General features: G+C 62.5%; 390 protein-coding genes, 5 tRNA genes and 18 pseudogenes (2 of these 413 cut by a window edge). 184 read left to right on the top strand and 229 right to left on the bottom strand.

Going from position 1 to position 461,373, the window contains the following annotated elements:
- Positions 1-313, bottom strand: partial view of a hypothetical protein gene (locus ACFOKF_RS10010; RefSeq protein WP_380795427.1) — the 5' portion only. It extends 35 nt beyond the left edge of the window; only the first 313 of its 348 coding nucleotides appear in the window; the start codon lies at positions 311-313; its stop codon lies off the left edge, out of view.
- 89 nt (positions 314-402) lie between these two features.
- Between ACFOKF_RS10010 and ACFOKF_RS10005 the strand changes: the two genes are divergently transcribed.
- A complete protein-coding gene (locus tag ACFOKF_RS10005) occupies positions 403-1,185 on the top strand; it encodes a DUF1593 domain-containing protein (protein WP_313231412.1) in 783 nt (260 codons plus the stop codon).
- A 15-nt stretch (positions 1,186-1,200) separates the two neighbouring features.
- A pseudogene (locus tag ACFOKF_RS10000) lies at positions 1,201-1,398 on the top strand (hypothetical protein); the annotation flags it as partial.
- Between the two features lie 86 nt (positions 1,399-1,484).
- Here ACFOKF_RS10000 and ACFOKF_RS09995 read toward each other — a convergent pair.
- Genes ACFOKF_RS09995 through ACFOKF_RS09945 form a run of 11 tightly spaced genes read right to left on the bottom strand, consistent with a single transcriptional unit; the run spans position 1,485 to position 10,181 of the window.
- Entirely contained in the window at positions 1,485-2,747 is a 1,263-nt protein-coding gene (locus tag ACFOKF_RS09995) for an NAD(P)/FAD-dependent oxidoreductase (RefSeq protein ID WP_169861366.1), read from the bottom strand.
- 4 nt (positions 2,748-2,751) lie between these two features.
- Entirely contained in the window at positions 2,752-3,060 is a 309-nt protein-coding gene (locus ACFOKF_RS09990; RefSeq protein WP_169861367.1) for a 2Fe-2S iron-sulfur cluster-binding protein, read from the bottom strand.
- 36 nt (positions 3,061-3,096) lie between these two features.
- Positions 3,097-3,891 carry a 2-keto-4-pentenoate hydratase gene (locus ACFOKF_RS09985; RefSeq protein WP_169861368.1) on the bottom strand — a complete coding sequence of 265 codons (795 nt, stop codon included), beginning with the start codon at positions 3,889-3,891 and terminating at the stop codon, positions 3,097-3,099.
- Between the two features lies 1 nt (position 3,892).
- Positions 3,893-4,357: a flavin reductase family protein gene (locus tag ACFOKF_RS09980; protein ID WP_380797738.1), complete on the bottom strand. Its 465-nt coding sequence runs from the start codon at positions 4,355-4,357 to the stop codon at positions 3,893-3,895.
- Between the two features lie 37 nt (positions 4,358-4,394).
- On the bottom strand, positions 4,395-5,150 hold the full coding sequence (locus tag ACFOKF_RS09975) for an SDR family NAD(P)-dependent oxidoreductase (RefSeq protein ID WP_169861370.1): 756 nt from the start codon (positions 5,148-5,150) through the stop codon (positions 4,395-4,397).
- Positions 5,147-5,668 (bottom strand): aromatic-ring-hydroxylating dioxygenase subunit beta, encoded by a 522-nt coding sequence (locus ACFOKF_RS09970; protein WP_169861371.1) that lies wholly within the window; start codon positions 5,666-5,668, stop codon positions 5,147-5,149. Before ACFOKF_RS09970 ends, ACFOKF_RS09975 begins: the two co-directional genes overlap by 4 nt.
- On the bottom strand, positions 5,665-6,921 hold the full coding sequence (locus ACFOKF_RS09965; protein WP_380795426.1) for an aromatic ring-hydroxylating oxygenase subunit alpha: 1,257 nt from the start codon (positions 6,919-6,921) through the stop codon (positions 5,665-5,667). The genes ACFOKF_RS09970 and ACFOKF_RS09965 overlap by 4 nt, the downstream gene beginning before the upstream one ends.
- Positions 6,918-7,454: a nuclear transport factor 2 family protein gene (locus ACFOKF_RS09960; RefSeq protein ID WP_169861373.1), complete on the bottom strand. Its 537-nt coding sequence runs from the start codon at positions 7,452-7,454 to the stop codon at positions 6,918-6,920. Before ACFOKF_RS09960 ends, ACFOKF_RS09965 begins: the two co-directional genes overlap by 4 nt.
- Positions 7,451-7,813 (bottom strand): hypothetical protein, encoded by a 363-nt coding sequence (locus tag ACFOKF_RS09955; protein ID WP_380795425.1) that lies wholly within the window; start codon positions 7,811-7,813, stop codon positions 7,451-7,453. The genes ACFOKF_RS09960 and ACFOKF_RS09955 overlap by 4 nt, the downstream gene beginning before the upstream one ends.
- Before the next feature lie 20 nt (positions 7,814-7,833).
- Positions 7,834-9,000 (bottom strand): acyl-CoA dehydrogenase family protein, encoded by a 1,167-nt coding sequence (locus tag ACFOKF_RS09950; protein ID WP_313231410.1) that lies wholly within the window; start codon positions 8,998-9,000, stop codon positions 7,834-7,836.
- Entirely contained in the window at positions 9,000-10,181 is a 1,182-nt protein-coding gene (locus ACFOKF_RS09945) for an amidase (RefSeq protein WP_380795423.1), read from the bottom strand. The genes ACFOKF_RS09950 and ACFOKF_RS09945 overlap by 1 nt, the downstream gene beginning before the upstream one ends.
- Positions 10,182-10,312: 131 nt before the next feature.
- On the opposite strand from ACFOKF_RS09945, the gene ACFOKF_RS09940 reads away from it, so the two are divergent.
- The gene (locus ACFOKF_RS09940; protein WP_313231408.1) at positions 10,313-10,783 is read left to right on the top strand and encodes a MarR family winged helix-turn-helix transcriptional regulator; all 471 of its coding nucleotides are present in this window, start codon (positions 10,313-10,315) and stop codon (positions 10,781-10,783) included.
- A 113-nt stretch (positions 10,784-10,896) separates the two neighbouring features.
- On the opposite strand, the gene ACFOKF_RS09935 is transcribed toward ACFOKF_RS09940, so the two are convergent.
- From ACFOKF_RS09935 to ACFOKF_RS09920, 4 genes are all read right to left on the bottom strand, one after another.
- Positions 10,897-13,041 carry a TonB-dependent receptor gene (locus ACFOKF_RS09935; protein WP_313231406.1) on the bottom strand — a complete coding sequence of 715 codons (2,145 nt, stop codon included), beginning with the start codon at positions 13,039-13,041 and terminating at the stop codon, positions 10,897-10,899.
- Between the two features lie 140 nt (positions 13,042-13,181).
- Positions 13,182-15,605 carry a penicillin acylase family protein gene (locus ACFOKF_RS09930; RefSeq protein WP_380795421.1) on the bottom strand — a complete coding sequence of 808 codons (2,424 nt, stop codon included), beginning with the start codon at positions 15,603-15,605 and terminating at the stop codon, positions 13,182-13,184.
- Between the two features lie 22 nt (positions 15,606-15,627).
- Positions 15,628-16,959, bottom strand: coding sequence for a spinster family MFS transporter (locus ACFOKF_RS09925; RefSeq protein ID WP_380795419.1), 1,332 nt, complete (start codon positions 16,957-16,959; stop codon positions 15,628-15,630).
- A complete protein-coding gene (locus tag ACFOKF_RS09920) occupies positions 16,956-17,870 on the bottom strand; it encodes a sugar phosphate isomerase/epimerase family protein (protein WP_380795418.1) in 915 nt (304 codons plus the stop codon). The genes ACFOKF_RS09925 and ACFOKF_RS09920 overlap by 4 nt, the downstream gene beginning before the upstream one ends.
- Positions 17,871-18,169: 299 nt before the next feature.
- Between ACFOKF_RS09920 and ACFOKF_RS09915 the strand changes: the two genes are divergently transcribed.
- Both ACFOKF_RS09915 and ACFOKF_RS09910 read left to right on the top strand, forming a co-directional pair.
- On the top strand, positions 18,170-20,959 hold the full coding sequence (locus tag ACFOKF_RS09915) for a beta-glucosidase family protein (protein WP_313231400.1): 2,790 nt from the start codon (positions 18,170-18,172) through the stop codon (positions 20,957-20,959).
- A gap of 11 nt (positions 20,960-20,970) precedes the next feature.
- Entirely contained in the window at positions 20,971-22,626 is a 1,656-nt protein-coding gene (locus tag ACFOKF_RS09910) for an alpha-L-rhamnosidase-related protein (RefSeq protein ID WP_313231398.1), read from the top strand.
- 210 nt (positions 22,627-22,836) lie between these two features.
- Here ACFOKF_RS09910 and ACFOKF_RS09905 read toward each other — a convergent pair whose 3' ends face one another.
- The 7 genes from ACFOKF_RS09905 to ACFOKF_RS25655 all read right to left on the bottom strand — a co-directional run bounded on the left by ACFOKF_RS09905 (position 22,837) and on the right by ACFOKF_RS25655 (position 31,067).
- Positions 22,837-23,772 carry a LysR family transcriptional regulator gene (locus ACFOKF_RS09905; protein WP_380795416.1) on the bottom strand — a complete coding sequence of 312 codons (936 nt, stop codon included), beginning with the start codon at positions 23,770-23,772 and terminating at the stop codon, positions 22,837-22,839.
- 122 nt (positions 23,773-23,894) lie between these two features.
- Positions 23,895-25,559, bottom strand: a complete 1,665-nt coding sequence (locus ACFOKF_RS09900; RefSeq protein WP_313231476.1) for an acyl-CoA dehydrogenase — start codon at positions 25,557-25,559, stop codon at positions 23,895-23,897.
- Between the two features lie 102 nt (positions 25,560-25,661).
- Positions 25,662-26,591 carry an electron transfer flavoprotein subunit alpha/FixB family protein gene (locus ACFOKF_RS09895; RefSeq protein WP_313231474.1) on the bottom strand — a complete coding sequence of 310 codons (930 nt, stop codon included), beginning with the start codon at positions 26,589-26,591 and terminating at the stop codon, positions 25,662-25,664.
- Positions 26,591-27,340 carry an electron transfer flavoprotein subunit beta/FixA family protein gene (locus tag ACFOKF_RS09890; RefSeq protein WP_313231396.1) on the bottom strand — a complete coding sequence of 250 codons (750 nt, stop codon included), beginning with the start codon at positions 27,338-27,340 and terminating at the stop codon, positions 26,591-26,593. Before ACFOKF_RS09890 ends, ACFOKF_RS09895 begins: the two co-directional genes overlap by 1 nt.
- 19 nt (positions 27,341-27,359) lie before the next feature.
- Positions 27,360-28,541 carry an acetyl-CoA C-acyltransferase family protein gene (locus ACFOKF_RS09885; protein WP_313231394.1) on the bottom strand — a complete coding sequence of 394 codons (1,182 nt, stop codon included), beginning with the start codon at positions 28,539-28,541 and terminating at the stop codon, positions 27,360-27,362.
- Positions 28,542-28,566: 25 nt separating this feature from the next.
- Positions 28,567-30,447 (bottom strand): 3-hydroxyacyl-CoA dehydrogenase NAD-binding domain-containing protein, encoded by a 1,881-nt coding sequence (locus ACFOKF_RS09880; RefSeq protein WP_449325396.1) that lies wholly within the window; start codon positions 30,445-30,447, stop codon positions 28,567-28,569.
- Positions 30,366-31,067: an SDR family oxidoreductase gene (locus ACFOKF_RS25655; RefSeq protein WP_449325392.1), complete on the bottom strand. Its 702-nt coding sequence runs from the start codon at positions 31,065-31,067 to the stop codon at positions 30,366-30,368. The genes ACFOKF_RS09880 and ACFOKF_RS25655 overlap by 82 nt, the downstream gene beginning before the upstream one ends.
- A gap of 349 nt (positions 31,068-31,416) precedes the next feature.
- Here ACFOKF_RS25655 and ACFOKF_RS09870 point away from each other — a divergent pair, with 349 nt between their 5' ends.
- Positions 31,417-32,703, top strand: a complete 1,287-nt coding sequence (locus ACFOKF_RS09870; protein ID WP_313231391.1) for a TetR/AcrR family transcriptional regulator — start codon at positions 31,417-31,419, stop codon at positions 32,701-32,703.
- 42 nt (positions 32,704-32,745) lie between these two features.
- On the opposite strand, the gene ACFOKF_RS09865 is transcribed toward ACFOKF_RS09870, so the two are convergent.
- The 4 genes and pseudogenes from ACFOKF_RS09865 to istA form a co-directional block, all read right to left on the bottom strand.
- Entirely contained in the window at positions 32,746-34,407 is a 1,662-nt protein-coding gene (locus ACFOKF_RS09865) for a long-chain-fatty-acid--CoA ligase (protein ID WP_313231389.1), read from the bottom strand.
- An 8-nt stretch (positions 34,408-34,415) separates the two neighbouring features.
- Complete coding sequence (locus tag ACFOKF_RS09860; protein WP_313231388.1) at positions 34,416-36,668, bottom strand: TonB-dependent receptor; 2,253 nt, start codon at positions 36,666-36,668, stop codon at positions 34,416-34,418.
- Between the two features lie 609 nt (positions 36,669-37,277).
- A pseudogene (gene istB, locus ACFOKF_RS09855) lies at positions 37,278-38,081 on the bottom strand (IS21-like element helper ATPase IstB); the annotation flags it as partial.
- A pseudogene (gene istA / locus ACFOKF_RS09850) lies at positions 38,078-39,239 on the bottom strand (IS21 family transposase). The pseudogenes istB and istA, both read right to left, overlap by 4 nt.
- Before the next feature lie 148 nt (positions 39,240-39,387).
- Here istA and ACFOKF_RS09845 point away from each other — a divergent pair.
- Positions 39,388-39,591, top strand: a pseudogene (locus ACFOKF_RS09845) (tyrosine-type recombinase/integrase); the annotation flags it as partial.
- Between the two features lie 5 nt (positions 39,592-39,596).
- Positions 39,597-39,740: pseudogene (locus ACFOKF_RS09840) on the top strand (DDE-type integrase/transposase/recombinase); the annotation flags it as partial.
- Positions 39,741-39,804: 64 nt separating this feature from the next.
- On the opposite strand, the gene ACFOKF_RS09835 reads toward ACFOKF_RS09840, so the two are convergent.
- Positions 39,805-40,080, bottom strand: coding sequence for a hypothetical protein (locus tag ACFOKF_RS09835; protein ID WP_380797884.1), 276 nt, complete (start codon positions 40,078-40,080; stop codon positions 39,805-39,807).
- Positions 40,081-41,130: 1,050 nt separating this feature from the next.
- Here ACFOKF_RS09835 and ACFOKF_RS09830 point away from each other — a divergent pair.
- The 4 genes from ACFOKF_RS09830 (at position 41,131) to ACFOKF_RS09815 (ending at position 47,145) form a co-directional block, all read left to right on the top strand.
- Entirely contained in the window at positions 41,131-41,463 is a 333-nt protein-coding gene (locus ACFOKF_RS09830) for a hypothetical protein (protein WP_380795410.1), read from the top strand.
- A gap of 71 nt (positions 41,464-41,534) precedes the next feature.
- Complete coding sequence (locus ACFOKF_RS09825; RefSeq protein WP_380795408.1) at positions 41,535-42,797, top strand: TolC family protein; 1,263 nt, start codon at positions 41,535-41,537, stop codon at positions 42,795-42,797.
- 3 nt (positions 42,798-42,800) lie between these two features.
- Positions 42,801-43,934 carry an efflux RND transporter periplasmic adaptor subunit gene (locus ACFOKF_RS09820; protein WP_380795406.1) on the top strand — a complete coding sequence of 378 codons (1,134 nt, stop codon included), beginning with the start codon at positions 42,801-42,803 and terminating at the stop codon, positions 43,932-43,934.
- 4 nt (positions 43,935-43,938) lie between these two features.
- A complete protein-coding gene (locus ACFOKF_RS09815) occupies positions 43,939-47,145 on the top strand; it encodes an efflux RND transporter permease subunit (RefSeq protein ID WP_380795404.1) in 3,207 nt (1,068 codons plus the stop codon).
- Here ACFOKF_RS09815 and ACFOKF_RS09810 read toward each other — a convergent pair.
- From ACFOKF_RS09810 to ACFOKF_RS09795, 4 genes are all read right to left on the bottom strand, one after another.
- Entirely contained in the window at positions 47,136-47,492 is a 357-nt protein-coding gene (locus tag ACFOKF_RS09810) for a PilZ domain-containing protein (protein WP_380795402.1), read from the bottom strand. The genes ACFOKF_RS09815 and ACFOKF_RS09810 overlap by 10 nt on opposite strands.
- A 128-nt stretch (positions 47,493-47,620) precedes the next feature.
- Positions 47,621-50,356, bottom strand: coding sequence for a preprotein translocase subunit SecA (secA, locus tag ACFOKF_RS09805; protein ID WP_380795400.1), 2,736 nt, complete (start codon positions 50,354-50,356; stop codon positions 47,621-47,623).
- A 123-nt stretch (positions 50,357-50,479) separates the two neighbouring features.
- On the bottom strand, positions 50,480-51,550 hold the full coding sequence (locus ACFOKF_RS09800; RefSeq protein ID WP_380795398.1) for a hypothetical protein: 1,071 nt from the start codon (positions 51,548-51,550) through the stop codon (positions 50,480-50,482).
- Between the two features lie 78 nt (positions 51,551-51,628).
- Positions 51,629-52,186: an energy transducer TonB gene (locus ACFOKF_RS09795; protein WP_380795396.1), complete on the bottom strand. Its 558-nt coding sequence runs from the start codon at positions 52,184-52,186 to the stop codon at positions 51,629-51,631.
- 9 nt (positions 52,187-52,195) lie between these two features.
- Between ACFOKF_RS09795 and argJ the strand changes: the two genes are divergently transcribed.
- From argJ to ACFOKF_RS09780, 3 genes are read left to right on the top strand one after another with little or no spacing between them, the layout of a single operon-like run.
- A complete protein-coding gene (gene argJ, locus ACFOKF_RS09790) occupies positions 52,196-53,422 on the top strand; it encodes a bifunctional glutamate N-acetyltransferase/amino-acid acetyltransferase ArgJ (RefSeq protein ID WP_380795394.1) in 1,227 nt (408 codons plus the stop codon).
- Between the two features lie 13 nt (positions 53,423-53,435).
- Positions 53,436-54,233: an inositol monophosphatase family protein gene (locus tag ACFOKF_RS09785; protein ID WP_380795393.1), complete on the top strand. Its 798-nt coding sequence runs from the start codon at positions 53,436-53,438 to the stop codon at positions 54,231-54,233.
- An 11-nt stretch (positions 54,234-54,244) separates the two neighbouring features.
- Complete coding sequence (locus ACFOKF_RS09780) at positions 54,245-54,853, top strand: glutathione S-transferase family protein (protein ID WP_380795391.1); 609 nt, start codon at positions 54,245-54,247, stop codon at positions 54,851-54,853.
- Between the two features lie 18 nt (positions 54,854-54,871).
- Here ACFOKF_RS09780 and trxA read toward each other — a convergent pair whose 3' ends face one another.
- The 9 genes from trxA to ACFOKF_RS09735 form a co-directional block, all read right to left on the bottom strand.
- Complete coding sequence (gene trxA / locus ACFOKF_RS09775; RefSeq protein WP_298397237.1) at positions 54,872-55,192, bottom strand: thioredoxin TrxA; 321 nt, start codon at positions 55,190-55,192, stop codon at positions 54,872-54,874.
- Between the two features lie 28 nt (positions 55,193-55,220).
- Positions 55,221-58,652, bottom strand: a complete 3,432-nt coding sequence (gene addA / locus ACFOKF_RS09770) for a double-strand break repair helicase AddA (protein ID WP_380795389.1) — start codon at positions 58,650-58,652, stop codon at positions 55,221-55,223.
- On the bottom strand, positions 58,633-61,602 hold the full coding sequence (addB, locus tag ACFOKF_RS09765) for a double-strand break repair protein AddB (protein ID WP_380795387.1): 2,970 nt from the start codon (positions 61,600-61,602) through the stop codon (positions 58,633-58,635). Before addB ends, addA begins: the two co-directional genes overlap by 20 nt.
- A complete protein-coding gene (locus ACFOKF_RS09760) occupies positions 61,595-62,305 on the bottom strand; it encodes a nucleotidyltransferase family protein (RefSeq protein WP_380795385.1) in 711 nt (236 codons plus the stop codon). Before ACFOKF_RS09760 ends, addB begins: the two co-directional genes overlap by 8 nt.
- Positions 62,302-63,288 (bottom strand): aminoglycoside phosphotransferase family protein, encoded by a 987-nt coding sequence (locus ACFOKF_RS09755; RefSeq protein WP_380795383.1) that lies wholly within the window; start codon positions 63,286-63,288, stop codon positions 62,302-62,304. Before ACFOKF_RS09755 ends, ACFOKF_RS09760 begins: the two co-directional genes overlap by 4 nt.
- Entirely contained in the window at positions 63,285-63,728 is a 444-nt protein-coding gene (tsaE, locus tag ACFOKF_RS09750; RefSeq protein WP_380797737.1) for a tRNA (adenosine(37)-N6)-threonylcarbamoyltransferase complex ATPase subunit type 1 TsaE, read from the bottom strand. Before tsaE ends, ACFOKF_RS09755 begins: the two co-directional genes overlap by 4 nt.
- Before the next feature lie 7 nt (positions 63,729-63,735).
- Positions 63,736-66,084: a PAS domain-containing sensor histidine kinase gene (locus ACFOKF_RS09745; RefSeq protein ID WP_380795381.1), complete on the bottom strand. Its 2,349-nt coding sequence runs from the start codon at positions 66,082-66,084 to the stop codon at positions 63,736-63,738.
- Positions 66,085-66,233: 149 nt separating this feature from the next.
- The gene (ahcY, locus tag ACFOKF_RS09740) at positions 66,234-67,652 is read right to left on the bottom strand and encodes an adenosylhomocysteinase (RefSeq protein ID WP_380795379.1); all 1,419 of its coding nucleotides are present in this window, start codon (positions 67,650-67,652) and stop codon (positions 66,234-66,236) included.
- A gap of 130 nt (positions 67,653-67,782) precedes the next feature.
- The gene (locus tag ACFOKF_RS09735; RefSeq protein ID WP_380797735.1) at positions 67,783-68,343 is read right to left on the bottom strand and encodes a YqgE/AlgH family protein; all 561 of its coding nucleotides are present in this window, start codon (positions 68,341-68,343) and stop codon (positions 67,783-67,785) included.
- 144 nt (positions 68,344-68,487) lie between these two features.
- On the opposite strand from ACFOKF_RS09735, the gene ACFOKF_RS09730 reads away from it, so the two are divergent.
- Both ACFOKF_RS09730 and ACFOKF_RS09725 read left to right on the top strand, forming a co-directional pair.
- Positions 68,488-68,970 (top strand): peroxiredoxin, encoded by a 483-nt coding sequence (locus tag ACFOKF_RS09730; RefSeq protein ID WP_298397255.1) that lies wholly within the window; start codon positions 68,488-68,490, stop codon positions 68,968-68,970.
- Positions 68,971-69,059: 89 nt separating this feature from the next.
- Positions 69,060-70,514, top strand: a complete 1,455-nt coding sequence (locus ACFOKF_RS09725) for an AMP nucleosidase (RefSeq protein WP_380795377.1) — start codon at positions 69,060-69,062, stop codon at positions 70,512-70,514.
- A 15-nt stretch (positions 70,515-70,529) separates the two neighbouring features.
- On the opposite strand, the gene ACFOKF_RS09720 is transcribed toward ACFOKF_RS09725, so the two are convergent.
- The 4 genes and pseudogenes from ACFOKF_RS09720 to ACFOKF_RS09705 all read right to left on the bottom strand — a co-directional run bounded on the left by ACFOKF_RS09720 (position 70,530) and on the right by ACFOKF_RS09705 (position 75,525).
- Positions 70,530-71,678, bottom strand: a complete 1,149-nt coding sequence (locus ACFOKF_RS09720; protein WP_380795375.1) for a GGDEF domain-containing protein — start codon at positions 71,676-71,678, stop codon at positions 70,530-70,532.
- Between the two features lie 31 nt (positions 71,679-71,709).
- A pseudogene (locus ACFOKF_RS09715) lies at positions 71,710-73,541 on the bottom strand (M2 family metallopeptidase).
- Positions 73,542-73,593: 52 nt separating this feature from the next.
- Positions 73,594-74,367: an alpha/beta fold hydrolase gene (locus ACFOKF_RS09710; protein WP_380795373.1), complete on the bottom strand. Its 774-nt coding sequence runs from the start codon at positions 74,365-74,367 to the stop codon at positions 73,594-73,596.
- A 132-nt stretch (positions 74,368-74,499) separates the two neighbouring features.
- On the bottom strand, positions 74,500-75,525 hold the full coding sequence (locus ACFOKF_RS09705; protein ID WP_298396887.1) for an aspartate-semialdehyde dehydrogenase: 1,026 nt from the start codon (positions 75,523-75,525) through the stop codon (positions 74,500-74,502).
- 170 nt (positions 75,526-75,695) lie between these two features.
- On the opposite strand from ACFOKF_RS09705, the gene ACFOKF_RS09700 reads away from it, so the two are divergent.
- The gene (locus ACFOKF_RS09700) at positions 75,696-76,406 is read left to right on the top strand and encodes a class I SAM-dependent methyltransferase (RefSeq protein WP_380795371.1); all 711 of its coding nucleotides are present in this window, start codon (positions 75,696-75,698) and stop codon (positions 76,404-76,406) included.
- Between the two features lie 3 nt (positions 76,407-76,409).
- On the opposite strand, the gene ACFOKF_RS09695 is transcribed toward ACFOKF_RS09700, so the two are convergent.
- The 3 genes from ACFOKF_RS09695 to ACFOKF_RS09685 all read right to left on the bottom strand — a co-directional run bounded on the left by ACFOKF_RS09695 (position 76,410) and on the right by ACFOKF_RS09685 (position 80,194).
- Positions 76,410-77,729: a DUF418 domain-containing protein gene (locus ACFOKF_RS09695; RefSeq protein WP_380795369.1), complete on the bottom strand. Its 1,320-nt coding sequence runs from the start codon at positions 77,727-77,729 to the stop codon at positions 76,410-76,412.
- A 53-nt stretch (positions 77,730-77,782) separates the two neighbouring features.
- A complete protein-coding gene (locus ACFOKF_RS09690) occupies positions 77,783-80,002 on the bottom strand; it encodes a S9 family peptidase (protein WP_380795367.1) in 2,220 nt (739 codons plus the stop codon).
- 117 nt (positions 80,003-80,119) lie between these two features.
- Positions 80,120-80,194 (bottom strand) — tRNA-Val (locus ACFOKF_RS09685).
- A gap of 140 nt (positions 80,195-80,334) precedes the next feature.
- Between ACFOKF_RS09685 and ACFOKF_RS09680 the strand changes: the two genes are divergently transcribed.
- Positions 80,335-80,463: an entericidin A/B family lipoprotein gene (locus ACFOKF_RS09680; RefSeq protein ID WP_380795365.1), complete on the top strand. Its 129-nt coding sequence runs from the start codon at positions 80,335-80,337 to the stop codon at positions 80,461-80,463.
- Between the two features lie 10 nt (positions 80,464-80,473).
- Here ACFOKF_RS09680 and ACFOKF_RS09675 read toward each other — a convergent pair whose 3' ends face one another.
- Entirely contained in the window at positions 80,474-80,662 is a 189-nt protein-coding gene (locus ACFOKF_RS09675; RefSeq protein ID WP_380795363.1) for a hypothetical protein, read from the bottom strand.
- A 204-nt stretch (positions 80,663-80,866) separates the two neighbouring features.
- On the opposite strand from ACFOKF_RS09675, the gene hslV reads away from it, so the two are divergent.
- Together hslV and hslU are read left to right on the top strand one after the other, a co-directional pair.
- Positions 80,867-81,409, top strand: coding sequence for an ATP-dependent protease subunit HslV (gene hslV, locus ACFOKF_RS09670; RefSeq protein WP_380797733.1), 543 nt, complete (start codon positions 80,867-80,869; stop codon positions 81,407-81,409).
- A 149-nt stretch (positions 81,410-81,558) separates the two neighbouring features.
- Positions 81,559-82,860 carry an ATP-dependent protease ATPase subunit HslU gene (gene hslU / locus ACFOKF_RS09665; RefSeq protein WP_380795362.1) on the top strand — a complete coding sequence of 434 codons (1,302 nt, stop codon included), beginning with the start codon at positions 81,559-81,561 and terminating at the stop codon, positions 82,858-82,860.
- A gap of 136 nt (positions 82,861-82,996) precedes the next feature.
- Here hslU and proS read toward each other — a convergent pair whose 3' ends face one another.
- The 3 genes from proS to phaR all read right to left on the bottom strand — a co-directional run bounded on the left by proS (position 82,997) and on the right by phaR (position 85,538).
- Entirely contained in the window at positions 82,997-84,523 is a 1,527-nt protein-coding gene (gene proS, locus ACFOKF_RS09660) for a proline--tRNA ligase (protein ID WP_380795361.1), read from the bottom strand.
- 94 nt (positions 84,524-84,617) lie between these two features.
- Positions 84,618-84,959 (bottom strand): hypothetical protein, encoded by a 342-nt coding sequence (locus tag ACFOKF_RS09655; RefSeq protein WP_380795360.1) that lies wholly within the window; start codon positions 84,957-84,959, stop codon positions 84,618-84,620.
- A 6-nt stretch (positions 84,960-84,965) separates the two neighbouring features.
- Positions 84,966-85,538 carry a polyhydroxyalkanoate synthesis repressor PhaR gene (gene phaR / locus ACFOKF_RS09650; RefSeq protein WP_380795358.1) on the bottom strand — a complete coding sequence of 191 codons (573 nt, stop codon included), beginning with the start codon at positions 85,536-85,538 and terminating at the stop codon, positions 84,966-84,968.
- On the opposite strand from phaR, the gene ACFOKF_RS09645 reads away from it, so the two are divergent.
- Together ACFOKF_RS09645 and ACFOKF_RS09640 are read left to right on the top strand one after the other, a co-directional pair.
- On the top strand, positions 85,537-86,625 hold the full coding sequence (locus ACFOKF_RS09645; protein ID WP_380795356.1) for an alpha/beta hydrolase: 1,089 nt from the start codon (positions 85,537-85,539) through the stop codon (positions 86,623-86,625). The genes phaR and ACFOKF_RS09645 overlap by 2 nt on opposite strands.
- A 49-nt stretch (positions 86,626-86,674) precedes the next feature.
- Entirely contained in the window at positions 86,675-87,847 is a 1,173-nt protein-coding gene (locus ACFOKF_RS09640) for an acetyl-CoA C-acetyltransferase (protein WP_380795354.1), read from the top strand.
- A 57-nt stretch (positions 87,848-87,904) separates the two neighbouring features.
- On the opposite strand, the gene alr is transcribed toward ACFOKF_RS09640, so the two are convergent.
- The 10 genes from alr to ACFOKF_RS09590 all read right to left on the bottom strand — a co-directional run bounded on the left by alr (position 87,905) and on the right by ACFOKF_RS09590 (position 99,838).
- On the bottom strand, positions 87,905-88,951 hold the full coding sequence (alr, locus tag ACFOKF_RS09635; RefSeq protein ID WP_380795353.1) for an alanine racemase: 1,047 nt from the start codon (positions 88,949-88,951) through the stop codon (positions 87,905-87,907).
- 25 nt (positions 88,952-88,976) lie between these two features.
- On the bottom strand, positions 88,977-90,566 hold the full coding sequence (locus ACFOKF_RS09630; RefSeq protein ID WP_380795351.1) for an MFS transporter: 1,590 nt from the start codon (positions 90,564-90,566) through the stop codon (positions 88,977-88,979).
- Positions 90,567-90,700: 134 nt separating this feature from the next.
- Positions 90,701-91,072, bottom strand: a complete 372-nt coding sequence (locus ACFOKF_RS09625; RefSeq protein WP_380795350.1) for a tRNA-binding protein — start codon at positions 91,070-91,072, stop codon at positions 90,701-90,703.
- A gap of 9 nt (positions 91,073-91,081) precedes the next feature.
- A complete protein-coding gene (locus ACFOKF_RS09620; protein WP_380797732.1) occupies positions 91,082-91,930 on the bottom strand; it encodes a class I SAM-dependent methyltransferase in 849 nt (282 codons plus the stop codon).
- Positions 91,931-92,018: 88 nt separating this feature from the next.
- The gene (locus tag ACFOKF_RS09615; protein ID WP_380795348.1) at positions 92,019-94,019 is read right to left on the bottom strand and encodes an ATP-binding protein; all 2,001 of its coding nucleotides are present in this window, start codon (positions 94,017-94,019) and stop codon (positions 92,019-92,021) included.
- A 151-nt stretch (positions 94,020-94,170) separates the two neighbouring features.
- Positions 94,171-94,392 carry a hypothetical protein gene (locus ACFOKF_RS09610; RefSeq protein WP_380795347.1) on the bottom strand — a complete coding sequence of 74 codons (222 nt, stop codon included), beginning with the start codon at positions 94,390-94,392 and terminating at the stop codon, positions 94,171-94,173.
- Positions 94,393-94,406: 14 nt separating this feature from the next.
- Positions 94,407-95,420, bottom strand: coding sequence for a biotin synthase BioB (bioB, locus tag ACFOKF_RS09605; protein WP_380795345.1), 1,014 nt, complete (start codon positions 95,418-95,420; stop codon positions 94,407-94,409).
- Complete coding sequence (gene scpA / locus ACFOKF_RS09600) at positions 95,421-97,574, bottom strand: methylmalonyl-CoA mutase (RefSeq protein WP_380795343.1); 2,154 nt, start codon at positions 97,572-97,574, stop codon at positions 95,421-95,423.
- A gap of 185 nt (positions 97,575-97,759) precedes the next feature.
- Complete coding sequence (mce, locus tag ACFOKF_RS09595) at positions 97,760-98,197, bottom strand: methylmalonyl-CoA epimerase (protein ID WP_380795342.1); 438 nt, start codon at positions 98,195-98,197, stop codon at positions 97,760-97,762.
- 108 nt (positions 98,198-98,305) lie between these two features.
- Positions 98,306-99,838: an acyl-CoA carboxylase subunit beta gene (locus ACFOKF_RS09590; protein ID WP_380795340.1), complete on the bottom strand. Its 1,533-nt coding sequence runs from the start codon at positions 99,836-99,838 to the stop codon at positions 98,306-98,308.
- Between the two features lie 124 nt (positions 99,839-99,962).
- On the opposite strand from ACFOKF_RS09590, the pseudogene ACFOKF_RS09585 reads away from it, so the two are divergent.
- Positions 99,963-101,377, top strand: a pseudogene (locus ACFOKF_RS09585) (helix-turn-helix domain-containing protein).
- A gap of 90 nt (positions 101,378-101,467) precedes the next feature.
- Here the strand turns inward: ACFOKF_RS09585 and ACFOKF_RS09580 are convergent.
- From ACFOKF_RS09580 to ACFOKF_RS09565, 4 genes are all read right to left on the bottom strand, one after another.
- Positions 101,468-101,779 (bottom strand): type II toxin-antitoxin system RelE/ParE family toxin, encoded by a 312-nt coding sequence (locus tag ACFOKF_RS09580; protein WP_380795339.1) that lies wholly within the window; start codon positions 101,777-101,779, stop codon positions 101,468-101,470.
- 2 nt (positions 101,780-101,781) lie between these two features.
- The gene (locus ACFOKF_RS09575; protein WP_380795338.1) at positions 101,782-102,048 is read right to left on the bottom strand and encodes a ribbon-helix-helix domain-containing protein; all 267 of its coding nucleotides are present in this window, start codon (positions 102,046-102,048) and stop codon (positions 101,782-101,784) included.
- A 57-nt stretch (positions 102,049-102,105) separates the two neighbouring features.
- Positions 102,106-103,137, bottom strand: coding sequence for a nucleoside hydrolase (locus ACFOKF_RS09570; protein WP_380795336.1), 1,032 nt, complete (start codon positions 103,135-103,137; stop codon positions 102,106-102,108).
- A gap of 101 nt (positions 103,138-103,238) precedes the next feature.
- Positions 103,239-104,135, bottom strand: a complete 897-nt coding sequence (locus ACFOKF_RS09565) for a LysR family transcriptional regulator (RefSeq protein ID WP_380795335.1) — start codon at positions 104,133-104,135, stop codon at positions 103,239-103,241.
- A 106-nt stretch (positions 104,136-104,241) separates the two neighbouring features.
- On the opposite strand from ACFOKF_RS09565, the gene ACFOKF_RS09560 reads away from it, so the two are divergent.
- Complete coding sequence (locus tag ACFOKF_RS09560; protein ID WP_380795334.1) at positions 104,242-105,021, top strand: SDR family NAD(P)-dependent oxidoreductase; 780 nt, start codon at positions 104,242-104,244, stop codon at positions 105,019-105,021.
- A 48-nt stretch (positions 105,022-105,069) separates the two neighbouring features.
- Here the strand turns inward: ACFOKF_RS09560 and ACFOKF_RS09555 are convergent, their stop codons facing one another.
- From ACFOKF_RS09555 to serB, 3 genes are all read right to left on the bottom strand, one after another.
- Positions 105,070-106,557, bottom strand: coding sequence for a L,D-transpeptidase family protein (locus tag ACFOKF_RS09555; RefSeq protein ID WP_380797730.1), 1,488 nt, complete (start codon positions 106,555-106,557; stop codon positions 105,070-105,072).
- Between the two features lie 68 nt (positions 106,558-106,625).
- The gene (locus ACFOKF_RS09550; RefSeq protein ID WP_380795332.1) at positions 106,626-106,880 is read right to left on the bottom strand and encodes a hypothetical protein; all 255 of its coding nucleotides are present in this window, start codon (positions 106,878-106,880) and stop codon (positions 106,626-106,628) included.
- A gap of 154 nt (positions 106,881-107,034) precedes the next feature.
- A complete protein-coding gene (gene serB, locus ACFOKF_RS09545; protein WP_380795331.1) occupies positions 107,035-107,913 on the bottom strand; it encodes a phosphoserine phosphatase SerB in 879 nt (292 codons plus the stop codon).
- On the opposite strand from serB, the gene miaA reads away from it, so the two are divergent.
- From miaA to ilvC, 5 genes are all read left to right on the top strand, one after another.
- Positions 107,912-108,856 carry a tRNA (adenosine(37)-N6)-dimethylallyltransferase MiaA gene (miaA, locus tag ACFOKF_RS09540; protein ID WP_380795330.1) on the top strand — a complete coding sequence of 315 codons (945 nt, stop codon included), beginning with the start codon at positions 107,912-107,914 and terminating at the stop codon, positions 108,854-108,856. The genes serB and miaA overlap by 2 nt on opposite strands.
- Before the next feature lie 112 nt (positions 108,857-108,968).
- Entirely contained in the window at positions 108,969-110,720 is a 1,752-nt protein-coding gene (locus ACFOKF_RS09535; protein WP_380795328.1) for an acetolactate synthase 3 large subunit, read from the top strand.
- Between the two features lie 11 nt (positions 110,721-110,731).
- Positions 110,732-111,100 carry a hypothetical protein gene (locus ACFOKF_RS09530; RefSeq protein ID WP_380795327.1) on the top strand — a complete coding sequence of 123 codons (369 nt, stop codon included), beginning with the start codon at positions 110,732-110,734 and terminating at the stop codon, positions 111,098-111,100.
- Positions 111,100-111,615 (top strand): acetolactate synthase small subunit, encoded by a 516-nt coding sequence (ilvN, locus tag ACFOKF_RS09525; RefSeq protein ID WP_380795325.1) that lies wholly within the window; start codon positions 111,100-111,102, stop codon positions 111,613-111,615. Before ACFOKF_RS09530 ends, ilvN begins: the two co-directional genes overlap by 1 nt.
- A gap of 196 nt (positions 111,616-111,811) precedes the next feature.
- Positions 111,812-112,831 (top strand): ketol-acid reductoisomerase, encoded by a 1,020-nt coding sequence (ilvC, locus tag ACFOKF_RS09520; RefSeq protein ID WP_380795324.1) that lies wholly within the window; start codon positions 111,812-111,814, stop codon positions 112,829-112,831.
- 224 nt (positions 112,832-113,055) lie between these two features.
- Here the strand turns inward: ilvC and ACFOKF_RS09515 are convergent, their stop codons facing one another.
- Positions 113,056-113,754 (bottom strand): CDP-alcohol phosphatidyltransferase family protein, encoded by a 699-nt coding sequence (locus ACFOKF_RS09515; RefSeq protein ID WP_380795323.1) that lies wholly within the window; start codon positions 113,752-113,754, stop codon positions 113,056-113,058.
- 223 nt (positions 113,755-113,977) lie between these two features.
- On the opposite strand from ACFOKF_RS09515, the gene ACFOKF_RS09510 reads away from it, so the two are divergent.
- From ACFOKF_RS09510 to leuA, 3 genes are all read left to right on the top strand, one after another.
- Positions 113,978-114,595, top strand: coding sequence for a YceI family protein (locus ACFOKF_RS09510; protein WP_380795321.1), 618 nt, complete (start codon positions 113,978-113,980; stop codon positions 114,593-114,595).
- 5 nt (positions 114,596-114,600) lie between these two features.
- Positions 114,601-115,203 carry a YceI family protein gene (locus ACFOKF_RS09505; RefSeq protein WP_380795320.1) on the top strand — a complete coding sequence of 201 codons (603 nt, stop codon included), beginning with the start codon at positions 114,601-114,603 and terminating at the stop codon, positions 115,201-115,203.
- A 230-nt stretch (positions 115,204-115,433) separates the two neighbouring features.
- Positions 115,434-117,107 carry a 2-isopropylmalate synthase gene (gene leuA, locus ACFOKF_RS09500; protein ID WP_380795319.1) on the top strand — a complete coding sequence of 558 codons (1,674 nt, stop codon included), beginning with the start codon at positions 115,434-115,436 and terminating at the stop codon, positions 117,105-117,107.
- Between the two features lie 114 nt (positions 117,108-117,221).
- Here the strand turns inward: leuA and ACFOKF_RS09495 are convergent, their stop codons facing one another.
- Entirely contained in the window at positions 117,222-118,589 is a 1,368-nt protein-coding gene (locus ACFOKF_RS09495) for a M20/M25/M40 family metallo-hydrolase (protein ID WP_380795318.1), read from the bottom strand.
- A 187-nt stretch (positions 118,590-118,776) separates the two neighbouring features.
- Between ACFOKF_RS09495 and ACFOKF_RS09490 the strand changes: the two genes are divergently transcribed.
- The 3 genes from ACFOKF_RS09490 (at position 118,777) to ACFOKF_RS09480 (ending at position 122,038) form a co-directional block, all read left to right on the top strand.
- On the top strand, positions 118,777-120,078 hold the full coding sequence (locus tag ACFOKF_RS09490) for a dicarboxylate/amino acid:cation symporter (protein ID WP_380795317.1): 1,302 nt from the start codon (positions 118,777-118,779) through the stop codon (positions 120,076-120,078).
- 206 nt (positions 120,079-120,284) lie between these two features.
- The gene (locus ACFOKF_RS09485) at positions 120,285-121,235 is read left to right on the top strand and encodes a GGDEF domain-containing protein (protein ID WP_380795316.1); all 951 of its coding nucleotides are present in this window, start codon (positions 120,285-120,287) and stop codon (positions 121,233-121,235) included.
- Positions 121,236-121,600: 365 nt separating this feature from the next.
- Complete coding sequence (locus tag ACFOKF_RS09480) at positions 121,601-122,038, top strand: hypothetical protein (protein WP_380795315.1); 438 nt, start codon at positions 121,601-121,603, stop codon at positions 122,036-122,038.
- On the opposite strand, the gene ACFOKF_RS09475 is transcribed toward ACFOKF_RS09480, so the two are convergent.
- Positions 122,010-122,956 (bottom strand): IS630 family transposase gene (locus tag ACFOKF_RS09475; protein WP_159367704.1). Its coding sequence is split into 2 segments (ribosomal slippage): positions 122,010-122,620 and positions 122,620-122,956, totalling 948 coding nucleotides; the frame shifts between segments, so codons are not numbered across the junction. The two genes, ACFOKF_RS09480 and ACFOKF_RS09475, sit on opposite strands and share 29 nt — an antisense overlap.
- 106 nt (positions 122,957-123,062) lie before the next feature.
- On the opposite strand from ACFOKF_RS09475, the gene ACFOKF_RS09470 reads away from it, so the two are divergent.
- The 3 genes from ACFOKF_RS09470 to trmFO all read left to right on the top strand — a co-directional run bounded on the left by ACFOKF_RS09470 (position 123,063) and on the right by trmFO (position 126,096).
- Positions 123,063-123,350 (top strand): hypothetical protein, encoded by a 288-nt coding sequence (locus ACFOKF_RS09470; protein WP_380795314.1) that lies wholly within the window; start codon positions 123,063-123,065, stop codon positions 123,348-123,350.
- A 42-nt stretch (positions 123,351-123,392) separates the two neighbouring features.
- Positions 123,393-124,385 (top strand): sensor histidine kinase, encoded by a 993-nt coding sequence (locus tag ACFOKF_RS09465; protein WP_380795313.1) that lies wholly within the window; start codon positions 123,393-123,395, stop codon positions 124,383-124,385.
- 367 nt (positions 124,386-124,752) lie between these two features.
- Entirely contained in the window at positions 124,753-126,096 is a 1,344-nt protein-coding gene (trmFO, locus tag ACFOKF_RS09460) for a methylenetetrahydrofolate--tRNA-(uracil(54)-C(5))-methyltransferase (FADH(2)-oxidizing) TrmFO (RefSeq protein ID WP_380795312.1), read from the top strand.
- A gap of 159 nt (positions 126,097-126,255) precedes the next feature.
- Here trmFO and ACFOKF_RS09455 read toward each other — a convergent pair whose 3' ends face one another.
- Together ACFOKF_RS09455 and ACFOKF_RS09450 are read right to left on the bottom strand one after the other, a co-directional pair.
- Positions 126,256-126,720 carry an EF-hand domain-containing protein gene (locus ACFOKF_RS09455; protein ID WP_380795311.1) on the bottom strand — a complete coding sequence of 155 codons (465 nt, stop codon included), beginning with the start codon at positions 126,718-126,720 and terminating at the stop codon, positions 126,256-126,258.
- Between the two features lie 46 nt (positions 126,721-126,766).
- Positions 126,767-127,423 (bottom strand): hypothetical protein, encoded by a 657-nt coding sequence (locus tag ACFOKF_RS09450; protein WP_380795310.1) that lies wholly within the window; start codon positions 127,421-127,423, stop codon positions 126,767-126,769.
- Positions 127,424-127,557: 134 nt separating this feature from the next.
- Between ACFOKF_RS09450 and ACFOKF_RS09445 the strand changes: the two genes are divergently transcribed.
- The 3 genes from ACFOKF_RS09445 to ACFOKF_RS09435 are packed head-to-tail and all read left to right on the top strand — an operon-like array spanning position 127,558 to position 130,765.
- Positions 127,558-129,522: a pilus assembly protein TadG-related protein gene (locus tag ACFOKF_RS09445; RefSeq protein ID WP_380795309.1), complete on the top strand. Its 1,965-nt coding sequence runs from the start codon at positions 127,558-127,560 to the stop codon at positions 129,520-129,522.
- Positions 129,519-130,115: a TadE/TadG family type IV pilus assembly protein gene (locus ACFOKF_RS09440; RefSeq protein WP_380795308.1), complete on the top strand. Its 597-nt coding sequence runs from the start codon at positions 129,519-129,521 to the stop codon at positions 130,113-130,115. The genes ACFOKF_RS09445 and ACFOKF_RS09440 overlap by 4 nt, the downstream gene beginning before the upstream one ends.
- On the top strand, positions 130,112-130,765 hold the full coding sequence (locus ACFOKF_RS09435) for a TadE/TadG family type IV pilus assembly protein (protein ID WP_380795306.1): 654 nt from the start codon (positions 130,112-130,114) through the stop codon (positions 130,763-130,765). Before ACFOKF_RS09440 ends, ACFOKF_RS09435 begins: the two co-directional genes overlap by 4 nt.
- A 40-nt stretch (positions 130,766-130,805) precedes the next feature.
- Here ACFOKF_RS09435 and ACFOKF_RS09430 read toward each other — a convergent pair whose 3' ends face one another.
- From ACFOKF_RS09430 to eno, 4 genes are all read right to left on the bottom strand, one after another.
- Complete coding sequence (locus ACFOKF_RS09430) at positions 130,806-132,182, bottom strand: pyruvate dehydrogenase complex E1 component subunit beta (RefSeq protein ID WP_380795305.1); 1,377 nt, start codon at positions 132,180-132,182, stop codon at positions 130,806-130,808.
- Complete coding sequence (gene pdhA / locus ACFOKF_RS09425) at positions 132,182-133,261, bottom strand: pyruvate dehydrogenase (acetyl-transferring) E1 component subunit alpha (protein WP_380795304.1); 1,080 nt, start codon at positions 133,259-133,261, stop codon at positions 132,182-132,184. Before pdhA ends, ACFOKF_RS09430 begins: the two co-directional genes overlap by 1 nt.
- Before the next feature lie 230 nt (positions 133,262-133,491).
- Entirely contained in the window at positions 133,492-133,803 is a 312-nt protein-coding gene (locus ACFOKF_RS09420) for an FtsB family cell division protein (protein ID WP_380795303.1), read from the bottom strand.
- Positions 133,804-133,879: 76 nt separating this feature from the next.
- Complete coding sequence (gene eno, locus ACFOKF_RS09415; RefSeq protein ID WP_380795302.1) at positions 133,880-135,154, bottom strand: phosphopyruvate hydratase; 1,275 nt, start codon at positions 135,152-135,154, stop codon at positions 133,880-133,882.
- 226 nt (positions 135,155-135,380) lie between these two features.
- On the opposite strand from eno, the gene ACFOKF_RS09410 reads away from it, so the two are divergent.
- The 5 genes from ACFOKF_RS09410 (at position 135,381) to ACFOKF_RS09390 (ending at position 137,727) form a co-directional block, all read left to right on the top strand.
- A complete protein-coding gene (locus ACFOKF_RS09410; RefSeq protein WP_380795301.1) occupies positions 135,381-136,022 on the top strand; it encodes a hypothetical protein in 642 nt (213 codons plus the stop codon).
- A 101-nt stretch (positions 136,023-136,123) separates the two neighbouring features.
- On the top strand, positions 136,124-136,513 hold the full coding sequence (locus ACFOKF_RS09405) for a hypothetical protein (protein WP_380795299.1): 390 nt from the start codon (positions 136,124-136,126) through the stop codon (positions 136,511-136,513).
- The gene (locus ACFOKF_RS09400; protein WP_380795298.1) at positions 136,510-136,833 is read left to right on the top strand and encodes a hypothetical protein; all 324 of its coding nucleotides are present in this window, start codon (positions 136,510-136,512) and stop codon (positions 136,831-136,833) included. The genes ACFOKF_RS09405 and ACFOKF_RS09400 overlap by 4 nt, the downstream gene beginning before the upstream one ends.
- On the top strand, positions 136,826-137,401 hold the full coding sequence (locus ACFOKF_RS09395) for a hypothetical protein (protein WP_380797728.1): 576 nt from the start codon (positions 136,826-136,828) through the stop codon (positions 137,399-137,401). Before ACFOKF_RS09400 ends, ACFOKF_RS09395 begins: the two co-directional genes overlap by 8 nt.
- 104 nt (positions 137,402-137,505) lie before the next feature.
- Positions 137,506-137,727 carry a DUF4170 domain-containing protein gene (locus ACFOKF_RS09390; RefSeq protein ID WP_380795296.1) on the top strand — a complete coding sequence of 74 codons (222 nt, stop codon included), beginning with the start codon at positions 137,506-137,508 and terminating at the stop codon, positions 137,725-137,727.
- 243 nt (positions 137,728-137,970) lie between these two features.
- Here ACFOKF_RS09390 and ACFOKF_RS09385 read toward each other — a convergent pair whose 3' ends face one another.
- The 6 genes from ACFOKF_RS09385 to carA all read right to left on the bottom strand — a co-directional run bounded on the left by ACFOKF_RS09385 (position 137,971) and on the right by carA (position 144,462).
- A complete protein-coding gene (locus ACFOKF_RS09385) occupies positions 137,971-138,642 on the bottom strand; it encodes a rhomboid family intramembrane serine protease (RefSeq protein ID WP_380795295.1) in 672 nt (223 codons plus the stop codon).
- A 5-nt stretch (positions 138,643-138,647) separates the two neighbouring features.
- Complete coding sequence (gene greA, locus ACFOKF_RS09380; protein ID WP_380795294.1) at positions 138,648-139,124, bottom strand: transcription elongation factor GreA; 477 nt, start codon at positions 139,122-139,124, stop codon at positions 138,648-138,650.
- Between the two features lie 83 nt (positions 139,125-139,207).
- Positions 139,208-142,543 carry a carbamoyl-phosphate synthase large subunit gene (gene carB, locus ACFOKF_RS09375; RefSeq protein WP_380795293.1) on the bottom strand — a complete coding sequence of 1,112 codons (3,336 nt, stop codon included), beginning with the start codon at positions 142,541-142,543 and terminating at the stop codon, positions 139,208-139,210.
- Position 142,544: 1 nt separating this feature from the next.
- Positions 142,545-142,922, bottom strand: coding sequence for a hypothetical protein (locus tag ACFOKF_RS09370; protein WP_380795291.1), 378 nt, complete (start codon positions 142,920-142,922; stop codon positions 142,545-142,547).
- Positions 142,919-143,287, bottom strand: coding sequence for a ribonuclease E inhibitor RraB (locus ACFOKF_RS09365; RefSeq protein ID WP_380795290.1), 369 nt, complete (start codon positions 143,285-143,287; stop codon positions 142,919-142,921). Before ACFOKF_RS09365 ends, ACFOKF_RS09370 begins: the two co-directional genes overlap by 4 nt.
- Positions 143,284-144,462: a glutamine-hydrolyzing carbamoyl-phosphate synthase small subunit gene (gene carA / locus ACFOKF_RS09360; protein WP_380795289.1), complete on the bottom strand. Its 1,179-nt coding sequence runs from the start codon at positions 144,460-144,462 to the stop codon at positions 143,284-143,286. Before carA ends, ACFOKF_RS09365 begins: the two co-directional genes overlap by 4 nt.
- Positions 144,463-144,615: 153 nt before the next feature.
- On the opposite strand from carA, the gene ACFOKF_RS09355 reads away from it, so the two are divergent.
- The 9 genes and pseudogenes from ACFOKF_RS09355 to ACFOKF_RS09315 all read left to right on the top strand — a co-directional run bounded on the left by ACFOKF_RS09355 (position 144,616) and on the right by ACFOKF_RS09315 (position 153,834).
- On the top strand, positions 144,616-145,068 hold the full coding sequence (locus ACFOKF_RS09355; protein WP_380795288.1) for a GatB/YqeY domain-containing protein: 453 nt from the start codon (positions 144,616-144,618) through the stop codon (positions 145,066-145,068).
- 115 nt (positions 145,069-145,183) lie between these two features.
- Positions 145,184-145,627 (top strand): GIY-YIG nuclease family protein, encoded by a 444-nt coding sequence (locus ACFOKF_RS09350; RefSeq protein WP_380795287.1) that lies wholly within the window; start codon positions 145,184-145,186, stop codon positions 145,625-145,627.
- Entirely contained in the window at positions 145,624-147,510 is a 1,887-nt protein-coding gene (gene dnaG, locus ACFOKF_RS09345; protein ID WP_380795285.1) for a DNA primase, read from the top strand. Before ACFOKF_RS09350 ends, dnaG begins: the two co-directional genes overlap by 4 nt.
- A gap of 45 nt (positions 147,511-147,555) precedes the next feature.
- The gene (gene rpoD / locus ACFOKF_RS09340) at positions 147,556-149,604 is read left to right on the top strand and encodes an RNA polymerase sigma factor RpoD (RefSeq protein ID WP_380795284.1); all 2,049 of its coding nucleotides are present in this window, start codon (positions 147,556-147,558) and stop codon (positions 149,602-149,604) included.
- A 154-nt stretch (positions 149,605-149,758) separates the two neighbouring features.
- Positions 149,759-150,439: a DUF6975 family protein gene (locus ACFOKF_RS09335; protein WP_380795282.1), complete on the top strand. Its 681-nt coding sequence runs from the start codon at positions 149,759-149,761 to the stop codon at positions 150,437-150,439.
- Positions 150,440-150,512: 73 nt separating this feature from the next.
- Positions 150,513-151,358, top strand: a complete 846-nt coding sequence (locus ACFOKF_RS09330; RefSeq protein ID WP_380795281.1) for an AAA family ATPase — start codon at positions 150,513-150,515, stop codon at positions 151,356-151,358.
- An 8-nt stretch (positions 151,359-151,366) separates the two neighbouring features.
- Positions 151,367-151,780: a GFA family protein gene (locus ACFOKF_RS09325; protein WP_380795280.1), complete on the top strand. Its 414-nt coding sequence runs from the start codon at positions 151,367-151,369 to the stop codon at positions 151,778-151,780.
- A gap of 93 nt (positions 151,781-151,873) precedes the next feature.
- The gene (locus tag ACFOKF_RS09320) at positions 151,874-152,935 is read left to right on the top strand and encodes a hypothetical protein (RefSeq protein WP_380795278.1); all 1,062 of its coding nucleotides are present in this window, start codon (positions 151,874-151,876) and stop codon (positions 152,933-152,935) included.
- Between the two features lie 39 nt (positions 152,936-152,974).
- Positions 152,975-153,834 (top strand): annotated as a pseudogene (locus ACFOKF_RS09315) (DUF817 domain-containing protein).
- On the opposite strand, the gene ACFOKF_RS09310 reads toward ACFOKF_RS09315, so the two are convergent.
- Positions 153,822-155,186: a methyl-accepting chemotaxis protein gene (locus tag ACFOKF_RS09310; RefSeq protein WP_380795277.1), complete on the bottom strand. Its 1,365-nt coding sequence runs from the start codon at positions 155,184-155,186 to the stop codon at positions 153,822-153,824. The pseudogene ACFOKF_RS09315 and the gene ACFOKF_RS09310 overlap by 13 nt on opposite strands.
- 143 nt (positions 155,187-155,329) lie before the next feature.
- Between ACFOKF_RS09310 and ACFOKF_RS09305 the strand changes: the two genes are divergently transcribed.
- On the top strand, positions 155,330-156,505 hold the full coding sequence (locus ACFOKF_RS09305) for a vWA domain-containing protein (protein WP_380795275.1): 1,176 nt from the start codon (positions 155,330-155,332) through the stop codon (positions 156,503-156,505).
- Between the two features lie 81 nt (positions 156,506-156,586).
- The gene (locus tag ACFOKF_RS09300) at positions 156,587-157,867 is read left to right on the top strand and encodes a PQQ-dependent sugar dehydrogenase (protein WP_380795273.1); all 1,281 of its coding nucleotides are present in this window, start codon (positions 156,587-156,589) and stop codon (positions 157,865-157,867) included.
- Between the two features lie 133 nt (positions 157,868-158,000).
- On the opposite strand, the gene ACFOKF_RS09295 is transcribed toward ACFOKF_RS09300, so the two are convergent.
- A complete protein-coding gene (locus ACFOKF_RS09295; RefSeq protein WP_380795271.1) occupies positions 158,001-159,086 on the bottom strand; it encodes an anhydro-N-acetylmuramic acid kinase in 1,086 nt (361 codons plus the stop codon).
- Positions 159,087-159,141: 55 nt separating this feature from the next.
- Between ACFOKF_RS09295 and tyrS the strand changes: the two genes are divergently transcribed.
- Both tyrS and ACFOKF_RS09285 read left to right on the top strand, forming a co-directional pair.
- Complete coding sequence (gene tyrS, locus ACFOKF_RS09290) at positions 159,142-160,359, top strand: tyrosine--tRNA ligase (protein WP_380795269.1); 1,218 nt, start codon at positions 159,142-159,144, stop codon at positions 160,357-160,359.
- A gap of 78 nt (positions 160,360-160,437) precedes the next feature.
- A complete protein-coding gene (locus tag ACFOKF_RS09285; RefSeq protein WP_380795267.1) occupies positions 160,438-160,794 on the top strand; it encodes a PilZ domain-containing protein in 357 nt (118 codons plus the stop codon).
- Here the strand turns inward: ACFOKF_RS09285 and ACFOKF_RS09280 are convergent.
- Positions 160,766-161,857 carry a mechanosensitive ion channel family protein gene (locus tag ACFOKF_RS09280; RefSeq protein ID WP_380795265.1) on the bottom strand — a complete coding sequence of 364 codons (1,092 nt, stop codon included), beginning with the start codon at positions 161,855-161,857 and terminating at the stop codon, positions 160,766-160,768. The two genes, ACFOKF_RS09285 and ACFOKF_RS09280, sit on opposite strands and share 29 nt — an antisense overlap.
- Positions 161,858-161,914: 57 nt before the next feature.
- Complete coding sequence (gene recG, locus ACFOKF_RS09275) at positions 161,915-163,978, bottom strand: ATP-dependent DNA helicase RecG (protein ID WP_380795264.1); 2,064 nt, start codon at positions 163,976-163,978, stop codon at positions 161,915-161,917.
- A gap of 86 nt (positions 163,979-164,064) precedes the next feature.
- Between recG and ACFOKF_RS09270 the strand changes: the two genes are divergently transcribed.
- The 5 genes from ACFOKF_RS09270 (at position 164,065) to ACFOKF_RS09250 (ending at position 169,752) form a co-directional block, all read left to right on the top strand.
- Positions 164,065-164,328, top strand: a complete 264-nt coding sequence (locus ACFOKF_RS09270) for an FAD assembly factor SdhE (protein WP_380795263.1) — start codon at positions 164,065-164,067, stop codon at positions 164,326-164,328.
- 10 nt (positions 164,329-164,338) lie between these two features.
- Positions 164,339-167,818 (top strand): transcription-repair coupling factor, encoded by a 3,480-nt coding sequence (gene mfd / locus ACFOKF_RS09265; RefSeq protein WP_380795261.1) that lies wholly within the window; start codon positions 164,339-164,341, stop codon positions 167,816-167,818.
- A gap of 339 nt (positions 167,819-168,157) precedes the next feature.
- Positions 168,158-168,565, top strand: a complete 408-nt coding sequence (locus ACFOKF_RS09260; protein WP_380795259.1) for a hypothetical protein — start codon at positions 168,158-168,160, stop codon at positions 168,563-168,565.
- On the top strand, positions 168,552-169,301 hold the full coding sequence (locus ACFOKF_RS09255) for a TorF family putative porin (RefSeq protein WP_380795257.1): 750 nt from the start codon (positions 168,552-168,554) through the stop codon (positions 169,299-169,301). The genes ACFOKF_RS09260 and ACFOKF_RS09255 overlap by 14 nt, the downstream gene beginning before the upstream one ends.
- A gap of 55 nt (positions 169,302-169,356) precedes the next feature.
- On the top strand, positions 169,357-169,752 hold the full coding sequence (locus ACFOKF_RS09250) for an MAPEG family protein (protein ID WP_380795256.1): 396 nt from the start codon (positions 169,357-169,359) through the stop codon (positions 169,750-169,752).
- On the opposite strand, the gene ACFOKF_RS09245 is transcribed toward ACFOKF_RS09250, so the two are convergent.
- Positions 169,749-171,761 (bottom strand): putative bifunctional diguanylate cyclase/phosphodiesterase, encoded by a 2,013-nt coding sequence (locus ACFOKF_RS09245; protein ID WP_380795255.1) that lies wholly within the window; start codon positions 171,759-171,761, stop codon positions 169,749-169,751. The two genes, ACFOKF_RS09250 and ACFOKF_RS09245, sit on opposite strands and share 4 nt — an antisense overlap.
- 119 nt (positions 171,762-171,880) lie before the next feature.
- Between ACFOKF_RS09245 and moaA the strand changes: the two genes are divergently transcribed.
- From moaA to ACFOKF_RS09230, 3 genes are all read left to right on the top strand, one after another.
- Entirely contained in the window at positions 171,881-172,891 is a 1,011-nt protein-coding gene (gene moaA, locus ACFOKF_RS09240; RefSeq protein WP_380795254.1) for a GTP 3',8-cyclase MoaA, read from the top strand.
- A complete protein-coding gene (locus ACFOKF_RS09235) occupies positions 172,888-173,664 on the top strand; it encodes an NAD kinase (RefSeq protein ID WP_380795253.1) in 777 nt (258 codons plus the stop codon). Before moaA ends, ACFOKF_RS09235 begins: the two co-directional genes overlap by 4 nt.
- Positions 173,665-173,742: 78 nt before the next feature.
- Positions 173,743-173,817, top strand: a tRNA-Asn gene (locus ACFOKF_RS09230).
- Positions 173,818-173,853: 36 nt separating this feature from the next.
- Here ACFOKF_RS09230 and ACFOKF_RS09225 read toward each other — a convergent pair.
- On the bottom strand, positions 173,854-174,417 hold the full coding sequence (locus tag ACFOKF_RS09225) for a TetR family transcriptional regulator (RefSeq protein ID WP_380795252.1): 564 nt from the start codon (positions 174,415-174,417) through the stop codon (positions 173,854-173,856).
- A gap of 84 nt (positions 174,418-174,501) precedes the next feature.
- On the opposite strand from ACFOKF_RS09225, the gene ACFOKF_RS09220 reads away from it, so the two are divergent.
- Both ACFOKF_RS09220 and mtgA read left to right on the top strand, forming a co-directional pair.
- Positions 174,502-175,791 (top strand): MFS transporter, encoded by a 1,290-nt coding sequence (locus ACFOKF_RS09220; protein WP_380795251.1) that lies wholly within the window; start codon positions 174,502-174,504, stop codon positions 175,789-175,791.
- 30 nt (positions 175,792-175,821) lie between these two features.
- Complete coding sequence (gene mtgA, locus ACFOKF_RS09215; protein ID WP_380795250.1) at positions 175,822-176,520, top strand: monofunctional biosynthetic peptidoglycan transglycosylase; 699 nt, start codon at positions 175,822-175,824, stop codon at positions 176,518-176,520.
- A gap of 176 nt (positions 176,521-176,696) precedes the next feature.
- Here mtgA and ACFOKF_RS09210 read toward each other — a convergent pair whose 3' ends face one another.
- From ACFOKF_RS09210 to clpP, 3 genes are all read right to left on the bottom strand, one after another.
- Entirely contained in the window at positions 176,697-179,195 is a 2,499-nt protein-coding gene (locus ACFOKF_RS09210; protein WP_380795248.1) for a TonB-dependent receptor, read from the bottom strand.
- A 369-nt stretch (positions 179,196-179,564) separates the two neighbouring features.
- Positions 179,565-180,833 carry an ATP-dependent Clp protease ATP-binding subunit ClpX gene (gene clpX, locus ACFOKF_RS09205; protein WP_184264525.1) on the bottom strand — a complete coding sequence of 423 codons (1,269 nt, stop codon included), beginning with the start codon at positions 180,831-180,833 and terminating at the stop codon, positions 179,565-179,567.
- Between the two features lie 138 nt (positions 180,834-180,971).
- Positions 180,972-181,607 carry an ATP-dependent Clp endopeptidase proteolytic subunit ClpP gene (gene clpP / locus ACFOKF_RS09200; protein WP_380795247.1) on the bottom strand — a complete coding sequence of 212 codons (636 nt, stop codon included), beginning with the start codon at positions 181,605-181,607 and terminating at the stop codon, positions 180,972-180,974.
- A gap of 222 nt (positions 181,608-181,829) precedes the next feature.
- On the opposite strand from clpP, the gene ACFOKF_RS09195 reads away from it, so the two are divergent.
- Entirely contained in the window at positions 181,830-182,093 is a 264-nt protein-coding gene (locus ACFOKF_RS09195) for a hypothetical protein (RefSeq protein ID WP_380795246.1), read from the top strand.
- Here the strand turns inward: ACFOKF_RS09195 and ACFOKF_RS09190 are convergent.
- The 3 genes from ACFOKF_RS09190 to ACFOKF_RS09180 form a co-directional block, all read right to left on the bottom strand.
- Positions 182,073-183,047, bottom strand: a complete 975-nt coding sequence (locus ACFOKF_RS09190; protein WP_380795244.1) for a glycosyltransferase family 2 protein — start codon at positions 183,045-183,047, stop codon at positions 182,073-182,075. The genes ACFOKF_RS09195 and ACFOKF_RS09190 overlap by 21 nt on opposite strands.
- Before the next feature lie 151 nt (positions 183,048-183,198).
- Entirely contained in the window at positions 183,199-184,791 is a 1,593-nt protein-coding gene (gene tig / locus ACFOKF_RS09185; protein ID WP_380795242.1) for a trigger factor, read from the bottom strand.
- A 59-nt stretch (positions 184,792-184,850) separates the two neighbouring features.
- Positions 184,851-184,935 (bottom strand) — tRNA-Leu (locus ACFOKF_RS09180).
- A 124-nt stretch (positions 184,936-185,059) separates the two neighbouring features.
- On the opposite strand from ACFOKF_RS09180, the gene ACFOKF_RS09175 reads away from it, so the two are divergent.
- The 3 genes from ACFOKF_RS09175 to ACFOKF_RS09165 all read left to right on the top strand — a co-directional run bounded on the left by ACFOKF_RS09175 (position 185,060) and on the right by ACFOKF_RS09165 (position 187,006).
- The gene (locus ACFOKF_RS09175; protein WP_380795241.1) at positions 185,060-185,266 is read left to right on the top strand and encodes a hypothetical protein; all 207 of its coding nucleotides are present in this window, start codon (positions 185,060-185,062) and stop codon (positions 185,264-185,266) included.
- Between the two features lie 188 nt (positions 185,267-185,454).
- Entirely contained in the window at positions 185,455-186,060 is a 606-nt protein-coding gene (locus ACFOKF_RS09170; RefSeq protein WP_380795239.1) for an RNA polymerase sigma factor, read from the top strand.
- Entirely contained in the window at positions 185,978-187,006 is a 1,029-nt protein-coding gene (locus ACFOKF_RS09165; RefSeq protein WP_380795237.1) for a FecR family protein, read from the top strand. The genes ACFOKF_RS09170 and ACFOKF_RS09165 overlap by 83 nt, the downstream gene beginning before the upstream one ends.
- 56 nt (positions 187,007-187,062) lie before the next feature.
- Here the strand turns inward: ACFOKF_RS09165 and ACFOKF_RS09160 are convergent, their stop codons facing one another.
- The 6 genes from ACFOKF_RS09160 to ACFOKF_RS09135 form a co-directional block, all read right to left on the bottom strand.
- On the bottom strand, positions 187,063-188,805 hold the full coding sequence (locus ACFOKF_RS09160; RefSeq protein ID WP_380795235.1) for an MFS transporter: 1,743 nt from the start codon (positions 188,803-188,805) through the stop codon (positions 187,063-187,065).
- A 2-nt stretch (positions 188,806-188,807) separates the two neighbouring features.
- A complete protein-coding gene (locus tag ACFOKF_RS09155) occupies positions 188,808-189,554 on the bottom strand; it encodes an FkbM family methyltransferase (protein WP_380795233.1) in 747 nt (248 codons plus the stop codon).
- Positions 189,551-190,696 carry a glycosyltransferase family 4 protein gene (locus tag ACFOKF_RS09150; protein WP_380795230.1) on the bottom strand — a complete coding sequence of 382 codons (1,146 nt, stop codon included), beginning with the start codon at positions 190,694-190,696 and terminating at the stop codon, positions 189,551-189,553. The genes ACFOKF_RS09155 and ACFOKF_RS09150 overlap by 4 nt, the downstream gene beginning before the upstream one ends.
- Positions 190,693-192,006 (bottom strand): hypothetical protein, encoded by a 1,314-nt coding sequence (locus ACFOKF_RS09145; protein WP_380795227.1) that lies wholly within the window; start codon positions 192,004-192,006, stop codon positions 190,693-190,695. Before ACFOKF_RS09145 ends, ACFOKF_RS09150 begins: the two co-directional genes overlap by 4 nt.
- Positions 192,003-192,740: a class I SAM-dependent methyltransferase gene (locus ACFOKF_RS09140; protein ID WP_380795224.1), complete on the bottom strand. Its 738-nt coding sequence runs from the start codon at positions 192,738-192,740 to the stop codon at positions 192,003-192,005. Before ACFOKF_RS09140 ends, ACFOKF_RS09145 begins: the two co-directional genes overlap by 4 nt.
- A gap of 182 nt (positions 192,741-192,922) precedes the next feature.
- The gene (locus tag ACFOKF_RS09135; protein WP_380795222.1) at positions 192,923-193,624 is read right to left on the bottom strand and encodes an NAD-dependent deacylase; all 702 of its coding nucleotides are present in this window, start codon (positions 193,622-193,624) and stop codon (positions 192,923-192,925) included.
- Between the two features lie 196 nt (positions 193,625-193,820).
- Between ACFOKF_RS09135 and ACFOKF_RS09130 the strand changes: the two genes are divergently transcribed.
- From ACFOKF_RS09130 to ACFOKF_RS09110, 5 genes are all read left to right on the top strand, one after another.
- Positions 193,821-194,948: a 2OG-Fe(II) oxygenase family protein gene (locus ACFOKF_RS09130; protein WP_380795220.1), complete on the top strand. Its 1,128-nt coding sequence runs from the start codon at positions 193,821-193,823 to the stop codon at positions 194,946-194,948.
- A gap of 103 nt (positions 194,949-195,051) precedes the next feature.
- Positions 195,052-195,816 carry a 4-hydroxy-tetrahydrodipicolinate reductase gene (gene dapB / locus ACFOKF_RS09125; protein ID WP_380795218.1) on the top strand — a complete coding sequence of 255 codons (765 nt, stop codon included), beginning with the start codon at positions 195,052-195,054 and terminating at the stop codon, positions 195,814-195,816.
- Positions 195,813-196,475, top strand: a complete 663-nt coding sequence (nth, locus tag ACFOKF_RS09120; RefSeq protein WP_380795216.1) for an endonuclease III — start codon at positions 195,813-195,815, stop codon at positions 196,473-196,475. The genes dapB and nth overlap by 4 nt, the downstream gene beginning before the upstream one ends.
- Positions 196,476-196,573: 98 nt before the next feature.
- Entirely contained in the window at positions 196,574-196,960 is a 387-nt protein-coding gene (locus ACFOKF_RS09115; RefSeq protein WP_380795213.1) for a hypothetical protein, read from the top strand.
- Between the two features lie 74 nt (positions 196,961-197,034).
- A tRNA-Arg gene (locus ACFOKF_RS09110) sits at positions 197,035-197,111 on the top strand.
- Positions 197,112-197,251: 140 nt separating this feature from the next.
- Here ACFOKF_RS09110 and ACFOKF_RS09105 read toward each other — a convergent pair.
- The 5 genes from ACFOKF_RS09105 to ACFOKF_RS09085 form a co-directional block, all read right to left on the bottom strand.
- A complete protein-coding gene (locus ACFOKF_RS09105) occupies positions 197,252-197,611 on the bottom strand; it encodes a YciI family protein (protein WP_380795211.1) in 360 nt (119 codons plus the stop codon).
- A 29-nt stretch (positions 197,612-197,640) separates the two neighbouring features.
- On the bottom strand, positions 197,641-198,132 hold the full coding sequence (locus ACFOKF_RS09100; RefSeq protein ID WP_380795208.1) for a methylated-DNA--[protein]-cysteine S-methyltransferase: 492 nt from the start codon (positions 198,130-198,132) through the stop codon (positions 197,641-197,643).
- A gap of 76 nt (positions 198,133-198,208) precedes the next feature.
- Positions 198,209-199,621 carry an efflux transporter outer membrane subunit gene (locus ACFOKF_RS09095; protein WP_380795206.1) on the bottom strand — a complete coding sequence of 471 codons (1,413 nt, stop codon included), beginning with the start codon at positions 199,619-199,621 and terminating at the stop codon, positions 198,209-198,211.
- A gap of 5 nt (positions 199,622-199,626) precedes the next feature.
- Positions 199,627-202,800, bottom strand: a complete 3,174-nt coding sequence (locus ACFOKF_RS09090; protein WP_380795204.1) for an efflux RND transporter permease subunit — start codon at positions 202,798-202,800, stop codon at positions 199,627-199,629.
- A 3-nt stretch (positions 202,801-202,803) separates the two neighbouring features.
- A complete protein-coding gene (locus ACFOKF_RS09085; protein WP_380795201.1) occupies positions 202,804-203,964 on the bottom strand; it encodes an efflux RND transporter periplasmic adaptor subunit in 1,161 nt (386 codons plus the stop codon).
- 119 nt (positions 203,965-204,083) lie between these two features.
- On the opposite strand from ACFOKF_RS09085, the gene ACFOKF_RS09080 reads away from it, so the two are divergent.
- Positions 204,084-204,671, top strand: a complete 588-nt coding sequence (locus ACFOKF_RS09080) for a TetR/AcrR family transcriptional regulator (RefSeq protein ID WP_380795199.1) — start codon at positions 204,084-204,086, stop codon at positions 204,669-204,671.
- 7 nt (positions 204,672-204,678) lie between these two features.
- On the opposite strand, the gene ACFOKF_RS09075 is transcribed toward ACFOKF_RS09080, so the two are convergent.
- Positions 204,679-205,800 carry a glycosyltransferase family 4 protein gene (locus ACFOKF_RS09075; protein WP_380795196.1) on the bottom strand — a complete coding sequence of 374 codons (1,122 nt, stop codon included), beginning with the start codon at positions 205,798-205,800 and terminating at the stop codon, positions 204,679-204,681.
- Positions 205,801-206,061: 261 nt separating this feature from the next.
- On the opposite strand from ACFOKF_RS09075, the gene ACFOKF_RS09070 reads away from it, so the two are divergent.
- The gene (locus ACFOKF_RS09070) at positions 206,062-206,220 is read left to right on the top strand and encodes a hypothetical protein (protein ID WP_380795193.1); all 159 of its coding nucleotides are present in this window, start codon (positions 206,062-206,064) and stop codon (positions 206,218-206,220) included.
- 39 nt (positions 206,221-206,259) lie between these two features.
- Here the strand turns inward: ACFOKF_RS09070 and ACFOKF_RS09065 are convergent, their stop codons facing one another.
- The 3 genes from ACFOKF_RS09065 to ACFOKF_RS09055 all read right to left on the bottom strand — a co-directional run bounded on the left by ACFOKF_RS09065 (position 206,260) and on the right by ACFOKF_RS09055 (position 211,400).
- Complete coding sequence (locus ACFOKF_RS09065) at positions 206,260-209,148, bottom strand: M16 family metallopeptidase (RefSeq protein ID WP_380795190.1); 2,889 nt, start codon at positions 209,146-209,148, stop codon at positions 206,260-206,262.
- Between the two features lie 120 nt (positions 209,149-209,268).
- Positions 209,269-210,651 carry a DEAD/DEAH box helicase gene (locus ACFOKF_RS09060; RefSeq protein ID WP_380795188.1) on the bottom strand — a complete coding sequence of 461 codons (1,383 nt, stop codon included), beginning with the start codon at positions 210,649-210,651 and terminating at the stop codon, positions 209,269-209,271.
- A 278-nt stretch (positions 210,652-210,929) separates the two neighbouring features.
- Entirely contained in the window at positions 210,930-211,400 is a 471-nt protein-coding gene (locus ACFOKF_RS09055) for a pyridoxamine 5'-phosphate oxidase family protein (protein ID WP_380795186.1), read from the bottom strand.
- 97 nt (positions 211,401-211,497) lie between these two features.
- Here ACFOKF_RS09055 and ACFOKF_RS09050 point away from each other — a divergent pair, with 97 nt between their 5' ends.
- The 11 genes and pseudogenes from ACFOKF_RS09050 to ACFOKF_RS09000 all read left to right on the top strand — a co-directional run bounded on the left by ACFOKF_RS09050 (position 211,498) and on the right by ACFOKF_RS09000 (position 220,604).
- Positions 211,498-212,073, top strand: a complete 576-nt coding sequence (locus ACFOKF_RS09050; RefSeq protein WP_380795184.1) for a NifU family protein — start codon at positions 211,498-211,500, stop codon at positions 212,071-212,073.
- Between the two features lie 89 nt (positions 212,074-212,162).
- The gene (gene tsaB, locus ACFOKF_RS09045) at positions 212,163-212,789 is read left to right on the top strand and encodes a tRNA (adenosine(37)-N6)-threonylcarbamoyltransferase complex dimerization subunit type 1 TsaB (RefSeq protein ID WP_380795182.1); all 627 of its coding nucleotides are present in this window, start codon (positions 212,163-212,165) and stop codon (positions 212,787-212,789) included.
- Complete coding sequence (locus ACFOKF_RS09040; protein WP_380795179.1) at positions 212,786-213,265, top strand: GNAT family N-acetyltransferase; 480 nt, start codon at positions 212,786-212,788, stop codon at positions 213,263-213,265. The genes tsaB and ACFOKF_RS09040 overlap by 4 nt, the downstream gene beginning before the upstream one ends.
- 113 nt (positions 213,266-213,378) lie before the next feature.
- Complete coding sequence (locus ACFOKF_RS09035) at positions 213,379-213,801, top strand: MucR family transcriptional regulator (RefSeq protein ID WP_380795178.1); 423 nt, start codon at positions 213,379-213,381, stop codon at positions 213,799-213,801.
- A gap of 125 nt (positions 213,802-213,926) precedes the next feature.
- On the top strand, positions 213,927-214,349 hold the full coding sequence (locus ACFOKF_RS09030) for a Fur family transcriptional regulator (protein ID WP_380795176.1): 423 nt from the start codon (positions 213,927-213,929) through the stop codon (positions 214,347-214,349).
- Positions 214,350-214,355: 6 nt separating this feature from the next.
- Positions 214,356-215,112, top strand: a pseudogene (locus ACFOKF_RS09025) (lysophospholipid acyltransferase family protein).
- A gap of 9 nt (positions 215,113-215,121) precedes the next feature.
- Entirely contained in the window at positions 215,122-216,471 is a 1,350-nt protein-coding gene (gene miaB, locus ACFOKF_RS09020; protein WP_380795174.1) for a tRNA (N6-isopentenyl adenosine(37)-C2)-methylthiotransferase MiaB, read from the top strand.
- Positions 216,472-216,571: 100 nt separating this feature from the next.
- Complete coding sequence (locus tag ACFOKF_RS09015; protein ID WP_380795172.1) at positions 216,572-217,576, top strand: PhoH family protein; 1,005 nt, start codon at positions 216,572-216,574, stop codon at positions 217,574-217,576.
- 21 nt (positions 217,577-217,597) lie between these two features.
- Positions 217,598-218,107 carry an rRNA maturation RNase YbeY gene (gene ybeY, locus ACFOKF_RS09010; protein WP_298395183.1) on the top strand — a complete coding sequence of 170 codons (510 nt, stop codon included), beginning with the start codon at positions 217,598-217,600 and terminating at the stop codon, positions 218,105-218,107.
- A 72-nt stretch (positions 218,108-218,179) separates the two neighbouring features.
- Positions 218,180-219,115 (top strand): hemolysin family protein, encoded by a 936-nt coding sequence (locus ACFOKF_RS09005; RefSeq protein ID WP_380795169.1) that lies wholly within the window; start codon positions 218,180-218,182, stop codon positions 219,113-219,115.
- Between the two features lie 139 nt (positions 219,116-219,254).
- Positions 219,255-220,604, top strand: coding sequence for a DUF2142 domain-containing protein (locus ACFOKF_RS09000; RefSeq protein ID WP_380795167.1), 1,350 nt, complete (start codon positions 219,255-219,257; stop codon positions 220,602-220,604).
- A gap of 89 nt (positions 220,605-220,693) precedes the next feature.
- Here ACFOKF_RS09000 and ACFOKF_RS08995 read toward each other — a convergent pair whose 3' ends face one another.
- The 4 genes and pseudogenes from ACFOKF_RS08995 to ACFOKF_RS08980 form a co-directional block, all read right to left on the bottom strand.
- Positions 220,694-221,239: a phosphatase PAP2 family protein gene (locus ACFOKF_RS08995; protein ID WP_380795164.1), complete on the bottom strand. Its 546-nt coding sequence runs from the start codon at positions 221,237-221,239 to the stop codon at positions 220,694-220,696.
- Between the two features lie 72 nt (positions 221,240-221,311).
- Positions 221,312-222,704, bottom strand: a pseudogene (gene lpdA, locus ACFOKF_RS08990) (dihydrolipoyl dehydrogenase).
- Between the two features lie 17 nt (positions 222,705-222,721).
- On the bottom strand, positions 222,722-223,138 hold the full coding sequence (locus tag ACFOKF_RS08985; protein ID WP_184264443.1) for an acyl-CoA thioesterase: 417 nt from the start codon (positions 223,136-223,138) through the stop codon (positions 222,722-222,724).
- Entirely contained in the window at positions 223,138-224,430 is a 1,293-nt protein-coding gene (locus tag ACFOKF_RS08980; protein ID WP_380795162.1) for a pyruvate dehydrogenase complex dihydrolipoamide acetyltransferase, read from the bottom strand. Before ACFOKF_RS08980 ends, ACFOKF_RS08985 begins: the two co-directional genes overlap by 1 nt.
- A 185-nt stretch (positions 224,431-224,615) precedes the next feature.
- On the opposite strand from ACFOKF_RS08980, the gene ACFOKF_RS08975 reads away from it, so the two are divergent.
- Positions 224,616-225,071, top strand: coding sequence for a universal stress protein (locus ACFOKF_RS08975; protein WP_380795160.1), 456 nt, complete (start codon positions 224,616-224,618; stop codon positions 225,069-225,071).
- Positions 225,072-225,251: 180 nt separating this feature from the next.
- Entirely contained in the window at positions 225,252-226,187 is a 936-nt protein-coding gene (locus ACFOKF_RS08970; protein WP_380795158.1) for an IS5 family transposase, read from the top strand.
- Between the two features lie 187 nt (positions 226,188-226,374).
- Here ACFOKF_RS08970 and ACFOKF_RS08965 read toward each other — a convergent pair.
- Positions 226,375-228,755: pseudogene (locus tag ACFOKF_RS08965) on the bottom strand (ribonuclease R family protein).
- Between the two features lie 77 nt (positions 228,756-228,832).
- Here ACFOKF_RS08965 and ACFOKF_RS08960 point away from each other — a divergent pair.
- Positions 228,833-229,252 carry a cupin domain-containing protein gene (locus ACFOKF_RS08960; protein ID WP_380795155.1) on the top strand — a complete coding sequence of 140 codons (420 nt, stop codon included), beginning with the start codon at positions 228,833-228,835 and terminating at the stop codon, positions 229,250-229,252.
- A 390-nt stretch (positions 229,253-229,642) separates the two neighbouring features.
- Here ACFOKF_RS08960 and ACFOKF_RS08955 read toward each other — a convergent pair.
- Positions 229,643-230,295: pseudogene (locus tag ACFOKF_RS08955) on the bottom strand (MOSC domain-containing protein).
- A 57-nt stretch (positions 230,296-230,352) separates the two neighbouring features.
- A complete protein-coding gene (locus ACFOKF_RS08950; protein ID WP_380795152.1) occupies positions 230,353-230,571 on the bottom strand; it encodes a hypervirulence associated TUDOR domain-containing protein in 219 nt (72 codons plus the stop codon).
- Positions 230,572-230,694: 123 nt separating this feature from the next.
- Between ACFOKF_RS08950 and ACFOKF_RS08945 the strand changes: the two are divergent.
- The 4 genes and pseudogenes from ACFOKF_RS08945 to ACFOKF_RS08930 all read left to right on the top strand — a co-directional run bounded on the left by ACFOKF_RS08945 (position 230,695) and on the right by ACFOKF_RS08930 (position 234,269).
- Positions 230,695-231,872 (top strand): annotated as a pseudogene (locus ACFOKF_RS08945) (glycosyltransferase family 4 protein).
- Positions 231,873-231,999: 127 nt separating this feature from the next.
- Positions 232,000-233,310: pseudogene (locus ACFOKF_RS08940) on the top strand (replication-associated recombination protein A).
- Positions 233,307-234,166, top strand: a pseudogene (locus tag ACFOKF_RS08935) (hypothetical protein). The pseudogenes ACFOKF_RS08940 and ACFOKF_RS08935 overlap by 4 nt, the downstream one beginning before the upstream one ends.
- Before the next feature lie 29 nt (positions 234,167-234,195).
- Positions 234,196-234,269: transfer RNA gene (locus ACFOKF_RS08930), tRNA-Thr, on the top strand.
- 499 nt (positions 234,270-234,768) lie between these two features.
- Here ACFOKF_RS08930 and ACFOKF_RS08925 read toward each other — a convergent pair.
- Positions 234,769-235,209, bottom strand: coding sequence for a cupin domain-containing protein (locus tag ACFOKF_RS08925; RefSeq protein ID WP_380797727.1), 441 nt, complete (start codon positions 235,207-235,209; stop codon positions 234,769-234,771).
- Positions 235,210-235,330: 121 nt separating this feature from the next.
- On the opposite strand from ACFOKF_RS08925, the gene ACFOKF_RS08920 reads away from it, so the two are divergent.
- On the top strand, positions 235,331-235,633 hold the full coding sequence (locus tag ACFOKF_RS08920) for a glycine zipper 2TM domain-containing protein (protein ID WP_380795151.1): 303 nt from the start codon (positions 235,331-235,333) through the stop codon (positions 235,631-235,633).
- Between the two features lie 139 nt (positions 235,634-235,772).
- Here the strand turns inward: ACFOKF_RS08920 and ACFOKF_RS08915 are convergent, their stop codons facing one another.
- Together ACFOKF_RS08915 and ACFOKF_RS08910 are read right to left on the bottom strand one after the other, a co-directional pair.
- Positions 235,773-236,051: a hypothetical protein gene (locus ACFOKF_RS08915; RefSeq protein WP_380797726.1), complete on the bottom strand. Its 279-nt coding sequence runs from the start codon at positions 236,049-236,051 to the stop codon at positions 235,773-235,775.
- A gap of 162 nt (positions 236,052-236,213) precedes the next feature.
- The gene (locus tag ACFOKF_RS08910; protein ID WP_380795148.1) at positions 236,214-236,621 is read right to left on the bottom strand and encodes an EVE domain-containing protein; all 408 of its coding nucleotides are present in this window, start codon (positions 236,619-236,621) and stop codon (positions 236,214-236,216) included.
- A gap of 103 nt (positions 236,622-236,724) precedes the next feature.
- Between ACFOKF_RS08910 and ACFOKF_RS08905 the strand changes: the two genes are divergently transcribed.
- Entirely contained in the window at positions 236,725-237,672 is a 948-nt protein-coding gene (locus tag ACFOKF_RS08905) for an isopenicillin N synthase family dioxygenase (RefSeq protein WP_380795145.1), read from the top strand.
- Positions 237,673-237,862: 190 nt separating this feature from the next.
- Here the strand turns inward: ACFOKF_RS08905 and ACFOKF_RS08900 are convergent, their stop codons facing one another.
- Positions 237,863-238,246, bottom strand: coding sequence for a dihydroneopterin aldolase (locus tag ACFOKF_RS08900; RefSeq protein WP_380795142.1), 384 nt, complete (start codon positions 238,244-238,246; stop codon positions 237,863-237,865).
- A gap of 111 nt (positions 238,247-238,357) precedes the next feature.
- Here ACFOKF_RS08900 and ACFOKF_RS08895 point away from each other — a divergent pair, with 111 nt between their 5' ends.
- From ACFOKF_RS08895 to ACFOKF_RS08880, 4 genes are read left to right on the top strand one after another with little or no spacing between them, the layout of a single operon-like run.
- A complete protein-coding gene (locus tag ACFOKF_RS08895) occupies positions 238,358-238,912 on the top strand; it encodes a GNAT family N-acetyltransferase (RefSeq protein WP_380795139.1) in 555 nt (184 codons plus the stop codon).
- A 46-nt stretch (positions 238,913-238,958) separates the two neighbouring features.
- The gene (locus ACFOKF_RS08890) at positions 238,959-239,525 is read left to right on the top strand and encodes a DUF1285 domain-containing protein (RefSeq protein ID WP_380795136.1); all 567 of its coding nucleotides are present in this window, start codon (positions 238,959-238,961) and stop codon (positions 239,523-239,525) included.
- Positions 239,522-240,130: a CoA pyrophosphatase gene (locus tag ACFOKF_RS08885; RefSeq protein WP_380795135.1), complete on the top strand. Its 609-nt coding sequence runs from the start codon at positions 239,522-239,524 to the stop codon at positions 240,128-240,130. Before ACFOKF_RS08890 ends, ACFOKF_RS08885 begins: the two co-directional genes overlap by 4 nt.
- A complete protein-coding gene (locus tag ACFOKF_RS08880; RefSeq protein ID WP_380795132.1) occupies positions 240,111-241,322 on the top strand; it encodes a CCA tRNA nucleotidyltransferase in 1,212 nt (403 codons plus the stop codon). Before ACFOKF_RS08885 ends, ACFOKF_RS08880 begins: the two co-directional genes overlap by 20 nt.
- On the opposite strand, the gene ACFOKF_RS08875 is transcribed toward ACFOKF_RS08880, so the two are convergent.
- The 5 genes from ACFOKF_RS08875 to ACFOKF_RS08855 all read right to left on the bottom strand — a co-directional run bounded on the left by ACFOKF_RS08875 (position 241,286) and on the right by ACFOKF_RS08855 (position 246,965).
- Entirely contained in the window at positions 241,286-243,040 is a 1,755-nt protein-coding gene (locus ACFOKF_RS08875; RefSeq protein WP_380795130.1) for a putative bifunctional diguanylate cyclase/phosphodiesterase, read from the bottom strand. The genes ACFOKF_RS08880 and ACFOKF_RS08875 overlap by 37 nt on opposite strands.
- Positions 243,041-243,128: 88 nt before the next feature.
- Positions 243,129-245,417: a DNA topoisomerase IV subunit A gene (gene parC / locus ACFOKF_RS08870; RefSeq protein ID WP_380795128.1), complete on the bottom strand. Its 2,289-nt coding sequence runs from the start codon at positions 245,415-245,417 to the stop codon at positions 243,129-243,131.
- Positions 245,418-245,462: 45 nt separating this feature from the next.
- Complete coding sequence (locus tag ACFOKF_RS08865) at positions 245,463-245,759, bottom strand: CcdB family protein (protein ID WP_380795125.1); 297 nt, start codon at positions 245,757-245,759, stop codon at positions 245,463-245,465.
- Positions 245,759-246,001, bottom strand: a complete 243-nt coding sequence (locus ACFOKF_RS08860) for a type II toxin-antitoxin system CcdA family antitoxin (RefSeq protein ID WP_380795123.1) — start codon at positions 245,999-246,001, stop codon at positions 245,759-245,761. Before ACFOKF_RS08860 ends, ACFOKF_RS08865 begins: the two co-directional genes overlap by 1 nt.
- A 43-nt stretch (positions 246,002-246,044) precedes the next feature.
- Positions 246,045-246,965: a LysR substrate-binding domain-containing protein gene (locus tag ACFOKF_RS08855; protein WP_380795120.1), complete on the bottom strand. Its 921-nt coding sequence runs from the start codon at positions 246,963-246,965 to the stop codon at positions 246,045-246,047.
- A gap of 134 nt (positions 246,966-247,099) precedes the next feature.
- On the opposite strand from ACFOKF_RS08855, the gene ACFOKF_RS08850 reads away from it, so the two are divergent.
- The 6 genes from ACFOKF_RS08850 to ACFOKF_RS08825 all read left to right on the top strand — a co-directional run bounded on the left by ACFOKF_RS08850 (position 247,100) and on the right by ACFOKF_RS08825 (position 252,920).
- Positions 247,100-247,270 carry a hypothetical protein gene (locus ACFOKF_RS08850; RefSeq protein ID WP_380795118.1) on the top strand — a complete coding sequence of 57 codons (171 nt, stop codon included), beginning with the start codon at positions 247,100-247,102 and terminating at the stop codon, positions 247,268-247,270.
- A 63-nt stretch (positions 247,271-247,333) separates the two neighbouring features.
- The gene (gene otsB, locus ACFOKF_RS08845) at positions 247,334-248,089 is read left to right on the top strand and encodes a trehalose-phosphatase (protein WP_380795116.1); all 756 of its coding nucleotides are present in this window, start codon (positions 247,334-247,336) and stop codon (positions 248,087-248,089) included.
- A 101-nt stretch (positions 248,090-248,190) separates the two neighbouring features.
- Entirely contained in the window at positions 248,191-249,960 is a 1,770-nt protein-coding gene (locus tag ACFOKF_RS08840; protein ID WP_380797724.1) for a glycoside hydrolase family 15 protein, read from the top strand.
- On the top strand, positions 249,957-251,363 hold the full coding sequence (gene otsA, locus ACFOKF_RS08835; protein WP_380795113.1) for an alpha,alpha-trehalose-phosphate synthase (UDP-forming): 1,407 nt from the start codon (positions 249,957-249,959) through the stop codon (positions 251,361-251,363). The genes ACFOKF_RS08840 and otsA overlap by 4 nt, the downstream gene beginning before the upstream one ends.
- A gap of 31 nt (positions 251,364-251,394) precedes the next feature.
- Positions 251,395-251,529 (top strand): hypothetical protein, encoded by a 135-nt coding sequence (locus ACFOKF_RS08830; RefSeq protein ID WP_298395098.1) that lies wholly within the window; start codon positions 251,395-251,397, stop codon positions 251,527-251,529.
- Between the two features lie 98 nt (positions 251,530-251,627).
- Positions 251,628-252,920 carry an aminotransferase class V-fold PLP-dependent enzyme gene (locus ACFOKF_RS08825; protein ID WP_380795111.1) on the top strand — a complete coding sequence of 431 codons (1,293 nt, stop codon included), beginning with the start codon at positions 251,628-251,630 and terminating at the stop codon, positions 252,918-252,920.
- 3 nt (positions 252,921-252,923) lie between these two features.
- On the opposite strand, the gene ACFOKF_RS08820 is transcribed toward ACFOKF_RS08825, so the two are convergent.
- On the bottom strand, positions 252,924-253,343 hold the full coding sequence (locus tag ACFOKF_RS08820; RefSeq protein ID WP_380795109.1) for a hypothetical protein: 420 nt from the start codon (positions 253,341-253,343) through the stop codon (positions 252,924-252,926).
- Between the two features lie 119 nt (positions 253,344-253,462).
- On the opposite strand from ACFOKF_RS08820, the gene ACFOKF_RS08815 reads away from it, so the two are divergent.
- Both ACFOKF_RS08815 and purC read left to right on the top strand, forming a co-directional pair.
- Positions 253,463-256,072, top strand: coding sequence for a M10 family metallopeptidase C-terminal domain-containing protein (locus ACFOKF_RS08815; protein ID WP_380795107.1), 2,610 nt, complete (start codon positions 253,463-253,465; stop codon positions 256,070-256,072).
- A 191-nt stretch (positions 256,073-256,263) separates the two neighbouring features.
- Positions 256,264-257,046 carry a phosphoribosylaminoimidazolesuccinocarboxamide synthase gene (purC, locus tag ACFOKF_RS08810; protein ID WP_004207352.1) on the top strand — a complete coding sequence of 261 codons (783 nt, stop codon included), beginning with the start codon at positions 256,264-256,266 and terminating at the stop codon, positions 257,044-257,046.
- A 200-nt stretch (positions 257,047-257,246) separates the two neighbouring features.
- On the opposite strand, the gene ACFOKF_RS08805 is transcribed toward purC, so the two are convergent.
- Positions 257,247-257,999, bottom strand: a complete 753-nt coding sequence (locus tag ACFOKF_RS08805) for a sulfite exporter TauE/SafE family protein (RefSeq protein ID WP_380795105.1) — start codon at positions 257,997-257,999, stop codon at positions 257,247-257,249.
- Positions 258,000-258,576: 577 nt separating this feature from the next.
- Here ACFOKF_RS08805 and purS point away from each other — a divergent pair.
- Together purS and purQ are read left to right on the top strand one after the other, a co-directional pair.
- Entirely contained in the window at positions 258,577-258,810 is a 234-nt protein-coding gene (gene purS, locus ACFOKF_RS08800) for a phosphoribosylformylglycinamidine synthase subunit PurS (RefSeq protein WP_093012502.1), read from the top strand.
- A gap of 1 nt (position 258,811) precedes the next feature.
- Positions 258,812-259,486, top strand: coding sequence for a phosphoribosylformylglycinamidine synthase subunit PurQ (gene purQ / locus ACFOKF_RS08795; RefSeq protein WP_380795102.1), 675 nt, complete (start codon positions 258,812-258,814; stop codon positions 259,484-259,486).
- 137 nt (positions 259,487-259,623) lie between these two features.
- Here the strand turns inward: purQ and ACFOKF_RS08790 are convergent, their stop codons facing one another.
- From ACFOKF_RS08790 to wecB, 4 genes are all read right to left on the bottom strand, one after another.
- Positions 259,624-261,780 carry a GumC family protein gene (locus tag ACFOKF_RS08790; protein WP_380795099.1) on the bottom strand — a complete coding sequence of 719 codons (2,157 nt, stop codon included), beginning with the start codon at positions 261,778-261,780 and terminating at the stop codon, positions 259,624-259,626.
- Complete coding sequence (locus tag ACFOKF_RS08785) at positions 261,780-262,487, bottom strand: polysaccharide biosynthesis/export family protein (protein ID WP_380795096.1); 708 nt, start codon at positions 262,485-262,487, stop codon at positions 261,780-261,782. The genes ACFOKF_RS08790 and ACFOKF_RS08785 overlap by 1 nt, the downstream gene beginning before the upstream one ends.
- 102 nt (positions 262,488-262,589) lie before the next feature.
- Positions 262,590-263,885 (bottom strand): UDP-N-acetyl-D-mannosamine dehydrogenase, encoded by a 1,296-nt coding sequence (gene wecC, locus ACFOKF_RS08780; protein WP_380795093.1) that lies wholly within the window; start codon positions 263,883-263,885, stop codon positions 262,590-262,592.
- 95 nt (positions 263,886-263,980) lie between these two features.
- Positions 263,981-265,096: a non-hydrolyzing UDP-N-acetylglucosamine 2-epimerase gene (gene wecB / locus ACFOKF_RS08775; protein WP_380795090.1), complete on the bottom strand. Its 1,116-nt coding sequence runs from the start codon at positions 265,094-265,096 to the stop codon at positions 263,981-263,983.
- A 164-nt stretch (positions 265,097-265,260) separates the two neighbouring features.
- Here wecB and ACFOKF_RS08770 point away from each other — a divergent pair, with 164 nt between their 5' ends.
- Complete coding sequence (locus ACFOKF_RS08770) at positions 265,261-266,574, top strand: UDP-glucose dehydrogenase family protein (protein WP_380795087.1); 1,314 nt, start codon at positions 265,261-265,263, stop codon at positions 266,572-266,574.
- The gene (locus ACFOKF_RS08765) at positions 266,571-266,696 is read left to right on the top strand and encodes a hypothetical protein (protein ID WP_380795085.1); all 126 of its coding nucleotides are present in this window, start codon (positions 266,571-266,573) and stop codon (positions 266,694-266,696) included. The genes ACFOKF_RS08770 and ACFOKF_RS08765 overlap by 4 nt, the downstream gene beginning before the upstream one ends.
- Positions 266,697-266,703: 7 nt before the next feature.
- Here the strand turns inward: ACFOKF_RS08765 and ACFOKF_RS08760 are convergent, their stop codons facing one another.
- Complete coding sequence (locus ACFOKF_RS08760) at positions 266,704-267,564, bottom strand: ABC transporter permease (protein ID WP_380795083.1); 861 nt, start codon at positions 267,562-267,564, stop codon at positions 266,704-266,706.
- 118 nt (positions 267,565-267,682) lie between these two features.
- On the opposite strand from ACFOKF_RS08760, the gene ACFOKF_RS08755 reads away from it, so the two are divergent.
- Complete coding sequence (locus tag ACFOKF_RS08755; RefSeq protein WP_380795080.1) at positions 267,683-268,381, top strand: GcrA family cell cycle regulator; 699 nt, start codon at positions 267,683-267,685, stop codon at positions 268,379-268,381.
- Positions 268,382-268,451: 70 nt separating this feature from the next.
- Here the strand turns inward: ACFOKF_RS08755 and ACFOKF_RS08750 are convergent, their stop codons facing one another.
- Entirely contained in the window at positions 268,452-269,291 is an 840-nt protein-coding gene (locus ACFOKF_RS08750) for an outer membrane protein (protein ID WP_380795077.1), read from the bottom strand.
- A gap of 161 nt (positions 269,292-269,452) precedes the next feature.
- Here ACFOKF_RS08750 and parE point away from each other — a divergent pair, with 161 nt between their 5' ends.
- The gene (gene parE / locus ACFOKF_RS08745; protein ID WP_380795076.1) at positions 269,453-271,429 is read left to right on the top strand and encodes a DNA topoisomerase IV subunit B; all 1,977 of its coding nucleotides are present in this window, start codon (positions 269,453-269,455) and stop codon (positions 271,427-271,429) included.
- Positions 271,429-272,733, top strand: coding sequence for a serine hydrolase (locus tag ACFOKF_RS08740; protein ID WP_380797723.1), 1,305 nt, complete (start codon positions 271,429-271,431; stop codon positions 272,731-272,733). Before parE ends, ACFOKF_RS08740 begins: the two co-directional genes overlap by 1 nt.
- Positions 272,734-272,787: 54 nt before the next feature.
- On the opposite strand, the gene ACFOKF_RS08735 is transcribed toward ACFOKF_RS08740, so the two are convergent.
- The 9 genes from ACFOKF_RS08735 to uvrC all read right to left on the bottom strand — a co-directional run bounded on the left by ACFOKF_RS08735 (position 272,788) and on the right by uvrC (position 284,267).
- Positions 272,788-275,529, bottom strand: a complete 2,742-nt coding sequence (locus ACFOKF_RS08735) for an autotransporter outer membrane beta-barrel domain-containing protein (protein WP_380795074.1) — start codon at positions 275,527-275,529, stop codon at positions 272,788-272,790.
- 549 nt (positions 275,530-276,078) lie between these two features.
- Positions 276,079-276,870, bottom strand: coding sequence for a LysR family transcriptional regulator (locus ACFOKF_RS08730; protein WP_380795072.1), 792 nt, complete (start codon positions 276,868-276,870; stop codon positions 276,079-276,081).
- Positions 276,867-277,265: a Co2+/Mg2+ efflux protein ApaG gene (gene apaG / locus ACFOKF_RS08725; RefSeq protein ID WP_380797721.1), complete on the bottom strand. Its 399-nt coding sequence runs from the start codon at positions 277,263-277,265 to the stop codon at positions 276,867-276,869. The genes ACFOKF_RS08730 and apaG overlap by 4 nt, the downstream gene beginning before the upstream one ends.
- 38 nt (positions 277,266-277,303) lie before the next feature.
- A complete protein-coding gene (locus ACFOKF_RS08720) occupies positions 277,304-278,512 on the bottom strand; it encodes a trans-sulfuration enzyme family protein (protein WP_380795070.1) in 1,209 nt (402 codons plus the stop codon).
- A complete protein-coding gene (locus ACFOKF_RS08715; protein WP_380795068.1) occupies positions 278,509-279,501 on the bottom strand; it encodes a threonine dehydratase in 993 nt (330 codons plus the stop codon). The genes ACFOKF_RS08720 and ACFOKF_RS08715 overlap by 4 nt, the downstream gene beginning before the upstream one ends.
- A gap of 62 nt (positions 279,502-279,563) precedes the next feature.
- Positions 279,564-279,983: a hypothetical protein gene (locus tag ACFOKF_RS08710; RefSeq protein WP_380795065.1), complete on the bottom strand. Its 420-nt coding sequence runs from the start codon at positions 279,981-279,983 to the stop codon at positions 279,564-279,566.
- 87 nt (positions 279,984-280,070) lie between these two features.
- The gene (leuB, locus tag ACFOKF_RS08705) at positions 280,071-281,114 is read right to left on the bottom strand and encodes a 3-isopropylmalate dehydrogenase (RefSeq protein WP_380795062.1); all 1,044 of its coding nucleotides are present in this window, start codon (positions 281,112-281,114) and stop codon (positions 280,071-280,073) included.
- Positions 281,115-281,164: 50 nt separating this feature from the next.
- Positions 281,165-281,899, bottom strand: a complete 735-nt coding sequence (recO, locus tag ACFOKF_RS08700) for a DNA repair protein RecO (protein ID WP_380795060.1) — start codon at positions 281,897-281,899, stop codon at positions 281,165-281,167.
- 454 nt (positions 281,900-282,353) lie between these two features.
- Positions 282,354-284,267, bottom strand: coding sequence for an excinuclease ABC subunit UvrC (gene uvrC / locus ACFOKF_RS08695; protein ID WP_380795057.1), 1,914 nt, complete (start codon positions 284,265-284,267; stop codon positions 282,354-282,356).
- A gap of 155 nt (positions 284,268-284,422) precedes the next feature.
- Here uvrC and ACFOKF_RS08690 point away from each other — a divergent pair, with 155 nt between their 5' ends.
- Together ACFOKF_RS08690 and ACFOKF_RS08685 are read left to right on the top strand one after the other, a co-directional pair.
- Complete coding sequence (locus ACFOKF_RS08690) at positions 284,423-285,475, top strand: NAD(P)-dependent alcohol dehydrogenase (protein WP_380795055.1); 1,053 nt, start codon at positions 284,423-284,425, stop codon at positions 285,473-285,475.
- 150 nt (positions 285,476-285,625) lie between these two features.
- Complete coding sequence (locus ACFOKF_RS08685; protein ID WP_380795053.1) at positions 285,626-286,930, top strand: M20/M25/M40 family metallo-hydrolase; 1,305 nt, start codon at positions 285,626-285,628, stop codon at positions 286,928-286,930.
- Between the two features lie 156 nt (positions 286,931-287,086).
- Here ACFOKF_RS08685 and ACFOKF_RS08680 read toward each other — a convergent pair whose 3' ends face one another.
- The 5 genes from ACFOKF_RS08680 to ACFOKF_RS08660 all read right to left on the bottom strand — a co-directional run bounded on the left by ACFOKF_RS08680 (position 287,087) and on the right by ACFOKF_RS08660 (position 289,728).
- Entirely contained in the window at positions 287,087-287,698 is a 612-nt protein-coding gene (locus tag ACFOKF_RS08680; RefSeq protein WP_380795051.1) for a F0F1 ATP synthase subunit B family protein, read from the bottom strand.
- Entirely contained in the window at positions 287,691-288,185 is a 495-nt protein-coding gene (locus ACFOKF_RS08675) for a F0F1 ATP synthase subunit B family protein (RefSeq protein WP_380795049.1), read from the bottom strand. The genes ACFOKF_RS08680 and ACFOKF_RS08675 overlap by 8 nt, the downstream gene beginning before the upstream one ends.
- Positions 288,186-288,275: 90 nt before the next feature.
- Positions 288,276-288,503 carry a F0F1 ATP synthase subunit C gene (locus tag ACFOKF_RS08670; RefSeq protein WP_006961951.1) on the bottom strand — a complete coding sequence of 76 codons (228 nt, stop codon included), beginning with the start codon at positions 288,501-288,503 and terminating at the stop codon, positions 288,276-288,278.
- Positions 288,504-288,559: 56 nt separating this feature from the next.
- On the bottom strand, positions 288,560-289,345 hold the full coding sequence (locus ACFOKF_RS08665; protein ID WP_311270819.1) for a F0F1 ATP synthase subunit A: 786 nt from the start codon (positions 289,343-289,345) through the stop codon (positions 288,560-288,562).
- Positions 289,346-289,404: 59 nt separating this feature from the next.
- On the bottom strand, positions 289,405-289,728 hold the full coding sequence (locus ACFOKF_RS08660; RefSeq protein WP_380795046.1) for an AtpZ/AtpI family protein: 324 nt from the start codon (positions 289,726-289,728) through the stop codon (positions 289,405-289,407).
- Positions 289,729-289,919: 191 nt separating this feature from the next.
- On the opposite strand from ACFOKF_RS08660, the gene ACFOKF_RS08655 reads away from it, so the two are divergent.
- Positions 289,920-290,225: a metalloregulator ArsR/SmtB family transcription factor gene (locus ACFOKF_RS08655; protein ID WP_380795044.1), complete on the top strand. Its 306-nt coding sequence runs from the start codon at positions 289,920-289,922 to the stop codon at positions 290,223-290,225.
- Positions 290,226-290,284: 59 nt separating this feature from the next.
- Here the strand turns inward: ACFOKF_RS08655 and ACFOKF_RS08650 are convergent, their stop codons facing one another.
- The 4 genes from ACFOKF_RS08650 to ACFOKF_RS08635 form a co-directional block, all read right to left on the bottom strand.
- Positions 290,285-290,716 (bottom strand): DMP19 family protein, encoded by a 432-nt coding sequence (locus ACFOKF_RS08650; RefSeq protein WP_380795042.1) that lies wholly within the window; start codon positions 290,714-290,716, stop codon positions 290,285-290,287.
- Positions 290,717-291,024: 308 nt separating this feature from the next.
- Complete coding sequence (locus tag ACFOKF_RS08645) at positions 291,025-291,417, bottom strand: YdbL family protein (protein WP_380795040.1); 393 nt, start codon at positions 291,415-291,417, stop codon at positions 291,025-291,027.
- Positions 291,414-291,602: a YnbE family lipoprotein gene (locus ACFOKF_RS08640; RefSeq protein ID WP_093018195.1), complete on the bottom strand. Its 189-nt coding sequence runs from the start codon at positions 291,600-291,602 to the stop codon at positions 291,414-291,416. Before ACFOKF_RS08640 ends, ACFOKF_RS08645 begins: the two co-directional genes overlap by 4 nt.
- The gene (locus ACFOKF_RS08635; RefSeq protein WP_380795037.1) at positions 291,599-294,829 is read right to left on the bottom strand and encodes an intermembrane phospholipid transport protein YdbH family protein; all 3,231 of its coding nucleotides are present in this window, start codon (positions 294,827-294,829) and stop codon (positions 291,599-291,601) included. The genes ACFOKF_RS08640 and ACFOKF_RS08635 overlap by 4 nt, the downstream gene beginning before the upstream one ends.
- 135 nt (positions 294,830-294,964) lie before the next feature.
- Between ACFOKF_RS08635 and radC the strand changes: the two genes are divergently transcribed.
- The gene (gene radC, locus ACFOKF_RS08630) at positions 294,965-295,672 is read left to right on the top strand and encodes a RadC family protein (RefSeq protein ID WP_380795035.1); all 708 of its coding nucleotides are present in this window, start codon (positions 294,965-294,967) and stop codon (positions 295,670-295,672) included.
- Positions 295,673-296,169: 497 nt separating this feature from the next.
- Here radC and ACFOKF_RS08625 read toward each other — a convergent pair whose 3' ends face one another.
- Entirely contained in the window at positions 296,170-296,553 is a 384-nt protein-coding gene (locus ACFOKF_RS08625) for a MerR family transcriptional regulator (RefSeq protein WP_380795033.1), read from the bottom strand.
- A 79-nt stretch (positions 296,554-296,632) separates the two neighbouring features.
- On the opposite strand from ACFOKF_RS08625, the gene ACFOKF_RS08620 reads away from it, so the two are divergent.
- Positions 296,633-297,406, top strand: coding sequence for a MauE/DoxX family redox-associated membrane protein (locus tag ACFOKF_RS08620; RefSeq protein WP_380795031.1), 774 nt, complete (start codon positions 296,633-296,635; stop codon positions 297,404-297,406).
- Between the two features lie 99 nt (positions 297,407-297,505).
- Complete coding sequence (locus tag ACFOKF_RS08615) at positions 297,506-298,240, top strand: 2OG-Fe dioxygenase family protein (protein ID WP_380797720.1); 735 nt, start codon at positions 297,506-297,508, stop codon at positions 298,238-298,240.
- A gap of 86 nt (positions 298,241-298,326) precedes the next feature.
- Here ACFOKF_RS08615 and gor read toward each other — a convergent pair whose 3' ends face one another.
- Positions 298,327-299,673: a glutathione-disulfide reductase gene (gor, locus tag ACFOKF_RS08610; protein ID WP_380795029.1), complete on the bottom strand. Its 1,347-nt coding sequence runs from the start codon at positions 299,671-299,673 to the stop codon at positions 298,327-298,329.
- A 215-nt stretch (positions 299,674-299,888) separates the two neighbouring features.
- Entirely contained in the window at positions 299,889-301,406 is a 1,518-nt protein-coding gene (gene pgi, locus ACFOKF_RS08605; protein ID WP_380795027.1) for a glucose-6-phosphate isomerase, read from the bottom strand.
- 176 nt (positions 301,407-301,582) lie between these two features.
- On the opposite strand from pgi, the gene lepB reads away from it, so the two are divergent.
- The 4 genes from lepB (at position 301,583) to ACFOKF_RS08585 (ending at position 304,911) form a co-directional block, all read left to right on the top strand.
- Positions 301,583-302,440 (top strand): signal peptidase I, encoded by an 858-nt coding sequence (gene lepB, locus ACFOKF_RS08600; protein WP_380795024.1) that lies wholly within the window; start codon positions 301,583-301,585, stop codon positions 302,438-302,440.
- On the top strand, positions 302,437-303,108 hold the full coding sequence (rnc, locus tag ACFOKF_RS08595; protein WP_380795021.1) for a ribonuclease III: 672 nt from the start codon (positions 302,437-302,439) through the stop codon (positions 303,106-303,108). The genes lepB and rnc overlap by 4 nt, the downstream gene beginning before the upstream one ends.
- A 115-nt stretch (positions 303,109-303,223) precedes the next feature.
- Positions 303,224-304,138: a GTPase Era gene (gene era / locus ACFOKF_RS08590; protein ID WP_380795018.1), complete on the top strand. Its 915-nt coding sequence runs from the start codon at positions 303,224-303,226 to the stop codon at positions 304,136-304,138.
- Positions 304,139-304,257: 119 nt separating this feature from the next.
- On the top strand, positions 304,258-304,911 hold the full coding sequence (locus ACFOKF_RS08585) for a GGDEF domain-containing protein (RefSeq protein WP_380795016.1): 654 nt from the start codon (positions 304,258-304,260) through the stop codon (positions 304,909-304,911).
- Positions 304,912-304,980: 69 nt separating this feature from the next.
- Here the strand turns inward: ACFOKF_RS08585 and ACFOKF_RS08580 are convergent, their stop codons facing one another.
- On the bottom strand, positions 304,981-305,502 hold the full coding sequence (locus tag ACFOKF_RS08580; protein ID WP_380795014.1) for a hypothetical protein: 522 nt from the start codon (positions 305,500-305,502) through the stop codon (positions 304,981-304,983).
- Positions 305,503-305,546: 44 nt separating this feature from the next.
- A complete protein-coding gene (topA, locus tag ACFOKF_RS08575) occupies positions 305,547-308,132 on the bottom strand; it encodes a type I DNA topoisomerase (RefSeq protein ID WP_380795012.1) in 2,586 nt (861 codons plus the stop codon).
- Positions 308,133-308,398: 266 nt separating this feature from the next.
- Between topA and ACFOKF_RS08570 the strand changes: the two genes are divergently transcribed.
- On the top strand, positions 308,399-308,989 hold the full coding sequence (locus ACFOKF_RS08570; protein WP_380795009.1) for a TIGR02594 family protein: 591 nt from the start codon (positions 308,399-308,401) through the stop codon (positions 308,987-308,989).
- On the opposite strand, the gene dprA is transcribed toward ACFOKF_RS08570, so the two are convergent.
- Positions 308,976-310,058 carry a DNA-processing protein DprA gene (gene dprA / locus ACFOKF_RS08565; protein WP_380795006.1) on the bottom strand — a complete coding sequence of 361 codons (1,083 nt, stop codon included), beginning with the start codon at positions 310,056-310,058 and terminating at the stop codon, positions 308,976-308,978. The genes ACFOKF_RS08570 and dprA overlap by 14 nt on opposite strands.
- Positions 310,055-310,666, bottom strand: coding sequence for a glycerol-3-phosphate 1-O-acyltransferase PlsY (gene plsY, locus ACFOKF_RS08560; RefSeq protein WP_380795004.1), 612 nt, complete (start codon positions 310,664-310,666; stop codon positions 310,055-310,057). Before plsY ends, dprA begins: the two co-directional genes overlap by 4 nt.
- Positions 310,667-310,765: 99 nt before the next feature.
- On the opposite strand from plsY, the gene murI reads away from it, so the two are divergent.
- Complete coding sequence (gene murI, locus ACFOKF_RS08555) at positions 310,766-311,569, top strand: glutamate racemase (RefSeq protein WP_380795001.1); 804 nt, start codon at positions 310,766-310,768, stop codon at positions 311,567-311,569.
- A gap of 188 nt (positions 311,570-311,757) precedes the next feature.
- Positions 311,758-312,984 (top strand): 5-aminolevulinate synthase, encoded by a 1,227-nt coding sequence (gene hemA / locus ACFOKF_RS08550; RefSeq protein WP_380794998.1) that lies wholly within the window; start codon positions 311,758-311,760, stop codon positions 312,982-312,984.
- Positions 312,985-313,082: 98 nt separating this feature from the next.
- On the opposite strand, the gene ACFOKF_RS08545 is transcribed toward hemA, so the two are convergent.
- From ACFOKF_RS08545 to ACFOKF_RS08535, 3 genes are all read right to left on the bottom strand, one after another.
- Positions 313,083-313,370: a GIY-YIG nuclease family protein gene (locus ACFOKF_RS08545; protein WP_380794995.1), complete on the bottom strand. Its 288-nt coding sequence runs from the start codon at positions 313,368-313,370 to the stop codon at positions 313,083-313,085.
- Positions 313,371-313,512: 142 nt separating this feature from the next.
- Positions 313,513-314,157: a class I SAM-dependent methyltransferase gene (locus ACFOKF_RS08540; RefSeq protein ID WP_380794992.1), complete on the bottom strand. Its 645-nt coding sequence runs from the start codon at positions 314,155-314,157 to the stop codon at positions 313,513-313,515.
- The gene (locus ACFOKF_RS08535; RefSeq protein ID WP_380794990.1) at positions 314,154-315,374 is read right to left on the bottom strand and encodes a DUF3419 family protein; all 1,221 of its coding nucleotides are present in this window, start codon (positions 315,372-315,374) and stop codon (positions 314,154-314,156) included. The genes ACFOKF_RS08540 and ACFOKF_RS08535 overlap by 4 nt, the downstream gene beginning before the upstream one ends.
- Before the next feature lie 131 nt (positions 315,375-315,505).
- Here ACFOKF_RS08535 and ACFOKF_RS08530 point away from each other — a divergent pair, with 131 nt between their 5' ends.
- The 6 genes from ACFOKF_RS08530 (at position 315,506) to ACFOKF_RS08505 (ending at position 322,578) form a co-directional block, all read left to right on the top strand.
- Positions 315,506-316,498: a ligase-associated DNA damage response exonuclease gene (locus tag ACFOKF_RS08530; RefSeq protein WP_380794987.1), complete on the top strand. Its 993-nt coding sequence runs from the start codon at positions 315,506-315,508 to the stop codon at positions 316,496-316,498.
- 115 nt (positions 316,499-316,613) lie between these two features.
- Complete coding sequence (locus tag ACFOKF_RS08525; protein ID WP_380794984.1) at positions 316,614-318,197, top strand: cisplatin damage response ATP-dependent DNA ligase; 1,584 nt, start codon at positions 316,614-316,616, stop codon at positions 318,195-318,197.
- Positions 318,198-318,224: 27 nt separating this feature from the next.
- Positions 318,225-318,572, top strand: coding sequence for a GFA family protein (locus ACFOKF_RS08520; RefSeq protein WP_380794982.1), 348 nt, complete (start codon positions 318,225-318,227; stop codon positions 318,570-318,572).
- A gap of 82 nt (positions 318,573-318,654) precedes the next feature.
- Entirely contained in the window at positions 318,655-319,860 is a 1,206-nt protein-coding gene (locus ACFOKF_RS08515) for a saccharopine dehydrogenase family protein (protein WP_380794980.1), read from the top strand.
- Between the two features lie 97 nt (positions 319,861-319,957).
- On the top strand, positions 319,958-321,130 hold the full coding sequence (locus ACFOKF_RS08510) for a carboxynorspermidine decarboxylase (protein WP_380794977.1): 1,173 nt from the start codon (positions 319,958-319,960) through the stop codon (positions 321,128-321,130).
- A 248-nt stretch (positions 321,131-321,378) separates the two neighbouring features.
- Complete coding sequence (locus ACFOKF_RS08505) at positions 321,379-322,578, top strand: type III PLP-dependent enzyme (protein ID WP_298396685.1); 1,200 nt, start codon at positions 321,379-321,381, stop codon at positions 322,576-322,578.
- Positions 322,579-322,774: 196 nt separating this feature from the next.
- Here ACFOKF_RS08505 and ACFOKF_RS08500 read toward each other — a convergent pair whose 3' ends face one another.
- The 7 genes from ACFOKF_RS08500 to ACFOKF_RS08470 form a co-directional block, all read right to left on the bottom strand.
- Entirely contained in the window at positions 322,775-323,980 is a 1,206-nt protein-coding gene (locus ACFOKF_RS08500) for a class I SAM-dependent RNA methyltransferase (protein ID WP_380794972.1), read from the bottom strand.
- The gene (locus ACFOKF_RS08495) at positions 323,977-325,344 is read right to left on the bottom strand and encodes an NAD(P)H-hydrate dehydratase (protein WP_380794970.1); all 1,368 of its coding nucleotides are present in this window, start codon (positions 325,342-325,344) and stop codon (positions 323,977-323,979) included. The genes ACFOKF_RS08500 and ACFOKF_RS08495 overlap by 4 nt, the downstream gene beginning before the upstream one ends.
- Positions 325,341-325,706, bottom strand: a complete 366-nt coding sequence (locus ACFOKF_RS08490; RefSeq protein WP_380794967.1) for a hypothetical protein — start codon at positions 325,704-325,706, stop codon at positions 325,341-325,343. The genes ACFOKF_RS08495 and ACFOKF_RS08490 overlap by 4 nt, the downstream gene beginning before the upstream one ends.
- Positions 325,703-326,419: an N-formylglutamate amidohydrolase gene (locus ACFOKF_RS08485; protein ID WP_380794965.1), complete on the bottom strand. Its 717-nt coding sequence runs from the start codon at positions 326,417-326,419 to the stop codon at positions 325,703-325,705. Before ACFOKF_RS08485 ends, ACFOKF_RS08490 begins: the two co-directional genes overlap by 4 nt.
- Positions 326,416-327,297: a 4-(cytidine 5'-diphospho)-2-C-methyl-D-erythritol kinase gene (locus ACFOKF_RS08480; protein ID WP_380794962.1), complete on the bottom strand. Its 882-nt coding sequence runs from the start codon at positions 327,295-327,297 to the stop codon at positions 326,416-326,418. The genes ACFOKF_RS08485 and ACFOKF_RS08480 overlap by 4 nt, the downstream gene beginning before the upstream one ends.
- Positions 327,284-328,900: a tetratricopeptide repeat protein gene (locus tag ACFOKF_RS08475; RefSeq protein ID WP_380794960.1), complete on the bottom strand. Its 1,617-nt coding sequence runs from the start codon at positions 328,898-328,900 to the stop codon at positions 327,284-327,286. Before ACFOKF_RS08475 ends, ACFOKF_RS08480 begins: the two co-directional genes overlap by 14 nt.
- 181 nt (positions 328,901-329,081) lie before the next feature.
- On the bottom strand, positions 329,082-330,734 hold the full coding sequence (locus tag ACFOKF_RS08470) for an electron transfer flavoprotein-ubiquinone oxidoreductase (protein WP_380794958.1): 1,653 nt from the start codon (positions 330,732-330,734) through the stop codon (positions 329,082-329,084).
- Between the two features lie 134 nt (positions 330,735-330,868).
- On the opposite strand from ACFOKF_RS08470, the gene ACFOKF_RS08465 reads away from it, so the two are divergent.
- From ACFOKF_RS08465 to ACFOKF_RS08420, 10 genes and pseudogenes are all read left to right on the top strand, one after another.
- Positions 330,869-331,612, top strand: coding sequence for a uracil-DNA glycosylase family protein (locus ACFOKF_RS08465; RefSeq protein WP_380794955.1), 744 nt, complete (start codon positions 330,869-330,871; stop codon positions 331,610-331,612).
- Positions 331,609-333,393 carry a lytic transglycosylase domain-containing protein gene (locus ACFOKF_RS08460; protein WP_380794952.1) on the top strand — a complete coding sequence of 595 codons (1,785 nt, stop codon included), beginning with the start codon at positions 331,609-331,611 and terminating at the stop codon, positions 333,391-333,393. The genes ACFOKF_RS08465 and ACFOKF_RS08460 overlap by 4 nt, the downstream gene beginning before the upstream one ends.
- Positions 333,393-333,920: a molybdenum cofactor biosynthesis protein B gene (gene moaB, locus ACFOKF_RS08455; protein WP_380794950.1), complete on the top strand. Its 528-nt coding sequence runs from the start codon at positions 333,393-333,395 to the stop codon at positions 333,918-333,920. Before ACFOKF_RS08460 ends, moaB begins: the two co-directional genes overlap by 1 nt.
- 53 nt (positions 333,921-333,973) lie before the next feature.
- Positions 333,974-334,207 (top strand): annotated as a pseudogene (locus ACFOKF_RS08450) (PA0069 family radical SAM protein); the annotation flags it as partial.
- 1,004 nt (positions 334,208-335,211) lie between these two features.
- Entirely contained in the window at positions 335,212-336,003 is a 792-nt protein-coding gene (locus tag ACFOKF_RS08445; RefSeq protein ID WP_380794947.1) for a hypothetical protein, read from the top strand.
- A gap of 62 nt (positions 336,004-336,065) precedes the next feature.
- Positions 336,066-337,012 (top strand): IS630 family transposase gene (locus ACFOKF_RS08440; RefSeq protein WP_159367704.1). Its coding sequence is split into 2 segments (ribosomal slippage): positions 336,066-336,402 and positions 336,402-337,012, totalling 948 coding nucleotides; the frame shifts between segments, so codons are not numbered across the junction.
- A gap of 21 nt (positions 337,013-337,033) precedes the next feature.
- Positions 337,034-337,663: pseudogene (locus tag ACFOKF_RS08435) on the top strand (tyrosine-type recombinase/integrase); the annotation flags it as partial.
- Positions 337,660-339,555 carry a hypothetical protein gene (locus tag ACFOKF_RS08430; protein WP_380794944.1) on the top strand — a complete coding sequence of 632 codons (1,896 nt, stop codon included), beginning with the start codon at positions 337,660-337,662 and terminating at the stop codon, positions 339,553-339,555. The pseudogene ACFOKF_RS08435 and the gene ACFOKF_RS08430, both read left to right, overlap by 4 nt.
- Entirely contained in the window at positions 339,548-341,686 is a 2,139-nt protein-coding gene (locus tag ACFOKF_RS08425) for a hypothetical protein (protein ID WP_380794941.1), read from the top strand. The genes ACFOKF_RS08430 and ACFOKF_RS08425 overlap by 8 nt, the downstream gene beginning before the upstream one ends.
- A gap of 68 nt (positions 341,687-341,754) precedes the next feature.
- The gene (locus ACFOKF_RS08420) at positions 341,755-342,273 is read left to right on the top strand and encodes a hypothetical protein (protein ID WP_380794938.1); all 519 of its coding nucleotides are present in this window, start codon (positions 341,755-341,757) and stop codon (positions 342,271-342,273) included.
- Positions 342,274-342,305: 32 nt separating this feature from the next.
- Here ACFOKF_RS08420 and ACFOKF_RS08415 read toward each other — a convergent pair.
- From ACFOKF_RS08415 to ACFOKF_RS08380, 8 genes and pseudogenes are all read right to left on the bottom strand, one after another.
- Positions 342,306-343,387: pseudogene (locus ACFOKF_RS08415) on the bottom strand (PA0069 family radical SAM protein).
- A 131-nt stretch (positions 343,388-343,518) separates the two neighbouring features.
- Complete coding sequence (gene brxL, locus ACFOKF_RS08410; protein ID WP_380794935.1) at positions 343,519-345,600, bottom strand: BREX system Lon protease-like protein BrxL; 2,082 nt, start codon at positions 345,598-345,600, stop codon at positions 343,519-343,521.
- A gap of 7 nt (positions 345,601-345,607) precedes the next feature.
- The gene (gene pglZ, locus ACFOKF_RS08405; protein WP_380794933.1) at positions 345,608-348,115 is read right to left on the bottom strand and encodes a BREX-1 system phosphatase PglZ type A; all 2,508 of its coding nucleotides are present in this window, start codon (positions 348,113-348,115) and stop codon (positions 345,608-345,610) included.
- The gene (gene pglX / locus ACFOKF_RS08400; protein WP_380794931.1) at positions 348,108-351,563 is read right to left on the bottom strand and encodes a BREX-1 system adenine-specific DNA-methyltransferase PglX; all 3,456 of its coding nucleotides are present in this window, start codon (positions 351,561-351,563) and stop codon (positions 348,108-348,110) included. The genes pglZ and pglX overlap by 8 nt, the downstream gene beginning before the upstream one ends.
- Positions 351,563-355,102, bottom strand: coding sequence for a BREX system P-loop protein BrxC (gene brxC, locus ACFOKF_RS08395; RefSeq protein ID WP_380794928.1), 3,540 nt, complete (start codon positions 355,100-355,102; stop codon positions 351,563-351,565). The genes pglX and brxC overlap by 1 nt, the downstream gene beginning before the upstream one ends.
- Positions 355,103-355,105: 3 nt before the next feature.
- Positions 355,106-355,708: a DUF1788 domain-containing protein gene (locus ACFOKF_RS08390; protein ID WP_380794925.1), complete on the bottom strand. Its 603-nt coding sequence runs from the start codon at positions 355,706-355,708 to the stop codon at positions 355,106-355,108.
- 2 nt (positions 355,709-355,710) lie between these two features.
- Entirely contained in the window at positions 355,711-356,325 is a 615-nt protein-coding gene (locus tag ACFOKF_RS08385; RefSeq protein WP_380794922.1) for a DUF1819 family protein, read from the bottom strand.
- The gene (locus tag ACFOKF_RS08380) at positions 356,322-357,206 is read right to left on the bottom strand and encodes a WYL domain-containing protein (protein WP_380794919.1); all 885 of its coding nucleotides are present in this window, start codon (positions 357,204-357,206) and stop codon (positions 356,322-356,324) included. The genes ACFOKF_RS08385 and ACFOKF_RS08380 overlap by 4 nt, the downstream gene beginning before the upstream one ends.
- Before the next feature lie 130 nt (positions 357,207-357,336).
- Here ACFOKF_RS08380 and ACFOKF_RS08375 point away from each other — a divergent pair, with 130 nt between their 5' ends.
- From ACFOKF_RS08375 to ACFOKF_RS08360, 4 genes are all read left to right on the top strand, one after another.
- Entirely contained in the window at positions 357,337-360,000 is a 2,664-nt protein-coding gene (locus tag ACFOKF_RS08375; RefSeq protein WP_380794917.1) for a PD-(D/E)XK nuclease family protein, read from the top strand.
- Positions 360,000-363,386 (top strand): UvrD-helicase domain-containing protein, encoded by a 3,387-nt coding sequence (locus ACFOKF_RS08370; RefSeq protein ID WP_380794914.1) that lies wholly within the window; start codon positions 360,000-360,002, stop codon positions 363,384-363,386. Before ACFOKF_RS08375 ends, ACFOKF_RS08370 begins: the two co-directional genes overlap by 1 nt.
- Before the next feature lie 125 nt (positions 363,387-363,511).
- Positions 363,512-366,187: an ATP-binding domain-containing protein gene (locus ACFOKF_RS08365; protein WP_380794912.1), complete on the top strand. Its 2,676-nt coding sequence runs from the start codon at positions 363,512-363,514 to the stop codon at positions 366,185-366,187.
- Positions 366,188-366,216: 29 nt separating this feature from the next.
- Positions 366,217-367,884, top strand: a complete 1,668-nt coding sequence (locus ACFOKF_RS08360; protein WP_380794909.1) for a GmrSD restriction endonuclease domain-containing protein — start codon at positions 366,217-366,219, stop codon at positions 367,882-367,884.
- An 84-nt stretch (positions 367,885-367,968) separates the two neighbouring features.
- On the opposite strand, the gene ACFOKF_RS08355 is transcribed toward ACFOKF_RS08360, so the two are convergent.
- The 4 genes from ACFOKF_RS08355 to ACFOKF_RS08340 form a co-directional block, all read right to left on the bottom strand.
- Positions 367,969-369,006, bottom strand: coding sequence for a HipA domain-containing protein (locus tag ACFOKF_RS08355; protein WP_380797719.1), 1,038 nt, complete (start codon positions 369,004-369,006; stop codon positions 367,969-367,971).
- A 288-nt stretch (positions 369,007-369,294) separates the two neighbouring features.
- Positions 369,295-370,185, bottom strand: a complete 891-nt coding sequence (locus ACFOKF_RS08350; protein ID WP_380794907.1) for a plasmid partitioning protein RepB C-terminal domain-containing protein — start codon at positions 370,183-370,185, stop codon at positions 369,295-369,297.
- A gap of 7 nt (positions 370,186-370,192) precedes the next feature.
- On the bottom strand, positions 370,193-371,071 hold the full coding sequence (locus tag ACFOKF_RS08345; RefSeq protein ID WP_380794904.1) for a plasmid partitioning protein RepB C-terminal domain-containing protein: 879 nt from the start codon (positions 371,069-371,071) through the stop codon (positions 370,193-370,195).
- Positions 371,068-372,636, bottom strand: a complete 1,569-nt coding sequence (locus ACFOKF_RS08340; protein ID WP_380794901.1) for a recombinase family protein — start codon at positions 372,634-372,636, stop codon at positions 371,068-371,070. The genes ACFOKF_RS08345 and ACFOKF_RS08340 overlap by 4 nt, the downstream gene beginning before the upstream one ends.
- Before the next feature lie 73 nt (positions 372,637-372,709).
- On the opposite strand from ACFOKF_RS08340, the gene ACFOKF_RS08335 reads away from it, so the two are divergent.
- Complete coding sequence (locus ACFOKF_RS08335; RefSeq protein WP_380794898.1) at positions 372,710-373,126, top strand: hypothetical protein; 417 nt, start codon at positions 372,710-372,712, stop codon at positions 373,124-373,126.
- A 221-nt stretch (positions 373,127-373,347) separates the two neighbouring features.
- Here the strand turns inward: ACFOKF_RS08335 and ACFOKF_RS08330 are convergent, their stop codons facing one another.
- Complete coding sequence (locus ACFOKF_RS08330; RefSeq protein ID WP_380794896.1) at positions 373,348-373,557, bottom strand: hypothetical protein; 210 nt, start codon at positions 373,555-373,557, stop codon at positions 373,348-373,350.
- A gap of 479 nt (positions 373,558-374,036) precedes the next feature.
- Entirely contained in the window at positions 374,037-374,354 is a 318-nt protein-coding gene (locus ACFOKF_RS08325) for a hypothetical protein (protein WP_380794893.1), read from the bottom strand.
- A gap of 625 nt (positions 374,355-374,979) precedes the next feature.
- On the opposite strand from ACFOKF_RS08325, the gene ACFOKF_RS08320 reads away from it, so the two are divergent.
- Entirely contained in the window at positions 374,980-375,816 is an 837-nt protein-coding gene (locus ACFOKF_RS08320; protein WP_380794890.1) for a PA0069 family radical SAM protein, read from the top strand.
- 116 nt (positions 375,817-375,932) lie between these two features.
- Here ACFOKF_RS08320 and ACFOKF_RS08315 read toward each other — a convergent pair whose 3' ends face one another.
- Entirely contained in the window at positions 375,933-376,133 is a 201-nt protein-coding gene (locus tag ACFOKF_RS08315; RefSeq protein ID WP_380794889.1) for a hypothetical protein, read from the bottom strand.
- 128 nt (positions 376,134-376,261) lie between these two features.
- Complete coding sequence (dnaE, locus tag ACFOKF_RS08310) at positions 376,262-379,804, bottom strand: DNA polymerase III subunit alpha (protein ID WP_380794886.1); 3,543 nt, start codon at positions 379,802-379,804, stop codon at positions 376,262-376,264.
- A gap of 132 nt (positions 379,805-379,936) precedes the next feature.
- On the opposite strand from dnaE, the gene ACFOKF_RS08305 reads away from it, so the two are divergent.
- Entirely contained in the window at positions 379,937-381,745 is a 1,809-nt protein-coding gene (locus ACFOKF_RS08305) for a diguanylate cyclase (RefSeq protein ID WP_380794883.1), read from the top strand.
- A 116-nt stretch (positions 381,746-381,861) separates the two neighbouring features.
- Here the strand turns inward: ACFOKF_RS08305 and ACFOKF_RS08300 are convergent, their stop codons facing one another.
- The gene (locus ACFOKF_RS08300) at positions 381,862-382,539 is read right to left on the bottom strand and encodes an ABC transporter ATP-binding protein (protein WP_380794881.1); all 678 of its coding nucleotides are present in this window, start codon (positions 382,537-382,539) and stop codon (positions 381,862-381,864) included.
- Complete coding sequence (locus tag ACFOKF_RS08295) at positions 382,532-383,782, bottom strand: lipoprotein-releasing ABC transporter permease subunit (protein ID WP_380794878.1); 1,251 nt, start codon at positions 383,780-383,782, stop codon at positions 382,532-382,534. The genes ACFOKF_RS08300 and ACFOKF_RS08295 overlap by 8 nt, the downstream gene beginning before the upstream one ends.
- Before the next feature lie 597 nt (positions 383,783-384,379).
- On the opposite strand from ACFOKF_RS08295, the gene ACFOKF_RS08290 reads away from it, so the two are divergent.
- Positions 384,380-384,841 (top strand): Hsp20 family protein, encoded by a 462-nt coding sequence (locus ACFOKF_RS08290; RefSeq protein WP_380794875.1) that lies wholly within the window; start codon positions 384,380-384,382, stop codon positions 384,839-384,841.
- A gap of 123 nt (positions 384,842-384,964) precedes the next feature.
- Here ACFOKF_RS08290 and ACFOKF_RS08285 read toward each other — a convergent pair whose 3' ends face one another.
- The 8 genes from ACFOKF_RS08285 to ccmC all read right to left on the bottom strand — a co-directional run bounded on the left by ACFOKF_RS08285 (position 384,965) and on the right by ccmC (position 391,989).
- Entirely contained in the window at positions 384,965-386,893 is a 1,929-nt protein-coding gene (locus ACFOKF_RS08285) for a potassium transporter Kup (protein WP_380794872.1), read from the bottom strand.
- 146 nt (positions 386,894-387,039) lie between these two features.
- Positions 387,040-387,684, bottom strand: coding sequence for a tetratricopeptide repeat protein (locus ACFOKF_RS08280; RefSeq protein WP_380794870.1), 645 nt, complete (start codon positions 387,682-387,684; stop codon positions 387,040-387,042).
- Positions 387,681-388,091 carry a cytochrome c-type biogenesis protein gene (locus ACFOKF_RS08275; protein WP_380794868.1) on the bottom strand — a complete coding sequence of 137 codons (411 nt, stop codon included), beginning with the start codon at positions 388,089-388,091 and terminating at the stop codon, positions 387,681-387,683. Before ACFOKF_RS08275 ends, ACFOKF_RS08280 begins: the two co-directional genes overlap by 4 nt.
- A complete protein-coding gene (locus ACFOKF_RS08270; RefSeq protein WP_380794865.1) occupies positions 388,088-388,615 on the bottom strand; it encodes a redoxin family protein in 528 nt (175 codons plus the stop codon). Before ACFOKF_RS08270 ends, ACFOKF_RS08275 begins: the two co-directional genes overlap by 4 nt.
- Positions 388,612-390,540: a heme lyase CcmF/NrfE family subunit gene (locus tag ACFOKF_RS08265; protein WP_380794862.1), complete on the bottom strand. Its 1,929-nt coding sequence runs from the start codon at positions 390,538-390,540 to the stop codon at positions 388,612-388,614. The genes ACFOKF_RS08270 and ACFOKF_RS08265 overlap by 4 nt, the downstream gene beginning before the upstream one ends.
- Positions 390,541-390,664: 124 nt before the next feature.
- Positions 390,665-391,111 (bottom strand): cytochrome c maturation protein CcmE, encoded by a 447-nt coding sequence (gene ccmE, locus ACFOKF_RS08260; protein WP_380794859.1) that lies wholly within the window; start codon positions 391,109-391,111, stop codon positions 390,665-390,667.
- Positions 391,108-391,239 (bottom strand): hypothetical protein, encoded by a 132-nt coding sequence (locus ACFOKF_RS08255; RefSeq protein WP_380794856.1) that lies wholly within the window; start codon positions 391,237-391,239, stop codon positions 391,108-391,110. Before ACFOKF_RS08255 ends, ccmE begins: the two co-directional genes overlap by 4 nt.
- A 15-nt stretch (positions 391,240-391,254) precedes the next feature.
- Positions 391,255-391,989: a heme ABC transporter permease CcmC gene (gene ccmC, locus ACFOKF_RS08250; protein WP_380797717.1), complete on the bottom strand. Its 735-nt coding sequence runs from the start codon at positions 391,987-391,989 to the stop codon at positions 391,255-391,257.
- A 201-nt stretch (positions 391,990-392,190) separates the two neighbouring features.
- Between ccmC and chrA the strand changes: the two genes are divergently transcribed.
- From chrA to ACFOKF_RS08235, 3 genes are all read left to right on the top strand, one after another.
- Positions 392,191-393,417: a chromate efflux transporter gene (gene chrA, locus ACFOKF_RS08245; protein WP_380794854.1), complete on the top strand. Its 1,227-nt coding sequence runs from the start codon at positions 392,191-392,193 to the stop codon at positions 393,415-393,417.
- 157 nt (positions 393,418-393,574) lie between these two features.
- Positions 393,575-395,035 carry an amidophosphoribosyltransferase gene (gene purF / locus ACFOKF_RS08240; protein WP_380794851.1) on the top strand — a complete coding sequence of 487 codons (1,461 nt, stop codon included), beginning with the start codon at positions 393,575-393,577 and terminating at the stop codon, positions 395,033-395,035.
- A gap of 155 nt (positions 395,036-395,190) precedes the next feature.
- On the top strand, positions 395,191-395,901 hold the full coding sequence (locus ACFOKF_RS08235; protein WP_380794848.1) for an SDR family NAD(P)-dependent oxidoreductase: 711 nt from the start codon (positions 395,191-395,193) through the stop codon (positions 395,899-395,901).
- 3 nt (positions 395,902-395,904) lie between these two features.
- Here the strand turns inward: ACFOKF_RS08235 and ACFOKF_RS08230 are convergent, their stop codons facing one another.
- Complete coding sequence (locus ACFOKF_RS08230; protein ID WP_380794846.1) at positions 395,905-397,182, bottom strand: class I SAM-dependent methyltransferase; 1,278 nt, start codon at positions 397,180-397,182, stop codon at positions 395,905-395,907.
- A gap of 36 nt (positions 397,183-397,218) precedes the next feature.
- Complete coding sequence (locus ACFOKF_RS08225) at positions 397,219-398,595, bottom strand: cryptochrome/photolyase family protein (RefSeq protein ID WP_380797716.1); 1,377 nt, start codon at positions 398,593-398,595, stop codon at positions 397,219-397,221.
- A gap of 214 nt (positions 398,596-398,809) precedes the next feature.
- Here ACFOKF_RS08225 and ACFOKF_RS08220 point away from each other — a divergent pair, with 214 nt between their 5' ends.
- The 3 genes from ACFOKF_RS08220 (at position 398,810) to ACFOKF_RS08210 (ending at position 401,332) form a co-directional block, all read left to right on the top strand.
- On the top strand, positions 398,810-399,295 hold the full coding sequence (locus ACFOKF_RS08220) for an RNA pyrophosphohydrolase (RefSeq protein ID WP_380794843.1): 486 nt from the start codon (positions 398,810-398,812) through the stop codon (positions 399,293-399,295).
- A 54-nt stretch (positions 399,296-399,349) separates the two neighbouring features.
- Positions 399,350-400,258 (top strand): DUF481 domain-containing protein, encoded by a 909-nt coding sequence (locus ACFOKF_RS08215; RefSeq protein ID WP_380794841.1) that lies wholly within the window; start codon positions 399,350-399,352, stop codon positions 400,256-400,258.
- Positions 400,259-400,327: 69 nt separating this feature from the next.
- The gene (locus ACFOKF_RS08210) at positions 400,328-401,332 is read left to right on the top strand and encodes a cytochrome-c peroxidase (RefSeq protein WP_380794839.1); all 1,005 of its coding nucleotides are present in this window, start codon (positions 400,328-400,330) and stop codon (positions 401,330-401,332) included.
- 170 nt (positions 401,333-401,502) lie between these two features.
- Here ACFOKF_RS08210 and ettA read toward each other — a convergent pair whose 3' ends face one another.
- Positions 401,503-403,188, bottom strand: a complete 1,686-nt coding sequence (gene ettA / locus ACFOKF_RS08205) for an energy-dependent translational throttle protein EttA (RefSeq protein WP_380794836.1) — start codon at positions 403,186-403,188, stop codon at positions 401,503-401,505.
- Between the two features lie 103 nt (positions 403,189-403,291).
- Here ettA and ACFOKF_RS08200 point away from each other — a divergent pair, with 103 nt between their 5' ends.
- Both ACFOKF_RS08200 and ACFOKF_RS08195 read left to right on the top strand, forming a co-directional pair.
- Entirely contained in the window at positions 403,292-404,665 is a 1,374-nt protein-coding gene (locus ACFOKF_RS08200; RefSeq protein WP_380794834.1) for a M20/M25/M40 family metallo-hydrolase, read from the top strand.
- 157 nt (positions 404,666-404,822) lie between these two features.
- The gene (locus ACFOKF_RS08195; RefSeq protein ID WP_007705538.1) at positions 404,823-405,035 is read left to right on the top strand and encodes a hypothetical protein; all 213 of its coding nucleotides are present in this window, start codon (positions 404,823-404,825) and stop codon (positions 405,033-405,035) included.
- A gap of 120 nt (positions 405,036-405,155) precedes the next feature.
- Here the strand turns inward: ACFOKF_RS08195 and speD are convergent, their stop codons facing one another.
- From speD to ACFOKF_RS08140, 11 genes are all read right to left on the bottom strand, one after another.
- The gene (gene speD, locus ACFOKF_RS08190) at positions 405,156-405,530 is read right to left on the bottom strand and encodes an adenosylmethionine decarboxylase (RefSeq protein WP_380794831.1); all 375 of its coding nucleotides are present in this window, start codon (positions 405,528-405,530) and stop codon (positions 405,156-405,158) included.
- On the bottom strand, positions 405,527-407,122 hold the full coding sequence (locus ACFOKF_RS08185; RefSeq protein WP_380794829.1) for a flavin monoamine oxidase family protein: 1,596 nt from the start codon (positions 407,120-407,122) through the stop codon (positions 405,527-405,529). The genes speD and ACFOKF_RS08185 overlap by 4 nt, the downstream gene beginning before the upstream one ends.
- Positions 407,112-408,650: a polyamine aminopropyltransferase gene (locus tag ACFOKF_RS08180; RefSeq protein ID WP_380794826.1), complete on the bottom strand. Its 1,539-nt coding sequence runs from the start codon at positions 408,648-408,650 to the stop codon at positions 407,112-407,114. Before ACFOKF_RS08180 ends, ACFOKF_RS08185 begins: the two co-directional genes overlap by 11 nt.
- Positions 408,643-408,855, bottom strand: a complete 213-nt coding sequence (locus ACFOKF_RS08175; protein ID WP_380794824.1) for a DUF350 domain-containing protein — start codon at positions 408,853-408,855, stop codon at positions 408,643-408,645. Before ACFOKF_RS08175 ends, ACFOKF_RS08180 begins: the two co-directional genes overlap by 8 nt.
- Positions 408,856-408,864: 9 nt before the next feature.
- A complete protein-coding gene (locus ACFOKF_RS08170; RefSeq protein ID WP_380794821.1) occupies positions 408,865-409,011 on the bottom strand; it encodes a hypothetical protein in 147 nt (48 codons plus the stop codon).
- Positions 409,008-410,288: a DUF4178 domain-containing protein gene (locus tag ACFOKF_RS08165; protein WP_380794819.1), complete on the bottom strand. Its 1,281-nt coding sequence runs from the start codon at positions 410,286-410,288 to the stop codon at positions 409,008-409,010. The genes ACFOKF_RS08170 and ACFOKF_RS08165 overlap by 4 nt, the downstream gene beginning before the upstream one ends.
- 52 nt (positions 410,289-410,340) lie before the next feature.
- Positions 410,341-411,012, bottom strand: coding sequence for a DUF4178 domain-containing protein (locus ACFOKF_RS08160; RefSeq protein WP_380794816.1), 672 nt, complete (start codon positions 411,010-411,012; stop codon positions 410,341-410,343).
- Between the two features lie 7 nt (positions 411,013-411,019).
- Entirely contained in the window at positions 411,020-412,021 is a 1,002-nt protein-coding gene (locus tag ACFOKF_RS08155) for an SPFH domain-containing protein (protein WP_380794815.1), read from the bottom strand.
- Positions 412,022-412,141: 120 nt separating this feature from the next.
- Positions 412,142-413,317, bottom strand: coding sequence for a glycosyltransferase family 4 protein (locus tag ACFOKF_RS08150; RefSeq protein WP_380794812.1), 1,176 nt, complete (start codon positions 413,315-413,317; stop codon positions 412,142-412,144).
- 47 nt (positions 413,318-413,364) lie between these two features.
- Positions 413,365-414,567 (bottom strand): beta-ketoacyl-[acyl-carrier-protein] synthase family protein, encoded by a 1,203-nt coding sequence (locus tag ACFOKF_RS08145; RefSeq protein WP_380794810.1) that lies wholly within the window; start codon positions 414,565-414,567, stop codon positions 413,365-413,367.
- Complete coding sequence (locus ACFOKF_RS08140; protein ID WP_380794807.1) at positions 414,564-414,821, bottom strand: acyl carrier protein; 258 nt, start codon at positions 414,819-414,821, stop codon at positions 414,564-414,566. The genes ACFOKF_RS08145 and ACFOKF_RS08140 overlap by 4 nt, the downstream gene beginning before the upstream one ends.
- Positions 414,822-414,999: 178 nt before the next feature.
- On the opposite strand from ACFOKF_RS08140, the gene ACFOKF_RS08135 reads away from it, so the two are divergent.
- Positions 415,000-415,485: an acyltransferase gene (locus ACFOKF_RS08135; protein ID WP_380794804.1), complete on the top strand. Its 486-nt coding sequence runs from the start codon at positions 415,000-415,002 to the stop codon at positions 415,483-415,485.
- A 54-nt stretch (positions 415,486-415,539) separates the two neighbouring features.
- Here ACFOKF_RS08135 and ACFOKF_RS08130 read toward each other — a convergent pair whose 3' ends face one another.
- From ACFOKF_RS08130 to welK, 4 genes are all read right to left on the bottom strand, one after another.
- Positions 415,540-417,339: a right-handed parallel beta-helix repeat-containing protein gene (locus ACFOKF_RS08130; protein ID WP_380794802.1), complete on the bottom strand. Its 1,800-nt coding sequence runs from the start codon at positions 417,337-417,339 to the stop codon at positions 415,540-415,542.
- 447 nt (positions 417,340-417,786) lie between these two features.
- Positions 417,787-419,208, bottom strand: a complete 1,422-nt coding sequence (locus ACFOKF_RS08125) for an oligosaccharide flippase family protein (RefSeq protein ID WP_380794800.1) — start codon at positions 419,206-419,208, stop codon at positions 417,787-417,789.
- Between the two features lie 154 nt (positions 419,209-419,362).
- Positions 419,363-420,190: a 2OG-Fe(II) oxygenase gene (locus ACFOKF_RS08120; protein WP_380794798.1), complete on the bottom strand. Its 828-nt coding sequence runs from the start codon at positions 420,188-420,190 to the stop codon at positions 419,363-419,365.
- Between the two features lie 114 nt (positions 420,191-420,304).
- A complete protein-coding gene (welK, locus tag ACFOKF_RS08115) occupies positions 420,305-421,330 on the bottom strand; it encodes a beta-1,4-glucuronosyltransferase WelK (protein WP_380794796.1) in 1,026 nt (341 codons plus the stop codon).
- Between the two features lie 434 nt (positions 421,331-421,764).
- On the opposite strand from welK, the gene ACFOKF_RS08110 reads away from it, so the two are divergent.
- The 6 genes from ACFOKF_RS08110 to ACFOKF_RS08085 are packed head-to-tail and all read left to right on the top strand — an operon-like array spanning position 421,765 to position 428,572.
- On the top strand, positions 421,765-423,021 hold the full coding sequence (locus tag ACFOKF_RS08110; protein ID WP_380794794.1) for a polysaccharide pyruvyl transferase family protein: 1,257 nt from the start codon (positions 421,765-421,767) through the stop codon (positions 423,019-423,021).
- Positions 423,018-424,238 (top strand): Coenzyme F420 hydrogenase/dehydrogenase, beta subunit C-terminal domain, encoded by a 1,221-nt coding sequence (locus ACFOKF_RS08105; protein ID WP_380794791.1) that lies wholly within the window; start codon positions 423,018-423,020, stop codon positions 424,236-424,238. Before ACFOKF_RS08110 ends, ACFOKF_RS08105 begins: the two co-directional genes overlap by 4 nt.
- 54 nt (positions 424,239-424,292) lie before the next feature.
- Positions 424,293-425,531, top strand: coding sequence for a hypothetical protein (locus ACFOKF_RS08100; RefSeq protein ID WP_380794789.1), 1,239 nt, complete (start codon positions 424,293-424,295; stop codon positions 425,529-425,531).
- Positions 425,532-425,550: 19 nt separating this feature from the next.
- The gene (locus tag ACFOKF_RS08095) at positions 425,551-426,360 is read left to right on the top strand and encodes an SLBB domain-containing protein (protein ID WP_380794786.1); all 810 of its coding nucleotides are present in this window, start codon (positions 425,551-425,553) and stop codon (positions 426,358-426,360) included.
- A 41-nt stretch (positions 426,361-426,401) separates the two neighbouring features.
- Complete coding sequence (locus tag ACFOKF_RS08090; RefSeq protein WP_380794783.1) at positions 426,402-427,736, top strand: chain length determinant protein; 1,335 nt, start codon at positions 426,402-426,404, stop codon at positions 427,734-427,736.
- A gap of 5 nt (positions 427,737-427,741) precedes the next feature.
- Positions 427,742-428,572: a CpsD/CapB family tyrosine-protein kinase gene (locus ACFOKF_RS08085; RefSeq protein WP_380794780.1), complete on the top strand. Its 831-nt coding sequence runs from the start codon at positions 427,742-427,744 to the stop codon at positions 428,570-428,572.
- 171 nt (positions 428,573-428,743) lie between these two features.
- Here ACFOKF_RS08085 and ACFOKF_RS08080 read toward each other — a convergent pair whose 3' ends face one another.
- The 6 genes from ACFOKF_RS08080 to ACFOKF_RS08055 all read right to left on the bottom strand — a co-directional run bounded on the left by ACFOKF_RS08080 (position 428,744) and on the right by ACFOKF_RS08055 (position 434,769).
- Entirely contained in the window at positions 428,744-429,550 is an 807-nt protein-coding gene (locus tag ACFOKF_RS08080) for a glycosyltransferase (protein ID WP_380794778.1), read from the bottom strand.
- Positions 429,550-430,437: a glycosyltransferase family 2 protein gene (locus tag ACFOKF_RS08075; protein WP_380794775.1), complete on the bottom strand. Its 888-nt coding sequence runs from the start codon at positions 430,435-430,437 to the stop codon at positions 429,550-429,552. Before ACFOKF_RS08075 ends, ACFOKF_RS08080 begins: the two co-directional genes overlap by 1 nt.
- Positions 430,434-431,063, bottom strand: coding sequence for a CatB-related O-acetyltransferase (locus ACFOKF_RS08070; RefSeq protein ID WP_380794773.1), 630 nt, complete (start codon positions 431,061-431,063; stop codon positions 430,434-430,436). The genes ACFOKF_RS08075 and ACFOKF_RS08070 overlap by 4 nt, the downstream gene beginning before the upstream one ends.
- A 41-nt stretch (positions 431,064-431,104) precedes the next feature.
- A complete protein-coding gene (locus ACFOKF_RS08065; RefSeq protein ID WP_380794771.1) occupies positions 431,105-432,445 on the bottom strand; it encodes an ATP-binding protein in 1,341 nt (446 codons plus the stop codon).
- A gap of 456 nt (positions 432,446-432,901) precedes the next feature.
- The gene (locus ACFOKF_RS08060; protein WP_380794768.1) at positions 432,902-434,503 is read right to left on the bottom strand and encodes a hypothetical protein; all 1,602 of its coding nucleotides are present in this window, start codon (positions 434,501-434,503) and stop codon (positions 432,902-432,904) included.
- Positions 434,503-434,769, bottom strand: a complete 267-nt coding sequence (locus ACFOKF_RS08055) for a spike base protein, RCAP_Rcc01079 family (protein WP_380794765.1) — start codon at positions 434,767-434,769, stop codon at positions 434,503-434,505. The genes ACFOKF_RS08060 and ACFOKF_RS08055 overlap by 1 nt, the downstream gene beginning before the upstream one ends.
- 151 nt (positions 434,770-434,920) lie before the next feature.
- Here ACFOKF_RS08055 and ACFOKF_RS08050 point away from each other — a divergent pair, with 151 nt between their 5' ends.
- Entirely contained in the window at positions 434,921-436,027 is a 1,107-nt protein-coding gene (locus ACFOKF_RS08050) for an acyltransferase family protein (protein WP_380794763.1), read from the top strand.
- Here the strand turns inward: ACFOKF_RS08050 and ACFOKF_RS08045 are convergent.
- Positions 435,976-437,253, bottom strand: a complete 1,278-nt coding sequence (locus tag ACFOKF_RS08045; RefSeq protein ID WP_380794760.1) for a GumC family protein — start codon at positions 437,251-437,253, stop codon at positions 435,976-435,978. The genes ACFOKF_RS08050 and ACFOKF_RS08045 overlap by 52 nt on opposite strands.
- Positions 437,254-437,653: 400 nt before the next feature.
- Here ACFOKF_RS08045 and ACFOKF_RS08040 point away from each other — a divergent pair, with 400 nt between their 5' ends.
- Positions 437,654-439,198: an O-antigen ligase family protein gene (locus ACFOKF_RS08040; protein ID WP_380794758.1), complete on the top strand. Its 1,545-nt coding sequence runs from the start codon at positions 437,654-437,656 to the stop codon at positions 439,196-439,198.
- A gap of 42 nt (positions 439,199-439,240) precedes the next feature.
- Entirely contained in the window at positions 439,241-440,149 is a 909-nt protein-coding gene (locus ACFOKF_RS08035) for a sialate O-acetylesterase (RefSeq protein ID WP_380794756.1), read from the top strand.
- Here ACFOKF_RS08035 and ACFOKF_RS08030 read toward each other — a convergent pair.
- On the bottom strand, positions 440,117-440,986 hold the full coding sequence (locus ACFOKF_RS08030) for a hypothetical protein (protein ID WP_380794754.1): 870 nt from the start codon (positions 440,984-440,986) through the stop codon (positions 440,117-440,119). The two genes, ACFOKF_RS08035 and ACFOKF_RS08030, sit on opposite strands and share 33 nt — an antisense overlap.
- A gap of 163 nt (positions 440,987-441,149) precedes the next feature.
- On the opposite strand from ACFOKF_RS08030, the gene ACFOKF_RS08025 reads away from it, so the two are divergent.
- The gene (locus ACFOKF_RS08025) at positions 441,150-442,154 is read left to right on the top strand and encodes a glycosyltransferase family 2 protein (RefSeq protein ID WP_380794751.1); all 1,005 of its coding nucleotides are present in this window, start codon (positions 441,150-441,152) and stop codon (positions 442,152-442,154) included.
- Between the two features lie 54 nt (positions 442,155-442,208).
- Here the strand turns inward: ACFOKF_RS08025 and ACFOKF_RS08020 are convergent, their stop codons facing one another.
- Positions 442,209-445,247 (bottom strand): glycosyltransferase, encoded by a 3,039-nt coding sequence (locus tag ACFOKF_RS08020; protein WP_380794749.1) that lies wholly within the window; start codon positions 445,245-445,247, stop codon positions 442,209-442,211.
- Positions 445,248-445,513: 266 nt separating this feature from the next.
- Between ACFOKF_RS08020 and ACFOKF_RS08015 the strand changes: the two genes are divergently transcribed.
- From ACFOKF_RS08015 to ACFOKF_RS07995, 5 genes are read left to right on the top strand one after another with little or no spacing between them, the layout of a single operon-like run.
- Positions 445,514-446,290: an ABC transporter permease gene (locus tag ACFOKF_RS08015; protein ID WP_380794746.1), complete on the top strand. Its 777-nt coding sequence runs from the start codon at positions 445,514-445,516 to the stop codon at positions 446,288-446,290.
- On the top strand, positions 446,287-447,516 hold the full coding sequence (locus ACFOKF_RS08010) for an ABC transporter ATP-binding protein (protein WP_380794744.1): 1,230 nt from the start codon (positions 446,287-446,289) through the stop codon (positions 447,514-447,516). The genes ACFOKF_RS08015 and ACFOKF_RS08010 overlap by 4 nt, the downstream gene beginning before the upstream one ends.
- Complete coding sequence (locus ACFOKF_RS08005) at positions 447,516-448,700, top strand: glycosyltransferase family 2 protein (protein WP_380794741.1); 1,185 nt, start codon at positions 447,516-447,518, stop codon at positions 448,698-448,700. The genes ACFOKF_RS08010 and ACFOKF_RS08005 overlap by 1 nt, the downstream gene beginning before the upstream one ends.
- Positions 448,701-448,702: 2 nt before the next feature.
- On the top strand, positions 448,703-450,049 hold the full coding sequence (locus ACFOKF_RS08000) for a glycosyltransferase family 2 protein (protein WP_380794739.1): 1,347 nt from the start codon (positions 448,703-448,705) through the stop codon (positions 450,047-450,049).
- Complete coding sequence (locus ACFOKF_RS07995) at positions 450,037-451,188, top strand: hypothetical protein (RefSeq protein ID WP_380794736.1); 1,152 nt, start codon at positions 450,037-450,039, stop codon at positions 451,186-451,188. Before ACFOKF_RS08000 ends, ACFOKF_RS07995 begins: the two co-directional genes overlap by 13 nt.
- A gap of 4 nt (positions 451,189-451,192) precedes the next feature.
- On the opposite strand, the gene ACFOKF_RS07990 is transcribed toward ACFOKF_RS07995, so the two are convergent.
- From ACFOKF_RS07990 to xrt, 3 genes are read right to left on the bottom strand one after another with little or no spacing between them, the layout of a single operon-like run.
- Positions 451,193-451,996, bottom strand: a complete 804-nt coding sequence (locus tag ACFOKF_RS07990; RefSeq protein WP_380794734.1) for a hypothetical protein — start codon at positions 451,994-451,996, stop codon at positions 451,193-451,195.
- Positions 451,989-452,684: an exosortase C-terminal domain/associated protein EpsI gene (locus ACFOKF_RS07985; RefSeq protein ID WP_380794731.1), complete on the bottom strand. Its 696-nt coding sequence runs from the start codon at positions 452,682-452,684 to the stop codon at positions 451,989-451,991. Before ACFOKF_RS07985 ends, ACFOKF_RS07990 begins: the two co-directional genes overlap by 8 nt.
- On the bottom strand, positions 452,681-453,511 hold the full coding sequence (gene xrt, locus ACFOKF_RS07980; RefSeq protein WP_380794728.1) for an exosortase: 831 nt from the start codon (positions 453,509-453,511) through the stop codon (positions 452,681-452,683). Before xrt ends, ACFOKF_RS07985 begins: the two co-directional genes overlap by 4 nt.
- Before the next feature lie 199 nt (positions 453,512-453,710).
- Here xrt and ACFOKF_RS07975 point away from each other — a divergent pair, with 199 nt between their 5' ends.
- From ACFOKF_RS07975 to ACFOKF_RS07965, 3 genes are all read left to right on the top strand, one after another.
- Positions 453,711-454,643: a hypothetical protein gene (locus ACFOKF_RS07975; RefSeq protein ID WP_380794726.1), complete on the top strand. Its 933-nt coding sequence runs from the start codon at positions 453,711-453,713 to the stop codon at positions 454,641-454,643.
- A gap of 79 nt (positions 454,644-454,722) precedes the next feature.
- On the top strand, positions 454,723-455,208 hold the full coding sequence (locus ACFOKF_RS07970) for a GAF domain-containing protein (RefSeq protein ID WP_380794724.1): 486 nt from the start codon (positions 454,723-454,725) through the stop codon (positions 455,206-455,208).
- Positions 455,209-455,382: 174 nt separating this feature from the next.
- Entirely contained in the window at positions 455,383-456,411 is a 1,029-nt protein-coding gene (locus ACFOKF_RS07965) for an RcnB family protein (RefSeq protein ID WP_380794722.1), read from the top strand.
- 84 nt (positions 456,412-456,495) lie between these two features.
- Here ACFOKF_RS07965 and ACFOKF_RS07960 read toward each other — a convergent pair whose 3' ends face one another.
- The 3 genes from ACFOKF_RS07960 to ACFOKF_RS07950 all read right to left on the bottom strand — a co-directional run.
- Complete coding sequence (locus tag ACFOKF_RS07960; protein WP_380794720.1) at positions 456,496-459,033, bottom strand: EAL domain-containing protein; 2,538 nt, start codon at positions 459,031-459,033, stop codon at positions 456,496-456,498.
- 140 nt (positions 459,034-459,173) lie between these two features.
- Positions 459,174-459,980: an arginyltransferase gene (locus ACFOKF_RS07955; protein WP_380794718.1), complete on the bottom strand. Its 807-nt coding sequence runs from the start codon at positions 459,978-459,980 to the stop codon at positions 459,174-459,176.
- A 146-nt stretch (positions 459,981-460,126) separates the two neighbouring features.
- A protein-coding gene (locus ACFOKF_RS07950; RefSeq protein WP_380794716.1) for a threonine ammonia-lyase crosses the window boundary here: on the bottom strand, positions 460,127-461,373 show its 3' portion. The gene runs 1 nt beyond the window's last position; only the last 1,247 of its 1,248 coding nucleotides appear in the window; only part of the start codon is in view: it crosses the right edge, with 2 bases visible at positions 461,372-461,373; it ends in the stop codon at positions 460,127-460,129.

Genomic DNA, 461,373 nt, shown 5'->3' with positions numbered 1-461,373 from the left:
TCTGAAATGCGGGAGCAGCCCGGCCACCTTGTCCAACGGAATTCTTGTCCTCCGCTTTTACCGGCCATGAATATTGAGGCCCATTGCCGTCCGATCCCTTACGCGTGAGCGCCGTGTAAAGGCCGACCATCGGCCCAATGGGCAGATTGTCACTTCCGAACACCATCTTGACGTCAGCCTTGAGAGGGAGAGCAACCGGATTATTGTGCTCAAGGCGATAGCCATCGAGCGTCTGCTCGTAGCGTCCTTCCAGATTGTAGAGAAAATTGGGCTGCGCCGCCACCCAGGTTCCGTTCGCGGCCATCATCTTCACGGTGTCAACGGAAGGGATCATCGTGAAATGAGACAGGAACCAGCGATGAAGGCCATGATACGGCCGGATCGCGCGCCATCATTGAAGCAGTGGATCGGGCCGACAATGGCCGCCCGGTCTGGGTATCGATCTGGGGCGGGGCCAATGTTCTGGCGCAGGCGCTTTGGCGTGTGTCGCACGACCGTCCGCCCGAGCAGGTGGCCGACTTCGTCTCGCGATTGCGCGTCTATTCGATCTCGGATCAAGACGACAGCGGCCCCTGGCTCCGTCAGACCTTTCCCAAGCTGTTCTGGATCGCAAGTCTGCACGCCTTCAACCATTATGAGCGAGCGACCTGGACCGGTATTTCCGGCGAAGCTTTCTACAAGTTCGAAGGAGGCCCCGATGCGCGTCTGGTATCGAAGGAATGGCTGACGCAGAATATCATCAAGGGTCCGCTGGGATCGCTCTATCCCCTGCCCGCCTTCGTCATGGAAGGCGACACACCCGCCTTTCTCTATCTCATCCCAAATGGCCTTGGGGTTCCCGAAGCACCCGATTTTGGTAGCTGGGGCGGTCGCTATGGCAGACTTGGCGCCGGACAGAGCATCTGGACAGATGTGTCGGATACAGCGCTTGGTCAGGATGGGCGCCAGCATAGCCAAGCGCAGGCAAGCATCTGGCGGTGGCGCGATGCCTATCAGGGCGATTTCGCTGCACGCATGCAATGGACTCTCGCCCCGCAATATAAGGCAGCAAATCATGCTCCGATCATTCGCATCGAAAAAGATCACGGCCTTGTGCCGGTGGAGCGGGAATTGGTTGCCGGACAGCAACTCAGGCTCAATCTGTCAGGAACGCGCGATCCGGATGGAGATGCTGTCAACCTTTAATGCTGGCAATATAAGGAACCGAGCACGACATCGGTCAGCACGGCGAGAGTTCCAACGCTCTCGATCGAGAAATGCACCGATCGGGAAATCGTCCTGACAGCACCTGCGGTCAAGATGCCGACCCTGCTCCATCTGATCGTCGAAGCCCGCGATGATGCGCAATTGACCATGCGCAGCTATCGCCGGGTCATAGTGCGGGTTTCGCCTGAATAAATGGGGATTGTGATGCTCAGGAGGCAGACCTGATTATAGTGAGTGGGGGCCGGCAGACCCAGGGACTGCCGGCCCTCCCACCTTTGTCAGATGCTGCCAACCGAGCTTCCTTCACTGACCGCCCCGATCACCGCAATTTCCTTGAGCGGAATGCCGGCATCGGCCAGCTGCACCGGGTCGAGATGGGCGGCCGAGAGCACATGGGCGCGGCCCTGGACATAGTCCTTGACCGCATTGACGCAGTCGAGCGCGATCACCTTGCCGCCCTTCAGATAGACCACCGAGAAGCTGCGGGTGGCGGGGTCGCCGCGCAGCACCGTCTGGTCGAAGCCGGTCGAGAGGCCCACGGTCTGGAGCTTGAGATCATATTGGTTCGACCAGAACCAGGGGACGGCGTCATAGGCCTCTTCCTTGCCGAGGATATGGGCGACGGCGGTCTTGGCCTGGTCATTGGCGTTCTGGACGGATTCGAGGCGCATCTGCGCGCCGCCGGCAAAACGGTTGGCATGGGCTGCGCAATCGCCCACGGCATAGATGTCGGGCAGCGAGGTGCGGCAATATTCGTCGACGTCGACGCCATTGCCCCCCGCGGCGCCCGCCGCGATCAGCGGGCCGGTTTCGGGCACGATGCCGATGCCTACGATCACCATGTCGGTTTCGATCCGCTCGCCATCCTGCATCAGCACCGCGGTGGCCCGGCCATCCTCGACCGCGATACAGTCCATCTTCGCGCCGGTGCGCAGGTCGACGCCATGGGCGCGATGCTCCGCCTCGTAGAAGCGCGAGAGATCCTCGCCCGCGACGCGGGCCAGCACCCGGTCGAGCGCTTCGAGCAGCACCACGGTCTTGCCGAACTTGGACAGGACGGCGGCGGCCTCCAGCCCAATATAGCCGCCGCCGATGATGGTGACATGGCTGACGCTGTCGATCTTCGCCATCATCGCGTCGACATCGTCGCGGCGGCGCACGGCATGGACATTGGCGGCTTCGGCGCCGCTGCAGGTCAGCATCCGGGGGCTGCCGCCGGTACACCAGATCAGCTTGTCATAGCCGATTTCCTCGTCGCCGACGGTGACGAACTTGCCGGCCGGATCGACGCTCTTGACCCGGCGCCCCAGCAACATGTCGATCTTGCGCTCGTCCCAGAAGGCGGCGGGGCGGATCAGGATACGGTCGAAGCTCTTGTCGCCGGCGAAATATTCCTTGGACAAAGGCGGGCGCTCATAGGGCGGATCCTTCTCGTCGCCGATCATGCCGACCGAGCCTTCGAAGCCGTGTTGCCGCAGCGAGATCGCCGCCTGCGCGCCGGCATGGCCGGCCCCCACGATCAGAACGTCATAGCGAGTCATTCGCTCAATCCTCCGGCGCGATCACAACCTGGAGGCCCTCATGTTCGGCTCCGAGCGAGATCTGGCAAGACAGACGACTGGCATCTTCCCGCGCATCGCTACTGTCGAGCAGGTCATTTTCGTCTTCGCTCATCGGCGGCAGCGCATCCGATATCACATAGACATGGCAGGTGGCGCAGGAGCAACAGCCTCCGCACAAGGCCATCAGCTCGTCAAAGCCGTTTTCCCGCAGTGCCTCCATCAGAGAGAGGCCCTCATCGGCCTGAATGATCCTGCTCGAACCGGCACGATCGGTGACATGAATTGCGGGCACATGGCCTCCGTGAAAATAAATTGTTGATAGAAAGAATCAGGCGCGGCCGAGGGGTACAGCGAGGCAGTCAATTCTGCCGAAGCGTCCGAAATCGGCGACACAGCGTTGGCCTGCCCGGATCCAGTGCATGCCGGTCACTGCGCCGGTTGATACGAACTGCCCCGCCTTGAGCGGGAAGCCCAGTCTCGCGCACTGATCAAGTGCGAAGGCGAGTGCAGTCAAGGGGCCGCCAGGAAGCTCGGCAGCCGTTGCGCTACGCATCAAAGTGCCGTCTATGCGGGTAGTACAGGTCATGCCGCGCGGATCGCCGAGTACCTCAAGAGGAATGGCCGGCCCGAAAATCTGACCATTATTATTGCCAAGATCTGCAATAGACGCCAGCGCATCGAGATCCGGCATGACGGCAAGTGGACTTCCAGCCACCTCCACGCCAATCCTTACCTCACCCACCAGACGCCGAGCCTGATCGATATCGACCCCTGTCTGCAGCGGCGGCTGATCTTCACCCAGGACCATGACATATTCCGCTTCGAATGCAGCAGATCCGCCGACGAAGACCGGAAAATCTGCTTCCTCGCCTCCATCAAGATGGGTAACGCCGCCGGCAAAGACCGGTCCTACGAAGCGATCCATCCCGAAGCGATCGGCCAATGCCGGACTGAGGCGTCCGACCTTCCAGCCGGCAATAGCGTCGGGCCACAGATCGATGGCGGCCAGCTGGATCGTATAGGCATCGTCGAGGTCAGAGGGGAAAAGGCCCGGAAATTTCGCCAGACCATGGCCACGCCTGCGGGCAGCAACGAAGCTTGCCGCTATTTCGACCGCAACCATGTCAGGCAGCAGCCCGCATCGGCAGCGCGTGATATTGGCGGTCGAAATAGACCAGTCCCGGCTCTTCCCCACCAATCAGCAAATGCTGCACCTCGCACAGAAAGATGCTGTGGCTGCCCATCTCCACGACCGAAGCAATGGTACAGCCAAAGGCTGCCAGCGCTCCGGTCAGCGCCGGCACGCCATGGCCCAGCATGGTCCAGTCTGCCGCCGCGAAACGTGCGTCCATATCGAGGTTCTTGTCGGCAAAGGTGCCAGACAATCCGGCCTGCCCGCCCGCCAGCACATTGACCGTCAGTTGGCCATTATCTTTCAGCACATCATGCATTCTCGCCGACTTGTTGATGCATAGCAGCAGCGAGGCTGGGCTGTCGCTGACGCTGCACACAGCCGATGCGGTCATCCCATGTCGTCCGGCGGCGCCATCTGTGACAATGATGTTTACAGCAGCGCCCAGACGCGCCATCGCGGCGCGAAATAACTGTGTCTCGATCATGTCGCCCTCAACGCATCAGCAAGCCGCCATTGATGTCCCAAATGGCACCATTGGCGAAAGCAGCCTCGGGAGAGGCCAGATGGACGGTGGTTGAAGCCACGAAATCGGGCGAGCCCAGATGACGGACGGGAATGCCCGCAACGATGCCCTCCAGCTTGTCCTCGGGTACCAATGCCCGGACCGACGGCAGGTCGAGCGGACCCGGCGCGATCGCGTTGACGGTTATGCCGAACGGCGCGAGATCCCGTGCAAACACCTTGGTCAGGGTGATGATTCCACCCTTGGATGCGGCATAATGAGCGCCCGTCGCCGTCCCGCCATTTTGCCCCGCGAGCGAGGCAATGTTGACGATGCGGCCATGGCCCTTGTTCTTGAAATAGCGGCCCAGGACCTGGCAGCCAATGAAGGTACCCCGCAGATTGACCGCCAGCACCTTGTCGAACTCGTCCGGACTGATCTCCAGTACCGGGCGAACGATGGTGACGACGGCATTGTTGACCAATGCCTCGATTGATCCCCAGCGCGCGATGAGCGCGTCGCGAGCAGCCTCGAACGCAGCCTCGTCGCGTACATCGAGTGTAAGGCCCAATGCGGTTTCACCGCTTGGATCAAGCTCCAGCGCCAGTGCGTGGGCCGCAGCGCCGTCAATGTCCGAGATCCCGACATTGTAGCCCGCCTCGTGGAAGGCGCGTGCAATAGCGGCGCCCAGCCCTTGCGAACCGCCGGTGATGAGCAGCGTCCGCGGATTTTCCGGGCGGCTCACAGCAGATATCCGATCCCAAACTGGAAATCGTCGGCGTTGATCAGCGCCACAACCTTCTCATCAAGGAGGAGCGAGCCATCCTCCGCCCGAACGATGCGATAACGCGTGTCGGCGGGCAGGAAGCGCATATGCTCATATTTATATTCGGCCAGCATCTGCGCCCCGCGCAGCGTGATCGAGCTCTCGTCCCGTGCCTCAAGCACGAACCGCGATACCGTTCGCACGGTCCGAGCCGGCGGCGCCGATGACATGGAGAAACCCGACAACAGTCGCTTGGCGCGCGCCTGGCGCATCTCCTGGTCGTCATAGACGATGTTGAGCGCGTCGACATAATCGGCATCGCGCTCAACCGGGATAATATATTTGCCGGTCTGCGTCCAAAGCTTGAGCCAGGGCTTGTAGTCCAGCCGGTCAAGCATGTCGGCTTCAGCCCAGATGAAGGCGATCGCCTCCTCGAACGTCGGCGCCCCCGTCTGCAAATCCGTCACGACATTTTTCTCCTGAAGATCGAAGCTCATGCGCTCATCATCCGCTTCCACTGCTGATAGGCAGCCCTCATGCCGGTCTCAGCACTGACGTCACCCGCATTATGGCCGACCTCGGCCACGCCATCGGGCGCATCAACGCCGCGATTGAGCATGATCCAAAGATCATCGCCCGTCCGCGCACCGCGCTGCACCCGCTCCCAGCCCTCGGCATCGTCGGGCGTGCCAAAGCCCATCGGCCCCTGGAAATGCTCATGCAGCCGCAACCGCGCTCGGTTGCCCGCTGCCGGGCCGCCGTCCATGCCGATAGCGACGTGGGTAATTTCCGTCTCATCGACCGCCACCGGGCGCAGCACGCGGAAAAAGGCCATGGAACAGGCGACATTGGGGAACAGGTTCAGGTTGAAGCCCGAACCGCCCACGGCGCGCACCACCTTGCGCACCGTCGCATCGTCATGCCCCTCGTCGCGCAATTCCTGCGCCAGATCGGCGAAACGATCAGGGATCGGCGCGTCGAGATTATCTTCGAGGTCGATGAGGTCGGGGATCATCACCATGACGCTGTGGCCATTGCCCAAATCCTCGACCCAGCCGCCCTGCCCCAGCACGTCGAAGACATTTTCCGTCTCCGCGTCGAGACTGTCGAGAAAGGTCTTGTGGACGATCGGGAAATGATAGGCGTCGGTGGTGTTCTCTAGCTGGATTTTCCAGTTGCCCGGAAAGCGGAACTTGTGTTCGCCAAGCGTCTTCACGCCAAAGCCAGCACCCTGTTTCATGAACAGGTCCATCCACTTCTTGGCCGGCCCCAGGAAATCCACCAGCGGTTCGATATCGCTGTTGAATGTGGCAAAGATCATGCCCTGATAGATTTCGACCCGCAGCGAGATCAGCGGGAACTCCGTAGTGTCGAACGCCTCGTCATAGCCCTTGGCATGGGGCACCTTACGCAAGCGGCCGTCGGGATCGTAGCTCCAGCCGTGATAGGGGCAGACGAAGACGCTGGCCTTGCCCTTCTTCTTCTCGCACACACTTGCCGCGCGGTGGCGGCAACGGTTCAGAAGGACATGGACTTTGCTTTCCTTGTCCCGCGTCACGATCACGGGCTGGTTACCAACAAAACTGGTCTTGAACGTGTTCTTCGTTGGCACGTCACTTTCATGGGCGACCCAGACCCATGTATTGTTGAAGATCCGGTCCATCTCTTCCTCAAAGATAGCGGGATCCTTGTAGAGCGCGGTATGGACGCGATCGTCCTTCACCAGCGCGGCGAAATCTGTGGTGCTCATGCGCCCTCCTCGGCGTCTTGCTGGGGGACGGAAATGTCGGCCTCGTCATTCCACGGGCCGACATCCCGGGAGAAAATATTCTCGGTCACGAAACGGGACATCCGCCACGCACCGTCCTCGAAAACACAGTCGATCGTCAGAGCCGCACTGCGGCAGTCAGATCGGCCGTCGCGATAGGTCGATACCTGCAACATCATCCAGCGACCGGTGGCATGCCCCGCATCCGCGACGTCGATCGTCTCGGACGAGAGATAATGGCCGTTCAGTCTGAAGTGCAGCGGGCTGGTATAGCTGGCCAGCATGGCGACGATGGCGTCGCGCCCCTCATGCCGGCCGAAAGCCTTGCGATAGCGCCCCGTGCCCTCCCAGACAGCATCGCGGGTGAACAGCCCGCCCAGCACATCCATCGGGGTCGACGGCCCCAGCGTGTCGCACAGACGGAAATAGTCCATCACGACGCGCCGGACCGCCGCCTCTGCTTCCAGCAATGCGATCCGCTGGCTCAACAGGGCAAGGGCGCCGGCTTCTGTCATGCGGGGATGACCAACTCCCGGCCGACCCGGGCTTCGACGCGCATATATTTCCAAAGTCGATACTCGCCGACCTTGATGGTGCGGAACAGGTTGCAGGCGGCGACCACCGTCGCGCGATCGGGCACGTCCGCCATGACGTAGAAGGTCCAGGGCCAGCCATTGGGCGAGGTGCCGACCATGGTTTCGTCATCGTCCAGCGTACCCAGCACGGTCACGCCCGGCAGGTCACGAATGCCCTTGAGCATCTCGCCAGTGGCGGCCCAGACCTTGCCGATCTCGGTTGCGGGCAGATCGAAGAAATTCTGGAGCACGGCAGCGCAGAAAAGGACGCGCAGGGGTTTGGCAGGTGTGTCGGTCATGAATGCGATCCTTTTGTCGATCAGGGAAATCCGGGCGGGTTGTCGAGCCCGAGCAGCACCCGGCCCGCGCTGGCAAACGTGCCTTCGGACAGGAAGGCATGCTGGGCCACCACCATCGCGTCATGGACATAGGCCGCAAGCGGATGGTCGTTGTAGATGCCGGTTGTGCCCGACAGCATGAAGGCGGTCTGGGCGACTTCACAGCCGATCCGCGCAACGTGGCTCGAGGCGAGGCGCAGCAAGCCCGTTTGCTTGAGTGATGCCGGATCGCCCGCGCACAAGGTAGCCCAAACATCCTCGGTCGCCTCGTAGAAGAAGGCACGGGCAGATCGGAGTTTGGCTTCTGCCTTGGCAATCTCGGTCTGCACATAGGCGCGGTCGGCCAGCACCGGCGCTCCAGTGATGGAGGCGCGCCCTCCCGCCATCTGCGTGATTTCGTCCAGTGCGGCGCGCGCTACACCCACACCAACGATCGCCAGTACCTGCGCGGCGAAGGCCATGGAGGGATAGCGATAAAGCGGCGTGTCGAGTGTCGGCGCGCCGCCCCGGATGAAGGTCCATTCTTCTGGTACGACGACCTCGTCGACGACCAGGTCATGGCTACCCGTGCCCTGGAGGCCGATCACATCCCAGTTGCGTTCGATCGCGACCGACGAGGCGGGCATGACCGCCATGCGCGGAAGGCCGCCTTTCTCGCCTTCCACTTTGACGCCGACGCCGATGATATCGGCCCCGGTCGATCCGCTGCCGAACTTCCAGCGCCCCGACACCTTGAGGCCACCCTCGACCTTCGCCGCTGCCTGCGGCGGGAAGAGCGCACCTGCAAAGATCACGTCCGGCCCATCGGCATAGACCTTGGCCAACGTCCCCCTCGGCAAAGAGGCCAGATACATGGACGAGACACCGAAGCTTGCCACCCAGCCTATCGAGCCGTCAGCCTCGGACAAGCGCTCGATCAGCTTCAGGAAGGTCGCAGGCGACACCTCCAGACCACCATAGCGGGTCGACACAAGCGCCCTGTAGACGCCCAGGCGGCGCAGCTCGGCGACTATGTCGGCCGGCAATTGGCCAAGGGCCGCAATTTCCTGCCTTCTTGCGCGGAAAGAAGCGATCAGCTCTTCGCCAATGGGGGCGATGCCGGGCGTTTCCGCGGCGCTCCGCCCGGAAAGGGCGTTCAACGCGTTCATCAGCAAATTTCCTTATGTTGTAGATTCTGGTCAGAATGGGCGAACAAGCGCGCGATGGCGCAGAGCCGTGCATCATCTCCCCGGCGCGCCACCAGTTGCAGCGCCGCCGGTCGCCCTGACGGCGTTGTCAGCGGCAGCGAGATCGCAGGATGGCAACTGAGGTTGAAAGGACGCACGAGAGAGGACAGCCGCAGGATCGATGCCGCGTCACCCATTGCGTCGACGTGCGGCGGAAATCCTGGCAGTGTCGGCAACGCCAGGACGTCAAAGCGCTCCAGCAAGGCATCAACCTGCGCAATGAAGCTGGCCTTGACTTCTTGCGCCCAGACCATGCGTTCCACCGTTGCAACCGTGGGTGCTGCGCGCAAACGTTGTTCGACATCAATGCCAAGCAGACCTGTGTCCACCAGATGACCGTAAGCGGCAGAAGCCTCTGCTGCCATTTTGACGACGCCAGCCTGGAAAGCGTCCTCCAGAAGCGGCAGGGAGCAGGTTTCGACGGCATCCCAAAGCGAAGCAAGCGCAGCGGCAACAGCGCCCGCCACCTCTTCATCAGCGATGACTTCTACAAATCCTATGGCGGGCCGAGCAACTGGGTCAGCGACCGCAAAATCAGGATCCATCTGTTCCATGGCACCTTCGATCAGCGACATGGAGCGGGCGAACAAGCCGACACAATCCAGGTCGCTGTCGCTTGGCGTCAGGCCATCGCGGCTTAGCCGTCCAAAGCTCGGCTTGAAACCGATAACACCGCAACAGGCTGCAGGCATGCGGACCGAGCCACCCGTATCTGTGCCGAGCGACAGGTCGACCAGTCCGGCAGCGACTGCAGCGGCAGAACCGCTGGATGATCCGCCGGGCATAAGGCCGGGATAGAGCGGATTTTCGACATGTCCCGTCCAGTCGTTGAGGCCCGTCATGCCGTAGGCCAATTCGTGCATGCTCGCCTTGGCAATGATCCGATAGCCGGCCTCAACCAGAGCCTGCACCACGTGGGCGTTACGCTGTGCAGGTGCGACATCGGCAAAGGCCCGGGAGCCGCAGCAGGTGCGCGCGCCCGCAATATCTATGCAGTCCTTGACTGCGACGGACGGACCACTGCCCGGCACGTCATAGCTTTCAATCAGGATAGCAGACATCCCCGATTTCCCTTGATGGCTGATATCAGAAAGCTGGATCATATTACGTGAATAGTCAAGTAATTTTCATTCATTCTCTTGCTTGAACATGCCCCGGTCTCCCGGTAGGGATTTTGGGGCGGGAGAGATGCGGGCCATCTGGGTGCCGGAGCCCGCGCAAGCAGGGATCACAGATGGTTGAAGAGGTACAGGAACCCGAAATTGCAGGTGACGCCGCCCCCTTCAACATGGAGGAATGGCCCTTCTACTGGCTCACCCGCTTTACCGGCCGCTACCTGCTGCAAATGGAACTGGCACTTAAACCGCTGGGCCTCGACATCCCGCGGTGGCGTGTGCTCATGACATTGCGCAACCGCGAGACGATGAGCGTCAGCGAGATTGCCGACCATGCGATCGTCAAGTTGCCGACCATGACCAAGATCGTGAAGCGCATGCAGGCCGACAATCTGGTGCATTGCAGGCAGAGTGCGGCAGATGGCCGAGTGACCGAAGTCTCGCTGACCCCTGAAGGCGTTGTCGCTGGTCGCAAGGCCTGGGAAGCAGCGAACAGGATTTACGAGCGCGCCTTTGAAGATCTGTCGAAAAAGGATGTTTCGACGCTCAACAAACTTCTCCGGACAATAACGCGCAGCCTGGCTGGCTAACACAGCCCACAAAGTCATAGCCGGCAAACAGTGCCGGCTTTCAGCCTTCCAACGCGACAGAAGACCGCCGATGCTTTCGCATCGGCGGTCTCTCCTGCGAACGCTGCCTCTATTTAGAAATTATAGGTCAGCTTGGCGCCATAAGTACGCGGCGGCGCCATGCCGTAACTGTAAGTGCCAAAGCGCGTGCTAGCGACAGCGCTGGTAATGACCGTTTCATCCTCGATGTTGCGGACGAAGCCCTGCAGGCTCCACTTCTTGCTTTCCGGCGTGAAGGTCACGATCAGGTCGCTACGCGAATAGCTGTCCTGCTTCTGATAGGCGAAATTCTCGATCCCATAGAAGGACGAGGTTTCGATATGGGTCTGGACACGCGGGGTCAGCGTGCCGCCGAGCAGCCCGAAGCTGTGCTCATATCCCATATTGAACGACCAGCGTGGCGCCTGGGTCGAGCGGTTGCCCGAATAGTCGGTCACGCAGGTACCGTCAGTCGCGATGTTGAGACAAAGCTCGGTATATTCCGAATGCAGGAATACCGCGCTGGCATCAAACCGGTCGACGTCGCTCGGCTGGAAGACGGTTTCCGCCTCAAGTCCCCAAATGCGCGACTTACCAGCGTTGAATACCGCCGAAAGACCGACCGTCTGGTCACGCACCGAAATCTGCTGATCCTTGTAATTATACAGGAAGGCCGACAGGTTCAGTTGCAGGCTGTTATCGAGGAAGCGATTTTTCGAGCCGACTTCCCAGGAAGTGATGGTTTCCGGCTGATATGGCAGGGTATTCTGCCCCGGCACAGTATTGAAGCCACCCGCCTTATAGCCGGTATCAAACTTGGCGTAGACCATGTTGCGCGGGCTATAGTCGTAGGTCAGGCCAGCATGATAGGTGGTCTTGGTGCTCGAGGCATCATCGTCCTGCGCAACATTGCCACTGCCGGTGTTGCTGTAGCCCGTGCGGCTCTTATAGTCGTCCGAATAGCGGATACCAAACTCCGCCTTCAGCCCGTCGATCACTTCATAGCTTGCCTGCCCGAAGGCGGCCTTCGACTTCGCCTTCACATTATAGGAGAAGGTGAAGATGTTCGACGGCGGATTGGCCACCGCATAGCTCTGGAACAGGCTGAACAGGTCCGAGGTTTCGCGGAACAGATAGCCGCCGATCTGCCACTTGAACCGGCCATTGCCGTTAGAGACCAGGCGGACCTCGTGGGACCAGTCATGCACCTTCTCGGTTGGCTGAATATAGGCCGCCTGGCTGGTAGTGCCGTCCAGATCGCGCAACTGCGAATAATCGGTGTCGCGGAAGCCACCCAGATAGACCAGGCTCGCAAAGCCCAGATCATATTCGCCGTTCCACTGGATCGTGCGCAGTGTCGTGTCGATATACTGGTTTGGCAGGCTGTGCGGTGTGCCGTCGCCATCCACGTCCGGCCGATAGCTGGTGTCGATCGCACCCGAGGAGGTATAGCGCAGCGGCGTGCCCCACATCGTCGGACCGACGCCGCCGATTTTGGTCAACTGGCCGGTCAGCAACAGCTTGAGGCGATCGGTCGGTTTCCACTGAACGTGAAGGCGCACCGACTGGGAGTCAGCGTCGTCGCCGGCGCGCGCAGGCGCCTCATTGACGCGATAGCCGTCATGCTTGCTGGTCGAGAACGCCGCGCGAACCGCCAGCGTGTCCGTGACCGGCAGGTTGATCATGCCCTCGGTCGTGATCTGGTCGTAATTGCCCACGCCGACCGCAACCTTGCCCTCGAACTCGTCCTTGGGCTTTGCGGTGATGACGTTGATCGCGCCGCCCGTGGCATTACGGCCGTAGAGCGTACCTTGTGGGCCACGCAGGACTTCGACGCGCTCGAGATCGAACATCGAATCGCCAAAGCCGAAGGGCTTCTGGATGTAGAAACCATCCTGCGCGATCGAGATGGCCGGATCGCCGATTTCATTGGTGTTCTGGCTCGAAACGCCGCGCACCGCGATGATGACGTTGGCGGAGTTCTTGGAGATGCCCACCCCCGGCGCGATCGCCGCGATATCCGTCAGCGTGGAAACACCATTCTTTTCCAGCGCCTTTTGATCGAAAGCGGTGATGGCGATCGCCGTCTTCTGAACCGATGTTTCCCGCTTTTCAGCCGTAACGACAATTTCGTCGATACCGCCAGAGGACTGCTCGGCCGTCTGCGCCATGGCCGCACTTGCATGGAAGCCTGCCAGCACGACCAGACTCACACTGCTCAAACGCTTGAACTGTTTCATCGCTAAAACCCCTTTCGCTCTTGTTTTGTTACCGAACGACATCAATTTTTTATGTCATTATATCGTAATCTTCAAGTATTTTTATTGCACTTTACGCTATCACCACGCAACGACGTTTCATTAATTCGCTACGCCGCTAATCACCGGTAGGGATCGTTTAAAATCTCTTTATTTTCAGCATTTTGCGCAATTTCACGGTCGGAGAACAGCATCGGTTTGTACTGAAATTCCCGGAACAGGCCGACCTGATCGAGGACATGTTGCGCGCCCTCTTCGGCCTGGCCCGGCGCTACCACATTACGGCCCACTGCCCCGGTTGGGCGCAGTTCAATAAGGTGATTCTGAGTACCCCGTTCCGCAAGCGGGACGATAACTGGCTCGCGCGAACCTTGCGGCACATTATGGGCGTTGGCGGTCGCGAACTGGGTTGTCAGGATCGGGTCGGACCAGCGAGCCATATCCGCCCCGCGCGCAGCCGCGAGCTTCGCCAAGACCAGCCGCAACGTTTCGACCTGGACCGACGTAGCATCCCGCCCGCCCAGATAGTCCGCCTTGACCGGCAGCGACGCCGTCTTGCCGGCCAATATCCGCGCCAGCAGCTTGGGACCACGCCCAATGTCATAGGTATCGCTGCGCTTGTAGCCGAGCGATTTGGACAGCGACGGCCCGACGACCTCGGGGGCAAAAAGACGCGCGGTCATCGCCGCCAGCCAGGCATCATAGATGACCAGCGCCGGGCTGTCATAGCGGCCGTCGCCATCGGCATCGATCCGCCGCCTGTCCCATCCGGCCAGCAGGTCGCGTGCCTGCTGTAATTGCGGATCGCCGGGCGCCTGCTGCCCGATCGCGGCGATCAGGCCGGGGATGAAGAAGTCCGCCGTCTGGCTCATGGTGCTGGCCACTTCGACCAGTTTCTCCATATCGGCGGCGGACAGCCGGTCATGGCTCTCGACGAAATTCTGGAGCAACCGCGCGCGCTCCACCGAACTCCATCCGGTATCGGGGAAATACCATCCCTTGATCGGCTGCTGGTTCCAGTTGGTGAAGAAGCCGCGCGACGGGTTCAGGCGATAGGGCTGCTGCGACGACGGCAGGAAACCACGCCAGTCGCTCGCCCCCGTGCCGTCGGACGGCAAGCGGGGGTCCTGATCGGCGCCGCGGATCGGGAAACGGCCCGGATAGACCATGCCGATATTGCCCTTCCGGTCGGCATACCACCAGTTGATGCTGATCGCCGATCGCAGTGCCGCCTTGTGGAACTGGTCGAAATCCTGCGCCAGCGTCGAATCGAACCAGGCCATTTCGGTGTCCAGTTCATGCCCTTCCCACGCCCGCGCACGGGCATATGCCCGGTGATTCTGCGCATCGACCTGCAGCACCGGTCCATGGACCGTGCGATAGAAGGTGGCGGTCACGGGGGGAGCACCCTTGACCCTGATCGTCTCGGTCCGCGCCTGCATCCTCTTCCACTGGCCCTTGTGGAAATAGCGGGTCGGATCGGCCGGATCGAGCTGCTCGACAAAGCTGTCGACGGCATCGCCCCGGCCCACCGTGCTCGACCATGCCGTATTCCCATTATGGCCGAAGAAAATCGGGATGAAGCCGATCGGCGTCGTGCCGACCACGTCCATGCCCCCGCCGTGCAATCCCGCCTCATACAGGAAGCCCGGCATGGTGAAGCCCATTTGCGGCCCGCCCATCAGCATCGGATAGCCGGTCGCCGACTTGTCCTTGCCCACGACCCACACATTGCTGCCGCCATGATCGTTGAGCGCCAGCGACGCCATTCTGGCGCCCAGCATGGTATCGGCCTTGCCGACCCCTTCCGCCGCCGCCGCGACGCCCGGCCCGCCAGCCGCAACATGCGGCTGCCCCACGACCGACCGGGCGCGCAGGCTCTTGCCGGTCCAGTCGCCCGCCGCCAGCGACGTGACCGCTTCCGGGTCTTCCTCCAGCGGCACCAGATCATCGAACATCGCCCGCGCCCGCGCGGCACCGAACTGACTGGTTAGCTGGTCCAGCATCGCCGCATTGTCGAGTTCCTGTGTCTTGTCGGTGAAGCGAACCGCAACATTGCCGATGAAGATCTGCGCCAGATCCTCCGCAGTCCATGGCTTTGGCGCAAAGCCTAGCGCAGCGAACTGGCTCGGCAGGCTACCCTTGGCGATCCAGGCATTCAGGCCGTCGGCATAGGCCCTGAACAGCGCGCGTTCGGCCGGCTTCAGCGCCGCCAGCCGCGCCGTGACTTCGGCGCGGGTATAGCCGCGCTGGCGCGTCTCGCGATCAAAATCGACGAAGGACGGCCCCAATATCTCGGCCACCTCACCCCAGACGGACCGGCGCATCATTTCCATCTGGAACAACCGGTCCTGACCGATTGCATAGCCCAGCCCATAATAGAGCGCCGGCCGGCTCTGCGCATGAATATGCGGCACGCCATAATGGTCCCGCTCGATAATGATGCCTTCCTGCACCGCCGGCTTGGGCGCGGCATGGGCCGATACGCCGGCCAGCATCGTGGCGCCGATCAGCTTGCGGCAGGAAGAACGGAACAGGGATGTCATGCGACCTCTGGATTATCGGAAGTTATAACCTGTTTTCAACATAGCGGCGGAACGGCACCAGACCACGGCTCAGCACGGGCACTGCCAGCAGCGCCGCACCGGCGGCGACCAGCGCGAGCGAATGCCCCGTGCCTTGCGGCCCGCCGAACCATCGGTCGTTCGCCATCCCCACCAGCGCGCTGCTCAGCCCCATGCCGATCAGCGAATTGACGCCCAGGAACAGGGCCGACACGCGCGATCGCATCGCAGGCGGCGCGACGATCTGCATGACGGCGGTGGACGGCGGCATGGGGAATGAGGCGAAGAAGAAGGCGATGGCCAGCAGTAGCGTCGCCTGATCGACGCTCCCCGCCCAGGGCAGCAGGGCGATCGGCGGCACCGCGCCCAGCGCGCCGATGATGCCGGTGCGGAACGGCGCATCCTTGCTGCCGGACCGGGTCAGCCGGTCCATGATCGCGCCGCTCGCCAGCACGCCGCCACCCGCCGCGAAGATCGCGACCCAGCCCAGACGAAGCCCGCTCTCCCCCGGCGTCAGCGCGAACACGCGCATCAGATAGGCCGGCGACCAGGACAATAGCGAGAACAAGGTCATCGCCGCCAGCGTGTAGCCCATCATGTGCGGCAGAAAGATCGCCCGGTTGCGCGCCAGGAAGCGCATCACCTCCACCACCGAGGGAACGGCCTTGGCTGCGGATGCGCCCGCACCCTGCCCGGCCCGGCCGGCCTGCCGCACACGCGGGTCGCGGATCGTCGCCAGCATTACCAGCGCCAGCAGCAGGCCGGGCGCCCCCACGATGATGAACGTCATCTGCCAGGCGGCAAGGCGCAGGCCCAGCCAATATTGCGGCCCGCCCGCGCTGACCGCGCCGATCACCCAGCCCCCCAGCAGAAAGGCGATGCCCGTCCCCATGAAGGAACCGAGCGAATAGACCGCCACTGCCCGTCCCAGCTTTTCCTTGGGGAACAGGTCGCTGATGAGCGAATAGGTCGCCGGCGACAGCGCCGCCTCCCCCGCGCCGACGCACACCCGCGCCAAAAACAGTTGCAAGAAGCCGCGTGCCAAGCCGCACGCCGCCGTGGCAAGGCTCCAGAAGGCGACGCCGACGGCAATGATGACCGGCCGCGACTTGCGGTCGGAAAGGGCCGCGATCGGTATCCCCATCGTCGCATAGAAGATGGAGAAGGCGAAACCGTGCAGCAGCCCGAACTGGGTATCGGAAATGCCAAGGTCGGCCTGGATCGGGCCGATCAGCAACGCCATGATCTGCCGGTCGATGAAGGAGAATATATAGGCGATCATGCACAGGATCACCGCGATCCAGGCGCGCCGGTTCGTCAGGTCATGATCGATCATGCGGGCAGCCTGTTGAGATAGGCCATGCTGTCGCGGATCGCCGCCATCGGATCGTCCGACCGGTCATATTCGACGAAGAAATGCTGCGCGCCGGCCTTGCGTGCGGCGGCGATCAGGCGGGGCAGGTCCAGCCGCCCGGTGCCCACCACGGCAAATTCGCCGGCGGCGTCCACATCCTTCACATGACAGCCGAAATAACGGCCCGGATTATTCTCGAAATAGGGGATGGGGTCCTGCCCCGCCTTGGTCACCCAATAGAAATCCAGTTCCATCTTTACCAGTTCCGGGTCCGTGCCCTTCAGGATCAGATCGTAGATCATGTCTGGTCCCAGCCGCTGGAATTCGCGGTGATGATTGTGGAAGGCAAAGGTCAGCCCGGCATCCCGGCACATCCGCCCCGCCTGATTGAAAATGCCGATATAGCGGTCCAGGATCGCGCGATCGGCCAGCATGCGCGGCATCAGGATCGGCCAGGTCACATAGCGCTGCCCCAGCAGCTTCGCCTTGCCGATGCCATCCTCAACCAGCGCCAGCGCCTTTTCCGGCAGGAAGGCGCGCTCGTAATTTTCGCGATTCTGCTCGGTCGTGATTTCCTTGCGCGTCCAGGCGCCGAAGGAAGCATAGACTTCGTCGGACGCGATATGCTGGGACGGGGAAACCAGCCCGAACCGATCCAGTTGCCCTCGCAGCCAGGCAGGGTCGCGGCCGAAGCTGCCGACCGTTTCCACTTCCCTGTACCCTAAATCGGCAACCTGCCTGAGCGTGCCTTCAAAATCCTGTTCGAGCAGCGCGCCTACTGTGAAGAGCTGCAATCCCCAGGCCGTTTTTCGCGACACGCCAACTTTGGGAACCGTGGAACAGCCCGCCGCTGCCATAGCGATCGTTGCTGCCAGAAAATCTCGACGATTCATTCACTCCCCCTTCCCGCCCCTTTGAGGTCGACAAGACCAGCAATGATCACTGGATTAGTTGAATGTTCATTTATTACGCAAGCTTTGTCAACGAAATTTCACATTTCTCGGAACGATCCAATACCCATGGAAATGCGTAAGTTTGTCGCGATAAAACTATAGAGAAATGCGCATGAACGAATGGCGTTGGAAAAGCCTCAACCGGCGTCAAAAAAATTGAAACCCCCTCTAAAAAGCATCAAAGATTAATTGACATTTCAATTAAATTTGCTTTGCTGGCGCCATCAACGGAGGCAGAATTGAACACAGAATCGCGCAGCGCCGCCAAGGGGCATTTCCACATCCATCGCCACGGGCGGCAGGCCCTGCTCCATACGAGCGCCATCCTTCTGGCCGCCATGGGCATGCACGCCCCGCTCCACGCCCAGCCGATCGCCCCCACCGCCGCGCCCGCGGCGGAAAGCGGTGACGACCAGCGCGCCCGCGATCTGGTGGCGAAGATGACGCTCGATGAAAAGATCGACATGATCCGCGGCGCGCAGGAAGATGCGAAGACCGATCAGGCCGCCGCCGGCTATCTCCGGGGCGTGCCGCGCCTCGGCATCCCCTCGATGCGCTTTGCCGATGGCCCGCCCGGCATCCTGACCCGCGAACCTTCAGTCGCCCTGCCCGCGACCATGGCGCTCGCCGCGACCTTCAGCCGGGAGGATGCGGAACAAAATGGCGCGGTGGTCGGCCTCGAAGCCCGGCGCCTCGGCGTAGACGTGGCGCTGGAGCCGTTCGTCAACATCATGCGCGACCTCAATTTCAGCCGCGGCTGGAACACCTATGGCGAAGACCCCTATCTGTCGGGCATCATGGGCGCGGCGCAGGTGCGCGGCATCCAGGGCCAGGGCGTGATGGCGCAGGCCAAACATTATCTCGGCTATGACCTGCGCGGCTACAAGACGGTCATGGACGAACAGACCATGCATGAAGTCTATCTCGCCCCGTTCGAGGCGGTGATCGACGCCGGCGTCTCCTCGCTGATGTGCGCTTATAATTACACTAACGGCAAATATGCCTGCGCCAATGACGATCTGCTCAACGTCACCCTGCGCAAGGAACTGGGCTTCAAGGGCTTCGTCACGTCCGACTGGGGCGCGGTGCACAAGCCGACCGACATCAACACCGGCCTCGACATGGAAATGCCCGGCCTGATGCCAAAGGGCAGCCCCTGGCTCACCATCACCCGTTCCTATTTCGACAATGACAAGGCGCCGGTCGAACCACTCAAGATGACCATGGACGTGCTCGGCCGCGTCTTCGGTCGCGCCGTGCCGGAAGAGGGCAAGGGCGAGCGCGCACCGATCAAGTCGGTGATCTTCCGTGGTCAGTTCCCGGACGATCCCGCGCCGGTCAACATGGCCTCCGCGCTGGCCGACGGCACGGTGCAACTGGCGCAGATCGACGAAGCGGCCTATCGCGTGGTGCATGAAATGAACCGCTTCGGCCTGCTCGACCGGGGCAATCACCAGCCCACCGGCGGCGCGGTCGATCCCCGCATCGCGCCCATCATCCGCAAGACCGCCTCGGATTCCGCCGTCCTGCTGAAGAATGACGGCGCCGCCCTGCCTTTGAGCCAAACGGACATGGACGATCTGGCGCTGATCGGCCCCGGCGCGGGTCAGGTCGTGGCCCTGGGCATCAATGCCGAACATTCGCTCGGCCTTCCCGAAACCCAGAACAGTGTCGCCGCCCTGCTCCAGCGTGAGGTGGGCGGCCGCGCCGGCGCCCATGTCGCCTATGCCGTCGCCAACGACATGACCGGCACGCCCATCCCCGCCGACCGCTTCAGCAGCGACGGCGCGCCGGGCCTCGCCCGCTATGTCGACGGCAGGAAGGTCGCACAGGACAGCGCCCTCAACTTCACCGACGGCAACGCCAATGCCCTCCCCGCCGACGTCCAGCCGGGCTGGAAGGGTGAGATCGACATCCCCTCGGCCGGCACTTACGGCATCTATCTTCAGATGCTGGGCACCCATGGCGAGTTGCTGATCGACGGCAAGCTGGTCGGTCGCTCCAGCGGCATGACCGGCGCACGTCATGGCGACACGGTACAGCCGGGTCAGGACGCGCTGCTGTCCACCACCGACAATCTCAACAATGTCCGCCGCGACGTCGAACTGACCGCCGGCAAGCATAGTATCGAGGTCACGACCGGCGCTGACACCTCGCACGCGCCGATCCAGATCCGCCTGAACTGGGTCACGCCACAGCAGCGGGAAGCCAATTACCGCCACGCCGTCGAAACCGCGGCAAAGGCGAAAAAGGCCGTGGTTTTCGCCTGGGCACGGCAAAGCCCGATCTTCGGCCTGACGCCGGAGCAGAACAGGCTGATTGAGGATGTAAGCGCCGCCAACCCCAACACTATCGTCGTACTCAACACCAGCTATCCCGTCGACATGCCCTGGCTGGGCAAGGTGAAAGCGGTGCTCAACATGTGGTGGGGCGGTGACAAGGGGGGCGAAGCGACGGTCGACATCCTGACCGGGCGCGTCAGCCCGGCGGGTCGCCTGCCCTTCACCTGGGGCAAGGCACTGGAAGATTATCCCGCCACCGACCCGCGCTATCCCGAGCGTGGTGCGCAAGAGGACGGCGTCGTCACCTATTCGGAGGGGCTGGACGTCGGCTATCGCTGGTTCGACCGCCAGAACAAGGCGCCGCTCTACGCCTTCGGCCACGGCCTCAGCTACACCAGCTTCGCCTATTCGGGCCTCAGCGTGAAGCCCGCAGCCGACGGCGGCCTTGACGTCCGCTTCACCGTCGCTAATACCGGCCAGCGCGCGTCGGACGAAGTGGCGCAGGTCTATCTCGGCGCCCCCGCCAAGGCGCCGAAGGGAATCGCCTTCCCGGTACGCGCGCTCGCCGGTTTCGATCGCATTCATCTGGCGCCATCGGAACGCAAGACGATCTCGGTCCATGTCGCACCGCGCAGCCTGCAATATTGGGACGAGAAGGCCGGACGCTGGACCACGCCCAAGGGCACGCGCATCGTCCAGGTCGGCGGCTCCTCGCGCGATCTGCCGCTGACCGGCAAGAGCCGCTAAGGGGCGACGCGATGCAGAAACACGCGCCTGCCATCGGCAGACGGCAATTTCTGGGTGGCGCCGCCGGCGTCACCCTATCCGCCCTGTTGGCCGGGCCAGACGCGCTGGCGCAGGGCAGCCGTTTCGCGCCGGCCATCGCCGGCGAACCCCATGCCGAATGGGCGCGCAAGGCGCAGGCGTTGATGCCGGCGCTCCAAAGCGTCGAGCAGCAACCGCTTGCGCTGGTGAAGATGATCCCCGACCCGGCGCAAATCTTGCGTTTCCGGGTGGAAGAGGATGCCAGCATCACAGACTTTGCCACCCGCAGCTTCCGCAAGGGCGACAGCTTCATCCTCGACTTTGGCGGGCATCGCACCGGCCATCTGTCCTTCGATCTGGAAACCGTCGGGCGTGAACCCGATGCCCCGGCCCGGCTGAAGCTGACCTTCGGCGAGGTGCAGCCCGATGTCGCCGAACCGCTGCACCCCTATAAGGGCAAGATTAGCGAGGCGTGGTTGCCAGAAGAGATCATCACCGTCGATTATCTGCCGCAATCGGTGAAGATGCCGCGCCGCTACGCCTTCCGCTATGTCCGGGTCGATGTGATCGACACCTCACCCGGCTTCGCGGTGAAATTCGGCAATGTCCGCGCGCATGCAATCACTTCAGCCGGTCCGATGCCCGTGCCGATGGGGTCGACCCCGCGGCTGCGACGGATAGACGAGGTTGCGATGGCGACTCTGCGCGACTGCATGCAGACAAGTTTCGAGGATGGCCCGCGGCGCGACCAGCGTCTGTGGGTCGGCGACCTGCGGCTTCAGGCCCTCGCCAACTATGCCAGCTTCCGCAACAATGATCTGGTCAAACGCTGCCTCTATCTGTTTGCCGCCTATCGCGACAAGGACGGGCTGGTCGCCGCCTGCGTCTATGAAAAACCCTATCCGCGCTATGGCGGCATGCACATTGTCGATTATGCGGCGCTTTTCAACGTCACCCTGCGCGACTATCTGGACGCGACGGGCGATGTGGCCACGGCGCGCGACCTGTGGCCGGTGGCTCAGCGCCAGCTGGAGTTGATCGAACGCTGGATCAGTCCAGCCGGGCTGTTCATCGATCCGGGCAATATGTGGATCTTCATCGACTGGTCGAACAAGCTGGACAAGGGCTCCGCCATCCAGGGCTTGCTGACCTTCGCCTGGAAAGCCACCGCCGATCTGGCCCTGCAACTGGGGCTGAGGCATGAGGCAGTTCGCCTCTCCCGCCGCGCCGCCATGATGACCACTGCCGGGCGCGCCGCTTATTGGGACGCCGCCAGCGGCCGCGTGCTCAGCGGCACGGCGCGGCAGGTCAGCTGGGCCGGCGCCAGCTGGATGATGCTGGGCGGCCTGCTGTCACCGCGCGAAGGCCGCAGAGCCCTGCGCGCCGCACTGGCCGACCCCGCCGCGATCAGGCCGTCCACCCCCTATCTCTATCATTATGTGATGGAGTCCCTGATCGCCTGCGGCGAAAAGTCCCGCGCGCTGGCACTGCTCGAAAGCTATTGGGGCGCGATGATCGATGCGGGCGCCGACACGTTCTGGGAAGTGTTCGATCCGGCCAATCCGCTCTCTTCCCCCTACGGCGACATCCACATTAACAGCTATTGCCATGCATGGAGCTGCACGCCCTCCTATTTCCTGAGAACATAACCCTTGAGCGACTCAGTGGGGACAGATCAGCATATACCGAAAGCAGAGGAATTTACCTTGCCCATAAAGTCGATCGAGCCTGTGCCCATTTTTGGGCCAAGCACTAATGCCGCACGTTGAAGTTCGTTGTAGCACATTGGATAGCGGCTCGAAGACGGATGCAGTCAAGTACCTGTTTTTGCTAAACAATGTGCTACAACTTCCGCTCTTTTAATAAGTCAGATGATCCAACATGGTGCCGTCATCAAACAGTCCTCGGCACGCTGAGATGAATGCTTCCACCTTGGCTTGGCGCCGTGCATATTTGCGCTTCACTGAAGAGATCACCAGCAAGGGCCCACGCTCGATATCCGACACCGGAACACAGGCGAGAGGATCGCCCAATGGTGAAACATTTTGAGCCGACCGAACGTAACGCAGATAGACACTATCACATCGCCCCACGACAGCCTGCGCGCAGGCGCTAGTATTACTACCCACATTGTAGGCCGGTGAAAGCCCTTTATCTTGGAACATAGCTTTGAAGAGCTCTAGGGCGGGACCGTCCTGAATAAACAACTGCTGGTACTTGGCCAGCTCCGCAATGCTAATGGCCCTGCCTAGATGGACAAGTGGGTGATTGGCGCGCATTAATGCATATGGCTTTGGCTCACATAGAATCTCAGTCTCAATGTCCGAATTTGTTGAAACGCACAGCACAAAAGTAACAAGCAAGTCAACCGATGCAGATAATATTGGATTTACGCCATCCTCCATAAAAACCGTTTTTTGTGAAATAATTAGATCAGGATACTGTTTCCTAAGACGATCTATCGCCAAAGGAACCAGAGACCAACTTAGCCCCTCCTGGCAACCAACCACTAAATCGCCATGGATGCTTCGACCTCGCCCAGGGAATAGCTGCTCTATTTCAATTGCCTCTTGAACAAACGAACGAGCGCGCTCCAGTAGCCGCGCTCCATCCAGCGTTACAGAAACGCCTGAAGAGGCGCGTCGAATTAAGAGACGCGTGTCGAGCAGTTTTTCAAGCGCTTCGATATTATAGGCAACGGCTGAGGAAGACATGTTCAACATTCGCGCCGCCTCGACGAGGCTGCCCTTGTCCGCGGCCGTGGCGAAGCAGCGCAATTGTTCTATTTTGAGCATTTGCCGCTCCCACTCCGGCCATATGTAAGAATCATGTATCGCAACAGATATTATTAGGCTTCTTTAAGGAAGCCCATCATCCAATATCCTATCTATCAATTATCGAATGTCTCGTGCGAGCATCAGACGGACAATTCCTCGGTATTCAGGTCATAAAGCCCCTTGCCCCCCTCTGACACAGAAACAGCAAGGCCTGTCGCTTCGGGCACGATATGCGCAAGATACCAATTCACAGTGGCAATCTTAGCTTTGAGAAATGAGGGGCTAACTTGTCCGTTTGCAATCAGTTCGGTTGCTGCCGTCCTTTGGCGTTCCATCAGCCACCCGCAGGTCATTACCGACACCATCGTAAGATAAGGCGCGCTAGCAGCCAATCTATCGTCAACTGACGCTTTAACGAGAATTTCGGTGAGACTGGAGATTTGATCAGCTAAAATGAGTAATCCGGCATTCTTTGTTTCCAACCGGACGTCCCCAATGAGCGCATGCATCTGCTCGCCTTCATCTCCAACGAGTTTGCGGCCCACCAGGTCGGCAGCCTGAATACCGTTGGTTCCTTCATAAATGGGGGTTATGCGAACATCTCGATAGTGCTGCGCGGCACCAGTTTCCTCAATGAAGCCCATGCCCCCGTGGACCTGAACACCCAAGCTTGCCACTTCACAGCCGACGTCTGTACCATGTGCCTTGGCAAGAGGAGTGAGCAGATCCAGCCGCTGCTTTGCCCCTTTGATTCCAAGATGGGCACGATCAAGTTCACCGGCCGCGGCATATACAAGGGAACGAATGGCCTGGGTCTGCGCCTTCATACGAAAAATCATCCTTCGCACGTCGGGATGCTCTATGATGGCTACCGGTCCGCCCTCGGGGTTGCTCGCCCTAGACGACTGAACTCGCTCAAGCGCATAAGCGACGGCCTGTTGGGTCGCTCGTTCAGCAATCTGGACACCTTGAAGGCCAACATTGAGGCGCGCATTGTTCATCATCGTGAACATCGCCCGCATTCCGCCAAATTCAGGCCCGATCAACCATCCGCGACAATCCTCATTGTCGCCAAAAGACATAACGCAGGTGGGAGAGGCGTGAATGCCAAGCTTGTGCTCGATGGAGGCACAATGAACATCATTCCTGCTTCCGTCGGGCAGAAATTTGGGAACCAGGAAAAGGGATATTCCTCGCGTACCTGCCGGCGCATCGGGTGTCCTAGCAAGCACCAGGTGAATGATATTCTCTGCAAGATCATGCTCGCCGAAGGTAATGAAGATCTTGTTTCCCTTTACCCGCCAGCTGCCATCTCCGACAGGCGTTGCGCTCGAGCGAAGAGCCCCCACATCCGAACCCGCATTGGGCTCGGTGAGGTTCATCGTCCCGGTCCACTCTCCCGTGACCAGCTTGGGAAGATAGGCGGCTTGGAGTTCAGGGGAGCCATGCTTCACAATGGCTTCGATCGCCCCCTGTGTGAGCATCGGCCCAAGACTGAATCCAAGATTTGCCGCCCCCAGGCTTTCGGCAACGGCGAAGGCGAGCGTACTAGGCAGGCCTTGCCCTTCAAATGCGGAGGGGGCTGCAATAGTGCCCCATCCGCCCTCGACATATGCCCGGTAAGCCTCGCGAAAGCCGGGCGGCATTGTTACGACAGTGTCGTCCCACCGTGGCGGATTGGTGTCACCGACACGGTTGAGCGGCGCCCACTCATTGGCCGCCAGGGAGGCGGCCCCATCGAGAATGGCGTCGACCATGTCAGACTCCGCAGCGGCGAACTGGTCCTGCGAGGTAATTTCTGCCATCCGCACGACGTGATCAAGTACGAAGCGCTGCTCGGCAACTGGAGGACGGAAAGTCACGATACGTTCCTTTAGCGTATAAGAGATCTATGACCGGCGGTTGTGTCACAATTTGCCGGTCAGTTCCGGCACCACCTTGAACAGATCACCGACCAGGCCGATGTCGGCCACCTGGAAGATCGGCGCATCCTCGTCCTTGTTGATAGCGACGATGGTCTTGCTGTCCTTCATGCCGGCCAGATGCTGGATCGCGCCGGAAATGCCGACGGCGATATAGACTTCCGGCGCGACGATCTTGCCGGTCTGGCCGACCTGATAGTCGTTGGGGACATAGCCCGCGTCAACCGCAGCGCGCGAGGCACCGACCGCCGCGCCCAGCTTGTCGGCCAGCGGCATGATATATTCCTCGAAGGTCGGACCGTCCTTCAGCGCGCGGCCACCCGACACGATGATCTTGGCGCTGGTCAGTTCGGGGCGTTCTAGCTTGGCGATCTCGGCACCGACGAAGGAGGAAATGCTCTTGTCGCCGGTCGAGGCCACGGCTTCCACCGCGCCATTGCCGCCGTCCTTGGCCGCCTTTTCAAAGGCCGTGCCGCGAACGGTGATGACCTTCTTGGCGTCCTTCGACTTGACGGTGGCAATCGCATTGCCGGCATAGATCGGGCGCGTGAAGGTATCCTCGCTCTCGACCGACAGGATGTCGCTGATCTGCATCACGTCCAGCAGGGCGGCGACGCGCGGCGCGATATTCTTGCCGTTGCTGGTGGCCGGCGCGACGAACGCGTCATGATGGCCCATCAGTTCGACGATCAGCGGCGCGACATTCTCTGCCAGCGCATGGCCAAAGGCCGCGTCGTCGGCGACATGGACCTTGCCCACGCCGGCGATCTTGGCGGCTTCGGCGGCCACGCCGTCGACGCCCTGGCCGGCAACCAGCAGATGGACTTCGCCCAGCTTGGCGGCGGCGGTCACGGCGGAAAGGGTCGCGTCTTTGACCGCGCCGCCCTCATGTTCAACCCAAACGAGCGTCTTCATCATGCTGCAACTCCCAGAGCCTTAAGCTTGGCCACCAGTTCATCGACATCGGCAACCTTGATGCCGGCCGAACGCTTGGGCGGTTCGGAGACCTTGAGCGTCTCCAGACGGGCGGCGATGTCGACGCTGTAATCGGCCGGGGTCTTGTTCGCCAGCGGCTTGGACTTGGCCTTCATGATGTTCGGCAGCGACGCATAGCGCGGCTCGTTGAGGCGCAGGTCGGTGGTGATGATCGCCGGGGTGTTGAGCTTCACCGTCTCCAGGCCGCCATCGACTTCGCGGGTGACGTTGACCTTGTCGCCCTCTACCTCAACCTTGCTGGCAAAGGTGCCCTGCGGCAGGTTCAGCAGCGCGGCGAGCATCTGGCCGGTCTGGTTGCTGTCATCGTCGATCGCCTGCTTGCCCAGGATGATCAGGCCAGCGCCTTCCTCTTCCTGAACCTTGGCGAGCAGCTTGGCGACACCCAGCGGTTCGACCTCATCATCGGTCTGGATCAGGATGGCGCGGTCCGCGCCCATCGCCAGCGCCGTGCGCAGCGTTTCCTGCGCCTTGGCGACGCCGATCGATACCGCCACGACCTCGGTCGCCGCGCCCTTTTCCTTCAGGCGAATGGCTTCCTCGACGGCGATTTCGTCGAACGGGTTCATGCTCATCTTGACATTGGCCAGGTCCACGCCCGTGCCATCCGCCTTCACGCGCGGCTTTACGTTATAGTCGATAACCCGCTTCACGGGCACAAGGATCTTCATTTCTAATCCTTCCAGATATTCAGATACGTTCCCAAATCGCGGCGATCCCTTGGCCGCCGCCGATGCACATGGTAGCAAGGCCAAAGCGACCACCGGAGCGTTGCAGCTCGTAAACCAGCTTGGTTGTGATGATCGCACCGGTAGCCCCAACCGGATGTCCAAGGGAAATGCCGCTGCCGTTGGGATTTACCTTCTCGGAATTGAATCCGAGTTCCTTCGAAACAGCGCACGCCTGGGCGGCAAAAGCTTCGTTCGATTCAATGACATCCAGAGCATCGATCGAGAGACCTGCACGTTCAAGTGCCTGTCGCGTGGCTGGTACTGGCCCAATCCCCATAAAAGCTGGATCCACGCCGGCATGGCCATAGGAAACGAGGCGAGCAAGGGGCGCGAGTCCATGCTCTCTGACTGCAGCTTCCGATGCCAGGAGGACAGCTCCCGCACCATCGTTGATACCCGAGGCATTGCCTGCGGTGACCGTTCCGTTCTCTCGCTGGAAAACAGGCTTAAGACTTCCCAAATCCGAGGCTTGCGCGTCCATGCGGACATGCTCGTCCGTGTCAAAGACCACAGAGCCCTTGCGCGATTTGATCTCTACCGGAACGATCTGATCACGGAAACGTCCTTCCGCAATCGCCCGGGCAGCCCGTTGCTGACTCTCGAGTGCCAAGGCATCCTGGTCAGCGCGACTGATCTGATATTCGCGGGCCACATTTTCCGCCGTCACTCCCATATGAATTTTGTGAAACGGATCGGTCAGGGCACCGTTGAGGCCATCAAGCATCACTGTATCGCCCATTCTTTGTCCCCAGCGCGTGCCAGGGGAATAATAGGCTGCCCGGCTCATCACCTCGACGCCACCTCCAATCGCAACATTGCAATCTCCCAACATAATCGACTGGGAAGCGCTGATAATGGCCTGCAATCCCGATCCGCAAAGCCGATTGACCGTCAGTGCAGGAACCTCCTTAGGTATGCCTGCGGTAATGGCAGCGACCCGGGCCACATAAGCATCACGCGGCTCGGTAAGCACCACACTGCCCATCACGACATGTTCGATTAACTCGGGCGCCAAGCCGCTCCGCTCAATAGCGGCTCGGATCGGAATTGCTCCGAGTTCACCGGGTTGCTGATCCTTCAACGCGCCGCCAAAAGACCCAATCGCTGTTCGCGCAGCCGATACAAGATAGACATTGGTCATGGAATTCTCCGCAGAATTTATGAGATTACTGATTGAGAGATTCAAAGCTTTCGCCACTGGCAGCCAAGCGCCCGATCAGCGGAGACGGCGTCCAAGTCCAGCCATTGCGGCCTTGCGCAAGAGCTTTGAGTTGCTCGAACACCGACGGCAGACCAATTAGATCAGCCTGGAACATTGGCCCTCCGCGCTCACGTGCGAACCCATATCCGAGCAAATAAGTCATATCGATATCGATCGGACGGTAGGCGATACCTTCCTCAAGGATTTTTGCACCTTCGTTGATCATTGCAAGGAGGCTGCGGTTTATAATTTCATCGTCGCTGATTTCGCGCCGTTCGATGCCGAATTCATCAGAGTAGTCTACAATGAGCTGTTCTATTTCCGGATCAACCCGCGCCGTGCGGCCATCGGCATAAAGATAGAATCCTTTACCCGACTTTTGCCCGAACCTGCCCCGTTCGCAGATGCGATCTGGAATACCCGAATAGGGGCGTTCAGGATTTTGAATTGCCCTGCGCTTGCGAATGGCCCACCCGATATCCTGACCGGCAAGGTCCATGGTGCGGCATGGCCCCATGGCCATGCCCCATTTTTCCATTGCCGCATCGATTTGCTGTGGAAGTGCGCCTTCCTCGAGCATGAAGTAGACTTGACGAAGATATTCTTCGAATATCCGGTTGCCGATAAATCCGTCACACACGCCCGATATAACACCGATCTTACCAATACGCTTTGCGAATGCCATGGCAGCCACGAGCAATTCCGGTGCCGTTTCACGGCCTTGAACGATCTCAAGCAATTTCATGATGTTGGCGGGCGAGAAGAAGTGCAGCCCTATGACGCGTGAGGGATTCTTGACGAATCCTGCGATCACATCCAGGTCAAGGGTGGAGGTGTTACTGGCCAGAATAGCGTCCGGACGCGTGTGTTGCTCAAGAGCGGTAAAGACCTTCTCCTTGACCTTTATATCTTCGAAAACGGCTTCGATAACCAAGTCGACCCGGGACATAGCTGACAGATCATCGGCAATGCAAAGGGCAGCAAAACGTGCATCCGCGATCCGCTGATCAATCCGGCCTTTGTTCACATCACGCTGAATGGTGGCGCTTATGGTGCCTTCGGCCCTGGCCCGTACTTCCGGCTGGAGATCAACGATCGTTACGTCCAGTCCAGCATTGAGAAGAGCGATAGCGATCCCGGTACCCATGACGCCGCCTCCCACTACTCCGACGCGCTTGATGTCGCGCTGATTGATCTCCTTGGACAATCCGGGAATCCGGGCGACCTTGCGCTCGCCAAAGAATGCATGGCGCAGCCCGCGCGAGGCTTCGGTTGCAAGGAGCGCTGTAAACAGTCTGGCTTCGACCGCCTGTCCCGCACTGAAGAGTTCATCCATTACAGCAACGCTATCGATGATATACGCTTGCGCAGGACTAAGAGACCTTGTTGACAGATTTTCTCGCGCATCCAGAACCGCCTCGCGCAAGTCTTTGGGCAGGGGCAGATCGCCTGTGCGCCGGATCTGATCCGTGGCCACCTGGCGTGCCATCTCCAGTGCAGCGACAGCAAGATCACCGGCGATCAGATCCACCAAGCCCAGTGCCAGGGCCGTAGATGCGTCCACCGGCGCCCCTTCCAGCATCATCTTGAGCGCAGCCCTTGCTCCAATAAGGCGGGGCAAACGTTGCGTTCCACCGGCACCGGGCAGAAGTCCAAGCAGCACTTCAGGAAGCGCCATTCTGGCTGTAGGCGATGCGATGCGCCTGTGGCACGCGAGGGCAAGTTCAAGGCCGCCACCGTAGCAAATGCCATGGATGGCTGCGACTACAGGCTTGTGGCAGCGCTCAAGACGGTCGGCAAGGCCCGGAAGGCTGGGCTCAACCCAAGGCTTATCAAACTCGGAAATATCCGCGCCGCCCGAGAACAGGGCCCCCCCCCCCGAATGACAATTGCGCTTACACATGAATTGGCCTCGGCACTGTCCAAGGCCTCGAGCAACTGGCGGCGCGAAGCTGCGCCAAGGGCATTGACCGGTGGATTGTCCAGAACGATTTCAAGAATATCCTGATGGTAATTCAACTGCATAATGCGGCTCCGATTAGGCCGGTGAACGGACAGGGCGTCAATGCACGCTTCTAACCGTTGCCTCGCCATCAATGATGATTGATTGACCTGTGATGTAAGCTGCTGCCTGAGACGCGAGAAAAACGGCAGCACCGCCGATACCGGCCGGCTCACCGATCCTGCCGAGGGGCAGTGCTTCGCAAAGGCTGACCTCGGCAGCCGGATCTTCCCAAAGTGCTTTGGCGAAATCAGCATGGATGACCCGGGAGTAATCGCGTTAATGCGGATATTGGAATCCCCCGGCTCGACAGCGAGGTTGCGGACCAGCTGAAGATCTGCGACCTTCGACATGTTATAGGCGCTGATCTTGCCGGCTCCGATCATGGCCCCGATCGACGAATCCACATTGATCTTCGCGACTACTTCTTCGCGCGCCGCCTGCGTCCCGCTCGAAACCACCACCCGAGCGCCAGCCTTTGCCGACGCTTCCACGACAGCCCTGCAGATCCCACGCGACGCCCCCCCCCCCCCCCCCCCCCGTCTCACGCGCTACTTTGCCGGTAAGATCAAAAAGCGACACCATTTACTCCCTCCAAGGCTCAAACCCTGTACGAGTCGTCGAACTCGCAGCCCTTCGCTGTCCACATCAGCAAGTCCTGCTTACGTAGTTGCGAAAGAAGCAGCCAGCAAACCGCCTGGACTCTCGCCCTGTACGATCACTCAAAAATCAGATATGCAGTTTCACGTCAAGGCAAATCGACATGCCGTGGGTTGTGTTGCTCAATCGAACCGCCGTGCTAGGAGAGAGAGAATGAATCACAGCAAGGCCAGACAAGTCTCCGCCCTTGGCGAGCGCGCGGTATCCGGCGCCGACGAATCTGATCGCGACGCGCGCGCCCGCATCATTCGCGCAACTGTGACGGTCATGGCTGACAGGGGCCTCGCCGGTCTTAGCTACCGCCAGGTTGCCTCGCGTGCCAAAGTTAGCCTTGCGCTTGTCAACTATTATTATCCCAGCAAATTTGGCCTCGTGGCCGCCGCATCCTCAGCGATCCTGGAACGCTATACAGACGCATTCGCGCGCGCAGCATCCCGCTTTAGATCGGGCGCGGCCCCCAGCTTTCGTGACTTCGCCTATCGGCTCGTTGGAAATGCAACAGGCAGAGATCGGACGCTCACACTTGCCTGGGCGGAAATCTCCCTCGACGCCGTGCGCCATGAGGAAAGCCTTTCTCTCGCCCAAGCCTGGAACGTCAGCATTTCAAAATTATGGTCTGACATCGCTGAGGCTACTGGAGAGCCCAATCCTCACCGCATAGCTCGTTCCGGGATCGATCTGGTCATGGGACTGCTGTTTTTTGTCACGGCACTGCGACTGGATCAGGAGCAAGTCGACCAGGTCCTGAACCACGAAGGCCAACCCACGGACCTTTGGCCCCCCTCGACATGTTCCTCTCCCTCGAAGCCTCCAGCGGCGACGAACAAGGCGCAGCGTACCCGTAATCTGATCCTCGGAGCTGCAATCGACCTTCTGATATCAGAAGGCGCAGCAGAGGTCAGCTTCCGAACAGTCGCGGAGAAAGCCGGCCTGACATCAACGGCGCCCGCATATCATTTCCGGACAACAGATGCACTGCTTGCTTCGGCGGGCATGCTTCTCGTGGAGAATTCCAAGCAGCGTTACCGCGGGGTGATGCAAAGCCTCGATCGTCAAGCTGTGACCTTCGAAAATCTGGTCGAAGTGACGACGACCATTTTCATCCGCGAAGCCACTGAATTTTCAGCGCTCAACCTCGCATTTTTTTCGACCTGGATCGAAGCCTCGCGGCGACCAGAACTCCGGCAAACCATCTGGGGCTTCATTCGCGATATCTATCGCGGTTGGCAAACTGTCTTTGAACTTGCGGCGAAGCGAAGCTTGCCCCCCGTTACCGGCATACTTGGCTTTGCATTGTTCGTCGGCAAACTTGTGAGAATTCTTTCGACAGGCTCCAAGACAATGGACCTAGCCTCCATCCGGAGAGAGTTTACCGAGGATTTCCACAAGCTATGCTTCGAGAGTTTCTGGAAGCCTGACGCCAATCGCTCTCGATCTTAGCCAAAACCGAATTCGCCTTCAGCAGCACCCGACTTATTCAACTTAGCTTTCTTCCATAACTTTTCCATGGATCAACCGGTCGCGAAGTTCGCGTCGCAAGATCTTCCCAACGCTCGATTTGGGCATTTCCTCGATCATATGGATATGACGTGGCACCTTATAGGCCGCGATATTTTCTCGGCAGTGAACACGAATGCGCTGCACATCAAAGTTTGGCGTCCTACCCACAACAAACAGCACAACAGCTTCCCCGGTGTTTTGGTCCGGAACGCCGACACAAGCGCACTCGACCACCTCAGCCAGTTGCGAGACGGCAGCTTCCACCTCATTGGGGTAGACATTGAAGCCGGACACGAGAATCATGTCCTTCTGTCGGTCGACAATATAGTAGCGGCCGTTTTCATCCTGCCGCGCAAGGTCTCCAGTCCGAAAATAGCCATCGCTCGTCAAGACTTGCAATGTCGCCGCCGGTTGTCGCCAATAGCCCTGCATTACCTGGGGACCGCGCGCGCAAAGCTCCCCAACCTCTCCCCTTGGAACATCGGCGCCATTCTCGTCGCGAATAGCCAGTTCGGTCCCCGGGACCACCTCGCCAATGCTCCCGAGAAACCGTTCCTCGGCAAACGGTGTGCAAGTCAGAATAGGCGATGTCTCGGAGAGGCCATAGCCTTCTCGAATATGTCTGCCGGTCAATGCCTTCCAACGTGAGGAGACCACCTCCTGCACCGGCGCGCCGCCGCCCATCGCCAGCAGCTTGGGATCAAAGTCCAATTCCGCAAAGGAAGACTCCGCAGCAAGCGCCTTGAACAACGTGTTTACCCCAGTCACAAAGTTGATCTTGTGACGTTGCCAGAGCGCAGAGATCTCCCCCAGATCGCGCGGATTGGGAATGAGGACATTCTTCGCTCCTAGCGAAAGCATGCACATCATGTTCACGGTCAGCGCAAATATATGGTAAAGTGGAATGGCTGTCAGGACGTTGATCTGCCTGTCGCTATCCTCCTCACCCCAAATCGCTTGAAACTGCCGAACATTCGCCATGATGTTGCCGTGGCTAAGCATCGCCCCTTTGGGCAGCCCAGTTGTCCCTCCCGTATATTGAAGGAACGCCAAATTCTCCTTCCCCTGAAGATCGACGATATCCGGCGCCTGGAACTTGGAGCCGAGGGCATCTTCGAAATCGGCGACCTGCCAGATAGCCGGTAGAGAGAGCAAGTCTTCTTCATGCAAATTGTCGACCAAGATGACCGATCGTATCGAACGGACATCGGCCCCTCTGATCGCAGGCAGGGAAAGCGACGTTGTGATGATAACGTCGGCCTCGGAATCATTTAGCAGATGCTTCAACTCATGCGCGGTATAATAGGGATTGATATTCACCTGGACTGCGCCCGCACGCACGATCCCCGCAACGGCGATCGGAAAAGCCATGATGTTAGGCAGCATAACGGCGACCCGGTCGCCCAGGTTTACTGAGCATTGCTGGCGCAAGAAACCCGCGAGCGCTCCGGCTTTCAACCACAGGGCTTCATAGCTAAGTTCGCGATCCCCCTCAACGAACGCCACGCGCCCGGAAAATTCCGTGCAGCAGTCCCGCAGGTAGACGGCAAGATTGCCGGTTCCGATTTGGAGGGGCATTTTCAACCATCCTATGTCTGATTTTAAATTGGCATGGGCCGGCAAAATGCCGGCCCAAGATTCCATCCTGTCACTTAGTTCGAGAAGCGAAGCTCAACACCAAACACGCGCCCTTTTGAGAGCGGCGAGAATGTGCCACCAAGGGGGACAGGTCCGAGCCGTGCCGGCAACTGCGTATCCCCGCCGATCTGCACGTCGTTTGTGAGGTTTTGACCGAATATTGTAATGGTCCCCCTGTCATCGAGAACGTGGAAGGCCAAGCTCGCATCGATCCGGTCGGCAGCATTGAGTTGACCGCGATTGTTATCGGTATAAGCCGAACTGTCGCGATGCGAATACCCCACCCGGAGCGTTGTCGTCCCAACTGCTGGCAGATCTCTTTCCACAGAGAGGCCGATATTTGCCGTGAAAGGAGCGAGACGTGGGATATCGAGATCCTTGTCCGCCCTGTTTACGAGACCGTCACCGTTGAGATCGAAAATGACATTAGTATATTTTCCGTCCGTGTAGCCGGCAGATCCCTCAAGAACAACGCCCTCCGCAAGTGGGATCGTCGCGTCGGCTTCGATACCCATGATTCTCGCATCAGCCGTATTTTTGATGACCTGCACCACGCCCGAAACAGGATCTGACAAATTCACCTCGCGCTGCATGTCGGCAATTTTCATGTAGAATGCCGCGACATTGAAGCGCGCACGACCGAACGGCTCCGTCTTGAAACCCAGCTCCCAGGAATCGACTTTTTCGTCGCGGAAGGGCCCAGGGCCGAAATTCGCCAGATCGGTTGCGGTGTTGCGAAAGTTGAAGCCGCCGGCACGATATGCCCGCGCATAGTTGGCATAGCTTCTAACGGTCGGCGAAATTTCATATTGGATACCCAAGCGAGGGGACCAACTGCCCTTCGAAACCTTGCCCGTAAAGTCGTAAGGGCAAGTACCATCGATGATGTCGCAGGGCTTGTTTACATTCGCTGAAAGCGAAGCGATCTTGTCGTCCTTTCGTTCATGGGACCAACGCAAACCGGGGCTGATCGTCAGTGCATCTGTGAGCTTGAAATCCACATTAGCGAACAGACCAAATGTCTCCTGGTCCTGATACCCCCCACCATATTGGTGACGGGCGCCTCCAAGGAGCCGGCGATGTTCGTTATAATAAATCTTCTGAGTGAAGTAAAAAAATCCAGTCGTGAGTTCGATATCGTCTGCAACATCTCCGTTGAAACGTAGCTCATCCGAAAATTGGTGCTGCTTAACGTCGATATTTGCGTGAAAAAGATCCCTCGGACTTGAATCGATGTCGGACAGAGCCTCTTGCTTGTAGCGGCGATAACCGGCTATGTTCGTGATGGTACCGGGACCGACATCAAGATTGATCTCGCCGCTCACCTGATCCCATTTGGAATCATAGAAGCCGGGTTCATCAATCGAGAAGCCGAAGCTATCGCGGCTGAAATTACCCCATGCTCCCGGAACCCCATCCCCGTTCGTATGGGATTGGCCTGCCGGCCCGTCGCCGTGCGAGTCACCATGCTCATATTTGACCAGCACCGATAGATCGCTCGATGGCGTGAACTTGAGGCCGCCCCTCAACAGCCAGGTGCGGGACTTGCCAAAATCCTCCTTGGCCGCGCCGACGGTACGCTCGAACCAGCCATCATCCTTGTTATAGTAAACACCCAATTTGGCCGACAACACATCTTTTACCAACGGTCCACGCACCACGCCGGACACGGTATAGCTGCCGCCGGTCCCTCGCAGGCCCGACGTGGCAGAGGCCTTGAATTCATATTTCAGTGTGTCGGTGGGATCTGTGGTGTTGACGAGAACTGCGCCGCCCGTGACATTTCGACCGAAGAGAACCCCCTGGGGGCCACGGAGCACTTCGACCGATTTGAGGTCAAAGGCGTCGAAGACGACACCGCCATTGATGCCCTGATAGATACCATCCACGAAGGTGCCCACGGCCGGATCGATGGAGGGGATCGAGGAATTTACGCCCAGGCCGCGGATGCTGAAGTTCGCAACACCCTTGGTGGTTCCGACGTCATCCATCGAAACATTGGGGGCCTTGAACGCGATCTGGGAAATATCCTTGATCTGCATCGCACGCAGCTGATCTTCACCAAAAGCCGAGATCGCCACAGGTGCTCTCTGGGCGTTGGTCCCCCCAGCCTGTTTTGTTGCCGTCACAACGATTTCGCCGAGCAGGGCATCGGTGTCGCGACCGCGCCCCGCAGCCTGAGCGTCTTCCTGAGCAAATGCAGGTGCTGCGCAAAGACTTATTGTCAAGCCGAGGCCTGATAGGCTGGAACATAGCATCTTTTTCATGATTTCCTCTCCCCGTTAGGATTGCGAGGATTTCCTCGTCTGCGGTAGGAATAGGATGTTCCAATTCCGAGTAAAAACGCTATTATTCGGACAAGAACCCCAAACAAATTGAGGATCGACCATCGTCAGTGCTGATGGAATAATATTGCGCGAGGGCTTGTAGACGGCTTCGGGCAAGAGCGAGGGCTTTGGTGCCGGAAAAAAGCGTCCTGCAGTGACGATGAGCAATCAGTCGCCGTTAATCCGAAAGACACACGAAAGCTGGCAGTTCAACTGAATGAATGACATCTGACACGAGGCGAGCTAGCTTCCTTCGTCAACCGATGGCGCAAATCTGCCAAGGAAATCCTGGATGATTTCTAATGCCTCAGGTTCGTCAAGCAGCGGCGCATGACCAACCCCAGGCACTTCGGCAAACCCCATCTGAGGTGCCATTCGGCACATTTTTGCGGCGATTTCAGGCGAGAGCAGATCGGACACACCGCCTCGCAGAAAACGCGTCGGCCGGCGCCGAGCCAATCGCTGGAATAATAGCCAGCCAATGATCGACCGGCGGGACGGCGGCTTGCCGCCGAACTGTCGTACGATCGCACGATCATAATCGAGACACGGTCGTCCCTCCTCGTTAGGCGAGAATGTGCGCGCGTGCTCAGGCAGCAGGTCGGCGTGCTGTCGCATGCGATAGCTCGAGCCCTCGATCTGGACGACTACAGCATGGTGAAGGAGGCGGTCTAACAAGGCGGTGGCCACCACAGGATCGCCAAAGACCTCGCCCCATTCGGCAAAGCCGCGGTTGGATGTGAGGATCATGGCGCCCTTTTCGTATCGGGCGTTGACGAGCTGGAAGAACAAGTTGCCGCCGCCTGGCGTGACAGGGAGATATCCGATCTCGTCGACGACGAGCAGGGAGGAGCGGCACAAGAAGCGGATCCTTTCGCGCAACGTGCCCTCGCGTTCAGCCTTGGCCAGCGCCGCGATCAGATCGGCGAGCGGGATGAAGTAGACGCTCTTGCCTGCCTTCACGGCTTCGACTGCGAGGGCGGTCGCGATGTGGCTTTTCCCGGTGCCAGGCGGCCCCAGCAGATGCACGACCTCGGCCCGGTTGATGAAGTCGAGGCCGGCTAGCGCCAGGATCCGGTTGCGGTCGAGCGATGGCTGGAAGGAGAAGTCATATCCGTCCAGCGTCTTGGTGATCGGCAGCCTGGCCATGCGCAGGGCCGCCTTGATCCTGCGGTTCTCCCGCAGCGACAGTTCTTCGTTCAGCAATATGTCGATCGCCTCAACGCCATCGATCTTGCCCTGCTCGATTCCGCGCAGGGTGGCGTCGAGCATTTCCAAGGCGCGCGGCATTTTGAGATGGACCAGACTGCGGCGGATATTATCGACGCGGGACGCGGCACCGCCATGGTTCATGGCCGCTCTCCCCGCGCCAGTTGGCTGCCGATCGCCTGATAGATCGCCAGAGAGCGCACAGCGACATGCTCGCCGATACGGCCAATGGTGATTGCATCCTTTGGGTGGTGACGACGCTTAGCGCCGCTGCCATTTGTCCGATGCGCAGGATCGATCCTGTACTGCCGGCGCCCCTCCAGGACAGGATGCTCGGCAATGACATTGCCCAGGTCGATGATCCGGATCTTGTCAGGCAGTTGCTGGATTTCGACGACGCGCCGGGAGCAGCTGCAACTCAGGCTGCTCGGCGGCAAAGGCATCGGCGATGATCCGCTGCGTGGTGCCGTGGACACGGACGTTGGCGACGGTATCGAGCCAGTCGACCAGCTGGACGTTGAGATCTTCCAGATTGCGGAAGCTCCGCCCCAGGAAGAAGTCCTTGCGGATGTAGCTGAACGGCCGCTCGACCTTTCCCTTGGTCTTGGCCCGATAGGGGCGGCAGGCGCGTGGAACGAAGCGATAATGCCCCGCCAGAGCCAGCAATGATCGATTGTAGATGATGTGACCCTGATCGTCTTCCCCGGTCACGGCGGTTTTCATGCGATCGTAGAGGATCTCGATCGGGACGCCGCCGATCGTTTCAAAAGCCTGCATATGACAGCGCAACAGAGTTTGGAGATCCTGATGCATGACATAGCGCGCGAACAGGAAGCGCGAATGCCCCAGCACCAGGCTGAACAGCCAAACGATCCGGCTTACGCCGGGCTCATCGGTAAAGTCGACCACGAACCGGGCGAAGTCGACCTGCGCCTGTATACCAGGCGGCGTCTCGAACCGAACCTCGAAGGGCTTGGGGCCATTTTCTGGTCGGATCGCTGCCAGGAACCGCTTCACAGCGGTATAAGCACCCATATAGCCCAGCTCACGGATTTCACGCGTCAGGCGCGCTGCCGTCAGATCAGGAAAGGCCGTCACCCGCTCGCGTAGAAATTCCAAATAGGGCGCCAGCTTGTTCGGCCGCCCCAAGGCGCGTGGGCCATACACCGGAGCTTCGACGCCCCGTTCGATATATTTGCGGATGGTCTTGGGATCGCGACCAGTGCGTCGGGCGATGGCGGATATCGATACGCCCTGCCGATGTAGCTCGAGGATCATCATCAATTCTCCAAGTCGGATCATCGGCCCCGTCTCCGCGTCTGCAAAGGAGATGAGGACGATGTCGGCTCATCTCATTCTGCCGGGGCTAGCCCCGGCAGAATGAGATGAAGGGGCCACCAACTAGGGAATTTTCAAAGCCCACTTTTGCGGAGAATTGCAGGACCGATGACAGGCGCCTGACCAGCGGCTGTTCGTCAACCGCTATGGCGAACCCCTCAGTGCCTCGGGGGTCCGGTTCAAGCTTGCTGCCTACGTGAGGACAGCGGCCGAAACCATGCCAACGCTATGTGCCAAGCATGTGACGCCACATGCCTTCCGCCACGCCACCGCCGTGCACCTCATCTCGGCGGGCGTCGACGTTACAATCATGCGCTTCCTACTCCACTCCGGACCCTGGAGGGCTTTGTCTATCTGGCCGTCGTGATTGATCTCTATTCCCGCCGCGTGGTGGGTTGGTCGATGCAGAGCAGGCAGACCACCGATGCGGTGCTGCAGGCGCTGCACATGGCGGTACTGAGCAGGACTTCCCATCCCCCTTTGATTGCCCGGTTGAAAACGCTTTCGCCAATCGACGATGATCTTTGGCCTATTCTCGATCTATATCCGGATCTCCAAGATCCGGCACGTGATCGGAAAAATCCAATCTGGCCTTCGAAAAATCGACATGCGCAAAAGCGAAATTTCGGGCATTAAGCTGTTCAGGAGTAACATCTCCTGCTTCGAGTGCATCATCATCCGCTTTACGCAACGCAGCTTTCTGCGCGTCAAGCTGAACTGGATCAAAATGACGTTTAACCACCGGGCACATCTTCAATGAACATGTTGTTTTTCCCATAATCTTTCTGTTAATTGTCACGAACATAGTGGCGATATTTCTCTCATCTCTATACCGTGAGCCGTAGTCGGTTCGGCGCGGCGTTTAGCCGTTGGTCAGACACCTGATCGCATTGGACAGTGTGGTACATCGCATTTGGAGCGAAGACGAGGTGCAGGGAACATGGGGAGCTCTGGTAGCTCGGACCATCCGCGACCATCAGCTGCGCATCTGACCTGAAACTGCCCAAAACGGTTCTGTCTAAGACGCCCGCGCTCTCCGCATAGCTGGCAGACTGTTCTGGATTCCCTCGCGGCGTGAGCGATTAGTTCTTCAGAGTGCAGGCCTCCACGCGCGACATAAACAAACAGTGCGCCAGATCTTTCCCGAGCATCGAGAAGGAGTACGGACGGGTTGTCATGCTTCAGTTCGCGGAGAAGCCGCTTGAAGATGCTGCCCCATCCAGGAGAAACGCCTCGGTAACGGTCAGCGGCATAGCTCTGCGACTGGTATAGTCCGGCGCCAAGCGACTCTACTTCAGGGACCTTGTTCATCTAATTCCCCACGATCCAATCCGGGCGTGGTTAGTCCCTGCGCGCGTGTCGCAGGCGCTGCACCTTTAGGCAGAACCTTGGACATAGCGCAGCCACCCGGACGAGAGTATCTCGTCGGGCACGCGGCAGTTGAGGTAACCAGCCTCACTCATCCGATTTTGCGGACAAGCAATGCAGTCGATAGCGTTGCTGCAATTTTTCTTCAAGACCGCGAGAGGCCTTTAGGAACAGGCTCATCTAATGAACGGTGAATTGCGGTTCGGCGTTTCCCTCCTATCAACCGCCTTCGGCGGTGGTGAATGACCGAGTTCGAAGATGAACTTCGAACTCGGTCATTCACTCGATAAGATGGAGTAATATTGGACAAATCGCGTTTTAAAGCGCGCGCGGAATCGCTTTAAAGATTAGACAAATATCTTGAAATGCTTATGGAATGTGAGTTGAAGGACGAAAGGCGGTTCAGATAAGGGTTCGAATCCCACCGCTTCCGCCACCTTCCCAAATCATCTTGGCGCATGATCATATTCGCGGTACAGCGCGTGTCGTGCGGCGCATCCTCCTCATCCTCGCCTCTGTCGGCCTGCTGCTTTCGCTTGGCGTTGCGCCCGTTGCGCATGCGGTCGAGAAGCTGGGCTGCGTGGAACTGGCGGACGACGGGGCGTATCATTCCGATAATGACGGGGATCAGGTGCCCGGCGATGCCGACAATGGCTATCCGCATCACCATGGCGGCTGCCATGGCCATCATGTCGCGCCGCCGCTCGCCCATGCCAATGCGCCTGAAGAGGTGGCTTTGAACTCTCAGCATGACGGCCGCGCCACACGTCATCTGACGCCTGCGCCCGTCGGCACGACCCTGCGACCGCCCATCGCCTGACCCAAGCCATAGGCCGTCCGCAGCGCCCTGCGCGCAGCGGACATCCATGACTCCGGTTCAGGATTTTCTCCATGCATCGTTTCCATGCAGCCTTGTTGGCTGCAACCGCCTGCGTCCTTCCGGCGCAGGCGCAACAACCGCCGACGGCCATTGTCGCCGGTCCGCTCTTCACGCTCGATGACGCCATTGGGGCGGCCGGCGGCGCAGCGCCCTCGGCCGAGGCTGCACAGGCCGCCGTCAGTGCGGCTCAGGCCGCCCGCACGGTGGCAGGGCTGCGCCCCAACCCCACATTGCAGACCCAGGTCGAAAATATCGCAGGGTCCGGCCAATATCGGGCGCTGGACAGCGCCGAAACGACGGTCGGCCTGAACGTCCCGATCGAACTGGGCGGCAAGCGATCCGCCCGCATGGCCGTGGCCGATGCGCAAATCGTCCGATCGCAACTGTCCGCCGCCATGACGCAGGCCGATATTCGCCTGCAAGTCACGATACTCTATATCGAAGCCATCGCCGCCGAACGCCGGCTGACAACGGCGCAGGATCAGGTGCGGATCGCCGGCGAAGCCCTGTCCGCCGCACAGTTACGGGTTCAGGCGGGCCGCGCCTCGCCGATCGAGGAGCAGCGCGCCGCTGTCGCTCATATCAATGCGCAGGCGGGCGCCACCCGCATGATCCGTCTTGCCGAGGCCACTCGCGCCAATCTGGCCCGGCGGATCGGCAGGCCGTTGAACGGCGCGCTCGATCTTGGCTGGCTGGACCGGGTGCCCGATAGTTATGGCCCCGCCCTGCCCCCGGATGTTGCGGGAACGCTGGCGCTGGCGGCGGCTGAAGCCGATCTGGCAAGCGCCGACGCCAATGTTCGACTCGCCCAATCCCAGCGTGTGCCGGATCTGGAAGTCGGGCCGGCGGTCCGCCGCCTGTCCCAAACCGGCGATACGGCCATGGTCTTCTCCGTGTCGATGCCGATCCCGTTGTTCAACGCGGGCAAGGCCGCCGTCGCGCAGGCCAGCGCCCAGCGCAATCAGGCCGCTGCCCAGCGGCGCATGACGGCGCTGGATATCGAACAGGCGATGACCGACGCCATGGCGCAGGCGGACAATGCCGCCATTCTCGCCCGCACCGCCAACGGCCCCGCACTGGCCGCCGCACAGGAATCCGTTCGCATCGCCCGCATCGGCTATCGCGAAGGCAAGTTCGGCCAACTCGACCTGCTCGATGCAGAGCGCACGCTGGCCGACACACGCCTGTCCGCCATCGATGCGCTTGCCGCCTATCACCTCGCCCGCGCGCAACTGGAGCGCCTCACCGCGCCCGCGCCGACACAGGGAAACTGACCCATGCGATCCCTTTCTACGCTTCATGCCCTCCCCCTCCTGTTCCTGCTAGCCGCCTGCAATGGCGACACACCCAAGTCAGACGCGCCCGCTTCCGCCGAAGAGCATCATGAGGATGACGGCAAAATCCTCCTCAACGCCGATCAGATTGCCGCCGCCGGCATCCAGATCGCACGACCAACGGTCGGCGGTGCGGGCACGATCGAACTGCCGGCAACCATCGATGGCGATCCGCAGGCGACGCAGGTCGTATCCGCCGCCATCGGCGGCCGGGTCGTGGCGCTGATGCGCAATCTGGGCCAGTCGACCGGTCGTGGCGACACGATCGCGATCATCGAAAGCCGCGAAGCCGCGTCGCTCAACGCCGAAGTGCAGGCCGCCGGCGCCCGTCTGGCGCTGGCGCAAAGCAATCTGGCGCGCGAACAGCGCCTGTTCGCGCAGCGCGTGTCGGCCGAACAGGATCTGATCACCGCCCGGACCTCCGCGACCGAAGCCCGCATCGCCCTGCAACTGGCGCAACAGCAACGATCGGCCGCAGGCGGCGGCGGCGGCGCGCTCAACCGGATCGCGATCCGCGCGCCCCTGTCTGGACAGGTCATTTCCCGCAGCGTCGTGCTGGGGCAGACGGTCGCGGCCGATGCGGAACTGTTCCGCATCGCCAATCTGGGCAGCTTGTCGCTGGCGCTGAACTTCCAGCCTGCCGATGCGGGGCGGATTCGGGCCGGCGCGCCGGTACAGGTGCAGGCGGCAGGCCGCACCGGCGCCGCCCGGATCAGCTTCGTGTCGCCCGCGCTCGATCCCGCCACCCGCCTGATCCCGGCGATCGCGACGATCGACAATCGCGCCGGCCAATGGCGCGTCGGCGAACCAGTCACCGCGTCCGTGTCCCTTTCCGGGCCGGGGACAGACAAGGCCATTCGCGTACCCTCCACTGCGGTTCAGTCGCATGAGGGCAAGACCGTCATCTTCGTGCGGACGCCTACCGGCTTCATCGCCACGCCCGTAACGCTGGGCGACAGCGCCGGCGATCAGGTCGTCGTACGCTCCGGCCTGACCGGCAGCGAACAAATCGCCACCATCAACAGCTTCACGCTCAAGGCCGAACTCGGCAAGGGCGAAGCGAGCCACGAGGACTGAGCCGATGATCGCCTCCATCGTCACATGGGCGGTGCGGCAGCGCCGGCTGGTCCTGCTGCTCACCCTTCTTGCCGCCATCATCGGCGGCGTCGCCCTCTATCGCCTGCCGATCGACGCCGTCCCCGACATCACCAACAATCAGGTGCAGATCAATGTCCGCGCCCCGGCCTTGTCCCCCGAACTGGTGGAAAAGCAGGTCGCCTTCCCCATCGAAACCGCGCTCGCCGGCATTCCCGGGCTGGATTACAGCCGGTCGCTCAGCCGCAACGGCTTTGCCCAGATCACCGCCGTCTTCACCGAATCCACTGATATTTACTTCGCGCGGCAACAGGTCGGCGAACGGCTGGCCGGGGTGGCGGAAAGCCTGCCGACCGGCGTGTCCCCGGAAATGGGACCGATCGCCACTGGCCTTGGCGAAGTGTTCATGTGGACCGTCCGTCTCGACCACCGGGCCGATGACAAGCATCTGCCCGGCGAACCGGGGATGCAGCCCGACGGCAGCTATATCACGCCCGAAGGCGAACGGCTGACCGACGACACCGCCAAGTCCACCTATCTGCGCACGGCGCAGGACTGGATCGTCACCCCCCTGCTCAAAAACACCCCGGGCCTTGCCGGGGTCGATTCGATCGGCGGCTACACCAAACAATATTTGGTGGTCCCCGATGTGCAGCGGCTGGCGTCGATGGGCATCACCCTCACCCAACTGGCCGAAGCGCTGGAGCGCAACAACAGCAGCGTGGGCGGTGGCTTCGTCAATCGCAATGGCGAAGGGCTGGCCGTGCGCGCCGACGCGCTGATCCGCAATGCGGCCGAACTGGCGCGCATCGTTGTGGCCACGCGCGAAGGCGTGCCGATCACGCTGGATCAGGTCGCTTCCGTGCGCACCGGGCAAGCCGTCCGCATGGGATCGGCATCCGAAAATGGCAGCGAAGTCATCGTCGGCACCGCCGTCATGCGCATCGGCGAGAATAGCCGCACCGTGGCCAGCGCCGTCGCCGATCGCTTGAAGCAGATCAACGCCTCCCTGCCGCCCGACGTGGTGGTGCAACCCGTGCTGGACCGCACCGCGCTGGTCAACGCCACCATCGGCACGGTCGCCAAAAACCTCACCGAAGGCGCGTTGCTGGTCATCGTCGTACTGTTCGCGCTGCTCGGCAATTTCCGCGCCGCGCTGATCGCCGCCATGGTCATTCCCGTCACCATGATGCTGACCGGCTTTGGCATGTTCCACGCCGGCGTGTCCGCCAATCTCATGAGCCTTGGCGCGCTGGATTTCGGCCTGATCGTCGATGGCGCGGTCATCATCGTGGAAAATGCGCTGCGCCGCATCGCCGAGCGACAGCATGGCGCCGGCCGGTCGCTGACGGCGGAGGAGCGCCGCTTCATCGTCGCCGCGGCCGCGCGGGAAATGATCCGCCCGTCCGTCTATGGGCAGGCGATCATCATCCTCGTCTATGTGCCCCTGCTCACCCTGACCGGGGTGGAGGGCAAGACATTCGTCCCCATGGCCTTCACGGTGATGATTGCGCTCGTCTGCGCCTTCATCCTGTCGCTGACCTTCGTACCGGCCGCCATCGCGGAATGGTTATCCAGCCGCGTGGACGAAAAGGAAGGCCGCGTCATGCGCTGGCTCAAGGCGCGCTACGAACCCGGCCTCGACCGGGCGATGCGCCGCCCCCGCGCGACCATAGGCATCGCCATCGGCGGTGTCGGGTTGGCGGTTCTGGCCTTCCTGTCGCTGGGGCAGGTGTTCCTGCCGCAACTGGACGAAGGCGATCTGCTGATCCAGGCGATGCGCATCCCCGCGACATCGGTGCAGCAAAGCCAGGACATGCAGGGTCCGATCGAACGGATGATGGCGAAACAGCCCGAAGTGCGCTTCGTCTTTTCCAAGACCGGCACGGCGGAACTGGCGTCCGACCCGATGCCGCCCAACGCCACCGACATGTTCGTCATCCTGAAGGATCGCAGCCAATGGCCCGACCCAGCCCTGCCAAAGACCCAACTGATCGAGCGGCTGGAGGGCGAACTCGCCCGCTTCCCCGGCAACGCCTATGAAATCACCCAGCCCATCCAGATGCGCTTCAATGAATTGATCGCAGGCGTGCGGGGCGATGTAGCGGTCAAGATATTCGGTGACGATTTCAACGCCATGACCGCTACGGCGGAAAAGATCGCGGGCGTTCTGCGGCGCACGCCGGGCGCGGTGGACGTAAAGGTTGAACAGACCACCGGCCTGCCCATGCTCGACATTCGCGCCAATCGGGACGCCATGGCCCGCCTCGGCGTCTCCGCGCAGGATGTGCAGGACGTCGTGACCGCCACCCTTGGCGGGCGACAGGCCGGCATGATCTTCGAAGGGGATCGCCGTTTCCCCGTCGTGATCCGCCTGTCCGACAGCCAGCGGGCCGATCTCGTCGCCCTTCAACAGGTGCAGGTGCCCGTACCCGGCGGCCAGTTCGTGCCGCTCGCCAGCGTTGCCGATCTGCGTATCGTGGATGGTCCCAACCAGATCAGCCGCGAAAACGGCAAGCGGCGGGTGGTGGTGCAGGCCAATGTGCGCGGCCGCGACGTCGCCACTCTGGTTCAGGAGGCGCAGGCCAGCATTGCGCAGCAGGTGCGCCTGCCGGCGGGCAGCTATCTGGAATGGGGCGGCCAGTTCGAAAATCTCGCCGCCGCGCGCGACCGGCTGCAACTGGTGATCCCGGCCTGCTTCGCGCTGATCCTGCTGCTGCTCTATGGCGCATTGGGATCGGTGCGGGATGCGGCGATCGTCTTTACCGGCGTGCCGCTGGCGCTGGTCGGCGGCGTTCTGGCGCTGTTCCTGCGGGGGATGGATTTCTCCATCTCCGCCGCCGTGGGCTTCATCGCCCTGTCGGGCATCGCCGTGCTGAACGGTCTGGTGATGCTGTCATCGATCCAGGATCTGATGCGATCGGGAATGGAGCCAGCGCTGGCCGCCCGAACCGGCGCGCTCCAGCGCTTGCGGCCGGTGGTGATGACGGCGCTGGTCGCAAGCCTGGGCTTCGTGCCCATGGCGCTCGGCAGCGGCGCGGGCGCGGAGGTGCAAAAGCCGCTGGCGACGGTGGTGATCGGCGGCCTCATATCGGCAACGCTGCTCACCCTGTTCGTCCTGCCCACCCTCTATGCACGCTTCGGCGTGCAGCGGGCAAAGCCGCTCGACCAGCCAGAGCCGGTTCAGGCGTAGCGGTCGGGTCCGACACGTTGCAGGGTGATGGTCGGCCGGTCTTCGGACTGGCCGCCCGCCTTGGCGATGACGGCGACGGGATCGACTTCGCTGGTCAGCAACAGGCCGCACCGATCCGGCCCTTCCCAGATCACCGTTCCGCACACCTCCAGTCCGTCGGCGATCAGCGTCGTGCGTTGGCCAACCGGCGGCAACCAGCCGCCGATGATCAGTGCGCCATAGATGGAAATATTGCGGATGATGACCGGCTGGCTGACGCCGTCCCAACACAGGATCGCGTCAATCTCGGCGGAAAAACGGCTCTCCCGCCGTTGTTCCGCGCGCGCGCGATAGGTCCAGCTGTCCACATTCTTCTCCGGCCCTGCCCCCGGTAGATTGCGGCAGGGTGATCGGAGTTGATTGCCAAAGACCTAAAGACTGCGGTTAACGCAATTTTAACAGCGTACCGCCGGCCTCGGCCGGCGGCTCCGCCTCGTCAGGCCAGCGCGCCGTGGCAGTGCTTATATTTCTGGCCCGAACCACACGGGCAGGGCGCGTTGCGGCTGATTTCCAGATTGGCGAACTCACCCGCCGGCGCTGCGCCGACCGGCCCGCGCGGAAGGGTGGTGGTGATGCCGGCCGTCTGACCGCCATCAATGTCCGCGCTGTTGTCTTCCCCGGAGAAGGGATCGATGTGCGTCGTGATGAAGTCCGGCAGCACCGGCAGGCCATAATCCTGCAAGGGCGGCTGCTCCATGCGGAACTGCACCCGCGCGATCGATCCGGTCACATCCTCGCGAATATTCTCCAGCATGCGCTCGAACAGGGCGAAGGCTTCCTGCTTATATTCGTTGATCGGAGTCTTCTGGGCATAGGCGCGCAGGTGAACGACCTGGCGCAGCGCGTCCAGCGTCGCCAGATGCTCCTTCCAGTGATGGTCCAGGCTCTGGAGCAGGATCGACTTTTCGATCATGTGCCAATCGGTCGCCTCGACCTCCTTGACCTTTTCCGCCACCGCTTCGTCGGCCAGCGCGGTCAGACGCTCCTCGATCAATTCGGGGTCGACGGCATCTTCGGCCAGCCAGGCGTCGAAGTCCGGCTCCAGACCCAATATTTCGGCCGTGCGCGCCTTCAGCCGCTCCATGTCCCACTGTTCGGGATAGGTGCCCGGCGGGCAGGATGCGCCGACCAGATCATTGACCGTCTCGTGCCGCATGTCGATCACGACATCGTCCACCGTATCGGCGTCCATGATGTCGCTGCGCTGTTCATAGATCACCTTGCGCTGGTCGTTCATGACATCGTCATATTCCACGACCTGCTTGCGAATGTCGTAGTTGCGCGCCTCGACCTTCTTCTGCGCCGTCTCGATCGCCTTGCTCAGCCAGCGCGAAGGCGGCAGAGCCTCGCCATCTTCGAGGTTCGACCGGATCATCTTGGCGAACATCGTGTCCGGGCCAAAGATGCGCATCAGATCATCGTCAAGGCTCAGGTAAAAGCGCGACAGGCCCGGATCGCCCTGGCGGCCCGAACGGCCGCGCAGCTGATTGTCGATGCGGCGGCTTTCATGCCGCTCGGTCGCCAGCACGAACAGGCCGCCCGCCGCCAGCACTTCCTGCTTCTCGGCTTCGATCTCGGCTTCGATGCGGGCGATCGCGGCGTCGCGTTCCGGCCCTTCGGCCATGTCGCGCAGTTCGTCCTCGACCCGCATCTCCAGATTGCCGCCCAGCTTGATGTCGGTGCCGCGGCCGGCCATGTTCGTGGCGATCGTCACCGCGCCCTTGCGGCCCGCCTGCGCCACGATATGCGCTTCGCTATCGTGGAAACGCGCGTTCAGCACCGCATGGGGCACGCCTTCCTGCGTCAGGAATTCGGACAGCATTTCGGACTTTTCGATCGACACGGTGCCGACCAGAACCGGCTGTCCCTTTTCGGCATGCACCTTGATGGTCTTGGCGATGCCGCGGAACTTGTCGTCCAGATTCTTGTAGAAACTATCTTCTTCATCGATGCGCTGCACCGCCCGGTTGGTCGGGATGGTGACGACGTTCATCTTGTAGATTTCGAAGAATTCGGCCGCCTCAGTCGCCGCCGTGCCGGTCATGCCGCCCAGCTTGGGATACATGCGGAAATAATTCTGGAAGGTGATGGAAGCCAGCGTCTGGTTTTCCGGCTCGATATTCACGCCTTCCTTGGCTTCCACCGCCTGATGCAGACCATCGGACCAGCGGCGGCCATCCATCATGCGGCCGGTGAATTCGTCGATGATGACGACCTTGCCGTCCTTCACGATATAATCGATGTCGCGGCGGAACATCACCATCGCGCGCAGCGCCTGATTGACGTGGTGGACGACCTGCGTGTTCTCGAAATCGTACAGATTGTCGCCCTGCAACAGGCCGGCCGCCTCCAGCAGACGCTCGATCTTTTCGGTGCCGTCCTCTGTCAGCGTGACGCTGCGCTGCTTCTCGTCCTTCTCATAATCGGCTTCGGTGATCTGCTTCACGATCGCGTCGACCGCGACATACAGCTCCGACTTGTCGTCGGTCGGGCCGGAAATGATCAGCGGCGTGCGCGCTTCGTCGATCAGGATCGAATCGACTTCGTCGACGATCGCATAGTTGAACGGCCGCTGGACCATCGATCCGCGGTCATATTTCATATTGTCGCGCAGATAGTCGAAGCCCAGTTCGTTGTTCGTCGCATAGGTGACGTCGGCATTATAGGCTTCGCGGCGCTGGTCTTCGGTCAGGTTCGGCACGATGACGCCGGTGGTCAGCCCCAGGAAACGATAGACCTGGCCCATCCATTCGCAGTCGCGGCTGGCCAGATAGTCGTTCACGGTGACGACGTGGACGCCCTTGCCCTCCAGCGCGTTGAGGTAAGTCGCGACCGTGGCGACCAGCGTCTTGCCTTCACCCGTGCGCATTTCGGCGATTTCGCCGCGATGCAGGACGATGCCGCCGACCATCTGCACGTCGAAATGGCGCATGCCCAGCACGCGGACGGACGCTTCACGCACCGTGGCGAAGGCTTCGGGCAGCAGGTCGTCCAGTGTCTCGCCAGCGGCCAGTCGTTCGCGGAAGCGCACGGTCTGCGCCACCAGTTCTTCATCGGATAGCGCCTGAACAGCCGGTTCGAACGAAGCGATCTTGTCGACGATCTTCCCCAACGACTTCACATAGCGTTCGTTGGACGATCCGAAGATGGACTTGGCAAGTGCGCCGAACATGAGCTCTCCCTGAGCGAAAAAACAGACGGCGTAAGGACCGACGCCATAATGGAATGTGCGGCAAATAGGGATCGGTCGGGCGAACGTCAATTCGGCGTTCTGCCCGACCGGTGCGGCAGGCCGCTATATGACCGCCGCAGCCGCCTTTTGCCGCGCCAGTTCCTCGAATATCTCCACCCAGCGTTCAGCCACGCGGCGCCGGCCATAGTGCGCGTCCAGATGCGCGCGCGCCTGCGCCAGTCGTTCCTGCTCCGCGTCCCAGCCATATGCATAGCGCGACAATCCATCCTGCCAGTCGTCCAGCACGATGAAAGGCCGCAACTCCTCATAGGATTCGATCGAATCCGCGATCACGCCCAGCCCCGCCATGATCGCCGTCGCCGGCCGGTTGATCGACTTGCCCGCCGTATAGGCGTTACGCGCTACCGGGATGATCGCCACCCGATGCAGCCCCAGCGCTCCGGGAAAGCTGGCCAGCGACCAGGGCATATAGACGCTTGGAATGCCCCAATTGGCCGACGCCTTGCGATAAGCGGCGGGCTTGTTGGTGATGATCGTCAGGGTAACGGGATGGTTTTTGGCAAAGACGCGCAGATGCGCCACCGCCTCCTCCATTTCCCCCACGCCCGAAATACCGGCCATATTGTTGCCAAACCACACAACATGCAGCGCATCAGGGTGCCCCGCCAGAAAGCGGCGCAGGCGCGCAAGGCGAAATCGCTCGATCAGGGATGGGCGCTGCGCCGACAGGCTGGACATATCCTCCAGCATGTCGGGAACCACGCGGATGCGCCCCTCAATCTCGGGCGTGGCGGCTGTCAGCAACTCCCCCATCGTCTGCGTCGGCACCGTCACCAGATCGGCCTGCGACAACAGGCTGATGGTGCGCTCGCCATGCCGCGCCGATGCCTTGACCCGGTTATTGGCGAACCGATTGTCGCAAATGTCGAAGATCAGCCCGCATCCCGCCTGCTGCGCCGCCTGCGTCGCCTTCACCGCGCCGCGCCCAAACGCCTTGGATATGACCACAGCGTCGCATCCTGCCGGTCCCGTCAATTTGGGATAGCGCCGCACATCGACGCCGGCCTCGCGCAGCGCCGCCATCGGCTCCAGCACGCGCAACCGGATGCTGGCTTTCTTGCGCGAATAGCGCTTGGCGTAGAAGGCGAAACGGCGATCGCCGGAGACTGTCATGGCGCAATGGGACCTTTGTTATGGCGCTTCCTCACCATGACGGTGACGGCAAGGCAAGTCCGCATGGGCAGCTAATCATCAGTCAGGCAGACGCCACGTCACGCGGCCATTATAAGTATCGCGCACCGGCACGCCATCGGCATCCCGCGCGGGTTCGAACCGGGCATTGCGGGTCAACACCGTACAGGTCGCCTCATCCAATATCTTGTGCCCCGAACTCTCCGTCACGGCGCATCGCTCGACCTTGCCGTCCGTGTCGATCACCAGTTGAAATCCCGTGGTCCCGGACCATTCATTCCGCATGACTTCAGCCGGATAATCATTGTCGCTCAGCCAGTTTCCAGGGCTTTCCGCAGGCGTGGTGCGCGTGGCAGGCTTTGGTGGCAGAGAGAGGCGAGGTTCGGGCGTCGCCGGACCGGCATTGGCTTCCTGCGCAGGCATTGCAACCGGCAGGTCGGGATCGAACTGCCGCTGCCAGAGGGACACCGTAAAAGCCAATAGCCCCGCGACGCCACATGCAATGATTGCTTCTCTTACCCGGCGTCCGTCCATCCGCGCCTCTATGCCATGATCGCCCGCATGCGCCATCATAGATTGTTGCGCGATCGGATTGACGGAATCGCGCTTTTCCCCCATCCCGCCGCCATGACAGACCGTTCCCCCCTCGCCCCCGCCGCCTTCCCGTCCCTGCCCGCCATCGCCGGGGTGACGCTGCGAACCGCGCGCGCAGGCTATAAGGCGTGGGAACGCTGCGACCTGACCTATGTCGAGCTGGACGCAGGCACGGCGATCGCCGGCGTCACCACCCAGAGCAAATGCCCCTCCCCCGAAGTGGAATGGTGTCGTGACGCCATTCCGCTGGGGTCTGCCCGCGCTTTGGTGGTCAACGCCGGCAATGCCAACGCCTTCACCGGCCATCGCGGCCGCGCCGCAGTCGAAGCGATCGCCGCCAAGGTCGCCAATCACCTGTCCTGCCTGCCGTCGGACGTCTTCGTCTCCTCGACCGGCGTGATCGGCGTGCCGCTGCCGATCGACAAGGCTGAAGCGGGCCTCGAAGCCGCTTTCGCCGCTACGCCCTGCGACTGGGAAGCGGCGGCCACCACGATCGGCACCACCGACACCTATCCCAAGGGCGCCTCCGTCTCCGCCATGATCTGTGGCGTGCGGGTCGAACTGTTGGGCATCATCAAGGGATCGGGCATGATCGCGCCCGACATGGCGACGATGCTCGGCTATATCTTCACCGACGCGGCGATCGATCCGGCCCTGCTGCAACAGATGCTGTCGGCCGCCAACAAACGCACCTTCTCCTGCATCACGGTGGACAGCGACACCTCCACCAGCGACACGGTGCTGGCCTTCGCCACTGGCAAGGCGGGCAATGCGCCGCTAACGTCGATGGACGATGACGGCGCCGACGCCTTCCATGCGGCGCTGCGCGATCTGTGCCGTCAACTCGCCCATCTAGTGGTGCGCGATGGCGAGGGCGCGACCAAATTCGTGGAAATCACCGTCGAAGGCGCGGAGAGCGACGAGAGCGCCCACCGCATCGGCCTGTCGATCGCCAACTCCCCGTTGGTCAAGACGGCGATTGCCGGCGAAGACGCCAATTGGGGCCGCGTCGTTGCCGCCATCGGCAAGGCGGGCGAACCGGCCGATCGCGACAAGCTCTCTATCCGCTTCGGCGCGACGCAGGTGGCCACCGGCGGCCTTGCGGTCGAAGGCTATGACGAAGCGCCCGTCGCCGCCCATCTTAAGGGACAGGACATCGTCATCGGCGTCGACTTGGGGCTGGGCGAAGGGCGTGCGACAATCTGGACCTGCGATCTGACGCACGGCTATATCTCGATCAACGCGGACTATCGCAGCTAAGGAAACTTCGCCGATGCTGCTCGAACTCCATGAACCCGTCGTCGCCCTGATGCGGCAGGTCGGGCGTGACATCGTCATGCCGCGCTATCGCAACCTCACTGCGGATGAGATCAGCGAGAAGGCCGCCAACGACTTCGTCACCATCGCCGACAAGGAAAGCGAAATCCGCCTTGCCCAAGGGCTGACCGCGATCTTGCCCGATGCCGGCGTGATCGGGGAAGAAGCCTGCGCCGCCGACCCCACTATCCTGGAACGCGCGGGCGAAGGATTGAACTGGATCATCGACCCGATCGACGGCACCGGCAATTTCGCCTCGGGCAATCCGCCCTTCGGCATCATGGTGGCGCTGGCCGATGGCGGCGCGACGCTGGCGGGCTGGATATTCGATCCGCTGACCGGACGGCTGTGCCATGCCATGCTGGGCGGCGGTAGCCATGTGAACGGGGAACAGGTGCAGGCGCGCGAAAGCGATGGCGACCTGCCGATCGCGGCCATCTCCACCATCTTCATGGCGGCGGAGGAACGCGCTGACATGGAAAGCCGGTCGCAGTCCATCTTTACCCTGGTGGATATTCCCCGCTGCGCCGCCGAACAATATCCCCGGCTGGTGCTGGGACAGAATGATGTGTCGGTCTTTGCCCGCGTCCTGCCCTGGGATCATGCCGCCGGGGCGCTGTTCGTCAACGAAGCGGGCGGCTGCTGCCAGCGCCTCGACGGATCGCCTTATGTCGTGGGCGATCTCAGCCGGGGCCTGCTCGGCGCGTCCTCGCCCCGTCTGTGGGACAAGGCCGCCGCCACCTTATTTGCATAAAGGGATTTGCCATGTTGACGATCTGGGGCCGGCTGAACTCGCATAATGTGAAGAAGGTCGCCTGGTTCGCCGACGAAATCGGCCTGCCCTATGTCCGCCATGACGTTGGCGGCAAGTTCGGCATGGATGCGGCCTATCTGGCGAAGAACCCCAATGCGCTGATCCCCACGATCGAGGATGGCGACGTCATCCTGTGGGAATCCAACGCAATCCTGCGCTATCTCGCCGCCCGCCATGCTCCTGCCTTATGGCCGGCCGATCCGGCCGAGCGGGCGCAGGGCGACAAATGGATGGACTGGCAATTCGCCTTCGCTGACTTGCAGCGCGACGCCTTCCTGCAACTGGTGCGCAAGACGCCCGACCAGCGCGATGGACAAGTGATTGCAAAATCGGCCGAAGCGACCGGCAAGGCCATGTTGATCCTGAACGACGCGCTCGCCGCCCGCCCATGGTTGTCAGGTGTCGATTTCGGTGTCGCAGACGTGCCGATGGGCGTCTACGCCCATACATTCTTCACGCTCGACATGCCGCGGCCCGATGTGCCGCATGTGCGCGCCTGGTATGACCGGCTACGCGAACGGCCGGCCTATGCCCAGTCGGTGATGATCCCGCTGACATAGGCCGGCCCGATCGACCAGTTACAGGACGCTTTCGATCCAGCCCTTGAGCGCGCTCTTGGGCGCAGCGCCAACCTTGGTCGCGCTGACTTCGCCATTTTTGAACAGGATCATCGTCGGGATGCCGCGCACGCCATATTGGCCGGGCGCATCAGGATTTTCGTCAATGTTGATCTTGGCGATCGTCACCTTGTCCGCCAGTTCTTCGGAGATTTCCTCCAGAGCCGGGCCGATCATCTTGCACGGGCCGCACCATTCGGCCCAGAAGTCGACAAGCACGGGCTTGTCGGAATCGATTACATCTTCCTTGAAGCTGACATCGGTAACTGCCTTGGTGGCCATAGCGTAAAACTCCTTTGTTGAGCGGTATCTAGGATGGGTGCGCGTCCGGCTCAACGGGCCAGAGCGGCAAATTCTCCTGCGCAGGCACAAAGCCGGGCTTGTTCGCCGCCAACAGCGCAGCCGGCAAGGTGATAAGGCGCGGCGCACTGGTGTAGAGCAGCCCGGCATCAATCACGCGATCCGGGAAGATCACGGCCAGCGCGGCGGCATAGGCGGCCATCTGGCGAATATGCGCACCCGGCACATCCGCCAGCGTCAGCGGCGCGAACCGTCCGGTCTTGAAGTCGACAAACTGCACCCGATCCGGCCCGATCCGCAGCCGGTCGACCGTGCCGGCGATCACCGCTTCGCCCACCACCGCCGCGATCGGCGCTTCGGGCAGGGCGTCAGGACCAAATAGCGCGGCATAATCGGGCGCGTCGATAACGCGGAGCGCCTGGCCGATGACGTCATGACGCACCGCTGCGTCCTCCGCCCCCTGCTGGATCAACCAGCGATCGGCCGCATCATGGCGACGGTCGGTTGGAACAGCCGGCAGACGCTCGAACAGGGCATGGAGCCAGCGCCCGCGTTCGGCGGCGGCCCGCATCGCCGGCGTCGGCGGCGGATAGGGCACATCATCCTCCACCTGTGCCGAGGGCGCGAGCGGGCGCGGGGGCCGCGCCTCGGCAGGAGCCGCCTGCCGCAGCCAATCCGGTTCGACCAGCACAACCCGTTCGGCCGCCGTTTCCGGCTCGGCCTTCCTCGCCGGCAACTGCTCGCTGCCGCGCCAGTGCCGGGCTGCGTTCCACAGCGGATCGGCCTCCCATTCCGCGCCCAGCGACGCCATCGCGCCTTCCACTGCGGCAAACCAGCTTTCGGGCTTCACCTCGCCCTTGGCGCGCGGTCCCAGCGATCCGGCAACCACCAGCTTTTCCTCGGCCCGGGTCAGCGCCACATAGAGTAGCCGCCAATGCTCCTCGCGCTCGACCTGCGCCGCCGCCGCCGCGACATCGCCGATTGGACCCTGCTTTTCCGCCTTGCGCGGGGCCAGGATTGGCAGGCCGTTCCACACCAGCGAATCCGCCCGATTGCCCGCATCGGGGTCCAGACAGGCATCGGCCAATATGACGATCGGCGCCTGCAATCCCTTGGCGCCATGCACCGTTAACAGGCGCAGCATGTCGCCCGCCGCCGCCGCATCGCGCACAATCTCCACCTCGCCCCGGTCGAACCAGTCGATGAAGCGCTGGAGCGAGGGATGATCGTCGCTCTCAAAAGCCAGCGCGGCGTTCAGCAATTCCTCGATCGGGTCGGCCGCTTCCGCCCCCAGTCGCGCGATCAGCTTGCGCCGTCCATCCATCGGGCCGGACAGCATCGCCTCCAGATAGCGATAGGGCGTCGTAAAATCCGCCACGCCCAGCAGAGCGCGCAACGGCGCGAGCAGCCCGGCGTCCAGCGTCTGGTTCAGATGCCGCCACAGTCCCGTCCTGCGCCCGATCAGCCGGGTCATCAATTCGTCCTGCGTCCAGCCGATCAACGGCGACACCAGCAGCGCGGCGAGATTGAGTTCATCCTCCGGCTGCACCGCAAAGCGCAGTGCCGCCAGCAGATCGCGCACCGCCAGCGGGGCGTTCAGCCGCAGCCGGTCGATCCCGGCCACCGCCACCTGCTCCTCATACAGGCGCGCGACGATCAGCCGCGCCAGTTCGCTGCGACGACGAACAAGGATCATGATGTCGCCCGCCCGCACCGGCCGGCCCCGGCTTTCCAGCATCAGGCCATCGTCGATCCATTGCTTGATCTGGCGCGCGATCCGCTGGGCCAGCACCCGTTCCTGATCCTCGGCCCAATCTTCCTCGCCCTCCGCCTCTTCGGAAAGATTGGCGATCACCGGCTTCCACAGCATCACCTCGCCGGGGTGGCGATTGGCGCTGATATGCCGCACCTCCCCGCCATCAAGCCCCAGCCGTTCACCGCGCAAGGTCGCGATCGTGCGGTCGACCACATCCAGCACCGCCGGCGTGGACCGGAAACTCTGGTCCAGCGACAAAGTGAAGAAATCCTGTTCGGCCGCCTCGGCATGCCGCTGAAACGCGGTGTGCGCGACCCGGAACGCTTCGGGGCTGGTGCCCTGAAAGCCAAAGATCGCCTGCTTGAAATCGCCGACGGTGAAAATCGTCCGGACCTTGTCGCCCTTCGCCCCTTCGCCCGCGAAAAATTCCGCCGTCAGCGCGGCGACGATCGTCCATTGCCGGACGTTCGTGTCCTGCGCCTCATCGACCAATATATGGTCGATCCGCTGGTCCAGCTTATAGCGTATCCACTCCGCGATGCCGTCCTGCGCCAGCAGGCTGGCGGCGCGCGCGATCAGATCATCGAAATCCACCGCCCCAGCCAGCCGCTTCGCGTCGCCATAGTCGCGCGCATAGCCGCGCCCGGCATGCAGCGCCTGCGCCAGCAAGGCGGCATACTCCGCGCGCAGCTTCATCGCGATCAGATCGCCGCAGCGCTCATAGAGCCGCATCGCCATGTCGGCATAGCCATCGACCGGCGGAACGAAGCCCTTGCTGTCCAGGAAATCGCCGTCCGCCTTGGACCAGGCGCGGTGCAGGTCCGCCAGCCCCGCCGCCCTGCCCGCCGGGTCCAGCGCCCGCCATGCCGCAATCCGGTCACACCGCTCCAGCGCGCGGCTTTTGCCCCAGTCGACATTGGCGCGCACGATCCAGTCCAGCGCGCGCATATCGAACATATCGTCCGAACATTGGTCGGCAAGCCATTGATCAATATCGCCTTCGGGCAGGCCAAGCTCCGCCCCCAGCCATGGCGCGATCCATTCGGGCAGCCCGTCCAGCGCTTCCCCCCGCGCGGCGCAGCGTAGCAGAAACTGTTCAGCGCCGCCTTCGCCCAGCCGCAGGCTCAGCGCCTGCAACGCCGCCATCAGGGTCGTATCGTCCCGCTCCTGCGCCCGCACCACCAGATCGGCGAGCGCCTGCCGGGCCAGGCTGGATTGTTCGCGCTGATCCAGCGGCCGAAAACCGGGGGCCAGGTCCGCCTCCAGCGGAAAGGCGGTCAGCAATTGCTGGCAGAAACCATGGATGGTCTGGATGCGCAGGCCCCCACCGGTCGATTCCAGCACTTCGGCGAACAGGCGGCGGGCATGGTCCTGCATGTCCGGGCCATGATCCTCGCCCAGCGCCATCAGGTCCTTCGCCAGCGCGGGACCGTCCATCTGCACCCATGCCGCCAGCCGGTCGTGAATGCGATCGGCCATTTCCGCCGCGCCCGCCTTGGTAAAGGTCAGGCACAGGATATTTTCCGGCCGCACCCCCTGAAGCAACAGGCGGAACACGCGCGCGGTCAGCACATGGGTCTTGCCGGTGCCCGCCGATGCGGACAGCCAGACATGCGCGTCGGGCGCAGCGGCGCGGGCCTGATCGCCCAGCAATTTCTGGAGCGCCCTAGCCATCGTCGCGGCCATACCATTCCTCCAGCCGCATCAGCTGGTCATAATCGCCATAATTGGCCACTTCGGGATTAAGCTGCGCCACGAATGGCGCCGATCCCAGCATATAGTCGCGCGCCAGTTCGGCGAACTGGTCATAGGCATGGGCAGTGAAATCGGCCGTCACGATCTTGTCGCGCTTGCCCATCGGGTCCACCGGCCGTTCACGATAGCCGAACTGGTCGCCCTTCTTGGCCAGCGACCAATATTCGAAATCGCCCGCCAGCGGCCGGTCGCCCAGGCCAGTGAAACCCTCATGCTCGGCGATCAGCCCCAGCAGCCCCAGTTGCAGCGCATAGCCGGCCTTCACCTGCTTGGCGCTTGGCGGCTTCCCGGTCTTGTAATCGATGATGCCCAGCGTTCCGTCGGGCAGGCGATCGATCCGGTCGGCCTTGCCCATCAGCTCGACGCCGGCGATCTCCGCCCGCCCTTCCTGCTCGACCGCCAATATGCGGCGTCCCTCGGCGGTGTCGCGCATCACTTCGCCCGCAATCCAGCGGATCGCCTCGATCAGGCGGGGCTGCCACAGCGCTTTCAGCAGAGGATGAACCTCCGGCCGGTCGAACATGGCCCGGGCGCTCGCCTCCAATGCGGCGGGATCGAGCCGATCGCCCTCGGCCCAGCGTTGCAGCACATCATGCACCGCCGTCCCGCGCCAGGCCGGGCCGGCATCGGCATCCACCGGATCGAGCCGCGCGAGTTTCAGAACCCGCCGTGCATAGAAGGCGAAGGGATCGGCCTTCAGCCGGTCGACATCGGTGACGGGAATGACGCGCGGCCGCGCCGTCACGGGCGGCACGGGCGCAGGGCGCTTGGCGGGATGATAAGCGGCCGGCGCGTCGATCGCGCGGGCAAGACCGGCATAGCGGTCCGCCGACTTCCATTGCGGCCCGGCCATCGCCTTCAACCGCAGCCAGAAGCGCGAAGCGACCGCCGGCCCACCGCTGCCCCGCCGCGCGCGTGTTATCAGCACATGCGGCGCGCCCAGCGCGCTCGCAAAATCATGCGCGGCAAGGCCGATCCGCATTTCAAGCCCCGGCAGCCTCAGTTCGCGCCGGATGCGCGGCGCCAGCCAGGGATCGGGCGATGGCAGGCCGGGCCATGTGCCTTCATTCAGGCCGCCCAGGATCATCAGGTCCGCCTGCGTCAGCTGCGCTTCGATCAGGCCAAGGATGGAGATACGCGGATGGCCGCCCTGCGGCGGACGCACCGACACCCCGCCCAACATGGCGTCGAGCAGCGCCGGCAGCGCGCGCGGATCGGCCTGACGCGGGCCTTCCGGCGCGGCAGCCTCCATTTCGGCGAACAGATCGGCGGCGGCACGCCCCTGATGCCCGGCCCAGACGGCATCGCCGGTCAGCGCGCTGGCGCACTCCCGCAACACCGCCAGCTGCCCGCCCAGATCGCCCGCATCGGCAAAACCCGTTTCCAGCGGCTCCAGCAGCGCGCGCGCCGTCGGCCACCACTCACTGACCTGTTGGCGCAGCACGCGCTGCCGGTCGTCGGCACGCGGATGCATCAACAGGTCGATGCCGATCAGCCCCGCCTGCGGCCTTGGCCCGCGCAGCAACAGGTCGAGCGCACGCACCCCCTCCAGCCAACCGAGCCGCCCCGCGCCCTTCATCACCAGCGGATGCTTCAGCAGGGTCAGCAGCGGCACCGGCGCAAAGCGTTCCGCCACCACCTCCGCCATCGCGATCAACAAAGTTCCGGGCAACAGGCGCGACAGGGGCTGCCCCGCCGAATCGTCCGCCTCAATCCCCCAGCGGCGCAGATGTGCCGATACGCGGGTCGCCAGCTGCCGGTCGGGCGTCACCAGCGCGGCGGTGCGTTCGGGTGTCTCCAGCGCCTCGCGCAGCGCGATGGCGATGGCCTGCGCTTCCTCGCCCGGCGTCGCCACCTCCAGCGCCTCGACCCCGGCGAGCGATCGATCCGCCGTCTTCAGGTCGCGCCAGCGGCTGGTCAGCCTGGGCGGCAACATCGCGTTGGAAATATTGCGCCCCCGCACAGCGCGCGCATCATGTTCGCTGCCCCAGCGCCAATTGGCGACATCCTCGCGCGTGGCGCTCATGCCATCCAGCAGCCGCTTGAGCGCATATTGGGGGTGGCTTTCATGGCCGGGTTTGCGCTGGCCGGTCACCGGATCGGGATCGAACGGACCGATCGCGTCCCATGCCTCCGCATCCATATTCTGGTCGAGGCCGGCAAAGACCACCATGCCGCCCGGCATCATGGCGATCCGCCGCAGCAGTCGGGCGACAGCCGGCGCAGTTGTCGAAATACCGGCTGCGACGACGAACCCCGCCGGCGGATGCGCCGTCCAGCGCGCCGCCAGCCGCGCGAACAGCCGGTTGCGCCGCTCCGCCAGATCGATGCAGCCCGTCCGGGCCAGTTCATCCGGCCAGCGCGCAATCAATATCTCGAAAATCCTGAGCGACGTCTGCCAGTGGCGCGACAGTTCGTCCGACAGCGTCAGGTCGCGCAGCGCCGTCAGCGGAACCTGCTCGACCTGCATCTGATCCAGCACCGCGCCCAGCGCCTGCCCCAGCAACAGCGCCTGCCCGGCATCGACTTCGGGCCGCGCCTGCTGCACCATCCGCGCCAGCATCATCTGTCGCCGCATCGGGGCGATGGCGGGCGGAACGGCGTCTTCCTCGCCCAGCGGGTCCAGCGCCCCGCCCACTTGCTCGCCCAGATCAGGATCGCCGATCGCTACCAGGCGCGGCAACAGCAATCCGCCGCCCGATTGCCGCACAAAGGCATCGCTCACCGCCCGGATCGCACGATTATTGGGCAACAACACCATGCCCTGCGCCAACGCCATCGGATCGCCGCGATGCTGCGCCAGCAATCCCGTCACCAGCGCGTCGGCGAAAGCCCGATGGGCCGGAATGCTGTACAGGGCCGGATGGCTCCGATCACCCATGGGCGATCATCGACTCCACCACCGGAATGGCTCTGGGCGTGCCGACGTCGAACCACATGCCCTGATGCGATACGCCGTACAGGCGGCCCTTTTCGATCGCCCGGTTCCAGAAGACATTGGTCGAAAACACATCGGCCGGCGGATCGACCAGCAGATCGGCCGAAATGATCTGGATGCCGATATAGACGAAAGGCGCCACATGCCCCGGCTTGCGACGGGTCAGGCGGCCATTGGCGTCCATATGGAAATCGCCCTGCCCGCTGTGGCACATGGCGCGCGCCTGCGGGATCAGCAGCAACAGCGCATCCATCCTGGCCGGGTCCCATATCCGGCGCATCATCGCGAACGTCTCGCTGGGTCCATCGACCCAGTAATTGTCGCTGTTGACGCAAAAGACGGGTCCATCGCCCAACAGCGGCCGGGCCTTGATCAGCCCGCCGCCCGTCTCCAGCAGCTTGGCGCGCTCGTCGGAAATGACGAAATCCATGCCGCCCTTGCGCGATTTCAGATGCGCCTCGACCGTGTCGGCCAGATAATGGACGTTCACCACCACCTTTTTGACGCCGCCCGCTTCCAGCCGGTCGAGCGCATGGTCCATCAACGCCTTGCCCGCCACCTTGACCAGCGGCTTGGGCCGCGTGGCGGTGAGCGGCCGCATCCTTTTGCCAAGGCCGGCGGCCATCAGCATGGCGGTGTCGATCATGCTGTCGCGAACTCCTTGAGCGCATCATGGCGCTTGTCGGCGGGAATATTGGCGGCGAACCAGTCCGCCACCGGGGCCAGCGCGGGATGCGCAAGATCGCGTTCCAAAAGCCCCCACATGCGCGGCAGGTAGGACAGATAACGCGGCTTGCCGTCACGCTTCCAAAGGCGGGTGAAGATGCCGATGATCTTGGCGTTGCGCTGCGCGCCCAGCACTGCATAGGCCGCATCGAAATCACCGGGCGGCGATGCGATCGCCTTATAATGGGCCAGCATAGCCGCTTCGACCTCGACAGGAACGTCCCGCCGCGCGTCCTGCAACAGCGACACGAGGTCATAGGCCGGGTGCCCCGCCAGCGCGTCCTGAAAATCGAGCAGGCCCAGGCCGTGGGACTCCGCCCGGTCGATCAACATGATATTTTCGGCATGATAGTCGCGCAGCACCGTCACTGTCGGGCTGGCCGATCCCTCGACCAGCGGCAACACCGCATCCCACGCCGCAATGTAGGCGTCGACATCGACCGGCAGGTCGATCGCCGGGCAATACCATTGCGTCAACAACCCGACTTCGCGCTGATAGACCGCCCGGTCATAGGCCGGCAGGTCGGCGGGCGGCAGGCGATGCAGGTCGGCGATCAGGTCCACGGCACGGCCATAGACCGCCAGTTCATCGGCCGGATCGGCCTCCATATGCTCCTTGATGCGCAGATCGCCGAAATCCTCGATCAGCACCAACCCCTGATCCAGATCGCGCGCCAATATGCGCGGCGCGGCGAAACCCTCTGCCGTCAGATGTTCGGCAATGGCGATGAAGGGGCGGGGATCTTCATGCGGCGGCGGCGCATCCATCAGCACGGCGCGACGGCCGCCATCCAGCACGCGAAAATAGCGGCGGAAGGACGCATCGCCGGCCAGCGGAACGACAGCCGCGCCGTCCCAGCCGGCTTTGGCGAGGAAATCGGGCGTCGTGGCGGGGGGGATCATATCTGTGACCATCGATCCGTCCAAGCCGCCGACACGTCCGCTGTCAAGCGCCGTGCGCCATCATCCAATATCTCGATGCTCAGCCGCAGTGCGTGGGACCATAGTCCATCCCCCAGCCGGTCGGGCCATTCCACTATCAGCATGCTGTCCATCAGATAGTCGCCCAGCGCCAGCTCCTCCGTCTCCTCCGGCCCATCCAGGCGATACAGATCGACATGGGCGACTGGAAGGCGGACTTCTGGTACGTTATAAGGCTGGACGATCGCGAAGCTGGGGCTGGGCGCCTCGCCCTCCAGCCCCAGCGCCTCCAATATGCCGCGCGCCAGCGTGGTCTTGCCCGCGCCCAGCCCGCCTTCCAGCGCGATGACGTCGCCGATCCGCGCATGGATGGCGATGCGGCGGCCAAGATCCAGCATCGCTGCTTCACCCGTCAGGTCCATCACCGCCTCAGCCACGCGGCAGCTCGATCGTCGCCATCGTCCCCTGCCCCGATCGCGACACCAAAGTCAGCGTGCCGCCATGCGCTTCGGCCAGTTGCCGCGCCAGCGGCAGGCCCATGCCCGCCCGACCATGATTGCGCGCCTGATCGGCCCGTGCGACCGGATCGAAAATCGCCTTCTGCTGTATCGGGCTGATGCCGGGGCCATTGTCCGACACCACGATCCTGGCCTTGTCCGCCGTGCCATCGCCATGGAGCAGGATGCGCGCGCCCTTGCCCGAATAACGGACCGCATTTTCCAGCAGATGGTCGATCGCCTGCCCGATACGCCGCGCATCGCCCTGCGCCATGCCCAGCCGGTCCTGTAGCGTAACGGCCAGTTCGATGCCCTTTGCGGCGGCCTCCGCTCGCGCCCGATCGGCGCAGCCGCGCGCCACTTCCACCAGATCGACGGGCACATGGTCGATCGAAAGCGTGCCGACTTCCCCCTGGGTCAGGTCCAGCACATTATCGACCAGCATCGACAGCCGCGCCGTGCTCTGGAGGATGCCGTCGACATAGCCCTGCGCCGCTTCGCTCAGCGCCCCGGCATAGCCAGCGCTCATCATCTCGGCAAAACCCGATATAGTGGTCAGCGGCGTGCGCAACTCATAACTCATATTGGTGACGAAGGCGGTCTTGACCTTGTCCGCCTGCTCCAGCGCCTCGTTGCGGTCGCGCAATATCTGCTCCACGCGCCGGCTGTCGGTCACGTCCAGCATGGTGAACAGCGCATTGCCATCCGGCAAGGGCATGGCCGCAAATTCGAAGATGCGCCCGTCGGCAAAACCGACATGGCCGGTGCGCTGCTTGCGCTCAACCGTGGCGGCGCGCACCAGTTCGCGCACCAGATTGCCCTGTTCGGGCTTGGCGAGCTGTTTCTGGACCGCGCGCATGAAATCGTCGATACGCGGATGGGACGCCAGCAATTCCTCCGCCGCGCCCCAGATCATGCGGAACCGGCTGTTCCACATCTGCAAGCGCCCATCTGCGGAAAAGACGCCGATCGATTCGAACAGATTGTCGAATGTCGCGGTGCGAACGCGCAGCAGCGTGTCGCGCGCGCTCGACAATTGCACCTGCTCGGTGCGGTCTTCAAAGATCAGCAACAGGCCGCCGTCCGGCAATGGCTGGGCATAGACGCGCAGATGCGTGCCATCCTGCAACAGCCAGTTTTCCTCCTGCGGATTGGGCGACAGGAACCAGGCGCGCCGCTCCGCACGCCAAGCGGGAAAATCGCGATGTTCGGGCAGCCGGCGCGCGTCCCGCATCTGGTCCAGCACCCGTTCGAACAACGGCGCGTCGACCAGAGCGTCCTGACGCAGGCCAAACAGGCTGATGAAGGGCTGGTTCCAGAAGCGCAGCGCCCGATCCGGCCCGAACCGCGCCACGCCCGCCGACAGCCGATCGAGCAGATCGCGCTGCGCCGCCTCCAGCCGGCGTTGTTCAACCCGCGCGGTTTCCAGCTCATGCTGGTCGACCGCGTAACCGGCGACGCCTGCTGGCCCCAACGGCACGTCGACCACGCGCATGGTGCGGCGTTCGCCATCGATCGTTGCGGGAACCATCCGCTCCACCGGCGCATCCTGCGCCACGGCTTCGGCGGCGGCGGCCTGCGGACTGACGCCGCCGGCCATTTCCACCAGTTCAACGCCGTTGGCGATCACATCCCCGGCGTCTTCGCCATCGACCGCACGGACATAGGCGCTGTTGACCAGGCTTAGCCGCAGGTCGGGCGTACGGTGCCACATCGGGAAGGGCGCGGCCTCGACCAGCCCGGCCAGCGCCTCCAGCGCCTCCCGCAGCTGTTCGACATAGGCTTTAAGGTCCTGAATTTCGGCCTGACTGTCGGTCGCGTCGAAAATCCAAAGGATCACGCCGCCATTTTCGGCCAGTCCCGGTCCCGCCGGCGCGCCGCGCACCAGCAACAGGCGGGAGGAGCCGACGCTGCGCACCGGCAAGGCAAAGCTCTTGCCCGCCCGCTGCGCCGAAGCGATCTCGCGCGCCAATGCGGCCGCATCCTCCGGCTCCAGCCCCCCATCGGGATCGGTCAGCTCCGAAACGAAGGTCGGCACCCGCGGCTTGCCCAGCCATTTGGCCAGCCGGTCGGCGGCTTCCAATCGACCATCGGGGTGGATCACGATCGGCGCGGCCGGCGCGGACGCCAGCAACAGCGCCAGCCGATCGAGCTTCCCCTGCGCCTGCGTGCCTTCACGCCGCATCCGCTGGCCGCTGAGCAGCGCCCATATGGCCGCCCCCAGCCACACGGCCAGCACCATGCCAAAGATGATCGCGGCATAGGGCGACAGGGTCGTCATGCCCCTTCTCCTCCGACCCGCAAAAGCTGACTGTCCCTGTTCATAAGCCGGTCGGGCCTAAACCAGTTCTGGCCCATCGGAAAGGCGGCACAAGAAAAAAGGGAGGCGTTTCCGCCTCCCTCCATAAACTTTGCCTGACGGCCTTCCGCTTAGTAGCGATAGTGATCCGGCTTGAACGGGCCTTCCACCGGCACGCCGATATAGTCGGCCTGACGCTGGCTCAGCTGGGTCAGCTTCACGCCCAGCTTTTCCAGGTGCAGCGCGGCGACCTTTTCGTCCAGATGCTTGGGCAGAACGTAAACGTCGTTCTTATACTGCTCGCTCTTGGTCCACAGTTCGATCTGGGCCAGCGTCTGGTTGGTGAAGCTGGCCGACATGACGAAGCTGGGGTGGCCGGTGGCGTTGCCCAGGTTCACCAGACGGCCCTTCGACAGGACGATGATCTTCTTGCCGTCGGGGAATTCGACTTCGTCGACCTGCGGCTTGATCTCGGTCCACTTCATGTTGGCGAGGCCGGCGATTTCGATTTCGCTGTCGAAATGGCCAATGTTCGACACGATCGCCATATTCTTCATGGCGCGCATGTGATCGACGGTCAGAACGCCTTCGTTGCCGGTGGCGGTGACGAAGATGTCGGCGCGCGGCGCGGCTTCTTCCATCGTCACGACTTCATAGCCTTCCATCGCGGCCTGAAGCGCGCAGATCGGATCGACTTCGGTCACCAGCACGCGGGCGCCGCCATTGCGCAGCGATGCGGCCGACCCCTTGCCGACGTCACCGAAGCCGGCGACGCAGGCGACCTTGCCGGCCAGCATGACGTCGGTGCCGCGGCGGATGGCGTCGACCAGCGATTCCTTGCAGCCATAGAGGTTGTCGAACTTCGACTTGGTGACGCTGTCGTTGACGTTGATCGCCGGGAAGGGCAGCTTGCCCTTCTTCGACAGTTCGTACAGGCGATGAACGCCGGTGGTGGTTTCTTCCGACACGCCCTTGATCGACTGGACGGTCTTGGTCAGGAAACCGGGACGTTCGGCCAGAACGCGCTTCAGCACCGAACAGAAGATTTCCTCTTCCTCGTTCGACGGCGTGAACAGCTCTTCGCCGGCTTCGACGCGCGCGCCCCACAGCGCGAACATGGTGGCGTCGCCGCCATCGTCCAGGATCAGGTTGCAAACGCCGCTGTCATCATTGTGCCAGTCGAAAATGCGCTCGACATAGTCCCAATATTCCTGAAGGCTTTCACCCTTGATCGCGAAGACCGGCACGCCCGACGCGGCGATCGCGGCGGCGGCATGGTCCTGCGTGGAAAAGATGTTGCAGGTCGCCCAGCGGACCTGCGCACCCAGCGCAGTCAGCGTTTCGATCAGCACGGCGGTCTGGATCGTCATGTGCAGCGAACCGGTGATGCGCGCGCCCTTCAGCGGCTGCGACGCGCCAAATTCGGCGCGCAGGGCCATCAGGCCGGGCATTTCGGTTTCGGCGATCTCGATTTCCTTGCGGCCAAAGGCGGCAAGGCCGATGTCGGCGATCACATAATCCTGCGCCTGGGTGGCGGGTGCGGTGGCCACGAGCGTATCTCCGTCAGCTTGATTGGGGCCTCCCCCGAACAGGATCGATGGAGGCGATTGGCCCGCATTACCAACCGCCGCTTGCACTGGCAAGCCTATATAAAGTTTTCTTTATGTACCTCGCCCAACATCACGCCGATCCGGCGCCGCTGACCAGATGGCTCGAATCGACGCCGGCGGCCGCGAAGATGGCCGACCATTTGCTGCGCGTCGGCGTGTCGAACAGCAGGCCGGCGTCACCGGGCGCCAGGAACCAGCTTTCCCCCGCCATTTCTTCCTCCAACTGGCCCGCGCCCCACCCGGCATAGCCCAGCGCAACCAGATAGCGGCTGGGGCCGCGTCCCTCCGCAATCGCCTTCAATATGTCGAGCGATCCCGACAGGCCCCATAATTTGTCGACGTGCACCATGTCCTGCCCGGCCCAGTCGAGCGAATGGAGCACGAAGCCGCGGCGCGGTTCCACCGGCCCGCCGCGCAGCACCGGCACATCGCCCACCTTGCTACCGTCTATGTCGAAACTTTCCAGCAGGTCGCGCAGCCGCACGCCCTCCATTTCCTCGCCCACGGCGATGCCCAGCGCGCCATTGGCGTCATGCACGCACATGGCGATGACAGAATGATCGAAGCGCATGTCCTGCATGCCCGGAAGAGCGAGCAGGAAATGCCCACCATAGAAACGCGCCTGGTCCATGTCCTGAATATAGCCCGTCGCAGCCCCTTGCCAAGGACGAGCGGTCGCATGGGGAAGGCGGCGCGACATATTCCTGCCACCCGGTCTTGACAGGAAAGCCGCCAGCGCCGACCTCCGCCCGCGTTACAGGCCAGGAGAAAAGCCATGACCATCACCAAGGGCGATCGCCTTCCCACCACCACCTTCACCAAGATGACCGAAAACGGCCCCGAAGCCGTCGCATCGGAAGACTATTTCGCCGGCAAGACCATCGCCATCTTCTCCGTGCCCGGCGCCTTCACGCCGACCTGCTCGGCCAAGCATCTGCCCGGCTTCATCGACAAGGCGGAAGAACTCAAGAGCAAGGGCGTGGACGACATCGCCTGCACCGCCGTCAACGACGCCTTCGTCATGGGCGCATGGGGCAAGTCGGCCGGCGCGGACGGCAAGGTCACGATGCTTGCCGACGGCAATGGCGATTTCGCCAAGGCCGTGGGCCTGACCATGGACGGCAGCAAGTTCGGCCTCGGCACGCGCGGCCAGCGCTTCTCGATGATCGTCAAGGATGGCGTGGTCGAGGAACTGAACGTCGAAGCCGCCGGCGACTTCAAAGTCTCCTCTGCCGACTATATGCTCGGCCAGCTCTAAAAAACCGATTTATCGCGCGCCGGAATATCTTGTCCCGGCGCGCCATTCGCCGTCTTCCTTCCGTCATGCAAACACGGTAACAGGGGGCGATGACACAAAGCATCGGCAGCGCAACGGTCGCGCAACTGGACCGCATCTATCAGACATCCATTGAAAATCTGCGGGACGCCATGCGCGCCTACGCTCGCGACGGCAGCCTGCCGCCGCCCGAAGCACGCGCCGACCGGCGCTATTGCTATCCCGAATTGCGGATCACCTATCGCGATGACAGCGGCGCGCCGCCTCCGGGCCGCTCCTTCGCCCGCCTGTCAAAGCCGGGCCGCTACGTCACCACCATCACCCGCCCGGCCATGTTCGCCGATTATCTCTGCGAACAGGTCGATCTGCTGGTGCGCGACTATGGCGTCGAAGTGGAGGTCGGCCTGTCCGATCAGCAAATCCCCTTCCCCTATGTGCTCGACGGGCTGGACATCAACGCGCTGGATGGCACGCCGCCAACGGAACTTGCGCGCCATTTCCCCGCGACCGAACTGGCGGAAATCGGCGACGAAATCGCCGACGGCCTGTTCATTCCCGATGCGGAGGGCGACCGGCCTCTGGCCCTGTTCGACGGGCTGCGCACCGATTTCTCGCTGGCGCGGCTGAAACATTATACCGGCACGCCGGCTGAACATGTGCAACGCTACATATTGTTCACCAACTATCATCGCTATGTCGACGAATTCGTCGCCTGGGCCTGCGCCGAATTGCAGCAGGAAGGCAGCCGCTTCACGGCCCTGTCCGGCGCTGGCGGAGTCTATGTGACGCCCGAAACCGCCGATCCGCACGGCATGATCGCCGACAGCGCCTGGCGCAAGCATCAGATGCCGGCCTATCACCTGATCGCGCCCGACCGCAGCGGCATCACCCTGGTCAATATCGGCGTCGGCCCGTCCAATGCCAAGACGATCTGCGACCATCTGGCCGTGGTTCGCCCCGAAGCCTGGCTGATGATCGGCCATTGCGGCGGCCTGCGCCCCAGCCAGCGGATCGGCGATTATGTGCTGGCCCATGCCTATCTGCGCGACGATCATGTGCTGGACGAAATGTTGCCGCCCGAAATCCCGGTGCCCGCCATCGCCGAAGTACAGGTCGCCATGGCCAGCGCGGCTGAATCCGTTCTGGGCGGCGGCGACCCGGAGGATTTCAAGCGTCGCTTGCGCACCGGCACCGTCGTCACCACCGACGATCGCAACTGGGAACTGCGCTATTCCAGTTCGGCCCTGCGTTTCAGCCTGTCCCGCGCGGTCGGCATCGACATGGAGTCGGCCACCATCGCGGCGCAGGGCTATCGCTTCCGCGTCCCCTATGGCACGTTGCTCTGCGTGTCCGACAAGCCGATCCATGGCGAACTCAAACTGCCCGGACAGGCCAACCGCTTCTATGAGGAAGCCATCGCCGGCCATCTGCGCGTGGGCCTGATGACCTGCGAACTGCTGCGTCAGGAAGGGGCGAAATTGCACAGCCGCAAGCTGCGCGCCTTCAACGAACCGCCCTTCCGTTAAGTTAACCGCCTTCGATCAGGCGGCGTCGCTCCAGATGCTGATGCGGTCCTTGCCGTCCTTCTTGGCGGCGTAAAGGGCCGCATCGGCGCGGGCGACCATATCCTCCAGCTGCCGGTCGGTGGCGATCAGGTCGGCCACCCCGAAACTGGCGCGCAGCCCGGTGACGGGAACGCCGGGCAGCACGAGATGCGCCAGCTCGATCCGCACCCGCTCCATCACATCGGCCGCCGCCGACGCGGCGCTGTCCAGCAGCAGCAGGCCGAACTCATCGCCGCCCATGCGGCCGACTACGTCGCCCCGGCGCACGGCGCTGACCAGCAGTTGCGCAAAGCCGCGCAACGCCTGATCGCCGGCAATATGGCCATGGCCGTCATTTAGCGCCTTGAACCCGTCCAGATCGCAGACCACCAGCGCCAGCCGCCTTTTGTGTCGGCGGGCCTGCGCGATCGCCTGCACCGCCGCTTCATCCAGCCCTCGCCGGTTGAGCACCTGCGTCAGCGGATCATGGCGCATCTGCCGCCGCAATTCCTGGGCCAGGTCGCCCGCCACCACCAATACGGCCGTAACGGCGGTGGCGACATAGATGGTCGGCATGAAGATGCTGAAGATCAGCCGATACAGATCCTTGCCCAGTTCCGGGCCACGGATCAGCGTCGCCGATCCGGCAAGCGCAAGCTGAACGACGACGAAGGCAGAAAGTGCGATGAAGAAAACCAGTTCGGGCGGCGTGAACCGGCGCCCCTTGGGCCAGAGCGACGCCGCGCTAACCGCCAGCAACACCCCGACATAAGCCGGGATGATGAACCCCTGCATGATCTGACTGGCCAATGGTCCGATCGCCAGCGCCATTCCCAGCGTCGCCAGCGCAGCGGGTATCGCGAATGCCGCCAGGCGCAGCGGCTTGCCCGACCGCTGCCGCACGCCGATCGCCAGCAACGATCCGCTGATGATCAGCCCCACGCCGGTCAGGATGAACCAGCCGGGACTTTTCAGAAAAAAGCCGCCGGCATTGGCCATCCATTGCAGCATGCCGACTGCATAGGATGCGGTCCAGGTCAGGACATGGCGCTGTCGGCCAAAATGCAGCCAGGCCACGGTCAACGCCACCGTCATCACGGTGGCGGTGCCAAAAAGCAGGGACAGGAGAATGGCTGGCGCGTTCATGGGCCAGCCATTTACCAAGATTTACTGCAACTTACCAGCCGCAGGACTTGCCTTTATTCTGCGCAATCAACCACTTCTGCAATGGCGCGAAATAATTGACCAGCGCCTTGCCGGACATGTCACGGCTGCCGGTGAAGGCTTGCAGCGCATCGGGCCAGGGCTTTGATGCGCCCATTTCCAGCATGGCGTTAAGTTTGGCCCCTACTTCCTTGTTTCCATAGAAGGAGCAACGGTGCAGCGGCCCCTTCCATCCGGCCTGCTTGCACGCCGCCTCATAGAATTGGAACTGAAGAACACGCGCCAGGAAGTAACGCGTATAGGGCGTATTGCCCGGAATATGATATTTGCCGCCGGCGTCGAACTTCGTCTCGTCGCGGGACACAGGCGGAATGATGCCCTGATATTTCAGGCGCAGGTCGGTCCAGCTCTTTTCATACTGGCTCTGCGGAATCGATCCGTCGAACACGCCCCAGCGCCATTTGTCGATCAGCAGGCCGAACGGCAGGAACGCGACCTTGTCCATCGCCTGCCGCAGCAACAGGCCCAGATCCTTGTCCGCCCCCGGCACCTTGGCGGGGTCGAGCAGGCCGATCTTCACCAGATAGTCGGGCGTGATAGACAGCGCCACGAAATCGCCGATCGCCTCATGGAAACCGTCGTTTGCGCCGTCCAGATAAAGCGGCTTCTGCACCTGATAGGCGCGCTGATAATAATTATGGCCCAGCTCATGATGGATCGTCACGAAATCGTCGCCATTGACCTTCGTGCACATCTTGATGCGGATGTCGTTCTTGTTGTCCAGATCCCAGGCCGACGCATGGCACACGACTTCGCGGTCGCGCGGCTTGGTGATCTGCGAACGATCCCAGAAGGTCTGCGGCAACGCTTCGAAGCCCAGCGAGCTGTAGAAGCCCTCGCCCGCCTTCACCATCTTGACCGGGTCATATCCCTTGGCCTTCAGCAGGTCGGTCGTGTCATAGCCCAGGTCGCCCGCGCCTTCGGGGCGACGATGCTGTAGATATTGCCCCATTCCTGCGCCCACATATTGCCCAGCAGGTCGGCGCGGATCGGTCCCGTCTTCGCCTGCACCGCATCGCCATATTGTTCATTCAGCTTGGTGCGGGTGTAGCAATGCAGTTCGTCATACAGCGGCTTCACCTCCGCCCAGATCTTGTCGGTCAGCTTGGCGAAATCATCGGCCGGCATGTCATATTTGGACCGCCACATCGCGCCCGTATCGGCAAAGCCCAGTTCCTTCGACCCGGCATTGGCGATGCTGACCAGCTTGGCGTAATCCTGTCGCATCGGCGCGCCGACATTGTCATGCCAACTGACCCACATTTCCTTCAGTTCTTCGGGGTTGCGATTTTCCCCCATCTGTTCTTCGATGTCGCTGCCGTTGATCGGCTGCCCTTTCAGCGTCCCCTTGCCCTTGCCATAGGCCGACTGGAGCCGGGTCGCGAGATCGTTCAACTCTTCCGCCGCCCCCGGCGTCGTCGGCGCAGGCAGGGTCAGCGCGGTGCGCAACAGCGTCAGCCGGCGCTTCGTCTCTTCGCTCAGGCCCGGCGCGGCCGCATATTTCGCCGCCTCCAGCGCATAATCGACCCGCTGCTTGGTATCGATCGCCCCGAAATAGGATGCGATCGCATCGGTATCGTCGGTGATGTAGGTCGCGTTGATCCATGCTGCCCGGCCGCTCACGATCGACTGGTCGAACAGGCTCTTTTCCGCCTTGGCCAGGAAATCTTCTGCCTCGGCAGCGGTCGGCACAGCCGCGGAATTTGCGGACGCCGCCTGCTGCGCCATCACCGGCGAAGCAACGATGGCAACGGCAAGCGCAGCCATGGAAATAGCGATTTTCATGATGGTCCCCTATTGGCTTATAGGGGAAAGGTGACTTGGTCTGACGATACAGTCAAGCGGTCAGAAAATCGACCATCGCCTGTCCCAGTTCCTTGCGCGTCACGGCATTCATATGATTGCCCGGCACCTCGACATAGCGACCGTTCGGCAATGTTTCGACCAGTTCCTGCGCAATGCCATTATCCTGATCGTCCGCGCCGCAAATCACCTCCGTCGGCTGCTGGAAACCGGCGATCACCTCTTCGGGCGTATCGACAAAGGTGTTCAGGATATTGAGCATCGCCACCGGATCGCCCTTGGTGGTCTTCAAAAACGCCTCGGTCATCCATTCGGACGTGCCACGCTCGAACGTGCCCAGGTTAGTGAGAACATTCTTGTAATAGCCACCCTTGTCGAGCGTTTTTGTGAGGCCCCGCAGCCCCATGCCGGCCAGGATCACGCGACGTGGCGTCGCCCCGCGCGCCAGCATCCGCACCGTCGTCCGCGCGCCCAGCGAATAGCCGCCCAGATCATAGTCGGTCAGCCCCATCTGCTCGACCAGCGCCAGATTGTCATCGGTCAGCGCGTCGGGCGGATATGCGGCGGCGTCATGCGGCTTGGCGCTTTCGCCATGGCCGCGCAGGTCCGGCAGGATCAGGCGAAAACCGGCCGCCACCAGCTTTTCCGCATGGCCATAGCGAATCCAGTTGGTCCAGGCGTTCGAAAAATAGCCGTGGATCAGGACCAGATCGCGAGTTTCATCGGTCTTGGCGCCCACCACATGCACCGCGATCGGCAAGCCATCCCGGCCCTGAATGTCATGGCGTTCGATGTTGAGGTCGGTCATCGGGGCAATTCCTTGTAACGGCGTGCTTCGCCGATATGGCGTCAGTCCCCACGGCGCAAGAGCATGTCCGCAGAATCAAAAACGCCGCCGCAACATTGGGTTGCGACGGCGTCTTGACGAATTAAGCTGGGATCAGCCCTTCTTGAGGTGGCGTCGACCCAGCAGTTCGGCGATCTGCACAGCATTCAGCGCCGCGCCCTTGCGCAGATTGTCGCTGACGCACCACAGGTTCAGACCATTGTCGATGGTAGAATCTTCCCGCACGCGGCTGATGAAGGTCGCGAAATCGCCGACGCATTCGATCGGGGTGATATAGCCGCCGTCCTCGCGCTTATCGACCAGCATGACGCCCGGGGCTTCGCGCAGGATATTCTGCGCTTCCTCGGCCGACAGTTCGTTCTCGAACTCCAGATTGATCGATTCCGAATGGCCGACGAACACCGGCACGCGCACGCAGGTCGCCGTCACCTTCACCTTGGGATCGAGGATCTTCTTGGTTTCCGCGACCATCTTCCATTCTTCCTTGGTCGAACCATCGTCCAGGAAAACGTCGATATGCGGGATCACGTTGAAGGCGATCTGCTTGGTGAACTTCTTCGGCTCGGCCGGATCGCCGACGAAGATGTTGCGCGACTGTTCGAACAGCTCGTCCATGCCGGCCTTGCCCGCGCCGGACACCGACTGATAGGTCGACACGACCACGCGCTTGATCTTCGCGGCGTCATGCAGGGGCTTCAGCGCCACGACCATCTGCGCGGTCGAGCAGTTGGGGTTGGCGATGATGTTCTTCTTCGTATAGCCGTCGATCGCGTCCGGGTTCACTTCGGGCACGATCAGCGGAACGTCCGGGTCCATGCGATAGAGCGAGCTATTGTCGATCACCACGCAGCCGGCCGCCGCCGCCTTGGGCGCATATTCGGCCGTCGGGCCGCTGCCTGCGGCGAACAGGGCGATGTCCCATCCGGTGAAGTCGAAATGTTCAATATTTTTGCATTTGAGAATCTTGCCGGTGTCACCGAACTCAATGTCGGTGCCCTGCGACCGGGGCGATGCAACCGCCGCGATCTCGTCAATCGGGAACTCGCGTTCGGCGAGAATGGTCAGCATCTCGCGGCCCACATTACCGGTGGCACCAACGACGACGACCTTGTAACCCATGACTAAAGTCTCCACTCCAACGCAATATTGCGGAGTGCGCGCCATAGCGATACTGCCGCGTTTGTCCAGAAAGAAGGGCTTTTGCGGCAGAAAGTTGCGCGCATTGCCACACGGGGCCAGCGCAGCTAGGGAAGCCCCTCATCCTCCATGAATGGAAACATGCCCCTTTGATGCAGTCCGCCATGTTGCCGCCCCAGCCCGACCAATGGTTCCACAGCTTCGCCTTTCCCGATGGCGAACGGGTGGATGGCATCAAACCGCTGGAATCGCTTCAGGAAGAAGCCGATCTGATCTTCCCGACGCCGCTTGCCGGCAAGAGCGTGCTGGATATTGGCGCGTGGGACGGCTTCTTTTCCTTCCAGGCCGAAAGGCGCGGCGCGGCAAGCGTGCTGGCGACCGACCATTTTTGCTGGTCGGGCGAAGGCTGGGGCGACAAGCGCGGTTTCGACCATGCCCATGCCCGCTTCGGCTCGCAGGTCCGGTCGCTGGATCTGGACGTGGCCGATCACCGGGTGGAGGATCTCGGCCAGTTCGACATGGTGCTGCTGCTGGGCGTGCTCTACCATGTCACCGATCCCTATCGCACGCTGGAGGCCGCCGCCGCGATGAGCCGCGATCATCTGGTGATCGAGACGGTGACGGCGCTGCGCCATGAGCCGGTGCCGGCAATGCGGCTGTTCACCGAACTGGAACTGGACCGCGACTCCACCAACTATTGGGCGCCCAACATCCTGGCGCTGCGCGAAATGTGCCGGCGTTTCGGCTTCACCCGCTTTCAGGTGCTGCCGGAGGCGCTCGACAATCAGGGCTGGCGTAAATGGGCCATGCATTTCCGCAAGAAGGATCGGTATCGCCGGGCGATCTTCCACGCCTGGCGATAAAGGTCATTCCGGCCCCCTGCGAAAGGGCTGGCGCCGCCAATAGGCAAGCGAACGCCAGGCCCATTCCATCGGCCCGCTGATGAAATAGCGGGTCCAGATATTGGCCAGCAGCAACAGCAACAACGCTATGCCCGTGGCCCAGCCCCATAATGTCGCCCAGCCGAACACCCCCTTCAATCCCAGCGCAGCCGGAGAGAAGAGGAGGTTGATGCCGATGATCTGCTCCAGAAAATAGAGCGAGAAGGCGACCTGCCCGGCCGCGACGAACGGCTTCAATATCGCATGGCTGACGCGGAACCGCACCAGCAGGTTGACCAGCGCCACATGGCCCAGCGACACGGCAATCCGCGCATATTCGTTGGTGATCCAGATTGTCTTGGGGATGGGCTGAAACGCCAGCATTTCCGTCACGCCCAATGCGCGGGCGCCCAGGCCAAAGCCATAAGTGACCAGCGCCATGATCAGGTAAAAGCGGGTCGATCGCTGCCCCTGTATGATCCCCATTTTCCATAAGGCGATGCCGATCAGCATCGCGCAAAAGGCTTCGGCCACGCCCATGTAAATGGCGCCCTTCCCCGCGAAGGTCAGCCAGGCGCCCCACAAATAGGTCGCATAGCCGACATAGTCGCCGCTGCGCGCCTTGCTCTCCGCCTCAGCCTTCTCCCGTGTTTCCTTGTCGATCTTGAAACGGTCCAGCTTCTTCTGCCATTCCTCCATCGCCTTCTTGTCCGCCTTGTCGAGCGGCTTGCCCTGCGCCTGATGCTGCTGCGCCGTCTGGACGCTGGCGACCAGCGACACGCGCTCGGCATATTGGAATCCGGCAAAGACCGCGATGGCGGTGGCAAAAATCAGCCCCAGCGGGATCAGCACCCGCGGCCGCAAATGGCGGAAAGGAAACAGGAACAGGGCGGCCAGCGCATAGACATGCAAAATATCGCCCGGCCAGAGCAGAATGAAGACATCGACCAGCCCGAACAGCAACAGCCACAGCGCCCTGCGGATATAGAGGTCGGCGACCGCCACCGGCCCGTCGGGCTTCATCGCCTTGGCCGCCAGCATCATCAGCGCCGCGCCGAACAGGAATTCCAGCAGCCCGCGCTGCGTCCCTTCCCAGAAGATCTGGATGATGCTCCACGCGGTTCGATCCGCCGGTTCCCAGCCGATCTGCCGAAAATCGCGCAGCATCAATTCGCTTGGTCCCGCCATGAAGGGCAGGTTCATCGTGAAGATGCCCAGTATCGCGATGCCACGCAAAATATCGAGAACCTCGATGCGCGCCTTGCCGCGCACCGGATTGAGCAGGACTTCCCCCGTCGTCGTCATGCATAGCCTCCCCCCGGAAGATGGAGGGAGGCTATGCCTGTTGCATCAGGCCGTCAATCGGCAGGACCACCGGCATGTTCGGCCAGGAAATGTTCGATCGTCTTCCACAGATGGACGCTGATGCCGGGGCCGCCGACCCGGTGGGTTTGCCCTGGATAGGCCATCATCTCGAACGGCACCGCCGCGCCTTGCATCTTCGCCATCAGCGCGGTGGCATTGTCGAACACCACATTGTCATCCGACATGCCATGGATCAGCAACAGCGGATCGGCGATCTTCGTCGCCTCATCAATCGCACCCGACGCCGGATAGGCACTCGCCTTGTCCTGCGGCTGACCCAGATAGCGTTCGGTATAATGGGTGTCATACAGCTGCCACTTCGTCACCGGCGCGCCCGCGACCGCCGCGGCAAAGACGCCCGGCGCCTTTTCCAGCAGTTTCAGCGACATATAGCCGCCATAGGACCAGCCATAGGTGGCGATCCGCTTGGGATCGACAAAGGGCTGCGCCTTCAGCCATTCCACGCCCTTCAACTGGTCATCGACCTCCACCGTGCCCATGGCGTGATAGATATGATCCTCGAACGCCTTGCCGCGATCAGGCGTGCCGCGATTGTCGATCGCAAAGACGATCCAGCCGCGATCGACCAGATATTGGTTCAGCGCCCCGGACCATGTGTTCGTCACCTGCCGTCCGCCGCCGGGGCCGCCATAATGGATCATGAACACCGGGTATCGTTTCCCCGGCTCCATCTTCGGCGTCATGATCTTGGTATAGAGCGTCGTGCCGTCCGCCGCCTTCACCGTGCCGAATGTCGTCTTCACATGATCCGCGACATAGGGGGCATAGGGATGGTCGCCCGTCAGCGCATTTTGCGACAGCCATTGCAGTTGCTTGCCGCCATTGTCCGCCAGATAAACCTGCTTTGGCTGATCCACATTCTGGCGCGTCACCACCACCCGGCTCGCCGCGCCGTCCATCACGGCGTCATTCCACCAGCCCTGCTGCGTCAGCGCGCTGGCCTTGCCGGGCTTGCCCAGCGGCGCGACATAAAGCTGCTGCTCCAGCGGCGTTTCCCGATTGCCGGTGAAATAGACCAGCCCCTTGGCCTCATCCACGCCCACGACATCGCGCACTTCCCAGTCGCCGCTGGTCAGCGCCGTCCATTGCTTACCCTTCACCCGATAGAGATGGCCATGGCCGGTCTTTTCCGACCACCAGAGAAAGCTGCCGTCATCCAGCGCATGGAAATTGTTCGACAGGTTGATCCAGCTTTTCGCGGTTTCAGTCAGCACGACCTTCGCCTTGCCTGTCGCCGGATCGACCGCCAGCAGGTCGAGCGTCTTCTGATCCCGGCTTTCGCGCTGGACATAAAGCGTCCGCCCGTCCTTCGACCAGTCGACGCGCGCCAGATACATATCTTTGTCCGCGCCCAGATCGACCTGCACCTGCCCAGACCCATCCGGCGTCATGACATAGAGGTCGACGATGGCGTTGGGCGTGCCGGCGGCGGGATAGCGCTGCTGATAGACCTTCGTCCCCTCCCCGCCGATCGCGGTGCGGGTGACGATGCCGACCGGGCTTTCATCGACCCGGGCGACGGCAATGCGTGCATCATCGGGCGACCACCAGTAGCCGGTGCGCCGGTCCATTTCCTCCTGCGCCACAAATTCGGCCGTGCCCCAACTGACCGTATCGCTGGCGCCCTGCGTCAGTTGCCGTTCAGCGCCGCCCATGGCCTGCACGAACAGATTGCCGCCGCGCACAAACGAAACGAAGCCCCCCTTTGGGCTGACCACGCCGTTCAGTTCGCCGTCCGGCGTATCGGTCAGCCGCGTGACCTTTCCGTCCAGCCCCGCCAGATACAGGTCGCCATCCACCGGCACCAGGATGCTCTTGCCGTCGGGCGACCAGTCATAGCTGGTGATGCCGGTGCTGCCCGCGACGGAGCGATCGCGCTCGCGCTGCATCTTTTCCGCTTCGCTCAGGTCCGCACCGCTGCCGGTCTTCTTCGAATCGACCAGCATCCGCTCGGCGCCGGTCTTGCTGTCGATCGCCCACAGGTCCAGCCGCTCCTTTTCATCGGCGCGCGGTTTCAGCAGCGTCACCAGCGACCCGTCGGGCGACAATTTCAGCGCGCGCGGCTGCGGCCCGGCCAGATCGGGGCTGGCGAAGACACGCTCCAGCGTCAGCTTTTCCTGCGCATGAACGGAAATGGTGGAGGTCAGCAACAACGCGCCAAGAGCTGCGCCGGCTTTCAGATAGGGGGGCATGATCATCCTTTCCGGTCGGCGCGCGAACGCACCGCTTCATGGCGCGCAGGCTTAGCGCGTCGAACAAGAAAAGATCAATGCCGGGAAATAATCTATCCAGCCATCCTCTCTGGAGGATGGTGGGCGCGACAGGGATTGAACCTGTGACCCCACCCGTGTGAAGGGTGTGCTCTACCGCTGAGCTACGCGCCCCCTGTAAGGAGGAGGCGGCCTTTGGCATCGGTCGCGCGCCCTGTCAACACATGTCCATCAATTTGATGCAAAATGCTTTCGCGGATGGCCAAAGCAGGCCTATGGAAGGCGGGTCACAATCTTCCGGAGACTGAAATTTCATGCGCCACACCCTTGCCCTGCTGATCGGCGGACTGCTGCTCACCACCCTCGCCGCCTGCAACACGGTGCAGGGCGTCGGCCGCGACATCGAATCAGTAGGACGCGCCGGCAAGGACGCCATGCACTAAAAACAGTCAGTTACTGGAGAACGCGGCCGATGGCGGTCGCGTTCTTGCGCAGGCGCACGCCGTCACATTCCGGCTCGCCGCATTCGCACACTTCGATCGTGTAGCGATGGCCGCACATGACCAGAACATCCTGATCAAACGAATAGTTGGAGATGCCCGCGCGCTCGACCTTTTCCTGTGCTCTGGCCTTGAGAGACATAATAAGGAAACTCCTTCGCGACTGCGCACCGGCATCATTCGTTTTGCAGTGCACAATGTCAATTATGTACCATTTGTTCCTGAATAAAATGTAAGAATATTGTCGTCAAAATGACACGCTCCGCCGTACGGGCCGGAGTGACTTGCGCCCGGCGATGCTGCGTCCCATATGCCGCCCATGAACGACCAACGCAGCTCTTTCGCCATGCCGGTCTGGCACGGCACCACCATCATGTCCGCCCGCAAGAATGGAAAGGTCGTCGTCGCCGGCGACGGTCAGGTATCCATGGGTCAGACGGTGATGAAGCCCAACGCCCGCAAGGTGCGCCGTCTGCATGACGGCAGCGTCATCGGCGGCTTCGCCGGCGCCACCGCCGACGCCTTCACCCTGTTCGAACGGCTGGAGGCCAAGCTGGAGCGCCATAATGGCCAGTTGATGCGCGCCGCCGTGGAACTGGCCAAGGACTGGCGCACCGACAAATATCTGCGCAATCTGGAAGCGATGATGATCGTCGCGGACAAGGATGTGACCCTGATCCTGACCGGCAATGGCGATGTGCTGGAGCCGCTTGGCGGCGTGGCCGCGATCGGCTCGGGCGGCAATTACGCTCTCGCCGCCGCCCGTGCGCTGGTGGACTATGAACAGGACGCCGAAACCCTGGCCCGCAAGGCGATGGCCGTGGCGGCCGACATCTGCGTCTACACCAACGACCAGCTCACGATCGAAACGCTGGATAGCGCGAACTAATGTCCTCTCTCCCGCTTTCGCGGGAGAGGGAGGGGCCCGCCGCAAAGCGGTGGGAGGGTGAGGGCCTGACGGCCCAACTCAACCCCGAAGAAACAAGACCCTCACCCAACCCTCTCCCGCAAAGGCGGGAGAGGGCTTAGGAAAACGCCATGAACGACAATCTGACCCCCAAAGCCATCGTCGCCGCGCTCGACGCGCATATCATCGGCCAACATGACGCCAAGCGCGCCGTTGCAGTTGCGCTGCGCAACCGCTGGCGCCGCCAGCATCTGCCCGCCGATCTGCGCGATGAGGTGACGCCCAAGAATATCCTGATGATCGGGCCGACGGGCTGCGGCAAGACAGAGATCAGCCGCCGCCTCGCCAAGCTGGCCGACGCGCCCTTCGTGAAGGTGGAAGCCACGAAGTTCACCGAAGTCGGCTATGTCGGCCGCGATGTCGAACAGATCGTCCGCGATCTGGTGGAAGAAGCCGTGCGCCTGGAGAAGGACCGCCGCCGTGAAGCCGTGCGCGAAGCGGCCTCCGAAGCCGCCATGGCCCGCCTGCTCGATGCGCTAACCGGCAAGGAAGCGAGCGAGGCCACCCGCCTTTCCTTTCGGCAAAAGATCGAAGCCGATCAGATGAACGAGGTCGAGGTCGAAGTCGAAGTCGCCGACGCCCCGTCAATGCCGATGGAAATCCCCGGCATGGGCGGTCAGGTCGGCATGATCAACCTGTCCGACATGATGTCCAAGGCGTTCGGCCAGCAGCAGAAGAAGCGCCGCAAGATGCGTGTCGCCGACGCCTGGGACAAGCTGGTCGAGGAAGAACAGGACAAGCGGCTGGATCAGGATGATGTCGCCCGCGTCGCCATCACCAGCGCCGAACAGAATGGCATCGTCTTCCTGGACGAGATCGACAAGATCGCGGTCAGCGACGTGCGGGGCGGTTCCGTCAGCCGCGAAGGCGTGCAGCGCGACCTGCTGCCGCTGATCGAGGGGACGACCGTATCGACCAAATATGGTCCGCTCAAGACCGACCATATCCTGTTCATCGCGTCGGGCGCCTTCCATGTCGCAAAGCCCAGCGACCTGCTGCCCGAACTCCAGGGCCGCCTGCCGATCCGCGTCGAATTGAAGGCGCTGACCGAGGAGGATTTCGTAGCGATCCTCTCCGACACCAAGGCCAGCCTCGTCGCGCAATATCGCGCGCTGTTGGCGACGGAAGAAGTGACGATCGACCTGACGCCAGAAGGCATTCGCGCGGTCGCGAAGATCGCAGCCGAGGTGAACAGCGAGATCGAGAATATCGGCGCCCGCCGCCTCCAGACGGTGATGGAAAAGCTGCTGGAGGATGTGAGCTTCGAGGCCGAGGATCGCCGCGGCGAAACGCTGGTGATCGACCGCGCCTATGTCGATAAGCAATTGTCGGCTGTCGCCCACGACACCGACCTCAGCAAATATGTGCTATAACTTCTAGTTCCCCCTCCCGCTGGCGGGAGCGGGCTAGGGGGTGGGCCTGCGCAGCTTTGCTAACGCCCACCCCGCTGGCAATAAATCTTATCAAGTCTCGACGCCGCTCCGGTTCACCAGAACGGCGTTTTCAATCTCAGTAGCTCCGCCCCACCAGCACCCGCTCAACCGCCGTACCGCCGGTGAAGATGCACGCGCCATCCGCCGCTTCGGCGTCGGTCGGCACATTGCGCAGGGTCAGCTTCTCGCCCTTCAGCCACTGCACCACCTTTTCCAGCTCCGCGCCGGTCGGCTTGGCCCATTGGACCAGCGCCCAGCCGGGCTTCTTGCTGGCGTTGAAATAGGTCTTGAGCGCGTCGAGATTGGTGATCGACTTGTCGATATTGCCATCCAGCCGCGCCTTGGCGTCGGCGAACAGCGACGACTGAATATCCTCCAGCATCGCCGTCGCCTGCGCCACGAAATCACCCTTGGCGACGATCTGGCTGTCGAGCTTGCCATCCTCGCGATAGAGACGATCGCGGCGGATGACCGAAACATTGCCGCCGGCCACGTCGCGGCCGCCCACTTCAATCACGATCGGCGCGCCCTTCTTGACCCAGCCCCAGCGCTTGTTCGCGGCCTTGGCCGGGCGCTTGTCGAGCAGCGCGCGCACCGGTTCGCGGAACACGTCCAGCCCGTTCAACTGGTTCACCAGATCGGTGCAATAATCGACGATCGCGGCGTCTTCCTCGCTATCGCGCAGCATAGGCACGACCACGACCTGATAGGGGGCGACGCGCGGCGGCACGCGCAGCCCGTCATCATCGCCATGCACCATGATCAGGCCGCCGATCATCCGGGTCGATACGCCCCAGCTGGTCGTCTGCGCCAGTTCCTGTTGCCCTTCGGCATTCTGGAACTTGATATTCTGCGCCGAAGAGAAGGTCGTGCCCAGGAAGTGCGATGTGCCGGCCTGCAACGCCTTGCCGTCCTGCATCATCGCTTCGATCGAATAGGTCGCGACCGCGCCGGGGAAGCGTTCATTTTCCGGCTTCTCGCCCGCCACCACGGGCAGCGCAATGCACTCTTCGGCGAAGCTGCGATAGACTTCCAGCATCTTGAGCGTTTCTTCCATCGCCTCATCGACGGTGGCGTGCGCGGTATGCCCTTCCTGCCAGAGGAACTCTGCGGTGCGCAGGAACATGCGGGTGCGCATTTCCCAGCGCACGACATTAGCCCACTGGTTGATCAGCACCGGCAGATCGCGCCAGCTCTGCACCCAGCGGCTGAACGCCGCGCCGATCACCGTTTCGGATGTCGGGCGCACGACCAGCGGCTCTTCCAGCTTCGCTTCGGGGTCGGGCACCATCTTGCCGTCCTTCTGGATCAGGCGATGATGGGTGACGACCGCCATTTCCTTGGCAAAGCCGTCGACATGCTCGGCTTCCTTCTCGAAGTAGGAAAGCGGAATGAACAGCGGGAAATAGCAATTTTCATGGCCGGTCGCCTTGATGCGATCGTCCAGCAGCTTCTGGATACGCTCCCAGATACCATAGCCCCACGGCCGGATGACCATGCAACCACGCACGCCGCTTTCCTCGGCCATGTCGGCTTCGGTGATGACGGCCTGATACCAGGCGGCGAAATCCTTTTCGCGGGTGACGTTGAGAGCGTGCTTCACGGGGTACGGACCTTGGCTAGCAAAGAAGAATGGCGCGCCATAGGCCAAGCGCGCCGTTCCTGTCGACCCCCTGAGCGTTTAGCCAGATCCGTAATCAGGCAGTCGCGCCCATTCGCTCCAGCCAGGCCATCGCCTGCTTCGGCTCCCCCACCGCATCGGCGACGGCCGGTCCGCGCGCCGCCATGAAATCGGCATGCAGCGCAAAAGGCTCCAGCCCCAGCGTGTCGCGCATCGCGTCAATCTCGTCCGCCATTTCGGACAAGGCCGCAATCACCGGCGCGGTGCGCGCGATCGCCGCCTTGTCCTTCTGATGCGCGAACAGCCCCCATCGCCCGCCAGCCGCCACGCGCAGCGCAGCGATCAGCGCGTCGCGATATTCGCTCTCCAGCTCCTCGCGGCGACTGTCGAGACGTTCCAGCCGGTCAGCCTTGGCCATGATGGATCAGCTCAGCTTGTCGATCTTCGCGTTGAGCGCCGCAAGCTGGGCCTTGAGATCGCTAATCTCTTCGTCCTTGCTGCCTTCGGGCGCTCCGGTCGGCGGCGTCACGCCGGGCATGCCGGGAACCCCGTTGCCAAAGGCGCTGGCCGCAGCCTCGAACATCTGCATGTTGCGCTTGGCGATCTCCGCCAGCGGGCCGCCGCCAAAGGCGCCCTTCATCGCTTCCTGAAACTGCTGCTGATTCTTGCGGAACGCATCCATCGACGCTTCCAGATATTGCGGCACCATCGACTGCATCGAATCGCCATACATGGCGATCAACTGACGCAGGAAGTTGACGGGCAGCATATTCTTGCCGCGCTGTTCCTCTTCCATGATGATCTGGGTCAGCACATTATGCGTGATGTCTTCGCCGGTCTTGGCGTCGACCACGATGAACTCCCGTCCCTCGCGCGTCATCTGGGACAAAAGGTCTAGTGTGATGTAGCTGGAAGTTTCGGTATTATAGAGCCGCCTGTTGGCGTACTTCTTGATGACGACCGGCTCAGATTCATTGACGGTCTTGGATTTGGTCATGGATTCCTCTCCCACACCTGCACTTACCGCATTAGCACAAGGCGATGCCGCACCGCAACATGGCCCGCGCCCTTTGCCCCTTTTTCTCAATATTTTATGGCGCGAAACGGAGGGAAAACCCGAACTGCGCCGCCGTGCCTTTGCCGGTTTGCGCAAATATCAGGAGGCGCAGCGTCCCGTTCCGGCACAACCGCGCGTCCGCCTGGCCAGCGCCGGGCCGGCCCGCTTGCTGCAATATGGCGCGGCAAGCGCCCGTCATCCCGTGGTTTTCATCCCCTCGCTCATCAATCCGCCGCAGGTTCTGGACCTGTCCGAAAGCCGATCCTTGCTGCGCCACATGGCCGCAGCAGGCCATGACGCCTATCTGGTCGACTGGGGCGCGCCCACTCGTGCGGATGCGACGCTGGGATTGGACGGGCATGTCACTGATCGCCTTTTGCCCCTGCTCGCCGCGCTGCCGCGCCCGCCCATATTGGTCGGCTATTGTCTGGGCGGCACGCTGGCGCTGGGGGCGGCGGCCTTGCGGGATTTTCCGGCCGTCGCGACGATCGCCGCCCCATGGCGGTTCGACGCCTTCGCCCCCGCCGATCTGGACCTGATCGGCAATTTGTGGCGCAGCGCAAAGGCGATGTGCGAACGGATCGGCTATGTGCCGATGGAGGTGCTGCAATCGGGCTTCTGGGCGATGGACCCCGCCCGCACCATCGCCAAATATGCCGCCTTTGGGGACATGGAAGCCGGATCGGACGCAGAGCGCGCCTTTCTGGCGGTCGAGGATTGGGCCAATGGCGGCGCACCGCTCAGCTTCGCCGCCGGCCGCGACCTGTTCGAATCCTTCTATGCCGGCAATGCCAGCGGGGCGGGCCGATGGCGCATCGGCGCGCGCATTGTCGATCCTGCTGCGCTGCAATGCCCCACCCTGTCCGTCGCCTCCCGCACCGACCGCATCGTGCCCGCCGCCAGCAGCCCGCGCCTGAAGCAGGAACGCCGCCTTTCGCTAGGGCATGTGGGCATGGTGGTGGGCGGCCGCGCGCGCGAAATGCTATGGAACCCGCTCTCCCTTTGGCTTTCCAGCCACGGAGGTTGATGCTATTGCGCTTGCGAAAACACAATCAACCAACATGAGGATAAAGGCTTTGTCAGACATCGTCATTACCGCCGCCAAGCGCACGCCTGTCGGCAGCTTTCTGGGGGCATTCGGTTCGGTCCCTGCGCACGAACTGGGGCGTCAGGCGATCCTCGCCGCGCTGGCCCAGGCTGCCGTCGCGCCTGAAGAAGTGGATGAAGTGATTCTGGGTCAGGTTCTGGCGGCCGGTCAGGGGCAAAACCCCGCCCGCCAGGCTGCTGTCAATGCCGGCATCCCGGTCGAACGCACCGCGATCGGCCTCAATCAGCTCTGCGGATCGGGCCTGCGCGCCGTGGCGCTCGCGGCTCAGGCAATCCGCGCCGGCGACGCCGACATCATGGTCGCTGGCGGCCAGGAAAGCATGTCGATGGCGCCCCATGCCCAGTTGCTGCGCCCCGGCGCGAAGATGGGCTCGGTCACGCTGATCGACACGATGATCCATGATGGCCTGACCGATGCCTTCAACAATTATCATATGGGCATCACCGCCGAAAATCTGGCCGAAAAATACCAGATCAGCCGCGAAGCGCAGGACGCGTTCGCGGTGTCCAGCCAGAATAAGGCGGAAGCCGCGCGCGCATCGGGCCGCTTTGTCGATGAAATCGCGCCGGTCACGATCAAGGGCCGCAAGGGCGATGTCGTCGTCGATCAGGACGAATATATCCGCGCCGGCGCCACGATCGAGGCGATGGAAAAGCTCAAGCCCGCCTTCAAGAAGGACGGCACCGTCACCGCCGGCAACGCCAGCGGCCTCAACGACGGCGCGGCTGCTCTGGTGCTGATGACGGCGGACGCCGCCGCCAAGCGTGGAGCGACTGTTCTGGGCCGCATCGCCGGCTTCGGCACCGCCGGCGTCGATCCGGCGATCATGGGCATCGGCCCGGCCCCCGCCAGCCGAAAGGCGCTGGCCAAGGCTGGCTGGTCGGTCGCCGATCTGGATCTGATCGAAGCCAATGAAGCCTTTGCCGCGCAGGCTCTGTCGGTCGGTCAGGAACTGGGCTTCGATCCTGAAAAGCTGAACGTCAATGGCGGCGCGATCGCCATCGGCCACCCGATCGGCGCGTCGGGCGCGCGCGTGCTGACCACGCTGCTCTACGAAATGGCCAAGCGCGACGCGAAGAAGGGGCTTGCCACCCTGTGCATCGGCGGCGGCATGGGCGTCGCCATGTGCATCGAGCGCTAATAGAGCAGAGATGAAGAAAAAGGGCCGCCGGTCGCAGGACCGGCGGCCCTTTTCGTGTCAGTCCCAGACCCGGTCGTAACGCGCGCCAAGGCCAGTCAGCAGTTCATAGGGCGACAGGCCCGAAGCGGCCGACGCCTCGCCCAGATCATAGGCGATGTCGATCCAGTCGCCTTCCGCCACATCCGGCTGCGCGCTGACGTCCACCGCCAGCAGGTCCATCGACACGCGCCCCAGCACCGGCAGCTTTGCGCCGTTCACGATAGCAGCGCCCCGGCCGGAAAAGCCGCGCAGATAGCCGTCGGCATAGCCCAAGTTCAGGATCGCAACCTCATGGTCGCGCTGCGCCGTGAAGCTGGTGTTGTAACCGATGCTGTCCCCCGCCAGCAGCAACCGGCGCTGCACTATCTGCGCCTGCGGCTGCACGACGGGCCGGATATGCCCAGCCGCCGCATCGCGCGGAATGCCGCCATAGAGCGCCAGCCCCGGCCGCGTCAGATCGAAATGATAGTCGCCGCCCAGGCAAATGCCCGCGCTGTTGGCCAGACTATAGCGCTGGACGGAAATCTGGCTCCGCAGCACCGTAAAACGCTCCAGTTGCGTGGCGTTGAACCCCACCTCTTCATCGGCCGACGCCAGATGGCTGAGCAGCGTCACAATCTCCAGCCCCTCGACCGCCGCCGCCACATCGCCGCGCCAGTCCAGCCCCAGCCGGTTCATCCCGGTGTCGATCATCACATCGCAAGCGCCACCGCCCGCCGCCCGCCATCGTGCAATCTGGCCCGGGGTGCAGAGCACCGGCCGCGCCCGCGATCCCAGCGCCTGCGCCATATCCTCGTCCCGCACCCCATGCAGCACCGACAGACTGACGCCATCCTCCAGCAACGGCTCCACCGCCGCCGCCTCGCCCCAGTTGGACACAAAGAAATCGCGGCACCCCGCCTGCATCAGTCGGCGCATCACCTCCGCCGCGCCCAGCCCATAGCCATTGGCCTTGATCGCCGCGCCGCATGCCGCGCCGCCGCTCATGGCCGCCAGCCAGCGCCAGTTGGACATCAGCGCATCGCCATTCAGGCGCAGGCGCAACGGAGCGGTATAGGCGTGCATGCCGGTGCCGATAGCCTCCCATGGATCAGGCGTCGAGGGGCCGGTCCTTCGTTTCGGGCAGCGCCACCAGACAGGTGATCAGCGCCATCGCCACCACCGCCAGCGTATACCACAGGCCCGCATAGGGATTGCCCGTGCGCGCCACGATATATTGGCTGACCAGCGGCAGGAAGCCCCCAAAATAGCCGGTGCCGATATGATAGGGGATGGACAGCGACGAATAGCGGATGCGCGCCGGAAAATATTCCGACAAGAGCGCCGCCACCGGGCCATAGGTCGCGCCCGACAGCGTCCAGAGCAACAGCAGCGCGCCGAACAGCGCCAGCGCGCGCGGCCAGTCCGGCGTCACCGTGCCGAAATCATAGCCCGCACTATTGAGCGCCCGGTCCAGCCCCGCCGGGCTGAGATCGCTCACCGGCACACCGCCGATGCTGACGGCCGGCATGGCCGCAATCTGCTTCTCATAGGGGATGCCGCGCTTGGACAGATGGTCGAGCAGCCTGCCGCAGGCGGTCGGCTGCACCTTGGCAAAGGGATCGAAGCGGCAATCCGGCCCGCTCACCACCACCGGCGCGCGCGCGGCCGCCGTCTCCAGTTCCGGGTTCGCCGTGCGGCCCATGAACTGATAGAGCGGCAGCGCCAGCAGCAGCACCAGCGCATAGCCGATGATGATCGGCTTCTTTCGCCCGATCCGATCCGACAGCCAGCCAAAGAAGATGAAGCTCGCCACCCCGAAAAAGGCGCTGCCGCCCACCAGCAACTGCGCCAGCCTCGGCGCGACATGCAGGCCATTTTGCAGGAAATAGAGCGCCTGAAACATCACCGTATAGGCGATGACGGTGAAGCCGGCCGCAATGCCGATCATGGCGACGAGCATCCGCTTCTTATTGCCCGGCGCGGTGAAGGCTTCCTTCAGCGGATTTTTCGCCTGCGCGCCCGCCTGCTTCATCGCCAGAAACACCGGGCTTTCGCGCAGCATCAGCCGCATCCAGAGCGATATGCCCAGCAGCACGAGCGACAGGATGAAGGGGATGCGCCATCCCCATGCATCCCACACCGCCTTGCCCACGATCGCCTGCGTGCCCACGACCACGATCAGCGACAGGATGAAGCCGCCGATCACGCCTGCCTGAATGAAGCTGGTGTAGAAACCGCGCCTGCCCGCCGGGGCATGTTCCGCGACATAGATGGCCGCCCCGCCATATTCGCCGCCCAGCGCCAGCCCCTGCGCGATCCTTAAGCATATCAGGATCACCGGCGCGGCCATGCCGATGCTGGCGACCGACGGGGTCAGCCCCACGCCCGCCGTCGCCAGCCCCATCAGGATGATCGTCGCCAGAAACGTATATTTGCGCCCCAGCCGGTCGCCCAGATAGCCGAACAGCATTGCCCCGATCGGCCGGAAAGCGAAACCGATGGCAAAGCCCGCCAGCGTATAGAGCAATTCGACGGTCGGATTGTCGGTCGGGAAGAAGGTGCGGCCGATGATTGGCGCCAGCACGCCATAGATGTAGAAATCATACCATTCGAACACGGTGCCCAGCGCCGACGCGGTGATGACCATCCGGTCCCGCCGCGCGTCCATGACATAATCCGCCCCCACCGAATCCGGCATCCTTCCCCCTTAACTTCGCATATTTCCCGCAACTTCTGACATGAAGATGCGGCGGCGGGAAAGATAATTTCCTACATGGCCTGCCCATTATGCCCACCACGATCATAGCATTGCAGCAGCGTCATAGGACAGGATCAGAACAGCCGCGACCCGTTGGGCACGGGCCGGTCGGGCGCGAACAGCATCACCGCGCCGTCCGCATCGGCGAAGCCCAGCGTCAGCACTTCGGACAGGAACTTGCCGATCTGGCGCGGCGGGAAATTGACCACCGCCGCCACCTGTCGCCCCGGCAAATCCACCAGCGCATGATTTTCCGTGATCTGGGCGCTGGATTTCTTCTGCCCGATCGTCGGACCGAAATCGATCAGCAGCTTGTAGGCGGGCTTGCGCGCCTCGGGATAGGGATCGGCGCTGACGATCGTGCCGACACGAATATCGACCTTCAGAAAATCGTCGAAGCCGATCATGTCGGCGGCGGGCGCGGCGGGATCATGGGTCAGATGCATGGGCGGACCTTATGCAGGGATGCGCGCAGACCATATCCAGGCGGCGGCCGGAAAGTCCACATGTCCGTCGGACAGGCGCGCCGCGCAGAGCGCCCGCACGGCCGCGACAATCGCCGGCCGCTCCGCCGGGTCCGCCATTTTGAGCGCGCGCGCCGCCGGGCCGATCCGGCTGAAAAAGCCGACCGCATCGGCCACCGGATCCTCCCCGCTGCCCGCGCGATAGAGGAAGTCGACCGGCCGGGCCTCCACTTGAACCCAGCCCGCCTGCGCCAGCAGTCCGCGCACGAAATCCGCGTCGGCAAAGGCGAACGGCCCCGGCGCATAGCCGTCCGCCGCTGGCGGCGCTTCGCCCACCGCCGCCATCGTCTCGCGCGCCCAGACATTGTCCGCCGGCGCGCGGAAGCAGGAAAAGACCAGCCGCCCGCCCGGCCGCGTCCCCGCGCGCAACCGGGTGAAGGCGTCGACCGGATCGGCAAAGAACATCACGCCATGGCGCGAAACGATCAGGTCGAACGGCCCGGCCGCGCCGATCGCCTGCTCCACCGGCGCTGCAATGAAGCGGATATTGGCGTTCGCCCCCGCCCGCTCCCGCGCCACCGCGATCAGCGCTGCGGAAATGTCAATCCCCGTCACCTGCGCGTGGCGGTTCGCGTCCGCCGCCGCCAGCGCCGTCCCGCCCGCGCCGCAGCCAATATCGGCCACGGCGACCGGGCCTTCCCCCATGACGTGCGCAATCGTCCGGTCCAGTTCCGCCGACAGCGCGGCAAAGCTGCGATCGGTCCGTCGCCATTCCTGCGCCCAGACATCGCCATTGGGGCCGGTCCAGCCCGCCGCGTCCAATATTGCCGCCTGTTCCATCGTCACGCCTTTCCTTTTCGCATGTCGCCCAAAATGACGGCCCCATGCGAAAAGGCAAGACTATTGCGATAAATTCGCAATAAGGCGGTTATTCCAGTTCCAGGATCACCGCGTCCACCGGCAGGCTTTCGCCCTGCGCGGCCGACACGCTCTTGACCGTGCCCGCCTTGCCGGCGCGCAGGATATTTTCCATCTTCATCGCCTCGATCACGGCGAGCGGCTGGCCGATTTCGACCTTATCGCCTTCCTTGACGTTCAGCGCGACCAGCAGGCCGGGCATCGGGCAGATGAGATATTTGGAAAGATCGGGCGGGATCTTTTCGATCATGTGCGCGGCATAGGGCGCGGCATGGGCGGGCAGGATGCGCAGCTTATGGCTCGCGCCATGCGCCGTCAGCACGAAGCCCGACCGCACCGGCGCAATCCGCACCGCCAGCGCGTCCTCGCCAAACTCCGCCTCGATCAGGCGATCGCCCGGCGTATATTCAAGCGCCATGTCGAGGCTCTCGCCATCGACCGTCACCTCATCGCCGTCGATCACGACGTCGTGGATCGCGTCCCCGATCTTCACCTGCCAGCCGGTGGGCGGCGACAGGCGACGGCCAAGCTGCCCGTCGATGCGGCGGGCGCGGTCGGCCTGCGCCATCGCGGCAAAGGCGCCGATCGCGGACAGGCGCTGGAGCAGCTCGGCCGACGCGGGTGCGCCGGTGAAACCCTCGGGATATTCCTCCGCGATAAAGCCGGTGGTGATGTTGCCGGAGCGGAAGCGCTCATGCTGCATCAGCGCGGAGACGAAATCGATATTGTGGCCCGGCCCCTCGATCTCGAACTTGTCGAGCGCCTCGATCTGCTTGTCGATCGCCTCCAGACGGGTCGGCGCCCAGGTGATCAGCTTGGCGATCATCGGATCGTAGAAGATCGACACTTCGCCGCCTTCCTGCACGCCATCATCCACGCGGATCAGCGCGCCGCTCTCATCCGTGCCGGTTTCGGGTGGATTATAGCGGATCAGGCGACCCGTCGACGGCAGGAAGCCGCGATAGGGATCTTCGGCATAGACGCGGTTCTCGATCGACCAGCCGTTGATCTTCACATCGTCCTGACCGAAGCTCAGCTTTTCGCCATTGGCGACGCGGATCATCTGTTCGACCAGATCGACGCCGGTGATTTCCTCGGTGACGGGATGCTCGACCTGAAGCCGGGTGTTCATTTCGAGGAAGTAGAAGCCGTCGCCGGTCTTGTCCTCACCGCTGACGATCAGTTCGACCGTGCCGGCGCTGAAATAACCGACTGCGCGGGCGAGCGCGACGCACTGTTCGCCCATCTTCCTGCGCATTTCGGGGCTGACGAAGGGCGACGGCGCTTCCTCGACCACCTTCTGGTGGCGGCGCTGGATCGAGCATTCGCGTTCGTTGAGGTAAACGATATTGCCATGCTGGTCGCCCAGCACCTGAATTTCGATGTGGCGCGGGCTTTCGATGAACTTTTCGATAAAGACGCGGTCGTCGCCGAAGCTGTTCAGCCCCTCGCGCTTGGTCGCCTCAAAGCCTTCGCGCACGTCCTGCTCGCTATAGGCGAGGCGCATGCCCTTGCCGCCGCCGCCGGCCGATGCCTTCATCATGACCGGATAGCCGATCTCGTTGGAGATGCGGACGGCATGTTCGGTGTCGTCGATGACGCCAACGAAACCGGGGACGACATTGACGCCCGCTTCCATCGCCAGCTTCTTGGATTCAATCTTGTCGCCCATGGCGGCGATGGCATTGGCGGGCGGGCCGACGAAGATGATGCCCTCGGCGTCCAGCGCCTTGCGGAAGCTTTCGCGCTCAGACAGGAAGCCATAGCCCGGATGGACCGCGTCGGCGCCGGTCGCCTTGCACGCTTCGATGATCTTGTCGGCCAGCAGATAGGATTGGGCGGCGGGCGGCGGGCCGATATGGACGGCTTCATCGGCCATCAGCACATGCGGCGCGCGGGCGTCGGCATCGGAATAGACCGCGACGGTCTTGATGCCCATCTTCTTCGCCGTGCGCATGACACGACACGCAATTTCGCCACGGTTCGCGATCAGGATCTTGGTGATTGCCATTCTACTTCCTGTCCCAGTCCTTATTCAATGCCTCTCACCCCGTTCGGGCTGAGCCTGTCGAAGCCCCGTTCTTGTCTTCAAGAAGAAGTACAGCCCTCTGACATTTCAACGAGACAAGTGGCTCGTTGAAACAGGGCGAACGGGTGTTGATCTATTGCTTATCCACTCCCGAGAGTCGGGCCTTGAAATAGGCAAAACTAAGTCCTGCAAAAATCAGGAGCGACAGCGCTCCCGTAATAGCTGGCGAAATGCCATCGCAGTCCGCCGGAGCATCCGGCCCCATCCCGCAACTACCAATGGAGGCCAACAAAATGACAATCACCGCGATCAGCCAATAGGCTAGGCCAAGCACCACAAAGAGTCCGATCTTCATGGCGCTCGGCTTACTCACTCCGCCGCCTCCAGCTCGACCTTCACTTCGGCCTGCATCGGCACGACGCCGAGCTTCGCGAAGAGCGCCGCATCGGCATTGTCGCCGGCGTTCGCCGTGGTCAGCAGCTTGTCGCCGGTGAAGATGCTGTTCGCGCCGGCCATGAAGCAGAGCGCCTGGCAGCTATCCGACATGCTCTCGCGACCCGCGGACAGGCGCACCATGCTTTCCGGCATCACGATCCGCGCGACCGCGACGGTGCGGACAAACTCGATCTCGTCGATCTTGGCGAGTGGGGTGTCGGCCAGCATATTGCCCAGCACCGTGCCCTTGACCGGCACCAGCGCGTTGATCGGCACGCTCTGCGGATGGACCGGCAGCACGGCCAGCGCATGCAGGAAGCCGACGCGATCCTCGCGCGCCTCCCCCATGCCGACGATACCGCCGCTGCACACGTTGATGCCCGAATTACGGACATTTTCCAGCGTCACCAGACGATCGTCAAAGGTCCGGGTGGTGATGACCTTCTCATAATGTTCGGGCGAAGTGTCGATATTATGGTTGTAATAATCGAGGCCGGCATCCGCCAGCATATCTGCCTGGCTTTCGCTCAGCATCCCCAGCGTCATGCAGGTTTCCATGCCCATCTGGCGCACGCCCTTCACCATCTCGACAATGGCGGGCATGTCGCGATCCTTGGGGTTGCGCCAGGCCGCACCCATGCAGAAGCGCGAGCTGCCCGCGTCCTTCGCCTGCGCCGCCGCCTGCATCACCGCCTGCACGCTCATCAGCTTTTCGGCCTTCAGGCCGCTTTCCGCCGACGCCGACTGATTGCAGTAACCGCAATCCTCCGGGCAGCCGCCGGTCTTGATCGACAACAGGGTGGACAGCTGCACCTCGTTACGCGGGAAGTTCGCGCGGTGGATCGACTGCGCCTCGAACATCAGGTCGCCAAAGGGCAGGTCGAACAGCGCGGCGATTTCCTCGCGCGTCCAGTCGTTGCGGGCGGTCAGGGTGCAGGGGGTATTCATTTACGCAGCTTCCTCTAGCCCCGCCGGGGGCATGTTGTGGCCGAGCAGGCGCAGCACATCGGCGGCGCACTCCACGACATTGGAACCCGGCCCATAAATGCCCTGAACCCCTGCGTCACGAAGATAGTCATAATCCTGCGGCGGGATGACCCCGCCGGCGATCACCTTGATGTCGCTGCGTCCCTTTTCGCGCAGCCGGTTGATCAGTTCGGGGATCAGCGTCTTGTGCCCGGCGGCGAGCGACGAGGCGCCTACCACGTCAACCCCGCTGTCGAGCGCCAGCACCACCGTTTCCTCCGGCGTCTGGAACAGCGGCCCGGACACGACATCGAAACCCATGTCGCCAAAGGCCGACGCGATGATGTTGGCGCCCCGGTCGTGCCCGTCCTGCCCCATCTTGGCGACGAGGAGTTTGGGCTTGCGGCCGAGGCGCCGTTCGACGGCCTGCACCCCGTCGAGAACCTGTTTCCAGCGGCTGTCATCCTTGTAGGGCGCGCCATAGACGCCCTTCACCGGCGTCGGCTGGGTGCCATAGCGGTTGAAGCTGTCCTCCATGGCGGCGGAGATTTCGCCCAGCGTGGCGCGCGCGCGGGCGCACTCGACGGCGTGGGCGAGGAGGTTCGTCTCGATGGACTGCGGCGCGGCGGCGGCCTCGCGCAGCGACTGGAGCGCAGCCTGACAGGCATCCTCGTCGCGCTCCGCCTTCACCCGGTTGATGCGGGCGATCTGCGCTTCGCGGACCTTTGTGTTGTCGACCTCCAGCGTTTCGAGCAGGTCTTCGTTGGCAAGGCGATATTTGTTGACGCCGACGATGACGTCGTCGCCCCGGTCCACGCGCGCCTGACGGGCGGCGGCGGCGGTCTCGATCATGGCCTTGGGCCAGCCGGCGCCCACGGCCTTGGCCATGCCGCCTTCCGCCTCCACGCGGTCGATGATTTCCTGCGCGGCGTCCACCAGCTGCTGAGTCAGGCTCTCGATATAATAGCTGCCACCCAGCGGATCGACGACATTGCACATGCCCGTCTCTTCCTGGATCACGATCTGCGTGTTGCGCGCGATCCGGGCGGAAAAGTCGGTCGGCAGCGCGATCGCCTCGTCCAGCGCGTTGGTGTGCAGGGACTGGGTGCCGCCCAGCATCGCCGCCATCGCCTCGATCGTGGTGCGCATGACGTTGTTATACGGGTCTTGCTCGGTCAGCGACACGCCGCTGGTCTGGCAATGGGTGCGCAGCATCTTGCTGCGCTCATCCTGCGCGCCCAGCTTGGTCATGACCCGGTGCCAGAGCACGCGCGCCGCGCGCAGCTTGGCGATCTCCATGAAGAAGTTCATGCCGATCGCGAAGAAGAAGCTCAGCCGCCCGGCGAACTTGTCGATGTCGAGGCCGCTCGCCACGCCATAGCGCACATATTCCGCGCCGTCGGCGATGGTGAAGGCCAGTTCCTGCACCTGCGTCGCGCCGGCTTCCTGCATATGATAGCCGGAGATGGAGATGCTGTTGAACTTGGGCATCTCGCGCGACGTATAGCCGAAAATGTCGCTGATGATCCGCATCGATGGTTCGGGCGGGTAAATATAGGTGTTGCGGACCATGAACTCCTTGAGGATGTCGTTCTGAATGGTTCCGTCGAGCAATTTGCGCTCGACCCCCTGCTCCTCGCCCGCGACGATGAAGAAGGCCAGGATCGGGATGACCGCGCCGTTCATGGTCATCGACACGCTCATCTTGTCGAGCGGGATGCCGTCGAACAGGATCTTCATATCCTCGATCGTGTCGATCGCCACGCCCGCCTTGCCCACGTCACCCACGACGCGCGGATGATCGCTGTCATAGCCGCGATGGGTGGCCAGATCGAAGGCGACGGAGAGGCCCTTCTGCCCGGCGGCCAGGTTGCGGCGATAGAAGGCGTTGGATTCCTCGGCGGTGGAGAAGCCCGCATATTGGCGGATGGTCCAGGGCCGGCCCGCATACATGGAGGCGCGCACCCCGCGCGTGAACGGCGCAAAGCCTGGCAAGCCCGGATCGACCGTGACGTCATCGGCCGTGTAGAGCGGCTTCACCACGATACCTTCCGGGGTATCCCAGTTCAGATCCTTGCCCTTCACTTCCCTGGCGGCAGCGGCGGCCCACTGGTCCAATGTCGGCTTCTCGGTCATCTTTGCTCTACCCCAGCTTCTACCCCTCTCCCGCAAGCGGGAGAGGCAACGAGACTTAGGACCGCGCAGCGGGCCTTAGTCGCAGTGGTGAGGGTCTTTCGCTACCCATGCCCTCACCAACTTCGGCTGGCGAGCAAGCTCGCAAGCCTTCCTATCCTCTCCCGCCTGCGGGAGAGGAGTTACCGTCAATGCGCCTCCTTCGGCGTCTCCATGATCTCCGTCAGCACCCCGTTCATGTCCTTGGGGTGGACGAAGAAGATCGGCGTGCCATGGGCGCCGATGCGCGGTTCGCCCAGCACCTTCTTGCCCAGCCCCTCGAACCAGGCCTTGGCCGCCATGATGTCGGGCACTTCATAGCACATATGATGCTGCCCCCCGGCCGGGTTCTTGGCGATGAAGCCGTGGATCGGCGAGTTCTCGCCCAGCGGCTCGATCAGTTCGATCTGCGTGCCGGCCGTGCCGCCTTCACCCGGCGTATCGACGAAGCACACCTTCACCCCCTGCGCCGGCAGGTCGAACGGCTCGTGCGTCAAGGTCGCGCCCATGATGTCGCGATAATAAGCGAGCGAAGCCTCCAGCGAAGGCGTCGCAATGCCGATATGGTTAAGACGGCCGAGTTTCATAACATCCTCATAACGTCACCCCAGCGCAGGCTGGGGTCTTATGCCTTAACAGACCAGACAATCCGCAAGAAATCCCGGCCTCCGCCGGGATGACGCCCCTGCGGGCCGTCACAGCGGAATATTGTCGTGCTTCTTCCAGGGGTTCTCCAGCGCCTTGTTGCGCAGCTTGCGCAGCCCCAGCGCGATCCGCTTGCGCGTCGAATGCGGCTGGATCACCTCGTCGATGAAGCCCTTGCTCGCCGCCACGAAGGGATTGGCGAAGCGGTCTTCATATTCCTTGGTCTTCTCCGCAATCTCTTGCGGAGTCTTGCCGCGGAAGATGATCTCCACCGCACCCTTCGCGCCCATCACCGCAATCTCGGCGGTCGGCCAGGCATAGTTCAGATCGCCGCGCAGATGCTTGGAGGACATGACGTCATAGGCGCCGCCATAGGCCTTGCGCGTGATGACGGTGATCTTCGGCACGGTCGCTTCGGCATAGGCGAAGAGCAGCTTCGCGCCATGCTTGATGATGCCCGAATGTTCCTGCGCGGTGCCCGGCAGGAAGCCCGGCACGTCGACAAAGGTCACGATCGGAATTTCGAACGCATCGCAGAAGCGCACGAACCGCCCCGCCTTCTTGGACGAGTTGATGTCCAGCACGCCCGCCAGCACCATCGGCTGATTGGCGATGATGCCCACCGTCTTGCCCTCGATCCGGCCGAAACCGCAGAGGATATTGCCGGCATGGGCGGGCTGCACCTCAAAGAAATCGCCCTCGTCCACGACCTTGCGGATCAGCTCATGCATGTCATAGGGCTGGTTCGCATTGGCCGGGATCAGCGTGTCCAGGCTCTCCTCGATCCGGTCCCATGCGTCCGCACTGGGGCGTTCGGGCGCCGGTTCCTTGTTGGACGCGGGCAGGAAATCCACGAAATCGCGCACCGCCAGCAGCGCTTCGATGTCATTCTCGAACGCCACGTCCGCCACGCCCGACTTGGTCGTGTGCGTCACCGCGCCGCCCAGTTCCTCCTGGGTGACGACTTCGTTCGTCACCGTCTTGACCACATCCGGCCCGGTCACGAACATGAAGCTGCTGTCCTTCACCATGAAGATGAAGTCGGTCATCGCCGGCGAATAGACCGCGCCGCCCGCGCACGGCCCCATGATGACGCTGATCTGCGGCACCACGCCGCTGGCCAGCACATTGCGCTGGAAAATCTCGGCATAGCCGCCCAGCGACGCCACGCCTTCCTGAATGCGCGCGCCGCCGCTGTCATTGAGGCCGATCACCGGCGCGCCCACTTTAAGCGCCATATCCATGATCTTGCAGATCTTCATCGCGTGTCGTTCCGACACCGCGCCGCCATAGACGGTGAAATCCTGGCTGAACAGGAACACCAGCCGGCCGTTGATCGTGCCCGATCCGGTGACGACGCCGTCGCCGGGAATATGCTGTTCGCCCATGCCGAAATCGATGCAATTATGCTCGACATACATGTCCAGCTCTTCAAAGCTGTCCTCGTCCAGCAACACTTCGATCCGTTCGCGCGCGGTCAGCTTGCCCTTGGCATGCTGGGCGTCGATGCGGCGCTGGCCGCCGCCCAGACGCGCTGCGTCGCGCTTGGCCTCCAGCTGTTCGATGATGGCGAGCTTCGACATGATGGACTTCTCTCCGGTTCTGGCGAACGGTTGTTATGCCTTCCCCTACCCAGCGAACCGCAAAATTCGCAAATGTAAATTTGCTAATTTGCAAATCGCGACTTCGCAAATTAGGGTAAGGATTATGGCACGCGGCAACCGTATCTTTGCAGGTCCACGCCTGCGCCAATTGCGTCTGGACCATCGGATGGACCAGGCCGCGATGGCGCAGGCGCTGGGCATATCCGTATCCTATCTCAGCCAGATGGAAAATGACGATCGCCCCCTGACCGCCAAGGTCAAGGCCGCGCTCGCCAACGCCTTTCCGACCGACTGGGCCAGCTTCGACAGCCGGGAGGAGGAACAGTTGCTGGGCGCCTTCGCCTTTGCCCTGTCTCATCCAGAACTGCCCGGAACGCAGATGGAGCCGGAGCGGATCGAAAAGCTGCACCTGCAATTCCCTGAATTTGCGGCGCGCTATGTCGATCTCTACAACGCCCATATGCGCGCCAACGAACGCATCAACATGATCGAGGAGGCGATCGCCAACGATCATGAAGTGCAGGCCCGCCTGCCATGGGAGGCAGCGCGCGACTGGTTTCATGAGGCAGGCAATTACGTCCATGCGCTCGATTGCCTGGCGGAGGATATGGCCGACAGCTTCACCCAGGGACAGGTGCTGGATGAAGGCATGCTGGTGGAGGCGCTGGCCCGCCGTCATGGCATCGAAACGCTGATCGCCGAAACCCCCGACAGCGCGCTGCGCGCCTATCGCGCGGCCGAACGGCAATTGTTCATCAACGCCGCGCTGCCGACCGAAAGCCGCAAATTCATGCTCGCCCATCAGCTGATGATGCTGGAGGGGCAGGCGGTAATCGCGGACGTCGTGCGCAAGGCCGCCCTGCCCGTCCCCGGCGCCGACCGGCTGCTGGCGATCGGCCTTGGCAATTATGCCGCCGGCGCGCTGCTGCTCCCCTATGCCGCCTTCCGCGAAGCGGCGCGGACGATGCGGCATGATATAGACCGGCTCGCCCGCACCTTCGGCGTCAGTTTTGAACAGGCCTGCCATCGCCTCTCGACGCTCCAGCGACCGGGCCTGCGCGGCATCCCCTTCTTCTTCTGCCGGGTCGACATGGCCGGCAACATCACCAAGCGGCACAGCGCCACCCGCCTGCAATTCGCCCGCTTCGGCGGCGCCTGTCCGCTCTGGAACGTGCATGAAGCCGTCGCCGTGCCCGACCGCATCAATGTGCAACTGGGCGAAACCCCCGATGGCGTGCGCTATGTCTCCATGGCGAAGGGGCTGGTGAAGCCATCGGGCAGCTACAAGCGCACCCCGCGCCGCTTCGCCGTGGTGCTGGGCTGCGAAGTCACCCATGCCGCCAATTTCGTCTATGCCGACGGCCTGCATCTGCAGGAGGAAGGAGCGGCCACGCCGATCGGCATCACCTGCCGCCTCTGCCCCCGCCAAAGTTGCGACCAGCGCGCCTTCCCCCCGCCGACCGGCCCATCCATGTCGACCCGGACAACAGGCAGATCGTGCCTTACTGGATTGGGTGAAGCGCCATCGGGTGGTCTGTGGTCAGGCGACGGACGGCTTTTCTTGGCCCTCTCCCGTCTTCACGGGAGAGGGTTGGGTGAGAGACATGTTCAGGATGGTTCGTCGCCCAGCAAAGTTTCAAAATCCTGCCCGCCATAATAAAAGCCGATGATCACGACCGCTTCCGCCTCCACCATGAAGGCTATGGTCACACGCCGGCGATGCGTCAGCGTTCTCAACCCGCGCCGCACATCATCCCGCGCCGTCCCGATCAGGGGATAGTCGGCCAGCATGTCGAGATGCGCAAGAATGGCGTCCGTGAAGCGTGTAGCGATCTGCGGGGAACCAGCATCCGCAATATAGTCCTGAATAGCGCCAATCTGCTCCTCCGCCTCGGGCGTGAAGACGATCCTGCGCGTCACAATCAGCCTTGCTTGAGGCGATCGGCCAGAGCAGCCCGCACGTCCTTCAGCGGGCGTCCTCGTGACGGGTCAGCCTTGTAAGCATCATATGACGGCAATGCGCCATGACGCAGCCAATCTTCCATCGCCCGCTCCCGCGCCTGCAACGCGCGCAACCCTTCACGGATAACCTCGCTTTCGCTGGCGTAGGCCCCTGAAGCGACCTTCGCGCGCACATCATCCGCCATGTCATTGGGCAATGTCACGCTAAACTGCTGCGTCGATCGCATGGCGCACCTCCGGCAATAGGATTTAATCCTGTTGGAGAAGCGTTGCAACCACTGCCATCACCCCGCGTAACGCGCGAACTTCGCCGCCATGTCCGCGATCGTCAGTCGGGCGTCGATCGTGCGATAGACGCGCATCGGGCGGCCATTCGGCCTGTCCCGATAGCGGCCATCCGCCTCGATGAAGGGCGTGGGCTTGCGGATATAGGTGCTGGATGCCGCGTCCGGCTGCACCGGCGTCATCAGCGCGGTCAGCGTCACCAGCGGACTGTCCCCCAATATGAAGACTTCCGTCTCAGGCATCGCCGCAAAGGCGGGGATCTTGGCCAGCATCGCCGCCATCTCGTCCATCTGGCCTTTGAGATAGCGGCCGATCGGCCCGACCTTCGCCAGCGCCTCCATCTCGGCGGCCGAAAACAGCATCTGCCGATAGGCGTCGCGCGGTGCCTGCCAGATGGCGATGTCGCTTTCGTTGAAGATGATCTGCGCAGCGATCGGGTCGATCGACAGGTTGAACTCGGTTTCAGCCGGGCCGGGCGGCGGCAGGGCCAGTTCGGGATGCTCGCCGCCGCCGATCCACACCAGTTTTACGCGCGGCCCGATCCGGGGTTCGGCCAGCCAGGCCAGCGCCAGTTCGGTCAGGCCCGCGCCGGCGGCATAGACCAGCGGCGCCGTGCGATCCTCGCGCATCGCCTCCCGCACGATCGCCGCCGTTGCCGGGCTGGTCGTCCAGTTGCCGCGCGACGCGATCGACCGTTCCGCCCCGGCGATCGGCGCGGGACGATCCGCCATCCCCATCACCCCCAGCAGATCGCGCGCCTTGGCGACGCCGGCGGCGGCCGATGCCGGCCCGCCAAAGGCGATCGGCAGATGCGATCCGACGATCAGGGGTATCTCGACAGACGGGCACAGAAGATGATGCGCCAGCTGAAACAACCCGTCGGGGTCGCCGGCAAAATCATTGTCGATGATCACGCGCGCCAGCGGATTGCGCCTTGTCAGCGCGGTCCCGGCCCACCCGCCGGTCGCCATGCCCGCCATCAGCACCGCTGCGCCTTTCAGAATATGCCGCCGACCCGGTGTGATGATCATGCCGTCCTCTCCGTGTCCTTTGCCGCGTCATTGCGCAGACGGGACGGAAGGTAAAATAGCATTATCATGGCGGTTCATAGGGCAGGCCTATGGATGCCGCCTTACCCCTCCACCACCATCGCCTCGTCCAGAAAGTCCAGAAAGGCGCGGATGCGCGCCGCCGACTTGTCTTCCGCCGCATAAAGGGCGTGAATATCCTCGCCATCGCCGGCATCATAATCGGCCAATATCTCCACCAGCCGCCCCGCCTTTATATCGCTCGCCACATGGAACCGGCCATGGCGCGCAATGCCGCATCCGGCCACCGCCATCTGCCGCACCACCTCGCCGGAATTGCCGAAGAAGCGCCCCTCGACCGGCCGCTGCCCCCGCCGGCCATCGATGCGGAACGGCCAGCTGTCCACCGACCGGCGGAAACTGAAGCGCAGGCAGTCATGATCGTCCAGATCGTCCGGCGTCTGGGGCACGCCCCGCCGCGCCAGATAATCGGGGCTGGCCACCATCACCATGCGGCTATGGCCCAGCTTCCTGGCGCGCAATCTGGTGTCGCGCAGCGGCCCGATGCGGATGGCGATGTCCGCCCGTTCCTCCACCAGATCCACGATCGCATCGGTCAGCGTCAGGTCCAGCGTAATCGCCGGATGCCGCTCGGCAAAGCGCGGCAGGATGGGGATCAGGCATTCATTGCCGAAGGAGGGCGACGCGTTGATCCGCAACAGTCCGCGCGGCCCCTGTCCCGCTTCGTTCAGCCCCATTTCCAGCTCGATCATGTCGGTGACGATCACCGCCATGCGATCGCGATAGGTCACGCCCGCGCGCGTCAGCGCCAGCGACCGGGTCGTGCGCCTTACCAGCGCCACGCCCAGCCGCTCCTCCAGCCGCGCGATCGACCGGCTGACGGCAGACGGCGTCAGGCGCAATATCTTGGCCGCTGCGGCAAAGCTGCCCTCGCCCGCAACCATCAGGAACGTCTCTATGTCGCCGAACCGATTATCCATGATTTCAATTCACTTCTGAAGTGATGACGTTCCATCTAATCATCAATCGCAAAAAGTCTATCTATGTGTCGCATTCGCTGTCTCACCCAATGAAAGGACCGCCCCCATGGACCTCAAACTCACCGGCAAAAGCGCCATCGTCACCGGATCGACCGCCGGCATCGGCCTCGCCATTGCCAAGCGCCTCGCGCAGGAAGGCGTCGCCGTCACCATCTCCGGCCGCAGCCAGGCCAAGCTGGACGCCGCCGCCGACGACATCGGTCTGCCCGTCAACGCCGTCCTGGCCGATCCCGCCACGGCGGAAGGCGCCGCCGCCCTGATCGCCGCCGTTCCGGCGACCGACATCCTGGTCAACAATCTCGGCATCTATGAGGCGAAGGACTTCACCGACATCAGCGACGAAGACTGGCACCATCTGTTCGAAGTCAACGTCGTCAGCGGCGCGCGCCTCTCGCGCCATTATTTCCCGAAGATGCTGGATCAGAATTGGGGCCGGGTGATCTTCATCGCCAGCGAAAGCGGCCTGCTGCCGCCTGCCGAGATGATCCATTATGGCATGACCAAATCGGCCCAGCTTTCCATTTCGCGCGGCCTTGCCGAACATACGCGCGGCACCGGCGTCACCGTCAACAGCGTGCTGCCCGGCCCGACCCGTTCGGAAGGGATCGTCGATTTCATCCGTTCCGTCGTGGACAACAAGGACGCGCCCGAAGCCGAACGGGAAGCCGAATTCTTCACGAAGTTGCGCCCCCTGTCGCTCATCAAGCGCCTGATCGAGGCGGATGAGGTCGGCGCGATGGTCGCCTATCTCGCCAGCCCGCTGGCCGCCGCCACCAATGGCGCGGCGCTCCGCGTCGAAGGCGGCATGGTCCCCACCATCGCCTGACGCTCTTGCGGGAATGGGGGCTTGCTCCCATTCCCCAACGGATCGGCCCTACTCCCCGTCGCGATCATAGACATCGGGCAGGAACTGCACGCCCTGCGCGGTCGGCACAGCCGTCAGATAGGTCAGATACACCGGCACCGCCTGCGGCAGGGGCACATGCTGTTCCGGCTTATCGCCATCGGCCGCCAGCGCCTTGCCAAAGAACCAGCGCCCCAGCCGCTGCGCATCCTCCAACCGGACGCAGCCATTGCTGTAATGCCGATCCTCCCTGGCGAACAGATCGCGCTGCGGCGTATCGTGCAGATAGATGCCCAGATCGTTGGGGAACATGAACTTCACCTTCCCCATGGCGTTGCTGCCGCCGGGCAATTGCCGCACCCGCACCTCCTGCCGCCCTGCCGCCACCGCATCCCAGTCGATCGCGCTTTGCGCCAGCGGCGCGGGATTGGCGCTCCAGTCGGCCAGCGCCTCATAACGCAGCCCTTTCAGCGTCCCGCCGCCCAATATCCTGGGCGCGACCTTGCGCTCGACCAGATCGGGCGGGATGTTCCAATAGGGGTTCAGCGTCGCATAGCGGATCATTCCCGCCATCAACGGCGTCTGCGTTTCCTTCGCCCCGGCGACGACCTTCATCGTTCCGTCCAGCGATCCCTTGCCATAATAAAAGAGCCGCGCCGAAGCGGCGTCCACCACCACATGCCGGATCCACGGCCCCGGCAATAGCCGCGCCCGCTCCAGATTGAGCGCCAGCAGCCGCTCATAGCGCGCCGGCCCTTCGTTCAGCGCCGCAACCGTCATAGCACCGGCAACGCCATCGGGCTTCAGTCCATGGTCGGTCTGGAACGCCTTCACCCGTGCAGCCAGCGCCTTGTCATAATTCGCCCCGTCGGCCAGCCCCAACCGATGGCGGAGCACGGCGATCGCCTCGCCCTTGCCGCCCGGCCGCATCTTCACGCCTTCGGGCACGGCGCTATCGGGCAGGTCGGCCCATGTCTTCAGATAGGTCGCCCGCGCGCTTCGCAACCGCATGTAAAGCGGGCTCATCCAGCCCGCATTCTGGACATAGTCGGCCAGCGACGGCGCCAGCGCGGCGCCGCGCAATATGTCGGACGGATCGGCGTCACGCGGTTCCACCTCCTTGTCGAGATAGCGGATTTTCACGCCCTTGGCCGGCCGCCGCATATCGGCGACCAGACTGGCCAGAGCGCGCGACAATGCCAGATCGGCGCGCGCCAGCGCTTTGGGATCACCGCCGGCGTCGGCCTGCTCGATCAGCCTGCGCAAGTCGCGCGCGCCATAATCGCGCGGATCAAGACCATCCGCCTCGCTATCCTCGATCAGGGCCAGGAGGGCGTCGGCTTGCGGCCCGATCCGGTCCTTGTCGACCCACAATGGCCAATAGCCGCGCGGACCATAGAAATCCTTATATTTGCCGCCGACCTGCGCCCGGATTTCCGCCGCCACGCTGGAACGCGCGGCTTGCGCGGCGTCAGGCTGCGCCACCGCCGTCGTGGGCAGCGCCGCTGCAATCAACAGGCAAGGAAGGATGACAGCGCGCAGCGAAGGGGCGCGGCGGTTGCGCCGCGCCCGACAGGTCAACTGGTTCAGCCGCGTTCTCCTGCGCGCGGCGGAGGCGGCGGGGGCGGCGGCGGACAGGGCGGTCCCTGCACGGCATGATAAATGCCATCGGCAGTGTAATAGCCATCGACATAGCCATCGCCATCCCGGTCCGCCGCCACGGTGCCGGCGATCGCGCCGGGGCCAACCGGCGGCGCGGTCGTGACAGGCGCTTCATTCTTGGAGCAGGCGCTCAGCGCCAACAGCCCACCAGCGGCCAAAGCCAGATATTTCCGTTGCATAACATCTCCCTGTGCGCCCGGAGGAACCAGCCGCCGCACGCCATTAGACCTCTCGCCGCGACCCATGCGGCTCGACGCTAACGATCCAGGAAGCGTAACGAATCCATTACCCAATCGAAATGACGACAGAGCGTGGCCGATCAGCGCCAGACCGTTATTCGCTCACCCATTGTGCCGACGGGATGCCCTGCGCATAGAGCAGCACCGACAGGTCGCCATGCACGATTTCGGCGGAGGCGGCTTCGCGGGTCTTGGGCTTGGCATGATAGGCAACGCCCAGCCCCGCGCCCTGGATCATCGGAATGTCATTGGCGCCGTCGCCCACCGCCATGGTCAGCGCCCGGTCGATGCCGCCCGCGATCGCCGCCTCCAGTTCGGTCCGCTTGCGCGCCGCATCCACGATCGGCGTGGTGACAGTGCCCAGCAGCGCGCCGTCGGCAATCTCCAGCACATTGGCGACATTCGCGTCGAAACCGATCTCTTCCGCCACCGGCCCGGTGAAGCGGGTAAAGCCGCCCGACACCAGCAATGTCGTCGCGCCCAGCGCCTTCATCGTGCGGACTAGCGCCTTGGCCCCGCCCATGATGACGACCCGCTCTTCCCGGCACTGATCTATGGCGCTGTCGGGCAGCCCCTTCAGCAGCGCGACGCGCCCATGCAGCGCTCCTTCGAAGTCCAGTTCGCCGCGCATCGCCCGTTCGGTAATCTCCGCGATTTGCGGCTTGATCCCGGCATAATCGGCCAGTTCATCGATGCACTCGACGGTGATCATGGTGGAATCCATGTCGGCGATCAGCAGTTTCTTCTCGCGGTCGACGACCGGCTGCACGATCACATCCACCTTGTCGCCGATGCCGGTCAGCGCCGCCCGCGCCGCAACCGGATCGACGGCGAAGAAAAGATCGGCCGCCTTGCCCTCGTCCAGCCATGCGACATCGCCCGGCTGGCAGCCAGCATCGCGCAGTCGATCGACACCCTGCGCAATATCCCCCTGCCCGATCGAGCCACTTGCCACTAAGGTCGCGACGAACATGTCAAACTCCGAACCAGAAACAGGCGAATCCCGCCCACGGGTCGCGCTTATTGCCGGGCCAACCGCCAGCGGCAAGAGCGCGCTGGCCATTGCGCTGGCCAAAGCCACCGGCGGCATCGTCATCAATGCCGACGCCAGCCAGGTCTATGCCGATCTCGCCATCCTCTCCGCCCGCCCTTCCCCGGAGGAAATGGGCAACGTCCCTCACCGCCTGTTCGGCCATATCGATGGCGCGGAAGCCTGCACCGCCCCCCGATGGGCGGCCGAGGCGAAGGCGGAAATTGCCGCCGCCCATGCAGTGGGGAAACTGCCTGTGCTGGTCGGGGGCACCGGCCTTTATATCCGCACGCTGCTGGACGGCATCGCCCCGGTGCCGGAGATCGACGCCGCTATCCGCGCAACCGTGCGTGCCATGCCGGTCGCCGAAGCGCATGAAGCGCTCGCCCGCGAGGACCCGGAGGCCGCCGCCCGCCTTGCGCCCGCCGACACCACCCGCGTCGCCCGCGCGCTGGAGGTAGTGCGCTCCACCGGCAAGCCACTCAAGGCATGGCAGGCGCATAAGGAAGGCGGCATCGCGGATCAGATCAGCCTCGCGCCGATGATCCTGCGCCCGCCGCGCGACTGGCTGATCGAACGGTGCGACCGGCGCTTCGTCCAGATGATGGAAGGCGGCGCGATCGAGGAAGTCGCTGCCCTTCTCCCTCGCAACCTCAATCCCGACCTGCCGGTGATGCGGGCGATCGGCGTGCCGGAAATCGCGGCCTTCCTGCGGGGAGACAACGACATGGACATTTGCATCGCAAAGGGCAGCCTTGCCACCCGCCAATATGCCAAGCGGCAATATACATGGTTCACCAACCAGCCCCCACCCGGCTGGCCACGCGAAGAACGCGCAATAGATGACAAAATTATCTCTGAATTGGTAATTAAATTACAACGATAGGGGTTGACCCGTCATTTTCTGTCCACTAGAGGCAGTCACCTTGCCAAGGATGAAGGTAGGGCGCAAAGCACGCCCCATATCTGCGGATTTGCATCAACGGAGGAGTATCATCGTGGCCGAAAAGAGCGGCGCGGACATTTTGGTTCAATGCCTGGTCGATCTGGGCGTCGAAGTCGTGTTCGGCTATCCGGGCGGCGCGGTGCTGCCTATTTATGACGCGCTCTATAATCACCCCACGATCAAGCATGTGCTAGTCCGCCACGAACAGGGCGCGACCCACATGGCGGAAGGTTATGCCCGCTCCACCGGCAAGCCCGGCGTCGTCCTGGTGACGTCCGGTCCCGGCGCGACCAATGCCGTCACCGGCATCACCGATGCGCTGCTCGATTCGATCCCGATGATCGTCATCACCGGGCAGGTTCCAACGCAACTGATCGGCACCGACGCTTTCCAGGAAGCAGACACGGTCGGCATCACGCGCCACTGCACCAAACATAATTATCTGGTGAAGTCGCCGGCCAAGCTGGCCGAAGTCGTTCATGAGGCTTTCCACATCGCCACCACCGGCCGCCCCGGCCCGGTCGTCGTCGACATCCCCAAGAATGTCCAGATCGCGACCGCGCCTTACACGAAGCCGGAACTGAAGGTTCACGCCAGCTATCATCCGCAGACCAAGGCGGATGCTGCAGCGATCGACGCGGCGGTCGAAATGCTGGCGGCGGCCGAACGGCCGATCCTCTACACCGGCGGCGGCGTCATCAACTCCGGCCCGCAGGCGTCTGCACTGCTGCGCGAACTGGCCGCCCTGACCGGCGCGCCTGTCACATCCACCCTGATGGGTCTGGGCGCCTTCCCCGCGTCTTCCGATCAGTGGGTCGGCATGCTGGGCATGCACGGCACCTATGAAGCCAATTGGGCGATGAACCGGGCGGACCTGATCCTTTGCGTCGGCGCGCGCTTTGACGATCGTGTCACCGGACGCCTCGATGCCTTCGCGCCCAACAGCAAGAAGATCCACATCGACATCGACCGCAGTTCGATCAACAAGATCGTCGATGTCGACGTCGCCGTGGTCGCCGATGTCGCCAGCGCGCTGGACGACATCATCGCCCTGTGGAAGCAGCGCAATCATCAGAAGTCGGACCTGACCGAATGGTGGGCGCGGATCGCCGACTGGCGCGCGAAAAAGTCGCTCGACTATGCCGAAAACGGCACGGAGATCATGCCCCAGCGCGCGATCGCCGATCTGTACAAGGCGTGCAATGCAACCGGCAAGGATGTCATCATCACCACCGAAGTCGGTCAGCATCAGATGTGGGCGGCGCAGCATTTTGGCTTCGAAGCGCCCAATAAGTGGCTGACCTCCGGCGGTCTTGGCACCATGGGCTATGGCTTCCCGGCCGCCATCGGCGCGCAGATGGGCAATCCCGACAGCATCACCATCTGCATCGCGGGCGACGCCTCGATCCAGATGAATATTCAGGAAATGGGCACCGCCAGCCAATATCGCCTGCCGGTCAAGATTTTCATCCTGAACAATGAATATATGGGCATGGTCCGCCAGTGGCAGGAACTGACCTATGAAAGCCGCTATTCCAACAGCTATTCGGACAGCCTGCCCGATTTCGTGAAACTGGGCCAGGCCTATGGCTGGACCGGCATTCGCATCGAAGGCCCGCAGGAACTGGAAGCCGGCATCCGCCAGATGCTGGAAACCGACGGCCCGGTGATCGTGGATTGCCGCGTCGCCAAGCTTTCCAACTGCTTCCCGATGATCCCGTCGGGCGCGGCGCATACGGACATGCTGCTCGATCCCAGCCAGGTCGAAGGCGTCATGTCCGATGAGGCCAAGGCGCTGGTGTAGGGAACGGTCCGGTGACTGGGCATCTGAAGCTTCGCATCCATGTGACGGAGCCATGGGATTTCGAAAGGATCGCGGGCACGGCCGAACTCACCGGCTGGACCATCGATCATGCCGACCCGGAAAACGAGGAATGGGAAGTGCATCTGGACGCGGGGTTCGACTTTAACGATCGGCATATCGGCACATTGCTGATCGGCCCTCGCTATGTCGGCGAACATCTATCCCGCATGTTCGATGCCGTGGCGGGCTTTCCAGTCCGCCTCGCCCACCGACAGGATGGCGGATGGCAGTTCGCCTTCGCCGCAATGATTTCGCAGCGCCACGACACGCCCCAGCATGATGGGGACGGGCGCGAAGACCAGGATAATGGGGCCATCTGATGCATATTCAGGAAGAATTGAGCCAGCGGCATGTTCTGTCGCTGACCGTCTCCAACGAAGCGGGCATATTGGCGCGCATCGCCGGCCTGTTCACCGCGCGCGGCTATAATATCGACAGCCTGACCGTGGCGGACATTACCGACGATCATGCGATCAGCCGCATCACCATCGTCACCAACGGCCCGCCCAAGGTGATCGATCAGATCATCGCCCAGCTCGACCGGCTGGTGCCGGTGCACAAGGTGACCGACCTGACCGAGGCCGGTCCCTTCGTGGAGCGCGAACTGGCGCTGGTGAAGGTTGCGGGCGTTGGCGAAGACCGGATCGAGGCGCTGCGCCTGGCCGATGTGTTCCGGGCCAAGGTGGTCGACACCACGATCGAAAGCTTCATCTTCGAAATCACCGGCACGACGGAGAAGGTCGACAATTTCGTCGGCCTGATGCGCCAGATCGGTCTGGTCGAGGTCGGCCGCACCGGCGTCGTCGGCCTGATCCGGGGCAAGGAAGCGAACTGATTTTTCCCTCTCCCCTCAGGGGAGAGGGAAGCGAGACTTGGCGGCGAAGCCGCCTGGTCGCAGCTAGGTGAGGGGGCGCTGTGCCACTCGACCCCTCTCCAACTTCATCTAGGACCGGCTACGCCGGCCCGAGATTTCGTATCCTCCCCCCTCTCCGGGGGGAGGGAGGTATTGGACGGTTCGAGGAAAAACTCTCATGAAGGTTTATTACGATCGCGACGCGGACATCGGCCTGATCAAGGGCAAGAAGGTCGCCATTCTGGGCTATGGTTCGCAGGGTCACGCCCATGCGCAGAATCTGCGCGACAGCGGCGTCGCCGAAGTGTGCATTGCCCTGCGCGCCGGTTCGCCCAGCGCCAAGAAGGCCGAAGGCGCAGGCTTCAAGGTTCTGCCCAACGCCGAAGCCGCCGCATGGGCCGACGTGTTCATGATCCTGGCCCCCGACGAGCATCAGGCCGCCATCTACTCTGCCGACGTGCATGCCAATCTGCGGCCCGGCGCGGCGCTCGCCTTCGCCCATGGCCTGAACGTCCATTTCGGCCTGATCGAACCGCGCAAGGACGTGGACGTCATCATGATCGCGCCCAAGGGTCCGGGCCACACCGTTCGCGGCGAATATCAGCGCGGCGGCGGCGTGCCCTGCCTGATCGCGATCCATCAGGATGCGACCGGCAACGCCCATGACATCGCCCTGTCCTACGCTTCGGGCGTCGGCGGCGGCCGCAGCGGCATCATCGAAACCAACTTCCGCGAAGAATGCGAAACCGACCTGTTCGGCGAGCAGGCCGTGTTGTGCGGCGGCGCGACCGCGCTGGTCCAGGCCGGTTTCGAAACCCTGGTCGAAGCCGGCTACGCGCCGGAAATGGCCTATTTCGAATGCCTCCACGAACTGAAGCTGATCGTCGACCTGATGTATGAAGGCGGCATCGCCAACATGCGCTATTCGATCAGCAACACCGCCGAATATGGCGACATCAAGACCGGCCCGCGCATCATCACCGAAGAAACCAAGAAGGAAATGAAGCGCGTTCTGGCCGACATCCAGTCGGGCCGCTTCGTCAAGGACTTCGTGCTCGACAATCGCGCCGGCCAGCCGGAGTTGAAGGCCAGCCGCATCGCCGCCCAGCGTCACCCGATCGAAGAAACCGGTTCGAAGCTGCGCGCCATGATGCCCTGGATCAGCGCCAACGCGCTGGTGGACAAGGACAAGAACTGATCCGGCTTCCCCTTCCCTGACAATGGGAAGGGGGCAGGACAGCAAAAGGGGCGCCCCGCAACTGCGAGGCGCCCCTTTTTACTTGGAAATATAATCCGTTTGCCCTGAGCGAAGTCGAAGGGCGCGACTGAGGCGTAGGCCAAGTCCCTCGCTTCGCTCGGGCAAGGGCTTCGACTTCGCTCAGCCTGAACGGTATAGATTTAAAAGCACGATGCCCAAAGTGTTCAGGACCGCCCGCTGTCCTTCTGCGCCAGCCTCTGCCCCGTCACCAAAGTCTGAAGCACGAACAGGATGATCAGGATCGCGCCCGCCGTCCCGACGAAAATGTCGAAGCCGGAAAACGCACCGAACAATCCCGGCCCCGTGCCCAGCACCATCATCATCACCGTCAGCGCGATCAGCACCAGCCGCAATTCGGTCGGCCCCGCCGACAGATAGGACAGCTTGAATTCGCCAATCACCCGCGCCGACAGATAGGCGTGGATCGACAGCAGCAGATAGCCCGCCAGCGTGATCAGCGCGACGTCCATCGTCACGAACGGGCTGAGGCCGATGCCCGCCAAAATCAGCAGCGTGGCCAGCCCGTCGCAGCTATGATCGATGAAATAGCCATAGGATGGCCGCTCGACATGGCGGAACCGCGCCAGACTGCCGTCCATCGAGTCCCCGAACCATTGCACCGCATAGCCGATGATCGACAGCAACAGCCATGCCGGGCCGATATTGCTGGCGACATAGCCTACAAAGATCATCAGCGCGCCCACCATGCCGGTGCTGGTCAGCACATCGGGCGTGATCCAGGCCGGCATGCGCGCGCACAGCCAGTTGAGCAGCCGCCGTTCGCTGGCCGCCAGCCAGTTCTGCTGGATGCGGTCGAGTTGATTGGTGGCCGGCTGATTTGGTGATGGTCTTGGAAGTGTCATAATCTCCCATGCAGAAATGCGACCGATCCGGCAAGCGATACCATCGGGCAGCCTGCCGCCGGGCTGCCGAAATGCGGTGAAACGCTGGCCATATCCGCGATCGGAGGCGCCAAAACCGTTTCGTTGCAGGGAACGATCCGTTTCCGGTTACGCCTCTGGAACAATCACGGGACGTGGCATATTCTCTGCGTCGTTCCTTATATGCTTTTGGAGAGCGTTTCCCATGCGCAAGTTTCTGATTTCCGCCGCCGCCCTGATCGCTGTCGCCGGCGGAACCGTCGTCATCGCCCAGGGCGCGGCCACGCCCGGCACGAAGGACGTGGCCAAGGTTACGGGCGGCGCCTACACCGTCGAACCCAGCCACACCCAGATCGTCTTCGCCTATGATCATATGGGCTTCACCAACAATCTGGGCGTCATCACCCAACCGACCGGCACGCTGACCCTGGACAAGGCGAACCTGTCCGCGTCGAAAGTGTCGATCGAACTGCCGATCGCGAACCTGACCACCGGCATCCCGGCGCTCAACGAGCATCTGGCCAAGCCCGAATTTTTCGACGCCGCCAAATTCCCGACCGCAACCTTCGTGTCGACCAGCGTGAAGCCCGAAGGCGCGACCGGCGCGACGATCACCGGCAACCTGACGATCAAGGGCATCACCAAGCCGGTGACGCTGGACGCCGAATTCTATGGCGCGGGCGCCAATCCGATGAACAAGAAGGAAAATGTCGGCTTCATCGCCACCGCCACGGTCAAGCGCAGCGATTATGGCATGTCCATGGCCGTGCCGATGGTCGCCGACAATGTCGAGCTGAAGATCATCGCCGCTTTCCAGAAGTAACGCCCATGCGCCGTCCGGCGCGCGCGATCCTGCTTGCGGGCATGATCCTGTGCGTGCCGGCAATGGCCGCGCCGGCTGACGGCCCTGCGCTCTATGCGTCGGGCCGTTATCTGGTCGATGGCGGCGCGACCAAAGTCCATTTCCATGTGAAGGCGCTGCTGGGCAGCTATGACGGCGACTTCCTTGCGCCCGAAGGCGCCGTGACGATCGACGCCGCCCGGCCCGATCGCGCCGCCGTCGACATCGTCTTTCCGGTCGAAAAACTCACCTCCGGCGACGCATCGATCGATGCCATGCTGAAGGGCGGCAGTTTCTTCGACGGCGAACATTTTCCCACGGTCCGCTTCGCCGCGACCGACGCCCCGCTCGCTGGCAGCCAAGCCGACACCGCCATCCCCGGCGAACTCACCATGCATGGGCAGACGCGCCCCGTCATCCTGTCCATCCGCCTGATCGGCGTGACGTCCGATGAAGCCCCCGGCCTGTCAGTGCTGCACTTCGCCGGCGCCCTGTCGGTCGAACGCAGCCAGTTCGGCATGGGCTTTGCCCGCCCCTTCGTGTCCGACAAGGTCGATCTGACCATCGACGCAATTTTCCGTCGCCCCTGAACCCCGACGCGAAAGAAACATCTTTACCCCTTCCCCCCAAAGAGGGTAAGGGGCGGCTTATGCAGAGCATCGCGCTTCTTACCCTGCTACGACTTACACGCCCTTAGGCGTGGCTTTTGTGCTGCCTTCCGGCTAAGGGCAGCGTCGATCCGCCTAAGGGCATTCATCACAGTCAAGTCGTACACCGGGAGCGCCCGATTGCGCCCCGTTGCAGGAAGTAGTTTGATCCCATGATGCTGACCGATCCTTCGCAGAAATATCGCGCCTTTCCCCAGGTTGATCTGCCCAACCGCCAATGGCCGTCGCAGGTCATCACCAAAGCGCCCCGCTGGCTGTCGACCGACATGCGCGATGGCAACCAGTCGCTGATCGACCCGATGAACGCGGAAAAGAAGCGCCGCTTCTTCGATCTGCTGCTCAAGGTGGGCGTCAAGGAAATCGAAGTCGGCTTCCCCAGCGCCGGCGCGACCGAGTTCGACTTCATCTCCGGCCTGGTCAAGGAAGGCGCCATCCCCGACGACGTCATGCCGCAGGTGCTGACGCAGGCGCGCGCGGACCTGATCGCCACCACCTTCGAAAGCCTGCGCGGCGCGAAGCAGGCGATCGTCCATGTCTACAACGCCGTGTCCCCCGCCTGGCGCGACATCGTGTTCCAGATGAGCCGCCCGGAAATCCGCGACATCGCGATCAACGCCGCCAAGCTGCTGCGCGATCATGCCGCGGCCCAGCCCGACACCGACTGGCATTTCGAATATTCGCCCGAAACCTTCTCGACTGCCGAACTGGATTTCAGCCTGGAATGCTGTGAAGCGGTGATGGAGATTTTGCAGCCGACGCCGGAACGTCCGCTGATCCTGAACCTGCCCGCCACGGTCGAGTGCGCCACGCCCAACATCTATGCCGACCAGATCGAATGGATTTGCCGCAACATCTCCAAGCGCGACAGCGTGGTGATCTCGCTGCACACCCATAATGACCGTGGCACCGGCGTCGCGGCGGCGGAACTGGGCATCATGGCCGGCGCCGACCGTGTCGAAGGCTGCCTGTTCGGCAATGGCGAACGCACCGGCAATTGCGATCTGGTGACGGTCGCGCTGAACATGTACACGCAGGGCATCGACCCTGAACTGGATTTCAGCGACATCGACGAAGTCATCCAGACGGTCGAATATTGCAACCAGCTGCCCGTCCACCCGCGCCATCCCTATGCCGGCGAACTGGTGTTCACGGCCTTCTCCGGCAGCCATCAGGACGCGATCAAGAAGGGTTTTGCCGCGCAGGAAGCGCGCAACGACCTGATCTGGAACGTCCCCTACCTGCCGATCGATCCCAAGGATCTGGGCCGCGACTATGAAGCGGTGATCCGCGTGAACAGCCAGTCTGGCAAGGGCGGCGTCGCCTGGGTGCTGCAACAGGACAAGGGCTATAAGCTGCCCAAGCGGATGCAGGCCGATTTTTCGAAGGTGGTTCAGGCGCTGGCCGACAGCAGCAGCCGCGAACTCAACGCCGCCGACATTTCGGCCGCGTTCGACAGCCATTATTGCGTGACCGGCGATCAGCCCTATGCGCTGATCGACTATCATGAAAGCGGCGCGGCGGGCGACCGCATCTTCACCGGCAAGATCGCGCATGAAGGCGGCGAACGCAGCATTTCCGGTCGCGGCAACGGCCTGCTCTCCTCGGTGCTGGCCGCGCTGCGCGACGAACTGGGCATCAGCCTGGAAATCGCCGATTACAGCGAACATGCGATCGGCGCGGGCAGCGACGTGAACGCCGCCGCCTATGTCGAATGTCGCACTGCTGACGGCCGCACCGTCTTTGGCATCGGCACCGACAGCGACGTCGCCACCGCCTCGGTCAAGGCCGTGCTGTCGGCCGCCAACGGGATCGCGGTGCGGGGTTAAGCCCGCCTTCCCCCTCCCCGTTCGGTTCGAGCTTGTCGAGAACTATTCTCGACGGACGCTTCTCGACTTCGCTCGAAGCTGCTCGAACCGAACGGATGAGGGTAAGCCAGTGTCTTACCTCGCCAAAGCCCGGACCACCCGGTCCCACTGCTCCAGCGATTCCGCAATGCCCGCCACCGGCACCCGTTCATTCAGGCCATGGGCAAAACCGTCCTCCGCCTTCATGAACAGGCTGGACACGCCAAAGCTGGGCACGCCCAAGGCCCGGAAATAGAGGCTGTCGGTCGCCCCGGCCGACATGCCCGGCATCACCGTCACCCCCGGCGCGCGCGCGGTCACGGCATCCTTCACCGCCTTCATGACGTCCGCCCGCAGCGGTGAAGCGTCACTCGCCAGCGGATCGCCCAGCGTCTTCACCGTGGCGCTGGGATCATTCACCACCTTCACCAGTTGCGCCTTCACCTGATCGATCGTCACGCCGGGGAAGATGCGGCAATTCACATCCACCTTCGCGCTTTGCGGCAAAGCATTCAATGCATGGCCCGCCTGCGCCACGGTCGCGACGCAGGTGGTGCGCACCTGCCCGATAAATTCCGGCCGGCTCGACAGCAATTGCGCCGCCGCGCCGTCGCCCGTTTCCGCATAGCGTCGCATCGCCTGCCCCACTTCGCCGCCGATCCGATCGGCCGACAACGCCAGCGACGCCTTGGTCAGTTCATTGCGCATCGGCGGAAACTGATAGGCCGCAATCGCGTCGATCGCCTTCGCCAAGCGATAGATCGGATTGCCCGGCGTCGGCGCGCTCGAATGGCCTCCCGCATCGGTGAAAGCGAATTCGAAATCGGCATAGCTCTTTTCGCCCGCCTGCAACTGATACAGCACCGGCTTGCCCTCATCATTCAGCAACCCGCCGCCGCCATCGCCGTTCAGCAGCAATTCCAGATCCTTATATTGCTGCGACAGCGCCCTGGTCGTCACCATGTCGGTTTCTTCATCGCCCGACAGCAGCAAGATGGTGGTGCGGCGCGGCTTCCATCCTTCCTTCTTCAACTGCGCCATGGTCGCGACCATCATCGCGACGTCATATTTATTATCTTCCGACCCGCGCCCGAAGATGTAGCCATTCTCCTCGACCGGGACGAAGGGGTCGCGGGTCCAGTCCGCCCGGTTTGCCGCCACCACATCCATATGGCCGATCAGCGCCATGGGCTTGAGCTTCGGGTCGCTGCCCCAGATCGTCGCCGCCAGCGTCGCCGTTTCGCCCATCGGCGTAATCACGATATCCGCGTCGGCGAAGCCCGCCGCCTTCAGCACCGACGCATAATAGGCCGCCAGCTTTGGCACATTCCCCTCACCCTGCACCGTCTTCATCGCGATGGAGCGCATCAATATGTCCTTGGCCGCGCCCGCATCGGCCGCCGCAAAAGCCCCCTGCGGCACGGCCAGCAACGTAAGCCCCAGAAACACGCCCCGCATCGCCATATATTTGCACTCCCTGATGGACCTATGCCGTATCTGTGGCATAGCGGATCGGCCCGGCCAATCCGTTTGACGGGCTGCACGGAAAGAGGGCCACCTCATCCCTGTTATACACCCGTCAAGAATTGCTTGCGCGCAATTGGATGATCGCCATCCGATATAGGCCGCAGGTCGCTTACAGGAACATATCATGGCCCTCCATTATCGCAGTTTCGGATTTCAGGTTTTGGTCGGCATGGCCGTGGGGCTGGCGCTGGGCCTTGCCGCGCGTCAGATCGGCGCAGGGCCGGATGGCGACCTCAACTGGCTGGCGACCGCGCTCAAGACGACGGGATCGATCTTCGTCTCCCTGCTGAAGGCGATCGTGCCGCCGCTGGTCTTCGCCGCCATCGTCGCGTCGATCGCCAATCTGCGCGCGCTGGACAATGCCGCGCGCCTCGCCGGGCAGACCCTGCTCTGGTTCGCCATCACCGCCCTGATCGCGGTCGCCATCGGCATCAGCATCGGCGTGATCGTGCAGCCGGGCATTGGCCTCAGCAGCGCGGCGCTGGCCGCCAAACAGCCGGATTCGGTCGGCGGCTGGCTCGATTTCCTGAAAGGTCTGGTCCCCGGCAATAGTCTGGCCCTGTCCGCCGGCACCAAGATCACCGACGGATCGGCCACCACCACCCTGTCCTTCAACATCCTGCAATTGCTGGTCATTTCGATCGCCGTCGGCCTTGCGACGCTGAAAGTCGGGGACAAGGCGGACGCCTTCCTCGGCTTTGTTCGCTCGCTGCTCGCCGTCGTGCGCGCCATATTGGGCTGGGTCATCCGCCTGACGCCGATCGGGTCGGCCGCGCTGATCGGCACCGCCGTCGCCACCTATGGCTGGAGCGCGCTGGCCCAGCTTGGCACCTTCACCGCCGCCATCTATCTCGGCCTCGCGCTTGTGCTGCTGGTGGTCTACCCCACGCTGCTGATCGCCAATGGCCTGAAGCCCGGCCCCTTCTTCGCCAAGGCATGGCCGGCGATCCAGCTCGCCTTCGTCTCGCGCTCCTCGGTCGGCACCCTGCCCGTCACCGAAGCCGTGACCGAGCGGCTGGGCGTTGACAAGGGCTATGCCGCCTTCGCCATCCCGCTGGCCTCCACCACCAAGATGGACGGCTGCGCCTCCATCTATCCCGCGCTGGCAGCGATCTTCGTCGCGGGCTTCTACGGCATCCCGCTCCACTTCATCGACTATGCGCTGATCGTCTTCGTCTCGGTCATCGGATCGGCCGCCACCGCTGGCCTGACCGGCGCGATCGTGATGCTGACGCTGACCCTCTCGACGCTGGGCCTGCCGCTGGAAGGCGCCGGCCTGCTGCTGGCGATCGACCCCATCCTCGACATGGGCCGCACGGCGGTCAACGTCGCGGGGCAGGTGCTGGTCGGCGTGATCGTCGCCAAGCGCGAGGGCATTTTGGACGAGAGCGCTTATTATGGCGATGGGGCGCTGGCGACGGCTTAGGAGCGCGGAACCTATCCCCGCCGAAAATGGACGCAGCGTCCACAAACCCTTGAAATAGCCTGCCACTTCGGGCGACGATCGAACCCACAAGGTTCCGGCCGTCGCCCGATCCGCATTCATGCCTAACGACGTTGACCCGGAACGCCGTTACTTTCTAATGCGTTATGTGCGTGTTTGGGGCGAAGAGGGGGTCGGCAAAGAGCATTATGACGTCTTATTATCAAGAAGCGCGAAGCGCTCTGGATTTTCTGGAACATCATCGGCTCGATCCATCCGTCAAAAATTACGATGTTGCGCTTCGCTATGTGATGGAGCCCGCATCCAAACTGGCGCGCGACATTGATGATCTGACATCCGGTGGGCTGCGACTGACGGTGAATGCAATGATGATGCTGATGCAGCGTCATGGCACAGAAGATGCCAGCATTGCGATCGACCATCGGGAACGCACCGTCGCCCGCCAGGCCCAGGAACTGGGGTCATTAACGTCCGATGCGCATGACCTGACCGAAGCGCTCGGCCGCGATGTCGGCGAGATCGTGAACCAGCCCGACCGCTCCCTGATCAATACAGACAATCTCGTCACGCGCCTGTCTGCGGCAGAGCGCGAACTCGCCGAACTGCGCGACGAATTCGTGGCGTTGCGCAATGCCATCAACCTGCCCGGCCAGCCCCGCGCCGATCTCGGTCAGGACGAACTGACCAAGGCGCTGAACCAGACGGGTGCCTGGCGCATCCTCGAACCCCTTTTGAAAGAGGGTCACAGCTATGTCCTGATCATGTTCATCATTGACGATCTGGTCAGCATCAACGCCAGATTTGGACGGGATGTCGGCGACAATGTGCTCAATGCCTTCGCCGCGACCTTGCGACAGTTATTTCCCAAGGAGGATTTGATCCGCTGGAACGGGAATGAATTTCTGATCGTCGTCACCGATGCCTCGGCCATGGCCGCCCGCATACAGGCGGACGAAGCCCTGACCGCCTTTGCGGCGCGTCGCCTGCGACTGAGAGGGACCGGCGAATGGATCGGCACCGTCACGGCATCGGCGGGCATCGTGACGAGCCGGGGCGAAGAACCGGAAGCCATATTGGAAATGGCCCGCTCCAGCGCGCTTGAGGCGGCCGAACAAGGCGGCAACCGGACATTGGGATAGTCGCCAAGCGCGAGGGGATTTGGGACGAGGGCGGTTTTATGGGGGTGGGCGTTAGCTGCGGCTTAGCGCCCTTCCCCGCCACCCGATGCTCCGATAGTCACGCTCCAAACCGGACGATCGTTCGTAGCTTCCGTTTACCTTGTTTTTGTGGTTATCCGGTATCTATGAATAGGGGCGACACTCGATCAACCAACTCCCAAACGCGGCCCAGCCTTACGGGGGCGCTTGGGGTTCTCCGTCACTGGATTGCAGTGCGGCCATTGTGCCAAGCCAGTCAGGAAGCCACACAGCAACTCTTTTCGTCCGAGTTGCGCGGTGCATGATACATCAAGCCAACGAAACTGGTCAGTTTCTGGAGATTTTCAATGAAGGCTTTTGCGCTTCATCTGTTCAAAACAAATGCAGACCTCTCAAATTTCGTTCGCAGCACGTCAAATTTGCAAGACTTAAAGTCTCGTCGAGCTGCAGTACGGATTGCCGTAATTGACGATCAACCGTTCCTGCCGCATATGATTCTGGAAACTTATGGCTATAAAGTTGCGCAGATCGGTGATCTTAAGAAAGTAGAAGAAGTAAAAGATTATCACTTAATACTCTGCGATGTTATGGGCGTTGGAAGGCATTTTGGCGCCAAGGCACAAGGCGCTACGTTAATCTCTGAAATTAAAAAAGTTTATCCAGAGAAAATTGTGATCGCTTATACGGGCGGCGCCGCTGGAGACCCAGCAGTTCAAACGGCTACAGAACGCGCTGATGCCTTAGAGCGGTTTTCGATCAATCTGGGTCATATCCGCACGAACTGAAGTAGTTGGCGCATTCCTTGGGCTGGAAGATGTCGACGAGCTTGCCGATGAGGCTCCACAAGCCGCTGACGGTTCTCTCACCTGCCTTGCGGAGCATGGCCTTGAGGCGGGAGAAGGCCTTCTCAATCGGGTTGAAGTCGGGGCTGTAGGGTGGGAGGAAGCGCAGCGTTGCTCCTGCCGCCTCGATCCGGTCGCGGACTGCGGGACGTTTGTGGCTCGACAGGTTGTCCATGATCACGACGTCGCCTGGCCGCAATTCGGGCACGAGTACCTGCGCCACATATGCTTCAAACCAATCACCGTTGATCGGGCCGTCTAGCACCATCGGCGCGACCATGCCGGTCATGCGTAGGCCGGCGACCAGCGTGGTGGTCTTGCGGTGACCATGCGGGAAGCCCATTCGCAGGCGCTGACCTCTGGCGCAGCGCCCATGACTACGGGTCATGTTCGTGGCAGTCCATGTCTCGTCAATGAAGACCAGGCGTTCCGGATCGAGATCGATCTGGCCGTCAAACCAGTCGTGGCGCTGCCTCAGGACGTCGGGCCGGTCTTGCTCGATGGCATGCCCAGTCTTTTTTTGCGCGTCATGCCCCGCCGCGCGAAAAACCGATGCAGCCCGGCAACCGAGATGGCGAGCCCCTCCTCGACCAAGGCGAGGCGCAGTTCTTCAAGCGAGATGTCCTTGCGCGCTTCCCAGAGGGCGAGAATGTCGGCAGATCGCTCCTCGACACGGCGCGAGCGCATATCTCCGCCTTGAGGTTTGGAGGCAACGCTGCCGGTTCCGCGCTGCTGCGCATGCCACCGGATCGCCGTCGACGGTGCTACGCCGAAACGCGCCGCCGCTGCCCGGCAACTCAGCCCGCCTGCAATCGCAGCCAGAAGCCGAACCCGCAAATCCATCGAGAGAGCGTGACCCATCCATGCCGGCCTCCTTCACCAGCACGGATTCTGAATCAGAAATCACGCGGAGAGGGAATCCCTCATCGATTCAAAGCGGTCGAAAAACGCTCTAATCCGTAAGGATGTGGACGGCGAGGAATGGGCGGCAAAGCTAGATGAACTCGGCGTCGCCGCAATCGATCCGCATATTATATGGCAAAAAGTCCGAGCGCGTTTCGTAGAGCTTGATGTTGATACTAAAGATATTTTGATACTTGAGGATGCATTTGTGCGATCAGTGCTTTCACAGCAGGCGGATTTGGCAACGCTTACACGGATCTTGTCCACGATAAATGTTGGTCCAGACGTTCGGGCTATTGTTCAGGGCTTGGCAAGCTCAGTTATCTTCGCCGCGATCGTGGGACATACCTAATTGTTCTCTCTTCCAACTCTAATAAAATTCGCTTCCGGCGACGTGAAGTTCACGGACGGTGCCATCATCAATTTGCCTATAGAACTGCGTGATAAGCATCGCCTTGAAGTCTACAAAAATATCTCGACGACCGGTTGGGGACTGTCTGAGTTCAACTATCGATATTATGCCTCCTATATGCCATCTGGCGATTTTGTTGTTATTCCTGGTCTAGCAATAATAGACGACCCGATAAAACCGTCAAAAAGGTTCCACGGTTACTCTGCCCAGCTGACGCGGCAACAGGTCGAGCGGACCGTTTCGGGTATGACCTTATACCTCGCCCAAGCGGTAGGGGGAGCTCAACGTGACCTAGCCATGCTGATCCACGATCTGCGGGCGCTATCGAATGCGATCTATAGCCCAGCAGAAGAAGCCAGAATTCAGTTAGAACAAGGTGATACTTTTGAGGCTCGCAAGCGCATCGAAACGGTTATAGCCGCTCAAGGCATTTTGAAAATGCGGACCGACGCATTGGATTTTGCAGGCAATGTACTCGACTCTTCGGGGACATCCATCATTCCTATCTTTCGCAAAATTGACAAAGTGCAAAGATGCTTCAAGTCACTAGCAATCAGCCAAGGGAAATCTGTGACGCTGAGCGGGAACTCATTTCGAAAAACTCGTGGACATGATGTATTTGAACTAGCCCCATACACGTTACTTGACAATGCCGTTAAGTATTCACCGATCGGATATAACGTAGATGTCAATGTATCAGATCATAATGATTTAACTCGACTTGAAGTTAGATCATATGGACCTAAGATACTTGATGGTGAGCGGCAGGCCATATTCGAACAGCATGTTCGAGGCGCAGCTGCTGTAGAATCGAAAATCCCCGGAACGGGCGTTGGTCTGAATATGGCAAAGCGAATTATTGAGCAGGTTTTCGGCGGCAACATTGTGTGCGAACAAATCAATACACCAGTCCAGATCGCGGGCGTAACCTATTACGAAACAGCGTTCATCACGACCATCCCATCGTTCCTCTAAAGCATACGTCGCGAAGCGACCTATGCCTGCTTGGAAGATAACAGCACGCCACCGGCAGCTTTGGCGCATACCCGCTCCAAACCGGATAGTCTCTATCGGCCGATTCCTGCCACGCCACTTCACCCAACTTCGCAAAAATTCTCCTATTGCGAAGCCCCTCTTCCAGTACCCCACCCACGCAAAAATGCGGCCTGCGACAGTGTGAACTTCGCAGCCTTCGCTTGATCCCCCGCCGCCCCAGCCCCGCAACGCCCCTGTCCTACCCGGCCCTGCTCCGCTATACGCATTGCATCCCGCGCCAATATATCCCACTGGCGACCGGAAATTCCCGATTCCACGGGACAAATGCGAAGTTAAGGCGAAGCGCGTGTCTAATCATCAGGTTCATATCATCGGCGGCGGCATGGCGGGGACGGAGGCGGCCTGGCAACTGGCGCAGGCCGGCATCCGCGTCCGCCTGTCCGAAATGCGCGGAGCCGGGGACATGACGCCCGCCCACCAGACGGACGGCCTTGCCGAACTGGTCTGCTCCAACAGCTTCCGTTCCGATGATGCGGACAAGAGCGCCGTGGGCCTGCTGCATCAGGAAATGCGGCGGCTGGGGTCGCTGCTGATGGCGCAGGCGGAATCGGCCAAGGTGCCGGCCGGCTCCGCGCTGGCGGTCGACCGTCATGTCTTTTCCGATGGCGTCACCCGTGCGCTGGCCGAACATCCCAATGTGGAAATCGTGCGCGAGCGGATCGACACGCTGCCGACCGAGGGCATGACCATCGTCGCCACCGGCCCGCTGACCGCGCCCGCGCTGGCGCAGAGCATCGGTCAGGCGGCGGGGATGGAGCATCTCGCCTTCTTCGACGCGATCGCACCGGTCATCCATCATGACAGCATCGACATGGAGCAATGCTGGATGGCCAATCGCTGGGACAAGATCGGCCCCGGCGGTGGTGAGGGCAAGGATTATATCAACTGCCCGATGGACAAGGAGCAATATCAGGCCTTCGTCCAGGGGCTGCTCGACGGCGAAAAGACCGAGTTCAAGGAATGGGAGTCGAGCACCCCCTATTTCGAGGGCTGCATGCCGATTGAGGTGATGGCCTCACGCGGGCCGGAAACGCTGCGCCACGGCCCGATGAAGCCGATGGGCCTCGACAATCCGCGCACCGGCCGCTGGCCCTATGCCGTCGTGCAGTTGCGGCAGGATAATGCGTCGGGCACGCTGTGGAACATGGTCGGCTTCCAGACCAAGCTGAAGCATGGCGCGCAGGTCGAATTGTTCCGCACCATTCCGGGGCTGGAGAAGGCGGAATTTGCGCGGCTGGGCGGCCTGCACCGCAACACCTTCATCCAGAGCCCCAAGCTGCTCGACCCCACGCTGCGCCTGAAGAGCGCCCCGCATATCCGCTTCGCCGGGCAGATGACCGGCTGCGAAGGCTATGTGGAGAGCGGCGCCATCGGCCTGCTCGCCGGGCGCTTCGCTGCGGCGGAGCTATTGGGCCGCGAACTGACCCCACCGCCTGCCGACACGGCGCTGGGCGCGCTGCTCGGCCATGTGACGGGCAATGTGGCGACCGCCGACTATCAGCCGATGAACGTCAATTTCGGCCTGTTCCCGACGCTGGAGGATGTGAAGAAGAAGAGCCGCAAGGAAGCCTACACCGCCCGCGCCCGCGCCTCTCTGGGCCAGTGGATCGGCGCGATGGAGATCGCCTGAACACTCTGCTCCGGCCTTGAAATGTTAAATACTCCCGTTCGCTTCGAGCGAAGTCGAGAAGCCGAAAGCGCGATGCGACGTTCAGAGTCGCTGAACTCGGCTCTACCTCGTTTCTCGACTTCGCTCGAAACGAACGGATCAGGGTAAAATCATCCTATTCTAACATTTGCACTTCGCCTTCGCCGCCCGCTTGGGCGCGGTGGCCGCAAATTCCGCCGGGGTCAGCCTGCCGTCCTTGTCGGCGTCTGCCGCGCCGAAACGGTCGGCGGTCGCAACCGCCCATTCCTCGAAGGACAAGAGGTTGTCGCCATCCTTGTCCAGCGCCTTGAACGCCTTCGTCCGGCTGCCCAGCATTTCGATCCGGGTAATGACGCCATCCCGGTTCCGGTCGTAACGAGCAAAGCGCTTCTCCTCCCGGCTCTGCGGGCTGGCCTCGCCGGGCATGGGCGGCGCATCGCCCACCGCATCGGGATCGCCCTCCGGCAGGCTCTCGACGGCAGGCGGAGGCGGCGTAGCCAGCGCCAGTTGCGGCGCGGGCGCTATATCGGCCCGCCCCTGCCACCAGAACAGCCCGCCCGCGACCAGCAGCAGCGCCGCCATACCGCCCGCCAGCATTCGCCCCATGCCTTGCGCCCCCTTCAACCGCGTGAAGGGGAACTATGCCGATCCGTCAGCGCCCGACAAGCGCGATCCGTAGCAACCGCCACGCCAGCGTCCGCGATATGCCCAGCGGCGCGCCCTGCCCCGCCAGCACATCCTGCCGCGCCAGGGTAAAAGCGATGCGCAGCGGCTTCCACTCCTTCAGCCAGCGCGCCTGCTCCGTTGCCGGCAACAAGTCCCGCGCCATCGTCAACGCCGCATCCCGCAACGCCGGATCATCGACATGACCGATCAGATCCCACAACGCCCAGAGCTGCCCTGCCGCCACCAGCCATTCGGGCGCATCTGCGGCGTCCGCCAGCGCCCGGAACAGCCCGCCGCCGCGCCCGACCGCATAGTCGCGCAAACCCTGCGCGTCGATCTCCGGCTCGACCACCAGCACTTCCCAGCCGTCAATCATCGCCACCAGTCCCGGCGCGGTCATAGCGCCGCTGGCGCGCATCGCATCGACCACCGGTTCGCCCCGCCCCTTGCGCCCGTCCGCATCCTCGACAACGTCATTCCACCAGGCAAGGCGCATCTGTCCGATCGCCGCTTCGCTGGTGGTGCGGGCGACCTTCGCCAGCCGCGCGTCGAAGGCCCAGATCGCGCGATGCCGCTCCGCATCGCGCCCGGCATGCGCGCTCAGCAACAGCGCCAGCGGCGCGACTTCGCTCTCTGCAATCATTGCGCCCGCCCGCGGATTTGGGCGGTGACGCGGATTATCGGGAATTTAACCATCTTCCTCATACACATTCTAACGAGTGGAATTGCATAGCCGTTCGGCTGCCCAAATCAGATGCACGGGGCGTCGGGCGCGACATGAGTGATTGCGAGCAAATGGGCAAGGCAAAGGATCGGCAATTGGGCTTTCTGGGTCGGCTGGCGAAGAATCAGGCGGGCAACACCATGGCGATCGTCGCCGCGGCGATCATCCCGCTTGCCGCGCTGATCGGCGGCGGTCTTGACATGGGGCGCGCCTATATGGCCCGCGCCCGCTTGCAGCAGGCCTGCGACGCCGCCGCACTGGCCGGACGCCGCGCCATGACGACATCGTCGATGACCACGTCCGACATTGCCGAAGCGAGGAAATTCTTCGACTTCAACTTCCCGCAGAACACGTTCCAGGCGGCGACCTTCACGCCCGTTATCCAGAGCAAGCCGGGCGAAACGACCACGGTGCAGGTGACGGCCGAAACCACCATGCCGACCACGGTCATGAAGATATTCCGATATGAAACGCTGCCGCTGTCGGTGACATGCGAAAGCCGGTTCGACATCGGCAATACCGACGTGATGCTGGTGCTCGATACCACCGGATCGATGGCCTATTCCATTTCCGACGGCAATGGCGGCACCACCACGCGCCTGGCCGCCCTGAAACAGGCGGTGAAGGATTTCTACGACACGCTGGGCGCTGGATCGGACCTGACAGGCCGCATCCGTTATGGCTTCATGCCCTATAGCTCGACCGTCAATGTCGGCTATCAATTGCCATCGACCATGCTGGTGGGCGGCCGCAGCGGCGAGACATGGACCTATAACAGCCGCCGCATGACCTATTATAACAATACGGCGCTGACGACGAGCGTCTGCTACCGCAAATATAACGCCAACAACTGCCGCACCTCGCTCGCCACGGCGGAGAATGACAGCGGAACCAACCGCACCCAGACCCAATGCTATAATTGGGGCAATACGGCCGCAGCGTTCAGCGGATCCGCGCCAAACACCGTCACCAAGATCACATATAGCCCGGAAACCTATAACGGCACATCGCCGGTGCCGTCGTCCGGTTCGACGTCGCGCTCGTGCGTGCGGCGCGAAACGACCACGACGCATAATAGCGGCTATGTCGCCCAGAACGGATGGTCCGAGCTGAAAATGGAATATGGGGATTATGACTTCCCCGTATCCGCCTATATCACCGGCAATCAGGTCGCCAATCCGGCCTATTATACGAGCACGCCCAATGACGTGGACGGCGAACCCGTGCCGTCCACCGCCACCTGGTCCGGCTGCATCGAGGAACGATCGACCGACAACACGATCACGGCGACCTCTTCGAACGCAACGGTCCCCGCAGATGCGCATGACCTCAACGTCAATGAAGCGCCGACGGATACAGACACCAGATGGCGGCCGCATTGGCCGGAGGTCGAATTTAGCCGTGCCGGCGAATATCTCAATGACGCCACGCGCATCAGTGGCGGCTGGAACGCCTGCCCCAGCCAGTCGCGCCGCCTGACCAGCTATGCCAACCGCACGACCGCGCCGACGGGTCAGTCGAGCAGCTTCAACAGCTATGTCGACGGACTGATCGCCGTGGGCGGCACCTATCACGACATTGGCATGCTCTGGGGCGCGCGCTTCCTGTCCCCGAACGGCATCTTCGCCAGCGACAATGCCGCCGCGCCCAATGGCTTCAACATCGCGCGTCACATCGTCTTCATGACGGACGGGGACATGAGCGCCTATCAAGGCGTCTATGGCGCCTATGGCTATCAGTTGCTGGACGGCCGCGTCGCCGCAACCAACACCAGCGACACCAGCCTGACCGCAATCCATAACAACCGCCTGACGATGCTGTGCAACTCCATCAAGGGCATGGGCATCACCGTATGGGTCATCGGCTTCCGTAACCAGTCGGAAGGCGACATCCAGACGCCGCTGCAAGGCTGCGCCTCCTCCTCCAACCACTGGACCATGGCCTATACCGCGTCTGCGCTCAGTCAGAAGTTCAAGGACATCGCCAAGAATATCGGCGGGCTGAGGCTGTCGCAATGATCGGGACGATCGCCGCCTTTCTTGGCCGCCTGCGTTCTCATGTGCGCGGCGCGACCCTGCTGGAGTTCGGGCTGATCTCGCCGGTCCTGATCCTCACCATCATGGGGATCGGCGACCTCGCCTATCAATCCTATCTGCGCGCGGTGACGCGCGGGGTGCTGGAGAAGGCCGCGCGGGCTGCATCGGTTGGCACGCTCAACGCCACCCAGATCGACGCCTATATCGAAGCGCAGATGGCCGCCATCAATTCGAAAAACGGCACCACGTCGACCACCAAGAAAAGCTATTACAACTTCTCGCGCGTCGGCAAGCCGGAGAAGATCACGACCGACACTGCGCCGCTGGGCAGCTATAATAGCGGCGACTGTTATGAGGACGCCAATAACAACGGCACCTATGACACGAACAGCGGCGCCACCGGCCTGGGCGGCGCCGACGACATCGTCTATTATGAAGTGACGGTATCGATGCCGCGCATGTTCCCCATGGCCAAGTTGCTGGGATGGAGCGCCACCCAGACGGCATCCGCCACCACCATGGTCCGCAACCAGCCCTGGTCCAACCAGAGCACGCCAACGATCCGCTGCTCATGAACTGCATCCGCCTGCTAGTCGCCCGCCTGCGCCGCGACGATCGCGGCCTCGCCCTGATCGAGTTCGCCTTCTCGCTCCCGGTGCTGGTGATATTGTGCATGGCCGGCCTTGAGTGCGCCAACCTTGCCCTGGCCCACCTGCGCGTCAGCCAGGTCGCCATGCTAGTGGCCGACAATGCCGCGCGCGTACGCACATCCATTGACGAAGCCGACGTGAACGAGATCATGACCGGCGCTGACCTGTCGACGTCTTCGCTGAAGCTGAAGGACAATGGCCGCATCTTCCTGTCCGACCTGGAACCTAACGGCAAAGCCAGTCCGAACACCGGCCAATATATTCGCTGGCAGCGCTGCTGGGGCAGCGGCGCCTTCACGTCCAGCTATGGCGTAGCGGGCAATGGCCAGAATGACGCCAGCATGGCGCTGGGCATGGGGCCGGGCACCACTGCCGCGACCAAGGTGATGTCCGCCAGCGGCACGGCGGTCATGTTTGTGGAAGTCGCCTATAATTATCAGCCGCTGATCACCAATGCGATCTTCGGCAACAGGGTGATCCGTTATTCCAGCGCCTTCAATGTGCGTGAACGGACCGATCAGGCGATCAAGAATGCCGGCGGTTTGGCGACATCGGCAACAGCCGCCTGTAGCTGATGGCAAAAGGGCGGCTGATCCAGCCGCCCTTTCCTTTTTCTTATTTGTAGCAGACCTTCTTGGCCGCTTCGACCACGCGGGCCGCGTCGATCAGGGCCGCCTTTTCGAGGTTCGCGGCGTAAGGTAGCGGCACATCCTCGTTGGTGACGCGCAGGACCGGAGCGTCGAGATCGTCGAAGCCCTTTTCCATCACGACGGCGGCGATTTCCGACGCGATCGAGCAGGTCGGCCAGCCTTCTTCCACCACGACCAGACGGTTGGTCTTCTTCAGGCTTTCCAGAACCGTCGCGGTGTCGAGCGGGCGCAGCGTGCGCAGATCGATCACTTCTGCGTCGATGCCCTCTGCCGCCAGCGTTTCCGCCGCGTCGAGCGCCAGACCCACGCCGATCGAGTAGCTGACCAAAGTCACGTCCTTGCCCGGACGCATGATCCGCGCCTTGCCGATCGGCAGGACATAATCGTCCACCTTGGGCACGTCGAAGCTGCGGCCATAGAGAAGTTCATTCTCCAGGAACACGACCGGGTCGGTCGATCGGATCGCCGCCTTCAGCAGGCCCTTGGCGTCGGCCGCGTCATAAGGCGCGATGACGATCAGGCCGGGAACGGCGGCATACCAGGGACCATAATTCTGGCTGTGCTGCGCGCCGACGCGGCTGGCCGCGCCGTTGGGACCACGGAACACGATCGGGCAGCGCATCTGGCCGCCGGACATATAGTTGGTCTTGGCCGCCGAGTTGATGATGTGGTCGATCGCCTGCATGGCGAAGTTGAACGTCATGAACTCGATGACCGGGCGCAGACCGCCCATGGCCGCGCCGGTGCCGATACCAGCAAAGCCATATTCGGTGATCGGCGTGTCGATCACGCGCTTGTCGCCAAACTCGTCCAGCAGGCCCTGCGTGACCTTGTAAGCGCCCTGATATTCGGCGACTTCTTCGCCCATCACGAAAACGCGCTCATCCTTGCGCATTTCTTCGGCCATCGCGTCGCGCAGCGCTTCGCGAACCGTCGTCTTGACGAATTCGGTGCCGGCTGGAAGGTCCGGATCCTGCACGGTCGCCCTGGCTTCCGACGCCAGCTTGGACGTGCCGCTTTCAGCCTTCTTGGGCGCTTCTTCAGCCTTGGGGGCTGCGGCCGCCGGGGCTGCTGCGGCAGGCGCCGGAGCCGCTTCGCCGCCTTCGCCGGCCATCGTCGCGATGACCGTGCCGACCTTCACGCCTTCGGAACCTTCCGCGATCAGGATCTGGCCGATCTTGCCTTCATCGACGGCTTCGAATTCCATCGTCGCCTTGTCGGTTTCGATCTCGGCGAGAATGTCGCCGGACTTCACCTCGTCGCCTTCCTTCACCAGCCACTTGGCCAGCGTGCCTTCTTCCATCGTCGGCGAGAGCGCCGGCATCTTGATTTCGATACCCATTAATATTGCTCCACCAGCACGTCGGTATAGAGTTCAGCCAGTTCCGGTTCGGGCGAGGTTTCGGCGAAGTCGGCGGCCTCTGCCACGACCTTGCGAATGTCCTGATCGATCACCTTGATTTCGTCTTCGCTGACGCCGGCTTCGATCAGATATTTCTTCACGCCCTCGATCGGGTCGGACTTGTCGCGCATCGCCTGCACTTCTTCGCGCGAGCGATATTTGGCAGGATCGGACATGGAGTGGCCGCGATAGCGGTAGGTCTTCATTTCCAGCAGGATCGGGCCATTGCCTTCCTGCACCCATTTCAGCGCTTCCTCGGTCGCGCCGCGCACAGCCAGAACGTCCATGCCGTCGACCTGAAGGCCGGGGATGCGGAAGCTTTCGCCGCGGCGATACAGTTGGTCTTCCGACGAAGCCCGATTGACGCTGGTGCCCATGGCGTACTGGTTGTTTTCGATCACGAAGATGATCGGCAACTTCCAGAGTTCGGCCATGTTGAACGATTCATAGACCTGGCCCTGATTGGCCGCGCCATCGCCGAAATAGGCAACGCAGACGCCGCCATCATTATTGTACTTGTGCGCGAAGCCCAGGCCAGCGCCCAGCGAAACCTGCGCGCCGACGATGCCATGACCGCCGTAGAATTTATGCTCGACGCTGAACATATGCATCGAACCGCCCTTGCCGCGCGAGATGCCCGCTTCACGGCCGGTCAGTTCGGCCATGATCACCTTGGGATCGATGCCATAGGCGAGCATGTGGCCATGATCGCGATAGCCGGTGATGACGCTGTCCTTGCCGGGCTTGAGCGCCGACTGGATGCCGACCGCAACCGCTTCCTGGCCGATATAGAGGTGGCAGAAGCCGCCGATGAAGCCCAGACCATAAAGCTGGCCTGCCTTTTCCTCGAAGCGGCGAATAAGAACCATTTGCCGATAAAATTCCAGCAACTCTTCCTTGCTGGCCTTGTAGTCAGTCGGCGTTTCCGGGCGCGGCCGATTATGGTCCGCACCGGCAGCGGCGGGTGCAGCCGCCTTTGCCTTTGCGCTCGCAGCGCGCGGCGTGGTTGGTTTCGCCAAGGCTATTATCCTTTTGCGTGGGGTAGGATGGAAGGAAGCCCGATATAAGGGCAGAGTTGCATATATTGCAACTGCGCGCCCCCGGAATCCGGGCAGAACCAATAGCTTTTACCGAAAATTGATGGCCCGGGACAGGATGGCAACGGGCCAGCAAAAGAGACCCGCAGCAAAATTACGAGGACGGCGATTTTTGCGCAAAATCCTTACGCAAACCTTCCGTATCCGTAAGGTCAGTTCAGCGGAACAATGACCTCGTCATGGTGAATCACCCCCAACTGCCGCCGGATCAACTCATCACTCAGATCAGGGTCGACGCGGCGGGGATTGAGCAGGTCGACGCGGTTGCGCAATTCGCCGCGCGCCAACTGCACCTTCTTCAGTTCACCCTTGGCCTCATGCAACTGGCGCGAATAATCGCCCCATGCCAGCACGCCGTTTGAGCCAAGCACGACATAGCCTGCGAAGAACAGCAGCAAGAGCAGCGCAATCGCAGGGCCAAGGGCCGAAAACAGAAGCAGACGAAGTTTAGCGATATGCGCCATGGACCAGATGAATCACAGCTGTCGGCTGGCCGCAAGCAAAAAATTGCAGACTTGCGGCCAGCCGGTTCAGACAGGCTTAACGAAAGATCGAACGCCCGGCGTAAACAGCAATATCGCCCAGCTCTTCTTCGATGCGGATCAACTGGTTATACTTGGCGAGCCGGTCCGAACGGGCGAGCGAGCCGGTCTTGATCTGACCGCAGTTGGTGGCGACGGCGAGGTCGGCGATGGTCGCGTCCTCCGTCTCGCCCGAACGGTGCGACATGACGGCGGTGTAACGCGAACGATGCGCCAGATCCACGGCGGCCAGCGTTTCGGTCAGCGTGCCGATCTGGTTCACCTTCACCAGCAGCGAATTGGCAAGCCCCTTGCCGATGCCCATGGCCAGGCGTGCCGGGTTGGTGACGAACAGGTCGTCGCCGACCAGCTGCACCTTGTTGCCGATCTTGTCGGTCAGCGCCTTCCACCCTTCGAAATCATCTTCGCTCATGCCGTCTTCGATCGACTTGATCGGATAGTCGGCGCACAGCGCAGCGAGATAATCCGCCATTTCCACCGGCGAGAGAGACAGGCCTTCGCCCGAAATCTCGTACTTGCCATTCTTGAAGAATTCGGTGGCGGCGCAGTCCAGCGCCAGCACGACGTCGTCGCCCGGCTTGTAGCCCGCCTTCTCGATGCTCGCGAGGATGAAGTCCAGCGCGTCGCGGGTCGATGCGATGTTAGGGGCAAAGCCGCCCTCGTCGCCGACCGAGGTGGCCAGACCCTTGTCGTGCAGGCCCTTCTTGAGCGTGTGGAAGATTTCCGAACCGATCCGCACGGCGTCGGCGATGCTTTCGGCACCGACCGGCATGATCATGAATTCCTGGAAATCGATCGGGTTGTCGGCATGTTCGCCGCCGTTGATGATGTTCATCATCGGCACCGGCAGAACGTGCGACGAAACGCCGCCGACATAGCGATAGAGCGGCAGGCCGCGCGCGTCGGCAGCCGCCTTGGCGGTGGCGAGCGACACGCCCAGGATCGCGTTAGCGCCCAGACGCGACTTGTTCTCCGTGCCGTCGAGCGCGATCATCGCGGCGTCGACTTCGGCCTGGTCTTCGGCGTCGATGCCGATGATCTGCTCGACAATTTCGTCATTCACGGCGGCAACCGCCGCCAGCACGCCCTTGCCCAGATATTTGCTCTTGTCGCCGTCGCGCTTTTCAACGGCTTCGTAAGCGCCGGTGGACGCGCCCGACGGCACGGCGGCGCGGCCAAAGCTGCCATCTTCCAGCATGACGTCGACTTCGACGGTGGGGTTGCCACGGCTGTCGAGAATCTGGCGGGCGTGAATGTCGAGAATGGCGGTCATGATCGCTCCCTGAAAGATGGCCTGCACGGCGGCTGGACGGCAATTTTCGCGCTCCGCTTAGCCAGCACCATCCGCCTTGGCAATGCAGGGGGTTGCGCGATCGGAAAAAATGCCGATGCTCAAAATGTAACGGCAACGGAACTGTAGGCTGCCGCCAAGCATTTGGAGCATGAATGGTTGCCGCGCGCAGCGGTCGACATGCTGCATCGAAGGGAGACTGAGGACGATGGCTGACACCCCCGAAACCCCGCCCGTCAAGCGCGGCCGCAAGCCCGCCGCCGCCGGGGCCAAGCCGGTGAAGGCGAAGCCCGCCAAGGCGTCCGCCGCCCCTGCGCCGGTGAAGATTGCGGCCGTGAAGGCGGCTCCGGTTAAGAAGGCGGCCACGCGCAAGGCGCCCGCCGCCAAGAAGCCCGGTAATGGCGCTGCGGCGCATGGCTGGACCGCCCAGATCGCCCCGATCAAGGCGCAGGCGGAAAAAGCGGCTAAGGTCGCGACCGACAAGTTCAATTCGGTCGACTGGAAAGCGCATATTGACCCGATCAAGGAGCAGGCCGGCAAAACCGCCAAGTCCGCCGCTGGCGCAGCCAAGGACAAGACCGGCACCGCCATGCAGAGCCTGGCCAAGCTGATTTCGGACACCGCCGGCACGGTCGACGCAAAGCTTGGCCCGCAATATGGCGACTATGCCCGTCAGGCCGCCCAGCAGGTGGCTGGCGCGGCTGACACGCTGGAAAGCAAGGACGTCGACCAGTTGATGGACGAAGCGCGCGATTTCGTGCGCAAAAGCCCGGCGGTCGCGATCGGCGCGGCAGCGGTTGTCGGCTATGTGCTGATGCGTCTGGCGAAAGGGTCCGACGACAAGGCGTGACTGATCGGCCCCGCCACCGGGGTCGACGCTGATTTTCGGGCGGCGGGTCGGCCTGCCGCCCTTCCCACGCAATAGCCCGCATGGCGGGGCGGAGGGCCATCTTGATTGACGAGCCAGCGGAAACGGCGGTGACGCCGCACACCGACGGGCAGGATGACGCCGCGCCCGACGAATCGGTGCGCGACACCTTCTCGCGTCTCTACGCCGATGCGCGCGCCTATGCCGGCGCAGAGGCGGAAAAGCAGAAATTGCGCGCCGGAATTGTTGCGACCGGCGTGCGCAATGCGGCGATATTGGGCATTGTGGCGCTGATTCTGGTCTTCGCCAGCATCGTTGCACTGCTGATCGGCCTGATCATCGCCCTCGCCCAGCATGTCGGGCCGCTCTGGGGCACGCTGATCGTGGTGGGCGGCGCATTGCTGATCGCCGTACTGCTGCTGTTGCTGGCGAAGGGATGCATTGGCCGGATGATGAAGGCGATCAGACCATGAGCAAGGAAGCAGCCTATCACGCAGCCTGCGTCCGCGCCGATGAGACGCGCGCCCAACTGGCCGTCAGCGCGCAGGCGGCAAAGGCGCGGATCGCGCCTGCCCGCCTGAAGCAGGATGCCGTGGCGAAGATCACCGCATCCGCGCTGGATGGCGTCGCCTATGCCGCGGCCAAGGCGCAGCAGCGCCCTGTCGCAATCGGCGCAGCGGCCGCCGCCTTTGGATTATTCCTGGCCCGTCGCCCACTGGCGGCACTTTTCGGACGTTTATATGTTCGTTTCAGGAAGCAAGACACTGACTTACCGGAGATTGATGATGGCTGATATCCGCGCTCAACTCACCCGCGTCCGCGAAGCGGCCAATGATGTCGCCGTGACCGCGACCGACCGGATCAAGGACACGACAGAAAAGGCGCGCGAGGGCGCTGGCGACCTGATCCAGACCGGCGTGGACAAGGCGAGCGACGCCTATGTCGACGCCCGCGACAAGACCCAGCGCGTCGCCGCCCGCGCCAATCAGATCGTGCAGGAACATCCGGTGATGGCCGTGGCCGGCGCGGTCGCCGCCGGCGCGGTCATCGCCTGGATGTTTCCCAAGAGCCGGCGCGCAATGAAGGCGCTGCCGGGCATTGCCGCTTCAGCCGGTGCAAAGGTGGTGGAAGCCGCCGTTGCAGCGCGGGCCGCTGCGGCGGAAAGCGCCGAAACGGTGAAGCAGGGCGCAACCACGGCGCTCAGCGCCGCTGGCGATGCGGCATCCAGCGCCAAGGACAGCGTGGTCGCGGCGGAACTGCCTGCAAAGGCGTCGAAACTGGCGGATGATGTCGCATCTCTGGTCGCCGCACGCGTCGATGCAATCAGCAGCGCGATCAAGGCGCGATTGCCGAAAAGCTAATCGCGATTGCGGGATACGCAATCGAACCGACCCTACCCCTCCTTGGCTGATCGCGGACGCGATGCTAAAGCCCCGCTATCAGCCAAAGGAGAAAATATAAAACCATGAGCAAGATGCATCTGGTGATGGGTGGCCGCGTCACCAACCCGCAGACGCTGGATTTTCAGGATCTGAGCAAGGTCGATTTCGTCGGCGTGTTCCCTGACTATGCCTCAGCCGAAAAGGCCTGGCGCAGCGCTGCGCAGCGCACGGTGGACGACGCCGAAATGCGCTATGTGATCGTGCATCTGCACCGCCTGCTGGAACCGGAACTGCCCAGCGCCTGATCCGGCGTCGATCGCGTAGGGCGAAATCATGGGATGCAACAGATGCTTCCCGGTTTCGCCCGAAGCGACCGGAAACAGGATCAATCCCAAAGTGCGTTAGAGCGTCGCGCTTTAAATATGATCCGTTCGCCCTGAGCCTGCCGAAGGGCTGTACTTTTCTTAGCGTGTTCAAGGCAAAATGCAGGGCTTCGACAAGCTCAGCCCGAACGGAGGTTGGGTGATCCAGGTTTCACGCACGAGGCTCTAATGCACGGCCCGCGGCTTTTTGCGGAACCGCCAGCGCAGAAGCGGGCGCGTCGCCGCCAGCCCGGCCAGAAAACCGCCAATATGTGCGGCAATCGCAATCTGCCCCAGATCGCCAAGTCCGCCGTCCATTCCGCCGGATGAGGCCAGACCGATCATCAGTTGGATCGCGATCCACGCCGCCGCCAGCCACAGCACGCGCACCAGATTGGCCGACAACGGCCCAATGCGGCGCACCTTCTGCTGGCTGTAGAGCAGCGAATAGGTCGCCAATATCGCCGAAATCGCCCCGCTCGCGCCGACCATCGGATTGGTCGACGCCGGATCGACCAGCCATTGCGCCAGACAAGCGGCATAAGCGCCGACGCCGTAGAGAAACAGCGTCCCGCCCCAACCCAGCACATGCTCCACCTGCCGCCCGCAAAAGAGCAGCATGAACATGTTGAAACCGATGTGCAGCCAGCCGGCATGGATCAGCGTGCAGCTGACCGGGGTCAGCCACGCCGGCACTGCCAGCATGCCCTGCAACAGCGCCGGATCGCCAAGGCGCGCGGGTATGAAGCCGCCAATGATGGCGGCGTCCGTCACCTTTCCGGCCAGATACAACAGCAGGAAGGCGGCGACACTGATCGCCGCGATCCCGTTGGTGGCGCGTCCGGCTGGCAGCTTCACGGCGTTCAGATGAACTGGATCTTGTCGACCAGGTAGAATTTGTCGCCCGACGGGACCGACACTTCGACCTCGTCACCGACCTCACGGCCGATCAGCGCACGACCCAGCGGGCTGTTATAGCTGATCATGCCGGCCTTGGCGTCCGCCTCGGCCTGACCCACGATCTGATATTTGACCGGCTTGTCGTCTTCATCCAGCAGCGTCACGGTCGCGCCAAAGATGATCTTGTCGCCCGACAATGTTGTCGGATCGATGATCTGGGCGCGCGACAGCTTGTCTTCCAGATCGTTGATCGTCGCCTCGACCTGACCCTGACGCTCCTTGGCGGCATGATATTCGGCATTTTCCGACAGGTCGCCATGCGCGCGCGCTTCCTCGATGGCGTCCACGATCAAAGGCCGCTCGGCCTTCAGTTCGCGGAGCTGCGCATTGAGCTTGTCATAGCCCTGTTGCAGCATCGGCATCTTCTCGACGGTCGCCATTCCCTAAAAATCCTTCGTCAAAACTTCCCTCTGGCGGCCCTTACTCAAGGGCCGCCCCGCAGCATCATTCCTTGGGCAGGGGTTCAGGCTTGCGACAGGGGATAATAGGACTGGAGCGAGCGTACTTCAAGGGCATGCCCGCGAAGCGCCTCGATCGCGTCCGCCGCGGCGACGCTCGCCGCCGCCGTAGTGAAGCTGGCGATCTTCCCGCGCAGCGCCGATGTGCGGATCGCCTTGCTGTCCTTCAGCGACTGCCAGCCTTCGGTGGTGTTGAAGATCAGCTGCACATCGCCATCGGTAATCCGGTCGACGATATGGGGGCGCCCTTCGGCCACCTTGTTCACCGTCTCCACCGCAATGCCATGGTCCGCCAGATAAACGGCCGTGCCGCCGGTGGCGATGATGGTGAAGCCCATGTCCGACAGCTTCTGCACCGCCGGCAGGATCACCGGCTTGTCGCTGTCCTTGACGGAAACGAACACGGTGCCGCTGGTGGGCAGCACGGTGGCTGCGCCCAACTGCGCCTTGGCGAAGGCGGTCGCGAAATCGCTATCGATTCCCATAACTTCGCCGGTGCTCTTCATTTCCGGTGACAGCACCGGATCGACGCCGGGGAAGCGATTGAACGGGAATACCGCTTCCTTGACCGCGACATGCGAAATCGCATTGCGATCGATCTTGGGCAGATCCTTGATCTTCTCGCCCGCCATCACGCGCGACGCGATCTTGGCGATGGGCGTACCGATCGCCTTGGCGACGAAGGGCACGGTGCGGCTGGCGCGCGGGTTCACCTCGATCAGATAAACCACGCCATCCTTCACCGCGAACTGGATGTTCATCAGGCCGCGCACCGACAGCGCACGGGCTAGCACATCGGTCTGACGCTCAATCTCTGCAATGATCTCGGCCGACAGGCTGTAGGGCGGCAGCGAGCAGGCGCTGTCGCCCGAATGCACGCCCGCTTCCTCGATATGCTGCAATACGCCGGCCACGACCACATCGTCGCCATCGCACAGCGCATCGACATCGACTTCCACGGCATCGCGCAGATACTGGTCGATCAGCACCGGGGAATCGCCCGACACCTGAACGGCGGTGGTGATATATTCCTCCAGTTGGGCCTGACCGTCGACAATCTCCATCGCCCGGCCGCCCAGCACATAGCTGGGACGCATCAGCACCGGATAGCCGATGCGGTTGGCGACAGCGATCGCCTCTTCGCGGCTGCGGGCAATGCCATTGGCCGGCTGCTTCAGCTTCAGCTTGTCGATCAGCGCGGCGAAACGCTCGCGATCTTCCGCCAGGTCGATGGCGTCGGGCGATGTACCCAGGATCGGCACGCCGGCATCCTCCAGCGCCTGCGCCAGCTTGAGCGGCGTCTGCCCGCCAAACTGCACCAGCACGCCCGCCAGCGTCCCCTTCGACATTTCGACATGCAGGATTTCCAGCACATCTTCCGCCGTCAGCGGCTCGAAATAGAGGCGATCGGACGTGTCATAGTCGGTCGACACCGTCTCCGGATTACAGTTGACCATGATCGTCTCATAGCCGGCCTCGCTCAGCGCGAAGCAGGCATGGACGCAGCAATAGTCGAACTCGATGCCCTGCCCGATGCGGTTGGGGCCACCGCCCAGGATGACCACCTTCTTTCGGTCGCTGGGCTGCGCCTCATTCTCCGCCTCGCCGAACAGCGGCGCTTCATAGGTGGAGTACATATAAGGCGTCTTCGCCTCGAACTCGGCAGCGCAGGTGTCGATCCGCTTGAACACCGGACGCACGCCCAGACGATGGCGCAGCGCGCGCACTTCATCCTCGGTCACGCCGCCGGTCATGGCGACGACGGCATCGTGGATCAGGCCCGAACCGCGCGCGATGCCGCGCTCATTGCCGCGCAGGTTCGCGGACTTGAGCGCCAGCCAGGCAAGGCGCTTGTCGGAAAAGCCCATGGACTTCAGGCGGCGCATGCCGTCCGTATCCTGCGGCAGGCCATTGGCCAGCACCTCGGCTTCCGCGTCTACGATTTCCTTGATCCGCTCCAGGAACCAGGGGTCGAACTTGGCGATGTTATGGATTTCCTGAACGGTCAGCCCCTCACGAAGGGCTTGCGCTGCGACCAGCAGTCGGTCGGGCGTCGCTGCGGCAAGCGCCGCGATGATGTCGTCCTTGGGCGCGCCGACCAGATGATCGACCTGATTGAAACCGGACAGACCCGTTTCCAGACCGCGCAGCGCCTTCTGCATCGATTCATGGATGTTGCGGCCGATCGCCATGACTTCGCCGACCGACTTCATCGCCGTGCCCAACAGCGGTTCGGCGCCCTTGAACTTTTCGAAGGCGAAGCGCGGAATCTTGGTCACGACATAGTCGATGGTCGGCTCGAACGACGCCGGGGTCGCGCCGGTAATGTCATTCTCGATCTCGTCCAGCGTATAGCCCACGGCCAGCTTCGCCGCGACCTTAGCGATCGGGAAGCCGGTCGCCTTCGACGCCAGCGCCGAGGAACGCGACACGCGCGGGTTCATCTCGATCACGATCAGGCGGCCGTCCTTCGGATTGACCGCGAACTGCACGTTCGAACCGCCTGTTTCCACGCCGATTTCACGCAACGTCGCGATGCTCGCGTTGCGCATGATCTGATATTCCTTGTCGGTCAGCGTCAGCGCCGGCGCGACGGTGATGGAGTCGCCGGTATGGACGCCCATCGGATCGACATTTTCGATCGAGCAGATGATGATGGCATTGTCATTGCGGTCGCGCACGACTTCCATCTCATATTCTTTCCAGCCGATCAGCGATTCCTCGATCAACACCTCGGTCGTCGGCGAAGCGTCCAGGCCGCCGCGCACGATGTTGACGAACTCTTCGCGATTATAGGCGATGCCGCCGCCGGTGCCGCCCATGGTGAAGCTGGGCCGGATGATCGAGGGAAGGCCGGTATATTCCAGCGCCTCCAGCGCCTCTTCCATCGTGTGGGCGATGCGCGAGCGGGCCGATTCCAGACCGATCTTGTCCATGGCGTCGCGGAACTTGATCCGGTCCTCCGCCTTGTCGATCGCCTCGGCATCCGCGCCGATCATCTGCACGCCGAACTTCTCCAGCGTGCCGTCATTATAGAGCGCCAGCGCCGTGTTCAGCGCCGTCTGCCCGCCCATGGTCGGCAGCACCGCGTCCGGGCGTTCCTTCTCGATGATCTTCGCCACGATTTCGGGCGTGATCGGCTCGACATAGGTGGCGTCGGCAAATTCCGGGTCGGTCATGATCGTGGCCGGGTTGGAATTGACCAGGATGATGCGATAGCCCTCTTCCTTCAGCGCCTTCACCGCCTGCGTGCCCGAATAATCGAACTCGCACGCCTGGCCGATGATGATCGGACCAGCGCCGATGATGAGGATGGAGGAGATGTCGGTGCGTTTGGGCATCTTATTTCTTCTTACCAAAAATCTTGGAAAAAAAGCCGGTTGGCTTCGACGGTTCCGGCGCTGAAGGCTGACGCATCATGGCCGCCTCCCAGCCGTCATATTCGACACCGTAGCTGTCGCAGAGATCACAAAGCGCTACTAAGGTCGTTGTTCGCCATTCTTCGCCGATGGGTTCATGGCGCTCAGCGATAATCCCATCTTCGTTGACGGTCGGCTTGACGGCGTACCCCAACTCACGGAGCGAGGCGCCCAATGCTTCGAAATTCCCGCCGTACATGAAATGGAGGACATGGCGAACGTCACTGAAATCTTCGCCGCGATCGGCGAACACCTTCAACGTTTCCTTCGCCAATTCTATCTGATCGCGATTGCCGCTCAATGCACGCCCCCCGCCTGCGCCTCGCATCCCCAGCCGTCATATTCGACGCCGCAGAGGATTTCGATCTGGAGGCACTTCTTGGTCAGCGCGCGGATCGATTGTTCATCGACCGGCTGCACGCATTCCAGGAACAGAAACAGGTCGCCATCCTCATCTTCCTCCCGGTCCAGTTCGACAAAGCCGAACTGGCTGGCGATGATGAGGACGCGCTCGAAATCCTGCTCGCTGCCCCGGAAGCTGACGTCCACAGGCCGCGCGATGCGCGCGACGTCGCCATTGCGCTTCAGGTTGGCGAGAACCTCGCGGTCCGCCTCCCACTCTGCGGCAAGGCGCGCTTCGTCAACGGGGGGCAGGTTCTGGCTCACGCCGCAACCGCGCCCTTCAGGCCGTCGACGAACTTGCGGAACAGATAGAAGCTGTCCTGCGGCCCCGGTGAAGCTTCGGGGTGGTACTGGACCGAAAAGGCCTGCTTATCGGTCAGTTCGATGCCGCAATTGCTGCCGTCGAACAGCGACACATGGGTCGATCGTGCATTGGCGGGCAACGTGTCGACATCGACCGCAAAGCCATGGTTCATGCTGGTGATCTCGACCAGACCGTCCGACAGGCGCTTGACCGGATGGTTCGCGCCGCGATGGCCCTGATGCATCTTGATCGTCTTGGCGCCCACGGCGAGGCCCAGCAACTGGTGACCCAGGCAGATGCCGAACACCGGAATGTCCGCCGCCAGCACGCTCTGGATCACCGGCACGGCATAGTCGCCGGTCGCGGCCGGATCGCCAGGGCCGTTGGAGAGGAACACGCCGTCCGGCTTCTGCTCCATCACCTGATCGATGGTCGCCGTCGCGGGCAGCACGGTCACGCGCGCGCCGGCCTGCACCAGATTGCGGAAGATATTATTCTTCGCGCCATAATCGATCGCGACGACATGCGGGCGCTCTTCACCGGCCTCGTTCAGGCCATAGCCAAAGCCCAGCTTCCACACGCCATCCTTCCACAGACGGCTTTCCTTCCCCGTGACTTCGATGGCGAGGTCCATGCCCTCCAGGCCCGGCCAGCTTGCAGCCTTGGCGGCGAGCGCCGCGATGTCGAACTTGCCGTCTGGATCATGGGCGATCACGACATTGGGCGCGCCCTTGATGCGAATGAGGCGGGTCAGCGCGCGGGTATCGACGCCGGCGAGGCCAATGCGGCCATTTTCCCGCATCCACCGATCGAACGGTTCGACATTGCGGAAATTGCTGGGCGCGGTGACGTCCTGCCGCACGATGCAGCCCAGCGCATGGGGCGACATGGCTTCGACGTCATCCAGGTTGGTGCCGACATTGCCGATATGGGGGAAGGTGAAATTGATGATCTGCCCGGCGTAGCTGGGATCAGTCATGATTTCCTGATAGCCGGTGATCGATGTGTTGAAGCACAGTTCGCCCACCGCGTCGCCGACTGAGCCAAAGCCGCGGCCGAACACGGCGCTGCCATCGGCAAAAACCACGACCCCTGTCGCTCCTTTAGGCACAATGAGGGTCTTGGCGTCTGCCATGGTCTGCGGTCCTTTATGCTTTTGCGGGAACCCGTCTGGTGCGGGTTAAACGGCCGGTCACCTAGGCGCGGAGCCTCCGCAGGTCAACGTCTGTTAAAAATCTCTTTTGCCGCTATATCTGCTTCTTTCCCGAAGAGACAGGATAGATTCGCCATGATTCGCGAGCAGGTAAAGAGCGCCCAGGTCACCGCCATGAAGGCCGGCGACAAGGAACGGCTGGCCGCCGTGCGCCTGATCCTGGCGAAGCTGAAGGACCGCGACATCGAACTGCGCACCGCCACCAGCGTGCCGGACGATGATGTCGTGGTCGTGGACGTGCTCCAGAAGATGGTGAAGCAGCGCCGCGAATCGATCGACATGTTCAAAAATGGCGGCCGCGACGAGCTGGCGGCCAAGGAACAGGCCGAACTGGACGTGATCGAAAGCTTCCTGCCGACCCAGCTGACCGAGGACGAAACGAAGGCCGCGATCGAGGGCATCAAGGCCGAAGTCGGCGCGGAAAGCGTCAAGGACATGGGCAAGGTGATGGCGGTGCTGAAGGAACGCCACGGCAGCGTCATCGACATGAGCAAGGCTAGCGGCCTTGTGAAGGCGGCGCTTTCCTAAAATCCTCCTCCCGCTTGCGGGAGGGGTCAGTCACCACCTCCGTTCGTTTCGAGCGAAGTCGAGAAACGACAGGTACTACGCTCGACTCAAGCGCGAGTTCAGGCATAATTGTCTGATGGCGTTCTGGACCTACATGCTCAAATGTTCAGACGGCCGCTATTATACCGGCCATACCGACAATCTTGACCATCGCATCGGTCAGCATCAATGCGGTCAGGGCGGTCAATTCACGCGCAAACGCCTGCCGGTCACGCTTGTCTGGAGCGAAACTTTCGGCACCCGCATCGAAGCGCTGGAAGCCGAACGCATCATCGGCGGCTGGTCCCGCGCCAAAAAGGAAGCCATTATAGCTGGCAACTGGTCGTTGGTGTCATATCTCGCGAAACCGCCAAAAGAACGGCTGACAAAAGGCCCGTTCGTTTCGAGTTCTTCGGCCGCCTGTCAAGGCAGGCGCTCAGGACAGGCCAAGGTCGAGAAACGAGAAGAGTACGCTAGCCGTTTCTCGACTACGCTCGAAACGAACGGATGTGGTATGCCTGATCCCGAGCAGCCCGCATGACCCTCACCCCGCAATGGCTGGACGAACTGCGCGCGCGCACATCGCTGTCGACCCTCATCGGCAAGAGCGTGAAGGTCATAAAGGCCGGCCGCGAATATAAGGCCTGCTGCCCCTTCCATAATGAGAAGACGCCCAGCTTCACGATCAACGATGAAAAGGGCTTCTACCATTGCTTCGGTTGCGGCGCGCATGGCGATGCGATCCGCTGGATGACCGATCAGCGCGGCCTCCCTTTCATGGAGGCGGTGAAGGAACTGGCCGCCACCGCCGGCATGGACGTGCCCGCCGCCGATCCCCGCGCCGCCAAGCGCGCCGAGCAGACTAAAGGGCTGCACGACGCCATGGGCGCGGCCCAGAGCTTTTTCGAGGATCAGCTTGGCGGCATCGATGGCGGAGAGGCGCGCGCCTATCTCCAGAAACGCGGCATTACCGACGCCACCCGCCGCGCCTTCGGCTTCGGCTATTCGCCGGATTCTCGCGGAAAGCTAAAAACGGCCCTGCGCGATTTCGGTGATCCCATGCTGGTCGAGGCCGGCCTGTTGATCGATCCAGACGGAGAACGCGACACCTACGACCGTTTCCGTGGCCGCCTCATGCTCCCCATCCGCGACATTCGCGGCCGCGTCATCGCCTTTGGCGGCCGCATCATTGGCTCTGGCGAACCTAAATATCTCAACTCGCCCGACACGCCTCTCTTCGACAAGGGCCGCACCCTCTATAATATCGACAAGGCGTCCCCCGCCAGTCGATCGACCGGCCGCGTGATCGTAGTCGAAGGCTATATGGATGTGATCGCGCTGGCGCAGGCCGGCTTTGGCGAAGCGGTCGCCCCGCTCGGCACGGCGCTTACTGAACATCAGATCGAGCGCCTCTGGAAGATGGTGGAGGTGCCCCTCCTCTGCTTCGACGGCGATTCGGCCGGGCAGAAGGCGGCGATCCGCGCCGCCACTCGCGCCCTCCCCCTGCTGCGCCCCGGCCACAGCCTCGCCTTCGCCACGCTCCCCAGCGGCCAGGACCCCGACGACCTGATCCGCGCCAGCGGCCGGCAGGCGATGGAAGCGGTGCTGACCGATGCAGAACCGCTGATCGAACGCCTCTGGAAGCATGAAGTGTCTTCCGCTCCCCTCGCCACGCCGGAGGAGAAGGCCGCCCTCAAACAGAGGCTCCGCGCCATTTCGGACGCGATCGCTCACCCGGACGTGCGCGCCCACTACGCTCATGAATTTCGCGAGCGCTATGACGCGCTCTTCTTCGCCCGTCGCGACGCCGCGCCTCAACAGCGCGGACAGGGCGGCGGCAATTTTGGCGGCGGCGGGCAACGCTGGCAACGCGACAAGCGCGGCAACTGGAAGCCGCCCATCGCACCCGCCGGGGCAGAAGCGCGCGCGATCGGCGCCAGCGGCATGGAGCAGCGCTTGCTGCGCGCGATCCTCGCCGCGCTGCTGCGCCACCCCGGCCAGATCGCCCCCCATCGCGAGATGCTGTCGGCGCTGCAAATCGGCGATCCCCAGCTCGCCCAGCTGCTTGCCGCGATGATCTCTCTCTCCTTCCGAAAAGAAACAGTTGAAACGCAGGCCCTCCTTACCATATTGGGGCAAGGTGAGTTGTATAATATGGCCAAGGGGATGCTCCGGGCCGATGCGTTCACACTCACTCCCGACAGGATAAGCACCGATCCTGATCGCCTTTCGCGCGATCTGGAGGAGGCCGTTCGGGTGATGGCGCAGGGACCGGAGCTGGAAACGGCATTGGTGGAAGCCACAAGACGGTTTGAAAGCGACTTCAGCGAGGAAAATTTCGCTGAGCAGCAGCGCATTCGCGCTCTGAAAGCCGATCATGATCGTCGACTGGCGGAACTGGCGCAGTCCGAAGACATTGTTTGATTGATGTTAGCCCTTTCAAAAGGGCGACGAGGTTAAGGCGAATAGATGGCGACCAAGGCAAACAGCAAGAATGGCGGTGCAGGCGATGGAGAGGATGGCGGCGACGCCCCCCTGCTCGACCTCAACGAAGCCTCCGTCAAGAAGCTGATTTCCCGCGCCAAGAAGCGCGGCTACATCACCTATGACGAGTTGAACGACGCCCTGCCGCAGGACCAGATGTCCTCCGAGCAGATTGAGGACATCATGGCGGCGCTCAACGAAATGGGCGTCAACATCGTCGAGAATGAAGAAGCCGGCGAAGACGGCGACGAACAGCGCGAGCGGGACGATGCCGACGACGCCGACGATGATTCGGGCGACGATGACGGTTCGCCCAAGCTCGTCACGGAAAAGAAGAAGGAAACGGTCGATCGCACCGACGATCCCGTTCGCATGTACCTGCGCGAAATGGGCGCGGTGGAACTGCTCAGCCGTGAGGGCGAAATCGCCATCGCCAAGCGGATCGAGGCCGGTCGCGACACCATGATCCTGGGTCTTTGCGAAAGCCCGACGACCTTCAACGCGATCATCGAATGGTCGACCGCGCTCAACAACGGCGAAATGCAGCTGCGCGAGATTCTCGATCTCGACGCCATGCTCTCCAAGGATCCTGCTCCTGAAAATATGGAGGAAGGCGCCGAGGATGATGATGGCGAGATCAGCGAAAAGACCGCCGGTCCCAGCTTCAAGGAAGAAGAAGAGCCGGAGGAGGAATCCGCCGACGGCGACGAGGATGAGGACGGCGCGCCCCGCGCCCGCCGCAATGAGGAAGAAGAGGAAGAGGACAACACCCTCTCCCTCGCCCAGATGGAAGAGACGCTCAAGCCGATGGCGCTTGAGAAGTTCGCGACCATCACCGAAATCTTCCGCGCTTTCTCCAAGGCGCAGGAATCGCGCATGATCGCCATGGCCAATGGCGAAGTGCTCAGCCAAAAGGCCGAGGATGATTATCAGGAACTGCGCGAAAGCCTGACCGCGCAGGTCGAAAGCGTTCAGTTCCACCAGCAGAAGATCGAATATCTGGTCGATCAGCTCTATGCCTATAACCGGCGCCTGACCGCGCTGGGCGGCCAGATGCTGCGCCTGGCCGAACGGCACAAGGTCAGCCGCAAGGACTTCCTGGACCGCTATGTCGGTAACGAGCTGGACGACGCCTGGCTGGAAAAGGTGCAGGGCCTCGACAAGAAATGGGCCGCCTTCGCCGCTGCCGAAGCGCGCGCGGTCGAACGCATCCGCAACGAAGTGAACGAAATCGCGCAGGCGACCGGCATGTCGCTGAGCGAATTCCGCCGCATCGTCAACATGGTGCAGAAGGGCGAACGCGAAGCGCGCATCGCCAAGAAGGAAATGGTGGAGGCCAATCTGCGCCTCGTCATCTCCATCGCCAAAAAATATACGAACCGCGGCCTTCAGTTCCTGGACCTCATTCAAGAAGGCAATATCGGCCTGATGAAGGCGGTCGATAAGTTCGAATATCGTCGCGGCTACAAGTTCAGCACCTACGCCACCTGGTGGATCCGTCAGGCGATCACCCGGTCTATCGCGGATCAGGCGCGGACCATCCGCATCCCGGTCCACATGATCGAAACGATCAACAAGCTGGTCCGCACCAGCCGCCAGTTCCTGCACGAGCAGGGCCGTGAACCGACGCCGGAGGAGATGGCCGAGCGTCTGTCGATGCCGCTCGAAAAGGTCCGCAAGGTGATGAAGATCGCCAAGGAGCCGATCTCCCTCGAAACGCCGATCGGCGACGAGGAAGACAGCCATCTGGGCGACTTCATCGAGGACAAGAATGCGATCATCCCGGTCGACGCGGCCATTCAGGCGAATCTGAAGGAAACCGTCACCCGTGTTCTGGCGTCGCTCACCCCGCGTGAAGAGCGCGTGCTGCGCATGCGCTTTGGCATCGGCATGAACACCGACCATACGCTTGAGGAAGTCGGCCAGCAGTTCAGCGTGACCCGCGAACGCATCCGTCAGATCGAGGCGAAGGCGCTGCGCAAGCTCAAGCACCCCTCGCGCTCGCGCAAGATGCGGTCCTTCCTGGATCAGTAAATTTTAATGGATCGGTAAAGCTAAATTAACCATCCTTGACGAAAAAGGGCGGCTTTCACGGCCGCCCTTTCTGATTCCGTAAACCCGACGTTTACCCGGACGGCCTATGCCTTGAGTTCCACCCTGCATGTGCAGGGCAGTACAGGGGTCAGGCATGAGCGAAGCGGCACCGCGATATCAATTTGGCGACATAGCCCGTGTGCTGGAGGCGCTGGTCGTTACGGATGGCACGGCCTCCCACGCCTATGCCAACCGCGCCAGCACCGGCGTATCGCGTGAAACCCTGCTGTCGCTCGCCGATCTGGCTGATGCGGCTTATTATCTCTGCCTGCTTCACGGCCGTCACCCCGGCGTCGTCGATCATGCCGCCACCCGGTCCGCCGACAATGCCGCGCGCCAGTGGCTGATCGGGGCGGCGGATGGCTTTGCGCGCGAACGCGCCTATCTGACGCAGGTTACGGTTGCCGCCGGCCCTGCCCCCAGCACAGCGGGGCAGGCGGATTGCGAAACGGTAGTCAGCCAGCAACGCCATGCGCTCGACATGCTGGCCCAGTCGGACCGGCGCGGCTGCGCCATGGGCGCGGCCATGGCGCTGGTGCTCGACTGGCGCGCCGTGCGCCATGTGCTCGACATGGCGGCGATCCGCGCCGGCATGGAACCGCATCCCTGCGCCCTGCCCGACCGCGCCGCCACATTGGCCGTCGCGCGCGAAATCGGCGGCGATGACGCCATCGACCGCGCCATCCAGTTCGGTGCGCGCCAGTTGCTGAACCAGCATCGCGGCTTATGGGATTTGCTGGCCGCCCGCGCCGACGTGCGCACCCGCAACAGCTGATCGCTTCACCCATTACCGATTGCGCCGCGCCGCCGCTTTGCCTAGTCGATGATACAGGCAGCGGAGAGACGATATGCGCTTTGAAGGCACACAGGACTATGTCGCCACCGACGATCTGAAGGTGGCGGTCAACGCCGCCGTGCTGTTGCGCCGACCGTTGCTGGTGAAGGGGGAGCCGGGCACCGGCAAGACCGTCCTTGCCCAGGAAATCGCCCGTGCGCTGAACGCACCGCTGATCGAATGGAACGTCAAGTCCACGACAAAGGCGCATCAGGGCCTGTATGAATATGACGCCGTCGCCCGCCTGCGCGACGGGCAACTGGGCGATCCGCGCGTCCATGAGATTTCCAACTATATCCGCAAGGGCAAGCTGTGGGAGGCGTTCACATCGCCCCGCCTGCCCGTGCTGCTGATCGACGAGATTGACAAGGCCGACATCGAATTTCCCAACGATCTGTTGCAGGAACTCGATCGCATGGCCTTCCACGTCTATGAAACCGGCGAGACGGTCGCGGCGGCGGAACGCCCGGTGGTGGTCATCACCTCCAACAATGAAAAGGAACTGCCTGACGCCTTCCTGCGCCGCTGTTTCTTCCATTATATCAAATTCCCCGACCGGGAGACGATGGAGCAGATCGTCGCCGTCCATTTTCCCGGCATCCAGAAAATCCTGGTCAGCCGCGCGATGGAGATTTTCTACGAAATCCGCGACGTTCCGGGCCTCAAGAAAAAGCCCAGCACCAGCGAATTGCTCGATTGGCTCAAACTGCTGCTGAATGAGGATATGCCCCTCGACATCCTCCAGAACAGCGACCCGACCAGGGCGATCCCGCCCCTCCACGGCGCGCTGCTCAAAAATGAGCAGGACATCATGATGTTCGAACGCCTCGCCTTCATGGCGCGCCGGCAGGGGCGATAGGCACAGCCATGCCCCACAACGCCGGCTGCCTCTGCGGCGCCGTCCGCATCACCATCGACGCTGATCCGCTCGCCGCGCGCATGTGCTGGTGCCGCCTGTGCCAATATCTGGGCGGGGGATCGGCAACGGTGAATGTCTGCTTCCCGACCGATCATGTCGCCACGACCGGCGAAGTCCGTTGGCATGACAGCGTGGCCGACAGCGGCAACGCCATGAAGCGCGGCTTCTGCCCGACCTGCGGCACGCCCCTGTTCAGCATGGCCGAATCGCGCCCGCACCTGACCTTCATCCGCGCGGGCGCGCTCGACAATTCCTCGCTCATCGGCCCGCAGGCGGAGATATGGACGGACGCCGCCCCCGACTGGGCGCATCATGATCCCGATCTGCCCCATTATCCGGCGCAAATCCCTCCGGTTGCCTGAAAAATGGGATTGCGCCCGCGCGTTTAGTCTGTAGCCTCCCCGTCATAGTTCAAGGCCGCGCAAAGACGGTCTGGATCTGGAGAGGGATGCTGAATGCCAAAGCGCGCCCATATTGTCATTTCCGCCCTTCTGGCGCCGATGAGCCTGTGTCTGGCCATGCCTGCGCACGCCGCCACCCCCAATGCAGATGATGGCGCTGAAGCCTGGACGCCGACCCAAAGTTCGATCCGCGCCAACGCCGCCGGGATCAGCCTGCCCCAGACCGTCGCCGGCCTCTCGCTGGCCAAGAGCGGCGAAGCCTCCAGCGGCGGCCGCGCGATCGACAATTATGCGCAATATCTCTCGGAGGACGGCGCCATTCAGGCAACCCTCTATGTCTATATGCCGACCTATGCCGACGCCTCGCTCGCCGCCTATATGACGGACAAGGCGATCATGGAGCGCTTCGGCAGCCAGACCCGCCGCACCGCCTATGCCAGCGCCCCTGCCGCTGGTCAGGCGGGTCGCGCTATCCGCGCTGTCTATGATGATGCCGCCGACGGCGCGCTCGTGACGGCGGCGGGCTTCGTCCATGCCGGGCGCTGGATCGCCAAGATCCGCATCACCGGCCCCAGCGAACGTCGCGCCCAGGTGCTGGCCGGTCTGGACGGCATGCTGTCCGGCCTCGCCTTCGATGACGCGGCTTCGCTCCACGCCACCGCGCCCGCCGCCTTCAGCGCCTGCCCGGCCGCCGATACCGGCGACGCGCGCCTTGAAAAGGCGGAACCGGCCACCCCGACCGTCCCGCTCGATGTCCGCATCCCGCGGGAAGGCAAGGATGCGCTCTGCGTGCGCGACGCCGTCACCACGGCCGATCGGCGCTATGACATGCTCCAGCAGGCCGGGCGCAGCGACGGCCCAATCATCGTCCCGGTCGATGACAGCGGCACTGTGCTCGCCTTCGATCCGGCTGCCGAAACGCGTGGTTACAAGCTGTCGATCCACATGGTCGGTCAGACCGATCTTTATGGCACCTATGACAAGGTGCCCAGCCCGCGCCAGATCGCCGCGATCATCGATGGCAAGGACGCCCAGACCGCACAGGCCCAGAGCGTCGCCACCTATGCCGCCAATGGCGACGTGACGGTTAACCAGTTGACGCCGACCGCTCACTGACGACTTTCTTCGGCGCCATGCCCGGTCTACATCATGGCGATGACCCAACGACCGGGCGTGACCCGCTTCACGCGCATCCGCGCCCATCTGGAATCCATCCAAATTGCCCCGGTCCGCAAGCTTGGGTGTTCGAATTTCTCCTGTTCGGTTTCAAACAGGGCTGGGCGTGCCTGTTTGGCGGATTGATGCTGGGTTTATTGCTGGCTACCCACCTTCTCTACCCGATCGATGCACCGCTTCATCGCTATGATTTCCTCACGATCGCAGCGATCATCATTCAGGTCGCGATGCTCGTCTTGCGCCTTGAGAGCTGGAGCGAAGCGAAGGTGATTTTCGCCTTTCACCTGATCGGTACGATCATGGAATTGTTCAAGACCCATGCGGGCTCATGGATCTACCCTGAAGGCAGCCTGCTCCATATCGGCCCCGTGCCCCTTTTTTCCGGATTCATGTATGCAGCCGTGGGCAGTTATATCGCACGTATCTGGCGCATCTTCGATTTCCGCTTCAAACAGTATCCGCCCGCCTGGACAACGGTGCTGCTGGCCATCGCCATCTATGTCAATTTCTTCGCTCATCACTGGCTGCCCGACATCCGCATCGCCTTGTTCGCGATTGCCATCGGACTCTTTGGCCGAACCAGTATCATCTTCATTCCCTGGCGCACACCACGGCGAATGCCGCTGCTGATCGGCTTCCTCCTTGTCGCGCTATTCATTTGGTTCGCTGAAAATATCGGCACATTCGCCAATGCCTGGACCTATCCCGATCAAAGCCACGGCTGGCAGATGGTCAGCCTTGCCAAGCTTGGCAGCTGGTATCTGCTGATGATTATTTCCTTCGTGCTGGTCTCCCTGATCCACGGCATCAACAGACCTTGCAACGATCAGATCAGATAACCAACCTCATACAGACCCCACCGCCGTCCTGCGAACACCAGCGGCACGAACACGCTGCGCAGCGCCCGATAACGGCCTTCGCCCAGATCCTGCCGATAGGTGAACAGGAAGAAATCGCCCTCTTCGTCCAGCGCGCGCCGGGTCTGGGCGTCCATGAATATCTGCCGGTTGCGGGCATGCTCCATATTCCATTCCCGCATCCCCGCACGCTGCGATTGGCTGCGGACGCTGACATGGGTGGGCAGATAACCGTTCATGTCCAGCAGACAGCAGCCGATGATCGCACTGTCCTGCGCGGTATGCCGGTCGATCAGCGGCTGGATCATCGCATCGGCAAAGCGGGTGAAACCGTTCAGATATTGCACCGGGTCGGAGCCTGCGATCGGGCGATAATCGGTATCGAACAGATCGGCCAGGCTCAATTGACCGTCGGCCACGGCCTGCTCGATCAGCGTGGCCACCTCCTGCGCGCCGTCCTCAGCCATCGCGATATAGCGGCTGTTGCGCGTCTTTTGCGGGCCATGGGCGGCGGTATTGAGCATCGCATTGGCCATGCCCTCCAGCCCTTCCAGCTGCTCACGCGCCACGTCCACCCGCAACGCGCTTTCGCTCGACGACCGGCTGAACAGCGCCAACCCCTGCCGCAACGCGCTCACATCGCCATCGGCCGCGTCGGTGCAGGTGGCGATCGCTTCCGACCGATCGCCGAACTGCGTCACCAGCGACGCGATTTCCGCCATACTCAGCCGCAGCCGGTCGATATGGGTGCCGACGTCGCGCCCCCGCACGATATTCGCCTCCACGCCGCCAATCAGCGCGCGGGCGTCCCGATCCAGCTGGCCCAGCTTGTCGCCCACCGATGCGGCGGACTCGCCCGCCTGTCCCGCCAGCCGCCTTATCTCGTCCGCCACCACGGCAAAGCCCTGCGTCGCCGCGCCGCCACGCGCCGCCTCGATCGCGGCGTTCACACCCAGCAATCGCGTCTGTCGCGCGATCGCCCCCAATTCTTCGGAAATATCGTCAACTGCCTCGATCACGGTCAGGAAGCGGCGCAAATGATCTTCAAGCCCGGTGACATGCGCCACCAGCCCAGCCACTTCGCCCAGCGACAGGCCAATCACCTCATGCCCATCGGCGATGATACGCCCCGCGCGGCGCGCGGTCAGGCTCAATTCCTGCGCGGCGGCAACGCTTTCGCCCTGACTGGCCGCCAGCGTGTCCATATTTCGCTGCAAGTTCGCCAGCCGCGCCGAATCGCCCTGAATGCGCAAATTCAGTTCGCCCAGAAAACCGGCGGTTTCGCTGCACTGCAATGCGATGTCGCCTGACCTTTCCCCCAGGTCAGCCAACAAGTCCCTGTTTTCCAAGCGCGCCCCACACATTTATCAGGTCTGGATAGTGACGAATTAACCATGCGCTGCAACACTTAATATTCGGACAACGGCGCACGCCCGCCACGCTTGCATCGCCGCTCGCCCTGATCGAAAAGGAAGACATGCTGCTCAACTTTCTCGACGCGCTGCGCGCCGCCGGCATTAACGCCAGCATCAAGGAGCATCTGCTCCTGCTCGAAGCGCTCGACCGGGATGTCATCGCCCGCACGCCGCAGGATTTCTATTATCTCGCCCGCGCCACCTATGTGAAGGATGAAGGGCTGCTCGACCGCTTCGATCAGGTGTTCGCCAAGGTGTTCAAGGGCGTGCTGGATCAGGACGGCGTCGAAGCGGACATTCCCGAGGAATGGCTACGCCTCGTCGCCGAAAAATATCTCAGCCCGGAGGAGATGGAGAAGATCAAGTCGCTGGGCGACTGGGACGAGATCATGGAGACGCTGAAAAAGCGGCTGGAGGAACAGAAAGGGCGGCATCAGGGCGGCAATAAATGGATCGGCACCGGCGGCACCTCCCCCTTCGGCCATGGCGGCTATAATCCCGAAGGCGTCCGCATCGGCGGGGAAAGCCGGCACAAGCGCGCGATCAAGGTCTGGGAAAAGCGCGAATTCGCCAATCTGGACAACAGCAAGGAACTGGGCACCCGCAACATCAAGGTGGCGCTGCGCCGCCTGCGCCGCTTCGCGCGGGAGGGCGCGGCCGACGAACTGGATCTGGATGAAACCATTCGCGGCACCGCGCGGCAGGGCTGGCTCGACATTCGCATGCGGCCCGAACGGCATAATGCGGTCAAGCTGCTGCTATTCCTGGATGTGGGGGGATCGATGGACCCGTTCGTCACCCTGTGCGAAGAACTTTTCTCCGCCGCCACCGGCGAATTTAAGAATATGGAATTTTTCTATTTCCATAATTGCCTGTACGAAGGCGTGTGGAAGGATAATCGCCGCCGCTTTTCCGAACGCATCCCCACCTGGGACATTCTTCACAAATATGGCCATGACTATAAGCTGATCTTCGTCGGTGACGCGGCAATGAGCCCCTATGAAATCAGCCATCCGGGCGGATCGGTGGAACATATGAATGAAGAGGCCGGCGCCGTCTGGCTCCGACGCGCATTCCAGACCTATCCCGCCGCCGTCTGGCTCAATCCGGCCGCGCAGGCCCATTGGGGCTACAGCCAGTCGACGAAGATGATCCGCGACCTGATCAACGACCGCATGTATCCGCTTACTATCACCGGCATAGACGCCGCCATGCGGGAACTGACGCGAAAGCGATAGACGGCATTGAAATAGCGGATTTTTCCTTGCTTTGCCCTTCCCCGCCACTTAGCGCTCTCCATCTGAATTTGGGGGGAAATAATGAAGCGGTCGATACTGGCTCTGCTGTTGCTTGGCATGGCCTGTCCATCTTTGACGTCCTGTGGCGGCGAGTCCGCCAGCACCCCAACTCCGACACCCACGCCCTCCCCGCCGCGCGCCATCAGCGGCGTTGCGCCGACATTGGTGGCGACGCTGGAGTCTCCCTGGTCGCTCGCCTTCCTGCCTGATGGCCGGATGCTCGTCACGCAATTGCCTTCGGGAACAGCATCGACGGCCGATCCCGCCGCGCCGGGCGCTTTGCGTCTGGTGACGCCTTCGGGCGCGATTTCCGATCCGATCGGCGGCCTGCCAACCAATATCGGTTTGCTGGAAGTGAAGCTCGATCCTAATTATACCAATAATCGAATGATTTACATCAGCTTCCTTGAATCTGATGCAAATGCGCCGCGCGTCGGGCGGAACGCCGCCGAACCGGGCGGCATTCCCATCGGGCTGGCTCTGGCGCGGGGAACATTGCGCTTTACAGGCAACACCGCCTATCTCGATAACGCCGCCGTCATCTGGCGGCAAATGCCTAAGATCGTCAGTCCGGGGCCTTCCGGGGAGCCGGGTGGCCGGATGACTTTCTCGCCCGATGGCCGTTATCTTTTCCTCACGGCCGGCGACCGGCAGGAATTGGACAAGACATTCCTGCACTCGCTCGACAATAGCCTAGGCAAGATCATCCGCATTTATCCCGACGGCGCCATACCCTCCGACAATCCCTATCGCGCACAGGCCGGCGCCTTGCCGGAACTCTGGTCGATCGGCCATCGCAATCCCTATGGCATAGCGTTCGACAGCAAAGGCGTGCTGTGGGAACATGAAATGGGGCCGAAGGGCGGCGACGAACTCAACCGGATTCAGCCCGGCCTCAACTATGGCTGGCCGGCTGTTTCCTATGGCAATCATTATGATGACGGCGCGATCCCCAAGCCCGCCGAAGGAGACGGTTTTGCGCCATCCACCTTCTGGTGGACTCCGGTTATCGCCCCATCGGACATGATCTTCTATTCGGGCGCCCTCTTCGCGGACTGGCGCGGGGACGCGATCATCAGCGGCCTTGCCTCTCATACATTGGTGCGCGTCCGCATTAACGGCGACAGCGCAACCGAAGTGCAGCGCATCGACATGGGCGCACGCATCCGCGCGGTGCAACAGGGCCTGACGGCGCGCTGTGGGTGCTGGAGGATCAGCCGAGCGGCCGCCTGCTCAAGCTTGCGCCGGTGTTCGCCCCCTGACCATGGCTGGCCTGTCCTATGGCAGGCCGGTTCGCTATGATGCGCATGCCCCTTTCCGATAGGATCAGAGCGGCGCAACAAAATGTCTAATTTGGCGGGAAATATGCGAAGTTAAGCAGTGTGAAGTCCGCTGGAACAGAGGGCGGCTCGCGAAATGCAGAAAGCAAAAAGCCTTATGCCCGGAACAGCATCCCGCCCGTCATTGCTTCGGGCGCGCCGGTCGTTCCGGGGAAGCTGATCGGCAATCCTTTCAGATGGCGCACCGCCATATAGGCGAAACCCTGCGCCTCCAGCGCGTCGCCATCCCATCCCAGCGCATCGACATTCAGCACCTGCGCCCCGGTCCGCTGCGCCAGCATCGCCATCAGCGTCGCATTATGCCGCCCGCCGCCCGCGACATGGATGTGCGCCGGCCGCTCCGGCAAATGGTCCACGCCCCGCGCCACCGCCGCCGCGGTGAAGGCCGTCAGCGTCGCCGCGCCATCCTCCAGAGAAAGCCCCCGTACCGCTTCGATACTGAACTGCTCGCGGTCGATGCTCTTGGGCGGCGGTGCGGCAAACCACGGATCAGCCATCATCGCCGCCAGCCGCGCGTCATCCACCATCCCCCGCGCTGCGCAAGCGCCCCCCGCATCATAGGCCGCATCGCCATGCGTCTGCATCCAGTTGTCGATCAGGCCACTCGCCATGCCGGTGTCGAACGCAATCAGCGTCCCATCCGCCCCGATAAAGGTGATGTTCGCCACCCCGCCCAGATTGAGTATCGCCGCCGGCTTCGCCAGCCCGTCGGCCAGTGCGCGATGATAGACCGGCAGCAGCGGAGCACCCTGTCCGCCCGCCGCCACATCGGCGCTGCGCAGATCCGCGACGACATCGATACCGAACCCCCCGGCCAGCCCCGCGCCATCGCCAATCTGCCAGGTCCATCCCCATTCGGGCCGATGCGCAACAGTATGGCCATGGAAGCCGATCACGCCGACATCCTCGGCAATATGCCCGCTGCGCCCCAGCAGGTCCGCCACCGCCTGCACATGCCGCTCGGTCAGTTCCGCCTCGACCGATGCGATCAGCGGCTCAAACCCCGGCTTCTCCATCGCCATCGCCCGCTGGCACGCCTCGGCCAGCCGCAGGCGGAAGCCATCATCATATTCCATGGCGTGGAAAGCGACCGCCTCGACCTGCCCCTCGCCATCCGTCTCGATCAGGGCCGCGTCGATCCCGTCGCGCGATGTGCCGGACATCAGGCCGATTGCTAACATAATCGAAAACTCCGCCTCTTTTACACTGGCTGTCCCAATGCTACAGGCGCGCGCCATGAGCAACTATCAGTCCGATCTCCTGCGCCTGCTCGAAGCGCGCGGCTTCATCCACCAGCTTACCGATGCGGAAGGGCTCGACACCCTCGCCAAAAGCCAGGTGGTGCCGGGCTATATCGGCTTCGATCCGACAGCGCCCTCGCTGCATGTCGGCCATCTCGTGTCGATCATGATGCTGCGCCAGTTGCAGAAGGCCGGGCACAAGCCGATCGTCCTGATGGGCGGCGGCACCGGCAAGATCGGCGACCCCAGCTTCAAGGATGAAGCGCGCAAGCTGCTGACCCACGACCTCATTCAGCAGAATGTGGCCAGCATCAAGCGCGTATTCGAACGCTTCCTGACCTTCGGTGACGGCCCCAGCGACGCGATCATGCTCGACAATGCCGAATGGCTCGACAAGCTGGAGTACATCCCCTTCCTGCGTGACATCGGCCAGCATTTCTCGGTCAACCGGATGCTCAGCTTCGATTCGGTCAAGCTGCGCCTCGACCGCGAACAGTCATTGAGCTTCCTCGAATTCAACTACATGATCCTTCAGGCCTACGACTTCCTGGAACTGTCGCGCCGTTCGGCCTGCCGTCTCCAGATGGGCGGATCGGACCAGTGGGGCAATATCGTCAACGGCGTCGAACTCGCCCGCCGGGTCGACGGCCAGCAGGTCTTCGGGCTCACCACGCCGCTGCTCACCAATGCCGACGGCACGAAGATGGGCAAGACCGTGGGCGGCGCCGTCTGGCTGAACGAAGACCAGTTGTCGCATTATGACTATTGGCAATTCTGGCGGAACACCGCTGACGCCGACGTCGCCAATCGCCTGCGCCTGTTCACCGATCTGCCGATGGACGAAGTGAGCCGGCTCGCCGCGCTGGAAGGCGCGGAGATCAATGAGGCGAAGAAGATCCTCGCGAACGAAGCCACCGCGCTCTGCCGTGGCTTCGACGCCGCAACGGCATCGGCCGAAACCGCGCGCAAGACCTTTGAGGAAGGCGCGTCGGACGCGAACCTGCCGACCGTCAGCCTGGGCGCGGAAGGTTTGACCGTGGTGCAGGCCACCACCGGCCTCGGCTTCGCCACGTCTAACAAGGAAGTGCGTCGCAAGCTTTCGGAAGGCGCGATCAAGGTGAATGGCGAAACCGTCACTGACCCCGCCATCGCCTTGAAAGCGGGCGACAAGCTGAGTTTCGGCGCCAAAAAGCACGGCCTGATCATCGGCTGATCGCAAAGAGCGGCGTTAGCCTTGGGTTAACGCCGTTTCTTCACAAAGCGGCCATTTTCTCACGCTTAGGCTGTGGGCATGTCGTCTTCGGTCTTCGCAAATCTCAGTCATGTGTTGCGGTCACGCGATCCCGCGATCGACCAGCGGCGGGCCAAGCGCGATCTGGTGGACATGGTCAGCCACATCATGGCGGGTGGGCGCAGCTATGGCGTGCGCATCATCAACATATCGCCCCTTGGCCTGATGTGCCGCAGCGACAGCCTCTTCACGCCCGGCGACCGCGTCAGCGTCTGGCTGCCTATCCTTCAGGACTATCCCACCGAAATTCGCTGGATCGAGGACGGGCGGGCCGGCATGGAATTTTTCGAGCCGATCACGCCCCAAATCTATGATGCGATGCTGACGCTCATTCCGCCGCGTCGGACAGCCTGGTAAGGCCCAGCCGGCTCAGTTCGTCGCCAGCCTCCAGCCGTTGCCGCATCCGCACCAGCGCTTCGGGCATGTCCTGCCGCAGGAAATCCATCACCGCCTCGCGCACTTCGCAGCGCAGGTCAAAGGCGATGCCGGCATTGCGCGCCGACAGCAATCCGCGCAGTTCCAGCGCTTCAGGCCGGTGCTCCGTCACCTGTAATATCGCCACGCGCCCATCCCAGCGACTGTTGGCCTTCACCGCCTCGACGAATTTCTCCCGGATGCGGCCAATGTCGGCGGCCGGATCGACATGGAAAAAGACGGTGCCCAGCAGATCCGACGTCTTCGTCGTCCAGTTCTGAAAGGGCTTTTCCAGAAAATAGGATACCGGCACCACCATCCGCCGATCGTCCCAGATCCGAACGATGACATATGTCAGTTTGATCTCTTCGATCCTCCCCCATTCGCCCTCAATGATGACGACATCATCCAGCCTTATCGGTTCGGAAAAGGCCATCTGGATGCCCGCGATCAGATTTTTGAGCGCCGGTTGCGCCGCTGCGCCCACCGCCAGCGCGGCAAGCCCCGCCGACGCCATCAGCGACACGCCAATCGTCCGGACGCCCGGAATGGCGATCAGCATCATCGCAATCACCAGAAAGCCGACGATGCACTGGCAGATGCGATAGAGGATGCTGATCCGCGTCCGATGCCGCCGGGCCTTCAGATTATCCTCGACACTGATGTCGGCCCGCGCCTCCATCATCGCCTTGCCGGCGCTCATAACGCGCAGGATCAGCCAGCCGACCAGCAGAGCAAAGACCATTCGCGCGCCGATCGACCAGATGTCCTCCACCCGGTCGCCCAGTTCGATCGATTTGAGGCCCGCGCCCAGCGCCAGCAGCACCACCAGCCAGCGTGTGGGCTGATAGATGGCGGGCAGCAGCACCGGCTCGATCTTCGAATGTTTCGCCACCCGCAGCGCGATCCAGTAGAGCGCCCAATGGATCAGGAAGGCGGCGGCCACGGAAATGGCGATCGACATCACCGCCATGGGCGTGATGTGGGTCAGGCTAAGATCGGTCATAGGAGGGGCAACGCGACCGCGTCCGATTTTGTTTCGCAGGTGCGAACGCTTTTGCGTTTACCCGCCCCGGAGCAACCCCACGGCCGCATCCTTCTCAAACAGATACAGGCAAATCCGCGCCGCCTGCCCGCGTGCGCTGTCCAGCCCGCCGTCCCGCTCGATCAGCAGATGCGCATCGTCCCGCGCCGCATCCACCAGCGCTGCGACATGTTCAGGCGTCGCGACCTTCAGTTCCGCCTCGCCCGACTGGCGCGTGCCCAGCACCTCGCCCGCGCCGCGCAGTTTCAGATCCTCTTCGGCGATGCGGAACCCGTCATTCGTCTCGCGCATCAGCGCCAGCCGCGCGCGCGACGTTTCGCCCAGCGCATTGCCGCGCAGCAGCAGGCAGACGGACGGCTTGTCGCCGCGACCCACCCGCCCGCGCAACTGGTGCAACTGCGCCAGCCCGAACCGCTCCGCCCCCTCGATGATGATCAGGCTGGAGTTAGGCACGTCCACCCCGACCTCGATTACGGTGGTCGCAACCAGTATCTGCGTCCGATTGGCGGCAAACGCCTCCATCGCGGCATCCTTGTCTGCCCCCTTCATCTTGCCATGGACCAGCCCCACCCGATCGCCGAAGCGCTGACGCAGCGTCTCGGCCCGCATCTCGGCCGCAGCTTGATCGCTTGTCTCGCTTTCTTCGACCAGTGGGCACACCCAATAGGCCTGCCCCCCGCTCTCGACATGACGGGCCAGCGCATCGACCACCTCATCCAGCCGACTGGCGGCCATCACCACGGTCTGGATCGGCTGGCGACCCGGCGGCATCTCGTCCAGCCGCGATACGTCCATTTCGCCATAATAGGTCAGCGTCAGCGTGCGCGGGATCGGCGTCGCTGTCATCACAAGTAAATGCGGCGATCGCTCCGCCTTGCTCGCCAGCATCATCCGCTGCGCCACGCCGAAACGATGCTGCTCGTCGATCACGGCGAGGCCCAGTGCCTTATATTGCACCGCTTCCTGAAAAATCGCGTGGGTGCCGACGAGAATATGGATGCTGCCATCCGCCAGCCCCATCAACGTCGCCTCGCGCACCTTGCCCTTTTCGCGCCCGGTCAGGATCGCAATCTCGATCGGCAGGCCTGACGCCATTTTCCGCAGCGTCTCATAATGTTGCCGCGCCAATATTTCGGTCGGCGCCAGCATCGCGCCCTGCATCCCGGCCTCGACCGCGTTCAGCAGCGCCATCAGCGCCACCAAAGTCTTGCCCGATCCCACATCGCCCTGAAGCAGCCGCAGCATCGGCGTCGCCTGCGCCATATCGCCCTCAATCTCGCCGATCGCGCGCCGCTGCGCACCCGTCGGCGCAAAGGGCAGTTTCAGCATCGCACGCAGCCGCCCGTCGCCCTCGATCGGCACCCCGCGCCGCCGCCGCGACGATTGTCGCACCAGCATCAGCGCCAGTTGCCCCGCAAAAATCTCGTCATAGGCCAGCCGCTCGCGCGCCTTGGCGTCGGACGGATCGGCATGGACCCGCGCCAGCGCATCCTTCCACGCCGGCCAGTCTTTGCGCGCCAGCAAACTTGGCTCGATCCATTCGGGCAATTCGGGCGCGCGGGCCAGCGCCTGCCCGGCAATGTCGCGCATCCGATTATTGGTCAGCCCTTCCGACAGGCCATAGACCGATTCGCGCGCCGGCACCGTCGCCGCCTCCTCGGGCGGCAGCACATAATCGGGGTGCACCATCTGGAGCGCATCGCCATAGGCTTCCAGCTTCCCCGACACGAATTTGGGTTCGTTGAGCGGCAGCAACTTGCGCGGCCAGGCGCTATTCTTCCCGAAATAGACAAGAGAAACGACGTTCGCCCGCTTGTCGATCGCCTGCACGCGAAAGGGCGCGCGCGGACTGCCGCTGGCGCGATAATCGACCGGGGTCAGCATCGTGCCGATCACCCGTCCGGCGTCGGCCATGTCCAGTTCATCGGTCAGATGCCGGTCCACCCAGCTGACCGGAATATGAAAGGCCACATCGACCGCGCGCGCCAGCCCCAGCCGCTCCAGCGGACGGGCGAGCGCGGGGCCGATCCCCTTGAACAGGGATATTTCGGCAAAGAGCGGATTGAGAATATCGGGTCGCATGGCTATTTGGCGGGGTCTACTCCAGCCGGGACGGCGTTACAAACACCTGATCGGCGATGAAGCCATGCCCGTTAAAGGAACAAATTGTGAACGACAATCCCCAGATGCGCCGCATACAATTCCGGGCCTGGCATCGCGGCACGCGCGAAGCGGACTATACCGTCGGCGGCTTCTTCGACCAATATCACGCGACATGGACCGCTGAAGAGATCGACTGGTTCGAACGCTTCATGGAAGAACAGGATGCCGACATCATCGGCTGGGCGCTCGGCACCATCCCCGTGCCGGAGGAATGGAAAGGCCCGATGATGGACAAGTTCCTGAAACTCGATTTCGTGAAGATTGTCTGACACCGCCAGCATGACCGATCTCCAGAAAATCCTGAAGGCGAAGGCCCCGCTGACCCTCTCCGGCGTACCCGCCGGTTTCCAGCCCTGCCTGCTGGCCGACATCGCCCGCGCTGCCGGGGCCGGGGCCGCGCAGGGCCGCGCCGTCTTCATCGCGTCGGATGAGCAGCTAATGCGCGCGGTCGCGGACACGGCGCATTATTTCGCGCCGGAGATCGAGATCATTGAAATCCCCGCCTGGGACTGCCTGCCCTATGACCGCGCCAGCCCCTCGCTGCGCGCCGCCTCCGCCCGCCTCGCCGGCCTCTATGCGCTTCAGGCCAAACCCAAAGGCCCGCAACTGGTCGTCACCACGCTGGCGGCGATGACCCAGCGCACCCTCACCCCCTTCCGCGTGCGCCAGCTGGTCGCCAAACTCGCGCCCAAGGAACGGATCGCGATCCAGCGCCTCGCCGACATGCTCCAGGCGAACGGCTATGTCCGCACCGACACGGTGCATGACCGGGGCGAGTTCGCCATTCGCGGCGGCATTGTCGACCTGTTCCCCGGCGGCGAGGAACAGCCGCTGCGCCTCGACTTCTTCGGCGACGAGATTGAGACGGTCCGCCGCTTCGACCCGTCCGATCAGCGCACGACCGGCAGCGTCGATGGCTTCACCCTGCTCCCCGCATCCGAAGCCCTTCTGGACGAGGACACGATCAAGCGCTTCCGCAGCCGGTATCGCGAGACGTTCGGCGCAACCGCGACCGGCGATCCGCTCTATCAGGCGGTCAGCGACGGCCGCCGCCTTGCCGGCATGGAACATTGGCTGCCCCTGTTCGAGGAACGGCTCGTTCCCCTGACGGAGCATCTGGGGGAAGACGCCGTCCTGATCCGCGATCCTGGCGTCGCAGGCGCAGCGCAATCCCGGTTCGAGGCGATCCGTGATTATCACGCCAACCGTATCCAGGCGAAGTCGTCCGATCCCGGCTCCTACCGGCCCCTGAAACCCGAAGCCCTCTATCTCGACGCCGCAGAATGGGACGCCGCCGTCGCAAGCCTGCCGATGCACGGCACTACGCCGTTCCACGAGCCGGAAAGCGCAACCGTTCTCGACTTCGCCGTCGACGGCCCGCGCGACTTCGCCCCCGAACGCGCGCAGAACACGAACATCTACGAAGCTGTCGGCAAACATATCGCCACGCTCCGCCGCGAGAAGAAAAAGGTCGTCATCGCCAGCTACTCCGGCGGCGCGCGCGAGCGCCTGTCCGGCCTGCTCGCCGACCATGGCGTCTCGCGCCTCGCCGCTGCCGACAATTGGCAGGAAGCGCTGGGCATCGCGGCGGGTGGCAGCGTCACGCTCATGGTCCTCGGCCTTGACCATGGCTTTACCGCGCCCGACGTCGCCGTCCTCACCGAACAGGACATGCTGGGCGATCGCCTCGTCCGCCGCGCCAAGCGCAAGAAGAGCGCCGACGCCTTCCTTCAGGAACTCGCCACCCTCTCGCCCGGCGACCTCGTCGTCCATATGGACCATGGCATTGGCCGCTATGAAGGGCTGATGCAGATCCCGGTGGCAAAGGCCCCGCATGATTGCGTCGCCCTGTCCTATGCCGGCGGCGACAAGCTCTATGTCCCGGTCGAAAATCTCGAAGTCCTCTCCCGCTATGGCAGCGACAGCGACGGCGTAAGCCTCGACAAGCTGGGCGGCGAAGCCTGGCAGCGGCGCAAGGCGAAGATGAAGGAGCGCATCCGCGAAATCGCGGGTGAACTGCTCAAGACAGCCGCCGAACGCGCCCTGCGCCCCGCCACCGTCGCGGAACCCGATGCAGCAGGCTATCCCGCCTTCGTCGACCGCTTCCCCTATCAGGAAACGGACGATCAGGACCGCGCCATCAGCGACGTTGTCGAAGACCTCGGCGCCGGCAAGCCGATGGACCGCCTCGTCTGCGGCGACGTGGGTTTCGGCAAGACCGAAGTGGCCCTGCGCGCCGCCTTCGTCGCGGCGATGGCCGGCATGCAGGTCGTGGTCATCTGCCCCACCACGCTCCTTGCCCGCCAGCATCACATGAATTTCGAGGAACGCTTCCGCGGCTTCCCCGTCAATATCGGCCGCCTCTCCCGCCTCGTCCCCGACAAGGAGGCGAAGGCGACCAAGGCGGGGCTGGCCGACGGCACGATCGACATCGTCGTCGGCACCCACGCGCTGCTGGCCAAGGGGCTGGAATTCAAACGCCTCGGCCTCGTCATCGTGGACGAGGAGCAGCGTTTCGGCGTCACCCACAAGGAACGGCTGAAGTCCCTGAAGACCGACGTTCATGTCCTGACGCTCACCGCCACGCCCATCCCGCGCACCTTGCAAATGGCCATGTCGGGCCTGCGCGAACTGTCGGTCATCCAGACCCCGCCGGTCGATCGTCTGGCGGTGCGCACCTACATCATGCCCTGGGATGGCGTCGTCATCCGCGAGGCGCTGCTGCGTGAACATTATCGCGGCGGGCAGAGCTTCTTCGTGGTCCCGCGCATCTCGGACCTTACCGAGGTCGAGGAGTTCCTCCGCACCGAAGTTCCCGAAATCAAACCCATCGTCGCCCATGGCCAGATGAGCGCCACCGACGTCGAAGAACGCATGTCCGCTTTCTACGACAAGCGCTACGATGTGCTGCTCTCCACGACGATCGTGGAATCGGGCCTCGACATTCCCAGCGCCAACACGCTCATCATCCACCGCGCCGATCGCTTCGGCCTTGCCCAGCTCTATCAGCTACGCGGTCGCGTCGGCCGGTCGAAGACGCGCGCCTATGCCTATTTCACCACCCCCGCCAACCGCATCATCACCGAAACGGCGGAAAAGCGGCTCAAAGTCTTGTCGGACCTCGACACGCTCGGCGCAGGGTTCCAGCTCGCCTCCCACGATCTCGACATTCGCGGCGCGGGCAATCTCGTCGGCGACGAACAGTCAGGCCATATCAAGGAAGTCGGCTTCGAACTTTACCAGTCGATGCTGGAAGACGCGATCATGGACGCCAAGGCCGGCGGCGTCGGCATCGAACGGCGCAGCGACAGCTTCTCGCCCCAGATCACCGTCGACGCGCCCATCCTCATCCCCGACGATTATGTGCCCGACCTTGATCTGCGCATGGGCCTTTACCGCCGCATCAACGAACTGGAGGATCGCATCGGTCTGGAGGCGTTCGCCGCCGAATTGATCGACCGTTTCGGCAAGCTGCCGTTGCCGACACAAAATCTGCTCAAGATCATCGAGATCAAGCAAAATTGCCTGGTCGCCAACATTTCCAAAATCGACGTCGGGCCAAAGGGCGCGCTGGTCAGCTTCTTCGAAGATCGCTTCCCCAAGCCCGCCGGCCTCATCGCCTATGTCCAGAAATTGAACGGCGTCGCCCGCCTGCGCCCCGACAGCAAGATCGTCGTCGAACGCGCCTGGCCCGATCCGCAAGCTCGCCTCAACGGCGCGTTGCAATTGTCGAAGGGGTTGATGAAAGCCGCTGGGTGAGTTCGCCTGTCCTACTCGCCCCCGTTTTGGCGGATCACCAACGCCACGTCTCTCTACGTCGCTTTTCCGTCGCGCGAATGCCGCGCCAGTGGCGCATATATGTCGCGTCAGTGGCGCGCGCATGGCGCTTTACTGGCGCGTCGCAGTCGCCTTGCGGGCATATTCGGCGCAAATCGCCCCGCGATGGTGTGAACTTCGGCTGTCGCGTCGAATCCGCCGAAATCCGACCTCCATGTCGCCATTCATCATCATTGGGAAACGCATCAGCAATAGTGGAAATCTAAATCCGGCAAAGACGACCGGGCACCAAAGCCCGGCGTCGCAAGCAGGAGAATAGATATGAGTTTGATCATCGCTCTCGCGGCCGCCGCCGCGACCCACAGCGTCACTGTCGAGCATCACGGCCAGCAACTCGGCGCAACCTACACCGCCCGCACGGAAATGCGCACGAAGACCATCGGCGCCAAGACCCCCAATCGCATCGACGCCCAGCGCTGCCAGTGGACCGCGACCGTCGTGGTCGATCGCAAGCTGGATCATGGTCCGGCGCTGGCCCGCACCATCGCCACCGACAAGACATTTTCGGGCAGCGAAGCCGGCGCCTGCACGCCCGGTCGCAATTCGGGCGCGCGCAACCTTGCCCAGCATCAGGAAAAGATCGAAGCGCATCTGGTCGCGGTCGCGCAGGCCGACCGCGCGCCCCTTTTGGCTGAACTGGACTCGGTACGTAATCTTGCATCCAACTGATCGACTGCGCCGCACGGCATGGCTGGGAGCGCTCCTGCTCGCCGGCCATGCCCATGCCGCCACCGCCCAAAGCCCATCCGCCATCACCGCCACGGTTGAAGCCGCCAGTGAAGAACGACGTCGCGGCCTCAGCTGGAGCGACGGCGATCCGGTGTTGCGCGGCACGCTCTCCGTGCCCGTCGCCGATGGCCTCAGCCTCGACGGCACGGCTACCACCCTCTGGGGCAGTCAGCGCCATGGCGGCGCAGACGCCGTGCTCGATGTGGGCGCCACCTATGCCAGGCAACTGGGCGGGTTCCGCCTCAGCGCCGAAGGCCGCTATCATCTCTTCCCCGGCGCCGATCACGCTTTTGGCCATTGGGGTTATGGCGAAGTCGGCGCAATCGCCGGCTTCCTGCTCGGCCCCGCCAGCGTCGATCTGGCAGCCCGCTACGCGCCGCGCCAGTCATCCATCGGCGGCGACAATCTTTACGTCTCGGCCAGTTCCGCCATTGCCATCCCCGGCACGCCCTTGACCTTGTCCGGTCATGTCGGCCGGTCGTCAGGCGATGTGCGCGATCCCCTGCGCGCCGCGCGGCTGCGTCCCGATGGCAATTACTGGGATCATGGCGTCGCGCTCGACTGGTACAGGGGCCGCTGGTCCGCCGGCCTGCGCTATGCCGATACCGACATCGACGCCCCCAACAGCGCTCATGCGGGGGCCAGCCTGATCGTACGGATCGGTTTCACCCTTTGACGCCCTGTCCTATACCCTCCCGCTTTGATACGATCGCAGCGGGAGGATTTGCATCATGCCGGTAGAAATCACGATTCTCGCCTGGGGCATGATCCTGCTCCTTGTTCACATCTTCGCCGCGACCCATGTGAAGACCAAACAATATGGCGCGAAATGGAATATGGGCGCGCGCGACGAACATCTACCGCCCTTGAACCCGCTGGCCGGTCGCCTCGCCCGTGCGGAGGCCAATTATAAGGAAAGTCTGCCCATCGCCATCGTCGCCCTGATCGGCGTGGTGCTGGCCGACAAGACCAGCGAATGGACGGCGATGGGCGGCTGGATCTGGCTTGGCGCGCGGATCGTCTATCTTCCGCTCTATGCGGTTGGCGTGCCTGTCGTCCGCACGATCATCTTCTTGGCCGGGCTGGTCGGCATCCTCATCACCCTCTGGCCGTTGCTGGGCCTTTAGCCCTTCAGCACCAATGCTATGAGGTCGGCGGAGGAAACACCCGCCGATCGCAGGAAACCCTGATAATAGTCGCAGCCTTCGCGCGCCAGCAGATCAAGTTGTTCTTCCGTCTCAACCCCTTCGGCGATCACTTTCAGCCCCAGCGACTTGGCCATGTGGATGACGCCGCGCACGATGATCCGGTCCCGCGCCGTGCCGGCAATATCCTGCGCCAGCCCGCTGTCGATCTTGAGATAATCGAGTGGCAGGTTTTTCAGATAGGCAAGGCTGGAATAGCCCGTCCCGAAATCGTCGATCGCCACCGCCAGCCCCTCGGCCCGCAACGCCGTCAGCAAAGCCCCGGCCGCGCCAACATCTTCGATCAGGCCGCTTTCGGTAATCTCCACGGTCAGGCGAGAGCGGGGGAAGCCGCTACTGTCGACCAGACCCAGCAAATTGCCCATGAAGCTGGGCTGGGCGATGTCCGCCGCCGTGACGTTGATCGACAGGCGCAAGTCTGACAGCGCGCCGGGCCAGGCTGCCGCCTGCCGCAAGGCCTCCGCCTGAATATGCGCCGACAAAGGCAGCATATAGTCGGACCGCTCGGCCGTTGAGAACAATATGCCCGCGCCCAGCGGCCCATAATGGGAGTGGTTCCAGCGCGCCAGCGCCTCCACGCCACTGATCTTGTCGCTGTCGACCGGATATTGCGGCTGAAAGACGATGCCGATCTCGCCCCGGTCCAGCGCCAGCCGCAGGTCCGTCTCCAGCCGGTCGGCGTCCACCTGACGACTTTGCCGATCGGCCGAAAGAATGCGGATGCCCTCCCCGCCGCCCTGTCGCGCATCGGACAGCGCGGTTCCGGCACGCCGCAGCAACTGGGTGGCGTCATCCTCGGCGCGCGCCTGCGCAATGCCGCATCGCGCGGTCAGGCGGATCAGGTGGTCTCCAGCGCTGAAGGGCTGTCCGACCGCACCGATCAGTTGCCGCGCCAGGAAGGTCGCGCGATCGCTGCCTGCCGCTTCGCCGATCAGCCCGATCAGAAATTCGGTCCCGGCAATGCGGGCCACCATCGCGCCGGGCGCCACATCATCCACCATCCGCTCCACCCGCCGGGCGATGCGTCCCAACAGGGCGTCGCCCACGACCTGCCCATAGGCTGCGTTCATCCGGTCGAACTGGCTGATAGACAGCAGCAGGATGGTCGTCGGCAGCCCTGTCCGCCGGTCCAGCCAGTCGAGCGCCGCCTGCCTCGATCGCAATCCGGTCAGATAGTCACGGCTCGATGCGTCCTGTTCATGACCATCGGACAGCCATTCCACATCGGCCGCCATCACGCCATCGGCCATCCGCAAATGATGCACCAACCGCTGCCCCAGCCGACCCGGCAGGCCATGGGCCAGCGCCGCAGGCCGGCCTGCGACACGCATCGCGCGCAGGGCCGTCAGGACAGAGCGCCGTTCGACGCGCGGCAAAAGCCGCACCAGAACGGACGGCGCAACCGCCCGTTCAGTCAGCCCCAGATGCTGCGCCAGATTGTCGCTCAACCGCACCAGATGCCCGCCACGCGGCAATTCCCAATACAGCGCATCGCCCCGCCGAATGCGCTGGGCCCGCTGGCTGTGCTGCGCGCCGCCGCCCAGTCTTTCGACCAGCCGATGCGCAGAGGCCAGCGCCGCCCGCAAACCATCGTCTGTCACAGGCCCCAGCAGATAATGGGTCGCACCGGCCGCCATGATCGTCGGGACATGCGCTTCGTCGCGGGGATCGACCAATACGAGCAGCGCACCCCCGCCCGCCTCCAGCGCCGGCACCAGCGGCGCCAGCAACTCCGTCGCCCCGCCCTTGCGCAAATCGACCAGAGCGACCTGCGCTTCACTGCGCAGATAGCGTTGCGGGGCATCCTTGGCGCGACGCGCGCCGATCGTGCGCCAACCGGCACGCTGGGCGGCATGGCTCAGCCCGTCCCGGTCTCCCGGCGACAGGATGAACAGGCTACGCTGCCCCTCGGCGCTCTGATCTGCACTCACAAATCTGTTTCCCCGGCGCCGCGCATTGCCCCGCCTTAACAGCAAGGCGTTACCGACCTCTTGCGATTGCTGCAACCGGGGTGCTTGCACAGGGCATGTCCATCGCTTAGCTAAGGCCCATGGCCATGGCCGATCCTTTGCGTGCGACGATGACCGACGGCCTGGGCCGCCGGATCAGCTATTTGCGCATATCGGTCACGGACCGCTGCGACCTGCGCTGCCGCTATTGCATGGCCGAACGGATGCAGTTCCTGCCCAAAAATCAGGTGCTGACGCTGGAGGAGATCGCGCTGCTCGCCGATCTGTTCATCGCCCGCGGCATCGACAAGATTCGCCTGACCGGCGGCGAGCCGCTGGTGCGACGCGACATTGGCGATCTGGTCCGCCGGATTGGTCGGCATCTGGGGCAAGGTTTACGAGAACTGACGCTGACCACCAACGGCACACGGCTGACCGACCATGCGGAGATGCTGGCCGAGGCCGGCGTGCGCCGGATCAACGTCAGCCTCGACAGTCTGAACGCCGATCGCTTCGCTCATGTGACACGAGGCGGAAAGCTGGATCAGGTATTAGCCGGCCTGGACGCCGCCCGTGCCGCCGGGCTTGCGGTGAAGATCAACATGGTGGCGCTCAAGGGCGTCAATGAGGATGAAATCCTACCGATGCTGCGCTGGTGCGATACGCAGGGCTTTGATCTTACCCTGATCGAAACCATGCCGCTCGGCGAAACGGGTGAGGATCGTACCGACCATTATCTGCCGTTGACGCTGGTAGCTGACAGGATTGACGCGCAGCATGCGCTCACCCCCGTCGCCGATCGCACCGGCGGTCCGGCGCGTTATCATGCGGTGGATGGCCTCAACATTCGCCTTGGCCTCATTATGCCGCTAACCCGCAATTTCTGCGCTGACTGCAACCGCGTCCGCATGACCTGCGAAGGCAAGATCTTCATGTGCCTTGGCCATGAAGATCATGTCGATTTCAAGGCTGCGTTGCGCAATGACGGCATACAGGCAGTCCAGCCGCTGATAGATCGCGCCTTACGTTTGAAACCCGCCGCCCATGATTTCCGCATCGGAACGGGCGAACGCGCCGCCACCCATCGCCATATGAGCGTCACAGGCGGATGAGCAGCGAACCCCGGCGCGCTCTGGTCGCGTCCCCCACCCAGGCGGCCCGCGCGGCCGAAGAACGGCTGCGCGCCGCCTATGATTTCGTGCCGGTGGAGCAGGCCGACATGATCATCGCGCTGGGGGGCGACGGCTATATGCTCCAGACGCTGCATTCGATGCTGGAGGGGCGCCGTATTCTGCCCGTCTTCGGCATGAACCTGGGCACGGTCGGCTTCCTGATGAACGAGTGGCGGCTTGACGGCCTGGATCAGCGCCTCGCCAAGGCAAAGAGCTTCAAGGTCAATCCGCTGCGGATGACGGTCGACACGGTCGATGGCGAACAATTTTCCATTCCCGCCATCAACGAAGTGTCCCTGCTGCGCGAAACCCGCCAGACCGCCAAGCTGGAGGTGGAGGTGAACGGACGCGTCGTCCTGCCCGAACTGGTGTGCGATGGTGTGCTGGTGGCGACGCCTGCCGGGTCGACCGCCTATAATCTGTCAGCCCATGGCCCCATATTGCCGTTGGGATCCGCGCTGGTCGCGCTGACGCCGATCAGCCCGTTCCGACCCCGGCGCTGGCGCGGCGCGATCCTGCCGGAAGCGACGCAGATTCGGTTCACCGTGTTGAACCCCGTCAAGCGCCCGGTCAGTGCCGTGGCAGACCAGCGCGAGGTACGTGACGTTGCTCAGGTGGAGGTTCGCATCGACCGCACCACCCCGCTGACTTTGTTGTTCGATCCGGAACATACGCTGGACGACCGGATCGCAGCCGAACAGTTTATCGCGTAAATTTCTATCATATTGGCGCTTGCCATTCCGCAAAAGCCGCTGCTATAGGCGCGGCCTGCCCGGCGGAAGTCGGGCTGCTCCCCGATAGCTCAGCGGTAGAGCATTCGACTGTTAATCGAATGGCCGTAGGTTCGAATCCTACTCGGGGAGCCAAATTCTTCCAGATGAAGAAGATGGCGATCGCCCCGTTTACTCGGGCAGGCCCACCGCCTTTCTCACACTCACCATTATCTCATTGGACAAATCCGGGTCAGCAACCGCCCGCGCCAGAGCCATTGCGCCGACCATCTGCGCCATGCGCGCCAGCGTCGCAGGCCTGTCCAGATCAGGCGCCGATTGCTCCATTATCGCGGCTAGTTCTTCAAAGCCCTGTCGAAATGCCCCGGCCAGTTCTCCACCGCGCCGCGCCGCATCGGGGCTGAGCGCGATCAAGGCGCATCCGGTTTCAGGAGCGTCGCGATTGCGCGCACTCAAATAGCTGTCGGCAATCGCGCTCGCAGCCCCCTCCTCCCCGGCGCCTTCCGCCAGAGCGCGCCAGCGAACGGCGCTTTTCGCCAGTGCCGCCGCGCAGGCTTCGGCCGCCAACGCCTCTTTCGATTCGAACTGATTGTAGAATCCACCGTGCGTCAGGCCGCTTTCGCGCATGACTTCCCCGACACCGACCCCATCCACACCATGCGCACGAAACAACCGCGAGGCGACATCCACCACAGTCTCTCTATTGCGCGCCGCCTGTTCCCGACTGACCTTCATCGCCCGCGTCCTTCCGCTGCCTCTTGACGTTATATATGACATCTATCATTTAACGCCAGCCCGTCATGCACGCGAAGGGGATTTATGCTTTCGAACGCCTTGGCCCACCGCCTGTCCACCCGAAATATTCACTATGGATGGGCGGTGGTCGGCGCGACCTTTCTAACCATGCTGGTGGTTGCCGGCGCCGTCGGTGCGCCCGGTGTGTTCATCGTGCCATTGCAAAAGGAATTTGGCTGGAGCGCGGCAGACATCAGCGGCGCGCTCGCTATCCGATTCCTGCTGTTCGGCGGCATGGGGCCTTTCGCGGCGGCTTTCATGAACCGTTTTGGCGTTCGGCGGATGATGCTGATCTCTCTGTCGATCGTGATTGGCGGCATGTTGTTGTCGCTCGGCATGACGCAGCTATGGCAATTGATGCTGCTCTGGGGCGTGGTGATCGGGATCGGCACCGGGCTGACGGCGATGGTGCTGGGCGCGACGGTGGCGACGCGCTGGTTCAACCATCGGCGTGGGCTGGTGATGGGTTTGCTGTCGGCGAGCACGGCGACCGGGCAGCTCGCCTTTCTGCCCTTGCTCGCCAGCCTGACCGAAAGCCATGGCTGGCGCAGCGCGTTGCTGCTGGTTTGCGGCGCGATCGTGCTGGCGGCGATCGTCGTGTTGTTGCTGATGCGCGATCGGCCCGCCGACCTTGGCCTCGCGGCTTATGGCGACAGCAGCATCCAGCCTGCCGCAGCGCAGCCCGCGGGCCTGGGCGCTCTGCTGAAAATGCCGCTGATCGTGCTGCGCGATGCCGCGCGGGTGCCGACATTCTGGATCCTCTTCCTGTCCTTCTACATTTGCGGGGCCAGCACCAATGGTTTGGTGCAGACCCATTTTATATCGTTGTGCGGCGATTATGGGCTGGCCGCCATTGGCGCTGCATCGATGCTGGCGATGATGGGGTTGTTCGATTTCGCAGGGACGCTGGCGTCGGGATGGCTGAGCGACCGGTTCGACAATCGCTGGCTGCTCTTCTGGTATTATGGGCTGCGCGGCCTTTCCCTCCTCTATTTGCCGTTCAGCGATTTTTCGCTGTACAGCCTCACCATCTTCGCCGCCTTTTATGGGCTGGACTGGGTCGCGACGGTGCCGCCGACGGTCAAGCTGACGGCGCAGCGCTTTGGCGCGGAGCGGGCCAATATCGTGTTCGGCTGGATTTTCGCCGGTCATCAGCTTGGCGCGGCCAGCGCGGCGCTGGGCGGCGGCCTGTCGCGGACGCTGTGGCAAAGCTATATGCCGGCCTTCGTTGGAGCGGGCATCCTCTGCCTGATCGGCGCCGGGCTGGTGCTGTTGATCAATCGTGGCCGGGAGCCAGCCCTCGCAGCCGCTTGAACCTTAGCGCCAGCGCGTTACGCTGGCGGCATGACCGCTAAATCCGCTTCCTCCTCGCGCCGTCGATCCCCCTGGATCGCCATTCCCGTCAAGATCATCCTGGGCTTCATCCTGCTGTCCGTGCTGATGGTGAGCATTTATCGGTTCGTGCCGCCGCCAGTGACATGGACGATGCTGCTGGACCCCAATGGCATCACCAAGGACTGGACCAGCCTGGACGAGATCGATCCCGACATGGCGCGGGCGGCGATCGCGGCGGAGGATGGCAAATTTTGTAGCCATCATGGTTTCGATGTAGACGCCATCGCCAAGGCGGCGATCCATAACGCCAGCGGCGGCCGCATTCGTGGCGGATCGACCATCAGCCAGCAGACGGCCAAGAATGTCTTTCTGTTTCAGGGCGGCGGCTTCGTGCGCAAGGGACTGGAAGCCTGGTTCACCGTCCTGATCGAGGCGATCTGGGGCAAGAGGCGGATCATGGAAGTCTATCTGAACGTCGCGGAAACCGGGATCGGCACCTATGGCGTGCAGGCTGGCGCGATCCGCTATTTCCATCATGGCGCGGGCAAACTCTCCCGCCCGGAAGCTGCGCGCATCGCCGCCGTCCTGCCGCTGCCCAAGAAGCGGGCCGCCGTCGCGCCCGGCGGCTTCACCCGTCGCTATGGCAATACGATCGCGGCGCGGATCGGCGCCATCCAGCGCGATGGTCTGGATAGCTGCCTGCGCTGAGGCAATCTCTTAACTTCGCATATTTCCCGCCAAACTGGACATAATGTTGCGCGGGCCTGATCCTATCGAAAGGTCCAGCGACCCAGCGGCGAGCATCGCATCCTACAGGGGGATAGGACATGAAAAAGGGCGGGGATTGCTCCCCGCCCTTTTCCTTTTCAGACTTATGCCGAAACTTAGAAGCCGACGACCAGCGAACCGATGAAGGTGCGCGGCGCGCCGATCTGGGCGAAGCTGACGCTGGTGTTCGACAGCGTACCGTCCAGACCGCCGACATACAGCTTGTCGAACAGGTTGGTGACGTTGACTTGCAGGGCGACGCCAGGAGCGCCGAACTTTTCCAGCGAGTAGCGCGCATCGAGATCGACGACGGTGTAGGCCGGAACCTTCGCGCCATAGACCTGCGTCAGCGCACCGTTGATCGTCTGATAGACCGGCAGGTTCTGGTCGTTCACGTAACGCGGCCCCGTGCGCTTCGCCTGGACACCCAGACGGAAGCCTTCGATTTCGCCCTGCATGCGGCCACCAAAGGTATAGACCGGCGCGCCCGATTCACGCTTGCCAGCGGTCTGCGCAACGGTGGTCGCCGACAGTTCGACATCGTCCTTGATCTTCGACTTCAGGTAGGAACCGAAGGCATAAATCATGAATTCAGGGATCGGCTGATAAGTGATGCTGCCGTCGATACCATATTTATCGACGCGACCCAGGTTGCGATAGATGGTCGTGTCAAGTTCACGGTCATAGGCCGAGGCCAGACGATCGCTGTAGATGGTGTACCAACCCGACAACTGCGCCTGAAGCTTGGTCGAACGATAACGCACGCCCAGGTCGAAATTGTCGGTGGTTTCCGGCTGCGGGTTCGCACGGTCATCCGAAGGCGCATAGAAGAAGGACTGGTACAGATTGTCCGTACCCGGCACCTGAAGGCCCTTCGAATAGTTGGCGAAGACGTCGACGGCATCGGCCGCGTTGAAGACGAAGCCAGCGCTCGGCAGCAGCTTGTCATATTTGAAGACGCGCTTCTGCGGGCCCTGCACGGTTGCATTGGCACCGGCAAAGGCGGCTTCGGCCGACGATCCCGGCTCAAAGCAGCGCAGATTGCCGCCAGCGGTTGCCGTGAAGCAATAGTTGCTCAGGTTACGCTTGAAGAAAGGCGCACGCAGACCGACGGTGACGGTCAGCGCATCCATGAACTTGCCGCGATATTCGCCCGAAACCTGATGCAGGATCGCGTAGGACAGGCGGTTACGCTTTTGCAGCGTTGCGCCATAGGCGTCCAGGATCGGATCATCGACGGGGAAATAGTCGGCGCCGAAGCCGTTGCCGGTCAGATAGCCAGCCTCGCCGGTCTGACGATGGCGACCGCGATCATAGCTATATGCCAGACGAACAGTATTGTTCGGATCAATGTCATAGCGCAGCGAACTAATCAGGCCATAGCGGTTGGTCTGGGTCTGGCTGGGCGTGTGAACGCGCACCGTATCCAGCATATCGCCATCGCCATTGATGTCGTGACCGAAGAAATATTGCGCAGCGCTGGACGAGCCCTGGATGAAGCCAGTGTAATTCTGGCCACCAATCCGGGTAAAGCCTTCGCTGGCGATCGACGTGCCGCCGCCATTGGCCTTGGTATATTGGAAGCTGGGATCGACGGTCAGGACCAGCCCGTCAGACAGGGTGAAGCGCGAATTGATGCGAACATTGCCGGTGTTGGAAGGGTTCCAGCGATATTCGAAGTCCGAGCCGCAGCTGCTGGCGACATCGGCAATACCGGCACGACCGCCAGGAACAAGGCAACGCGCCGCTTCATAGAAGCGTTCATCCTTGGTCATGGGGAAGCGGTTGCCGCTGCCGCCGCCGGGCACGCGATCCGCATCCAGACGCAGCGGAACCGAACCGAAGAAGTTGTTGCGGTTTTCGTTCCAATGGCCGGCGATCGAGATGAAGTCGCCATTGCTGCCGATCGGCTGATAGATTTTCGCGTTATACTGCTGCTTGTCGATCTCGCCAATGCCGCCATAAATGGCGTTGTTGCTGGCGCGGCTGGCCGACAGGAAGGCGCGGGTGCCCCACTTGGTGAAGCTGCCGGTCTGAACCATGCCGAACAGGCGGAAGAATTCGAAGTCGCCAACCGAGGCGACCATCTTCGCGCTGAAATCTTCGCTGGGCGTGATCGAGCGATAGTTCACCGTCGACCCCGTTGCAGCGGCGGTCGGGCTGTCGACGTCGGTCGAGCCGAGGTTGACGTTCACCTGCTCGATGATTTCGGGATCAAGCTGCTGGTTCGAGTAAAGCGCATAACCGCCGGTGTCATTCAGCGGCAGACCGTCGAACGTCTGCGAAATGCGGCTGTCGTCGAAACCGCGAATGGTGAGCGTACCACCAGCCGAACCAAAGGGATCGTTATTCTGGAAGCTGACGCCCGGAAGCTGGTTGATGACTTCGTTGATGGTCTGCCCCGGCGTCTGCGCCTGGATGAACTCAGCGCCCAGCACCGCCTTGGCACGGCTGGTATCGGGCATAACAACGCCGCCAATGCCGGCATCGGCCGTTTTGGCGCCGGTAACGACGATCTCATTTTCAAAATCGAGCGAGCCGGTCGACTGCGCGAATGCGGCGCCCGGAAGCGCGATGGCGGCGAGTGCGACGCTGCCCATCAGAAACTGTTTCATTGACCCTTGTCCCTTTTCAAGAGTGGCGCGAGCCACGCCTCTTGCTGTGATGCTCTTTCAAGCCGGAGCCGCCCTATGGCGACGTCTGGCGAAGCCCCTGTGATGCTCTGTTTGCAATTTTGTTACAATGCACCAGCAGGACTGTCACATTTCTCTCCCACCCGCAGGAAAGCCGCCTGCGGACAAGGGCCAATTGTCTGTAATATATTGAAGTTTAATGACTAATTTCGAAATATGCGGCATTATTTGACAGTGGTGCAATTTTGCAACGCAGCGAGATTTTTTGTGCGGCGCACGCAAGCGTAACGAAAAAGGGCCGGCGATTGCCCGCCGACCCCTTGAAAAACGACAATTTTAAACAGGTGAACGTCAGGCCGCGTCTTCGGCCCGCTTCTCCTTCTCGCTGAATACGCGAATCGGCTCCTTGGTGCCGGCGACGACATCCTTGTCGACCACCACTTCGCCAACGCCCTCCATCGACGGCAGGTCGAACATGGTGTCGAGCAGGATCGCCTCCAGGATCGAGCGCAGGCCGCGTGCGCCGGTCTTTCGCTCAATCGCCTTCTTGGCGATCGCGGTCAGCGCATCGTCAGTGAAGCTGAGTTCGACATTCTCCATGTCGAACAGCTTGCCATATTGCTTGACCAGCGCATTCTTCGGTTCGACCAGGATCTTGACCAGCGCGGTCACATCCAAATCCTCCAGCGTCGCGATGACAGGCAGACGGCCGACAAATTCGGGGATCAGGCCGAATTTCAACAGATCTTCCGGTTCGCTCTGACGCAGCAGTTCGCCGGTCTTGCGTTCTTCGGGCGCAGCGACATGGGCGCCGAAACCGATCGACTTGGCTTCCAGACGATCGCCGATGATCTTTTCGAGGCCCGCGAAGGCGCCGCCGCAGATGAACAGGATGTTGGTCGTGTCGACCTGCAAAAATTCCTGCTGCGGATGCTTGCGGCCGCCCTGCGGCGGAACCGAAGCGGTGGTGCCTTCCATCAGCTTCAGCAGCGCCTGCTGCACGCCTTCGCCCGACACGTCGCGCGTGATCGACGGGTTTTCGGCCTTGCGGCTGATCTTGTCGATTTCATCGATATAGACGATGCCGCGCTGCGCCTTTTCGACATTATAGTCCGACGCCTGAAGCAATTTGAGGATGATGTTTTCCACATCCTCACCGACATAGCCGGCTTCGGTCAGGGTCGTGGCGTCGGCCATGGTGAAGGGCACGTCGAACGTCTTGGCCAGCGTCTGCGCCAGCAAGGTCTTGCCGCAGCCAGTGGGACCGACAAGCAGGATGTTCGATTTGGCCAGTTCCACCTCGCCCGGCTTCGAGCCATGGTTGAGGCGCTTGTAATGATTGTGGACCGCGACCGACAGCACGCGCTTGGCGCGCTTCTGGCCGATCACATAATCGTCGAGCACATCGCAGATTTCCTGCGGAGTGGGCACGCCGCCATCCTTCTTGCCGACGAGACCGCCCTTGGTCTCCTCGCGGATGATGTCGTTGCACAGTTCCACGCATTCGTCGCAGATGAACACGGTCGGTCCTGCGATCAGCTTGCGCACCTCATGCTGCGACTTCCCGCAGAAGGAGCAGTACAGTGTGCTTTTCGAATCCGAACCGGTAAGCTTAGTCATTCGCCATTCTCTCTTCCCCCCCGGCCTACAGTCACCAGATCCGCGTCCGGCGAGGGATTTTCTGGTCCAAAGGCCATTCTAGACCGCCGCGCGCCCGTTCCACAAGGGCAGAGTGGCGCGCAGCGGTAAAGATAGTCTTTAGGCCTCGGTGGATTCCGCCGCGACGGGGCGACGATCGAACACTTCATCGACCAGACCGAACGCCTTGGCCTCATCGGCCTCCAGGAAGGTGTCGCGGTCCATCGCCCGCTCGACAGCTTCCAGCGTCTGGCCGGTATATTTGACGTACAGGTCGTTCAGGCGACGGCGAATCCGCAGGATTTCCTTGGCCTGGATCTCGATATCCGACGCCATGCCCTGCGCGCCGCCCGACGGCTGGTGCACCATGATGCGGGCGTTGGACAGCGCGATGCGCTTGCCCGGCTCGCCGGCGGCCAGCAGGAAGCTGCCCATGGAGGCGGCCTGGCCAACGCAAACGGTGCCGACGTGGGGACGGATATATTTCATCGTGTCGTGGATCGCCATGCCGGCCGTCACCACGCCGCCGGGCGAATTGATGTACATCCAGATGTCCTTCTTCGGATTTTCCGATTCGAGGAACAGAAGCTGGGCGACGATGAGCGAGGCCATATGGTCTTCGACCTGGCCGGTCACGAAGATGATCCGTTCACGCAGAAGCCGCGAATAGATGTCGAAGCTGCGCTCCCCGCGATTCGACTGTTCGATGACGATGGGGACCAGCGCGGCCATGGGATCGGACATGATATTTGTCATTGTGCTCTTTCAGGTGGTTGCTTTTGCCCAATGGCCTACATCGGCACAAAAGCCTGTTGGTTCAAGGGGGGAATCTATCGCTACGGCAATTGCGCGCGCCCCGCGCCTCTTGCTAAAAAGGGAGTCGGAGCGGGACGAAGCGGACGTGGCGGGGCTTGCATGCCTTTGGCCATATGTCGCCGCGCCCGAGCCGCTCGCCACGGGACGCAAGGAAGATGTCCGATGACCGACCTGTTTTCCGCCATTGCCCATGCTGTTCAGGACCCCGATTTCGAACGCGCGCTCGCTTTGGTCAGGCAGGCGCTGGGGCAAAATCGCCTCAATATCACGCGCACCTTCTTCAAGGGCTGCAATGAGGAAAGCTGGCCGTTCAATACGGTCGCCGAACGCCGTCAGGTGCTGGCCGCCTATGTCCATAATGAAATTATGCTGCAAAGGGACAGGATCGGGACGCCCGATGGCGGTTCAGCCCCGAATGCTGTGTGACGGAGCGGAAAAGGACAGATAGGCCAGCCGCCGCACTTCCCGCCGGCCTCGCACGACCGTGTCGAGGATCAGGCCGCACATGCCCGACAGCGTCGCCAGGATCATCAGGCCCGTCACCAGGATCGCGGTGGGGAAGCGTGGGACGAGGCCGGTCTGAAGATAGGTGACGATCAGCGGCGCCGCCAGCCCCAGGCCCAGCGCGGCAAGGAAAGCCGCGATCACGCCGAAGAACAGGATCGGCCGTTCGATGCGATAGAGGGTGATGATGGTGCGCAGGATGCGCCAGCCGTCGCGATAGGTGCTGAGTTTGCTGACGGAGCCTTCGGGCCGGGCGCCATAGGTGGTCATGACTTCCGAAACGGGCATGGCGAGTTCCAGCGCATGAACGCTGATTTCCGTCTCGATCTCGAACCCCGCCGACAGGACCGGGAAACTCTTGACGAAACGACGGGAGAAAACGCGGTAGCCCGAAAGAATGTCGGTGAAGCTGCGGCCGAACAATTGCTTGAGCAGGCTGGTCAGCGCCCAGTTGCCGAAGCGATGGCCGCGCCGATAGGCGGCCTCCACCTCGTCGCGGCGGCACCCGACGACCATGTCGAGATTATCCTCCAGCATAGCGGCGACCATCCTGGGTGCGGCTGCGGCCTCATAGGTCGCGTCGCCATCGGCCATGATGTAGATGTCGGCGTCGACATCGGCGAACATGCGGCGTACGACATGGCCCTTGCCCTGCTGGCCCACGCGGCGGACGATCGCCCCCGCGCCGGCCGCCAGTTCGCGGCTGCGATCGGTCGAATTGTTGTCGAAGACATAGATGTCGGCGGACGGCAGGGCGGCGCGAAACCCCTCGATCGTCTGCACGATGGCCCCGGCTTCATTATAGCAGGGCAGGATGACCGCGATGTGCGGCGTCGCCAGAGCAAACTCACCACTCACAGCCGGAAATTCCTTCATCGTCGCAACCGTCCCTGCCCTTTGCCCTATCTATCGGACATAGGTGCATCAGGCATCATGATTAATATTTCGTCTGCCATGCCGCCCGCAAAATGAAAAGCGCCCGACTTCACGGGGGAAGCCGGGCGCTTTCACATCCTGTCAGGCAGGATTATTCGGCCTTGGCGGCAGCCTTCTTGGGAGCTGCCTTCTTCTTGGGCTTTTCCTCGGCAGCGGCGTCTTCGGCTACGGCTTCGTCCTTCTTGGCGGCAGCCTTCTTGGCGGCCGGCTTCTTGGCGGGAGCAGCTTCGGCTTCCTCAGCCTTCGCTTCTTCAGCAGCCGGCTCAGCCTTCTTGGCGGCCTTCTTCGCCTTGGGCTTTTCGTCATGATGATCATGACCGCAGCCCGGGCCGTGGACGTGGGGCTTGAGATCGCCGTCTTCGGCTTCGATCGCGGCTTCCAGCTCTTCGCGGGTCACGGCGCGGTCGGTGACTTCAGCCTTGTCGAACAGGAAGTCGACGACCTTGTCCTCATAGAGGGGCGCACGCAACTGGGCGGCGGCCATCGGGTCCTGACGGACATACTGGACGAAGCGTTCGCGGTCCTGCGGGCTGTACTGCTGGGCAGCCTGCATGATCAGACGGTTCATTTCCTGATCGTTGACGACGACGCCATTGGCCTGGCCGATTTCCGACAGGAGCAGGCCCAGACGGACGCGACGCACGGCGATGGCGCGATAATCGTCCTTTTCGGCTTCCATTTCGGCGAGCGCGGCGGCCGGATCTTCTTCATGGCCCGCTTCATGCTGAAGCTGCTGCCAGATCTGACCGAATTCTGCTTCCACCATGCTGGGCGGCACGTCGAAGTCGTGCGAAGCGGCGAGCTGATCGAGTAGCTTGCGCTTCATATAGGTGCGGGTCAGGCCATTATGTTCCTGCTCGATCTGCCCCTTGAGCAGTTCCTTGAGCTGGTCCAGCCCTTCCAGACCCAGCGACTTGGCGAATTCATCGTCCAGCTTGGGCTTGTCGGCGTTCAAGATCGACTGAACGGTGATGTCGAAAGTGGCGGGCTTGCCGGCGAGGTGGGCGGCGCCATATTCTTCGGGGAAGGTGACTTCGATGGTCTTCTCGTCGCCCTTCTTCACGCCCGTCAGCTGCTCTTCAAAGCCGGGGATGAACTGGCCAGCGCCGATCTTGAGCTTCACGCCTTCGGCCGAACCGCCTTCAAAAACTTCGCCGTCGACCTTGCCAACGAAATCGATGGTCAGCGTGTCGCCATCTGCCGCAGCATGATCGGCATCATATTCTTCCAGAGCGCCCTGCTGGCTGGCGATGCGGCCGGCGGCCTCTTCAACCTGCGCGTCGGCGACTTCGGCGGTCAGACGTTCCAGCTTCAGACCATCAACGCTGGGGGCGGCGATTTCAGGCAGCACTTCGAGCGCAACCTTGATTTCGGCGTCCTTGCCGAATTCGAAATTCTCGTCCAGCTCAACCGACGGCTGCATCGCGGGACGCAGCTTCTGGTCGGCGATCAGCTTCTGAATGCTGTCCTGGATCGAATTGTTGAGCGCGTCGCGCTGCAGCGATTCGCCGTGCATCTTCTTCACGAGGTTGGCGGGCACCTTGCCGGGGCGGAAGCCGGGCATGCGGACCTGCGGTGCGATCGCAGCCACCTCCTTTTCCACGCGGGCGTCGATGTCCTTCGACGTGATGGTCACGGTGTAGGCGCGCTTCAGGCCCTCGTTCAACGTCTCGACAGTCTGCATCTCTTCTCTCAAACGCTTTCTTCAGCTGAATTTCGGTGGCTTGGCCGCAGGCGGCTTTCTGGTGCGGGCGAAGGGACTCGAACCCCCACATCTTACGATACCAGAACCTAAATCTGGCGCGTCTACCAGTTTCGCCACGCCCGCATCGGTCGCCGGTCGGCGCGGCATAGAGAAAAGAGCAGAAAGAGGCAAGGGATAGTGAGAACAGGCGCGGAACCGCTTCTGCCGGCCAAGCGTAGCCCCCGTATAAGACAGTGGAGAGACAAAGATGGCCACCCGCCCCGATGAAGCCCCCATCCCCGCGCCCGACGGCGTTCCCGCGCCCGACAGGATCATGCCCCAGTCCCCTGATGAGGCCCCCGCGCCCGACAATCCGGCTGAAACGCCAATGACGCAGCCTGACGAAATCACCCCCGTAGCCCCGGATTATGACCAGCCGGACAGCGCGCCGGCCGAACTGCCGTCGCCCGATTAACCGGGTCGGGCAATGAATGATGCGCGAACTGTAGCTTATCCACAATAAATTTGCCCAAAGGCGGAACTTTCTGGTTGATCGCTAACATTCTGCCCTCAGACCGGCTGGACAGACCCCTGCATCCATGATTGAACTATGACAGATAAAAGAAATCGGGAGAGGCGCGGCTGACAAATAAGGGGGTCAACGTGCTACGGGTTCGCGCTAAAATGGAATGGTTCAAGACGGTGATCCTGCCACAGGAAGCCGCCCTGCGTGGCCGTCTGCGCCGCATCCTGCCGACGACGCATGAACTGGACGACATGGTCGCCGAAGTCATGACCCGCGCCTATGCCACGGAAAATTGGGAAAATGTGACCACAGGCCGCGCCTATCTGTTCACCATCGCCCGTAATCTCGTGATCGACACCGCGCGCCGGAACAAGGTGGTCAGCTTCGAAACGATCGCCGATCTGGAATTGCTGGGCGGCGAAAACAACATCGAGGCCCAGCTTCATGCCCGCGAAGCGCTGCGACAGGTGGAGACGATCGTCGAGTCGTTGCCCACCCAATGCCGTCGCGTGTTCATTCTTCGCCGCATCCACGAAAAATCGATGCTGGAAATAGCGGAGGAAATGTCTCTGTCCGTTTCTACTGTTGAGAAACATCTGGCCAAAGCCATCGCAATAGTTATGCGAGCCTGGGCGGAACGTGAGGAAACGGACTTCGAACGTGCAGGCGTCGGAACCAGGTTCAAGTTGCGGGAACAGGGACGCGATCGAAGCGGAAGCCGCGCGCCTGCTGGCCAGGCTTAACGACGGCGTCAGTCCCGAAGAAGAATCGGACATATGCGACTGGATAGAGGCTGACCCCAGCCACGCCGTTGCCTTCGCCCGCGCCGAATCGGCATGGGAAGCCGCCGAACGGCTGAAGAGCGCAGCGGCCGACATTACCCTGCCCCCGCTGCAACAGATTGTCAGCGAAGAGCAGCAGCGCCGCCTGTCGCGCAACATCATGGTGGCCGCTGCCGTTGCGGTGATGCTGTTCATCGTCGCCGCAATCGTCACCGTCCGCACCTTCAGCGGCGTCGATCGCTACGAAACGCGGGTCGGCGAAATGCGCGACATCGCGCTGGATGACGGATCTATCCTGCACCTCAATAGCGACAGCCAGGCCGAAGTCCGCTTTACCGACATTGGCCGAAAGGTGCGCATCCTGAAGGGCGAAGCGTCCTTCGACGTGGCGCATGACAAGGCCCGCCCGTTCGATGTCGAGGCGCGATCGGCCCTGATCCGCGCCGTGGGCACCGCCTTCAACGTCCGCATGCGCCCGTCCATCGTGGAACTGACCGTGACGCAAGGCACCGTAACCGTCCATTCGGGCGGCAGCATGGGACAAAAGGTCGCCGCAGGCAGCGGCGCCGTAATCCAGCCGCGCCGCATATCGCTCACCCATCTAGACCCCAGGCTGATCGGGCAGCGCACCGCCTGGCGCGACCAGATGGTGGAACTGGATGGCGAAACGATCGAGCAGGCGGCCGGGGAGTTTAACCGTTATCGCGCGACGCCGATCCTGATCGGCGATACGCGCGTATCGGCGCTGCGCATCGGCGGCCGGTTCCGCACGAACGACAGCCGCGAATTTTTGTCCGCGCTGCAACTGAGCCTGCCCATTCGCGCCGTCACCGGCGAAGACGGATCGATCATGCTGCTGTATCGCGACGAAGAACCCATGCCAGCCGATAACGGCCAGAACCCGTAGCACCACGCCGTTTCCCGCCCCTTCCGTTCCGAGCGAACGGATGAAGGAAAATCTCCTTACATCGCATTGTCAGCGGCGTTCAGCGCGTCTTCGAAGGTTTCGGGCAGGGGCGGCTGGACCGGCCGGTCGCATCCCGCTTCCTTCATATGGGCGCGCAGCGCATCCATGCGGCCGAGATTCCAGCGCGCCAGCGGCACGCCGAGCGGACGAAACTCCGCGCGATCGAACAATTCGACGACATAAGAGGCGCAGAGCGCATCCACCTGATCCAGCGTCAGCATGCCAAGGTTCATCACCATCGGCTTGCCCGGCACGCCGTTGCGGCCACGCACCAGATCCGTGACGTAGAGGCCGCCGCGCGGATCGACCAGCACGACATCGGCCTGGCTCGATTCGATCAGTTTGTGACTGGCGGCATAAGGCGCGACAAATTCATGCGTGCGCCAGACGAGAAAGGCGCTGGACAGGGCAGTGATCATGACGCCGATCAGCACCGGCCGCATTGCGCCTTCGGGCCGGCAGCGCGCCCAGCCCAGCCCGGCCAGCAGGCAGAAGGGGCCGATGAAGCCATGGGCATAGCGAAAGCCCCAGCCATAGCCCTGCGCCAGCGCCAGCACGCAGCCGGCAAGGCAACCCAGCGTCAGCGGCAGGGCGATTTCCTGTCCGCTGATCACCCGCCGCCAGCGCATGGCCGCCATGCCGAGCGCGGCGAGCGGTACCATCAGGATATTGTTCCAGGCGAAATAGCGGCTGAGATTGACCAGCGGCTGCCAGCGATCGCCGAGACGTTCGAACAGGCTGCCGACCTTGTCGGCGACGCCGGCGGAGGGGCGCACATCGGTCGGCGCGCCCAGCGCGTGCAGCAGGAAGCCGGGCCATAGCTTGGCCCATACGATGACGATCGCCACCAAAGTCAGCGCATGAAAAGCCGCCACCGTCCAGCGTCGCGCCAGCAGCATCCACAGAATGAAGGGCGCGATGAAGATGGGCGGGAAATGCCATTGATGCAGACCCGCCGCGATCAGCGCGACGACGCCGGCGGCCAGATGGCCCAGCGCCCCGCCGCGCAGCACCAGCGCCAGCCAGATCATGTTGAGTGCGAAATGGCCGGTCATCGCATAGGGGGTCATGGCCGTGACCCAGAGCTGGCTGGACGAAAAGCCCAGCAATATCGTCACCCACACCGCATCCGGCCGGTCGGGCATCAGATGCAGCGCGACCCGCCACAGTGCGAACAGGCCGCCCATCAGCAGGACGGGGCCGGCCAAATTGGGATCGCCCAATTGCCAGAAGATCGCCTGAATGGCGCTGTTCACCGGCAGATAGGCCGCCGTCCAATAATCCGCCGCGCCGAAGGGGGAGAAAAATTCGGGCATGATCGCCCGACGATAGGGTTCCCATTCGATCGGGATTGGGCGCGCGAACAGGCCTTCGCGCATATAGGCGGCGGCGAAGCGCGCGACCTCCTCATCCCGGCTGATGGAATAATCCTGGAACAGTGCATAGTGGCCGGCCCATGCTACCATGCCCAACAGCAGGATCAGCGGCACCACGATCCGCGCGGTGGGCGCGGGCAGCGCAAAGCCCTTTCCTTCGGCCCATGGCGCGGCCAGCGCCAGCAGCAGAACCGAACCCGACAGTGCAGGAAAATCCTGATCCAGCAGCAGGATTACCGGCAGGCTCAGCCCCTGCCGATAGGTGACATGCCACAGAAAGGTGACGCCCAGCCACAACGCCAGACCAATGGCCCCCGCAAGGAACAGGCGGCGGGCGGAGACATGGCGGGCAGGCCCGTTCACGCTCAATCCCCGACCAGCGTCCGGTTGACGAAGATGCCGTCCATTTCGACCAGCAGCGGGAAATGCCCTTTATTGTTGGCGAAGAAGGCGGAGGGAATGAATTCGCGCGCCTCCAGCCAGTCGATCATCGCGCGATAGCCGGCGCCGCCTTCATAAATGGGGCGGACGCCCAGTTCCGTCTGCACGCCCAGCATCTTGCCAAACACATCGCCCGCACCCTCGCAAACCGACAGGTCATGCCCCTGCGTGTCCATTTTCAGGAACGGTCGCGCAAAGCCATATTGCGCCATCAGTTCGGGCAGCATCGTGTCGAGCCGGCGGCACTGCATCTCGACCGTCTTCGTCACCTTGTTGCGATCGGCGAAGATGGCGTCCTGCTCACCCGAAGGTTTTTTGAGCGAGCTGAACTGGTCGGCGGCCATGATATTGAAGCTGGCCGTGCCATCGAAATCGGACAGCGCCATGTTGAATACATGCCAGTTACGATCGGACGCGGCGTGCCTTTGCAATTCGGCGAAGACGTCCGGGTTGGGTTCGAACGAGAGGATCAGCCCCTTATAGCCCGCATCCTTGCGCACCATGGTCGCATACTGGCCGCGATTGGCGCCGACGTCGAACAGGCAGTCGACCGCGAAGGCCGACAGGAAGCGCTTCAAAGCCTGCACTTCGGGATATTGGTGGACGCGGCCCGCCAGAGCGAGACGCAGGGCCAGTTTTCGGTCGGCCAGTTCGCGCAGATAGCGGTTCATGCGCGCCCGGCCAGCACTGTTTCGTAAATGCCGATCGTCGCCACCGCCATATCCTTCCAAGACCTCATTTCTTCGCCATAAGCCAGCGCCCGTGCGCCATATTCCTGCCTGATGGCCGCGCTTTCGATCAGCGGCAAGAGGGCTTGGGCAAGGGCAGGCGCATTTCCCGCCGGCGCGCACGCTGCAACCCCGTCCGGCAACTGGCCGAACATGCCTGCGTCAGACGTCACCATCGCCTTGCCATGATGCAACGCCGACAGGAAGGCGCCGCTCGAATCGATATGGCGATAGGGGAAGACCAGCATGTCGGCGCGCGCCATATGCGCATCCAGCCGGCCTTCCGTCAGAAAGCCGAAATCGGTCATGAGGCGGTCGGCAAAGCCCGCCTGCGTCACGGCGTCGATCAGCGGGGCGACATCCATGAAGGGCTTGCCCGCCAGCGCCAGTTCGAACCGATGCCCGGCGCGCCAGAGCGAAAGGCAGGCGTCGATGAGCAGGTCCACGCCCTTATAGGGGCGGATCGTGCCGAAAAAGAGCAGGCGCGGCAGGACCGACGGCGCGATGGCGGCTAAGTCCTGCGCGGAGGCGGGGGCGAGGCGCATCGGCGGGTGCGGCGTCACATGGATGCGCGCGGGATCAATCCCCTGCCCGACCAGCGCGGCGCGGGTCGTGTCGCCATGGACGATCAGCGCATCGAACATGTCGAGCAGCGCGCGATAGCCCCGCCCCTGCAAGCCGGAGTCGGCATGATAAGCGTCGGCATTGTGGACGGTGTGGACCAGCGCCTTCCGGCCCCTCAGCCGCTGAAGCATCAGCCGATCGGCCGGCGCGAGGGGGAGCCACTGGACATGGACCAGATCGGCGGAGAGCAGCGGGGACAGGCTGCCCAGCGCGCAGGCCAGGCCATATTCGGCCGCCTTGGCGAGGCGGAAGGCGCGCCCCTCCCCCAATCGATCGCGCAGAGCTTCGCTGCGGCGGAAGAAGTGGGGGAGATAGGCATAGCGCTGCGGCAGGATTGCATCGGTGGCGCGCATCGGGCGGCCAAGCAGCGTCACCCGCGCGCCCTGCCCGGCCAGCGCCGCGCACAGGCTGTCGTCATAGCGCCCCGTAAAGAGCGAGGGATCAAGCATCGCGATCTTCATGCGCGCAGCAGCCTTTTGAGCGACAGGAGATGCAGCCCCGCCACGCCCAGCAGCGTCAGGGCATAGAGAGAAAGGAAGGCGAGATCGAAGCGGTCCGGCCAGAGCAGCAGTGCGAGCGGCGCACTGGCCAATGATCCGGCGAGGAAGGGCAGCGACCGGGCGAGCAAAGGCCCGAATTGCCCGAGCGCCGCCTGCACATAGACGGAAACGCAGATGATGGTCAGCGCGCCGAGCGCCAGGATGATGAGGCCGATGTCCGCCCGGTCGATCGCCGCCCGCCCGTCGAACAGGATCGCAAACAGCCGGTCCCCCACGCCCAGCAGCACCGCCGCCAGACCGATCGCAAAGACCATCGCCGCGCCCAATGCGCGGGTCAGCAATTGCCGCAGCCTTGCCCCCTCCCCCGCATGATAGGCGCGGGTGATGCGCGGTAGTGCAGCCTCCACCATGGCGCGCACCAGCATGGACAACGAACGCGACATCTTGAAGAAGAAGTCGAAGATCAGCATCGGCCGCGCGTCCGTCGTCATCGCCGCGATGGTGAAATAGGGCGCGTTATAGGCGATGATGTCCGACAGGGTGAAGGCGGCTGAAGCGCCGATGTCCCCCAGATAATGGGCCCGGACATGACCGCCGCCCGTGCGGAAGGCGAACCAGTGGCGGCGGGTCATGTTCAGCCGGCGATGGACATGGGCGATGGCGTAGCCGATCACGACGATGCTGACCGCCAATTGCAGCGCGACCGACATGCGCGGGTCCAGTCCACCCAGGATGGACAGGAGAAGGCCGATGGTCACCACACGCCGCGCGCAATCCAGCCCTTCCCAGAGGAAATTGCCATCCACCGCCGCCAGCGCCCGCTTGGCGAGGAGCGCCGGCAGGTTGAGACAGGCGGACAGGAAGAAGAGCAGGAACAGCAGGGGCATGCCCGTCGCCAGCCAGCCCCCGGCCAGCGCGCCGATCAGGATCAGCGTGCCGCCCGCGACCAGGAGGCCCAGAAACAGGAACAGGACGCCCATTTCCTCCAGCCGGAAGCCGCCATCGCCCGCGCCATTCCCGCCGCCTTCGACATGGGCCAGCCAATGCTGGCGCAACCGGGCATAGATGATGCTGGTCAGGCCAAATTCGGCCGAAATGGTGAAATTGCCGAAGGCGACCAGCAGCAGGAACGCCTGAAATTCGGCGATCGGCAGCGCGCGCACGAACACGAAGGTGACGGCAAAGCCCCAGATCAGCACCAGCCCGACATTGGCCAGCTTCACCAGAGCCAGGATGCGGGCGCTGCCCTCCATCCGTGCGAGACGGTTCATGCGGGCTTGCGCGCCCTGAACAGCCGGTCGTCCAGCGCATAGAAATGGCGCGTGGCGACATCGATCGAAGCGGCGTCGATTTCTTCCAGATCAAAGCCCGCAGCGCGGATGCGATCGGCAAAATCCGGGCCATATTGGCGGACATGATCCCACTGGCCAAAACGACGCTCCCGTTCGCGCGGGGGAATGTCGAAACTGCCATCCTCGGTCGGCTTGTCCCACAATGGGACGATCAGCCAGGCTTCGCCGCCCGGCTTCAAGGCGCGCAGGATGTTGCGCAGCACGGCCATATCGTCTGGCACATGCTCCATCACATGGCTGGCGTAGAACAGATCGTACCGATCGGTATCGGCCAGTTCCATCAGGTCGACGCGGCGCATGCCCGGCACGGTGTAGCGCGCGGGATCAAGATCGGCCGGGACATAATCGGCGGCAGCGCTGAAACGCTTAACAAGACTGCCCTCATTGGGCGCCATGTGCAGGATCGCGCCATCGACAGGCACCGTCAGCGTCCCCTGAACGATCAACCAGTTCATCAGCCGCTCGCGCGGTGACGCGCTGCATTCGACACAGCCCCATTCGCCATTGTCGCCATAGCGGAAGAAGCCGACGACGGTCGCGCCGCAGGCCGGACAACCGCGACTGGCGCGCGCGCCCAGCGCCTTGCGCAGCTTGAGCGCGGTTCTGGTCAGATGCTTGCCGGCGGCCTTGGCCACCCGCTGGACAGTAATCACCGATTGCTCCGCTCAAGGGATCATGAAAGCGCGCGCTATACTATAAGCCGCGCGAGAAGCGAGAGCGGATATGCGCCTGCCAGAAGGCGCCGCACCAAATTTGATGCCCGCCGCGCGCTCCAGATTTTTGTCGTCGCATCGTTTCGAGCGGAAAACCGATGCCCGCTTTTCCGCACGATGCTCTATGCAAGCAATTCCTCCACCAGCGCAGGCACCAGCAGGCTGGCCGGGCCAAGCCGGCTTTCCTCGAAATAGAAGCTGCCGGCCGATGGATCGAGATTAAGCTCCAGCGTTCGCGCACCGACATGGCGCGCCGTCTGGACGAAGCCGGCGGCGGGATAGACTGCGCCCGATGTGCCGATCGATACGAACAGATCCGCATCGCGCAGCGCGGCGTCGATCGCGTCCATTTCATAGGGCATTTCGCCGAAAAAGACGATGTCGGGTCGCAAGGCCGGCCTGCCGCAGCTGTCGCAGGAGCATGCGGGCGGCAAGGGATCGGCCCATGGCTTCGCCTTGCCGCAGGCGGCGCACAGGGCCGATTTAAGTTCGCCATGCATATGGATCAGCCGCTTCGCCCCGGCCCGTTCATGCAGATCATCGACATTCTGGGTGACGATCAGCAATTCGCCGGGCCAGGCGGCATCGAGCGCGGCCAGCGCCTGATGCGCGGCATTGGGATGCACCTCCGCCAGCTTCGCCCGCCGCTCATCATAGAAACGATGCACCAGCACCGGATCGCGCGCGAGCGCTTCAGGGGTGCAGACATCCTCCACCCGATGCCCTTCCCACAGCCCGTCAGGACCGCGAAAGGTCGCTAGACCGGACTCGGCGGATATGCCCGCGCCGGTCAGGATGACGATGTTGCGAATGTCCTGGTTCATGGGGTGCACCAGATAGCAGGTGCAGCGAAGGTTCAAGCGAAATGGGCCGGTCGGAACCACTTACCGTCATCCGACCGATCCGCAGGAGAGGATTTTCCGTCCGCAATCGCTTGACGCGCCGCGCATCGCCATCGAAGGTGCCGCATCATCATCGGCATAGTGCCGGAAACGGGTCGCACGTTTCGGAGTATATCCCTTGATCCTGTCCCCCGGCGATCCCGTTACCCCCTTCCATGTTCGCGGCCTTTCCAACCCGCGCTATGCCTTTGGCAGTGCGGCAGGGCGCTATCTGGTCGTTACCTTCCTCGCCAGTTCGACCGTGCCGGGCGCGCAGGCGTTTTTCCGGGCGATGCATGATGCGATCGGGCCGTTCGACGATGAATTTGCCTGCGCCTTCATCGTCACTAATGATCCGCGTGATGAAGCCAATGGCGTCTTTCAGGAGCGTTATCCGGGGCTGCGCATCTTTCTGGATCTGGACCGGGCGATGGCGGAGCGGTTCGGATGCCTGAAGAAAGGCGCAGACGGCGCGCCGTCGATCAACCTGACCAGCTTCATCATCGATCCCGGCCTGCGGGTGGTGCGCACCATCCCGATCACCGACCTCAATGTCCATCATGCCGAAATCTGCGCCGCGCTGGAGATGCTGTCGCCGCCGCCGGCCGATGCATGGGCGCCGGTTCTGTCCGTGCCGGGCATATTAGAGCCGGCGCTGTGCCGCGACCTGATCGCCTATGCGCAAACGCAGGGGCTGGAGGAAAGCGGTTACATGCAGACCGATCCGGCCACCGGCGGCACGGTGCTGAAGGTCGACCACCGGCACAAGAAGCGCACCGATTGCGGGATAGAGGATCTGGCGCTGCGCGGCGCGGTGCAGGCGCGCATCCATCGCCGGCTGGTGCCCCAGATCGAGCGCGCCTTCCAGTTCAACGCCACGCGGATCGAACGGCATATCATCTGCTGCTATGATGCCGGGACGGGCGGCTATTTCCGGCCGCATACCGACAATAGCACCGCAGGCACGGCGCATCGGCGCTTTGCCGTGTCGATCGGCCTCAACGCCGAAGAATATGAAGGCGGCGACCTGCGCTTTCCCGAGTTTGGCGGGCGTACCTATCGGCCCGAAACCGGCGGCGCGATCGTCTTTTCCTGCTCGCTGCTGCATGAAGCGTTGCCGGTAACGAAGGGGCGGCGCTTTGCCGTGCTGCCATTCCTGTATGACGAGGCGGCGGCGCGGGTGCGGCTGGACAATGCCCATCATCTGAGCGACCCGCAATTGCGCGACAGCGTGCTGCAATCGATCGGCGCTCCGCAGACGGATTGATTGTGCTACCGCGCGGGAACTGATTGCGCTACCGCGCGGGGATGACAAAGCCCCTGCGCTCTGGCATCGGCCGATCCACCCACAGCAGGATGATGGAACGGACATGACAAGGATCGGCATTTTCGGCGCAGCAGGCCGCATGGGACGGGCCATCGCCCAGGTGGCGGCAGAGGCCGGTTTGCCGATCACGGGCGGCACCGCTCGCGATCCCAGCGGCGAGATTGCCCCCGGCATCGCCATCAGCGCCGATCCGCTGGCGCTGGCGGAGGCAAGCGACGTGCTGATCGACTTCTCCGTGCCCGGCGCGCTGTCCGCGCATCTTGACGCCTGCATTGCGGCGCGCAAGCCGATCCTGATCGGCACCACCGGGCTGGAAGGCGTGCATCATGCCCTGATCGACGAGGCGGCGCGGTCCATCCCGGTGCTTCAGACCGGCAACACCTCGCTGGGCGTCAACCTGCTCGCCGCGCTGGTGGAAAGGGCGGCGGCGGGCCTGAGCGACGATTGGGACATCGAGATTGTCGAAATGCACCACCGGCATAAGGTGGATGCGCCATCCGGCACCGCTCTCTTGCTGGGCGAAGCGGCGGCGCGCGGGCGCGGCATCGTGCTGGCCGATCATAGCGAGCGCGGACGCGACGGCATTACCGGCGCGCGGGCGACCGGCGCGATCGGCTTTGCCGCGCTGCGTGGCGGATCGGTCGCGGGCGACCATCAGGTGACCTTCGCGGCGGAAGGCGAGCGGATCGAGATTGGCCATCGTGCCGAAAACCGCGTCATCTTTGCGCGCGGCGCGGTGAAGGGCGCGCGCTGGCTGGCCGGGCAACCCATCGGCCGGTACGATATGAAAGGCGTTTTAGGTCTGTGAACAAGGCCCAGATCTTCGACTTTTTCAGCCGGCTGGCGGAGGCCAATCCCGCGCCGGTGACGGAACTGGAATATGGCAATCCCTATCAGTTGCTGGTGGCAGTCACCCTTTCGGCGCAGGCAACCGACGTCGGCGTCAACAAGGCGACCCGCGCCCTGTTTCGCGCAGTGACGACGCCGCAGCAGATGGTCGATCTGGGCGAAGAGGGGCTGAAGCAACACATCAAGACGATCGGGCTGTTCAACACCAAGGCCAAGAATGTCATTGGCCTGTCGGAAATATTGGTCCGCGATTTCGGCGGGGAAGTGCCGCAGGATCGCGACACGCTGACCACCCTGCCCGGCGTCGGCCGCAAGACCGCCAATGTCGTGGTGAACACCGCCTTCGGGCAGGAGACGTTCGCGGTCGACACCCATATCTTTCGCGTCGGCAACCGCACCGGCCTGGCGCCGGGCAAGACGGTGCTGGCGGTCGAGGAAAAGCTGGAGAAGCGCGTCCCCGGCCCGTTCCGGCGCGATGCGCATCACTGGCTGATCCTGCACGGACGATATGTGTGCAAGGCGCGCCGGCCCGAATGCTGGCGCTGCATCGTCACGGACCTGTGCCGCTTCAAGCCCAAGACGCCCGCACCCAAGACTGCGACGCCAAAGGCAGCCTGACCCGCGCGTCATTTTCGCGCCGTTCAGACAGCGTCTGATAGACGTGACGGAAGCCCCCGATCCACGCCGTCGATTCGGCGTGATATGAGGAGAGAGACATGTCCGTTGGTTCCCCCGTTCGTCTTGCACTGGGCCTCGTTCTGGCCTGCGCCGCCCTGCCCGCCATCGCCAAACAGCAGCCCGATCCCTATGTCGCCAAGGGCGATCCGGTCGATTGCGTGCAGATCCGGTCGATCCAGTCGACCAACGTCCGCGACGACCGCACCATCGACTTCGTCATGAACGGGCGGAAAATCTATCGCAACACGCTGCCCAACAATTGCCCCAGCCTGGGCTTTGAAAAGCGGTTCTCCTATCGCACCAGCCTGTCTCAGCTTTGCTCGGTCGACATCATCACGGTGTTGCAGAATATCGGCCCCGGCTTGCAGCCGGGCGCCAGTTGCGGCCTTGGCAAATTCCAGCCGATGGAAAAGCCGGCAAAATAAGATTGCGGGCAAGCGCATTTGACGCTGGCGCAGGGGCAAGGACTTTGCTAACCGCCCCTCCTGACCAGCGTCATGCACCCATAGCTCAGCTGGATAGAGCGTTGCCCTCCGAAGGCAAAGGCCAGAGGTTCGAATCCTCTTGGGTGCACCATTTTCTATAGCCTCAAGCGCCGGCACGGGCATTCGCCCGCTTGGCTATGCTCGCATAAGCTCGGGCGGCCGTTCGGCCTTGCGAACCCTGACGGGTTCGATGATGCGCCCTTGAGGCGCGCCATTTTCTGAAATCTGCGATCATTCCAGATCGGACATTTCATAGAGCGGCCGGATTTCGATTTCGCTGGGTCCGGGCATGGGATTGGGGCAACGCTTCACCCAACTGACCGCCTCCTCCATATCCTTCACCTCCCATAGCCAGAAGCCGGCGACCAGTTCCGTCGTGACCGCAAAGGGACCGTCGATGACGGTGCGGTCTGCGCCGTCAAAGGCGACGCGCTTGCCGTACGAGGAGGGTTTCAGCCCGTCGGCCATGCGCAATATGCCCGCGGCGCGCAGTTCGTCGTTGAAACGGCCCATGGCGGCCAGATCTTCCAGCTTTGGCTGCATATTCTGTTCGCTGTCCACGGTCGCCTTCACCAGCACCATTACGCGCATCGTCCGTCTCCTCGCCTGCCTGTTCGCGCTCAATCCTTTCGGGTCCGCCGTTCAAAATCAAGCAGCCAGCTTTTGGTTTCGATCCCGCCGGCAAAGCCGGTCAGCGCACCATTGGCGCCGACGACGCGATGGCATGGCGCCATGATGGAGATCGGGTTGCGGCCATTGGCGGCGCCCACGGCGCGGCTGGCGGTGGGACGGCCGATCTGGCTGGCGATGTCGCCATAGCTGCGCGTTTCGCCAAAGGGGATGGTGAGCAAGGCGGCCCAGATCGCCTTTTGAAAATCGGTGCCGCGAAAGTCGAACGGGACGGAGAAGCTCTGCCGTTCGCCCGCAAAATAGGCGGTCAATTCCGCATGCGCCTGCACCAGCACCGGATGATCCGGCTGCGCCCGCCGCGCGCCCAGGCGGACGCGATCGGGGTCGTCATTCGGCCACAATATCGCGACCAGTCCCTGATCGCCCGCCACCAAAGTCAGTTCGCCCACCGGCGAGGCAAAGGGCATTTCGAAAAAGGGCATAAAAAATCTCCGCTATCCATGGCCGGATAGCGGAGATCATGCGCCGGGGCTTCCCCCGGCTTGCGGTCAAATCCGATTATTTGAGGCCGCCGCCCATCGCCCGATACAATTCCACCATGTTGGACGCGCGGGTCAGGCGCGTGGCCAGCAGGCTTTGTTCGGCGGTGTAGAGCGTGCGCTGGGAATCGAGGGTGGTGAGGAAACTGTCCACCCCGGCCCGGAAACGCGCATCCGACAGAGTATAGGCGACCCGCGCCGAATCCCGCAGCGACGTCTGCGCCTCCACCTGCTGCGCCATGGTGCCGCGGCGGGCGAGCGCATCCGCGACTTCCTTGAACCCGGTCTGCACGCTCTTTTCATAAGTGGCGAGCATCGCGTCATAAGTCGCCTTCGCATAGCGAAGATTGCCCTTGTTCCGGCCGAAGTCGAAAATAGGCAACGTCGCGCTGGGCGCGACCGACCATGTATCGCTGCCAGATGCGAACAGGCCCGACAGGCCCAGGCTGACCGTCCCCAGCGCCGCCGTCAGCGACAATTTGGGGAAAAAGGCCGCCCGCGCCGCGCCGATATTGGCGTTGGCGCCGCGCAGTTGATGTTCGGCCGCTGCAATATCAGGCCGGCGCAGCAGGATGTCGGACGAGATGTTGGCGGGCAGATTTTCGATCGTGGCGCTGCTGTCCGGGAAGGACTGCGGCAAGTCCGCCTGCGCCACCGTGGTTCCGGCCAGCAGGTTGAGTGCATTTTGATCCTGCGCCACCAATGTCGTCGCCTGCGCAATGTCGGACCGGGCCTGATCATAGCTGGTCTGGGCCTGACGCACTTCCAGTTCGGAGGCTATGCCCTTGGCGAATTGCGCCCTGGTTAGGTCCAGCGTCTTGCCGAACGCCTTTTCCAGATCAGTGGCGATGCGCAGGCGCTCCTGATCCGCCGCCATCGTCAGCCAGGCATTGGCCGTTTCCGCGATCAGCGCGGTCTGCGCTGCGTTGCGATTTTCCTCGCTGGCGAAATATTGCTCCTGCGCCGCCTTGGTCAGGTTGCGGACGCGGCCGAACAGATCGATTTCCCAGGAGGAAATGCCAAGCTGCGCCTGATAGACGTCGGTGTTGAGACGCTGGTTCTGACCGAACTGGACCAGCGGCTGTTCCGAATAGGTCGCCGTGCCCGTCGCCCCAACCGTGGGCAGCAGGTCGGCCCGCTGCACCTTATACTGCGCGCGCGCCTGCGCCACATTGGCGAGCGCAAGGCGCAGGTCGCGATTATTGGCGAGCGCGGTTTCGATCACCCGCGCCAGACGGGCGTCGGTGAAGAAATCGCGCCAGGCGGTGTCGGCAGGAACGATCGCCCCCGCCCCGTCATTGGCGGCATAAGCATCGCCCTGCGGCGTGCCGGCCGGAACCGGCAGATCCGGCCGCACATATTTGGGCGCCATGTCGCAGGCGGCGAGCGCCAGCGAGAGAGTGACGGCGCCCAGCGCTTTCATGTTGCGCATGGTCTTCAAGCCTCCTGCGGCGCGTGTGGCGTTGCCGTATCGTCGGCCGCTTCATGGTTCTTATGTTCGCGGAACAGCCGCTTTACGACGGTGAAGAAGACGGGAACGAAGAAGACCGCCAGCACCGTGGCCGACAACATGCCGCCCACGACCGCCCAGCCGATCGCATTCTGACCGCCCGCCCCTGCGCCCTTCGACAGGGCCAGCGGCAGCACGCCGAAGATGAAGGCGAAGCTGGTCATCAGGATCGGCCGCAGACGCAGCTTGCCCGCTTCCAGAGCCGCCTGCGCCGGGGCCATGCCTTCGCGCATCTTCTCTTCGGCAAATTCCACGATCAGGATCGCATTCTTCGCCGACACGCCGATCGTGGTGATCAGGCCGACCTGAAGATAGATGTCGTTGCTGAGGCCCGCGAGCCGCGCAGCGATCACCGCACCCAACACGCCCAGAGGCACCACCAGCATGACCGCGATCGGCACCGACCAGCTTTCATACAAGGCCGCAAGACAGAGGAAGACGATCAGCATCGACAGCGCATAGACATAGGGCGCCTGGCCACCAGACGTCTGCTCTTCATAGGAAATGCCGTTCCAGCTGTAACCGATACCGGCCGGCAGCTTGGCGGCGAACTCCTCCATCGCCTGCATGGCCGTGCCGCTCGACACGCCCGGCGCAGGCGCACCCTGAATGTTCATCGACGGCACGCCATTGAAGCGTTCCAGACGCGCCGGTCCCTGCACCCATTCAGTGGTTGCGAAGGCCGACAGGGGCGCCATGGTGCCGGTGCTGCCGCGCACATGGAAAGCATTGATTGCGTCGGGCGTCATGCGGAACGGAGCGTCCGCCTGCACATAGACGCGCTTCACGCGATCGCGATCGATGAAGTCGTTGATGTAAGAACCGCCCAGATTGGTGCTGATCGTATCATTGACGTCCGATTGGGCGATGCCCAATGCGCCGGCCGCCGCCTGATCGACGTTCAGCTTCAGTTGCGGCGTATCTTCCAGACCATTGGGGCGGACCTGCGCCAGACGCTTGTCCGCCATCGCCATGCCTAGCAACTGGTTGCGCGCCGCCAGCAGCTTTTCATGACCCAGATTGGCCTGATCGAGCAGCTGGAAGTCGAAGCCGGACGCATTGCCCAGTTCCTGCACCGCCGGCGGCACGAAGGCGAAGGCCATGCCCGCCTTGATCTTCTGGAACGCCATATTGGCGCGCAGCGCGATCGCAGGGACGCGATTGTCCGCACCCTTGCGAAGGGACCAATCCTTCATGCGGACAAAGACGATGCCGACATTCTGACCCTGGCCAACGAAGCCGAAGCCCGCGATCGTGAACACGGCGGAGACATTCTGCTTTTCATCGACCAGATAATGGTCGCGCATCTTGACCAGCGTGCGCTCGGTTTCCGCCATCGTCGTACCTGCGGGCAGCGACACCTGGTTGATGATCATGCCCTGATCTTCATCCGGCAGGAAGCCGCTGGGCAAACGCAGGAAGATGAAGGCCATGCCGACCACGATCAGGCCATAGACCAGCATGGTGCGGCCCCAACGATGCTCGACCTTTTCCACGCCCTTGCCATAGCGCACGACGCCCTTGTCGAAGGTTCGGTTGAACCAGTCGAAGAAGCGGCCGAAGATCGAACCGATCGGCCCGTTCCAGCTATGACCATGCGACGCCGGTCTCAGGATCGTGGCGCAAAGCGCGGGCGTCAGCACCAGTGCGACCAGCACCGACAGGATCATCGAGGAGACGATCGTGATGGAGAACTGACGGAAGATGACGCCAGTCGACCCGCCGAAGAAGGCCATTGGCAGGAACACCGCCGACAGGACGAGGCCGATGCCAATCAGCGCGCCGCTGATTTCGTCCATCGACTTCTTGGCGGCTTCCTTGGGGTTGAGCCCTTCATCCTGGATCAGACGTTCGACATTTTCGACGACAACGATCGCGTCGTCGACCAGCAGGCCGATGGCCAGCACCATGCCGAACAGAGTGAGCGTGTTGATGGTGAAGCCTGCGGCACTCAGGATCGCGAGCGCGCCCAGCAACACCACGGGGACGGCGATGGTCGGAATCAGCGTCGCGCGCCAGTTCTGAAGAAACAGGAACATGACGACGAAGACCAGCAGCACCGCTTCGAACAGGGTATGGATGACCTGTTCGACCGACAGCTTGACGAAGGTCGAATTGTCGACCGGGAAATCATATTTCACCCAGCTGGGGAAGTTCTTCGATAGCTGGTCGACGCGGCCCTTCACCGCCTCCACCGTGTCGAGCGCGTTCGCGCCCGGCGCCAGCTTCACGCCGAAGCCCGACGCCGGATGACCATTGAACTTCACGCCAAAGCCATAGGTTTCCGCGCCGAGTTCGACCCGAGCCACATCGGACATCAGCACCACCGAACCGTCGCTGTTGCTGCGCAGGCGGATGTTGCGGAATTCCTCCGGCGTGCGCAGGCGCGACTGGGCGGTAACGGTGGCGTTGAGCGCCTGTCCCTTGATCGAGGGCGAGCCACCGATCTGGCCGGCGGAAACCTGCGCATTTTGCGCGCTGATCGCCGACTTCACGTCACCCGTGGTGACGCCCAGATTGGCCATTTTGTAGGGATCGAGCCAGATGCGCATCGCATATTGCGAACCGAACAGCTGCGTGTCGCCCACGCCGGTTACGCGGCTGAGCGGATCCTGAAGGCTCGACGCGATGAAATCGCTGGCGTCTTCCTGATCATGAATGCCGTCATCGGAATAGACGGCCATGATGAGGAGGAAGCTGGACGTCGACTTGCCGACGCGCAGGCCCTGTTGCTGCACTTCCTGCGGCAGCAAAGGCGTTGCCTGCGACAGCTTGTTCTGCACCTGCACCTGCGCGATGTCAGGATCAGTCCCCTGTTCGAACGTCAGGGTGATGTTGAGATTGCCCGACCCGTCGCTGGTGGACGAGAAATAGCGCAGATTATCGATGCCCTTGAGCTGTTGTTCGATGATCTGCGTGGTCGTGCTTTCCAGCGTCTGGGCATTGGCGCCCGGATAGCTGGTCTGGATCGTCACTGCCGGCGGGGCGATTTCCGGGAACTGCGCGACCGGCAGCGACCGGATCGCGAGCAGGCCCGCCAGCATGATGACGATGGCGATGACCCATGCGAAGATGGGCCTGTCGATAAAATAGCGGGCCATGGCTTAGTTCGCCCCGCCCTGAGCTGCACCTGCGGTTGCAGTCACCTGCTGCGGCGCGCCGGGCTTGACGACGGTGCCGGGACGCAGGTTGAGCAGACCTTCCACGATCAGCTTGTCACCCGGCTTCAGCCCGCCGGTCACGATCCACTTGTCGCCGATGGCGCGATCCACCTCCACCTGGCGCAATTCGGCCTTGCTGTCCTTGCCGACAACCATTGCGGTCGCACGCCCGCGCGCGTCGCGGCTGATACCCTGCTGGGGGGCCAATATGGCCTGCGCCACCTGCCCTTCCACCAGCTTGGCGCGAACATACATGCCCGGCAGCAGCAACCCGTCAGGGTTGGGGAAGCTGGCCCGCAGCGTCACCGCGCCGGAGGTGGAATCCACCGTCACCTCCGAAAATTGCAGGCGCCCCTCGATCGGGTAGCTGCTGCCGTTCGGCAGGATCAACTGGATGCGCGCGCCGTCAGCTTCGCTGACCCCACCCTTCTTCATCGCCTGCTTGAGATCGATGATCTGTGCGGCCGACTGCGTCACGTCGACATAGACGCTGTCGGTGCGCTGGATCGTGGCGAGCGGATCGGCCTGTCCCGCCTGGACAAGCGCGCCCGGCGTGAAGAGCGAACGACCGATACGACCGGAAATGGGCGCGCGAATGCGGGTGAAATTCTGGTTCACCTGCGCCGCCTGCACCGCACCGCGTTGCGCCGCAACATTGGCGCGGGCCTGCTGCGCAGCGGCGGCGGCGTCATCATATTGCTGCTTGCTGACGGCATTGATGCCGACCAGATCCTTGTATCGCTGCGCTTGCAGGCTGGTTGACGCGATTGTCGCATTCGCGCTGGCCAGCGAACCCTGCGCCTGCGCCAGCGCCGCGCGATAAGGCGCATCATCGATTTCATAGAGCAACTGCCCGGCCTGAACAAAGCCGCCCTCCTGGAACAGGCGACGGCGGATGATGCCGCCAATCTGCGGCCGCACTTCAGCAGTTTCGAGAGCGGCGATACGCCCCGGCAGTTCGTTGAGCAGCGGCGCCGACTCGGTCTTGAGCGTCACCACGCCCACAGCCGGCGGCGGCGGCGCCGGTGGCTGGCTTTCGCCGCAGGCGCTGAGCGCCAGTGCCGACGCGCATGCCAGCAATCCGGTGAAAATCCCCTTTTGCATCACCCAAATTCCATTTTGATGTGGATAATATGACCGGAATGAATGTTCATTCCGCTTGCAGCGCACGTAGGATCATGCCAGAGAAACTTCAAGAGGCGAAAAACGCCATGGGGTATAAAATGGTTGCAGTGCAGCATGAAAAGACCGGCAAGGTCCGCATCCTGGAGGCAGCGCGCACGCTGTTCGACAGCCACGGTTTCCATCAGACCTCCATGGCGGAACTGGCGACAGCTGCGCAGGTTTCCGTTGGACAAATCTATCGTCTGTTCAAAGGAAAGGAAGATATAATTGAAGCGCTGGTCACGGATGACGCCGATCAGTGGTGCGGGGAAATGGCCGAGATCCGCGTAAAGCTGGATTCCGGCGCGTTGACGATAGAGCGCACATTCGAGGAACTGCTGCTCCACACGATCGATGAGAAGGACGAAGCCTTGTCCTTCGATATTCTGGCCGAGAGTTTTCGCAACCCCGCCGTCAGCGACACGATCGGCGCGATGTGCGAACGCTTTCGCGCTTTCATCCGCTATTTCGCCTGCGCCGCCAATCCCAGATTGTCGGGCGAAACGCTGGATGCGGCGGAGGATATGACGCTGGCCTGCCTCTTCGGGCTAGGCCATCGCAGCCTGTCCCGTCCCATATTGGACGCCGCGAGCACCGCCCGGCTGACCGCGCGCATGATCGTCGCCGCGCTGCGCGCCGGGCATTGACGCCCAGTCAGCGCAGCCGGCGATAGACATCCACGGTTTCCCGCGCGCAGCGATCCCAGTCATAGCCGCCCGCGACCGCCAGCCCGCGCTCCCGCGCCCCTGCCCGCCAATCCCCATCGGTCAGCGCCTGCTCCAGACGCAGGGCAAAGCCGTCAATATCTTCGGGCCGCACCAGCATGGCGGCCCCGCCAGTCACTTCCGGCAGGCATGACGCATCGGCCACCACCGTCGGCACCCCGCTCGCCATCGCTTCCACCGGCGGCAGGCCGAAGCCTTCATAAACCGATGGGTAGATGAACAGCGCGGCACCGGCATAGAGCAGCGGCAGATCCTGCTCCGGCACGAAGCCCAGATAACGCACCCAGCCCTGCCGCGCGCCCTTGTCCATCAGATCGCGAATGCTGTCGCTCAGCCAGCCGGCCCCGCCCGTCACCGTCAATGGCCAGCGCGACCGGACAGTCGCCGGCAGCACTTCCCAGGCGCGCAGCAGTTCCACGATCCGCTTGCGCGGCTCGACCGTGGACACGCACAATGCATAGCCTTGCGGCGCCAGACCATAACGATCCAGCGCCGGCGCGAGCGCCGCCGCGTCGCGCGGCCGGAAATCCGGCCCGGCCGCCAGCGGCACCGCCGTTACCCGATCCGGCGACAGCGACAGATAGTCGATCACTTCCGCCCGCGTCGTCCCGCTGTCGGTGATGACATGCCCCGCCCGGTCAAGCGAAGCGCGGAAGGCCCGGTCGAAATAGCGCAATCGCTCTTCCGGGTGGGTTTCGGGATAATGGAACACCGACAGGTCATGGACGGTGATGACCCCGCCCTCCCCCACGGTCGGCAGGAAATAATTAGGGCCGTGAAAGACGCGGGAGCGCGCGATCGCACGATCGCGCAGGTGCCGCACCCAGCGCGGCGGCCGCACCCGCCGCTTCACCCATTTCTGCAACGGGGTCAGGGTCGACACCTGCAACAATGTCGCCGGATCGTCGATCCAGAAGCCGTTGCGATAGAATAGCAGATCGTCGACATCATCGACGGCGCCGATGCGCCGGGCCAATTCCCAATTATAGCGACCAATCCCCGACAAATGCGGCTCCAGCGCCTCGACCGACAATATGACGCGCAGGCTCATGTCGCGATCCGGCCATAATGCGGTTGCAACATGATCATCATAGGCGCGGCATCATTGATCAGGACTGTCCTGCCGTTTTCGGAGGAAGGGATGGCGCAATCGTTAGCGACGAATATGGCTTTGCGGCAAGCGCCAAAGCGCCCTGCCAATCCATCGCACTTCGCCAACCATCCATCGCATACCGGCATGTTCCATGTTGCGCTGCGGCAACTTATGTCGCTTCTTTGGATTAAGGGAGAATAAATTATCGGGAGGCAAATAATGATGACGCATGGCCGCTTCGATCGCAACTACTTCACCGAACGCCTGGAACGAAATCGCAGGCTGGCGGAAGAAACACAAAATCCCGTCATTCGCGACATTCACCTGGAATATGTCCGCCTTTACGAACAATTGATGATGGAAGAACAGCCTGCCTGATTCCAGTTACTTATTTGGCAGATTACGGCGTGCGCCCCATCAGCGGGGCGCGACACCTTCCGGCAGGACGATCGCCGACCAGCTTTTGCCGGGCACCAGATATTTGGCGGCCAGCGCCTGAATCTGATCCGGCGTGACCGACAACAGATCCTGCGACATGGTCTTCATCGCATCGACATAACGGGGGTCGCGAGTCGCCCCTTCCATCTGGTTCATCCAGAAAGCATTGCCCGTACTGGCCCGCGCCAGCAACTGGCCCATCGGGGCCACCGCGCGCTGCAATTCGTCGGCGGTGACCGGCGTCTTCGCCAGATCGGCGGCGGTATCCTTCACTACGCTATAGAAATAGGCGATGCGATCGGGCCGAACCTGACTTGTGACGAGAATGTACCCGCCGCTGTCGTAGGAAAAGGGCCAATTATTCTGGACGCCGGGGGAATAGGCCGCTCCTTCGGTCGAGCGCAGCTTGTCAAACAGGCGGTCGTTGAAGATTTGCGTCAGGATTTCGAGCTGGCGCGCTTCCTTTTGCAACGTGAAGCCGCCCGATGTCGGCCATGCCATGACGGCGGCCGCCTGATCCTTCTCTCCATTATGCCGCAGCACGACGGGCGTATCGACATGCGCGGGAAAGCGCATGGCCAAATTGGCGGCGGGCACGGGCACATCCGGTCGCGCAGGCATGGCGCCAAAGGTGGCGGCTACGGCGTCAATCGCCTCCTGCGCCTTCACCTGCCCGAAAATCTGCACCTCGATCGGCCCGGACGCCAGGATCGGCTCCCATGTCGCCCGGAAGGCCTGCGGCGTCAGCGCGTCGATTTCCTTGCGGTCGGGCGTGCGAAACCGGACATCCTTGTCATGCAACAGCCAGTTGAGATCGCGCCCGAGAACCGCGTCGGGCGCCCGCGACATCGCATCATAGGCAACGGCGGCGCCGGTCTTGACCCGCGCGATCGGCGCCGGATCCCAGCCGGGCGCAGCAAGCTTTGCCGCGAACAGGCGCAACTGATCCTTATAATCGGCCGGGCGCGTCACCACCGCCATTTCAAAGGCGTCGTCATCGATGTTGAACGTCATGCCCATGCGGCGACCGTTGGTCAGATCATCCAGTTCCCTCTGTCCCAGCTTGCCGATGCCGCTGGCCACCAGCGCATAGTCCCCCGCCCAGCTGGCCACCGGCTTTGTCGGGGAAAAGGCCTGCTGGCCGTGGCCAAAGCGCACGTTGATCCGCACCTTTTCATTTTCGATGTCGTTGGGCAGCAGCACCAGCTTCACGCCATTGGCAAAGGTGATTTCCTCCATGCCCTGAAGGCCGATCGGCCGACGGGACGCCACGGTTCCGGGCGCACCCAATTTGGGCAGATCATCCATCGTCACCGCCTTGTCGGCCAGCCGCGCATTGGCGGCGGCCTTGACCGGCGCGGCGACGGCAGCCGCCAGTTTCGCGTCAAGCCCCGGCTGAACCTTGCCCGTCACCATCAGGGCGCGGAACACTCCGGCGGAAAATAGCCGGCGCGTCGATTCCAGCATCTTTTGCGGCGTCATCGCCGGCTTGCCCGAACGGAAGATGTCGACGGCCGCCTGCGGGGCGACCGTGGTTTCGCGGATGTCGACCGCGCTGACCAGGTCGGTCGCCTGTTTCGCTCCCGCTTCCGTGTCGGAATTTTCGACCTGAATATTGAGCGCCGTGTCCATCTGCGCATATTCGCGGTCGATCTCCGCCTGACTGGGCGGCGTGCTCTTGGCGTCCTCGATGATGGCGCGCACGTCGGCCAGCGCCTTTTCCCAATTTTCGCCGGTCGGCACGATCGTCACGAAGGTGCCGTCCACCGATCGGCTGATGTCATCCTGATCGACGCTGGCCTGAAGGAAGCTGCCGCCGCTGCGCGCCGCCTGCTCCAGACGCCGACTGACGATCTGAAGCGCCAGCATGTCGGTCAGCTTATCCTGATTATAGACGATGGTGTCGGCATGCGGCGTCCATGGGCGCAGCCAAGCCATGGTCAGTCCCAGCGGCACGCCCGGCTCCACGACGACGCGCGTGGCCGGCTGTTTGGGATCAGGCGCGCCGAAATCGGGGAGCGGCGCACCCTTGCCGCCGACCGTCCACCCGCCGAAATTATCCTTGATCAGTTGTTCGGCGGCGGCCGGTTCAATATCGCCGGAAATGGCGATCACGGCGTTTTCGGGGCGATACCAGCGCTGGTGGAAGGCTTCGATCTTGGCTGCGGTCGCGGCATTCAGCGTTGCAACGGTGCCGATGGGCGTATGATCGGCCAACGGCTGCCCCGCAAAGAAATGGAGCCGGGTCGCGTCCGAAATCCGCATTTGCGGACCTTCATTCTCGCGCCGTTCGGCCAGAACCACGGCCCGTTCCGCCGCCACAGCCCCATCGACGATATTGGGATCGGTCATCATGCCGGCCAATATCTTCATGCTTTCGCTGAGGCTGGCCGGCGTGGCCTGCGGCAGGTCCAGCGCATAGGTGGTGCCGGTTGGCGACGTCTGCGCATTGCTGTCGCTGCCAAAGGTCACGCCCAGCCTTTGCCAGATACGCTTGGATTCGCCATCGGGCACATGGCGCGACCCGCGCATCGAAAGATGTTCGATATAATGGGCGTAACCCAGTTCGTCGGGCCGCTCCATCAGCGACCCGGCGTCGATCCGCAACCGCACCGACACCTGCCCCGGCGGCACGCCATTGCGGCGCACGGCATAGCGAAGCCCATTGGACAATGTGCCGAACCGCCAGGCAGGATCGATCGGCACGTCGCTATTTTCATAAAGCCATGGCCGCACCTGCGCCTGCGTCGCCCCCGGCGCTGCCGCAGGCGTGGCGGCCGGATCCGTTCGCGCCGCAAGCGGCGAACCCGACAGGATCAGGGCGATGATGGAGAGCGAAGCGGCCGAACGGCGAAGGGAAAAGCGCATAGACGAACAAGCCTAGCGGCGTTTTCCTGAATGGCCACTGACAAAGAGACCATATGTCGTGCACGCCGGGCGGATCGAGACGCATGTCCCGTCACGCCCGGCGCGAACAATGTCACATTATCAGCGCGGCCCGCCGGTGCGCTGGACGGCGCCCTTGTGCGCGCCAACGCCACCCGGCTTGCGGCGACGGCGGAACGGCTTCTTCTCACCGCCTTCCGAATCCGCGCGATGCGCCCGATCGGGCGCGCCGCGCTGGGCCTTCTGCCCATCCTGATACCGGCGCTGCCCTTCGGCGCGCTTGGCCTGCTGCTGCGGGGTCTGGCTCGGCCCCTTGCGCTGCGGCGCAGGCTTGGGAAGGTTGCGCACCGCCTCCAGGAAATTCTCCGGCAGCGGTTCGATCTCCAGCTTGACGCGCGTCGCCTTCTCGATGGCCTTCAGATAGGGCCGCTCGTCATCCGCCACGAAGCTGATCGCGATGCCTTCAGCGCCGGCGCGCGCGGTGCGGCCGATGCGATGGACATATTGTTCAGGAATGTTGGGGATTTCAAAGTTGATGACATGGCTGACGCCCGACACGTCAATGCCGCGCGCGGCGATGTCGGTCGCGACCAGCAGCTTTACCTTGCCCTGACGGAAGGCCTGAAGCGCGGTGGTGCGCTGACCCTGGCTCTTGTTTCCATGGATGGCGAAAGCGTCGATGCCCGCGCCTTCCAGGAAGCGCACGACGCGGTCTGCGCCATGTTTGGTGCGGGTGAAGATCAGCGCGCGATCAATATCCTCATTCTTGAGGACGATGTGCAGCAGCGCCTGCTTTTCCGCCTGATTGACGAAGGTGGCCCGCTGGCGCACGCGCTCGGCCGTCGTGGACTGCGGCGCGACGCTCACCTTGACCGGATCGTTCAGGAACTGGCCGGCCAGCGCCTCGATTTCCTTGGGCATGGTGGCCGAAAAGAACAGGTTCTGGCGATCGCGCGGCAGCAGCTTGGCGACGCGGCGCAGCGGGTGGATGAAGCCCATGTCCATCATCTGGTCGGCTTCGTCGAGGACGAAGATTTCCGTGTCCTTGATGGTGAAGGCGCGCTGATCGATCAGGTCGAGCAGGCGGCCGGGCGTGGCGACGACGATGTCGACACCATGCGACAGGGCGCGAATCTGCTTGTTGATCGGCACGCCGCCGAACACGGTTTCCACCGACAGCTTCAGAAAGCGGCCATAGTCGCGGAAGCTCTGGGCGATCTGCGCGGCAAGCTCACGGGTGGGCGACAGCACCAGCATGCGGCAGCCCTTGATTGGGGTCTGCTTAGGATTGCGGGCGAAATAGTCGAGGCTGGGCAGCGCGAAGGCGGCCGTCTTGCCGGTGCCGGTCTGCGCGATGCCGCAGAGATCCTTGCCTTCCAGCAGGACGGGGATCGCCTTTTGCTGGATCGGGGTGGGGTTGGCGTATTTCTTGGCGGAAAGCGCTTTCAGAATCGGCTCGGAAAGGCCGAGATCGGTAAATTCCATGGATATTGCTCACAAGTCGGCCGGGCGCCGACTGTCTGCAAGACGCAGAGAGGGCGCAAGGCGGGTTACGAAACGACCCGCGTGAAAAGGGAAGCCTCAAAGCTTGACGCAGACTGTCATTGGCCGGTCCTTCTGCCCTTCGGAGGAGAGGACGATCACGCTGCCAATCGCTGAGGGGTCATAGGGACCATCTGCTGCGCTGCGGCGCATATGGCGAAAGCGCAGGCAAAAAGCAAGTGGCCCCGCGCTTTGCCCGGGGCCACGATCATGCAGGCATATCAGAGCGCGACTTCGGCATGCTTGCCCTTCATCTCCTCGCGCACGTCGCCGCCAAACAGCTTTTTGAACACGCCGCCGATCGACATGTCCGCCCTCCAGATTTCCGCCGTGCCAAGATCAAAACGCAGCATCAGCAAATTGGGATCATTCCGGCCGCCGGGATACCAGGACTCTACCTCTTTCGACCAGTAGCGGTCGATCACCGCCGGATCATGCTCCGGCGTCAGCGCGCCTTCTATGCAGGCGAACAGATAATGGTCCTTCGCCATATATTGGGCCATGGCAGGGCCGCCGGCAGCCAGGCGATTATCCTTCGTGGTGTAGAACCAGAAGCAATGGTTCGCCTTGGGGTCCAGCTGCGCCGTCATCGGCAGACTGTGTTCGGCGCCATGATGAAGGCCGACCATCAGAAAGGGACTGCTCGACAATTCGGTCCAGAACCGTTCGCGAATATCGGTTTCGTTGCTCATCTTCCTGTCTCCTTTCGACTTTTCCTTTCAATCGCCAGTTGCGCGCGAAGTTCCCGAACCGCTTGATCTTGGGCGTGCAAATCGCCACATGCGCATCATGCTGATCGAAACTGAACTGACGCCCAATCCGGCGACCATCAAATTCCTGCCCGGCCGTGAGGTCATGGGCGCAGGCACCCGCGATTTCGCGACGCCCGAGGAAGCCGAAGCGTCCCCGCTGGCGGATGCGCTGTTCAGGCTGGGCGACGTTACCGGCGTCTTTTTCGGCAGCCATTTCGTGTCGGTGACGATCGCGCCCGGATCGGAATGGTCGGACGTGAAGCCGGATGTGCTCGCCACCCTGCTGGAGCATTTTTCGGCCAATATGCCGCTGTTCGCGCCCGGCACGGCGGCCGGCATCGCCGTTCCGGCCGATGCAGACCATTTCGCCGATGATCCGGAAGACGCCGAAATCATCGAGCAGATCCGCGATCTCATCGACACCCGCGTCCGCCCGGCTGTCGCCAATGACGGCGGCGACATCATCTATCGCGGCTTCGACAAGGGCACCGTCTATCTTCAGATGCAGGGCGCCTGCTCGGGCTGTCCCTCTTCCTCCGCGACGCTCAAGAACGGCATCGAGCAATTGCTCAAACATTATGTGCCCGAAGTGACCGAGGTTCGCGCGGTCTGAACGCGAAAATCGAATATTTGGCAAATCGCAACGGATCGACTAACCCGCAGGGGAATCCGCATCAGGCGGATGCTTGATGGGAGTATCGCTTGCGCCTTCTGGTGATTGACACCGCCACCCAGGCCCTGTCCGTTGCATTGCTGGAGGATGGCGCGCCGATCGGCCAGTTCCACGAAGTCGTCGGGCGCGGCCATGCCGAAGCGCTGCTGCCCGCGATCGCTGCCCTTCCTGACGGTGGAAAGGCGGATGCCATCGCCGTGGATGTGGGACCGGGCAGCTTTACCGGCGTGCGCATCGGCATCGCCGCCGCCCGCGCCCTTGCCCTCGCCTGGTCTGTGCCGCTGCACGGCTACAGCACACCATCGCTGATCGCCGCCATGGCCGCACGGCAGCATGAAGGCGGACCGATCGCCGTCACCATTACCGGCGGGCATGGCGAACTCTTCTGGCAATGTTTCGATGCAGACGGGCGCACCGCCATCAGCGCCGTGACTTCGACGCCAATCGCCGCGCTCGCGCAGCAGATGGAGGCGGAAACTTATTATGGCACCGGCGCCGAAGCGCTGGTGACGGCGCGCGGCGCAGGCATGGCTGTTTCCCTTTATCCCAATGCCGCCCACTATCCGCTGATTGCAAATCTGCCCCCGCTGCCCCCCAGCCCAATCTACGGCCGCGGCGCAGACGCCAAGACCATGGCGGAGCGCGCCGCATCGTGATGCCGGGCATAGATCTGGACACCTATGATCAGGGTGATCGCAACGCATTGGCCGATGCGATGGAAGTGATGACCCGCGCCTTTGACCCTGCGTTCGGCGAAGCCTGGACCCTGCCCCAGCTATCGGGCGTCATGCTGATGCCCGGCACATGGCTGACGGTCGCGCGGCTGGACGCAATGCCGCTCGGCTTCGCGCTGGTGCGATCCGTTCTGGACGAATGCGAATTGCTGCTGCTGGCCGTCGCCCCATTATGGCGCGGACGCGGCGTGGGCGAAGCGCTGCTGCGCGACAGCCTGCGCACCGCACGCCGCCGGGGCATCACGTCGATGAACCTGGAAGTGCGTTCTACGAACAACGCAATCAAACTCTATGAAAAGACAGGGTTTGAATTTGTTCATCGCCGCCCTGGTTACTATCGGGGCAATGATGGTCAACTTTACGACGCACTCAGTTTCCGCATGGACATGCTGGCCTGACCCAATAAGGTCTTGCGAAATTCGCCGGCCGGGTCTAGCGAACACGTACCGCTCCTGAAATAAATTTCCTAGGGCGGGTCGCACCAAATACAGCCTTCGTAGGAAACAGGAAAATGGACATCGAATCGGCTCAGAACGAGCTGCTCATTACTTTGACGTCAGACATCGTCGCAGCGCATGTTTCCAACAATAGCGTCGCTGTTTCTGATGTTTCGTCGCTGATCCAGAACGTCCATGCCGCGCTGTCGGGCCTCAGCCAGCCCGCGCCCGCGCCGGAAGTGAAGCCCGAACCGGCCGTGTCGGTTCGCGCCTCGATCAAGCCGGACTATATCATCTGTCTGGAAGACGGCAAAAAGCTCAAGATGCTCAAGCGCCACCTGATGACCCATTATCAGATGACGCCGGAAGATTATCGCGCCAAGTGGGGCCTGCCGGCCGACTATCCGATGGTCGCCCCCAACTATGCCGAACAGCGCCGCAGCCTGGCCAAGAAGATCGGTCTGGGCACCAAGCGTCGCCGCACGCGCGGCAAGTAAACGACCGCAATTCCGAATCATTGTACGGAAAGGGGCGCGTCGACGACGCGCCCCTTTCCTGTTTTCCGAAAAGTCGCTAGGCATTTGTCCGAGCCTTTTCGCCCAAAGTCATCAAGCGAGCCTGCATGAACCGCAAAATCGACGTCGAAGCCCTCTGCCATGAAAAGGGGCTGCGCATCACCGAACAGCGCCGCGTTATCGCGCAGGTGCTGAGCGACGCCACCGACCACCCGGATGTCGAGGAACTGCACAAGCGCTCCGCCGCCATCGACCCGGGCATTTCGATCGCCACCGTGTACCGCACGGTGCGCCTGTTCGAAGAAGCCGGCATCCTGGAGCGCCATGATTTTGGCGACGGCCGCGCCCGTTATGAAGCCGCACCCGAATCGCATCACGATCATCTGATCGATGTCGAAACCGGCAATGTCATCGAATTCGTCGACCCTGAACTGGAACAGCTTCAGAAGCAGATCGCCGAAAAGCTGGGCTTCCGTCTGGTGGACCATCGCATGGAACTGTACGGCGTCGCGCTCGACCGCAACAACTGATCCGCCTTGGCCAGCCTCCGTCGCCTGTTGCGGATCGGCGCGCTGGCCGGCAGCTTGCTGCTCTGCCTGTTCCCTCACCTGATCTGGCGCGTCGCACGCCGTCGATCGCCATGGCCGCAGCGTTTTCTGGCGCTCGCGGCCCGATCGGTCGGCGCGCAAGTGCAAATCGCAGGGCACCCGCATGATGGCGACATGATCCTCCTCGCCAATCATGTCAGCTGGATCGACATATTGGCGCTGGGCGGCGCGACCGGCGCGGCTTTCGTGTCGCATGACGGGTCGCCCGCTGGCCGCTCATCGGCTGGCTGGCGGCGCAGAACAACACGCTGTTCGTTTCGCGCGAACGGCGCGGGGCGTTGTCGACGCAACTGGATGCGTTGCGGGCGGCGCTGCTTGGTCATCAGCCGGTGGCCCTGTTTCCTGAAGGGACGACCAGCGACGGCACCGGCCTGCTGCCGTTCAAGCCGTCCCTGCTGGCCGTATTATTCCCGCCGCCGCGCTCGGTGATGATCCAGCCGGTGCATATCGATTATGGCGCGGCGACCGCCGACATAGCCTGGCATGGCGACGAAGCGGCCGCGCCAATGCAATGGCCGTTCTGGGACGCAAGGGCAGACTGCCGGTGGCATTGCATTTCCTGGAGCCGTTCGACCCGGCGACCTGCGCCGATCGCAAGGTCATGGCCGCCATGGCCCGAGATCGGATCGCGCAAAGCATTACAGCGCATCAGCACCCTTCCGCTTCGCCATTACCGCCTGTATAGATGAACCGCATGAATCGTAACGACGCCCAAAAGACTCCAGCGACCTTCCACGTCAAATCCTTCGGCTGCCAGATGAACGTCTATGATGGCGAGCGCATGGCCGAAATGCTGGGCACGCAGGGCATGACCGCCGCTGCGGATGGGACGGACGCCGATCTCGTCATCCTGAACACCTGCCACATTCGCGAAAAGGCGGTGGACAAGGTCTATTCCGACATTGGTCGATTGACCCGTGACGATGGCACGCGCCCGATGATCGCCGTCGCCGGCTGCGTCGCGCAGGCCGAGGGCAGCGAGATTCAGCGCCGCGCCCGCAATGTCGACATCGTCGTCGGCCCGCAGGCCTATCACCGCCTGCCCGACCTGATCGACAAGGTCGGTCGCGGCGAGGAAGCCGTCGACACCGACATGCCGCTGGCGTCCAAGTTCGGCGCGCTGCCCGCCCGCACCAAGCAGGCGCGGCCGACCGCCTTCCTGACGATCATGGAAGGCTGCGACAAATTCTGCACCTATTGCGTGGTGCCCTATACGCGCGGCGCGGAAATCAGCCGCAGCTGGAGCGCGATCATCGACGAGGCCAAGGCACTGGTCGATGGCGGGGTGCGCGAAATCACGCTGCTGGGCCAGAATGTCAACGCCTGGACCGGCGAAGATGACAAGGGGCGCATGCAGGGCATGGACGGGCTGGCGCGCGCACTGGCGAAGATCAGCGACCTCAAGCGCATCCGTTACACCACCAGCCATCCAAACGACATGAGCGACGGCCTGATCGCCGCCCATGGCGACGAACCCAAGCTGATGCCCTTCCTGCATCTGCCGGTGCAGGCGGGCAATGACCGCATTCTTAAAGCCATGAACCGCAGCCATAGTGTCGACAGCTATCTGCGCATCATCGAACGGGTGCGCGAAGCCCGGCCGGACATTGCGCTGTCGGGCGACTTCATCGTCGGCTTCCCGGGCGAAACCGACGCGGAGTTCGAGGATACGCTCAAGATCGTCGAACAGGTGCGCTATGCGCAATGCTATAGCTTCAAATATAGCCCGCGTCCTGGCACGCCGGCCGCCGACATGGATCATCAGATCCCGATGGCGGTGATGGACGAACGGCTGGCCCGCTTGCAGGCGCTGATCAACCGGCATCAGGTGGAATTCAACGCCGCCACCGTCGGCCGCACCACCGATATTCTCCTTGAGCGCAAGGGCCGTTACCCCGGCCAGCTCATCGGCAAATCGCCCTGGCTCCAGTCGGTCGTCGTGACCGCACCGGATCTGGCCATTGGCGATATGGTAGACGTCGACATCATCAGCGCCGGTCCCAATAGTCTGGCCGGCGAACTCAGCAGGAGGAAGGCCGCTTGAACCAAAGCCTCGTCAATCCCGCCACTACGGGAAACCAAATCCCCCGGACCCGCTGCGAACCAGCCTATCGAGGGGAATGACGAGCGAGGGAGGCTGCTGAATGTCGAAGAAACCCCATCAGAATAATCGCGCCGACGTGGCCGAACGCGCGCGGCTGGAAGTCACGTTCGACCGGCCCCATCTGCTGACCACGCTGTTCGGTCAATATGACCGCAATCTGGTCGCGATCGAAAATCGCCTGGGCGTCTATATCGCCGCGCGCGGCAACAAGTTGCAGATCGAGGGTGAGGCCGAAGCCGCCGCCCGCGCCCGCGATGTGATGACCGGCCTCTACAATCGCATCGTCGCGGGGCAGGAAATCGATTCCGGCGCTGTCGAGGCGGTCATTGCCATGTCGTCCGAACCGACACTGGACGGCATCATCCGCAGCGATGTCGCCGAACCGCCCACGGTGATGATCCGCACCCGCAAGAAGACGATCGTGCCGCGCTCCGCGACGCAGGTCGCCTATATGGAAGCGCTGACGCGGAACGACATCATCTTCGCGCTCGGCCCGGCAGGCACCGGCAAAACCTATCTGGCCGTCGCGCAGGCGGTCAGCCAGCTCATCACCGGCAGCGTCGATCGGCTGATCCTGTCGCGCCCGGCGGTGGAAGCGGGCGAGAAGCTGGGCTTCCTGCCCGGCGACATGAAGGAGAAGGTCGATCCCTATCTCCGCCCGATCTATGACGCGCTGCACGATACGCTGCCGGCCGAACAGGTCGAACGGCGGATCGCGAGCGGCGAAATCGAGATCGCGCCCCTCGCCTTCATGCGCGGGCGCACGTTGGCCAACGCCTTCATCGTGCTGGACGAAGCGCAGAACACCACCATCGCCCAGATGAAGATGTTCCTGACCCGCTTCGGTGAAGGCAGCCGCATGGTCATTTGCGGCGACCCCAAACAGGTCGATTTGCCGCAGCCGGGCATTTCCGGCCTGGCCGATGCGGTGGCGCGGCTGGACGGCGTGGAGGGCATCGCCATGGTGCCCTTCGGCATTGGCGACGTCGTGCGCCATCCGGTGGTCGGCCGGATCGTTCAGGCTTATGAGGGGCCGGATGCGTGACCCCAGCGGAAAGTATGTTGCATGATTGAAGTCGCCGTCCTCCATGAAGAAGGCTGGCCGGGAACGGACTGGGAGATGCTGGCCCAGCGCGCGGTGGCGACGGCCATCGCGCACAGCCCCTATGCCGCCTTCGCGACCGACCAGACGCTGTACGAAGTCGCCGTCAAGCTGACGTCGGATGAGGAAGTCCATAGCCTCAACCGCGCCTATCGGGACAAGGACAAGCCGACCAACGTCCTCTCCTTCCCGATGGTGCAGGAAGATTTGCTGGAAGTGACCGCGAACACCGACGATGGCGAGGTGTTGCTGGGCGACATCGTGCTGGCGGAGGGGGTCTGTGTCGCCGAAGCTGCGGAAAAGGGCATCTCCGTGGCCGATCATGCCACGCATCTGATCGTCCATGGGACTTTTCATTTGCTTGGATATGACCATATGGACGACAATGAGGCCGAAGCGATGGAAGCGCTGGAGATTGCAGCGCTTCTGAGCATGGGTTTATCCGATCCTTATGGGGACCGGGAAGCCATTTGAGGATTGCATTTTCCGGGCCGGCGGGTGATCCGACCGCCCGGAAAATGCGCGAACAGGGGATTGAGACGCACAATGGCTGAAGGCAGCCCGAAGGACAGCGCAACTTCGAAAGAGGCGGACAGTAGCAGCGAGGGCGGCTTATGGAGCGGCATCAAGTCGCTCCTGTTCGGCGAGAATGAAGAAACCAGCCTCCGCAAGGAACTGGAGGAAGCGCTCGACGAATATGATGAAGATGACCAGGACGAAAGCCCGCCGGCAAAGGGCGACCTGTCCGCGATAGAGCGGCAGATGGTGCGCAACCTGCTGCATTTTTCCGAACATACGGTCGATGACGTTGCCGTCCCCCGTTCCGACATCATCGCGATCGAGGAGAAGGCGAGCTTCGCCGATCTTGCCGCCCTGTTCGCCGAAGCAGGCCATAGCCGCATCCCGGTCTATCGCGACAATCTCGACACCATTGTCGGCATGATCCACATTCGCGACGCCTTCGCTATCCTGGCGGGCAAGGCGCCGGTGCCCGAAACGCTGGAGTCGCTGATCCGTCAGCCGCTCTATGTGCCCGAAAGCATGGGCGCGCTCGACCTGCTCGCCGAAATGCGCGCCAAGCGCACGCATCTGGCGATCGTGCTGGACGAATATTCGGGCACGGAAGGACTTTTGACCTTCGAGGATCTGGTCGAGGAAATCGTCGGCGAGGTCGAGGACGAGCATGACGACGCGCCCGAAGCGATGCTGGTCCCCCTTGAAGGTGGTTTGTGGGAAGCCGACGCCCGCGCCGAACTGGACGATGTCGCCGAGGAGATCGATCCGAAGCTGGGCGATGTCGAGGAAGACATCGACACGCTGGGGGGTCTTGCCTTCGTGCTGGCGGGCCGGGTGCCCGAACCGGGCGAGATTGTCGAGCATGAGGCAAGCGGCTGGAAGCTGGAAATCGTCGCCAGCGACGGTCGCCGCGTCACCCGCCTGCGGCTGCATCCGCCGGTGGAGCGGGAAGAGCCGGAGGAATAATCCTCCATCCCGGCAATTTTTCGATACAGACGCGAAATGTTAAGCCGGCCTGGCTAGTTTTTTGCATCGGGCTGATTGAGCGGGCGTGCTCGGCACAGAGTCATCTTTACGGCGGACGATGCGAAACGAACGACAATCAATGCAGCGACGCGGCGACGCGGACATGCTGTTCGCCGCGCCATGGCGTGCGATCGAAAAGCTGCTGCTGACCGCCATCTGCATCGCCACAGTCTTTTTCGCCATCGTGACGCCGCCCTTTCAGGCTCCGGACGAGAACCAGCATTATATGAAGGCCCTGTCGCTGACGCAGGGCAAGCTGCTGACGGAGCAACGGGGCAACGCGATCGGCGCTGATCTGCCGCGCGCGGCGCTGGACATTCACGCCGTCGACTTCCCGACGGACATGCCGCCCGACCTGCGCCGTTTCGAGGCCGAACAACTGGGGCAGAGCGCCGCAGCCGACGCACAGCGTCCCGGCACCGCCTTTGCCGATTTCCCCAATGTCGCCAGCTATGCGCCCAGCCTCTATGCGCCGGGCGCCATCGGACTGATGCTGGGGCGCGGTCTGGACCTGCCTTGGATCGAAACGCTTTATGTCGGGCGACTGGTCAATGCGCTGGTCGGGATCGGCCTGCTGGTCGGCGCTTTATGGCTGCTGCCCTTTGGCCGCAACGCCATGCTGGCGACCGCATTGCTGCCGACCTTTGCCTATCAGGCCGGATCGCTCTCCCCCGATGCCGTCATCAATGGATTGGGCTTTCTGGGGCTGGCGCTGGCCCTGCGCACCGGGTTCATGCCCGCGACGCCATTGCGATCGGCCGGGCTGCTGATCACCGGGCCTTTGCTGGCCTTGTGCAAGGGAGTCTATCTGCCGCTGATGGCGGCGGGGCTGCGCTGGCAGCAGCATCGGCGCGACCTGCGGCCGGGGTTGATCCTGGGCGCAATGGCGCTGGGGGCAATCGCCTTTGTCGGCTGGATGCATTTTTCGGGCGGCAGTCAGGCGCTCTATCATATCCAGTCGCGCAAGACCGGCGAGACGATGATGACCGCGCCATTGCGCGACCAGCTAGCGATCATCTTGGCCGATCCGATCGGCTATGCCCGCATATTGGCCAGCAGCGTGATCGAACGCGCGCCGGTCTATGCGCTTCAGATCGTCGGGCGGTTCGGATGGAATGCGATCCTGCTGCCCCTGCTCGCTTACCCCTTGGCCCTGCTGATGCTGGGCGCGGGCGTGGCGAGCGGATCGGGCGTGCGGTTCGGGATGGGCCAAAGGATCTGGTGGCTGGCGGTGGCGGCGGGCGTCGCCCTGCTGATCGAAACCGCCATGTATCTGACCGGCACGCCGCTGGGCGCGGATTATGTGCAGGGGACGCAGGGCCGCTATTTCCTGCCTGTCCTGCCGCTGGTGCTGATGGCGCTGTCACCCGATCAGGGCTGGCGCAGCGCCGGCGGCTATTCGTCATCGCAGCGATCCCGCTGCTGCTGATCGCCGCCGCGACGGTGTATGACAGTTTCTGGGTGCACGGCTTCGTCACCAGCGACGGCATGCCGCCGCATGCCAGCATCGGCCGCGCTTTACTGCTCCCCTCCCCGCGCTGGTAGCCAGATCGCGCAGAAGGCGAGCCAGCCCACCCCTTCGATCCAGCCGGCGGTGACGTCGCTCGGCCAATGCACGCCAAGCCAGACGCGACTGATGCCAATCAGCGCGATCAGCATGGCCGCGCCCCAATAGACGCTGCGTCGCGCGGCAAGCAAAGCCAGCGCGCCGAAGAACATCATATTCCCAGCAGCATGCCCGCTAGGAAAGCTATAAGTATGGACGATGTCCAGATGCGGCAGTAGATCGGGGCGCGGCGCAGCAAATATCTGCTTGAGGATGAGGTTCAGCCCCGTGCCGGCCGCCATCATTGCCATGAGCCATAGCGCGCAGCGGCGTCGCCCGGCCCAGAGCAGATAGCCCAGAGACAAGGTCAACAGCAGCAGTCTTCCCGCCGTTCCCCCCAGAGCGGAGGCAAGACGCATCAGCGGGGTGATATTCTGCCCGATGGTCCCGTCCCGTGTCCGCCCCGCCAGTTCCATCAGGCCGACATTCAACTCATCTAGCCAGCCAGCCCGCTGCATCAGGGCGATGGCCAAAACAAAAAAAGCGCGAGAGCCAAAGCCCCCGCGCCTTTCATCAACGCTGTGCGCCGATCAGATATGGAGCGCACGCCCATAGGCCGCGAGCACGCTTTCATGCATGCTCTCGCTGATGGTCGGATGCGGGAACACCGTGTGCATCAGTTCCGCCTCGGTCGTCTCCAGCGTCTTCCCAATGGTATAGCCCTGGATCATTTCCGTGACTTCCGCGCCGACCATATGGGCGCCCAGCAGCTCGCCGGTCCTGGCGTCGAACACCGTCTTGGTGAAGCCTTCCGCCTCGCCCAGCGCGATCGCCTTGCCATTGCCGATGAAGGGGAACATGCCGACCTTCACGTCGTAACCGGCTTCCTTCGCCTTGGCTTCGGTGAGGCCCACGCTGGCAATCTGCGGGTGGCAATAGGTGCAGCCCGGAATGTTGCGCACGTCCATGGCGTGCGGATGCTTGCCGGCAATCGCCTCAGCCGCGATCACGCCTTCATGGCTCGCCTTGTGCGCCAGCCATGGCGGCGCGGTCACATCGCCGATCGCCCAGATGCCATCGACGCTGGTCCTGCACATCGGATCGGTGACGATATGGCCCCGCTCCGTCTTGATGCCGAGGTCTTCCAGACCGATATTCTCGGTATTGGGGACGATGCCGATCGCGACGATGACATGGCTGTACTCGCCGCTAACGATCTTGCCGTCCTTGTCCTTGATCGCGGCCTTCACACCGTTCGCGCCGACCTCCAGCTTGTCGACGCCAGCGCCGGTCAGGATGGTCATGCCCTGCTTCTTCAGCGCCTTTTCGAGGAAGGCCGACACATCCTTGTCCTCGACGGGGACGATGCGGTCCATCATCTCGACCACGGTCACGTCCGCGCCCATGTCGTTATAGAAGCTGGCAAATTCGATGCCGATCGCACCAGAGCCGATGACCAGCAGCTTGGTCGGCATTTCCGGCGGGGTCATGGCGTGGCGGTAGGTCCAGACGCGCTTGCCGTCCGCCTTGGCGAAGGGCAGGTCGCGCGCGCGGGCGCCGGTGGCGACGATGATGTTCTTCGCCGTCAGTTCTTCGGTCTTGCCGTCCTTCGTGACGGTCAGCTTGCCTTTCGCGACCAGCTTGCCGTCGCCCATATGGACGCTGATCTTGTTCTTCTTCATCAGATGCGTGACGCCCTGATTCAACTGCTTGGCGACACCGCGCGAGCGCTTCACCACGGCGGCAATGTCGGCGCTGATCTTCTCGGCGGCCAGGCCATAGTCGCCAGCATGCTGCATATAATGGAAGATTTCCGCCGAGCGCAGCAGCGCCTTGGTCGGGATACAGCCCCAGTTGAGGCAGATGCCGCCCAGATTTTCGCGCTCCACGATCGCGGTCTTCAGGCCAGCTGAGCCGAACGGATGGCGGCCACATAGCCGCCGGGCCGGAGCCCAGAACGATGACGTCGTAATTCTCTGCCATGGTCAGTCTCTCTAATCTTATTTCGCCGCGCCGGTTTCGGTCGGCATGGGCGGAACGGAACGGGGCTGGCGATCTTCACCGATCGCCACGAAGCTGAAGGTCGCGTGGGTGACGCGATAGGAACGATCGTCATGCCGCGCGCGGCGCCATGCTTCGACATAGATTTTCATCGAGGTGCGACCGACCGATTTGAGCGTCGCGAACACCGACACTTCATCCCCCACCACGACCGGGCGTAGAAAGGTCATGCCCTCCACCGCGATGGTCACGGCGCGGCCATGGCTGTGCCGGGCAGCGACGGACCCCGCCGCCGAGTCCATGACGCTCATCAGCCATCCGCCGAAAATGTCCCCATAGGGATTGGTGTCGGTCGGCATGGCGATGACGCGCACCGCCGGACTGAAGTCCGGCGGGGTTTCGTCGACATAGGCCATCAGGCGAGCAGGCCGATCGGATTTTCGACCAGTTCCTTGAACGCCTTCATCAGGCGGGCGCCGTCCGCGCCATCGATCGCGCGGTGATCGAAGCTGCCCGTGGCCGACATGACGGTCGCGATCTGGACCGAATCATCGACGATATAGGGACGCTTGTCGCCAGCGCCGATCGCCATGATCATGCCCTGCGGCGGGTTGATGACCGCTTCAAACTGCTTGATGCCGAACATGCCCATGTTCGAAAGCGATGCGGTGCCGCCCTGATATTCCTCCGGCTTCAGCTTGCCGTCCTTGGCGCGGCTGGCCAGATCCTTCATCGCCGACGAAATGGCGGCAACGCCCTTTCCAGCGGCGTCGGTGACGATCGGGGTGATCAGACCGCCCGGGATCGACACGGCGACTGAAATATCGGCGCGCTTGAACTGGAGCATCTGGTCGCCGGCGAACTGCACATTGCATTCGGGCACCTGGATCAGCGCCACGCCCAGCGCCTTGATCAGCAGATCGTTGACCGACAGCTTGACCTTGCGGCTGGCAAGACCGGCGTTGAGTTCGCCGCGCAGCTTGAGCAGCTTGTCGAGCTGAACGTCGACGGTCAGGTAGATGTGCGGCACTTGCTGCTTGGATTCGGTCAGGCGGCGCGCAATCGTCTTGCGCATGCCATTGAGCTTGATGACGTCGTGCGGGATGCCGAAATCCTGCGCGGCGGCGGCGACCGGCGCAGGTGCAGCGACGGGCGCGGGGGCAGCAGCCGGGGCGGCGGCGGGCGCAGCGGCGCCGGGCTGCGCGCCGTCGATGTCCGCCTTGACGATGCGGCCGTTGGTGCCGGTGCCGGTGATGGTGGCGAGATCGATGCCCTTGACCTCCGCCAGGCGGCGAGCCAGCGGGCTGGCCTTGACGCGATCGTTCGATACCGCCGCAGCAGCAGGCTTGGCCGGCGCCACATCAGCCTTGGGCGCGGGGGCGGCGGCTTCCGCCTTGGCGGGGACCGGATCGGCCTTGGGCGCGGGGGCTGCGCCACCGCCGGCTGCGGCGGCCGCGACGTCTTCGCCTTCTTCGGCGATGATGGCGATGACGGTGCCCACCTTCACGCCTTCGGAACCTTCGGCGACCAGAATCTTGGCGACCACGCCTTCATCGACCGCTTCAAATTCCATCGTCGCCTTGTCGGTCTCGATTTCCGCCAGCAGGTCACCCGACGACACCGTGTCGCCCTCCTTCACCAGCCATTTGGCCAGTGTCCCTTCCTCCATGGTCGGGGACAAAGCGGGCATCTGGATCGTCTTGCTCATGCGTTCGGGGCCTCTTCTGGTTTATGCGGCACGCGCCATTTGTCGCCTCGTTTCCACCCATTTGCCGGATCGGTCAAGCGACCGCTTGCGGAAGGCGGATTTATACCCCACATTTCACCTCACTGGTTCGTTGGCATGTTTTCCCGATCGTCACGGCCATCATTTCAACGCGGGGGCGACAAGAAGTGCGGACATATCTGGTAGTTGTGGACGAATCGCCGGAGGCGGAAACTGCGTTGCGCTTCGCCGCGCGCCGCGCCGCAAAAACCGGAGGCGCCGTGCGCATCCTGGCGCTGATCCCGCCGGCCGAATTCGTCCAGTGGGGCGGCGTCCAGGCGACGATGGAGGATGAAGCCTTGCAACGCGCCGAAGCGCTCGTGACCAGCGCAGCCGGCACGTTGACCGACGAATCCGGCATCCGCCCCAGCATCACCGTGCGGCAGGGCGACGCCGTTACCGTCGTGCGCAAGACGCTGGAGGAAATGGACGATGTGGCCGCGCTGGTGCTGGGCGCAGCGGCCAGCGGCAATCCAGGCAAGCTGGTGACGCATTTTGCCGGGGCCGATGCGGGCAAGCTGCAATGCCCGGTGATGATCATCCCCGGCGGGCTGGATACGGACGCCATCGACCGATTGAGCTAGAGCATTCTGAAGTCGGCTGGAACAGCAGACGGCTCGCAGAATGCGGAAAACAAAAGAAAATTAGAGCATCATCCGATTCAATCTAATCGGATGATGCTCTAAGGAGACCTGTGCGCGGGTAGGCGTAGACATGGGCATAGATAGCTGATTCTATGGGCTTTCCAAGAGGGAGAGCAGCGGATGGCTCGTCGTTCAATCGGTCAGGAGCGATTTGGTTTTGCCGGTGGCGGACGAGCAGCTTCATCGCTCGACACGCTTGTCTCGTTGATCGATTGGAATCCCATTGGGGAGCTTCTCGATCCGCTTTACCCAGCTGCTAAGGGCGAGCCCGCCTGGCCGCCGCTGGCGATGGTCAAGGCGCTGCTGCTGTCGATTTGGTACGACTTGTCTGATGTAATGCTGGCCGAGGCGCTTGACGATCGAGCCTCCTTTCGCCGTTTTTGCGGGTTCTCGGCGAATGAAGCGACGCCCGAACGCACCGCATTCGTCAGATTCCGCAGACTACTGGTGGCTCATAAGCTCGACCGAACACTGTTCGAGGCTATCACCACCCAGCTCAAGTCAAAGGCGGTGACAGTCAAGACCGGGACGCTGGTCGATGCAACCATCATTGCCTCCGCGACTGAGGGCGATGCGGATGCGCGCTGGGTAAAGCATAAGGGAAAGCGGGCGGTTCATGGGTTCAAGGCCCACGTTGGCGCCGATGCCGATACGGCGCTGGTCGAGGAGGTGTCGATCACATCTGCCAATATCAATGACGGCAAGGCAGGACCTGACGCGCTGCCCGACAACCCTGGCGAAGTGTTTGCCGATAGCGCGTATCGCGGCAATCACTTTCGCGACGCCGTGCGCGCCAAGGGCGGTATCCCGCGGATCGTCGCTACCGGAATGTGGGGCCGCGACGAGCAGGAAACGCTGCGCAAGCTCCATGAGTGGAATCAACCGATCCATCGCGTGCGTGGCCGGATCGAGAAGATCTTTGGGACATGGAAGCGATGCTACGGCTTGCGCCGAATGCGATGGCGTGGCCTCGCCAAAGCCGCCGTACAAGTCCACCTCACCGCCATCGCCTACAATCTCAAGCGAACGATGAACATTCTCGCAGTCCTGGCATGAATGTTATCGCCATCCCGGAAAATCCAGGCCTGGGCCAACAAAATGGCGAAGAAATAACGCAATTTCATAGCCCTACGCCTACCCGCGCACAGGTCTCCTAAGAAAGACAACCCGTTCGTTTCGAGCTTGTCGAGAAACGGCAAGACAGTGCCATAGGTTTCTCGACTGCGCTCGAAACGAACGGAACTTATTTTCTGTGTTTTCCCCGCTTCGCCCCGATATGGCGGATATTCTTCGGGCGGCCGCGATGGACGACACCAGGCCGGGTGCGGTCGCGCCTGATCGGGCCACCACGCGGCGCGGGATTGTCGGGCAGTTCGAAGCGCAATGATCCGTTGACCGGATCCGCCTCCGCCAGCCGCAGTTCCAGCCGCTGGCCGACCGTGTAGCGATCTCCGCTTTCCACGCCCTGCAAGGCCTTGCCGGCTTCATCATAATAGAAATGTTCAGCGCCCATGGTCGACACCGGGACCAGCCCGTCGCCGCCCAGCCCCTCCACCGTGGCGAAGAAGCCGAAATTCTGCACGCCCGTAATCCGCGCCTGCACGACTTCGCCGACATGGGCGGACAGGAAGGCGGCGACATAGCGGTCGATCGTCTCGCGCTCCGCCTCCATCGCGCGCCGTTCATGGCCGGAGATCATCTCGCCGACCCGGCCCATATTCTCATAATCATCCTGGCTGAGCGAGGAGCGATCCGGAACCGCCTTATCCTTGGGCGCGGGCAGTTCCAGCCCATAGGCGCCGACCAGCGCCCGATGCACCAGCAAATCCGCATAGCGACGAATGGGGGAAGTGAAATGGGCGTAGCTGCCCAGCGCCAGCCCGAAATGGCCCATATTCTGCGGCGCATAATAGGCCTGGGTCTGGCTGCGCAGGATCTGGGTCATGATCTGCTCCTTCTCCTCCGACTCCCCGACCTTGCGGATCAGCTGGTTGAAGGTCGCGGGGCGGATCACCTGCCCCAGCGCAAAGTCGATGTCGAAGGTCGCCAGATATTCCTTGAGCGCGACCAGCTTGTCGCGGCTGGGCGCTTCATGCACGCGGTACATGACCGGCGCCTTCTTCGCCTCCAGCGCCTTGGCCGCCGCGACATTGGCCGCGATCATATAATCCTCGATCAGCATATGCGCGTCGAGCCGTTCGCGGATGGCGACGCTGACGATCTTGCCATAGTCGTCCAGCACCACGCGCCGTTCGGGCAGGTCCAGCGCCAGCGGATCGCGCGCCGTGCGCGCCTTTTGCAACAGCGCCCAGCAGGCCCAGAGGGGCTTTAAGGAATGTTCAACTAAATCTACCCCGTTCGGGCTGAGCTTGTCGAAGCCCTGTTCTTTCTTCGAGGAAAAGGACGGCCCTTCGACAGGCTCAGGGCGAACGGTAGAAAGGGCGTCGATCGCGGCCTGCGCATCTTCATAGGCGAGCACCGCCGCCACGCGGATGACGGCGCGGGTGAAGCGCCAGGCCGTGACCTTGCCATTGGCGTTGATCGTCAGGTGGCAGGCCATGGCCGCCCGGTCCTGTCCGGCGCGCAGCGAGCACATGTCGGACGACAGTTCGTGCGGCAACATCGGCACGACCTGATCGGGGAAATAGACGCTGTTGCCGCGCTTGCGCGCTTCCCGGTCCAGTGCGCTGCCGGGGCGGACATAGTAGCTGACGTCGGCAATAGCGACGATCGCCTTGAACCCGCCGGGGTTGGCTTCGTCCTCATCGGGCGTGGCCCAGACCGCATCGTCATGGTCGCGCGCGTCCACCGGATCGATCGCCACGATCGGCAGGTGACGCAGATCCTCGCGCTTGTCCTCATGCAGCGGCAGGGCGGACGCCTTGACCGCTTCCTCCTCGACGCCATCGGGGAAGACATGTGGGATGCCATGTTTGTGGATCGCGATCAGGCTGAAACTGCGCGGGGCGAAGGGATCGCCAAGAATGTCGGTGACGCGCGCGGAAATGCGCGGCGGGCGGCCATGGGGTTCGGCCAGCACCAGATCGCCGGGTTTGGCCGTGCCGACATCACTGATTGGCGTATCCTTGCGGATGCGCTTGTCGACCGGACGCAGCCATAATTTGCCATCGGCCATTTCCTCGACCACGCCCAGCAATTCCTCGCTGGACTTGGCGAGCTTCTTCATCGGATGAGCGATCCAGCCGCGCCCGGCCTCTTCGGTGCGGGCAAGGATACGGTCGCCGATCGTCAGCGCCCCCCGCTTGCCGCGCTCCACCACGCGCAGGCGCGGGGCCGGCTGCCCCTCCGCCTCCCAGCGTTCGGGGGTGGCGATCAGGGTGGTGTCGTCAACGTCGATGATGCGCAGCACCGTCACCTTGGGCACGCCGCCCATCTTGTGGAAAGCGCGGGCCGGGCCAAGGTCGATCAGCCCTTCATCCGCCATGTCCTTGAGCAGCGCCTTGAGCGCGATCTTCTCCTGCCCTTTCAGGCCGAACGCCTTGGCGATTTCCCGCTTGCCGGCGGGGTATCGGATGTGGTGATGAATTCCATCACCTGATCGCGGGTGGGGAAGCCGGCGGGCCGGACTTTATCGGGTTTCTTGTGCTTCTGGGTCGATGCCATGGACCGGGTATAGGGGCGTGCCGCCGCCGACGCCAGCGGCATGGCGGGGCGCAGCGCACGGATCGTTTATCCGAGGCATGACCGCCCTCTATCTGATGCTCGTCGCCGCTGCCGGCGCGCCACCCGCCCCAGCCCCTACCCCCGCCCCCGTCGTCGTCCAGCGCGAAGGGGCCGAACATTATGTCTGGGGCGGCGTGAATGAAGGCTGGCATCTGGTGAAGCGGGACGATCTGTCCGTCATTCAGGAACGCATCCAGCCCGGAACCAGCGAGGTGCGCCATTATCATGGCAAGGCGCGGCAGTTTTTCTATGTTCTGGCCGGCGAACTGACGATGGAGGCAGGCGGCGTCACCCACCGACTGACCGCCGGACAGGGGATGGAGATCGCGCCGGGGGTGCCGCATCAAGCGCAGAACCGCAACGCAGCGCCGGTCGACATCCTTGTGACCTCTGCGCCCAAGAGCCATGGCGACCGGGTGGAAGCGCCTTTGCCCTGAACGGCCGATAATGGGGAGACGCGGCGTAACTTCGCATATTTCCCGCCGATTTTGAAATTCTGGAAGAAAAGTCGGAAATTATATTTCCAACTTCGCCTGCGGCCGGACGATGGGAAAGAGCAGAGCAAATGCTGCCATGGCGGGAGGATGTAGGACAGGATGGCGGAGATGGGTGGGAAGCGGAATGGCGGCTTTTCGTAGCCCTCTCCCGTTCTTCACGGGAGAGGGTTGGGTGAGGGTCTTTCTTCTCGCTGGCGGCAAGCTATTGCCCAGAAAGAAGAAAGACCCTCACCGACTGCGACTAGGCAGCAAGCTGCCAAGTCTCCGTTGCCTCTCCCGCGAAAGCGGGAGAGGGTGAAGAGGATGACCGTAAATGCTCGTCACCAACCCCTACCCCGCCAGCTTGCGCGCCCTTTCCCGCCAGGCTTCCGCCAGCACCGGCATGTCGGCCAGGGCGCGCACCGCCTGCGAGTCCGCCTTGTGCCCGCCGCCGATCAGCAGGCGGAAGACGCGGGCGATGCTCCAGTCGGGCCAGGGCCGGTCGAGCAGGTCCATGCGGGTGCCGGCCATCGCCTCCCCTTCGCGGATCACGCGGAAATAGATGCCGAAATGGCCGGTTTGACGATCGTCGCCATCACGTCGCGCGCGGCGAAACGATGATCGAGCTTCCAGCAGGGCTGGCGACCATGGCTGACCTCCACGATGGCGCTGCCCAGCGAAAAGCGATCGCCCAGACATATCTGCGTTTCGGTCATCCCGCGCGAGGCGATATTCTCGCCAAAGGCGCCGGGCGCATCGAGCAGGGGCTGGCCGGGCTTGCGCTGCCGCCACCAGTCATAATGGTCCTGCGGATAAAGGTGGATCGCCTTGTCCCAGCCGCCATGATGGACAAGGTCGGCGACGGCATTGCCGGCAAATCCGTCCCAGCCAATCTGCACCGGACCATCGACCGGGGTCTTGGCGATGGCGCTATAGTCGTCACCGCGAAAGGGAACGGGCGTGCCGACCAGCAGCGCGTCGATGGTCATATGAGGCGTCGTCATGCCTCTTCATGCCATGGCGGATGACGGAGCGCGATGGCCGATCGCGCGGGCATGGCCCTATGCTTCGCTCAGTTCCGACGCCAGTTTCAGCACTTCGCCGCCGCTGTCGACGCGGATCAGATAGGCGGGATCAGCCGGCGATCCGTTGCGACGCACCAATGCGCCCGCGATGCTGCGTTCGACGTGCCGGTCGAATCGCTCCGCAATCCGTCCCCGGCCGACACCCTGCCCCCAATTCCACCGGACCCGCATCCCGTTATGGAAAGTCTCGGTCATCTGGGCATCCTCTCCTGTTCGGGGGCAACCGCGTCGGCCGTGCCTCAGGCCTACGAGGGCATAAATCCCAAGGGCTTGACTGGTTCCCTTGGGTTTTTGCGCCGTTTGAGCTAAGGGGCGGCGATGCAAGCAACCGGCCTTCGTGTCGCCCTGTTCAGTGGCAACTATAATTATGTGCGCGATGGCGCGAACCAGGCGCTCAATCGCTTTGTCGCCTATCTGCTGCGCCAGGGCGCGCAGGTGCGCGTCTATTCCCCCACCACCGACACGCCCGCCTTCGAGCCGGCGGGCGACCTGGTGAGCGCGCCATCCTTCGCCGTTCCGGGGCGCAAGGAATATCGCGTGCCCTATCGCCTGTCGGGTGCGCTCAAGCGCGATCTGGCCGCGTTCCAGCCCAACCTGATCCATCTGGCCAGCCCCGATCCGCTCTGCCATGGCGCGCTCAGCTGGGCGCGCGGCATGGATTGCCCACGGTCGCATCGGTCCACACCCGGTTCGAAACCTATCCGCGCTATTATGGGCTGGCCTTTCTGGAGCCGCTGGTCGAATCGGTGCTGCGCCGCTTCTATCGCCGCTGCGACGCCATTGTCGCGCCGTCCGAATCCATGGCGCAACTGCTGCGCGAACAGCGGATGAGCTATGATGTCGGCATCTGGACGCGCGGCATAGACCGGGAGATTTTCAATCCCGGCCGGCGCGACCTGAACTGGCGGCGGGCGCAGGGCATAGAGGATAATGTGCCGGCGATCGGCTTTATCGGCCGGCTGGTCATGGAAAAGGGGCTGGATGTCTTTTCCGACACGATCGATCAGCTGGGCCTGCGTCAGGTGCCGCACAAGGTGCTGGTAGTAGGCGAAGGCCCAGCGCGCGAATGGTTTCAGAACCGCCTACCCCAGGCGGTGTTCACGGGGTTCCAGAAGGGACCGGAGCTGGGCCGCGCGGTCGCCAGCATGGACATGCTGTTCAACCCGTCCGTCACCGAAACCTTCGGCAATGTGACGCTGGAGGCGATGGCGTGCGGTCTGCCGACCGTTGCCGCGCGCGCGACCGGCAGCGAAAGCCTGGTGACGGAAGGCGTGACCGGCCGGCTGATCCGCCCCGGCGCGATCGGCGACTTTGCCGACGCGCTGGAATCCTATTGCCTGGACACCAGCATCCGGCAAAAGGCGGGCGCAGCGGCGCAGGCGCGGGCCGAACGCAATGGATGGGATCAGGTCAATCAGGCGTTGGTCGACACCTATTTGCGGATCATCCGCCAGCGCGCGCATGGCCTGTCGCCGCGATCCAGCCCGGTTCCATAATAAGGGATCATTTCTATAGTTCGTTCGGGCTGAGCCTGTCGAAGCCCTGCATTTTCCTTCAAGAAAGAACAGCCGTTGGGCGCAGCCCGGCCTTCGGCTCGACAGGCTCAGGGCGAACGGTGAAATGATGAGCGACCTCTTCGCCGGCCAGCCGTCGGACCATATCGAAACCGCCCCCCTTGCCGACCGGCTGCGCCCGCGCACGCTGGCCGATGTGGTCGGGCAGGAACATCTGACCGGCCCGGACGGCGCAATCGGCCGGATGGTGGCCGCGGGACGCCTGTCCTCCATCATATTCTGGGGCCGCCGGGCACGGGCAAGACGACGATTTCACGCCTGCTGGCCGATGCGGTGAGCATGCGCTTTGCGCCGATCTCCGCCGTATTTTCCGGCGTCGCCGACCTCAAGAAAGTCTTTGCCGCGGCCAAGGAGCATGGCCGGATGGGCGAAAAGACGCTGCTGTTCGTGGACGAAATCCATCGTTTCAATCGGGCGCAGCAAGACGGCTTCCTGCCCTTTGTCGAGGACGGCACGGTGACGCTGGTCGGCGCGACGACCGAGAACCCCAGTTTCGAGCTGAATGCGGCGCTGTTGTCGCGGGCGCAGGTGCTGATCCTGCGGCGGCTGGATGCGCGCGCGCTGGCGCAGTTGCTCGATCGGGCCGAAACGCTGACGGGTCGGCCGCTGCCGCTCGATCCGGCCGCGCGGGAAGCGTTGCTGGCCAGCGCGGACGGCGACGGGCGCTTCCTGCTCAATCAGGTCGAAACCCTCTATTCAATCGCGATTTCCACGCCGCTCGATCCGGCGGGCCTGTCCGCCCTGCTCCACCGCCGCGTCGCCGTATATGACAAGGATCGGGAGGGGCATTACAACCTCATTTCCGCCCTGCATAAGTCCTTGCGCGGGTCTGATCCGCAGGCGGCGCTCTATTATCTGGCGCGGATGCTGACGGCGGGGGAAGAGCCGCTCTATGTGCTGCGCCGGCTGGTGCGCTTCGCCACGGAGGATATTGGCCTGGCCGATCCGCAGGCGGTGGTGCAATGCCTGGCGGCCAAGGACGCCTATGAATTTCTGGGGTCGCCGGAGGGGGAACTGGCGATCGTGCAAGCGTGCATTTATTGCGCGACTGCGCCCAAATCCAATGCCGGCTATATGGCGATGAAGGCGTCGTTCAAATCGGCGCGCGACACTGGATCGCTGATGCCGCCGATGAACATCGTCAACGCCCCCACCAAGCTGATGAAGCAGGTCGGCTATGGCAAGGGCTATCAATATGATCATGACGCCGATCAGGGCTTTTCATCCCGGCGCCAATTACTGGCCCGAAGAGATGACGCCGCAGACCTTCTATCAGCCGATCGATCGCGGGTTCGAGGCGCGCATTGCCGAACGGATCGCGCACTGGAACAGGCTGCGGGCCGAACGCGGGCCGGCGTGACGCCCCATTTTTCGCGCTTTGCCGCGATCGACTGGTCAGGCGCGAAGGGCGCGCGGCACAAGGGGATCGCCGTCGCCCTGTGCGAAGCGGGACAGGCGGTCCCGCGCCTGATCCCCGCGCCCGGCGGCATCTGGTCGCGGCAGGCGGTGGCGGACTGGCTGGTGAAGACCGCAGCGGATGCGCCCACCCTGTTCGGTTTCGATTTCAGCTTTGCGCCGCCCTTTGTCGCGCGGGGCGACTATCTGCCCGGCGATGGCGTGCCGCAGGATGGGCCTGCCTTCTGGGCCTATGTCGATGCGATCTGCGACGATGTTGATCTGGGCGCGGCGAGCCTGCTGGAGGTCGCCCATCGCCGGCATTTCTATTTCGGCAAGGCGGACGGGGTGAAGGCCGATTTCCTGCACAATCGCGCGTGCGAGGCGCATTACAAGGCGGGCGGCGGCGGCAAGCCCTCCACCATCTATGACGCGATCGGCGCGGCGCAGGTGGCCAAGGCCAGCTTTGCCGGCATGCGCCTGCTCCATCATATTCGCCTTCATGTGCCGGTGTGGCCGTTCGATCCTCTGCCGGCCGCGCCCGGTTCGCTTGTAGTGGAGATATACACCAGCATCGCCGCGCGCGCCGCGGGGCGGCCCAAGGGGCGGACGAAGATGCGCGATCGCGCGGCGCTTGACGCAGCGCTGATGGCGCTGGGCAGCGATGCGCATGATGGCGCGATGCCCGACGATCATGCCGCCGACGCGATCGTGACCGCCGCATGGATGCGAAAAATGGCGCTGCGCCCCGATCTTTGGACGCCGCCGGCGATGACAGCGCAAATTGCCGCGACTGAGGCTGGACCTTTGGCGTGATCTGATAGTAAGGGCGTCGCACCCGAAAGGACGGGCCGGATTAGCACAGCGGTAGTGCAGCGGTTTTGTAAACCGAAGGTCGGGGTTTCGATCCCCTCATCCGCACCATTTTTCAGGCAGGCATGCCGTTCCCCAAAACAAAATGGGGGCCGGCATTGCTGCCGGTCCCCACTTCCGTCAGGTCTATCGATCCGCGTCCCGGGCAGGGATGCGATCATCGGCCCGGCGTATCCGTTTCACCCTTTGCGCAAGCGGGGCTGGCCCGCATGCGAATCCGGTGATCCGGCTTTGCTCCGGGCCTGGCCAAGGGCCGCCGTCCCGGTGCTGGTCGCTTTATGTCCCTGCCCGACGTTCACTTTCGCGCGTACCCGGCATGGACTGCAAGCGTCCCGTTCTTTGGTAGAGACCATATCCTTGCGGACAGGGCCTTCCATCGAACGATCGATCCGATTTAAATGACTGATTTCTCGTTCATTTTTGGAATTGGATCGCTCCGTTTCCGTCGTCTCGATACAGGCATGGTCTCACCAGATCCGAGTCGTTCAAAGCGAAATCGGACGGTTTTTTGACAGGCTCCGCACAAAGCTGTGGATAAGTGTGGATAAGTTCAGGCCGGCGGCCACCAGTCGGGCGGGGCCAGGGTGAAGCCGGCGAAATCGAAGCCCGGCGTGACCGTGCAACTGACCAGCGTCCATCCGCCCTGCGGCGTCGACGCCTGCCAGTGATGGGCGGGCACGCGGCCCTGCGGCATCTGGCCATGCAGCACATCGGGGCCGAGCAGCAGGTCGCTGGCCGGCTGCCCTTCCGCCGCGACCGACAGGATCAACGGTGCGCCGGCATGCCAGAACCAGATTTCCTCGCCATCGACGCGGTGCCAGTGCGACCGCTCATGCGCCTCCAGCAGAAACAGGATCGCCGTGCCCATCGGCCGCTCGCCCGGCGCGGCGGCGGGGCGCCAGGTCTCCTTATACCAGCCGCCTTCGGGATGCGGGGCCAGACCCAGGGCTGCGATCAACGCCTTTCCATCCCGTTCATCGTCTGCGCGCATCATTTTGCCTCAAAATTTATGTCTTGAGAAACAAGGGCTTGAACCGTTGCCTGACGTTCATGCAACCCAGATCAATATATGCGGGTTCAAACGCCAAATCACGCTTATGGAGGAGATAGATATGCGTAAAGCCCTGATGGCCCTGGCCGCCCTTTCGCTGGCCGTTCCCGTTTCAATGGCGGTGCCCACCGATGGTGCGCAGGCGCGCAAACATTATCGCTACAAGGAATGGCGTGGCCGCGACGGCCGCACCTATTGCCGCAAGTCCAACGGCACGACCGGCCTGATCGTCGGCGGCGTGGGCGGCGCACTGGTCGGCCGGGCGATCGACACCCGTGGCGACCGCGCCACCGGCACGATCCTGGGCGCGGCCGGCGGCGCCCTGCTGGGCAAGGAAATCGACAGCAAGCGTCGCTGCCGCTGATCGATCGGGCGGATCGGGCCGACGTCCTTTGGAGCGGGCGTCGGCTTTCGATCGCAGCCTGATCGGCCATGCGAAGCCAAGAAAAAAGGGACGGCATCCCGTCAGATGCCGTCCCTAACTTTTTGCAGGCGCTCGGCGATTATTCCGAAGCGGCGCCGCGGGCCTCTTCCACCTTGAAGGCAACCTGCTGGCCGCCCGAGGTGCCCGAAACCTTGCCATTCTTGACGGCCAGGTTGAAGGCGACGGCGTCGGGGAAGCGACGGCCCGAAATCACCTTGCCAGTCTTGGTGTCCTTCACCTGATAGACATAGGTGTAACCTTCGTGGGTGAAGCGCTGCTTGGAAGCGGCGTCTTCGGCATAAGCGGCGGTGGCGACGGTAGCGCTAACAACGCCAGCAACAAACAACTTGGACAGCATTCGCATGGGTAAACTCCTTGTGAATGCCGATCAAACACCTCTTATATTCTTGTTCTGTTGACGTTGCTTCTATGTTGCAGTGCGACAAAGCGACAATCGCAAAAAACGGCGCGCTGATTGCGTAATGTGCAATCGGGTTTCACCCAGTCTGCAAAGACGATTTCAAGCCTTTGACATTGCGACAATATGGTCGAACTCGGCCTTGGTGAGCGGCGCGACAGAAAGACGCGATTGGCGCAACATCACCATGTTCGACAGCGCCGAATCGGCCTTCATCGCCTTGAGCGTCACCGATTTGGCCAGCCTTTCGCGCGGCGCGACATGCACCGCGATCCACTTGCCGCTGTCGTCGGTGCTGTCGGGCGCAGCCTCCTCGACAATCTCCATGATGCCGACCGCCTCGACCCCGATATTGCTGTGATAGAAGATCGACAGGTCGCCCCGGCGCATGGCGCGCATATGGCCCTGCGCCGCATGATTGCGCACGCCGTCCCACTCCGCCTTCCCCTTCCTGACCAGATCGTCATAGGAAAAGGCGTCGGGTTCCGATTTCATCAGCCAGTAATTCATTTTGCCTCCTTGCAACAGCGGCCCGGCGCGATCAAGGATGCACCCATAGGCGGGCGGCCCCATATGGGTGGCGTGCCCCACTTCGATTTCTGGAGACGATAAAGTGTCGCAAACGGTACTGGATCAGGTGCCCGTCCTGTCCATGGCGGATATGTCCAAGGCGGATTTCGCCCAGGCTTTCGGCCAATCCTTTCAACGGTTCGGCTTCGCCATGGTGAAGGACCATGGCATGGACCAGTCGCTGGTCGACAATGGATGGGCGCTGGCGCGCGATTTCTTCGCCCTGCCTGTCGAAGCCAAGCAGGCCTACGACGCAAAATTTAATGGCGGCCAGCGCGGCTACACCGCCTTTGGCGTGGAGATTGCCAAGGGCGCGAGCGAGAATGACCTGAAGGAATTCTGGCATGTCGGCCGCGACCTGCCAGAAGGCGATCCGCTGGCGCAAACCATGCCGCCCAATATCTGGCCAACGGAAATGCCGGAATTCAAGCCGGTCTTCGCCAAACTCTATCGCGAGTTCGATCGCGTCGGCGCGGAGCTATTGTCGGCCATCGCCCTCTATCTGGGGCTGCCCGAACGCTGGTTCGACGGCCCGATCGACAATGGCAATTCGATCCTGCGGCTGCTCCATTATCCCCCGGTGTCGCCACAGGCTCCGGGTATTCGCGCCGGCGCGCATGAGGACATCAACCTCATCACCCTGTTGCTGGGCGCGGAAGAAGGCGGGCTGGAACTCAAGGACCGGAACGGCAACTGGCTGCCGGTGGTGCCGCCGCCGGGGGCGCTGGCGATTAATGTCGGCGACATGCTCCAGCGACTGACCAACCATGTGCTGCCATCGACCAGCCATCGCGTGGTCAATCCGCCGCCCGAACGGCGCGGCCATTCGCGCTATTCCATGCCCTTCTTCCTGCATCTGCGCCCCGATTTCATGATCGATGCGCTGCCGCAATGCGTGAGCGAAGACAATCCGCGCCGGCAGGAGCCGATCAGCGCGCATGACTATCTGACCGAGCGGCTGATCGAGATCGGGCTGATCAAGAAGGGATGATGTTAGAGCATTTTCGAAGCAGATGGCATCATCTGCTGGCTCGGAAAATGCGGAAAACAAAAGAGAAATAGAGCATAATCCGTTCAGTATGAACGGATTATGCTCTAGGTGCTCTTGCGAAACCAGGAGCCCAGAATGGAGGGTGCATCGTTGAACCCTGGGCTCCTGCTTTCGCAGGAGCACCGTTCGCTTATTTCCGGCCGCGGCCCAGCGTGATGCCGATTTCCTCGCCCCGCTCGCTCAGCGCCAGCTTGACGATCTTCACTTCGACATGGCTGACCTTGTCGTCCTGAAGGAAGATGGTGTCGATGATATGATCGGCCACCGCTTCGATCAGGGTGAAATGCACGCCCTCGGGCAGCGCGGTCGACGCGGCATGCTTAAGGTCCATGTAATTTTTGGACGCGGTCAGCGGCGTGCCTGGCTCATAATGATCGGCGATTCGCAGGCGCGCGCGGATGGAAATGCGCAGCGGCTGGGGGAGATGCGTCTCCTCCGAATAAATGCCGGTCAGCACGTCGACGTGCAGGTTATTGACCTCCAGCGTCAGAAAATCGTCAAATCCAGTCTGCATAGCCTGCCACTTATGGCCCATCTCCTGCCGAAAGGCGGGGCCTATTTAGTCTTTCATTTTGCGGCATGGACGCTAAAGCCCGCCGCTCCGGCGCTGCCCCATGCGCCATTGATGGCGGAACGGCAAGTCGTGTCTCATATTGTGCCCCTGGATAATCAGTCCGACGCGGCGATCGAGCGGCTGCTCGATGCGGCTTTTGGTCCTGATCGCCATGGCCGCACCGCCTACAAGATCCGCGACGGCATGCCCTGGCTCCCGGCCCTGTCCTTTGCCGTGGTGGACGATGATGGCGCGCTGATCGGATCGCTGCAAAGCTGGCCGGTGGCGCTGACGCTGACCGATGGCGGACAACAGGCCGATAACGGACAATTGCCGTTGATCATGGTCGGCCCGGTGGCGGTCGAGCCGGCGCATCAAAAGGGCGGGCATGGCCGCGCGATGATGGATGCGGTGGTCGCCGCCGCCCGGACGCTGCGCACAGAACCGCTGATGATGATCGGCGATCCCGAATATTATGGCCGTTTCTGGGGCTTCACCGCCGATGGCACCGACGGATGGGACGCGCCCGGCCCGTTCGAGAAACGGCGTCTGCTGGCGCTGTCGGTCGATGGCCGTCCGATCGGCGGCGTGGGCATACTGGCGCCGCGCATCACTGTCACGGCGTAGAAATTACTTCTTTGCCTTCGGGCAAGGACGTCCCTATCTCCGCCCCATGCCGATGGAGCCCTTGCCCGACCTGTCCACTTTGTCGCTGGCCGACATAGCGCGCCTGCTGGCCGAAAAGCGGCTGCCGCCGGTGGAGAAATGGAATCCCGATCATTGCGGCGACAGCGACATGCGCATCGCCCGTGACGGCACATGGTATCATCAGGGATCGCCCATCGGCCGCGAAGCGATGGTGCGCCTGTTTTCCACCATCCTGCGGCGCGAGCCGGATGGCAGCCATGTCCTCGTCACCCCGGTCGAAAAACTGGACATAGAGGTGGAGGACGCCCCCTTTGTCGCGGTCGAACTGAAGACCGAGGGCGACGGGCGCATGCGCACGCTGATCTTTCGCCTGAACAGCGGCGATCTGGTGACGGCGAGCGCCGACCATGGCCTGACCCTGCGCGAAACGCCCGATGGCCCGCACCCCTATCTGCATGTGCGCGGCGGCATGGAGGCGTTGATCGCGCGCAGCGTCTATTATGAGTTGATGAACCTGGCGCTGGAGGAAGATGGCGAGCGCATCGGCCTGTGGAGCGAGGGCGCCTTCTTCCCGCTGGACGGCGCTGCATGAGCCTGACGGAAAGGCTGCGCGCCGCACTGGAGGAGGGGCATCGGCGGGAAATGCTTGCCCTGTCGGATGTGCGCGACCCGCGGATCGTGGAAGATATTGCGCTTGCGCCCGCCGCCGTGCTGGTGGCCATCACCGACCGGCCCGAACCCGGCCTGATCCTGACGGAACGCGCCACCACGCTGCGCAAACATGCCGGGCAAATCGCCTTCCCCGGCGGCCGGGTGGATCCGGGCGACGCCGACGAAATTGCCGGTGCGCTGCGGGAGGCGCAGGAGGAGATCGCCCTGCCCCCCGATGCTGTGCAGGTGATCGGCACGTCCGATCGCTATTGCACCTTCACCGGGTTCGACATCGTTCCAGTGCTGGGCGTCATCCCGCCCGACCTGCCGCTGCGCGCACAGGCGGGCGAGGTGGCGAACTGGTTCGAACTGCCGCTGGCCTTTGCGCTGGACCCGGCCAACCGCATCCGGCGCGAGGTCGAATATGCCGGCGCGATGCGGGCCTATTATGAGATTTTCTGGCAGGATCGCCGCATCTGGGGGATCACCGCCGCCATTCTTGCCAATCTGTCCCGAAGGCTGGGCCATGACACTTTTACTGCCTGACGCCGCCTGGCGTCATCGCCCGGGCCTGGATGGTCTGCTCGCCGCGCTGGACGCCGGGGATGGCAAGGCGCGTTTCGTGGGCGGCGCCGTGCGCGACGCGCTGCTGGGCCTGCCAGTCAATGATCTGGACGTCGCGACGGTGCTGGCCCCGCAGGATGTGGTCGACCGGCTGAAGGCGGCTGGGATCAAGGCGGTGCCGACCGGCATCGACCATGGCACGATCACCGCCGTTCTTGCCGACGGCCCGGTCGAAATCACGACGCTGCGCCGCGATGTCAGCACCGACGGGCGGCGCGCGACCATCGCCTATACCGACGACTGGCGCGAGGATGCGGCCCGGCGCGACTTCACCATCAACGCGCTTTATGCCGATCCGGCGAGCGGAGCGATCAGCGACTATTTTGGCGGCCTGCCCGATCTGGAGGCGCGACGACTGCGCTTCATCGGCGACGCCTCCGCCCGGATCACGGAGGACCATCTGCGCATCCTGCGCTATTTCCGGTTTCTGGCGCGCTATGGCGGCAATGAACTGGACGCCGCCGCCTATGACGCCTGCGTCGCCGCCGCCAACAGCCTGATGGCCCTGTCGCGCGAGCGAATTGCCGACGAACTGCTCAAATTGCTGGGCGTCGCCGCACCGATCCATGCGCTGCGTCTGATGGTCGACGGCGGCATATTGACGCCGGTCCTGCCTGAAGTGCGGATGGACGGGGTGGACCGGGTCGAAACGCTGATCGGGCGGGAGGCGGACAGCGCGCTCCCCGCCTCCGCCCTGCGCCGCCTTGCCGCGCTGTTGCCGCATGACCCGACGCTGGCCGATCAGGTCGGCGCACGGCTCAAATTGTCGAACAAGGCGCGCAAGCGGCTAATGACGGCGCTGGACCCGGCGGTCGCGGGCGAAACGCCGCGCGCGCTGGCCTATCGCGTTGGCATGGAGGGGGCGATCGACCGGCTGTTGCTGGATGCGGCACAACCGCTGGGGGCCATCGCTACGCTGGAAGACTGGACGCCGCCAACCTTGCCGATCGGCGGCGGAGCCCTGATCGCGCGCGGTTTGCAGCCCGGCCCCGATGTGGCGAAGGCGTTGCACGAGGTGCAGCGATTGTGGGTGGCGGAGGATTTTCCTGACGCGGAGCGCGTCGCAGAACTGGCGGATCAGACCGTTTCGAAATTCCAGCGGGCGCGCCAATAGTCAAAGGCTTCGCCTTCGCTCATGGCCTTGGCGAAATAATAGCCCTGCCCCTGCCAGCAGCCCATTTTTTGCAGGGCGTGGGCCAGTTCCTGCGTCTCTATGCCTTCCGCCGTGACCTTCAGGTTCAGCGATTCCGCCAGTGACAATATGGTGCGAACAATGACGACCTTGTCGCGATCCTCCAGCATCGACGATACGAAGCTGCGGTCGATCTTCAAAATGTCGATCGGCAGGCTGTGCAGGCTGGCCAGATTGGAAAAGCCAGTGCCAAAATCGTCCATGGCGATCGGCATCTGAAGATCCTTGAGCGCGAACAATAGCTTACGCGCCTTGTCAGGATCGGCGATGATCGCGCTTTCGGTCAATTCGGCGGTCAGCCGGTTGCCGGCGACGCCGGAATAGCGCAGCGCCTCTTCGAACATGGAGGCGACGTCATCACGCGCCATCTGGATCGGCGACAGGTTGACGTTGACGCCAACCGGCAGCGCCTGCCCGAACTTCGCGTCCCAGCGCGACAGCGCCTGCGCCGCTTCATAGGCGGCCCAGCGGCCCAGCGGGGTGATCAGGCCGCTTTCTTCGGCAACGGCGATGAATTCCACCGGGGACACCCGGCCCAGTTCCTCGTCATCCCAGCGGGCCAGCGCCTCAAACCCGGTAATTTCGCCCGTCTGAAGATGAATCAGCGGCTGATAGGCCAAAGTCAGGCCACCCTGGGCCAGCGCATCGCGCAGGCGGCTTTCGATCGAGAAGCGACGCTGCGCTTCCTTGAGCACGCCGTTGCGATAGATTTCCACCTTGCCGCTGCGCTTGGCGATCTTCACCGCGGCCTGCGCCTTGCGCACGACATCGTCGGGATCATCGTCCAGATTGATCGACAGCGCGCAACCGATCGCGCAATCGACGCGGATTTGCAGATCACTCAGGCGGATCGGCGAGCTCAGCGCTTCCCTGATCCTCTGAACGATATGCAGAGCATCCGACAAACCATTGTTTAACCTTGCAAAAATAGCAAAATCATTGCCGCCGATGCGGGCCAGCACATCGCCCTGCCGCAGGCTGGACTTCAGCCGCTTGGCCACCGTAATCAGCAGTTCGTCGCCCGCCATCGGACCCAGCGATTCATTGACGCGGCTGAACCGGCTGAGATCGATCGCAATGATGCCGAACTGGGCATTGTCGGGCCAGAGGGCGTTGGCCAGCCGATCGTCAATCTCTTCGCCAAAGCCGGTCCGGTTGGGCAAGGCGGTCAGGCCGTCCGACAGAAGTTCGCGGCGCAGATTCTTTTCGATCGCCCGTTCGCTGGTGCGGTCGATGGCGGTGAACAGATAATGTTCGGGCCGCCCCTCCACCGCGGGCAGGCGGCCGATGGTGCAGAGGAAATATTCCGGCCCCAGCTTGCCGTCGCGACGGATTTCGAAACTGTCCGAATCGCGCCCGGAATGGATGAAGGCCGTCACCCGTTCGCGCCATTCGTTGATGATCCGGCTGTTGCGCGCGCCGGTTTCCGAATGGGCGTGAAAGGCCATATCGAACCGGCTATTGCCTTCGACCAGATTTATGACGTTATTTTCAAAGGCAAAAATCGCCGCCACCTGCGGCAGCGCCGACAGCCAATCCGTCATCCTGGCGGTGATGTCGGGATGCACGCCATCCTCCCCTGCAAGAGGGGTGTCGCTGGCCTGTCCGACCGGCAAATTGCGCACCGACATGGATTCCATACCCCCGCTGTATCCAGAAGGAGTAAATTTTCGGGAAACGCTATTCGCCGATCCGAAAAAACTTCATAAAAATTGCAAAGCGACTGATTTAGAACCGATTGTCGCGCGGAAAGCCGGTTGGCGGCATGCGACCAGCAGCGCCGCGCGCCACCTTCCACGGCATCATGTCGCTTTCCGTCCGGGTCCGCCCCGACTCGCCGCCCATGGTCCAGCTAAGGCCGTCGGACAGCCTGAACGCGATCGCATCGGACAGGCCTCCGTCGCGATAGCGCTGCATCTGCACCCCCTGTCCGCGCGCCATTTTCGGCATTTCCGTAAGGGAAAAAACCAGCAATTTGCGGTTCTCGCCGATCACTGCAATGCTGTCCGCATCGGGATGAACGGGGCGAATAACGCTCAGCTTCGCCCCAGCGCGGACATTCACCACCTGCTTGCCCTTGCGCGTTTCGGCCATGATGTCGGACACCGCCGCCACAAAGCCGCGCCCGTCGGATGACGCCAGCAGCAGATCGCTGCCCGCGCGCGCCGGCATCAGCGCGATGATCGCGCCTTCATTGTCCATATCAACCAGCGATCGCACCGGATCGCCAAAGCCGCGCCCGCCCGGCAGCTTGTCCGACGCCAGCGTATAGACCCGGCCGGTCGCGGTCGCCATCAGCAGCTTGTCGGTCGTATAGGCGTGGAAGGCGAATTGCGGGCCATCGCCTTCCTTGAACTTGAGCGTGTCGGCGGCCGCCAGATCGCGATGGCCGCTCATCGCCCTGATCCAGCCGCGTTCGGACAGGATGACGGTGATCGGCTCACGATCAATCATCGCCTCCAGCGGAATTTCCCGGGCCGGGCCAGCTTCCTCCACCAGTGACCGGCGGCGGCCAAGATCGGTTTCCGGGCCATAGCGCTTGCGCAGCGCGGCCAGATCCTTCTTCAGGCGGGTGCGCTGGCGGGCAGGGCTTTCGACCAGCTTCTCCAGTTCCTCCTTCTCCTTGACCAGTTCGGCATGTTCGCGGCGAAGCTCCATCTCCTCCAGCTTGCGCAGCGATCGCAGGCGCATGTTGAGGATCGCTTCGGCCTGACGGTCGGTCAGGCGGAACTCGGCCATCATCACCTCTTTTGGCTCATCCTCGGTCCGGATGATCTCGATCACCCGGTCAAGGTTGAGATAGGCGATGATATAGCCGTCGAGCAGTTCAAGACGCGCGGCGATCTTTTCCAGCCGGTGCTGGGCGCGACGGACCAGCACGTCGATCTGATGCTTGAGCCATTCGATCAGCAGCGGCTTCAACCCCAGAACGCGCGGCGTGCGGGTGGCGTCCAGCACATTGAGGTTCAGGGAGAAGCGGTTTTCTAGGTCCGTCAGGCGGAACAGGCTGTCCATCAGCATCTGCGGTTCGACCGTGCGGGCGCGCGGTTCCAGCACGATGCGGATTTCGGCGTCGGATTCGTCGCGCACATCGGCCAGGATCGGCAGCTTCTTGTCGTTGATCAGCGCCGCAATCTGTTCGATCAGCTTGGATTTCTGGACTTGATAGGGGATTTGGGTGACGACCGCGATCCAGCCGCCGCGCCCTTCATCCTCCTTGTGCCAGCGCGCCCGCGTGCGGAACGCCCCGCGCCCGGTGGCATAGGCTTCGGAAATGATCGCCGCATTGTCCACCAGCACGCCGCCGGTCGGAAAGTCCGGCCCGCGCACAATCTGCATCAGCGCGGCATGGTCGGCTTCGGGATCGTCGATCAGCAGATTGGCCGCGTCGATCAGTTCGCTGACATTGTGCGGCGGAATGCTGGTCGCCATGCCGACCGCGATGCCGCTGGCGCCATTGGCCAGCAGATTGGGAAACAGGCCGGGGAACACCTCCGGCTCTTCATCCTCGCCATTATAGGTGGGGCGGAAATCGACCGTGCCTTCGTCCAGCCCGGCCATCAGGTCGGCGGCCGCCTGCGTCAGGCGCGCTTCGGTATAGCGCATCGCCGCCGCATTATCGCCGTCGATATTGCCGAAATTTCCCTGCCCATCGACCAGTGGCGTGCGCAGCGAGAAATCCTGCGCCAAACGGACCATCGCATCATAAACCGATGCGTCGCCATGCGGGTGATATTTGCCGATGACGTCACCGACGACGCGGGCGCATTTCTTGTAACTGGTGGTGTTGCGCGCCGGATTGGCGACCAGCACGTCCGGGTTTGCGCCACCCGGCTCCATCCGCAGCAACCGCATCGCCCAGAGCAACCGGCGATGCACCGGCTTCAGCCCATCGCGCAGATCCGGCAGCGATCGCGCCGTGATGGTCGACAAGGCATAGACCAGATAGCGCTCCGACAGCGCATTGTCGAATGGGTGATCCTTGATGGCGTCAAACGGGTCGCGAAAATCGGTCATTGCGGTCGGCTTAGCAAAGCGGGGACGAAACGGAAACGGATTTGGTCAATAGCCCGACGTCAGCATGTCGAGCGCGTTGGAAATATCATAATCCCGATCCCACAGCGATAAAACGACTTTACCTAACGACCGCGCAGACACTGCACCGGAAAATTGAGTCATCATAACCAGTCGCTGTCCATCCACATCGAATATAGGATTGAGTTTCGCCATCGGTGTGCCGACATGCTCGATCGGAACCAGCGGCACCACGAAGCGCGTCGTCAGATGATCCAGAAGGTCGGATTGGCAATCCAGAACATAGCCATCGTCAGGCAAGCGATGCACGCAAAAGCGCGCCATCAGAACATCCGATATTTTTCGAGCGGCAATCCATATTTTTCGACATAGGCGTTGGATGCAGCAATACCTGCGGCATTCTCCTCCTGCCAACGCCGCCCCCGTTCCGCAGCGATTTCCTTGCGTAGTGCCTCTTCGCAAGCGCGCGACAGGTTGATGCCCAGTTCTTTGGCGTCGGCCACAAGGTCGACATCCAGCGACAGGTTCGTCGCCTTGCGCGTTGCGATCCGTTCCTGCTTGGTCATGACAGCCCTCATCAAATATGCGCATGAATATACGCATGGCGCATCATCGAGGCAAGTAGCGCCCTTCATGGTCGGCCGCGATCTCGGCGGCGAATTCCGCGCTGATCCAGTCGCGAAACGCCTTGATCTTGGGCGTGTTGCGGGCGTGCGGCGGATAGACGATCCAGTAGCTGGCGATTTCCCGGACATAGGAGGGCATGGCCTCCACCAGCAGGCCGGCCTCCACTTCCGTCTTCCAAAGGAAATGATTGAGGATCGCGATCCCCTGCCCCGCAATCGCCGTGCGTCCCTCCATCACCTGACTGTCGAGCGCGATGCCGGGCGGGCCGTCCGCCGGATCGGCCTCCACGCCCATCGCGGCGAACCATTCATGCCACCACATATCATCGGGCGACAGGCGCGGCAGAGCATGAAGCGCATGCGCATCGGCAATCGGCCCATGCCGGTCCAGCCAGGCCGGGCTGCACATGGGCACCAGCCGATTATGGGTCAGCAGCTTCGCCTCCAGCCCCGGCCAGTCGCCCTTGCCCCCGCGAATGGCGAGGTCAACGCCGTCGCGGGCCAGATCGACCACCGCATCCTCCGCCTGGATGCGCACGGCCAGATGCGGGTGGCGCATCTGGAACGCCCCGATCCTGGGCGCCAGCCAGAGATGGGCGAAGCTGTTGGTGCAACTGATCGACAGCACCGCCGAATGATCCTGCGTCAGGGCGGCGAACCCGTCGCGCATCAGGTCGAAGGCGCGGGTCAGCACCGGCGCAATTTCCCGCCCCTTTTCGGTCAGCGCAACCTTGCGCCCGATGCGCTGGAACAGGCTGATGCCCAGCCGTTCCTCCAATAGCTTCACCTGATAACTGACGGCCGCTTGGGTCATCCCCAGTTCCTGCGCGGCGGCGGTGAAATTTTCCAGCCGGGCTGCAGTTTCGAACACGCGGATGGCGGACAGGGGCGGCAGGCTGGACATGCCCCAAAACATAAGCTGCCCTTATTTATGACGTCCAGCCTTTTGTTGGCGCGACGGCGGCGGATGGGGCACTAGCCGGTCTGCGGACAATCGCACCGCTCTTTTGTCACCGACTCATAGAAAAGGACCGCATCATGCGCGACGAATATGACGACCGGCTGTGGAATGACGGCCGCGAGCAAACCAATCAGGGAATCGACCATCTGATCGCCGGGATCATGCAGGCGTTTCGCGCCCTGCATCGCGCCCAGTGGACATCGCCCTGGACCGACAAGCCAGCCGGCGACCCCGCCTGCCGATGCTAGGAAATTGCTGCAATTGCGAGATGGGGGGTTGCGGTTTCGTCCTGAGACGCCACTCTTAAGGGCGTGACCAACACCCTTCTCTCCCCCATCGCCCTGCCCGCTCCGCCCATCGACCTGCTGACCGGCGCGGCGCTTTTCCTGGATTTTGACGGCACGCTGGCGCCGCTGGCCGACACGCCCGATGCTGTCGTGGTCGATGCCGACTTGCTGGCCACGCTGACCTGCCTGCGCGACAGGCTGAACGGGCGGCTGGCGATCGTCAGCGGCCGATCGGTGGCGACTTTGTGCGATCTGGGCTTTGGCGATTTCCTGCTGTCGGGCACCCATGGGCTGGAGTTCGCCCGGCCCGGCGAAGCGATCGACACGCCGCCGCGCCTGCCCGCGATCGACGCGGTCGAGGCCGCCTTCAATGCCTTCGCCAGCGACAAGCCGGGCGTGCTGGTCGAACGCAAATCGATCAGCGTTGGCCTGCATTTTCGCGGTGCCCCCCAGTGGGAGGAGGATGCCGCCGATCTGGCCAAGCATCTGGCGCGTCAGCACGACCTGACCGTGCAACAGGGCAAGATGCTGTATGAACTGCGCCCCGGCGGCGCGGACAAGGGCAGCGCGGTGCGCCGGCTGATGCAGAGCGCGCCCATGGCGGGCGGCGTTCCCGTCTTCATCGGCGACGATGTGACTGATGAGGAAGGCTTTGCCGTCGCGGTCGAACTGGGCGGCGCAGGCATCCTCGTGGGATCGCCCCGCCCCACATTGGCGACATTCTCTTTGGAACAGGTTGCCGCCGTCAGGCATTATCTGGCGCAGGGGACCGCCGGATAATTTCCGGCGCCCCTTATGGCGACCAAGAAAGGGGCAGACCGATCCAAGAGCCAAATCCTTCAATCCATGCCGGAAACGAGCGCAATCTCGACCTCTGGCCGATCGGCAATTGCCAGGCTTCCGCGCTGATCGATCGCGCCGGCCGCATGGTGTGGGCCTGCGTTCCGCGCGTCGATGGCGATCCCGTCTTTTCCGCGCTGCTGGACGACAAGGGCTGGGACGACAGCCAGTCGCGCGGTTTCTGGGCGATCGAACTGGAAAATTGCGTCGCGGTCGAACAACATTATATCCGCAACACGCCCATATTGGTCACGCGCCAGAGCGATGCGCAGGGCAATGCGATCGAAACCTATGATTTCTGCCCGCGCCACCGGCATAAAGGGCGCATGTACCGCCCCGTCGCCTTCATCCGCATCGTGCGGCCCGTGGCAGGCAGCCCGCGCATCCGCGTCAAATTCCGCCCGACGACCAACTGGAATGGCGAAAAGGTGCCGATCAGCTACGGCTCCAACCATATCCGCATCATCCTGTCCTATATGGCTATGCGCGTGTCGACCAATGCGCCGATCGGCCTGATCAGCCAGGAAAGCTGGTTCCGGCTGGAAGCCGACATGCATTTTTTCATGGGACCGGACGAAGGCTTTTCCGACGCCCTGCGCCCCGCGATCGAGCGGATGCTGGACGACACGATCAACGAATGGCAGCTGTGGGTGCGCGGCCTCGCCATCCCCGCCGAATGGCAGGAAGCCGTCATCCGATCCGCCATCACGCTCAAACTCTGCCAGCATGAGGAAACGGGCGCGATCGTCGCCGCGCTGACGACCTCCGTCCCCGAACATGCCGACAGCGGACGCAACTGGGATTATCGCTACTGCTGGGTGCGCGACGCTTATTATACGGTGGAGGCGCTCAACCGGCTGGGCGCGCTCGACGTGCTGGAAACCTACCTCGTCTATCTGCGCAACATCGTGGATGGCGCAAAGGGCGGGCATATCCAGCCGCTCTATGATGTGCGCGGCAATGCGACGCTGCATGAGTGGGAGGCGGAAAGCCTGCCCGGTTATCGGGGCATGGGTCCGGTGCGCGTGGGCAATGCCGCCTATGAACAGATACAGCATGACGCCTATGGCCAGATCGTGCTGTCCTCGGTTCAGGGCTTCATCGACCAGCGGCTGCTGCGCATGGCGGGCCATGCCGATTTCGAAGCGCTGGAGGCGGTGGGCGAACGCGCCTGGCAGGTCTATGATCAGCCTGACGCGGGCCTGTGGGAATTGCGCACCCGCGCCCATGTGCACAGCTACAGCGCGGTCATGTGCTGGGCGGCGTGCGATCGCCTCGCCCATGCGGCCACTGCGCTCGACCTGCCGGTGCGCGCGATCCACTGGCAAAACCGCGCCGATACGATGCGCACGCGCATCCTCGACATGGCATGGCGGCAAGACAGCCAGGCCATCTCCGCCAATTTTGAGGATGATTCGCGCGACGCATCGCTGCTTCAGTTGCTCGACATGCGCTTCCTCAAAGCCGACGATCCGATGTTCCTGGGCACGCTGGCCGCGCTGGAGGCGGACCTGCGCCGGGGCAATGACATGCTGCGCTACAGCGCGCCCGACGATTTTGGCGAACCCGTCACCGCCTTCAATGTCTGCACATTCTGGCTGATCGAAGCGCTGCACCGCACCGGCCGGACGGAGGAAGCACGCACCTTGTTCGAAGAAATGCTGTCCCGCCGCACCGCCGCGGGCCTGCTCTCCGAAGATATAGACCCCGTCACCGGGGAATTGTGGGGGAACTATCCCCAGACCTACTCATTGGTCGGCATCATCAACTGCGCCGTCTTGCTGAGCAAACCGTGGAGCGCCATGCGATGAGCCGTCTGATCGTCATTTCCAATCGGGTCAGCAGACCCAGCAAGACCGGCAATCAGGGCGGGCTTGCCGTCGCCTTGTCGCAAGCGCTGCGGGAAAGCCGGGGCATCTGGGTCGGCTGGTCGGGGGAAACGACCGACAATTTCACCGGCCATATCGGCTTTGCGGAGGATGAAGGGGTCAAGACCGCGACGATCGACCTGGAAGAGCAGGACGTCGACGAATATTATAATGGCTATGCCAACAAGACGCTGTGGCCGCTGTTCCATTTCCGCATCGACCTGGCCGAATATGCGCGCGATTTCGAGGGCGGCTATAACCGCGTCAACCAGCGTTTCGCCGACACCGCCAGTCCGCTGATCGAGCCGGAAGACGTCATCTGGGTCCATGATTACCATATGATCCCGCTGGGCCAGATGCTGCGCGACCGGGGGCTGAAGAACCGGATGGGCTTCTTCCTCCACATCCCATGGCCGCCCACGCGCCTGCTGGTGTCGCTGCCCCATCACACCAAACTGGTCAGCACCCTGTTCGCTTATGATGTGATTGGCTTTCATACGGAGGAATGGCTCGAATCCTTCCGTCACTATGTCGAAAAGGAGATGAACGGCACGGTTGACGGCGATTATGTGACCGTGGGCGATCGCACCATTCAGGCCGTCGCCTGCCCGATCGGCATCAATGCGCAGGATTTCAAGGATGCCGCCATCAGCGCAACAGCCGATGAGATGGGCGAACTGGTGCGCGCGTCGCTCCAGAACCGCACCATGATCGTCGGCGTCGACCGGCTGGACTACAGCAAGGGGCTGGAGGAGCGGTTCAACGGCTATGGCCGTTTCCTGAAGGATCATCCCGAACAGCATCGCAAGGTCGTGCTGACCCAGATCGCGCCGCCATCACGCGGGGAAGTGGAAAGCTATCAGCAGATCCGCGCGACGCTGGACGCCATCGCCGGGCGCATGAACGGCGAATATAGCGATGTCGACTGGACCCCGATCCGCTACGTCAATCAGGGCTATCCGCGCGACAAGCTGGCCGGCATCTATCGCGCGGCCAAGATCGGCCTCGTCACGCCGCTGCGCGACGGGATGAACCTGGTGGCGAAGGAATATGTCGCGGCGCAGGATCCTGCTGATCCGGGCGTGCTGATCCTCTCCCGTTTCGCCGGGGCGGCAATGCAGTTGAAGGACGCGCTGCTGATCAACCCCTACAGCCCCGAAGAAATGTCCGACGCGATCAACCGCGCGCTCGCCATGCCGCTGGATGAACGCAAGCGGCGCTGGCGGGCGATGATGGACAGCGTGGAGCAGCAGGACATCAGCTGGTGGCGGCAATGTTTCACCGGCCGGCTGATGGCGGTCAATCGGGAAAACGCCCCGCCCGAAGAAGCCGAACCCGCCGGTTGAGCATTCGCCCCCCGCACGCTAATCGGGCGATATGCATAGCGACGACGAAGATGAACCGACCGGCCTGATCGCCGCCATCCGCGCCCGATCCGGAGTAATTCTTGGCGTGATCGGGCTGATCGGCTGGTGCGCAATGGTCTGGTTCATGTTCGGCGACGTCCTGTAAGGCGCAACAGGCCTGCGGATTTCGGGCCGAGTATCGTTATTTCCATGGCAAATATCTGTCGGACCATTTTATGTCCGCTTTTGCCTGAGAGGTGTCCGATGCTCGACCGCCGTTCCTTCCTTGGCAGCGCGGCCGCCATGTCCGCCGTCACGCCCGTCAGCGCGCAGGCGCTGGCCCCCATTTCACTGACCAGCGTCCCGCTGCCCGCCGCCAGCCTGCGCGACACAAATCCCGATGCCTATTGGAAGGCGCTGCGCGCGCAGTTCCTGATCCCCGACGATGTCGTGAACCTGAATGTCGGCACGGTCGGCTCATCCCCGCGGCCGGTGCTCAAGGCCATTTTCGACGGGTTCGAAACGACCGAGCAAATGACGCAAGCCGGATCGGAGGAGTATCCGATCTGGGGCTATGGCAGCTGGGACCAATATCGCAAACCCTTCGCCGACTTCATGGGCGCGAAGGTCGAACAGATGGCGATCCTGCGCAACTGCACGGAGGCGAACAGCTATGTCGCCAACGGCTTCGACATGAAGGTCGGCGACGAAGTGCTGATCAGCGACGAGGAGCATGGATCGGGCGAAATGCCCTGGATGCTCCGGTCCCGCCGTTATGGCGTGGTGGTGAAGACATTCGCCATGCCCAAACCGCCCAGGGATGCCGCCGAAATCCTGAACCGCATCAACGACGCGATCACGCCGAAAACGCGGATCATCTTTGTCAGCCATATCAGCACATCGACCGGAGTCATTCTACCCGCCAAGCAGATTGCGGCGCTCGCCCGGTCGAAGGGGATCATATCGGCATTTGACGGCGCCCATGCCCCGGGCATGATAAAGGTCGATCTCAATGACATAGGCTGCGATCTTTATACCGGATCGATGCATAAATGGCTGTTCGCGACCAAGGGCACCGGCTTCCTTTATCTGCGCGACAAGAGCGTGATGGACCGGGTGTGGAACACGGTCGCCACCGGCGGTTATGACGACCCCACCCGCATGGCCGACCGTTATATGCAAATCGGCTCGTCCTGCATCCCGACGCTGATGGGCCTCAATGCCGCGATCGACTTCGCCAACGCCATCGGCATGGACCGGATCGAGGCTCGAAACCGCATGCTCACCGACTATATCCATGCCGAAATGACGAAGCGCGGCGCGGAAAGCTGGACATCGCCCGATCCGGCGCTGCGCGGCGCGATCGCCACGGTCAATGTGCCAGGCGTCCAGCGCATGGAATTGCAGGACTGGCTATGGACCAACCACAAGGTCCGCATCCGCGGCGGCAACCCCAGCAAGCTGCGCCTCGCCACCCCCTATTTTCTCAGCAAGGCCGACATCGACCGCTTCCTCAGCCTGTTCGACGATTATCGCAAAATGAAAGGGATCAGCTGATTTTCAGCGAGAAAAACCGAACTTTTTCATAAGCTCGGCGCGCGTCGCGATTTCCGGCGCCGCGCCGCGCATCGTCTTCACATGCTCATAGACGCCGGGGCGAATTTCCCGCCACCAGGGCAGATCGACGGCGGCGTTGGATTGCAGATGCCGCAGATAATCATCCAGGCCAGCAAAGCTCTTGCCCCGCGCATAGGGCAATCCGGCGACCATAGACTTGCCTTTCCTGTTGCTGCCGGGCGCCCCAACCGCCGCCCCTTCCTTTACGGAATGGGCGATTGTTTCGCCACGCCAATGAAAATCCATGGGAGAAGACAAGAGGGCGAGCAGCATCAGCATGATACGAAGCATGTCAGATATTTGGTAAATGGTCCATTGACTTAAATAGAAATCATGCTCTGTTGCGATCCGGGCGGGGGCCAAAGCGAGTAATCGTTAGCAGGGGAATTGTCACGATGGCCAAACATCTATCGACACATTCAGCAGATCAGTTCGCGGTATTCGGTTGCGCATGCGCCGGTTGCTCGGGCGCTTCTACTTCATTGCAGAAACATGTCGGCAGCACCGCCGGCGCGGATATTATAACCCTTGTCAGCCATAATGCGGCGCAGATCAAGGACAGCGCGGTGCAGGCGCCGCCTTCCGAAGTCCTTCTCGACGGCACGATCACCGGCACCGAAACGGACTTTTACAGCTATAATCTGGTCGCAGGACAGACCTATATGTTCTCGCTGCGCGGCACGGGGGCCGACGCATTGGGCGACACCCTACTGCTGCTGTACGACAATAGCGGCGACCTCATCACGTTGGACGATGACGGCGGCGACGGGGTCAATTCGCTGCTGACCTATACCGCCACCTATTCGGGCACCCATTATATCGGCGCAGGGGCCTATCCCGGCTCGGGCCTGACCGGCACCTATACGCTCGACGCCATCCTCCAGCCGGCGACCGATGTCGTTAGCGACACGTTCGAAGACGCCGTATCGCTCAACGTCAACGGCGTCACCTTCGGCTTTATCGACGAAGGCACCGGCCCCTATGGCGGCGCGTATAGCGAAGTCGACACCTACAAGGTCGAAGTTGAAGCCGGCAAGCTCTACACCATCGAACTGTCGGGCGGCGCAGACTATGACTCGTCCTATCTGTCCCTGCCAGCCGGTGAAATCGATCCGGTCATGGCCATCTATGACGGCAATGGCGATCTGGTCGCATCGGCTGACGACATCAACTTCTCGGGCGGCGACCTGAGCGCCAAGGTTACGTTCCTGGCGCAGGAAAGCGGCACCTATTATGTTGACGCGTTCAGCTGGGCCCCCTGGACCGGCGGCTACACGCTGACCACGTCGGAAGTTGACCTGGCCGATGTCAGTCCGCTCGATTCCATCGACTGGGTGAATGCGAACGACGTGCCGTTCGTGGACGTCAACGGCACGCCCACCGCCTATGTCTATTTCGGCGACTCGGACGAGAATTTCAATCAGACCGCGGACGACGGATCGCCGATGATCACGTTCGACTGGAATGAGTATGAAAAGGGCCAGGTGATGGAGGCCCTTGAAGAATATGAAAAGGTGATCGGCACCAATTACGAGATCACGACCGACGTCAATCAGGCCACCTTCCGCCTGCTCAAGGCCGAATCGGCTGAATATGGCGCCTATTTCTTCCCGCAGGATCCGGGCTATGGCGCGGATCAGGGCGTAGGCGTGTTCAACATCCTGAGCGGCGGCTGGAGCGCCGGGCAGCAGCAGAGCCTGGAGCGCGGCGGCTATGCCTTCGCCGTGGTGCTGCATGAATTTGGCCATGCTCATGGTCTGGCGCATCCGCATGACAATGGCGGCGGCTCCGACATCATGCTGGGCGTGGCCGGATCGACCGGCTCCTATGGCCTCTATAATCTGAACCAGGGCGTCTACACCGTGATGTCCTATAACGACGCTTGGGATTTCCATCCCGACGGCCCGTCCCCCTATAATCTGGCCGGCGTGGACAATGGCTGGTCGGGATCGCTCAGCGCGTTCGACATCGCCCAGTTGCAGAGCCGCTATGGCGCCAGCGACTATAACACCGGCAACACCACCTATTATCTGACCGATGTGGTGGACGACGCCTTCTACCAGACCATCTGGGACACCGGCGGCAAGGACACCATTGCCTATAGCGGCAGCATGAACGCCACGATCGATCTGACCGCGGCGACGCTGGATTATTCGCCCACCGGCGGCGGCATGATCTCCTATCTCGACTCGCCGGGCGCGGGCCTGCTGCGCGGCGGCTACACCATCGCCAACGGCGTGGTGATCGAAAACGCCACCGGCGGATCGGGCAACGACACGCTGGTCGGTAATGACGCGCGCAACGTGCTGACCGGCAATGCCGGCAACGACGTGCTGATCGGCGGCGAAGGCCATGACACGCTGATCGGCGGCGCCGGCAAGGATACGGCCGTCTTCACCCATGACATCGCAGACTATTATTTCCTGCGCGAACAGGGCGGCGCCATCCGGGTCATCGACCGGGCTGACGACCGCGACGGCAATGATCTGACCACCGGCATCGAACTGTTCCAGTTTGCCGATGGCACGCTGACCGCAGCCCAGCTCAATCCGACCAACATGGTGCGCGGCACCGCCGGCAATGACTCGCTGCGCGGCGTCAACATCCTGGAAAACCGCTATGAAGGCGGGCTGGGCGACGATGTCATCTATGGCAGCAGCAACAACGACATGCTGTTCGGCAATGGCGGCAACGACCAGTATCGTGGCGGACTGGGCGCTGACCAGTTCCACTTCCGCGGCAATGAGATTGACGGCGCATCCGATATGGATCGCCTGTACGACCTCAAATTTGCCGAGGGCGATGAACTGATGCTTGCCGCCTTTGCCGATGGCACCTTCTTCGACACCGAACATGTCAATGCCTACAACAACGGCAAGAACGCCATCATCGGTTCGCTGGAAGGCCTGTTCGAGGCGGACATGGCGTCCGATCTCTTCACCGTGTCGCGCGCGACGCCCTATAATAACAATCTGCTCGTGCGGATCGAAAATGATGACACGGGCCAGATCCAGGATCTGCTCATTTCCAACATGTGGTCCAGCTATGCGGCGGCGAACCAGATCGATCTGGCCACCGGCGTCATCGCCTGATCCCCATCCCTGTCGATGAAGAAGGGGGGAGCCGCCATGGCTCTCCCCTTCTTCCATCCTGACGCGGAAGAATTGCACCCCTGCCCAACTTGTTCTATGGGCCGCCTTCAGCAGCCCCGGCACCCGCTGATCTTTTCCGATTCGCGTTTGCCGGGGCGCATTGTTTTTGTGACAAAAAGACAGGAACGCGCATGGCCCGTCGCCGCCAGATCTACGAAGGCAAGGCAAAGATCCTTTACGAAGGCCCCGAGCCGGGCACGATCATCCAATATTTCAAGGATGACGCCACCGCCTTCAACGCGCAGAAGAAGGGCACGATTTCCGGCAAGGGCGTGCTCAACAACCGCATCTCCGAGCATATCTTCACCCTGCTCGGCCAGATCGGCGTGCCGACCCACTTCATCCGCCGCCTCAACATGCGCGAACAGCTGGTTCGTCAGGTCGAGATCGTGCCGATCGAAGTCGTCGTGCGCAATGTCGCCGCCGGATCGCTCAGCAAGAAGCTGGGCATCGAGGAAGGTACACAGCTGCCCCGCACGCTGATCGAATATTGCTACAAGGATGATGCGCTGGGCGACCCGCTGATTTCCGAAGAGCATATCGCCTGCTTCGGCTGGGCCACGCAGGAAGAGATGCACGACATCGCCGACATGGCGATCCGCATCAACGATTTCATGTGCGGCCTCTTCGCCGGCATCGGCATCCGCCTGATCGATTTCAAGCTGGAATTCGGCCGCCTTTATGACGGCGATTACAGCCGCATCATCCTGGCCGACGAAATCAGCCCTGATGGTTGCCGCCTTTGGGACATGGCCACCAACGAGAAGCTGGACAAGGACCGTTTCCGCCGCGACCTGGGCGGCGAAGTGGAAGCCTATCAGGAAGTGGCGCGCCGTCTGGGCCTGCTGCCCGAGGGTCTCGACACCACCGTCCTCGATCTCGACACGCATCGCAAGAAGCGCGAGAAGGACTGAGCATTTTCGAAGCAGATGGCATCATCTGCTGGCTCGGAAAATGCGGAAAACAAAAGATAAAGATAGAAAGGCCGGCCACAGCGCCGGCCTTTTTTTTCATGCGCTGAACGCCGTTCGTTTCGAGCGTGTCGAGAAACGCTGGCACTGCCCTATCCGCTTCTCGACTTCGCTCGAAGCGAACGGAGGTGGGTGGCTTTGGCTCACGCCATCAGCGCATCGACCAGCAGCTTCAGCCCTAGCAACACCATCAGCACATAGATAAGCGTATAGAAACGCGCCGCATCGACCCGGCGGACCAGCGCCACCCCGGCAAAGGTCGCCACGATCGCCACCGGCGCCAGCATCGCCGTCGCCATCAGATTGGCGCGGGTGAATTGGCCCAGCGCGGCATAGGCCGGCACCTTCATCCAGTTCATCGCGGCAAAGGCGACGGCGGTTGTCCCCACCAGCATGTCGCGCGGCAGCTTGCGCGGCAGCACCCACATCTGAAAAGGCGGCGACCCGGCATGGGCGATCTGGCTGGTAAAGCCGCTGCCGATACCGAAGAGGAAGCCCACCCAGTCGGGCAAACTGGACGGCAGCACGATCGCCCCGCCCCGCTCGACCCACAGCCGTTGCAGCCCGAACAGAATGGATATGACGCCCAGCGCGCCCAGCACCGTGCTTTCGGGCACCTGCGCCGCAAACAGATAGCCCAGCCCCACGCCCACCGCCATGCCGGGCAGCATGACCATCAGCACATGCCCGTCCCAGCTTTTGCGGAACGCCCAGACGCTGACGGCGTCCTGAAGGATCAGGATGGGCAGCAGGATCGCCGCCCCGCGCACCGGATCGACACCTAGCGCCATGATCGGCATCGCCAGCGCCCCCAACCCCGCAAAGCCGCCCTTGGCAAGGCCGGAAATGACAACCGCGATGACCGCGCAGAGAATGTAGAGAAGGTCTGAATGCATGGGGAGGACTTAGGGGATGCGCGGGCGGGTGGGAATGGGGGAGTTGGGTGGATTGCGGACTGGCTGCTTTCAGTTCGACGCTCAAATATGTGGTCATCCCAGCGAAGGCTGGGATCTCAGGCAGGCGCACGCTGCATAAACAGATAGCGCAAGACGGCTTACCTCTTTTGCTACCGCCCGAGATCCCAGCCTTCGCTGGGATGACGGCTATTGGGTAGGCGAAAATAGCCGCCGCATGTCTGACTTTGGTCGCCCGCCGCCACGGCGCGCCCTGTCCTACCCCTGCATTTCTCCCCATAATCCCACCCCAATCCTCTCCATCCTCAGCGCCCCAGACTTTCCGATAGGATCAGGCCGGCGCAACAGAATGTCCCATTTGGCGGGAAATGTGCGAAGTTAAGCGATGCAGATGCCGTTGCCCTACCCAACTCCCTTCCCTTTTCCCCAATGATCGCCCGAAGCCCCCTTGACCGTCATAATGGCTTGCCTCCACGCGCCGCCGCGCCTAGGGGGTGCGGCAACTGCATCATCCCGCGCATGAGGCGCGGCATTTGTCGATTCCAAGGAGTCCACGCCCATGAAAGCCCGCATTTTCGTCACCCTCAAGGGCGGTGTCCTCGATCCGCAGGGTCGGGCGATCCAGCATGCGCTGGGCGGTCTGGGCTTTGACGGCGTCAATGACGTGCGCGCCGGCAAGCTCATTGAACTGGACCTGGCCGACGGCACCAGCGACGAGGACATCGACGCCATGTGCCGCAAGCTGCTGGCCAACACGGTGATCGAAAATTATCGCATCGAGAAGGTCGCCTGACATGAAGAGCGCCGTCATCGTCTTTCCGGGCAGCAATTGCGACCGCGACCTGGCGGTGGCGTTCGAGGCTGCGACCGGAGCCAAGCCCGCCATGATCTGGCACCGGGACACCGAATTGCCCGACGACATCGACCTGATCGGCGTGCCGGGCGGCTTTTCCTATGGCGACTATCTGCGTTCCGGCGCGATGGCTGCCCGCTCTCCGGTGATGCAGGCGGTGGCGAAGGCCGCCGATCGTGGCGCCTATGTGCTGGGCATCTGCAACGGCTTTCAGGTGTTGACCGAAAGCGGCCTGTTGCCCGGCGCGCTGCTGCGCAATGCCGGCGGCCATTTCGTGTGCCGCGACGTCGCCCTGACGGTCGAAAATGCCCAGAGCGCCTTCACCAGCCGCTATGAAGCGGGCGAGGCGATCCGCTATCCGGTCGCCCATCATGACGGCAATTATTTCGCCGACGATGCGACGCTGGACCGGCTGGAAGGCGAAGGCCGCGTCGCGCTGCGCTATGCGGAGAGCGTCAATGGATCGGCCCGCAACATCGCCGGCATCCTCAACGAAGCGGGCAATGTGCTGGGCATGATGCCTCACCCCGAACGCGTGATCGAGGCCGCCCATGGCGCGACCGACGGCAAGCGCCTGTTCGAGGGTCTGGTCGAGGGACTGCTGGCGCGGGCCTGAACCTGCCGGCACATCGCCATAAAAAAGAGCGCCTCCAAATCGGATGGCGCTCTTTTTTGTGCCTAGCCTGCGCCTTATTTGCCCGACAAAAGAACAGGCCTTCGACAGGCTCAGGCCGAACGGACGAGAGGGTCACCTCACCCGCCCCGGTGATAGTCATATTCCAGCGCGCGGCCCTGTTGCTTGGTCAGGATGGCGCCGATGATGACGCCCCCGGCCCGGCGCAACCGCTCGACCGATGCGCGCAGCCCGCCATGATGGTTGCGGCCCCATTCGACCACCATCAGGCTGGCCTGCACCCGCGCGCCCAACAATGGCGTATCGCCCAGCCCCAGGATCGGCGGCGCGTCGATCAGGATCGTGTCATAGTCCTCGCGCACCGCCGCCAGCAGCGTGTCCAGCGCCGGCGTCGCGAGCAATTCGGTCGGATTGGGCGGCACCGCGCCACAGGGCAGCAGCGATACGCCGTCGACCCCCGTGGGAATGATCGCGTCGGCGGGCTTCGCTTGCCCGGTCAGAACCTCGCTGATGCCCTTGCCCGGCGGCACGCGGAACAGGGCATGTTGCACCGGCCGGCGCATATCGCCGTCGATCACCAGCACCTTCTTGTCGAGGCCGGCCAGCGCCCGCGACAGGGCGTTGAGGGTCAGCGACTTGCCCTCCCCCTCCTGCGCGCTGGTGACGAGGATAGAGCGCGGCAGGCCGCCGGTCGACGCCAGCAACAGCGACCGCGCGATCGGCGTGAAGATTTCGGACGGCTGGGGATTGTCGCCCGTCACCGGCACCGCGCCCAGCAGCGGCAGGCCGACCCGCTCCGCCAGCGTATCGGCCGATGTCACCGCATCGTCGAAAATATGCCGCGCAACGACCAGCAACAGCCCCAGCAGCAACCCGCCCAGCGCAGCGAGGAACAACGTCTCGCCGACCTTTGGCGAGAAGGGCCGGGCCGGCACCGCCGCCCGATCAAGCGGCTGGATGCGCCCGGCCTGGAACCCGGCCTGCGACGCCATATCGCGATAACGCTGCAACAGGCTGTCGTGCAGCATGCGATAGGTATCGACCGACCGTTCATAGATCCCCATCTGCACATCGCGGCCGCGCGCCGCCTGCGCATCGCGCTCCAGCGCCGTGATTTCCGACCCGATCTGCTTTTCGCCATGAACGGCGACGTCATATTGTTCCTTCAGCGAAGCGCGGATGCGGTTCGCCATCTCTTCGGCCTGATCGTCCAGCGCCGCCAGACGCGCGCGCGCCTCGCGCATTTCAGGATGTGCGTCCTTGCGGAACTGCCGTTCCTCGACCAGCGCGGCGCGGGCCTGCGCCCGCTCGGTCATCAGCGCCTGCATCGCGCCGTTGTTCAGCACTTCCGGCAGGGTTTCGGCGCTGGCGCGGCGCGCGCTTTCCCAGCGTTTCTGCGCAGCGATCCGGTCCGACACCGCCTGCGCGCGGAAGCCGTTAAGCTGCGCCAATCGTGTTTCGATCGATCCTTCGGATGGCGCGAATTTGGGTTCTTCCGGCTTGGTTTCCTGCGCCCCGCCTTCCTTGGTCACGCCGGCCTTGTCCGCATCGGCGGCAGGCTCCACTGGCACGCCGCCCGAACGCGCGGCATAGACCGCCAGATCGCGCTCCGCCCGCGACAGATCGCGCCGGGCGCCGTCAAGTTCGCCCAGCAGGAAACGCCGGGCCTGCACGCCCGATTCAAAGCCGCGCTTCAGGTCCGACCGGATCAGGCTGTCGGCATAGCCATTGGCGACCCGCGCCGACAAGGCCGGGTCGGCGCTGACGAAGCTGATGCGGATGACCCGCGACTTGCCGGGCAGTTGCACTTCCAGATGGTCGCGCAGCAAGGCGATAACCGCCTCCTGCTCCACCTGCCGCTGACTAAGGCCGCCCGCCCCATCCTTGGGCCGGCTGACGCCCATGCCGTTGAAGAAGGTCGGCGTGCCGACCAGCGCCAGGCTGCGCGCCACTTCCTCGGCCAGCGCCCGGCTGCGCAGCACTTCCAGTTCGGTTTGCATCACCGTTTCAATGTCATCGGTCGCGGGGCGCGGCGTGCCGGTTCCGGCGGCTCCCGCCGGCAGATCCTCCACCTCGACCGAAGCGGTCGCGCGATAATCCGGCGTCGACAACAAAATATAGAGCAGGGCCGCCAGCAGACACAGCGCCATGGTGACGAACAGGATGACGCGATGACGCCGCAATATTGCCCAATAGCTGCGCGTGGTCCGCGCCAGCTTTGCGCCCGCGCCCTCGACTTCCGCGCCGTCAACAGGATCGGTCAGCGTTGCGGCCATCAATGATCTCCGTCCAGCGCGATGAAGCCTGCCGCCAGCGCCGGCACCGCGATCAGCGCGCCGCCAAGGATCGCCTTGGCGCGCGACAGGCCGACGATCACCTGATCGCCGGGCAGAATTTCAGGGTCGGGGGCTTCCCCCTTGCGAATGGCGGCCAGATCGAAACGGGCGGCCTGCCGCTGGCCTTCAATCTGGCGCACGACCACGACCTGCCCCAGTCCGGCAAGCCGTGTCGGCCCCTTGCCCAGCAACACCGCCTGCGACAGGGTCAGCCGGCCGTCGATCGGATAAAGGCCCGGCTCCCGCACCTCGCCATCCAGCGCGATGCGCCGGCCAACGGCTTTCTTCACGAACACAGTGACTTGCGGCGACACCAGATAGCGTTCGCCCAGCCGCCCGGCGATGACATCGGCCGCCTCGCCGGCGGTCAGACCGGCGACCGGCACATCGCCGACCAAGGGCATGCGCACCATACCGGCGGCGGTGATCTGCGCATCTTCCTGCGACAGGCCGGGTTCATGATAAATCTGGATGCGCAGCACATCGTCGGGCGACAGGCGATAGTCCATGCCGATGGCGGGTGGCGGGGGAATGGCGACATAGGCCGCCTCGCCGCGCGGCGCATCCTCCACCGTCGCGCAGGCGCACAGCCCTGCGCAGGCCATCATTGCAACCAAGGATCGGCTGATGCTGTTGCGGCGCTTCATCCGCCTTTCGCCCCCGTCTTAACCCGTTCAGGGCCGGGGGTTAGCGACGCGGCGAAAGGATGGCAACCATGGGCGGGCCGGTTTGCGGTCGCCCGAAAATGGTCAGACGGCGACGCGGTTCGGCGCGGCCTGCGCAATGCGACGGGGCTGATCGGGCCAGATTCCCCGCGTGTCATACACAGCCTTGTCGGCGCGTTCGTCGACGGGGACAGATTTGAACATGTCATGATCGACAAGAATGACGAACACGCCACATTGTTCCAGAGCCGTATCGAGATCGATCAATTCCGCGCCTGTTCCGGCAAATTCCATCGGCAGTTCCTGCGCATAGGGTTCGACCAGCTTGACCCGGCGGCCATAGCGGCGGGCAAGGCGCGCAGCGACTTTCACCGCCGGGCTTTCGCGGAAATCGTCGATATTCGCCTTGAAGGCTAGACCGAGGCAGGCGACGTCCTCACCGGCAAATTCATCGATCAGATCGGATGCCCTGGCGACGACATAATCGGTCTTGCCGTCATTCACTTCACGCGCGGTGCGGATGATGCGGGCATTTTCGGGATCGCCATGCACGATGAACCAGGGGTCGACCGCGATGCAATGACCGCCAACGCCGGGACCGGGCGACAGGATGTTGACGCGCGGATGGCGGTTGGCGAGGCGGATCACCTCCCACACATCGATATCCATATTCTCCGCGATCACCGACAACTCATTGGCGAAGGCGATATTGACGTCGCGGAAGCTGTTTTCGACAAGCTTCACCATCTCGGCCGCGCGGGCGGTGGTGGTGATGCAGGCGCCCCGCACGAACTGGCGATAAAAGCCCAGCGCCTTGCGCGCGCAGCGCGGCGTGATGCCGCCGATGCAGCGATCATTGTCGATCAGTTCGACAAGGATGCGGCCGGGCAGAACGCGCTCAGGGCAATAGGCGATGGCGATGTCGCCCTGCACGCCCTTGCCGGGCATTTTCAGGTCCGGACGCAGTTCCGCCATGACATCGCGCATCGCTTCGGTCGTGCCGACGGGCGACGTGGATTCCAGGATCACCGTGTCGCCGGCCTTGAGCACCGGCGCGACGGTCTTGGCCGCTTTCAGGACATAGCTGATGTCGGGCGCGCGATCTTCCGCCACCGGGGTCGGCACCGCAATAATGAAGACGTCGCTTTGCTCGACGGTGAGGCTGGCGCGCAGATTACCGCGTGCGACAACGCCCTGCACCAGACCGTCGAGATCGACTTCCTCGATATGGACGCGGCCCGAATTGACCGTCTCCACCACATGGGCGGAAACATCCACGCCGACCACCTGACATCCCCCGCGCGCAATCAGCGCGGCGGTGGGCAGGCCGATATAGCCGAGGCCGATGACGGAAACCTTCTGCTTGGCGTCGACAGGCATGGGGCGGGCAATCCTTGTGAAACGGTCAGTCGGGCATAGTCATGCCGGGAAATGCTGAATATTTCGGAAATGATGATGCGATCGAAGAAAGCCGGTCAGGATTGCCCGGCGATCACGGCCGCAATGCGCTGCGCTGAAAGGCCATCGCCAAAGGGATTATGCGCGCGCGCCATCGCGTCATAGGCATGCTGATCGTCCAGCAGCGCCAGCACTTCACGCACGATCAGCGCGCGATCGGTGCCGACCAGCTTGGCCGTGCCGGCTTCAACGCCTTCGGGCCGCTCGGTCGTTTCGCGCATCACCAGCACTGGCTTGCCGAGCGAGGGCGCTTCCTCCTGCACCCCGCCGCTGTCAGTCAGGACCAGATGGCACATGTCAAGCAGGCGCACAAAATGGGGATAGTCGAGCGGTTCGATCATCGCGACATTGGGCAGGGCGCCCAGCACCGCATCCATCACCGGGCGCACATTGGGATTGGGATGGACCGGGAAGATCACCGCCACATCGGGCCGCGCGGCAATATCCGCGATCGAGCGCGCGATCGCCTCCATCCCGCCGCCGAAATTCTCGCGCCGATGGCTGGTGACGGCGACGATCCGCTTGCCTGCAAAACGGACGGCCAGATCATCCAGACCGCTTGCCAGCGACGGATCGGCCAATACCCGGTCGCGCGTCGCCAGCAGCGCATCGATCACCGTGTTGCCGGTGATGTGGATGCCGGCGGCGTCGCGATTTTCGCGCAACAGCGCATCGGCGGCGGCCTGCGTCGGCGCGAAATTCATGTCGGCGATGCAGGCGACGACGCGGCGGTTCACTTCTTCGGGCCAGGGATGATGAATGTCGCCGCTGCGCAGGCCGGCTTCGACATGAGCGACCGGAATCTTGCGATAATAGGCGGCAAGGCTGGCGACCATCGTGGTCAGCGTGTCGCCATGCACGACGATCCGGTCGGGTCGTTCCGCATCGAACGCCTTGCCCAGTTCAACGATCAGCTTCGCCGTCAGCCCGTCGAGCGTCTGGTTGGGCACCATCACGTCAAGGTCGATGTCGGGCGTGATGCCGGCAATCTCCAGCACCTGATCCAGCAGGCCGCGATGCTGCGCCGTCACGATGACCCGCGTCTCCACGCCCGCCTGCGCACGCAGCGCATGGATCACGGGAAACATCTTGATCGCTTCGGGACGAGTCCCGAACACCAGGGCTACCTTCAATGCTCTATCCTTCCTGTCATTGCCGCACGCCATGGCAGAAAATGGTAACCAGTCGCTGAACGTCCCATAAAGATCCACGCTGCAATGCAGCGAATTGTAATGACGCGAGACTATGCTAGACCATCGTCATTGGCATCATATCTTGGGATATTGGGGGCAAATCCATGAAAATCACGATGATCGGCACGGGTTATGTTGGACTTGTGTCCGGGGCCTGTTTTGCGGACTTTGGGCATGACGTGGTGTGCGTGGACAAGGATGCGGGGAAGATCGCATCGATCGAAGCGGGCAAGATGCCGATTTTCGAGCCGGGCCTTGATCAATTGGTGGGCAGCAATGCGGCGGCTGGCCGCCTGACCTTCACCACCGATCTGGCCGCCGGCGTCAAGGGCGCGGACGCGATCTTCATCGCGGTCGGCACGCCTTCCCGCCGGGGCGACGGCCATGCCGACCTGTCCTATGTCTATGCTGCGGCGCGGGAAATCGTCGAGGCGGTGGATGGCCCGACGGTGATCGTCACCAAATCGACCGTGCCGGTGGGCACCGGGGACGAGGTGGAGCGGATCGCCCGCGAACTGCGCCCGGATCTGGACATTCAGTGCGTGTCGAACCCGGAATTTCTGCGCGAAGGCGCGGCGATCGGCGATTTCAAGCGGCCCGACCGCGTGGTCGTGGGCACCACCGGCAGCGAACGCGCGATCGCAGTGATGGCGCAAATCTACCGTCCGCTCAGCCTCAATCAGGCGCCCCTGATGTTCACCGGCCGGCGCACGGCGGAACTGATCAAATATGCCGCCAATGCGTTTCTGGCGACCAAGATCACCTTCATCAATGAAATGGCGGACCTGTGCGAAGCGGTCGGCGCCGAAGTGCAGGATGTGTCGCGCGGCATCGGCCTCGACAACCGCATCGGCAGCAAATTCCTGCATGCAGGCCCCGGCTATGGCGGTTCCTGCTTCCCCAAGGATACGCTGGCGCTGGTGAAGACGGGGCAGGATTATGACGCGCCGATCCGCATCGTGGAGACGGTGGTGCAGGTCAACGACCTGCGCAAGCGGGCGATGGGCCGCAAGATCGTCAAGGCGCTGGGCGGCGACGCGCGGGGCAAGACGGTTGCGCTGCTGGGTCTGACCTTCAAGCCCAACACCGACGACATGCGCGACGCGCCCAGTCTGGCGATCGTGCAGGCGCTGGAGGATGCCGGTGCAAAGATCGTCGCCCATGACCCTGAAGGCATGGACGTGGCTGCGCCGATGATGCCGGGCGTCACCATGGCGAAGGACGCCTATGAAGCCGCCGCCGGAGCCGATGTGGCAGTGCTGGTGACGGAATGGGATGCGTTCCGCGCGCTCGACCTTAAGCGCCTGGCTGCATCCATGACCCAGCCCGTGCTGGTCGACCTGCGCAACATCTATCCCGTCGCCGAGGCCGAAGAAGCCGGCTTCACCATTACGCGCGTCGGGCAGAAGGCAGATTGAGACAGGCCGGACAGGAAGGGCGCAGCGACAGCGCCCTTCCCCACCTGCATCACTGGCTGCTGGCGGCCCTGTTGCTGTTCGTCCTGACGCAGACCGTGCCGGTCTTCGCCCTGTTCGTGTGACGGCGCGTCAGGCCTTGATCTTCCAGCCGCGCTTGAGCAGCGTGTAGCACAGCCCGCCCAAAAGCAGATTGAGGCCCAACAGCACGCTGCTGCCCACCACGACATTGGCGTCCGCCGCCGCGACGAAGCCATAGCGGAAGCCGGAGATGATATAGAAAAAGGGGTTGGCGTGGCTGATCCCCTGAAACAGCGGCGGCAGGCGATCGATTGAATAGAAAGTGCCCGACAGCAGGGCCAGCGGACCAATCACGAAATTGGTGATGGCCGCGCCATGATCGAACTTTTCCGCCCAGATCGACGTCAGCACGCCCAGAAAGGCGATGAAGCTGGTGCCGAGCAGGCCGAACCATACCACCGCCCACAGATGCGCCGGCGTCACATGCACGCCGGGCCACAGCGCCATTGCGCCCCACAGGGCAAAGCCGACCATGATCGCGCGCGTCATCGATGACGAAACCAGCGCGAACAGCAATTCCCCTACCGAAATGGGCGGCATCAGATAATCGACCAGCGTCCCCTGCACCTTCCCCACCATCAATGCGAAGCTGGCATTGGCGAAGCAGGCGTTGATCATGCCCATGACGATCAGGCCCGGCGCGATGAAGTCGGCAAAGTGCACCGCCTCCCCGCGCAGCAGCACGGTGCGGCCGCTGCCGCCCAGCGCGACGATGAAGATGATGAGGAACATCAGCGTCGTGATCGCCGGTGCCCACACGGTCTGGAGTTGCACCTTCATGAAGCGGCGCACCTCCTTGCGATAGAGCGCCCAGGTCCCGGCCCAGTTGACGTTGCGGATCTGCGGCACGCCCGGCTCGGCAAAAGGCGAGTCGAGCGGCGTGGCGGCGACAATTTTAGGCTGGTCGTTCATGACAGGATCGACTATCGGCTGGTCCGTTGTGCTGCAAGGGGTCAGGTCCAACGGATTTGAACCTGCGCGCCCCGCTTCCCATATAGGAAGCCATACGAGATTTGTGAGGAGTTTTTCATTGTCCTGGACCGACGAGCGTATCGACCAGCTCAAAGGGATGTGGGAACGCGGCCTGACCGCGAGCCAGATTGCCGATGAACTGGGTGGCGTCAGCCGCAATGCGGTGATCGGCAAGGCCCATCGCCTTGGCCTGCAATCGCGCCCTTCGCCGGTGAAGGCGAACGAAACGCCCAAGAAGGCGGCTGCGCCCACGCCGCGCAAGCCTGCGCCAGAACCCGAGGCGCCTCGCGCTGCGGCGCCCGTCGCCCCTGCGCCTGCCCCCGTGCGGGCGCCTGCCGCGCCGGCGCCCGCTGCGACTCCCGCCGCGCCGGCAGCCACAACGCCGGCCGGCGCTAACGATGCGCCGGCGCCCGCGCCCCAGCCCCGTATCATCTCGGTCGGCCCAGGCGGCTTTCTGCGCCAAGGCCCTGGCGACCAGCAGGCGCCGATCCCGCCCGCACCGCCGCGCCGCCTGGTGCCCGCCAAGCCCAGCGCGGAAATCGCCGACAAGACCAGCCTGCTCGATCTGACCGAACGGATCTGCAAATGGCCGATGGGGCATCCGGGCGAGCCGGACTTCCATTTCTGCGGAGAGCAGGTGAACCCCGGCTTCCCCTATTGCGTCGAACATTGCGGCCGCGCTTATCAGGCGCAGCTGCCGCGCGGCACGCGCCGCCCCCCCCCGCCGCTGCCGTTCGGCGGCCCGCGGGTCCGCTAAAGGCCGGGAATTGAAAACAAAAAGGGGCCAGCTCTCTATGAAGGCTGGCCCTTTTTTGTTTGAAGATCGATTAGAAACGGAAGCTGGTCGTCACCATCACGCTTTGCGTGTCGAACTTATCGCCGCGGTTGATGCTGGCGCCGCCCGACGGGGTGATGCGGAACGGGTTGGTTGCCGGGGCAGTGCCCGCCCCCACATCAACGCGATAATCGCCGACATTGTAGCGCGTCCATAGATAGCGGGCGCCGATCGAGAAATTGCTCGACACCTTGGCCTCTACGCCCCCGCCCATGGTCCAGCCCCAGGCATCTTCCTTGCTGTCGAACTGGGTGAAGCTGTTTGCGCCGTTGCTGGTCGTGAAGTTGTTCTTGACCTTGGCATAGGCAAGGCCGCCCGTGATATAAGGCATGATGCCGCCCGGCGTCGTATAACCCAATCGCGCGCGCAGATTGGCATTCCAGTCAATCTTGCGCCGCATCGTGTAAAAGGCCGGGGTGGTCGAATATTCCGTCACCTTGTCATCGATATAGGCTTGCCCAGCTTCGGCGACGACACCGGCGACGATGCTGCCGAACTGCCGGTCATAACCGACATGCCCCATCCAACTGATGGCATCCTTGTCGTCATCGCATCCGCTGCCCGGCGTAGAACCGCGCGCCGCGCCGCCGCAGGTTCCGGGCGAAAAGGCATTTGCACCAGACGCAGTCGTCACCACATCGTCATAATTGCCATCGGCATCGGTATCGAACCGCAGATGTTCGTTATTATCGCTTTTCTGGAATGTGTAGCCAAAGGAACCGCCGACATAAGGTCCGCTCCAGTCCACGGGTTCATTGTCCTGCGCCATGGCCGGTGAAGCCAGGGCGAGCGCCAGGGTGGCGCCTAGCGGCGCAAAAACAATTGCCTTCATGAAATTATCTCCTCACCTGATGCAGAGATTTTTCTCTCCATGGTCCCGCTGCGAACGAAGGGACCGTCGACTTTGTTGCATTCACCTTTGTGACAATTGATTGCTGCTGTGGCTTATGCGCAACGCTTGCGCCCGCCGTCCGGCCGCTTATAGCTTGTCGCATGTCCGAAGACCTGTTCGCCGCCAACACCTCCGCCACGCCGCAATATGACGCCTCCACCATCGAGGTGCTGGAAGGACTGGAGCCGGTCCGCCGCCGCCCCGGCATGTATATTGGCGGTACGGACGAACGGGCGCTGCACCATCTGGCCAGCGAAGTGCTGGACAACAGCATGGACGAGGCTGTCGCCGGCCACGCCACCCGGATCGAGGTGACGCTGGAGGCCGGCAACAAACTGACCATCACCGACAATGGCCGTGGCATGCCGATCGACGAGCATCCCAAATTTCCCGGCAAGTCGGCGCTGGAAGTGATCATGACCACGCTCCATTCGGGCGGCAAGTTCGAGGGTAAGGCCTATGCCACCTCCGGCGGCCTGCACGGCGTGGGAGCCAGCGTGGTCAACGCACTGTCGACCGAGACGATCGTGGAAGTGGCGCGCAACAAGGAATTGTTCCGCCAGAGCTTTTCGCGCGGCCTGCCGCAAACCGAATTGCTGAAGGTCGGCGCGGCGCCCAACCGTCGGGGCACATTGGTCAGTTTCGTGCCGGACACCGAAATTTTCGGCGAACAGAAGTTCAAGCCGGCGCGCCTCCACCGCCTTGCCCGATCGAAGGCCTATCTGTTTGCCGGCGTCGAAATCCGCTGGAAATGCGATCCTTCGCTCATCAGCGATGATACGCCGACTGAGGCCGTGTTCCAGTTTCCCGGCGGCCTCGCCGATCATCTGAAGGAACAGATCGGCGATCGCGAATGTGCGACCAGCGTCTTCTTTTCAGGCAATCAGGATTTCCCCGGCGCCGCTGGCAGGGTCGAATGGGCGGTCGCCTGGCCGCTCTGGTCCGATGGATCCTATAGCTGGTACTGCAACACGATTCCGACGCCCGATGGCGGCACCCATGAAGCAGGGCTGCGCGCCGCTCTAGTCAAGGGCATCCGCGCCTTTGGCGACCTGGTAGGGCAGAAGAAGGCGAAGGACATCACCGCCGACGACATCATGACGTCATCGGAAATCATGCTGTCGGTCTTCATCCGCGATCCGCAATTTCAAAGCCAGACCAAGGACCGGCTGACCAGTCCGGATGCGGCGCGGCTGGTTGAAAGCGCGGTGCGCGACCATTTCGATCATTTCCTTACCGACCATATGGACCGGGGCAAGGCGCTGCTCGCCTATGTGCTCGACCGGATGGACGAGCGCCTGAAGCGCAAGCAGGAGAAGGAGGTCAAGCGCAAGACGGCGACGAACAGCCGGAAATTGCGCCTGCCCGGCAAGCTGACGGATTGTTCGAACGATGACCCGGAAGGCGCTGAAATCTTTCTGGTCGAAGGCGATTCCGCCGGGGGATCGGCCAAACAGGCGCGCGACCGCAAGACGCAGGCGATCCTGCCCCTGCGCGGAAAAATCCTCAACGTCGCCTCAGCAAACACCGCCAAGATATTGGCAAATCAGGAAATTGCCGACATGATCCTGGCGCTGGGCTGCGGCACGCGCAAGGATTGCAACCCGGACAATCTGCGCTACGAACGCATCGTCATCATGACCGATGCCGACGTCGATGGCGCCCATATCGCCACGCTGCTGATGACCTTCTTCTTCCAGGAAATGCCTGAACTGGTGCGGCGCGGACATCTCTATCTGGCGCAGCCGCCGCTCTATCGCCTGGTCGCGGGGGGCAAGAGCCTCTACGCCAAGGATGATGCGCATCGCGAGGAGTTGCTGGCCAAGGAGTTTAAAGGCAAGAAAGTCGACATCAGCCGCTTCAAGGGGCTGGGCGAAATGAACCCGATGCAGTTGCGGGAAACCACCATGGATCCCAAGACGCGCATGCTGATCCGCATCACCCTGCCCGACGATATTGAGGATCGGCAGCAGGTGCGCGAACTGGTCGATCGGCTGATGGGCACCAATCCGGCCCACCGCTTCGCCTTCATTCAGGAAAATGCGGCTGCGGTGGATGGGGAAGCGATCGACGCGTGATGTCGATGTGGCAGAGCAATCGCCACTGGCTACTCTGCTTCCTGATCGCCGCCCTCGCCTTGCTCATTCCGCATCCAACATCAGCGCAGCAACCCTCGCCAACATATCAATCCCGCGCGGAACAATTGCTGCACATCCTCTCCGCTCCCGGCGGCGAGGATGATTATTTCTCCCCCATCTTCCTCGATGCCGTGCCGGTGGATCGCTGGCGCGCCATCGCGGCCGATCTACGCGCCCAGCATGGCCGGCCGGTGGCTTTGGGCGCGATCAGCCAGACCAGCGACACGGCCGGACAGGTTGAAATCCGTTATGAACGGGCGACGGTCGGCTTCTCGCTCGTCGTCGCGCCGCAAACGCCCAACCGGGTCGTCGGCCTGCATATCGTCGGCGCAAAGACGGCGCAGGATAGCTTCGACAGAGTTATGACCGATATCGCCGCCCTGCCCGGCAGCAGCGCCTTTGCCATCGCGAAATTGACCGATGCTGGCCCGCAATTGCTGCACGCCCACCGCGCCGACGCGCAGATGGCGACGGGCTCCAGCTTTAAACTTTATATACTGGCCGAACTGGTCCGCGCGACACAGGCGCATCAGAGGCGCTGGAGCGACGTCATTCCGCTCGGCCCGAAGAGTTTTTCCGGCCGTCTGATGCACTGGCCCGATCGGGCGCCCATGACGCTCCATAGCCTTGCCACCGCGATGATCGCCGAAAGCGACAATAGCGCCAGCGACACGCTATTGCGCGCACTGGGGCGGGAACAGGTCGACGCGATGCTGGCGACCGCCGGCCATGCGGATGCGCGCAAGGCGCTGCCGCTGCTCAGCACCGCAGAGGCTTTCGCACTCAAGATGCCGGCCAATGCCGCTCTGCGCCAGCGTTATGCGCAAGGGTCGCTTGCCGATCGTCGCGCCCTCCTACGCGATAGTGCGCCGCGCCTGACCGCTAGCATGGTGGATGTGGGTAGCGTCGCCGAAACCCCGACCGCGATCGACAGCATCGAATGGTTCGCGTCGCCGGCCGACATGATCGCGCTGCTCGACTGGCTGCGTGTGCGGGGTGGAGAGGCTCTACCGATCATGGCGGTCAATCCCGGCATCGCGCCGGCTGACGCGAAACGCTGGCGCTATCTGGGCTATAAGGGCGGCAGCGAGCCGGGCGTCATGGCGATGAACCTGCTGGCGCAGGCGCAGGACGGAAGCTGGTATGCGCTCAGCGGCAGCTGGAACAATCCGGCGGCGCGAGTGGAGGAGAGCCGGTTCGTGGCGCTGATGACGCGCGCGATGAATTTGGCGGCTGATAGATGAAAGGGATGCGTGGCGGAAAGGGCTTGCCCCTCCCCGCCACGTACATGGCCGCTGTCAGAGCGGCCAGCGCAGGCTGGCCTTCACGCCATGATCGCGCAGATTATCGCCAATCTGCCCGGAATAGGACAGGCTGAGCACCGGGCCGGACTTGAGCCGGGCTTCGACGCCCAGGTCCACCGCCGCGACATCCTTGGCGATGGGCGGCGCGGTGATGGCGAAGCGGTCGCCATCGACAAAGGCCATCGAGGCCAGCGCCGTGCGATTGCTGCTGGCATGGCGCCAGGCGGCCGATCCGGTCAGCGCGACGATCGTGTCCGCCTTTGGCGTCAGGCTGGCGCTGAAGCGCCCGCCAAGGGTGCTGAACAGGACTTGCGAATTCTTGCCATGGACCAGCAATTTCGCCGCCCCGCCCCGCTCCACATCCGTGCTGCTGTCCAGATGGACATAGGCCAGACCCGCGATCGGCTCGATCGTGGCCGGACCAACACCGATCTTGTAGCCAAGCTCGCCGAACGCCTGCCCGATGCCGACATCATATTTGCCGCTGAGCGTGTCGGTAAGGCCGGGGAAAGACACGGACCGATTGGTCTTGACCGCCCGGAACGTATAGGATGCGCCCCAGCGCGCCGAAAAGCCCCGATCCTTTCCATAGCCGGCATAGGCGCCCATATGGACTTCATCCGCCTTGGCCGAAGACGAACGCGCCGGCAGCTTGATGCTGCTATGGCTGTAGCCCGTGATCAGACCGATGCGCAGCGCGCCGCTGCGGATCATGTCATAGCCAAGGAAGAAGCCGGCAATGTCACGATCATAACGCGCGGCGTTGCCATCGCCCTTCATCCGTCCCCAGGAGCCAAAGCCGCGGAACCACAGGGCATTGGGATCGGTGACGTCGAGCAAGCGTCCATTCACCGCCTCCCGGATGAAGCGGCTGTCCTCCAGCGCGGCGGCGCGGGCGGTGGCGTGGATTTCACCCGAAATCGCATCGAATGCGACACGGGCGTCCGCCTCCGTCTGGAGATAGCCGATCGCATCGTGCAGCGTGCCGGTCGTGCTGTCGGCACCCGCCGCCGCCGAAATCTGGTTGGGTGTTACGCCAGCCGATGCGAAGCTGCGGGTCTGTGCGACATCGAGATAGACACTATTGGCGTCATAGGTATCGACCAGATTGTAGAAGAGAGACACCTGCGTATCGCCCGACAGCGCATAGTCGCCGGCAACGCCGCCATCGGCGGTCAGGACGGTGTAGCGCTTGCCCAGCACATAGCGCGCGGCGTCCGTCTTCGTCACGACCAGTCGGGAGCCGCTGTCCAGCGTCGCCGCGCCGGAAATGTCGATCAGATCGGTGTCGCCCGCTGACGTCAGTTCCACAGCATAGGTCGATCCTGCCGCCTGCTGATAATCGCCATTGACGCTGAGCGTGCCGATCGACCCGCCCGGCGCGACCACGGAGCCGGATTGCGCGGCTATGCCGCCCACCGTGCCATAGCCCCCCAGCGTCGCGCCATTGCCGACCGTCACCACCGAATTGGCGATGCCGCCATTGACCTGCAACGTGCCTGCGACAACCGAGGTCGCTCCTTCAAAGCTGCTGTCCGCCGTCAGTTCCAGTCTGCCTGCACCAGCCTTGAACAGGCTTCCCTGGCCGGAGATCGCGTTTGCGAAGGTCGCATCGACCGGCTGTTCGAAGATGAGGTGCGCGCCGGCGTCGATCACCGCTTCACCGCTGCCGAAGCTGGTTGCCGATCCGATCAGCGTGCCGCCCGCCACCGTGGTCGTGCCGGAATAGCTGTTGACTCCGCCCAGAGCCAATACGCCCAGATCCGTCTTGGTGAGCCCGGCCGTGCCGGTCAGCGGCGCATCTATGGTGGCGACGAAGCCGGCGCCATCGGCCGTGCCGTCACCAACCCGGATGGTCGCGGCCGTGCCGCTCAGTTCGATCGGCTCTCCAACGACATGATAGCCGCCGACGGCAAAATGCATGCCTTCGACCGCGACATTGCCCAGGCTGTTGTCGACCGTCACCGTGCCGGCCGCGCCCGCAAAGGTGACGCTGCCGGGATTGGGCGTATAGGCGCCGTTGACGCCGCCGGTCGCCTCTGTCCAGTTGGCGGTAGTGGCATCCCACACGCCGTCCCCGCCATCGACGACGCCATTGCCCGCATTACCCGAAGCGCCATCCCAATAGAGGAACTGGCCGGTCGGCGGCACGGTCGGCGGCGTCACGACCGGCCCCGTGCCGACATCGATCAGGCCGCCATCGACCCCCTGGGTGAAATCGAAATAATTGTCATAGGGATCGACGTCGTTCAGCGTGAAGGCCAGCGCGTTGGTCGCCAGCAGGCTGTTGTAAATATCCGTCAGCACCGCCAGGTCCGTCGTGCTGAAAAAGCCCGTCGCCAATATGCTGTCGCCGAACCCGTTGTTCGTTCCCAGCAACGTCTGACCGTCGGAGGTCGTTTGATAGGCGGTCACATCGGACCAGTTGCCCAGCACTATGTCATTGACCGACAGGGTATTTTCGCCGTCGTCAAAATCACCGGGAGCGGTATCGCCGTCATAGAGGGTGATGCGGACGGACAGCGCCTGAATACCACCGCCCAACTGATCCAGCAGCGTACTGTCATAGCCGGTCTGGGTTCCAAACAACAGAGGATTGCCGGTAGCGACGCCCGGAACCGAGTTTTCAGAATAATTGGCATAGCCCCGGTACAGTTGCGACGCGGCAAGTTGAGACACCACGCGATTATTGTTGGTTCCGGTCATATCGACGACGATGCCGCCGACTTCCGTCACTCCTGATGGAAGAGCGCCGCCCGTAGGAGAATTTCGGGTTTCATCACTGGCGCTTGCGGGAACAGAATAACATAGCGCCATGGCACTGGCCGCTAATAATAGACCTATTTTCATGCTTCACTCCATTTTCAGCTATAATTGGCGAACCAATATATAAATCTGTGGAGCGACCCCTTTTTTTGGTCATGCGCATGATATTATTACGCACACGCCCTATCATCGACGAAATTTCTGTCGATGGTTCTTATGCTGCATCAAGTGGATATGAAATTAGGATGGCGTTGCGTCAAAAAGAAAGAAATTCACGCCAGATTGACAATGATATTGGAACAAACATAACATAGACTGTTATATATTTGTTTCTGAAACGAAATTATATTTGCGATACCATCAACCTTCGCATCGTCATTTCGAAGATCGAAGCAATGGCGAAGCGAAATTTTCAGATTTTTTTGTCGCAACCGAACACAATAATCGGCGCACCATCTGCCTCATAGTGAGGGTAAGACAGTTGCCGATTAATTGGACAGCCCGGCCAAGGGAAAGATGTCAGGTGGTCAGCGCCTCGACCAGCGCCTTGACCTTCTTTTGCCGCCATTGCGGCAGCGGCGCGATCAGCCAATAGGCAAGCAGGGTCGGGCTGGTGTCGCCCACCTGCCGAACCCGGCCGGCCGCCAGATCGGCCTGCGCCAGCAGCAACGGCACGCGCGCGCGGCCGAAGCCGCTGACCGCCGCCTCGATCGCCAGACCGCCATCGGCGACGCGGATGGTCGCAGGCTTGTCTCCAGCAGGGCAACCGGGCCAGTCGATGCGATGATCGGGGCCACCGGCCGCCGCCTCCACCGTGACATAGGCGGCCTCGCCGATCTTGACGCCTTCATGCTCCCCCGCGCTGTCCGTCAGGCGCAGGGCGATGTCCAGATTGGCTTCGGTGAAGTCGAGCGCTTCGTCCGCGGCGATCAGTTGGAAGGTCAGGTCGGGCTGGCCAGCGGCATAGGCTGCCAGACGCGGCTGAAGCCATTTGGCGCTGATGTCGCGGGGCGCGGCAATGGTCAGCGCGTGGCTGGACTGCCCGGCCTGCATCGCCCGAACGGCTTCTTCAAACTCCAGAAAGCCGGCGCGCAATGCATCCAGGCCCGCTTCGGTTTCCGGGGTCAGTTCCAGCCCTTTGGGCGTGCGGCGGAACAGGACGACACCCAGCATATCCTCCAGCGCGCGGATCTGTTGCCCCACGGCCGCCGGCGTCACCGCCAGCTCGTCCGCCGCGCGAGTGAAGGACAAATGCCGGGCCGCCGCATCCAGCACGCGCAGGCCGTTGAGCGGCAAATGCGTCCGCTTCATTCGGCCACCGCCGGCGCAACCAGAGCGAAATGCGGGATCGCCACTTCGAACGTCTCTCCAGCAGCGCCGATCATGCGATAGCTGCCCTGCATGGAGCCGGTCGGCGTGCCCAGCGGGCAGCCTGATACATAGTCATAGCTTTTCCCCGGCTGCACCACCGGCTGTTCCCCCACCACGCCATCGCCATCGACCCGATGCTGCGCCCCGCGCCCGTCGGTGATGATCCAGTGGCGGGTCAGCAACTGCACCGGCTGGTCGCCCAAATTCTCGATACGGATATGATAGGCCCAGAACCACCGCCCCCGATCCGGCTCCGATTGTTCGGGCAGGAAGGTGACGGCGACATGGACGGTAATATCCCGCGTCGTCGCATGAAAGGGGAAGAGCGCAAGCACGGTCATGTTTCAGGAATGCGCCCTAACCCCCGCGTCCGTCAACGGCCTATCGCGCGCAATGCCTGGTCGAAATCAGCGATGACATCATCCGGGTCTTCCAGACCGACGTTGAGCCGCAGCATGTCTTCGGTAATGCCCACTTCCAGCCGGGCTTCTTCCGCCATGCCGAAATGGGTGGTGGAGGCAGGATGCGTCATGAGCGACCGGGAGTCGCCGATATTGTTGCTGATGTCGACCAGTTCCAGCGCGTTGAGCAGGCCATGGGCCTCCGCCCGGCCGCCACCGACATAGAGCGAGAAGATCGGACCGGCGGCCTCCATCTGCTGCATGGCCAGCGCATGCTGCGGATGGCTTTCAAGGCCGGGATAATTGACCTTTGGCAGGCGCGTTTCCAGGAAGCGCGCAACCTTGAGCGCATTGTCGCTCTGACGGCGGATGCGCAGGTCCAGCGTTTCCAGCCCCTTGAGCACCACCCAGGCGTTGAACGCGCTGAGTGTCGGGCCGGTGTTCCGATGGAAGGGCAACAGGACATTGTCGATCCAGTCGCGGGTGCCGCAAATGGCGCCGGCCAGCACACGGCCCTGACCATCCATCATCTTGGTCGCGCTATAGGCCACGACATCCGCGCCGAAATCCATCGGCCGCTGAAGCGCGGGCGAGGCGAAGGCATTGTCGACGACGGTGGTGATGCCATGCGTTTTGGCAATGGCGCACACGGCGGCAATGTCCACCACATCCATGGTCGGGTTGGCCGGCGTTTCGAAGAAGAAGACCTTCGTATTGGGCTTTACCGCCGCTTCCCAGGCGGCAACGTCAGCGCCGTCGATCGTGGTCGTCTGAATGCCGAATTTGGGCAGCAGCGTGTCGACCAGCCAGCGGCAGGAGCCGAAGGCCGCCTTGGCCGCGACGACATGGTCGCCCGCCGACAACTGGCACAGCAGAGCGGCGGTCATCGCCGCCATGCCGGTCGCGGTGGCCCGGCACGCCTCCGCGCCTTCCAGCAGGGCGATGCGCTGTTCCAGCATCTCCACCGTCGGGTTCTGAAGGCGGCTATAGGTCATGCCCTGCTGATCGCCGGCGAAGCGCGCAGCGGCGTCCTCCGCCCGGTCATAGCAATAGCCGCTGGACAGGAAGAGCGCTTCGGACGTTTCGCCATATTCGGTGCGCGCCGTGCCGCCCCGGATGGCCAGCGTCGCCGGCTTCCAGTTCTTCGTGATCTCCGGGTTCTGACCGCTCTTCCGCTTCATATCGCCTTCCGCAATTCCACGCGCGGGGTGGCCCCGCCCAATATCTCCGCCATCTGGCTCCTGTCGCCATTACCGCCCGACAGGATTACCGCAACCTTCTTGCCGCGCATCGTCTCTTTTTCCTGCATCAGCGCGGCCAGCGCGACGGCGCCAGCGCCTTCGGCGAGATTATGGGTGTCCTCCCAATAGATGCGGATCGCCTGCGCCACCTCATCATCGGTGACGGCGACGAAGCGATCAGCGCGCGGCCCGAAATAGTCGAGCGCGGCCTGAACCGGGGTGCAGACCGCGACGCCATCGGCAAAGGTGTAGGCGGTCGGGCTGGAGATGAGGCGGCCTGCCTCGAACGACAATTTTGCCGCATCGACATGAGCAGAGACGACGCCGACAATCTTCGTCTTCAGGCCCAGCGCATCACGCGCGGCAATCGTGCCGCACAGCCCCGATCCGCAGCCAACGGGCACATAGACGGTGTCGAGATCGGGCACCGCATCGAACAGTTCCAGACCATAGCTGGCGACGCCGCGCACCAGCTGATCATGATAGGCGGGCACCATGAACAGGCCCTGTTCTTGCGACAGACGCAGCGCTTCCGCCTTGGCGCTGTCGAAATCATGGCCATGTTCGATCAGGTTCGCGCCAAAGGCGCGCATCGCCCGGTTCTTTTCCAGCGCATTGCCATGGGGGACGACGATGGTGACGGACAGGCCCGCCGCCTTGGCCGCGCGAACCTGCGCCTGGCCATGATTGCCGCGGGTGGCGGTGATGATGCCGGCCACTTCGGGATGAGCGGCGCGCAGCCAGTCGATATAGGTGATCGCGCCGCGCACCTTGAACGCGCCGGTGGGCGTGTGGTTCTCATGCTTCACCCACACATCGCAGCCGCTGCGCCCGGCCAGCAGGGGCCAGGCATATTGCGGCGTCGGCGGCACCTGTTCATGGATCAGGGCGGCGGCGGAACGAAGCGAGGCAAGCGAAAGATCGGTCATTCAGCGCCCTTATCGATCAGGCGTAAGTGCGGACAGGACCGATGCCCAGATATTGGCCCCCTTCACGCAGCCCGTTGCGCCGGCCCCTGCAACAAGGGATGGAGATTGGCTTCTTCCCATTCCATCTGGTCATAGAGGCCGTTCTGCAAAGCCAGCACGCCCTGGCGATAACCCGGCCAGTCGGCCGCGATCTGCGCCGGGGTCCAATATTTGATATGGTCGCTGTAGCGCAGGAACAGGGCGACTATCGCACGGCTGTGATCGCGGAAAATCCGGTCGGCCTGCGGCGCCATCGCGCCCCGGCGCACATCCCGCACCATCGCATCCTCACGCGCCATATGTTCGCGGAACAGTTGCGAAAAGCCGATCCGACGACGGGCAATATCCGGCATGTCCTCCACCCGCGCATTCTCCATGGCGTGGGCGAAATTCCGCATCATTTTGCGCAGGCCATCATGATCCTGCGCCAATATCATCTGCATGTCGTGCGACCCCATTTTCCGATTAGATCGGCATGAGGCCGCAAAACTTAAGACAATCAGTCGATTATGCGACGAACCGAGGCGCGATCAAAGCGCGGCCAGCACCGCGTCGCCCATTTCCACCGTGTTCATCGCGCCGCCCAGATCGGGCGAGCGCGCGCCGTTGGCCAGCGCCTTCGCCACCGCAGCCTCGATCCGGTCGGCCTGTTCGGGCAGGTTCAGCGAATAACGCAGCATCATCGCGGCCGACAATATGGTCGCCAGCGGATTGGCCTTACCCTGCCCGGCAATGTCGGGCGCGGAACCGTGGATCGGCTCATACAGGCCCTGCCCGCTGCCGTTCAGCGTGGCCGACGCCAGCATACCGATGGAGCCGACGCACATGCTCGCCTGATCGGAGAGAATGTCGCCGAACAGGTTGCCGGTGACGATGACGTCGAACTGGCCGGGATTGCGAACCAGCTGCATCGCGGCATTATCCACATACATATGGGTCAGGGCGACGTCGGGATAGTCGGCCGACACTTCGATCACCACGTCACGCCACAACTGGCTGGTTTCCAGCACATTGGCCTTGTCCACCGAACACAGCTTGCCGCGACGGGCGCGGGCGGCCTGGAAACCGGCATGGGCGATGCGGCGCACTTCGGCTTCATTGTACGACATGATGTCATAGCCTTCGCGCAGGCCGTCAGCGGTGGTGCGGAAACCCTTTTCGCCGAAATAGACGTCGCCATTGGTTTCGCGGACGATCAGCAGGTCGATGGAGCCGGCAACTTCGGGCTTCAGCGCGCTTTCATGCGCCAGTTCGGGGAAGACCTTGGCCGGGCGCAGGTTGGAGAAAAGGCCCAGTTCCTTGCGCAGACCCAGGATCGCCTGTTCGGGGCGCAGATGCCGTTCCAGCGCGTCGCAATCGGGATCGCCCACCGCGCCGAACAGGATGGCGTCGGCGCGCTTCGCGACGTCGAGCGTTTCGGGCGGCAACGGATGGCCGACCGCCTTATAGGCGGCGCCGCCGACCAGACCGTCTTCATAGGTGAGGCCGTCAATCGCCAGCGCATCGAGCACGCGCTTGGCCTGGGCGACGATTTCGGGACCGATGCCGTCTCCGGGGAACAGGGCGATCAACATGGCGGGCACTCCTTATATTGCGTGGCGCTCCCTTATGGAGACAGGAGGTTTCACGCAACCGCCCTTTTGAGGCGCTCCACCAGTCTTTCGCGCGCAGCCAGCACATCGGCGCGCCGATCGATCAGGACGGATCGTTCAAGGAAGAAGCCGGTGAGGCGCAGCCCGTCGAGTATCTGGCCCCAATCGCCCATTCCCCCTTCCAGCAAGAAGGGCGGCAGGGGCAGCAGCCGGCTTTCATAGCCCACCGCCGCCGCGCGGCTGACGGCAGCGGCGCTGCGCGGGCTGACATAGGCGAGATCGTTCGTATCGCCCAGCGCGGCGCAACGGGTCAGGTCGAGGCCGAAGCCCAGTTCAGCGAGCAACAGCAGTTCGTAACGCACCAGCGCCACGGCCCATCCGCGCGCCGCCGGCGCCGCCTCCACCGCGTCGAGCAGGCCGGACAGCGCCTGATGCAGCGCCGGATAAGGTGTGCCTTCCGGCAGCGAGGCGGCGGTGAGCGCACAGCTCCAGTCGATCGCAGCGGCAGGCAAAGGCTCGGCATGGAGCGGCGCGCGGCTATGGGCGAGTTCGACGGTCAGGCCGGCAAGCTGATCCTCCGTGCGGGCGCGCAACTCCGCCATCACGACATTGCCGGGCATCAGCACCGGCCGCAGCGCCCGCGACCGCCCGCCCCGCACATAGCCGGGCAGCAGCCCGTCGTCCGGCGTCAACAGCCGCGCGATCGCGCCATGTTCGCCATGATGGCGCACGGCACAGACGATGGCGGCGGTGGTGAGATGGGGCATGGCTTAGCCTCTTAGAGGCTGAAGCGGCTGGCTCCAAGGCTGCTGCGTGGATCGGATACCGAACCCATTCTTGCCTGAAGATGGCCATAAAGCGACAAAAGCACCGCAAAACGCGCATGTTTTTGTCGCTTTATGTCGCCTTTGACGAAATCAGCGCGGCGGAGTGCATCGACAATGGAAAGAGCAGGTCATGCAGTAGGAAATTGCGGGATTGTAGGACAGCAACCAGATGGGGAGTTTCGGCCAGAAGCGGACGTCGGGCGGTCGTTTTGGCCTGCCCCATAGCCGTCACCCCAGCGAAGGCTGGGGTCGCAGGCGGTAGCAGAATGAGGCCAGCCGTATAGCGCTATCCATTTATGTCGCGTGCGCCTGCCTGAGATGCCAGCCTTCACTGGCATGACGAAATTCTTGAAAGCTGCCAGTCGCTTAACCACCCATCCTGGCCCATCCACATTCATCCATGGAAATAATCATAGACCTGCTGAGCGACGGCCTTCGACACGCCGGGCGCGCGTTGCAGATCGTCCAGCGCGGCGTCGCGGACGGCGCGCGCCGTGCCGAAATGCATCAGCAGCGCCTTCTTGCGGGCGGGGCCGATGCCGGGGACTTCGTCCAGCGAACTGACCGTGATCGCCTTGCTGCGCTTGGCGCGGTGGGCGCCGATGGCGAAGCGGTGCGCCTCGTCGCGCAGGCGTTGCAGGTAGAAAAGCACCGGATGGTTCAGCGGGAAGGTGATTTCGCGGCCGTCCAGCAGGTGGAAGACTTCGCGCCCCTCGCGCCCATGATGCGGCCCCTTGGCGACGCCGATCATGGTCACATCCTCTATGCCCATTTCCTCCAGCATCGTGCGGGCGGCCGATAGCTGGCCCTTGCCGCCGTCGATCAGCACCAGATCGGGCCATTCGCCGCTGTCGCGATCCGGGTCTTCCTTCTGCGCGCGTCCAAAGCGCCGTTCGAACATTTCGCGCATCATCGCGAAATCGTCGTTGCTGATCTCCGGGTTCTTCATGTTGAACTTGCGATAGGCGTTTTTGCGGAACCCTTCCGGCCCGGCGACGACCATCGCGCCCAACGCGTGCGCGCCCTGAATATGGCTGTTGTCGTAAATCTCGATCCGGTCGGGCACGCCCTCCAGCCCGAAGGCTTCGACCATATCCTCCATGATGCGGCCCTGGCTGGTGGTTTCCGCCAGCCGCCGGTCGAGCGCCTCCACCGCGTTGCGCTGCGCCTGCTTGATCAGGCGGGTGCGGTCGCCGCGCTGGGGCACTTCGATCCGCACCTTGCTGCCGATCCGTTCCGACAGGGCCAGCGCCATCAGTTCGCATTCGGCCGGTTCGCGGTCGGTCAGGATCAGCCTGGGCGGCGGCACTTCCTCGTAAAATTGCGCCATGAAGCTTTCCAGCACCTCCTCCGTCGCGACGTCGGCGGTGTGGACGGGGAAGAAGCTGCGATGGCCCCAATTCTGCCCGCCGCGAATGAAGAAGGCCTGGATGCACATGGATCCGCCCTTTTCCGCCAGCGCGAAAATGTCGGCGTCGCCCAGCCCTTCGGCGTTAATGGCCTGACTGCCTTGAATGAAGGTCAGCGCCTTCAGCCGGTCGCGGATCACCGCCGCCTGTTCGAAATCCAGCGCTTCGGCGGCCTGCTCCATCGCCGCGCCCAATTTCTTCTGCACGGCGGTCGATTTGCCGCCGAGGAAATCCTGCGCATCGCTGACCAGTTCGGCATAGCCCGCCGCATCGATGCGATCGACACAAGGAGCCGAGCAGCGCTTGATTTGATAAAGCAGGCAGGGTCGCGAGCGGTTGGAAAAGAAGCTGTCGGTGCAGGATCGCAGCAGGAACAGCTTTTGCAGCGCATTGATTGTCCGCGTCACCGATCCGGCGCTGGCGAAGGGACCATAATAGCGGCCCTTATATTTGCGCGCGCCGCGATGCTTCTGGACGCGGGGAAAGGCATGATCGTCGCGCAGCAGGATGAAAGGGAAGCTTTTGTCGTCGCGTAGCAGGACGTTGTAGGGCGGCCGATAGCGCTTGATCAGTTGCGCCTCCAGCAACAGCGCTTCGGCTTCGCTGTTGGTGGTGACGATGGTCATGCTGCGGGTCTGGGCGACCATGCGCTGGAGCCGCCGGGGCAGACGATCCACCTGCGTATAATTGGCGACGCGGTTCTTCAGCGCGCGCGCCTTGCCCACATAAAGGACGTCGCCGCGCGCATCATGCATCCGGTACACGCCCGGACGGGTCGGCAGCGTCTTAAGCGTGGTGCGGATCGCCTCCACCCCGGTATCGATATCCGGCTGGCTGCCGGTTATGGTGAAGCTCGCCTTGTCTTCGTTGAAACGATCGGGGGATTGGGGGCCGGACATGAGGGCAGAGATAGCGTCGGACGGTGGTTTGGCAATGGGCGGGCTTGAACGCCGCCTGTTTCCTTCCTATCTATACCGAGCTGTATAGATTTACGGCCCCTCCCAATACCCCTCGCCATCTCTGGCGACATCACCAGCATCAAAGGGACCACCCAATGAGCGTAAAAGCCTATGGCGCCTATGCCGCCGACAAGCCGCTGGAATCCATCGACATCGAACGGCGCGCGGTTGGCGCCCATGATGTGCAGATCGCCATCGCCTATTGCGGCGTCTGCCATTCGGATCTGCATCAGGTCCGTTCCGAATGGGACGGCACCCAATATCCCTGCGTCCCCGGCCATGAAATCGTCGGCCATGTCACCGCCGTCGGCGACCATGTGAGCAAGTTCAAGGTCGGCGACACCGTCGGCGTCGGATGCATGGTCGACAGCTGCCAGAGCTGCGCCGCCTGCGACGAAGGGCTGGAGCAATATTGCGAAAACGGCTTCACCGGCACCTATAATGGCGCAACCGAAGATGCGCCGGGCCACACGCTGGGCGGCTATTCGCAGAGCATCGTCGTGAAGGATGATTTCGTCCTGAAGATCAGCCATGCGCCTGAACAGCTGGCCGCCGTCGCGCCCCTGCTGTGCGCCGGCATCACCACCTGGTCGCCGCTGCGCCACTGGAAGGTCGGGCCGGGCCAGAAGGTCGGCATCGTCGGTATCGGCGGTCTGGGGCATATGGGCATCAAGCTGGCCCATGCGCTGGGCGCGCATGTGGTGGCCTTCACCACGTCCGACTCGAAGCGGCAGGACGCGCTGGATCTGGGCGCGGACGAAGTGGTCGTGTCGCGCAATGCGGAAGAAATGGCGGCCCATGCCAACAGCTTCGACTTCATCCTGAACACGGTCGCCGCCAGCCATAATCTGGACGCCTTCACCACCCTGTTGAAGCGGGACGGCACGTTGACCCTGGTGGGCGTGCCCGAGCATGCGCACCCCTCGCCCAATGTCGCCGCGCTGATCTTCAAGCGCCGCGCCATTGCCGGGTCGCTGATCGGCGGCATCGCCGAAACGCAGGAAATGCTCGATTTCTGCGCCGAAAAGGGCATCACCTCCGAAATCGAGCTGATCGCCGCGCAGGACATCGAAGCCGCCTATGCACGGATGGTGAAGAGCGACGTCAAATATCGCTTCGTGATCGACAGCGCCACGCTGGCGGCCTGAACCCATTTCATGAGGTAAGGGAAAGGGGGTGCGGAAACGCGCCCCCTTTTTCGTTGGCCCTTTACGTTGGAACGCAGGCTCGACAATCCATGGTTGCGGTCTTTAGACCGGCCCGGCGTGTCGCACTGATAATCACGAAAAGGACGAAGAATGAAGCGCCTGGCGCTAAGCATGATCCTGGCGGGAACGGCCCTGTCGGCCACTATCGCCCCTGCCGCAACGGCCCCCGCCCCTTCCCCCGCAGACGCCAAGGCGATTGCCGCCATCCGCGCGCGCCCGGCGGTGAAGGCCGCTTTCGCCGCGCTGGAGGCCGAGCATGAGCAGTGGGTGAAGAATATCATCACCCTGACCGAAATTCCTGCCCCGCCTTTCAAGGAACAGGCGCGTGGCAAGGCCTATGCCGATCTGTTCCGCGCCGCCGGTTTCAGCGATGTGGAGATTGACCCGGTGGGCAATGTGCTGGCGCTGCGGCGTGGCACGGGCAAGCCGGGCGGCAAGGTCGTCGTCATCGCGGCGCATCTGGATACTGTCTTCCCCGAAGGCACGCCGGTTACGGTCAAGCGCGAGGGCAATCGCCTGATGGCGCCGGGGATCGGCGACGATACGTCGGGCCTCGCCACGCTGATGAGCCTGGCCAAGGCGATGAACGCCGCGAAGATCGAAACGCCCATGGACATAGTGTTCGTCGGCAATGTCGGAGAAGAGGGTCTGGGCGACCTGCGCGGCACGAAGCAATTGTTCAACGCGGGCAAATATAAGGGCCGCATCGCCAGCTTCTTCTCGATGGATGACAGTTCGACCGACGGCATCGTCACCGGCGGCGTCGGATCGAAGCGGTACAAGCTGACGTTCAAGGGGCCGGGCGGCCACAGCTTTGGCGCATTCGGGCTGGTCAATCCGATGACGGCGATGAGCCAGACGGTGGTGGACCTGTACAGGATCCCGGTGCCGGCGTCGCCCAGGACGACCTATAGCGCCAGCGTGGTGGGCGGCGGTTCTTCGGTGAACGCCATTCCCGAAGAGATATGGTTGCAGGTCGACATGCGATCGGAAAGCGCGGAGGAACTCGCGAAGCTGGAACAGGCGATGCTTGCGACGGCGGACCGGGCGGTCGCGACCGAAAATGCGGCGCGATCGACGAAGGACGGGGCGATCAGCGTCGACAAGGAGATGATCGGCGATCGCCCGGCCGGCCATAGCGACACCAGCAGCGCGCTGGTCCGCCAGACGGTGGCGGCCTATGCGGCGGAAGGCGTGACCGCCCGGTTCAGCTTCAGTTCGACCGACGCCAATGTGCCGATGAGCCTGAGCATCCCCGCGATCACCATCCCCCGCGCGGCGACCGGCGGACGCGGCCATTCGCCCGACGAATGGATCGACGTGACGGCGGAACCGTCTCTGAAGGTCAAGCGGATGGACCTTATCGCGCTGCTGGCTGCGGCGGGGTATCGGTGAATGGATTGGCCTGCCGGGAATAATTCCCGGCAGGCTTGCCAACCGCTTCTCGACTTCGTTCGAAGCGAACGGGTTGTGATCCATATTATCCCAAACAGAAAAGGGCCGGTGCGCATGTCGCACCGGCCCTTTTCTGTTCGCTTCGATCTGGTCCGATCAGTTGATCGTGCCGAGGCCCGAAATCGCGCTGTCGACCAGCGCCTTGTCCGCCTTGGCGTCATGGCCCTGGGCGATCAGGGCGGCGGCGGCGGCGGTGGCCGCGTTCACCGTCTTGGCGCGGATGCTGGCGATCGCCGTGCGTTCAGCCGCCCCGATCTTGTCTTCCGCCATCTTCTGACGACGGGCGACCAGCGCTTCGGCATTGACCCTGGCGTCGGCAATCAGCCCTTCGGCTTCATGTTCGGCCGCCTTGCGCATGGCGTCGGCTTCACCGGCCGCAGCGGCCAGCTTGGCTTCATATTCGCCCTTGAGCGCTTCGGCTTCGGCGCGGAGCCGGGTCGCTTCGGCCAGCTGTTCCTTGATCTGCGCGATCCGGCCGTCCAGCGCCTTGCCGATCAGGGCAGGCACCTTCTTGACCAGCAGGATGACGATGAACACCGCCATCGCCAGGCTGACCCAGGCGGTCGCGTCCATGCCGACCGCCTTGGGATCGGTATGGGGTTCGACGCCTTCATGGGCGACGGTGCCGACCGGTTCCATGCCTTCGCTATGGATCGCCTGATTGAGGTGCGGAGCTTGCGCTGCGCTGTGTGCTGCTGCCTCAGCCATGGGCCAGTGCCGCCTTTACTGCGTTGCGGGCTGCGTCTTCCGAGGCTTCCACGCCGGAAATGCGAGCCACCATGTCGCGCGCCGCATCGGCGGCGACGGTTTCGATTTCTGCCAGCGCCGCATTGCTTGCGGCCTGGATGCGGGCTTCAGCCGCAGCAATCTTGCTGGCGACGTCGGCATCGGCGGCGGCGAGCTTCGTTTCCGAAGCCTTGGCTGCTTCCGATTTCGCCTTTGCCACGATGGCCTGTGCGGCCGTGCGGTTCTGGGCGTCGCGAACGCGATAGTCGGCTTCCGCTTCGTCGGCGCGGGCGAAGGCCGCCTTGGCCGCGTCCAGATCGCCGCTGATCTTCGCGTCGCGCGCGTCCGCCGTGCCCTGAACCTTGGGCACCATGCCCAGGCCAATGACGAAGAAGACGAGGCCGAAAGTCAGCAGCAGCCAGAAGATCTGACTGGAGTAGGTATCGGCAATTTGCGCGATTTGAGGCATATTACGGTCCGTCCGATCAGAGGGCGGTCAATATCGGAAACGGGCAAGGCATTGGCGCAAAGGCCGCCCTGCCCGCTTCAATTTCGTGCTTTAGGCCACGAACACCAGGATCATGGCGATAACGAACGCCAGCAGACCCAGAAGTTCCGCCGCGGCGAAACCGATGAACAGGCGGCCCTGCTGGCCGTCGGCAGCGCCCGGATTGCGCAGCGCGCCTTCCAGGAACGCGCTGAACACGTTGCCCACACCGAGGGCGGCGATGCCCGCACCGATTGCGGCCAGGCCAGCACCGAGCAGCTTTGCAGCTTCTGCGTCCATGTCGTAAACTCCCTTGTTAAATCAGATGAAAGTTGAAGAAAATTCTCAGGTGAAACTTAGTGCAGGTTCTCGGCGTCGTTCAGATAGACCGAGGTCAGCAGCGCGAACACATAGGCCTGGATGACCGCGACCAGCATTTCCAGCGCGCTGATGCCGATCATCAGGATGAAGCTGGCGGTGCCGACGGTCAGACCCAAGGCCGGCGAGGCGTTGGCGCTGTTGATGACGAAGCCTGCGAGCACCTTCAGCAGCACGTGGCCAGCGGTCATCGCGACGAAGAGTCGCAGGCCAAGGCTGAACGGACGCACCATGAAGGAGACGAGTTCGATGAAGAAGAGCGGCACCACCATCGCAATCGGCGTGCCATGCGGCACGAACAGCGAGAAGAAGTGGAAACCATGCTTCCAGAAGCCAACGATCAGCACGATCGAGAAGCTCATGATGGCGAGCACGCCGGTCGCGGTGAAGTGGCTGGTGAAGGTGAAGGGATGCATCCCGATCAGGCCCAGCGGCAGCAGACCCAGCAGGTTCGCCAGCAGGATGAACATGAAGAGTGAGAAAACGTACGGGATGTACTTGCGGCCCTTGTCGCCGATATTGGCGATCAGCAGGTTCTTGATGAAGCCGGTCATATATTCGACCGCCATCTGCCAGCGACCGGGGACCAGTTCGCGCTTCATGCCGCCGATCACGAAGATCCAGAGCACCACAGCAGCCAGCACCATATAGAGCGCGCTGTTGGTGAAGGCGATGTTGAAGCCGCCCAGCGACCAGTGATCCGTACCGAACAGGGGTTCGATAGCGAACTGGTGCATCGGATCGATTTTGCCGGATTCTGCCACGTTGACCCCTGTAACGCCTGTGTAACGCTTAATGTCTTCGGACTAGGATCGAAGCAGCCTTATTGTTCGGGCGGCTTCGTCGTCGTCAATCTGATGATGTTCCTGAAGGCCGCCACGATCCCAAGACCGAGGAAAACCAGCAGGAGCCAAGGCGTCGTGCCGAACAGCCGGTCAAGAACCCAGCCGATCAACGCGCCGCCGACAAGACCGCCGATCAGTTCCGCCAGCACCCGGTTCCCCAGCCGCGATCCATCGTCCGCAGCCTGTTCCGTGGCGCCTTGCCTGACCTTTTCGACATGCTCGGCCTTCGCGATCCGTTCCTCCAGGGAAGCGATCCGCGAGTCCTCACTCGCCTGGTCCTGTCCGGGTGTATCCGTGGCCATGCATCTCCTCCATCAGACCTTACAGCCTGTGGTGGTTGGCATGGCGCTTGCGGCTGCACCCGTCAAGGCGAGGCCCCTCTAGGAAGGGTTGGTCGGAGTGTCAACCCCGACAAAAGCCACGGAAATCGGCCTTTTGGACAATAGGCGTCGGCGCCTTGCATTTCCCTATTTTCCTATTTAGCTAAATAAGAATGGACAAGATCTTCAAGGCGCTGGCATCCGAACCGCGCCGCCGCATCCTGCATTATCTGATGGCCGAACCGATGACGGTGGGGGAGATTGCCGACAATTTCGAAATGGCCATGCCATCCATTTCGCGCCATCTGGCGGTGCTGAAGGAAGCCGGCGTGGTGCGCGAACAGAAGCGCGGACAATATGTCATCTACGCGCTGGTGCCCGAGCAACTGACCGGGCAACTCTATGATTTCCTGACACCCTTTTGCGATCAGGCGCGGGCGATTGCGGAGGCAAGGCCGCGGCGGCGTGGGCGGGAGTGAGGTCGTGGGTAGGAAGTGGACGGGCAGGTTTGCGCCAATGCAGCACGAAACCAGACGCGCTATGGCCTGTTCATTGCTGCGTAATATTCTTCATGTTCGCTCACGTGAGCTTCTAACAGGCGCATCAACTCAGCATCGGCCTCCGGCGTCAGCCCATCAAGGTAGTCCATCTCGTCGGTCCAACGCTCCTCAAGGATGCGCCATCTTTCATCTGACGATGATGCGACAAGATGCTGCCCCAGCCCGACTATCACGGCTTTAAATTGAGCTGCTGTTTCTATCATATTCATTTCCAGCAGAGCATCGAGAACATCGTTAGTGTTGAGCTCTGGAGTTACTGTGAGGAATGAGTTGATACCGCCATTATTTGCCGCTCCCATATAGAGATTGGCGATCGCGGCTGCATGGCGCACCTTGCTCAACGAGGGAGCGGGTGGATAGCTGCCCTGAACAAAATTGTTCCACGCCAAATATTCCACATTGTCGGTCATCCCGTCCTCAAAACGGCTGAAGTGAATAGGACAGGTTATGAGCGAGGAAGTGAACATGCTCAACGACTAATAATCGTCGCTTCGAGCCATTCCCTCGCTCGTCATGCCGGGCTTGACCCGGCATCCCGCTTTTCTCTGCAAACGCCAAAAAAGCGGGCCCCCGGATCAAGTCCGGGGTGACGAGAACTGTTCGCGAGCGCACTTGAAATGATCATGCCAGCAAAAGCTGAAATGACACCGCCACCAGAACAAAAAAAGCGCGGTGACAGTGCCACCGCGCCTTCTATCCCTACAATCACGCCCGGCGTTCAGCCCGCCGTCGCGCAATAGGATGGCAGCGCAATCGCCCCTGCCCCCTTGGTCTGCCATGCGGCCGCGCCGATGCGATAGACCTGACCCTGCTTCAGCCGCGTGAGCGTCTGGCAGGCGGTGGCGGCGGCCATGTCCTGCACCGTCACGCCGCGCTGGCTGGCCAACTGGGTGTAAGCGGCGCGGCGCTTGATGTTGATCGCCTCCACTTCGGAACGGACATCCGCGCCGACCGTGCCGGCGATGCCGAGATAGCCGTCGGCCTGTTCGCCCACGGTGCCCGCGCTCATCGCAGCGGCGACGGCGCCCGATTGCGCCATGACCGGCCCGCCGACAGCCAGGCCCAGTGCGGCGGCGAGCCAGGTCATTTTAGGCATCATCTTGCGTGTCATTGCGGGAACAACTCCGGATTATTCTGAATGAGGTCCTGGGCGTCGCGTTGCAGCTTCACCACAACCTCCTGCTGTACCTTTACATTCAGGTTGATTTCGATCGGCTTGTCCGGGGCCTTCACCTGGATGCAGCCCCCCAGCGCAAGACCGGCGAAACCGGCCGTCATGATTGCTCGTATCTTCATTTCGGCTCCCCGTTTATCGCCTTTTCGCTTTCCGCAGGCTGAACCGCAAGATTTTGTTGCGCACCCGTGCGCATTTCGCCCTGCACCTTGTCGCCGATGCTGTTCTGGATCAGTTGCGACGGGTCGATGAAGGACTGGGCCGTGCCCATCAGCCCCCGGAACGGCGCGGAAATGCGCACGTTGAAGATGAAGGGCAGGCCGATGAAGCTGCGGGTGATGCCCGACGGCGCATCGCCCAGCCTGCCCCGGTTCACGCCGTTGAAGACGACATTCGTCACCATTTCGCCATCCAGCGCGCCGTCCATCAATATGGTCAGGCATTTATATTGCAGATCCTTGAGCGCGTCGAAGGCCATCTTGCCCATGACGCCGACCTGCTCGTTGGAGACGGGGCCGATATAGGAGAGCACGCCCGACTGGCGCGTGGGATCGCAGGGGATAACCGGCAGCACGCCTTCGGGCATGATCAGCGGGGGCATGCCCTGTTGCCGCGCGACCAGCACGCCGCCGGCGACCCGGCCGCCCTTTGCATTGAAGATCAGCGGCATGATGCCGTCGAACGTGCCGGTCGCCGACACATTGTCCAGTTCCATCGCCTGAATGAAGGCGCCCGCATCCAGCCCGATGACGCGGAAGGTCATGTAGCGATCGACATCAGCGGAAAAATCCATGGTGGTTGGCAGCAATTCCAGCTTGCCGCCGGAAAAGGGCCATCCGCCCCCTTCGATCCGCACCTTCTGCCCCGCCTCCAGCCGATAGCGCACGACGCCGTCATGCACTTCGACGCCCGGATTGACCGTGCCGATGCGCACTTCCTGCCCCGGCGCCGTCACCATGCCGATCAGGTCGGTGAAGTGGATTTCGCCCGACAATCCTTCAACGGGACCAAAGGCGGCGGCGAGATTGGCGTTGTCAGTGCGGAAGGTGCCGGTGCTGGTGACGTTGGATCCGGTCCAGTCGATCCGCCCCTGCCCGGTCACGGTCGCCTTCACATTGGCGACGACGCCCAGCGCCAGCGGCGTGACGTCTTCGGGCTGGAGCGCGTCGTTGAAGGTCAGGCCCGGCACGGTCAGGTCGGCATGGCCCTTCCCGCTGCCCAGATCATGCGCGATATCCGCCTTCGCCACGGTCGCGCCATTGCGCGGGGCGGCCATGGTGCCGGTGGCGGCGATGCGGCCATCCTTCAGCGTCAGGGCGAAATCCGGCACGCTGAGCGGCTGGAAGCGTGCAGGCGCCTGCGAATCGCGCACCGTCATCGCGGCCTTGAGGCCCAGCACGCCTTTGGCGAAGCGCCAGTCCCCTGCCCCCTGCTCCACGATCAGCGGCACGGCGCCGATCTGCCCGCCGGCCCCGGTCAGCGTGCCGGCAAAGCCGTCGGCCGTCATCGCGCCGTCCATGGTGGCGGCGGACAGACGGACCGGCGCATCCTTCGGGCCGATCGACAAAGCCGGATTGGCGAGGGCGAAACCGGTCTTGCCCAGCGCGATCCGCGCCTGATCGGCGGTCAGGCGCATCGGGCTATCGCCGCTGCGGCCATCGAGCGCGAGGTCGCGAATGGCGGCGCCGCCGCGCAATCCGGCCGGTCCCATGGCGATCATCGCGCCGCCATCGACAGGGCAGAGCGTCTGGCGAGTCTGGCCAAGCGCGAAATTGCCATAGCGCGCCTCCACCAGCGAGAGCGGAACACAGCGCGGATTGATCGCCAGCGCGCCATTGGCGGCGAGCTGCCCCTCAACCGGCAGGCTGAGGCCGCGCAGATGGCCGTCGGGCAGAGGTCCGTCGAGCCGCGCGGCGGTGCTGAAATGGGTCGCGCCCTTGCGATCGGCGGTGAAGCGCACCCGGTCCAGCGCCAGCCGCGCGTCGCCGGCGGCATAGGGATCGACGAACAATTCGCCGCCAAAGCCGCCGCCAGGTCGGCGCGCCAGCCGCAGCGCCGCACGCGGCAGGCCGCCTCCTTCGCTCGTCAGCGCGCCGTCCAGCGCCCAGTCCAGCCCGGCCTGTTTCCCCGGCCATGTCAGGCTGACCCGCCCGCCCTGCGCCAGTCCGACGCGCGCGCCGCTGTTCGCCTCCAGCCCGGTGTCGGTGACGACCAGGCTGCCGCTGCCCGGTTTCTGCACCAGCGCGAAACTGGTGCGCAGACGGTTGCCCCGCTCCGCCCGCGCGACGGCGTCGGCCAGTTGCGTCGCCAGCGGCCCGACCGGCGTTCCGGCCGCAGCGCTGCGCAGCCCGGCCAGCGGATCGCGGCCCGACAGGCGCAGATCCTGCCCGGTCAGCTGGCCCTGAAGGCTGTTGGCGTCCTTCCCCAGCACCCAGTCGCCCGCCAGCGCGGCGTCGCGCAGCAACACGCCCCTGCCGGTCAGCGCCTGCGCGCCCAAACGCACATGGCCGCCGGTGCGCGCCGCCGCGCCATCGAAATCGATCCGGCCGTCGGGCGACGCCAGCACCATCCCTCCGCCCCGCAGCGCATTGGCCGACAGGGCGACATGGCCGCTCCAGCGGTCGAGCGCCTTCCCCAGCGTCAGGTCCACCACCGCAGCCGGTTTCGCGATCGCCGCGCCGGCATCGCGGCAGGCCATGGCGTCGGCGCTGATCGGCCCGGCCAGATGCGGCTGGCCCTGCCGCATCGCGATGTCGAGCATGGCGCGGGTCATGGTCGCGCCGCAGCCCGCGACCGCAGCGCGCGGCATGGCGGCGGCCAGCTTGCCCCGGAAACCGGACTGGAGATTGCCCTGCCCGTCAATCTGCATGCCGACGCGCCCGGCATCCGTATCAAATGTCATGCGAGCGTCGGCCAGCGATACGAGGATGTCGGGCAGGCTGAAGGGCGCGGTGGAATCGGGATCGCGAAACTTGTCCAGTTCGCCCAGCCGCAGCACGCCGTCATGATAGCTGCCGCGCAGCCGCACGCCGCCGGCGCGCACCGCCGCGACCTGCGGCGTCAGGCCGGCAAAGGCGATGTCGACCTCTACCCAGCGCGCGGTCAGATCCGGCCGGGCAGGATCGCCCAGCATGATATTTTCGATCCGCTGGGTGCGAAAACCCACATCGACCAGATCATAATTGGCCTGCACCCCGCGCCGGTTGAGTTCGCGGCTGACGAAATTTTCGGCGATCGGCGCGCGCTGGGTCCAGAGCGCAACCAATACCAGCGCCAGCGACCCCGTGCCGACGCCCAGCCAGCGCAGCCATGCCCGGCGAACCGTGTCTTCGCCGTCCTGTTCTTCCATGCCCTTGGCCAACCCCGGATGCTTGCGACCTGCGATGGTCCGTAACGGGACCATAACGTCTATGCCTCCCTAAATATCCTTGCCCCGCTATTTCGCAACGCATAGCGTCACTCCGGCGCGACGGGGGGAGCGAATTTGGCCGACGAGGATCGACAGGTTGCGCAGGACGCCCCGCATGATGGTGTGGGCCATCGCGCCCGGTTGCGGCAAAAGCTGGCGCAGGCGGGCGGAGAGGCGCTGCACGACCATGAACTGATCGAATATCTGCTGGCGCTGGCCATTCCCCGGCGCGACACGAAACCGCTGGCCAAGGAACTGATCCGCACCTTTGGCGGGATTGGCGGGCTGATGAGCGCGGACTGGGCGGCGATCGCCCGCGTGCCGGGCATGGGCGACACCAGCGTCGCCGCGATCAAGATCGTGCAGGCGACGGCGCTGCGGATGCTGCGCAACGAAGTCGCGGCGCGGCCGGTGCTGGGCAGTTGGCAGGCGTTGCTCGATTATCTGCGGGCGGACATGGCCTTTCTGGGGGTGGAGCGGGTGCGGGTGCTGCATCTCAACAGCCGCAACATGCTGATCCGCGACGATCATATGGGCGACGGGTCGATCGATCAGGCCGCCATTTACGTGCGGGAGGTGATAAAGCGCGCGATCGATTTCGGGTCGGCGGCGCTGATCCTGGTCCACAACCATCCCAGCGGATCGCCCGAACCCAGCCGGCAGGACATTGATGTGACCCGGCAAATCATCGATGCGGGCAAGAGGCTGGGCATCAGCGTACATGACCATATCATCATCGGCGCACAGGGGCATGTCAGCCTGCGCGCCAAGGGGCTGCTTTAGGCGGGCGCCCGGTCGGGGCGAAAAGTGGAAATGCGGCGTTTAACTTCGCATATTTCCCGCAGAATTGGACATTTCAAAACATAAGTCTGGAATTTTATTATAAAGACCGCCGCACGCAGGGACCGGGAAGAAACTGTCGGGCAGCCTGCCACGGGTTGGGCGAATAGGACAGCGTGACAGGGTTTCGGATCGGGGCGGGAAGCCCAATTTGGGTGGGAAAGGGACAGTCTGCTTTTCTTAGCCCTCTCCCGTTTTTACGGGAGAGGGTAAAAGAAGCGTCCATAATTGGTCGATTTTAGCCGTCATGCCAGCGGAAGCTGGCATCTCAAGCGGCGGCGCGAAGACGGTCGAACGGGGCGCTCGTCCAAGCTTATCTCGCCACCGTCTGAGACCCCAGCCTTCGCTGGGGTGACGGACGAAGGGTGGCCGCTTTCGCATGATCGCGTTGCGCACATAGCCGGCCAATAATGGTCGACAACAGGCTGCCGCGCCTTCGCCTATCCCTCGAACGCGGCGATGATCGGGCATGGCCCCTCCTCACTCGCATGGCATTGTCGGGCCAACCGCTCCAGCGCGCCGCGCGCCGCCTGCAACTGCGCGATCTTCAGGTCCAGCGCCGCGATCCGCTCCGCCGCCAGCGCGCGCGCCCGCGCCCGGTCCTGCCCGGCGTCCAGTTGCAGCAATTCGCCAATCTGCTCCAGCGTGAAGCCCGCCCCCTGCGCCGACCGGATGAAGCCCAGACGCCTGACATCCTCCGCTTCATACCGGCGTATCCCCTCCCCACGATCGGGCGTGCCGAGCAGGCCGCGCCGCTGATAATAGCGCACCGTCTCCACAGTCACCCCGGCGGTGCGGGCCAGCGCGGAAATCGTCATGCCCATATTTCAAACCCCATCTTGACTCCGTACTATGGTACGGACCCTATATAGGCGGCATCCGAACGATGACCAAGGATGCGCCATGACCAGCCCCGCCCCCAATATTGGCCCCAATATTGGCCCCAAAAGCGCCAGCCTCTACCGCATGGTGATGCCCGGCCACATTTGTCCTTATGGGGTCAAGGCGCGCTGGCTGCTCAAACGGCGCGGCTATACGGTGGACGATCACTGGCTCACCAGCCGCGCGGAAACCGATGCGTTCAAGGCGCAGCATGATGTGAAGACCACGCCGCAAATCTTCATCGATGGCCAGCGGATCGGCGGCCATGACGATCTGCGCCGCTATCTGGGGCTGCGGGTGAAAGACCCCAAAGCGACCAGCTACACGCCCGTCCTGGCGGTCTTTGCGGTGGCGGCGCTGCTGGCGCTGGCGGTCAACTGGCTGACCTTCCTGCCGCTGATCGCCTTCGTCACGCTGGAGCGGTTCGTCGCGATCGCGATGATGCTGCTGGCCATGCTGAAATTGCAGGATGTCGATCGGTTCGCGACGATGTTCCTGAATTATGACCTGCTCGCCCGCCGCCTGCCGCCCTATGGCCTGGCCTATCCCTTTCTGGAACTGGGCGCGGGCGTGTTGATGCTGACGCGGGCGATCGACTGGCTGTCGATCCCGGTGGCGCTGTTCATCGGCGGCATTGGCGCGGTGTCGGTGTTCAAGGCGGTCTATGTCGAAAAGCGCGAACTCAAATGCGCCTGCGTCGGGGGCAACAGCAATGTGCCGCTGGGCTTCGTGTCGCTCACCGAAAATGTGATGATGGTGGCGATGGCCCTGTGGATGCTTGTCAGCATCCACTGAACAGGAACGCGAATGCTGGCTGGCATCCATTGACCGCGAAATCCGGCTTACGGAAATTGGCCCTGTCGCTCGTCTCTTGCCGTCACTAAGGACAGGATGATGAGCGACACGGACAGCCTTTCCCCGATCGACCACGCGCTGATGCGGGACGGCTATGCCCGCCTGCCCGCAGCCGATCTGCGGGCGGAGCTGGGCATTACGCAAAGCGGATGGGCCGATTTCGCCCGGACCTGGAATGATCTGGGGCCGGATCTCTACATGGCCGATGGCGGCCGCTATCGCCGCCGACGCCATGCGACCTTTCGCTGCGAAAAGGGCGCCTTCTTCCGCCAGCCGCACCAGCCCCATTATCAGAGCCGCGACTATAATCCGCTCAACGGCGATGTGCAGCGCTGGTTCGATCCGGTCGCCGACGCCACCATCGCCATGCCGGTGACGCAGGCGATCCTGGACTATTGCGCCGCCAGCTTCGATCCCGATCGCAAGGGCGACTGGCATGTCGAAATGCACCAGTTCCGCATCGAGGCGAAGCCGGGCGAACAGGGGCGCCCCACGCCGGAGGGCATGCACCGCGACGGCGTGGACCGGGTGATGGTGATGCTGATCGAGCGGCGCAATGTTCGCGAAGGCGTCACCCGCATCGGCGCGCCCGACGGCACGCCGCTGGGGGAGTTCACCCTGATCCAGCCGGGCGACACGATGCTGATCGACGATCACCGCATCCTGCACGGCGTCACCGAAATCCATGCGGTGGATCCGGCGCAGCCCGCCTGGCGCGATGCGCTGGTGGTGACATTCTCCTCCCCGGCACGGGGAGGGGGACCGATCGCGTAGCGATTGGTGGAGGGGAGGTGCCGCACGGCACGCCCCCTCCGTCTGGCCTACGGCCAGCCACCTCCCCGCAAGCGGGGAGGATTAAGTCACTTCAGCAGCACCAGTTCCTCGGCCATGCTGGGGTGCAGCGCGACGGTGTCGTCGAAATCCTGCTTGGTGAGGCCCGCCTTCACCGCGATGGCGGCGGCCTGAAGGATTTCCGGCGCGTCCGGGCCGATCATGTGCAGGCCCACAACCTTGTTGGTCGTCGCATCCACGACCATCTTGTAAAGCGACCGCTCGTCCCGCCCGGCCAGCACATTCTTCATCGGCCGGAAGTCGGAGGTGTAGACCTTTACCGTGCCATAATGGTTCTTGGCCTGCGCCTCGGTCATGCCAACGCCGGCGAGCGGCGGATGGCTGAACACGGCGGACGGCACGCAGCTATAGTCGACCTTGCGCTTGTTGTTGCCGAACACCGTGTCGGCAAAGGCATGGCCTTCCCGGATCGCAATCGGGGTGAGTTGCAGCCGGTCGGTCACGTCGCCCACGGCATAGATGCTCTCGCAGCTGGTCTGGCTATAGTCGTCGACCCTGATCGCCCCCTTATCGTCCAGTTCCACCCCTGCCGTTTCCAGCCCCAGCCCGTCGGTCAGCGGCTTGCGCCCGGTGGCGAACAGCACGACATCGGCGGCGACCGGATCGCCATCCTTGAAACGGACGCAGAGCGTACCGTCTTCATTCTTCTCGATCCGCTCCATCCTGGCGTTGAAGCGGAAGTTGATCCCCTTCGTCATGGAGATTTGCAGCAGCCGGTCGCGAATCTGCGCGTCATAGCCGCGCAGCAGGTCGCTGCCGCGATTGACCATCGTCACATGGCTGCCGAACTGGTGGAAAATGCCGGCAAATTCATTGGCGATATAGCCGCCGCCCACGATCACGATCCGCTTCGGGCAGGCGTCCAGATGGAAGACTTCGTTGCTGGTGATGCCATGTTCCGCGCCCTCCACATCCGGGATCAGCGGCCAGGCCCCGGTGGCGACCAGGATCGTCTTCGCCGTCACTTCGCGCCCGCTGGCCAGCTTCACGCCATGCGGTCCGGTGATGGTCGCGCGCTCGGCGATGACCTCCACCTTATGGCTGTTGAGCGTGTTGGTGTAGAGGCCCTCCAGCCGGTCGACATCGGCCAGCACATTGTCGCGCAGCGTGGTCCATTCAAAGCCGCATTCTGGCACATTCCAGCCAAAGCGCCGGGCGTCCTTCAGATCCTCGGCGAAATGCGCGCCATAGATGAGCAGCTTCTTGGGCACGCAGCCGCGAATGACGCAGGTGCCCCCGACCCGATATTCCTCCGCCACGGCCACCTTCGCGCCATGCGCCGCCGCCACGCGCGACGCGCGCACGCCGCCCGATCCGGCGCCAATGACGAAAAGGTCGAAATCAAACTCGCTCATGCAAGGCCTCCGCTCGGCGCATCGCATGCTGGGCGACGCGCCATCAAACTTGGGGGCGGATATGGCGGCTGGGGCGCGCAGTTACAAATGGGAATCTTCTTCCCATTGCTTTCACTACCCCCGTTCGGTTCGAGCTTTTCGAGAACTGTTCTCGATACGCCTTCTCGACTGCGCTCGAAGGCTACTCGAACCGAACGGGTTAAAGGGTTAAAGGGTTACTCCCCGCCCAGCGCGAGGTCGATCAGCGCCATGGTCGACGGGTCGAAGCCGGTCGGGCCGTCCGTCTCGATCGACTTGGCGATTTCCTTGCCCAGTTCCACGCCGAACTGGTCGAACGGGTTGATCCCCATCAGCACCGCATTGGCGAAGGTGCGATGTTCGTAGAAGGCGATCAGCGCGCCGACTACTTCGGGGGTCACATCCTCGACCAGGATGGTGGTCGACGGCCGATTGCCCGGATAGGCGCGCGCCGGATCGTCCGCATTCTCCTTGCCCCGCATCAACGCCGCGCCCTGCGCGAAGCAGTTGACCAGCAAGGCGCGATGATGCGCCGGGTCCAGCACATGGCCCGGCTCGATCGAGGCGATGAACTCGACCGGGGACAGGATCGTGCCCTGATGCAGCAGTTGAAACACCGCATGCTGCGCATCGGTGCCCACGCCGCCCCAGGTGATCGGCGCGCTCGGGCCGTCAACGGGCGTGCCGTCCCGCTTCACGCTCTTGCCATTGCTCTCCATCTCCAGTTGCTGGAGATAGGATGGCAGCAGCTTCAGCCGCTCGTCATAGGCGAACAGCGCGCGCGTCTGGCACCCCAGAACGCGGGTATAATATTGGTCGACAAAGGCCGCGATCAGCGGCGCATTTTCTTCCGGCGCAGACAGGCGGAAGTGCCGGTCCATCGCCGCCGCGCCTTCCAGCAGGCTTTCGAACGCATCCCAACCCAGCGACAGGGCGGCGGGAAAGCCGATCGAGGACCAGAGCGAATAGCGCCCACCCACCGACTCTGCGAAAGGCAGGATGCGCGTTTCATCAACGCCCCACGCAATTGCCCGATCCGGCGAGGCGGTCAGCGCGATCACCCGGCCATAGGGGTCTTCCACGCCCGCCTCGACCATCCAGTTGATCGCGCTCGCCGCGTTCAGCATGGTTTCGGTCGTGGTGAAGGTCTTCGACGCGACGGCGATCAGCGTATATTTGGGATCGAAGCTGTCGAGCGCCCGCTCCAGCGCGGTGCCATCCACATTGGACACGATCGCCACGTCATAGCGAATGCCCTCGCCATCCAGCGCGTCGATGATCAGATCCGGCCCCAGCGCCGACCCACCGATCCCGATATGCAGGATATGGCGGATTTCGCCCAGCGCGCCCGCCTCGATCGCGTCGATCAGCGCGCGCATCCGCGCATGCAGCATCTTGGCCTGCGCCACGCTCTGGGCATTGCCCTCCCCCCGTTCGGCGGGATGCTCGGCCGCGCGGCCTTCGGTATTGTTGACCGCTTCCCCGGCGAACAGCGCGTCGCGCTGGGCGGCGAAGCCCTGCTCTTCGGCCAGTTTCAGGAAGCCGGCCATCAGATCATCGGTCAGATGGGTCTTGGACCAGTCGAAACGGATCGGCCCCTGGGTCAGCACCAGCTTGGACAGGCGATCGGGATCGGTGGTGAAAATGGATTTGAGGTCTGCTTGCGGAAGCGCGGCGATAGACGCCAATGGACCTGGCAGTGCAGGGCTGGTCATGCAATATCCTCTTATGATGTTGGTCGATATCGACGCTGCACCGGTCGATTCTGTCTCAGCTTAAACGGGTCTGGCGTGCAATGCACCATGTCGCGTGCTTGACGCGGCCTTTACGACGCCGCAAAAGCCGCGACGGCCCCATTTTACGGGCAGGATGAAGGACAAGACGCACACCCATGACAGCCAAATCCGAAACGCGGGACTTCCTCTGGTTTCTCGCCAAGCTCGCGGTGTTTGTCTTCATCCTGCGCAGCTTCATCATCTCGCCCTTCAACATCCCGTCGGAATCGATGCAGCCCCGCCTGCTGATCGGCGATTATCTGCTGGTCGCCAAATGGCCCTATGGCTATTCGCGCTATTCACTGCCTTTCTCGATCCCGCTGATCCCCGGCCGCATCCTCGCTTCCACGCCCCAGCGCGGCGACGTGGTCGTGTTCAAGGCGCCGCCAAACCAGAAGAATGACTATATCAAGCGCGTCATCGGCCTGCCCGGCGACATGATCGCGGTGCGCGGCGGCACGGTCTATCTGAACGGACAGGCCATCCCAAAGCAGAAGGTCGCCGACCTCGTCATCCCGGTGACGCCGAACATGGTCGACGCCGCCGCCAGGGAAGGCAGCGCCTCCCCCTGCTATCGCCCCGAATTTGAGCAGGCCGCGCCCGGTGGCGGCAAACAGTGCCGCTATCCGCAGTTCCGCGAGACGCTGCCCGAAGTGCGCGGCAAAGATAACAAGGTCGTCACCGAGGCGAAGAGCTATAATGTCCTCGACCTGGTGCCCGATGGCGCAGCGGATGACCGCGACACGGTGCTGGTGCCCGAAGGCCATTTGTTCATGATGGGCGACAATCGCGATCGCAGCGCCGACAGCCGCTTCCCGGCGGTCGATGGCGGCGGCATCGGTCTGGTCCCGGAAAAGAATCTGGTCGGCAAGGCGATGATTTCCGTCTTCTCGACCGACGGCAGCGCCAACTGGCTGCTGCCCTGGACCTGGTTCACCGCCGCGCGCTGGAGCCGGATCGGGGAAGGCTTTTGAGCAAGCCAGACACCGATAGCTGGTTGAAGGAGCTGATCGGCCGCGCGCCCAGAAACCGGGCCGCGTTCGAACAGGCGCTGACCCATGGCAGCGCCAAGGCGGTCAATTATGAGCGGCTGGAATTTCTGGGCGACCGCATCCTTGGCCTGCTGATCGGCGAATGGGTCTATGAACGCTTCACCGAAGAGCCGGAAGGCAAACTGTCGCGCCGATACAATGCGCTGGTGTCAGGCGAAACCTGCGCGGAGATTGCGCGCGGGGCCGGCGTGCCCAAGCATCTGATACTGGGCAAGCAGGCGCGCGACGATGGCGCGGCCGACAGCGACAATGTGCTGGGCGACGTGATGGAGGCGCTGATCGGCGCGCTCTATCTGGAGGCGGGACTGGAGGAAGCGCGCGCGCTCGTCCGCCGCCTATGGGCGGGCCGGGTCGACACCCAGACCAGCGCCCCGCGTCACCCCAAATCCTATCTTCAGGAATGGGCCGCCGCCAACAAGCGCAAGCCGCCCGAATATGTGATGACGGATCGGTCGGGGCCGCAGCATGCGCTGCGCTTCACCGTGACGGTGTCGATCAAGGGCGCGGGCGAGGCCAGCGCGACCGGCGGATCAAAGCAGGAAGCGGAAACCGCAGCGGCCAAAGCGCTGCTGGAGAAATTGGCGGGATAAGCGCAATTTGTGCTAAGCGAGTGCTCCTGCGAAAGCAGGAGCCCAGGGTCGTCGGACATGATCTGCATCCTGGGCTCCTGCTTTCGCAGGAGCACTGCCTATTTGAATGGATGGAATGAATTTGACGGTTGATATGGAAAACCAGCGCTGCGGCGTCGTTGCGATCGTGGGTGCGCCCAATGCGGGCAAGTCGACGCTGGTGAACGCGCTGGTAGGGCAGAAGGTGGCGATCACCAGCCCCAAGGCGCAGACCACGCGGACCCGCGTGATGGGCGTCGCGATTGAAGGCGACGCGCAGGTCGTGCTGGTCGACACACCCGGCATCTTCGCGCCCAAACGTCGGCTGGACCGCGCGATGGTGCAGGCGGCGTGGGGCGGCGCGCAGGGATCGGACCTCATCGCCCTGATCGTCGACGGCAAGGCGGGCCTTGGCCCCAAGATGGAGCCGATCATCGAGGCGCTGATCCATCGCCCCGAACGCAAATGGCTGATCCTCAACAAGGTCGACATCGCCATCAAGGAAAAGCTGCTGGTCCACACCCAGAGGCTCTATGAACGGGTCGGCTTTGAAGAAACCTTCTTCATTTCCGCGCAGACCGGCGATGGCCTTGCCGAACTGAAGACCGCTTTCGCCAATGCCATGCCGCAGGGGCCATGGCATTTCCCCGAAGATCAGGTGTCCGACGCCACCGACCGGATGCTGGCGGCGGAAATCACCCGCGAACAGCTGTATCATCAACTGCATGAAGAACTGCCCTACGCCACGGCCGTCGATACCGAGCAATATAAGGAGCGGGACGACGGGTCGGTCGAAATCCACCAGCAGATCCTGGTCGCCCGCCCGACCCAGCGCGCCATCGTGCTGGGCAAGGGCGGCCAGCGCCTGAAGGAAATCGGGTCGAAGGCGCGCGCCGAACTCGCCGCCCTGCTGGGGGTCAAGGTCCACCTCTACCTGCACGTCAAGGTGAAGGAAGACTGGGAGGATGACCGCTTCATCTATCGCGACATCGGCCTCGACTGGGTGGACTGAATTTCGCCCGGCCGGGTAAATTCATCTTTTACCTTATACCGTTACGGCCCCGTTCCATGGGGCCGAAACAGAAAATCGCCTGTGCCGTGGGCATATCCATATTCGGGACGGTGGTCATCATGACCATCGATTCGATGATACCGGGCATGTTCATCCCGCAGCGCTATTTCAGCGTCGGCATTTTCTGTTCGGGCAGCATTTCCACGCCCGTCTGCATCCTGCTCGTCCGCCAAAGCGAGGAGAACCGGCGATTGCGGCAGGAACTGGAATTGCGGGTCGCGGAACTGGCGCGGCTGGCCGATATGGACGGGCTGACCGGGCTGCTCAGCCGCAACGCCTTTTTCGATCGCGCGGAACAGGCCCATGCCCGGCCGGGCAACTGGTATCTGCTGATCGATGTCGATCATTTCAAACGCTTCAACGACGATCATGGGCATCAGACCGGCGACGCCGTGCTGCATGCCGTGGCCACCGCCATCGCACAGGCATTGCGCCCGACTGATCTGTGCGGCCGTCTGGGCGGGGAGGAATTCGTCGCCTGCCTGATCGATTGCGATGACGATCAGGCCGCACGCCGGGCTGAACATGTCCGCGCTTCCATTCAGGCCCTGCGCGTACGCGCGCCATCCGGCCGCATGGTGCGCGTCACCGCCAGCATCGGCCTGAGCGCCGGCGATCCGGCCCAGCCGATCGAGGCCAGCCTGCACCGCGCGGACCTGGCCATGTATGCCGCCAAGACCGGCGGCCGCAACCAGGTGCGGCGCGCCGCCTGACGGCCGGTTACTCGGCCGCTGCCGCCCTTGATCTAGACTAAGACAAATAGATAAAAATAAAATTATATTTTAGTAAAAACGAATTTCCCATACACCACTATCATTTGAAGGACGAATATTGAGCAATTGAGATATTCTCTGCTGAATATCCGGATTACCCTCTACCGAACTCAGCCAAGATTCAACCGATTCACAAACCTCTTGAGCAAAAATCAAAGGGTCTAATTGAAGGGTGTCGGGAATTTTCCTGCCGTCAATATAGTTTCCCACAATCAAATTTACATGCGGCCCGTCAGAAAAAACTATTTCCTCAACCGTTACTTTTTTCTTGCTTGGAATATTCGCTGTACCTTCGTGCAACATAGCACAACGAAACTGGTATATATCTGATTCTTCAAGAAAAATTGTGCCGTTAATAACATACTTAGGCGCAAGCCACTTTTGCGTCCAATCTTTGTATCGAACTCCGTTTGCTCGCCCTGGAATGTCAAGGTTGCCGCAAACATCTGGCAATGTTAGCGCCATAGCAAGTGCACCATATCGATTTTTGTGAGCTATCGCATCCCGCACAGCCTGCAAAAATTGTTGCATTTCCTTCTACCGCCTCTTGATGTTCGACCACACTTACAACAGTCCTACTCGGCAGATGTCACCTTCTTCGCCGGCGCTTTTTTCGCGGCGGGCTTCTTGGCTGCGCCATCCGCCTTTGCCGCAGGCTTTTTCGCCGCCGTCTTCTTGGCCGGGGCCTTCTTGCCCTTCTTCGCCGGAGCGGCCGCCGCGCGCGCGTCAATCAGTTGCGCAGCCTCCTCCAGCGTCAGCTGATCCTTGTCGACCGTCTTGGGCAGCGTCGCATTGGTCGTGCCGTCGGTGACATAAGCGCCATAACGGCCCTCCATCAGCTTGATCTCAGCCTCGGTGCGCGGATGCGCGCCCAGCACCTTGAGCGGCTCGCGACCGCCGCTCGACCGGCCGCCGCGGTTCGCCGCTTCCGCCAGCTTCACCACGGCGCTGTTCATGCCGACCTCGAAAATCTCCGACGTCGATGACAGGCGGCCATATTTGCCGTCATGCAGCAGATAGGGGCCGAACCGGCCGATATTGGCCACGATCGGCTTGCCGGTTTCCGGGTGCAGGCCCACCTCGCGCGGGAGGCTGAGCAGCTTCACCGCCCAGTCCAGCGTCATTTCGCCATCGGGCAGATCCTTGGGAATGGAGCCGCGCTTGGCCTCCTTGCCCTCGCCCATTTCGATATAGGGACCAAAACGGCCCGACTTGCGGACAATATCCTGCCCGGTTTCGGGATGCTGGCCCAGTATTTCCGGCCCGGTGTCCGCGCCCTCCCCGCTGCTGCCGGGCTGGCCGAACTTGCGGGTATATTTGCACTCGGGATAGTTGGAGCAGGCGATGAACGCCCCGAACCGCCCGCCACGCAGCGCCAGTTGCCCGTCGCCGCACATCGGGCAGGCGCGCGGATTGCTGCCGTCCGCCTTGGGCGGGAACAGCATCGGCTCCAGAAACTTGTCCAGTTCCGCCGTGATGTCGGACGGCTTCTGCTCCATCACCTCGGCCGTCTTGGGCTTGAAGTCGCGCCAGAAGGCCTCCAGCACCGCCTGCCACTGGGCGCGGCCGCCGCTAATATCGTCCAGCTCGTCTTCCAGACCCGCCGTGAAGTCATAGGAGACATAGCGCTCGAAGAAACGCTCCAGGAAGGCCGTCACCAGCCGCCCGCTCTCCTCGGCAAAGAAGCGGTTCTTCTCCACGCGCACATAATCGCGGTCCTTCAGCACCTGCAGCGTCGAGGCGTAGGTGGACGGACGCCCGATCCCCAGTTCCTCCAGACGCTTGACCAGCGACGCTTCCGAATAGCGCGGCGGCGGCTGAGTGAAATGCTGCTCGGCGCTCACCTTCTTCTTGGCCGGCGCGTCGCCCTCGCTCATGCGCGGCAGGATCTTGCTGTCATCGTCGTCGCTGTCGTCGCGACCTTCTTCATACAGCGCGAGGAAGCCGGGGAAGATCACGACCTGCCCGGTGGCGCGCAGCGTATGGCTGCCGCTGCCGTCGACCAGATCGATCGTCGTGCGCTCCAGCCGCGCCGACGCCATCTGGCTCGCCAGCGCGCGCTTGAAGATCAGGTCATAGAGGCGCGCATGATCGCCGCTGCCCACCTTATCGCGGGTAAATTCGGTCGGACGAATGGCTTCGTGCGCTTCCTGCGCATTTTTCGCCTTGGTCTGATATTGGCGTGGCTTTTCGGGCAGGTAGCCGCCGTCATAGCGCTCCGCGATCGCCTTGCGCGCGGCGGAAATGGCGCTGCCGTCCATCTGCACGCCGTCGGTACGCATATAGGTGATCGCGCCGTCTTCATACAGCTGCTGCGCGATGCGCATCGTGTGGCTGGCCGAAAAGCCCAGCTTGCGCGCGGCTTCCTGTTGCAGCGTGGACGTGGTGAAGGGCGCGGGAGGATTGCGGCTGACCGGCTTCGTCTCGACCTTGTCGACGGTGAAGCGCCCGGCCTCCACATCGGCCTTGGCCGCCATGGCGTCGCCTTCCTTACCGATGGTCAGGCGGTCGATCTTCTCACCCTTCCAGCGGACGAGGCGCGCGGTAAAGCCCTGCCCGCCCTGCTCCATCTCGGCCGCGACGGACCAATATTCCTGCGGCACGAAGCTCTCAATCTCGCGCTCGCGCTCCACCACCAGCCGCAGCGCGACCGATTGCACGCGGCCGGCCGACTTGGCGCCGGGCAACTTGCGCCAGAGCACCGGCGACAGGGTGAAGCCCACTAGATAATCGAGCGCCCGGCGCGCGCGATAGGCGTCGATCAGATCCTCGTCCAGCGCGCGGGGCTTGGCCATCGCGTCCAGCACCGCCGCCTTGGTGATCGCGTTGAACGTCACCCGGTCCACCGTCTGCGGCAGCGCCTTCTTGGCGCGCAGCACTTCCTGCACATGCCAGCTGATTGCTTCCCCTTCGCGATCAGGGTCAGTCGCCAGGATCAGTCGGCTGGCCTTCTTCGCCTCATCGGCAATGGCTTTCAGCTGCTTGCCCTTGTCGCCATAATTTTCCCACTGCATGGCAAAGCCGTCGTCGGGATCGACCGACCCGTCCTTGGCCGGCAGGTCGCGAATATGGCCATAGCTGGCGAGAACATGAAAATCGCCGCCCAGATATTTCTCGATGGTCTTCGCCTTGGCCGGCGATTCGACAATGACAAGCTGCATTTATGCCCCGAATTTGGATGGCCTCACGTACACGCGCGAGTCTGTAGGGGGGTGGAGCCGGGCGTCAAGCCATAGGCTGGGCAAGAGGATCGGAAGGAATCGCCTTTGTTCCCGCCGCCGGGTGACAATCTTCGTCATCCGGGATGACAATGTCCGTCATCGCGCCGCCGCCGCTTTGCCTGCGCCTGATTCGGAGTCACATTCATCCTCATTGCTGCCGTCAGGATCATTGACTGGCGCAGGCAGCTTTGGGGGAGATTTTAGTCATGCCCACCATACCTCAAAAATATGCGTTCCTGCGGCAGGATCCCATGCCGCCCCTGATGATGCGTGTCGCGATGGAGATGCTGGGCACGGTCGAAAAGGCCGGCAGCGGCAACAATCCCGTTATATTGGGATGGGCCGATGAAGTCGCGCGCACCTGTGGACGGCCCTATGACAAATGGGCCGCGGATTTTTTCAACGCGGATTCCATTCCATGGTGCGGCCTGTTCATGGCCGTTGTCGCGGCGCGCACCTGTCAGGGCCGCCCCGAACGCATGCCTCCGAAAAACTACCTGGCCGCGCTGGCATGGTCCAGTTGGGGCGAAGTCGTGGAGAGCAAGGATATTCAGGTCGGCGATGTCATCATCCTGGTGCGCAATGGCGGCGGCCATGTCTTCCTCGCCGCAGGCGTCAGCGCCGATGGAAAGCGGATCATGGGCATTGGCGGCAACCAGTCGGATCGCGTCTGTTTCGCGGATTTTGACGCCGCACGCCTCTATGCAGTGCGGCGTCCTCCCTATCGCGAAAAGCCCGCTGGCGCGCGGCGTGTCGTGCTGAATGCGGACGGGCCGGTTTCCGTCAACGAAGGCTGACCCGGCCGCCGGCCTGTCGTTCCAGTCCGCCCGCCAGCTCCAGTTCCAGGAGCACCGTCTGGACGACGGCGGGCGACAGGCCGGACAGGCGGATGACTTCATCCACCGCGACCGCCGCTGGCCCCAGCAGCGCGATCACTGCCGTCCGCTCCCTTTCCGCCACGTCGCTCGACACCGGTTCGCCGATGAAGTCGAAGCTGCCCTGACGGACCATGCGCGGATCGAAGCCGCCGATCGCCTCCATGATGTCCGCGCCATTCTGGATCAGGATCGCACCTTCGCGGATCAGCGAATTGCAGCCCTGCGCCCGCGGATCGAGCGGCGATCCCGGCACGGCCATCACTTCGCGCCCCGCCTCTCCCGCCAGCCGCGCGGTGATGAGCGATCCGGATTTTGGCGCTGCCTCCACCACCACCGTGCCGAGCGCCAGCCCGGCGATGATCCGGTTGCGCGCGGGGAAATGGCGGGCGAGCGGCTGGACACCGGGCGGATGTTCGGTGACGAGCAGACCTTGGTTTCCCACCTGCGCCTGCAAATCGCGGTTCTCGGGTGGGAAGACGATGTCGATGCCGCTGGCGATCACGCCGATCGTGCCGCTGTCGATCGATCCGCGATGCGCCTCCGTATCGATGCCGCGCGCAAGGCCGGACACAACCACCGCGCCGCGCTGCCCCAGATCCTGCGCCAGACTGCGCGCAAAGCGGCATGCCGCCGCAGACGCATTGCGCGCGCCGACCATCGCGATGCAGGCTTTTGCGGCCAGCCCCACATCGCCCCGGACGATCAGCGCGGGCGGCGCGCCCTCCATCTGGTCAAGCAGCACCGGATAATCCACATCACCCATCAACAGGTAGCGCGCGCCCAGCGCCCGCGTGGCGGCGATTTCCCGCTCTACTGCGCCCGCGTCGGCGACGCTGGCCTTGCCCCCGCCCCGCGCGGCGAGATCGGGAATGGCGCGCAGCGCTTCGCCCGCGGAGCCGAAGCGCGCGAGCAATTGCCGATAGCTGACCGGACCGATCCGGGGGGAGCGGATAAGCCGCAGCCTCTCGAACCGGTCCCGCTCGCTCATTGCGGAGATGCGTCCTTGGACTTGCCGATCTTCGGCTCCTGCCCCTTCGTCAGCCGGGCGATATTGGCGCGATGCCGCCATAGCAGGATCAGCGCCATGGCGAGCGACACCGGCACCAGATCGAGGCGCCCGAACGCCCACATGGCGACCGGCGCGCTGATCGCCGCCGACATGCCGCCGACCGACGACCATTTCGTCCCGAACAACATGCCCAGCCACACGACCGCAAAGACGATCCCGGCCGGCCACCAGAGCGCCGTCACCACGCCCATCATGGTCGCCACGCCCTTACCCCCGGCAAAGCGCAGCCAGACGGGATAGCAATGGCCGATGAACGCCATCGCGCCGGCCATCGGCCCACCGCCATCCAGCAGCCATGCGCCGATCAGCACCGCCGCCACGCCCTTCAGCAGATCCAGCAGCAATGTCGCCGCCGCCAGTCCCTTGCGCCCGGTGCGCAGCACATTGGTCGCGCCGATATTGCCGGAGCCGATCTGCCGCAGGTCGCCCGCTCCGGTAAAGCGTGTCAGGATCAGGCCAAAGGGGATGGAGCCGAGCAGATAGCCAAGCGCCAGAACGAAAGCGGGAAGAAGCCAGGGAGGGGTCATGAAAATCGCCAGTAGAAGTTGTGCGCGACCATAGAGTGACGGGCGCAGGAGGCAATGCGTATGTTGACACTCCCGTCACTTGGGACGACACCCCGGCGCATGACGGTCGCACCAGACGCTCCCATCCTTTTCTTCGATTCCGGCGTGGGAGGCCTCTCCATCCTCGCCCCGGCGCGGGCCGCGCTGCCCACCGCCCCCATCGTCTACGCCGCCGACAGCGCCGGCTTCCCCTATGGCACGAAGAGCGAGGCGGAAATCGCGGCCCGCGTGCCCGCCCTGCTGGGCCGGTTGGTGGAGCGCTATCGCCCGCGCCTGGCCGTCATCGCCTGCAACACGGCGTCGACCATCGCGCTTCAGCATGTGCGCGCCGCGCTCGACATTCCCGTCGTTGGCACCGTGCCCGCGATCAAGCCCGCCGCGCTGCTGTCCAAAAGCCGCGTCTTCGGCGTGCTGGGCACCGACGCCACCGTGCGCCAGCCCTATGTTGATCGCCTCGCCGCCGAACATGGCGCAGACTGCACGGTGCTGCGGCACGGCTCCGCCGCGCTGGTGCAACTGGCCGAGGCGAAGCTGCGCGGCGAAACGCTCGACCCGGCCGTCGCCCGCGATGCGCTGGCCGGACTGATCGACCAGCCGGGCGGCGAGCGGATGGACATGGTCGTCCTTGCCTGCACCCATTTTCCGCTTGTGGAGCAGGAGCTTGCCGCCGCCGCGCCGCATCCCATGGGCTTTGTCCATGGCGGCGAAGGCATTGCCCGGCGCATCCTTTTTCTGACGCAGGGACAGGTCTGGCCGGATGCGCCATCCCCCGGCACGGCCGTCTTCACCCGCATTGACGAGAAGGTCGAAGCGCTTCGTCCCGCGCTGGCCGCCTATGGCCTCGATCGCATCGACGCGCTTTGAACGGCGTCGCCCCATGGCATGGGCCATTTGTCCAATGGCCAATCCTTTCTATCAGTCTGATAGGTATTTCTCCCTAAAGTTGCGAGCGGTTAGCGCTGGTAATGAGGGTGCCGCGACGGTAAATGCAGCATCGGCAGAGGATAGCGCAGAAACAAAAACAGCGCGCGAACAACGGGAAGACAGGCGTAGTGAATTACAAGCACATCTTTTCGCAGGCGATCGACCGGCTTCATAGCGAAGGCCGTTATCGCGTGTTCATCGACATCCTGCGCAACAAGGGCGCCTTCCCCAACGCGCGTTGCTTCCACGGCCATAATGGTCCCAAGCCGATCACCGTGTGGTGCTCCAACGACTATCTCGCCATGGGCCAGCATCCCAAGGTGGTCGCCGCCATGGAGGAAGCACTCCATGATGTCGGCGCCGGCTCCGGCGGCACCCGCAATATCGGCGGCAACACCCATTATCATGTCGATCTGGAAAGCGAACTGGCCGACCTGCACGGCAAGGAAGGCGCCCTGCTCTTCACCTCGGGCTATGTCTCGAACGAAGCGACGCTCTCCACCCTCGCCAAGCTGCTGCCGGGCTGCATCATCTTCTCGGACGAACTGAACCATGCATCGATGATTGCGGGCATCCGCAATTCGGGCTGCGAAAAGCGCGTCTTCCGCCATAATGACGTCGATCATCTGCGCGAACTGCTGGCCGCCGAAGATCCCGACGCGCCCAAGCTGATCGCGTTCGAAAGCGTCTATTCGATGGATGGCGACATCGCCCCGATCGCGGCCATCTGCGATCTGGCCGACGAATTTAACGCCCTTACCTATCTGGACGAAGTCCATGCCGTGGGCATGTATGGCGCGCGCGGCGGCGGCATTTCCGAACGCGACGATGTGGCCGGCCGCCTGACCATCATCGAAGGCACGCTGGGCAAGGCGTTCGGCGTCATGGGCGGCTATATCGCGGCCGACCAGATGATCATCGACGTGATCCGCAGCTATGCGCCCGGCTTCATCTTCACCACCTCGCTCTCGCCCGTGCTGGTCGCCGGCGTTCTGGCGAGCGTGCGCCACCTCAAAGGCTCCAGCGCGGAGCGGGAAGGCCAGCAGGCGTCCGCCGCCTTGCTCAAGCGCCTGATGGCGGAATCCGGCCTGCCGGTCATGCCGTCGGTCACGCATATCGTGCCGCTGATGGTGGGCGATCCGGTCAAGGCCAAGCGGATCAGCGACATATTGCTGGCCGAATATGGCGCCTATGTGCAGCCGATCAACTATCCCACCGTTCCGCGCGGCACGGAGCGCCTGCGCTTCACCCCCGGCCCGGCGCATACAGAAGAGATGATGCGCGATTTGGTGTCGGCGCTGGTGGAAATCTGGGGCCGGCTGGAGCTGGAAAAGACGGAACGGCAGGCGGCGTAAAGCAGCGGGGAGAGAAAAGAACGGCCTCTCTCTCGCGCACGCTTTTCCCCTACCTCCGTTCGTCCTGAGCCTGTCGAAGGACGCGCGCTAATCCGCCCTCATTGATCCTGCCGATTGCGCGCCAGTAGTTTCAGCCTCTCCCAATCGCCATCGATCAGGGCCCGCTTCTTGGCGCGGCTCCATCCCTTGATCTGCCGTTCAACAGTGAGCCCCTCATCCCGTGTGCCAAAGCTTTCTGTCCAAACGAGGATCACAGGACGGCGGAAGGTCGTATATCCGCCGATCAATCCTTGCTGATGCTGGGCGATACGGCTTTCCAAATCCTCTGCATGCCCCGCGTAATAGGACCCATCGCTACACCGGAGAAGATAAGCATGGAAGGCCATGCCATATCTTATGGCGTGTGCGCGTCCTTCGACAAGCTCAGGACGAACGGATGTGGGTTTCTGGCGGAATTATATGGCTGGGGCATCAACCGGCTGCTGTCAGAGGCGGACGCATTTCCGCCTCTCTCTTCCGGCCAAACCTTCAAACCCGGATCAATCCACCCCGCACCGCATAGCCGCGATAGAGCGTGCGGCTATGCGCGAAGCCGCCCATATCCTGCGCCAATTGCTCGATCGCCGTCGCAAGATCACGCCGGGGCGACACATGGAACTGGCCCAGCCAGCCGAACAGCGCCCGCTTCCAGACCTTTGGCAGAGCCTCCTGCTGACCGAAGTCGACAATCTCCAGCCGGCCGCCCGGCGCCACGCAGCGAGCGGCCTGCGCCAGCGCCATTTCCCATTCCGGGATCATCGACAGCGCATAGCTGATGAACACCCGCTCGAACTTTTCCCGGCCGAACAGCGTCACTGCGTCAAAACCGCAGGCGTCGCCCTGCGCGAGCCTCACACGGTCGCCCATGCCTGCCTTCGCCACCGAAACATGCGCCGTCTCCAGCATCGCCTCGCTGATGTCGACGCCATAGAGGCGCGCGCGCGGCCAGGCCTTGCCCACCGCGATCAGGTTGCGCCCGGTGCCGCACCCGATTTCCAGCACCGCGCCCCCGCTGGGCGGATCGAGATCGGCGATCAGCCCGTCGCGCCCCAACAGATAATATTTGCGGGTCAGGTCATAGATATGGCGCTGATAGCGATAGACGCCATCCATCAATTGCCCGTGGCGGCTCATTGGGCGGGCTTCAGTACATAGAGATGGACGCCGCCATAAATGGCTGAGCGATCGCGCGCAGTGTAATCCAGCGACGCCTCCGCCTGATAATCCCAACGGTTCAGCACGTTATCCGCGACCCGGCCCGGCAGGATGCTCGGTTCCCCGGCGGTGCGGAACAGCACCCGCGCGCCGGGCTTCGCCGTCCGCGTGATCTGCGCCCAGAGCGCGTTCAACTGTTCATCGTCCATCCAGTCCTGCGCATCGAGCAGGATATAGCGGTCGCACGACGCCATCTTCTGACTGGCGAGGAAATCGGTGAAATTGATGTGCCGCACATCGACCCGCTCGGCCCGCGCGCGCACGGCGTCATGGTTCGCCGCTTGGAGATAGGGCGGCAGCGGCCCCTCGCCACCAGCGTAACCGCGCCCGAACGCCTGCACCGCGAAATAATTGTCCTTCAGGTCAAAGTCGCAGGCCAGTTTCTCCAGCCGCGCCTTCAGCACATTGTCCATGCGGTCGTCCCCCGCCAGCGCCTCGAACTGGGCAGGCGGGATGCCCAGGCCAAAGAGCGAGGCCGGCTGGCTGGTCAGCCAGCGCACGAAACCCTTGTCGAAGATCGGCGCCAGTTCCCGCTCGAAAATCTCGCGCTGCTCCGCGCGGCTCCGCGCATCCAGCATCCGCTTGGGGTTGATGCCATGCAGCCGCGCCAGCAGATGCGCCGCGCCGATGAAGCGACCCAGCAGGCCATGTTTATAGATGCCCCGCGCAAACCCGCCAATGCGACGGCGACCGATCATGTCGCGCCCCTCCCAGTAGCGCCGCGTCGCCTCGTCCAGATGCGGGGCGACATGGCTGCGATAGGCGGCGATGTTCGCCTTGTCATCGGCGTGGGCGAAGAAGCGGTGGAAAGCCGCATGGTCGGGCAAAGTCTGCGCCGCCGTCCGCTTCAGCTTGTTGAGCGCGATATGGGCGGTGTTAAGGTCAACCGCGGTGATCTTCGCCGGATCGGCGGTCAGATAGGACAGGACATTGCAGCCACCCGACGCGATCGTCACCACATGGCAGTCGGGCGTGATCGCCAGCGCCTCCATATCCACGGCCGGATCTTCCCATATCTGGGCATAGACCAGCCCCCGGAACGCGAAAGTAAAGGCGCGCTCCAGCAGGCCCTGTTTCGACAGATGGCGATGACGATGCACCGCATTGGTGATTTTCGTGTGGGCTGCTGCGGTCATGGGCGCACTCCTCGCTGCCGGGTCGTTGGCGCGCCGATAGGGCAATGGCGTGTCGCCTGCATGACCGGGCGATGACGGGGCGATGACTCCCCTTGCGGAACCATGACGCCCTCTCCCATCTTCTGCATGCAATGGCCCATTGGATCGAACCGCACCCCACCGGCATCTATGTCCGCCCCGCCGATGCGTGGATCGACCCGTCGCTGCCGCAGGAGCGCGCGCTGGTGACGCATGGCCATGCCGATCATGCACGCGGCGGCCATGGCCATGTCTGGGCGACGCGGGAGACGCTGGCGATCATGGGGCTGCGCTATGGCACGGCCAGCGGCACGGCGGTCGGCTTTGGCGAGGAGATCAGGCGGAGCGGGGTGACGATCCGCTATGTCCCCGCCGGCCATGTGCTGGGATCGGCGCAGATCGTGCTGGAGCATGCCGGGGAACGCGTCGTCGTGACCGGCGATTACAAGCGCCGGCCCGATCCGACCTGCGAGCCGTTTCAGCCAGTCCCCTGCGACATTTTCGTGACGGAGGCGACGTTCGGGCTTCCGGTGTTCCGCCACCCCGACACCGGCAGTGAAATGGACCGGCTGCTGACCGCGCTGCACGCCAATCCCGATCGCTGCATCCTGGTGGGTGCCTATGCGCTGGGCAAGGCGCAGCGGGTGATTTGCGAACTGCGCGCGCGGGGGCATCAGGCGCCGATCTATATTCATGGCGCGCTGGAGCGCATGTGTGCGCTCTATCAGGATTTCGGCGTCGACATGGGCGAATTGCGCCCGGCGACCGGGGTCGCGGCAAAGGAGATGCGGGGCCACATCGTCGTCTCGCCGCCCTCCGCCCTCAATGATCGCTGGAGCCGCCGGCTGCCCGATCCGATCACCGCCATGGCGTCCGGCTGGATGCGGGTGCGGCAGCGCGCGCGGCAAAAGAATGTCGAACTGCCGCTGGTCATTTCCGACCATGCCGACTGGGACGAACTGACCGACACCATCCGGGAAGTTGCGCCCACCGAAACATGGATCACCCATGGGCGCGAAGAGGCGCTGCTCCACTGGTGCATGACCCATCAAATCCGCGCCCGCGCGCTGGCGCTGGTCGGTCGCGAAGAGGAGGATGAGGGGTGACGCACCTTATCGCTCACCCACGCCGTGCTCCTGCGAAGGCAGGAGCCCTGGGTTCTGGACGCAGCGCTTGCCGCCCTGGGCTCCTGCCTTCGCAGGAGCACGGTGGGGGCGGATCATGAGGCAATTCTCCCAACTGCTCGACAGCCTAGTCTACACCCGATCGCGCAACGGCAAGCTGGCGCTGATCGCCGCCTATATGCGCGATGCGCCCGATCCCGACCGGGGCTGGGCGCTCGCCGCGCTCACCGGCAATCTGGACCTCAAGGCCGTGAAAGCCTCCGCCATCGGCGAGATGATCCGCGCCCGGATCGATCCCGTCCTCTATGAAATGAGCCGCGATTATGTCGGCGATCTGGCCGAAACCGTCGCCCTGCTCTGGCCAAAACGCGAAGAGCAGCCCGCCGAACTGGACGATGGTTCGCTCAGCCTCTCTGCCGTCATCGACCGGCTTCACACTGTCAGCCGCGCCGCCGCACCCGATGCGCTGGCACGGATGATGGATCATCTCGACGCATCGGGCCGCTTCGCCCTGCTGAAGCTCGCCACCGGCGGCCTGCGCGTCGGCATCTCCGCCCGCCTCGCCAAGACCGGCTTCGCGCAGGCCTTCGGCCTCGACGTCGATGATGTAGAACAAGTCTGGCACGCGCTCGCCCCGCCTTATGCCGCCCTGTTCGACTGGGCCGAAGGCCGCAGCGCCCGCCCCGACCCGGAAGGCACGCCCTATTTCCGCCCCTTCATGCTCGCCCATCCACTGGAGGCGGATAGCGTCGACCTCACCGATTATGCCGCCGAATGGAAATGGGACGGCATCCGTATCCAGATCGTCGGCACAGGCAAGGAAACCCGCCTCTACAGCCGCGCGGGCGATGACATCAGCGGCAGCTTCCCCGAAATCGCGCAGGCCTTCACCGGCCATGCCGTGCTGGACGGCGAATTGCTGGTGAGGGGCGATGCGCAAGGGGGAGAGGCAGCCAGCTTCAACGCCCTGCAACAACGGCTCGGCCGCAAGGCCGTCAGCGCGAAGATGATGGCCGATTATCCCGCCTTCGTCCGCCTCTACGACCTGCTGATCGAGGGGGAGGATGACCTGCGTGCCCTCCCCTGGGAACAGCGCCGCGCCCGGCTCGAAGCCTATATGCCGCATCTATCCTCCGACCGTTTCGACCTGTCGGCGCTGATAGACGCGCCCGATTTCGAGGCGCTCGCCGACATCCGAGCCGGCGCCCGCGACGCCGCGATCGAGGGGGTGATGCTCAAGCGCCGCGACAGCCCCTATGTCGCCGGGCGCAAGGCGGCGCTCTGGTATAAATGGAGACGCGATCCACTGACCGCCGACTGCGTGATGATGTATGCCCAGCGCGGTCATGGCAAACGCTCCTCCTTCTATTCGGATTATACGTTCGGCTGCTGGACCGAAGACGGCGAATTGCTGCCCGTGGGGAAGGCCTATAGCGGCTTCACCGACGAGGAACTGAAATGGCTCGACCGCTTCGTCCGCCAGAATACGGTCGCCCGCTTCGGCCCGGTGCGGGAGGTCGAAAAGACGCTGGTGCTGGAGGTCGCGTTCGATAGCATCCACGACAGCAAGCGCCACAAGTCCGGCCTCGCCATGCGCTTCCCCCGCATCGCCCGCCTCCGCAAGGACAAGCCAGCGGCAGAGGCCGATACGGTCGAGGGATTGAAGCGGCTGGTGAGTTGACCCATAAGGATCAAAAGGAGAACGAACATGGCCTATGAAGGAAGCTGCCACTGCGGCGCGGTGACATTCAGCGTCGCCGCCGACGCGCCGAGCGAAGGCATGACCTGCAACTGCTCCCATTGCAGCCGCAAGGGCTTCGTCCTGACCTTCGTCCCCGTCGACCAGTTCACGCTGGAAAGCGGCGCCGCTCACCTCACCGACTATCTCTTCTACAAGCACAATATCACGCATCAATTCTGCAAGAGCTGCGGCACGGAGCCTTTCGCACTCGGCAAATCGCCGCAGGGCGAGATGCGCGCGATCAACCTGCGCTGCGTGCCCTCGATCGATATCGATGCGCTAACCATCCAGAAGGTGGATGGGGCGAGCTTCTAACTCTGACTTTGCGCTGTCACGAGACGTCCCTATATGGGCGCTTTCGCGCGTCTGGCGCGACCATAGATATGGAGCAGTTGAATTGAGCAAGGTTCTGGTCATCGGCGCAGGCGGCGTCGGTTCCGTCGCGGTCCACAAGATGGCGATGAATCCCGATATTTTCAGCCATATCACGCTGGCCAGCCGTCGGATCGTGAGCTGTGAAAAGGTCGCCGAATCGGTGAAGGCGCTGACCGGCGTGACCATCGACGTAGCCCAGGTCGACGCCGACAATGTCGAGGAAACCGTCGCCCTCATCCAGAAGGTGCAGCCCAAGCTGGTCGTGAACCTGGCGCTTCCCTATCAGGATCTGGCGATCATGGACGCGTGCCTGGCGACCAAGACCGACTATCTCGACACCGCCAATTACGAACCGCGCGACACCGCGAAGTTCGAATATAGCTGGCAGTGGGCCTATCAGGAACGCTTCAAGGAAGCTGGCATCATGGCGCTGCTGGGCTCCGGCTTCGACCCCGGCGTGACCAGCGTTTTCGCCTCCTACATCAAGAAGCATCTGCTCGACACCATCGACACGCTCGACATCCTCGATTGCAATGGCGGCGACCATGGCCAGCATTTCGCCACCAACTTCAACCCGGAAATCAACATCCGCGAAGTGACCGCCCCGTCGCGTCACTGGGCCGATGGCGAATGGGTCGAAGGCCCGGCATTGAGCCATAAGCAGAGCTTCGACTTCGATCAGGTCGGTCCCAAGAATATGTACCTCATGTATCATGAGGAACTGGAATCGCTCGCGAAATTCTATCCCGAAATCAAGCGCATCCGCTTCTGGATGACCTTCGGCGACGCTTACCTCAAGCATCTTGAAGTGCTCCAGAATGTCGGCATGACCCGGATTGATCCGGTCATCTACAATGGCCAGGAAATCATCCCGCTCCAGTTCCTCAAGGCCGTTCTGCCCGAACCGTCGAGCCTGGGTTCCACCACCAAGGGCAAGACCAATATCGGCGACATCGCCACCGGCCAGAAGGATGGTCAGGAAAAGACCGTCTATGTCTATCAGGTCTGCGACCATGAAGAAGCCTATGCCGAAACCGGTAATCAGGCGGTCAGCTACACCACCGGCGTCCCGGCGATGATCGGCGCTGCGATGATGCTGACCGGCGCGTGGAAGGGTGAAGGCGTGTTCAACATCGAACAGTTCGATCCCGATCCCTTCATGGACATGCTCAACAAGCACGGCCTGCCCTGGCAGGTGAAGGAACTGGACGCACCGCTGGCGTTCTAAAATCAAGGTGCTCCTGCGAAAGCAGGAGCCCAGGGTTCCGGGCGCCGTATTTGGCGCCCTAGGCTCCTGCTTTCGCAGGAGCACGGAGTATATTGTTATGGAAACCCGCGCCGGCGATCCCGCCGCTTTCGCTCATTTCGATCTGTACCGCGTCCCCTCGCCCGCCTTCGTGGTGGATGAGGCCGCGGTGCGGCGGAACCTTGCTGTCCTGCGCGACATTGGCGATCGCGCCGGCATCAAGGTGCTGGGCGCGCTCAAGGCCTTCTCCATGTGGTCGCTCGGCCCCGTGCTGGGCGAATATCTGGACGGCGTCTGCGCTTCGGGCATTTATGAGGCGCGCCTTGGCCGCGAGGAATATCAGGGCGAGGTCGCGACCTATTGCGCCGCCTACAAGCCTGCCGATCTGGCCGAAATCCTCAAGATTTCCGATCATGTGATCTTCAACAGTCCCGGCCAGATCGCCCGGATGAAGCCGGTGATCGACGCCGCCCGTGCAGAAGGCCGCGTGTTCGACATCGGCCTGCGCCTCAATCCCCTCCACCCGGAGGGCGAGGTGCCCAAATATGATCCGTCACAGCCGCACAGCCGCCTCGGCTTCCCGGTGAACCAGCTTCGCCCCGAACATCTGGAAGGCGTCGACGGCCTGCACGTCCATAACCTCTGCGAACAGGATCTTCCGCCGCTCGAACGCACCTGGGCGGCGATCGAACCCTTCGTCATGCCCCATGTCGCGGGCCTCAAATGGCTGAATTTCGGCGGCGGCCACCATGTCACCCGCGCCGATTACCAGATTGACGACCTCGTCGCCTTCCTCCAGCGGATCAAGGCGCAGACCGGCCTGGAACTCTATATCGAGCCGGGCGAGGCGATGGCGCTCGACGCCGGCATCCTGATCGGCGAAATTCTCGACGTCATCGACAATGGCATGCCCGTCGCCATCACCGACATCAGCGCCACCTGCCACATGCCCGATGTGATCGAAGCCCCCTATCGCCCGGCCATGCTGCATGAGCCGGAGGGCGGCCCGGTCACGCGCCTAGGCGGCCCCTCCTGCCTCGCGGGCGACATTATCGGCGACTATCGCATCCCCGGTGGGGCTGAACCGGGCGCGCGTATCGCCTTCCTCGATCAGGCCCATTATTCGATGGTGAAGACCAACACATTCAACGGCGTGCCCCTGCCCGCCATCTGGCTGTGGGATTCGCGATCCGATAAACTCATGGAAATCCGATCCTTTTCCTATGACGATTTCAAGACTCGCCTGTCCTGACTCTGGTCGCCTGACCGCCTGACAAGGCGCATTAACAGGGCGGAAAGCATCTTCCGTCCGGCTGAAATATCGTTTCTTTTCAACACCCCATCCAACCTCCCGCACGGTTCATGGCAGGGTGCGCAACAAATTTGCGATGCGCGCTTTACAGGGGGGACCCCTCCGCATATATCGACCGTCCGCTGCCCCATGGGACTTCCACCGCAAGGCAGCTTTTTCGCCCTGAACTACACTGGAGGTCCCTTGAGTTGCACAAGCATCATAGCGCGCTGGGGGTAGCGACCGCCCTCACACCGGCAGCACCGGTAACGCTGATTCGTCCCGAAGCCGCCGCTCGGGCCGCCCGCTTCTTTACGGAGAAGTTTCCGGGCCGCTCGCTCTATGCGGTAAAGGCAAATCCGTCTCCTGATCTGATCCGCACGCTGTACGCATCGGGCATCACGCATTTCGACGTGGCCTCGATCGCGGAAGTGCGTCTGGTCGCTGAAACGCTCGCTGGTGAAGATCAGGTCAAGCTCTGCTTCATGCACCCGGTTAAGGCCGAGGAAGCGATCGCGCTGGCTTATCATGACTATGGCGTGCGCACCTTCTCGCTCGACACGATCGAGGAACTGGAAAAGATCATGCGCGCCACCGGCAATGCGACCGATCTGGAGCTGTGCGTGCGCCTGCGCGTTTCGTCCGAACATTCGGAACTCAGCCTCGCGTCGAAATTCGGCGCGGAACTGGGCGAAACCCGCGAATTGCTGATGGCCACCCGTCAGGCCGCCGATGCGCTGGGCATCTGCTTCCATGTCGGCAGCCAGGCGATGAGCCCCCAGGCCTATAGCGATGCGATCGAGCGCGTGCGCGCCGCGATCGTAGACGCGGCCGTCACGGTCGACATCATCGATGTCGGCGGCGGCTTCCCGTCCATCTATCCGGGCATGGAGCCGGTCGCGCTCGAAAATTATTTCGAAGCGATCCATCGCGGCTTTGAAAGCCTGCCGGTCAGCTATTCGTCGGAACTCTGGTGCGAACCGGGCCGTGCGCTGTCGGCGGAATATAGCTCGATCATCGTGCGCGTCGAACGTCGCCGCGGGACCGAACTCTATATCAACGACGGGGCCTATGGCGCGCTGTTCGACGCCGCGCATATCGGCTGGCGCTTCCCCGTGGCCCTGCTGCGTGAGGAAGAGAGCGAGGAGGAGATGACTGCCTTCTCCTTCTACGGCCCGACCTGCGACGATATGGACCATATGGTTGGCCCCTTCATGCTCCCTGATGACGTGAAGGTCGGCGACTATATCGAAATCGGCATGCTCGGCGCCTATGGCGCGGCGATGCGCACCGGCTTCAACGGCTTCACGTCGGAATCGACGATCGAGGTGTCGGACGAGCCGATGGCCAGCCTTTATGGCGAAATCGTCCAGCCGCGTCGTCGCGCAACTGTCATCAAGCTGGGCTAATCGCCCCGCAGGAGAGAATGCTATCCCTCGCCGCTCCCCCTTGGCGGCGAGGGATTTTATTTTGGCACAATCTCTATTCCGTTCGGGCTGAGCCTGTCGAAGCCCCGTACTTTCTTTGCGACGGTGAAGAGAAATACAGCCCTTCGACAGGCTCAGGGCGAACGGAAGAGGTTGAGCACAGCACCTCAAACCCGCTTTATCGCCGGAAAATGCCCACCAGTTCGACATGGGTGGTCCAGCGGAATTGCCCCACGGGCTTCACGCTTTCCAATACATAGCCCGTCGCCACCAGATGCGCCGCATCGCGCGCAAAGCTGGCGGGATTGCAGGAAACATAGGCGACCAACGGCACCGCCGACGCGGCGATCTGCAACACCTGTTCCTTGGCCCCGGCGCGGGGCGGGTCCAGCACGATCGCGGCGAAGCGGTTCAGTTCCTCCGGGGTCAATGGCCGCCGGAACAGGTCGCGATGATCCGCCGCCAGCCGCCGCTGCGCCCGGCCCGCGCCAAGCTTCAGCGACAAGATCACGTCACGCGCGCCCTCCGCTGCATAGACCGGCCGCTTCTCGCCCAGCGCCAGCGCAAAGGTGCCCAGCCCGCAGAACAGATCCGCGATCGCCCCCGTCTCGGGCAATGCGTCGCGCACTGCGCCGACCAGCGCCGCCTCGCCATCCGGGGTCGCCTGAAGGAAGGAGAAAGGCGGAAAACCCACCGCCGCGCCGCCAAAGCTGATCGTCGCGGGTTCCGGCTCCCAACGGGTCTGCGGGCCATCGCCTTCATCAATCGTCAACCGTGCAAGTCGGTGCTCCCGCGCGAAGTCGCCCAGCCCTTCATCGGCCGCCAGCCCGCTGACCTTCACCCCTTCCAGCATCAGGTCGACGCCCTGATCGATCAGCGACATGCGCACATGCGCCGCCCGCTTGTCCGGCAGGATCAGGCCCAGAAGATCGCGCAGCGGTGCGACCAGGCCAAACAATCGAGGATCGAGCACCGCGCACATTTGCAGGTCGATCAGCTTGTGGCTGCCTTCCTCCGCAAAGCCGATGGTGATCTTCCGGCCCGCCCGCGCCGCGCGCAGCGATGCGCGCCGCCGCGTCATCGGCGGGGAGATATGGGGCGGCAGCACCGCGCCGGGCGTGATGCCCTGCCCCGCCAGCGCGCCGGTGAAGCGCGCCGTCACGAAATCGACATAGCTTTCCTCGTCCAGATGCTGGAGCTGGCACCCGCCGCAGGCCGGAAAATGGCTGCATGGCGGAACGGCGTGGTGGACACCGAATGCGACACTTCCGTCGGGCCTGATCCAGTCGCCCGGCGCGGTCAGGGGGAAGTGGCGGCCGTCGGCCGTGACGCCGTCGCCCTTGGCGGCAACGCGGATGATGCTGTCTAAGTCGCTGTCTCTCACAATCGCGCGGCGATAGCCGCTGGCAGGGCGCGAAGCAAATCATCCGCGACAAAAGCCGCTCCCGCCCGTCGCGCCGCCTCCCCATGCAGCCACACCGCCTCGCACGCCGCGCGGAAGGGATCGCCCGTCACCGCCAGCCGCCCGGCGGCAAGGCCCGCCAGCACATCGCCCGTCCCGGCGGTGGACAGCCATGGCGAAGCGCCGCCCGCCACCGCCGCCCGTCCATCCGGCGCGGCGATCACGCTGTCCGCCCCCTTATAGACGACCATCGCGCCAGATTGCCGCGCCGCCGCCAATGCCCGGTCGATCTTGCTGCCCGGCAAGTCACCAAACAGCCGCTGAAACTCGCCCTCATGCGGCGTCAGGATCGCCCCCGCCGGGATGCGATCCACCGCGCCCGCCAGCAGCACCAGCGCGTCGGCGTCCAGCACCAGCGGATGCGCGGCCGCCAGCGCCGCATTCAGCAAGCGGCGAGTTGCATCATCCCGCCCCAGCCCCGGCCCGATCAGCAACGCCCGGATGCGCGGGTCGGAAAGGTCATGCCCTTCCTGCCGCACGATCGCATGGGGGACGACCAGTCCCGCCGCTGCATGCAACCGCACCATGCCTGCCCCGCTATGCGCGGCCGCACTCGCCGCCAGAGCCGCCGCGCCCGGCATCGCACCGCCGACCACCGCGACCAGTCCGCGCCTATATTTATGCGCCTCCGGTCCCGGCGCCTCCAGTATAGGCGGCGCCAATCGGCGCACCCTGCTCGGTACAGCAATGCCAATATCGGCCAGCACCAGCCGCCCCAAATGCCCCGATGCCGGCTGCAACAGATGCGCGGGCTTCCATGCTCCCAGCGCGATCGTCGTCCCGAAATGCGGCGCGGCGGACAGCAGCGCGCCGCTGTCCGTCTCCACGCCGCTCGGCAGGTCGACGGCATGGCTGAATGTCGCCGCCTCCACGAACGCCCCCAGCCGGCCGGCCACCGCGCTATCCAGCCCGCGCGTCAGGCCGGTGCCGAACAGCGCATCGACAATCTGGGTCGCGGGCGCTGCGGTCATCATATCCTCGACCGACCCGCCCCATGCCGCCCGCGCGCGCAGGCCCGATGACGTGCGGCTTTCCCCCAGCGCCGCCACCCGCACCGGCACGCCGCGATCGCGCAAGATCCGCGCGATGACGAAACCGTCGCCACCATTATTGCCCGGCCCGCACAGGATCAGCGTGTCGCGCTTGTGCCCCCCGCGCCAGATGATCTCCGCCGCCGCCGCGCCCGCCGTCTCCATCAGGCCGTAGGCGTCGACGCCCGCGTCAAAGGCCGCCTGCTCGGCCGCGCGCATTTGCGCCGCCGTCAGGATCGGCCCGCCGCGCGTCATTGCGATCCGGCGATTTGCGCAGGCAGGCGATAGCGATCGTCGCCGGCCGCGACCTCGATCTGCTGCGCGCCTATGATCTTCAGCTTCGCCGGCTCGGCCCCGTCCGCCGCCTCCAGACCATGCCCGTCGGCCAGCACGCGAAAGCGCCGGAAACCGCCGTCGGGATGGCGTATGGTCAGCAAATCGCCCTGCCGCTCGATCAGGCAATCATGCGCCCAATCTTCCGCCTCGCCAGTGATGCAATCCGCCTTGCCATCATCGACCGAGGCCTGCGCACCCGCCGCTTGATTGCCCGGCTTCGACGCCTGATCTTCGCATCCGGCCAGCGCCGCCAGCGCCAGCATCGCCGCCAGCCGCTTCATGCCAGCCGGCTCCGACATTCCAGCACAATGGGACCAAGGATATTGGCGAAACGCTTCTGCCCGGCCGCATCGCCCACCAGATCCTGCCGCATCTCGATCCCCAGATAGGGGATGCCATTAGCTTCGGCATGGCGGTTCATCGTCGCATTGAGCAACTGCCCCGAATAGGGAAGCTGATCGCCCACCTTCAGCCCCGCCGCCTCCAGCAAGGGAATGGCGATCCGCGCGGCGCGATCATCCTGATTATAGAGGATGCCGATGTCCCATGGCCGCTGCTGTTCCGGATCGCTCGCCAGCCGGGGCGTGAAACTATGCACCGACAGGATGAAGGGCGACGCCATGCGCTCCAGCAGCGCCGCCACCTGATGATGATAGGGGTGGTGAAAACGCAGCATCCGGTCGGCCAGATCGGCGTCGCGATTGCCGGGGATGGCATGGCCGTCGCTCATCACCGGCAACAGGCCCGGCGCATCCTCCTCGCGATTAAGGTCGATCACCAGACGCGACACGCCGCCCAATATCGCCGTACAGCCAAGCTGCGCCGCCAATGATGCGCTCACCTCCGCCACGCCGATGTCGATGGCGACATGCTCTTTCAGCAAGGCCGGGTCGATGCCCAGATCAATGTCATCGGGCACATGGGCCGACGCATGATCGGCAATGATCAACAGGTTGAGATCGCCGCCGTCGATCCGGGTGAAAGCCTCGCTCATGCGCCCTTGATCCTCGTTTCCATCACCCACCATGCGGGATGCGTCCAGCGGATCGCATCGGCCGCCTGCGCCAGCGCATCGTCCGTCTCGAACAGGGCGAAGCAGGTCGCGCCAGACCCCGACATGCGCGCCAGCACCACGCCCTGCGTCCGCTCCAGTGCCGCCAACACATCGGCAATGACCGGCGCGACGGCAATGGCAGGATTTTCCAGATCGTTGCGGCCAATCCTGACCAGAGCGTCGAGACTGCCAGCGTCCAGCGGCCCGCGATCCTGCCGATCCCATCCGGCAAAGACGCTGGCCGTGGACACGCCCACGCCCGGATTGACCAGCAGCATCGGCAGCCCCTCCAGCCCCTCGACCGCGTGGCGCGCCAGATGCTCGCCACGCCCTGTCACCAGTTGCGTCACGCTCGCCACACAGGCCGGCACGTCCGATCCCAGATCCAGCGCCAGCCCGGCCAGTTCCTCCGCCTCGATCCGCACGTCCCACAGCCGCGCCAGCAGCCGCAGCGTCGCCGCCGCATCGGCCGATCCGCCGCCAATGCCCGACGCCACTGGCAAATTCTTGGTCAGCCGGATCGCCGCGCCGCGTTGTTGGCCCAGATAGGATTGCAGCGCCCGCGCCGCCCGCATCACCAGATTGTCCGGTCCTGCGCCCAGCCCGGCGCCGAACGGCCCGTCGATGATCAGGTCGATCGCGCCATCCTGCGTCGCCTGTCCCTCCAGACGATCGCCATCCCCAGCAAAGACGAACAAGCTTTCCAGCGCATGATAGCCATCGTCCCGCCGCGACCGTACATGCAGCGCGACATTCACCTTGGCATAGGCGATCTCCACGATCGCATCGGCAACGCCCTCCATATTAGGGTGCGGCATATTCGGGCTTCAATCCTTCCTTGCTTTTCGCCGCCAGCCGCGCGGCCACGTCGCCCTCGGCATAGATGGAGGCCGCCGCCCAGGCATAGCGCGCCTCATAACGCCGTCCGGCGGTCCACAATGCGTCGCCCAGATGCTCGTTGATCGTGATGTCCGTCGGCGCGCCGGCCGCCGCCCGCTCCAGTACCGGCACCGCCGCCTCGACATTGCCGGTCACGAACTGCGCCCAGCCCAAAGAATCCGTGATCGACGCATCCTGCGGCTTGAGCGCGCTCGCTTTCTTGAGCAACTCCAGCGCAGCCTCGACATTTTCCCGCCGCTCGATCTGGGCATAGCCCAGATAATTGAGGATCAGCGGCTCATTGGGCGCCATCGCCGCCGCCCGCTGCAACACGGCGCGGGCCTCGTCCCACTGTTTCGCTTGCTCCAGCGCGCTGCCTTCGAACAGCAGCAGCGTCCAGGGCAGCTGATCGGGCGCATAAGCCGCCTGCGCCGCGCGAAACGCCGCCGCCGCCCCGGCAAAATCCTTGGCCTCGGCCAGCAAGCGGCCCAGCCGCACCTGCCGCTCCGGCTCCGCACCCAGTTCCGCCGCCTGCGCCCGCGCCAGCATCAGCGCCGCCGGCTCGTCCCCAGCCGCCGCCAGCGCATCGATCAGTTCGGCCTGCGCAATCGGCGCGTACCAGCTTCGCGCCGGCACCTTGCCCGCTTCCGTAATCGCGCCGGGCGCATAGCCCTGAAGCGTCAACAGGCGCGCCGCCAATATGTGCGGCTCCGCCCCGGCCGGATCGGCAAAGGTGGCCATCCGCGCCAGCCGCAGCGCCAGCGTGCCGCCCGCCTTGTCCGATCCCACATCCACCGCCAGCCGCGACAGCAAACGGGCATAGCCCTGCGCCGGCGTCACCGCCGCGCCCGCCGCCTTCAGCCCCTTGCCTTTCCCGATCGCGACCCGCGCCGACGCGAACCCCGCGCTGCCGACCGGCAGCAGCATCAGCGCCTCGGCCTTCGCGCCCTGCGCCGCCAGTTGCCCGGCAAAGGCCAGCCGCAATGCCGCGCCGTCGCTGCTGCGAACGGCCAGCGCACGCCGGATGGCGGGCGTCGCCGCCGCCAGATCGCGCCGCGCCAGCGCCTGAAACGCGATATGCTCGTCGGCGTAGCGCAGGCCCAGCGACGCGAACCGATCCTTGCTGTCGATCACCGGCGGCGCATAGCGCCCTTCGCCGATGGCGATCCAGCTGCGGACGATCGGCGCGATGAAGGCGAAATTGCCTTCCTCCACCATCCGCCCGACCAGCGTTTCTGCGCCGGCCCAGTCTTTGCGCGTCAGCGCCTCACCGATCATCAGCAATGTGCCGTCGCGCGGCAACATGCCGACCTGATCCAGCAACGCCGCCGATTGCAGCGCCAACGCCCGATCCCCGCTTTCCAGCCCCTGCACATAGGATCGGCGGGCAATTTCCACCCGCGCCGGGTCCTGCACCAATGCCGCGCGATAGCTGGCGACCGCCAGCCCCAACGCACCGTCGCCATCGGCCAGCCGCGCGCGCGCATAGGCGTGCAGCGCGCCATCGGGCTGCACCGACGCCCCGGCAACCGCCGGGGTCATCAGCAATGCAGCAAGGATCAGGCGTCGAGAGCATGTTTGGAAAATGTGCGAAAGAGCGCATTTTCGATGCGGTGCCGGCCCATGCCCCCCCCCGACCGCCCAGCCATGGTATCCTGATGGGCGGTCGGGTGGGGGCGTGGGCCGGTGCGGATGCGCCAAAGGCGCATTTCCAAACAGACTCTTACATGTTCGGATAATTCGGTCCTCCGCCGCCTTCGGGCACGACCCAGTTGATATTCTGGGTCGGATCCTTGATGTCGCACGTCTTGCAATGGACGCAATTTTGCGCGTTGATCTGGAATTTGGGATCGCCCTCTTCCTGACCGACCACTTCATAGACGCCTGCGGGACAGTAGCGTTGCGCCGGCTCGTCATAAAGGGGCAGATTATAGGAAATCGGGACCGAGGGGTCTTTGAGTTGCAGATGGACCGGCTGGTCCTCCTCATGATTGGTGTTCGACAGGAACACCGATGTCAGCCGGTCGAAGCTGATGACATTGTCGGGCTTGGGATAGACGATCTTCTCGCACTGGTCCTTGCGCCAGATCTTCTCCGCGTCGGGCTTGTGCTTCATCGTGAAGGGCAGACCGATTTTCAGCGTGCGCATCCACATGTCGATGCCCGCCAGCAACGTGCCGATCGTGTTGCCGAACTTGGCCAGCAGCGGCTCCGCATTCTTCACCAGTTGCAGTTCGGTCGCGATCCAGCTCGACCGCAGCGTCGGCTCATAATCGGCCAGCACGTCGCCCGAACGATCCGCCTGCACCGCGGCGAACGCCGCCTCGGCCGCCAGCATGCCCGATTTCATCGCCGTATGCGTGCCCTTGATGCGCGGCACGTTGACGAACCCCGCCGAACAGCCGATCAGCGCGCCGCCGGGGAAGGCCAGCTTTGGAATCGCCTGCCAACCGCCCTCGTTGATCGCGCGCGCGCCATAGGAAACGCGGCGTCCGCCCTCCAGAAACTTGCGGATTTCCGGATGCTGCTTCCAGCGCTGGAACTCCTCGAACGGATAAAGATGCGGGTTGCGATAACCCAGCCCCACCACGAAGCCCAGCGCCACTTGGCCATTGGCCTGGTGATAGAGGAAGCCGCCGCCATAGGCATCCGTCAGCGGCCAGCCCTGCGAGTGGATGACAAGGCCCGGCTGATGCTTGGCTGGATCGATGTCCCACAATTCCTTCATGCCCAGGCCATAGACCTGTGGCTCGCTGTCGGCGTCCAGCGCGAACTGGCGCTTCAAAATCTTGGTCAGGTGGCCGCGCGCGCCTTCGGCAAAGAAGGTGTAGCGGGCATGCAGTTCCAGCCCCGGCTGGTAATCGCCCTTTTTCTCGCCATCCCGGCCAATGCCCATGTCGCCGGTGGCGACGCCCTTCACGCTGCCATCTTCATGATAGAGGATTTCCGCCGCGGCAAAGCCGGGGAAGATTTCCACGCCCAGCCCTTCGGCCTGCTCGGCCAGCCAGCGGCAGAGGTTGCCCAGCGATCCGGTATAGGTGCCCTTATTATGCATCCAGCCCGGCGTCATGATGTGCGGCATCGCGATCTTGCCGGTCTTCGTCAGCATCCAGTGCTGATTGTCGGTGACAGGGGTTTCGGCGAGCGAACAGCCCATGTCGCGCCAGTCGGGGAAGAGTTCGTCCAGCGAACGGGGATCGATCACCGCGCCCGACAGGATATGGGCGCCGATTTCCGACCCCTTTTCCAGCACGCACACCGCCAGTTCCTGTCCCGCATCGTTCGCCAGCTGCTTCAACCGGATCGCCGCGGACAAGCCCGCCGGTCCCCCACCGACGATCACGATGTCATAAGGCATCGAATCCCGTTCGCTCATTCCATCCCTCCATTTTGCGGGCATCGGCGGGCTGCACCCCGTCGCATCCGATCGCCGCATTAGTACAACAGTTTACCATTCAGGGCGATGAAGCAGCTTGACCCCCTCGTCAACCTCTGGCCCAAGGAAAGACGATGCGGGGATCAATGCAGAATGAAGCGGCGCTGGCCGCCGACGCCTATCTGGCGTGGTGGCAGCTTGCTGGCGTGGAATGCGCCGTAGCGGAAACGCCGGTCAACTGGCTGCGCCCCGTAACCATAGCTGATTCCGCGCCACGGCAGGATGCGCCGCCCGCCCAGCCAGTACAGGCCAGGCCGCAGGACTTGCAGGCCTTCCATCAATGGCTGGAAAGCGAATCGACGCATCCCGAACGGCGCTGGCCCGGTCGCGCCCTCTATCCGGCGGGTCAGGTCGACGCGCCGCTGATGATCGTCACCGACATGCCCGACCTTCCCGATGTGGAAGCCGGCGCGCTGTTCGCGGACCGGGCGGCGGGCGCGCTGCTGGATGCGATGCTCCATGCCATTGGCCTCAAACGCGCGGAGGTCTATATTGCATCGCTGTTTTTTGCGCGGCCGCCCGGCGGCATGGTCGAAGCGGCCGATCTCGCCACGGCGACGGCGCGGATGCGCACCCATGTTCATCTGGCCCGCCCCCGCCGGCTGCTGTTGCTGGGCGATCGCACCATAAGCGCGCTTGGCGGCGCGATCGACGCGACCGGCGACGGCTCACCGCATAGTTTACGCAATTTTAATCATGATGGCGGCATCGTGCCCGCCGTCGCCACATTTCATCCGCGCCTGCTGCTGGGGCAGCCTGCGGCCAAGGCGGAATGCTGGCGCACCCTGCAAAGCCTGATCGAGGAAGCCCGTCCGTGATTCGCGCCGCGACCCATATCTCCCGTCTTGCCCTTCTTGCGACGGGGCTGGCCGTGAGCCTGCCGGCCATGGCTGAAAACGCCCCGGTCATCCCGACCGTCGCCACCAGCGCCGAATTTTCGCCGCTACAACTGGGCGATGGGGACAAGGCCCGTTATCGCGCGATTTTCACCGCACTCCAGAGCCAGCAGTGGAATGACGCCAGGGCGATGATCGCCGCGCTCGACGCGCAGGACGCGATCCGCCCCCTCGCTTTGTCGGAACTCTATCTGGCCAAGGGATCGCCGCGCGTCGAACTGTTCGATCTGCTCGATCTGGTCAACAAGGCGCCCTGGCTGCCCAGGGCCGACCAGCTTTCCCGTCTGGCGCAGAAGCGCGGCGCCACCATCCTGCCGACCCTGCCGCAAATCCAGAAGATGGTCTGGCTGGGGTCCGCGCCCCGCCGCCAATATGTCGCTGCGGTCAAGACCGATGTCGCGGCGCAGGCGCTGGCCGGCCAGATCCAGAATTATATCAAGAATGACGATCCGGTCGGCGCGGAAGGCCTGCTGGGAACCGGCGAAGCGGGCCTGACGCCCGAAGGGCTGACCGAAGTGCGCCAGCGTGTCGCCTGGGCCTATTATATCGAAAATGACGATGTGAACGCCCGGCGCATGGCCGCGCGCGCGCTGGAAACCCGCACCGGCGGCGACTGGAGCGTGCAGGCGAACTGGACCACGGGCCTTGCCGCCTGGCGCCAGAATGATTGCCGCGCCGCCGCCCCCGCCTTCGCCAATGTCGCCGCCCTTGCGGGCGACGCCGACATGCGATCGGCCGGCGCCTATTGGGCCTCGCGCGCCTATATGGTCTGCGGCGAAGCGGAAAAGGTCGAAAATTATCTGAAGCAGGCCGCCCGGTCGGACGAGACTTTCTATGGCTTGCTGGCCCGTGAATCGCTCGGCATGCCGCTGGGCGGTGCGCCGGTGGGCAGCCGTTTCGGCGCGCTTGAATGGAACAAGCTGAAGGGCAGCCCCAATGCCCGCGCCGCCATCGCCCTGTCGGCGATCGGCGAAAATGGCAAGGCCGACGAACTGCTGCGCTATCAGGCGAAGATCGGCGGCAGCGATCAATATGACGCGCTGCTGCGCCTCGCCAATGCGCTCAACCTGCCGGCGACCCAGCTCTATCTCGCCCACAACGGCCCGGCCGGCACCCAGCCGGGCAGCTTCGCCCGCTTCCCCGCGCCCGATTGGCGTCCCGATGGCGGCTGGCGGGTCGATCCGTCGCTGATCTACGCCCACACGCTTCAGGAATCCGGTTTCCGCACCGATGTCGTCAGCAGCGCCGGCGCGCGCGGCCTGATGCAGGTGCGCCCCGGCACGGCGGGCGATGTGGGCCTGTCCAACGCAGCGCAATTGTTCGTGCCGTCGACCAACATGGAATATGGCCAGCGTTATTTGGAATCCCTGCGCGACATGAGCGCGACGGGCGGCCTGCTGCCCAAGGTGATGGCCGCCTATAACGCCGGGCCGCTGCCGGTCGAGCGCTGGAACACGCAGGTCCATGACAAGGGCGATCCGCTGCTCTTCATGGAATCGCTGCCTTATTATGAAACCCGCGCCTATGTGAACATCGTCATGCGCAATTACTGGATGTACCAGATCCAGGTCAAGGGCAGCGCCGATTGCCTGACCGGCATGGCGCAGGGCCTGTGGCCGACCTTCCCCAATGCCAAGGGCGTGAAGCTGGTGCGCATGAGCAAGGCGGACGGGCGCGGCTCCATGGGTGGCGGCTCCGACTGATGCCGATTGATGAGAGCCGGGCGTTCCTGCCCGTCCGCATCGCCGTCCTCACCGTGTCCGACACCCGCGGCCTTGCCGAAGATCGCTCCGGCGACACGCTGGTCGAACGACTGGAAAGCGCCGGCCATATCCTCGCCGCCCGCTATATCGAGCGCGATGACAAAAGCGCCATCGTCGCCCGCCTGCACGCCTGGATCGACGATCCGCAGATCGACGTGGTCCTGACCACCGGCGGCACCGGCGTCACCGGCCGCGACGTCACGCCCGAAGCGCTCATGCAGGTGCAGGACAAGGAAATCCCCGGTTTCGGCGAACTGTTCCGCTGGCTCAGCTACCAAAGCATCGGCACATCGACCATCCAGTCCCGCGCCACCGCCTGCGTCGCGCGCGGCACCTATATCTTCGCCCTGCCCGGCTCGACCGGCGCGGTGAAGGATGCCTGGGACGGCATCCTCGTCACCCAACTCGACAGTCGCTTTTGCCCCTGCAATTTCGTGGAACTGATGCCGCGCTTGATGGAGCGATAGGGCTGGAACTGCCCCCGGATTGACATCTCGTTCTCCGTATGTTCTTATTCCGCATGGCAGTGGAAAATGGCAGAGGCGCAACGCTGAACGGCGAGAGTCGACGGTTCAACTTGCCCCAGCGAGAGATCGATGGCGATTGGCTCGACGCCATTGTAGACATTGATGGCCCGGTCGCACGCACCCGTACACAGGTCACAGTTGAACAGCCCCGCGCCATCATCGCGCGCAACACGTCGCCCGACATTGCCTTCAACCAGTCAATCAACGCCTATCGGGGCTGCGAACATGTTCCCCCGCGCTCACATGTTCATCCGGAGTGCCGACATTACCCATCATAAGCTGGACGGTTGCTCTCGTGAACGAGATAGGCTGTTGATACCCTCCCGCATTGCGCCTGTTCATCGCAGCCGGAGTATCTGGCCTGGAAGCGCGGAGATATCCTCGCGTGACGTGTCACATGTGTTCAGTTCACCCTTCGACGCACGATAATCTATGTGAACACAATTCTACGCTTGATGACAGCAGGGGCTGCGCAGAGCCATCCTCTAGCGCCGCGCAGCCCCTGCTGAAGCGGTGACGCCAGATTGACACCCCGGACCCGACGCGAAAGCGGCGGGCTCGGTCAACCGCGGCAATGATAGACGCCGAGTACCTGAGCCCGTTCTCGACCCGCGGCGTACCAACAGCATTACACAATATTTCTAACTTGCGTTGCACCTGACACGAACAGTATAGTTGCATTGGCTCTCCGGCAGGAGCCAGCTGTCCGCCAGCGCGAAGCCACTGTGGCACTGCTTAGCCTTGTTCCGAGCCTCGTGCATTTGAGGTGTCAGGCGGACGACGCTTCAGATCACTGGAGAGCCGGGATGCCGCTATCTGACCTCACATCGCTTAGTCAGATTAAAGACTATGCGAAAGTCGTCTCGAAGAGAGATCGCTTACCGCACCAAAAGGCTCTCGACGCAGTTTCCCGGCTTGCAGGGTTCAGTAATTTCGACGCGGCGCGCAAAGCATCTGAGCGCACCCGCTTCGAGGCGAAAAAGGAAGAAACGGTAACGATTACCGGGGCGTGTCAGGTCGCGCCCAAGTCTAGCTCTCGAAACTATCCCGGTGGCGAATGCCTTTACCGGTCATCTACCCTTCCAACATTTCATGATGGCAACCCAGAAGAGGCGTCGAGCCCTTCCGTATAGCGCCCGGTCACTGCCTATCCGGCATCACCGAACAAATTGCCTTACAACCAGCCGCATGCGGCCAAAGCGGGCAAGACGCAAAAATGCGGGGCTCATCCATGCCTGGACAAATTATCCTCAATCGCATTTCAATCCTGCGAGCGGCAGTGCCCGCGGATGTGAGCCGATATGCAGAAACACTTAACCTCGAAGCGTCCGTCCTTGAAAGTTCGGCACTTCCCGAGAATTTTCCGATTCCGATGGATCGAGATACTCGCGAGATACATGAGATCATCTTCGCATATCTTCTTAGGCGGTATTTGATATCGCGCTCCACCGCGCAGCGTGAACATGACGCCAGCATGTCGGCTGATGAACATGCGTCACTTTCAATCGAACAAAGAGTACGGAATAGCCGGATCAACTCCGCTCACGCGGCAGCCAAGGATTTGGCTGATTTTCAGACCTACCTAGATTACTTTGAATTGGACTGGTTCGATGTCACCCCAGAAGACATCGATACATATTGCGATGCGATGGCCGAAACCGTCTCACCGCTGTCCGCCCGTCAGTATGCCGAGAACACAGTCCGGCGCCGAGAAAACACTATCCGGCATTTCTATGCGACCGCTCACACTGTCGGGGACGTGGCCAATCCCGCCTTCGGCAAGGTCTATAAGCGGCCCAAGACCGCGATCAGAAAGCGGGCACTCGCTCACACAGGTTACCAGAGGCGCGCGACCGTCCACCACGCTCAAAGAGCATCGGGACGTCTTAAAGACCCACCACATCCAATGACGCCGCGCCAGTGGAAGGCGATCGCTTCCTTCCTTGGACCAGCCAATCAAACACCGGGTGCACCAACCGTGGCCCACCGATTAGAGCGTTTTTCGACCGCTTTGAATCGATGAGGGATTCCCTCTCCGCGTGATTTCTGATTCAGAATCCGTGCTGGTGAAGGAGGCCGGCATGGATGGGTCACGCTCTCTCGATGGATTTGCGGGTTCGGCTTCTGGCTGCGATTGCAGGCGGGCTGAGTTGCCGGGCAGCGGCGGCGCGTTTCGGCGTAGCACCGTCGACGGCGATCCGGTGGCATGCGCAGCAGCGCGGAACCGGCAGCGTTGCCTCCAAACCTCAAGGCGGAGATATGCGCTCGCGCCGTGTCGAGGAGCGATCTGCCGACATTCTCGCCCTCTGGGAAGCGCGCAAGGACATCTCGCTTGAAGAACTGCGCCTCGCCTTGGTCGAGGAGGGGCTCGCCATCTCGGTTGCCGGGCTGCATCGGTTTTTCGCGCGGCGGGGCATGACGCGCAAAAAAAGACTGGGCATGCCATCGAGCAAGACCGGCCCGACGTCCTGAGGCAGCGCCACGACTGGTTTGACGGCCAGATCGATCTCGATCCGGAACGCCTGGTCTTCATTGACGAGACATGGACTGCCACGAACATGACCCGTAGTCATGGGCGCTGCGCCAGAGGTCAGCGCCTGCGAATGGGCTTCCCGCATGGTCACCGCAAGACCACCACGCTGGTCGCCGGCCTACGCATGACCGGCATGGTCGCGCCGATGGTGCTAGACGGCCCGATCAACGGTGATTGGTTTGAAGCATATGTGGCGCAGGTACTCGTGCCCGAATTGCGGCCAGGCGACGTCGTGATCATGGACAACCTGTCGAGCCACAAACGTCCCGCAGTCCGCGACCGGATCGAGGCGGCAGGAGCAACGCTGCGCTTCCTCCCACCCTACAGCCCCGACTTCAACCCGATTGAGAAGGCCTTCTCCCGCCTCAAGGCCATGCTCCGCAAGGCAGGTGAGAGAACCGTCAGCGGCTTGTGGAGCCTCATCGGCAAGCTCGTCGACATCTTCCAGCCCAAGGAATGCGCCAACTACTTCAGTTCGTGCGGATATGACCCAGATTGATCGAAAACCGCTCTAGCATGCGAAACCGCATTGCAGACCGCATTACGCATCGAAGAGATTTGCTGGCTTACCAAGGCGCAATTCTTGGATCTAACTTGGCCCGAAGATTGGCCGCCCAAGAAGCTGCTCGTTCTGCAACTCAATATTTCCAAAGGACAGAACGGTGGCAGCATTCTAATCCCAATTTGGGTTGTCAAACTGCTGGTAGCCTACATTGAGGGCCAACGCGAAGAGGATGTCCAAGCCGGAATAGCAAACGGGAATATGGCTTACGACCATGGCTTTTTGTTCGTAAATGGCGATGGCCGTCCGGAGCATCGCGGCAAGAAACTGACCACTGATACCCTAGCGCGCCACTTCAATACTGCGGTTGTGAACGCTGGTCACACGCGGAGCGACGATAGGACTGATCCCGATAGCGGCGAAGTCCTGACGTTTGTCGAAGCGATGTTCAGCTTTCATGATCTCCGGCACACTTATGTGATCTGGACCCATCACACCCTTCTCAAGGAAGGACATCCGGCACCCTTCATTCCGATATCCAAACAACTTCGTCACGCGAATCACCAAATCACCGAAGAGCATTATCTCACGGTGTCACACGAATACGAGGCCTTGGTAACCGATCAATACATGGGGAGGCGCCGGTGAGTGGTCGCAACAAGTCGCCGTCGCGCTATGACCAACTACAAAATCGGAACGTGATTGACCTACAGTCAGAGCGCGTCGTCCGATTGGGCAAGGTTGAAGTTGAGATCGTCGATGGAAAGGCTACCGATCTTGAGGTCATCCTTCCCGATGGACGCCCGATCAACCTTCTCAATCTCCTTCTTCTGCCAAATCTATATCAGGGCCTCGCCGAGGCCTTTCTTGAATGGACGAAGACGCCTGACGTAAGCAGCTACGCGACCAAATACACGTTGAGCCGCAATATCGTGCCTTTCGTCGAGTTCCTTGTCGACGAGCAGCTCACGCAGATCGAATTCAACGATTTGACAGTTAGCCACATAAACGGCTTCGTTGCTTGGCTCGATGACCAGCCAAATCGAGGCAGGCCATGGAGCGAGGACACTAGGCGCGACAAGCTCGGCGCAGTCCGCACCCTTTTGGAGATATATCGCCTGATGCACCCCGGAGTGCTTCAGCGCGACTTTTACGTTCCCAACGGGCAATGGGTCGGTGCTGCCTACAAAGCCAATCATACGCCAGCTTTGCCCGGATCAGAGTGGGATGCCTTGCACGACGCTTGCCTTTCCGAGGTTACGTCGACGATGGAAATACACGAAGAGACTCTCGAACTGGTGGCTGAGGGCGCTGATCGCATTCCACAAGGAAAACCCAAACGGGGGGTGTACCTGGAATTACCGATTTTTCTCGCATCCATGAATGCGGCCTATCCGGTACGATTCCCAACCGCGAAGCAGGTCACATCTGACAATAACCTTCTCGGTCGCGCTCTAATTCAAGTGCATGGCGCAAGCTCATTACAAGGATTCTACCCAAGTCCAAAAACTCTCGTGCCATTTGTGCTTCTGATGGCCTTATACACACTATTCAATGCCACCCCGCTCTTAAACCTACTGTGGAGCAACATAGAATATAGAACTGTTCTTGGAACTCCGAGAGTCATCATTCGTGGTTATAAAGCACGATCCAAGCGGAATTTAGAGCGCAGCTTTGCCCTCGATCCGAAGGATCCTTACAGCCCTGGCGAGATATTACTTTTCCTAAAATCTTGGACCGCTCGGCTCAGACCGGAATTAGCCCCGATATTCCAAGACCGGGTCTTCATATTTGCTTCAAATCAGGGAAAACCCGGTGATGAGATGCGAGCTCGCGGGTTCGGATTGGACAAGATGGGTTCCACCCATGACAATGCCTGGAAATACAATGTTCGGAATTTTCTAGCCGACCACGATCTCGCCGTCTCTGGTGTGAGGCAAATCCGAGCAACTGGTCTTGACGTCATACACAGCTTGTTCTCCGGCGACATTCGCGCCGTCGTCGCGGCCGCCGGTCACTCTTCAGGCAATGTTTCAGATCGCTATTACACCAGCGGGGCAGCACGAAGCCGCAACGATCAGAGCCTGGCGGGCGTCATGGCGACTCACGAGCGCTATGCTCGGACAGGTGGTCGTATCGATCCTCGAGGGACGCCAGCGCATGGCGATATCTTCGCAGCCACCCCCGGCGCGATCTGCGCTGATCCTTACGACTCTCCTTTTGCGATCACTACCAAGCCGGTCGATCAAACGGGAGGCATCAGCAATGCGCAGCTTTGCGATGCGTATGGTATGTGTTGGAATTGTCCGCTGCTGCAGCTGCATTTCAGCAGCCCCTACCAGCTCGCCCGCGCCATCCAGTTCAAAGAAGAATTGGTCAGGGCCCGAGGCTACCTTCCCGCTGCCCGTTGGAAAGAAACCTGGAGGCCGGTGCTTACCAACCTAGAGAAACACATCATCCCGCGGTTCACTGACCCGGCTGTGATCACACGGGCCAAGGCCCTCCTTCCACGCCTCGCAGGGATTCCCCAAGTTGACTAAGAAAGCCGCACCAAAGCCGGCAGCCGGCAGCCCAAGCGTGATGTTGCATCACCGGACACGCGCGCAGCTTATGGCAGCGGCAGTATCCTCCGTGTCTCTCTGGATACACGTACTGTGGAAATTCCCCCGCAAAGTGCCAGGAAAGAAGCGTCAATACACAATCTTAAACTGGGAAATCGATCTGGGAGATGGCCAGCTTCTGACTGATGCAGGCTTCGAGGACTTACTCGACAGTTCGAGGCGCTTTATCTGGTCACTATACAAAGATCGCCGCAACGGTAAAAATCTTATGCCGGAATCGTTCTACACGGCCTTTCTCGGACTAAAGCGGCTCCTGCCATGGATGATTGAAAATAATTATGCCAGCTTCGACGAACTCACCGTGGAAAGCGCCGATGAATTTGTTGCCGATTTAATCGAAGAGGCAGCCGAAGCGGAAGCCGACCTTCTGCATGACCGCGCGTTAAACAAAGACGACTTCATTCGTGCCTTGCGGGTTTGGGTACACCTTCACCAACAAGGCCCCGCGCTCATCGTTGCAGGAATCAATATCTTCACTGAAATGCCGTTCAACGGACGCTCAACATATGATTTGGCAACGGAACTCGCAGAAGATACTGCACTTCGAATTCCTCCTCTCCCGGATGAGGTAGCCATGCCTATTCTGGCTGCAGCCATCAGAATTGTGTCCTTTGCATCGGCTGATGTCATCCGCCTGCAGGAGGCTGTATTTGATACCCGCGCTAAGATCGACGAACAAGGCCGCAGTAATCATACCCGCATAATTAGAGAACGAGCGCTGTTCGCAAAGTTTGAATTCAGCATCTTACCCGGCGAAGCTACACCATGGCATTCACCCATTGATGAAGGTATCACAGTCAAGCGTGTCGATGGCCCTCCGGTGGTCGATCTCAAACCAGCGAACACCTTCAGAAATATGGTCGCTACCGTGCGCGACGCCTGCGTGGCAGTCATCCAAGGCTTGGTTGGCGTGCGCATTAATGAAGTCTGCAGCTTTGAGGGAGGTTTGAACGAGGATACGGGGCTGCCAACGTGCGTAGAAAAAGACCGGTCCGTCGATGGCCTTGAGGATCTTTATTACGTCCGCGGCATCCTGACTAAGGGCCGTGCTGCACCTGAACCAGCGCGATGGCTGCTCGGGTCTCGACCAGTCAGTGGCGAACTCGCACGTTTGGAGACGCTGCCTCTTCCCGTAATAGCTCTGGCAACCCTTGAAAGGCTGTATCGACCTTGGCGTGAGCTTGGTCAGGTGAACGAACTCATCGTGAATTTCACAACCGCATCCCGCGGCGTTCCTGTCACCGCAGCGGCCATTGGAAGCCCATCTTCCGAGACACTCCTTGCCGGATTGAAAAATTTCGTTCTGAACCATGTCGATCTGACAAAGCTCCCGGACAATAACTGGCGGGGCGAAAATCTCTCGATGTACAGAGACAGCTTTGGTGCCATCATCAGAACCCATCAGTGGCGTAAAACCTTTGCTCACTACGCTCTCCTAACGCGGAGCAACCTCCTTCAGGCCGTCAGTCAGCATTTCAAGCACCTAAGCCTGGCCATGACAGAGCAAGGATATTTGATCGATGATCCTTTTCTGCGCGGAATGCTGGGAGAGGCCGCCATCGAGGCATCTGTCGACTTTTTCTATCATGCCAGCTTCGGTGAGCCCCTGGCTGGAAAACTTGGCGACGTCATCGAGGAACATCGCGAAGAATTGATTGAACTTCGCGACGGAAAGCCGCGCGAGGCAGCCAAACGGCAGATCCGCAAATTCGTAACTCTCCATGACATGCGAATTTTCCACATGTCTGAAGGCCGATGCGGTATCAGGATCAATCCTCTTGGTGCGCGTTGTCACCAGCTTGCTGGTACGTCCAGTTGGGCAAACCGGGAACCGAACTACGCCACCCGAGAGCCAAGCGTATGTTTAGGTTGCAAGTGCTTTGGTATTGATCGGGACACCGCGCCCTTCTGGCAAGACAGGTGGGAACGGAATTCCAAGATCTATAGAGACGCCGAGAAAAGAGGCCAAGCTGCCGAGTACCGTGTCGCTGCGCGACGTGCGGAACAGGCAGAGAAGGTCATCAAACGCCTCACGGCCATCCAAAATTGATCCAAGAAGCCATCGGCACATCCCTAACGCAGTCGTTCCGATCGTAATGATCCGCTGATCGAGAGAAAATGATGCCAAAAAAACCATCGACGGAAAAAGACAATGAGACCGCTTACGACCCGAGCACTGCTGCAAGAATCGAAGCGGCGATCATACGCTTACAGGCTGGGAAACCATCGAATACAGATTTAAAAAAACAGCTGCGAGCAGGCAAATTCAAGGTCAATATCTCTTCCGTAGCGAAAGAGGCAGGAGTGTCACGCACACTTATCGGGCATAAGAACTGCACATACCCAGCACAGCGCAAGCGCGTTCTCGGTATCCGTGGAAACGAGCCTGCTCAAGGCACATTGATGGCGACAGTTCGCAAGCTGAGAGCCGAGGTAGTCGAGGCAAAAAGCAGAGAGCGACTTGACGCCAGCCTACGCGCCGCATTGCTGAGGCGTGTATTCAACGCCGACAAAGCCGTCGGTCGAGCAGAAAGAAAAAGCAAAAGATCGATCAGCCGAACCACATCTGGCCATATCGGAAAAGGAGTTCCCGAGAGCAATGTTATCGATTTTGACAAGGGTCCAGACAAACAATAACCTTCACGTAGCGAGCCGCCCGGCAATATTATTCAAAATAATTCGCCTTGAGGTCCGGCGGGAGGGCGGAACAAATCACAACGCAAATCCAGCTTTCGTCGTTCGGCAGGAAATCCGTTTTTCGCCTTAGCAATGCGAAATCGCGTTTTCAGAAGCTCCGCCCACGGCCCTTGTCCTCGCATTCTGCCAAAAAAGGTCGGGTCATTGTCACGCCCCCGCGCAGGGACTGAACGATAGCCATGACTTTGCCGGCGCGCGCCGGAAAGTGCTCGTCTAACCAAGCCCGAAACAACGGAGCCACCTCGAGAGGTAGTCTCACAGGGATATAGGATACGTTATGTGCGCCAGCTTCCGCCGCCCGCGCAATGATCGCTTCCAACTCGCTGTCAGTGATCGCAGGAATGATCGGCGCGATATTGACGAAGGTAGGGATCCCAGCATCCACAAGCGCCCTCACTGCCTTCAACCGCCGCTCTGGGTGTGGCGCCCTCGGCTCTACCGTCATCGCGATCCGAGGGTCTAACGATGTCACTGACACCGCAACCGCTACCAAGCCCTTTTCAGCCATTGGAGCTAGCAGATCCAGATCTCGCACGACTCGGTCAGATTTCGTCGTGATGACCAGCGGATGATTGCACTCCGCAAGCACCTCAATCACAGTTCGCGCGATACGCAACTCGCGCTCCACGGGTTGGTACGGATCTGTATTCGTCCCCATCGCGATCGGTGCCGGGGTATAACTTGCCGCGCCGAGTTCGCGGCGCAAAATAACAGATGCGCCCGGCTTACTTAGAATTCTTGTCTCGAAATCCAGCCCCGGCGACAAATCATAATAAGCATGCGTCGGTCTTGCAAAACAATAAACGCAACCATGTTCACACCCCTGTACGGTATTAATGCTTCGGTCGAATGGGATGTCAGGTGATTTGTTATAGGTTATAATAGTACGTGGAGTTAACACTTCGACCGTTGTCTTAATGGCAGGTGCCGACTCATGACCTGCATACTCTAGGTCGAGCCAATCCCCGTCGAACTCTCGCGTTGGTAGCCCGAAGCGCTTGCTCACCACGTTGTTTGTGGCTCCTCGTGCAGGCCGGCTTTTTCTGTTCTCCATCATGCCCACCATATAGCACATTGGAACATATGTAGAACAAAAATCTTGTCGTATCCCGCGTTCGGGGGAATGGCGTGAAAGCGTGTGTTCGAAATCTAGCTAAAACACGCCATAACTGCACAGCAACAACGTTAAGCTGTAGGGATTTCCACGTAAGTCACATAAAAGCTTCGAACCATACGATGCTCCTGCATTCGCTCTCCCAATGCGAAACCGTTCATCTTGCGAGGTGTCGGTTGGAAGATATCCAACCCGCGATCCAAAACCATCTTCCAGCCCGTGTCAGTGGTAATGTCGCGTGCATGAAGTGTTCCGGAACCATCAAAGGCCCAGGTGAAATCTACGCCCGTGCCTGTGCAGGCCTCGGCAATTCCGTCCAGGCATTCTCGCTGTTCCTGAATGTTTCCATCGTCCGGAGCCGTGACGAGATGCACTGCGACCTGATCTTCGGGCGCCTTGCGCCGGATTAGCATTTCAACCAGTTCCATCAAATTGCGAGCCTGATGGAATTTCCGGATGTAGGGATCGGTGACGATGATTCGTGCAGCTCCATCAGTCCAAAGGCCGAAGATCTTGTCGAAACTGACACCCTTGCGGTTCTCCGTGAAAACGACATGCCCCGGCTGCGGAACAATGGCATGGTCAACGTCACGCGCAGCAGAAGCGGCAGGCGTTGATGCCTGCGGTGCTGGGGTTGGCGCGAGCTCGGATTGACGCACATCTTCATCTACATCGCCGGTGGAGCGGCGATGATAGAACTGAGGAAACTCCTCTTCCTCAAGGGTCGTAACAGCACGCTTCGATCCGTCCGGCGCCACATAGTGGAAATCAGCGGCCTCGAAGGTGCTGTCGATCCGCAACAGCTGGTCTTTTACCCGCTTGCGGCATTCAATCGCAAACCGCAGCAACTCTTCGACTTCGGCTTCGGTCTCGTCGCCATTCGGGAAGATCAGTTTGAGCAGGCCCGACATGGTCTTGTTGATTGCTGCGCGGTCCCGGATATGGGTCTGGACCGGAACGGTAAAGAAGCGATCCGGCCGATGCGAGAAGTCCTCAGCCCGCAAGTGGCGCAGGATCTCGGCGAGGTAGTCGACGATGAACCCGTAGCCGGATGTGAACATCTGACCGCGGATGATGTCGATCTCCCATCCAGGCAGATAGGCGTGCAGTCGATCGATGAAGGCGCTATCGTGGAACTGCGGCGGCAGGGCTTCGAACAAGTCAGTATTCTTCAGCATCCACGGCACGTTATGGTCGGTGTTACCGACGAAGGCGAAGCTGGCCTCGGCACCCATCGGGTTCACCCCGCGCGAAAATTGCTTGTTCGCCATGTAATTCTTCATGATATCGACAAGCGCCTTGTTGGCAGTCTTCTCGCGCCCGGCGAATTCGTCGAAGGCGACGACATCCCAATAGCCGACCAGGCCAATCCGCCCGTTGGAGTTGTTCACAAAGAGCTTGGGAACCGTGACTTCGCCGCCCGAGATCAGCTGGCCGTGGGGTGAGAACTCGGAATAGATATGCGACTTGCCCGTTCCCTTCGGCCCGAGCTCGATGAGATTGTAGTTTCGTTCGACGAATGGGATCAGGCGCAGCAGCTGCAAAAGCTTTGACCTGCGCCCAAACATGGACGGATCAAAGCCGACGCTCTGCATCAGCAGGTCGATCCATTCGTCGGTGGTGAATTTGCCGCGCGTTTCGCGATAGCCATCATAGTCGACACGGGCGATCTGGATCGGTTTCAGCGTGTCGATGATCCAGGGGGAAATCCGGCTGTCTTCCGAGAACTCATACTGCACATCGGCGATGCACCAGATCCCCGTCACCAGCAGCTTGGGATGCGCCTTGACCGTAGTGCTGTCGATCGCGACCCGCTTGATCCCGAGGTTTTCGAATACCGCCTCATAAGCATCGGTCTTTTCGTTCAGCGCCACGCTGACTTGATCGATAACCTTGTAGCGGCCGCGCTCCTTGATCGTCGACTGGACCAGCCCTGCTTCCGAACGATGGACGTAATGCTTACGCAGGATGTCTTTAACCGTCTCGATGCCGGTCGCGATGGAGGCTTCATCGTCGGTCGCGCAATATTGGCCCAGCAGGTATTCAAGCACATAAGTGGGAACGATGGCGTTCCCTTTCACGGCCTTCACCAGGTCCTTGCGGACCACGAAACCGGCAAAATGCTCGTTGATCTTGTCATCAAGGGTCGACATCGGCACCTCAGAAATCGAAGTCTGTGCTGATCCCGCGTTTCAGCAGCAAGGGCTGCGAAGCGTGATCTTCGAAATGGCTTGTCTTGCCGATGCGCGTGCGCAGCTTCAGGAAGACCGTCTGATTGTTGTAGGGGTCTGCCGCCTTGGACAGAAGGAATCCGCGCGATAGCTCCCGCTCGCGCGGATTCTCGGACACAAAATCGAAATCCAGTTCGACTTCGTCAGAGATGAGCGTGCCATCGCCGGCAAAGATCGCCGCATGGATCTGCCGGGGTTGCTGTTTATCGGTAACCGGCTCTGCCTGATAGAATGTCATCTGGATCTGCCCAGTGGTGATCTGGGCGCGGGTCGGCGGGATGATCTGCACCGTTACCTGCCCGACATCTTCCTTGCGCTGCTTGCCGACTCGCAGGACGGGCAGGACGATCTCCTGCAAGCTTGCCCCGCCATGGACAAAGCGGCTGCCCGCCCCTTTGACGCGCAGACGGTTGATGGAGTTGGGGATCAAGATGTCCTGATCTCCACCCAGACCTAGCTCGGCGGCTGTGAACTTCTTCATACCACCCGTGCAGCCGAGCCCTCGTCCGATCACGAAGCGACGATTGCGTGTCACCACCTCGCCTTCCGGCTCACCCAGCGCAAAGCCGCTCTGCTCTAAGGCCCTGTGCTGCCACAGGAACCCGTGATCGGCGGTGATCAGTATATTCGAGAAGTTGGCCGAGGTCAGTTTGCGGACCAGCTTCACCAGATCCTCGATGGCCGTTTCCGCCGCGGCCGGGACATTTTCCTCGGTCGCGAGTTTGTCGCCGATCGCATCAATCTGGTTGTGATAGAGATACAGGACATCATGATCCCGAAAGAGATCCCGGCCCTCGGACGATCCCAGATTCATGAAGTCCTTCGCCGCCAGAACCTTTACCCGGTCCCCTACCCTGCCTGCCGCCAGCGCCTTTTCGCGCGCAGCCGCGCCCATAGTACTTTCACCGTCCAGCATCACCAGATCATTGTCATTGCGGATCGCCAGTTGCCGGTGCGGCAACAGCGCCGCCATGCCAAGCTGCGTGTAGCTAGGCAAAACCCCAATCATCGGCTTCAGCTCGGCATCGAACCGGTTGAGCTTGCGGATCTCGCGCAGCGCCTCTTCGGCCACCTCATAGCGCAGAGCGTCTGAGATGATGACGACGACCTTCTGCTCCTTGCGCCGGTATTCCGCAGCTTGTTCGCGGTAGAAATCCACCTGACGCGGGAAGCCCGGGACCGCCCAATCCGTCAGGCGGGCCACCTGATCCTGCCAGGCATCGTTCAGCTTGAGCACGAAATTCGTGGTATAGCGGTTCTCGACCGCCTCATAGAGCGCGGACAGCAGCCCCGACTGACCGCTTTTCTGCATGTGATAGATGAACTTGCGATAAAGCTGGTCCAGTCGGAACCAGCTTGCGGAATAGCGCTTCACACCATCGGACAGGCTGGTCATCGTCAGATCAGCCTCGGCCAGCGCCTGCTGAAACTCGGTCGCATAGCCAATGGCCTGATAGACATCCGCGTAACGGCTATACCAATGGCTCTGGCGGCGATCGCGCACCCATTTCAGCACATCTGTCGCGGGCAGGCTCTGCCGGGCCAGGCCCTCAACGATGGCGACGACGATCCGCCGATCCACTTCCTCGAAATGATCATGCGGGATGAGGGTACGGAAATCGCGGGAAGCCAGATCATCCCTGATCTTCAGCACATCCTGATAGTCGCCCGACAGCTTCTCGAACGCCTCACCCCACCCGCGTGAGGAGCTCCAGCGGCGGAACATCAACACGGCATCGGTATTTAGGGGAGCAGTCTCGCCCATGGCCCGCGCCCAGGCGCTGGAAAACAACGTGATGGCGAAATCCTGAAAATCCGGGGCATCCGCCGCGTAGCCATAACGCGCAGAAACTTCCTTCCAGAAGAACTCCGCCAGCCCGACACGATCAACCAGCTTCAGCGCCTCATCACGGCCCTCAGCCAGCTCGGCCAGCAACGCCTCGATCACGGTATCGAGATCACCATCGGCAGCTGCGCAGACCGCCAGCATCTTCCGGCGAACATCGTTGGCACTTTGCGATGGCCGCTCATGCTCAAGGGCGCGCAGCGATTCCAGGCGCTTGCCGGAGCGATAGAATTCGGCGTGATCGCGGACGGCGGCTTCATACTTCGCCGGGATGCCGAGATCAGCTACCCAGATCGCCGCCTGATCGGCGCGGAACACGGCGCTGGCCAGTTGCACATCCAGCAGCCAGTTATCAGGCATCGGCGTCTCGGGGCCGTCCTTATAGAGCAGGAATCGCGTCTTCGGCTCCTGCCGCAGCATGCGGTATTTTAGGCCGAACTCATTATTGACGATCTCCACTTTGGTCACGTCGGGCAGGTCAACGGCATCGAACGCCATGCGCAGATCGCGGGCGGCGTCATACCAGAAGACGATGCGATGGCCCTGATCCTCATAGAGCCGCATCAGGCCGGCGGTGATGCGGTCAGTCATCCACAGCCTCCAGCCCCTTAATCGGCTTCAGCGCACCGGCGAACAGTGGATAGTTGCGCTTTACCCCGTCATCCAGATCGATGGCGTGTCTTTGCTGCGCCATCGGGTAAACGACATCACGTTCCCATTCGGTCAGCTCAGCGATCTGCTTGATGATCGTGGCTGTTTCCTTCTGCGCCTTTGTCTGCTGAGCGGGCGTGGCGGCAGGATCGACGGCCAGCTTTTCCAGCCGGGTGCGTTCCACCTCCAGCTTATGGATGAATTCGCGCACATATTGGTTCAGCACGACCGAGACGGTGTCGGGCCGATAGCGGTGCATATAGATCAGCGCATTGAAGCTGCCCTTGGGGCTGGAGAACATCCAGTAGATCGGGCGCTTCTTGTAGCGCCGCACATGATAGTCGAAGAAGTCCCTGGTGAACCACTTGCGCAGATCCTTGCCGAGGGCGGCTTCGATGAAGGCGAGGTTTTCGCGGAACTTGGCCTCGCCGAAGGTCACGCGCAGGAAATCGCGGGCGCGGGTGACGATGTCATCAGCGAACCAGTCAGCATCCAGCACCGGGATGACATTGTCGCGGTCGGGCGCGAACGTCGGCTCGGGCACGCGGGCCAGATAGTCCTCGAAGCCCTCGCCCTGATTCGCGAGGATCAGACCGGGCGCGTTGAGGCTATAGCGCCCGAACATGCAGCCCACGGCATAATGGAGGAATTCGGCCACCGTATCATCGCGCAGCCGCGCCTCGCGCTCCTCTTCCGAGCCCTTCACGCCATAGCGATAGGCCGGGTTGCAGGTGAGGGTAATTTCCTCGATCGGCACTTCTGGGGTCAGTTCGTCGGCCAAACCATACGCATCAATAAAGATGCGGTTATTCTCTTCCTCCAGACGCTGCGTCTCGACCGTCATGCCGTGCCAATGGGCGCGCAGGCGGGCATAGGTAGCCTCTAGCGTCCCTGCCCGGTGATCGGGCGAGAGCAGCGGGAGTGTGGTGAAATCCCAGGAGGTTTCGTAGGCGTCCCAGTCCGACTTGGCGAGGTCAATTGCGGCTTGACCGATACCTTCAACTCCGTGGGAAACCTCTTCGCCTACCATCCAAGGAAGCTTGGAAATATGGCCGCTCTGGAAATCCAGCATCGGGGCAAGTACCTTCAAGAATTCAAAGGTAACTTTACTATTAAGAAATGCTGTTACCGCTTCAGTCGGAGCGTCCTTCGGAAACAAGCACGGGCCGGTAGACTCGAAAAGCTGACCTTCCGGGAAATACCTGAATGCAGTCGAGCCGCTCGAAACACGTGTCCAACTCGCGCCTCGATTGAAGTAGTTATGTGCGTTCCGCAAGTTGGATTTTGGAAATTCTTTCAGGTCGCGGCCATCGTTATTCCAATCTGCAGCATAGTCATTATTCCCATACCATTTGCGATATGGTCCGCCTTTTTGACATGGTTTCCAACGTTCGCCTAAGCCTGCTACCTCATGCCAAAGGCGAAGAAAGCGTTCATTGTCCCCAGTGTCGAAGCCTTTTCCAATATCCGCGATTTCATCAAGGCTTTTCCCGAGTTGAAAAGCAGCGCGAGCCTCCGCAGTAGGCCAGTAGGCGAAGGGACTTCCAGGAATCTTTTTGAATTCTAATTGTGAGACGGTGTAGCGGTTGTATCCAGAATCCAAGAATAGACGTCGAATCTTGTCAGGCGCTCGGACGTCAACATGAGCATCAAACAGTCTACGATAGACGCCGACGCTTTCTGGCGATGGCGAGTGATTGAATGCAGTGTAGGCAACAGTCCCAAAGTCCGATCCGAATATACCGCGCCCCAGATGCAGGAGCGAGCTAATAGTCAATTTTGCCAGAAGTTGGATGCGAAGCTTGTCAAAGGAACTGAGAAACATCCACGAAGGGATGTTGATCATTCCCGTGAAGCCGCCCTTTCGGCAAATCTCCAGCGTTCGCTCCATGAACGCTGTCATCAGATCACTTTTGCTGTTTGGAAAGTTGCGCTCAAGATACGCGCGCAGATTTTGGTTCATGCCGCCCCAACCCATATAAGGCGGGTTGGCCACCACCACGTGATACTTCGGCGACAGCGCCTCGGCCATGCGCAGCGCAGTCGCCACACGCTCCTGCACTTCCTTCAATAGCAGGTCGCCACCGAAATCCCTCGCCTCAACCACCCGCAGCGTCTCAGCCGGGTCGCGCAGCTTCGGCACAATCAGCGAGCCAAAGTTCTTCGCCTGCTCGAACTGCCCCAGCGTCTCGCGCAGTTCATCGGTGAACATATCCTTGCCTACCACCGCGGCCACGTCCTGCATCTCGGCAGGGGTGAAGCGCAAATCCTGCAACACGGCGATGCTGGGGCTCGCCTCCATCCGCAGGAACCGCCGCCGCCCCAGCTTCGCCGCCGCCTTCATCGACAGCGCGAAGGCAGCCAAAGCACCGGCGCGGTCGTCAATCTCGATGCCGGTCAGGTTGTGCTTCAGGATCAGGCCGGGAATTTGGGCTGCGTCATGGCCTTCCTCGGCATAGATTTCATAAAGCAGATCGAAGGCGTAAGTCAGCATATGGCCCGAGCCGCAGGCCGGATCGCAGATCTTGATCTCTTCGGCCCGCGTGATCTTCAGAAAATCCGTCTCTGGCTCTTCCGGCGCGATGTAATAGTCCATCTTCGCCGCCAGCTTAGACTGCGGACGGTTCAGCAGCCACAACCGCCCCAGCGAATTTTCCACCAGGTAGCGGACGATCCAATGCGGGGTGAACAGCTGCGTCGCGGCAGGGATATTCTCCGCCGTGATCTTCTGGTTCTTCTTCAGGCCCGCAAAAACCTGATCCTTCTTCTCGCTGATATAGAATTGGTAAAGCCAGCCAATGATCTCGACATCCCGACAGGCCTCTTCCGTCATCACCTCGCGCAGGCGGGCAAGGATGCTGTCCGGTGACAAAAGATCATCAGGTATGAGTAGCTCGGTATAATCCTCGGCCCGGTCGAGCATATCGGCGCGCTCGAACATATAGGGCATCGAGGCGTGCCATTCGTTGCAGGCATGGATCAGCAGCAACCGATAGGCCTCTGCCTGCCCGTCATGGGCAGGGCGCGTACCGTTCAGATATTCGGCGATCTCGTTACGGGCGCGATCCGGCAGGTTGCCGGCCAACGCCTCGGCCAAAATCTCGGGCCGGGTCGCGCCATCGGCGGGTGATACAACGCGCGGGTTGGTCAGGCCTGTCACATCCATGAAACGCAGCGCGGTAAAGCGGTTGAACCATGTATAGGCTGCCTGCTCGATGACCTGCCCGCGGTTGCTGCCGGCGGCGGCATCCAGCTTAGCAGTCGCCATGGGATGTTCCCGGCGCGCTGCCGCGCCCTCGGCCAGCACCATGTCCAGTCGGGCGGTGACCTGCGCGATCAGCAGGTTGCGCGCGCTTTGCGCAAATTTCTTCAGGGCGTTCGTATCCATCAGACAATCACTTTCTTGCCCGCGCCGATCTCGGCCAGCAGGGTCTTTTTCATCTCATCAATGTAGCGGGCCACATCGTGCTCATTCTCGAGATAGGTTTTCGCGAAGGGAACAGTGATCGACTGCGCCTTGATATATTGGGGTTTTGCCGGTGCTAGCGGGGCATATGGCTTGGCCGGAGCTTCGGCTACGCTACCAGCAGGTTGAGGCTGCGGCGCGGGCGTTGGCACCGGTGCAGGCGTCAGTTCGGCGATCCGCGTGAGCGTGTCAGCCAGAAGGTTGGAACGGACTTCAGTCACCAGATGTCGCAAGGCCGGGATCAGGCTCTGTGCGGCAAGACCTGTTTTCCGATCTGCAAGCTCTTCGCAGATGCGCGCCTTCTGTTCGGGAGGCAGTGCGCCAAACTCTGAAGTCTGGGCGACTTTTCCGGCAACCTCGTCAATCGCCGTGATGACAGCGATGCGCTCAGCCAAAATGGTTTGCTCGATACGCTCCTTTAGGGTGTAGAAACCCGTCTTCAGTTCCTGAATTGCGGTGCCCTTGTAGCACTGCGGATCCTCAAGAACCTGACGCAGTTTGTCGGCAGCCCTACTTTCGGCATAGCCAAGGTTTTGTTCCTGCCTGGTCAGGAAAGAACGCACCTCATCGTAGATGCCTTTTTGTGGCCCGCGCATGAAGCTGCGGACTTTGTCGAAGACATCCTCTTTTGCATCCAGAAGCTGGTCTTCCTGTCCGATGGGGCCAGTGATGAACCAGGTGGCCGGCTGATCGCGCATCCCATCCAACAAGGTACGCAGGGGATCGAGCGCGGCGGCAAAGGGATAGGCTGCAATGGCACGGCTCTCCTGCTCGACATCACCGAGCAGCTTGCGCAGTTGCGTCTGCCACTCCGCACCCAGACTGCGCGCGTCATTCCCCGAGGCAGGAAGATCGAACAGCTCCTGAAACAGTTCACGCGATCTCCGGATTTGGGCGGCAGTGAACTCGATTTGCGGCGAGAGGAGAATGTTGCCAAGGGCATGGCTGTTGCGCAGCCCCTGGATCAGGGCATCCCCTTCCAGCACGCTGCTATCCGCCCGTGCCTCAAGCTTGCCACGTGCGACAAGGCTTGCCGTCAGGCACAGAACCGCGCTGGTGGGCCAGCCATAAGGTTTGGCGCCGAATTTCTCGACCAAAGCTTTAGCCGAAACCCGTGTACCAAGACGCATCTGGGCCTGTGCATGGTTCAGTACGTCCTGCTCGGCTTCGATCAGGCCGCTGCCTTCGCCGCCGAAAAGCCCTCCATCGACGCGCCCTGCACGCGCAAGGTCGGCTTCGGTGTAAGTGGCGCCGCGCAGAACGGGCAGGCTGGTGTAGACCTTGTCCACCAAAACCTGGAAGCCTTTGACCAGCCTCTCTTGCGGATCTTCCCCTCCGATCTCCAGCTCGGCACCGCGCACGAAGAGCCGTGCATCCGAGATCAGGCTGCGCAGGCGCTGGACCAGTTCCTTTTCGCGTCGCGTATTCTGATCACGCTTTTCCGCGATGATACGATCACGGCCAGGCTGGGTATCTCCACTGGTGACTTGACGCGCAAATTTTACGGTCTGGAGCCAGAGGACGAGATCGCGCGTAAAACGCGCATCACGCCCGAGCAGGACAATCATCTCATCGCTTGCCATGCTGTTCGAACGAACCACATCCGGCGCGTCGGAATCGTCGCTGAATGGCGAGATGATATTGACGGAAAGCTCATGTTCCCGGTTCAGGCTGTGGCCGTCAAGCTTGCGGGTGAAAGCGTAATCGACACCCGTGCCGGCATGCTTGATCTTGCCGTGACGGAGGATCGCGCCGAACGCCAGTTCATCGAGCTGCCGTTCTATCTCGGCGGGATCGACGGAGATTGCCTTGATCTCGGCCTCGACGTCCTTTTCCTCATTGGTGAGGAATTCATAGACCTCACCGTTACGCTGGATGAGCGTCTGACGCTCCAGAAACGACAAAGCCTCCTCAATATTGCGGCGCTGCTCGGTCTGGTCCGCCTCGAACCGGGACAACAGAAGGATCGATATGTTGCGGGCAGTCGGTTTGAATTCCTTGACATATTTGACAAGGAACAAGACCTTCAGCACCCGCACGGCAAAATCATCGCCAAGGTTCTTTTCAGCCAGTTGTATTGACTGCTGAACCGATGATTTCAGAGCGGTGCGAATCCCCTCGAACATCAGGTCAAAGGTCGCCAGCCCCCCAACCGGCGTGCCGGCCAGCTTTTTAGCCACCTCCTGAAACACCCCCAACATAGAGCGTTCGCCGACCGAGCTGTGCTTGCCTTCGAATGCGTTATGCTGCGAGAGGCCCATGATCGAGCGCTGGAACAGGTCATATTGGTAGTTCGGGAACGGATAGCTCGCGACGAACTGGTCTTTTCCGGAGAAATTCCTGAACTTGAACGAATTGTCGCCGAAATCGAACAGGGTACGCAGATTGTTCTCCTCGGCATCGTAAAGATTGCCAAGGGTGATCTGACCAGCCTCGGTCTTGGCCAAGAGGCGGCGCTGAATGACTTCCGCGACGTCCTGAGAGTTCAGCGGCATCCGGTTGGCAAAGCGCGCTTGGATCTTCGAGAAATCGTTCTCTTGCTGCGCCGTCAGATCGCCGATGACCGAGCCCATGTCCTGCTGGGCCGTGACCACTATCCAGGCCTGGCCCTTGCACTTCGTGTTAAGGCTTTCGGCAATGGTCTGCAGGTTCGTCATCAGCTTGACGTTGTCGGCGATATACTGCCCCACCTCATCGACGAAAAAGTTCAGCCGGAACTTCGGCCCCTGCGCATCGATCCACAACTTCACGATATTGGCGAAATCCTCGATCGAAACCTTCGTATCCTTGCGATACTGGCCAAGAATATCCTTGACCTCATCGCCCGTGACCTCGGCAAAGGCAGCGGCAATGTGCTTGCCTTCCATCAGAGCCTGTTCGCGCCCGCGGTCCCAAGGCTTTCCGGAAGACTGCGCAAAGGCCGCCTTGAAGGCATCGAGCTTGCCTCGACTGTCCAGATCACGCTCGAACTGCGCAATATGCGGGAGCTTGCCATAATAGCCGCACATCTCATCAAAGACTTTCTGGAAGACGGCCAGAAGCGCGTCGACATCCGTCTTCGAGATCACATCCGCTTTCTGGTCGATATTGAACAATACCGACCGGGACGGGATCGATACCGCCTTGCGCAAGGCGCCCGCTAGCATCGGGTTACCGGCCAGCTTGCGCTCGAAGATTTCGACGGCGCGCTGCCCCTCAACCTCGTCGTTTTCGAGCAAAAGAGCGAGCATCTTGAGAAGGTGGGATTTGCCCGACCCGAAGAAACCAGAAATCCACACCCCATTTGCGGTATCGTAGTTGTTGTAGGCGTCGAGGAATTGCTCGAGGCGGGCGCCAATCTCGTTGGTGATGACATATTCATCCAGCTCGGTCAGAAGGCTGGCCTTGTCATCAGCCTTGATCACCCCATCGATCGAGCGGTCGACCGGCTTGGCAAAGATATCACGCAGAAGAGTAGCCATCGGTCAGACCTCGTAATTCATGATATTGAAGGCGCGGTAGTACTTGTCATCATGCAGCAAGCCGAACAATTCGAGCGAAGCTCCAGTGGCCAATGCATGGGTATATTTCCCCGGAAAGAACATGACCGTCGGGCGGTCCTTCGCAGTGCTTTGCAGGTTATTGAGCACGTTGTGCGACCTCAGGTAGGGGTAAACCTCGCCGATGCCTGACAGGAAGATCACATCGTGTGGGGTTTCCTCAATGCGCCGCGCAATCGCCGGAATGAGATGTTCTTGAGGGTCGAGAACGCCCTGCAATAGTTCCTTGAGCTCGGCCTTGTCCGTCTCGGCCTCAACCTCAAGGATTTGCGCAAAGATCCCGCGGTCCTCGAGGATTTTGATCGAAAGGTCATAGAGGTCGATATCAAGGACGCGCACACCGGCATGCCCCAGCCGGGCGATCAGATCTCCGCGATCCTCACCCAGGCTCAGGCCGTCCTCCGCATCGAAAGCGCAAATGAAGAAGGGAACCTCGTTGCCCAACCCTTGCTTCTGCAGAAATCGTTGGCTGGAAATCACCCTAAACAGGTGCTCGGCGCGAACGCGCCGATCAGGTCTCGTACTCACAGTTACCCCCCATTCCCGGGAAAGATCCGCAAATCAGCCGGATTACTCTCCTCGATCAGCCGCCTCATGTGCCCTGACAACCAAATCGGCTGAATTCTGCCCTCGACGCTCCTCAACCCGGCTTCACGCAAAATCCGGAACAGGACCTGTCGCAATTTCCCGGCGGTTGATAGTGACAGTGCCGCGAGGTTCGGATCACATTCCGCTTTATCCGCGAGAAAACGGTCAAATACCTCATGGCCTAGATCAAGGCGCCAGGATTGGTACCGCTCATTGATCACTTCGACCGCGAATTCGTAAACAAAGCGATAGGTCCGACAGATCGCTAGCCACATCACAGCCTGCTGCTCGGCGCGATCCGCCTCTGCCGACAGGTAACGGCGCTCAGCATTGGAGAGATGACCTATCCGGTCGTACACCTCACGTAGCGCGCGGGTTTGTGAGGCCAATTTGGGCAAGGACGACGCGCCTTGCGCCAGCAAGCGCTCGCGAGCGCAAGCCCATGCCTCACCGGGTCTGTAAGCCTGGGCGATTGCCAGGCTCTCATTGAGCATCAGCCCGCCAACACTGAACGACATCCGGTACTTTTGATTTTCTGCGCAATTGCCAGAATTCACAGCGCGAACTCCGCCTTCTCAAGCGCTGCGACGGTATCGGCTCTGTTGACGACGACGATATGTTGGCTGCGTGCGGGTAGCTGAGCGGCGTCACCCAAGAGTCCAAGGCGCTTGAGCACATAGAATAGCATCGCGTAGCGAACGGTCAGCACGGCCGACCCGTTCGCCATCCCGTAGTCCTTGGCGACCACCGCCTTCTGGCTCTCGGTGAGGGCAGGATGCGGGCCAACCTCAATGGCAAAGCGCTCTTGCCACAGAGAGTCTTGATCGGGCGACGCGCCAGCTTCGCCAAGCTCTCCGACATCAAGGATGCGGGGCAGCAGGAAGTCTTTGAACTTGTCGGTGATGTGGCAGTAGCCGCGCACATGCCAGCGAAAGCCATCATAGCCGAAGGCATGCGGCGTCATGCGGCGCCAGATCGGATCGGGCCGATCCTTGCTCATCGACTGGTAGTGGATATCGACTGATCGCACGTCTCGTACCGCGCCTAATATGGTGCGCAGCACCTCGGGGTTGATGTCTCGGCGGGGTGTCAGCGCGATATCAGTATCGGGCACCTGAGTGATCCAGGACTCGCCCAGTTCGATCAGTCCCTCCGCGACTGACCGCAGGCGTGACAAATACCCATAAGGGTCGGGCTTCAGGAAAATCGGCTCGAAATCCGGGCCCGCCACATAGCGACGGGCGCTCTTGTCATAGAGCGCATTGTGCGGCGCGCGCTCCTGATAGAGCGTCAAATCCTTCGATGCCTGCGGCACTGACACATCGAATGTATCGATGATGTCCGATCGGTTGACACCGCCTTCCCAGAATAGCCGGAACTCGATGAATTCGAGGCGGCGCTCGACGCCCCATTTCAGCGCTGGCCCCTCGCTGGTCATCTGATTCGGTTCCTTCACATCACGAGGGGATAAAAACTATATGGACATATCTGCAATGCCCGTATAGTTTTTATCCATGCAATGGAGTCGCGTCAAGCGGAACCGGCGAGACAGTAGGAGGAAGTTGGCGGTGAGCACCAATCCTAATCGGCGCACAATCGTCGCGCATGGCCGTTTGGCGATCCGCGAGTTGCGCCTCAATGCTGCCCGGCAGCGGCTTCACGGGTTACAGATTTTCTCGTTCGAGCAGCTCGCCGTCCGACTGGCGGGCGGTTTCACGCGGCCTATCGACGACGAAAGCCTGCGCAGCGCGATCCAGACAGTCGTGCCCGAGACGCCTTTGGGCGAGCTGGATGGCATCAAGCTCTTGCCGGGTATGGTCGATGCCGCAGCTGATACGCTCCACAAGGTATGGCGCTCGGGCATCGATTTGGCCGCGCGCGCGCATGAACATCCACGCCTCGAGTCGATTGCCCGCCTCGAAGCGGCCGTTCAGGATCGGCTGCCGCCTGGAATGATGCGGCCCGCCGATCTGGCGTCCGCTGCGCTCAAGCGCTTGGCTCACGCTCCGGCGGTTCTCGGCTCCGTCGAAATCGTCGGCACCACCGAACTTTCGCCAAGCTGGCGTCCGCTTCTCGCGGCGCTTGCCGCGCATGTTCCTGTCGTATGGGTCGCTGGACCGCGTCCCGTCCCGGAGTGGCTCGCCGCGACCGATATCGAGGTGCGCCGCTCGGATGCGCTGACACCGGAGCAGCACATGGTCAGCGCCGCCACCGGCTTTCACGAAGCCGTTGAGGCGATTCGCTGGGCGCGCGCGCTCATGGTGACAGACGGCATCGATCCCTCCGACATCGCCATCGCCGCCGCTTCGACTGCCGACTATGACGATCACTTCCTCGCCTTGCGTGCGGACGCCAACCTCGACCTTCATTTCGTCCACGGCATCAAAGTCACCACCACCCGCGAGGGACAGGCCGCAGCAGCGCTTGCCGATATTCTGATCCGCGGGTTCTCACAAACTCGCATGCGTCGTCTCGCGGCGCTCTGCGGATCAGAGGCCGGCCCGTTCCAGTCATTGCCGCAAGGGTGGCTGCGCGTTCTGCCGGCCGACGCGCCGCTTGCCTCTCTCAGCGCCTGGGATCGGTTGCTGTCTCGTCTTACGGCTGCGGACTGGCCCGATGCGCAGGATCACACGGCGACCTTGCGCGCGATCGTCGATCTACTCGCGAAGGGGCATACGGCAGCCGATGAGGTTGGTGCTGCCTTCCTGACCGGCCGTGCGCTCGCGATATGGCGCAAAGCACTTCTTGCTGGCCCATCGGTGTCGCTCGATACTACGCTCGAGAATCTGAAGCAGGATGACGGCCTTGAGGTCTGCGTGTCGCCGGCATGGATGCCAGCCAGCGCGCTTGCGGCATCGCCGCGCCGCCATGTGCGCCTCATCGGTCTCAATTCCTCGCGCTGGCCGCGCGGGATTTCCGAAGATCGCCTCATCTCCGACCATATCATCCCTACCGCCGAACTTGATCCGCTGCCGATTGGCGCTGCGGATCGGCGTGATTTCGAGACCATCCTGGCGACGACAGAGATCGAGGTCACAATGTCGCGGGCGCGGCGAGACGGCGAAGGGCGCCTGCTCGGCCGGAGCGCGTTGCTCGGCCCGGTTACGGACGAAATCTACATCGGTCGTAACGCCGTACCCACTCATGCCTTCAGCGAGACCGACCGCTTGATGGCGCGACCGGATGAGTTCGCCGGCGACACGCAAGCCGCCAGCGCGCTCACCACCTGGCGCAATTGGCATCGCAAGGAGATTACCCCGCACGACGGATTGGTTCGTGCGGACCATCCGCTGCTGCTCGATATCCTCGCACGGGTCCAATCGGCCAGCTCGTTGAGGCTACTCCTGCGTAATCCGTTGGGCTTCGTCTGGCGCTATGGCATGCGCCTGCAAATGCCTGAGAGCGGCACCGACCCGCTTGTGCTCGACGCACTGGCGATGGGCGATCTCGTCCACATGACCCTCGACCTCGCGCTTCAGGATCTCGAAGCTGATGGCGGCCTCGCCAATGCAGGCGAGGCCCAGATATCCGCTGCGATCGAAGCCGCCGCAGGAAGCGTCGCTGGCGTCTGGGAAAGCGAGCGGGCAGTCCCGCCACCGGTCATCTGGCGGCGCACGCTCGATGATGCCCGCGCTCTTGCAGAACGCGCGCTCACCTATCGCGGCGAGCATCTCGACAATGCTCGTTCCTATGGGGAGGTGGCCTTTGGTGGCGCCACGCCCAAGACCGGCGCCGGCAGTCCATGGGATGCGGCGACCCCGGTCGCGATCCCTGAAACCGGCTTTGCCATCAAAGGCTATATCGACCGGCTCGATCTTTCGGGTGATGGCAAGCGCGCGCTCGTCCGGGACTATAAGACCGGCCGACCGCCCAAGGACCATATCAGCATCGATGGTGGCCGTGAGTTGCAGCGCTGCCTCTATGCGTTCGCGGTGAAAGCCCTGTTGGGAGCGGACGTATCGATCAGCGCCTCGCTGCTGTATCCGCGTACCGAGACCGACCTTCAGCTCGCCGACGCCGAAGTGACGCTTGGCGAACTCACCGGCTATCTCCAATTCGCAAGCGCAAGCCTGAGCGCTGGCCATGCGCTGATCGGGCCGGACACCGGCGGGACATATGACGATCTCGCCTTCGCGCTGCCTGCCAATGCCGGCGCGACTTACTGCAAACGCAAAACGCCCGCCGCCACCGAGCTCCTCGGTGATGCTGCTCTGGTCTGGGAGGCCCAGTGATGACCGCCGCTCTGAATATCCTGCGCGACGACGCTGCGCGCCGTACTGCGATCAGCAGCCATGACCAGTCGCTCCTCGTGGAAGCGGGCGCCGGATCGGGCAAAACCGCCGTCATGGCGGGCCGGATCGCGGCCATGCTGGCGCAAGGCGCTGTGCCCAAATCGATCGCGGCGGTGACGTTCACCGAACTGGCCGCGAGCGAGCTTCTTGTGCGCGTCCGCGATTTCGTCAGCGAGCTTGTTGCGGGAACGATCCCGACCGAACTCAAGATCGCGTTCCCCGATGGGCTCTCCGAACAGCACAAGGCGCATCTGGCTGAGGCTGCCGCGCATATCGATGAGATCACCTGCTCGACCATTCACGGCTTTTGCCAGCGCTTGATCAAACCCTATCCGGTCGAGGCGGATATCGATCCCGGCGCGAGTGTCATGGATCGCAACCAGGCCGACCTCGCCTTCATCGAGATCGTCGATGCGTGGCTGCGCGAAAAGCTCTCCGGTGCAGAGGGTGGCCTCATCGCGGAGATGGTACTCTACAGCCCAAGTGAGACAGTTGGCCTCATCCACCGGATCGTCGATAATCTGCGCAAGCGGCGTACCGTTGCCGCCCCCGCCGCAGACCCGCTTGCTCCGCATCTCGCCGCGTTTCGAGCGGCGGCAGCGGCTTTCGCGGAGTTCATCCGCACCGCGCCGGCCGTCGAGGAAGAGACAGCGGTCTTCGCCGAGCGCTTCTCGGAGATGGCGGATGGCCTTGAGGGCGGACCCGCCATCGATACGCCTGCCGGGCTCGTGCGGCTGCTGACCTTCCCGCCGCATCCCGACCTCTGCACCAAGGCGGGCACGTTCCTGGCCTTCAAGAAGAAGGGCAAATGGGTTGAGGCGGCCAAACGCGAAGGTCTCGCCAAAGCAGATGGCGAGCGGCTCAATCTCGCAGCGGAAGCGGCCTATTCGGCATGCGGTGCGGCATGGCAGACGCTCACCCAGAATGTCGCGAGCCGCGTTCTAGCCGACCTGATCGGCGAAGTGCGCCCCGTGCTCGATCATTTCCGCGACTATAAGCGGTCCGCCGCGCTGCTCGATTTCGACGACCTGATCTTCGCGGCGCGCGATCTCCTGCGCGATCATGACGATGTCCGCCGCGCGCTCGCCGCCCGCTTCTCCAAAGTGCTGGTCGATGAGTTCCAGGACACCGATCCGCTCCAGACCGAAATCTTCTGGCGCCTGTGCGGTGAGCCTGCGGAGGCTGGAGATGCGAGTGATTGGGTCAGCTTTGTCATCCGCCCCGGTGCCCTTTTCCTGGTGGGCGATCCCAAGCAGGCGATCTACCGTTTTCGAGGCGCCGATGTGTCGGCCTATGTCCGTGCCCGCGATGCCTTCATCGCCCAGGACGAGGACAGCGTCCTTTCGATCTCGACCAACTTCCGGTCCTGCGCGCCGATTCTGACCTTCGTGAACGAACGGTTCGAGGGACCGCTCTCTAGCGACGGCCAACCCGGCTTCACGGCGCTCGACCCCTTCCATGCCGATCGCGGGGAAGCGCTATGTATTGCCGCACTTGATGTCGTGGTCGCAGGCGAGGACGGCAAAGCGTCGGCCGAGCAACAGCGCGATGGCGAGGCCGAAGCCGTTGCGCAAATGTGCGCCCGGCTCATCGGCAGCGAAATGATCCTCGATCGGCGCACTGGCGCGGGACGCTTGTGTCGCCCAGGCGACATCGCTTTGCTCGCGCCCACCGGCAGCGACCTGTGGCGCTATGAGGAAGCCCTGGAGCGCTATGGGATCCCGGTCGCGACGCAGGCCGGTAAAGGCCTGTTCCGCCGCCAGGAAGTTCAGGACCTGATCGCGCTCACCCGCGTCTTGGCCGATCGCCGCGATACACTCGCGCTCGGCGCGCTGCTGCGTGGGCCGCTCGTCGGCCTGACCGAAGAGCAATTCCTCGACATCATCTGGGCGCTCCCGCGCGCTGAGGACGCACCCGAAAAACTTCCGCGTTTCGACCTTGGCGTCGATCCGGCCGACATCGCACATCCGCTGGCTCGGGCGACGATCGAGAAACTCCAGGCGCTCCAGCGTCAGTGCAACAGCACTACGCCGCATGAGCTCCTGTCTCAGGCGATCGATGCGTTGCGGGTGCGGCCAATCCTCTTGGCGCGTCACCGCGGTCAGGCCGAGCGCGCGCTTGGCAATGTCGATCTCTATCTGAGCTTGACCTCGGCATTTGCGGTTCGGGGGCTGCGCGCCTTCGCCGAGACGATGACGGCGGCCTGGACCGACGAGGCACGCGCCGTCGAAGGGCGGCCGGACGCGCAGGAAGAAGCAGTTGCGCTCTACACCATGCACGCCGCCAAAGGGCTCGAATGGCCGATCGTCGTCCCCATCAACACGATGACGGGGATCAAGGCGCCCGATAGCCCCGTAACCGACCGCGACAGCGACACCTTCTATTGCCCGGTCTTCGGCGTGAAACCGGCAGGCTATGAGGCGGTGCTCGACGCCGAAAAAGCGGAACTCGACCGCGAACGCATCCGTCTCTGGTATGTCGCGGCGACCCGTGCCCGCGAATTGCTGGTGCTGCCGCGCCTTGATGCTGCTCAGTCCAAGTCCGCCTGGATTTCGCTGGTCGATCTGTCGCTGGCCGAACTGCCGGCGCTCGAACTTTCGCATCTGCCCGAAGGGATGGGCGCAGCAGCGGCACACGCAGTCAATGCCCAGACCCGCGATAGCTTTGCCGCCGAAGCCGCCGCGATCCTCGATAAGCGCCAGCGTCTGGTCTGGCTCGCGCCGAGCCGCGATGAAAGCCACGCCGGCCCGGTACTGACGCCTGAAGCCGTGGATGTCTGGGCGGCTAGCGATGACGGCCAGCCCGATAACGAAGGGTCGGCGTTTAGCGTTCAGGGTGGGCGCGAGCGCGGGCTAATCCTCCATAAGCTGCTTGAAGAGGTGCTGACCGGCGAGACCGATCCTGGTGAAACGGCGTTGGCCGATCGGGCTCGGGCACTGATCCTGGAAATCGTCAAGCCGGTGATGGACGATCCTGCCCAAGGCCTAAACCCCGGCGAACTCGCCAGCTGCGTGGTGCGGACCCTCAACCTGCCGGAAATCGCCGAGCTGCGCCCCAGTCTGGTGCCCGAACTGACTGTCTATGCGGCAGTTGATGTCGAAGGGATTGAGCAGGCGACGGTCGGTATTGCCGATGCGACCAGTTTCGACAGCGACGGCAAGCCTGCTGTCGTGATCGACTGGAAGAGCGATGTGCAGCCGACTGCGGCGACGGTCGAGCACTATCGCGCGCAGGTTCGCGCCTATCTCGACATGACCGGCACCGAACGCGGGCTGATCGTCATGCTGACTTCTGGGCAGACAATCGAGGTTCAAGCCAGTGCTTGAGGCCGGCTGTCTTAAAGCAGGGTGCGACATACGCAGCCGCGAGAATTAATAGCGCGTCCTGAAAGACTTGTGGTGGATTTTGAGCTGCCTCCTTGCAAGTATGGGGGCTCATGGGGGGAACAGCTTTGAGCCTGAATCGCGACGAACATATCGGTGATATTGCACGAGAAGCATTGACCATCTTCGATCGGGTAGCGGCCGGCGCCAGGGCAGAACTTGCCCGTTTCAAGGGGCCATCCGCGGAGAGCCTCGCTCCGCTGAATACGCTGACGACCGAAAAAGCCGTCGCAAAGCTCAACGAGATCGGCCGGGAAATGCTCAATGGCCACCAAATCCTGTCCCGCGAACCTGCTGTTGCCAGGGTGATCGCGGCGGACGAGGCGGACAAGCATACCACCTTCTACATCTCTCGGTTCGCGCCTTCCGGGTTGCTCGATGCCGAGGTTCGGTTCGCCAGCTACAACGCGCCGGTCGGTCGGTTGGCATCGTTGCGACCGGGTGGATACATTGATTTGCCGGGGGGCTCACTTGAGGTCGTGGAGCGAACCCTATTTCACGCCGAGGCTCTCCCCGACGGCTGGGATTCGCGGGATACTATCTTCGAGGCGGAAGGGCAGAAGACCCTCACGATCGCCTCATTGCTGCGCTTGGTTTCCGAGCGTGATGCGCCTGCCGATGCGCTGGATGAGATCGAGCGCATGCTGAAGGCAGCCGAAGTGGATGACAATGTCACGATTGGGCGCAAGCGCGGTATCATCGACAAGATGCAGCTGCGCGATCAGGCGGTGCTGGACGAGTATCAAGATGCCATCTTCCGATTGTCGCTTGATTCGCAGCTTTTGATCCTGGGTCCGCCGGGAACGGGCAAGACCACGACGCTCATTCGCCGTCTGGGGCAAAAGCTCGATCCCCATGGCTTGAGCGAGGACGAGCGAAGCCTGGTCGATGCTTCCCCCTCATCGCTGGCACACGGCCAGAGCTGGATTATGTTCACGCCCACCGATCTACTCGGGCAGTATCTGAAAGAGGCCTTCAATAGAAACAATGTGTCAGCGTCGGATCTGCGAATCAAAACGTGGATCGGACATCGCAAGGAACTCGCGCGGAACCACCTTTCGATCCTGCGCACCGCAAACGGCGGTGGGCCGTTCGTTCTGAAGGATGCTGCGGCCACCATAACCGCCGAGGCCGTAGAATCGCCGATCGACTGGTTCGAGCAGTTTCAAACCAAGCAGGACAGCGACTTCTGGTCGGGTCTCGAGAGCGCTGCAGCCATCCTTAAGGCTGCCACGGACGCGGAAATCGCAAAACTGGGTGGGCGCCTCAGCACAGCCATTCAAAGCGCACGGACGTCCACTCCGGCAAGCGGCATCTATGCCCTTGTCTCGCTAAGTGAAGACGTCCGCCGCATTCTCGGGCGTGTAAGAGCTGATGTCGACAGCGTGCTCAAAGCCGCACTCGCGCGCGCGCAGGCTGGCGCACGAACCCAAGGTCAGAACTTTTTCGAGCAGCTAATCGCCTACCTCGACACCTTGGATGATCAGGCCGATCACGGCGACGATGATCTCGATGACGAAGATGACGAAGAGGAAGACCGGCCGACGAACAAGCCGGCCGCTGCCCAACGCGCCTACTATGCTGCCCTACGGCTTCAGGCGCGCGCCAAGACACGTCGCCGTTCAACGAGCTCTCGAAGCGCTCTCGTTCTCGACTGGGTTGCGGATCGGGGCCTGACCGACGCCGAGGCGAGCGGGCTGGCCGAGCGGTTAGGATGGCAGTTGTCCCTCAATCGCTTCAGCGCACCTGTCCGGCATTACCTGAGCAAGATCCCCGCCCGATACAGGCAGTTCAGGAGAGGTGAGCGCGGAGAGCGTTGGTATCCCGATACGAACCCAGGCCGCGATCTACACCCGCTGGAAGCGGATCTCGTGATTTTGGCGATGCTGCGCGCTGGCAATGCCTTGCTCGCGGATAATCGCGTGCGTCGGAACATTGAGCAGGCTGCCTATGAGCCACTGCGTGCTCTGCACGATATCCAGCGCAATCAAATTCTCGTGGACGAGGCCCCCGACTTTTCGCCGGTGCAGCTTGCTTGCATGCGCGCCTTGGCAGTCGAGCCGATCGGATCGTTCTTCGCCTGCGGCGATTTCAATCAGCGCATCACAGAATGGGGTAGCCGTACCGAGGACAGCCTCAAATGGGTCGAACCCAGCATGTCGATCGAACGGGTTTCGATCGCGTACAGGCAAAGCCGGCAGTTACATGACCTGGCCAAGGCACTGGCTGATCCCGCTTCTGGATCGACGGCGGATGCCGGCTTGCCCGACGACGTCAATAATGATGCGGTTCCGCCAGTGATTGTTGCAGGCCTGCATGATTACGGCGAGATCGCCCACTGGTTGGCAAAGCGGCTATCGGAGATCGAGCGTTCCGTCTCCCCACGCGCATTGCCGTCTATCGCGATCCTCGTTCATGACGAGGGAGCCGTTCGCCCACTCACCGATGCGCTGAATGAGGTTATCGAGGAGCAGAATCTGCATGCCGTCGCCTGTGTCGATGGCAAGATCATCGGTCGAGACGATGAGATCAGGGTCTTCGATGTACGGCACATCAAGGGGCTCGAGTTTGAAGCGGTGTTCTTCGTCGGCATCGACAAGCTCGCCGAAAACGAGCCCACCTTGTTCGAGCGATATCTCTATGTGGGGGCAACGCGCGCAGCCACCTATCTGGGCCTGTGTGCGATGGGCGACAAACCCTCCTCGATCGACCGCCTTTCCGGCCATTTTGCTGAGCAATGGTAGAAGAACCAGCCGTACAGATTGGATAATCCATGTCGCTTCCCAGTCCTACCCATGCCAATTATTCCTCGCTGCTGACCGATATCGAACGCGGGCAGGTCAAAATCCCCCAGTTCCAGCGCGAGTTCGTTTGGACACTCCAAAAGTCCGCCGCGCTGCTGGATAGTGTCATCAAGGGATATCCGGTCGGCACCTTCATTTTCTGGTCGACGAAGGATCGCTTGAGGAGCGTGCGCGAGCTAGGCAATGCCCCATTGCCTAGCCCAAAGCAGGGCGAAACCGTGGCCTTCGTCCTGGACGGCCAGCAGCGCTTGACGAGCCTGTACGCCGCCATCCGCGGCATCACGGTCATGCGCAGCTCGGGGCATAGCGACGATTTCTCCGATATGTTTGTGAACCTTGAAGCGGGCGAGGACGATCAGATTGTCACGACGGACATTGAAGGCTTGGAAGCCAACACCTTCATTCGCCTGAAAAACCTTCTACACGGCTCTTTCGCCGAGCTGGCAGCCTTCCCGGCGCAGTACCATAGCAAGATTTCGGATTATCGTCGTCGCATCGAGAGCTACGATTTCTCGATCATTCAGGTCCGGGACGTCGCAATCGATGTCGCCACGGAGATTTTCACCCGGATCAACGTCGGCGGAAAAGCGTTGAGCGTTTTTGAGATCATGGTTGCAAAGACGTTCGATGAAGAAAAGGATTTTGATCTTTCCGCCGAATATGAAGGACTGATCGAGCGCCTCACAACGGTCAACTATGAGACGGTATCAGACGCGATCCTGCTCCAACTCATTTCCCTGATCATCGCCAAGGATTGCAAAAAGCAGACGATTCTGAAGCTGAAGAAGAGCGAGTTTATCGAGAAATGGCCGAAGGTGATTGATGCCTTCGAGCGAGCGGTGGAATATTTCCGTCACACCTACCGGATTCCGGTTTCCAAGCTATTGCCCTACAACACGCTACTCGTACCGTTCGCGTATTTTTTCTACCATCATCCCGACAAGCCTGATGCGGATCAGCGCGGCCAACTCGAGGACTTTTTCTGGCGCTGCGGATTGGGCGCCCGCTATTCCTCCTCCGTCGAGAGCAAGCTCGCGCAGGATATCCGTCGCATCGATCGGATTCTGAAGGGGCGCTCCCCCGACTATGATTGGAGCATCGACATTTCGCCGGAGTTTCTGATCGAGAACGGCTGGTTCAACGCCGGCCGAAGTTCGATCAAAGCGATTCTCTGTCTTTATGCTTATCAGCAGCCCAAATCGTTCAGCGACGATGCCGTGGTAAACATCAGCAATTACTGGCTGAAGCAGGCGAATAGCAAAAACTACCACCATTTTTTCCCGAGGGCCTATCTCGCGAAAAAGAAAGAGGAAGAGTGGCGGATCAACAATATCGTCAATATCACGATCGTTGATGACTATCTAAACAAGCGCGAAATTGGCGCAAAGGCGCCATCAGTTTACATGAGGGCCTTTAGGAAGGCCAATCCTAACCTCGAAAAATCGATGAAATCGCACTTGATCGGCGATCTCGATCGCTTCGGCATCACGGACAATGATTTCGAGAAATTTCTCTATGCCCGAGCGGCTGCGATCAGCGCGCAGCTCAAAAAGCGTTTGATCGAGCGGGCCGTCGATGCACGCGGACAAGCCCAGCGGAGCGACGATTTCGAGGAGGAAATGGCTGTTTTTGAGTAGAAGCGCCGACCCTCGTTTACGTCTCGCAGGATAAGCTCTTTTCCGTAATGGCGCAGCGTCGTCATTACGGAAAAAGCAATTAGCTTATCGCGCTGCGGCCAGCGCAGCGCAGCGTTCTGCAATGAGAGGCACCATCTTGTCCTGGACGACCCGAGCGCCTTTTAGCTCGGCTGCAAATGCCGGAAGGCGCAGAGTTGGTGCAATCGTGCCCTCATATTTCGCCGATGCCGGGAGATCGAGGACCGAACAGAAGTCCTCCAGCGCAAGCTGACGCTGATCGTCTGTGCCATGGCGAATATCGAAACGCTCGATGATGAGGGCGGGCCACATGCCGTCCGGCATCGGGGTCAGCGCGATATCGGGCGCGGCAAAGCCGGCGGCACGGCCGAGCTCCAGGCAGAGCCATTCGACGATCGGCAGCATCTCGAAGCCCGCCGTCCCGGCAGGTTTCAGGATATGGGTGAACGGCAGGTCGATGGCCGGTAGGAGGGCGCCGCCCGCTGTTAGGTGCATCGGCGCCTTGATCTGTACGCCTGACAGGCGCGGCGTCTCGGCGCGGGCGAAGATCCGCGCGAGATTCTGCTCGAAACTTTCTTCGATTGCGCCGCGCGTCGGCCCGTCATAACGGCCCGTGAAGCGGCCGCCGTCCGTGAATCCGTTCAACTGCGTTGTCAGGATGTCCGCCGGGAGGGCCGCCAGCTCATCGCGGGCCTCGACCACAGTAACATTGGACATATAGCGCCGCCCGCGCTTGAGCGCCTCGCGATCATCGCGCTCGTGGAGCACCTGGGCTAGCCAACCTTCCGGTAGAAGCGATTCGACGAAGGCCGGGAGTTTGCCCGGCGTGGTCTCGCGAACCAGCGCCGGCCCCGAGCGCCTCGTCGGCTTCCAGCGCCGTTCAGAACCATCATGAGTCAGTCGCCCGAGTGGTTCGCCATGCCACGCGATCAGCAGATCGAGCGCTGCCTTGTTAGCGGGAGCCTTGGCTGTTCCCGGTTGCGTAAGAAGGAAGCGCTCGGCGCCTTCACCTTCGCGATACCAGCCATTTTCACGCGCCAGCACCCAGACCGCATCGGCCGCCTCTTTGGGCGTGCCATGCTCCTCGACGAGACGCGCAGCCATCTGCACGCGCATCTCCGCTGTGATCGCACTGGCATGCTCGCTGCGCAGCCGAAAGGCTTCGAGGAAATTCTAGGCGAAAGAGAGTAGAGCGCGCCGATCGACGCCTGGACCGGCGCGCTCCTTGGACCATATGCCGATAAGCGGCATACAGCCAGCCCTATGACGGCTGGCCTAGCGGGCTCCGAGCGGGTTCGCCGCCATCCCCGCCACCGCCCTTGATCCGCCCGACACGACGGCTTCTCCGACGGTCCCGGCGCTTTTGGGTCCCGGTCCCCAAGTTCCGCGGTTTCAGGTCGACATTGACTGATCGAGCGATGTCGCCTGCACGATGGAACGGAAATTCTCCAGAAACTCAGGGTGACGGCGCTCCAGAAAGCCCTCGATCTCAGGCTTGGAGAGGAGCCGCTCGATGAAGCCAGAGGCGACCACCAGGACGAGCATGTCGTCGCCATAGGAGGCTTCGAGTTCCTTATAGTCCTCGCTCACCGATGCCATCTCGCGCTCGAGCCGGGCCATCTGCTCGGCCGACAGCCCGGTCGCCTTCTTCAGCTCATCGGGCTTGTGGAGATCGCCGGGCTTGGATGTAGCGAGCAGCGCCTTGGCATAGCTGACCGTGTAATTGTTCGCCGAAACCATGAGCTCGGCCACCTCGAGCTGCCGGATTGGCTTCATCTTGCGCAGCTTCTGGAAGGCGTGGTGCCCGACCGGCTTGTCCTTGAGCAGTTCGGCGACGTCCGGGCTGATCCCTGCCAGGAGGTGCCGTCGCTGTCGGATCACCTTCACATCGACATTGAGTGCGCGCGCGAGCTTCTCTTCGGGTACTCCGCGATCGAGTGCCCTCACGATCATATAATGCTCCTGGATCGTGGCGAGACGGTTTACCCGCTTATTGTAGGTGAAGGATTCATCATCGTCGGCCACGACGCAGGGCGCTTCGGTCGCGTCCAGAAAACGAAGCGCATCGAGCCGCATATGCCCGTCGAGCAGCAAATAGCCGCCGCCCTTCTGGCGGGCGATCGACAGGGGCTCGATCAAACCGACCTCTGCCACCGAGGCCGCGATCCGCCGATATTTGACCGTTTCGCGCACGCCTGCCGGCAAGGCTTTGGTGGGCAGCAGGTCAGCGATCGGCTGCATGACGACCTTGCGTTCAAAAGCGATCTTGACGAGATCAGCCATGAGACACCTACGCTGGCTCGATGCGCTCGGCGAGCGCACGCGGGAGTGTGCTGAGCCCTTCGGCGCGCAGCAGCGTCACGAAATGCTCATCAGTCAGCAGCCGGCGCATCGCATTGGCGACAAACAGCAGCCGACTGCGCGCGAGCGAAGCGCGCTTGATGAGCAGCTTCTGCCGTTCGGTCTCGCGCTGATAGGCGCGGATCAGGCCTTCCGAGGTGACGGGCTTTTGGACGCGGCCGTGGCGTGATCCTCGCTTGTGCAGTTGCTTGCCGCTTGTGTTGCGTTGATCGATGATCTTGCGGATCGCCAACACCTGATTGCCGGGGATCGTCTTCTCCTCGTAGGCCTCGGCAAGCGCACGCTGGACCTCGCCGTCCTTTGCGCGGGCGATCTCCATAGCGATCGTGTGGGGGATCACCCCGCGCTCAACGGCGGCGATGAGCTTTTCCTCGCCATTGTCGAGCAGCAGGCAGATGGCGCTCACATACTCGACCGAGAAATCGACCTTCGCAGCGATCTCGGAATAGGAGTAGCCGCGCGCGTGCAGCGCGCCGATCGCATGGACAAGTTCGAGCGGGCTGTGCTGACGCCGCGCCAGATTCTCGACCAGGCTCATCACGAAACAGTCTTCCTCGACCGCATCGATCACGATCGCCGGGATCTCGACCTGGCCAAGTGCGATGAAGGCCTCGAGCCGGCCCTGACCGCAAACCAGGTCGAACCGCGCCTTGCCCGGACGCTGGCTCACTGTGATTGGCTTCTTCAGGCCCAAATGGGCGATGCTATTCACCAGTTCCTGAAAGATGCGCTTGTTGCGGACGCGCGGGTTCAGGATCGTGATCAGGTCAATCGGGACCGAGCGGATTTCTGGGGGCTGTTCGCTCATGCCGCCACCTTGAGCGGCGCACGGCGCGTCAGATCAAAAAGCGCCTCAAGGGTATCGAACCGATAGGCGTCGAGCAGGATGCCATTTTCTGGCGCGAGCTTCAGATTGGCAGCGGCCCCGAAATCGAGCCAGGGCAGCAGATAATAGTCCCGGATGGCGCGGTTGTCTTCGCCCATGCGCGCAACGATCGTGATGCTGGGGCGCAGGCCGCTGTCGAAGCGAACCTTCCAGCGCGACCCACCAGCGGTGGTCAAATGGCAGCGGGCAATCACGAGCGAGGCCGTGAACTCCTCATTGATATGCAAAAGGTCGCTGACAGGATCGCGGCGTACCGATCCGCCGGCCTCGCCAATGTCTTCGACCACCTGGGCCACGACATCGGGGTGAAGCGCCCGCAAGGCGCGGTTGGTTTCGATGTAGCGATAGTCGCGCGACGGCACATATCCGACGAGTTGATAGGCTCGCACTAGGCTCCCGAAGCGATGCCGGAACGTGGAACTGGAGGGCATGTCCTCGATCTCGTCAATGACCAGGCCAGAGAGCCATCCTTTGTCGGCCAGCAAGGCAGACAGGCGGCTCAGCAACTCCTCATCGGTAAAGCGCCGGCTGCGCTCCTGGATGATGCGCTGGGCGGCCTCGAAGAAGTCACGCTCGACGATCGCCTCGAAAGCACCATCGCCGCGCACCCACATATCGGGCGTATTCACGACGCGCTTGGCCTTCAGCTTGAAGGAGGCGCGGTTATAGACGTTGTTCCCGATATACTTCTCGTTGGTCAGCACCTGATGGACGGTCCCGCGCGTCCAGGGGCGACCAAGGTCGGTGAGGATTCCTTCCTCGTTTAGCACCTTGGCGATCTCGGTTTCGGTCCGTTGCTGTACCACGAACATCCGGTAGAGCCGGCGAACCACCTCGACCTCTTCGGGCGGTCCAGGCTTCAGGATGACCCGGTCGGTCTGCAGACTCTTCTGCTCGCCATGATTTAGCACTGCCTTAGTCTGTCGATGCTCGTCGACGAGATAGCGCCGTAAGCCGAACCCCGCAGCGCCGCCCTGGCGGAAGCCGAGCCGGATCAGTCGGCACTGCCCGGTGAAAACCTTGACCGACAGCTCGCGGCTATATTCGCCCGCCATCGCCCGCTTCATGCTCTTGATGATCGTGGCGCTCAGGCTGCCATCATTCTCGAATTGCTCCGCGCAATACTGAACGGTGATCCCGGCCTCGCGGCAGATAAACTCATAATAGGCGCTCTCATCTGCATCCTGAAAGCGGCCCCAGCGGCTGACGTCATAGACAAGGATTGCCTTGAAGTCGGTTTGGCCGCTGCGCACGTCGGCGATCAACTGCTGGAGCGAGACCCGGCCATCGAGTCGCAGACCGCTTTTGCCCGAGTCCTCATAGGTTTTGACGATCTCGAAGCCGCGACGCGCTGCGTACTGCGCAATGATCTCCGCCTGGTTCTCGGTCGAGTATTTCTGATGCTCGGTCGACATGCGGACATATTGCGCGGCGCGGATTGGATCGCGCGGCACAGTCTCAGCAGGGTTCGGCTCCGACAAGTTCATTGCATCTGCTGCTTTCGTTGACCTCAAGCGGACAGGTTCGACTTCCCACCAATTCTATTGGGAGTGCGAGCGAATGTCGTTTTCCAAGAAAGACCGAAAACTTCAGTCCAAAAATGGAAAAACTTTTCCGGTCCCGATCACAACCGAGCCTCTCGCGATCGCCATCGCAGCGGCGCTGAAAGAGGAGTTTGGCAACACCCCATCGGCGGTCAAGACGATCGCGCGCCTGACCCGCTCGAACGAGCGCGCAGTGCGCAACTGGTTTGAGGGAAAGAACAGCCCAAGCGCTGAGAATCTGGTCATTCTGATGCGCAATTCAGATCTCATCCTGCGCACGGTTCTCACCCTCGCTGATCGCCATGACCTCGTCGTGGCAGTGGGATTGGCGGGGCTCAGGCGACAGCTCATGGATGCGGTCGCTGCGATCGACGGGCTGCCCATGGGTGATGCCGGCCAAGCCTCTCATGATGACGGAAGCGATGGGACATGAGGACTTTGGAAGTCTGCTAAAATTATACTAGGTTGTGCGAGCTTTGACTGACATCGTTCCTAACCGCATCGCCGTTCTGGCTACCTCGACCGTAGCATAAGACGCCCACGCGGTTTCGCGCCCTTGCACCACGCACGCTGGCGCCGGCATGATCGAATGGATCGAAGCCTTTGCACGTCCGATCAGCTCCGTCGGCAAGGAAATAGCCATAAGATCCAACCTTAGTTCACCTGACCATCAGTCCGACCCATCGGCTCGACACCGGCAGCACGTGACCGCTCGTCGATCCGCGCCAACATTGCCCGCTTTTCGGGGCTTCGCCGACGACCATTATTCTGCATCGCTTCCGTCCGCTCCGCCGTTTCGACGATGCCGAGCAAGGCTTTTCGTTCTCGGACGCCAGTCAATAGATCGGCAAGTGTGATCTCCATCACATGCCTCCCTTAAGCCGCGAAATCCGTTCGAATCGCTTCAAATCAGTTCGAAGCATTGAGATGCTTGGAAACACCGGCATCGGTCATACTATTGCCCATCGCTATGACTGTTGTTTCGTTCGGGTATAACCATACGCACATGCCGAAACACCGCGCTCGTGGCTGGCTCAAAGCCCTTCGAATGCTCTGAGCAAACCGTGGCGTAGAAGCCATCGGTCGTTTTTGACCACACACCAGCCGCTCCACAAATTTGGCATAATGTCCTCGACCTTTTAGTTGCCTGGTCAATTAGACCGAAAACTGGTTCGCTGAACGCCTTCATGTAGATCCGCAACTCGCCGAACTTCTCTTTCGTCTGCACCACTCGCGCGTGAGGATCGATAACGGCGATTTCGTGAATGACTTCCAAGTATAACTCTCGCCACCCCTCAGGGAGCTCGATTGCACGGCCCAGGTTTTCCTCAAGGTTTCCCCCCTCAGTCATCATGGCCGAAGGCCGTAGAAAACGGATTGACCTCCAACTCATCGGGTCGCGTGGCGATGCTCGTCCATGGGTGCGGAACGTAAGAGGAGGCGGGACCGGTTTTAGATCGATCGGCTGCAAAAACCATTGTCGTGATGATCCCGGCTTCATCACGAACCTGATAGCGCGTATGATCATCGCCCATACCGGTAAGTGAAATCCTCACGTCCGTAATAGACGTGACCCCCTTCTCCTGCAGCAAGTGCCACAAGGGTTCCAAGTCTGCCCCAATGCTTGCAGGCGTAAACTTACCATCGAACATGAAATGCATGCTGGTTCTCCACCAAATTTTGGGGCGAACCGGCAGAAGCCGGGTGTTCGTAACCAAAGCTCTCGCCACGGCGCCGTCACCTTTAGGCCGAAGCCTTGGACATGCGCGACGGCCACCCGGCCGCAAAAGCTGCGACCGGCCGAGAGCATTGGGGTTACGACGCCCCATCACCGGTTATTACGATGACGTCCGAACCGTTGCAGATAGCGTGCGAACACGCAAGTCATCACACCGAAAGGCGATATTTTTCTGTGATTTACACATTTTCCGCCCAACTCAATGTGACTCGTTTGAGAAAGCCAACCTGCTGATAATGCGTTGTATACAGCATGTCCTGGAAGGCTGAGCACTAACATGAAGTCCGTTTCACGGACCGATTTGACCTGCTTTCAGTCCGTGATAGGAAAGCGGAATCATGAGCACTCAGTAGGCGCCATTGCTTGTTCGACAAACTCAACCGCCTGCCCCCTCAAGATGCTTCCCGCTCTAATAGTCAGGTTCGGAGCACTTTCAGGCCCTTGGCAGACTCGACACATACCTCCTCAACGTGTCGTATCGCCAACCCTGAAGCGAACAGGCGGCGAACATTCACTTGACGGAGTGAACACATCAACACCAGGTAAGCATGGGCTGCATCTATTGCTTTGCGCGGCCCAGCCATGCCTATCATGATCTGTCGCCGGGGCTGGATTTTGAAACGAAGCTGTTCGCCAAGCCCAACGCGGCGAAGCTGCTGCGCGCCGAACTGATGAAGAAGGGCCATGTCGTCAGCCCGATCGCCATGGGCACCAACACCGATCCCTATCAGCCGGTCGAGAAGGACTGGCGGATCACGCGGCAGGTGCTGGAGGTGCTGGCGGAGACCCGTCACCCGACCTTCATCACCACCAAGTCCGACCGTATCCTGCGCGACATCGATCTGCTCTCCGATCTGGCGCGCGACAATCTGGTGGCGGTGATGATCTCCGTCACCTCGCTCGACCCGAAGATCGCCCGCACGCTGGAGCCGCGCGCGCCGCATCCCGAACGGCGCATCGCCGCCATTGCGCGCCTTGCGCAAGCCGGCGTGCCGGTGTCGGCCAACATGTCGCCGATCATTCCCGCCATCAACGATCACGAGATTGAAAGCGTGGTCGCCCGCGTCGCCGCCGCCGGCGCGCGCGACATCAACTATATCCTCGTCCGCCTGCCCCACGAAGTCGCCCCGCTCTTCCGCGCCTGGCTGGCCGACCATTATCCCGATCGGGCGGGCAAGGTGATGGCCATGATCCGCGACATTCGCGGCGGGCGCGACAATGACCCCAATTTCGGCAGCCGCATGAAGGGTCAGGGCATCTGGGCCGACCTCATCCGCACCCGCTTCCGCCACGCCCGCCGCCGCGCCGGGTTGGGCGGCGAGCGACTGGCGCTGCGCACCGACCTGTTTCAACCGCCAGAGGGCGCGCAGATGCGGTTGTTTTGAGGCATGGCCATCGCTTCAAAACCACTGGAAAGTAAGAACCGTTCGGGTTGAGCCTGTCGAAGCCCCGTCTTGTTCTTCAAGAAGTACGGCCCTTCGACAGGCTCAGGGAGAACGGATCATAATAAGCAAGATGCACTAATTAAGCCGATCATCCTCATAATGGCTGAACCGCTTGCCTTGCGACGGTTGCGCCATGCCTGCCAACGCAAGAGGGCGAAAATCAAGGCTGCGGGGAGGAATAGCAGCGGCCAATAGCGCAAAGGCAGGTCGAAATTGGCCATCGCCGCAAAAGCGCCGGTCGTGACAGCCGCCACCATGCTCCATTCAAACCGCCACTGATGCAGATCATTGTCGGATCGAAAGGCTGCTACCTCCGACTGCCGAGTATCGTCCGATACCGTGCGCGATCGCCTGCGATAAGCCCAGCCCTTGCGTTGCCCGCCTCTCACCCAACCAGCCGCATGCCCGACCGCCGCGTCCGCGTCTTATACCCATCGGCTTTCACGTCCATCCGCTCGAAGCGGTGGATCGACAGGCCGGCGATGGTCGCGATCGCATCCACCTGATCCGCGCCCAGACTATAGCGGTCGCCCAGAAAGACGCGCGCGGCCTGTCCGTCGCCCACCGGCGCGCGCAGAAACACTTCGCTGCGACCGCCGCCCGCGCCCGCCAGCAATGCCGCCAGCGCCTCGACCGCCTGCGCTGTTTCGATGTCCACGGTCAATTCCATCCGCGATGCGCTGGCGATCGCGCGGAACGGCTCGACCGCGCGCACGGTGACGCGCGGCGTTTCCTCGCCTGGCAGCCGGTCCAGTTCCACGATCAGCAGCGCGCAATCGCCGTCCGCCGCCAGCAATTCGATCGCCTTGCAGGCATCCTCATCGAAGCAACTCGCCTGAAACTGCCCACTCTGGTCGGAGAAGGTGGCGTTGGCGTAGCGCGCGCCGCGCTTCGTCTCGCGCCAGCGCACATCTTCGACCATGGCGGCCATGATCGTCATGGATCGCCCTTCGGCATTGGGCGCGGGCATGGGCGACTGGCAGACCAGGCCATAGCTTTTCGCGCCGCGCGCATCGGCCAGATGCTTGTAGCGATCGACCGGATGGGCCGAGAAATAGAAGCCGAACGCCTCCTTTTCCTGCGCCATGCGGTCCGCTACGGTCCAGGCCTGATGCGGCGGGATGCGCACATCGGCATGGGTCGTTTCGACATCGCCGAACAGGCCGCCCTGCCCGCTTTCGCGCGCGGCGGCATTGCTGGACGCGACCGACAATATCGTTTCCGCCGCCGCATGCACGCCCGCACGGTCGGCATGGATGCCGTCGAACGCGCCCGCCGCCGCCAGACTTTCCAGCTGCCGCCGGTTCAGCATGCGCGGCTCGATCCGGTCGGCGAAATCATCGAGCGACTTGAACGGTCCGCCCTTATCGCGTTCCTCGACCAGTTGCTCCATCGCCTTTTCGCCCACGCCTTTCAGGCCGCCCAGCGCATAGCGCACGGCAAAGCCCAGCCGGGCGTCCTCGCCTTCATAGGGCACGGCTTCGACGGTGAAGTCCGCCTCGCTGCGGTTCAGGTCGGTCGGCAGGCAGGTCATGCCCATGCGCCGCATATCGTCGACGAACACGGTCAGCTTCTCGGTCAGGTGAATATCGAACGCCATCGACCCGGCGTAAAATTCCGCCGGATAATGGGCCTTGAGCCAGGCCGTCTGATAGGCGAGCAGCGCATAGGCCGCCGCGTGCGATTTGTTGAAACCATAGCCCGCAAACTTGTCGATCAAATCGAACAGTTCGTTCGCCTTGGCCGGCTTGATGTCGCTCTGCGCGCAGCCCTCCACGAAGCGCGAACGCTGCGCGTCCATCTCCGCCTTCACCTTCTTGCCCATGGCGCGGCGCAGAAGGTCGGCGTCGCCCAGGCTATAGCCCGCCAGGATCTGCGCCGCCTGCATCACCTGTTCCTGATAAACGAAGATGCCGTATGTTTCTTCGAGAATCGGTTTCAGGAGAATATGCGGATATTCAATCTCTTCCTGCCCGTTCTTGCGACGGCCGAACATCGGGATATTGTCCATCGGGCCGGGGCGATAGAGCGACACCAGCGCGATGATGTCGCCGAAATTGGTCGGGCGCACGGCGGCCAGCGTCTTGCGCATGCCTTCCGATTCCAGCTGGAACACGCCCACCGTGTCGCCGCGCTGGAGCAGGTCGTAAACCGCGCTGTCATCCCAGGCCAGCGTGTCGAGATCGACGGCAACGCCCCGCGCCGCCAGCAACTGCACCGCCTTCTGCAAGACGGACAGGGTTTTAAGGCCCAGAAAGTCGAACTTCACCAGCCCCGCGCCCTCGACATATTTCATGTCGAACTGCGTCACCGGCATGTCGGATCGCGGATCGCGATAAAGCGGCACCAACTGGCTCAATGGCCGGTCGCCGATCACCACGCCCGCCGCATGGGTGGAGCTATGGCGCGGGAAGCCTTCCAGCTTCATCGCATAATCGATCAGGCGTTTGACCTGATTGTCATTGTCATATTCCGCCTTGAATTCGGACACGCCGTTCAGCGATCGTTCCAGCGTCCAGGGATCGGTCGGATGGTTGGGCACCAGCTTGGCGAGGCGATCGACCTGCCCATAGCTCATCTGGAGCACGCGGCCGGTATCCTTCAGCACCGCGCGCGCCTTCAGCTTACCAAAGGTGATGATCTGCGCCACATGATCCGCGCCATATTTCTGCTGGACGTACCGGATCACCTCGCCGCGCCGCGTTTCGCAAAAATCGATGTCGAAGTCAGGCATCGACACGCGCTCCGGGTTCAGGAAGCGTTCGAACAGCAGGCCCAACTGCAACGGATCAAGGTCGGTAATGGTCAGCGCCCAGGCGACCAGCGATCCCGCGCCCGATCCACGGCCCGGCCCCACCGGAATATCATGGTCCTTGGCCCATTTGATGAAGTCGGCCACGATCAGGAAATAGCCGGGGAACCCCATCTGGATGATGATGTCCGTCTCGAACTTCAGCCGGTCGAAATAGGGCTGGCGCGCCTCCGCGCCGATGATGCCGGCCTTCTCCAGCCGCATCTCCAGCCCCGCCGCCGCCTGCTCGCGCAGCATCACCCCCTCGCCCTCAATATCGCCGGCCAGGCTGGGCAGGATCGGCTTGCGCTTGGGCGCGGCAATGGCGCAGCGCTGCGCCACGACCAGCGTGTTGGCCAGCGCCTCGGGCAGATCCTCGAACAGGCGCTTCATTTCGCCCACCGGCTTCATCCAGGCGTCGGGCGAGCTGGTGCGGCGATCGGGCGTTTCGACATAGGCGCTGTCGGCGATGCACAGCATCACGTCATGCGCTTCATGGAAATGCGGCTCGGCAAAGCAGGTCGGGTTGGTCGCCACCAGCGGCAGCCCGCGGTCATAGGCCAGGTCCAGCAGTTGCGGCTCTGCCTTGCCCTCCACCGGGTCCAGCCGCCGGCAGATCTCGATATAGAGCCGATCGGGGAACAGCGTCTCCAGCCGCTCGACATAGGCGGTCGCCGCTTCGGGCTGATCCTCGGCGAACAGCCGCGCCAGCGCGCCCTCGCCACCCGCCGTCAGCGCAATGACGCCATCAGTACGCCCCTCCAGCATGTCGATGGTGACATGCGGCACTTCCTCGACCGGACGGTCGAGATGCGCCATGGAAACGAGCGCGCAGATATTGTCATATCCGCCGGCATCCTGCGCATAGAGGGCGATCCAGTCATGCACGGGCGGCGCATTGGCGGGACGGCCCGGCCGCAACAGGCCCAGCATCGCACCGATGACCGGCTGCACCCCTTCATCCTTGCACCCGTCGGAAAAGGCCATGGAGCCGTAAAGCCCATTGCGATCCGTGATAGCCGCCGCCGGAAAGCCCAGCGCCTTGGCCTGTTTCGCGATCTTCTTGGGATCGATCGCCCCTTCCAGCATGGTGAAGGAGGAGAAAACACGGAGCGGAACGAAGGCGGCATGAGGCATTGCGCCAATCTAGGGATGCGTCGCGATTCGGCCCAGCCCCATGCCCAACAAATCTGTGGGTAAGGTCGCGAAAAAGGCGCAGCCCATCTCTTAACAAATTGCAAACCATGCGGGGCGTAAAAGGCGGGGATCATGCGTCTGTCCACGATCACCAACTGGGCCTATGGGGCCACCGTCGCGCTCACCCTTGTCTCCGGCGCCACCATGTTGCTGGCGTCCGGCGCAGAGGAAACGGAACGCGCCGCCGTGGCCCAGCGCGCGACCTTCGACCAGTTGACCGCCAGTCTGGAGGAGGATGTCTATCGCCTGACCGAACAGGCGCGCGGCTACGTCATCAGCGGAGATCCCAGCCATCTGATCGTCTATCGCCGCGAAAAGCAAACGCTCAAATCCGTCGAGCAGCGCATTGCCCATCTGCGCGACGGCGGCGCGAACGAAGCCGAACTCGCCGCCCTGTCGCAGGCTTTGCACTGGGCCGACGCCCTGACCGACGAGCAGGACGCGGCGATCGGCGCTGCCGAAAAGGGCGATGACAAGACCGCCCGCACCATATTGTTCGGCGACGAATATGGCCGGGAACTGGATCGGGTCGCGGCGCAGGTCGGCAAATTCCAATATATGCTGGACCAGCGGACCGAGCATGCCGTGATCCGCGCCACCGACACCGCCCGGCAATGGCGCAGCGTGTCGGAAATCATGCTGGGCATGACCGCTCTCCTCTTCCTGTGCGTCATTTATTTCGTGCTGAAGCAGCGCATATTGCGCCCGGTCGTGCGGCTGAGCGATGTGGTGACGCGCCTCGCCGCGCAGGATTTCGCGGCGATCCCGCCCGAATTCAGCCAGGTCGATGAAATCGGAGACATGGCGCAGGCGATCCGCATCTTCCGCGAAAACGGACTGGAACGGCAAAGGCTGGAGCAGGAGCGCGACGCTGATCGGACCATGCGCGACCTGCTGTCCCGCCTGACCCAGCGTTTGCAGGGCTGCGACAGCACATCCGATCTGGTGGAGGTCGTGCGCCGCTTCGCGCCCGAAATCGCGCCCGATTTTCCCGGCCGCCTCTACATTCACGACACCCGCCGCAACGCGATGGTGCAGGCGTGCGACTGGCTATCCCCCGCTTATTCGCGCCCCGAATTTCCGCCATCGGCCTGCTGGGCTTTGCGCCGGGGCCAGACCCACCGTCCCGCCGGCGACATGGTCGACATTCCCTGCGAACATCTGGGCGCGGCCTCGACCGTCAGCACCATCTGCATCCCGCTGGCCGCGCAGGGCGAAAGCATCGGCATGCTCTATTATGAAGAGCCAGCAGCGGCGAGCGCCAACCGGCTGGAGCGCACGGGCAAATATCTGGAAATGCTGGCGGAAAATATCGGCCTTGCGCTCGCCAATCTGCGCCTGCGCGATGTGCTGCGCGACATGGCGATGGCCGACGCGCTGACCGGCCTGCCCAATCGCCGCCAGTTCGACATCATGCTGCAAACGCTGGTGGGCGAGGCGGATCGCAACGCCACGACGCTCGCCTGCCTGATGGTCGACATCGATCATTTCAAGCGGTTCAACGACACATATGGCCATGATGCCGGCGACGCCGTGTTGCGCGCGGTCGGCACGGTCTTGGGCGACGCGCTGCGCGAGAACGGCCATGCCTTCCGGCTGGGCGGCGAGGAATTTGTCGTGCTGATGCCCGGCTTCGACCTTGATCAGGCGCTGGGCCGCGCCGCGCAGATCCAGCGCCGCATTCAGGATTTGCGGATAGACCATCGCGGCAAGGAACTGGGCGCCATCACCGCCAGCTTTGGTCTGGCCGTCTTCCCGGACCATGGCCGCGCCGACCGCCTGCTCCAGACCGCCGACGCCGCCCTGCTGCGCGCCAAGACCGAAGGGCGCGACCGCATCCTGGTTGCCACCATTCGGGATGGTGCTTCGGCGGTCGCTTAGCAAACATAGCCGTTCGCTTCGAGCAGGTTCGAGCGCAGTCGAGAACCGTCGGTCGAGAAGTCAGCGCGAGAGAGTTCTCGACAAGCTCGAACCGAACGGAGGCAGGATAGATTTCTCTAAGCCGCCTCCAAGACGCCCTCGTGCAACCGCACGACCCGGTCCATCTTCTGCGCCAGTCGCTCATTATGGGTGGCGACCAGCGCCGCCGATCCTTCATGCCGCACCAGCCGCAGAAATTCGGCCAGCACGACGTCGGCCGTGCGCTCGTCCAGATTGCCGGTCGGCTCGTCCGCCAGCACCAGCGCCGGCCGGTTGGCCAGCGCCCGCGCCACCGCCACGCGCTGCTGTTCGCCGCCCGACAGCTGGCTCGGCCGATGGTCCAGCCGATGGCCCAGCCCCAGCGCGCTGAGCAGCGATTCCGCCCGCGCCTTGGCCACGCCCATCTCCACATCGCGGATCACCTGCGGCAGGATGACATTCTCCGTCGCGTTGAAATCGGGCAGCAGATGGTGGAACTGATAGACGAAGCCCAACGCATCGCGCCGCAACCGCGTCCGCCCGTCATTGTCCAGCTTCGCCGCTTCCTCGCCGCCGATGCGGATCGACCCGTCGAAGCCGCCCTCCAGCAGGCCGACCGCCTGCAACAGGGTGGACTTGCCCGAACCCGATGGTCCCAGCAGCGCCACGATCTCGCCCGGCCCGACCGAAAGGTCCACGCCGCGCAACACCTGTATCGTCACCTCGCCCTGCGTGAAGCTGCGGGCAAGGCCAGTGACTTTCAAAACATCATTCATAGCGCAGCACCTGCACGGGATCGGTATTGGCGGCCTTGAAGGCCGGATAAAGCGTGGCGAGGAAGCTGAACAGCAGCGCCATCACGCAGATGACGGTGATTTCCACCGGATCGGCCTTAGCCGGCAATTCGCTCAGGAACCGCACGGAGGGATCCCATAAATTCTGCCCCGTCACGAACTGAATGGCGTCGACGATGGACTGGCGGAAAGCCAGGAAGGCAAAGCCCAGCACGATCCCCGCGCCAGTCCCCAGCGCGCCGATGGTGACGCCCACGGTCATGAATATCTTCACCAGCCCTGACCGGCTGGCCCCCATCGTCCGCAAGATGGCAATGTCCCGCGTCTTGGCGCGCACCAGCATGATCAGCGACGACAATATGTTGAACACGGCGACCAGCACGATGATGGAGAGGACAACGAACATCGCTACCCGCTCGACCGCCAGCGCCTCGAACAGCGAACTGTTCATCTGCCGCCAGTCGGTGATGACGGCGCGGCCGGCGACCTTGGCCGCCAGCGGCTCCAATATCTGCCCGACCTTGTCGGCATTGACCGTCTCCACCTCGATCATGCTGACCATATCGCCCAACAGCAACAGGGTCTGCGCATCCTGGATCGGCATGACGACCAGCGCCTTGTCATAATCATAAATGCCCACTTCGAATATGCAGGCGACCTGATAGCCCACTTCGCGCGGGACGGTTCCGAACGGCGTCGCCCGGCCCGCGGGGTTATAGACGGTCAGCGTATCGCCGACCTGCAACCCCATATTTTCCGCCAGACGCGATCCGATCGCGATCTTTCCGGCACCAGGCGTCAGCGCGTTCAGATTGCCCGCGATGATCTTCGCCTTCATCGTCTTGTTGTCGCGAATGTCGGCCACGGTCATGCCGCGCACCAGCGCCGGCTCGAACCGGCCCTGGAATATGCCGCCCAGCGCCTGCTCGATCATCGGCGTGGCCTTGGTGACGCCGGACGTCGCCTTCGTCTCCTTCAGGATCGACTGCCAGTCGGGCAGGCGCCCGCCATAGCCCTGCACCACGGCATGGCCGTTCAGGCCGACAATCTTGTCGAACAGCTCCGCACGGAAACCGTTCATGACGCTCATGACGATGATGAGCGCGGCGACGCCAAGCATGACCGCGACCAGGCTGATGCCGGCAACGAGGAAGATGAAGCCCTCCCCCTTGCCCGGCAACAGGTAGCGCTTGGCGATCATGCGTTCGTAACGGGATAGAATCATGTGGCGCGAACGGCCCTTCATATTGGTCTGGGGGAAAGGTCTAGGGATGCGCCTGCATAACGGCAAGCATTGCCCGATTGTTGCATCGCCGCCACAGGGACGAACCGAAAATCACAGCGCCCGGATTTTGGCCGTGACAGCAGCCTGCACCAGTCATAGCAAGGCTTCGGAAGCACAGGTGAAAGGCCGTGGTTCAGGGATACTGCATCCCGCTTCGAGCTTAGGGGGCTAAGAAGCGGTTGAGGCAGGCCAAGGGGGAGACGAGCAATCGTCCATTAAGCACCCGGATCGTGAAAACACGGTCCGGGTGCTTTTTTGTTACGCTGTCCTATCCAGCCTTTTTCGGCCATGGTCCGCTCATCGCATCGCTCATTCCAACTTTGCGATAGGATCAGCCCCGCGCAAGGAAATGTCGCATTCGGCGGGAAACATGCGAAGTTAAGCGTATCTTTTCCAACATATTGCCACTCTTGAAACCGCGTCGGACACGACCATATCAGCATCGTTCGGTCGCCAATCGGGACCGGACGCTCTATCGCCGGACGCCAAAATACCGGGTCCGGCAGGTTCATTTTGCTCTTTTGGAGATTATGACACATGCGTGGTTTTGACCTGACCCCCTATCGCCGTTCCACCGTCGGCTTCGATCGTCTGTTCGACCTGATCGAAAACAACGCCCGGCTGGCGCAGGGCGACAATTATCCCCCCTTCAACATCGAGCGCCTTTCGGAAGACCGCTATCGCGTGACCCTGGCCGTCGCCGGCTTCCGCCCGGAAGAAATCGACATCACCGCCCAGCAGAACCTGCTTCAGGTGATCGGGCGCAAGGATGAAGGCAGCACCGACCGTTCGAAATTCCTGCATGTCGGCATCGCCAACCGCAGCTTCGAACGCCGCTTCGAACTCGCCGATTTCGTGCGCGTGGAAAAGGCCGACCTTGCCGACGGCCTTTTGACCATCGAATTGCTGCGTGAGGTTCCCGAAGCGATGAAGCCCAAGAAGATCGCCGTCAACGGCGGTCAGCTGGTCGACATCAACAAGGATCGCGACGCCGCCTGAACTCCGGCAGGATAAGATAGACGAAGGGCGCGACCGCAAGGCCGCGCCCTTTTTGCTGTCCTATCTGGAAACGATGACCGATAATTGTTCCACCTTCAACGGTGTGAACTTCGGCCCATGCAATCAGATTTCGACCTGACTGCCCAGTTCGACCACGCGATTGGTGGGCAGGCGGAAAAACTCCATCGCGCTTTCCGCGTTGCGCAGCATCCAAGCGAAAATCTTCTCGCGCCAGAGCGGCATGCCCGGCTTGGCCGATGGCAACAGGGTCTGGCGCGCCAGGAAGAAGCTGGTGTCCATCATCTTGAACGCCTGCCCGCACCCGCTGACATTTTTCAGCGCGGCGGGAACATCGGGTTCCTGCATGAAGCCATAATGCAGCACCATGCGGAAGAAGCCCCGGCCCAGATCCTCCAGCTTGCACCGCCCGTCATCCTCCACGACCGGCACATCCTTGATCTTGACCGTCAGCAGGATGACCCGCTCGTGCAGAACCTTGTTGTGCTTTAAGTTATGGAGCAGCGCATGGGGCACGCCGTCGGGCGTCGACGTCATGAACACGGCAGTCCCCGGCACCCGCACCGCGCTGTTGGCGGCGGAGGCCACGAAAACCGGGATCGGCATGGCCGCTTCGCGCAGCCTGTCCTGCACCAGCCGGCGACCACGCGACCAGGTGGTCAGCAGGGTGAAGACGACGAAGCCGATCAGCAGCGGGAACCAGCCGCCATCGGGCACTTTCGTCAGGTTGGCAGCCAGATAGGCGCCATCGACCAGGAAGAAGATGCTCAGCAGTGGCGCAGAATAATACCATTTCCAGTGCCACAGGCGATAGAGCACCACTGTCAGCAACAGATTGTCGATGAACATCGCCCCCGTCACCGCAATGCCATAGGCCGCCGTCAGGTTGGACGATGTCTGGAACACCAGCACCAGCAGGATGACCATCACCATCAGCCCCCAGTTGATCAGGGGAATGTAGATCTGGCCGGCGGTCGAAGCGCTGGTGTGGGCGATGCGCAGCCGGGGCATGAAACCAAGTTGGATCGCCTGTTGCGTGACTGAGAAGGCGCCCGAAATCACGGCTTGCGATGCGATGATCGCCGCCAGCGTCGCCAGCACGATCAGCGGCAACTGCCCCCATTGCGGGGCGAGATTGTAGAAGGGACTGCGCAGCGCCTCCGCGCCCTCACGGAACAGCAGCGCGCCCTGCCCCATATAGTTGAGCATCAGCGCCGGCAGCACGAAGAACAGCCAGGACACCCGGATCGGGCTGCGGCCGAAATGCCCCATATCGGCGTAAAGCGCCTCCGCCCCGGTCACGGCCAGCACCACCGATCCCAGCGCCAGAAAGGCGGGCAGCGGATCGGTGACGAAGAACATGAACGCCCAATAAGGGTTGAAGGCGAACAAAATGCCCGGCGTCTTGAGGATGGAGATCACCCCCAGCGCCGCGATCGTCACGAAATAGAGCAGCATGATCGGGCCGAAAAAGGCCGCCACCCGGTTCGTGCCCAGCCCCTGTATCCAGAACAGGCCCAGCAGGATCAGGATCGCCACCGGCAGGATCGCGGGCGCCAGATCGGGATTATAGACCGCCAGACCCTCGACCGCCGAAAGGACCGACACGGCCGGCGTAATCATCGAGTCGCCGTAGAAAAGCGCGGTTGCGAACACGCCCAGCAGCACGATGCCGCGCGACCAGCGCTGCGTCTTGGTCTGCCCGTTGATCAGCGCCAGCAACGCCAGACTGCCGCCCTCGCCCTTATTATCGGCGCGCATGATGATGCTGACATATTTCAGCGTCACCACCAGCATCATCGACCAGAACATCAGGCTGATGACGCCCAATATATGGTCGGGGTCCAGCGTCAGATGATGATGGCCATGGAATGTTTCGCGAAAGGCGTAGAGGGGGCTGGTGCCGATGTCGCCGAACACGATGCCGATCGCGCCGACCACCAGTTTCAGCGTGGCCTTCTGCCGGGCATGGCCATGGCCGCCCTGCTCATCCTCGGCCGTTGCCGGCGCGGTGTTGGGAAGAAGATCAGCCATGGAAGAAAAACCGGACGGTCATCGGGCACCAGTCACAAAGGCACCGGACGAAAACGGACCGGGCCGAAAAGGATATGTCATACCCTGCATAGCGCCGCGCCCTATCACGCCTCCGAACGGGGCGCAATCATCCGCGCTGCGGCGCGTCATTGCGGGACAGCATCACCCTTTGCGAGCATGGCGTCGATACGCGCGATATTGGCTTCCAGTTCCGCCTTCACCTGGCTGCCGGCCGGTGCGCCGGCGGCCAGCGGCGCCCACATGGCGCGCGCGCCCTGCAACTGGTTGTTCCGCGCCAGCGCCAGACCATAGAAATAGCGCGGCGCCGGCCCCGCCGGATCGATCGCCAGCGCCCGGCGATAGGCGAACTCTGCCCCCGGAGACAGGACGCCATCGGCATGATTGACCAGCGCATTGCCCATGCCCAGCCAAAGATTGGCGTCGTCCGGACTGTCACGCAGGCCCGACAGCAGCACATTGGCCGCTTCCTTGGTCTTGCCCTGCCGCGCCAGCCCGTCGGACAGCATCATCCATTGCGCCGCCGGCCCGAACCGTTCGGCCAGCCCCCGGCGTTTCTCCGCCTGCGCTTCGTCAAACGCCTCGCCTTTGGTTTCCGCCACGGCGCGCGGCGCGCCGGCCAGCCCCGGATGTCCCTGCCAGGCATAGCCCGCCAGCCCCAGCAGCAGCGCCGCCGCCGTGATTTCCCGCGCCGAACGCGGGATGCGCCCGATGAACAGCATGGCGACAAAGGCCAGAGCCGCCAGCACAAAGGCGATCACCCATCCGGTCATGGCGTCTTCCTCCGCTTGATCCGCCCGCGCAGCAGCAACAGCCCAAGCCCCAGCAACAGCAGCGGCGCCGCCCAGAGCGGCCAGAGGATCGGGGCGGCCGTCGGTTCATAGCTGACCCAGTCGCCATAGCGGGCAATCAGCCAGCCCCGGATCGCGTCGGGCTGCTCCCCCGCCATGATCCGCTCGCGAATCTGCGACCGCATGTCGCCCGCCATGCTCGCCCCCGAATCGGCGATCGACTGGCTCTGGCAGGTCAGGCAGCGGATGGTTTCCATCAGCGCCTTGGCCTTGCGCTCCTGCGCGGCATCCGGGATCTGCCGATCGGCCCAGGGCGCAGGCGGCAAAGCGGTTTGCGCGGCGGCGGGAACGGCGACCAGCGCCAGCAAAAAAGCAAGCAGCAGCTTCATTGCGCGGCCCTCAGCCGGTCTAGGATCATCGGCACGTCATCGGCGCGAATATCGCCAATATGCTGATAGGCGATGCGCCCCTTGCCATCGATCACGAACGTCTCCGGCACGCCGGAAGACCCGAGCGCCATCTGCACCGCGCTGCGCGCATCCAGACCGATCCGGGCATAGGGATTGCCATAGCGTTTGAGGAACCCGTCGACATCGGGCCGGGCGTCGCGAATGGCGATGGCGTCGATCTCCACGCCCGCCTGCCTGAGCGCCATCAGTTGCGGCGCTTCCGCCGCGCAGGGCACGCACCAGCTGGCGAAGATGTTGAGCAAACGCGGCTTCCCATCAGCAAGGCTGGCGCTGGCCAGCGCTGGCCGATCGCTGGCGCCCGCCGGCAGGGTGAAGGCCGGAAGCGGCTGACCCACAAGGCGCGAATGAATGACGCGATCGTCAGGCTTGAACAATCCGCTGGCGAACAGGCCGATAAAGGCCAGGAACAAGGCGAGCGGCAGCCAGATCCAGAGCTTCCTCATGCCAGCGCCCTCCGCGCCCGCCATTTCATCAGCCAGCCGCGCCGTTCACGTCCGACCAGCGCCAGCGCGCCGCCCAGGGCGATCAGGACGCCGCCCAGCCAGATCAGCGTCACAAACGGCTTCCACCAGATGCGCATCTGCCACCGGCCGCCCTCAACCTCTTCGCCCAGCACGACATAAAGCTGGCCATCCCAGCGCGTCAGCAGCGCGGCTTCGCTGGTGCTGGTCGGCGGCGAGGCAAAGAAGCGCGACTGCGGCCGGATCAGCACGGGCGTCCCGCCGCGATCGACCCGCATATCGGCCTGAAGCGCGGTCCAGTTGTCTCCTGCCACCGGCATGATCTGCACGAAACGCAGCGTCCAGCCGGCCGTCTGGATCGTGTCGCCGGGACGCGCAGCCACCAGCTTTTCGACCGTGAAGGCCGAATCGCAGGCCATGCCTGCCAGACTGACGGCGCAGCCCAGATGGGCGATCACCATGCCCCAGGTAAAAAGCGGCGTGCGCAGCAAATTGCGCCTCCAGAGCGGCGCAATGCTGGCCGCGCCGACCGCCAGCGCGATGACGAGGCCCAGGAAGGGCAGGACGCCGATCCGCCCCCATGCGAAAGCCGCCAGCGCGGCGACCGCCACAAGCCCGACTGCGGCGGGAACCAGCAGGCGCTTGCCAACCGCGCTCGCGCCGTCGCGCCGCCAGCGGACCATCGGCCCGATCGCCAGCGCAATCATCAGCGCCAGCGCAATCGGCCCGGCAATGCGGTCGAAATAGGGCGCGCCCACCGATACTTTATGGCCAAAGGCTTCCGTCATCAGCGGATAGAGGGTGCCGATAAGCACGATGCCCAATATCACCGAAAGCAGCAGATTGTTTACGACCAGCATGGTTTCCCGGCTGACCAGTTCGAACGGCGCGCCTTCGCGCACCGATCCGATCCGCCAGCCAAACAAGGCCAGCGCGCCGCCGATATAGATAGCCAGCAAGGCCAGAATGAAACTGCCCCGCGTCGGATCGACGGCAAAGGCGTGGACGCTGGTCAAAATACCGGACCGGACGAGGAAGGTGCCGACCATCGACATGGAGAAAGCGATGACCGCCAGCATGATCGTCCAGGCGCGCAGCGCATCGCGGGTCGCCAGCACGGTCACGCTATGGAGCAAGGCCGTCGCCGCCAGCCAGGGCATGAGCGAGGCATTCTCGACCGGGTCCCAGAACCACCAGCCGCCCCAGCCCAGCTCATAATAGGCCCAATAGCTGCCCGCCGTAATGCCCAGCGTCAGCAACACCCAGGCCGCCAGCACCCATGGCCGCATGGCGCGGGCGAAGGCGGCGTCCACCTGCCGCGTCAGCAGCGCGCCGATCGCAAAGGAAAAGGCGACCGACAGGCCGACATAGCCCAGATAGAGGGTGGGCGGATGAAAGGCCAGACCGGGGTCTTGCAACAGCGGATTCAGCCCCTGCCCGTCCGCCGGAGGCTGTGCGATCCGCGCAAAGGGATTGGAGGAGAAAAGCAGGAAGGTGTAGAAACCGAGCGAAATCGCCGCCTGCCCGCCCAGCGTCGCCATATGCGCGTCCCGCTGGAGCGCGCGCTCGAACAGCGCGACGGCCGCGCCGGCAACGCCCATCACCGTCACCCATAGCAGCATCGACCCTTCATGATTGCCCCAGGTGCCGGCGAATTTATAGAGCCAGGGCTTCATCGAATGGCTGTTGGTCGCAACCAGCAGAACCGACATGTCCGACCGCAGGAACAGGGTGATCAGCAGCGCGAAGGCGATCGCCGTCAACAGCCCCTGCGCCACGGCGGCGGGCCGCACGGCAGCGAGCAATTCGGGCTTCCCGCCCTTCAGCCCCGCAAAGGCGAGAAACAATTGCAGCAGCGCCAGCGACGCGGCGAGCCACAGAGCGGCAAGACCGGTTTCGGCGATCATGCTTTCACCCCATCCTCATTTCCATCATGCCAGCAAAGGCCGGCATCGCTCTTTCTTTGCCACCGCACCGACGACGAAATGAGATCCCAGCCTTCGTTGGGATGACGGAAGTGGAGAATATGAATCACCGCTCCGCCTTCATCTCATGCGTGCTCTCATTATAAGTCATGCCTTCCAATTCTCGGGGCATGTAGCGTTCGTCATGCTTGGCGAGCAGATTGGTGGCGACGAATGTGCCCTTGCCGTCAAACGCCCCTTCCGCCACGACGCCGCTGCCTTCCTTGAACAGGTCGGGCGCGATGCCGCTGAAGGTGGCGGGTACGGTCGCCTTGCCATCGGTCACATCGAACCGGATGGTGACTCCGTCGGCTGCGCGCTTCAGACTGCCCTTGACCACCATGCCGCCAAGCCTGATCGCCTTGCCCGGCTCAACGCCCTTGGTCTTCACATCATTGGGCGCGTAAAAATAGGCCGCCTCATCCTTGAGCGCCGACACCGCAAGCAAACCAGCGCCGATGATCGCCACCAGCGCGGCCAGCGCCAGAAACAGACGTTGATGCTTTGCTTTCATGACCGATCCGACAATTTTTCGGCGGCGCGTTCAGCGCTGCGCATCGCCCGCCAGCCCAGGATGCTGACAAGCCCAGTCCCAATGGCCGTCACCGCATAGGCGGCGATCACGAAAGCCCATTGATTCATGCTACCCTCTTCGCCCTATCCGCGGGCAAGGCGCTGCATGCGCGCCTCAACCTTGTTCTGCGCCAATATCGCCCGCATCCGCATCAACACGATCGCCCCGAACCACAGCGAAAAACCCAGCAGGGTCAGCCCCAGCGGCCAGAGCAAAGAGCCGTCGATGCTGGAGCCGCGCAGCGTGATGCTCGGCCCCTGATGCAGGCTGTTCCACCAGACGACCGAACGGTTGATGATCGGAATGTTGACCGCACCGACCAGCCCGAAAATGGCGGTGACGTTGCTCACCCCGCCCGGAGTCTTGGCCTGCCCGTCGCGCGCACTGGCGTTGGCCAGCGCAATATAGCCCAGATACAGGAACAGCAGGACCAGCATGGAGGTCATGCGCCCATCCCATTCCCACCATGTTCCCCAGGTCGGCCGCCCCCATATCGATCCCGTCATCAGGCAGATGGCGGTGAATAGTGCGCCGGGCGCCGCAATCGCCCTGCCCGCAATGGCGGCAAGCGGATGACGCCAGACCAGTTGCATCAGCGCGGCGACGGCAATGCCGGTCCAGCCCCCCATGCCCAGCCAGGCCGCCGGCACATGGATATAAAGGATACGGACCGTCTCCCCCTGAAGATAATCGGCCGGGGTGACGAACAGGCCGCAGGCGCTCCCGATCAGAATCAGCGCCAGCCCCGGCCAGAACAGCCAGCCGGTCAGCGGACGCGCGATCTTCAGGAAGCGGGCGGGATTGGCGAAACGGTGCATCAGGGCTGCGTGTGTAGCGATGCGCGATGCGCTGCGCCAGTAGGGCATTTTGCCGATAGCCAGACGCTGCACCGTCGCTTGACAATCGACTTTGGACTGATCGATAGCCTCATATGCCGGGCAGATGCGGACGCCCGGTCAGGCGGTGCCCGCCCAAGTCCGCTCCATTCGCTGCAATTTGCGGCGCAAAGGGGCGTTGCCATGACTGAAACCACTGCCGAATCCGCCAGGTCCGTTCGCCTGATGCCAAACAGCCCGGTACAGATCAGCCAGATCGGATTGTTCCTCAAATTCCTGCGGTTCGGCGCACTCGCCTTTGGGGGGCCGGTAGCCCAGATCGCCATGTTGCGGCATGCGCTGGTCGAGGAAGAAGGCTGGATAGACCCGAAGCGGTTCAATCGACTGCTCGCCATATTGCAGATACTGCCCGGCCCCGAAGCCCATGAACTATGCGTGCATATGGGCATGATCGCGCGTGGCCGCATCGGCGGCCTGCTGGCCGGGCTGGGCTTTATGTTGCCGGGCTTTGTGCTGATGCTGATCGCTGGCTGGCTCTACACCGGCTGGATCGCGGGCAACGTCCATTTCAGCGGCCTGTTGCTGGGGATACAGATTGTCGTGCTGGCGATCATCCTGCGGGCCGTCACGCGAATCGGCCAGCATATCGTCGAAACCCGGCTGCTGGCCGGCATTGCCATCGTCAGCCTGTCCGCGACGTTGATGGGGGCGCCCTTCTGGGTGCCGCTCGCCGCCGCAGCCCTCGCTCATATGCTGGCGGATCGTCCGTGGCTGGCCATGGCGATCATGCTAGCCCTGACGGCCGCAGCGACCGGCGCGGCGCACATACTGGCGTCCTCTGCGCCGGTTGCATCGACCGCAACTGCGGCGGCGCCGGCGCCCCTGGCGATGTTGTTCATCGCCGGCCTGAAAGGCGGGCTGCTGACATTTGGCGGCGCCTATACCGCCATTCCCTATGTACGGGGCGATACGGTGACACGCGGCTGGATCAGCGATGCGGCCTTTCTGGACGGCATTGCGCTGGCCGGCGTCCTTCCCGCCCCGCTCGTCATCTTCGCGACCTTCGTCGGCTATGTCGCCGGCGGCCCGGCCGGCGCGCTGGCGATCACCGCCGGCATGTTCCTGCCGGCCTTCGCCTTTTCACTGATCTTCTTCGAACGGCTGGAGGCGGTGGTCGAAAACCCCGCATTGCATCATGCTCTGGCAGGCGTGGCGGCGGCGGTCATTGGCATCATCGCCGCGACATTCGTGGATCTGGCGCAGGCGACCAGCGCAAAGGTCGACCATTTGGCCATCGCCGCCTCGACCTTCCTGCTCGCACTCGCGGCCGCCTGGCGGATCAGGGGGCCATGGGTCACACCTATGCTGGTGGCAACCGGCGGGCTGATCGGCTGGCGCCTTCTGCCCTGATCGCCATCGGGAAAAGGGCGGAAACCCATGGTTTCCGCCCATCCACCGGCTTTTTTGTGACAGGGAGGCGACAAAGCGACCCTAACCGACTATATGCGCGCGGAAAGGCGGCCCATCGGGGCGCGCCAGAGAACGGCAACGGAACCGGTTCGCACCCATGTTTACGACCAACCCCTTCGACGACGACAAGTTGCGCGAGGAATGTGGCATTTTCGGCGTTTCCCGCGGGGAAACGGCGTCGGCCATCGTCGCGCTCGGCCTTCATGCACTGCAACATCGCGGACAGGAAGCGGCAGGCATCACCAGCTGGGACGGGCATGATTTCCATACCCACCGGGCGATGGGCCATGTGGCCGGCAATTTCGACCGCGACGAAGTGATTCGCGGTCTGCCGGGCATGAGCGCATGCGGCCATGTCCGCTATTCCACCACCGGCGAAACATCGCTGCGCAATGTCCAGCCGCTCTATGCAGAGCTGAACTCGGGCGGTTTCGCCGTTGCCCATAATGGCAATATCTCCAACGCGATGAAGGTGCGCCGCGAACTGATTCGCCGCGGCTCCATCTTCCAGTCGACGTCCGACACAGAAGTCATCATTCATCTGGTCGCGACGTCCAGCTACCGGACGCTGCTCGACAAGTTCATTGACGCTTTAAAGCAGATCGAGGGCGCCTATTCGCTGATCGTGATGACGCCCGAAGGCATGATCGCCTGCCGCGATCCGCTGGGCATCCGTCCGCTCGTCATGGGCAAGCTGGGCGACGCGACCATCTTCGCTTCGGAAACCGTGGCGTTCGACGTTGTCGGCGCCGACTATGTCCGTTCGATCGATCCGGGCGAACTGGTGATCGTCACCAATGACGGCGAAATCCGGTCGCACCGCCCGTTCGGCGAAACCCATGCCCGCCCCTGCATCTTCGAGCATGTCTATTTCAGCCGGCCCGATTCGATCATCGACAATTCCAGCGTCTATTCGGTCCGCAAGGCGATCGGCGCGCAACTGGCGATCGAAAATCCGGTCGATGCCGATTATGTGATCCCGGTGCCTGACAGCGGCGTGCCGGCAGCGATCGGCTATGCGCAGGAATCGGGCATCCCGTTCGAACTGGGCATCATCCGGTCCCACTATATCGGCCGGACCTTCATTCAGCCGGGCGACAAGGTTCGCCATCTCGGCGTGAAGCTGAAGCACAACGCCAACCGCGCCCTGATCGAAGGCAAGCGGATCGTGCTGATCGACGATTCGATCGTGCGCGGAACCACCAGCCTCAAGATCGTGCAGATGATGCGCGAAGCAGGCGCGGCCGAAGTGCATATGCGCATCGCCAGTCCGCCGACCAAGCATAGCTGCTTCTATGGCGTCGACACGCCAGAGCGCACCAAGTTGCTGGCGCACAAGCTGGACGTGGGCGGGATGCAGGATTTCATCCATGCCGACAGTCTGGCCTTCATTTCGATCGACGGCCTGTACAAGGCGCTGGGCGAAGCCAAGCGCGCCGATAGCCAGCCGCAATATTGCGATGCCTGCTTCACCGGCGACTATCCCACCAGACTGACCGATCAGGATGATGTGGTGGTGACCAACCAGCTGGAATTGCTGGCCGAACGCGTCGGCTGATCATGAAAGGGCGGCCCGCTGCGGCCGCCCTTACCCTATGGATCATACCGGATTTGCCGCAATGGCGGCCCGGTCCTATGGTCCATGTCCCGCAGGGCTGATCCTGGCCCTTCCCTCCCCAAAACAGGCCCGACAAGCGGGCGAACGGAGCATGGATGTCCGACCTCCCCCTTTCCGGCAAACTCGCGATCGTCACGGGCGCCAGCCGCGGCATCGGCGCAGCGACCGCGCAGGCGCTGGCGGCGACGGGCGCTCATGTCGTCCTGACCGCGCGCACCAGCGGCGGGCTGGAGGAGGTGGAGGAACGCATCCATCAGGCCGGGGGCCATGCCACCATCGCGCCGCTCGACCTGACCGACGGCGACAGCATCGGCCGACTGGCGCAGGCAATTGGCGGCCGCTGGCCGGCGCTCGACATATTGGTGCTCAACGCCGCCACGCTGGGATCGCTGGCTGCGGTACAGGCGATCGACGGCAAGGAATTTGCCCGCGTGCTGGCGCTCAATGTCGGCGCCCCACAGGCGTTGATCGCCGCCTTTGACGGAATGCTGCGCGCCAGCAGCGACGCCCGGATCGTGGCGCTTAGCTCCTCGGTCGCCAGCCCGCGCGCCTATTGGGGCGCCTATGGCGCGTCCAAGGCGGCGCTGGAAACGCTGGTCGGCGCCTATGGCGAAGAAGTGAAGAATATCTCCGCCATCCGCACCCATATCGTCGATCCGGGCGCCACCCGCACCGCTATGCGCGCGCGCGCTTTCCCCGGTGAAGATCCGGCAAGCCTGAAAGGGCCTGAAGTCGTCGCGCAGGCAATCCTGAACCTGGTGATTGGCGACACGCCGACCGGCCACAGAATACGGGTTGAAGGATAGGCGTCAGCCGGGTTTTGCGAGCGTCACCTGCGCCACGTCGATCCCGCCGCCACGAAACCCGCCCTCGCAATACATCAGATAATAACGCCACAAGGCCACGAAATGCTGGTCGAAACTGGCGGGCAACTGGCCATTGTCGATCGCCCGATCGAAGCGTTCGCGCCAGCGGCGCAATGTCTCTGCATAATGAAGACCAAAGCGACGCCCATCGCGCCATTCCAGTCCCTGCGCCTCAGCCAGCGCGCGAAAGCGGCTTTCGGATATGAGCATGCCGCCCGGGAAAATATAGGTCTGGATGAAATCCGCGCCGCGCGCATAAGCGTCAAACAGGGCGTCGTCGATCAGGATATACTGGATCGCCGCCCTGCCGCCTGGCCTGAGAAGGCGATGGATCGCCTCCAGATAAGCCGGCCAGTAACGCCGCCCCACGGCCTCCACCATCTCCACGCTGACGATGGCGTCATAGTGGCCCTGCGCGTCGCGATAGTCGGTGAGCAGTATCTGCGCCCCTGACCCCAGCCGGTCGCGGGCATAATCGGCCTGTTCGGTCGACAGGGTCAGCCCCGTATAGCGGATCGCCGTCCGCTCCATCGCCTGTTCGGCCAGTCCGCCCCAGCCACAGCCAATTTCCAGCAGCCTGTCGCCATCCTGCAAAGCCAGCCGGTCCACAATAGCGTCGGCCTTGCGTCGCTGCCCCAGTTCCAGACTTTCGATCCGACTGTCAGGATCAAGAAATAAGGCACTGGAATAATGCATATTTTGATCCAGCCAAAGGCTGTAAAAATCATTCCCCAGATCATAGTGATAGGCGATGTTGTCGCGCGATCCCGCCCGGCTGTTGCGCCGCGCCCAATGGGCCAGGCGCCCGATCCAGCGCGCTGGACCGCGAGGACGTGCCACTCGCCCCAGCGACACGGCATTGCGCATGAACAGGGCGAAGAGCGGCACCGGATCGGGACTGGACCACAGACCGGCCGCCCAGGCGCGATACCAGCCTGCCGATCCGCCGCTGGCGAGATGGATCAGCGCCCGCCAGTCATGGACTGTCACCACGCACCCCGGCCCATCGGTGCGGCCGCCGAGCAGCCGGCATGTGCCATCCGGCAAACTGGCCTCCAGCATGCCCTGATCCAGCCCAAGGTCGATCCGATCGAGCATCCGATGGAAAATCGGCGCCAGCCAGCGCGACCACCGCCCAGGCGGCCCATCGCTCGACGGTTGCCTGACGGGCGTTGCGGATCGGCCCTTTCGCGGGCTGCGCCGGAGATCGATGGCGTTCATGCTGGCAATCCTGCAACAAGGTGAACGTCGCCGCAATCATCCCTTGATGTGGCGATAGGCGGCCAGCGCCCGTTCCCGCCCTTCGCGATGGCCGACGATCTTAGCGGGATAGGCGCGTGGGCGAGCGTCATGCGCATCGGGATCATGAATTAACGCGTCGGGCAGGTTCGCCAGTTCGGGCACCCATTCGCGAATATAGCCGGCAGCATCGAATTTTTCCGACTGGCTGAGCGGCGCCATGATGCGGGTGAAGAGATTGGCGTCGACCCCACTGCCCGCCACCCACTGCCAGTTGACACTGTTATTGGCGTAATCGGCATCGACCAGCGTATCCCAGAACCAGCGGGCGCCATGCCGCCAGTCGATCAACAGATGCTTGATGAGGAAACTGGCGGCAATCATGCGCACGCGATTATGCATCCAGCCAGTGCCCCAAAGCTGGCGCATCCCGGCGTCAACGATGGGATAGCCGGTGCGCCCCGTCTTCCACGCCGCAAAATCGGCGCCGGCCGTGCGGAGATCGCGCCAGGGCAGCGCGTCAAACGCCGCCCGTGCATTGGCCGATCCATAGGCAGGAAATTCACAGGCCTGTAGATAGGCATAATCACGCCATATCAATTCTTTATGGAATATTGTTGCATCCTGCCCTGAAGATGCGACGCGGTGCCACACATAAGCGGGCGACAGTTCGCCAAAATGCAGATGAGGCGACAGGCGGGATGTGCCCTCGATCGAAGGCAGATTGCGTGCTTCCGGATAGTCGCCCACTTCATCGATGAAATTGGCGACATTATGCCGCGCGCCCGCCTCTCCCGGCGTCCAGTCGCTAGAGAAGCCCTTCGCCCAATCAGGCTGCGTCGGCAACAAGTGCCAATCCTCCAGCCGATCGCTGGCGGGCCAATGATCGGGCGCTCCGATGGCATGCGGTGTCGGATACGGCGGCGTAGGCGGCATATGCTCCATCAAAGCGCGGGCGAAGGGCGTATAGATGCGATAAGGCCCCCCCGTGCCGGTCCGCACCGCGCCGGGCGGCAACAGCAATCCCCCATCATGCAGGCATAGCTCCAGGCGCTTTCCAACCGCCTTCTCGACATTGCGCCACCATGGCTCATAATGATGCAGGGCATGTATCCGCGTCGCGCCAGTCTCGCGGGCGAGCGCCGACAGCACGTCCGCGCTGTCTCCCCGTCGCAAAATCAGCCTTGATCCCTTTGCTTTCAGACTATTATCTAGCGAAACTAGACTGTGATGCAGCCACCAGCGCGAAGCCCCACCCATTTTCCATTGGCGGGGCGCCGCGTCGTCCAGCACATAGACGGGTATGACCGGCCCTTGGGCCGCTGCGGCGGCGACCGCAGCCTGATCGGAAAGGCGAAGGTCCTGACGGAACCAGAGGATGAGCGGATCGGACATGATGCGCCAATGCGCGCTGCCGATCGCGGTTCCAAGCGGCCCTAGGGGCATATTGCGCTCATGCCCCGCTTCATCTCATCGCAAAACACATTCTTGGCGATTCGTCCGATGGACGGGACGCGTCGCCCTGCCTATTCTCCTTTTCGCACCGGCTTCCAGCGCCGAGGATCGACCAGAGGGGTGATGGTCGCCGGGATCTTATGATGGGGACACAATGGCTTCGATGCCGAACGAACAGGAATTGGCATACCGGCCTTGCGTCGGAATCATGCTCGTGAACATGGATGGCAAGGTGTTCGTCGGCCAGCGCCTCGATAATGTCGTGGAAGCATGGCAGATGCCGCAAGGCGGCATTGACGAGGGCGAGGACGCCAAAACCGCCGCTCTGCGCGAATTGCGCGAGGAAACGGGCATTGGCCGTGAACATGTGGAAATCATCGCCAAGGCAAAGGACGAGCATTTTTACGACCTGCCGCCCGAATTGATCGGGAAGCTGTGGGGCGGGAAATATCGCGGCCAGCGCCAATTTTGGTTCCTGGCCCGTTTCATCGGGCAGGATAACGATATCGATATCCAGACCGAGCACCCGGAGTTTCGGGAATGGAAATGGGCTGAGCCGGATATGCTGCCGGACCTGATCGTGCCGTTCAAGCGCAAGCTGTATCGCGACATATTGCAGGAGTTCCGGGCGCTTATCTGAGCGCACGCAATCGTAGGGGGTTAAAATTCCTGGTCATCTCGGTATGACGGGCACATGCGCGCCCGCCTGATCCCAATTTCGCTGCTGATGTTCGCCCTGCCCCTTCCGGCCCATGCGGCCGATGGCGTGCTGTTGCCGCCGGCGGTCCGGGAAATGATGGAGGCCGCGATCGCCAACGGCAATGAAACCGACATTGCGACCGTCGCCAAGATCGCCAAGCAGACCAATCCAGCTTCAGCCGATGAAATCCAGCGCATGGTCAACAGTTGGAAGGAGCGGACCAAGGCAACCCATGACACGGTGATTCGCGAAGCCCGTTTCACCGAATTGTGGACCGGCCGTATTGAGGCCGGCGGCTTTCGCTCAACCGGCTCCACCAGCGAAATCGGCATCAGCGCCGCTGCCACCGCGACTCGTAATGGCATCCAGTGGACGCACAAGCTGACAGCCAGCGCCGATTATCGCCGGGCCAACGGCGTTACATCGCGCGAGCGCTATTTCGGCAGCTATGAGCCCCGTTACGAATTTGATGCGCGCGGCTTTGCCTATGGTCTCGGCCAGTTCGAACGCGACACGTCGATCGGTTATGATGAACGCTACACCGGATCGATCGGCGTGGGTTACAAGCTGATCGTATCCAAGCCGCTGGACCTTTCGGCGGACATCGGACCGTCCATCCGCCATGCCAAATATGTCATCGGCGATCGGGAAACCAAGCTGGGCGTTCGTGGATCGATGGCCATGACCTGGCGCGTGACCCCGACTTTGACCGTCAAGCAGACCGCCGCCGGCTATGCCGAAAGCGAGGTCTATACGCTCAATTCGCTGACGTCGGTCGAAACCAAGGTCAGCACGCGCTGGTCTGCCGCCCTGTCCTACAATGTCCAGTATGAATCCGAGACATTATTGTCGGCCCGGGATTTCGACACGCTCAGCCGCCTGACCCTGACCTACGACTTCTAAGCCCAGCCACCTAGGCTTTGACGTCCGCCTGCGAATTGGGCAGCCTTCATCCGTCGACGGGGTGGAGATATGATGCGCGGTTCAACGATAGCGATGCTGGGCGCCCTGCTGCTGACATCAGTGGTTGGCGCCGCCCGACCGGACTGGCGCTGGCCCACCCTGCCCCCTGGTGTGTCCGCGCCGTCCATGCCAGCGGGGGCCGGAATGACCGCAGCCAAAGTGGCTCTGGGCCGGCGGCTCTTCTACGATCGCGCTCTTTCACGCAACGGCAGCATGGCGTGCGCCGACTGCCATGTTCAGGCTCATGGCTTCAGCGACGGCATGACCACCCATGCAGGCGTGACGGGAGAGATGGGCGTGCGCAACGTGCCGGGCCTTGCCAATGTCGCCTGGCGCACCAGCCTGACGTGGACCGATGCCGGCCTCAGTACGCTGGAGGTGCAGGCCATGGTGCCGATGACCGGAACCAGACCCGTCGAAATGGGGATGGCGGGCGATGATGCCCAACTTGGCGCCCGGCTGGAGGCCGACCCCTGCTATCGCCGCCTGTTCCGCCAGGCCTTTCCCGAATCGAGGGAAGGCGCGACCTATGCCACGGTGACGGCGGCGCTGGGCGCATTCCAGCGCACGATGATCTCTTTTGGCAGCCCGCACGATCGGGGAACGCTGTCCAGCCTTGCGCGCAAAGGCGCGCAGCAATTTGCGGCAGCCGGCTGCGCATCGTGTCACAACGGTCCCGATTTCACCGACGGACAGGTCCATTATGTCGGGACGGGCGCGCCCGGCGAAGCGGATGGCAGCCTATATGGCGGCAAACCGCCTCCACCCGGTTTCGAGCCGCCGCCAGAACGGTTTCGCACCCCGTCATTGCGCAATGTCGCCGTCACCGGCCCCTGGCTGCATGATGGCCAGAGCTCCACCATGGAAGCGGCGATTCGACGTCATGCCGCCGCGCAACTGGTGGATGTCGACATGGCGGCGCTGCTCGCCTTCCTGGCCGCGTTGACGGATCATGATTTCCTGAAAAATGCGGCATTGGGCCCGCCACCGGCCGCCTGCCCGATCGCATCATAACCAGATTGGACCGACCAAAAAAAAGACCGATCCAAAGGGACCGGCCTGAAAGTTTTTAGGAGAGGATGCCTGAAAGGCCCGCTCTCTATGAAATGTTAGCGCCACCATCGCAAGTGCGAAACAGCCGACCCCGATTGCAAAAATTGCAATCGGGGTCGGCCTGACAGAGGTCAGCGCGTCAGCTTCTTATAGGCAAGGCGAGTCGGGCGATCGGCCGCGTCACCCAGGCGGCGGCGCTTATCTTCTTCATAAGCCTCGAAATTGCCTTCAAACCATTCGACATGGCTGTCGCCTTCGAAGGCCAATATGTGGGTGGCCAGACGATCGAGGAAGAAACGGTCGTGGCTGATGACCACGGCGCAACCGGCAAAATTTTCGATCGCTTCTTCCAGCGCGGCCAGCGTTTCAACGTCAAGGTCGTTGGTCGGTTCGTCGAGCAGCAGCACGTTGCCGCCGCGCTTCAGCATCTTGGCGATATGGACGCGGTTGCGCTCACCACCCGACAGCTTGCCGACATTCTTCTGCTGGTCCTGCCCCTTGAAGTTGAAGGCGCCGACATAGGCGCGGGTCGACATGTCGTGACCGTTGACCTTCACATAGTCGAGGCCGTCCGACACTTCTTCCCAGACATTCTTCGAGGAATCGAGATGGTCGCGGCTCTGATCGACAAAGCCCAGACGCACGGTCGAACCAATGTCGATCTCGCCCGAGTCCGGCTTTTCCTGCCCCGTGATCAGCTTGAACAGCGTCGATTTACCCGCACCGTTCGGACCGATGACGCCCACGATGCCGCCCGGCGGCAGCATGAAGGACAGGTCTTCGAACAGCAGCTTGTCGCCGAACGCCTTGGAAATGCCCTTGGCCTCGATCACCTTGCCGCCCAGACGTTCGGGCACCTGAATGACGATCTGCGCCTTGCCGGGCGCGCGATTTTCCTGGGATGCGACCAACTGTTCGAACTTGGCGATACGCGCCTTCGACTTGGCCTGGCGGCCCTTTGGCCCCTGCCTGATCCATTCCAGTTCGTCGTTGATCGCCTTCTGGCGGCCGGTGGCTTCGCGGTCTTCCTGTTCCAGACGCTTGGCCTTCTTCTCCAGATAGGTGGAGTAGTTGCCTTCGTAGGGGAAATATTTCCCGCGATCGAGTTCCAGAATCCAGCCGACGACATTGTCGAGGAAATAGCGGTCGTGGGTGATCATCAGCACCGCGCCCGCATATTCCTTCAAATGATTTTCCAGCCAGGTCACGCTTTCGGCGTCGAGGTGGTTGGTCGGTTCGTCGAGCAGCAGAATGTCGGGCTTCTGGATCAGCAGACGAGTCAGCGCGATGCGGCGCTTTTCACCGCCCGACAGGCTCTCGACGCCCCAGTCGGACGGCGGACAGCGCAGCGCTTCCATCGCAATTTCCAGCTGATTGTCGAGGGTCCAGCCATCGGCGGCGTCGATCTGCTCCTGCAACGTGCCCATTTCCTCCATCAGCGCGTCAAAATCGACGTCTTCCGGCGGATCGGCCATGATCATGCTGATTTCGTTGAAGCGATCCAGCTTGTCCGCCATCTCGCGGGCGCCGTCCTTGACGTTTTCCAGAACCGTCTTGGTCGGGTCGAGTTGCGGCTCCTGCGGCAGATAGCCGACGGTGATATTTTCACCCGGCCACGCTTCACCGCTATAATCGGTGTCGATGCCGGCCATGATCTTCATCAAGGTCGACTTACCCGCGCCGTTCGGACCGACGATGCCGATCTTGGCACCGCGGTAGAATTGCAGGTTGATCTGGTTGAGCACAGGCTTCGCCGCACCGGGGAAGCTCTTCGTCATGCTCTTCATGACATAGGCATATTGCGAGGAAGCGGACATGGGTTCGCGCAGCTCCGAAAAATCAGACGTTGAGAAATCGGGGCGGAGTTAGCCGAGGCGGAAGCCATTGGCAAATGGGTGATCGCTCGCTACGCCTTCACCCATGCAGAAAATCCGATCGGGCACGCTGGCCGCCCTGCTTCTTGGCAGCATCCTATCCCCCGCAATCGCCCAGGCGGCATCCGCCAGCGACACCGCGATTCGCGAGGCGGCGTTGAAGGATGATGTCGCGTGGGACATCACCGAAGGCCTGACGACCGAAGTGGGACCGCGCCCGGCCGGCACGCCACTGGAAGCGCACGCCCGCGACTGGTCGGTCGCCAAACTCAAGACGCTGGGCTTTTCCAATGTTCGCGCGGAACCATACAGCATGCCGGTCTGGCTGCGGGTGCGGGATGAAGTGAGCATCGTCGCGCCTTTCCCGCAGAAGCTGGTCGTCGCCGCGCTCGGCAACAGTGGGTCGACGCCGGAGGCCGGCATTGAAGGGGAGATCGTCTATTTCCCGACCATCGCCGACCTTCAGGCCGCGCCCGACGCCAGCGTGAAGGGCAAGATCGTCTTTGTCAGCCATGACATGGTCGCTGCGCAGGATGGTTCTGGCTATGGCTATTATGGCGCCGCGCGCCGGCAAGGCCCCAGCATCGCCGCCAGGAAAGGCGCGATCGGCATATTGGTGAAGTCGATCGGCACCGATCATCATCGCATCGCCCATACCGGCGTGCAGATGTGGGCCGATGGCGTGACGCCCATACCGGCCGTGGCGCTGAGCGTTCCCGATGCGGAGCAACTCGCCCGCGTGGCTGCGCGCGGCAAGCCGGTGCGGGTGCATCTGACCGCCGTGTCAAAGACGCTGAAGGATCAGCCATCGGGCAACGTCATCGCCGAAATCCCAGGCAGCGACCCCAAGGCAGGGGTCATCGTCGCCGCCTGCCACCTCGACAGCTGGGATCAGGGCACCGGCGCGATCGACGATGCTTCGGGCTGCGGCATCGTGGCCGCCGCCGCGCTTCAGGTCGCGAAAGCCGGCACCCCGCGTCGCACCATCCGTGTTCTCTTCGCAGGTGCGGAGGAAGTCGGCGGCGATGGCGGACGCGCCTATTTCGCTGCGCATGGCAAGGAAGCCCATGCATTGGTGATGGAATCGGATTTTGGCGCAGACAAGGTGTGGCGGGTCGATTTCACGCTGCCCGCCGGGCAGGAGGCGCTGGGCGGGCGGATCGGCGCGGCGCTGGCCCCGCTCGGCATCGTGCCCAGCCGCGACAAGGCGCATGGCGGTTCGGACATCGGACCGCTTGTGGAAGCTGGTGTTCCGGTGATCGACCTGCAACAGGATGGTACCCGCTATTTCGACATCCACCACACGCCCGACGATACGCTGGACAAGATCGATCCGGCCCAGTTGCGCCAGAATGTCGCCGCCTGGGCAGTGACGCTGAACCTTGCCGCCAACGCCCCGGAAACATTAGGCGTTAACTGAACTTTTATTGTAGACAACATCCCGTCGCGTGATTCCGTCGTTTCACCGGCGCAGAAAAGCATTGATTTGTGCAACGCACACGTTAATGCGGGTCGCTCGCGTAGGGTCACATTTGTAACGTGCCAGACGCGGCATAATGCTATGGGAGCCGTACACAATGAAGAAGATCGCTGTTGTTTTCGCTTCGGCCAGCCTGATGGCCCTCGCCGCTTGCGGTGAGAAGCCGGCCAACGAAACCGCGAACGCTTCGAACGCCGTCGTCGAAAACGTTGTCGAAAACGCCGCCAACGCTGCTGACAACGCCGCGAACGCCGCCAACGAAGCTGCTAACGCCGCCAACGTTGCCGAGAACGCCGCGAACGCGAAGTAATCTTCGCTCAGGCGAGATTTTCCGAAGGGCGGGCCGCATCCTTGCGGTCCGCCCTTTTCGCGTTCCGGCCATGTCGAATCACCGCCCTTTGCCGGCAGACGCCACGGGCGCAGCGATCCATCACTCTATCGGCGGACCGGACAGATCGCCCCTTCGGATCATATTTCGGCTGATCCTGGCAGGCGCAAGATGCCGCACCAGCGCCTGCAACGCCGCGTCGGGATCGTGCCGCGCGCCGCACAGGAAAATGTCGACCGCTGCATAGCCATGTTCAGGCCAGCTATGGATCGACATGTGGGATTCGGCCAGCAGCGCCACGCCGGTAACGCCCTGTCCTTCGCCAAAATGATGCAAATGCAGGCCGATCACCGTCGCGCCCGCCTGCTCCGCCGCATCGCGCAAAGCCGTCTCCACCAACGCCACATCGTCCAGCACGGGGCAGTCATAAAGATCCGCCAGCAGATGGCGGCCATCATAGGTCATGGGCGGTTTCACAGCAAAGTCTCGTGCGCGTGGCCAAGCGACGACAGCGCCGCTTCGGCTGCGGCCATGCCCTGATAATGGGCTTCCTCGAACAGTGACAGTCCACTAAGGTCCGAATGGGCGCGGAAGATAGGCGCGCGGATCGCGGCGCGCTGGGCCGGGGCGACCTGCCAGAGGAAGCCGGGTGTCGGGCGTATCATGGCATGGCCCCATTTCCACAGGTCGATCGAACGGATCGCGCCATCCAGATCGGGGTTCATGCCGATCAGATCATCGCGCACCAGCCGCCGCCAGTCCGCATCCGATCGCTCGATCAGCACGCGGCGGGCGTTGGCGGGCGACATATCGGACAAGGCCATATACCAGGTCAGGACCGTCGGCCCTTCGCGCGATGCGCTCTGGTGGGTGGCGACAACATAGCCAAGCGAGGCGCTACTGGCAGAAACATTGTCCCAGGCAAGCGCGCTCCCCTTCCCCGCTGGCGCGCGATCTACGGTCACATTGGCGATCAGCCAGGGGGCATAGCTATAAGCGGCGTCCGGCGTCTCCCCCAGAAGACGGCTGGCAATGAAATGCGGCATGGCAAGAATGACGGCATCGGCCCGATAGCGGACACTCTGGCCGGTTCCCGTATCGAAGACATCGGCGGTCGCGCCATGCTGATCCCGCCTGACGCGAAAGGCCGCCTGCCCGGTCGTGACGCGTTGCCCCAGACGGTCGGCCATCAGCCGGGTCAGGCGCGCATTGCCTTCGGGCCAGGTCAGTTCATTGTCGCCCGCGCCGTCCGCCGTGAAACCGCGCCGGCTGGCGAAATAATGGATACCTGCCCAGGCTGACACCTCCGCCGGCTCGGTGCCATAATCGTCACGACAGGCATAGCGGGCATGGGCGCGCAGCACCGGCGAAGTCCATCCCCGATCGTCCAGCCATTGCGCGAAGCTGATCCGGTCGAGCGCCAACAGATCCGCATCCTGCGCGCTATAGGCGATGGGTATGGCGAAGGCCGGCCGCCCCTTCGCGTCGTGGCGACGGGAGAAATCGGCCATGGCCCGGTCGAAGGCGGCAAGATCGCCCCTGTCCTTCGCAGACAGGCCGGTTTTGGGCACCAGCCCCTCCTGCCATTTGCCCTGCCAGAGCAATCGCTCCTGCAAATCGGCGCAGAGTTGCAGCGGATCATAGAGCGGCTTGCCATCCCGGTCGCCCACAATCATGCCGAACTGGCGCAGCATGTGGCGCAGACCACGCGCTTCCTGATTGGGGATGGGGAGATAATGGGCGCCCAGCGGATAGGCTGACACAGCATTGCGTCCGCTGCGCGCATTACCGCCCGGCTGACTTTCGAGTTCGATCAGGCGGAAATCATCATAGCCCGCCTCGCGCAGACGCCATCCGGCAGACAGGCCAGCCACGCCGCCGCCCACGATCAGGACCGGCGCATGCTCCTCCCGCATCGGCTCGGGAAATCCGCCATCGCGCAGCCGATGGCCAAGCGCCATGTCCGCGCCACCGCTGCTGCCCGGCATCGGGGTTTCACAGCCGGGCAAAGCCATCGCCGTCGCTGCCGCCACGCCGCCCTTCAGCACGGCGCGCCTGTCAGCCTTCATAGCGCGCCCATTCTTCGGCAAAACTGCGCACCAGCGCCTGATTGTCGAGCCGGTTCACCGGCGTGGGGCGGCGCGCCATGTCCGGGGGAAAGATCAGAGCCTGCCGCGCCGTCGCATCCGACAGGAAGCGGTTGCCCGGCAGCAGCCGCGTTGCCGTTCCCGGATCGGTCAGCCCGGCAAGGATGAAGCCCCATTCGCCGAAGCTCGGCACATAGACATGATAAGGACGTGTGTGAAAGCCAGCCGCCTCCAGCGTCTGCGCCACTGTCCAGAAGGCGGCAGGCGCAACCAGCGGCGACGTGCTCTGGATCACCGCCATGCCGCCAGGGGCCAGATGCGGAAGCAGCATCCGATAGAAAGTTTCGGTGTAGAGTTTACCGACCGAGAAATCGACCGGATCGGGGAAGTCGACAATGATCACATCGAACCGCGCCTTCGTTTCACGCACCCAGCGAAAGGCGTCGGCATTGACCACATGCATGCGCCGGTCCGTCAGCGCGCCAGCGTTCAGCGACCGCAGCAGCCCAGTCTGGCTGAACAGACGGGTCATCGCCGGGTCGAGATCGACCAGAGTGACGCTGCGCACCTGCGGATGGCGGAAGACTTCGCGGGCGGCGAGGCCATCACCGCCGCCCAAAATCAGCACATGTTCAGGCCGCGCCACCCGCCCCATCGCCGGATGGACCAGCGCTTCATGATAGCGATATTCGTCGCGTGAGGAGAATTGCAGATTGCCGTTGAGATAGAGGCGGATGTCATCGTCATGCCGGGTCAGGACCAGTCGCTGATAGGGGCTGGACGTCGCATAGATCACACGCTCCCCATAGGCGGCGATTTCCGACCAGCGCTGGATGCGGTCGGCCAGCAGGAAGCCGGCGATCAGACTGGTCATGACAAGCAGCGCAAGGATTCGCTCCCGCATCAGGCTGGCGCGCGCAGGAACAAGCAACAGCAGGAGCAGCGCGACCCCGACATTGAGCAGGCCGAACATCAGGCCGGTGCGGATGAGGCCCAGATGCGGCACCAGCAGCAGCGGAAACAGCAAGGATGCGGCCAAGGCGCCGACATAATCGAAGGTTAGAACATTGGACACCGTCTCGCTGAGATCGAAACGATCGCGCAAAATCCGCATCAGCAGCGGGATTTCCAGCCCGACAAGGAAGCCGATGACGAAGACGAGGCCATAGAGGATCGGCCGGAACTGCTCCACCAGCGGGAAGAGCAGGAACAGCCCCGCCGCAGACCAGCCGCCCAGCAGCGCAACCAGTATCTCTACCCGGATGAACAGGCGCAGTTCGTCGCGCTTCACATAGCGCGAGCACCAGCTGCCCACCCCCATGGCGAACAGATAGGTGCCGATGATCGTGGAAAATTGCGTGACGCTGTCGCCCAGCAAATAGCTGGCGATGGTCCCGGCGAGCAGTTCATAGATCAGGCCGCAGGTGGCAACCGCGAACACACTGGCCAGTAGCAAACCGACCAGCGCGGTGCGCCTGCGCTCGGTCGATGGCAATGGGGTGTCAGCCATGAATGGCGGCGGCAACGATGATCCCGATCGCAATGGCGATGGCGCCTGCAAATTGCGCGACGGCGACATTCTGCTTGTCGCGTATCTCCTCCCACAACTTACCCGGCGTCAACAAATCGAGAATGACGAAGCCGACGACGAAGACGACAATGCCGACCCCGGCATAGACGAGCGAATTGAGCAATGTCGGAACCGAGATGAGCATGAGCGTCTCCTATTTGTGCGTAGGGCCATAGGCGCGATAGGCGCCGGCGGTGCGCCCGCCATCGGCGAAAGGGGAATAGCCCTGCGCTGCGGCGGCGAGATAGAGGGCCAGCACGCCAAGGCACCAGAGCGCATAGAGGAAGCTGCTGCGACTCATGGCGTCTGCATCCCCTGCAACCAGTCATCAGCATCGGCGGCCGCCCCGTCCTTCTGCGCCAGCCGGGCATTTTCGAACAGAATGTGCAGCACCAGCATCAACAGCGGTGGAACCAATATCATGAATACCGCCAGCCAGAAATTGGATGCAAAGCGCGCGCCGCGCGCCACGGTCAGGCTGAGTTCGACCGGGGGCAGCCCCTCTGTCCGGTAAGTGCCGCTCGCCGCGTCATAGGCCCAACTGCCCGAACTGCCCCAATGATGCGCCTGAGCCTCCACCACAAGATCATAGGTGCCAGCGGGCAAGCTGGCGACCTTCAACGTCTGCGATCGCGATCCTTCCGACCAGTAGCCGTCGGAATCCTGCCCGGAATATTGTTCGTTGATCGCATAGGCGTCATAGCTGTCCTGGGTCTTGCGATCGACGAAGGAGATGTCGATGTCGACCCAGCCCTGCTCTATCGCTGGCGTCAGGGCGTCCACCGTCATCGCCTGTCGGCCCAGCGGCAGGACGATCGGGCCAAAGGTCTGCGATACCGCCGGACCATCTGGCGTCACCGTCAGGCTGAAGCCTTGCGGCTGCATCGTCCGGCCAAACAGGCCCGCCAGCACCATCAGCGCGACAAAGGCCAACGCCGCGATCGGCCACCATCCCTTGATCCGCCGGGCATAGGGCGACGGCTGGTGCGCCAGCGGCGTCATGCCCGGCAGCCAGACCGGCAGCGGCGCAACGTCAAAGGCGCTCCTGATCTCGCGCGCGGTCAGCAATTCGCTGATCGTCCAGTTCTTCTCCCGCTCGTCCTGTTCCAGACTGAGCATATAGCCGGGGCGAACATAGTCGCTGGCGCGCACTTCCTCGCCCACCTTTACCCGCCAGTAAAATTCGCCGACGACCCGCGTTACCCGCGCGGTATTGCCGCTGTAGAAGGCGGCGAAACGGCGGCCGCCAAGGATCATGTCGCCGCCATCACGCTGGGGCGTGGCAGTCAGCATTTCGCCCAGGCTCCACTGGCCATTTTGCGCGATCAGCCAGCGATAACCGGCATAGGGGTTGAACAACAGATATTCTTCCCAGGCCGCCCAGCCATCCGACCGTTGCAGCCAGCCGATGGCCTCCCACTCCACCCCGCGCAAAGTGCCACGCGTGCCAAGCGGGATGGCCAGCGACGCCTGCACTTCGTGATAGCGAGTGATGATCCGCGCATCGGCATGGGTCGCATCGATCAGCGTGCCGCAATATTCGCAAGCGAGCGTCACCGTATAACCGGCCGCGCGCATAGCAATCGTCCCGCCACAGGCCGGGCAAGACAGGGTACGGACGCTGCTATTTTCAGGCGACATGGGGATGCAGGCTCCAACCCGGCAGCGAACGCAGATTGCGCGGTTGCAGCGACGCCAGCGTCACATAATGGCCGACATAGAGCGAAGGACCATGCCGATCCTTCTGGAAGGAGGCGCAGCGCCCGTCGCGATTGCGGAAATCGACGCTCAGCGCCTGCCATCCGGCCGGCGCAGTAAAGGGCAGCTCCCCTTCACACCCCAGACACTGGGCGGTGCGCACATCCGCCACTTCATAGGGTTGGCCCGCAATATTGCCGCTTTCTCCCAGCTTGACCGGCGTGCCGTTCATCAGCCGGCGGATCACCTGCGCCAGCGACCCGCTCAATTCGACCTCGCGCAGCGCCATGAACTGGCCCATCGCTTCGCCAAGCCAGCCATGGCTGCCATCGGCCATCAACATCAGCCATTCATTCCACGCGCCATCGTCCCAGCCCCAGCGAACCCGTCCGATGATCTGGAATGGCTGGTCGAAACAATGGCCTTCGGTGCCGATCTGGACCGGGCTGACGTCAAAGGGCAGAACCGCCGCTTCGCCCATTCCCTGCGCGCTCTGGCTGTAACGGACGATCAGCGTGCGACAATAGTCGCACACCCGGACGGGCAGCGCCGGCGAACGGAAGACGACTTCCGCGCCACAGCTTGGGCAGGCGACCGACTGCATGTTGGCCTTAGCGGATACGGCTCAGCAATTCCGCCTTCTTGGCGTCAAATTCCGCTTGGGTCAGCGCGCCCATTTCCATCAACCTGTGCAGTTTTTCGATCAGGGCGAATGGATCTTCGGCAGGGGTTGCCGGCGCACCTGCCGTGCCGCCGCCAGATCCGCCCAGCGCGCCCGCCATCGCCTGCCCAATGGCAAGGCCCGCCGCCGCGCCCGCGCCAACGCCCGCAACGCCGCCGGACTGCGCCGCCGCCGTCTCGATCGCTTCGGCCGCCTGAAATTTGGCATAGCGGTCGAGATCGCCCAGCACGCGCATGGAACTGGCCTTGTCGAGGTGTTTCTGCACTTCCTCAGGCAGCGACAGGCTTTCGACAAAGAAACTTTCGACCGACAGCCCCCATTGCGCGAAAGCCGGGGCAACAGCGGTCTTCAGCGCATCGGACAGCGCGCTCTGGCTGGCGGCCAGGTCAAGGAAGGGCGTACCGCCGCCCGCAACGCCGGTGGCGAGCGCGGTCTGGATCGCCGCGCGCAGTTGCGGCTCCAAATCCGCCACCCGCACTTCGCCCAGCGTCCCCATGATGCGCGAGGCGAAGGGGGCGACCTCCCTGATGCGGAAACTGTAGCTGCCAAAAGCCCGGACACGCAGCGGCCCCAGTTCGGGATCGCGCAGCGTCACCGGCTGCGCCGTTCCCCATTTGAGGCCGATCTGCTCTTTTTCGGAAAAGAAATAGACGTCGGACTTGAAGGGCGATTTGAAGCCCTTGTCCCAGTTCATGATCGCCGTCAGCAATGGCAGGGTCGACGTGTCGAGCGTGTAGAGACCCGGCCCGAACATGTCGGCGATCCGTCCTTCATTAAAGAAGGCCGCGACTTGCCCCTCCCGCACCGTCAACTGCGCGCCATTCTGGATTTCCCGGTCGGCGAGCGGCACGCGCCAGCCCAGTTGGCCCGGTTCTTCCACCCAGTCGATGACATCGACAAACTGCTTCGACAGAAAATCCAATATACCCATGTCGCTCCCCTGCGCAGATGGCCAGTCTATAGGGTCGGGTTTGCCGGACAAGGGAAATTGCACTTGCATTTTCCGGCCATCCGCACCGGAACGACCAGAATTGATCGACCCATCAGCGCTTCAAGCAGACATATCCGCTTCTGCGTCGGCAATACGGGCCGCGTTGCCAGCCCGCGCATCCGCTATGGCCCGCTCCGCCACATCCCCCCAACTGCGCCAGTTGAGCCGTTCCTCATAAGCGCGGCGCGCATCCCGGCAGACGGCCTGATAGCGTTCCGGGTCATCCCACAGAGCCAGGATACGGTCGGCATAATCCTCGGGCGTCGCCTGCATGGGAAACAGCAATCCGGTGCGGCCATCTTCCACGATGGTTTCAACCCCGCCTGTCATCTTGGCGATCACAGGACGGCCAAAGGCCGCGGCTTCGCAATAGACGATGCCATAAGCTTCCTGCCGACTGGGCATGATGAAGAAATGGGATTGCCGGTACAGATCGACAAAGCGCTGATAATCAGCCGCGTTGGTCTTGTTGAGCTGGCCATGGATGGTGACGCCGGCAATGCCTTCAGCCGCCTTGGGACGCGCGCCTACGATATGCAGTTCGACATCGGGGCGACGCAGGCGCAGGGCGCGCCATATATCAAGGATCAACGGGCCGCCCTTGCGTTCCCAGGCATAGCCGATGAACAGCAGCGACAGGGGGCGATCGACGGGCGCCGGGGAGAAACCCGGATCATCATCCAGATTGGCCCCCATCGGCGCAACCTCGACCTGCTCGGAAGGCAGGCCATAACGATGGATCGCTTCGTCCGCCGCCCAGCGGGATCCCAGCAGGATGCGATCCGTCCGCTCCAGCAGGCGCCGCTGCAATTCTTCTCCCTGCGTCTTCGATCGGTCGGACATGCGCAGATATTTGTCATAATAGTTGATGATCGTGCCGTGCAGTGCATCCGCGGCATAGACGAAGGGCCACTTCGGATCGATCAGGGCCAGCTTGTGCGCGGCAGCCATGCCCACCACCACATCGGGTTGCAGCCGTTCCAGTTCCGCATTGATGACGGCCCGGTAATAGCGCGATACGATCCAGTGCCGCCGCACGATCGCCCCGAACCGCTCCGCCACCGCCAGTCGCTCCACCAGCTTGTCGGCGCCCGGCGTGTCAATGACATGGGTGTCGGGGAACCGGCGCTGCAATTCACGCAGGCTGTACCAGGGGATACCGCTCCAGGATTTGCGGGCCAGCGGCGTAGAGAGGGAGATATAGGCGATGCGCACGAAACTAAGCCGTTCCCTCAATCATATAGGCTGCATATAGCAAGCAAGGTTGCGTCTGCGCGCGCAAATCACGCACGTCCTAAGGCAAGCACAGCATTTAGACCACCAAAAGCAAAGGAATTGGAAATCGCTGCGGAAAAACTTGTCGCACGTGGCCCTTCTGCAACCATGTCGACCCCCAGATCGGGGTCAGGATCGTTGCAATTTGCCGTCGGCGGAACAATCTGATCCCGTAAGGCGATGGCGGTAATCACCGCCTCCAACGCCCCGGTCGCTCCCAAGCTGTGCCCCAGCACCCCCTTCGATGAGGATATTGGTGGCGGCCTGTCGCCAAAGACGGCCCTTATGGCTGCACTTTCCACGCGGTCGTTCATGGTCGTGCCGGTGCCGTGCGCGTTGACATAGCCGATGTCAGCCGGTCGCAATCCGGCATCGGCAATCGCCATCTCCATCGCCGCGACGACATTGTCCTGATCGGGCGATGTCAGATCGCCGGCATCGGCATTGCCGCCAAAACCCAGCATCTCGGCATGGATGGTCGCTCCCCGCGCCACCGCATGATCCCATTCCTCCAGCACCAGCATCGCCGCGCCCTCGCCCAGCACCAGACCTGACCGGTTTCTGGAAAAGGGCCGGCATGTCTCGATCGCCAGAACGCGCAACGCTTCCCACGCGACAATCGTGCCGGGCGTTATGCAGGCTTCCGATCCGCCGCAAAGCGTCATCCTGGTCGCCCCCGACCGAACCATCTGGAAGGCCTGACCAATGGCATGCGTGCCCGAAGCACAGGCGCTGGCGACCGAATAGGTCATGCCGCGCAGCCCCAGATGCATGGACACCTGGCTGGCTGCCGCATTGGCCATCAGACGCGGAACCGACAGCGGATGCACGCGACGAACATCATCATGATAGACACGATAATAAGCATCATCGAGCGTGTGCATGCCGCCCACGCCAACCCCTACGATCGCGCCAGACTGTCGCACGACATCCGATTGAGGGTCCGCACCGCAATCCTTAAGCGCCTCGCGAGCGGCCACGATCGCCATCTGGGCGAAGCGGTCCAGAGGAACGAGTTGCTTGGCGGTAAAATGATCTGCGGGATTGAAATCCAGCGCCTGCGCAGCAATCCTGCAATTCACATAGTCAGACCGCTCCATCTGGAGTGGACGGATGGCAGATTTGCCGTCACGAACCGCAGCCCATGTCGAAGGAACATCGATACCAGCCGCTGACACCGCACCCAGGCCAGTAATTGCAACCCGCTTCAATGGGCGCCCTTCTTTGCGAGTTCCGCTTCGACCATCCGGACGATGTCTCCAACGGTCTTCATGCCGGCAGCTTCGCTGTCATTGGCCTGAAAATTGATGCTGAGGTCGAACTCTTCCTCCAGCGCGAAGATTGTTTCGATCACATCGAGCGATTCATAACCAGCTTCGGCAAGGTCCGTAGATTCATCAAATTCCTCAGGATCCCGCCCCAATTGCTTGCCAACAATCTGCTTGATCTTTTCCAGAGTTGACATTTTTTCCCGTTGCCCCCTGCATTTTTCATGACAGACGGAAAATCTTACTCGATTTGACGACGGGGCGTCCAGCGAAGTTCTAATTTCTTTTATCGATTGAGCAGTTTCCTTGAAATATTTTCGTCATTGCCCCAACGCAGCCTATGCGACACCATCCAAGAGGAAGGACGGCCCGGCCATGGCGAACCTCAACCAGTTGATGAACGTACAACGCAACGTCATGAAATGGCGCATTCACTTCCTCAATCGGTTCTGGGGCATGTCGATCGATCCGACCGCGCGGATTTCCATGTCGGCAAAGCTGGACAAGACCAATCCCCGGGGCGTGCACATCGGCGAACGCAGCTATGTGGCCTTTGGCGCGACAATATTGTGTCATGACATGACGCGCGGCATGTATCAGGACACCTATATTGGCCGCTATTGCTTCATCGGAGCCCGCAGCCTGATCATGCCGGGCGTGACCATCGGGGACGAATCCATCATCGCGGCCGGCGCTGTCGTGACGCGTGATGTTCCTTCTCGCTCGATCGTTGCCGGCAATCCGGCGACCATCATCCGCGAGAATATCGAAGTCGGTCCCTATGGACGCTTTCTGTCTGCCGGCATGTCCCGCGCCGATCGCGCCGCTTATGAAGCCGCACGGGAGAAGACCGAATCATGAAGGGCGGGACGGCGCCATCGCCACCCCGCCCTTTCTGACACCCTGCGCGCCCGATTACAGGATGAAGTCGGTCGACACCATCGTCGTCATGCCCTGCATATGGATGGCGAAATCGGCAATCTTGTCGCCATTGACGTCGCCCATCACCATCGCGTGGCCGCTCACCATTTCGAACCGCAACTCCCCGGCCTTACCCGAAAAGGCGTTGCCGCCGATGAAGCTGAAAGCGTCGTTTATGTCAGTGCCGGACTTGGCATCAATGGCTGACAGGTTGATGCGCTCGCCATCAGCCCGCGAGAAGTCGGTGATGACCTCCGGAGCAGCCTTGCTCGTGCCATCCAGATCACCGGCGCGGAAGATGAAGCTGTCCTTGCCGGCGCCGCCAGTCAGGACATCCCTGCCAGCGCCGCCTTCGATGATGTCATTGCCCGCGCCGCCATTAATGATGTCGTTGCCTGCGCCGCCATAAAGCTTGTCATCGCCGGCGTCGCCGAACAGGATGTCGTTGCCATCATCGCCGCGCAGCGTGTCATCGCCCAAGCCGCCATAGATGCTGTCATCACCACCCAAACCCTGAATGACGTCATCGCCATCCATGCCAAGCAGCCGATCCGCGCCGGTGCTGCCGAAAATCCGGTTGTCGAGCGCGTTGCCGGTGCCCGTCAGCCCTTCGATCGACATGCGCAGGATCTCGACATTATTGTCGAGCACATAGTCGATCGAGGCGTAGACGGTGTCGTTGCCGCCGTTCAGCCCTTCGACCACATGATCGCCGGCACCCTTCACATAATAGATGTCATCGCCCAGTCCGCCGATCAGCTTGTTGTTATGAAGACCGCCGGTCAGCGTGTCATTGCCAGCGCCTCCGCGCAATTCGCTGTCGCTGATGTTGGTGACAACCAGACGATCATTGCCATCGGTGCCGGTGATGATCGTCACATCGGGAAGCTCCGTCAGGCGCGCCTGATGAACGGCAGTCACTTCATCGATGATCTGCTGCGACGTCACCCACCCGCCCGGAATCAGCGACGCGATGTAGCTGGCATATTTGGTCGCCAGCGCCACGCCGCCGTCATAGATGGGGTCGAGCAGAATATCACGGGTTTCGACCACATTCTTGTTGGTCGTGGTGTCGATTTCGTAGGAGGTCGAATTGTTGCCCGACAGGTTGACGCTGGTGCTGTTCTGCACCCGGATCGCCGACCTGTCATCGGCAAGGCCGGCAACCAGATTGCCGGTGATCGTGCCCCCGACGACATGTTCGACCGCAATACCATTGGTCATCCCGCCAACCACGACATTGTCGGTGATGGTGACATTCTTGTACGGCAGCGTGCCAACCTGGTCGCGCAGGAATACGCCCTGAATGGCGGAGCCGGTGCCGGCGTAGAAGACGTTCTGGCTGATGACGATATTTTCAGCCGACTTGGTCGTTCCAGTAGTCCAGAGCTGGATGGCGTCAGGATGATCGCCGGTTCCGCCCACTTCCCCTTGGGGATGGAAGTCGGTGAAATAATTGTTGGTGATGGTCAGATCCGAATTGCCGCCACCGCGAATACCGTCCGAACGAATGTCGTGGAAATAATTGTCGCTGATCGTGACGTCCGTGTTGTTCATCAGGTGAACGGCGTTGCGGACATGGGTGAATTCGGAATTGGTGATCGACACGTCGCTGCTGGTGCGGATGGTCAGCGGCGACATGTTCATGCCTGCGTCGCCATCCGGTCCGGTCAGCGTGACATGATCCAGATGGATATCCTTGGAATCGATGATTGCCAGGCTGTTGTCGTTGGAGCCGGCAACCGGCGTCAGATCGACGTCGCTGAAAGTAATCCCGGTGCTGTTCTTTACCATGAAGCTGGTAATTTTTGCAGGATTGTTCGAATCCGCAGAACTGATCGTGATTCCATCACCAAAATTCATGCTTAGAATTTTGACATTGGAGTAAGTTCCAGCCGCAAGCTTGATTTCGTCGCCAGAAGCAGCAACCTTCAACGCAGCCGTTAATTGAGCATTCGAAGCCACCGAGAAAATAGTCATTTCGACCCCCTGGTTCTTTCAATGGTCGGGACTTCCCTTCGCATTGAAATTTATTCTGTTGGGGTCGTTCTATGGTCAGATGATGTGCATCATATTTTGAGCAATGGTTATGAGCGCGTTCAGCATTTTTGCCGCGCAAAAGCGCGATTTGCTGCAAAATGAAGGAGATAGCCTGACAGCAACAAAATGCACGAAGGCGTAAGTGACTGAATGTATGAGCAAGACAAATTGTTCCGCAATTCGTCTATATTTAGGAACGGTTCAACGCAGAGGTTTTTTTGTGACGCGCTGCAACATTTTCGTCGCCATGGAAACGGCCTGATTCACCGTTTCGCGTTGACGAATCGCGATCCAGCCCGTCGCCGCCAGCGCAACAAGAGCGAGCAGCGCGGCCTCGCCATAAGCCCGACCGTCAAAGGCAAGCCCGCCGAGCGTTACCGCCGCGCCACACAGGATGAAGGCGAAAATCTGCATCATGTCGCCACGCGTTCGCCGGCCGCTGCTGCGATCGACCATGAAGGTCGCCATCGCAAAGGCCAATATCTCTCCAACCGTGAAGCCGATCAATATGCCGTCCAGCCCTGTCAGCAGATGCTGACCGGCGAACGCCGCAGGAAAGGCGATCAGGCGTATGACATTGTTGACCAGCACCTGATCGCTTCGGCCTGTTGCAAGCGCAAAAGCCGTTGGCCAGCCGCGCAGGAAGCGAGCCACCTGAAGAAAGCCGACCATCGCGATGATGTAAGCGGACTGGGCAAAGGCGGCGCCATAAAGAAGCGGCACGACAAACGGCATGAGTGCGGCAAAGCCGAGCATCATTGCGATGCCGAGCAGCAGATAGTTGCCCGCCAGCATATCCACGCGACTGTCCCGCTCAGCGGGGTGATCCCGTTCCTTGGCGATGTCTGGCATATGCAGGGAGTTGATGAGCCGCGTCAGGATGCCGGTCGGATAGTAAATCAACAAAAGGATCGCAGCATAATGGCCGAGCGCCGTCGCGCCCAGCAGCTTGCCGATGAACAGCCGGTCGCCCTGCATGCACACGAACAGCAGCAGGCCGTTGAGAACCAGTGGCCAACTGAACCGGCCGAGCGCGACCCAGGATTCGCGGACGAAGCCCACGGCATAGCGGCGTTCAGCGACGATGTGGGAAACGATGACAATGACCAGCGACCGCGCGGCCAGCCCATAGGCCACCGCCGACGCATCGCGGAACAGGAAGGCCGCAATGGCCGAGCCGGCCAGTGACAGGGCCTCCGAACACATGAGCACCCAGCCTTCCGGCGCAAAGCGGTTGACGCGCTGAAGCCGGCGATAGTCATAATGCATGAAGCCCAGGATCAACGGCGCCACCGCCAGCAGGCGAATGCCGCTGATCAGTTCTTCACGCCCGTAAAAGTCGGCGACAGGCTGGGCAATCAGCAGCAGCGCGACACTCATGAAGGCGCAGCGGAGTATATTGACGAGTTGAACCATCGCCTGAACCCGTGGATCATCCCCGTCCCGGCTCTGGATCAGATAATAAGTGATGCCTCCTTCGGTCAGCAGATCCAGGAACTGCGACGTCAGGATCAGGATCGCGGCAAGCCCCAACTGGTCCGGTCCCAATATCCGGGCCAGCACCACATAGCGCAGCAACGCACAAAGCTGCGCGGTCATCGTACCGGCGAAGAATATCTTCATGCCGGATCGCCGGGTAGGCTGGCTTGCTATCTCTGTCATGAAGGTCCGTCAGTTGTACAGGTCCGCCCGCAGCAACCAGCGACGGGCAATCGGGTCATGGCAAAGGATGCATGGCGCCATCAGACGCCATGCATCACCGCCTTAATCCCGTTGCTCACCCCATGCGGAAACGCAATGCGCGACGTACGCGCTGAATGACCCGCTCGTTGAAGCTGGGCATCTTGTCGGTCGTGCCGGCCCGCGCCTTGAACAGGGTGGTGTGCGGCAACACCGCCGCCGCCGGGGCCGCCGTATAATAATAAAGCGCGATCGACCGGCGGAATCGGATATCCGGGCAGGTTAGCGGATCAGGATGGCCATGATAGCTGGTCGAATCGGTATTGAAGACCACGGCCCGCGCCATCACCGGCAGAACCGACTTCTGGCATGCCTTCATGTCCCGGTCCCACAATTCCAGACCTCCGCCAAATTCTTCTTCCCAATCTTCGTTGAGAAAGAGAATGAGGTTGAGGCGCCGCAGCATCTTGGTATGCGGATGCACGTTGAAGTCGGCATGGACACTCAGATGCCCGCCGCGCGCCGTTTCATGCAGGCCGCCGCCAAGGAAATAAGGGTCAGAAACCAGCCCCTTAATTCCCGTCATCTTCGACAGGAAGTTAAGGAAATAGAGCGAATTAAGCGCATTCAGCATATCCTGAATATAGGCGCTGCGTATCTGGGAAAGCGTATAGCCGGTCTTGAGCCGGGAAAAATCATCGGCAAATCGACCGTCTTCGCGCCGGGGAAACTCATCCACGACCCTGCGCAGAATCGCTGGATCGATGAAATTGTCTATCACGATGTGAGGGAAGGGATCGTTGCCGACATATTGATCGTGCAAGGACGCTCCCAGTTCCTTGCACTGTTCCTTGTCAAATTCGAAGAAGCCATCCGTCCGGTCGAGGCGGAGGAACGGTTTTTCACGCACAATCTGATCGTCCATCTTCGCTATCCCTCTTCCGGCCGGCTCAGCGAGCAAGCGCATAATGCCAGTTATTGCTCAAATCCGAAAATATGTAGAGTCCGCTAACCATAATAGCGCAGGCTCCAGAATTCGTCATTGCTTGCGCACATTCCCGTCGCCCGTTTCGTTCCAGTTGCGCACCAGTCCATCCAATTCCGCGATCAGGGCGCTGGGATCGAGCGTGGCGCAGGCGGGCGCGCGGGCGCGCGCATCTGCAATGGCGGCGCCGATATCGTCATCTTCCCCCACCATCGACACCAGACCGCGATCGGCCAGAGCCTGGGCGATCTCCCACTGATGATCGTCATAATGTTCGCCCCGGCTGAAGCTGCGCGGGATGACGACAACCCGGCACCCTTCCCGCAGGGCGGTGATGATCGACCCGGTTCCACCGTGGCAGATAACGATCTCCGCCCGGCGCAATATCTGCTTCACATCCTCGAACGGCAGCGTTTCCCGGACATCGGCAATGTCGCCCTGTATCTGGGCTTCACTGCCGATGCCGGTTTGAAGGATGACCTGTTCCGGCAGCAATCCCGTCTGCTTGGCCTGATCGACCAGCCGAACGAGGCGATCGAACGGCAATGTCGCGCCGACCGTTGCGAAAACGAGCGCATCCTTGTTCGGTCGGGGCTGATCCAGATAGCGAAAGGGATCAAAGACCTGCGCGCCCGGCCACAAATCCCCCGCGGCGCGCGACTGGGCGATTCGGACATGGGCCAGCGGTCCCGCAATGCGCGCAAAGGCAGACGGCCCCCGGAAGCGCGCAAAGGAATCGATCAGCACAATCTTTGCCCCGCGCAAACGGGCGAACAGGATAGGGAAATAGCAGGATCCCGCGCCCGTCGTGATCATCACGTCGGGGCGTTCGCGCCATATGATGCGCAGCGAACTCCAGAAACTGCGAAAAGCGGCGGCCGCCATCCGCACGGGCTTGCCCAGACGAGCCTGCCCCAGCGCCACGTGGGGAATGAAATAGGCTTTGTGCTTCCTGGCGATGTCGCGCGTCAACGCGGTGTCTTCAGTGATGAAGAAATAGTCTTTTCCGCCCCAGAGAGGCTCCAGGTCCAGCAACTGGCGGACATGGCCGCCTCCTGATCCAACCAAACCGATCCGCACGCACAAGGCCTTCTGAAAAGAGGCCAACTCCCCCTCCCCCTGCCAGGCAGGCGGAGCATCATTGGCTACCACAGACCGATGCATCCGAACTTCATGCAGAAAATGCAATCCGTCCCTGACGATGCCAAGGCCGTTGACTGTCCCTCTCCCTTCAGAAATGGGACGGCAACGCCCGGCATTGACACCGGGACATGCTGCACCGCATCATAAACGAAAACGTCAAGGAAAAGTCAAGCACCATCCCCAACTCACCATTGCGGCACCGTATTATTACAGGACATTCAGGACGATATCACTTCCGGGAAGGCATAAGGCGGGCATTGCATTGAATCTTCGTGCAAGTCAGATATAGCGGTTGCATCATCAGTCCGAGTGCAATTGCGATATTTGCCTCCCCGGCAACAATGACATATCCAAGACAAAGGATGAATTATTTGAAGGGCGCGGCACAGATCGATCCTTATCAGGCTCCTGAACCTGTCCATGTCGGAGGTGCCGCCGCACCTGTCCGCGTCGGCTTGCTATGGCATTCCGTCAGTTCCGGAAATCTGGGCGTCGGTGCGCTGACGATCGGGAACATCACGCTGGCGCGGCAAGTCGCTACCGAAATGGGGCTTACCCCCCAGTTCACGGTAATGAGCATGCGGGACGGCGATGCGCCGCCATTGCTGCGCGGCGAAGTCGACACCTATGTCATCGACAGCAAAGCGATGCTGACGCCGGGCGGCTTCTGGAAAGCGGTCGGATCGGTCGATTGCGTGCTCGACATTGGCGCCGGCGACAGCTTCGCGGACATATATGGCCCCAAGCGCTTCGGCTTCATGTGGCTGACCAAGATGATGGCCATCGCCCGCAAGGTGCCGCTGGTCCTGTCGCCCCAGACAATCGGCCCGTTCACGGGGAAAGTCTATCGCGCCCTCGCCTCTGTCGCGATGGGGCGCAGCACGGCAGTTTTGGCGCGCGATCAGCAATCGCTCGATTTCACGCTGGCGCTGGCGCCGCAGGCGAAAGCCGCCCTGTCGGTCGATGTTGCCTTCGTCCTGCCGTTCGAGGATCGATCGACCGAACGCCGTGGTCCAAAGCTACGGATCGGCGTCAATGCGTCAGGCCTGCTGTTCCATCAGGCGGAAACCGGGACCAATCGCTTTGGCCTGGGCTATGACTATGCCCGCTTCACGCGCGATCTGCTGACGCGCCTGTGTGCGCGCGACGATGTCGAAGTGCATTTGGTGCCGCACGCCACCAGCAATGGCGATCCGACCGACGATGACGGCCGTCTTGCCGACAGGCTGGTCGCGGAGTTTCCAAAAGCCGTGCGCGTGCCCAATTTTACCGGACCATCGGAAGCGAAAAGCTATATTTCCAGTCTCGATTTTCTGGTTGCCGGCCGCATGCACGCCTGTATCGGCGCATTTTCGTCCGGCACCCCGGTCGTGCCAGTGGCCTATAGCCGTAAGTTCAGCGGCCTTTTCGGCCTGCTCGATTATGACCATGTGCTGCCGATGACGATCACCGATCCGGCCGCCGCCGTCGACTTTGTCTTTCAAGGGCTAAGCAAGCGGACGACATTGTCCGACGACGCTGCGCAGGGCATGAAAAAGGTTCAGTCGCTGCTGGACGTCTACCGTTCGGCGCTGAAAGATGTATTCATGCAGGCGTTACGCAATCGGGGCGCGAAATCACAGGCATGACAGGCATATCCTCCCCCACATTGCAGCGCGTGCTGCAGGGAGAACTGTGCAGCGGCTGCGGCCTTTGCGCGGGCGTTGCTCCTGCCTCCATATCCATGGCGACGGTCGCGCCGGGCTATAGCCGCCCGGTTCAGTCGGCTCCATTGAACCAGCAGCAGGAACAGGCCGTCGCGCAAAGCTGTCCGGGCGCCAAAATCGCCCCCTGGGGCGGCGCTCCGCATCAGGATATATTCTGGGGGCCATGGCAGCAGGTGCTGACCGGCTATGCCGTCGATCCGGAGGTGCGCTTTGGCGGCTCGTCGGGCGGCGCGATTTCGGCTTTGCTGATCCATGCGCTGGAAAGCGGACTGGTCGACGATGTGCTGCATATTGCGCCGTCCGCCGAATATCCGACCCGCAACCGCCTGCAATGGTCGCGGACCCGCGACGAGGTGATCCGCTATGCCGGATCGCGCTATGCCGCATCCTCCCCCTTGTCGGAGATTGGCGAAGCGCTCGAAAGCGACCAGCGCACCGCCTTCGTCGGCAAGCCGTGCGACGTTTCCGCGCTGCGCCAGCTGGCGCTGGTCGATCCGCGTGTGGACCGGCGCTTTCCGATCAAATTATCCTTCTTCTGCGGCGGCCTGCCCAGCCATGACGGCGCAGACCGGATCGTGCGCGCCATGGGGCTGGAGCCGGACAAGCTGGTCAGTTTCCGCTATCGCGGACAGGGCTGGCCCGGCATGGCCAAGGCCGAGACGCTGGACGGACAAACGGCGGAAATCAGCTATGCCGACAGTTGGGGCGCGCACCTGTCGAAGGAAGTGCAGTTTCGCTGCAAGATTTGCCCCGACGCGGTCGGCGGTGTCGCCGACATCGCCTGCGCCGATGCCTGGTATGGCGACGAGGATGGCTATCCTTCCTTCGATGAGCAGGAAGGCCGCAGCCTGATCGTCAGCCGCACGGCGGCGGGCGAAGCATTGCTGGCGTCGGCGGCGGGTGCGGGTTCCATCTGCTATGAACCGCTGGACGTACGAGAGATTGATCTGATGCAACCGGCGCAGGCCCGGCGTAAGCGACTGGTGGTCGCCAGGACCGCGTCGTGTCGGGTATTGGGGCACCCTGTCCCGCAAATGCACAATCTGGATGTCGCCAAAGCAGCGCGGACAGCAAAAATCAGTGAACAACTTCGGAATTTTTTGGGTATGTTGCGCCGCATCGTTCAAAAACGGAAATGATGGCGCAAAGTCATTCCATCAAATATTATGCTGAAAGCCGATAAGGGGGGAAAAGTGGCCAAGCGGGATATTGCAAAGCTGGCGTTCGTCGGATCGCTGGGACTGGCTGTGCCCGTCCAGGCGCAAACTGTTCTGCCTGCGCAACAGGGGCAGCAACGGTCCGTCATCACCGCGTCCGTGACCAGCCTGTATGACAGCAATATCGCACGGGCCAGCGACGCGGCCTTGTCACGTCGCGGCCTGGAAAAGGACGATTTCCGCTTCACCCCCACTTTGTCGGCCGACATCTATAAACCATTTGGCGCCAGCTATGTCTCGCTCGCGGGATCGGTCGGCTATGATATTCATGCGCGCAATTCGGTGTTGGATCGCGAACGGATCGACCTGACCGCCGGCGCCGGATCGAAGGCTGGCCCCTGCGGCGTGAACGTGACCGGCGGCTATCAACGGCGTCAGAGCGACCTGGCGGATCTCAACATCCTGACCACCGGGTCCGCCGCAACGACGAAGAACACCGAATCCATCTTTCATGTCGAAAGCCTGATCGCCTGCGGCGGCGCCGTCGGCATCAAGCCCTTTGCCATGCTGTCCTATTCCGATTCGCAGAACAGTTCGCAGCAGCGGAAGGGATCGGACGCAGAATCGGTCACCTATGGCGGCGGCTTGCTTTATACCCAGCCATCGATCGGTGAAATCCGCGTCTATGTCGCCCAGCGGGATGTGGATTTCTCGCAGCGGGACGGCGTAAACTATCTGGGCGCCCCGGAACTGCGGGCGCGCTATGGCGGTGTTCGCTTCGAACGCAATATCGGCGCGCGTCTGAGCGGGCATGTCCAACTGGCCTATGCCGATGTCGACCAGCGTAACGGCACAACCTCCGGACAGGGCTTTGACGGCGTCACCTGGGAAGCGGGTCTGAACCTGCGCGCCAGCAGCCGACTGACCCTCGACGCGACAGCCGCGCGGACCGCTGATCCTTCGCTCGGCTTCAACGTCGACTATATCGTGATGGAAGATTATCAGCTGACCGCCGCCTACACGTTGAACGAACGCATGACGCTGACCGTGACCGGATCGCATCGTGCGCGCGACTTCACCTACAGCAATACGGCGGTCGCCATTCCGGTAAATGAAGACAAGACCAACCGCATCCAGGCCGCGTTGCGCATCCAGCCGATCATGGGCCGCTTCAGCCTCACGGCCAATGCCGAATATAGCAAGCGCAACGCAGACACTGATTTCTATGACTATAATGGCGTCCGCATCGGGCTGACCCTGGGCGCCCAGTTCTGATCATTTGGAGAATCCGGTTATGACCGTATCCCTGCTCAAGCATATGATGGCCGCCACGGCCATGCTCGCCGTCACGGCTGGCCCGGTCGCGGCCCAGCAACAGGACATGGTCGCCGGCACGCCGATGACCGAAGGCTATATTCTGGGCACTGGCGACGTTGTCGAAATCGGGGTCGTTGGCGACTCGCAGGGACCGGCGCGGGTTCAGATCCAGACGGATGGCTCTATCCAGTTGCCGCTGGTCGGCACGATCAAGGCCGGCGGCACATCGCTGCTCCAGTTGCGCGGGATCGTGGCCGACGCGCTCAAGCGTGGCGGCTATTACACCAACCCTGCCGTCAATGTGACCGTCGTGACCTATGCCAGCCGCTATGTGACCGTGCTGGGCGAAGTCGGAACGCCGGGCGCCGTCCCGATCGACCGCGCCTACCGCGTGTCGGACATTCTGGCCCGCGTCGGCGGCACCAAGACGTCAGGCGCGAAGCTGCTGAAACTGCGCCGCGCCAATGGTCAGGAATTGACGCTGGACATCAGCAAGATCGCCACGGGCGGACCCGACGAAGATCCGCTGGTGGCGCCGGGTGACAAGCTGTTCGTGCCAACGGCCCAGACCTTCTACATTTCCGGCCAGATTTCGCGCGCAGGCAATTATCCGGTCGATGACGGCCTGACCCTGCGCAAGGCGATCGCCGTGGCCGGCGGCCTGACCCAGCTTGGATCGAACAAGAAGGTCAAGGTGATCCGCGACGGCAAGGAATTGAAGAATTACAATCTCGAAGCCCCGATCCAGATCGGGGACGTGATCGAAATCGGCGAACGCTTCTTCTGATAGGCTTCTGACAAGGGAACGGGCGCGTCCCGGGGAATGATATGAGTTTTGTCCAGCTTATCCGCATCCTGCTTGCCCGGCGGATGCTGCTCGCCATTTCGGTGGTGAGCTGCCTGCTCATCGCGTTGCTGGCCATCGCCATTCTTCCGGTGAAATATGAGGCGCGTTCGCGCGTGCTGCTCGATCTGGTCCGGCCGGACCCGGTGACGCAGCAAGTCCTCGCCACCAACTTCGCGCGCGCTTACATCGCCACCCAGTCGGAACTCATCACCGACTATCGCGTCGCCGGCCAGGTTGTTGACGCGCTGGGCTGGACGAAGGATCCCGCAAAGATCGCGGCCTACAAGGATAGCGGATCGGAAGGATCGGTTGAACTGCGCCGGTGGCTGGCCGATGGCATCATCGAAAATACCGAAGCCAAGCCGCTACCGGGCAGCAATATCATGGAAATTGCCTATAAGACGGGCAATCCTGACGAAGCCCGGCGCATCGCCGACCTGATCCGCACCGCCTATGTCGAACAGAGCATCGCCTTCCGCCAGGATGGCGCGCTGCGCAATGCGCAGTGGTTTCGCCAGCAGGCGGCCAAGGTGTCGCAGGAGCTTACGCAGGTCGAACAGGAAAAGTCGGCCTATGAGAAGAAGAACGGCATCGTTCTGCAAAATGACTATAGCGATCCCGATTCCGAACGGCTGAAGGCGCTGGCCAACCAGATCCCGATGCAGACCGGCGGCGTGGCCGCAGCCGCCATCACCAGCCCGTCGGCAGCACAGCTGGCGCAGGTGGATGCGCAGATTTCTTCGCTGTCGGGCAATCTGGGGCCGAACCATCCGCAGATCGTGGCGCTCCGTCAGCAGCGCGCCGCGCTGGCCAGCGCCGCCGCGCAGGAACGCAGCGCCGCCCTCGCCGCCGCGCGCGCATCCAGCGTCACCGGCCCGTCGCTGTCCAGCCAGGTCGCCAGCCAGCAGGCCAAGGTTCTGGCCCAGCGCGACAAGATCGACGAATTGCGCAAGATCCAGGCACGGGTCGACGTGCTGCGCGATCAATATAACAAGACCATGGCGCGCGCCGGTGAACTGAGCCTTGAAGCAGCGTCGCGCGAAAGCGGCCTGACCCTGCTGGGCAGCGCCGTTGCCCCTGACAGCCCCGTTTCGCCGAAAATCGGCCTGATCCTGCTGGGCGCCGTTGGCGCCGGCATCGGCCTGGGTCTGGTCGGCGCAATTGGTGCAGAACTGAGCAAGCGGCGCGTGCGCAGCATTGACGATCTTGCTACCGCCGATGTGCCGGTGATCGGCCGGGTGGTCTACGACCTGAAGGCCGAAGACCAGCCCCAACAATCCCGATGGTTCGGCCTGTTCGGCCGCAAGGCCGCCTGAGGTAGATGATGAACGACAGCAATCCGCAGCCCAATGGCGCCAAGGAAGACAACAGCGACATGAACACGCCCTATAGCGAAAATGAAGCTGAACGCGTCGAGGCGGTCGAACCGGAGATGATCGAGGCGGAGGCAGACGCGCTCGGCACGCCCGCCGACCCGATCGATACCGTAGTTGGAGGCGCTCAGGACGAATTGCGGTTCCGGGTGTCGGATAAGGTTGTCGTATTGTCCGACCCGACCAGCGGCGAGGCGGAGGCGATTGCCGCGGTACGCACCCATTTGCTCGCCCACCATGTCCGGGCGGGTCGCCGGGGCCTGGCCGTGTGCGCCCCCAATTCCAAGAGCGGCTCGACCTTCATGTCGGTCAATCTGGCCGTCTCGCTGGCACGTGCCGGGATCAAGACCCTGCTGATCGACGCAGACATGCGGTCGCCGGCAATCCACAAAATGATCGTGCCGTCGCGCGAAGTGCCGTCGCTGCGTGATTGCCTGGCCGACACCAACGTCAACTATGGCGACATCATCCAGGAAGAAGTGCTGCCCTCGCTGTCGATCATCTATGCCGGCCGCAGCAGCACGCGCGCGCAGGAATTGCTGTCGGGCCAGCGATTCAAGTCGCTGCTCGACCTGTGCATGCGCGAATTTGAAGTGACGATCATCGACACGCCAGCCAGCAACAGCAATGCCGATGGGCGCCGGATCGCATCGGTGGTCCGTTACTGCATCATCGTCGCGCGCAAGGACAAGACCTATGTGTCGGATGTCGAGGCGCTGATCGAGGAAATGAAGTCCGATAAGGTCAATGTGATCGGGACGATCCTCAACGAATTTTGAAATCGGGATAGCGCGGGCGCTGCTCCTCAACGGGAATTGCGCCCTTGCCCCCTTGCCTAGTCTATTGCATCCACGGCGGCATGCCGCGCTGATTGCGGACCCCCGCCGACCAGCCGGCCAGCGCATAGCCCCATTGCCGCCACGCGCCCCGCCGGCCGTAACGCAAGAATGTCAGCAGGAAGGAAGCCATCGCCGCCAGCGGCAGGCTGGCAGGCGTAGTGTCGCGCACCACATTAAGCTTGTTGCGCTCATCCAGATAGATGGGCATGCGCGGGCGGCTGCGATGAGTTTCGTTCGATCCCGTCGTCCCCCCTGATCATGGCAGACGCGCGCATCCGGTGCAAAACCGAGCTTCAGTCCGGCCGCACCCGCGCGCAGGCACCATTCGACTTCCTCGGCATAGAGGAAATAATCTTCCCGCATCAGGCCCACCTTGTCGACAAAGACGCGGCCGATCAGCATCGACGCCCCAAGCAGATAGTTCATCTGCCGCTCGATCGCTGCGGCATCCGGCCGATCGGTCAAGGCCGCGCCATTGCCGATCGATTCGGCTCGCGCCAGCGCCGCATGCCAGCGACCACCATAGGCCTGTATCCGGCCCTTCACATCATGCAGCACGCCGCCCACGGCCGCGCAATCACCCTGGGCCAGGCGCGCAATCAGGGCTGCCAGCGCATCCGGGTCAGGGACCGTGTCGGGATTGACGATCCACCAGCCATCGGCGTCCAGTCGCGCGCGCATGCAGACATTGACGCCCCCGGCATAGCCCAGATTGCCCGGCGCCAGGATCGTTTCGACCACCTGCCCACCGGGCAACCGGGTGGGCACGGCTGCCTGCAACGCTGCATAGGCCTGCGGGCCGCCATTTTCGCAAATGACGACGTCAAAATCCTGATGGGTGGATCGCGCCAGCCCCTCCAGACAAGCCGCTATTTCCTGCGCATTGCGGAAGGCGACGATGGCGATGGAGACATGCATCAGGACGGGTTCCGAAAAAGAAGGCGATAGGCATCGCCCATCCGCCACAGCCGAATGGCGGCCAATGTCCTCAATGCGCGCAGCCGCGTTGGCAGCCCAGCAATAGAGGGACTACGCATCACCTGCGGCGCATGGCGGATGACCGACAACGGCAAGGCCAGATTGCGCATGCCCCATTTCAGGCGTCCATGGCGGCGCCCCTTGAACAGCCCAAAAGTCTCGGCATTGATCCGCCGCCATTTGCCGACCAGTTCCCCCCAGTCAGCGCGCGCGGGATGCCCAACCACCGCATCCTCGGCATAGCCGATGCGATAGCCCACCGTCGTCGCGCGGCGACACCATTCCAGATCTTCCGACAGGCCGGTGCGAAATCCGCCGACATGATCGAACAATGCCCGCGCGCAAAAAAGATTGGCCGTGACGGTGAAGCCCTCTTCCTCGACATAACGGCGATTGTTGAACGCAAAAACCCGCTCGAACGCCTCCGCGCCTGTCATCCGGCCATCGTCGGCAACCAGCACCACCATCCGTCCCCCGACGAAATCATATGTGCTCAGCGCAGCCACGCCCCTGGCCAGCCAGTGCGGATCGGGCACGCAGTCGCTGTCGGTAAAGGCCAGCACGGCGCCGCGCGCCGCCGCCACCCCCGCATTGCGGGTTGGCCCCGCCCCCTTTTCCGTCGCCATCGTCAGCCGCGCCCGCCCGGCAATCGCCTGCAATACCCGCGCCTCGCCACAGGGCGACATATTGTCCGACACGATAATCTCGAAATCCAGATCGCCCTGCTGCGCCATCAGCGCCGACAGGCAAAGGTCCAGCCGGTGCAGATCCTGATAATGCGGCACGATGATGCTGATCGCAGGCGCCGCCTGATCCCCGACGCTCATCGCTGGCCCCGGCTGGCAGTCCAGGCGCGAACCGCCTGCGCCGTGGGATGATAGACAAGGTCCCGGTTCTGGCCGATCAATCCGCCCAGATCGGCCGGCTCCAGGTCCCACCAGCGGCTTTCCTCCAGTGCCTCGACCAGATCGGGCGCGAATCGATCGCGCAGTTTGCGGGCCGGATTGCCCGCGACGATGGCATAGGCCGGCACATCGCGCGTAACGACCGCCCCTGCCCCAATGATCGCGCCACGGCCGACAAATTTGCAGCCGGGCAAGATCATCACATTATGTCCGATCCAGACATCATCCTCGATCACCAGTGCGTCGTCATAGTGGATGTCCGCATCGACCGCGCCGAATTTACGCTCATATAAAATCGGATGGGTGGTCATCGCATCATAGGGATGATTGATCGGGGCGGATCGCACGCTGTTGGCGATCGAGCAATAGCGCCCGATCCTGATCGGCCCGGGCATCCGCCACTGATCGAAACAGCCATAGCTGTACAGGCCAACATCGATCCGATGCCGGTCCCGGAACCACGCCCGCAACGCCAGATTGTCATGCTGGCGGCGCTTCCACAGTTTCAGGCGGACGCGTTCAACCAGTTTGGAAACCAGACCTGCCATCGTGCAGTCTCCCTTAGCGCCCGTTGGACGGACGCATCGTGTCAACCGCCAATTCTGGCGACCGCCCTCAATGGATCGTCAAGCTGTTCGCGCGCGATCAGCATCCACAAATAGGTCGGCAGACCTTCCTCGCGAAATTCGTACCGGCCATCCTCCGGCTTGCCGACGGGTACGACCAGATCATAGGGCAGCCCCGCATCTAGGACCGCGCGTTCGCACGCTGCCGCCTGTTCATCGCCCTTCGTGTCCAGCCGCCCACCATGCGTCATCGCGATGCGCGCCAGCGTGGCGAGCGCAAAGTCATGTCCTTCGGCAAAGGCGCGGCGGATGGTTTCCACCGAGCGTTCGGACACGCGCTGCTCGATTTCCTCCAGCGCGATCCGCACCGCCTCGGCCACATCGGGCGTGCCGGTTTCGCGCGCGCCGCGATCAATCGCCGACATGCCCGCATGCTGCCCCAGCAAGCTCGCCAGATAGGGCGATCCGCACGAGAAGGATGTGATGAGCTGCACCGCTTTCGCATCGAAGGTCATGCCGCTTGCATTCTCGCCGATTTCGATCAGTTGGCGAATTTCATCCGCCTCCATCGCCGGAACGCGCAGGCCAAAGATGTTGCGGCGAATCGAGGGAATATGTTCGACCAGTTCGGCCAGATTGCTGGCGACACCGGCGATGACGAGTTGCACGCGGATCGAACGGTCCGACATATTCTTGATCAGTTCGGCGATCGACCGCCGGAAACCACTATGCGGGCTGCGATCAAATTCATCGAGGATGATCAGCACGCGCGTGCCAGACAGTCGGGCAAACAGATCGCTGATCTGATTCGCGCTCAGCGTGCCGGCGGGAAGCAGACTGTCGAGCGCCTTGCCTTCCTCGATTTCCGTCGCGGTCGGATCATGATCGGCATGATACAGCAGCGGGATCGTTTCGATGACGGACCGGAACAGGGTGCTGAAGTCGCTTTCTTCACCGCAGGATGTGTAGCGCACCAGATATTGCGCTTCCTGCCCCAATTCCGTGAGCGCCCGCAAAAGGGATGTCTTGCCGATCCCGCGTTCGCCATAGAGCACGACATGCAGCCGCTGATCCTCCAGCGATCGGATAAGCGAGCGCAGCACGGTGGTGCGGCCCGCCAGGTGGCGAATGTCCGCCACCGGCTGGGCCGGCGTGAAGGCATCACGCAGCTTCAACCGAACACGGTCCTCCGGACCACCCCTGAACCCGCGCAACTGATCGGTGGCGGAACCATGAAAGCGCGGAAAATGGGACGTGCGATCGTCCTCCACCCGGCTTCCACCCCCTTCGATCAACGACAGATTTGACGGATCGAAATCCTCATCTTCGTCTTTGCGGGAAAAGAATTTTGATAGCCAGCCCACGTCATTCTCCATCGTCCCGCCGCCCTTGTAGCCTGAACGATCCGATGCGCGCTACAGAAGATGCAAGCTTTGACACGGCACATCGACATTTTTTGTTGCGACGCGGTATCGATTTGAGACGATGGGGCGTTCCTGATCCATGATGTTGCAATTCCATGCCATCGCACTTCGCAACATGGGCCATTATACTGCGCCCACGCCAATGCTCCGGCGCCGGCTGCAAACGGGCCGTTAACCACCATCCTTATGCGTTCTCCAATGCCCACCGGCTACAGATGGTCCCTGGGGATGGGTGTTGCCGCCACCTGATGCGCGGCAAGGGAAGCGGGGAACAAATGAGCATGGCGTCAATGGCCGCTATCGGCTTCACACTGACTGCCGTCGGTCTGCTGCTCTATATCCTGCTACATGCGCCGCAGACCGACGACGACGATCTCTGGGCCTGATCGGGCATCCCTACATCAAGGATGCGTAGCCCAGGGCGGGCGTATCCCCGCCCGTCACCATCAATTGCTGCCCGGCAAGACGCAGATGGGTCAGGTCCGTGTCATAATAGCCCGAAGCCGCATCCGCGGCATCCGCGCTCGTCCGGAACTTGGTGTCGCCGCCGACTGTCACGTCATAAAGATGCAGCACGGCGAGTTGCCCGTCATAAGCCTGCCCCGGTCCGGCCAGACAGTCAGTCAGGAAAGACGGGTTGGGCAGATGCGCGCCCGGATCGGCGATGAGCAGGCGGATCGCCTCCAGCCGCTTCTGGATCGTATCTTCGCCAGCCAGCACATTGCTCGTCACCGCGGTGGTCGGCCCGGCGATGTTGGCGACCTGCGCCACTTTCCATCCCCGTTGCAGATAGCCGACCGATCCACTGTTCAGCAGCGGCACCAACGCTGCGTAAAATTGCGCGCTATTCTGCTTCCCATTGCTTTCGGATACATTGTTGCGGCCGATCTGGATGGCGATCACATTTTTTGCAGCGCCGCCCGGCAACAGGGCCGATGCCAGCGTGTTGCCCGCATCCCGCCGCGCCGCCAGATCGCTGACCTGCGCGCCGGATGTGCCGCGACAGAGGACCCGGCAACTGGCCGGCACATGCAGCGATCCCGGTTCCGTCAGGATCATGGCCATGTTGCCGCTACTGGTCGGGTCTACGGCCAATGCGGTTGGGATCGCATTGGTGATGCTGTCCCCCTCCAGCACCAACTGGCTGTCGATCGCGGCAATGGCGTAATTGGCGGTCATGGCGGCGGCGATCGCATCAGCCTGCGCATTGCTGATCGTCCCATTCCACAGGGCGAATTCGTACAAATCAAAAAAGTCGCCCGTATTGTTCGATGTAGCCGATCCCAAGGTGATCGCATTGGACGATGCCGGCACCCCGCCAATCAGGCCGCCGGTGCAACTGGTCGATGTGACGCCCGACTGGGCCACGCTGGCAACGCCTTCATTCACATAGAGGCGTTGGCCGCCATTGGCCGTCGTTCGAGACGCGACGCCGATCACCTGCATCTGCGCGCCGGCTATAGCCTTATGCCCATTGGCGGTATCGCTAAAGGCGCCAACGCCAGCACCATATAGCCATGGCGCGCTATTGCCCGTCACGACCTGTCGTAACGTCGCGCCACCGGCATAAGTCGCATTGGTCGTGTCATCGACATAGGATGCATAGCGGGGCGAAAAGAAGTTCGCCGTATTCTTGGCCAGATGCACCCGCCCAACCATGAAGCAGGCCACCGCCCGCGCCGACAAGGCGGTCAGGCTATTGGCGATGACAAGGGCGTCCGCTCCCCGAAACCGCCAGAAACGCCGCCCCAGCGCGTCCGTCATCTGCACCGGACCGATCGTTACGCCACCGGCATTGACGCCGGACAGGCCGGCCAGCGCCATCAGGTCCGGACAAGCCAACACCCGTGCCGCGCCGTCCAGGGTCGCCGACTGGGTCGCAGGATGATAATGGACGCTGGGCGTCAGGGCGAATGACGTGGCGAGGCTGCCCGCCACAGCCGCCTCTGCCATCGCACCCCGTTGCGGCATGGGGCCAAAGCCAAAGCCGAACCGCATCAGGCATATCCCATGATGGCGCCGGTTACGCTCGTTCCCGTGGCCCGGACATAGGCGACGCGAACCGCGATAACCTCTCCTGCGCGAACGGGATGCGCGACGTCATTCTCGCTGTCGACCGCGCGCAGCATGATGGTTCCGTCGCTCGGCGCACGAATCGCCTTGGGCGTGGGGTCGACCGGCGTCGCATCGCCGGGCGTGATGACGAAGCAACGCCGGGCAGGCGCAACGGGCGAATCGGCAAAGCTGGATAGAAGATCGGTCATGTCGGCCTCCGCTCAATGTTCTCCTTTCATTCCTGCTCAGATCGAGTTCGTGTAGGACAGGCTTTTCCGCAAACGCCCTACCGGCACTTATTCGGGGCGAATTACCCCAAGGCGCTCGACAAACCGATGCAAGCAGGATTTGTTGGTTAACATGACGCAAACGGATCGCCCTTCATTGACCATCCGCACGGTGGAACTGGCCCGCGGCATCGCGGCCATGGCGGTGGTTTTCTTCCATGCCAACGCATCGGCGGACGAATTTGGCGGACCGCAATGGCGGTGGCTGTCTTTCGGCGAGCATGGCGTCGATTTCTTCTTTGTCCTGTCGGGCTTCATCATCACCATGGCGCACGGGCGAGACATCGGCATGCCGGGAACCGCCCGTCCCTATCTGCTCAAGCGCGCTATCCGCCTGCTGCCGCCGTTATGGATCATCGTCCTGGGGTGGGCCGTCTTGCGTGCCGTGATGGGCGCATCGGTCGATCCGCTGATGGTGGCCCGATCCGCCCTGCTATGGCCGTCGCTGGAACCGACGCTGCCATCCGTCGTGTGGACACTGCGCCATGAAATGCTCTTCTACGCCATGTTCCTGTTGTTGCTGGTCAATCGGCGGCTGGGAACCGCCATATTCGCGCTGTGGGCGGCCGCGACCATCGGGCAGTTGCTGCTGGCCACCGGCGGCGCGGCGATCGATGGACTGCCATCCTTCTTCCTGTCGACCTTCACGCTCGACTTCATGCTGGGGATGGGGTTGGGGCTACTCCACAATCGGCGAACCTACGCGCCCAGCTTCGTGCCACTGATCCTTGCATCGGCGCTGCTGGCTGGCCTGTTGATCATCGGCACCCTGTTCGCGATCCATCGCGATGGGACCAATGATTATGTGTCTTTCGCAGCGACATGGTGGACCTTGCTGCTTGGCATAGGCTTTGCCGGCGTGCTGCACGGACTGGTGCGGGTCGAACCCCGCGTTCGTGTTCCGAAAGCCGGCCTGTTCCTGGGTGCAGCCTCCTATACCATCTATCTGCTGCACACGATTGCCAACAGTTTCACCCAGCGCGCGGCCGTCTTCCTGCCCGAATCATGGAAGGCGCTGGGCCTTGGTCATTTGCTGCTGGTGGTGGTCGGCACGATTGCAGCCATGGCCTTTTACGTCACGATCGAAAAGCCTTTGACCCGCGCGCTACGCCGACGGATGGTTTCGCCTCATTCGGCAGGGACCAGCGTGACGCCGCCGACGCTCTTGCCATCATCCTGATGACGGCTGGACAGGTTGGGGACACCCAGTCGCGCCAGATCTTCGATACCCCTAACCTTCCGGTTCAGCAATTCGACGATGATCGCAACCTGAATGCCCAGGATCAGCCCCACCAGCGCCGCCACGATCCCCACCACGATGAAGTTCGGCGCAACGGGTATGATGGGACCGCCGGGCGCGCCAACCGGCGTCACGCCGCTGTTGACGACATTGGCCTGCTGCGCCGTCGTCACGATGCGCGCCGCCAGTCCGCGAATGATATTGTCGAACGCAAACTCGTCCGTCACCAACATCCGGCCTTCCGCCAGAACGCCACGGTTCGCCAGCATCTGTTCTACTTGATGCGACATCATGGATTGCACGCTGACAGTCGAATTTGCCGACCGGACAGGTGCCTGCACATTCGCGGCCAGCGCCGCCCTCTGCGCCATCAGCGCCTGAACCTGCGGATGATTGGGGCCTAAAGAAGCCTGCGCCGCGCCCAGGGCGGCATCGATCCGTGACAGGGCCTGCATATTGCGGGCAACACCCGCCGCAGCTGTCTGACTGCGCCCCACCTTGCGCAATTCGTCGGCGCTGGCGTTGGCGATCTGCGTCATGGTGTCGTTATTATTGTCTTCGCCATCGTCCCGCAGGACCACGCCATGCTTGCGCTCGAATGCCGTACGGCGCTCCGACGCGATCGTGCGCTGGCGCAGGAACAGCTTCATCTGTTGCTGCATGATGGTCAGCGCACGGATCGCCGATCCCCGCTGCTGGCGAATGGACATTTCGATATAGGCCTGCCGCACGGCCTCGGCGAGCTTGCGGGCTTCGTCATAGGAGCCCCAATAGGCGTCAATATCGATCAGGTTGGAATTGGGCACATTCGTCACCACGATCGCGCGCGACAGACCCCGCGCCACTCCCTGCCGCGCGCGCAGTTCCGCTTCGCTCTTCGCTGGCCCAGTCGGCACATAGTTCATCAGCTCAGCCGCCCTGCCGATCACGGATAAATCCTGAATCAGCGCGCTCTGCGTCGCTACGACAGCCTCAAAGGCGCGCGGCTCGATCTTGGCGCCCGTAATCGGATCGGTCGCCAGTTCGACCATGATCCGCGCCTTGCCGACATAGGTTTTGGACAGGCGCGATCCGCCGATCAAGGCGCCCGCCAGAACCCCGGCCAGGGTCAGCAGTATGATCAGGCGCCTGGCCCAGAGGATTCTCAGCCATTGCTGAACGGACATGTCAGACAGTGCCTCCGTCATGGGACAAGGATTGCCCCGCGACCGCCCAACAGAGGGTGTGAACAATCATTCTCTTCTCACCCCGCAGGTCGCCGAGCCACGATGCAGCTCCATTCATGCCCATGAAGACGTCTAATCAAATATGGCGGGTCAAGGCAAGCAGCTCTAAAATCCAGCGTTCAACTGCACCAGTTTGACGCAACATCATCCGTTTGCATGGCCGCAGAACGGCAAAAGCCGACATAATCTGTTGCTGTCATCGCGTCGACTTGGCTACTATGTAGGACATCAGCACATGCGGCCTATCCGCCGGTCGGCTTTCGGAGGGCCAGTGGCATCTCAATCCCAAATGGCTCTGCCCGAATTGCACAGCCAGCGCAGAAGAAATTCAGTCCCATATATGGGCTACCGTCGTCCCGACTTCGGGCGTTGGAAGACCATATTGCTTCTGCTGATGCTGGTGGGCATCGCATCGGGTGTCGGCCTCGCCATTGCGATGATGCCGACGGCGCGCATGTCGCTCTTTGCGATTCCGATCGCCCTGCTCGCCGCGCTGATCATCTGGCTGCTGCCGGAAGGCGCAACGCCGCCGACACGCTTCATGCAACAGATGTTTTTCGCCTATTTCGTGGCGGTCACGATCTGGCCCTATTATATCGCGATCGATATTCCGGGCTTTCCGCTGATCGAAATACGGCGCGCCTTTCTGGCGCTGGCGGTCTTGATGCTGACGATCAGCGTGTCGGTATCCCGAGACTTTCGCGCCGAACTGGGCGGGATTTTCCGGGCATCCCCCCTGTTCTTCAAATTCTTCGGCGCCTTCCTGATCATCCAGATGGCGTCGCTCGCCATGGCGCACGACTATCGCTCGGCAATCAGCTTCTTCGTGAAGGATCAGTTGGGCTGGACGTCGGTCCTGCTCATGGCGGCCTATATCTTCTCGCGGCCGGGGACGATCATGACATGGGCGGCGACCTTACGCACCATGGGGATATTCCTCGCATGCATCGCCTTTGCGGAATATAAGAATGAGGCGCTTTTGTGGATGGACCATATTCCGTCCTTCCTCTCCATCAGCGACACCGAACTGATCGCGCGCAACCTCACCCCGCACTTCCGCGACGGCCAGTATCGCGTGACCGGCCCATTCATCGTTTCCCTGTCCTTTGCCGAATGGATGGCGCTGACCACGCCCTTCTTCCTTTACTATATCCTGTTCGGACGGAATCTGGTTCTCAAGGGCATCTGCCTGGCCGCGGACATAACATTGCTGTTTGCCGTCGAACTGACCCAGGCGCGCATCGGTCTGGTCGGCATGCTGGTGACGCATACGTTGTTCATCGGGGCATGGGCGCTGCGCGCGCGGACCCGGGGCGGCAACACGCTGCTGCCCACCGCCGTCCTCGCCGCCTATCCGGCAATCTTCTGCGCAATCGTCGTCGCCGTCCTTACCGTCGATCGACTCCGCATTTCGGTGCTCGGCGGCGGCACCCAGGCTGCGAGCGACCAGGGCCGCCGGGAGCAGATGTTGCTGGCGATCCCCAAGATCATGCAACGACCGCTGAACGGCTATGGCGTTGGTCAGGCGCCGCAGGCGCTTGGCTGGACCAATCCGCAGGGAGACATTTCGCTCGACAGCTATGTCATCACCCTCCTGATGGATTACGGCGTGATCGGTTTTGCCTGCTATGTCGGGATGATCGCCACGGCGGCGGTTCAGGGCTTCCGCCTCGGCATGAGCAGCAACAGCGAAGAGGGCGGATATGCCCTTGCCGCCGGCGTCACCTTGTGCGCATGGATGGTCTGCCAGATTGCCCTGTCGCAGGAAGACAATGCGTCCCTGATCTTCATGGTTCTGGCGATCGTGGTTGCCTTGGCCTACCGGCGCAAACAGGCGGAAGACACGCCGGGCTATGGCTTCCAGCCGTCAGCGGGTCGCAGATGACTATGTCCCTTCGCCATTTCCACGGCGCCACAGGCTATTGATATGCGCAAGATAATCTGGCTTGGTCTGGCCGTCGCGGCTCTTGCACTGATCGTTGCGATTGCCGGTCCTTTTCTCGGCAATGCCTATCTGTTGAACGACGCCAAGCGGGAAATACGCGAACGGCTGGGGCTGCCCAAATTCTGGGTGACGACATTCAACACCAATGTCGCAGCTTATGAAGAGCGGACTTGCCCAAACGACAATCCGATCATCATCGTGACAGGCGGCCAGTCCAACGCCGCCAATTCCTATGACAGGCCGCCCTCAGCGGTGCCCAATGACCAAAGCTACATGATCTTCAACGGGCGCTGCTACGGGCTGAAAAGCCCTGTCCTGGGGACGACGGGCGACGGCGACAGCCTCTGGCCCGCCCTTGGCAACGCCATCCATCGGCAAAGCGGCAGGCCGGTGCTGTTCATCAACGGCGCCGTAGGCGGCGTGCAACTGGGCGACTGGCTGGACGATCGGTCCGGCTACCTCAAGCGATTGTCGGATCAGCTTCGGCAGGCCAGACAGAAGGGCTATCGCCCGGACTATGTGCTCTGGATTCAGGGTGAGACCGACGCCAATACGCTGATCGACCCCAACCTTTATGTCAATCAGCAAAAGGCGCTGATCGACCGGCTGGATCAGACCGGCCTTATCGATCGCGCAACCCCATGGCTGCTATACCGCAGCACGCGCTGCATGCATCGGCGCAACAACGGGCCGGACATAGACGCCGCCATGACCCGCTTCACCCATGGATCGCCGCGCTTCCTGACCGGCCCGCTCGTATCCGCCTATGATGACAGCTATCGGCGCGACACCTGCCACCTCAATCGGCGCGGCCGCGACCGGCTGGTTGCCGACACTATGCAGGTGCTGGGGCCAAGATTATCCGGGTTGGCGGTTTCGAACGGGCGGTAGAGGGCGCCCGGGGCCATCGGGCCGTCGGCCATTCTCATTATCTTTGACGTCGCAGGCCGTGCAGTTCTGAACCTCGATCGTCTCCATCCACCTGGCCCCGGTCAGGGTTTCGGCCCGATTGCCGGATACAACGCAATTGCGGCAGTCGCCCAGGAAAATGCCCCTGGGCCATTTGTCGCTCGCGACGAAGCTGTCCTTGATTGTGATGCGATCAAACCCCCCGTCATTCACACCGTTGCGAACATGGTTGAAGCCGGTGAAGCCCTGCATCTTGCCGATGGAGCGGTTGCGGAGCAGGGTGACGTCCTGGGTGATGCCCCGGTCGGGGCGGGACCACATCTGGATGCAGTCGGGATGCGCCTCGCCCGAATCGAAGTTCGAACAACTGCTGTCCGTAATCGTGATGCGTTGGGAGGCCGCGATGTTGATGCCGTCGATCCGCATGCCCGTGATCGTGGCGCGTGTCACCCGAATGTCGGTGGATCGGTCGATCACCAGCCCCCGGATGGACGACTGGATGTTGGGGCCATTGAAGATGACATGATGGCTCTGCCGAAGCTGTATGGCATACCCCTCCCCGCCCGTCCCCAGGGCGCCGGCAAATGTGCCGCCCCGTACAACCACGCCGCCCGACTGAACCATGCTCAGCGTCAGCGTCGCATCCGTCGCATCAATGGTAATGGGACGCTTCCAGAGCTTCCGCTTGATTTGCAGGCGGTCATATTTGCCCGGCGCCAGACGGATCATCGCACCGGGCGGCGCGGTCTCCACGATTTTCTGCGCAGTTGCAGGCGTAGCCATTGTGACGGCAGCGGCGGCTAGCAATGCGATGGTCATGACTTCTCCAAGACGAATGTGCAGAAAATGGACACAATGACGCGGCCCTCTCCCTTTCGACTTGTAACCATGCGGAGAAGCGCCCTATCGTTTATCCTATTGCTTCACACCCGCACTAGTCAGGATGATGCAACATGTTACCGACATTCAGGCCATAGTCGACATGAACACAAACGAAACATTGGTCAGCGTCGTCATCCCCGCCTATAATGCGGCGCAATGGATCGCGCGGACATTGGAAAGCGTCCAGGCGCAAACCCATGAAAATCTCGAAATTCTTGTGGTCGACGATGGCTCAAGCGACAATGGCCCGGCCATTGTCGAACAATTTGCCGCGCGCGATCCGCGCATCCGCCTGATCCGGCAACCCAATGGCGGCGTTGCCCGCGCCCGCAACACCGGCTGGAAACAGGCGAAATCCGACTATATCGCCTTTGTCGACGCAGACGACCTGTGGACCCGGGACAAAACCGAGCGGCAACTCGCCATCTTGCTCGATCCGGAAAAGCCGGTCGGCCTCGTCTACAGCCGTTATGTGATGATCGATGGTCAGGACCGCGTCATTTACCGCTGGGACGACACGCCGCATGCCGGGCAGGTGTTCGACATATTATTGACCTATAATTTCATCGGCAACGGCAGCGCCGTGCTTGTGACGCGCGCTGCTCTGGAGGCTGCGGACGGTTTCGATCCATCCCTGCGCGACAAGAATGCGCAGGGTTGCGAAGACATTCTCTTCTATTGCCGCGTGGCTGAACATTATGCCTTCGGCGTGGTCGATGACTATCAGATCGGCTATCGCCAGTTGCCTGACAATATGTCCAGCAATCTGGCCCGCATGCTGCAATCCTGGCTGCTGGTGATCGATGAAATGGATGCCCGTCATCCCGACAAGAAGGCTCTGTCTCATGCCGGGCTTGCCCGCTATGGCCGCTGGATCGTCCGCCGCGCCATCCATCAGCGCAGATTTGCCCAACTGCCGCGCCTGATCGCCCTGATAGCGCGCCGATCGCCCGGCATCGCGGCGGAAATGCTGTTTTCAGTGGCGCCGACAACGGTGATCGAACAGCTCAGATACCGCTTCATCAAGGGCTCCACCCCCTCAGCCGATGCCGCGCCTGCCAGCGCCGATCCCTTTTCATTGCCGGTGGGAAGCCAGTTCATCTGACCATCGTCGACATTGCGGCAATATCACCGGATATTGCCGCAGTCGAACTATCCCCTATCCGTCCCCGGTCGACGTCGATCCGCCCAGCAGGGCGGCAAAAGCCTCCAGACTGATCCCCCCCTTCACTTCCTGCCTGCGCAAGACCAACGTATCGGCCTTGTCGTCCACCAGGCCGTCAAAGCAGGTGAAGCCAAATTCATAGCCGCATTGCCGGGCCATTTCCCGGATCATCGGGTCATAATCGCCAAAAGGATAGGCGATCGCCCGCACCGGCCCCCCGATCCGTTCCTCCAGCATGGCCTTTGATCCGGCGAGTTCGCGCACCAACTGCTCTGAAGACAATATGGTCAGCGGGACATGGGTCGCGCCATGCGATCCGATCGTCACGTCGCAATATCTCAGCGCCTCCAACTCCTCCCAGTTCAGCAAGGGCGCAGGGTCGCCATAGCCGCTGTCCCAGTCGGCCACCTGCCCCACCTTCGCCGTCGGCACGAACAGCGTCGCGGGAAAGCCATAACGATGCAGCAGCGGCAGCGCATGCTCCATGAAGTCGCGGGTCGCATCGTCAAAACTTAGCAACAGCGTCTTTTCAGGCAGGGCATGCCCCTGCTGCAACGCCTCCGCCATGCGATCGAACGAAAGGCCGCGCCAGCCATTGTCCCGCAACCAGGCCAGTTGCGTCTCGAAAGCCGCCGGCGTCGTGCGCCATTGCGCCAACGCAGCAGGGCCGTCCTCCGCGATCCGATGATACATCAGGATCGGGAAATCATGCCAGCGATCGCTTCCGCCGACATTTTTTGCCGCGCGCCACCATACCTGCTCCGCCACGCGAGACGGCAAAGGATGCGCGGTATCCCCGATGATATGGTCGATAGGACCGGCCTCATCGGATTTCTCGAAGCGCTGGATGCGATAGAGCGGGGTCCAGAACTCAGCGGCCATGCGCAGGCCGGGCGCCGCGGCGAAGCCTGCGCCAATCCCCTTCGCCCCGAAATGATGCGGCCACCCAAAGCCGGTGGCGTCCGGTTCATCGACCAACAGATTGGCGTGGGCGGTGACAAACCATCCGCCCGGCTTCAAATGCGCGCTGACCCGCTCGGCAAAGCGCGCCAGCGTGTCGGCGTCATCCAGATAATAGAGCACTTCGCTGCATACGATCAGGTCGTATTGGCCCGGCGGCTGATCGGTCAGCAGGTCAAGTTGCTGACAACGGATGTTCGGCAGATCGCTCAGTTTCTCGGCGGCGCGCTCCACGGCGGACGGTGCGATGTCGGTCGCCAATATGCGGGTCGCCAGAGGAGCCAGCCTGCGGGTAAATTCCCCTTCCGCGCAGGCGATTTCCAGCACATCGTCAAAATGCCGGCCAGCGATCAGATCGATCGTCTGGTCATATTTCAGCGCTTCATAATTGTTGCGATAATCCCACGGATCCTTGCTGGAGAAAATCCCTTCCCAATAGGATTGCTGGGTATAGTCGACCTCTTCCCCTTCATCCGGGCCAGTGCGGGGCGCTTCGGACAGGTCTTGGGTCGCCGCAGCCTCTCGCCGCGTCGCATCTGCCTTCGCCTCCGCAATGATGCGCGCCACTGCTGTCGGCCCCTGCTCCTTGATGGGGCGTCCGCGTGCGCCATCAAAGATGAGGTCGGGGACCGAAGCATAGGGCAACGACATGGGAGGCGCCCCTTTCTGGTCGATCGACTGTTGCGCCCTGTGCGCCTGCCAGAGCCGCATATACGATCGGACCGAACGCCCCTGCGCGGCCTGCCAATATTGCAGCGGCCCGCGCCGCAACCGTTCTGCCGCCACCGATCGCCGCAGATCGGCAGAATCGACCAGCAGGCGCATTTCGTCGGCCAGCGCCCGGCCGGTTATCGCGCCGAATATCCGCCGTTCGAACCGGACCAATTCCTCCCCGCCCAGCAAAATGATGCAGCGCAGCCGGCTGACGCCAGGCAGGATCAGGTCAGGAACGCCGCGCGACAGATCGATAACCTGTTGATGGACCGATCCGATCGTAGCGGTCACGTCGCACGGCAGGCCGGCCATGATCCGGCTTTCCAGATGATGGACGATGCGTCGCCCTAACGCACCGGATGGCGAGTGGCGATCGAGCCAATTCCCCAGAATGGCGACGCCACCGCCAACCGTCTGCCATAGCCGGGGCCATGGCGCGTCGCCCAGGCAACCACCGACCACCAGCCCGTCCTCCAATATGTCGACGGCCGTGGCAATGTCGATGACGGCGGGGAGCGGCGCGCCCACGCTTTCCAGCAACGGCAGGGGATCGCCTCCCCGGCCAATCGCGGCGCCGACAGCCCATAGGGCAAGCGCCCACAGAGCGTCCGGCAGTTTCTCTTCGGCTTCTCCAGCCATATGGTCCGGCGTTGCGGCAACACGCGGGTCAGGTCCATGCCCCCGCCGGATCACCGTCAGGCCATGTTCCAGCAGACGGGCCGAATCGCTCGACAGGGATTGCGGACGCACATGCACGTCCGCCCAGACATCGGCCACCGACGCGAATTTCACGCCCATCCGGGCGATGCGCTGCCAGAGATCCCAGTCCTCGCACACCCGCAGCGACGGATCGAAAGCGCCGGCATCCACAATATATTGGCGCCGCGTCATGGCGCTATGTATCGCAAAGGGACAACTGCGTGCCGCCACGGCGAAGGGCGATGGCGCAAGCGCCGCCGCCGGATGCGGCGTCCACCATAGTTCCCCCTGCCTGAAGCGCCGCCAGCCGCCATGCAGGACGCCGGCATCCGGCACTCTTCGCGCCGCGGCAAGCAGCCGTTCCAGATGATCGGGCGCCAGCCGGTCGTCGGCGTCCAGAAAGATCACCCATTCGCCCTTCGCCGCCGCGATACCGCTGTTGCGTGCGGCGGATGCGCCGGCATTTTCCTGAGAAATCAACCGAAAACGCGGATCCGCATTGGCCCTGAAGCGCGCAATTTCCGCGGTACGATCAGACGAACCATCATCGATGATAATGGCCTCCCATTCCCGAAAGCCCTGCGCCGCCACACTCTGCAACGTATCGCCGATCGTGATCGCATTATTATAGGCTGGAATGATGATCGAGATATCCGGCATGCCGGTGCTCTTCCCCCGCTAATTGTTACGGACAGGATTCTTTTGGTGGAGCACCCAAAAAATCAAGTCGCTAACCTTCGTTCAACACATAACAGATAAAGAAATTCCTGCTTTAGCTTTTTTGTGCGGTGCGATAACAAGCCCGAGGAAAAGAAGCGCTGCGACTATTCCATGATCTCGGGGGGCTTGAGATTGGCAATGGCACAGATTTGGCGATCCGGCCGGGCCGGACGCATGCCGATTACAGGGAACGGGAGTTCCGCCAAGTGACGACCCGGTCCTATAATTTCCTGCACTGGCGCGATCTGCTGATCGAACTGGTGAGTCGCGATCTCAAAATTCGCTACCAGCGATCGGCCATCGGCCTGGGCTGGTCGCTCATGAAACCGCTCAGCCAGTTGCTGATCTTCGCGACCGTCTTCACCTCGGTCATCCCGTTGGAAATTCCCAACTACACGACCTTCGTGTTCGCGGGCGTCCTGTCCTGGGCATGGTTCAGTTCCTCGCTCACTTCGTCCGCCCTGTCCGTGACCGGCAATCGGGAAATGGTGCGGCGGCCCGGCTTTCCGGTTCATCTGCTCCCGATGCTGACGATCATCAGCAATGGCGTGCATTTCATGCTCGCCCTGCCGCTGCTGCTGATTTGTTCCTGGATCCAGGTCGGACCGCCCGGCATCAGCATGTTGGCCCTGCCCGCCGTCATCCTGGTACAGTTTCTGCTGACGCTTGCCTTCGCGACGTTGATTGCGGCGATCCATGTCTATTTTCGGGACATCGAACATCTGGTCGGCATCGCCGTGATGCTGGGCTTCTACATCACCCCGGTCTTCTATCGGCCGTTGCAGGCGGACCATGATTTTGCCTTCCTGACCCTGTGGAACCCGATGGCCTGGGTGCTGGAGGGCTATCGCGCGATCTTCCTGGATCATGTCTGGCCCGATCCGTTGAACTATCTTCGCATTCTGGCGCTCGCCGTGCCGGTCCTTCTTTTCGCCGCCTGGTTCTTCAACCGGGTCAGCGCGCGTTTCGTGGACGAACTATGAGACAGGGCGCCATCGTCGTCAGCAATGTGGGCAAAATGTATCGCAGCCGCGACGGCGGCCGCCCGACCACGCTGAAGGGTTTTCTCCTCTCGGGCCACAAATCCAAGAAGCCGGAAGCCTATTGGGGCCTGCGCAACATCAGCTTTGCCGTGCCGCGCGGCCGGGCGGTGGGCGTCATCGGCCTCAACGGCGCGGGCAAATCCACCCTGCTGCGCCTGATCGGCGGCGTCGGAAAGCCTGACGAAGGCAGCATTACCGTCCATGGCCGGATCGGCGCACTGCTCGACATCGGCGCGGGCCTGACAGAGGATCTGACCGGCCGCGAAAATGTCTATCTGCTGGGCGTCATCGCCGGCATGCTCCGATCGGAAATCAGCGAGCAATTCGACGCGATCGTCGGCTTTGCCGAACTGGAAGAACATATCAACGCGCCGGTCCGCACCTATTCTTCGGGCATGAAGATGCGTCTGGCCTTCGCGGTCGCCGTCCATACCCGCCCGGAAGTGCTGCTGATCGACGAAGTGCTGGCGGTGGGCGATAAGGCATTTCAGCAGAAATGCTTCGATCGTGTCGAAGCGATCCGGCAATCGGGCTGCACCATCTTTCTGGTGTCGCACGACATCTCGCAGATTGAAGAATTATGCGACGATGCGCTGTTCCTGAAGGACGGCCATATGGTCGCCTATGGACCGCTCAAGGAAACACTGGCGCTCTACTCTTCGACCATTGATGCCAAGGTCGCGGCGACCGAGCATGTCCCACCGCCCGCGCCGATCCCGACCGATCCCGGACTGGTCCATGGCGTCAACCGCTACGGATCGGCCGACATGAAGATCCAGTCGGTGCAGTTGCAGGATGGTCAGGGCCACGCCATCGACACGCTGCCCAGCGGCAGCGCGCTCCAGATCGTCTTCGGCTATGAACGGCTGACGCGGGTTCGCAATCCGATCGCGCTTATCGGCATCTATGGCGATGACGATGTCTGCCGTTACGAAACCCACAGCCAGATCGCCAATATCTCACTCTCGCCCGAGGGATGGGTCCAGCTGAAGATGGATCGGCTCGATCTGGCGCCGGGCAATTATCATCTGACCATCGGGCTTTTCTCATCCGACTGGCAGACCGTCTATGATTATCATGCGGAAGTCTATCCGCTGAAGGTAACAGGCATCGGTCCGTCAAAGGGCGCGCTCAATCCGCCCATCCACTGGCATGTGCAAAGCTGATGGCGCTCGCGGTCCTCGACTATGATATTGATCACCTGCCCGATCAACTGGATCTGAAGGACGGTCAGGATGGCGCTCTGGTCCTGCTACGGATCGACAATGTGCCCTGTGGTCAGGCGATCCTCTGGCGGGAAGCGGGCAACAAAGATGCGCCGCTGCGCGACCGCCTCTTGTGTGCCGCCGGCTCCTCTTTCTGGGAGCGCTGGCTCGAACGACAAATGGGGCTGCCCCATTTTGATCCGGCGCCGGCGACCCTGCCCGACGCAACGGTCGTCATCTGCACCCGCGACCGGACGGAGGATCTGGAACGCTGCCTCGACGGGTTGCACGCCATGCCCGATGCGCCGGCCATATTGGTGATCGACAATGCTCCGTCGACAGACGGCACGCGCCTGCTCGTCGCCCGCTATCCCGATGTGCGTTATATATGCGAACCCCGGCCCGGCCTGGATGTCGCGCGCAACACCGCCATTGCCAACACCAGCAGCCCGATCATTGCCTTCATTGATGATGATGCGATGCCCGACCGGCTCTGGCTGCAAAATCTCCTGCGCAATTTCGAAGATCCGATGGTGCTTGCCGCCGGCGGGCTGACCATGGCGCTGGAACTGGATGCGCCAGCGCAGGTCGCGTTCCAGCGCGTGGGTGGCTTCAGCCGCGGTTTCAAGCGCTTCACCTATGATGCGATGACGACCAATCCGTTCGACGCCTGGCACGCGGCGGCCGGCGTCAATCTGGCGATTCGGCGATCGGCGGTCGACATCATCGGCCTGTTCGACGAAGCGCTGGACGCCGGCACCCTGTCCTGCGCCGGTGGCGACACCGATTATTGCCGCCGCATTCTGGCGGCCGGCTACCGCATCGCCTATGATCCGCAGGCGCTGAACTGGCATCGCCATCGCCGGTCGATGGAGGAATTGCAGCGCCAGATTTATGGCTATGAATGCGCCTTCTTCGCGATCCTGACAAAATCCCTTTTCTTTGAACACAACCCCAAGGCGCTGGTGCGGGGATTGACCTGGCTGCGGCATCAGATCCCGTCGCTGGCGCGGTCCTTGCGACAGCAACAAAACCGCACCATGCCCTTCAACATTGCATGGACCCAGACCAGAGGAGCCATTGCCGGACCGGGCCGTTATCTACGCGCGCGCCGCGTGGCCGCTGCGCAGAGGAAGCGGGCCTGATCATGATCAGCATCATCATTCCATCGCATAACCGCCGGGATCTTCTGCGCAGCCTGCTTGACGCCCTCGCCGCCCAGCAGGCAGGCACGCCGCCGTTTGAAGTCATTATCGTTGCAGACAATTGCCGCGATGGCACGCAGGCGATGGTCGCCGCCTATCAGGCGCCCTTCCCCATCCGCCTGATCGAACAGCCCGGCGTTGGCCCGTCCCGCGCGCGCAATGCCGGCGTGGCCCAGGCCAGCACCGACTTGCTGCTGTTTCTGGACGATGATGTCATTCCCACGGCCGGCCTTGTCGCCGCCCATGCGCAAGCGCATCAGGACGGAACGGGCCGTGCGGTGCTTGGCCCCTACCCGCCCCAGCCCCATGGATCGGGCAGCCACTTCCGCGTCCTCATGCGGCGCTGGTGGAACGCCCATTTCAATGAACTGGGCAGTCCGGGACATCGCTTCGTCTACTCCGATCTGCTGACAGGCAATCTGTCGCTGCCGAAAAGAATATGGGAGGCGGTTGGCGGCCTTGACCCGCAATTTGCTCATGCCCGCGAAGATCTGGAGCTGGGCGTGCGTCTGATGAAGGCGGGTGTCGCGTTTCATTATGCGCCAGACGCGCTCGGCTGGCACTATGAATATCTGACCACCTCGCCCCGCAGCATCCTGCGCCGCACCAAGGAGGAGGGTCGATCTGACGCCCTGATGGCGCTCAAACACCCGGACATGGGCGCCGCGCTCAAGGCTGCGCGCCAGTTGCGGCGAAAAGGGCGTGGGGCAAAGATCCGCTATGGCGTCCTGCGCCGCACCGGCCTGATCGACCGGCCCGTCATCGCGATGGGGCCGCGCCTGCTGAGCCTGCTGGAAGGCATGGGGCTGGCCCGCGCGCGACAGCGCATGGACAATATTCTGCGCGAATATTGTTATGCGCGCGGCGCGATCGAGGGGCTGGGCGCACACTATTGCAGCTTCAGGGCGCAGCCCCTGCCAGCGATCGCACCGCCAGACATGGCCATCGACATCGCCGATGGCATAGAGGCCGCAGAAAATCAGCTCACCACCCATCGGCCGGAAAGCGCTCGCATCCTCTATCGTGGCGAAGAAATTGCCCGTTTGGGCTGGACCCCCGTCGCCGAACGCTGGAGCGGGCATCATCTGCGCCCCTATCTGGCCAAACGCGCTGCGGCCCGGTTAGTCCCGCTGCTCCTTGCGGAATCGATGCAGGACGGGCACGCTGTCGACAGGATTTCACCGATGGCTCTTCACATGTTGTGGACGAATGATTTCTCGGCCCAACTTCATGAAACATATTGGCAGTGGGGCGGTGGCATGATGGATCTGCAATCATGCAACAAGTGATCGGTTTTCTGCGCAACTCGCGCGCCTATGATCTGTTGTTCAAGCCACAGACAAAGACTCCTGGCGACGTGCAGGAGGTTGCGCGCGGCTATTTGCTGATCGCGGTTTTCTACCTGCATGCCATGATCGGCGTGGCCAGCTATATGGGCGATCAGGCATGGTATTCGCTGATCCAGCTCAAGCTGCTGGCTCCCAATGTATCCGCCTTCTTCCTCCTCAATGGCATGGCTGCCCCTGCCTTGGGAAAGAAAGGCCCTTCCAGCGTACTGCATCTGTCGGTGGCGCTGTTCCTTTTCGCCATGATTTCGCATGTCATCGGCTTCCTGATCCTGCTCATCGGGGTCGGCTATGCATCCAATGGGGAAGCCGCACGCGCCTTGTTCGAGCCTTTGCTGCTGGGCACGGGATATAGCAGCTTCGTCGGTTGGTTCTTCATCGTGCTCGCGATCGCGCGGCTATTTGCCTATGCCTTTCTGCGATCGAAGCCGGTCTTCCTTCTCATCGTCGGCGTTTCCGTCCTGGCGATCTGGATCGGCAAAAAACTGGGCGCGCCCGACAATATTTTCGAATGGCGCAACTGGCTAACCGCCACGCTGTTTTTCCTGATCGGGATGAAATTGCCGGATGCCCGGAAAATACCGGGCTGGGCGGCCATGCTCGCGCTGGCGCTCACCCTTTTGCTGGCGATGATAAACCGCCATGGCATTTTCCGCATCGGCCCTTGCCTGACGTGCGATCTGCATTTCATCTCGCAGCCGATGGTCGGCCAATATGGATCAATCTTCGTCTATGTGCCGCAGCAATTGCTGTTCATCATCTTTCTGCTCTGGGCGGCGAAGATAAGCGCGCCGCTGCTGATCGGCCGCACAGCCCGCTTCTTTGGTCAGGCATCCCTGCCAATCCTGCTGCTGCATGGCTGGGTGCTGTTGATCCTGTACCCCAGCATGTTGGCCGGCATGCCCAGGGTCGAAACGCCGTTCCTGTTCGTCGCCATCCTCTGCACGGCCATCGTCGTCCATGCCCTGCTGTACAGCTGTCTGACATGGCCGCTACACTGGCTTCAGGCGCAGGTCTTCAAGCTCAGTCAGATTGGTCAGCGCCGGCAGAAGGTTCGCCGGCAACTGGCCACGGCGCAATGACAGGTCAGGGTTTCACCGCGGGAGCAAAGCCGGGCTGATAGCCGATGGTCGCATCGCGCCGCAGTCGGATCGCCAAAGCCTCCACCATATCGGCCTGCGCCTGTTGCATGAGCGCCATTCGGGCGGCGCGACGCTGTTCTTCCCTGTCGCTGCTGGAGGAGCGGCGCGCAATCAGGGCCTGGGCGCCGCCACGCACAAGCATGACGTCACCCACACGCCATTCGTGCAACAACCGCGCGCCCTCCGCCGTCGCCGCCCGGCTGTCGAGCATCACCTCGTGACGATGCGCCATCATCCCGGCGGCGCTCAGCGCCTTTGCCATGGCATCGATCGTGGGCATGCGGCCAAGTCCCGGCACCGCCTCCGCAGCACGGGGGTCGAAATCGAGCTGGTCGACCAGCAGGCTCTCCCGCTGCGCAAACATATGTGGGTTATTGGCGATGTAGCGATCGATGGAGGCTGGACCTGGCTCTGCAATCTGGCCGCTCAGACGAGTCGCCATCTGGTTCGCCAGCAATATCTCCTCCATCCGTCGCCGTTCGGCCTGATAATCAGGGGAACGGTCGACCAGCGCCTTTCGCGCCTCCGCGGCCAGCAACTTGCGGTCGATCAGCCTCTGGACCAACAGCCCCTGCACGGCCGCCACATCGCGCGTCGCCACATTTCCCTGCGCCCGCACTTCGGTCATGAGTTCGCGGCGCGTAATGTCCATGCCGTTGACGCGCGCGATCACCTGCCCCTGCGGCGCTTCGTCGCTGCACCCGCCCAGCGACGCCGCCAGCGCCAGCCAGTGCCATTGCCTACCCATGCCCAAGCAGCATCTCCCGCCCTGAAGCCCCCACGCCTTGCAGCAAAGCCGCGTTAAATTGTTCCGCCATCGCCAGCGCCTCGTCTGCGTCACCGCCAATCACGGAGAAGCGCGCCAGCACTCCCAGCGGCAAATCACCCGCCAGATTGGCCCGGATGACAGCCAGTCGCTGATCGACCGGCGACACCGGAAAGCCATCCCCCACACGCACCCAGAAATAGACATGCTCCGTCCGGTCGTCCCGGCGCGCCGTCAGGAAACAGGCGCGACTGCCGGCCGGCACGGGTCCGCTCAGCGGAACAGTGCGGATCGGCGACAGGTCAAAGCCGACCGCCGGATAACATTCCTCCGGTCGATGCACCGCCAGCCCGGCATCCTGCGCCGATCCACTGGCGATCAGCAGCATCACGGCCCGCTCACCCGGCGCGCCGTAAGCCCGCGTCAGCACATCCGCATAGGTCACTTCGCGCAGCACGCTCTGTGGCGGAACGACAAGCCCACTTGCGCTGAGATAATGATAGCGGCCGATCGTCTGCGGGATGATATGCGCAAGCGTCCCTGGCGCGATCGCCTGCGCGGCGGCACGGGGCCGCAGCGCGAAGGCAGCGCCAGCCGCACCGATCAGCATCCCGCCCAGCAGCCATTCTCGCCGGTTCCATCCGGCCTTCTGCCCTGCCACGCCGTTCATGGCCGCATCCATCGCTTGCGGATCGGCGTCATGGCCGCATCCACACCGATCAGCACCGCCAGCGCGACAAGGAACATCAGCATGCCCGTGGTTTCATGCACAAAGCCCTGCGCCACCGCATCGCCCATATAATGGGTGATCAGCAACAGGATCAGGACGCGCGCCAGATTGGCTATGATCGCAATAGGCGGAACGATCAGCGCCAGCAGCACCGCATAGCGCCAATCGGCGCGGTGGCGCAGATAGATGTAGAACATGCCGATCGCAAACAGGCTGAACAGCGAATTCAGTCCGGCACAGGCATCGGCCATCCGCAACTCATATTGATCGATATACAGGTCCACCCCGCTGCGTGCGACATCATAGCCGGCCATCCATAAAAGATCGACCGAAAGGCCCGACAGCCAGCCCGTCAGAAAATCGGTCAACGGGGCGGTCAATCGCGCGGGCGGCGCCACCGCACACAACAGATATAGCAACGGGAACCACAGGGCGCGCACCCGCTCTCCGCCGGTCAGGGCATATAATATCAGGATCAGACTGATCCCGCCCCCCATCCAGATCAGCCAGGCAATGCCGATGATCATCCCGAATATATAGAGCATCAGCGACAGCGACAACGCCGCGACGGCCCATCCCAGATTGCCCGGCCGTGCGGGCGGCGCGACCCGCCATTCGCGCGCGAGCAGCCAGAGGCCAGACAATAGCACGATCGGTCCATGAGCGCCCTGCGACGTCGACCAGGACTGATTATGAACGATGATCAGCGCCGGCAGCGCAAAGATCGCAATGCCGATCAGGATCGGCGCATGGGTCCGCGCGATCATGATGCCGGTTGCTGTCGGCAAGGCTGTGTTCGACCATTTTCCCACACGCTGGTCTAACAAGCGATGATCGCAGGATAAAGCGATACTCACACAAGGAACCTTGTGGTAAACATTGATTTTATTATTGGAGATTTTCCCGCCATAGCGGCATTGATCTGACGCGGGAATGATCGCGCAATAGCGCGGAGAGGGATGGATTATGGCATCGCTGGCATACAAAAACCCGGCCGAAACACATAGCTCCGACTCGCGGCGCCTGAAGATTCGCAGCCTGGGCATCGCCTGGACCATTTTGGTCAGCCTGTTCGTGTTGTGGGAATTGTGGAATTATTCGGGCCTGTTCGCGAAAATCTCGGAATGGCAATTTGCCGTCTTCCGTAAAAGCTGGCCTGCCGCCACCTTTGGCCTTCTCTCCCTGCTCTTTGCCTTGCCCGGCCTGTTCCTGGTTCACATCACCCGCCTGAAAAAGGCGCAGGAAGAACAGGACGCCGCGCCGCAGGATCCGCAGCAGAAACTGCTCGACAAGGCGAATTTTTGGCGCCTTTTGCTGGGGCGGACCTCCATCTTCTTTGCGGCGTTGGCGGTGCTGTCGCTGATCGCCACCCTGTTCCTGCCGGGTGGCGCCCAACCCGTACCGATTACGGTCGGAAAGGAAGTGCAACCCCGACCCGCCAATGGCGCCACCACATTGACGGGCCGGATCATCTTTGCCCAGACAACCACGCTCAGCCAGGATCTGATCCTGACGGGCAAGGATACGCGCTTCGCGCCCATATTGCCGGCGGAAGGCGCAGGGCCGGTGCGCTATGTTGTGCAACTGGCCCCGTATGAAGGCATGATCGAAGGTCAGCCGCGCGACCCCGTCATGTCCGTTTCCGGCACGCTGATGCGCAACGCGCTGCCAGGCCCCATCCGGGTTCTCTATAACAATGCCGGCATTGCTCTGGCTGACAATGTCTATGTTCTCTATCGCTATTCCGGGACGATGCGGCGACCATATTATGTGGCGGCGATCCAGCTGGGCGCAGCGGCCCTCCTGTTGTTGTTGCTCTTCTCTTTCCAGACCCGGCACATCAAAAAGCTGCGGCAGCGTTTTGAAGAGGCGGACAAGGCGACCCCATCCGTAGGTTGAGGCCCATGTGCGGGTAGAGGGATGCGCAATCATTCGCACGCTCTGGCGGCATCGATCCTGCATGCCTATATGAGCGCCCATGTATGATTTCGCCCCCACCTCCGCCGTCGACAAGACGATCCTCTATGCTGACCTTCTTCAGGCGGCGGACGCACTGACCAGCGATGAACCGGATGCGGTTGCCAATATGGCCAATCTGTCCGCGCTGATCTGGCAATTCCTGCCCGACCTCAACTGGGCCGGCTTCTATCGGATGGTCGATGGCGAACTGGTGCTTGGGCCGTTTCAGGGCAAGCCTGCCTGCATTCGCATTCCGATGGGACGGGGGGTGTGCGGCACAGCCGCCCAAACCCGCAAAACCCAGTTGGTGGAGGATGTTCACGCCTTTCCGGGCCATATCGCCTGCGATGGCGCCAGCGCATCCGAAATCGTCGTGCCGGTGCTGCATGAAGGACGACTGGTCGGCGTGCTCGATCTGGACAGCCCACGGCTGGCCCGGTTCGATCGGGAAGACGCCCATGGCCTGGAGGCTCTGGTCGCTTTGATCGCCGGCCGCATCGGCTAAACGGTTAACGCCCGCGCGCTGGCGACAGCGAACCGCGCCGGCGCGTCGCCCCGTTTCGGGACAGCGCCTTCCCTGCCCAACCGTGGATCAACGCGGATCATCATGCTAAACGAGGCGTTAGCAATTGTGGTTCGCGCGTCGCCCCTGCACGCGTGCAAACAGGGAGCGTTAACCATGGTCAATCCCCGCCTTCTGCTTATCGCCGCCGGCATCACGCTGGCAGGCGCGGCTGCCCCTGCGGTCGCGGGCAAAGCATCCGGTAACTGGAGCGGGCCGCGCCCGGGCACGCATATGTCGCATCCGAACGGCAATTGGGCCAGCCATCGCTGGGGTCCGCGCCAGAATGGGCGCTGGTTCGCGGGCTGGGGCGCTCCGGGCGGATGGGGCGCCTATCGTCGCCCGGTCTATGGCTATGTCCTGCCCCGCTACTGGATCAGCCCCAGCTATTATATCGCCAATTATGGCGCCTATGGCCTGCCGACGCCGGCTTATGGCTATGGCTGGTCGCGCTATTATGACGATGCGGTCATGACCGACCGTTATGGCCGGGTCTATGACTCCCGCAGCAATCTGGACTGGGATCGCTACGAGGGCGGCTATGCGCCCGATGAAGGCGCCTATGCCCCGCCCCGCCGGGACAATGGCCTTGGCGGCGCTGCCATCGGCGCAGTCGTCGGCGGCGTTGCCGGCAATCGCATCGCAGGCCGGGGCAACCGCACCGCCGGCACGTTGATCGGCGCGGGTGTTGGCGCTGTCGCCGGCATGGCGATCGACAAGGCGGAAGACGGCCCACGCCACAGCGCACCACCGCCACGCCGTCCGGGCGCCGCCTATGATGACGGATATGGTTATGCTGACGACAGCGTGACCAGCAGCAACGAATATGAAGGCCGCTGGACCGGCACCTGGACCACCGATGACGGGCGCAAGGTCAGCGGCACCTATGACGGCCGGTTCGAAGGCGATGTGCGCGGCGCAGGCGTCGATTATGCCGCACCGCCCTATGGCGGCGCGCCGCATTGGGGGGCCGGCTCCGTGCCGGCGGGTCAGGGCGGTTATGTCTCCGGCGGCTATTTCTACCCCGCACCGATCGTCACGACGGTCACGGTGCAGCCCGAAGTCGTCACCACCACCACGACCAGTTATGTTACCGAACGGGTCGGCCATCGGCGCAAGCCGGTGCGTAGCTGCCGTTGCAAATAAACGGCCGGCTTTCAGGGCAGAGCCGTAATGGAAGACGATCCGCTTCTGCATGAAGCGGTCGACCGTCCAACGCTGCTCTGCCTTTCAGTTGGTGTCGGCGTTTTTCATCGGCGGGCTCAGCATGGCGAATGGCTTTGGCCGGCCAAGATGAAAGCCCTGCCCCACCACGCAGCCGCGCCGCAGCAGAAATTGCGCCTGCGCCGCCGTTTCGACGCCTTCGGCAACCACTTCCATGCCAAAGCTGACACCCAGTTTGACGATGGCGTCCACGATCGCCGCGTCGCCGGCATCCTGCTCGACATTGCTGACAAAGCTCCGGTCGATCTTCAACACATCGACAGGATATTGTTTCAGATGCGTGAGCGAGGCGAAGCCCGTTCCAAAATCGTCCAGCGCCACGCGCACGCCCGCCTGCACAAACTGGTCCAGTGCGCGCGCCACCTGATCCGTGCCCCGGCCCAGAAATACGCTTTCGGTCACTTCGACCTCGAAATGCGCGGTCGGGACGGCGAACCGATCAAGCTGCTGCAACAACTGGTCGGCAAAATCGCCTGACGCGAAATCGGCGGCGGACGCGTTGATGGCAACGCGACCAGGATCATGCCCGGCGTCCAGCCACTGGCGCAGATCGCGCAGGACCGACGCCAGCATCTGCCGCGTCAGGGCGACAGCGATTTCGCCATTGTCGAAGGCGGCGGCGATGCTGCCGGGCAGTTGCAGGCCCATGCGCGGATGCACCCAGCGGAGCAGCGCCTCATATCCCAGCACTTGGTTGGTGCGCATGTCGACCCGCGCCTGATAATAAGGGACCACCAGATTGTCGGACACGATCTGCCGCGCCATGCGAATCATTGAACTGCGCTGTTGCGCTTCAGCGCGCAGTTCCGAATGGAACAGCGTCAAACGCCCCCTGCCCGACGCTTTGGATGCATAAAGCGCCAGGTCGGCCGCCTTCAGCAAATCTTCCGCCCGGTCGGCATGGTCGCCAAACACCGCTCCGCCGATGCTGACCCCGCAATCGAGCGTGCGCCCCTCATGCACATGCGGAACACGGACATTGTCGATCAGGGCCATGCTGAACCGTTCCAGCGCGCTCCTGTCCGACAGCGATTCCGCGATCAGGCCGAATTCGTCGCCACCCAACCGGCCCACCACGGCATCTTCCGGCGCCAGGGCCATCAGCCTGCCTGCAAAGGCGGTCAGCAGCGCGTCGCCGGCATCATGGCCCAGCGAATCATTGGTCCGCTTGAGTTCGTCAATGTCGAGCAACAGCAACCCGAAGCCTGTCCCGCTGCCCTGCGCCCGCGCCGCCATCTCTTCCAGCGCCGCCTGCCACAGCGCCCGATTGGGCAGGCGCGTCATCGGGTCATGCGTGGCCGCCCAGCGTATCCGTTCTTCGGCGTCGCGCTCTTCGGTCACGTCCAGGAATGTCACGATGATCCGCTGCGGTCTCCCAGCGTCCGTCCGGGTGAGCCAACCCGTGCTGCGAATCCAGCGCAGCGCGCCGGTATCGGCCCTGAATATACGCAAAGTCGCCTCGAAATGCGGGGGCGCAATCCCGTCCGCCACCGCATCCAGCATGGCGCGCAGCCGATCGCGATCCTCGACATGCACCAGGCTCAACGCCAGTTCCGTGGTTGCCGGTTGCGCCTCGCTCAAACCCAGCATGCGCCGGAATTCCGCCGACCAGGTCCGCGTGCCGGCTACGCAGTCAAAATCCCATATGCCCAATCGCGCCGACTGGACCGCCAGCCGGAACCGTTCCTCGCTCTGACTCAGCGCCCGTTGCGCCAGTCGCTCCGCATGGACATCCTCCAGCGTGCCATACCAGCGCAGCACCGCTCCCTTCGCGTCCAGCCGCGCCGATGCGCGCGCGCGCATCCAGCGATAGCCGCCAGCCTGCAATCGGATGCGATAATCCACGTCGACCGGCGTGCCAGTGGCAAGGTGACTGGTCCAGATCGCAACCGTCCGCTGCAAATCATCGGGATGCACCGCGCCCAGCCATCCCGTCCCCAAAGCCTGTTCAGGCAGCATTCCTGTCAGGTCGAACCAGCGCGGACCAACCTCCTCGACATTGCCGTCCGCACCCGCCGTCCATGGCACCTGCGGGCTAAGGTCCACCGACCAGCGATAATGTTCCCGGCTTTCCGCCAGTGCATCGGCCAGAAAGCGCGCCGCGCCATGATGCTGGTCGGACACATCCTCGACCGTGCCATACCAGCAGGCGCGATCGACCGATCCGGTCGCGCGCGCCATGCGGACCAGGCACCAGCGCTCCTGCCCCGTCGCCTGCCGGATGCGCAGAGTCAGCGGTTGCGGCCGATCTTCCGTCAGGGCTGCGCGCAGCAAGGCTCTACGATCCATGCGGGGAAAAAGATCACGCCAGCCAAGGCCGATCGGGTCGCCGGCCAATCGCGGCAGGACGCGCCCGCTGTCGCGTTCGATGGCGATCAGCCGCCCTCGCTGATCTGCAATCCAGCGCAGCAATGGCGGTGAAACGCGGTCGAACAACGGGGAAGACAAAGCATCATGACGGTGCAGAAACAGGTCGGACGCGCCCGCGCCATTGCCGATCGCAAAGCGCACATCGTCAAAGCGATGGTTAGCGAAGCGATCCATCGTCCGCTCCCGATGCTGATGCCCTCTTCCCGCGCATCCACATCGGATAGCGGAAAAGGTTAAAGAAATTGTCTAGTTTAAGATTGCGCCGTGACAACACGGCCGGGCGGCATAGACAATATCCATGCTTCTCTTGGCATCTACTTGCGGAACATGCTCACAAGTTCGATCGGAAGGGGCGTTTCATCCGGCCTTGGCGCTACGACAGGCTCATCCGGTTCAAACCGCACCCATCCATTACGGCTCAGCTTTTCCAGCGGGCGATAGCGCACCTTATATTGCATGCGCTGCGACCCGGCGACCCAATAGCCCAGGTAGACATAAGGCAGGCCAGCCTTCGCCGCCCGCACGATATGGTCCATGATGATATAGTTGCCCAGACCCGGCCGCTGCTCCAGTTCGGTATCGAAGAAGCTGTAGATCATCGACAGGCCATCGCCCTGCCGGTCGGTCAAACAGGCGCCAACCAGCTTGCCGGGGCGACCATCCGCATCGGGTTCGCGATATTCCACGACATAGGTGTCGACCGGGGTCTGTTCGACCATGTCGGCGAAGTCCATCTCGTCCATCTCGGTCATGCCGCCGCCGGGATGGCGCGCCTGAAGATAGCGCTGAAGCAGGGCGAACTGCTCTTCGGTCGACCAGGGCTTGCATGCGGTGACGATCAGATCGCTGTTCCGCCGCATCAATTTGCGCTGGGTGCTGTTGGGCTGAAACTCGCCCGCCACGACCCGCACGGACACGCAGGCGGAACAGTCCGCGCAACTGGGGCGATAGGCGACATTCTGACTGCGGCGGAAACCGATGCGGCCCAGCGCATCATTCAATTCCGCCGCATTGTCGCCATTCAGTTCGGTAAACACCTTCCGTTCGCTCTTGCCCGGCAGATAGGGGCAAGGGCTGGGGTTGGTGACGAAGAAGCGTGGGAATCGGAAAGGGGCCGTCATGCCTCTTCCCTCGATTCAATCATGCGCCCATCATGCTCCATGCATTGGCTTATGCCGTCGCCACGCCCCCCTGAAAAGGGCATTTACCACGAAAATCGCAGCCCTGTTCCACTATCAGACAGACCATTATCAGACGGGGCGCTGCATCAGGCGACCTCGATCGGCGCGACCTCATAGCCTGCCTCGCCAAGCGCCGCGATCAGGCGCTGAAGATGCGCGCGATCGCGCGTCTCGCACTCAACGTCCAGGCTCAACCCCTTGGCCGGCAGGTTGGTGAAAATGCGCTGATGCGCCAGTTCCAATATGTTGACCGACTCCTGATCGAAAATGCGGGCGACATGGAACAGCGCGCCGGGCCGATCCTGAAGGATGATGCGCAGGCGCGCCAGTCGGCCCGACCGGGCCAGATCACGCAGCAGCACATTGGCGAGCAGCCGCGTGTCGATATTGCCGCCCGTCAGGATCAGCCCGACATTGCGACCGGCAAATTGTTCGCGATGGCTGAGCAGCGCGGCCAGCCCGGCGGCGCCGGCGCCCTCGACCACGGTCTTTTCGATCTGGAGCAGCAGGCTGACCGATTCCTCCAGCCGCCGTTCCGTCACCAGCAAAACATCGTCCGCCAGTCGCTCGACAAAGCGTCGGGTCAATTCGCCCGGCTGCTTGACCGCAATGCCTTCCGCCAGCGTATCGCCATCGCAGGGCAGGTCCGCGCCCTTCACGAAATCATACATGGACGGATATAGTTCAGCCTGTACGCCGATCAGCCGGATGTCAGGCTTCATCGCCCGCGCCGCCGTCGCCATGCCGGAAAACAGGCCGCCACCGCCGATCGGGATCACCAGCGTGTCGATTTCCGGCGCATCCTCCAGCATTTCGAGCGCAACGGTGCCCTGCCCGGCCATGATGTCCGGCTCGTCAAAGGGATGGATGAAGGTCAGGCCCTGCTCCACCTCCAGCTTGCGGGCATGGGCATAGGCGTCATCGAACTTCTCGCCATATTGCACCACGGTCGCGCCATGGCTGCGAGTCTGCGTCACCTTCACGATCGGCGTCGTGGTCGGCATGACGATGGTGACGGGCACGCCCAGCCGCTTGCCATGATAGGCCAGCCCCTGCGCATGATTGCCCGCCGACGCGCCGATCACGCCCTTCGCCTTCGACGCTTCATCCAGTTGCAGCAGGCGATTGAGCGCGCCGCGCTCCTTATAGGCTGCCGTAAACTGGAGATTTTCGAACTTCAGGTAAATCTTGCAGCCCAGCATCTCCGACAGCGTCTGACTAATCAGCGTCGGCGTCTTGACGATCGAACCCGAAATGCGGGTCCGCGCAGCAAGGATGTCATCGACGGTGACGGGCAGCGGCAGAGCGCTTTCGAGTGTGGCTAGGCTGGTCA

The organism is Sphingobium rhizovicinum, from assembly GCF_042647625.1.
In the GTDB taxonomy this organism is placed as follows: domain Bacteria; phylum Pseudomonadota; class Alphaproteobacteria; order Sphingomonadales; family Sphingomonadaceae; genus Sphingobium; species Sphingobium rhizovicinum.
This window is presented reverse-complemented; position numbering and strand designations above follow the sequence as displayed.

Bases quoted from the DNA above. Each gene is read 5' to 3' on its own strand.
- ilvC (WP_380795324.1), top strand. From the start codon at position 111,812: ATGAAGGTTTATTACGATCGCGACGCGGACATCGGCCTGATCAAGGGC.
- ACFOKF_RS08130 (WP_380794802.1), bottom strand. From the start codon at position 417,339: ATGGTAAAGAACAGCACCGGGATTACTTTCAGCGACGTCGATCTGACG.
- ACFOKF_RS09590 (WP_380795340.1), bottom strand. From the start codon at position 99,838: ATGTCGAAGCTCGCCATCATCGAACAGCTGGAGGCCAAGCGCGACGCA.
- ACFOKF_RS08620 (WP_380795031.1), top strand. From the start codon at position 296,633: ATGACCAGCCCCGCCCCCAATATTGGCCCCAATATTGGCCCCAAAAGC.
- ACFOKF_RS09910 (WP_313231398.1), top strand. From the start codon at position 20,971: ATGCAGAAACACGCGCCTGCCATCGGCAGACGGCAATTTCTGGGTGGC.
- hslU (WP_380795362.1), top strand. From the start codon at position 81,559: ATGAACGACAATCTGACCCCCAAAGCCATCGTCGCCGCGCTCGACGCG.
- ACFOKF_RS08370 (WP_380794914.1), top strand. From the start codon at position 360,000: ATGACCGCCGCTCTGAATATCCTGCGCGACGACGCTGCGCGCCGTACT.
- ACFOKF_RS08535 (WP_380794990.1), bottom strand. From the start codon at position 315,374: ATGACCGCAGCAGCCCACACGAAAATCACCAATGCGGTGCATCGTCAT.
- ACFOKF_RS08830 (WP_298395098.1), top strand. From the start codon at position 251,395: ATGCATAGCGACGACGAAGATGAACCGACCGGCCTGATCGCCGCCATC.
- ACFOKF_RS09115 (WP_380795213.1), top strand. From the start codon at position 196,574: ATGTCCGTTGGTTCCCCCGTTCGTCTTGCACTGGGCCTCGTTCTGGCC.
- ACFOKF_RS09060 (WP_380795188.1), bottom strand. From the start codon at position 210,651: ATGGAATTTACCGATCTCGGCCTTTCCGAGCCGATTCTGAAAGCGCTT.
- ACFOKF_RS08055 (WP_380794765.1), bottom strand. From the start codon at position 434,769: ATGACCGATCTTCTATCCAGCTTTGCCGATTCGCCCGTTGCGCCTGCC.
- parE (WP_380795076.1), top strand. From the start codon at position 269,453: ATGTCCGAAGACCTGTTCGCCGCCAACACCTCCGCCACGCCGCAATAT.
- ACFOKF_RS08355 (WP_380797719.1), bottom strand. From the start codon at position 369,006: ATGGCTGCGCGTCTCGTCGAGGAGCATGGCACGCCCAAAGAGGCGGCC.
- ACFOKF_RS08275 (WP_380794868.1), bottom strand. From the start codon at position 388,091: ATGAAGCTGCTGCTTGCTTTTTTGCTGGCGCTGGTCGCCGTTCCCGCC.
- ACFOKF_RS08285 (WP_380794872.1), bottom strand. From the start codon at position 386,893: ATGGCTGATCTTCTTCCCAACACCGCGCCGGCAACGGCCGAGGATGAG.
- ACFOKF_RS09330 (WP_380795281.1), top strand. From the start codon at position 150,513: ATGCGCTTTGAAGGCACACAGGACTATGTCGCCACCGACGATCTGAAG.
- ACFOKF_RS08350 (WP_380794907.1), bottom strand. From the start codon at position 370,185: ATGGCTGATCTCGTCAAGATCGCTTTTGAACGCAAGGTCGTCATGCAG.
- ACFOKF_RS08480 (WP_380794962.1), bottom strand. From the start codon at position 327,297: ATGCCGCACCCTAATATGGAGGGCGTTGCCGATGCGATCGTGGAGATC.
- ACFOKF_RS09870 (WP_313231391.1), top strand. From the start codon at position 31,417: ATGAATCACAGCAAGGCCAGACAAGTCTCCGCCCTTGGCGAGCGCGCG.
- ACFOKF_RS08970 (WP_380795158.1), top strand. From the start codon at position 225,252: ATGGCTCGTCGTTCAATCGGTCAGGAGCGATTTGGTTTTGCCGGTGGC.
- ACFOKF_RS09720 (WP_380795375.1), bottom strand. From the start codon at position 71,678: ATGAACGCGCCAGCCATTCTCCTGTCCCTGCTTTTTGGCACCGCCACC.
- ACFOKF_RS09755 (WP_380795383.1), bottom strand. From the start codon at position 63,288: ATGATCCCCCCCGCCACGACGCCCGATTTCCTCGCCAAAGCCGGCTGG.
- ACFOKF_RS09445 (WP_380795309.1), top strand. From the start codon at position 127,558: ATGAGTGATTGCGAGCAAATGGGCAAGGCAAAGGATCGGCAATTGGGC.
- ACFOKF_RS09695 (WP_380795369.1), bottom strand. From the start codon at position 77,729: ATGACGACGACGGGGGAAGTCCTGCTCAATCCGGTGCGCGGCAAGGCG.
- ACFOKF_RS08890 (WP_380795136.1), top strand. From the start codon at position 238,959: ATGCCGATGGAGCCCTTGCCCGACCTGTCCACTTTGTCGCTGGCCGAC.
- ACFOKF_RS09145 (WP_380795227.1), bottom strand. From the start codon at position 192,006: ATGAACCGTCTCGCACGGATGGAGGGCAGCGCCCGCATCCTGGCTCTG.
- ACFOKF_RS08340 (WP_380794901.1), bottom strand. From the start codon at position 372,636: ATGAACTTGTCGGAGCCGAACCCTGCTGAGACTGTGCCGCGCGATCCA.
- ACFOKF_RS09395 (WP_380797728.1), top strand. From the start codon at position 136,826: ATGGCTGATATCCGCGCTCAACTCACCCGCGTCCGCGAAGCGGCCAAT.
- ACFOKF_RS08525 (WP_380794984.1), top strand. From the start codon at position 316,614: ATGAGGCAATTCTCCCAACTGCTCGACAGCCTAGTCTACACCCGATCG.
- ACFOKF_RS08020 (WP_380794749.1), bottom strand. From the start codon at position 445,247: ATGCCGGATATCTCGATCATCATTCCAGCCTATAATAATGCGATCACG.
- ACFOKF_RS08360 (WP_380794909.1), top strand. From the start codon at position 366,217: ATGTCGCTTCCCAGTCCTACCCATGCCAATTATTCCTCGCTGCTGACC.
- ACFOKF_RS08025 (WP_380794751.1), top strand. From the start codon at position 441,150: ATGAACACAAACGAAACATTGGTCAGCGTCGTCATCCCCGCCTATAAT.
- ACFOKF_RS08785 (WP_380795096.1), bottom strand. From the start codon at position 262,487: ATGAAGCGCCGCAACAGCATCAGCCGATCCTTGGTTGCAATGATGGCC.
- ACFOKF_RS08140 (WP_380794807.1), bottom strand. From the start codon at position 414,821: ATGTCAACTCTGGAAAAGATCAAGCAGATTGTTGGCAAGCAATTGGGG.
- ACFOKF_RS09320 (WP_380795278.1), top strand. From the start codon at position 151,874: ATGCCAAAGCGCGCCCATATTGTCATTTCCGCCCTTCTGGCGCCGATG.
- ACFOKF_RS09625 (WP_380795350.1), bottom strand. From the start codon at position 91,072: ATGCATCTGACCCATGATCCCGCCGCGCCCGCCGCCGACATGATCGGC.
- ACFOKF_RS09430 (WP_380795305.1), bottom strand. From the start codon at position 132,182: ATGGGTATCGAAATCAAGATGCCGGCGCTCTCGCCGACGATGGAAGAA.
- ACFOKF_RS09295 (WP_380795271.1), bottom strand. From the start codon at position 159,086: ATGTTAGCAATCGGCCTGATGTCCGGCACATCGCGCGACGGGATCGAC.
- ACFOKF_RS08900 (WP_380795142.1), bottom strand. From the start codon at position 238,246: ATGCAGACTGGATTTGACGATTTTCTGACGCTGGAGGTCAATAACCTG.
- ACFOKF_RS09490 (WP_380795317.1), top strand. From the start codon at position 118,777: ATGGCCCTCCATTATCGCAGTTTCGGATTTCAGGTTTTGGTCGGCATG.
- argJ (WP_380795394.1), top strand. From the start codon at position 52,196: ATGACAGACCGTTCCCCCCTCGCCCCCGCCGCCTTCCCGTCCCTGCCC.
- addA (WP_380795389.1), bottom strand. From the start codon at position 58,652: ATGGCCGCGACGATGGCTAGGGCGCTCCAGAAATTGCTGGGCGATCAG.
- ACFOKF_RS09965 (WP_380795426.1), bottom strand. From the start codon at position 6,921: ATGAGCACCACAGATTTCGCCGCGCTGGTGAAGGACGATCGCGTCCAT.
- brxL (WP_380794935.1), bottom strand. From the start codon at position 345,600: ATGTCGACCCTTGATGACAAGATCAACGAGCATTTTGCCGGTTTCGTG.
- ACFOKF_RS08960 (WP_380795155.1), top strand. From the start codon at position 228,833: ATGACCGCCCTCTATCTGATGCTCGTCGCCGCTGCCGGCGCGCCACCC.
- ACFOKF_RS08855 (WP_380795120.1), bottom strand. From the start codon at position 246,965: ATGTCCAGCCTGCCGCCCCTGTCCGCCATCCGCGTGTTCGAAACTGCA.
- ACFOKF_RS08685 (WP_380795053.1), top strand. From the start codon at position 285,626: ATGAAGCGCCTGGCGCTAAGCATGATCCTGGCGGGAACGGCCCTGTCG.
- ACFOKF_RS08035 (WP_380794756.1), top strand. From the start codon at position 439,241: ATGCGCAAGATAATCTGGCTTGGTCTGGCCGTCGCGGCTCTTGCACTG.
- ACFOKF_RS08045 (WP_380794760.1), bottom strand. From the start codon at position 437,253: ATGTCCGTTCAGCAATGGCTGAGAATCCTCTGGGCCAGGCGCCTGATC.
- alr (WP_380795353.1), bottom strand. From the start codon at position 88,951: ATGCACGCCTATACCGCTCCGTTGCGCCTGCGCCTGAATGGCGATGCG.
- ACFOKF_RS08095 (WP_380794786.1), top strand. From the start codon at position 425,551: ATGACCGTATCCCTGCTCAAGCATATGATGGCCGCCACGGCCATGCTC.
- hslV (WP_380797733.1), top strand. From the start codon at position 80,867: ATGCCGGTCTGGCACGGCACCACCATCATGTCCGCCCGCAAGAATGGA.
- tyrS (WP_380795269.1), top strand. From the start codon at position 159,142: ATGAGCAACTATCAGTCCGATCTCCTGCGCCTGCTCGAAGCGCGCGGC.
- ACFOKF_RS08585 (WP_380795016.1), top strand. From the start codon at position 304,258: ATGACCATCGATTCGATGATACCGGGCATGTTCATCCCGCAGCGCTAT.
- ACFOKF_RS09135 (WP_380795222.1), bottom strand. From the start codon at position 193,624: ATGAACCAGGACATTCGCAACATCGTCATCCTGACCGGCGCGGGCATA.
- ACFOKF_RS08060 (WP_380794768.1), bottom strand. From the start codon at position 434,503: ATGCGGTTCGGCTTTGGCTTTGGCCCCATGCCGCAACGGGGTGCGATG.
- ACFOKF_RS08135 (WP_380794804.1), top strand. From the start codon at position 415,000: ATGGCGAACCTCAACCAGTTGATGAACGTACAACGCAACGTCATGAAA.
- ACFOKF_RS08210 (WP_380794839.1), top strand. From the start codon at position 400,328: ATGATGCGCGGTTCAACGATAGCGATGCTGGGCGCCCTGCTGCTGACA.
- plsY (WP_380795004.1), bottom strand. From the start codon at position 310,666: ATGACCCCTCCCTGGCTTCTTCCCGCTTTCGTTCTGGCGCTTGGCTAT.
- ACFOKF_RS09420 (WP_380795303.1), bottom strand. From the start codon at position 133,803: ATGGCGCATATCGCTAAACTTCGTCTGCTTCTGTTTTCGGCCCTTGGC.
- ACFOKF_RS09410 (WP_380795301.1), top strand. From the start codon at position 135,381: ATGGCTGACACCCCCGAAACCCCGCCCGTCAAGCGCGGCCGCAAGCCC.
- ACFOKF_RS08490 (WP_380794967.1), bottom strand. From the start codon at position 325,706: ATGAAGCGGCTGGCGGCGATGCTGGCGCTGGCGGCGCTGGCCGGATGC.
- ACFOKF_RS08255 (WP_380794856.1), bottom strand. From the start codon at position 391,239: ATGAATCAATGGGCTTTCGTGATCGCCGCCTATGCGGTGACGGCCATT.
- otsA (WP_380795113.1), top strand. From the start codon at position 249,957: ATGAGCCGTCTGATCGTCATTTCCAATCGGGTCAGCAGACCCAGCAAG.
- ACFOKF_RS08865 (WP_380795125.1), bottom strand. From the start codon at position 245,759: ATGGCGCGCTTTTGCGTGCATCGCTTGCCTGACGATGGCTATGTTCTG.
- ACFOKF_RS08545 (WP_380794995.1), bottom strand. From the start codon at position 313,370: ATGGCCTTCCATGCTTATCTTCTCCGGTGTAGCGATGGGTCCTATTAC.
- ACFOKF_RS09900 (WP_313231476.1), bottom strand. From the start codon at position 25,559: ATGGCAGAAATTACCTCGCAGGACCAGTTCGCCGCTGCGGAGTCTGAC.
- scpA (WP_380795343.1), bottom strand. From the start codon at position 97,574: ATGACCGAGAAGCCGACATTGGACCAGTGGGCCGCCGCTGCCGCCAGG.
- ACFOKF_RS08040 (WP_380794758.1), top strand. From the start codon at position 437,654: ATGGGCTACCGTCGTCCCGACTTCGGGCGTTGGAAGACCATATTGCTT.
- ACFOKF_RS09335 (WP_380795282.1), top strand. From the start codon at position 149,759: ATGAGCGAAGCGGCACCGCGATATCAATTTGGCGACATAGCCCGTGTG.
- ybeY (WP_298395183.1), top strand. From the start codon at position 217,598: ATGATTGAAGTCGCCGTCCTCCATGAAGAAGGCTGGCCGGGAACGGAC.
- greA (WP_380795294.1), bottom strand. From the start codon at position 139,124: ATGGCGACCGTCGAGAAGATGCCGATGCTGCAACAGGGCTATGACAAG.
- recO (WP_380795060.1), bottom strand. From the start codon at position 281,899: ATGCCCCATCTCACCACCGCCGCCATCGTCTGTGCCGTGCGCCATCAT.
- chrA (WP_380794854.1), top strand. From the start codon at position 392,191: ATGACTGAAACCACTGCCGAATCCGCCAGGTCCGTTCGCCTGATGCCA.
- ACFOKF_RS09235 (WP_380795253.1), top strand. From the start codon at position 172,888: ATGAGCAGCGAACCCCGGCGCGCTCTGGTCGCGTCCCCCACCCAGGCG.
- pglX (WP_380794931.1), bottom strand. From the start codon at position 351,563: ATGGATACGAACGCCCTGAAGAAATTTGCGCAAAGCGCGCGCAACCTG.
- ACFOKF_RS08645 (WP_380795040.1), bottom strand. From the start codon at position 291,417: ATGACACGCAAGATGATGCCTAAAATGACCTGGCTCGCCGCCGCACTG.
- ACFOKF_RS08680 (WP_380795051.1), bottom strand. From the start codon at position 287,698: ATGGCTGAGGCAGCAGCACACAGCGCAGCGCAAGCTCCGCACCTCAAT.
- ACFOKF_RS08050 (WP_380794763.1), top strand. From the start codon at position 434,921: ATGACGCAAACGGATCGCCCTTCATTGACCATCCGCACGGTGGAACTG.
- ACFOKF_RS08880 (WP_380795132.1), top strand. From the start codon at position 240,111: ATGACACTTTTACTGCCTGACGCCGCCTGGCGTCATCGCCCGGGCCTG.
- ACFOKF_RS08995 (WP_380795164.1), bottom strand. From the start codon at position 221,239: ATGCAGCGGGCTGGCTGGCTAGATGAGTTGAATGTCGGCCTGATGGAA.
- ACFOKF_RS08075 (WP_380794775.1), bottom strand. From the start codon at position 430,437: ATGAGCGTCGGGGATCAGGCGGCGCCTGCGATCAGCATCATCGTGCCG.
- ACFOKF_RS08875 (WP_380795130.1), bottom strand. From the start codon at position 243,040: ATGGAATCCATGTCGGTGCGCAATTTGCCGGTCGGACAGGCCAGCGAC.
- ACFOKF_RS09085 (WP_380795201.1), bottom strand. From the start codon at position 203,964: ATGCAAAAGGGGATTTTCACCGGATTGCTGGCATGCGCGTCGGCACTG.
- ACFOKF_RS09680 (WP_380795365.1), top strand. From the start codon at position 80,335: ATGCGCCACACCCTTGCCCTGCTGATCGGCGGACTGCTGCTCACCACC.
- ACFOKF_RS08070 (WP_380794773.1), bottom strand. From the start codon at position 431,063: ATGGCAGGTCTGGTTTCCAAACTGGTTGAACGCGTCCGCCTGAAACTG.
- ACFOKF_RS08675 (WP_380795049.1), bottom strand. From the start codon at position 288,185: ATGCCTCAAATCGCGCAAATTGCCGATACCTACTCCAGTCAGATCTTC.
- ACFOKF_RS08660 (WP_380795046.1), bottom strand. From the start codon at position 289,728: ATGGCCACGGATACACCCGGACAGGACCAGGCGAGTGAGGACTCGCGG.
- ACFOKF_RS09895 (WP_313231474.1), bottom strand. From the start codon at position 26,591: ATGAAGACGCTCGTTTGGGTTGAACATGAGGGCGGCGCGGTCAAAGAC.
- ACFOKF_RS08710 (WP_380795065.1), bottom strand. From the start codon at position 279,983: ATGCAGATGATATTGGCGCAGGATCATGATGGCCTGCGCAAAATGATG.
- ACFOKF_RS09735 (WP_380797735.1), bottom strand. From the start codon at position 68,343: ATGGACCAGGCGCGTTTCTATGGTGGGCATTTCCTGCTCGCTCTTCCG.
- ACFOKF_RS09955 (WP_380795425.1), bottom strand. From the start codon at position 7,813: ATGACCGACACACCTGCCAAACCCCTGCGCGTCCTTTTCTGCGCTGCC.
- ilvN (WP_380795325.1), top strand. From the start codon at position 111,100: ATGCATATTCAGGAAGAATTGAGCCAGCGGCATGTTCTGTCGCTGACC.
- ACFOKF_RS09550 (WP_380795332.1), bottom strand. From the start codon at position 106,880: ATGCAACGGAAATATCTGGCTTTGGCCGCTGGTGGGCTGTTGGCGCTG.
- miaA (WP_380795330.1), top strand. From the start codon at position 107,912: ATGTCAAACTCCGAACCAGAAACAGGCGAATCCCGCCCACGGGTCGCG.
- ACFOKF_RS09280 (WP_380795265.1), bottom strand. From the start codon at position 161,857: ATGACCGATCTTAGCCTGACCCACATCACGCCCATGGCGGTGATGTCG.
- leuB (WP_380795062.1), bottom strand. From the start codon at position 281,114: ATGTTGATCGCCCTGTTCCCCGGAGACGGCATCGGTCCCGAAATCGTC.
- ACFOKF_RS09815 (WP_380795404.1), top strand. From the start codon at position 43,939: ATGATCGCCTCCATCGTCACATGGGCGGTGCGGCAGCGCCGGCTGGTC.
- purS (WP_093012502.1), top strand. From the start codon at position 258,577: ATGAAAGCCCGCATTTTCGTCACCCTCAAGGGCGGTGTCCTCGATCCG.
- ACFOKF_RS08650 (WP_380795042.1), bottom strand. From the start codon at position 290,716: ATGACCGACAATGTGGAATATTTGGCGTGGAACAATTTTGTTCAGGGC.
- ACFOKF_RS08655 (WP_380795044.1), top strand. From the start codon at position 289,920: ATGGACAAGATCTTCAAGGCGCTGGCATCCGAACCGCGCCGCCGCATC.
- ACFOKF_RS08270 (WP_380794865.1), bottom strand. From the start codon at position 388,615: ATGAGGAAGCTCTGGATCTGGCTGCCGCTCGCCTTGTTCCTGGCCTTT.
- ACFOKF_RS08760 (WP_380795083.1), bottom strand. From the start codon at position 267,564: ATGAACGACCAGCCTAAAATTGTCGCCGCCACGCCGCTCGACTCGCCT.
- ACFOKF_RS08220 (WP_380794843.1), top strand. From the start codon at position 398,810: ATGGCTTCGATGCCGAACGAACAGGAATTGGCATACCGGCCTTGCGTC.
- purC (WP_004207352.1), top strand. From the start codon at position 256,264: ATGGCCCGTCGCCGCCAGATCTACGAAGGCAAGGCAAAGATCCTTTAC.
- ACFOKF_RS07975 (WP_380794726.1), top strand. From the start codon at position 453,711: ATGGCATCGCTGGCATACAAAAACCCGGCCGAAACACATAGCTCCGAC.
- ACFOKF_RS08470 (WP_380794958.1), bottom strand. From the start codon at position 330,734: ATGAGCGAACGGGATTCGATGCCTTATGACATCGTGATCGTCGGTGGG.
- ACFOKF_RS08125 (WP_380794800.1), bottom strand. From the start codon at position 419,208: ATGAAGATATTCTTCGCCGGTACGATGACCGCGCAGCTTTGTGCGTTG.
- ACFOKF_RS08195 (WP_007705538.1), top strand. From the start codon at position 404,823: ATGAAGAAGATCGCTGTTGTTTTCGCTTCGGCCAGCCTGATGGCCCTC.
- ACFOKF_RS09960 (WP_169861373.1), bottom strand. From the start codon at position 7,454: ATGACAGAAGCCGGCGCCCTTGCCCTGTTGAGCCAGCGGATCGCATTG.
- ACFOKF_RS08980 (WP_380795162.1), bottom strand. From the start codon at position 224,430: ATGAGCAAGACGATCCAGATGCCCGCTTTGTCCCCGACCATGGAGGAA.
- ACFOKF_RS08925 (WP_380797727.1), bottom strand. From the start codon at position 235,209: ATGCGCGCAGACGATGAACGGGATGGAAAGGCGTTGATCGCAGCCCTG.
- ACFOKF_RS09970 (WP_169861371.1), bottom strand. From the start codon at position 5,668: ATGAGCTTCGATCTTCAGGAGAAAAATGTCGTGACGGATTTGCAGACG.
- ACFOKF_RS09480 (WP_380795315.1), top strand. From the start codon at position 121,601: ATGAAGGCTTTTGCGCTTCATCTGTTCAAAACAAATGCAGACCTCTCA.
- ACFOKF_RS09760 (WP_380795385.1), bottom strand. From the start codon at position 62,305: ATGATCGACACCGCCATGCTGATGGCCGCCGGCCTTGGCAAAAGGATG.
- ACFOKF_RS09745 (WP_380795381.1), bottom strand. From the start codon at position 66,084: ATGACGACCCTGTCGCCCTATGCCGCGATCATCTTTGGCATGGTGCTG.
- ACFOKF_RS08570 (WP_380795009.1), top strand. From the start codon at position 308,399: ATGCCCACCATACCTCAAAAATATGCGTTCCTGCGGCAGGATCCCATG.
- ACFOKF_RS09995 (WP_169861366.1), bottom strand. From the start codon at position 2,747: ATGACTCGCTATGACGTTCTGATCGTGGGGGCCGGCCATGCCGGCGCG.
- ACFOKF_RS09800 (WP_380795398.1), bottom strand. From the start codon at position 51,550: ATGACAGTCTCCGGCGATCGCCGTTTCGCCTTCTACGCCAAGCGCTAT.
- ACFOKF_RS09450 (WP_380795310.1), bottom strand. From the start codon at position 127,423: ATGATTGCAGAGAGCGAAGTCGCGCCGCTGGCGCTGTTGCTGAGCGCG.
- ACFOKF_RS08730 (WP_380795072.1), bottom strand. From the start codon at position 276,870: ATGAAGCGGACGCATTTGCCGCTCAACGGCCTGCGCGTGCTGGATGCG.
- recG (WP_380795264.1), bottom strand. From the start codon at position 163,978: ATGCGACCCGATATTCTCAATCCGCTCTTTGCCGAAATATCCCTGTTC.
- ccmC (WP_380797717.1), bottom strand. From the start codon at position 391,989: ATGCACCGTTTCGCCAATCCCGCCCGCTTCCTGAAGATCGCGCGTCCG.
- ACFOKF_RS09675 (WP_380795363.1), bottom strand. From the start codon at position 80,662: ATGTCTCTCAAGGCCAGAGCACAGGAAAAGGTCGAGCGCGCGGGCATC.
- ACFOKF_RS08105 (WP_380794791.1), top strand. From the start codon at position 423,018: ATGACAGGCATATCCTCCCCCACATTGCAGCGCGTGCTGCAGGGAGAA.
- ACFOKF_RS09015 (WP_380795172.1), top strand. From the start codon at position 216,572: ATGTCGAAGAAACCCCATCAGAATAATCGCGCCGACGTGGCCGAACGC.
- ACFOKF_RS08335 (WP_380794898.1), top strand. From the start codon at position 372,710: ATGTCGTTTTCCAAGAAAGACCGAAAACTTCAGTCCAAAAATGGAAAA.
- ACFOKF_RS07995 (WP_380794736.1), top strand. From the start codon at position 450,037: ATGCAACAAGTGATCGGTTTTCTGCGCAACTCGCGCGCCTATGATCTG.
- ACFOKF_RS09195 (WP_380795246.1), top strand. From the start codon at position 181,830: ATGACCGACCTGTTTTCCGCCATTGCCCATGCTGTTCAGGACCCCGAT.
- ACFOKF_RS08185 (WP_380794829.1), bottom strand. From the start codon at position 407,122: ATGAAGGCTGACAGGCGCGCCGTGCTGAAGGGCGGCGTGGCGGCAGCG.
- ACFOKF_RS08235 (WP_380794848.1), top strand. From the start codon at position 395,191: ATGTCCGACCTCCCCCTTTCCGGCAAACTCGCGATCGTCACGGGCGCC.
- xrt (WP_380794728.1), bottom strand. From the start codon at position 453,511: ATGATCGCGCGGACCCATGCGCCGATCCTGATCGGCATTGCGATCTTT.
- ACFOKF_RS09795 (WP_380795396.1), bottom strand. From the start codon at position 52,186: ATGGGGGAAAAGCGCGATTCCGTCAATCCGATCGCGCAACAATCTATG.
- addB (WP_380795387.1), bottom strand. From the start codon at position 61,602: ATGGGTGATCGGAGCCATCCGGCCCTGTACAGCATTCCGGCCCATCGG.
- ACFOKF_RS09825 (WP_380795408.1), top strand. From the start codon at position 41,535: ATGCATCGTTTCCATGCAGCCTTGTTGGCTGCAACCGCCTGCGTCCTT.
- ACFOKF_RS09835 (WP_380797884.1), bottom strand. From the start codon at position 40,080: ATGTTCGTGACAATTAACAGAAAGATTATGGGAAAAACAACATGTTCA.
- ACFOKF_RS08120 (WP_380794798.1), bottom strand. From the start codon at position 420,190: ATGGACGATCAGATTGTGCGTGAAAAACCGTTCCTCCGCCTCGACCGG.
- ACFOKF_RS09985 (WP_169861368.1), bottom strand. From the start codon at position 3,891: ATGGTTGCGGTCGAAATAGCGGCAAGCTTCGTTGCTGCCCGCAGGCGT.
- ACFOKF_RS09095 (WP_380795206.1), bottom strand. From the start codon at position 199,621: ATGCGCAACATGAAAGCGCTGGGCGCCGTCACTCTCTCGCTGGCGCTC.
- ACFOKF_RS09400 (WP_380795298.1), top strand. From the start codon at position 136,510: ATGAGCAAGGAAGCAGCCTATCACGCAGCCTGCGTCCGCGCCGATGAG.
- ACFOKF_RS09030 (WP_380795176.1), top strand. From the start codon at position 213,927: ATGAACCGCAAAATCGACGTCGAAGCCCTCTGCCATGAAAAGGGGCTG.
- ACFOKF_RS09250 (WP_380795256.1), top strand. From the start codon at position 169,357: ATGCCGGTAGAAATCACGATTCTCGCCTGGGGCATGATCCTGCTCCTT.
- ACFOKF_RS09505 (WP_380795320.1), top strand. From the start codon at position 114,601: ATGCGCCGTCCGGCGCGCGCGATCCTGCTTGCGGGCATGATCCTGTGC.
- ACFOKF_RS09515 (WP_380795323.1), bottom strand. From the start codon at position 113,754: ATGACACTTCCAAGACCATCACCAAATCAGCCGGCCACCAATCAACTC.
- ACFOKF_RS09905 (WP_380795416.1), bottom strand. From the start codon at position 23,772: ATGCTCAAAATAGAACAATTGCGCTGCTTCGCCACGGCCGCGGACAAG.
- ACFOKF_RS09100 (WP_380795208.1), bottom strand. From the start codon at position 198,132: ATGCCCTTTTTCGAAATGCCCTTTGCCTCGCCGGTGGGCGAACTGACT.
- ACFOKF_RS08225 (WP_380797716.1), bottom strand. From the start codon at position 398,595: ATGTCCGATCCGCTCATCCTCTGGTTCCGTCAGGACCTTCGCCTTTCC.
- pglZ (WP_380794933.1), bottom strand. From the start codon at position 348,115: ATGACTGACCGCATCACCGCCGGCCTGATGCGGCTCTATGAGGATCAG.
- topA (WP_380795012.1), bottom strand. From the start codon at position 308,132: ATGCAGCTTGTCATTGTCGAATCGCCGGCCAAGGCGAAGACCATCGAG.
- trxA (WP_298397237.1), bottom strand. From the start codon at position 55,192: ATGGCCACCAAGGCAGTTACCGATGTCAGCTTCAAGGAAGATGTAATC.
- ACFOKF_RS08805 (WP_380795105.1), bottom strand. From the start codon at position 257,999: ATGCATTCAGACCTTCTCTACATTCTCTGCGCGGTCATCGCGGTTGTC.
- ACFOKF_RS09355 (WP_380795288.1), top strand. From the start codon at position 144,616: ATGATTCGCGAGCAGGTAAAGAGCGCCCAGGTCACCGCCATGAAGGCC.
- ACFOKF_RS09935 (WP_313231406.1), bottom strand. From the start codon at position 13,041: ATGAAACAGTTCAAGCGTTTGAGCAGTGTGAGTCTGGTCGTGCTGGCA.
- ACFOKF_RS08640 (WP_093018195.1), bottom strand. From the start codon at position 291,602: ATGAAGATACGAGCAATCATGACGGCCGGTTTCGCCGGTCTTGCGCTG.
- ACFOKF_RS08330 (WP_380794896.1), bottom strand. From the start codon at position 373,557: ATGGAGATCACACTTGCCGATCTATTGACTGGCGTCCGAGAACGAAAA.
- ACFOKF_RS09645 (WP_380795356.1), top strand. From the start codon at position 85,537: ATGGATTCCTCTCCCACACCTGCACTTACCGCATTAGCACAAGGCGAT.
- ACFOKF_RS09495 (WP_380795318.1), bottom strand. From the start codon at position 118,589: ATGGCGATGCGGGGCGTGTTTCTGGGGCTTACGTTGCTGGCCGTGCCG.
- ACFOKF_RS09940 (WP_313231408.1), top strand. From the start codon at position 10,313: ATGGTTGAAGAGGTACAGGAACCCGAAATTGCAGGTGACGCCGCCCCC.
- ACFOKF_RS09150 (WP_380795230.1), bottom strand. From the start codon at position 190,696: ATGAAGATCGCGATGCTTGATCCCTCGCTCTTTACGGGGCGCTATGAC.
- ACFOKF_RS08625 (WP_380795033.1), bottom strand. From the start codon at position 296,553: ATGGGCATGACGATTTCCGCGCTGGCCCGCACCGCCGGGGTGACTGTG.
- ACFOKF_RS09050 (WP_380795184.1), top strand. From the start codon at position 211,498: ATGCTGATCGAAACTGAACTGACGCCCAATCCGGCGACCATCAAATTC.
- ACFOKF_RS08475 (WP_380794960.1), bottom strand. From the start codon at position 328,900: ATGACCCCGGCGGTTGCCGGGGCGTCGGTGCAGCCCGATGGCGCGCTG.
- ACFOKF_RS09055 (WP_380795186.1), bottom strand. From the start codon at position 211,400: ATGAGCAACGAAACCGATATTCGCGAACGGTTCTGGACCGAATTGTCG.
- ACFOKF_RS09485 (WP_380795316.1), top strand. From the start codon at position 120,285: ATGACGTCTTATTATCAAGAAGCGCGAAGCGCTCTGGATTTTCTGGAA.
- ACFOKF_RS08510 (WP_380794977.1), top strand. From the start codon at position 319,958: ATGGAAACCCGCGCCGGCGATCCCGCCGCTTTCGCTCATTTCGATCTG.
- carA (WP_380795289.1), bottom strand. From the start codon at position 144,462: ATGGCAGACGCCAAGACCCTCATTGTGCCTAAAGGAGCGACAGGGGTC.
- ACFOKF_RS09860 (WP_313231388.1), bottom strand. From the start codon at position 36,668: ATGAAAAAGATGCTATGTTCCAGCCTATCAGGCCTCGGCTTGACAATA.
- ACFOKF_RS08165 (WP_380794819.1), bottom strand. From the start codon at position 410,288: ATGCGCGCGGCCGGTTATACGGTGACGCTCGCTTGCGAATATTGCGGC.
- ACFOKF_RS08295 (WP_380794878.1), bottom strand. From the start codon at position 383,782: ATGATTCTATCCCGTTACGAACGCATGATCGCCAAGCGCTACCTGTTG.
- ACFOKF_RS09690 (WP_380795367.1), bottom strand. From the start codon at position 80,002: ATGCCCCCCTATCTGAAAGCCGGCGCAGCTCTTGGCGCGTTGTTGCTG.
- ACFOKF_RS09700 (WP_380795371.1), top strand. From the start codon at position 75,696: ATGCAGTCCGCCATGTTGCCGCCCCAGCCCGACCAATGGTTCCACAGC.
- ACFOKF_RS09950 (WP_313231410.1), bottom strand. From the start codon at position 9,000: ATGAACGCGTTGAACGCCCTTTCCGGGCGGAGCGCCGCGGAAACGCCC.
- ACFOKF_RS09565 (WP_380795335.1), bottom strand. From the start codon at position 104,135: ATGGATAATCGGTTCGGCGACATAGAGACGTTCCTGATGGTTGCGGGC.
- ACFOKF_RS09155 (WP_380795233.1), bottom strand. From the start codon at position 189,554: ATGAACCGCTATCTGCGCGAACTGGCCGACCGAAAACTGGCCCTGCGT.
- ACFOKF_RS09105 (WP_380795211.1), bottom strand. From the start codon at position 197,611: ATGCGCGTAATGGTGCTGGTGAAGGCGACCGTGGACAGCGAACAGAAT.
- brxC (WP_380794928.1), bottom strand. From the start codon at position 355,102: ATGGCTACTCTTCTGCGTGATATCTTTGCCAAGCCGGTCGACCGCTCG.
- clpX (WP_184264525.1), bottom strand. From the start codon at position 180,833: ATGACTAAGCTTACCGGTTCGGATTCGAAAAGCACACTGTACTGCTCC.
- ACFOKF_RS08465 (WP_380794955.1), top strand. From the start codon at position 330,869: ATGCGGGGATCAATGCAGAATGAAGCGGCGCTGGCCGCCGACGCCTAT.
- dnaE (WP_380794886.1), bottom strand. From the start codon at position 379,804: ATGCCTCATGCCGCCTTCGTTCCGCTCCGTGTTTTCTCCTCCTTCACC.
- leuA (WP_380795319.1), top strand. From the start codon at position 115,434: ATGATGCTGACCGATCCTTCGCAGAAATATCGCGCCTTTCCCCAGGTT.
- ACFOKF_RS08790 (WP_380795099.1), bottom strand. From the start codon at position 261,780: ATGGCCGCAACGCTGACCGATCCTGTTGACGGCGCGGAAGTCGAGGGC.
- bioB (WP_380795345.1), bottom strand. From the start codon at position 95,420: ATGAATACCCCCTGCACCCTGACCGCCCGCAACGACTGGACGCGCGAG.
- ACFOKF_RS09575 (WP_380795338.1), bottom strand. From the start codon at position 102,048: ATGCGATCGACGCAGCAGTTTAGCGTGACATTGCCCAATGACATGGCG.
- ACFOKF_RS08030 (WP_380794754.1), bottom strand. From the start codon at position 440,986: ATGACCATCGCATTGCTAGCCGCCGCTGCCGTCACAATGGCTACGCCT.
- ACFOKF_RS07965 (WP_380794722.1), top strand. From the start codon at position 455,383: ATGGTCAATCCCCGCCTTCTGCTTATCGCCGCCGGCATCACGCTGGCA.
- ACFOKF_RS08170 (WP_380794821.1), bottom strand. From the start codon at position 409,011: ATGAGTCGCAGCAGCTTCCTCTATGCGCTCTGGTGCCTTGGCGTGCTG.
- ACFOKF_RS08265 (WP_380794862.1), bottom strand. From the start codon at position 390,540: ATGATCGCCGAAACCGGTCTTGCCGCTCTGTGGCTCGCCGCGTCGCTG.
- carB (WP_380795293.1), bottom strand. From the start codon at position 142,543: ATGCCCAAACGCACCGACATCTCCTCCATCCTCATCATCGGCGCTGGT.
- ACFOKF_RS09190 (WP_380795244.1), bottom strand. From the start codon at position 183,047: ATGAAGGAATTTCCGGCTGTGAGTGGTGAGTTTGCTCTGGCGACGCCG.
- ACFOKF_RS09090 (WP_380795204.1), bottom strand. From the start codon at position 202,800: ATGGCCCGCTATTTTATCGACAGGCCCATCTTCGCATGGGTCATCGCC.
- ACFOKF_RS09705 (WP_298396887.1), bottom strand. From the start codon at position 75,525: ATGGGTTACAAGGTCGTCGTCGTTGGTGCCACCGGTAATGTGGGCCGC.
- ACFOKF_RS07960 (WP_380794720.1), bottom strand. From the start codon at position 459,033: ATGGATCGCTTCGCTAACCATCGCTTTGACGATGTGCGCTTTGCGATC.
- tsaE (WP_380797737.1), bottom strand. From the start codon at position 63,728: ATGGACCTGACGGGTGAAGCAGCGATGCTGGATCTTGGCCGCCGCATC.
- ACFOKF_RS09175 (WP_380795241.1), top strand. From the start codon at position 185,060: ATGGCCACCCGCCCCGATGAAGCCCCCATCCCCGCGCCCGACGGCGTT.
- ACFOKF_RS08485 (WP_380794965.1), bottom strand. From the start codon at position 326,419: ATGAGCGAGGCTTTCACCCGGATCGACGGCGGCGATCTCAACCTGTTG.
- uvrC (WP_380795057.1), bottom strand. From the start codon at position 284,267: ATGTCCGGCCCCCAATCCCCCGATCGTTTCAACGAAGACAAGGCGAGC.
- purQ (WP_380795102.1), top strand. From the start codon at position 258,812: ATGAAGAGCGCCGTCATCGTCTTTCCGGGCAGCAATTGCGACCGCGAC.
- ACFOKF_RS09005 (WP_380795169.1), top strand. From the start codon at position 218,180: ATGGCTGAAGGCAGCCCGAAGGACAGCGCAACTTCGAAAGAGGCGGAC.
- ACFOKF_RS08530 (WP_380794987.1), top strand. From the start codon at position 315,506: ATGGCCCATTGGATCGAACCGCACCCCACCGGCATCTATGTCCGCCCC.
- ACFOKF_RS09455 (WP_380795311.1), bottom strand. From the start codon at position 126,720: ATGGGGCGAATGCTGGCGGGCGGTATGGCGGCGCTGCTGCTGGTCGCG.
- ACFOKF_RS08915 (WP_380797726.1), bottom strand. From the start codon at position 236,051: ATGCTGTCCAAGTTGTTTGTTGCTGGCGTTGTTAGCGCTACCGTCGCC.
- ACFOKF_RS09865 (WP_313231389.1), bottom strand. From the start codon at position 34,407: ATGGAATCTTGGGCCGGCATTTTGCCGGCCCATGCCAATTTAAAATCA.
- ACFOKF_RS09285 (WP_380795267.1), top strand. From the start codon at position 160,438: ATGTCGTCTTCGGTCTTCGCAAATCTCAGTCATGTGTTGCGGTCACGC.
- ACFOKF_RS09390 (WP_380795296.1), top strand. From the start codon at position 137,506: ATGAGCAAGATGCATCTGGTGATGGGTGGCCGCGTCACCAACCCGCAG.
- moaA (WP_380795254.1), top strand. From the start codon at position 171,881: ATGGCCATGGCCGATCCTTTGCGTGCGACGATGACCGACGGCCTGGGC.
- ACFOKF_RS08315 (WP_380794889.1), bottom strand. From the start codon at position 376,133: ATGGTGGCGGCTGTCACGACCGGCGCTTTTGCGGCGATGGCCAATTTC.
- ACFOKF_RS09220 (WP_380795251.1), top strand. From the start codon at position 174,502: ATGCTTTCGAACGCCTTGGCCCACCGCCTGTCCACCCGAAATATTCAC.
- ACFOKF_RS08155 (WP_380794815.1), bottom strand. From the start codon at position 412,021: ATGGGTATATTGGATTTTCTGTCGAAGCAGTTTGTCGATGTCATCGAC.
- ACFOKF_RS09885 (WP_313231394.1), bottom strand. From the start codon at position 28,541: ATGACCAATGTCTATCTTGTATCGGCTGCGCGAACAGCGATTGGGTCT.
- murI (WP_380795001.1), top strand. From the start codon at position 310,766: ATGACGGTCGCACCAGACGCTCCCATCCTTTTCTTCGATTCCGGCGTG.
- miaB (WP_380795174.1), top strand. From the start codon at position 215,122: ATGAATCGTAACGACGCCCAAAAGACTCCAGCGACCTTCCACGTCAAA.
- ACFOKF_RS09325 (WP_380795280.1), top strand. From the start codon at position 151,367: ATGCCCCACAACGCCGGCTGCCTCTGCGGCGCCGTCCGCATCACCATC.
- ACFOKF_RS09260 (WP_380795259.1), top strand. From the start codon at position 168,158: ATGAGTTTGATCATCGCTCTCGCGGCCGCCGCCGCGACCCACAGCGTC.
- ACFOKF_RS08280 (WP_380794870.1), bottom strand. From the start codon at position 387,684: ATGACCGGATGGGTGATCGCCTTTGTGCTGGCGGCTCTGGCCTTTGTC.
- ACFOKF_RS08180 (WP_380794826.1), bottom strand. From the start codon at position 408,650: ATGGCTGACACCCCATTGCCATCGACCGAGCGCAGGCGCACCGCGCTG.
- ACFOKF_RS08175 (WP_380794824.1), bottom strand. From the start codon at position 408,855: ATGCTCATCTCGGTTCCGACATTGCTCAATTCGCTCGTCTATGCCGGG.
- parC (WP_380795128.1), bottom strand. From the start codon at position 245,417: ATGACCGATTTTCGCGACCCGTTTGACGCCATCAAGGATCACCCATTC.
- ACFOKF_RS07985 (WP_380794731.1), bottom strand. From the start codon at position 452,684: ATGAACGGCGTGGCAGGGCAGAAGGCCGGATGGAACCGGCGAGAATGG.
- ACFOKF_RS08445 (WP_380794947.1), top strand. From the start codon at position 335,212: ATGCCTGGACAAATTATCCTCAATCGCATTTCAATCCTGCGAGCGGCA.
- ACFOKF_RS08635 (WP_380795037.1), bottom strand. From the start codon at position 294,829: ATGGAAGAACAGGACGGCGAAGACACGGTTCGCCGGGCATGGCTGCGC.
- ACFOKF_RS08380 (WP_380794919.1), bottom strand. From the start codon at position 357,206: ATGACCAGCGAGGGGCCAGCGCTGAAATGGGGCGTCGAGCGCCGCCTC.
- ACFOKF_RS08670 (WP_006961951.1), bottom strand. From the start codon at position 288,503: ATGGACGCAGAAGCTGCAAAGCTGCTCGGTGCTGGCCTGGCCGCAATC.
- rpoD (WP_380795284.1), top strand. From the start codon at position 147,556: ATGGCGACCAAGGCAAACAGCAAGAATGGCGGTGCAGGCGATGGAGAG.
- ACFOKF_RS09610 (WP_380795347.1), bottom strand. From the start codon at position 94,392: ATGAAGATCGGACTCTTTGTGGTGCTTGGCCTAGCCTATTGGCTGATC.
- ACFOKF_RS09570 (WP_380795336.1), bottom strand. From the start codon at position 103,137: ATGATCATCACACCGGGTCGGCGGCATATTCTGAAAGGCGCAGCGGTG.
- ACFOKF_RS08615 (WP_380797720.1), top strand. From the start codon at position 297,506: ATGAGCGACACGGACAGCCTTTCCCCGATCGACCACGCGCTGATGCGG.
- ACFOKF_RS08320 (WP_380794890.1), top strand. From the start codon at position 374,980: ATGGGCTGCATCTATTGCTTTGCGCGGCCCAGCCATGCCTATCATGAT.
- gor (WP_380795029.1), bottom strand. From the start codon at position 299,673: ATGAGCGAGTTTGATTTCGACCTTTTCGTCATTGGCGCCGGATCGGGC.
- ACFOKF_RS08325 (WP_380794893.1), bottom strand. From the start codon at position 374,354: ATGCATTTCATGTTCGATGGTAAGTTTACGCCTGCAAGCATTGGGGCA.
- era (WP_380795018.1), top strand. From the start codon at position 303,224: ATGAATTTGACGGTTGATATGGAAAACCAGCGCTGCGGCGTCGTTGCG.
- ACFOKF_RS09925 (WP_380795419.1), bottom strand. From the start codon at position 16,959: ATGATCGATCATGACCTGACGAACCGGCGCGCCTGGATCGCGGTGATC.
- ACFOKF_RS08230 (WP_380794846.1), bottom strand. From the start codon at position 397,182: ATGAACGCCATCGATCTCCGGCGCAGCCCGCGAAAGGGCCGATCCGCA.
- tig (WP_380795242.1), bottom strand. From the start codon at position 184,791: ATGCAGACTGTCGAGACGTTGAACGAGGGCCTGAAGCGCGCCTACACC.
- ACFOKF_RS09725 (WP_380795377.1), top strand. From the start codon at position 69,060: ATGACACAAAGCATCGGCAGCGCAACGGTCGCGCAACTGGACCGCATC.
- ACFOKF_RS08910 (WP_380795148.1), bottom strand. From the start codon at position 236,621: ATGAATTACTGGCTGATGAAATCGGAACCCGACGCCTTTTCCTATGAC.
- ccmE (WP_380794859.1), bottom strand. From the start codon at position 391,111: ATGAAAGCAAAGCATCAACGTCTGTTTCTGGCGCTGGCCGCGCTGGTG.
- dprA (WP_380795006.1), bottom strand. From the start codon at position 310,058: ATGAGCGAGCGGGACCGGTTCGAGAGGCTGCGGCTTATCCGCTCCCCC.
- eno (WP_380795302.1), bottom strand. From the start codon at position 135,154: ATGACCGCCATTCTCGACATTCACGCCCGCCAGATTCTCGACAGCCGT.
- ACFOKF_RS08825 (WP_380795111.1), top strand. From the start codon at position 251,628: ATGCTCGACCGCCGTTCCTTCCTTGGCAGCGCGGCCGCCATGTCCGCC.
- ACFOKF_RS08920 (WP_380795151.1), top strand. From the start codon at position 235,331: ATGCGTAAAGCCCTGATGGCCCTGGCCGCCCTTTCGCTGGCCGTTCCC.
- ACFOKF_RS09210 (WP_380795248.1), bottom strand. From the start codon at position 179,195: ATGAAACAGTTTCTGATGGGCAGCGTCGCACTCGCCGCCATCGCGCTT.
- moaB (WP_380794950.1), top strand. From the start codon at position 333,393: ATGCCGATTGATGAGAGCCGGGCGTTCCTGCCCGTCCGCATCGCCGTC.
- serB (WP_380795331.1), bottom strand. From the start codon at position 107,913: ATGTTCGTCGCGACCTTAGTGGCAAGTGGCTCGATCGGGCAGGGGGAT.
- ACFOKF_RS08770 (WP_380795087.1), top strand. From the start codon at position 265,261: ATGAAAATCACGATGATCGGCACGGGTTATGTTGGACTTGTGTCCGGG.
- ACFOKF_RS09075 (WP_380795196.1), bottom strand. From the start codon at position 205,800: ATGAGCCTGCGCGTCATATTGTCGGTCGAGGCGCTGGAGCCGCATTTG.
- ACFOKF_RS09620 (WP_380797732.1), bottom strand. From the start codon at position 91,930: ATGGAACAGGCGGCAATATTGGACGCGGCGGGCTGGACCGGCCCCAAT.
- ettA (WP_380794836.1), bottom strand. From the start codon at position 403,188: ATGTCCGCTTCCTCGCAATATGCCTATGTCATGAAGAGCATGACGAAG.
- ACFOKF_RS08000 (WP_380794739.1), top strand. From the start codon at position 448,703: ATGATCAGCATCATCATTCCATCGCATAACCGCCGGGATCTTCTGCGC.
- ACFOKF_RS08290 (WP_380794875.1), top strand. From the start codon at position 384,380: ATGCGTGGTTTTGACCTGACCCCCTATCGCCGTTCCACCGTCGGCTTC.
- ACFOKF_RS09785 (WP_380795393.1), top strand. From the start codon at position 53,436: ATGCTGCTCGAACTCCATGAACCCGTCGTCGCCCTGATGCGGCAGGTC.
- ACFOKF_RS09730 (WP_298397255.1), top strand. From the start codon at position 68,488: ATGACCATCACCAAGGGCGATCGCCTTCCCACCACCACCTTCACCAAG.
- ACFOKF_RS09655 (WP_380795360.1), bottom strand. From the start codon at position 84,959: ATGGCCAAGGCTGACCGGCTGGAACGTCTCGACAGTCGCCGCGAGGAG.
- ACFOKF_RS08495 (WP_380794970.1), bottom strand. From the start codon at position 325,344: ATGACGCGCGGCGGGCCGATCCTGACGGCGGCGCAAATGCGCGCGGCC.
- lepB (WP_380795024.1), top strand. From the start codon at position 301,583: ATGACAGCCAAATCCGAAACGCGGGACTTCCTCTGGTTTCTCGCCAAG.
- ACFOKF_RS08885 (WP_380795135.1), top strand. From the start codon at position 239,522: ATGAGCCTGACGGAAAGGCTGCGCGCCGCACTGGAGGAGGGGCATCGG.
- ACFOKF_RS07990 (WP_380794734.1), bottom strand. From the start codon at position 451,996: ATGGGTAGGCAATGGCACTGGCTGGCGCTGGCGGCGTCGCTGGGCGGG.
- ACFOKF_RS08300 (WP_380794881.1), bottom strand. From the start codon at position 382,539: ATGAATGATGTTTTGAAAGTCACTGGCCTTGCCCGCAGCTTCACGCAG.
- ACFOKF_RS08085 (WP_380794780.1), top strand. From the start codon at position 427,742: ATGATGAACGACAGCAATCCGCAGCCCAATGGCGCCAAGGAAGACAAC.
- ACFOKF_RS09560 (WP_380795334.1), top strand. From the start codon at position 104,242: ATGGACCTCAAACTCACCGGCAAAAGCGCCATCGTCACCGGATCGACC.
- ACFOKF_RS09435 (WP_380795306.1), top strand. From the start codon at position 130,112: ATGAACTGCATCCGCCTGCTAGTCGCCCGCCTGCGCCGCGACGATCGC.
- ACFOKF_RS07970 (WP_380794724.1), top strand. From the start codon at position 454,723: ATGTATGATTTCGCCCCCACCTCCGCCGTCGACAAGACGATCCTCTAT.
- ACFOKF_RS09440 (WP_380795308.1), top strand. From the start codon at position 129,519: ATGATCGGGACGATCGCCGCCTTTCTTGGCCGCCTGCGTTCTCATGTG.
- ACFOKF_RS08950 (WP_380795152.1), bottom strand. From the start codon at position 230,571: ATGACCGAGACTTTCCATAACGGGATGCGGGTCCGGTGGAATTGGGGG.
- ACFOKF_RS08720 (WP_380795070.1), bottom strand. From the start codon at position 278,512: ATGAAGCGGAAGAGCGGTCAGAACCCGGAGATCACGAAGAACTGGAAG.
- mfd (WP_380795261.1), top strand. From the start codon at position 164,339: ATGACCGATCTCCAGAAAATCCTGAAGGCGAAGGCCCCGCTGACCCTC.
- ACFOKF_RS08895 (WP_380795139.1), top strand. From the start codon at position 238,358: ATGGCGGAACGGCAAGTCGTGTCTCATATTGTGCCCCTGGATAATCAG.
- ACFOKF_RS08985 (WP_184264443.1), bottom strand. From the start codon at position 223,138: ATGGCCTATGTCGACGAAACCCCGCCGGACTTCAGTCCGGCGGTGCGC.
- mce (WP_380795342.1), bottom strand. From the start codon at position 98,197: ATGAAACTCGGCCGTCTTAACCATATCGGCATTGCGACGCCTTCGCTG.
- ACFOKF_RS08010 (WP_380794744.1), top strand. From the start codon at position 446,287: ATGAGACAGGGCGCCATCGTCGTCAGCAATGTGGGCAAAATGTATCGC.
- dapB (WP_380795218.1), top strand. From the start codon at position 195,052: ATGACAAGGATCGGCATTTTCGGCGCAGCAGGCCGCATGGGACGGGCC.
- ACFOKF_RS08345 (WP_380794904.1), bottom strand. From the start codon at position 371,071: ATGAGCGAACAGCCCCCAGAAATCCGCTCGGTCCCGATTGACCTGATC.
- ACFOKF_RS09780 (WP_380795391.1), top strand. From the start codon at position 54,245: ATGTTGACGATCTGGGGCCGGCTGAACTCGCATAATGTGAAGAAGGTC.
- ACFOKF_RS09630 (WP_380795351.1), bottom strand. From the start codon at position 90,566: ATGCCGGATTCGGTGGGGGCGGATTATGTCATGGACGCGCGGCGGGAC.
- ACFOKF_RS08215 (WP_380794841.1), top strand. From the start codon at position 399,350: ATGCGCGCCCGCCTGATCCCAATTTCGCTGCTGATGTTCGCCCTGCCC.
- dnaG (WP_380795285.1), top strand. From the start codon at position 145,624: ATGACCCTCACCCCGCAATGGCTGGACGAACTGCGCGCGCGCACATCG.
- ACFOKF_RS09920 (WP_380795418.1), bottom strand. From the start codon at position 17,870: ATGAATCGTCGAGATTTTCTGGCAGCAACGATCGCTATGGCAGCGGCG.
- ACFOKF_RS08860 (WP_380795123.1), bottom strand. From the start codon at position 246,001: ATGACCAAGCAGGAACGGATCGCAACGCGCAAGGCGACGAACCTGTCG.
- ACFOKF_RS09300 (WP_380795273.1), top strand. From the start codon at position 156,587: ATGAAGCGGTCGATACTGGCTCTGCTGTTGCTTGGCATGGCCTGTCCA.
- ACFOKF_RS09510 (WP_380795321.1), top strand. From the start codon at position 113,978: ATGCGCAAGTTTCTGATTTCCGCCGCCGCCCTGATCGCTGTCGCCGGC.
- ACFOKF_RS09000 (WP_380795167.1), top strand. From the start codon at position 219,255: ATGCAGCGACGCGGCGACGCGGACATGCTGTTCGCCGCGCCATGGCGT.
- ACFOKF_RS09945 (WP_380795423.1), bottom strand. From the start codon at position 10,181: ATGATCCAGCTTTCTGATATCAGCCATCAAGGGAAATCGGGGATGTCT.
- ACFOKF_RS09890 (WP_313231396.1), bottom strand. From the start codon at position 27,340: ATGAAGATCCTTGTGCCCGTGAAGCGGGTTATCGACTATAACGTAAAG.
- ACFOKF_RS09305 (WP_380795275.1), top strand. From the start codon at position 155,330: ATGCTGCTCAACTTTCTCGACGCGCTGCGCGCCGCCGGCATTAACGCC.
- ACFOKF_RS08690 (WP_380795055.1), top strand. From the start codon at position 284,423: ATGAGCGTAAAAGCCTATGGCGCCTATGCCGCCGACAAGCCGCTGGAA.
- ACFOKF_RS08715 (WP_380795068.1), bottom strand. From the start codon at position 279,501: ATGACCGATCTTTCGCTTGCCTCGCTTCGTTCCGCCGCCGCCCTGATC.
- pgi (WP_380795027.1), bottom strand. From the start codon at position 301,406: ATGACCAGCCCTGCACTGCCAGGTCCATTGGCGTCTATCGCCGCGCTT.
- ACFOKF_RS09820 (WP_380795406.1), top strand. From the start codon at position 42,801: ATGCGATCCCTTTCTACGCTTCATGCCCTCCCCCTCCTGTTCCTGCTA.
- ACFOKF_RS09980 (WP_380797738.1), bottom strand. From the start codon at position 4,357: ATGGCGCGTCTGGGCGCTGCTGTAAACATCATTGTCACAGATGGCGCC.
- ACFOKF_RS09065 (WP_380795190.1), bottom strand. From the start codon at position 209,148: ATGCGCTTTTCCCTTCGCCGTTCGGCCGCTTCGCTCTCCATCATCGCC.
- ACFOKF_RS09070 (WP_380795193.1), top strand. From the start codon at position 206,062: ATGATGACGCATGGCCGCTTCGATCGCAACTACTTCACCGAACGCCTG.
- ACFOKF_RS09710 (WP_380795373.1), bottom strand. From the start codon at position 74,367: ATGACCGACCTCAACATCGAACGCCATGACATTCAGGGCCGGGATGGC.
- ACFOKF_RS08305 (WP_380794883.1), top strand. From the start codon at position 379,937: ATGCGTCTGTCCACGATCACCAACTGGGCCTATGGGGCCACCGTCGCG.
- phaR (WP_380795358.1), bottom strand. From the start codon at position 85,538: ATGACCAAATCCAAGACCGTCAATGAATCTGAGCCGGTCGTCATCAAG.
- ACFOKF_RS09035 (WP_380795178.1), top strand. From the start codon at position 213,379: ATGGACATCGAATCGGCTCAGAACGAGCTGCTCATTACTTTGACGTCA.
- ACFOKF_RS08090 (WP_380794783.1), top strand. From the start codon at position 426,402: ATGAGTTTTGTCCAGCTTATCCGCATCCTGCTTGCCCGGCGGATGCTG.
- mtgA (WP_380795250.1), top strand. From the start codon at position 175,822: ATGACCGCTAAATCCGCTTCCTCCTCGCGCCGTCGATCCCCCTGGATC.
- ACFOKF_RS08005 (WP_380794741.1), top strand. From the start codon at position 447,516: ATGGCGCTCGCGGTCCTCGACTATGATATTGATCACCTGCCCGATCAA.
- ACFOKF_RS09350 (WP_380795287.1), top strand. From the start codon at position 145,184: ATGGCGTTCTGGACCTACATGCTCAAATGTTCAGACGGCCGCTATTAT.
- ACFOKF_RS09930 (WP_380795421.1), bottom strand. From the start codon at position 15,605: ATGACATCCCTGTTCCGTTCTTCCTGCCGCAAGCTGATCGGCGCCACG.
- wecC (WP_380795093.1), bottom strand. From the start codon at position 263,885: ATGCCTGTCGACGCCAAGCAGAAGGTTTCCGTCATCGGCCTCGGCTAT.
- ACFOKF_RS08200 (WP_380794834.1), top strand. From the start codon at position 403,292: ATGCAGAAAATCCGATCGGGCACGCTGGCCGCCCTGCTTCTTGGCAGC.
- secA (WP_380795400.1), bottom strand. From the start codon at position 50,356: ATGTTCGGCGCACTTGCCAAGTCCATCTTCGGATCGTCCAACGAACGC.
- ACFOKF_RS09615 (WP_380795348.1), bottom strand. From the start codon at position 94,019: ATGGCAATCACCAAGATCCTGATCGCGAACCGTGGCGAAATTGCGTGT.
- ACFOKF_RS08080 (WP_380794778.1), bottom strand. From the start codon at position 429,550: ATGCATGTCTCCATCGCCATCGTCGCCTTCCGCAATGCGCAGGAAATA.
- ACFOKF_RS08750 (WP_380795077.1), bottom strand. From the start codon at position 269,291: ATGAAGGCAATTGTTTTTGCGCCGCTAGGCGCCACCCTGGCGCTCGCC.
- ACFOKF_RS08520 (WP_380794982.1), top strand. From the start codon at position 318,225: ATGGCCTATGAAGGAAGCTGCCACTGCGGCGCGGTGACATTCAGCGTC.
- ACFOKF_RS08580 (WP_380795014.1), bottom strand. From the start codon at position 305,502: ATGCAACAATTTTTGCAGGCTGTGCGGGATGCGATAGCTCACAAAAAT.
- ACFOKF_RS08540 (WP_380794992.1), bottom strand. From the start codon at position 314,157: ATGAGCCGCCACGGGCAATTGATGGATGGCGTCTATCGCTATCAGCGC.
- ACFOKF_RS08740 (WP_380797723.1), top strand. From the start codon at position 271,429: ATGTCGATGTGGCAGAGCAATCGCCACTGGCTACTCTGCTTCCTGATC.
- purF (WP_380794851.1), top strand. From the start codon at position 393,575: ATGTTTACGACCAACCCCTTCGACGACGACAAGTTGCGCGAGGAATGT.
- ACFOKF_RS09225 (WP_380795252.1), bottom strand. From the start codon at position 174,417: ATGAAGGTCAGTCGGGAACAGGCGGCGCGCAATAGAGAGACTGTGGTG.
- ACFOKF_RS07955 (WP_380794718.1), bottom strand. From the start codon at position 459,980: ATGACGGCCCCTTTCCGATTCCCACGCTTCTTCGTCACCAACCCCAGC.
- clpP (WP_380795247.1), bottom strand. From the start codon at position 181,607: ATGACAAATATCATGTCCGATCCCATGGCCGCGCTGGTCCCCATCGTC.
- ACFOKF_RS08850 (WP_380795118.1), top strand. From the start codon at position 247,100: ATGCGCGACGAATATGACGACCGGCTGTGGAATGACGGCCGCGAGCAA.
- ACFOKF_RS08420 (WP_380794938.1), top strand. From the start codon at position 341,755: ATGATGCCAAAAAAACCATCGACGGAAAAAGACAATGAGACCGCTTAC.
- ACFOKF_RS08160 (WP_380794816.1), bottom strand. From the start codon at position 411,012: ATGCAGTCGGTCGCCTGCCCAAGCTGTGGCGCGGAAGTCGTCTTCCGT.
- ACFOKF_RS09080 (WP_380795199.1), top strand. From the start codon at position 204,084: ATGGTTGCAGTGCAGCATGAAAAGACCGGCAAGGTCCGCATCCTGGAG.